At 61.3% G+C, this 461373-nt stretch carries 361 protein-coding genes, 2 tRNA genes, 37 pseudogenes and 1 riboswitch (2 of these 401 running past the window's edge); of the genes and pseudogenes, 161 read left to right on the top strand and 239 right to left on the bottom strand.

Features of this window, described 5'->3' with window-relative positions:
• On the top strand, nt 1-1112 hold the 3' portion of the coding sequence (locus CIT37_RS31710) for a hypothetical protein (protein ID WP_028142316.1). It extends 88 nt beyond the left edge of the window; the window shows 1112 of its 1200 coding nt (coding positions 89-1200); its start codon lies off the left edge, out of view; its stop codon occupies nt 1110-1112.
• A gap of 11 nt (nt 1113-1123) precedes the next feature.
• On the opposite strand, the gene CIT37_RS31715 is transcribed toward CIT37_RS31710, so the two are convergent.
• The 3 genes from CIT37_RS31715 to CIT37_RS31725 all read right to left on the bottom strand — a co-directional run bounded on the left by CIT37_RS31715 (nt 1124) and on the right by CIT37_RS31725 (nt 2299).
• On the bottom strand, nt 1124-1360 hold the full coding sequence (locus CIT37_RS31715; protein ID WP_240536527.1) for a hypothetical protein: 237 nt from the start codon (nt 1358-1360) through the stop codon (nt 1124-1126).
• Between the two features lie 189 nt (nt 1361-1549).
• Complete coding sequence (locus tag CIT37_RS31720; RefSeq protein ID WP_028142314.1) at nt 1550-1966, bottom strand: hypothetical protein; 417 nt, start codon at nt 1964-1966, stop codon at nt 1550-1552.
• A 42-nt stretch (nt 1967-2008) separates the two neighbouring features.
• Entirely contained in the window at nt 2009-2299 is a 291-nt protein-coding gene (locus tag CIT37_RS31725) for a hypothetical protein (protein ID WP_028142313.1), read from the bottom strand.
• Nucleotides 2300-3271: 972 nt separating this feature from the next.
• Between CIT37_RS31725 and CIT37_RS31730 the strand changes: the two genes are divergently transcribed.
• From CIT37_RS31730 to CIT37_RS31740, 3 genes are all read left to right on the top strand, one after another.
• A complete protein-coding gene (locus CIT37_RS31730; protein ID WP_162832246.1) occupies nt 3272-3445 on the top strand; it encodes a hypothetical protein in 174 nt (57 codons plus the stop codon).
• Nucleotides 3446-4146: 701 nt separating this feature from the next.
• Entirely contained in the window at nt 4147-5733 is a 1587-nt protein-coding gene (locus tag CIT37_RS31735; protein WP_095424378.1) for an EAL domain-containing protein, read from the top strand.
• Nucleotides 5734-5871: 138 nt separating this feature from the next.
• Nucleotides 5872-6237, top strand: a complete 366-nt coding sequence (locus tag CIT37_RS31740) for a VanZ family protein (protein ID WP_018317055.1) — start codon at nt 5872-5874, stop codon at nt 6235-6237.
• Nucleotides 6238-6381: 144 nt separating this feature from the next.
• Here CIT37_RS31740 and CIT37_RS31745 read toward each other — a convergent pair whose 3' ends face one another.
• The 13 genes from CIT37_RS31745 to CIT37_RS31805 all read right to left on the bottom strand — a co-directional run bounded on the left by CIT37_RS31745 (nt 6382) and on the right by CIT37_RS31805 (nt 19168).
• Complete coding sequence (locus tag CIT37_RS31745; RefSeq protein ID WP_095424379.1) at nt 6382-6828, bottom strand: CHRD domain-containing protein; 447 nt, start codon at nt 6826-6828, stop codon at nt 6382-6384.
• A gap of 155 nt (nt 6829-6983) precedes the next feature.
• Complete coding sequence (locus tag CIT37_RS31750; RefSeq protein WP_028142309.1) at nt 6984-7265, bottom strand: hypothetical protein; 282 nt, start codon at nt 7263-7265, stop codon at nt 6984-6986.
• A gap of 108 nt (nt 7266-7373) precedes the next feature.
• Nucleotides 7374-7820, bottom strand: a complete 447-nt coding sequence (locus CIT37_RS31755; protein WP_028142308.1) for a hypothetical protein — start codon at nt 7818-7820, stop codon at nt 7374-7376.
• A gap of 141 nt (nt 7821-7961) precedes the next feature.
• On the bottom strand, nt 7962-9689 hold the full coding sequence (locus tag CIT37_RS31760) for a chemotaxis protein (protein WP_095424405.1): 1728 nt from the start codon (nt 9687-9689) through the stop codon (nt 7962-7964).
• A 5-nt stretch (nt 9690-9694) separates the two neighbouring features.
• Nucleotides 9695-10786 carry a protein-glutamate methylesterase/protein-glutamine glutaminase gene (locus CIT37_RS31765; RefSeq protein ID WP_038973733.1) on the bottom strand — a complete coding sequence of 364 codons (1092 nt, stop codon included), beginning with the start codon at nt 10784-10786 and terminating at the stop codon, nt 9695-9697.
• A 16-nt stretch (nt 10787-10802) separates the two neighbouring features.
• The gene (locus tag CIT37_RS31770; RefSeq protein ID WP_095424380.1) at nt 10803-11657 is read right to left on the bottom strand and encodes a CheR family methyltransferase; all 855 of its coding nucleotides are present in this window, start codon (nt 11655-11657) and stop codon (nt 10803-10805) included.
• Nucleotides 11658-11793: 136 nt separating this feature from the next.
• Complete coding sequence (locus CIT37_RS31775; protein WP_095424381.1) at nt 11794-13599, bottom strand: methyl-accepting chemotaxis protein; 1806 nt, start codon at nt 13597-13599, stop codon at nt 11794-11796.
• 61 nt (nt 13600-13660) lie between these two features.
• Entirely contained in the window at nt 13661-14149 is a 489-nt protein-coding gene (locus tag CIT37_RS31780) for a chemotaxis protein CheW (RefSeq protein WP_095424382.1), read from the bottom strand.
• 62 nt (nt 14150-14211) lie between these two features.
• Nucleotides 14212-15909 carry a methyl-accepting chemotaxis protein gene (locus CIT37_RS31785; protein ID WP_038972011.1) on the bottom strand — a complete coding sequence of 566 codons (1698 nt, stop codon included), beginning with the start codon at nt 15907-15909 and terminating at the stop codon, nt 14212-14214.
• Between the two features lie 37 nt (nt 15910-15946).
• Nucleotides 15947-16408, bottom strand: a complete 462-nt coding sequence (locus CIT37_RS31790) for a chemotaxis protein CheW (RefSeq protein WP_038949573.1) — start codon at nt 16406-16408, stop codon at nt 15947-15949.
• On the bottom strand, nt 16408-18483 hold the full coding sequence (locus CIT37_RS31795) for a chemotaxis protein CheA (RefSeq protein WP_028142301.1): 2076 nt from the start codon (nt 18481-18483) through the stop codon (nt 16408-16410). The genes CIT37_RS31790 and CIT37_RS31795 overlap by 1 nt, the downstream gene beginning before the upstream one ends.
• Nucleotides 18480-18845, bottom strand: coding sequence for a response regulator (locus tag CIT37_RS31800; RefSeq protein WP_018317043.1), 366 nt, complete (start codon nt 18843-18845; stop codon nt 18480-18482). The genes CIT37_RS31795 and CIT37_RS31800 overlap by 4 nt, the downstream gene beginning before the upstream one ends.
• Entirely contained in the window at nt 18845-19168 is a 324-nt protein-coding gene (locus CIT37_RS31805) for an STAS domain-containing protein (protein WP_095424383.1), read from the bottom strand. Before CIT37_RS31805 ends, CIT37_RS31800 begins: the two co-directional genes overlap by 1 nt.
• Before the next feature lie 271 nt (nt 19169-19439).
• Between CIT37_RS31805 and CIT37_RS31810 the strand changes: the two genes are divergently transcribed.
• From CIT37_RS31810 to CIT37_RS31820, 3 genes are all read left to right on the top strand, one after another.
• The gene (locus tag CIT37_RS31810) at nt 19440-20561 is read left to right on the top strand and encodes an HD domain-containing phosphohydrolase (RefSeq protein WP_095424384.1); all 1122 of its coding nucleotides are present in this window, start codon (nt 19440-19442) and stop codon (nt 20559-20561) included.
• A gap of 187 nt (nt 20562-20748) precedes the next feature.
• Nucleotides 20749-21417 (top strand): hypothetical protein, encoded by a 669-nt coding sequence (locus CIT37_RS31815; protein ID WP_161966246.1) that lies wholly within the window; start codon nt 20749-20751, stop codon nt 21415-21417.
• 18 nt (nt 21418-21435) lie between these two features.
• Nucleotides 21436-23586 (top strand): adenylate/guanylate cyclase domain-containing protein, encoded by a 2151-nt coding sequence (locus tag CIT37_RS31820; protein WP_095424386.1) that lies wholly within the window; start codon nt 21436-21438, stop codon nt 23584-23586.
• A gap of 8 nt (nt 23587-23594) precedes the next feature.
• On the opposite strand, the gene pobA is transcribed toward CIT37_RS31820, so the two are convergent.
• The gene (gene pobA / locus CIT37_RS31825) at nt 23595-24767 is read right to left on the bottom strand and encodes a 4-hydroxybenzoate 3-monooxygenase (RefSeq protein ID WP_038972016.1); all 1173 of its coding nucleotides are present in this window, start codon (nt 24765-24767) and stop codon (nt 23595-23597) included.
• Nucleotides 24768-24816: 49 nt separating this feature from the next.
• Here pobA and CIT37_RS31830 point away from each other — a divergent pair, with 49 nt between their 5' ends.
• Together CIT37_RS31830 and CIT37_RS31835 are read left to right on the top strand one after the other, a co-directional pair.
• A complete protein-coding gene (locus CIT37_RS31830; protein WP_028142296.1) occupies nt 24817-25722 on the top strand; it encodes a helix-turn-helix domain-containing protein in 906 nt (301 codons plus the stop codon).
• Between the two features lie 341 nt (nt 25723-26063).
• A complete protein-coding gene (locus tag CIT37_RS31835) occupies nt 26064-26675 on the top strand; it encodes a LabA-like NYN domain-containing protein (protein ID WP_038949569.1) in 612 nt (203 codons plus the stop codon).
• Nucleotides 26676-26699: 24 nt separating this feature from the next.
• Here the strand turns inward: CIT37_RS31835 and pcaG are convergent, their stop codons facing one another.
• Nucleotides 26700-27326 (bottom strand): protocatechuate 3,4-dioxygenase subunit alpha, encoded by a 627-nt coding sequence (gene pcaG / locus CIT37_RS31840; protein ID WP_028142294.1) that lies wholly within the window; start codon nt 27324-27326, stop codon nt 26700-26702.
• A gap of 3 nt (nt 27327-27329) precedes the next feature.
• On the bottom strand, nt 27330-28118 hold the full coding sequence (gene pcaH / locus CIT37_RS31845) for a protocatechuate 3,4-dioxygenase subunit beta (RefSeq protein ID WP_038972019.1): 789 nt from the start codon (nt 28116-28118) through the stop codon (nt 27330-27332).
• A 101-nt stretch (nt 28119-28219) separates the two neighbouring features.
• Here pcaH and CIT37_RS31850 point away from each other — a divergent pair, with 101 nt between their 5' ends.
• From CIT37_RS31850 to CIT37_RS31860, 3 genes are all read left to right on the top strand, one after another.
• On the top strand, nt 28220-29140 hold the full coding sequence (locus tag CIT37_RS31850) for a LysR family transcriptional regulator (RefSeq protein WP_038949568.1): 921 nt from the start codon (nt 28220-28222) through the stop codon (nt 29138-29140).
• Between the two features lie 79 nt (nt 29141-29219).
• Nucleotides 29220-30524 (top strand): nicotinate phosphoribosyltransferase, encoded by a 1305-nt coding sequence (pncB, locus tag CIT37_RS31855; RefSeq protein ID WP_095424387.1) that lies wholly within the window; start codon nt 29220-29222, stop codon nt 30522-30524.
• Between the two features lie 249 nt (nt 30525-30773).
• Nucleotides 30774-32081 (top strand): GGDEF domain-containing protein, encoded by a 1308-nt coding sequence (locus CIT37_RS31860; RefSeq protein WP_095424388.1) that lies wholly within the window; start codon nt 30774-30776, stop codon nt 32079-32081.
• 12 nt (nt 32082-32093) lie between these two features.
• On the opposite strand, the gene CIT37_RS31865 is transcribed toward CIT37_RS31860, so the two are convergent.
• On the bottom strand, nt 32094-32714 hold the full coding sequence (locus CIT37_RS31865; protein ID WP_161966511.1) for a TetR/AcrR family transcriptional regulator: 621 nt from the start codon (nt 32712-32714) through the stop codon (nt 32094-32096).
• Between the two features lie 649 nt (nt 32715-33363).
• On the opposite strand from CIT37_RS31865, the gene CIT37_RS31875 reads away from it, so the two are divergent.
• Nucleotides 33364-36768, top strand: coding sequence for an acyl-[ACP]--phospholipid O-acyltransferase (locus CIT37_RS31875; protein WP_095424390.1), 3405 nt, complete (start codon nt 33364-33366; stop codon nt 36766-36768).
• 5 nt (nt 36769-36773) lie between these two features.
• The gene (locus CIT37_RS31880) at nt 36774-37445 is read left to right on the top strand and encodes an alpha/beta fold hydrolase (RefSeq protein WP_038949563.1); all 672 of its coding nucleotides are present in this window, start codon (nt 36774-36776) and stop codon (nt 37443-37445) included.
• Here CIT37_RS31880 and CIT37_RS31885 read toward each other — a convergent pair.
• From CIT37_RS31885 to tcuA, 5 genes are all read right to left on the bottom strand, one after another.
• Entirely contained in the window at nt 37438-38004 is a 567-nt protein-coding gene (locus tag CIT37_RS31885; protein ID WP_038949562.1) for a disulfide bond formation protein B, read from the bottom strand. The two genes, CIT37_RS31880 and CIT37_RS31885, sit on opposite strands and share 8 nt — an antisense overlap.
• Nucleotides 38005-38014: 10 nt before the next feature.
• Nucleotides 38015-38173 (bottom strand): DUF5993 family protein, encoded by a 159-nt coding sequence (locus CIT37_RS31890; RefSeq protein ID WP_167456550.1) that lies wholly within the window; start codon nt 38171-38173, stop codon nt 38015-38017.
• 70 nt (nt 38174-38243) lie between these two features.
• Complete coding sequence (tcuB, locus tag CIT37_RS31895) at nt 38244-39350, bottom strand: tricarballylate utilization 4Fe-4S protein TcuB (protein ID WP_095424392.1); 1107 nt, start codon at nt 39348-39350, stop codon at nt 38244-38246.
• Between the two features lie 4 nt (nt 39351-39354).
• Nucleotides 39355-40383 carry an alpha/beta hydrolase gene (locus CIT37_RS31900; RefSeq protein WP_095424393.1) on the bottom strand — a complete coding sequence of 343 codons (1029 nt, stop codon included), beginning with the start codon at nt 40381-40383 and terminating at the stop codon, nt 39355-39357.
• Between the two features lie 25 nt (nt 40384-40408).
• Nucleotides 40409-41800, bottom strand: coding sequence for an FAD-dependent tricarballylate dehydrogenase TcuA (gene tcuA, locus CIT37_RS31905; protein WP_095424394.1), 1392 nt, complete (start codon nt 41798-41800; stop codon nt 40409-40411).
• A gap of 154 nt (nt 41801-41954) precedes the next feature.
• Here tcuA and CIT37_RS31910 point away from each other — a divergent pair, with 154 nt between their 5' ends.
• Nucleotides 41955-42638, top strand: coding sequence for a GntR family transcriptional regulator (locus CIT37_RS31910; RefSeq protein WP_028142280.1), 684 nt, complete (start codon nt 41955-41957; stop codon nt 42636-42638).
• A gap of 11 nt (nt 42639-42649) precedes the next feature.
• On the opposite strand, the gene ybaK is transcribed toward CIT37_RS31910, so the two are convergent.
• The 10 genes from ybaK to mobB all read right to left on the bottom strand — a co-directional run bounded on the left by ybaK (nt 42650) and on the right by mobB (nt 56213).
• Nucleotides 42650-43123: a Cys-tRNA(Pro) deacylase gene (gene ybaK / locus CIT37_RS31915; RefSeq protein ID WP_028142279.1), complete on the bottom strand. Its 474-nt coding sequence runs from the start codon at nt 43121-43123 to the stop codon at nt 42650-42652.
• A 248-nt stretch (nt 43124-43371) separates the two neighbouring features.
• Nucleotides 43372-46140: a formate dehydrogenase subunit alpha gene (gene fdhF / locus CIT37_RS31920; protein ID WP_028142278.1), complete on the bottom strand. Its 2769-nt coding sequence runs from the start codon at nt 46138-46140 to the stop codon at nt 43372-43374.
• Nucleotides 46137-47843, bottom strand: coding sequence for an NADH-ubiquinone oxidoreductase-F iron-sulfur binding region domain-containing protein (locus CIT37_RS31925; protein ID WP_095424395.1), 1707 nt, complete (start codon nt 47841-47843; stop codon nt 46137-46139). Before CIT37_RS31925 ends, fdhF begins: the two co-directional genes overlap by 4 nt.
• A 286-nt stretch (nt 47844-48129) precedes the next feature.
• The gene (locus tag CIT37_RS31930; protein ID WP_028142276.1) at nt 48130-48411 is read right to left on the bottom strand and encodes a hypothetical protein; all 282 of its coding nucleotides are present in this window, start codon (nt 48409-48411) and stop codon (nt 48130-48132) included.
• An 85-nt stretch (nt 48412-48496) separates the two neighbouring features.
• Nucleotides 48497-50149 (bottom strand): OFA family MFS transporter, encoded by a 1653-nt coding sequence (locus CIT37_RS31935; protein WP_028142275.1) that lies wholly within the window; start codon nt 50147-50149, stop codon nt 48497-48499.
• Nucleotides 50150-50494: 345 nt separating this feature from the next.
• Nucleotides 50495-52519, bottom strand: coding sequence for a sensor histidine kinase (locus tag CIT37_RS31940; protein WP_095424396.1), 2025 nt, complete (start codon nt 52517-52519; stop codon nt 50495-50497).
• On the bottom strand, nt 52512-53945 hold the full coding sequence (locus tag CIT37_RS31945) for a sigma-54-dependent transcriptional regulator (protein ID WP_028142273.1): 1434 nt from the start codon (nt 53943-53945) through the stop codon (nt 52512-52514). The genes CIT37_RS31940 and CIT37_RS31945 overlap by 8 nt, the downstream gene beginning before the upstream one ends.
• 195 nt (nt 53946-54140) lie before the next feature.
• Complete coding sequence (locus tag CIT37_RS31950) at nt 54141-54374, bottom strand: sulfurtransferase TusA family protein (RefSeq protein ID WP_028142272.1); 234 nt, start codon at nt 54372-54374, stop codon at nt 54141-54143.
• 45 nt (nt 54375-54419) lie between these two features.
• Complete coding sequence (locus CIT37_RS31955; RefSeq protein ID WP_095424397.1) at nt 54420-55676, bottom strand: molybdopterin molybdotransferase MoeA; 1257 nt, start codon at nt 55674-55676, stop codon at nt 54420-54422.
• A gap of 9 nt (nt 55677-55685) precedes the next feature.
• Nucleotides 55686-56213, bottom strand: coding sequence for a molybdopterin-guanine dinucleotide biosynthesis protein B (gene mobB / locus CIT37_RS31960; protein WP_028142270.1), 528 nt, complete (start codon nt 56211-56213; stop codon nt 55686-55688).
• 211 nt (nt 56214-56424) lie between these two features.
• Between mobB and fdhD the strand changes: the two genes are divergently transcribed.
• The 3 genes from fdhD to CIT37_RS31975 all read left to right on the top strand — a co-directional run bounded on the left by fdhD (nt 56425) and on the right by CIT37_RS31975 (nt 58259).
• Nucleotides 56425-57315: a formate dehydrogenase accessory sulfurtransferase FdhD gene (gene fdhD / locus CIT37_RS31965; protein WP_095424398.1), complete on the top strand. Its 891-nt coding sequence runs from the start codon at nt 56425-56427 to the stop codon at nt 57313-57315.
• Entirely contained in the window at nt 57296-57937 is a 642-nt protein-coding gene (gene mobA / locus CIT37_RS31970; protein ID WP_028142268.1) for a molybdenum cofactor guanylyltransferase MobA, read from the top strand. The genes fdhD and mobA overlap by 20 nt, the downstream gene beginning before the upstream one ends.
• A gap of 91 nt (nt 57938-58028) precedes the next feature.
• Nucleotides 58029-58259: a hypothetical protein gene (locus CIT37_RS31975; RefSeq protein ID WP_028142267.1), complete on the top strand. Its 231-nt coding sequence runs from the start codon at nt 58029-58031 to the stop codon at nt 58257-58259.
• A gap of 71 nt (nt 58260-58330) precedes the next feature.
• On the opposite strand, the gene CIT37_RS31980 is transcribed toward CIT37_RS31975, so the two are convergent.
• Genes CIT37_RS31980 through CIT37_RS31990 form a run of 3 tightly spaced genes read right to left on the bottom strand, consistent with a single transcriptional unit; the run spans nt 58331 to nt 62282 of the window.
• Complete coding sequence (locus CIT37_RS31980; protein ID WP_095424399.1) at nt 58331-60292, bottom strand: molybdopterin biosynthesis protein; 1962 nt, start codon at nt 60290-60292, stop codon at nt 58331-58333.
• A gap of 1 nt (nt 60293) precedes the next feature.
• A complete protein-coding gene (locus CIT37_RS31985) occupies nt 60294-61400 on the bottom strand; it encodes a molybdopterin-binding protein (RefSeq protein ID WP_095424400.1) in 1107 nt (368 codons plus the stop codon).
• Between the two features lie 54 nt (nt 61401-61454).
• On the bottom strand, nt 61455-62282 hold the full coding sequence (locus CIT37_RS31990) for an ABC transporter substrate-binding protein (RefSeq protein ID WP_095424401.1): 828 nt from the start codon (nt 62280-62282) through the stop codon (nt 61455-61457).
• Nucleotides 62283-62643: 361 nt separating this feature from the next.
• Here CIT37_RS31990 and CIT37_RS31995 point away from each other — a divergent pair, with 361 nt between their 5' ends.
• Both CIT37_RS31995 and CIT37_RS32000 read left to right on the top strand, forming a co-directional pair.
• Nucleotides 62644-63537 (top strand): substrate-binding domain-containing protein, encoded by an 894-nt coding sequence (locus CIT37_RS31995; RefSeq protein ID WP_028142263.1) that lies wholly within the window; start codon nt 62644-62646, stop codon nt 63535-63537.
• 98 nt (nt 63538-63635) lie between these two features.
• On the top strand, nt 63636-64850 hold the full coding sequence (locus tag CIT37_RS32000) for an ABC transporter substrate-binding protein (RefSeq protein ID WP_095424402.1): 1215 nt from the start codon (nt 63636-63638) through the stop codon (nt 64848-64850).
• A 26-nt stretch (nt 64851-64876) separates the two neighbouring features.
• Here the strand turns inward: CIT37_RS32000 and CIT37_RS32005 are convergent, their stop codons facing one another.
• On the bottom strand, nt 64877-65941 hold the full coding sequence (locus tag CIT37_RS32005) for an IS630-like element ISRj1 family transposase (protein ID WP_011084514.1): 1065 nt from the start codon (nt 65939-65941) through the stop codon (nt 64877-64879).
• A gap of 158 nt (nt 65942-66099) precedes the next feature.
• Complete coding sequence (locus CIT37_RS32010) at nt 66100-67062, bottom strand: TAXI family TRAP transporter solute-binding subunit (RefSeq protein ID WP_095425560.1); 963 nt, start codon at nt 67060-67062, stop codon at nt 66100-66102.
• A 107-nt stretch (nt 67063-67169) separates the two neighbouring features.
• On the opposite strand from CIT37_RS32010, the gene CIT37_RS32015 reads away from it, so the two are divergent.
• The gene (locus tag CIT37_RS32015; protein ID WP_161966247.1) at nt 67170-68144 is read left to right on the top strand and encodes a Bug family tripartite tricarboxylate transporter substrate binding protein; all 975 of its coding nucleotides are present in this window, start codon (nt 67170-67172) and stop codon (nt 68142-68144) included.
• 323 nt (nt 68145-68467) lie between these two features.
• Nucleotides 68468-68543: transfer RNA gene (locus tag CIT37_RS32020), tRNA-Ile, on the top strand.
• Between the two features lie 188 nt (nt 68544-68731).
• Here the strand turns inward: CIT37_RS32020 and CIT37_RS32025 are convergent.
• On the bottom strand, nt 68732-71842 hold the full coding sequence (locus CIT37_RS32025) for an efflux RND transporter permease subunit (protein ID WP_095425554.1): 3111 nt from the start codon (nt 71840-71842) through the stop codon (nt 68732-68734).
• Nucleotides 71842-72945, bottom strand: a complete 1104-nt coding sequence (locus CIT37_RS32030; protein WP_038949707.1) for an efflux RND transporter periplasmic adaptor subunit — start codon at nt 72943-72945, stop codon at nt 71842-71844. Before CIT37_RS32030 ends, CIT37_RS32025 begins: the two co-directional genes overlap by 1 nt.
• Before the next feature lie 196 nt (nt 72946-73141).
• Between CIT37_RS32030 and CIT37_RS32035 the strand changes: the two genes are divergently transcribed.
• The 3 genes from CIT37_RS32035 to CIT37_RS32045 all read left to right on the top strand — a co-directional run bounded on the left by CIT37_RS32035 (nt 73142) and on the right by CIT37_RS32045 (nt 75068).
• A complete protein-coding gene (locus tag CIT37_RS32035; protein ID WP_095425555.1) occupies nt 73142-73720 on the top strand; it encodes a TetR/AcrR family transcriptional regulator in 579 nt (192 codons plus the stop codon).
• A gap of 32 nt (nt 73721-73752) precedes the next feature.
• Entirely contained in the window at nt 73753-74604 is an 852-nt protein-coding gene (locus CIT37_RS32040; RefSeq protein WP_095425556.1) for an alpha/beta fold hydrolase, read from the top strand.
• Between the two features lie 95 nt (nt 74605-74699).
• Nucleotides 74700-75068, top strand: a complete 369-nt coding sequence (locus CIT37_RS32045) for a rhodanese-like domain-containing protein (RefSeq protein ID WP_095425557.1) — start codon at nt 74700-74702, stop codon at nt 75066-75068.
• A 74-nt stretch (nt 75069-75142) separates the two neighbouring features.
• On the opposite strand, the gene CIT37_RS32050 is transcribed toward CIT37_RS32045, so the two are convergent.
• Entirely contained in the window at nt 75143-76105 is a 963-nt protein-coding gene (locus tag CIT37_RS32050; protein WP_095425558.1) for a helix-turn-helix domain-containing protein, read from the bottom strand.
• 241 nt (nt 76106-76346) lie between these two features.
• Here CIT37_RS32050 and CIT37_RS32055 point away from each other — a divergent pair, with 241 nt between their 5' ends.
• The 5 genes from CIT37_RS32055 (at nt 76347) to CIT37_RS32075 (ending at nt 83154) form a co-directional block, all read left to right on the top strand.
• On the top strand, nt 76347-77318 hold the full coding sequence (locus tag CIT37_RS32055) for an ABC transporter permease (protein WP_028142253.1): 972 nt from the start codon (nt 76347-76349) through the stop codon (nt 77316-77318).
• A gap of 40 nt (nt 77319-77358) precedes the next feature.
• The gene (locus CIT37_RS32060; protein WP_028142252.1) at nt 77359-78375 is read left to right on the top strand and encodes a sugar ABC transporter substrate-binding protein; all 1017 of its coding nucleotides are present in this window, start codon (nt 77359-77361) and stop codon (nt 78373-78375) included.
• A gap of 77 nt (nt 78376-78452) precedes the next feature.
• Nucleotides 78453-80570, top strand: coding sequence for an ABC transporter permease (locus CIT37_RS32065; protein WP_028142251.1), 2118 nt, complete (start codon nt 78453-78455; stop codon nt 80568-80570).
• Nucleotides 80567-81661 carry a hypothetical protein gene (locus CIT37_RS32070; RefSeq protein WP_095425559.1) on the top strand — a complete coding sequence of 365 codons (1095 nt, stop codon included), beginning with the start codon at nt 80567-80569 and terminating at the stop codon, nt 81659-81661. The genes CIT37_RS32065 and CIT37_RS32070 overlap by 4 nt, the downstream gene beginning before the upstream one ends.
• A complete protein-coding gene (locus CIT37_RS32075) occupies nt 81658-83154 on the top strand; it encodes a sugar ABC transporter ATP-binding protein (protein WP_038972041.1) in 1497 nt (498 codons plus the stop codon). Before CIT37_RS32070 ends, CIT37_RS32075 begins: the two co-directional genes overlap by 4 nt.
• A gap of 44 nt (nt 83155-83198) precedes the next feature.
• Here CIT37_RS32075 and CIT37_RS32080 read toward each other — a convergent pair whose 3' ends face one another.
• Nucleotides 83199-83411 carry a hypothetical protein gene (locus CIT37_RS32080; protein WP_028142248.1) on the bottom strand — a complete coding sequence of 71 codons (213 nt, stop codon included), beginning with the start codon at nt 83409-83411 and terminating at the stop codon, nt 83199-83201.
• A gap of 464 nt (nt 83412-83875) precedes the next feature.
• Between CIT37_RS32080 and CIT37_RS32085 the strand changes: the two genes are divergently transcribed.
• A complete protein-coding gene (locus CIT37_RS32085) occupies nt 83876-84151 on the top strand; it encodes a hypothetical protein (protein WP_028142247.1) in 276 nt (91 codons plus the stop codon).
• 12 nt (nt 84152-84163) lie between these two features.
• On the opposite strand, the gene CIT37_RS32090 is transcribed toward CIT37_RS32085, so the two are convergent.
• Nucleotides 84164-84958, bottom strand: a complete 795-nt coding sequence (locus CIT37_RS32090) for an adenylate/guanylate cyclase domain-containing protein (RefSeq protein WP_028142246.1) — start codon at nt 84956-84958, stop codon at nt 84164-84166.
• Between the two features lie 241 nt (nt 84959-85199).
• Between CIT37_RS32090 and CIT37_RS32095 the strand changes: the two genes are divergently transcribed.
• The gene (locus tag CIT37_RS32095) at nt 85200-85379 is read left to right on the top strand and encodes a hypothetical protein (RefSeq protein WP_028142245.1); all 180 of its coding nucleotides are present in this window, start codon (nt 85200-85202) and stop codon (nt 85377-85379) included.
• Nucleotides 85380-85525: 146 nt separating this feature from the next.
• Here CIT37_RS32095 and CIT37_RS32100 read toward each other — a convergent pair.
• The 9 genes and pseudogenes from CIT37_RS32100 to CIT37_RS32140 all read right to left on the bottom strand — a co-directional run.
• Nucleotides 85526-86140: pseudogene (locus CIT37_RS32100) on the bottom strand (adenylate/guanylate cyclase domain-containing protein); the annotation flags it as partial.
• Between the two features lie 10 nt (nt 86141-86150).
• Nucleotides 86151-87215, bottom strand: coding sequence for an IS630-like element ISRj1 family transposase (locus CIT37_RS32105; protein ID WP_011084514.1), 1065 nt, complete (start codon nt 87213-87215; stop codon nt 86151-86153).
• Nucleotides 87216-87257: 42 nt separating this feature from the next.
• Nucleotides 87258-87839: pseudogene (locus CIT37_RS32110) on the bottom strand (adenylate/guanylate cyclase domain-containing protein); the annotation flags it as partial.
• Between the two features lie 114 nt (nt 87840-87953).
• Complete coding sequence (locus CIT37_RS32115; protein ID WP_028142243.1) at nt 87954-88538, bottom strand: HutD/Ves family protein; 585 nt, start codon at nt 88536-88538, stop codon at nt 87954-87956.
• The gene (locus CIT37_RS32120) at nt 88513-89361 is read right to left on the bottom strand and encodes an alpha/beta fold hydrolase (RefSeq protein ID WP_244611305.1); all 849 of its coding nucleotides are present in this window, start codon (nt 89359-89361) and stop codon (nt 88513-88515) included. Before CIT37_RS32120 ends, CIT37_RS32115 begins: the two co-directional genes overlap by 26 nt.
• Nucleotides 89362-89465: 104 nt before the next feature.
• Entirely contained in the window at nt 89466-90035 is a 570-nt protein-coding gene (locus CIT37_RS32125; RefSeq protein ID WP_028142242.1) for a DUF2087 domain-containing protein, read from the bottom strand.
• 251 nt (nt 90036-90286) lie between these two features.
• A complete protein-coding gene (locus tag CIT37_RS32130) occupies nt 90287-91132 on the bottom strand; it encodes an SDR family NAD(P)-dependent oxidoreductase (protein ID WP_095425562.1) in 846 nt (281 codons plus the stop codon).
• Nucleotides 91133-91141: 9 nt separating this feature from the next.
• Entirely contained in the window at nt 91142-91693 is a 552-nt protein-coding gene (locus tag CIT37_RS32135; RefSeq protein ID WP_028142240.1) for a carboxymuconolactone decarboxylase family protein, read from the bottom strand.
• A complete protein-coding gene (locus CIT37_RS32140) occupies nt 91671-92366 on the bottom strand; it encodes a TetR/AcrR family transcriptional regulator (protein WP_028142239.1) in 696 nt (231 codons plus the stop codon). The genes CIT37_RS32135 and CIT37_RS32140 overlap by 23 nt, the downstream gene beginning before the upstream one ends.
• Before the next feature lie 167 nt (nt 92367-92533).
• Between CIT37_RS32140 and CIT37_RS32145 the strand changes: the two genes are divergently transcribed.
• The 6 genes and pseudogenes from CIT37_RS32145 to CIT37_RS32170 all read left to right on the top strand — a co-directional run bounded on the left by CIT37_RS32145 (nt 92534) and on the right by CIT37_RS32170 (nt 100392).
• Nucleotides 92534-93745 carry an ABC transporter substrate-binding protein gene (locus tag CIT37_RS32145; RefSeq protein ID WP_095425563.1) on the top strand — a complete coding sequence of 404 codons (1212 nt, stop codon included), beginning with the start codon at nt 92534-92536 and terminating at the stop codon, nt 93743-93745.
• A gap of 3 nt (nt 93746-93748) precedes the next feature.
• Nucleotides 93749-94642, top strand: coding sequence for an MBL fold metallo-hydrolase (locus CIT37_RS32150; RefSeq protein WP_095425564.1), 894 nt, complete (start codon nt 93749-93751; stop codon nt 94640-94642).
• A gap of 11 nt (nt 94643-94653) precedes the next feature.
• The gene (locus tag CIT37_RS32155) at nt 94654-95622 is read left to right on the top strand and encodes a Bug family tripartite tricarboxylate transporter substrate binding protein (protein ID WP_161966248.1); all 969 of its coding nucleotides are present in this window, start codon (nt 94654-94656) and stop codon (nt 95620-95622) included.
• Between the two features lie 109 nt (nt 95623-95731).
• Nucleotides 95732-96271, top strand: a complete 540-nt coding sequence (locus CIT37_RS32160; protein WP_095425565.1) for a VOC family protein — start codon at nt 95732-95734, stop codon at nt 96269-96271.
• Between the two features lie 105 nt (nt 96272-96376).
• Nucleotides 96377-99376, top strand: a complete 3000-nt coding sequence (locus tag CIT37_RS32165) for a patatin-like phospholipase family protein (protein WP_095425566.1) — start codon at nt 96377-96379, stop codon at nt 99374-99376.
• 202 nt (nt 99377-99578) lie between these two features.
• A pseudogene (locus CIT37_RS32170) lies at nt 99579-100392 on the top strand (class I SAM-dependent methyltransferase).
• Between the two features lie 31 nt (nt 100393-100423).
• Here CIT37_RS32170 and CIT37_RS32175 read toward each other — a convergent pair.
• Nucleotides 100424-101980 (bottom strand): L,D-transpeptidase, encoded by a 1557-nt coding sequence (locus CIT37_RS32175; protein ID WP_095425584.1) that lies wholly within the window; start codon nt 101978-101980, stop codon nt 100424-100426.
• Between the two features lie 231 nt (nt 101981-102211).
• Entirely contained in the window at nt 102212-103648 is a 1437-nt protein-coding gene (locus tag CIT37_RS32180) for a lipopolysaccharide biosynthesis protein (RefSeq protein WP_095425567.1), read from the bottom strand.
• A gap of 329 nt (nt 103649-103977) precedes the next feature.
• Here CIT37_RS32180 and CIT37_RS32185 point away from each other — a divergent pair, with 329 nt between their 5' ends.
• Complete coding sequence (locus CIT37_RS32185; protein WP_095425568.1) at nt 103978-105045, top strand: endo-1,4-beta-xylanase; 1068 nt, start codon at nt 103978-103980, stop codon at nt 105043-105045.
• Nucleotides 105046-105055: 10 nt separating this feature from the next.
• On the opposite strand, the gene CIT37_RS32190 is transcribed toward CIT37_RS32185, so the two are convergent.
• The 3 genes from CIT37_RS32190 to CIT37_RS32200 form a co-directional block, all read right to left on the bottom strand.
• On the bottom strand, nt 105056-106006 hold the full coding sequence (locus tag CIT37_RS32190; RefSeq protein ID WP_038972056.1) for a DUF6492 family protein: 951 nt from the start codon (nt 106004-106006) through the stop codon (nt 105056-105058).
• 95 nt (nt 106007-106101) lie between these two features.
• Nucleotides 106102-106896 carry a protein-L-isoaspartate O-methyltransferase family protein gene (locus CIT37_RS32195; protein ID WP_028142229.1) on the bottom strand — a complete coding sequence of 265 codons (795 nt, stop codon included), beginning with the start codon at nt 106894-106896 and terminating at the stop codon, nt 106102-106104.
• A gap of 1 nt (nt 106897) precedes the next feature.
• Nucleotides 106898-110359, bottom strand: coding sequence for an AAA family ATPase (locus tag CIT37_RS32200; protein WP_095425569.1), 3462 nt, complete (start codon nt 110357-110359; stop codon nt 106898-106900).
• 142 nt (nt 110360-110501) lie between these two features.
• Here CIT37_RS32200 and CIT37_RS32205 point away from each other — a divergent pair, with 142 nt between their 5' ends.
• The 4 genes from CIT37_RS32205 to CIT37_RS32220 all read left to right on the top strand — a co-directional run bounded on the left by CIT37_RS32205 (nt 110502) and on the right by CIT37_RS32220 (nt 119320).
• Nucleotides 110502-116954, top strand: a complete 6453-nt coding sequence (locus CIT37_RS32205; RefSeq protein WP_095425570.1) for a non-ribosomal peptide synthetase — start codon at nt 110502-110504, stop codon at nt 116952-116954.
• 139 nt (nt 116955-117093) lie between these two features.
• Nucleotides 117094-117264, top strand: a complete 171-nt coding sequence (locus CIT37_RS32210; RefSeq protein ID WP_162832248.1) for a hypothetical protein — start codon at nt 117094-117096, stop codon at nt 117262-117264.
• Between the two features lie 233 nt (nt 117265-117497).
• Nucleotides 117498-118229 carry a 4'-phosphopantetheinyl transferase family protein gene (locus tag CIT37_RS32215; protein WP_038949737.1) on the top strand — a complete coding sequence of 244 codons (732 nt, stop codon included), beginning with the start codon at nt 117498-117500 and terminating at the stop codon, nt 118227-118229.
• Entirely contained in the window at nt 118226-119320 is a 1095-nt protein-coding gene (locus CIT37_RS32220; protein ID WP_244611306.1) for an LLM class flavin-dependent oxidoreductase, read from the top strand. The genes CIT37_RS32215 and CIT37_RS32220 overlap by 4 nt, the downstream gene beginning before the upstream one ends.
• Before the next feature lie 7 nt (nt 119321-119327).
• Here the strand turns inward: CIT37_RS32220 and CIT37_RS32225 are convergent, their stop codons facing one another.
• From CIT37_RS32225 to CIT37_RS32235, 3 genes are all read right to left on the bottom strand, one after another.
• Nucleotides 119328-120353, bottom strand: coding sequence for a histone deacetylase family protein (locus CIT37_RS32225; protein WP_028142225.1), 1026 nt, complete (start codon nt 120351-120353; stop codon nt 119328-119330).
• Between the two features lie 179 nt (nt 120354-120532).
• A complete protein-coding gene (locus tag CIT37_RS32230) occupies nt 120533-121474 on the bottom strand; it encodes an SMP-30/gluconolactonase/LRE family protein (RefSeq protein ID WP_028142224.1) in 942 nt (313 codons plus the stop codon).
• Nucleotides 121431-123449 (bottom strand): PQQ-dependent sugar dehydrogenase, encoded by a 2019-nt coding sequence (locus tag CIT37_RS32235; RefSeq protein WP_414645241.1) that lies wholly within the window; start codon nt 123447-123449, stop codon nt 121431-121433. The genes CIT37_RS32230 and CIT37_RS32235 overlap by 44 nt, the downstream gene beginning before the upstream one ends.
• A 261-nt stretch (nt 123450-123710) precedes the next feature.
• On the opposite strand from CIT37_RS32235, the gene CIT37_RS32240 reads away from it, so the two are divergent.
• Nucleotides 123711-123944, top strand: a complete 234-nt coding sequence (locus tag CIT37_RS32240; protein ID WP_018316955.1) for a DUF6894 family protein — start codon at nt 123711-123713, stop codon at nt 123942-123944.
• Between the two features lie 9 nt (nt 123945-123953).
• On the top strand, nt 123954-124130 hold the full coding sequence (locus CIT37_RS32245) for a hypothetical protein (RefSeq protein WP_162832249.1): 177 nt from the start codon (nt 123954-123956) through the stop codon (nt 124128-124130).
• A gap of 180 nt (nt 124131-124310) precedes the next feature.
• Here CIT37_RS32245 and CIT37_RS32250 read toward each other — a convergent pair whose 3' ends face one another.
• Nucleotides 124311-125084 (bottom strand): enoyl-CoA hydratase-related protein, encoded by a 774-nt coding sequence (locus CIT37_RS32250; RefSeq protein ID WP_028142222.1) that lies wholly within the window; start codon nt 125082-125084, stop codon nt 124311-124313.
• Between the two features lie 121 nt (nt 125085-125205).
• Here CIT37_RS32250 and CIT37_RS32255 point away from each other — a divergent pair, with 121 nt between their 5' ends.
• Complete coding sequence (locus CIT37_RS32255) at nt 125206-126795, top strand: gamma-glutamyltransferase family protein (protein WP_095425585.1); 1590 nt, start codon at nt 125206-125208, stop codon at nt 126793-126795.
• A 263-nt stretch (nt 126796-127058) separates the two neighbouring features.
• Here CIT37_RS32255 and CIT37_RS32260 read toward each other — a convergent pair whose 3' ends face one another.
• The 5 genes from CIT37_RS32260 to CIT37_RS32280 form a co-directional block, all read right to left on the bottom strand.
• Nucleotides 127059-127253 carry a hypothetical protein gene (locus tag CIT37_RS32260; protein WP_167456545.1) on the bottom strand — a complete coding sequence of 65 codons (195 nt, stop codon included), beginning with the start codon at nt 127251-127253 and terminating at the stop codon, nt 127059-127061.
• A gap of 166 nt (nt 127254-127419) precedes the next feature.
• A complete protein-coding gene (locus CIT37_RS32265; RefSeq protein ID WP_095425572.1) occupies nt 127420-128706 on the bottom strand; it encodes an NAD(P)/FAD-dependent oxidoreductase in 1287 nt (428 codons plus the stop codon).
• A gap of 12 nt (nt 128707-128718) precedes the next feature.
• A complete protein-coding gene (locus CIT37_RS32270) occupies nt 128719-129450 on the bottom strand; it encodes an amino acid ABC transporter ATP-binding protein (RefSeq protein ID WP_095425573.1) in 732 nt (243 codons plus the stop codon).
• Nucleotides 129447-130100, bottom strand: a complete 654-nt coding sequence (locus tag CIT37_RS32275; RefSeq protein ID WP_095425574.1) for an amino acid ABC transporter permease — start codon at nt 130098-130100, stop codon at nt 129447-129449. The genes CIT37_RS32270 and CIT37_RS32275 overlap by 4 nt, the downstream gene beginning before the upstream one ends.
• A 22-nt stretch (nt 130101-130122) precedes the next feature.
• Nucleotides 130123-130881, bottom strand: coding sequence for an ABC transporter substrate-binding protein (locus CIT37_RS32280; RefSeq protein WP_028142216.1), 759 nt, complete (start codon nt 130879-130881; stop codon nt 130123-130125).
• Between the two features lie 166 nt (nt 130882-131047).
• Between CIT37_RS32280 and CIT37_RS32285 the strand changes: the two genes are divergently transcribed.
• Nucleotides 131048-131692, top strand: a complete 645-nt coding sequence (locus CIT37_RS32285; RefSeq protein ID WP_161966249.1) for a helix-turn-helix domain-containing protein — start codon at nt 131048-131050, stop codon at nt 131690-131692.
• A 156-nt stretch (nt 131693-131848) separates the two neighbouring features.
• On the opposite strand, the gene CIT37_RS32290 is transcribed toward CIT37_RS32285, so the two are convergent.
• Nucleotides 131849-133114, bottom strand: coding sequence for a D-amino acid dehydrogenase (locus tag CIT37_RS32290; RefSeq protein ID WP_095425576.1), 1266 nt, complete (start codon nt 133112-133114; stop codon nt 131849-131851).
• A gap of 70 nt (nt 133115-133184) precedes the next feature.
• Entirely contained in the window at nt 133185-134513 is a 1329-nt protein-coding gene (gene aptA, locus CIT37_RS32295; RefSeq protein WP_049801758.1) for an omega-aminotransferase AptA, read from the bottom strand.
• Between the two features lie 147 nt (nt 134514-134660).
• Between aptA and relB (CIT37_RS32300) the strand changes: the two genes are divergently transcribed.
• Entirely contained in the window at nt 134661-135209 is a 549-nt protein-coding gene (gene relB / locus CIT37_RS32300) for a type II toxin-antitoxin system RelB family anti-toxin (RefSeq protein ID WP_038972074.1), read from the top strand.
• 187 nt (nt 135210-135396) lie between these two features.
• On the top strand, nt 135397-135549 hold the full coding sequence (locus CIT37_RS32305; protein ID WP_167456551.1) for a hypothetical protein: 153 nt from the start codon (nt 135397-135399) through the stop codon (nt 135547-135549).
• A 41-nt stretch (nt 135550-135590) separates the two neighbouring features.
• On the opposite strand, the gene CIT37_RS32310 is transcribed toward CIT37_RS32305, so the two are convergent.
• From CIT37_RS32310 to CIT37_RS32320, 3 genes are read right to left on the bottom strand one after another with little or no spacing between them, the layout of a single operon-like run.
• On the bottom strand, nt 135591-137852 hold the full coding sequence (locus CIT37_RS32310; protein ID WP_095425577.1) for a xanthine dehydrogenase family protein molybdopterin-binding subunit: 2262 nt from the start codon (nt 137850-137852) through the stop codon (nt 135591-135593).
• The gene (locus CIT37_RS32315; RefSeq protein ID WP_095425578.1) at nt 137845-138900 is read right to left on the bottom strand and encodes an FAD binding domain-containing protein; all 1056 of its coding nucleotides are present in this window, start codon (nt 138898-138900) and stop codon (nt 137845-137847) included. The genes CIT37_RS32310 and CIT37_RS32315 overlap by 8 nt, the downstream gene beginning before the upstream one ends.
• A complete protein-coding gene (locus CIT37_RS32320) occupies nt 138897-139394 on the bottom strand; it encodes a (2Fe-2S)-binding protein (RefSeq protein WP_038949755.1) in 498 nt (165 codons plus the stop codon). Before CIT37_RS32320 ends, CIT37_RS32315 begins: the two co-directional genes overlap by 4 nt.
• A 252-nt stretch (nt 139395-139646) precedes the next feature.
• Between CIT37_RS32320 and CIT37_RS32325 the strand changes: the two genes are divergently transcribed.
• Nucleotides 139647-140285: a TetR/AcrR family transcriptional regulator gene (locus CIT37_RS32325; RefSeq protein ID WP_028142208.1), complete on the top strand. Its 639-nt coding sequence runs from the start codon at nt 139647-139649 to the stop codon at nt 140283-140285.
• 66 nt (nt 140286-140351) lie between these two features.
• Nucleotides 140352-140759 (top strand): DUF4864 domain-containing protein, encoded by a 408-nt coding sequence (locus CIT37_RS32330; RefSeq protein ID WP_095425579.1) that lies wholly within the window; start codon nt 140352-140354, stop codon nt 140757-140759.
• On the opposite strand, the gene CIT37_RS32335 is transcribed toward CIT37_RS32330, so the two are convergent.
• The gene (locus tag CIT37_RS32335; protein WP_038972080.1) at nt 140756-142021 is read right to left on the bottom strand and encodes an MFS transporter; all 1266 of its coding nucleotides are present in this window, start codon (nt 142019-142021) and stop codon (nt 140756-140758) included. The two genes, CIT37_RS32330 and CIT37_RS32335, sit on opposite strands and share 4 nt — an antisense overlap.
• A gap of 173 nt (nt 142022-142194) precedes the next feature.
• Here CIT37_RS32335 and CIT37_RS32340 point away from each other — a divergent pair, with 173 nt between their 5' ends.
• The 8 genes from CIT37_RS32340 (at nt 142195) to CIT37_RS32375 (ending at nt 149490) form a co-directional block, all read left to right on the top strand.
• Nucleotides 142195-142617, top strand: coding sequence for a hypothetical protein (locus tag CIT37_RS32340; protein WP_244429174.1), 423 nt, complete (start codon nt 142195-142197; stop codon nt 142615-142617).
• Nucleotides 142618-142691: 74 nt separating this feature from the next.
• On the top strand, nt 142692-142976 hold the full coding sequence (locus tag CIT37_RS32345) for a hypothetical protein (RefSeq protein ID WP_028142204.1): 285 nt from the start codon (nt 142692-142694) through the stop codon (nt 142974-142976).
• A gap of 9 nt (nt 142977-142985) precedes the next feature.
• The gene (locus CIT37_RS32350; protein WP_095425580.1) at nt 142986-144425 is read left to right on the top strand and encodes a TolC family protein; all 1440 of its coding nucleotides are present in this window, start codon (nt 142986-142988) and stop codon (nt 144423-144425) included.
• 13 nt (nt 144426-144438) lie between these two features.
• Nucleotides 144439-145770, top strand: coding sequence for a copper oxidase (locus CIT37_RS32355; RefSeq protein ID WP_028142202.1), 1332 nt, complete (start codon nt 144439-144441; stop codon nt 145768-145770).
• Nucleotides 145771-145802: 32 nt separating this feature from the next.
• Nucleotides 145803-146255 (top strand): cupredoxin domain-containing protein, encoded by a 453-nt coding sequence (locus CIT37_RS32360; protein WP_161966250.1) that lies wholly within the window; start codon nt 145803-145805, stop codon nt 146253-146255.
• A 16-nt stretch (nt 146256-146271) separates the two neighbouring features.
• Nucleotides 146272-146574: a copper-binding protein gene (locus CIT37_RS32365; protein ID WP_038949761.1), complete on the top strand. Its 303-nt coding sequence runs from the start codon at nt 146272-146274 to the stop codon at nt 146572-146574.
• A gap of 279 nt (nt 146575-146853) precedes the next feature.
• A complete protein-coding gene (gene flhA / locus CIT37_RS32370; protein ID WP_161966251.1) occupies nt 146854-148995 on the top strand; it encodes a flagellar biosynthesis protein FlhA in 2142 nt (713 codons plus the stop codon).
• Nucleotides 148996-149289: 294 nt separating this feature from the next.
• The gene (locus CIT37_RS32375) at nt 149290-149490 is read left to right on the top strand and encodes a hypothetical protein (protein ID WP_028142198.1); all 201 of its coding nucleotides are present in this window, start codon (nt 149290-149292) and stop codon (nt 149488-149490) included.
• Between the two features lie 284 nt (nt 149491-149774).
• Here CIT37_RS32375 and CIT37_RS32380 read toward each other — a convergent pair whose 3' ends face one another.
• From CIT37_RS32380 to fliI, 12 genes are all read right to left on the bottom strand, one after another.
• On the bottom strand, nt 149775-150320 hold the full coding sequence (locus CIT37_RS32380; RefSeq protein WP_028142197.1) for an REP-associated tyrosine transposase: 546 nt from the start codon (nt 150318-150320) through the stop codon (nt 149775-149777).
• 73 nt (nt 150321-150393) lie between these two features.
• Complete coding sequence (locus CIT37_RS32385) at nt 150394-151323, bottom strand: hypothetical protein (protein WP_152036289.1); 930 nt, start codon at nt 151321-151323, stop codon at nt 150394-150396.
• A gap of 335 nt (nt 151324-151658) precedes the next feature.
• Nucleotides 151659-152419, bottom strand: a protein-coding gene (locus tag CIT37_RS32390) for an IS5-like element ISBj2 family transposase (RefSeq protein WP_110115815.1) whose coding sequence is annotated in 2 segments (ribosomal slippage) — nt 151659-152080 and nt 152080-152419 — 762 coding nt in all. Because the reading frame shifts where the segments join, the coding sequence is not laid out codon by codon here.
• Nucleotides 152420-152527: 108 nt separating this feature from the next.
• A complete protein-coding gene (locus CIT37_RS32395) occupies nt 152528-153028 on the bottom strand; it encodes a toxin-activating lysine-acyltransferase (RefSeq protein ID WP_161966252.1) in 501 nt (166 codons plus the stop codon).
• A gap of 2055 nt (nt 153029-155083) precedes the next feature.
• A complete protein-coding gene (locus CIT37_RS32400; RefSeq protein WP_080670183.1) occupies nt 155084-155356 on the bottom strand; it encodes a hypothetical protein in 273 nt (90 codons plus the stop codon).
• Nucleotides 155357-155904: 548 nt separating this feature from the next.
• Nucleotides 155905-156711 carry a transglutaminase-like domain-containing protein gene (locus CIT37_RS32405; RefSeq protein WP_028142196.1) on the bottom strand — a complete coding sequence of 269 codons (807 nt, stop codon included), beginning with the start codon at nt 156709-156711 and terminating at the stop codon, nt 155905-155907.
• A 447-nt stretch (nt 156712-157158) separates the two neighbouring features.
• Nucleotides 157159-158382 (bottom strand): NAD(P)/FAD-dependent oxidoreductase, encoded by a 1224-nt coding sequence (locus tag CIT37_RS32415; protein WP_028142194.1) that lies wholly within the window; start codon nt 158380-158382, stop codon nt 157159-157161.
• A 132-nt stretch (nt 158383-158514) separates the two neighbouring features.
• The gene (locus CIT37_RS32420) at nt 158515-159474 is read right to left on the bottom strand and encodes a helix-turn-helix transcriptional regulator (protein ID WP_028142193.1); all 960 of its coding nucleotides are present in this window, start codon (nt 159472-159474) and stop codon (nt 158515-158517) included.
• 174 nt (nt 159475-159648) lie between these two features.
• Nucleotides 159649-160698 (bottom strand): anti-sigma factor, encoded by a 1050-nt coding sequence (locus CIT37_RS32425; RefSeq protein ID WP_095425222.1) that lies wholly within the window; start codon nt 160696-160698, stop codon nt 159649-159651.
• 37 nt (nt 160699-160735) lie between these two features.
• The gene (locus CIT37_RS32430; RefSeq protein WP_095425223.1) at nt 160736-161281 is read right to left on the bottom strand and encodes a sigma-70 family RNA polymerase sigma factor; all 546 of its coding nucleotides are present in this window, start codon (nt 161279-161281) and stop codon (nt 160736-160738) included.
• Nucleotides 161282-161462: 181 nt separating this feature from the next.
• Nucleotides 161463-161882 (bottom strand): flagellar export protein FliJ, encoded by a 420-nt coding sequence (gene fliJ, locus CIT37_RS32435; protein ID WP_008138882.1) that lies wholly within the window; start codon nt 161880-161882, stop codon nt 161463-161465.
• Between the two features lie 121 nt (nt 161883-162003).
• Nucleotides 162004-163329, bottom strand: a complete 1326-nt coding sequence (fliI, locus tag CIT37_RS32440) for a flagellar protein export ATPase FliI (RefSeq protein WP_028142190.1) — start codon at nt 163327-163329, stop codon at nt 162004-162006.
• A gap of 440 nt (nt 163330-163769) precedes the next feature.
• Here fliI and ctrA point away from each other — a divergent pair, with 440 nt between their 5' ends.
• The 4 genes from ctrA (at nt 163770) to CIT37_RS32460 (ending at nt 166619) form a co-directional block, all read left to right on the top strand.
• Complete coding sequence (gene ctrA, locus CIT37_RS32445) at nt 163770-164471, top strand: response regulator transcription factor CtrA (protein ID WP_008138878.1); 702 nt, start codon at nt 163770-163772, stop codon at nt 164469-164471.
• 173 nt (nt 164472-164644) lie between these two features.
• Nucleotides 164645-165049, top strand: a complete 405-nt coding sequence (locus CIT37_RS32450; RefSeq protein WP_095425229.1) for a DUF350 domain-containing protein — start codon at nt 164645-164647, stop codon at nt 165047-165049.
• 1 nt (nt 165050) lies between these two features.
• Entirely contained in the window at nt 165051-165455 is a 405-nt protein-coding gene (locus tag CIT37_RS32455) for a hypothetical protein (RefSeq protein WP_095425224.1), read from the top strand.
• Between the two features lie 3 nt (nt 165456-165458).
• Nucleotides 165459-166619, top strand: coding sequence for a glutathionylspermidine synthase family protein (locus CIT37_RS32460; protein ID WP_095425225.1), 1161 nt, complete (start codon nt 165459-165461; stop codon nt 166617-166619).
• A 156-nt stretch (nt 166620-166775) separates the two neighbouring features.
• On the opposite strand, the gene CIT37_RS32465 is transcribed toward CIT37_RS32460, so the two are convergent.
• The 6 genes from CIT37_RS32465 to chpT form a co-directional block, all read right to left on the bottom strand.
• On the bottom strand, nt 166776-167648 hold the full coding sequence (locus tag CIT37_RS32465) for a CheR family methyltransferase (RefSeq protein ID WP_028142186.1): 873 nt from the start codon (nt 167646-167648) through the stop codon (nt 166776-166778).
• Complete coding sequence (locus CIT37_RS32470; protein WP_028142185.1) at nt 167645-168835, bottom strand: protein-glutamate methylesterase/protein-glutamine glutaminase; 1191 nt, start codon at nt 168833-168835, stop codon at nt 167645-167647. Before CIT37_RS32470 ends, CIT37_RS32465 begins: the two co-directional genes overlap by 4 nt.
• A gap of 74 nt (nt 168836-168909) precedes the next feature.
• A complete protein-coding gene (locus CIT37_RS32475; protein ID WP_007600538.1) occupies nt 168910-169275 on the bottom strand; it encodes a response regulator in 366 nt (121 codons plus the stop codon).
• A gap of 73 nt (nt 169276-169348) precedes the next feature.
• Entirely contained in the window at nt 169349-169819 is a 471-nt protein-coding gene (locus CIT37_RS32480; RefSeq protein WP_095425226.1) for a chemotaxis protein CheW, read from the bottom strand.
• 27 nt (nt 169820-169846) lie between these two features.
• Entirely contained in the window at nt 169847-172645 is a 2799-nt protein-coding gene (locus CIT37_RS32485) for a hybrid sensor histidine kinase/response regulator (RefSeq protein WP_109866543.1), read from the bottom strand.
• 195 nt (nt 172646-172840) lie between these two features.
• Nucleotides 172841-173494: a histidine phosphotransferase ChpT gene (chpT, locus tag CIT37_RS32490; protein WP_026202749.1), complete on the bottom strand. Its 654-nt coding sequence runs from the start codon at nt 173492-173494 to the stop codon at nt 172841-172843.
• A gap of 227 nt (nt 173495-173721) precedes the next feature.
• On the opposite strand from chpT, the gene CIT37_RS32495 reads away from it, so the two are divergent.
• A complete protein-coding gene (locus CIT37_RS32495; protein WP_095425504.1) occupies nt 173722-174528 on the top strand; it encodes a 3'(2'),5'-bisphosphate nucleotidase CysQ family protein in 807 nt (268 codons plus the stop codon).
• Here CIT37_RS32495 and CIT37_RS32500 read toward each other — a convergent pair.
• On the bottom strand, nt 174522-175007 hold the full coding sequence (locus tag CIT37_RS32500; RefSeq protein ID WP_095425503.1) for a YHS domain-containing (seleno)protein: 486 nt from the start codon (nt 175005-175007) through the stop codon (nt 174522-174524). The two genes, CIT37_RS32495 and CIT37_RS32500, sit on opposite strands and share 7 nt — an antisense overlap.
• A 139-nt stretch (nt 175008-175146) precedes the next feature.
• Between CIT37_RS32500 and CIT37_RS32505 the strand changes: the two genes are divergently transcribed.
• The 8 genes from CIT37_RS32505 to CIT37_RS32540 all read left to right on the top strand — a co-directional run bounded on the left by CIT37_RS32505 (nt 175147) and on the right by CIT37_RS32540 (nt 180964).
• Nucleotides 175147-175752, top strand: a complete 606-nt coding sequence (locus CIT37_RS32505) for a DUF1134 domain-containing protein (protein ID WP_018322430.1) — start codon at nt 175147-175149, stop codon at nt 175750-175752.
• Between the two features lie 121 nt (nt 175753-175873).
• Nucleotides 175874-177166, top strand: a complete 1293-nt coding sequence (locus CIT37_RS32510; RefSeq protein WP_028144013.1) for a coiled-coil domain-containing protein — start codon at nt 175874-175876, stop codon at nt 177164-177166.
• A gap of 161 nt (nt 177167-177327) precedes the next feature.
• Nucleotides 177328-177402: transfer RNA gene (locus tag CIT37_RS32515), tRNA-Val, on the top strand.
• A 333-nt stretch (nt 177403-177735) separates the two neighbouring features.
• Nucleotides 177736-178734 (top strand): HamA C-terminal domain-containing protein, encoded by a 999-nt coding sequence (locus CIT37_RS32520; protein ID WP_231088509.1) that lies wholly within the window; start codon nt 177736-177738, stop codon nt 178732-178734.
• Nucleotides 178731-179111: a hypothetical protein gene (locus tag CIT37_RS32525; RefSeq protein WP_011084976.1), complete on the top strand. Its 381-nt coding sequence runs from the start codon at nt 178731-178733 to the stop codon at nt 179109-179111. The genes CIT37_RS32520 and CIT37_RS32525 overlap by 4 nt, the downstream gene beginning before the upstream one ends.
• Before the next feature lie 51 nt (nt 179112-179162).
• Nucleotides 179163-180161, top strand: coding sequence for a DEAD/DEAH box helicase (locus tag CIT37_RS32530; protein WP_014497703.1), 999 nt, complete (start codon nt 179163-179165; stop codon nt 180159-180161).
• A 44-nt stretch (nt 180162-180205) separates the two neighbouring features.
• Nucleotides 180206-180649, top strand: coding sequence for a hypothetical protein (locus CIT37_RS32535; RefSeq protein ID WP_231088689.1), 444 nt, complete (start codon nt 180206-180208; stop codon nt 180647-180649).
• A gap of 18 nt (nt 180650-180667) precedes the next feature.
• Nucleotides 180668-180964 (top strand): DCL family protein, encoded by a 297-nt coding sequence (locus CIT37_RS32540; RefSeq protein ID WP_011084973.1) that lies wholly within the window; start codon nt 180668-180670, stop codon nt 180962-180964.
• Between the two features lie 741 nt (nt 180965-181705).
• Here CIT37_RS32540 and CIT37_RS32545 read toward each other — a convergent pair.
• Together CIT37_RS32545 and CIT37_RS32550 are read right to left on the bottom strand one after the other, a co-directional pair.
• A pseudogene (locus tag CIT37_RS32545) lies at nt 181706-181908 on the bottom strand (transposase); the annotation flags it as partial.
• Nucleotides 181909-182087: 179 nt separating this feature from the next.
• Nucleotides 182088-183284: a sensor histidine kinase gene (locus CIT37_RS32550; RefSeq protein ID WP_014497705.1), complete on the bottom strand. Its 1197-nt coding sequence runs from the start codon at nt 183282-183284 to the stop codon at nt 182088-182090.
• A 369-nt stretch (nt 183285-183653) separates the two neighbouring features.
• Here CIT37_RS32550 and CIT37_RS32555 point away from each other — a divergent pair, with 369 nt between their 5' ends.
• Nucleotides 183654-183887 carry a response regulator gene (locus CIT37_RS32555; RefSeq protein WP_014497706.1) on the top strand — a complete coding sequence of 78 codons (234 nt, stop codon included), beginning with the start codon at nt 183654-183656 and terminating at the stop codon, nt 183885-183887.
• Between the two features lie 427 nt (nt 183888-184314).
• Here CIT37_RS32555 and CIT37_RS32560 read toward each other — a convergent pair whose 3' ends face one another.
• Nucleotides 184315-185997: an ATP-binding protein gene (locus CIT37_RS32560; protein ID WP_014497707.1), complete on the bottom strand. Its 1683-nt coding sequence runs from the start codon at nt 185995-185997 to the stop codon at nt 184315-184317.
• A complete protein-coding gene (locus CIT37_RS32565) occupies nt 185984-187504 on the bottom strand; it encodes an ATPase domain-containing protein (RefSeq protein WP_018646982.1) in 1521 nt (506 codons plus the stop codon). Before CIT37_RS32565 ends, CIT37_RS32560 begins: the two co-directional genes overlap by 14 nt.
• Before the next feature lie 210 nt (nt 187505-187714).
• Between CIT37_RS32565 and CIT37_RS32570 the strand changes: the two genes are divergently transcribed.
• Nucleotides 187715-189709, top strand: a complete 1995-nt coding sequence (locus tag CIT37_RS32570; protein ID WP_014497709.1) for a hybrid sensor histidine kinase/response regulator — start codon at nt 187715-187717, stop codon at nt 189707-189709.
• 507 nt (nt 189710-190216) lie between these two features.
• On the opposite strand, the pseudogene mmsA reads toward CIT37_RS32570, so the two are convergent.
• Nucleotides 190217-191218 (bottom strand): annotated as a pseudogene (gene mmsA / locus CIT37_RS32575) (CoA-acylating methylmalonate-semialdehyde dehydrogenase); the annotation flags it as partial.
• Here mmsA and CIT37_RS32580 point away from each other — a divergent pair.
• Nucleotides 191202-191678: an ATP-binding cassette domain-containing protein gene (locus CIT37_RS32580; protein ID WP_202557216.1), complete on the top strand. Its 477-nt coding sequence runs from the start codon at nt 191202-191204 to the stop codon at nt 191676-191678. The pseudogene mmsA and the gene CIT37_RS32580 overlap by 17 nt on opposite strands.
• A 34-nt stretch (nt 191679-191712) precedes the next feature.
• Nucleotides 191713-192603, top strand: a complete 891-nt coding sequence (locus CIT37_RS32585) for an SMP-30/gluconolactonase/LRE family protein (RefSeq protein WP_011084962.1) — start codon at nt 191713-191715, stop codon at nt 192601-192603.
• A 45-nt stretch (nt 192604-192648) separates the two neighbouring features.
• Here the strand turns inward: CIT37_RS32585 and CIT37_RS32590 are convergent, their stop codons facing one another.
• The 5 genes from CIT37_RS32590 to CIT37_RS32610 all read right to left on the bottom strand — a co-directional run bounded on the left by CIT37_RS32590 (nt 192649) and on the right by CIT37_RS32610 (nt 198389).
• On the bottom strand, nt 192649-194541 hold the full coding sequence (locus tag CIT37_RS32590) for a TRAP transporter large permease (protein WP_011084961.1): 1893 nt from the start codon (nt 194539-194541) through the stop codon (nt 192649-192651).
• On the bottom strand, nt 194538-195563 hold the full coding sequence (locus CIT37_RS32595) for a TRAP transporter substrate-binding protein (RefSeq protein WP_014497714.1): 1026 nt from the start codon (nt 195561-195563) through the stop codon (nt 194538-194540). Before CIT37_RS32595 ends, CIT37_RS32590 begins: the two co-directional genes overlap by 4 nt.
• Nucleotides 195564-195756: 193 nt before the next feature.
• Nucleotides 195757-196767, bottom strand: a complete 1011-nt coding sequence (locus tag CIT37_RS32600) for a transketolase family protein (RefSeq protein WP_014497715.1) — start codon at nt 196765-196767, stop codon at nt 195757-195759.
• Nucleotides 196764-197615 carry a transketolase gene (locus CIT37_RS32605; protein ID WP_011084958.1) on the bottom strand — a complete coding sequence of 284 codons (852 nt, stop codon included), beginning with the start codon at nt 197613-197615 and terminating at the stop codon, nt 196764-196766. Before CIT37_RS32605 ends, CIT37_RS32600 begins: the two co-directional genes overlap by 4 nt.
• Nucleotides 197616-197639: 24 nt before the next feature.
• Nucleotides 197640-198389, bottom strand: coding sequence for an SDR family NAD(P)-dependent oxidoreductase (locus CIT37_RS32610; RefSeq protein WP_011084957.1), 750 nt, complete (start codon nt 198387-198389; stop codon nt 197640-197642).
• A gap of 108 nt (nt 198390-198497) precedes the next feature.
• Between CIT37_RS32610 and CIT37_RS32615 the strand changes: the two genes are divergently transcribed.
• The gene (locus CIT37_RS32615) at nt 198498-199394 is read left to right on the top strand and encodes a LysR substrate-binding domain-containing protein (RefSeq protein WP_011084956.1); all 897 of its coding nucleotides are present in this window, start codon (nt 198498-198500) and stop codon (nt 199392-199394) included.
• Between the two features lie 672 nt (nt 199395-200066).
• Nucleotides 200067-200270, top strand: a complete 204-nt coding sequence (locus tag CIT37_RS32620) for a hypothetical protein (protein ID WP_014497717.1) — start codon at nt 200067-200069, stop codon at nt 200268-200270.
• Between the two features lie 426 nt (nt 200271-200696).
• On the opposite strand, the gene CIT37_RS32625 is transcribed toward CIT37_RS32620, so the two are convergent.
• Together CIT37_RS32625 and CIT37_RS32630 are read right to left on the bottom strand one after the other, a co-directional pair.
• Nucleotides 200697-200999, bottom strand: a complete 303-nt coding sequence (locus CIT37_RS32625) for a hypothetical protein (RefSeq protein ID WP_145643235.1) — start codon at nt 200997-200999, stop codon at nt 200697-200699.
• Nucleotides 201000-201051: 52 nt separating this feature from the next.
• A pseudogene (locus tag CIT37_RS32630) lies at nt 201052-201834 on the bottom strand (IS5-like element ISBj2 family transposase).
• Between the two features lie 1022 nt (nt 201835-202856).
• Between CIT37_RS32630 and CIT37_RS32635 the strand changes: the two are divergent.
• Entirely contained in the window at nt 202857-204044 is a 1188-nt protein-coding gene (locus CIT37_RS32635; protein ID WP_174719465.1) for an IS256 family transposase, read from the top strand.
• A 31-nt stretch (nt 204045-204075) separates the two neighbouring features.
• A pseudogene (locus CIT37_RS32640) lies at nt 204076-204425 on the top strand (SOS response-associated peptidase family protein); the annotation flags it as partial.
• 81 nt (nt 204426-204506) lie between these two features.
• Here the strand turns inward: CIT37_RS32640 and CIT37_RS32645 are convergent.
• From CIT37_RS32645 to CIT37_RS32655, 3 genes and pseudogenes are all read right to left on the bottom strand, one after another.
• Nucleotides 204507-204731 carry a hypothetical protein gene (locus CIT37_RS32645; protein WP_018647460.1) on the bottom strand — a complete coding sequence of 75 codons (225 nt, stop codon included), beginning with the start codon at nt 204729-204731 and terminating at the stop codon, nt 204507-204509.
• Nucleotides 204732-204876: 145 nt separating this feature from the next.
• Nucleotides 204877-206031, bottom strand: coding sequence for an acyltransferase family protein (locus CIT37_RS32650; RefSeq protein ID WP_231088510.1), 1155 nt, complete (start codon nt 206029-206031; stop codon nt 204877-204879).
• Nucleotides 206032-206308: 277 nt separating this feature from the next.
• Nucleotides 206309-206643 (bottom strand): annotated as a pseudogene (locus CIT37_RS32655) (transposase); the annotation flags it as partial.
• 132 nt (nt 206644-206775) lie between these two features.
• On the opposite strand from CIT37_RS32655, the pseudogene CIT37_RS32660 reads away from it, so the two are divergent.
• Nucleotides 206776-206949 (top strand): annotated as a pseudogene (locus CIT37_RS32660) (IS4/Tn5 family transposase DNA-binding protein); the annotation flags it as partial.
• 221 nt (nt 206950-207170) lie between these two features.
• A complete protein-coding gene (locus CIT37_RS32665; protein WP_224516920.1) occupies nt 207171-208211 on the top strand; it encodes an IS4 family transposase in 1041 nt (346 codons plus the stop codon).
• Nucleotides 208212-208233: 22 nt separating this feature from the next.
• Here the strand turns inward: CIT37_RS32665 and CIT37_RS32670 are convergent, their stop codons facing one another.
• Entirely contained in the window at nt 208234-208776 is a 543-nt protein-coding gene (locus CIT37_RS32670) for a hypothetical protein (RefSeq protein ID WP_018647455.1), read from the bottom strand.
• A gap of 168 nt (nt 208777-208944) precedes the next feature.
• Between CIT37_RS32670 and CIT37_RS32675 the strand changes: the two genes are divergently transcribed.
• Together CIT37_RS32675 and CIT37_RS32680 are read left to right on the top strand one after the other, a co-directional pair.
• Entirely contained in the window at nt 208945-209526 is a 582-nt protein-coding gene (locus CIT37_RS32675) for a hypothetical protein (protein WP_131234259.1), read from the top strand.
• Between the two features lie 566 nt (nt 209527-210092).
• On the top strand, nt 210093-210479 hold the full coding sequence (locus CIT37_RS32680; protein WP_152036290.1) for a hypothetical protein: 387 nt from the start codon (nt 210093-210095) through the stop codon (nt 210477-210479).
• Here the strand turns inward: CIT37_RS32680 and CIT37_RS32685 are convergent.
• Nucleotides 210448-211716 (bottom strand): IS256 family transposase, encoded by a 1269-nt coding sequence (locus CIT37_RS32685; protein WP_035716818.1) that lies wholly within the window; start codon nt 211714-211716, stop codon nt 210448-210450. The two genes, CIT37_RS32680 and CIT37_RS32685, sit on opposite strands and share 32 nt — an antisense overlap.
• 164 nt (nt 211717-211880) lie before the next feature.
• On the opposite strand from CIT37_RS32685, the gene CIT37_RS32690 reads away from it, so the two are divergent.
• A complete protein-coding gene (locus CIT37_RS32690; RefSeq protein WP_095425217.1) occupies nt 211881-212102 on the top strand; it encodes a hypothetical protein in 222 nt (73 codons plus the stop codon).
• Between the two features lie 662 nt (nt 212103-212764).
• Here the strand turns inward: CIT37_RS32690 and CIT37_RS32695 are convergent.
• The 11 genes and pseudogenes from CIT37_RS32695 to CIT37_RS32745 all read right to left on the bottom strand — a co-directional run bounded on the left by CIT37_RS32695 (nt 212765) and on the right by CIT37_RS32745 (nt 223600).
• Nucleotides 212765-213301, bottom strand: a complete 537-nt coding sequence (locus tag CIT37_RS32695; RefSeq protein WP_018647449.1) for a helix-turn-helix domain-containing protein — start codon at nt 213299-213301, stop codon at nt 212765-212767.
• A 751-nt stretch (nt 213302-214052) separates the two neighbouring features.
• A pseudogene (locus CIT37_RS32700) lies at nt 214053-214339 on the bottom strand (DDE-type integrase/transposase/recombinase); the annotation flags it as partial.
• 103 nt (nt 214340-214442) lie between these two features.
• The gene (locus CIT37_RS32705) at nt 214443-215345 is read right to left on the bottom strand and encodes a terpene synthase family protein (RefSeq protein ID WP_011084944.1); all 903 of its coding nucleotides are present in this window, start codon (nt 215343-215345) and stop codon (nt 214443-214445) included.
• Nucleotides 215342-216892, bottom strand: coding sequence for a hypothetical protein (locus CIT37_RS32710; RefSeq protein WP_026312707.1), 1551 nt, complete (start codon nt 216890-216892; stop codon nt 215342-215344). Before CIT37_RS32710 ends, CIT37_RS32705 begins: the two co-directional genes overlap by 4 nt.
• 142 nt (nt 216893-217034) lie before the next feature.
• Nucleotides 217035-218033, bottom strand: a complete 999-nt coding sequence (locus CIT37_RS32715) for a polyprenyl synthetase family protein (RefSeq protein WP_026312706.1) — start codon at nt 218031-218033, stop codon at nt 217035-217037.
• A 154-nt stretch (nt 218034-218187) separates the two neighbouring features.
• Nucleotides 218188-219531: a cytochrome P450 gene (locus tag CIT37_RS32720; protein WP_095425215.1), complete on the bottom strand. Its 1344-nt coding sequence runs from the start codon at nt 219529-219531 to the stop codon at nt 218188-218190.
• Nucleotides 219531-220376 (bottom strand): SDR family oxidoreductase, encoded by an 846-nt coding sequence (locus CIT37_RS32725; protein ID WP_018647446.1) that lies wholly within the window; start codon nt 220374-220376, stop codon nt 219531-219533. Before CIT37_RS32725 ends, CIT37_RS32720 begins: the two co-directional genes overlap by 1 nt.
• 4 nt (nt 220377-220380) lie before the next feature.
• Nucleotides 220381-220671, bottom strand: a complete 291-nt coding sequence (locus CIT37_RS32730) for a ferredoxin (protein WP_018647445.1) — start codon at nt 220669-220671, stop codon at nt 220381-220383.
• A gap of 1 nt (nt 220672) precedes the next feature.
• On the bottom strand, nt 220673-221962 hold the full coding sequence (locus CIT37_RS32735) for a cytochrome P450 (protein ID WP_018647444.1): 1290 nt from the start codon (nt 221960-221962) through the stop codon (nt 220673-220675).
• A gap of 83 nt (nt 221963-222045) precedes the next feature.
• Complete coding sequence (locus CIT37_RS32740; protein ID WP_018647443.1) at nt 222046-223251, bottom strand: cytochrome P450; 1206 nt, start codon at nt 223249-223251, stop codon at nt 222046-222048.
• A gap of 16 nt (nt 223252-223267) precedes the next feature.
• Nucleotides 223268-223600, bottom strand: a complete 333-nt coding sequence (locus CIT37_RS32745) for a cytochrome P450 (protein ID WP_275937769.1) — start codon at nt 223598-223600, stop codon at nt 223268-223270.
• 457 nt (nt 223601-224057) lie between these two features.
• Here CIT37_RS32745 and CIT37_RS32750 point away from each other — a divergent pair.
• Nucleotides 224058-224227 (top strand): annotated as a pseudogene (locus CIT37_RS32750) (IS5/IS1182 family transposase); the annotation flags it as partial.
• 92 nt (nt 224228-224319) lie between these two features.
• Nucleotides 224320-225080, top strand: a protein-coding gene (locus tag CIT37_RS32755; RefSeq protein WP_231088440.1) for an IS5 family transposase whose coding sequence is annotated in 2 segments (ribosomal slippage) — nt 224320-224659 and nt 224659-225080 — 762 coding nt in all. Because the reading frame shifts where the segments join, the coding sequence is not laid out codon by codon here.
• 244 nt (nt 225081-225324) lie between these two features.
• Here CIT37_RS32755 and CIT37_RS32760 read toward each other — a convergent pair.
• A protein-coding gene (locus tag CIT37_RS32760; protein WP_085967575.1) for an IS3-like element ISRj2 family transposase occupies nt 225325-226454 on the bottom strand; the annotation gives its coding sequence in 2 pieces (ribosomal slippage) (nt 225325-226202 and nt 226202-226454; 1131 coding nt in all).
• A gap of 496 nt (nt 226455-226950) precedes the next feature.
• On the opposite strand from CIT37_RS32760, the gene CIT37_RS32765 reads away from it, so the two are divergent.
• Nucleotides 226951-227307 carry a hypothetical protein gene (locus CIT37_RS32765; protein WP_223153695.1) on the top strand — a complete coding sequence of 119 codons (357 nt, stop codon included), beginning with the start codon at nt 226951-226953 and terminating at the stop codon, nt 227305-227307.
• A 36-nt stretch (nt 227308-227343) separates the two neighbouring features.
• On the opposite strand, the gene CIT37_RS32770 is transcribed toward CIT37_RS32765, so the two are convergent.
• The gene (locus tag CIT37_RS32770; RefSeq protein WP_095424484.1) at nt 227344-228693 is read right to left on the bottom strand and encodes an IS701 family transposase; all 1350 of its coding nucleotides are present in this window, start codon (nt 228691-228693) and stop codon (nt 227344-227346) included.
• 74 nt (nt 228694-228767) lie between these two features.
• Nucleotides 228768-229528 (bottom strand): IS5-like element ISBj2 family transposase gene (locus CIT37_RS32775; protein ID WP_110115815.1). Its coding sequence is split into 2 segments (ribosomal slippage): nt 228768-229189 and nt 229189-229528, totalling 762 coding nucleotides; the frame shifts between segments, so codons are not numbered across the junction.
• Nucleotides 229529-229639: 111 nt separating this feature from the next.
• Here CIT37_RS32775 and CIT37_RS32780 point away from each other — a divergent pair.
• Nucleotides 229640-230170 (top strand): gamma-glutamylcyclotransferase, encoded by a 531-nt coding sequence (locus CIT37_RS32780; RefSeq protein WP_095425214.1) that lies wholly within the window; start codon nt 229640-229642, stop codon nt 230168-230170.
• A 294-nt stretch (nt 230171-230464) separates the two neighbouring features.
• On the opposite strand, the gene CIT37_RS32785 is transcribed toward CIT37_RS32780, so the two are convergent.
• Entirely contained in the window at nt 230465-230671 is a 207-nt protein-coding gene (locus CIT37_RS32785) for a cold-shock protein (protein ID WP_011084914.1), read from the bottom strand.
• 1256 nt (nt 230672-231927) lie between these two features.
• Between CIT37_RS32785 and CIT37_RS32790 the strand changes: the two genes are divergently transcribed.
• From CIT37_RS32790 to CIT37_RS32800, 4 genes and pseudogenes are all read left to right on the top strand, one after another.
• A complete protein-coding gene (locus CIT37_RS32790; RefSeq protein ID WP_011084916.1) occupies nt 231928-232446 on the top strand; it encodes a hypothetical protein in 519 nt (172 codons plus the stop codon).
• 203 nt (nt 232447-232649) lie between these two features.
• Nucleotides 232650-232796 (top strand): annotated as a pseudogene (locus CIT37_RS40350) (M12 family metallopeptidase); the annotation flags it as partial.
• 145 nt (nt 232797-232941) lie between these two features.
• On the top strand, nt 232942-233529 hold the full coding sequence (locus CIT37_RS32795; protein ID WP_011084917.1) for a S1 family peptidase: 588 nt from the start codon (nt 232942-232944) through the stop codon (nt 233527-233529).
• Nucleotides 233526-234308, top strand: coding sequence for a hypothetical protein (locus tag CIT37_RS32800; RefSeq protein WP_011084918.1), 783 nt, complete (start codon nt 233526-233528; stop codon nt 234306-234308). Before CIT37_RS32795 ends, CIT37_RS32800 begins: the two co-directional genes overlap by 4 nt.
• Before the next feature lie 909 nt (nt 234309-235217).
• Here CIT37_RS32800 and CIT37_RS32805 read toward each other — a convergent pair.
• On the bottom strand, nt 235218-236135 hold the full coding sequence (locus CIT37_RS32805) for a TauD/TfdA dioxygenase family protein (protein WP_011084919.1): 918 nt from the start codon (nt 236133-236135) through the stop codon (nt 235218-235220).
• Nucleotides 236136-236997: 862 nt separating this feature from the next.
• Here CIT37_RS32805 and CIT37_RS32810 point away from each other — a divergent pair.
• Together CIT37_RS32810 and CIT37_RS32815 are read left to right on the top strand one after the other, a co-directional pair.
• Nucleotides 236998-237282: a hypothetical protein gene (locus CIT37_RS32810; RefSeq protein ID WP_038945511.1), complete on the top strand. Its 285-nt coding sequence runs from the start codon at nt 236998-237000 to the stop codon at nt 237280-237282.
• Nucleotides 237283-237450: 168 nt separating this feature from the next.
• A protein-coding gene (locus tag CIT37_RS32815; protein WP_109866546.1) for an IS3-like element ISRj2 family transposase occupies nt 237451-238580 on the top strand; the annotation gives its coding sequence in 2 pieces (ribosomal slippage) (nt 237451-237703 and nt 237703-238580; 1131 coding nt in all).
• Nucleotides 238581-238844: 264 nt separating this feature from the next.
• Here CIT37_RS32815 and CIT37_RS32820 read toward each other — a convergent pair.
• From CIT37_RS32820 to CIT37_RS32830, 3 genes are read right to left on the bottom strand one after another with little or no spacing between them, the layout of a single operon-like run.
• On the bottom strand, nt 238845-239969 hold the full coding sequence (locus tag CIT37_RS32820; protein WP_095424067.1) for a DUF3800 domain-containing protein: 1125 nt from the start codon (nt 239967-239969) through the stop codon (nt 238845-238847).
• A 12-nt stretch (nt 239970-239981) separates the two neighbouring features.
• Nucleotides 239982-240302: a helix-turn-helix domain-containing protein gene (locus CIT37_RS32825; RefSeq protein ID WP_011084909.1), complete on the bottom strand. Its 321-nt coding sequence runs from the start codon at nt 240300-240302 to the stop codon at nt 239982-239984.
• Nucleotides 240299-240673, bottom strand: a complete 375-nt coding sequence (locus tag CIT37_RS32830; RefSeq protein WP_035668596.1) for a type II toxin-antitoxin system RelE/ParE family toxin — start codon at nt 240671-240673, stop codon at nt 240299-240301. Before CIT37_RS32830 ends, CIT37_RS32825 begins: the two co-directional genes overlap by 4 nt.
• Before the next feature lie 235 nt (nt 240674-240908).
• Between CIT37_RS32830 and CIT37_RS32835 the strand changes: the two genes are divergently transcribed.
• A complete protein-coding gene (locus CIT37_RS32835; protein WP_223153697.1) occupies nt 240909-241328 on the top strand; it encodes a winged helix DNA-binding protein in 420 nt (139 codons plus the stop codon).
• A 447-nt stretch (nt 241329-241775) separates the two neighbouring features.
• Here CIT37_RS32835 and CIT37_RS32840 read toward each other — a convergent pair whose 3' ends face one another.
• Entirely contained in the window at nt 241776-242042 is a 267-nt protein-coding gene (locus CIT37_RS32840; protein WP_018648598.1) for a DUF3551 domain-containing protein, read from the bottom strand.
• 537 nt (nt 242043-242579) lie between these two features.
• Here CIT37_RS32840 and CIT37_RS32845 point away from each other — a divergent pair.
• The 3 genes from CIT37_RS32845 (at nt 242580) to istB (CIT37_RS32855) (ending at nt 246544) form a co-directional block, all read left to right on the top strand.
• Entirely contained in the window at nt 242580-243263 is a 684-nt protein-coding gene (locus CIT37_RS32845) for a helix-turn-helix domain-containing protein (RefSeq protein ID WP_026312933.1), read from the top strand.
• Between the two features lie 960 nt (nt 243264-244223).
• The gene (gene istA, locus CIT37_RS32850; RefSeq protein ID WP_039228609.1) at nt 244224-245738 is read left to right on the top strand and encodes an IS21-like element ISBj11 family transposase; all 1515 of its coding nucleotides are present in this window, start codon (nt 244224-244226) and stop codon (nt 245736-245738) included.
• Entirely contained in the window at nt 245735-246544 is an 810-nt protein-coding gene (istB, locus tag CIT37_RS32855) for an IS21-like element ISBj11 family helper ATPase IstB (RefSeq protein WP_018270204.1), read from the top strand. The genes istA (CIT37_RS32850) and istB (CIT37_RS32855) overlap by 4 nt, the downstream gene beginning before the upstream one ends.
• Before the next feature lie 998 nt (nt 246545-247542).
• Here the strand turns inward: istB (CIT37_RS32855) and CIT37_RS32860 are convergent.
• The 6 genes from CIT37_RS32860 to CIT37_RS32885 form a co-directional block, all read right to left on the bottom strand.
• Nucleotides 247543-247965: a hypothetical protein gene (locus CIT37_RS32860; RefSeq protein ID WP_157789304.1), complete on the bottom strand. Its 423-nt coding sequence runs from the start codon at nt 247963-247965 to the stop codon at nt 247543-247545.
• Nucleotides 247955-249781 carry a non-ribosomal peptide synthetase gene (locus tag CIT37_RS32865; RefSeq protein WP_244611307.1) on the bottom strand — a complete coding sequence of 609 codons (1827 nt, stop codon included), beginning with the start codon at nt 249779-249781 and terminating at the stop codon, nt 247955-247957. Before CIT37_RS32865 ends, CIT37_RS32860 begins: the two co-directional genes overlap by 11 nt.
• Before the next feature lie 120 nt (nt 249782-249901).
• Entirely contained in the window at nt 249902-251986 is a 2085-nt protein-coding gene (locus CIT37_RS32870; protein WP_275937770.1) for a condensation domain-containing protein, read from the bottom strand.
• Complete coding sequence (locus tag CIT37_RS32875) at nt 251983-256935, bottom strand: non-ribosomal peptide synthetase (RefSeq protein ID WP_275937771.1); 4953 nt, start codon at nt 256933-256935, stop codon at nt 251983-251985. The genes CIT37_RS32870 and CIT37_RS32875 overlap by 4 nt, the downstream gene beginning before the upstream one ends.
• Nucleotides 256936-257506: 571 nt before the next feature.
• Nucleotides 257507-257893 carry an ectoine synthase gene (locus CIT37_RS32880; protein ID WP_028154427.1) on the bottom strand — a complete coding sequence of 129 codons (387 nt, stop codon included), beginning with the start codon at nt 257891-257893 and terminating at the stop codon, nt 257507-257509.
• A gap of 732 nt (nt 257894-258625) precedes the next feature.
• The gene (locus CIT37_RS32885) at nt 258626-258904 is read right to left on the bottom strand and encodes a hypothetical protein (RefSeq protein WP_011084900.1); all 279 of its coding nucleotides are present in this window, start codon (nt 258902-258904) and stop codon (nt 258626-258628) included.
• Nucleotides 258905-259300: 396 nt separating this feature from the next.
• Between CIT37_RS32885 and CIT37_RS32890 the strand changes: the two genes are divergently transcribed.
• Entirely contained in the window at nt 259301-259504 is a 204-nt protein-coding gene (locus CIT37_RS32890) for a hypothetical protein (protein ID WP_014497760.1), read from the top strand.
• A gap of 343 nt (nt 259505-259847) precedes the next feature.
• Here the strand turns inward: CIT37_RS32890 and CIT37_RS32895 are convergent, their stop codons facing one another.
• From CIT37_RS32895 to bioB, 9 genes are all read right to left on the bottom strand, one after another.
• Nucleotides 259848-260048 carry a hypothetical protein gene (locus CIT37_RS32895; protein ID WP_014497761.1) on the bottom strand — a complete coding sequence of 67 codons (201 nt, stop codon included), beginning with the start codon at nt 260046-260048 and terminating at the stop codon, nt 259848-259850.
• 668 nt (nt 260049-260716) lie between these two features.
• Complete coding sequence (locus tag CIT37_RS32900) at nt 260717-261076, bottom strand: hypothetical protein (protein ID WP_011084898.1); 360 nt, start codon at nt 261074-261076, stop codon at nt 260717-260719.
• 12 nt (nt 261077-261088) lie between these two features.
• A complete protein-coding gene (gene panC, locus CIT37_RS32905) occupies nt 261089-261940 on the bottom strand; it encodes a pantoate--beta-alanine ligase (protein WP_011084897.1) in 852 nt (283 codons plus the stop codon).
• A 3-nt stretch (nt 261941-261943) separates the two neighbouring features.
• Entirely contained in the window at nt 261944-262822 is an 879-nt protein-coding gene (panB, locus tag CIT37_RS32910; RefSeq protein ID WP_028153345.1) for a 3-methyl-2-oxobutanoate hydroxymethyltransferase, read from the bottom strand.
• Nucleotides 262823-264068: 1246 nt separating this feature from the next.
• A complete protein-coding gene (locus CIT37_RS32915; protein ID WP_011084894.1) occupies nt 264069-265334 on the bottom strand; it encodes an adenosylmethionine--8-amino-7-oxononanoate transaminase in 1266 nt (421 codons plus the stop codon).
• Nucleotides 265331-265966 carry a dethiobiotin synthase gene (bioD, locus tag CIT37_RS32920; protein ID WP_011084893.1) on the bottom strand — a complete coding sequence of 212 codons (636 nt, stop codon included), beginning with the start codon at nt 265964-265966 and terminating at the stop codon, nt 265331-265333. Before bioD ends, CIT37_RS32915 begins: the two co-directional genes overlap by 4 nt.
• Nucleotides 265963-267117, bottom strand: coding sequence for an 8-amino-7-oxononanoate synthase (locus CIT37_RS32925; RefSeq protein ID WP_011084892.1), 1155 nt, complete (start codon nt 267115-267117; stop codon nt 265963-265965). The genes bioD and CIT37_RS32925 overlap by 4 nt, the downstream gene beginning before the upstream one ends.
• A 76-nt stretch (nt 267118-267193) precedes the next feature.
• On the bottom strand, nt 267194-267547 hold the full coding sequence (gene panD / locus CIT37_RS32930; protein ID WP_028144145.1) for an aspartate 1-decarboxylase: 354 nt from the start codon (nt 267545-267547) through the stop codon (nt 267194-267196).
• 49 nt (nt 267548-267596) lie between these two features.
• Nucleotides 267597-268592: a biotin synthase BioB gene (gene bioB, locus CIT37_RS32935; RefSeq protein ID WP_011084890.1), complete on the bottom strand. Its 996-nt coding sequence runs from the start codon at nt 268590-268592 to the stop codon at nt 267597-267599.
• A 114-nt stretch (nt 268593-268706) separates the two neighbouring features.
• Here bioB and CIT37_RS32940 point away from each other — a divergent pair, with 114 nt between their 5' ends.
• From CIT37_RS32940 to CIT37_RS32955, 4 genes are all read left to right on the top strand, one after another.
• A complete protein-coding gene (locus CIT37_RS32940) occupies nt 268707-269342 on the top strand; it encodes a GntR family transcriptional regulator (RefSeq protein ID WP_011084889.1) in 636 nt (211 codons plus the stop codon).
• Between the two features lie 135 nt (nt 269343-269477).
• On the top strand, nt 269478-269795 hold the full coding sequence (locus CIT37_RS32945) for a Dabb family protein (RefSeq protein WP_011084888.1): 318 nt from the start codon (nt 269478-269480) through the stop codon (nt 269793-269795).
• 153 nt (nt 269796-269948) lie between these two features.
• A complete protein-coding gene (gene pabB, locus CIT37_RS32950) occupies nt 269949-271343 on the top strand; it encodes an aminodeoxychorismate synthase component I (protein ID WP_167456552.1) in 1395 nt (464 codons plus the stop codon).
• Nucleotides 271340-271936 carry an anthranilate synthase component II gene (locus CIT37_RS32955; RefSeq protein ID WP_014497769.1) on the top strand — a complete coding sequence of 199 codons (597 nt, stop codon included), beginning with the start codon at nt 271340-271342 and terminating at the stop codon, nt 271934-271936. The genes pabB and CIT37_RS32955 overlap by 4 nt, the downstream gene beginning before the upstream one ends.
• A gap of 670 nt (nt 271937-272606) precedes the next feature.
• On the opposite strand, the gene CIT37_RS32960 is transcribed toward CIT37_RS32955, so the two are convergent.
• Both CIT37_RS32960 and CIT37_RS32965 read right to left on the bottom strand, forming a co-directional pair.
• The gene (locus tag CIT37_RS32960) at nt 272607-273080 is read right to left on the bottom strand and encodes a hypothetical protein (protein ID WP_011084884.1); all 474 of its coding nucleotides are present in this window, start codon (nt 273078-273080) and stop codon (nt 272607-272609) included.
• Nucleotides 273081-273133: 53 nt separating this feature from the next.
• Nucleotides 273134-273364: pseudogene (locus CIT37_RS32965) on the bottom strand (transposase); the annotation flags it as partial.
• A gap of 826 nt (nt 273365-274190) precedes the next feature.
• Between CIT37_RS32965 and CIT37_RS32970 the strand changes: the two are divergent.
• The 4 genes and pseudogenes from CIT37_RS32970 (at nt 274191) to CIT37_RS32980 (ending at nt 279318) form a co-directional block, all read left to right on the top strand.
• Nucleotides 274191-276503, top strand: coding sequence for a DUF5695 domain-containing protein (locus CIT37_RS32970; protein ID WP_244611308.1), 2313 nt, complete (start codon nt 274191-274193; stop codon nt 276501-276503).
• A gap of 37 nt (nt 276504-276540) precedes the next feature.
• Nucleotides 276541-276684: pseudogene (locus CIT37_RS40270) on the top strand (IS91 family transposase); the annotation flags it as partial.
• A 936-nt stretch (nt 276685-277620) separates the two neighbouring features.
• Nucleotides 277621-278874, top strand: coding sequence for an outer membrane protein (locus CIT37_RS32975; protein ID WP_011084880.1), 1254 nt, complete (start codon nt 277621-277623; stop codon nt 278872-278874).
• A gap of 108 nt (nt 278875-278982) precedes the next feature.
• The gene (locus tag CIT37_RS32980; RefSeq protein WP_014497773.1) at nt 278983-279318 is read left to right on the top strand and encodes a hypothetical protein; all 336 of its coding nucleotides are present in this window, start codon (nt 278983-278985) and stop codon (nt 279316-279318) included.
• A gap of 157 nt (nt 279319-279475) precedes the next feature.
• Here the strand turns inward: CIT37_RS32980 and CIT37_RS32985 are convergent, their stop codons facing one another.
• From CIT37_RS32985 to metE, 14 genes are all read right to left on the bottom strand, one after another.
• Nucleotides 279476-280813: a glutamine synthetase gene (locus CIT37_RS32985; protein ID WP_095424342.1), complete on the bottom strand. Its 1338-nt coding sequence runs from the start codon at nt 280811-280813 to the stop codon at nt 279476-279478.
• Nucleotides 280813-282099 carry an ATP-grasp domain-containing protein gene (locus CIT37_RS32990; RefSeq protein WP_011084878.1) on the bottom strand — a complete coding sequence of 429 codons (1287 nt, stop codon included), beginning with the start codon at nt 282097-282099 and terminating at the stop codon, nt 280813-280815. Before CIT37_RS32990 ends, CIT37_RS32985 begins: the two co-directional genes overlap by 1 nt.
• Nucleotides 282096-282965, bottom strand: coding sequence for an EamA family transporter (locus CIT37_RS32995; RefSeq protein WP_231088512.1), 870 nt, complete (start codon nt 282963-282965; stop codon nt 282096-282098). Before CIT37_RS32995 ends, CIT37_RS32990 begins: the two co-directional genes overlap by 4 nt.
• 163 nt (nt 282966-283128) lie before the next feature.
• Nucleotides 283129-283944, bottom strand: a complete 816-nt coding sequence (locus CIT37_RS33000) for a gamma-glutamyl-gamma-aminobutyrate hydrolase family protein (protein ID WP_011084876.1) — start codon at nt 283942-283944, stop codon at nt 283129-283131.
• The gene (gene rtxC / locus CIT37_RS33005; protein WP_095424344.1) at nt 283941-284999 is read right to left on the bottom strand and encodes a dhydrorhizobitoxine desaturase; all 1059 of its coding nucleotides are present in this window, start codon (nt 284997-284999) and stop codon (nt 283941-283943) included. Before rtxC ends, CIT37_RS33000 begins: the two co-directional genes overlap by 4 nt.
• 31 nt (nt 285000-285030) lie before the next feature.
• Entirely contained in the window at nt 285031-285522 is a 492-nt protein-coding gene (locus CIT37_RS33010) for a PLP-dependent transferase (protein WP_231088513.1), read from the bottom strand.
• A gap of 42 nt (nt 285523-285564) precedes the next feature.
• Nucleotides 285565-286325 (bottom strand): IS5 family transposase gene (locus CIT37_RS33015; protein WP_236842183.1). Its coding sequence is split into 2 segments (ribosomal slippage): nt 285565-285986 and nt 285986-286325, totalling 762 coding nucleotides; the frame shifts between segments, so codons are not numbered across the junction.
• Nucleotides 286326-286370: 45 nt separating this feature from the next.
• Nucleotides 286371-288278, bottom strand: coding sequence for a 2-aminoethylphosphonate--pyruvate transaminase (locus CIT37_RS33020; RefSeq protein ID WP_244611309.1), 1908 nt, complete (start codon nt 288276-288278; stop codon nt 286371-286373).
• Nucleotides 288279-290026: 1748 nt separating this feature from the next.
• Entirely contained in the window at nt 290027-290320 is a 294-nt protein-coding gene (locus CIT37_RS33025; RefSeq protein ID WP_272481446.1) for a hypothetical protein, read from the bottom strand.
• A 285-nt stretch (nt 290321-290605) separates the two neighbouring features.
• Complete coding sequence (locus CIT37_RS33030) at nt 290606-290791, bottom strand: hypothetical protein (protein ID WP_076829490.1); 186 nt, start codon at nt 290789-290791, stop codon at nt 290606-290608.
• A 276-nt stretch (nt 290792-291067) separates the two neighbouring features.
• Nucleotides 291068-292336, bottom strand: coding sequence for an IS256 family transposase (locus CIT37_RS33035; RefSeq protein ID WP_035716818.1), 1269 nt, complete (start codon nt 292334-292336; stop codon nt 291068-291070).
• 2332 nt (nt 292337-294668) lie between these two features.
• Entirely contained in the window at nt 294669-294791 is a 123-nt protein-coding gene (locus CIT37_RS33040) for a hypothetical protein (RefSeq protein WP_256379475.1), read from the bottom strand.
• Nucleotides 294792-294948: 157 nt separating this feature from the next.
• Entirely contained in the window at nt 294949-295155 is a 207-nt protein-coding gene (locus CIT37_RS33045) for a hypothetical protein (RefSeq protein WP_026312600.1), read from the bottom strand.
• Nucleotides 295156-297198: 2043 nt separating this feature from the next.
• Nucleotides 297199-299544 (bottom strand): 5-methyltetrahydropteroyltriglutamate--homocysteine S-methyltransferase, encoded by a 2346-nt coding sequence (gene metE, locus CIT37_RS33050; protein ID WP_028144317.1) that lies wholly within the window; start codon nt 299542-299544, stop codon nt 297199-297201.
• A 101-nt stretch (nt 299545-299645) separates the two neighbouring features.
• A riboswitch (cobalamin riboswitch) is annotated at nt 299646-299847 on the bottom strand.
• Between the two features lie 1008 nt (nt 299848-300855).
• Between metE and CIT37_RS33055 the strand changes: the two genes are divergently transcribed.
• The 5 genes from CIT37_RS33055 (at nt 300856) to CIT37_RS33075 (ending at nt 307286) form a co-directional block, all read left to right on the top strand.
• Entirely contained in the window at nt 300856-301581 is a 726-nt protein-coding gene (locus CIT37_RS33055) for a nodulate formation efficiency C protein (protein ID WP_224516888.1), read from the top strand.
• A 554-nt stretch (nt 301582-302135) separates the two neighbouring features.
• Nucleotides 302136-302486, top strand: coding sequence for a hypothetical protein (locus CIT37_RS33060; protein ID WP_145643067.1), 351 nt, complete (start codon nt 302136-302138; stop codon nt 302484-302486).
• A 220-nt stretch (nt 302487-302706) separates the two neighbouring features.
• Nucleotides 302707-303423, top strand: a complete 717-nt coding sequence (locus CIT37_RS33065) for a thermonuclease family protein (RefSeq protein WP_342291666.1) — start codon at nt 302707-302709, stop codon at nt 303421-303423.
• An 8-nt stretch (nt 303424-303431) separates the two neighbouring features.
• Nucleotides 303432-304175 carry a carbonic anhydrase gene (locus CIT37_RS33070; protein ID WP_028144320.1) on the top strand — a complete coding sequence of 248 codons (744 nt, stop codon included), beginning with the start codon at nt 303432-303434 and terminating at the stop codon, nt 304173-304175.
• 1944 nt (nt 304176-306119) lie between these two features.
• Nucleotides 306120-307286: a flavin-dependent monooxygenase gene (locus CIT37_RS33075; protein ID WP_174719440.1), complete on the top strand. Its 1167-nt coding sequence runs from the start codon at nt 306120-306122 to the stop codon at nt 307284-307286.
• Nucleotides 307287-308307: 1021 nt separating this feature from the next.
• On the opposite strand, the gene CIT37_RS33080 is transcribed toward CIT37_RS33075, so the two are convergent.
• The gene (locus CIT37_RS33080; RefSeq protein ID WP_028144322.1) at nt 308308-308955 is read right to left on the bottom strand and encodes an FkbM family methyltransferase; all 648 of its coding nucleotides are present in this window, start codon (nt 308953-308955) and stop codon (nt 308308-308310) included.
• A gap of 949 nt (nt 308956-309904) precedes the next feature.
• Between CIT37_RS33080 and CIT37_RS33085 the strand changes: the two genes are divergently transcribed.
• Both CIT37_RS33085 and groL read left to right on the top strand, forming a co-directional pair.
• Complete coding sequence (locus tag CIT37_RS33085; protein WP_011084856.1) at nt 309905-310219, top strand: co-chaperone GroES; 315 nt, start codon at nt 309905-309907, stop codon at nt 310217-310219.
• An 82-nt stretch (nt 310220-310301) separates the two neighbouring features.
• Nucleotides 310302-311942 (top strand): chaperonin GroEL, encoded by a 1641-nt coding sequence (groL, locus tag CIT37_RS33090; protein WP_011084855.1) that lies wholly within the window; start codon nt 310302-310304, stop codon nt 311940-311942.
• A 1239-nt stretch (nt 311943-313181) separates the two neighbouring features.
• Here the strand turns inward: groL and CIT37_RS33095 are convergent.
• From CIT37_RS33095 to CIT37_RS33100, 3 genes are all read right to left on the bottom strand, one after another.
• Nucleotides 313182-314078, bottom strand: a complete 897-nt coding sequence (locus CIT37_RS33095; RefSeq protein ID WP_095426903.1) for a YopT-type cysteine protease domain-containing protein — start codon at nt 314076-314078, stop codon at nt 313182-313184.
• Nucleotides 314079-314688: 610 nt separating this feature from the next.
• The gene (locus CIT37_RS40275) at nt 314689-314907 is read right to left on the bottom strand and encodes a DUF7694 domain-containing protein (RefSeq protein WP_071916442.1); all 219 of its coding nucleotides are present in this window, start codon (nt 314905-314907) and stop codon (nt 314689-314691) included.
• A gap of 182 nt (nt 314908-315089) precedes the next feature.
• A complete protein-coding gene (locus CIT37_RS33100; RefSeq protein WP_014497793.1) occupies nt 315090-315251 on the bottom strand; it encodes a hypothetical protein in 162 nt (53 codons plus the stop codon).
• 746 nt (nt 315252-315997) lie between these two features.
• Between CIT37_RS33100 and CIT37_RS33105 the strand changes: the two genes are divergently transcribed.
• Nucleotides 315998-317266 (top strand): IS256 family transposase, encoded by a 1269-nt coding sequence (locus CIT37_RS33105; protein WP_035716818.1) that lies wholly within the window; start codon nt 315998-316000, stop codon nt 317264-317266.
• A gap of 327 nt (nt 317267-317593) precedes the next feature.
• Here the strand turns inward: CIT37_RS33105 and CIT37_RS33110 are convergent.
• The 7 genes and pseudogenes from CIT37_RS33110 to CIT37_RS33135 all read right to left on the bottom strand — a co-directional run bounded on the left by CIT37_RS33110 (nt 317594) and on the right by CIT37_RS33135 (nt 325644).
• A pseudogene (locus CIT37_RS33110) lies at nt 317594-318626 on the bottom strand (IS110 family RNA-guided transposase).
• Nucleotides 318627-318762: 136 nt separating this feature from the next.
• Nucleotides 318763-319572, bottom strand: coding sequence for an IS21-like element ISBj11 family helper ATPase IstB (istB, locus tag CIT37_RS33115; RefSeq protein ID WP_018270204.1), 810 nt, complete (start codon nt 319570-319572; stop codon nt 318763-318765).
• Nucleotides 319569-321083 carry an IS21-like element ISBj11 family transposase gene (gene istA / locus CIT37_RS33120; RefSeq protein ID WP_039228609.1) on the bottom strand — a complete coding sequence of 505 codons (1515 nt, stop codon included), beginning with the start codon at nt 321081-321083 and terminating at the stop codon, nt 319569-319571. Before istA (CIT37_RS33120) ends, istB (CIT37_RS33115) begins: the two co-directional genes overlap by 4 nt.
• 298 nt (nt 321084-321381) lie before the next feature.
• Nucleotides 321382-322486: pseudogene (locus CIT37_RS33125) on the bottom strand (IS3 family transposase).
• Between the two features lie 176 nt (nt 322487-322662).
• Complete coding sequence (locus tag CIT37_RS40325) at nt 322663-323037, bottom strand: group II intron maturase-specific domain-containing protein (RefSeq protein ID WP_474816784.1); 375 nt, start codon at nt 323035-323037, stop codon at nt 322663-322665.
• Entirely contained in the window at nt 322986-323903 is a 918-nt protein-coding gene (gene ltrA, locus CIT37_RS33130; protein WP_231088517.1) for a group II intron reverse transcriptase/maturase, read from the bottom strand. Before ltrA (CIT37_RS33130) ends, CIT37_RS40325 begins: the two co-directional genes overlap by 52 nt.
• A gap of 1507 nt (nt 323904-325410) precedes the next feature.
• Nucleotides 325411-325644 carry a hypothetical protein gene (locus tag CIT37_RS33135; protein ID WP_014497799.1) on the bottom strand — a complete coding sequence of 78 codons (234 nt, stop codon included), beginning with the start codon at nt 325642-325644 and terminating at the stop codon, nt 325411-325413.
• Nucleotides 325645-326840: 1196 nt separating this feature from the next.
• Here CIT37_RS33135 and trpD point away from each other — a divergent pair.
• From trpD to CIT37_RS33165, 6 genes are all read left to right on the top strand, one after another.
• Nucleotides 326841-327854 carry an anthranilate phosphoribosyltransferase gene (gene trpD / locus CIT37_RS33140; protein ID WP_014497800.1) on the top strand — a complete coding sequence of 338 codons (1014 nt, stop codon included), beginning with the start codon at nt 326841-326843 and terminating at the stop codon, nt 327852-327854.
• A 239-nt stretch (nt 327855-328093) separates the two neighbouring features.
• Entirely contained in the window at nt 328094-328279 is a 186-nt protein-coding gene (locus tag CIT37_RS33145; protein ID WP_014497801.1) for a hypothetical protein, read from the top strand.
• A gap of 872 nt (nt 328280-329151) precedes the next feature.
• Nucleotides 329152-329412, top strand: coding sequence for a hypothetical protein (locus CIT37_RS33150; protein ID WP_133415003.1), 261 nt, complete (start codon nt 329152-329154; stop codon nt 329410-329412).
• Between the two features lie 140 nt (nt 329413-329552).
• A complete protein-coding gene (locus tag CIT37_RS33155) occupies nt 329553-330188 on the top strand; it encodes a hypothetical protein (protein WP_223153701.1) in 636 nt (211 codons plus the stop codon).
• A gap of 27 nt (nt 330189-330215) precedes the next feature.
• Nucleotides 330216-331526, top strand: a complete 1311-nt coding sequence (locus CIT37_RS33160; protein WP_028143989.1) for a preATP grasp domain-containing protein — start codon at nt 330216-330218, stop codon at nt 331524-331526.
• Between the two features lie 469 nt (nt 331527-331995).
• Nucleotides 331996-332463 (top strand): hypothetical protein, encoded by a 468-nt coding sequence (locus CIT37_RS33165; RefSeq protein WP_018647484.1) that lies wholly within the window; start codon nt 331996-331998, stop codon nt 332461-332463.
• Nucleotides 332464-333006: 543 nt separating this feature from the next.
• Here CIT37_RS33165 and CIT37_RS33170 read toward each other — a convergent pair.
• From CIT37_RS33170 to CIT37_RS33240, 15 genes and pseudogenes are all read right to left on the bottom strand, one after another.
• Nucleotides 333007-333315 carry a 2OG-Fe(II) oxygenase gene (locus tag CIT37_RS33170; protein WP_304489539.1) on the bottom strand — a complete coding sequence of 103 codons (309 nt, stop codon included), beginning with the start codon at nt 333313-333315 and terminating at the stop codon, nt 333007-333009.
• Nucleotides 333316-333382: 67 nt separating this feature from the next.
• Complete coding sequence (locus CIT37_RS33175; RefSeq protein ID WP_244611310.1) at nt 333383-333685, bottom strand: hypothetical protein; 303 nt, start codon at nt 333683-333685, stop codon at nt 333383-333385.
• Nucleotides 333670-334821: a GFA family protein gene (locus tag CIT37_RS33180; protein WP_014497805.1), complete on the bottom strand. Its 1152-nt coding sequence runs from the start codon at nt 334819-334821 to the stop codon at nt 333670-333672. Before CIT37_RS33180 ends, CIT37_RS33175 begins: the two co-directional genes overlap by 16 nt.
• A gap of 1212 nt (nt 334822-336033) precedes the next feature.
• Entirely contained in the window at nt 336034-336900 is an 867-nt protein-coding gene (locus CIT37_RS33185; protein WP_095424420.1) for an electron transfer flavoprotein subunit beta/FixA family protein, read from the bottom strand.
• 517 nt (nt 336901-337417) lie between these two features.
• Nucleotides 337418-339166, bottom strand: a complete 1749-nt coding sequence (nifA, locus tag CIT37_RS33190; protein WP_014497807.1) for a nif-specific transcriptional activator NifA — start codon at nt 339164-339166, stop codon at nt 337418-337420.
• Nucleotides 339167-339418: 252 nt separating this feature from the next.
• A complete protein-coding gene (locus CIT37_RS33195) occupies nt 339419-340255 on the bottom strand; it encodes an SDR family NAD(P)-dependent oxidoreductase (RefSeq protein ID WP_095424421.1) in 837 nt (278 codons plus the stop codon).
• Between the two features lie 728 nt (nt 340256-340983).
• Nucleotides 340984-342096, bottom strand: a complete 1113-nt coding sequence (locus tag CIT37_RS33200) for a nodulation protein NodZ (RefSeq protein ID WP_011084832.1) — start codon at nt 342094-342096, stop codon at nt 340984-340986.
• 165 nt (nt 342097-342261) lie between these two features.
• Nucleotides 342262-344288: pseudogene (locus CIT37_RS33205) on the bottom strand (carbamoyltransferase family protein).
• A gap of 255 nt (nt 344289-344543) precedes the next feature.
• A complete protein-coding gene (gene nodJ / locus CIT37_RS33210) occupies nt 344544-345332 on the bottom strand; it encodes a nodulation factor ABC transporter permease subunit NodJ (RefSeq protein WP_095424422.1) in 789 nt (262 codons plus the stop codon).
• A gap of 3 nt (nt 345333-345335) precedes the next feature.
• Nucleotides 345336-346250 carry a nodulation factor ABC transporter ATP-binding protein NodI gene (gene nodI, locus CIT37_RS33215; protein ID WP_014497811.1) on the bottom strand — a complete coding sequence of 305 codons (915 nt, stop codon included), beginning with the start codon at nt 346248-346250 and terminating at the stop codon, nt 345336-345338.
• A gap of 7 nt (nt 346251-346257) precedes the next feature.
• A complete protein-coding gene (gene nodU / locus CIT37_RS33220) occupies nt 346258-347967 on the bottom strand; it encodes a nodulation protein NodU (RefSeq protein ID WP_014497812.1) in 1710 nt (569 codons plus the stop codon).
• Between the two features lie 13 nt (nt 347968-347980).
• The gene (gene nodS / locus CIT37_RS33225; RefSeq protein ID WP_014497813.1) at nt 347981-348610 is read right to left on the bottom strand and encodes a nodulation methyltransferase NodS; all 630 of its coding nucleotides are present in this window, start codon (nt 348608-348610) and stop codon (nt 347981-347983) included.
• Nucleotides 348537-349994 carry a chitooligosaccharide synthase NodC gene (gene nodC / locus CIT37_RS33230; RefSeq protein WP_011084824.1) on the bottom strand — a complete coding sequence of 486 codons (1458 nt, stop codon included), beginning with the start codon at nt 349992-349994 and terminating at the stop codon, nt 348537-348539. Before nodC ends, nodS begins: the two co-directional genes overlap by 74 nt.
• A 14-nt stretch (nt 349995-350008) precedes the next feature.
• Nucleotides 350009-350668 (bottom strand): chitooligosaccharide deacetylase NodB, encoded by a 660-nt coding sequence (gene nodB, locus CIT37_RS33235; RefSeq protein ID WP_011084823.1) that lies wholly within the window; start codon nt 350666-350668, stop codon nt 350009-350011.
• A complete protein-coding gene (locus CIT37_RS33240) occupies nt 350665-351297 on the bottom strand; it encodes a NodA family N-acyltransferase (RefSeq protein ID WP_011084822.1) in 633 nt (210 codons plus the stop codon). Before CIT37_RS33240 ends, nodB begins: the two co-directional genes overlap by 4 nt.
• Nucleotides 351298-352090: 793 nt before the next feature.
• Here CIT37_RS33240 and nodD1 point away from each other — a divergent pair.
• The 9 genes from nodD1 (at nt 352091) to CIT37_RS33285 (ending at nt 362278) form a co-directional block, all read left to right on the top strand.
• On the top strand, nt 352091-353035 hold the full coding sequence (gene nodD1, locus CIT37_RS33245) for a transcriptional regulator NodD1 (protein ID WP_018646994.1): 945 nt from the start codon (nt 352091-352093) through the stop codon (nt 353033-353035).
• 633 nt (nt 353036-353668) lie between these two features.
• A complete protein-coding gene (gene nodD2, locus CIT37_RS33250; RefSeq protein WP_011084818.1) occupies nt 353669-354661 on the top strand; it encodes a transcriptional regulator NodD2 in 993 nt (330 codons plus the stop codon).
• A gap of 585 nt (nt 354662-355246) precedes the next feature.
• On the top strand, nt 355247-355456 hold the full coding sequence (locus CIT37_RS33255) for a hypothetical protein (protein ID WP_014497819.1): 210 nt from the start codon (nt 355247-355249) through the stop codon (nt 355454-355456).
• Between the two features lie 122 nt (nt 355457-355578).
• Nucleotides 355579-356292, top strand: coding sequence for a MerR family transcriptional regulator (locus CIT37_RS33260; RefSeq protein WP_026312621.1), 714 nt, complete (start codon nt 355579-355581; stop codon nt 356290-356292).
• A gap of 424 nt (nt 356293-356716) precedes the next feature.
• Nucleotides 356717-357007: an ABC transporter substrate-binding protein gene (locus tag CIT37_RS33265; protein ID WP_028154217.1), complete on the top strand. Its 291-nt coding sequence runs from the start codon at nt 356717-356719 to the stop codon at nt 357005-357007.
• A 100-nt stretch (nt 357008-357107) separates the two neighbouring features.
• The gene (locus tag CIT37_RS33270) at nt 357108-357707 is read left to right on the top strand and encodes an ABC transporter substrate-binding protein (RefSeq protein WP_245283467.1); all 600 of its coding nucleotides are present in this window, start codon (nt 357108-357110) and stop codon (nt 357705-357707) included.
• Nucleotides 357708-359184: 1477 nt separating this feature from the next.
• A complete protein-coding gene (locus tag CIT37_RS33275; RefSeq protein WP_014497821.1) occupies nt 359185-359547 on the top strand; it encodes a hypothetical protein in 363 nt (120 codons plus the stop codon).
• A 937-nt stretch (nt 359548-360484) separates the two neighbouring features.
• Nucleotides 360485-360730, top strand: coding sequence for a hypothetical protein (locus CIT37_RS33280; RefSeq protein ID WP_011084811.1), 246 nt, complete (start codon nt 360485-360487; stop codon nt 360728-360730).
• A gap of 822 nt (nt 360731-361552) precedes the next feature.
• Nucleotides 361553-362278, top strand: coding sequence for an outer membrane protein (locus tag CIT37_RS33285; RefSeq protein WP_014497822.1), 726 nt, complete (start codon nt 361553-361555; stop codon nt 362276-362278).
• A gap of 347 nt (nt 362279-362625) precedes the next feature.
• On the opposite strand, the gene CIT37_RS33290 is transcribed toward CIT37_RS33285, so the two are convergent.
• Complete coding sequence (locus CIT37_RS33290; protein WP_018646991.1) at nt 362626-362745, bottom strand: LuxR C-terminal-related transcriptional regulator; 120 nt, start codon at nt 362743-362745, stop codon at nt 362626-362628.
• A gap of 1263 nt (nt 362746-364008) precedes the next feature.
• On the opposite strand from CIT37_RS33290, the gene CIT37_RS33295 reads away from it, so the two are divergent.
• On the top strand, nt 364009-364725 hold the full coding sequence (locus CIT37_RS33295) for a sulfite exporter TauE/SafE family protein (RefSeq protein WP_011084806.1): 717 nt from the start codon (nt 364009-364011) through the stop codon (nt 364723-364725).
• A 1642-nt stretch (nt 364726-366367) separates the two neighbouring features.
• On the top strand, nt 366368-367705 hold the full coding sequence (hemN, locus tag CIT37_RS33300; RefSeq protein ID WP_011084804.1) for an oxygen-independent coproporphyrinogen III oxidase: 1338 nt from the start codon (nt 366368-366370) through the stop codon (nt 367703-367705).
• Nucleotides 367706-368113: 408 nt separating this feature from the next.
• Here hemN and CIT37_RS33305 read toward each other — a convergent pair whose 3' ends face one another.
• A complete protein-coding gene (locus tag CIT37_RS33305; RefSeq protein WP_011084803.1) occupies nt 368114-368632 on the bottom strand; it encodes a hypothetical protein in 519 nt (172 codons plus the stop codon).
• 413 nt (nt 368633-369045) lie between these two features.
• Between CIT37_RS33305 and CIT37_RS33310 the strand changes: the two genes are divergently transcribed.
• Together CIT37_RS33310 and CIT37_RS33315 are read left to right on the top strand one after the other, a co-directional pair.
• Nucleotides 369046-369402: a hypothetical protein gene (locus CIT37_RS33310; protein ID WP_161966254.1), complete on the top strand. Its 357-nt coding sequence runs from the start codon at nt 369046-369048 to the stop codon at nt 369400-369402.
• Between the two features lie 507 nt (nt 369403-369909).
• Entirely contained in the window at nt 369910-370713 is an 804-nt protein-coding gene (locus CIT37_RS33315) for a hypothetical protein (protein ID WP_231088518.1), read from the top strand.
• On the opposite strand, the gene CIT37_RS33320 is transcribed toward CIT37_RS33315, so the two are convergent.
• Nucleotides 370700-371764 (bottom strand): IS630-like element ISRj1 family transposase, encoded by a 1065-nt coding sequence (locus CIT37_RS33320; protein WP_011084514.1) that lies wholly within the window; start codon nt 371762-371764, stop codon nt 370700-370702. The two genes, CIT37_RS33315 and CIT37_RS33320, sit on opposite strands and share 14 nt — an antisense overlap.
• Here CIT37_RS33320 and CIT37_RS33325 point away from each other — a divergent pair.
• Nucleotides 371738-372637: a carbohydrate porin gene (locus CIT37_RS33325; RefSeq protein WP_099421828.1), complete on the top strand. Its 900-nt coding sequence runs from the start codon at nt 371738-371740 to the stop codon at nt 372635-372637. The genes CIT37_RS33320 and CIT37_RS33325 overlap by 27 nt on opposite strands.
• A gap of 131 nt (nt 372638-372768) precedes the next feature.
• Nucleotides 372769-373149 (top strand): transposase, encoded by a 381-nt coding sequence (locus CIT37_RS33330; RefSeq protein ID WP_011084799.1) that lies wholly within the window; start codon nt 372769-372771, stop codon nt 373147-373149.
• Nucleotides 373150-373156: 7 nt separating this feature from the next.
• Here the strand turns inward: CIT37_RS33330 and CIT37_RS33335 are convergent, their stop codons facing one another.
• The 3 genes from CIT37_RS33335 to CIT37_RS33345 form a co-directional block, all read right to left on the bottom strand.
• Nucleotides 373157-373792 carry a hypothetical protein gene (locus CIT37_RS33335; protein ID WP_014497829.1) on the bottom strand — a complete coding sequence of 212 codons (636 nt, stop codon included), beginning with the start codon at nt 373790-373792 and terminating at the stop codon, nt 373157-373159.
• Nucleotides 373793-374048: 256 nt separating this feature from the next.
• On the bottom strand, nt 374049-375395 hold the full coding sequence (locus CIT37_RS33340; RefSeq protein ID WP_011084757.1) for an IS5-like element ISBj5_B family transposase: 1347 nt from the start codon (nt 375393-375395) through the stop codon (nt 374049-374051).
• 2143 nt (nt 375396-377538) lie between these two features.
• Nucleotides 377539-378483: a hypothetical protein gene (locus tag CIT37_RS33345; RefSeq protein WP_018647405.1), complete on the bottom strand. Its 945-nt coding sequence runs from the start codon at nt 378481-378483 to the stop codon at nt 377539-377541.
• 385 nt (nt 378484-378868) lie between these two features.
• Between CIT37_RS33345 and CIT37_RS33350 the strand changes: the two genes are divergently transcribed.
• Complete coding sequence (locus CIT37_RS33350; RefSeq protein WP_035716818.1) at nt 378869-380137, top strand: IS256 family transposase; 1269 nt, start codon at nt 378869-378871, stop codon at nt 380135-380137.
• Between the two features lie 1934 nt (nt 380138-382071).
• Here CIT37_RS33350 and CIT37_RS33360 read toward each other — a convergent pair.
• The 6 genes from CIT37_RS33360 to CIT37_RS33385 form a co-directional block, all read right to left on the bottom strand.
• A complete protein-coding gene (locus tag CIT37_RS33360; protein ID WP_011084794.1) occupies nt 382072-383112 on the bottom strand; it encodes a pectinesterase family protein in 1041 nt (346 codons plus the stop codon).
• Between the two features lie 218 nt (nt 383113-383330).
• Nucleotides 383331-384629 (bottom strand): glycoside hydrolase family 28 protein, encoded by a 1299-nt coding sequence (locus CIT37_RS33365; RefSeq protein ID WP_014497833.1) that lies wholly within the window; start codon nt 384627-384629, stop codon nt 383331-383333.
• 1756 nt (nt 384630-386385) lie between these two features.
• Nucleotides 386386-387555 (bottom strand): Wadjet anti-phage system protein JetD domain-containing protein, encoded by a 1170-nt coding sequence (locus CIT37_RS33370; RefSeq protein WP_095424606.1) that lies wholly within the window; start codon nt 387553-387555, stop codon nt 386386-386388.
• A 2-nt stretch (nt 387556-387557) separates the two neighbouring features.
• Entirely contained in the window at nt 387558-390992 is a 3435-nt protein-coding gene (locus CIT37_RS33375; RefSeq protein WP_018647407.1) for an SbcC/MukB-like Walker B domain-containing protein, read from the bottom strand.
• Nucleotides 390989-391627, bottom strand: coding sequence for a DUF4194 domain-containing protein (locus tag CIT37_RS33380; protein WP_011084789.1), 639 nt, complete (start codon nt 391625-391627; stop codon nt 390989-390991). Before CIT37_RS33380 ends, CIT37_RS33375 begins: the two co-directional genes overlap by 4 nt.
• Entirely contained in the window at nt 391617-393146 is a 1530-nt protein-coding gene (locus tag CIT37_RS33385) for a Wadjet anti-phage system protein JetA family protein (protein WP_014497837.1), read from the bottom strand. The genes CIT37_RS33380 and CIT37_RS33385 overlap by 11 nt, the downstream gene beginning before the upstream one ends.
• A gap of 471 nt (nt 393147-393617) precedes the next feature.
• Between CIT37_RS33385 and relB (CIT37_RS33390) the strand changes: the two genes are divergently transcribed.
• Together relB (CIT37_RS33390) and CIT37_RS33395 are read left to right on the top strand one after the other, a co-directional pair.
• A complete protein-coding gene (gene relB / locus CIT37_RS33390) occupies nt 393618-393869 on the top strand; it encodes a type II toxin-antitoxin system RelB family anti-toxin (protein ID WP_011084786.1) in 252 nt (83 codons plus the stop codon).
• Nucleotides 393869-395188 (top strand): type II toxin-antitoxin system HipA family toxin, encoded by a 1320-nt coding sequence (locus CIT37_RS33395; RefSeq protein ID WP_011084785.1) that lies wholly within the window; start codon nt 393869-393871, stop codon nt 395186-395188. Before relB (CIT37_RS33390) ends, CIT37_RS33395 begins: the two co-directional genes overlap by 1 nt.
• Before the next feature lie 251 nt (nt 395189-395439).
• On the opposite strand, the pseudogene CIT37_RS33400 reads toward CIT37_RS33395, so the two are convergent.
• Nucleotides 395440-396434: pseudogene (locus CIT37_RS33400) on the bottom strand (IS481 family transposase).
• A gap of 213 nt (nt 396435-396647) precedes the next feature.
• Here CIT37_RS33400 and CIT37_RS33405 point away from each other — a divergent pair.
• The 7 genes and pseudogenes from CIT37_RS33405 (at nt 396648) to CIT37_RS33435 (ending at nt 403369) form a co-directional block, all read left to right on the top strand.
• Nucleotides 396648-397013 carry a Nif11-like leader peptide family natural product precursor gene (locus CIT37_RS33405; RefSeq protein ID WP_011084781.1) on the top strand — a complete coding sequence of 122 codons (366 nt, stop codon included), beginning with the start codon at nt 396648-396650 and terminating at the stop codon, nt 397011-397013.
• A 665-nt stretch (nt 397014-397678) separates the two neighbouring features.
• The gene (locus CIT37_RS33410; protein WP_038951316.1) at nt 397679-398197 is read left to right on the top strand and encodes a hypothetical protein; all 519 of its coding nucleotides are present in this window, start codon (nt 397679-397681) and stop codon (nt 398195-398197) included.
• 46 nt (nt 398198-398243) lie between these two features.
• Entirely contained in the window at nt 398244-398636 is a 393-nt protein-coding gene (locus tag CIT37_RS33415; protein ID WP_011084778.1) for a hypothetical protein, read from the top strand.
• Nucleotides 398637-399342: 706 nt separating this feature from the next.
• Nucleotides 399343-400080 (top strand): RiPP maturation radical SAM C-methyltransferase, encoded by a 738-nt coding sequence (locus CIT37_RS33420; RefSeq protein ID WP_231088519.1) that lies wholly within the window; start codon nt 399343-399345, stop codon nt 400078-400080.
• 23 nt (nt 400081-400103) lie between these two features.
• Nucleotides 400104-400886 (top strand): annotated as a pseudogene (locus CIT37_RS33425) (IS5-like element ISBj2 family transposase).
• 74 nt (nt 400887-400960) lie between these two features.
• Nucleotides 400961-402310: an IS701-like element ISBj6 family transposase gene (locus CIT37_RS33430; protein ID WP_038951335.1), complete on the top strand. Its 1350-nt coding sequence runs from the start codon at nt 400961-400963 to the stop codon at nt 402308-402310.
• A gap of 63 nt (nt 402311-402373) precedes the next feature.
• Nucleotides 402374-403369 carry a RiPP maturation radical SAM C-methyltransferase gene (locus CIT37_RS33435; RefSeq protein ID WP_233465596.1) on the top strand — a complete coding sequence of 332 codons (996 nt, stop codon included), beginning with the start codon at nt 402374-402376 and terminating at the stop codon, nt 403367-403369.
• A 309-nt stretch (nt 403370-403678) separates the two neighbouring features.
• On the opposite strand, the pseudogene CIT37_RS33440 reads toward CIT37_RS33435, so the two are convergent.
• Together CIT37_RS33440 and CIT37_RS33445 are read right to left on the bottom strand one after the other, a co-directional pair.
• Nucleotides 403679-403803 (bottom strand): annotated as a pseudogene (locus tag CIT37_RS33440) (aldehyde dehydrogenase family protein); the annotation flags it as partial.
• A gap of 98 nt (nt 403804-403901) precedes the next feature.
• Nucleotides 403902-404120 (bottom strand): hypothetical protein, encoded by a 219-nt coding sequence (locus tag CIT37_RS33445; protein WP_223153707.1) that lies wholly within the window; start codon nt 404118-404120, stop codon nt 403902-403904.
• A 392-nt stretch (nt 404121-404512) separates the two neighbouring features.
• Here CIT37_RS33445 and CIT37_RS33450 point away from each other — a divergent pair.
• Nucleotides 404513-405845, top strand: a pseudogene (locus CIT37_RS33450) (IS5-like element ISBj2_B family transposase).
• 376 nt (nt 405846-406221) lie between these two features.
• Here CIT37_RS33450 and CIT37_RS33455 read toward each other — a convergent pair.
• From CIT37_RS33455 to CIT37_RS33480, 6 genes and pseudogenes are all read right to left on the bottom strand, one after another.
• Nucleotides 406222-406377 (bottom strand): IS3 family transposase, encoded by a 156-nt coding sequence (locus CIT37_RS33455; RefSeq protein ID WP_014497843.1) that lies wholly within the window; start codon nt 406375-406377, stop codon nt 406222-406224.
• 80 nt (nt 406378-406457) lie between these two features.
• Nucleotides 406458-406757, bottom strand: coding sequence for a transposase (locus tag CIT37_RS33460; RefSeq protein WP_011084772.1), 300 nt, complete (start codon nt 406755-406757; stop codon nt 406458-406460).
• Nucleotides 406758-406962: 205 nt separating this feature from the next.
• The gene (locus CIT37_RS33465; RefSeq protein ID WP_095426444.1) at nt 406963-409281 is read right to left on the bottom strand and encodes a S9 family peptidase; all 2319 of its coding nucleotides are present in this window, start codon (nt 409279-409281) and stop codon (nt 406963-406965) included.
• A 776-nt stretch (nt 409282-410057) separates the two neighbouring features.
• Nucleotides 410058-410638 (bottom strand): annotated as a pseudogene (locus tag CIT37_RS33470) (IS6 family transposase); the annotation flags it as partial.
• Between the two features lie 427 nt (nt 410639-411065).
• Entirely contained in the window at nt 411066-411206 is a 141-nt protein-coding gene (locus CIT37_RS33475; RefSeq protein ID WP_154694111.1) for a hypothetical protein, read from the bottom strand.
• Nucleotides 411207-411322: 116 nt separating this feature from the next.
• Nucleotides 411323-411493, bottom strand: coding sequence for a hypothetical protein (locus CIT37_RS33480; RefSeq protein ID WP_162130978.1), 171 nt, complete (start codon nt 411491-411493; stop codon nt 411323-411325).
• Between the two features lie 75 nt (nt 411494-411568).
• Here CIT37_RS33480 and CIT37_RS33485 point away from each other — a divergent pair.
• Nucleotides 411569-411775, top strand: a pseudogene (locus tag CIT37_RS33485) (IS256 family transposase); the annotation flags it as partial.
• A gap of 695 nt (nt 411776-412470) precedes the next feature.
• Here CIT37_RS33485 and CIT37_RS33490 read toward each other — a convergent pair.
• The gene (locus CIT37_RS33490) at nt 412471-413208 is read right to left on the bottom strand and encodes a glycoside hydrolase family 12 protein (protein ID WP_014497847.1); all 738 of its coding nucleotides are present in this window, start codon (nt 413206-413208) and stop codon (nt 412471-412473) included.
• A gap of 293 nt (nt 413209-413501) precedes the next feature.
• Between CIT37_RS33490 and CIT37_RS33495 the strand changes: the two are divergent.
• Nucleotides 413502-413831, top strand: a pseudogene (locus tag CIT37_RS33495) (IS256 family transposase); the annotation flags it as partial.
• Between the two features lie 243 nt (nt 413832-414074).
• On the opposite strand, the gene ltrA (CIT37_RS33500) reads toward CIT37_RS33495, so the two are convergent.
• The 6 genes from ltrA (CIT37_RS33500) to CIT37_RS33525 form a co-directional block, all read right to left on the bottom strand.
• Nucleotides 414075-415388: a group II intron reverse transcriptase/maturase gene (gene ltrA / locus CIT37_RS33500; protein WP_074076608.1), complete on the bottom strand. Its 1314-nt coding sequence runs from the start codon at nt 415386-415388 to the stop codon at nt 414075-414077.
• Between the two features lie 507 nt (nt 415389-415895).
• The gene (locus tag CIT37_RS33505; RefSeq protein ID WP_014497849.1) at nt 415896-416087 is read right to left on the bottom strand and encodes a hypothetical protein; all 192 of its coding nucleotides are present in this window, start codon (nt 416085-416087) and stop codon (nt 415896-415898) included.
• Between the two features lie 17 nt (nt 416088-416104).
• Nucleotides 416105-418471, bottom strand: coding sequence for an LPS-assembly protein LptD (locus CIT37_RS33510; RefSeq protein ID WP_244611311.1), 2367 nt, complete (start codon nt 418469-418471; stop codon nt 416105-416107).
• 1269 nt (nt 418472-419740) lie between these two features.
• A protein-coding gene (locus tag CIT37_RS33515; RefSeq protein WP_224517492.1) for an IS5 family transposase occupies nt 419741-420501 on the bottom strand; the annotation gives its coding sequence in 2 pieces (ribosomal slippage) (nt 419741-420162 and nt 420162-420501; 762 coding nt in all).
• A 420-nt stretch (nt 420502-420921) separates the two neighbouring features.
• Nucleotides 420922-421758, bottom strand: coding sequence for a hypothetical protein (locus tag CIT37_RS33520; protein WP_028144470.1), 837 nt, complete (start codon nt 421756-421758; stop codon nt 420922-420924).
• 17 nt (nt 421759-421775) lie between these two features.
• Nucleotides 421776-422840, bottom strand: coding sequence for an IS630-like element ISRj1 family transposase (locus CIT37_RS33525; protein WP_011084514.1), 1065 nt, complete (start codon nt 422838-422840; stop codon nt 421776-421778).
• Between the two features lie 2157 nt (nt 422841-424997).
• Between CIT37_RS33525 and CIT37_RS33530 the strand changes: the two are divergent.
• The 3 genes and pseudogenes from CIT37_RS33530 to CIT37_RS33540 form a co-directional block, all read left to right on the top strand.
• Nucleotides 424998-425822: pseudogene (locus CIT37_RS33530) on the top strand (IS6 family transposase).
• 249 nt (nt 425823-426071) lie between these two features.
• Nucleotides 426072-426659, top strand: a complete 588-nt coding sequence (locus CIT37_RS33535; RefSeq protein WP_063629895.1) for a GNAT family N-acetyltransferase — start codon at nt 426072-426074, stop codon at nt 426657-426659.
• A gap of 286 nt (nt 426660-426945) precedes the next feature.
• Nucleotides 426946-427193, top strand: a pseudogene (locus CIT37_RS33540) (IS6 family transposase); the annotation flags it as partial.
• 170 nt (nt 427194-427363) lie between these two features.
• On the opposite strand, the gene CIT37_RS33545 reads toward CIT37_RS33540, so the two are convergent.
• The 6 genes and pseudogenes from CIT37_RS33545 to CIT37_RS40230 all read right to left on the bottom strand — a co-directional run bounded on the left by CIT37_RS33545 (nt 427364) and on the right by CIT37_RS40230 (nt 432076).
• Nucleotides 427364-427534, bottom strand: coding sequence for a hypothetical protein (locus CIT37_RS33545; RefSeq protein ID WP_018648285.1), 171 nt, complete (start codon nt 427532-427534; stop codon nt 427364-427366).
• A 56-nt stretch (nt 427535-427590) separates the two neighbouring features.
• Nucleotides 427591-429336: a T3SS effector NEL-type E3 ubiquitin ligase NopM gene (nopM, locus tag CIT37_RS33550; RefSeq protein ID WP_174719442.1), complete on the bottom strand. Its 1746-nt coding sequence runs from the start codon at nt 429334-429336 to the stop codon at nt 427591-427593.
• 417 nt (nt 429337-429753) lie between these two features.
• Nucleotides 429754-430325: pseudogene (locus CIT37_RS33555) on the bottom strand (IS66 family transposase); the annotation flags it as partial.
• A 226-nt stretch (nt 430326-430551) separates the two neighbouring features.
• A pseudogene (locus CIT37_RS40225) lies at nt 430552-431138 on the bottom strand (SbmA/BacA-like family transporter).
• Between the two features lie 129 nt (nt 431139-431267).
• A pseudogene (locus tag CIT37_RS33570) lies at nt 431268-431816 on the bottom strand (IS6 family transposase); the annotation flags it as partial.
• Nucleotides 431817-431842: 26 nt separating this feature from the next.
• Nucleotides 431843-432076, bottom strand: coding sequence for a DUF2188 domain-containing protein (locus CIT37_RS40230; RefSeq protein ID WP_018648284.1), 234 nt, complete (start codon nt 432074-432076; stop codon nt 431843-431845).
• 779 nt (nt 432077-432855) lie between these two features.
• Here CIT37_RS40230 and CIT37_RS33575 point away from each other — a divergent pair.
• Nucleotides 432856-433062 (top strand): hypothetical protein, encoded by a 207-nt coding sequence (locus tag CIT37_RS33575; RefSeq protein WP_223153709.1) that lies wholly within the window; start codon nt 432856-432858, stop codon nt 433060-433062.
• Between the two features lie 20 nt (nt 433063-433082).
• Here the strand turns inward: CIT37_RS33575 and CIT37_RS33580 are convergent.
• From CIT37_RS33580 to CIT37_RS33605, 5 genes and pseudogenes are all read right to left on the bottom strand, one after another.
• A pseudogene (locus tag CIT37_RS33580) lies at nt 433083-433582 on the bottom strand (transposase domain-containing protein); the annotation flags it as partial.
• A gap of 113 nt (nt 433583-433695) precedes the next feature.
• A pseudogene (locus CIT37_RS33585) lies at nt 433696-434383 on the bottom strand (IS3 family transposase); the annotation flags it as partial.
• Nucleotides 434384-435215: pseudogene (locus CIT37_RS40280) on the bottom strand (transposase); the annotation flags it as partial.
• Between the two features lie 83 nt (nt 435216-435298).
• Nucleotides 435299-436258 carry an omptin family outer membrane protease gene (locus CIT37_RS33600; RefSeq protein ID WP_244611314.1) on the bottom strand — a complete coding sequence of 320 codons (960 nt, stop codon included), beginning with the start codon at nt 436256-436258 and terminating at the stop codon, nt 435299-435301.
• A gap of 72 nt (nt 436259-436330) precedes the next feature.
• Nucleotides 436331-436774, bottom strand: coding sequence for an outer membrane protein (locus CIT37_RS33605; protein ID WP_244611315.1), 444 nt, complete (start codon nt 436772-436774; stop codon nt 436331-436333).
• A gap of 695 nt (nt 436775-437469) precedes the next feature.
• On the opposite strand from CIT37_RS33605, the gene CIT37_RS33610 reads away from it, so the two are divergent.
• From CIT37_RS33610 to CIT37_RS33620, 3 genes and pseudogenes are all read left to right on the top strand, one after another.
• Nucleotides 437470-438230 (top strand): IS5 family transposase gene (locus CIT37_RS33610; protein WP_244611316.1). Its coding sequence is split into 2 segments (ribosomal slippage): nt 437470-437809 and nt 437809-438230, totalling 762 coding nucleotides; the frame shifts between segments, so codons are not numbered across the junction.
• 2 nt (nt 438231-438232) lie between these two features.
• Nucleotides 438233-439032, top strand: a pseudogene (locus tag CIT37_RS33615) (transposase); the annotation flags it as partial.
• A gap of 1 nt (nt 439033) precedes the next feature.
• Nucleotides 439034-439493, top strand: a pseudogene (locus CIT37_RS33620) (IS481 family transposase); the annotation flags it as partial.
• Here CIT37_RS33620 and CIT37_RS33625 read toward each other — a convergent pair.
• The 4 genes and pseudogenes from CIT37_RS33625 to CIT37_RS33640 form a co-directional block, all read right to left on the bottom strand.
• A pseudogene (locus tag CIT37_RS33625) lies at nt 439485-439787 on the bottom strand (AtuA-related protein); the annotation flags it as partial. The pseudogenes CIT37_RS33620 and CIT37_RS33625 sit on opposite strands and share 9 nt — an antisense overlap.
• Nucleotide 439788: 1 nt before the next feature.
• Nucleotides 439789-441147: an acyclic terpene utilization AtuA family protein gene (locus CIT37_RS33630; protein WP_109866551.1), complete on the bottom strand. Its 1359-nt coding sequence runs from the start codon at nt 441145-441147 to the stop codon at nt 439789-439791.
• A 1050-nt stretch (nt 441148-442197) separates the two neighbouring features.
• Nucleotides 442198-442944 (bottom strand): class II aldolase/adducin family protein, encoded by a 747-nt coding sequence (locus CIT37_RS33635; RefSeq protein ID WP_095424714.1) that lies wholly within the window; start codon nt 442942-442944, stop codon nt 442198-442200.
• 109 nt (nt 442945-443053) lie between these two features.
• Nucleotides 443054-443503, bottom strand: coding sequence for an NAD(P)-dependent oxidoreductase (locus CIT37_RS33640; RefSeq protein WP_244611317.1), 450 nt, complete (start codon nt 443501-443503; stop codon nt 443054-443056).
• A 1719-nt stretch (nt 443504-445222) separates the two neighbouring features.
• Between CIT37_RS33640 and CIT37_RS40355 the strand changes: the two genes are divergently transcribed.
• On the top strand, nt 445223-445420 hold the full coding sequence (locus CIT37_RS40355; protein ID WP_521119052.1) for a hypothetical protein: 198 nt from the start codon (nt 445223-445225) through the stop codon (nt 445418-445420).
• A 272-nt stretch (nt 445421-445692) separates the two neighbouring features.
• On the opposite strand, the gene CIT37_RS33645 is transcribed toward CIT37_RS40355, so the two are convergent.
• Nucleotides 445693-445986, bottom strand: a complete 294-nt coding sequence (locus tag CIT37_RS33645) for an ABC transporter permease (protein ID WP_095424716.1) — start codon at nt 445984-445986, stop codon at nt 445693-445695.
• Between the two features lie 131 nt (nt 445987-446117).
• Between CIT37_RS33645 and tnpB the strand changes: the two genes are divergently transcribed.
• Nucleotides 446118-446372: an IS66 family insertion sequence element accessory protein TnpB gene (gene tnpB / locus CIT37_RS33650; RefSeq protein ID WP_152036292.1), complete on the top strand. Its 255-nt coding sequence runs from the start codon at nt 446118-446120 to the stop codon at nt 446370-446372.
• 166 nt (nt 446373-446538) lie between these two features.
• A pseudogene (gene tnpC, locus CIT37_RS33660) lies at nt 446539-448089 on the top strand (IS66 family transposase); the annotation flags it as partial.
• Between the two features lie 621 nt (nt 448090-448710).
• On the opposite strand, the gene CIT37_RS33665 reads toward tnpC, so the two are convergent.
• From CIT37_RS33665 to CIT37_RS33695, 7 genes and pseudogenes are all read right to left on the bottom strand, one after another.
• Nucleotides 448711-450234 carry a porin gene (locus CIT37_RS33665; RefSeq protein ID WP_095424717.1) on the bottom strand — a complete coding sequence of 508 codons (1524 nt, stop codon included), beginning with the start codon at nt 450232-450234 and terminating at the stop codon, nt 448711-448713.
• Between the two features lie 667 nt (nt 450235-450901).
• Nucleotides 450902-452236, bottom strand: coding sequence for an IS5 family transposase (locus CIT37_RS33670; protein ID WP_095424718.1), 1335 nt, complete (start codon nt 452234-452236; stop codon nt 450902-450904).
• A 788-nt stretch (nt 452237-453024) separates the two neighbouring features.
• Complete coding sequence (locus CIT37_RS33675; protein WP_244611320.1) at nt 453025-453945, bottom strand: Crp/Fnr family transcriptional regulator; 921 nt, start codon at nt 453943-453945, stop codon at nt 453025-453027.
• Nucleotides 453946-454571: 626 nt separating this feature from the next.
• A pseudogene (locus CIT37_RS33680) lies at nt 454572-455293 on the bottom strand (M20/M25/M40 family metallo-hydrolase).
• 394 nt (nt 455294-455687) lie between these two features.
• Complete coding sequence (locus CIT37_RS33685) at nt 455688-456302, bottom strand: aspartate/glutamate racemase family protein (protein WP_334262530.1); 615 nt, start codon at nt 456300-456302, stop codon at nt 455688-455690.
• 160 nt (nt 456303-456462) lie between these two features.
• Nucleotides 456463-458277, bottom strand: a complete 1815-nt coding sequence (locus tag CIT37_RS33690; RefSeq protein WP_095424719.1) for an ABC transporter permease subunit — start codon at nt 458275-458277, stop codon at nt 456463-456465.
• 13 nt (nt 458278-458290) lie between these two features.
• Complete coding sequence (locus CIT37_RS33695; protein WP_095424723.1) at nt 458291-459340, bottom strand: ABC transporter ATP-binding protein; 1050 nt, start codon at nt 459338-459340, stop codon at nt 458291-458293.
• Nucleotides 459341-459426: 86 nt separating this feature from the next.
• Between CIT37_RS33695 and CIT37_RS33700 the strand changes: the two genes are divergently transcribed.
• Nucleotides 459427-460187, top strand: a protein-coding gene (locus CIT37_RS33700) for an IS5 family transposase (RefSeq protein WP_110115998.1) whose coding sequence is annotated in 2 segments (ribosomal slippage) — nt 459427-459766 and nt 459766-460187 — 762 coding nt in all. Because the reading frame shifts where the segments join, the coding sequence is not laid out codon by codon here.
• Nucleotides 460188-460308: 121 nt separating this feature from the next.
• On the opposite strand, the gene CIT37_RS33705 is transcribed toward CIT37_RS33700, so the two are convergent.
• Nucleotides 460309-461373, bottom strand: partial view of an ABC transporter substrate-binding protein gene (locus CIT37_RS33705; protein ID WP_231088525.1) — the 3' portion only. Its footprint extends 3 nt past the window's final position; 1065 of the gene's 1068 nt are visible here — the last part of the coding sequence; its start codon lies off the right edge, out of view — the gene reads right to left on this strand; the stop codon is at nt 460309-460311.

The raw sequence follows: 461373 nt of genomic DNA on the forward strand, positions 1-461373 counted from the left end.
GCGCCGTATCCGACGATCCCCGGCAGATGCGGGAGATTGTCTATGAGCTGGCGCGCGTCAAGCTTATGGAGCAATTTACGCATGCCGACGCGCGGGAATCGCGCGAGTTTCAGCAAGTCCTCGAACGTGCCATCAAGGAGGTCGAGCGTTCCTTCGAGCGTAGCGCCGCGTCTGAGCCGCAAAAAATTGCGGCAACCGCAGCTCCGGTTCCCCCGTCCGTCCAGACCCCCGCTCCCCCGCCTATTCCGATATCGTCACCCGTTTCCGCTTCGCCGCCTGCTGCGAAGGACGCGGAAGCCGCGCGCCGTCCCGTGGCTTCGCAGCCCAAGCGGAGCGGCGCCTTCACTTTCCTGGTTCGACTGGCCGGCATTCTCCTGCTCATGGCCGGCGCCAGCAGCGCGGTGATCTATTGGCCGCGTTTGAGGACGCAAGTGGCCGCACTGTCACAGTTGGTGCTGCCATCCGAGCGCGCGCCGGGCAGCCCCGAGCCCCGGCCGGCCCCCGTCCCGACCCCGTCGGAGAGCGCGAGTGTCGAACGATCGCCCGACAGCGCAAAGGAGCCGGCGCCACCTGCACACCCCTCCATGCCTTTGCCGACGACCTTCGGCGTCTACGCGCTGAACGAGGGGCAACTCCAGGAACTGAAGCCGGTCCCCGGGAAGATTCCAGACCGCCGCGTTGCGATCTCGGCGGCCATCAACACGCCGAGTGCAACGACCCTGACAAGCGGAGATGTCAACTTCATCGTGTTCAGGCCGGACGGAAGCATTGAGGCAAGCGTGACCGAGGTTCGAGTCGTCGCGAAGGTGTCCCGGTCAATGGGCGTCGATGCCTCCGGCAAGGCCGCCATAGTCAGCGCGGGCGATTCCTGGGTCATTCGCAGCATGTCCTACCCCTACAAAGTGGGGCCGGTCGAGGATCAGCAGAGGATGCTGTTGCTGCAACCGGAGCAGGACGGCTTCACGCTTTCGCCGGGCCGCTACATCGTCGTCGTCAAAGGCATCGGCTACGATTTCACCGTGGCCGGGACGATCACCGATCCCAACCAATGCGTCGAACGCATCAACGCGGCGAACGGCGCGTTCTATTCTCCCTGCCCGCCGCCGCGTTAGATCGACGGCCGCTACTTACTAGGCTTGCCGTCCTTGGCCGCCTCCGCCGGCACGTCGTCGACCTTACCGTTGTTCGCGACGCATTTTTGGAAATATGCGCGCTGATCCTTGGCCGTTCCCTTGGCACTCCCGGCCGCCGGGTTGCCGATTTGCCTGGGCGGAAAGGCCTTGGCCACCGCCGCTTCGCATGCGCGCGCCACTTCGGCAGTGATGGCCGACGCCGTCGCCGGCGCAGCCAACGTCAACACGCATGCCAATCCAACCAACCTTCGCATATTCCTGACCGGCACCTTGCTGCTCCCTCGAAGCGTGAATGCTTGCCGGGACCATAGCAAAAAGGATCGACGCGCCAAACGGCAAAGCGGCGCCGAATTGTCACGCGGTCTGCCCTGGGCGTCTCGAAGGATGGCCGAGCGCGCGCAGCAAGAACTCCAATACTAGCTGTTGAGCTGCGGCGGCTTGAAATTCGGAAAACGCGTGAGCATTGCGGTCTTGACGAACTTCAAATGAGCAATGGTGCTTGCCAGCTCCTTGAGCCGCCGCTGGCCATTGGAGATGTCCGCCGCGAAGAGATCCTGGTGATGATTGTCGAGCGCCTCCCGCTCGAGGTACTCGTCGGTGCCGTTTCCAAAGGTGACGGATGCTCGCGCCAGCGCGTCATCGACACGTCGACTAAGGCCGACCTGCTCCCTCTCCGCATCTCGTAGCGCGGTGTCGATGGCGACCATAACGGCGTCGACCCTCGCGCGGTCTGTCTCCGCATCACGCTCGGCGGAGCGGGCTTTGAAGCCCTTGTCCTCACGGCGGGAGCCGAGGAGGTTGTGCGCGCGTGCTCTCAGGAACAGCTGAAACATGTGGGCCATCCCCATTTTCGAGATCTAAGCCGCTACCATCGGTCAGGCATAGTTAACAAAGCCTAAATCCTGCGTCCGCCCCGCCTGGCTTTGTGCGATCCAGGCCCGCCAGGCTCCTTCGTGCTTGGAATAGAGCTCGAGCCACCGAACGTCGTCAACCGCGGCCGCTCCCGTGCCTGCGCGGGCTTCGGCCACGATTTGCACCGTTTCCTTCGGTGCAAGATCCAGCGCCTCGAATTCCGCCGTCTCCTCCAGCGACAGGCCTATCAGAACACGATGCCCTTGCGCGTCAACAAAATATCTGCGCGGCGCGTTCTGCCGTTGATCAATCATTTGAATGACCCTCGCTCATGATCCAAGGACCTGGAAGATCTCTCAGATGCCGGCCATAGCTACAAACAAACGCAATCAAAATAAGAGCGCAAGTCGTCGCGCCCAGCAACGCAATCAGCCACGTCATCTACGCCTACCCGCGCGCCCTCCGGAAATAGAGGACTCGAATTCGCAATGAACTGATCCGTCTTAGGTTGCCTTTCCTGGGCCCTCAAGGACGGCGACAGATTAACCTAACCGCACATGGTTATTTCGACTTCGCCACGACCATGGGGCAATACGCGCGCAGTCCCGCGGTTACGATGGCCGCTGGGTACGACCGGCTTCCATCGAGGCGGGGGTATAGGGTGCGTAAAGACGATATCGTGCCGATCGCTTCCGCGAACGCCACGCCCGTACGCCATAGCCGCAGCCAAAGCCCGCGGCGAAAATCGAAATCAAAACCAAGGCAGCTAACATTGGAATGTTCCCACGTTTGCCGGAACGTTCCTCCCGCGCTCATTTTCATCTTTTCGTTGTGTCGACTTCAAGATCGTCACCGCTGAAACTTTTGTCAGACGAAGATGAAGTTTGTGCAACGTGATGCTTGAAGATTGGTCGGCACGCGAGGGCACAGAGCGCGGAGAAGAGGCTCAGTTCTTTTTACCAGAACTCGACAGGCCGACACCATGAACCCTCGTTCATTTGGCGCTTCAAACGTTGGACCGGCGCGGCTGAAAGCGACCGTCGGAAGGCGCGCATCGGATTCGCCAGCGAAACACCGTGGTTATACGGAGCGTCGCGCGTCGATTTCATCGCGGTAAGGTTGAGCAGTTAGCTTAATCCGCGTTGTTTGTTGCGAAGTCTCACCGATCGCATATCCATCTTCGCACCGGGCTCCCCCAAGCCCGGCCCCACCCAAGCAAAGCCGTCGAGCGAACATGGGTCGCTTGGCGGCTTTGTCGTTGTGTCGACAAGAGGATGATTTCGGTTATGGCGCGCAAGCCCTGGTCGTTCAAAGAAGACCGCCGGCTCATGGAGCTGGCCAAGTCTTCGGCTTCGCTGGAAGAGGCGGCGAAGGTTCTCGGACGCTCGCCTGATGCGATCAAGCGCATGGCATTGCGGCTTGGTCTTTCGCTGAAGCCTAAGACCGGGAAGAAGGGCTAGTCTTGGAAACAGTTCGTCGAGGACCCGTCCAGCTTTTCACAATGCAGGACGGAACCAAAGCAATCACTGGGTGTTATCCAGACTTCGCAGTGAGGTCTGGCAGTGGTCCATTTTGCCATTTCCGCAATGTTGATTTGGCTGGCGATTAACATCGCTTTTGTGGTGCTTCGGCTGCGGGTCGCCAGTGATCCCGCCGCGCCCCACACCGACAGGTCAGGCAGAGCTTATCCAGAGGCCGTCTCCGCCCGCCCCCGATGAGCGCGACCAAGCGTCCTGCCTTCAGTCCGCCCGGCCTATTCAGACCTAGTTGCGCGTCTTCTTCTGGGAACCCATCCCGGGGCTGGTGCCGTAGTTGGGTGTCCCCGTCCCCTTGAAAGCACCACCCATGCTGTCCGAACCGGAATTCGTCGCCGTGCCGCTGCGGGTAGTGGGCTGATTGCCCGATGGCTGGTCTTTGGTTCCCTGCGCCCAAGCCACGGAGATTCCGACGACCAACGACAGGAGGAGGCTTAACGTCCTGATCATACTGCTCAACTTTCAATGCTCGGGCCGCGCGACCATCAGTCAGGCAACCACTCGGTAGCCCTTCCGGACCGGTCCGCCCGTTAAACCCTATCTTAGCCCCCGCTGGCTAGAATCAATTCCCAAAATCAATTCCCAAGATCAGTCACGAAGCCTCTCCTGATTTCCGCCTGGACCGGATGAGATTACAGCGGCCGAACCTCTCGTTTGCGGCGCTCGTTATTGCGAGCACGATGGCGTTCGGGCTGGCGGGCCATTTTGCGGCAGACGGCGTCATTCGCCACCAGCAGGCGCACCAACTGAACGAGCTGACCGAGGTCGTTCTGCGCCGCTCCGAGTTTGCGGTCGATTTCGCCGCGGCCAGCCTCGACGAACTCGCCAACCGTGATCTTGCCAGCTGCGCGCCGGCAGCGCTGCAAGCCATCCGGCTCCACGTTTACCAGCGCTCGGCGATCAAGGACGTCCGTCTCGTCAACCCGGACGGATCGGTGATCTGCTCGGCCTATTCCGAGACGCTGGAGTTCGACAAGGGATGGGCGGATCGCCGCGACATGCTGCCCTCGCACGACAAGACGCTCTCGCTGTTCCGCGTGGAGCAGTTCGGCGGCGACGCATTGGGCGTGCTCAGGGACGTCAATCGCAGCTCCGCGCTGGTCGCCATCGTCGGCATCAACGCCGGCCTGTTCGATCTCATGCCCGCCGAGCTGCGCGCACACAGCGAGGTGATCCTCGCCTTGAGCAATGGCGAGAAGCTCGGCGAATTCCGGCTCGACGCCGACAGGCCCCTGTCAGAGCCGATCAGCTTCGACAGGCATTCCACGCGCTTCCCGCTTCACGCCACGATCCGGCTCGAGCACGCCGTGCTTTCGAGCTGGAACAGCGAGGCCTATTGGCCGGCGCTCGCGGTGGCCCTTGGGCTTGGCGCACTGTTCGGCATCCTGCTGGCACGCAGCCGCCGGATGGAAGGACCGGTCGCCGATCTCGATCGCGGCCTCGCGGCCGGCGAATTCAAACCATACTACCAACCCATCTTCGACCTCAGGACGGGCCGGATCACGGGCTGCGAGATTCTGGCGCGCTGGGTTCGTCGGGACGGCTCGGTGGTGCCGCCGATGAACTTCATTCCGCTGGCCGAATCCAGCGGGCGCATCCAGGTGATGACCTGGCAGATCCTGAAATCGGCACTCGCCGACCTGCAGGGCGTGCTGAAGGCGGACAAGACCTTCGAGATGTCCGTGAATGTCGTGCCCAAGCACCTGCTGAGTGCCGGCTTCGTCGAGACGCTGCGTCGCACGGTCCTGGCGGCGAGAATCTCCGCACGCCAGATCGTGGTTGAAGTCACCGAACGCGACGAGCTCGACGATCTCGCGCACGCCGCGACCGTCGTGGCCGAATTGCGCGACCACGGCTTCCGCGTCGCAATCGACGACGTCGGCGTGGGTCACAGCGGTCTGTCGCGGCTGAAGGGGCTCGGCGCCAACACGATCAAGATCGACAAGTTCTTCGTCGACACCATCACCGTGGATGCATCGACCACGACGATCGTCGAGATGTTGGTCGCGCTGGCCAAGGACTTCCGCATGACGGTCGTAGCAGAAGGAATCGAGACCGAGGAGCAGCGCCGCGCCCTGATCGCCTCCGGCGTCGAGGAAGGACAGGGCTATCTCGTCGCCGCACCGCTGCCCTATGCGAAATTCAGCGAGTTGGTCGATTCACGCCGCCACTCCGCATCCGCAGCGCCGGCCGGCGGCGTCCTGGTGGCCTGACCATCTTCGCTGCACGGCCTCCCGGCCGGCGATGGCGGCCAGGTTTTGGGCAGTCCTTGCCCCGGAAGAACGACGAGGCGCTTTAACGATATTCTCGTCTTTCGAAGCGGAATGGCCCTCGAGCCGCTATGGTGGGCCATGCGTCGAAATCACCTCATCGCAGCCGCGGGAATCTGCCTTGCCCTCATCGCCTATGCCACCCTGGCAAGGCTGGCGGGGCGGCCGGCGCTGATGGGGCATCACGAGGCCTACTGGATCGTCGTCATCGAGCGCTTCAGCGCCTATGGCCTGTTGGGCTTCCTGCTGGCCTTCCTGTTGCCCGGCCGGCTCGCTTTGGCCTGCTCGCTCGTCATCGCAGTCGCAATGGGACTGGAAGTCCTGCAAACGCTGACCCCCGATCGTGATCCGGGTTTCCTGGACGTGCTGCAGAAGGCGGCAGGAGGCACCGTCGGCGTCATCCTCGCCCAGACGATCCTGGCCTTCTTACCTCGGCCGCCAGCCTGAGGCCCACGGCGCTGACAAATTCGTCAGCGCCAAAGCATGATCCGGAAAAGTGCGCAGCGGTTTTCCGAAAGATCATGCGTAAGCAACAACCTAAAGCGTGATGACGATCCATCCTAATCGCATCGCGCTTTAGGGCGACATCCCCTACTTCATCATCTGCCCGCGCAATTCGCCGCCTGGGTTCGCGGCCGTATGAATGTTCGCGTACCATTTGCCGGCCAACAGGTCCGCCGCCTGGGCATCCGTGAGCGTGGCGCTGCCCTGGATAGGACTCTGGACCGTCTTGAAGGGCAAAGCGATGCCGGCGTTCTTGCCCGCATCACCGGGGCCATGAAAATGGGCGCCCATCGCCGGACCAGTCAGATTGGCAAACGTAATCGTATAGGTCAGAACTTTGGTCTGGGTGTCGAACGCGGCCTCGGCCTTGCCCGAACCGGACGAGCCGTTCGGAGGCACTTCATTGCTGCCCTTGAGGTCGGCCTGCAGCTTGACGACCTCCGCACGTGACGGCGCGGTTGTGACGATCAGCAGCCCACCGAGCATCACCGTTCCCAACAGCGTCACGCCGACCCAATACTTGGCTTTCCTCATGGCATTCTCCTACAGGCTCTACGGCCCGATGCGGTTGAAACCCCGGCCCCGGCTTGAAATTCCGGAGACGAGTCTATGCCTGATTCGCCAAAGGCTATCGGAGATACCACCGGCGTCGCTGTCGCCGCCGGTCCGAGGATATCGCGCGAAGCGGGCTACGCTGCCCCGCGCTCGCGGAACCCGGTCGGGGCCAGGAGTTCGGCCATCTGCCTGTGCGTGCTCTGGAGCGCGGCGATGGCGCCGTCGAGATCGAAATCCGCCTCGCGAACGGACGCGAAGAACCTGGCCGTCAGCGCGAGGTCAAGCTTGACGCGCGTTGCGCCGTCGCGGCTCTTGCGACGGTCGAGCGACAGATGGATGGCCCGCATTCTGGCTTCTGCCGGCGTACAGCCGCTGAGTGTCGCCAGTTCGTCGTATGTCATCCAGATCTGAGGCATGTTCTCGTCCGTCCCTGATTGCCGCCTCATCCTAGATCTCTGCGCCTAAATGCACCGTTGCCGCGCCGCGGTCGCAGCCCGCTTCGCTGCGATAGCGTCAACGCAAGACTAAGATGCGGGAGGCCTGGAAGGCGCGGGAAATTGGCGCGGCCGCGAACGGCTGTCGAGGCCCTTGGGCAATTTGTCATTGAGCTTCACGACGGCGCCTCGAGCCTCCGTCGCCGGCGCATCCTCCTGGCTGTAGATCAGCGTCACCTCGAACATCACGTCGGGCGCTTCCCTGGCCGTTCCGGAGCAGGTCGCCATCGCACCGCTGCACACGCCGGCGAGGCGGACCTCGACCTCGTCCAGACCGAACACGGTCGGCGGCCCCTCGGCATAGCGCCGCGTGGTCAGGACGGCCGTGAAGCGCTGGTCGTCACCGAACTGATAGGAGCCGCCATAGGTAAAGAAGCTGTCGCTGCCGGAAATCCGTCCGTCCGCCAGATGCACGATGCCCGTACCCTGGCCGCGCGGGGTCCTGAACCAGGCCGCATATTTGCCGTCTCTCATCATGGAAATGTCCGCCGTAGAATTCACTGGTATTTGCAACCAACTCTGGGGCGCGACAATGACCGACGCGGCGAGTATTCCGCGACGGTTAACGCCCTGCAAAGCCAACCCGTCAAATTGCCACCGCAGCACGCGGCGACGCCGTCAGAACAATTCTATGCCGTCATCCGCGGTCTCGACCGCCTCGACGCGGCGCGTCGCGGCGATCGACTTAAGTCCTACCGCTTGCAGGAATTCACGATGAACGTCCCGCTCACGCTCCATCGTGTAGCGCGCGAAGAGATCGTCGAGGATCGCCTGATCCCGCAGCTCCGGCTGTAGCAGCTGCGCCCCGGTGCTCGCAGTCTCGAGCCGCGCGGCGACCGCAGGCAAGGCTGCGGAGCTTTCGCCGAGCCTGGTCATCAGACCCTGGGCCGAATTCATCAGCCTCTCGAACTCCGCGCCTTCGTCGACGAGCCGGCTCATCAGCTTGCCGAGCCGTTCATTGCCGGCCTCGACCTCGCGCAGGGCCTGAAGGATTTGCGGCTCGAGCTTGGCAAGCTGGGTGGGATCACCCTGCACGCGGAGCTCCTTCAGCTCATTGGCCGAGCGCTCGATGCCATCGAGCACGGGCCTCAGGCGCCCCGCCCCCGCGGAGACCTGGTCGGCGGTCGCCTTGAGCTCGTTGGCGATGACGACGAAGGCGCTGCCGCGGCTGCCGAGATGGCTCGCCTTGAGGCCGGCATTCATTCCGATCAGCGTGATGTCGACGGTCGCCTCGGCAAGCCCGGCGATCGCCTGGCGAAATTTCGTCAGCGTGTCCTCGACGATCGCGAGCGCATCGTCGACCGAGCGGCCGGCACTCTCGCAGGTGGCGATCAGGGTCGATGCGTGTGCCAGCGTCTGCTTGATGCGCGTCAGGAACGACGACGAGCCGCCCTCCTCGCCGCCGAACAGCGTGCGGCCGTGGCCGACGACGCTGCCAGCATCGTGCAGGATCGCCGTCAGTGCGCCGACGATCTGACCGACGTCACCGCCGAACTCGCGCTGGGCATCCCTGAGCTGGGCCGCCTGCAACCGGCAAATCGCACCCACGCCGTCATCGCTCGGCATCGTTTCAGGAACGAGGCTCGGCGCGGATTCCGACGCAAGGCCGAGGCCATGGGACACGTGCTCGAGACGCTGACGCGTGCTGTCGCCCGCCTGCAGCGAGATGATCGCGCTGCCGACCGCCTCGGCGATCTTCCTGGTGCTGGCACTGGCGCGGTCGGCCAAATGGCTGCTCTTGCTGCGCTGGTCGCGTAACCCCGAATAGGCCGCGCCGAGCTCGGCGCTTTCCGACACCAATTGGGCCCGATACCGGCTCTCGAACTCCTTCTGCCGGCCGGAGGCGGTGGCAACCGCTTCGGACAGGCGCTGCTGGTCCCGCGCGCAGCCTTCGATCGAGCGCTGCACGGCCCTGCCGAGATCGTAGGCTTCCTGGGTGAAGGCGAGAAAGCCCTCGCGGTCGCCGTCGAGCGAGGCCGCCTCGATCCGCGCGCTGCGCGCGATGATGGTGATCATCCCGATGTGCTTAAACAGCGGCTTGAGCAACGAAGACGCCTCTGCCGTGCTCTTGCCGATCGTCTCCAGCAGCGCGCTCTCCGCCGGCAGCGCCTGCGCCAACTCGCTCAACCGCGCCGCGATCTCCTGCAGCGCCGTTGCGGCGCCCTCGATCTCGGCGCCGGAAAGCTCACCTGAGAGCGTAGCTAAGCCCTGGTTCAGCTCCTTGAAGATGAGGTGGCCGCGTCCGAGTTCCTGACCGACGCGCGCAAAGACGTCCTCGATGCGCGAGGAGACGTCCTCGATCGCGGTGGTTGCCTCGGTGAGTGTGTTGGCCGGAACGGGCGACATGGCCATCAACCTGCCACCGCGGCGTGCCCGGCCTGATACCAGAGCATGATCTCCCGCGGGATGTGATGCAGCGAAACGACCTTTTCGACGCCGCCATGGGCGATGGCTTCCTTGGGCATGCCGAACACCACGCAGCTCTCTTCGTCCTGCGCCCGCGTTGAGGCGCCGAGCTTGCGCATCTCCAGCATCCCGCGCGCGCCGTCGTCGCCCATCCCCGTCATGATGACGCCGAGCGCGTTGGCGCCGGCATGCTGGGCCGCCGAGCGGAACAACACGTCGACTGAGGGGCGATGCCGCGACACCGGCGGACCGTCCTTGATCGCGATCTGGTAGCGCAGACCGATGCGCTGGAGCAGCATGTGGCGGGCGCCGGGCGCGATATAGGCGCAGCCCGGCAACACCGGCTCACCGTCCTCGGCTTCCTTGACCTTGATCTGGCAGACGCCGTCGAGACGCTTGGCAAAGGCCGCGGTGAAGCCTGCCGGCATGTGCTGGACGATGAGAAGCGGCGGACAGTGCGCCGGCAGCATCTCGAGGACATCGTTGAGCGCCTCGGTCCCGCCGGTCGACGCACCGATACAGACGATGCGCTCCGTCGTCGGCCGGACCCTGCCCTGCACCGGCGGCGGGATGATGGCGTCGGCGGTCAGCTTCTTCTCGATGGACCGGCGTTCCGCACGCGGGCGCACCCGCGCGCGCGCAGCCGACTTCACCGCCTCGCGCAGCCGTGTCGAGCATTCGAGCAGCGCCTGCCGCGTATCGATCTTCGGCTTCGGCACGATGTCGACCGCGCCCGCCTCGAACGCCTCGAACATCACGTTCGAGCCCTCTTCGGTCAGCGAGGAGCAGATGATCACCGGGATCGGGCGCTGCGCCATGATCTTGCGCAGGAACGTCATGCCGTCCATGCGCGGCATTTCCAGGTCGAGGATCATCACGTCGGGGATCTCGTTCTGGAGGCGCTTCGCCGCCACGAAAGGATCGGAGGCCGCTCCCATCACCTCGATATCGGGATCGTCGTTGAGAATCGTCTGCAGGATTTGGCGCACCGACGCCGAATCGTCCACGATCAGTACGCGAACCTTCTCCCTCGGCATCTTGGTTGCGCTCCGGCTAGACCTGGAAAATGGTTGGCTGAACCTGCTTCAGCCCGGGCACGGCACTGTGAATCATCGATTCCGAATGTCCGACCAGCAAATAGCCGCCCGGACGCAAATGGCTGCACAGTTGCTCGACCACCTTGCGCTGGGTCTCGCGCTCGAAATAGATCAGGACGTTGCGGCAGAAGATGATGTCGACATCGCGATCGACCGGATAGGACTTGTCCATGAGGTTCATCCTCATGAAATGTGTCGCGCGCCGCAGCTCGGGTACGACCCGCACCTCACCGCGCGACTTGTCCCGCGACGTCGAAAAATATCGTTTCACGAATTGCTCCGGCACCGGGCCGAGCACGTCGCGCGTGTAGATCGCCGTCTTGGCGAGGCGCAGCACCGCGGTCGAGATGTCGGTCCCGAGAATGCGGTACTGGAAGCGCGATCCGTTCCGCGTCATGTCGTCCAGCACCATCGCGGTGGTGTAGGCCTCCATGCCGGTGGAGCTCGCCGAGCTCCAGATCTTCAGGTTCGCGTTCTTGCGTCCATGCGACTTGAGCAGGCCGGGGATCGCGACGTCGCGCATGAAGGTGAAGTGCTGCGGCTCGCGGAAGAAGTCGGTCTTGTTGGTCGTCACCACATCGATGAGATGGGTGAGCTCGGTATCGAAATGATCCGCCTCAAACAGGTTCTCGACATATTCGTTGAGACCGGTGAAGTTGAGCGCGCGCACGCGCTTGTGCAGCCGCCCCTCCAGCATCAGCCGCTTGCCCTGCGGCAGCTTGATGCCGACCTGGCCCTCGATCAGTTCGGCGATGGTGCGGAAGTGGCGGTCCGATAGATGCTCGGCCGTATCCTGTGCAGCGGGCATCATGGCCGCCAGCCCCGGTCCGCAACGGCCACCTGCACTGAATGTCGGGCCGTACGGGCCATCTCGAATCCTACGCGTTTAAACAACCGCTGAAAGAAGACCGGTCCACCGTCCCGGGGCAGACCGGCCCGCAAAAGTCCTAGCGCTGGAAATCGGCGTCCCGATCGTCCTCGCCGTCATGCATGTCGAAGGCAAAACCGCCGCCACCGGCAACCTTCACGGCGCGGGCCGGCCTGGCCTGCACGACCTTTTTCGCCGGACGCTCGGCAGCCGCCATGGTGGCCGCCTTGGCGCGCAGCTGGCTCACAGCCCGGTCGATCGGCGCCGGTGCCTGGCTCTTCACGCCGTGCTCGATGCGGAAATAGGCGATGGTGGACTGAAGCTGTTCGGCCTGCGAAGCGAGCTCCTCAGAGGTCGACGACACCTGCTCGGACGCGCTGGCGTTCTGCTGGCCGACCTTGTCGAGCTGCTGGATCGCCTGGTTGATCTGAGCCGATCCGACGTCCTGCTCGCGGCAGGCCGCGGTGATCTCCTCAACGAGCTCGGCGGTCTTCTTGATGTCAGGGACCAGCTTGGAGAGCATGGAGCCCGCCTCCTGCGCCACCTTGACGGTGTCGGCCGAGAGCGTGCCGATCTCGGCCGCGGCGGCCTGGCTGCGCTCGGCGAGCTTGCGCACTTCGGAGGCGACCACCGCAAAGCCCTTGCCGTGCTCGCCGGCGCGCGCGGCCTCGACCGCGGCGTTGAGCGCGAGCAGATCGGTCTGGCGTGCGATCTCCTGCACGATCGTGATCTTCTCGGCGATGGTCTGCATCGCGTTGACGGCGCGGCCAACGGCAGCGCCGCTTGCCTCCGCGTCCTTGGCGGATTGCGCGGCGATCTTCTCGGTCTGGTTGGCGTTGTCGGCGTTCTGCTTCACGTTCGAGGCCATCTCCTCCATCGAGGAGGACGCTTCCTCGGCGGACGAGGCCTGCTCGGTCGCGCCCTGCGACAGCTGCTCGGCGCTCGCCGAGAGCTCCTGGCTGCCGGCCGAGACGTTCTGCGCCGCGGTCAGCGCTTCGGACACGATCTGGCGAAGCTTCTCCACCATGCGCTCGAGCGCAAGGCCCAGCGTGTCCTTGTCCGACAGCGGCTTGGCTTCGATCGTGAGGTTGCCCTGCGCGATCTCGTTGGCGACGGCCGCGGTGGAGTTCAGATTGGCGGTCATCGCGTTCAGAGATTTCACGAGATCGCCGATCTCGTCGTTGCTGGACGTATCGATCTTGTGGCTGAGATCGCCGATCGCGACGGCATCCGCCAGCCCGACCGCCTTGGCGAGGGACCGGCTGATATTGATCGAGATCCAGACTGCGCCGATCGCGGCAACGATGAGCGAGACGATGACGAGGACGATCAGAACCAACTGGGCGCGACGGCTGTCTTCGTTGGACTGCACGGCCTGCTCGGCCATCTGCCTCTTCGTATTGGCGACATAGGCTCCCATCGCCTCCGTCGCATCTGCAACCACCTTGCGCCCGTCACCCATCGAGCGCTCGGTTGCCTTGGTCTTATCGGTCTTTGCCAGCCTGATCGTCTCTTCCTGATAGACGTTCATTCGGGCGTAGGCGCTGGCGAAGTTGTCGAGCAGCTTCTTGCCGCCTTCGCTGGCGAGGGCATGGACCTCGTCCCTGATCTTCATGGCCTCATCGCGGAGCTTGGCCGCGTTCACCGCGAATTCCTCGGCCTCGCCTGGCGTTCCCAGAATTGCGTTCTTTTCCGCCCTGACCTGCTGCCAGATGATCTTCTCGACCTCGGCTGCTTTCTCCATCCGCTTGGCGCGAAGCACCATGGAATCTGCGGTCGCGGCCATGTCGGACAACTTCATGTAGCTCACGGCGCCTGCTACCATGAACAGAAGAATGACGACGCCAAACGCGCTGGCGAGCTTGGCTTTGACGGTGAATCTCATTTTCAGTCTCGTTGGTTCGAATTGGGGTGATTACGCGTGACCACGCTTCACTCTTGCAAACTCAGGCGGCGCGAGGCGCATCTGTAGCCGTGTCGCGGCCTTCCGGAACTTTGTCATTGGCCATCAGCTTGGCGAGATCGAAAATCACGACGAACTTCTCGCCCTTGCGGCCGATGCCGGCGGCATAGTCCGATTGCCATTTCCCGCCGACCTCTGGCACGGGCTCGATCGCCTGCTCGTCGATGTCGGTGACCTCGAACACGCAATCGGCGACGAAGCCGACGCCGACGAGGCGGTCCTTCATCGGCACGTCGAGGATGATGATGCGGGTCGCTTCGGTGGCGGCCACGCTGGGCAGGCCGAGCTTGTTCCTGAGATCGACGATCGGATAGCCGCTGCCGCGCACGTCGATCATGCCGAGCAGAAAGTTCGGCGCGTGCGGGAGCCGCGAGATCGGCCGCATGTCGAGAATCTCCCGGACGTTGCGGATGCTGATGCCGAACGTCTCGCCGGCGAGCCCGAGCGTCAGATATTGCGAGGTTGCGGCCATGATGCAGTCCAGGATTCCAGATTGGGAATGGGCACGGTCCGGCATAAGGCCGGACCGGTTGATCAGCGTTGGAACTCGGCGTCGCGATCGTCTTCGCCGTCATTCATGTCGAAGGCGAAGCCACCGCCACCGGCGACTTTCATCGCACGTGCCGGCTTGCGGGCAGGCACCGGCTTCTTCATGCCGCGATCAGCGGCCGCCATGTGCGCAGCCTTGGCCCGGAGCTGACCGACGGCGCGGTCGATCGGCTCGGCTGCCGCTTTCTCTCGGCGCGCAGCTTGCTCGATCCGGAAGAACGAGATGGTGGACTGCAGCTGCTCGGCTTGCGAGGCGAGCTCCTCCGAGGTCGAGGACACCTGCTCGGAGGCGCTGGCGTTCTGCTGGCCGACCTTGTCGAGCTGCTGGATCGCCTGGTTGATCTGGGCCGAGCCGACGTCCTGCTCGCGGCAGGCCGCGGTGATCTCCTGCACCAGCTCAGCGGTCTTCTTGATGTCGGGCACGAGCTTGGACAGCATCTGGCCGGCTTCCTGGGCGACCTTCACGCTCTCCGTGGACAGCGTCCCGATGTCGGCTGCGGCGGCCTGGCTGCGCTCGGCAAGCTTACGCACTTCGGAGGCGACCACCGCAAAGCCCTTGCCGTGCTCGCCTGCGCGCGCGGCTTCCACGGCCGCGTTGAGCGCGAGCAGGTCGGTCTGGCGTGCGATCTCCTGCACGATCGTGATCTTCTCGGCGATGGTCTGCATCGCCTCGACGGCACGGCCCACGGCGACACCGCTGGCTTCGGCGTCCTTGGCCGACTGCCCCGCAATCTTCTCGGTCTGGTTGGCGTTGTCGGCATTCTGCTTCACGTTCGAGGCCATCTCCTCCATCGAGGAGGAGGCTTCCTCGGCGGACGAAGCCTGCTCGGTCGCGCCTTGCGAGAGCTGCTCGGCGCTCGCGGACAGCTCCTGGCTTCCGGCGGAGACGTTCTGCGCCGCAGTGATTGCCTCGGCGACGATCTGCCGGAGCTTTTCGACCATCCCATTCAGCGACTTGATGAGATCTCCGATCTCGTCGTTGCTCGCCGAAGGAATGGTCTGGCTGAGATCGCCCTCAGCGACCGCACCTGCAAGGCCAACGGCCCTTCCGAGCGAACGGCTGATCGAGATGGAAATCCAGAGCGCAGCCCCGATCGCGACCGCCAGCGAGATGCCGATCAGCGTCATCAGCAGGAATTGGGCCTGGTGCCCCTCTGCCTTGGACTGGACAGCCTGCTCTGCCATCTGCTTCTTCGTATTGGCGACATAGGCGCCCATGGATTCCATCGCGTCTGCGACGACCTTGCGGCCGTCACCCATCGAGCGCTCCATGGCCTTCGTCTTGTCGGTCTTCGCCAGCCGGATCGTTTCTTCCTGGTAGGTATTCATCTTCGCGTATGTGGCTGCGAAGCTGTCGAGCAGCTTCCTGCCGCCCTCGCTCGCCAGCGCGTAGACTTCGTCCCTGGTCTTCATCGCTTCCTCGCGAAGCCTGGCGGCCTCGGCGGCAAACTGGTCGGCCTGAGCCTCCGTGCCGAGCACCGAGTTCTTCTCGGCGCGCAGCTGAAGCAGGATGTCCTTTTCGATCTGCGTCGCCTTTTCCATGCGGTTTGCGCGCAGAACCATGCTGTCGGCGGTCGCCATCATGTCGCCGAGCTTCATGTAAGCCACGCCGCCCGCGATCCCGGACAGGACGATGATCACGCCGAACGCACTGGCAAGCTTTGCCTTGACGGTAAATCTCATTTCCAGCCCCTACCCCGGTCTCGCCCGAGACCTCATCTCAGTTTAGAATGCGTTCCATGTTCGGAACGATGACGAACTCTTCACGCCACTTGGCAATGAAGCGAATGAACTCCGGCTTCCAGTGCATGCCGACGCGCGGTGTCTGCTGCACGTCGGTCTGGGAGATCTCCGTGACCTCGTAGACCTTGTCGGCGGTGACGCCGACCAGAACCGGCTCGCCGTCGAGCTCGAGCTCGATGACCACGATGCGCGTATCGGCGGAATCATCGAGCTGCGGCATGCCGAAGCGGATGCGCAGGTCGGCGAGCGGAATGACGTTGCCGCGCACGTTGATCACGCTGGGAACGAAGGCGCGCGCGCCTGCCACCTTGGTCACGGGGACGGGATCGATGATCTCGCGCACGAGGCCGGCGTCGAGCGCGAACTTCTCCTCGCCAAGGCCGATCATCACAACTTGCATCGCGTCAGCCTGCCGTTCGCCAGCCAAACCATCGTTCATCACGCCGCCTCGCTGATATGCTGCTTCTCGACCTTCGACTGCGCCAACGCGACGAGCTGCGCGACGTCGAGGATCAATGCCGCCGTGCCATCGCCCAGGATGGTCGCGCCCGAGAACATCGTGACATCCGAATGCAGCTTTGAGAGCGACTTGATCACGGTCTGGTGGTTGCCGATGATCTGGTCGGCGACGAGGCCGACGTGAGTCTCACCGGTCGAGATGATGATCGTCTTCTGATGACGGTCGGGCGTGCCCGATGCCGTCATGATCTCGCGCAGCCGGAGGAAGGGCACGAGATTGCCGCGCACGTTGAGGAAATTTCGACCGCGCGAGCGCTCGTCCTCGGCGGTCAGCTCGATGCATTCCTCGACCGCGGACAGCGGAATGATGTAACGGCCTTCGCCGACGCGGATCAGAAGACCTTCGATGATTGCCAGCGTCAGCGGCAGGCGCAGCGTCACCGTGGTGCCCTGGCCTGGCCGGGTCGACAGGTCGATCGAGCCACGCATGTTCTCGATGGTACGCTTGACCACGTCCATGCCGACGCCACGGCCCGACAGCGCCGAGATAGTCTGCGCGGTCGAGAAGCCGGGATGGAACAGGAACTGATGGATCTCATGATCGGTGAGCACGGCGCCAGTCGCAATCAGCCCCTGCTCTTCGGCTTTGGCACGGATGCGCGCGGTGTTGAGGCCGCCGCCATTGTCCTTCACAGTGACGAGCACCTGTGCGCCGGAATGGACGGCCGCGAGCTCGATCCGGCCCTGCTCGGTCTTGCCATTGGCGGCGCGCGTGGCGGTGTCTTCGATACCGTGGTCGACGGCATTGCGGATCAGATGCACCAGCGGATCTGCCAGGCACTCGATCATGGTCTTGTCGAGCTCGGTATCTTCTCCCGAGGTGACGAATTCGACGGGCTTGGACAGATCGCGCGACAGATCATGCACGAGGCGGCGGAAACGGCCGAACAGCGAGCCGATCGGCACCATGCGCGCACCCATCGTGGTATCGCGCAGTGAGGAGGCCAGGCGCTCGATCTCCTCGGCGATCATCTTGATCGAGAGGTCGGAGCCGGAAGCGGCGAGCTGGGTCAGCCGCGCCTGGGCGATGACGAGCTCGCCAACGCGGTCCATCAGCTCGTCGAGGCGCTCGGCTTGGACGCGAACGGTGGCGATGCCGCGATCGTCGCGCTTGGCCTCGAGCTTCGGTTCAGGCTTTGATTCCGATTTCGGCTCCGCCTTTGCGACGAGCTGCTCGGCGACCGGCGCGGCAGCAGCCTCGACCGGCGGCGCAGGCATTTCGACTACCGGAGCCAGCTCCTCGTCGAGCAGCTGGAACAGCGGTGCCGGGGCAGGCGCTTCGACATGCTCCAGGGGCGACAGCGTCAGCTTCATCTCGTCCTGGACGAACATGAAGACGTCGTCGATCGCATCCTTGTCGCAGGCCGCGTGCAGCTTGACGTCCCACTTCAGATAGCAGTCTTCCGGCTCCATCTCGTCGAGGAACGGGACGCCGTCGGTGACAGGCACGACGAAGCAGGGGCCGAGCTTGCAGAGGTCTTCCAGCAGGTCGAGCGGATTCGAGCCGTTGCGCAGGATATGGGTTTCGAATTCCAGATAGAGGTGCCAGCCGGCCTGGTTGCTCCCGGCGGGAGCCAGCGGCGGGGCTTCGGCAATCTCCATCACCGCTGCACCCGGCTGGTCGGCCGAGACGAAGCGCTTGAGGTCGTCGAGGATGGCCTCGCCGATGATGTCGTCGGTCGACTGGGGATCTTCGATCAACGCGCGGATGTAGTCCTTGGCGGCGAGCGCAACCGAGATCAGCTCCTGGGTCGGCTTGATCTCGCCCTTGCGGACGCGGTCGAAGGCGGTCTCGAATTCGTGGGTGAAAGAGGCGACCTTGTCGAAGCCGAACATGGCGCCCGAGCCCTTGATCGTATGCAGGGCGCGGAAGGCGGAATCGACCAGTTCGCGGTCGTCGGGACGCTGGCCGAGATCGAGCAGGGCCCCTTCAAGAACTTCGAAGAGCTCGCTGGCTTCCTGACGAAAGACCTCGGTCGGGTCCATTGCGCTCATGCGCGCACCAGCTTGCCGACCACGGCGAGCAGCTGCTCAGGCTTGAACGGTTTGGTGATCCAGCCGGTGGCGCCGGCGCTCTTGGCCTCCTGCTTCACCGTGTCGTTGGATTCAGTCGTCAGGAACACGATGGGCATGCCGACCGCGCTCGGCAGCTTGCGCAGCGCCCGGATCAGCTCCAGCCCGTTCATGACGGGCATGTTGAGGTCGGTGATCACGAGATCGAGCTTGCCGGCCTGCGCCTTGGCGAGCCCTTGCGCACCATCGCCGGCCTCGATCACGCTGTGACCGGCCGGCTCGAGCACCACCTTGATCATTTGCCGGATGCTGGGGGAATCGTCGACGGTCAGAATCGTGGCCATTAGGTGCCATCTTTCTTTTGCGGGAAATGCTGATCGATCATCGCCTCGCTGGTGAAGCCGGCGCGGCGAAGGGTGTTGCGAAGAGACTGTGAGAATGAGGTCAGCACCACCGGGCGGCCCTGGGCCTGCCCCGTCTTGGCTGTCGACAGCAGAAGCTGGATCGAGGTCACGTCGGCCTTGTCGACGCTCGAACAGTCGATCTCGAGCCGCTCCTGGCGGCCGAACGCCTCGCGAATGAGCTCATAGACATTGCGAATGGCCGCGATGCTGCAATCGGCGGGCAACCGCAACGACCAATTCGGCTCCGTGGGATTGAGCGCCATCGCTGCCCCGCCTTTGCTAAAATTCCACTACTCGTTTGACGCGAATCCGGTGAGCAAACCCCTAACACGGGCATCCGTACAACTACGGGTCACATTCTCGCGGAATTCGCGCAACTGTATGCAGGCGTGCACAGCCTCCTGAAATCTTTCATGCGCGGTGCGCATATCCGCGGCGCGGTTGCTCCCGTACGGCGCATTTGCTTCGCGTTAAATTCGCTCGGGTTATGGCGTGGATTCGTGTCTTTGCCAGCGAAGAGAGCCCCGGCCGCCGATGCTGACCCAAGCACTTCTGGTTGACGACAGCCGCTCCGTCCTCAACTTCCTGAAACGTCACATCGAGGCTGAAGGCCTGGTCGAGGCCACCACCTTCCTCGATCCCGTGGAAGCGCTGACCTGCGCGCGCGAACGCGGCTTCGATCTCGTGCTGGTCGACTACGAGATGCCGCACATGGACGGCATCAACTTCATCCGCACCTTCCGTGCCCTGCCCGGCTGTGCCGACATCCCGATCGCGATGATCACGTCGCGACAGACCGATGACGTCAAGATGGAAGCGCTGCAGGCCGGTGCAACCGATTTCCTGCCCAAGCAGCCGCAGAGCGTCGAGATGACGGTGCGCCTGCGGAATTTGATTCAGCTTGGTGCAGCCGTACGCAAGCTCAACGACCGTGCGGCGCATCTGGCCAGCGAAGTCGCAGCCGCGACACGAAAGCTCGGCGAACGCGAGGAGGAGATCATCCTGCGGCTCGCGCTCGCGGTCGAATACCGTGACAACGACACCGGCGAGCACACGCTGCGGGTTGCCAGGTACAGCCGCATCATCGCCGAGCAGCTCGGACTGCCGCCCCGGCTTTGCCGCGACATTTATCTGGCTGCGCCCCTGCATGACGTCGGCAAGGTCGCCATTCCCGACAACATTCTGCTCAAGCCCGGCAGGCTGACCGACGACGAGATGGCGGTGATCCGCACCCATGCAACCATCGGCGAGCGGATCCTGGCGGACTCCGGTTGCGAGCTGATCCAGCTCGGTGCGCAAATTGCCGCAGGCCATCACGAACGCTGGGACGGTGCGGGCTATCCAAACGGTCTGAAGGCAGACGAGATTCCGGTCGCCGCGCGCGTGGTCGCGGTGGCCGACGTCTTCGACGCGCTGACGACACGACGACCATATAAAGAGCCGATGCCGATCGAGGTGGCCCGCGGCTATTTGGTCGAGAACAAGGGGCGGCAGTTCGATCCGGCCTGCGTCGAGGCCTTCTTGTCGCGCTGGGACGAGGTGGTCGAGATCGCCGGTGAGCGGGCGACGCCGTTTCACAAGGCCGAGGCTCCGCTCACTCCGATCATGGCGTCTCCGGCCGAGGGCCGTTCGCCCGAGGCTGTCACGGCCACCTGATTTCGCCGTCCGGCCAACAGCTTGGCCCCCTCCTTTGTCGGCGATGGCCGGCTTGAACCACTTCCTGCTAGAGTGCACCAATAATCAAAGAGTGATTCTGGTCACACTTGCCTGGGCGCCTCCGATGCTAAAAATCGGACCGGGACGGGGACCAGCAAATTATCGGTCGAATTGAATGAGAATAGTCATGAGAAGCCTGATCGGCGCTGTTGTCGGCGTGTTCTGTACTGCGGCCACTGCCTTGGCAGAGACGCCGGCCGCGATCGTCGAGGATGTGCAAGGCAAGGTCGATGGCGTCGAGTTCATGGACTATGTCGCCGCGGGCAAGATCATCAAGCTCGGGCCCAAGGCCAGCATTACGCTCAGCTATCTCAAATCCTGCCTGCGCGAGACCATCAGCGAGGGCGTCGTGCTGGTCGGCGCCGAGCAGAGCACCGTGCAGCTCGGCGACGTGCAGCGCGCCAAGGTGCCCTGTGACACCAAGGCGGCGCAGCTCTCCGAACGCGAGGCGAACCAGAGTGCGGCGACCACGTTCCGGACCATGCGGTCCGACGCCAAGAGCGCTCCGTCCAAGCTGCCGACGATCTATGGCGTCGCGCCCCTGATCCAGGCCAAGAGCGGCAGCACGCTGGTGATCGAGCGTACCGACGGCAAGGAACCCACGATCAGCGTGCCGCTCAAGAACGACATCATGATCCGCGGCAAATTCTATGACTTTGCCAAGGCCGGGAAGTCGCTGACCCCGGGCGGCAGCTATCTCGCGAGCCTCGGGGCCAAGCGTTACACCTTCCAGGTCGATGCCAGCGCTACCTCGGCGCCGACCCCGATCATCGGCCGCCTGCTGCGGCTCGAATAAGCAGCCTGCGACCGGGCGATGCGGCGGATCGGGGGACGGGACATCGTTGCGGCGACCCTGATTGCGCTCCTCACGGGCGCGATCTTCACGTCGCCGCCGCTTCAGACCCTGCAAGGCCTTTCGCTCGACATCCTCACGGCGATGCGCGGGAGGCTTCTCGGCGACAGCCGCAACACCGCGACATCGCCGGTCGTCGTCGTGGCGATCGACAGTGAAACCTACGACACACCACCGTTCAAGGGATCGCCGACGCAGACCTGGACGCGCGAGATCGGCCGGGTGCTCGGCAGCGTCACCGAGGGCGGCGCCAAGGTGATCGGCTTCGACGTCATCTTTCCGAGCTCAATCGAGCAATCGGAGATTCCTTTTGGCGACACCGCCGTTGGCGGCCGCATGAAGGGATTCGATCGGGATTACCTAATCGCGCTTCGGCAAATCTCCGACAGCGGCAAATTGGTGCTCGGCGAAATCCTGAGCAATGACCATCCGGAAGTGCCCTATCGCGCCCAGCAAGTCGCCGTGCGCAACACCGTGCGGGCGCTCAATGTCCACACCGACCACGACGACGTCATCCGACGGATGCCGCTGAGCTTTGCCATCGAGGGGCGGCCGGTCCCCGCGATGGCGGTCGAGCTCGCTGCGCGCGCGGCGGGCGCAAAGCCCGAGATTGCGTCCTCTGGCGCGACCGAATTGTCCGGCTACGCGATCCCGAGTGCCGTGCCGAACACAATGACGCTCAACTTCCGAGGGCTGGGACGCGACATCCCGACCTTCTCCTTCGTCGATCTGCGCGCCTGCGTCGAAAAGGGTGACCGCGACTTTTTTCGCCGCGCTTTCGACGGCAAGGTCGTTCTGCTTGGTACGGTCCTGAATTTCGAGGACCGCAAGCTCACCTCGATGCGCCTGTCCGGCGGGTATGACGGCACGCCGGCGGCACGATGTGCCCTGCCCGCGCCGGCAAGCACTGTGCAGAAGTCCCGCAGCGACGTCGCCGGTGTGTTCGTGCACGCCACCGCGGTCCGAAATCTGATCGAGCGCGATGCCGTGACCGAGCTCGGCTTCCCGATGCGTACCATTCTCACAATCGCGTTCGCGGCGATCATCGCCTGCGCAGCCTGCCTGCTCGCACCGAGTGGCGCGCTGCTCACGTGGTCCGCCCTCACCCTCGTTTATGCAGCCGTAGCCGTCAGCGCGTTCGTCCATGCCTTGGCGCTGCCGCTGACGGAGCCGGCACTCGCCAGCCTTGCCGCGCTCGCGATCATGATCGGCTACCGATTCATGCTGGCCGATCGCGACGAGCGCTTCCTGCGCAAGAGCTTTGCCTTCTATCTCGCGCCCGAGGTCATCGAGACCATGGTCACCTCCGGCAAGATGCCGGCGCTCGGTGGCGAGATGCGCAACGTCACCATGTTCTTCTCAGACCTCAGCGGCTTCTCGTCCATTGCCGAGACCATGACGCCGGGAGCACTGGTGACGCTGATGAACGAATATCTGTCCGCCATGACGGATATCATCGAAGGTCATGGCGGTTACGTCGACAAATACATCGGCGATTCCATCGTCGCGATGTTCGGTGCACCGGCCGACGATCCCGCACACGCCGCCAACGCCGTTCGCTCCGCGCTGAAGTGCCATGAGAAGCTGTCGGAGCTCAATGCGAGCAATCCCGCCTTCGCCGGTCACGGCCTGTCGCATCGCATCGGGCTGAACAGCGGCGAAGCCGTGGTCGGCAATATCGGCTCGCGCCGCCGCTTCAATTACACCGTGATGAGCGACACCGTGAACGTCGCCTCGCGGCTCGAGGGCGCCAACAAATATTACGGCACCGCGATCATGGCCTCGGAGACGACGATGACGCAGAGCGGCGACGCCTTCGCCTGGCGCGAGCTGGACGCGATCAGGGTGCTGGGCCGCGGCGAGGCCATCAAGGTGTTCGAGCCGTTGGCGAAGAGGGACGTGGAGAGTGCCGAACAGGCGAAGGTGACCGCAGCTTATGCGGAAGGACTGGCGTGCTGGCGTGCAAGGGAGTTTGCGAAGGCGGCCGATGCGTTCGGGCAGACGGCAAAGACCGATCCGGCGTCGGCGCTGTTTGCAAAACGCGCCCAGGCATTCACCGCCAATCCGCCGCCTGCGGATTGGACTCCGGTGAATACGCTGGAAGGGAAGTAGCGGCCGCCTTAAAACGGCAGGCCCACGTAATTCTCAGCGAGCAGGCGCTGCGCCGTCTCGGATGAGAGAAGATAATCCAGCTCGGTCTGCTGAAGCCGATCCTCGTATTCGAGCCGGTCGGGAAAGCGATGCAGCAGCATCGTCATCCACCAGGAGAAGCGCTGCGCCTTCCAGATCCGCGCGAGTGCCTTGGCGGAATAGCCTGCAAGGCCGGAATCATCACCGCTCTGATAATGCGCGAGCAAGGCGTGGTAGAGATAATAGATGTCGGACGCCGCGCTGTTCAGCCCGCGCGCCCCTGTCGGTGGCACGATGTGAGCGGCATCGCCGGCGAGGAACAGCCGGCCATAGCTCATCGGCTCGGCGACGAAGCTGCGCAGAGGCGCGATGCTCTTCTCGATCGACGGCCCCGTGATCAACTTGCCGGCGACCTCACCCGGCAGGCGGCGCTTCAGCTCGGCCCAGAACGCATCGTCGCTCCAATCCTCGACCTTGTCGGTCAGCGGCACCTGGATGTAATAGCGGCTCAGCACCTGCGAGCGCAGCGAACAGAGCGCAAAGCCGCGCTCGTGCTTCACGTAGATCAGCTCGGGCGACACCGGCTTGGTGCGCGACAGTACCCCCAGCCAGCCGAACGGATAGACCTTCTCATATTCGCGCAGCACATCCCTCGGGATCGACTTGCGGCTGACGCCGTGAAAGCCGTCGGCTCCGACGATATAGTCGCAATCGACACGGACAGTCTCGCCGTTCGCTCGATAGGTCACGTAGGGCCGATCCGACGTCAGATCATGCGGCGTCACGTCCTGCGCATTGTGCACGACCTTGCCGCCGAGGCGGTCCCGCGCCTCATAGAGATCGCGCGTCAGCTCGGTCTGGCCGTAGACCAGCACCGAACTGCCGCCGGAATGCTTGTGCAGATCGATCTTGGACAGCACGCCGTCATGGGCGATCTCGAAACCGGTGTGGATCTCGCCCTCGCGGTCCATTCGCTCGCCGCACTGCGCCTCGCGCATCAACTCGGCGAAGCCGTGCTCGAGCACGCCGGCGCGGATGCGGGCGAGCACATGGTCGCGGCTGTATTTCTCCAGCACGACCGCGTCGATGCCCTTCAGGTGCAGCAGCTGGGACAACAACAGCCCGGACGGCCCGCCGCCGATGATACAGACCTGAACCTTCATTCTTGCGTCCTCCGTCGGCACTTTTTTGCAGATTTGGCGGCGCAGACCGATGGAGGGTTTCGCCATTGTCTTGTACTATTCGAACATGAGAGGCGCGCTCCCTGCCCCGGCGATCCGGGTCTACAATTTGTTCGGCGAGTCCGGCGATCTGCCTGACGTCGTGCATTGCGAGACCATCGCGTCCCGCTCGGTGCTGCACGACTGGACCCTGGCCGTGCACCGCCATGCCCGGCTGCACCAGGTGCTGCTGATCGAGCGCGGCGGCGGCGAGGCGACGCTCGATGGGCGGGTGGTGCCCTTGAAGCCGGCGCAGATCGTCAACGTGCCGGTCGGTCATGTCCACGGCTTCCGCTTCGTGCCTGATACGCAAGGGTGGGTGCTGACCATCGCCGCGGAAATTCTGGACGAGGCGCTGCTCGCCGCCGAGGGCCTGCGCGGTGCGCTGGCGCGCTCGGCCGTGGTGCGCGGAACGCCGCAGATCCGCGCCACCATGAAGCAGATCTTCGCCGAACATGCCGCGCGCGATTTCGGCCGCGCGCATGTGCTGCGGGCGTTGTCGTCGGCCATGATCGGGCTGGTGGCCCGCGCACTCACGAGCGAGAGCGGCGGCAACGGCACGGTCGAGTCCAGCCTGTTCCGCCGCTTCGAGGCGTTGCTGGAGCAGCATCACCTGGAACGCTGGAGCGTCGCGGACTATGCCGAGGCGCTGGCGGTGACGCCGACACATCTCAACCGGATCACGCGGGCGGCGACCGGCGATACCGCCTCGCACCTCATCCTCAACCGGCTGATCCGCGAGGCGCGACGCAACCTCGTCTATACCAATTTGCCGATCTCGACGATTGCCTACACGCTGGGCTTCGAGGACCCCGCCTATTTCAGCCGGGTCTATGCCGCGGCCACGGGGGTGTCACCGCGCGCCTTTCGCACCCAGCTGCATGGTGATGAAATTTGACACGCCGGACGAAAGACCGAGCGCGCCCATGTTTGAAGGCGACATTGCCGCAATGGGGCGCAGCCACTTACCTTCGTATATCGGGTCCTATCCTTTGCATAAAAGCCCCTTACCTCAGTACAATTGAGCAGGGCCTGCTCGCGCCTTAGCGTGGCTGCATTCGGCGCCCTGGCGCTGGTGGCATGGAACCTCCCTTACCTTGGCGCAAGACGGCCACCCCTGTCCGGTCGTCTGCGCCGCTTTTTCAGTAAGTCATCGGCGCCTTCAGTATTTTCCGGCCGACATACCGTACTCTGACAGCTGATCGGCCAGCTTTCGTGTGGACTGGAGATTTGAGCACAATGTCTTCGATTGAGAAGATCGCACTCTTTATCGACGGCTCCAATCTACATGCCACCTCCAAGGCGCTCGGCTTCGACATCGATTACAGGCGTCTGCTCGGCGAATTCCAAAGCCGGGGTGTGCTGTTGCGGGCGTTCTACTACACGACCCTCATCGAGAATCAGGAGTATTCGTCGATCCGCCCGTTGATCGATTGGCTCGGCTATAACGGATACACCGTCGTCACCAAGCTTACCAAGGAGTTCGTCGACGCCACCACGGGCCGCCGCAAGGTGAAGGGCAGCATGGATGTCGATCTCGCCGTAAGTGCGATGGAGCTCGCCAAGCACGTCGATCAGATCGTGCTGTTCTCGGGCGACGGGGATTTTCGTTCGCTGGTGGAAGCCCTGCAACGCCGCGGCGTCCGCGTGACGGTCGTCTCCACACTCTCCACTCAGCCACCCATGGTCGCCGACGACCTGCGCCGACAGGCCGACATATTCATCGACCTGGCAGAACTGAGACAAAGGGTCGGGCGCGATCCGGCCGATCGGCCGGGATCGCGCGAAATGCGTCAGTCGCCGCAATTCCTCGCCCGCGGAGCGATCAATCGCGGCGATCCGGTGGAGTGATCCTGCCGGACGGCGGCCGGATCCTCACACGTCGAAGAACACTGTCTCCTCCGGCCCCTGCAGATGGATCGTGAAGGAATACACGACCTTGCCGGCGCGGTCGCTGCGCTTTGCGATCAGCGTCGAACGCCGGGCCGTCTGTTCGATCAGGTTGAGCACGGGGTCGGCGGCGTTGGCAGCCTCTTCATCCGAGAAATAGAGCCGCGTGTTGAGGCCGATGTTGATGCCGCGCGCGACGATCCAGACATTGATGTGCGGCGCGCATTTCCGGCCCGCCTTGTCGACGATCGCGCCCGGCTTGATGGTCTCGAAGGTGACGAGACCGCTCTCGAAGTCGGAGCCGGCGCGGCCCCAGCCGCGAAACTCCTGCTCCAGCGCGCCGGCCGTACGGTCGGCCGGATGGTTGTAGCGGCCGGCCGCATTGGCCTGCCAGATCTCCAGCAGCACGTCGCGCAGCGGCGTACCGGTGCCATCGAGCACCTTGCCTTCCAGCGTGATGCGCTCGCCTTCCGTATTCGGCGTCGTCAGGACATTCGAGAAGTTCTTCTCGAAGATGTCGAAGCCGGCCATCGCCGGGATCAAGCCGATATGGACGTAGGGCCCCGCCGTCTGCGAGGCGGTTTCCTTGAGATAGTTGAGCGGCTGCGGCATGGCTCAGTTCCCCGCGGTGCGGTTTTCAAAATAGGTGGAGCGCTGGCCGCGCAGGACGATGTCGAAGCGGTAGGCCAGCGAGTCGAACGGCGTCGAGGCATTGAGGTCAAGCGGCGCCACGAGACGGTCGAGCGCATCCTTGTCCGGGATCGTCGTCAGGATCGGACAAACCGGGATCAGGGGATCGCCCTCGAAATACATCTGCGTGATCAGCCGCTGCGCAAAGCCCGAACCGAACACGGAGAAATGGATGTGGGCGGGACGCCAGCTGTTGACGTAGTTGCGCCAGGGATAGGGGCCCGGCTTCACGGTGCGGAAATAGTAGTAGCCGGTGTCGTCGGTCAGCGCGCGGCCGCAGCCGCCAAAATTCGGGTCGATCGGCGCCAGATAGGTGTCCTTCTTGTGCCGGTAGCGGCCGCCGGCATTGGCCTGCCAGAACTCGACCAGCGTGTTCGGAACGCCCCGGCCGGTCTCGTCCAGCACGCGGCCGTGGACGATGATGCGCTCGCCGACGGGATCGCCGTCCTTGGCGTAGTTGCGGATCAGATCATTGTCGAGCGGGCCGAGATCGTTGTGGCCGAACACCGGCCCCGTGATCTCCGAGACCGAACCCTCCAGCGACAACAGCGACTGGCGCGGCGAGCGCAGCACCGAGGATTTGTAACCCGGCGCATGCGCCGGCGGATGAATCGAACGATCCCGCTGGAAGAAGCCCCCGTCGCCGAGCGGCGGCGTCAAGGGCTCGGGGCGGTTGAGGCGGGGATCCCGCAAGACTGGCGCCTGGGCATTCATCGTGTCTCTCCCTGGGGCGCCCGGGTCCGGACGCGCGGCTTGTCGGGAGATCATGGGGCCGGTCTATTCCACAGATAAATAGATCGATTATAATATATTGCATGAAAGAAATCGATCATTTGGCCCTCGACGGCCACGCCCTCGAACTGTTCCTCGCCGTGCTGGAGGAAGGCTCGGTCACGGCGGCCGCCACCCGGCTCGGCCTGACGCAGTCCGCCGTCAGCCACGCCCTGAACAAGCTGCGGCGAATCGCGGGCGATCCGCTGTTCGCCAAATCCGGCCGTGGCATCGTCGCAACTGCGCATGCGCAAGCGTTGGCCGCGAAGGCGCGCGCACTGATCGACGAGATGCGGAGCTTTGCCGGCGGCGTCAGCTTCGAGCCGCCACGCGCGCAGCTCTCGCTGACGGTCGCCGCCAATGACTTCCAGCGCGATCTGCTGCTGCCCCGGTTCTTCGACCATGTCGCCGGCCAGGTGAAGAGCCTGAACCTGCGCGTGATCCCCTCGCAATCGCCTTCGCCCGCGATGCTGCGCGAGAACCGCTGCGATCTCCTGATCACGCCGCTGCCGCCGTCCGGCATCGACATCGTGCAGAAGCGCCTGCTCCAGGACCATTACGTCTGTTACTTCGATGGGAAGGCACGCACCGCGCCGGCCAGCCGCAGCGCCTATCTCGCCGCGCGCCACATCACCGTCGTCTATACCGACAATGAGCGGCTCGACTTCGACCGCCGGCTGGCGGCCAACGGTCTTCACCGCGACATCGCGATCTCGGTGCCGAGCTTTTCCGGCGTGCCGTCCTTCTTGCGCGGCTCGCAGATGCTGGCGAGCATGCCGAGCCTGCTCGCATCCGGCGTGATGCGCGGCTTCGCGCAAACGCGCATACCGCTGGCGTCCCGCACGCGGACGCTGGCCGAGCTGCCGATGTTCATGGTCTGGCACCAGCGCTATCAGAAAGATCCGGCTCATCGTTGGGTCAGGAGCCAGCTCGAGACGGTCGCAGCGACGGCTGCCAAGGCCTGATCGCCGTTACCGCCTTTCGGAAGACCACCCCTCGCCAAACCCACTGGTTGCGCGCGGGCCGCCGCGCTAAAATCCCCCCATGACAGTGACCGATATTGCGAGCCGGACCTACAATCACAGCTGGCGGCTGGACCCCATCATCCGCAGCCTGCTTGATACCGACTTCTACAAGCTATTGATGTTGCAAATGATTCGGGAGTCCTACCCGAACCAGCAGGTGACTTTCTCGGTCATCAACCGCTCGCGCCACGTGCGGCTCGCCGAGATCATCGACGAGGGCGAGCTGCGGGCCCAGCTCGACCATGCCCGCACCATCCGCTTCACGAAGAAGGAGCTGATCTGGCTGGCCGGTAACACCTTCTACGGCAAGACCCACATGTTTTCGGCGGACTTCATCCGCTGGCTGGCTGAATTCCGCCTCCCCGAGTATGAGCTGCGCAAGGTCGAGGGCCAGTACGAATTGCATTTCCACGGACCGTGGACCCACACCACGATGTGGGAGATCCCGGCGCTCGCGATTCTCAACGAGCTGCGCTCGCGCGCTGCGATGAAGGGCCGCGGCCGCTTCGAGCTCGACGTGCTCTATGCCCGCGCCAAGGCCAAGCTGTGGACGAAGGTGGAGCGGCTGCGCAAGCTGGAGAATCTGCGTCTGTCCGACTTCGGCACACGTCGCCGTCACGGCTTCCTCTGGCAGCGCTGGTGCGTGGAGGCGGTGAAGGAAGGCCTCGGTCCGTCCTTCATCGGAACCTCCAATGTGCTGCTCGCGATGGATAATGATCTCGAAGCCATCGGCACCAACGCGCATGAGCTGCCGATGGTCGCCGCGGCACTTGCCAGGGACGACGAGGAGTTGCGCTGGGCGCCCTATCGCATTCTCGACCAGTGGCGCCAGACTTATGGCGGCAATTTGCTGATCGCGCTGCCCGACGCCTTCGGCACCAAGGCCTTCCTGCGCGACGCGCCGGAATGGGTCGCGGACTGGACCGGCTTCCGCCCCGACAGCGCGCCGCCGATCCAGGCCGGCGAGGAGATCGTCGCCTGGTGGGAAAAGAAGGGGCGCAATCCCAAGGACAAGCTGCTCGTCTTTTCGGATGCCATGGATGTCGGCTCGATCGAGGAGACCTATCACCACTTCGCCGGCCGGGTGCGGCTCTCCTTCGGCTGGGGCACCAACCTCACCAACGACTTCGTCGGCTGCCCGCCGGACGGCTCGTTCAATCTCGATCCGATCTCGATGGTCTGCAAGGTGTCGTCGGTCGATGGCCAACCGGCCGTCAAGCTCTCCGACAATCCGGAAAAGGCGACCGGCATGCCCTCGGAGATCGAGCGTTATCTGCGCGTGTTCGGCGACGCCGGCCGCGTCCGCAAGCCGGTGCTGGTCTAACGGCGCCGTCGAGACTCTCTCGATCGGGTAAACCGCGCACGACGAATGCGAGGCATTGCTTCGTCGATGCCCCGCTTTGTCCGATTTACCGGCATTTGAAGCGATCTGCGCATATCGGCTTCACAGCGCTTTCACCCTGCGATGCAGTCTCCCCCGCCTTTCAGGCCGAGTTAAGCAACCATATCCTCTACTTCGCGTTGCAGGCGCAGCGCTCCGCTGGGGGTCATTGCGCGATTTGGGGAACGCAGGGTGTTTCGCAGAACAGCGACGTCGACGAAGGGACACAGCTTCCTTCATGTCATCAAGCTCGTCTCGCCTTTCGTGATGGTCGTCGTGCTCCAGGCGGCGATCGCGGGATTCAGTCTCGAGGTGATGTCGTCGGTCCGCGCCTATGTCGCGGGCGAAGCGATGTGGTCGCGCTCGCAGAAGAACGCCGTCTATTTCCTCAATCTCTATTTGCATTCGGGCGATGCCAGCCAGTTCACGCAATACCAAGCCTCGCTTGCCGTTCCCATCGGTGACGAGTTCGCGCGTTGGGCGCTCGAGCGCGATCCGATCGACGTCGAGGCCGCCCGCATCGGCTTCCTGCAAGGCGGCAACCATCCCGATGACGTCGCGGGATTGATCTGGCTGTTTCGCTACTTTAATCGCGTCAGCTTCCTTCAGGAAGCGATCCGCGAGTGGGCCGCCACCGACCCCATGCTGCTCGAACTAAGCGTCTTCGGCGAAGTCATCCGGTCCGAGTTGGAGAACGGTCCTGTTCGAGACGCAAGCCGGCTGCAATTCCTGTCGTCGCGGCTCTCCGAGCTCAACACCCAGTTCACGGTGCATGCCAACCGGTTCTCCACCGTGCTTGGCGAAGGCTCCCGCGCCATCAAGCTGACGCTGACCGGCCTCAACATCGTCACCGCCGTGACGCTGATCCTGCTCCTGATCTGGCACACCAGGCGATTGGTACTGCAGCGGCAGGCCTTCGAAGACGCCCTGCATGCCGAGAAGGAACGCCTGGCGTGGCAGGCATCGCACGACTGGCTGACCGGCCTGTCCAACCGCCGCGCCTTCGAGGCGCGCCTGCAAAGCGAGCTGGACGTTGCCGCGGCGGGATCGCTGGGCCTGATCCTGCTCGACCTCGACCAATTCAAGAACGTCAACGACAGCTGCGGGCACCTTGCCGGCGACAGCCTGCTTTGCCAGGTCTCCCGCCTCCTGCAACAGGATCGGCATCCGCGTGACCTGGTGGCCCGGCTGGGCGGCGACGAATTCGGCCTGATCCTGCCGCAGTGCTCGCCTGCGAACGCGGTCGACATCGCCGAACGGCTGCGGCGATCGCTTGAGCTGTTCAGCTTCGCCTGGGACGATCGCTACTTTGCGGTGACCGCCAGCATCGGCGTCACCTGCATCGCCGACGCCAGCACCACGCTCGAAGGCGCGATGCGGCGCGCGGACGCCGCCTGCTATCGCGCCAAGGAAAAGGGACGCAACCGCGTTCAGGTCGACGGCGGAAGACCTGATGTCATCGTCGTTGCAGCCCGACCGCGCGAGGTCGCGCGCGCCTGACGCTCTCCGTCGTCACCGCGGCGACACGATCCCGAGACCCACCAGATGCGCATCGATGAATTGTTCGACCTGCTGACGCAGCATCTGCGGCGGCACGGCCACCATGCGCTCCTCGAGACCGAGCGAGATGATGCCATGCACGGCAGAAAACAAGGTGCGCGACAACAGCGCGATCTTCACGTCATCCGCATCCGGTAGCAGCCGCACCAGGGGCGGATGCATCAGCGCAAAAGCGTCCATCACCATCTGCAGGATGTCGTCGGGATAAGGACGGTCGTCCTCCATCCGATGCTCGAACAGCGAGCGCAGCAGATTGGCGTGCTCCGCGAAGAATTCCAGATAGGTCTCGGCGAGCCCGTAGAGCTGGCGCACGGGGTCATCGGCCGGAACCCCGCGAAGCCGGGCCGTGAGGGCCTGAACGGTCTCCCGATTGACGGTCAGGATGACCCCGTCGAAGTCGCCGAACTCGTTGTAGACGCTGCCGACAGAGCAGCCGGCGGCCTCTGCAACGTCCCGAACCTTCAACGATCTCAATCCTTTAGTTGCGATAATCCCCCGGGCAATCTCCAGGATCTGGAGCCGTCGCCGATTTTTTTTCTGATCCCGCAGCGATTCTTCTTGAACATTGTTCATTTTCGAGCTACTCATGTGAACATTGTTCAAACTAACCTGGAGACGACCAAAATGCAAACCCTCGCTGTTGATATCGCCGCCACCTTCGTCGACGACGCCACCGCCCTGGTGACTGGCCTTGGCCGCGCCCTGCTGCGGTTCGCCATGACGCCGATCGATCGCATCGCAAATGCCTGCGACATTGCCGGCGTGCTTGCCGAACGCCGCGCGACCTTCCGGATGTGGCGGGCCAGCCGCACGCGCGCCCGTCAAGAGGGCCGCCGATTCAGCCTGCTCCGCCGCCTCTCGCCCTTTCGTCACCTCGCCCATCTCACCTGAGGCGCACGCGACCTGCACACGCGGGTCGGCTCGAATGCAAGAACTGGTTGCAAGGAAGGACTTACCATGTCCCGATGTTCGCGGCCGATCTCGCCAGACTTCAGTGACGCGGTTCAGCTTTTCCTCATCGCTCGGCGCATACCCCGTGAGGGCGCCCAGATATTTTGCGAACCTAACGACACCGCCTGGAGACCAACAGGATCAGAGGGATCGAGGGGATAAGGCAGGCGGCGATCAGTGCCCGCAATCGTTCGTCCCCTCCCCTTCCGGTCGTGACGCTTCAAAGACAACGTAACGAACCTCATTCTGCCTTTCCAAAACAGGACTAGTCATGATCAGGGAATTGATGTCGTCACGCCGCTTTGCCCCACTGTTCTGGGCGCAATTCTTCTCGGCGCTCAATGACAACGTGCTCAAGAACGCGCTCGTCATCATCCTGCTTTACAGTGCCGCAACCGGCCACGGCGATGCGCTGGTGACGGTGGCAGGCGCCGTCTTCATCTTCCCCTATTTCATCCTGTCCGGGCTCGGCGGCCAGCTCGCCGACAAATACGTCAAATCCGTCGTCGCAAGGCGGCTCAAATTCGCCGAGATCTTCGCCGCGGCCTTTGCCGCCGCCGGCTTCTTTCTGCACTCGGTGCCGCTGCTGTTCGCGGCGCTCGCCCTGTTCGGCATCATCGCCGCGCTGTTCGGACCCGTGAAATATTCCATGCTGCCGGATCAGCTCGAGCTCGGCGAGCTCGCGACCGGCAACGCGCTCGTCGAAGGCGCGACCTTCATGGCGATCCTGCTCGGCACCGTCGCCGGCGGCCAGTTCGTGGCGGGATCCGCGCATATGGGCTGGGTCGCATCCGCCGTGGTCGTGCTGGCCTTGTTGTCATGGGCCTTCGCCTCACGCATTCCGCAGACGACGCCCTCTGCGCCTGACCTGCCCGTCGATGCCAATCCCTGGACCTCGACGGTGGGCCTTCTCAAGACCCTGCATGCCGACCATCGGCTGTGGGACGGCACGGTGATCGTCTCCTGGTTCTGGCTGGTCGGCGCGATCGTGCTGTCGCTGCTGCCGGCGCTGGTCAAGGATGTCGTTGGCGGCACCGAGGGCGTGGTGACGCTGTGCCTTGCGATCTTCGCGATCGGCATCGCCATCGGCTCGCTGTTTGCCGCGAGCCTCAGCCACGTTCGCCCGAATCTCGCGCTGGTGCCGATCGGCGCCATCATCATGGGGTTTGCCGGCCTCGATCTCGCCTGGGCCATCGGCGTGACCGCCAAGGGCCAGGACATCACCGCGGCCGGTTTCGCGACCTCGTTCGCAGGCCTGCGTATGCTCGTCGACTTCGTCGCCTTCGCATTCGGCGGCGGCCTGTTCGTCGTTCCCTCCTTCGCCGCGGTCCAGGCCTGGTCGGCACCATCCGAGCGCGCCCGCATCATCGCCGCCGGCAACGTACTGCAGGCCGCCTTCATGGTGGTCGGCTCGCTGTTCGTCGCGCTGCTGCAGGCGGCCGGCCTCCACATCGGCTGGATCTTCTTCGGGCTCGGCGTCGCGAGCTTCGGCGCGGTGTGGTTCGTGCTGACGAAATGGGGCAAGGAAGGCGTGCGCGATTTCGGCGGGCTGCTGTTCCGCGCACTGTTCCGCACTGAGGTTCGCGGCCTCGAGAACCTGCCGCCTGCCGGCACGCGCATGCTGATCGCGCCCAACCATGTCAGCCTGATCGATGGCCCGCTGCTCCACGCCGTGCTGCCGATCGACGCGAGCTTCGCGGTGGATACCGGCATCGCCAAGGCCTGGTGGGCCAAGCCGTTCCTGCGCGTCGTCAAGCACTACACCATGGATCCGAGCAAGCCGCTGGCTGCGCGCGACCTGATCAAGCTGGTCGCCGCCGGCGAGCCGGTGGTGATCTTTCCGGAAGGACGTATCACTGTCTCGGGCTCGCTGATGAAGGTCTATGACGGCACCGCGATGATCGCGGACAAGGCCGATGCGGTGGTCGTGCCCGTTCGCATCGAAGGTGCGCAGCGCTCGCATCTCAGCTACCTCAACTCCAGCCAGATCAAGCGCTCGTGGTTTCCGCGGGTGACGGTCACTATCCTGCCGCCCGTCAAGCTTCCGGTCGACCCGGCGCTGAAGGGCAAGGCACGCCGCAATGCCGCCGGCGCCGCGCTTCAGGACGTGATGATCGATGCTCTCGTCAAGAACGCCATGCTCGATCACTCGCTGTTCGAGGCGCTCGGACACGCCTATCGCGATCGCGACACCGGCAAGGTCATCATCGAGGACGCGCTCGGCACCAAGCTGACCTATCGCAAGCTGATCCTTGGCGCTCAGGTCTTGAGCCGGAAGCTGGAGACCGGTACCGCCGTGGGCGAGAATGTCGGCGTGTTGCTGCCGAATTCGGCGGGCGTCGCCGTCGTCTTCATGGCGCTGCAGAACATCGGCCGGGTCCCGGCGATGCTCAACTTCTCGGCCGGCCCGGTCAACGTCCTCGCCGCCATGAAGGCCGCAGAGGTCAAGACCGTGCTGACATCGAAGGCCTTCATCGAGAAGGGCAAGCTCGACAAGCTGATGGCTGCGATCTCCGCAGAGGCGCGCGTGGTCTATCTCGAGGACGTCCGCGCCTCGATCGGTGTGGCCGACAAGATCAAGGGCTTGCTCGCAGGCACCGCGCCGCGCGTCGCCCGCCAGGCCAGCGACCCCGCCGTCGTACTGTTCACGTCGGGTTCGGAAGGCACGCCCAAGGGTGTGGTGCTGTCCCACCGCAACATCCTCGCCAACGCGGCGCAGGCGCTGGCGCGGGTCGATGCCAACGCCAATGACAAGGTGTTCAACGTGCTGCCGGTGTTCCACTCGTTCGGGCTGACCGGCGGGATGATGATGCCGATGCTCGCGGGCATTCCGATCTACATGTACCCCTCGCCGCTGCACTACCGGATCGTGCCCGAGCTGATCTACCAGACCGGCGCCACCATCCTGTTCGGCACCGATACGTTCCTCACCGGCTATGCCCGCTCGGCGCATGCCTACGACTTCCGCACCCTGCGCCTCGTGATCGCCGGCGCCGAGGCGGTCAAGGACCGGACGCGGCAGGTGTTCATGGAGCGCTATGGCATCCGCATCCTCGAAGGCTACGGCGTCACCGAGACGGCGCCGGTGCTGGCGATGAACACGCCGATGGCCAACCGCCCCGGTACCGTCGGCCGCCTCTCGCCGCTGATGGAAAGCCGCCTCGATCCGGTCCCCGGCATCGAGGAAGGTGGACGCCTCTCGGTGCGCGGGCCGAACGTGATGCTCGGTTACTTGCGGGCCGAGAATCCCGGCGTGCTCGAAGTACTTCCCGAAGGCTGGCACGACACCGGCGACATCGTCGCGATCGACGCGGCCGGCTTCATCACCATCAAGGGACGCGCCAAGCGCTTTGCCAAGATTGCCGGCGAAATGGTGTCGCTGTCGGCAGTCGAGAGCATCGCCGCGACGTTGTGGCCGCAAGCCGCATCGGTCGCCGTCTCAATCCCCGACCCCCGCAAGGGCGAGCGCATCGTGCTGCTGACGACGGAGAAGAACGCCGAGCGCAGCGCAATGCAGGGCCAGGCCAAGACGATCGGCGCGTCCGAGCTGACCGTTCCCGCGGCGATCATGGTGGTCGACAAGGTGCCGCTGCTCGGCACCGGCAAGACCGACTACGTCACCGCAACGACGATGGCCCGCGAGCAGGCGTCCGCGCCGGAGCGCGAGGTGGCGTAAGACAGATGCGCGAGGCGCCTCAATCAGGCGACGCGCGATGCCCGGGAGTGGTTCTGCTTCACGGCATCGCGCGAACCTCGGCATCCCTGAGGAAGCTGGAACGGGCACTCCAGGCGAGCGGCTTTGCGACGCTCAACATCGACTATCCCAGCCGCAAGAAGGCGATCGCGGCCCTTGCAGACGACATTCACCCCGCGATCTCCGGCTTCGCCGAACGCGACGCGCCGCTGCATTTCGTCGCGCATTCGATGGGCGGCCTCGTCGCGCGCGCCTATATCGCAAAACACCGGCCGGCCCGGCTTGGCCGCGTCGTGATGCTGGGCACGCCGAACAGCGGCAGCGAGGTCGCCGATCTCCTCAGCGGATCCCGCCTCTACCGCACGTTCTACGGCCCGGCTGGACTTGAACTTACGACTGCGATCCGCGCCCTGCCCACCGTGGACTACCCCGTTGGCGTGATCGCCGGAAACCGCTTCATCGATCCCGTCGCCGGCCTCCTTGTTCTGCCGAAACCGAATGACGGGCGGGTGTCGGTGCAGAGCGCGATGCTGGCTGGCATGACCGACCATGTCGTCGCGAAGGCGTCTCATACCGGGCTTCCGCGTCACGCCGCCGCAATCGAGCAGACCATCGCCTTCCTGCGCGATGGGCGTTTCCGCACCGCGCCGCTCACCTGAGCAAGAGATACCGAACCGGGTTGTCATCGCACTGTCCCGCTCCACATTCGAGCACGGTGGACAGGAGATTTGCGGCAACCAGCAACGCAAAGATCGCGAAGACCGCGTTCGACGCCGGTCCGCTCGGGGGCGCATTCCCGTCTCGCTTGCCGGTCACATCCTTCAAGACGAAGACGAGCGCGACATAGCATATGACGCCGACGGCCGCGATCAGCGCCCAGGTGTAGAAATGCAAGCCCAACAGCGCCGAGCCGTATCCAGGATCGCCAGGCGCCAGATGCAGCGACACCTGCCGCATCGAGATGAAGCCGGTGACGAGGCTGGCCAGGAGGATCATCGCGTAGTGGGATGGACGTTCACCCAGGCGCATGTTGAACAGGAATCCCATGCCAATCGCGATGAACCCGGCCCGCTGCAGCAAGCACAGCGGACAGGGTAGCTCACCGAGCGCAAGCTGATAGAAGAATGCGACGGTCAAGATCAGCGAGATCCCGAGCAACCCAAGCATGTTCAGGATCGCGCCGACCGGCTGTTGCTCGCTCGTCTCTACAGGATTCATCTCGACACCATCAGAACGAGAATTTCAGCGGGTCGGTCGCGTGGTGGAAGAACCATGCGACGGTGACGAGGATCATTGCACTCCAGAGCGCATAGCTCAGCCCCGCGCGCGAGCGCCAGACGCTGGCGCAGCCTGCGAGCGCCAGCAGAAAAGGCAGGAACATGTACATGAGCACGGGCTCCCCAAGCGATTCGCGCAGCGCGCGAACGGCCAAGAGATACGTCAGCCCTGCACGCCCCTCAAGAGCCGGCTTCGCCGCGACGCTCCTGCGCGTAACGCACCAGCGCCGCGAAGCGGTAGATGCCGTGCACGAACTTGCCATAGGGCATGGTGACGAACAGTGCGAACACGGCGCCGAGGTGCAACGCGAGCAGCGGCCCCATGGCGGCCGTTTCGCGCAAGATGAGCAGCAGCATGCCGGTGAGGCCGGTCAGGAACAGCATGGCGATGAAGCCGACATCCATGCCGTAGCGGTTCTCGTCGAGCAGCGCCGGATCGCGTCGCATCCTGGCCGTGAACAGACCGACCGGGCCGATGATCAGACCGATGCCGCCGAGCGCGCCCAGCACCACGGGCAGGTCCCACCATGGATACGGCGCCTCGCGGCCGAGCAGATAGTGATACAGCGTGGCCACCGACGTCGCCGCAAAGCACAGCAGGAAGCCGTAGAAGGTCAGGTGGTGATACAGCTTGCGCCGGTCGGTCGGCTTGTCGTCCTCGTTGTAGCAGCCGACACCGCCGCCATGGAGATAGCGCAGCTCGCCCGCATCGCGGATCGCCTGGAAGATCGAGCCCCCATCGGCGCGGCCGCGGATCGGTCCACCGATGTCGCGCCAGAAAGCGCGCACGCTCATCACGAGCGCGAGGATCGCATAGAGGAACGCGACGCTGAACAGCGCTGCCATCGTGTTGTGCGGCATCAGTCTGTAGAACGCGCCGGGACCGCTGTGCACGCCGAAAAGCACGCTGCCGTCGTTCAGGGCGGCGAAGCCGAGGATGAAGGCCGCCATGCTGAGCGCAGCGACGATGCTGATGACCAGACCGTTGCGGGCGAAAGCGCCGGACAGCGCGCCCGGCCAGGCATAGGCGGCATAGGACCCGGCCCGCGCGATCGCGAGCGTTCTGGGAACGTTGACGTTGAACTCATGCGGCGGCGAGAACTGGCAATCGACGTAGCAGGCGCCGCAGGAATGGCAGAGATTGGCGAGATAGTTGAGGTCGCCGTCGGAGAAGGCGCGGCGCATTTCCATGGCGGGAAATACCGCGCACAGCCCCTCGCAATAGCGGCAGGAATTGCAGACCGTCATCAGACGGTCGGCCTCGTCCAGGATTCTGGTTCCGTGCATGGCTTTACTTCGTTAGGCCCTTTGTCTCGAGCCATTTCTGAATCAGGCCCGCGACCTCGAGGTTGTTCTTGTCCATCATCACCATATGCGAATTGCCCTTGATGCCCGCCTGCGGGAGATCGACGATGTCGACGCTACCGCCGGCAGCCTTGATGGCGTCGGCAAAGGCGATGCCGTTGGCGCGGATCTTGGGCCAGCGTGAATCGCGCTCGATATAATCGCCATAGATGATGAGCGTCGGGATGTTCTCCAGCACATCCGCCTTGGCGGGATCGCCAATGCCGGCCGGCTCGATCGCGATCAGCGCCTTGACCTTGTCAGGCCGAGCTTGTGCGACCTTGAAGCCGAAGCTGCCGGCCTGGCTGTGGAACAAGATCACGGACGGGCCGACGCGATCGATCTCGGCGATATAGGCAGCGACGATCGCATCATCCGTCGTGGTCCAGCGCGGCACGTTCTGCTTGACGAAATTCTCGTAGCCCTCGACGGGAAACTGGTTGCCCGGTAACAGCTTTCGCTTGGCGGGATCGGCATCGTAGGAGTTTGGCCCTTCGCCGATGCGGAAACGTTCGAACGGATTGGCGGTGGTGAGGAAGACCGGCTCGCTCTTGAATATGTCGGGGTATTGCGCCCAGCCAGCGCGCCCGCGCTCCACCGCGTCGGAATTATAGACCGCCCACCCCTTGCGCAGGAAATAGTTCAGCCAGCCTTCGCGTCCGTCGGGCGTGGTCTCGTAGGTGACGCCGGTCAGTCCGCCGCCATGCCACATCAACGGCGGATAGGCACCCTTCTCGTTCGCGGGCAGGAAATACTGCACGTACATCTGCTCGACCTGATACGTGCCGTTGGGATCGACCTTGGCCGGCACGCCGCCGGGCGTGAACACGACCTCTTTCACCGGCTTGCCGGAGATTTCGACGAGACGCCCGCCGACGTGGAACGAACCCATGTCGCGCAGGGTGATCGGCTCGGCGGCGTAGGCGTGCCCGACGGTCAGCAGCGCCGTGATCGAAGCAATGGCAATGCGCGACATGGTTCCTCCCGTTTCTTTTCTTCGTCTAGTTCTTGGCATGCCGTGCCGCTTCCCGTCCCGCGATCCGCCCGAACACGCTGCCGATGGTCATGCCCATGCCGGCGGCATAGCCCTTGCCGAGCACGTTACCGGCCATGATCTCGCCGGCCGCGAACATGTTAGCGGACGGCTTGCCGTCAGCCATCAACATCCGCGCCTCCTTGGTCACGCGGGTGCCGAGATAGGTGAAGGTGATGCCGGGCCGCACCGGATAAGCGAGATAAGGCGGCGTCTCGATCTTGCGCGCCCAGTGCGTCTTGGGCGGCGTGATGCCCTCGGTCACACAGTCATCCAAGATCGTGTGGTCGAAAGTCCCGGACCGCACCGCCGCGTTGAATTCGGCGATGGTCTTTTCCAGCGCCGCCGGGTCGAGCTCCAGCTTGCCGGCGAGTTCGGCCACCGTCTGTCCGGTGATCGGCGGAAACAGCGTCGGCATGAAGCTGGTGACCACGGTGGAGTCGAAGATGATGTAGGCGATCTGGTCGGGCTGCGCCGCGACCAGCCGGCCCCAGATGGCGTAGCGCTTCGGCCAGATATCCTCGCCCTCGTCGTAGAAGCGCTGCGCGTGCTTGTTCACGACGATGCCGAACACGACGGAGTCGTGGCGGGTGATGATGCCGCCGTCGAATTTCGGCGCGCGGGCGTCGATCGCGACCGCATGACACTGGGTGGGGTCGCCGACCTCCTGCACGCCCTTGTCGAGCAGCATCTTCAGGATCGAGCCGCGATTATAGGGCGTGCCGCGGATCAGAAAATTGTCGGCAGCCTCGCCCCAATATTGCTTCAGCCATTCGATGTTGGCCTCGAACCCGCCGGCCGCGGCGACCAGCGAGGTCGCCCGGATCTCGGTCTCGCCCCTGATCGGCCGCTTGAGGCGTGCAGCCAGGAACATGCCATCCTCGATCACGAGGTCGGTGACCTCGGCATCGTATTCGACGTCGACACCGAGCCGCTCGGCAGTGAGATAGAGCGCATTCAGCATCGCGCGGCCGCCGCCGAGGAAGAACGAATTGGTACGGCCGAGGCTCAGCGTGCCGCCGAGCGAGGGTTGCCAGCGCACGCCCTGCTCCACGATCCAGTTCAGGATATCCTTGGACTCTCGGATCATGTGGCGCGCGAGCACTTCATCCGTTTGCCCGCCAGTGACACGCAGCAGGTCTTCCCAGAATTCCTCTTCGGTATAGGGGCCGGTCAGGATTTCGGTGGCCGCATCATGAGCGCAGCGCATGTTGCGGGTGTGGCGGGTATTGCCGCCGCGATAGAATTTCGGCGCGCCTTCGAGCACCAGCACCGAGGCACCGCCGCGCCGCGCCGCGATCGCCGCGCACAGCGCCGCGTTGCCGCCGCCGATCACCAGCACGTCGTATTTGCTGCTCATGCCGTCCGTCCGATGCGACGAAGTTGGAGACATTCTATCCGCCGGCGGCCCGGTCAACCGGCACCACCATTGCGTACTTTTGTATACAAAGATATACAGAGATCCTGCAAGCGTCATCTCTGCATGGGCAGGATGCGCCTTGCTTCGAGGGAACATGGCGAGGCGTCCGGCAAAGACAGGCGGATCGATCGCGCGCGGCGGCGGCGTTGCCCTTGGCGAAGCTGTATTCCGCTCGCTGTGCGAGGCGCTCCAGGCCGGCAGCTACCGCGCCGGCGACCGCCTGCGCGAGGAAGAGGTCGCGCAGCGGCTCAAGGTCAGCCGCACCCCGGTGCGCGAAGCGCTCGGCCGGCTCGCCGCGCGCGGTTTCGTCGAGCCCGCCGGCGGCCGCGGGCTGATCGTGCGCAATCTCGACATCTCGGAAGTGCTCGAGCTCTACGCCATGCGCGAGATCATGGAAGGTGCCGCGGCGCGCCTCGCCGCCGAACACGCTTCGGCGCCCGAGGTCGATGCGCTCCGCGACATCGAGCAGGCTTTTGTCGAAACTCCCGCAGCAGACGCGGCCGAGATGGCAAGGCTCAATCGCAGCTTCCACGAGGCCATCTGCCGGGCGGCGCGCAACCGCTATCTCGACAACGCTTCGCGGGAATTGCAGGACTGGATCGCCCTGCTCGGCCCGACCACCTTCACCGTAACCGGCCGCCCCTCGTCCAGCCACGGCGAGCACCAGGCAATGATCGACGCCATCGCGGCCCGCGACGGCGACAAAGCGGAGCAGCTTGCGCGCGCGCACATCCGCGAGGCGCTGCGCTGCCGGCTGAAGCTGTTGCAGAAGCAGTAAGCGCGTGACGCTCAGGCCACGACGTCGACAACGACCGCCTTCAACGCGTCCCGCACATCGGCCGGCCTCAGCCGCACCTGCAAACCGCGCTGGCCGCCGTTGAGATAGACCTGATCATGCCCGAGCGCGCTCTGTTCGATCACGGTGCGCACGGGCTTGCGCTGACCGAACGGGCTGATGCCGCCAACCTTGTAGCCGGTGACGCGCTCGGCCTCGGGCGGCTTCATCATCTGCGCCGACTTGCCGCCGGCAGCGGCAGCAAGCTTCTTCATGGAGATCTCCTGGTCGGACGGCACGATCACGCAGACCGGCTTGCCGTCCACCAGCGCCATCAGCGTCTTCAAGACGCGCGCGGGGTTCTCACCGAGCGCGGCGGCCGCCTGAAGGCCGATGCTCTCGGCGTCAGGATCGTAGTCGTAGGCGTGGACGGAGAAGGCAATACCGGCCGCCGTGAGCGCGCGTGTGGCTGGGGTGGCTTTGGACATGGGTCACATCTACCACCGTCATTGCGAGGAGCGAAGCGGTGGGGGTGTAATTGCCGCCACACATCCGCTGTCGTCCCCGCGCACGCGGGGACCCATAACCCCAGGGAGGAGTTTGGCGAAGGCTCGACGTTTGGTACTAAGACCGTCCGCAATCGAGAAATCACGCGGTATGGGTCCTCGCATTCGCGAGGACGACAGCGGAATTTGGAGGCGCTATGCCTCCAAACCCCGCTGGGAGGAGGTCTTCCCTACTCCGCCGCGTCCCGCATCTCCGCGCGTTCGGCTCTGGCCGCGCAGAACTTGAATTCCGGGATCTTGCCGAACGGATCGAGCGCCGGGTTGGTCAACAGGTTCGCCGCCGCCTCTGCGTAGCAGAACGGCATGAACACCATGTTCTCCGGCACGTCGCGGTCGGAGCGGACCTTGACCTCGACGGCGCCGCGGCGAGTCTCCAGGCGAATGAAATCGCCCGGCACCAGCTTCTTCTTGTGCATGTCCTTCGGCGACATGAACGCGACCGCCTCGGGCTCGATCTGGTCCAGCACCTGCGCGCGGCGGGTCATCGAGCCGGTGTGCCAGTGCTCCAGCACGCGGCCGGTCGACAGCACCATCGGATATTCGGCGTCGGGGATCTCGTCGGGCGGGATGACCTTGGCCGGCACGATCTTGCCGCGGCCGCTCGCGGTCGGGAAGCCCGTGGTGAAGATGATCTCGTTGCCGGGCTGGTCCGGACCGTCGACCGGATAGGTCACCGCGCCTTCGCGCACCAGCCGCTCCCAGGTGATGTTCTTCAGCGACGGCATCAGCTCTGCCATCTCGGTGAAGACGTCGCCGGGACCGGCATAATTCCACGGCAGGCCCATGCGCTTGCCGATCTCCTGAATGATCCAGAGATCCTGTCGCGCATCGCCCGGCGGCTTGATCACCTGGCGCGCGAGTTGCACGCGGCGATCGGTGTTGGTGAAAGAGCCCTCCTTCTCGGCGAAGGCCGAGGCCGGCAGGATCACGTCGGCGTGGAACGCGGTCTCGGTCACGAAGAGGTCCTGCACCACGAGATGGTCGAGCATGGCGAGCGCGTGGCGCGCGTGCTGGAGATCGGGGTCCGACATCGCGGGGTTTTCGCCCTCGATATACATGCCCTTGATCTCGCCGGCATGGATCGCGTTCATGATCTCGACCACCGTGAGGCCGCGCACGGGATCGAGATCCTGCTGCCACAGCTTCTCGAAGGCCCCGCGCAAGTCGTCGCGGCCGACCGGCTGGTAATCCGGCAGGAACATCGGGATCAGGCCGGCATCGGAGGCGCCCTGCACGTTGTTCTGGCCGCGCAGCGGATGCAGGCCGGTGCCGGGGCGGCCAACCTGGCCGGTGATCAGCGCGAGCGCGATCAGGCAGCGCGCATTGTCGGTGCCGTGGACGTGCTGGCTGATGCCCATGCCCCAGAAGATGATCGACGATTTTGCCCGCGCATAGGCGCGCGCAACCTCGCGCAGCGTTTGCGCCGGGACGCCGCAGATCGCCTCCATCTTCTCCGGCGTGAATTCCTTGATCTTCTCCTTGAGGTCCTCAAAACCCTCGGTGTAGCCGGCGATGTACTGGTCGTCGGTCAGGCCTTCAGTGATGATCGTGTTGATCATCGCGTTCAGCATGGCGACGTCGGAGCCGGGCTTGAACTGCAGATGCTTGGTCGCATGGCGCGACAGCGTCTGCCGGCGCGGGTCCATCACGAACAGCTTGGCGCCGTTCTGCTTGACCGCGTTCTTGATGAAGGTCGCGGCGACCGGATGGTTTACGGTCGGGTTGGCGCCGATCACGATGATGACCTCGGCGTCCATCGCCGCGGAAAACGGCGCCGACACGGCGCCCGAGCTGAGACCTTCGAACAGCGCCGCCACCGACGAGGCGTGGCACAGCCGGGTGCAGTGGTCGACATTGTTGGAGCCGAAACCGGTGCGCACCAGCTTCTGGAACAGATAGGCCTCTTCGTTCGAGCCCTTGGCCGAGCCGAAGCCGGCGAGCGCCTTCACGCCGTTCGTGTCGCGGATCTTGACGAGACCCTTGGCCGCGATGTCGAGCGCCTCTTCCCAGCTCGCTTCGCGGAAATGCGTGAACGGATTGGCGGGATCGACCTGGTCGTTGGCATCCTTCTTCGCATTGGGCAGCCGCACCAGCGGCTTGGTCAGGCGGTGCGGATGGTGGATGTAGTCGAAGCCGAAGCGGCCCTTCACACAGAGGCGGTTGTGATTGGCAGGGCCATCGCGGCCCTCGGCATAGATCACCTTCTCGTCCTTGACCTCGTAGGTCACCTGGCAGCCGACGCCGCAGAACGGGCAGAGCGAATCCACCTTCTTGTCCGCGTAAGTCACGCGGGTCTGCTTCTCGTCGAGCATCACGGCCGGCATCAATGCGCCGGTCGGGCAGGCCTGAACGCATTCGCCGCAGGCGACGCAGGTGGACTCGCCCATGGGATCGTCGAAGTCGAACACGATCTTCGAGCCATGGTTGCGATAAGCCATGCCGATGACGTCGTTGACCTGGACCTCGCGGCAGGCGCGCACGCACAGGCCGCACTGGATGCAGGCGTCGAGGTTGACGCGCATCGCCGGATGGCTGGCGTCGGTTGCCCAGCGCTCGGCGGCCGGGAAGCGGCTCTCGGTGACGCCTGTCGTCTCGGCCCAGTGCCAGAACTTCGAATCCGGATCGTGCGAAGTCTCGCGCGCCGGCTGGTCGGCGACCAGCAGCTCCATCACCATCTTCTGCGCCGACACCGCGCGCGCGGATTCGGACTTCACCTTCATGCCGACCGACGGCGTACGCTTGCAGGACGCGGCCAGCACGCGCTCGCCCTCGATCTCGACCATGCAGGCACGGCAATTGCCGTCAGGCCGATAATCGGGCGCGGGTGAATAGCACAGATGCGGGATCTCGCGGCCCTGGCGTTTTGCGACTTGCCAGATCGTCTCGCCGGGATTGGCTTCGACCTGCTTGCCGTCGAGCTCAAACGTAATCTTGGTCATTCGGCCGCTTCCTTGAACTCGTCAGGGAAATATTTGATCACGGTGGTCAGCGGATTCGATGCCGCCTGTCCAAGCCCGCAAATCGAGGCATCGCGCATCGCCTGGCTCAATTCTTCCAGAAGTGCGCGGTTCCACACCGGCTTCTGCATCAGCAGCGCCGCCTTCTGGGTTCCGACGCGGCACGGCGTGCACTGGCCGCAGCTCTCGTCCTCGAAGAACTTCATCAGGTTCAGCGCCGCCGCACGCACGCTGTCCTTCTGCGACAGGATCACGATCGCGGCCGAGCCGATGAAGCAGCCGTATTTTTCCAGCGTGCCGAAATCGAGCGGGATGTCGTCCATCGACGCCGGCAGGATGCCGCCGGACGCGCCGCCCGGCAGGTACGCATAGAATTGATGGCCATCGGCCATGCCGCCGCAATATTCGTCGATCAGCTCGCGCACGGTGATGCCCGCGGGTGCGAGCTTCATGCCGGGATTTTTCACGCGGCCCGAGACCGAGAAGCTGCGCAGGCCGTGACGCTCGTGGCGACCATGGCCCTTCCACCAGTCGGCGCCCTTCTCGACGATGTCGCGCACCCACCACAGCGTCTCGATGTTGTTGATCAGCGTCGGCAGGCCGAACAGGCCGACCTGGAACGGATAAGGCGGCTTGTGCCTGGGCAGGCCGCGCTTGCCCTCGATGCTCTCCAGCAGCGAGGATTCCTCGCCGCAGATGTAGGCGCCGGCGCCGCGGCGCATGTGCAGCGTCGGGCCGCCCGGAGGAAGCTTTGCGATCTCGCGCTCCAGGATCTCGCGTGAGGCCGGATATTCGTCGCGCAGGTAGATATAGACATCGGAGGCCTGCACCACATGCGCGCCGATCAGCATGCCCTCGATGAAGCGATGCGGGTCGCTTTCGAGATAGACGCGGTCCTTGAACGTGCCGGGCTCGCCCTCGTCGCCGTTGATCGCCATCAGCCGCGGGCCGGGTTCACCGAGCACCGCGCGCCATTTGCGTCCCGTCGGGAAGCCAGCGCCGCCAAGGCCGCGCAGCGAGGCGTCGTCGAGCGCCTTCAGCAGATCGTCCTTGGACAACTCGCCCGAGCGCAAACGGTTGAGCAGCTTGTAGCCGCCATCAGCGACATAGGCGTCGTAGTCGACATATTTGGGCAGATGCGCGTGGGCGTCGCCGGCCTTCGCGGCCGCCATCACATTGGCGACGGTCGCATGATCGACGAAGTTGTGGCCGACTTCCGCGGCTGGCGCGGTGTCGCAGCGGCCGACGCAGGGCGCGCGGACGACGCGGATACCAGGACCCGATGAGCTCTGCAAATCCTCGAGCAGCTTCTCGGCCCCGAGCATCGCGCAGGTGATAGAATCGCAGACGCGGATCGTCAGCGGGGCGATATCCGGCTCGCCTTCCTTCACCACGTCGAAATGCGCGTAGAACGTCGCGGTCTCGAACACCTCGGCGAAGGCGAGCTTCATCTCGTCGGCGAGCGCGGCCAGATGCGCGGCCGAGATCTGATGATATCTGTCCTGGATCAGGTGCAGATATTCGATCAGGAGATCACGCCGCCGCGGCCTGTCGCCGAGCAGCTGCTCGATCTCGTGCGCGGCGGTGGGATCGACCTGCCGCCCCTTGGGCGTGGCCTTGGCTCGCTTGCGTCCCTCACCGGGATGCTCGAACGGGCGGACCTTGTGCACGTCGTCGTGGCTCATCGATTCGTCTCGATCTCGTCTTTTAGAACGGCTCCAGTCTTAGCCCCTGGCATGCCAGATGCCAAGCAAATTATCATGCTCGCGGAAGCGGTTAAGCGCAGCCCAAGAGCAGCCCTGGGATCGCTGCCCGGACACGACCTTGCGTTGGTCCAACGCGCCAATCGATAGAACGAAGCCTGAATTGGTCTGGAGATCAATAAAGGCTTCCCATGCTGCGATAGCGAAATCGTATCGAGCTCCCGCTCCGGGACCACGGGTAACCCCTCAACGCCCCGATGCTGACGGGTCAGCTTTTGCCCATGCACTCCTCGATATAGAACCAGCGCTCGTCGCCCGCGAGGCCCTTGGCCTTCACGTCCTTGCGGCACTCCCTGAGCTTCGACTTGTTGGCGCTCCACTTGGCCTTCATGTCCTTGAGCTTCTGCGCGGTCAGCTTGATCTTGCCGGGCTTGGCCTCGGTCGCGGCGGGCGGCGTTGCAGCCGGTGGCGCGGCAGTCCGTGCGGATGCGGATTGCAGGGCGCCGGCGACGAGCAGCACGGCGGCTGCACAAACGAGCTTACGAACCATCGAATTCCCCCAGGGGTAGTTTTGAAACAATCGAAATGAGCGGCGGGAGCGCGCATGGTGCGCTCCCGCCGCGATGAACGTGCGATCAGAAGATCTTGACCGCGCTCTCCAGCGTCTTCCAGACGCCCCAAGCGAGCGGCACGCCAACAAAGGCCCAGAACAGCGCCGCATTGGCATCCAGACCGCCCTTGCCGATGCCGAACGAGCCGTGCTGGACCGACGCCTCGCTCTTCGCACTGGCCGCCTGCAGGCGGGCCACCTCCTCGTGGCTCATGTTCCATTTCGGATCGACCGGCTTGATCAGGTAGTTGCAGATCAAACCGGCGATCAGCATGGCACACAGGATGTACATCGTCGTGTTGTAGAGCTGATCACGCGGCACACCGGCCGCGAGCTGGAACTCGCGGATGTAGTTGACCACGACCGGACCGATGATGCCGGCAGTCGACCATGCCGTCAGCAACCGGCCATGGATGGCGCCGACGAACTGGGTTCCGAACATGTCGGCAAGATAGGCCGGCACCGTCGCGAAGCCGCCGCCGTACATCGACAGGATGATGCCGAACCCGAGCACGAACAGCAGTTTCGAGCCCATCGCCGCGAAGGTGGGCGCCAGCGCGTAGAGCACGATGCCGAGGATGAAAAACGTGTAGTAGGTGTTCTTGCGCCCCATGAGGTCCGACATCGACGCCCAGAAGAACCGGCCGCCGATATTGAACAGCGACAGCAGGCCGGCGAAGCCGGCGGCGATCGCCGCGATCGATGCCTTCTGTTCGACCGAAAGCTGGCTGAACGTCAGCTCCGGATGCCCGATCAACTTGCCGGCGAAAATTTCCTGCAGCATGGGCGAGGCCATGCCGATCACACCGATACCCGCCGAGACATTCAAGCAGAGCACCCACCAGATCAGCCAGAATTGCGGCGTCTTGTGCGCGTTGTTGAGGTGCACATGGTGCTCGGTGATCATCGACTTCTTCTCGCTCGGCGGCGTCCAGCCATCGGGCTGCCAGCCGGGCGGCGTCACCCGATACGAAAAGGCACCGATCGTCATGAAGATGAAATAGATCACGCCCATCACGACGAAGGTCTGCCAGACGCCGACATCCGTTGCAGTCTTGAAGTAGTTGATCAGCAGATTGGCGAGCGGCGCACCGATCATCGCACCACCGCCAAAACCCATGATGGCCATGCCCGTCGCCATGCCGCGGCGATCGGGGAACCATTTGATCAGCGTCGACACCGGCGAGATATAGCCGAGGCCGAGCCCGACGCCGCCGATGACGCCGGCTCCGAGCCACATGATCCAGAGTTGATGGACGTAGACGCCGAAGGCGCCGATCAAGAGGCCGCCGCCCCAGCAAAGCGCGGCAACGAAACCTGCCTTGCGCGGGCCGGCACGCTCGAGCCAGCCGCCCCAAATCGCGGCAGAGACGCCGAGCAGGACGAAGAACAGCGTGTACATCCAGCCGAGGCTTGCGACCTTCCAGTCGCACGTCGTGGTGAACAGCTCCTGCCACAACGAGATGTCGGGGCAAGCCTTGCTCTGCGTGATGCCGATCGAGCGCGACAGCGGCAGCCAGAACACCGAGAAGCCGTAGGCCATGCCGATGCAGAGATGGATGCACAGCGCGGCCGGCGGCACCAGCCAGCGATTGAACCCGGCCTTCGCGATCGTGCGTTCACGATCGAGGAAGCCGGAAGCACCAACCGGTGCAAGAACGGTATCGGCAGTCGTCATAAGCATTCCCTCCCAAGCGCGGCCTTGCCGGCATATCGGTTTGCGACCGGTCGTGTGCGTGCTTGGCAGCCGCGCATGACAGGTCGGACTTCATTCATGCCGAAGTGGAATCGTCTGGTGCGCATCCGTCTTGCGCGCCGAGCAAGCAACTGATCGCGGGCGATGTCCCTTCGCCTCGCAAGCAGCGTTGCCGTGACGGCTATCGCGCCCTCATCCCCCTCAACACCCTGTCTTGAGAGGAGCAACGCGCGTGCCAGAAGTCGCATCGTGACGATTCAACGACTTCCCGCAGCGCAACGTGCCGTGCCGGACAGAATGTCCCGAATCCAAGGACAAAATGTCCAATCAGGTCGCTTCGGGCAGCCACATCGTGAAGGTGCTCCCGGAACCGAGGTGGCTTTCGGCCGTGATCTGTCCGCCCTGACGCTTGATCAGCGTCTGGCTGATGGAGAGGCCCAGTCCGGTGCCTTGCCGCCGTTTCGTGGTGTAGAAGGGGTCGAAAATCTTTGCGATCACGTCTGCGCTCATGCCGATGCCGGTATCAGTGACCTCGATGGCGACGCCTTGATGGCCGTCGCGCTCGGCATCGAAGGAGCGGAGCGTCAGGGTTCCGCCGTCCGGCATGGCGTGGATCGCGTTGACGATGAGATTGACCAGGACCTGCTGCAGCTCGTTCCGGTTCATCAGCACGAGCCGGCTGGCGCGGTCGTCCCTGACCACTGCGATCTCGGTCTTGTTCAGAAGATGCTGCACCAGCGGCAGACAGTCGGAGATGACGCTTGTCGGCGCATGGCGCTCGACATAGCCGGCATATTCCTCCGGCCTTGCAAACTGCAGCAGCTTGGTCACGATCTGGCTGATGCGGTGAATCTGCTCGTCGAGCAGGCGAAACTCGACCTTCGCCTTGTCGGCATCGGCCCCGAATACGCTGCGGATGACGTCGAGATTGCCCTGCATCACCGCGATCGGATTGTTGATTTCGTGCGCAACGCCGGCGGTGATCTCGCCGATCGCAGCCAGCTTCTCGGACATGATGAGCTGCTTGGTGGTTGCCTCGAGCTTGAGATTGGCGTGCTCGAGATCCCGAGTGCGCTCCAGCACGCGGACGTTCAGTTCCTCATTCCATTCCCGGAGCTGCCGGTCGCGTTCCTGGATCTGGTCGAGCAGGCTGTCGAGATGAACCGCGACGCGGCCGATCTCGTCACCCAACACCGGCATCTTGGTGCGGGCGGAGAGGTTCCCGCGCTCCACCTCGCCGATCGTCGCCGTGACGCGCTCCAGCGGCATGAAGATGGAGGTCGCCCAGCGCAGGAAGATCGGTACGGTCGCGGCGGTGATCGCGATGAACGCTGCGATGATGATCACCAACGTCTGGTATTTGGCTTCGCTGAACGGCTTCTCCAGAAAGCCGACATAGAGCATGCCGACCCGCTTGCCATAACTGTCGACCAGCGGCTCGTAAGCGGAGATGTACCAGTCATTGACCACGAAAGCACTGTCGAGCCAGGTGTGCCCGTCGCCCAGCACGGCCGAGCGCACCGCCGCCGACACGCGCGTGCCGAGCGCGCGCCGTCCCTCGAACAGACGGACATTGGTCGATATCCGCACGTCGTCCAGGAACAGCGTCGCGGTGCCCTGGCTGCCCTCCGGAAGGCTCGCAGCGCGGTAGACGAGATCGTTGATCGTGTCGATGAATTCGAGATTCTGGTTGAGCAGCGTGCCGCCGACCAGCGCAGCGGCGCCTCCGTCAGGCAGCATCGCCCGGCTCGCCGCGTGCACGACCATGCCGCGCGTCTCCGTGCTGCGGTCGGTCGGCACCGCATTCGGGGTCGGCACGAGATCCAATCGCGCGCGCTCGGCCAGGGCCGGCGAAATTGCGGCCAGCTCGTCATTGCCGAAAATATCGACGCCGGTCGCAGGGACCTGACCCGACAGCGCCGACATGATGATCGGCCAGTCGCCTCTCGGTTGATGCTGCAGCGGGGGCGATGAGGCCAGAACGTCGCCGCGATCGTTGGTCAGATACAGGAAATCGAGACCGATCTCCTTGCGGGTCTCGTCGAGCAGGTCCCGCAGCGAGCCGCGCGCATCCGGCGCCAGCACCTCCTGGAAGCGGGCCGACAGGCCGAGCGCCCGGATCTGGACGCCGGTCTTTTCCAGGATGCGGGCGAGATATTGATGGGCGATGGTGAGATCGCCGTTCACCTTGGAGATCAGGGCCGCGTCGAATTTCGCGTTCCAGCGATAGATCGCAACGCCGAGCAGGAGCGGCAGGATGACCAGCATCGGCAGCAGAGCGATCGCGAGCAACCGGAATCGGACGGAGCGTCCCCGCACGAGCTCACCGCTGCGGCGGGCACCATCAGACATCCCATAACGCGCATTTGCGGTCGATGGTCTTGCGCGAGATACCGAGACGCCGCGCCGCCTCCTCGCGATTGCCGTTGGCCTCCTTCAGCACACCGAGGATGTGACGGCGCTCGAGCTCGGCGAGACTGTCGGCAGGTGCCGACTGACCGTCGTTGCGGGGACCGGCGAAATCGTCGGGGAAGGCGCCGAGGATCAGCGTGCGTTCGATCAAATTGCGCAGCTCGCGCACATTGCCCGGCCAGTCATAGCTTGCGAGCGCCGCCCGCACCGAGGCGTCGATCGGCACCGGCGGCATGCCGAGCTGAGCCGACAGCTTGCTCATGAAGATGGCGGCAAGCTCCTGCACGTCATCGCCGCGATCCTTCAGGAGCGGCAGGTGAATCTGCATCACGTTGAGCCGGTAGAACAGATCGGCTCGGAAACGGCCCTTCTCGACCTCTTTCTGAAGCTCGGCATTGGTTGCGAAGATGAAACGCAGGTCGACCGGAACTTCACGCTCGGAGCCCACCGGACGGACGCGGCGGTCTTCGAGCACGCGAAGCAGCTTGCTCTGCATCGGCAGCGGCAGCTCCCCGATCTCGTCGAGGAACAGCGTGCCGCCATGCGCGTACAGGAACAAGCCCTCACGCCCCGAATCGGCGCCGGTGAAGGCGCCCTTGATGTGTCCGAACAGCTCCGCCTCGATCATCTCGGGCGGGATCGCCGCGCAATTGACGGGCACGAAGGGCTTATCGGCGCGGTCGGACAACGAGTGGATCGAGCGTGCTGCCACTTCCTTGCCGGTGCCGGATGCGCCGGTGAGGAGAACCGAGGTCGGCAGGCGTGCGACGCGCGCGATGGTCTCACGCACGCGCAGCGTCGCTGCCGATTGTCCGATCAGATTGTCGCGCAGAAAGGTGCGGTCGGACGAGGCACGCAGGGCATAGCGCAGGACATAGTTCTCGCGCTGGAGGCGGACACGGTCGAGGCATCGTGCCACCGCGTTGAGGATCTGGTTGGAGCGGAACGGCTTGAGCACGAAATCGGCCGCACCAGCGCGCAGGGCCTGGATCGCGGTGTCGAGGTCGGCATAAGCGGTGATCAGGATGGCGTCGGCGAAAAAGCCGACGGCGCGCTGCTCGGCGAGCCAATCGACGCCGTTCTTGCCTGGCATGATGTTGTCGAGAATGACGACGTCGTAGCGGTTGGAATCGAGCTTGCGCGAGGCCTGGTCGGTATCGGCCGCCTCGTCCACCAGCTTGCAGCGCGGTCCAAGCGTGCGCACCAGGAAATTGCGCATGCCCGGCTCGTCGTCGACGATCAGGATCGAGGCCTGCGCCAGCGCGCCGAACTCCGGCCCTGCAGCCGTCTTGCCGGGCTTGACGGCAGGCTCGCGGCCCGCCGCGGGACCTGCGGCAGCGCTTGCCCTCGATGTTGAGAAAGTCATGCCCGACGTCTTTGAGAGTCTTGGGTTTGAGGGTCTTGGGATTGAGGGTCTTGGGATTGAGGGTCTTGGGTTTGAGAGACTTGGGTTTGAGCTCATGCACGGCACCAATCGGCGCCTTTCGCATTGCAGCGAAGTTCCGGCCGTGTCCCGCGCAGGCAACATAGTCAAACGTCGCCGCCGTGAATATTCGCCTTTCTACGGGGCGTCGCTCTTTTCGACCAGGAACACGATGCGCGCCTCGTTGCGCTCGGTGATCTCGACCTTGTCGCCGGTCTCGCGGATCAGGTTCGGAATGTCAATCACCGACAAGGGATCGGTGCAGTGGACCTCGAGCTGATCGCCCGGCTGCAACGGCTTGAGCGCCTTGCGCGTCTTCAGGGCGGGCAGCGGGCATTTCAGTCCGGTGAGATCGAGCGTCGTTCTGGTCATGGGCGCAACATGGCGGGACCGATCGATGGCGTCAACGCAAGGCCGCTAGAGCAGATCGGCGTAGGACAAAAAGCCTACGTCCTGCCCTGGCTCGACGCCCGTGACGCTCTCACCGAGCTCGACGAGGCCGTCGGTCTCGACCAGCGAGGACAACAGCCCGGCTCCTTCGCGCGGGAACTTCACCGCCTCCAGCGTGCCGTCCTGCGCCCGCCGCAAGGAGACGCGAACATATTCGCGCCGGCCCGCCTTCTTCTTGTAGGTGAAAGCCGCCCGCATCGGGATCGGCAGAAGCGGCTCCGGCAGGCCGCCGGCGAGCGCCAGCACCGTCGGGCGCACGACATGGACGAAGGTCACGAAGCTCGCGACGGGATTGCCGGGCAATCCGATCAGCGGCGTGCCGTCGATAATGCCCATCGCCACGGGACGGCCAGGCTTGATCGCCATCCGCCACAGCACCAGCGAGCCGATGCTCTCGACCGCCGCCTTGACGTGGTCCTCCTCGCCGGTCGAGACGCCGCCGGTCGTGAGGATCAGGTCATGATCACCGGCCACCTGCTTCAAGCCATTCGCGAGCGAAGTCCGCTCGTCGCGCAAGATTCCGAGATCGCTGACCTCGCAGCCGAGCCGGCGCAGCATCGCCATCAGCATGAAGCGGTTGGAATCGAACAGTTGCGAGGCCGCGCGCGGCTCGCCGGGCGAGGCCAACTCGTCGCCGGTCGAGAACACCGCAACGCGAATGCGCCTGATGACGTCGAGACTGACAAGTCCGAACGCGGCGGCGAGCGCGACATGCTGCGGCCGCAAGCGCTGGCCGGCGCGCAGCGCAATGTGCCCCTTCGGGATGTCCTCGCCCGCGGGGCGGACATTGGCGCCGGGCTTCAGCCCCGGCGGCAGCACGATCTTGCCGTCATCGTCGATGCGAACGTCCTCCTGCATGAAGACGGTTTCTGCATCCGGCGGCATCGGCGCGCCCGTGAAAATGCGTGCGGTATGGCCGGGCTTGATCGGCGCCTGCGCGAGGCCGCCGGCCTGGATGCGGCCATCGAGCGGGAACGCCCGCTCCGCGGCTTCAGGAATGTCGGCGTTGCGCATGGCGTAGCCGTCGACCGCCGAGTTGGTGAAGGGCGGCAGCGGCAGAGGCGCTGCGACATCGCGCGCCAGCACGCGCCCGTCCGCGTCGACCAGCGCCACCGTCTCCAGATCGGCGATCGCGTTGACGCGCGTCGTGATGAGACCGACGGCCTCGTCGACCGACATCATCGGGCCGCCGAAGGCAAAGCAATCGTCCGACAGTTGCGCCATGGTGCCTCGTCAGCGTATCGCGGCGCTTTTCGCCACCGCTTCTTCGACCGGCATCGCGGCGCGCAGCAGCAACGCCGCAGCTGCCGCGACATCGTCGAGATGGACAGTGGGCAGCCCCGTGTCAATGGCGGTATCGGCCGCGATCCCGGCGATCCCGGGATCGTCGGGAAACAGCAACGGCTTGCCATTCGCCGCGCGATGCACCTCGATCTTGCGATGCGGCTCGCGCTTGAAGCCCTCGACCACGACGAGATCGACCGCGGAAAGCTTGCTCAGGAGCTCGGGCAGCCGCGGCTCCGCCGCCCCGCGCAGTTCGTGCATCAGGGCCCAGCGGTTTGACGAAGCAACCAGCACCTCGGCCGCGCCGGCCTCGCGATGGCGCCAGGAATCCTTGCCGGGGACATCGACGTCGAACTGGTGATGCGCATGCTTAATGACCGAGACGCGCAGCCCTTGCGCGTTGAAATGCGGGATCAGCCGCGTCAACAGCGTGGTCTTGCCCGCACCGCTCCAGCCTGCAAGGCCGATGACTTTCATTCCAGCTCCGTGTCCGCGAGCGACTTGGTTTTGGTGGAACCGCTATCCCTCCCCGTCATTGCGAGCGAAGCGAGGCAATCCAGACTGCTTCCACGGTGGCACTCTGGATTGCTCCGTCGCTTCGCTCCTCGCAATGACGAACGGAGGCATTTCGTTTTCCGTCAGCATGCTTATATCGGCTTGACCCGAATGTCATGCTAACCTCGCCGCCATGATGAAGATCGACAAAGCCCCCGTGCCCCTGATCGTCCCTGACACGGCCGACCCGCGCCTGACCCAGAGCGTGGCCGGGACCGACCAGACCGGCGCCAGGGTCGAGATCAAGGTGCCGATGGAGCGGCCGCTGACGCTCTACCTGAATTCCCAGGAGATCGTCACCATGATGACGATCGGCGATTACCCCGAATATCTGGCGCTCGGCTACCTGCTGAACCAGAACATGTTGAAATATAATGACGTGGTCACGGAGGTCGAATACGACGACGACCTCCAGGTGGTCGTGGTGCGCACCACGCACCACACCGATTTCGAGGCCAAGCTGAAGAAGCGCACGCAGACCTCGGGCTGTGCGCAGGGCACCGCCTTCGGCGATCTGCTCGAGGCGGTCGAAAGCGTCGCACTGCCGAAGGCCGAGCTACGCACCTCCTGGCTTTACCAGATGACGCAGACCATCAACACGATGCCCTCGCTCTATCTGGAGGCCGGGGCGATCCACGGCTGTGTGCTGTGCAAGGAAGGCACCCCGCTTTGCTACACCGAAGACGTCGGCCGCCACAACGCCGTCGACAAGATCGCGGGCTGGATGTACCGCCACGGTGTCGATGCTAGCGACAAGATCCTCTACACCACGGGGCGGCTCACCTCGGAGATGGTGATCAAGACGGTCCGCATGGGAATTCCGATCCTGGTGTCGCGCTCCGGCTTCACCGCCTGGGGCGTCGATCTCGCAAGACAGGTCGGGCTGACGCTGGTCGGACGCACCCGCGGCAAACGCTTCATCGTCCTCGCGGGCGAGGAACGCATCGTCTACGACCAGGACCTCGCTTACGTCGAGGAAGAGTCGGCGAAGCACAAGCGCAAGGGTGAAGCTGGTGACGACTGAGAGTTTGCCGACGCAAGGCGTGCTGCTCGCCGGCGGCCTGGCGCGGCGCATGGGCGGTGGCGACAAGCCGATGCGCACGATCGGCGGCCGCACCATCCTTGAGCGCGTGATCGCGCGCCTTTCGCCCCAGTGCAGCGGACTGATCCTCAACGCGAATGGCGATCCCGCGCGCTTTGCCGCGTTCGGCCTGCAGGTCGTCGCCGACGACGTGCCCGGCTTTCCCGGTCCGCTCGCCGGCATCCTCGCCGCGCTCGACTGGACCGCGGCGAACCGGCCGGGCGTCGAATGGGTGCTCAGCGCCGCCGGCGACTGCCCGTTCCTGCCGCGCGATCTGGTCGCGCGCCTGCATGAAGCGCGAAAACGGGAGAACGCTCAGCTCGCGGTGGCGGCATCAGGCGAGCAGTCCCATCCCGTGATCGGCCTGTGGCGCGTCGGCTTGCGCGACGAACTCAGGCACGCACTGGTCGTCGAGGACCTCCGCAAGATCGACCGTTGGACCGCGCGCTATCCGCTCGCGACGGTGACGTGGCCAACCGAGCCGCTAGATCCGTTCTTCAACGCCAATACGGTCGAGGATATCGCCGAGGCCGAACGGCTGGCGGCGCTGGATGATGCATCCTAATGCGTTGCCTGTTCATGGCCTTGAGCTCCTGGCTATGAACCGGACCTAAGAAGCGAACGACCAATGATTGGGACGTTGCCCCGGATGAGCCATGGCCGACTCGCTCTTGGAAGTCATTTTCGATGTTGTCGATATCGCGTTCGATGTTTCGGACGCAATCGATCGCACGAAGCAGCTGGGCAAGCCTGACACCGTGGAAGTCCCGCCGGACCCGAAACCGTTGTCGGCCGCCGCCCAGCGTGCGCTCGCCGAAGCCGAGGAACGGGAGCGCAAACGCGGTCAGTCCGATCAAGCCGCCAGCCGCACCGACCAGGCATCGTAGCTGCAGACCCAGCCGGTATCAGTCCGCTCCTTCAGCCGAATATTTGATGCGCGAGGTCTTCTGCACCGTCGCTACGCAGGCCGGAATCCCGCCCGCTCCAGCGCGGCGCGCGCCTCATTCGAGCCAAGCGCATCGAGAAACGCCTGCACCGCCGGCCGGTCCTTGCGCGCCGTGACCAGCGCGAAGTCATAATGCTCTTCCGCGAACGGAATGAAACCGAGGCCGGCCGCTTGGGCGACCGGCGCAATGGTCATGCCCCAGTCGGCACGGTGCTGCGCAACAGCTGCCGCAACTGCATTGTGCGACCGCGGCTGGTTCCAGTAGCCTTCCGGGCGCGCACCGCCGAGCAGCCGGTCGATCAGGATGCGCGTGCCGGCGCCCTGGTTGCGGTTGACCATGATGCAGGCGGGATCAGCGAGCGCCGCCGCGACGGCCTCCTTCGCACCGAGGCCCTTGAAACGCCTGTCGTCCGTGCGGAAGACGATGCCCTGCATCCGACGCCAGCCCGGTACGAGCTCGAGCCCCTCGACGAGATAGGGCGAGTTGTAGGTCTCGCTCTTGTCATCGAACAGATGGATCGGCGCCAAATCGCATTCACCGCGCTTTGCGGCCGCGAGTCCACCGAGGCTGCCGACGGCAATCGAGCGCACGGCCAGGCCGGCATGCGCGAGCTGGGCGGTGACGAGATCGAGGCCGGTGCAATGGCTGCCGACGATGACGAGATCGGGCACGCGCACATGCGGCGTGAACAGCGTCACCTCGGTTTCAGTTCCGGCCGGCATCTGGTCGGCGAGCGCATCAATGCGCAAAAAGCCATCAGCCTGCGCGAAGGACGTGACCGCACCAGACCCTTTGCCGGAGGGGTAGGCGATCAGACCGTCCCTGCCCTCGACCAGCGACACCATGACGAACTCGGTGCGGCCGAGCTCGGACGCAATGCGCACCGGCACGGTCGCGTTCACCTTGGCATCCGAGCGCGGCGGCAAGCCAGCCAGCTTGCGCAGCACCGGCACGACCATGTCGTGGAAGGTAAACATCGCCGAGGTCGGAAAGCCCGGCAGGATCACCACCGGCTTGCCGTCGCACACCGCAAGGCACAAAGGCTTGCCGGGCTTGAGCGCAACGCCATGCGCGATGATGCCGGGCTGGCCGAGCCGGCCGATGATGCGATGCGACAAGTCGCCCGCGCCTTTCGAGGTGCCGCCCGACAGGACCAGCATGTCGGATTCGGCGAGCGCGCGGCGCATGGCGGATTCGAGTTTCGCCTCATCGTCCGGAATGGCGCCGAGGAAGATCGCCTCGCCGCCATTCTCGTCGATCGCAGCGGTGACGATGGCGCCGTTGGTGTCGTAGATCGCGGCGGGCGGAAGAGCCCCGCCGGGTTGGACCAGCTCGTCACCGGTGGAGATCACGGCGACACGCGGCCTCCGCGCGACGGTCACCCCGGCGACGCCGCACGCGGCCAGCATGCCGATCTCGCGCGAGCCGATGATGGTGCCGGCACGCAGCAGCGCCTCGCCGCGCGCAATGTCGGATCCGGCGTACGACACGAATTGCCCGGGCGAGACCGCCCGACGCACGTCGATCGCATCAAGGCCAACCGGCTGGGTGTGCTCGACCATGACGACCGCGTCGGCGCCACGCGGCAACGGACCGCCGGTGGCGATCGGCGTTGCGGTTCCCGCTGCCACCTGGAGCGTCGGCGCGGTGCCGCAGTGGATGGTCTCGCCGTTCAGCGTGAGGCGCCGAGGAGCGCCTTCGCCAGCCGCCGCAAGGTCTGCCGAGCGCACGGCAAAACCGTCGACATTGGAGCGATCGAAAGGGGGAACGTCGATCGGCGCAGTGATGTCTTCAGCGAGCGCCACGCCGAGCGCATCGCCGAGCTTGCGCTTTTCGCTCGGAACGGCGCGCGGGAACAACGCGGCCTCGAAGCGCGCCAGGGCCTCCTCGCGCGAGAGGATCTTGAGGAACTGCTCCTGTTCGAGCGCGCTGCGGATTTGCGATTGCGGGTTCATCGACATGCCAAAACCCATATCATTCCCACATTAGATAGGCATCGACCGGCACGCCTGCCGCAAATCCCTCGTGGCTGTCAGGAATGAGCAGCCATGCATCCGCACCGGCAATGGCCTGGAGCGGCCATTCGCCCACGGCGAGCGGCGTCCAGCCGTGATGTTCCCTGGCCAGCAAAGCGATCTCGACGATGCCGACGCTGGACGCGATTTTTCGCGCAAGCGGCAGGCTCACCTGCCGGCGCGGCCGGCGCAGCGATAATCGGTCGATGAGCGGAAGCACGAGCGCGAGCCACACCGCCAGCGCATGATCCGGCGAGCCCGGCAAGGCGACGACGGGAACCTTTCCGAGCTTCGCGACCGCGGCGGTACGCCCGGGCTGAAGCGCAAGACCGTGGGCGATCACATGACCACGCTGAGCCAGCGCGGCGACGGCCGCATCGCCGCGGCCAACTCCGCTGCCGCCGACCGTCAGGATCAGATCGCAAGAGGATATATCCAGCGCATCGGCAATCGACACCGCATCACGCGCGCCGGCCTCATGCGTCTTCACATCCACTCCCGCGGCGCCCGCGATCGCGGCGATCATATGCATCGTTGCCGTTGCACCCGGCACGTTGACGATGCTCAGCCGGGGCCGACGCACGCCGAGCTTGTCCAAGCCGGCAACGCGCGCGAGCAGCAGATCGGCCGCGGCGACCGGTTGGCCCTCGGCGCCGGCCGGCGTGCGCGCCGCGATGTCGCTGCCGCCACGCCTGACGCCCTGCCCCGGCACGCCCTCCGCCAGCACCTGCACGAGCGGCCCCGATGGATCGACCGCGTCGGCATCGAGTACACAGTCGCAGCCGTCGGGCATCGCGTCACCGGCTTCGACCCACACGGGCGCTTGTGTCAACGGCAGCGGCGAATAAGAGGACGCGCCGACGAGATCGTTGGCGCAGAGCGCCCAGCCGTCCGCGGCGGCGATGTCGTGATGCGGATGGGCCGCAAGCAGCGGCGTGCCCGCCGCGATGCAGCCGGCCGCTTCGCTCAGCGGCAACTCCACCGGTGCGAGCGGTTCAAGCCCGCTCAGCAACGCGGCGAGCGCGGTGTCGAGCGGGGTCAGCGATGGCGGCAGGCGCTGGGTCATGCGCCATGGTGGACCATGCATCGCCCGGTTTGGCAACCACCGGCGATACCGCCGTCAACCGCCCGACCTATCCGCATTGGGGAAGAATAGCTGCTGCCCGTCGACCTTGTAGCCTGCGATCGCCGTCTGCCCCTCCGGCGAGGTCAGCCAATCGATGAAGGTCTGCGCGAGATCCTTCTTCACGTTCGGAAACTTCTCGGGGTTCACCAGCATCACGCCGTACTGATTGAGCAACCGCCGGTCGCCTTCGACGACGATATCGAGATCGCCGCGATCCCTGAAGGCGATCCAACTGCCGCGATCCGACAGCACATAAGCACTGGCGGCGCGCGCGGCGTCGAGCGCCGAGGCCATGCCCTGCCCGGCCTCGCGATACCAGGCGCCCTTGGCCCCGGCGATGTCGATGCCGGCGACGATCCAGAGCGCCAGCTCCGCAGCATGCGTGCCCGACCGATCGCCGCGCGTCACGAACGGCGCGCCCTTGGCCTCGATCGCCTTCAGCGCCGTCGCGATATCCTTGCCCTTGACGCCGGCGGGATCGTTCTTCGGCCCGATCAGCACATAGTCATTGTACATCACGTCGAAACGCTTCACGCCAAACCCGTCGGCGACGAATTTCTCCTCCTGCGGTCGCGCATGCATCAGCACGACGTCCGCCTCGCCTCTTCGCGGCCCGTCGAGCACCTCGTCGGCGCGCCGCGCGATCACCGTCACGTCGACGCCGGTCTTGTCGCGGAAGATCGGAAGCAGATAGTCGAGCAGACCGGACTCCTGCGTCGATGCGGTCGAGGCCAGCACGATTGCGCGGTCTTCCGCGGACGAGGCCGCAACGCCCGCGGTGAGGCCGCAGAAGAGCGCGAATGCAGCGGACAGGCGGCCCATGATCAGGTTCCCATTGGCTATGACGCGATCATGATGATGATCGATTGCGCCGCACTCGTGACGTGTTTGCGCGCTGCGACGCCCCATGCGAACAACAACAGATAGAATTTAAATCAAGCCACTACCGGCGGCAGGGCTTGGACCTAAGGCGGCAATCGCGCGGCTCGGGAAATTTCGGCAACGCAGATCGGCATGCCGATTGCCATCGCAGGATCGTTCACCAAAGCAAAAGACGCGCGTGAGGATGTGTTGCAAAGCAGCGAGATGATCAGGCATGGTCCCGGCGGACGAGAACTTGAAATGCAGAATTCCACCTGCGTCGAACGTCAAAAAGAAGCAAGAATTTGCATAGGAATGCAGGATGGAATTCCTGACGACCAGCGAAGCCGCCGACTATCTTCGGCTCGGCGAACGCAAGCTCTACGAACTCGTCACCACCGGCGCGATCCCCTGCACCAAGGTGACCGGGAAGTGGCTCTTCCCGCGCCACGAACTCGATCTCTGGGTGCTCTCTGGCCTCGCGCGTCCGGCCGGCATGCTGATCGCGGAGCCGCCGCCGGTCGTGGGCGGCAGCCAGGACGAACTGCTGGATTGGAGCCTGCGCGAATCCGGCTCGGGCCTGGGATCGATGAGCGAGGGTAGCGTGCGCGGGCTCGAGCGCTTGCAGCGCAACGAGGTGATGGCGGCGGCGATACATTTCCACGGCCTGGATGCTTCCGACGATCTCACTGGGGATGCCAGTGTCGAAGCGCTGCGGGCCGCTCCGGATTTGCATGATGCGGTGCTGGTCGCGTTCGTGCGCCGCGAACAGGGTCTCGTGCTGCCGCAAGGCAATCCCAAGCATCTGCACGGCCTGACCGACGTGCTCGCGCTCGGCGCCCGGATGGCGATGCGGCAACAGGGCACGGGCGCGCAGATGCTGCTCGACGTGCTGCTGAAGCGCGCGGGCGCCACGACGCGGGATTTGCGCCGGGTCGAGACGCCGGCCCTCACCGGACCGGATCTCGCGGAACTGGTCCGCGCCGGCCAGGCCGATTGCGGCATCGCGACGCGCGCCGCCGCGCGTTCGGCCGGCCTCGATTTCGTGCCGCTGGTCTGGGAGAATTTTGACCTCGCGATGCGGCAGCGCAGCTATTTTCGCCCCGCCATGCAGGCCTTGATCGGATTTCTGAACGAGCGGCGGCTGCGCCAGCGCGCCGAGGAGCTGACCGGCTACGATCCCTCACCCGCAGGACAGATCCGCTTCGCAGCCTGACATTGACGCCCGCCCCAAAATAGTTGCAAAAGAAACCAATTCAGCCGGGCATACCCGGGGCAACACCGGCCAACGTGCCGGAATAGGGGAGGACAAGCATGAATCCAATCAGATTTGGACTGCCGGTCGCGGCCGCCTTGACGGCGGCGCTGCTGTCCGGTGCGGCATCGGCGCAGGTTTCCGACAACGTCGTCAAGATCGGCGTGCTCACCGACATGAACGGCCCGGCCTCTGCACCGACCGGCCAGGGCTCGGTGACGGCGGCGCAGATGGCGATCGACGATTTCGGCGGCACCGTGCTCGGCAAGCCGATCAGCGTCGTGGTCGGCGACCATCAGCTCAAGGCCGACATCGGCGCCTCGCTCGCGCGGCGCTGGTTCGACGTCGAGCAGGTCGACCTGATCGTCGACGTGCCGGTCTCGGCGGTCGGCCTCGCGGTGCAGAACATCGCCAACGAGAAGAAGCGGCTGTTCATCACCCACTCCACCGGCACCGCCGATTTCCACGGCAAGTTCTGCTCGCCTTACGCGATCCAGTGGGTGTTCGACACCCGCGCGCTCGCGGTCGGCACCGCGGACGCCGTGGTCAAGCGCGGCGGCGACAGCTGGTTCTTCATCACCGACGATTACGCCTTCGGCCATTCGCTGGAGCGCGACGCTTCCGCGGTGGTCACCGCCAATGGCGGCAAGGTGCTGGGCTCGGTGCGGCCGCCGCTGGCGACGCCTGACCTCTCCTCCTTCGTGCTGCAGGCGCAGGCTTCCAAGGCCAAGATCATCGGCATTGCCGCAGGGCCCCCCAACAACATGAACGAGATCAAGACCGGCTCGGAGTTCGGCGTGTTCAAGGGCGGCCAGCAGATGGCGGCGCTGCTGGCGCTGATCACCGACATCCACGGCCTCGGCCTGCAGGCGGCGCAAGGCCTGCTGCTGACCACGTCGTTCTACTGGGACATGGATGACAAGACCCGCGAATGGTCAAAGCGCTATTTCGCCAAGATGAACAAGATGCCGTCGATGTGGCAGGCCGGCGTCTATTCATCCGTGATGCACTATCTCAACGCCATCAAGGAAGCGGGCACCGACGATCCGCTCAAGGTCGCAGCCAAGATGCGCGAGAAGCCGATCGAGGATTTCTTCTCCCGCAACGGCAAGCTGCGGGAGGACAATCTGATGGTCCACGACCTCTGGCTGGTGCAGGTGAAGACGCCGGAGGAGAGCAAATATCCGTGGGACTATTACAAGATCCTCACGACCATCTCGGGCGACAAGGCGTTCGGTCCGCCGGACCCGGCATGTGCGATGGTGAAGAAGTGACCGGCAACGCAAGCTAGTCCCCGGAATCAGAGCTGAGTGATACGGCGGCCTTTGAAACGGCGTTGACGGACCTTTTTCTTGGTCCAGACGAAGGGCTCGGCTCTGTCGTTGTATGCGTTGACGTAGGCATCGATGTGTTCCTGAAGCTGCTTGAGGCTCGTGAAGGAGGTGCCGCTGAGCGACTGCCCCTGCAAGATGGAAAACCATACTTCGACCTGATTGAGCCATGACGCACTTGTCGGCGTGAAATGAAATTGCACGTTGGGGTGGGCCTTGAGCCAGTCCTCGTTCTTTTTATGGGTGTTGAGGTTGTCGAGGATGACGTGAAGCTTGCGGTTCGGAAAAGTCGCGGTGACGCTGTTCATGAAATCGAGAAACTCGACGCGGCGCCGGCGTTTTGAATGGGTCGCGATGATCTTTCCGGTGGCGACTTCGAGCGCCGCAAACAATGTTGTGGTGCCATGCCGCTTGTAATCGTGGCTTTGGCCGGTTAAGGCGCGGCCATTGGGCAACTTCAGATAACCCTGCGCTCGCTCCAAAGCCTGGATCGAGGGCTTCTCGTCCACGCACAGCACAATGGCCTTCGCCGGCGGCGCGACATAGAGGCCGACAACATCGGCGGCTTTGGCCGTAAAGTTCGGGTCGTTGCTCTCGCACCAGGACTTGCGAGCCACCAGGTCAATCTTGTGGCTGCGCAGGAACCGCCAGACATATTGGACATCGACATCGCCCAGCGCCTCGGCCAGCAGGGGGCCGGTCCAGCGCGCAAACCCTTGCGGTGGCGGCTTATCCAGCAGCTTCAGAATCCGCTTGTCGGTCGTCTTCGTATAGATCGGCTGCTTGCCAGGCCGCGGCTTGTCTTGCAGCCCTTCAAGGCCATGGTCGGCATAGCGATGCCGCCAAAGGCTGACAATCCGCGGCTGGACCCCAACTTCCTTGGCGATCGACCGGGTGCTGCGCCCATCCGCCGCCAACAGAACTATCCGCGCCCGCTTCAAATCGCGCTGCAACGTCACCGGTGAGCGACAGCACGCCTCAAGCACCTTGCGATCTTTCCTCGAAAGGTGGACTTCTCTTGCTTCGGGTATCATCCCGACCTTGAATCACGACTCACGTTCCAAGAAAAGTGGGTACTAGCTGCAACGTCATGGCCGGGCTTGTCCCGGCCATCTACGTTTAGCCGCACAGACAGAAGAACGTGGATGCCCGGGACAAGCCCGGGCATGACGAGCGCGGGTGTGGTCACGAGCTACTTCATAACTCCAATCTCGCGGAAGTACTTTGCGACTCCCGGATGAATTAGCTCCGGCCTCGGCGCTGCGGCAACCGTGTTCGAGGCCGTGGTCTCGCAGGCCTGCGCGAGCTTCTTGCAGAAATTCGTCTCGACGCCGTGCAGCGTCTTCGCCAGGCGATAGGCAATTTCCTCGGGCAGATCCTCGCGCGTCAGCACAAAGCTCCAGGACCCGAGCGAGGCGATCGGCGCGGACTGGTTCGGATAGCTATTGGCCGGCACCAGCAACGGCTTCAGGAAGGAATGCTTGGCGCGGATGCGCGTCATCTCTTCAACATCAGGCGCGATGAAGCGCGCGCCTGACGCGCTCGATGCGACCGCGGCAAAGCCGGGCCAGCCGATGCCGGCGCCCCAGAGCGCGGCGACGCGGCCGTCCTCGACCATCGCGGGACCGTCGCCGGCGCGATCGAGATAGATGGCCTTGAAGTCCTCATCCTGCCTCAGCCCGAGGCCATCCAGCACATAGCGCGCCAGGATCGGCAGGCCCGAGCCCCTGGCGCCGAACGCCACGGGCTGACCGACGAGATCGCGGATCGTCTTGTAGGGACTATCTGCGCGCACCACGAACATGCCGGGGTTGGAATAGATCGCCGTGAGTATCTTCAGCCGAACCGGCGCACGCCCGATGCCGGCAAAGGCCTCATAGGCCGGCTCGCCTGCGACCAGCGCGAGATCGAGCTCGCCCTTCTCCAGCAGCGGAATGTTCTCGTTGCTGCCCTTGGTGTTGCGCGGGGCGATGGAGATTTGCGGATCGGCCGCGTTCATCACTTCGGCAACGGCGTTGCCATAGAGCGGGAAGCCGCCGCCGGGCGTCGCGGTGCCCAAGCTGATCGTCGTGGTCGGAATGGCCGTGCCTCCGGTTTGAGCAGCAGCGGGGCTGGCGAGCAGCACTGCAGCAAGAGCGATCATCGCGAATCTCATGGTCATTCCCTGCGGGCCTGCGTCAACACCGACTTGCGGCGATGTAGGCAGGGAGCGGATTTTGTGAAAGCATATCGCCCAACGACAATAGAACAATGGGAGACGTCATGTTGCGAATTTTGCGGTGCGTTTTTTTTGGGCTCGCGGTCCTCTCAGGTCTTTTCAGCGTCACGCCTCCCGCCTCCGCCGCCTATCCCGACCGCCCCGTGCACTGGCTGATTGGATTTGCGGCCGGCGGCCCGGTCGACATCGTGGCGCGGATCATGGCGCAGTGGCTGTCGGACCGCCTCGGCCAGCAATTCATCGTCGAGAACCGCACGGGGTCCGGCGGCAACATCGCTGCCGCCGCCGCGATCAACTCGCCGGCCGACGGCTACACGTTGCTGTTCGTCGCGCCCAACAACGCGATCTCGACCTCGCTCTACAAGAAGCTGCCGTTCGACTTCTTGCGCGACACCGTGCCGGTGGCCAGCATCATGCAGCTCACCAACATGCTGGTCGTCTCCAACGCGTTTCCGGCGAAGACGGTTCAGGAGTTCGTCGATTACTGCAAGGCCAATCCCGGCAAGATCTCCTTTGCCTCGTCCGGCAACGGCACCTCGGTGCACATGTCGGCCGAGCTGTTCAAGGTGCTGACCAAGTGCGACATGGTGCACGTGCCCTATCGCGGCTCCGCCATCGCCTTCCCCGACATCATCTCCAACAAGGTGCAGCTGATCTTCGACAATCTGCCTTCGGCCATGGAGCAGGTGAAGGGCGGCAATGTCCGCGCGCTGGGCGTGACCTCGCCGCAGCGCTGGCCGAGCGTGCCCCACGTACCCGCGATCGCCGAGACCGTGCCGGGCTTCGAATCGGTCGGCTTCTACGGCATCTCCGCGCCGAAGGGCACGCCGAGCGAAGTGATCGAGACCCTCAACAAGGCCGTCGGCGAAGCGCTGAAGGACCCGAAGCTGATCGCGCGCCTCACTGAAGTCGGCGGCATCCCCAAGCCGATGACGCCGGCCGAGTTCGGCAAGCTGGTCAATGATGAGACGGAGAAGTGGCGCAAGGTGGTGGAGTTCGCCGGGGTCTCGGTGGACTAGCGGCAGCTCAGCGGCGAGCCGGCAGGACATCGGAGGGGGACCCCGGAGGCCCCCTCCATCAAATATCGCAAAACAACCCCATGCACAGTAAACGAGCCTAATAATTTCAATGGGTTACGGGGGACAAAAAGCGGGCCGCCGCGGGGCGTTTGCTCCGTCGGGCAAAACAGGGGATATACAGACATCGTCATCAAATTCGGTTATCCGAAACTGCGCGCCCGGCGTTCTCGCGAGCCAGAGCCAGCATTGCACCCCCGCCCCCATCCCTGTAAACGAACCGCGCACCGTTGCCGGCCGCGCATCCCGCGAACCGTCTCGCGGCGGGGCCTGTAGCTCAATGGTTAGAGCCGGCCGCTCATAACGGTCTGGTTGCAGGTTCGAGTCCTGCCGGGCCCACCACGCTTCGCCCTGCGGGCTACGCGCGGCACAGCCACGCAACGACCGAAGGGCGAACGGTCCGGCGTAGCTGGAGCAAAGCGGACGCGAAGACGGACTTCGGCCGCGAGCTTCGGCCCGGCAAGCCAGCGCCACACATCAAGAGCGAAGCGAGTGAAGGCTGCCGCGCCGCCGGCTGATCAGAGATAGCCCTACTCGGCAGCCATTGCTGTTCGCAACTCCGGTTTGTCCGTCGCGCTCACAGGGATCTCATCCGCAGTTGGCTTGATGCGGAACCACGCGGCATACAGCGCAGGAAGGAAGAGCAGGATCAACACCGTGCCGACTGCCGTGCCGCCGATCAAGGTATAGGCCATCGATCCCCAGAAGACGGAGTGTGTGAGGGGGATGAACGCGAGTACGGCCGCAAGTGCGGTCAGGATCACGGGCCTCGTGCGTTGCACCGTGGCTTCGATGACGGCGTGGTAGTCGTCGAGGCCCGCCGCGCGGTTCTCCTTGATCTGTTCGGTCAGGATCAGGGTATTGCGCATCAGTATCCCGGCCAGTCCGATCAGTCCCAGAATCGCGTTGAATCCGAAGGGCTGGTTGAAGATCAGCAACGCAGGCACGACGCCGACGAGACCAAGCGGTGCTGTCAGCATGACGAGGGCCATCATCGAGAATGATCTGACCTGAAGCATGATGACGATCAGCGTTGCGGCGATCATGGCGGGAAAGACGGTCGCGAGCGCGTCATTGGCCTTCGTGGCCTCCTCGATCGAGCCGCCGGTCTCGATGCGATAGCCGGCCGGAAGCGATGCGATCAGCGGCTGGAGGGCTTTCACGATGTCCTTGGAGACCTCGGGAGGCTGCGTCGCCTCATTGATGTCCGAACGAATCGTGACGACCGGCGTGCGATCGCGGCGCTTCAGGATCGGCTCTTCGAGCTGGACTTCCGAATGGCCGATCTGGTCGAGCGGAATCAGACGGCCGTCTCGGCTCGTCAGTGAGAAGTCGGCCAACCGTGTCGGATCCAGCCGCTCACCGCCGGCGCTGCGCGCCACGATCGGGACATTGCGAATGTCCTCGCGGACCTGCGTGACGGCGATGCCAGTGAGGAGGAACTGGAGCTGCCGCCCGACTTCCGCCGGCGAGAGGCCGATGAGGTTCAGCCGATCCTGATCTGGAATGAAGCGGAGCACGGGTGTGCGATTGCCCCAATCCCGATTGGCTTGTCGCACGTCGGGAACGCCCCGCATGACCTCGACGGCTTTTTCAGAGAGCGCGTACAATTTCGCGGGATCGGGGCCCATCACCCGAAACTCCACCGGGAACGGCGTGTAGGGTCCGAAGACGAGCTGGGTGACGCGCACACGCGCTTCCCGGGCAAGGCCGTGTGATACCGCCTCCCGGAGCCGCTGCTTCAAAGCCTCGCGCGCCTCGGCGTCTGGCGTCAGCACGACGATCTTGGCAAAGGCCGGATCGGGGAGCTCCGGCGCCATCGCGAAGAAGAAGCGGGGCGCGCCCTGACCGACATAGCTGGTCACGATCTTCGCCTCGGGTTGATCATGCAGCCAGCGTTCGAGCTTCTCGACGGCGGCGGTCGTCGTCTCGATGCTGGTGCCTTCCGGCAGGCGAACCTCCACGAGAACCTCGGGGCGATCCGACGTCGGGAAAAACTGCTGCTTGACCGCGCCCATGCCGAGGCCGGACAGCGCGAAAGCGATCACGACGAGGCTGCAGGTCAGGAACTTGTGGCGCACGGCCAGGGTGATGACCCGCCGCAAGCGCCGGTAGTTCGGCGTGTCGTAGATCGCGTGGTGGCCGCCCTCGATAGGCTTGATCGCAGGCAGCATCTTGACACCAAGGTAAGGCGTGAAGATCACCGCGACGATCCAGGAGACGATGAGAGCGAACCCGACGACCCAGAAGATGTTGCCGGCATATTCGCCGGCGGTCGAGCGCGCGAACCCCACCGGCAGGAACCCCGCGATCGTCACGAGTGTGCCCGAGAGCATCGGCGCCGCAGTGTGGCTCCATGCGTAGGCCGCCGCACTGAGGCGGTCCATCCCCTCTTCCATTTTCACCACCATCACCTCGATGGCGATGATGGCATCGTCCACGAGCAGGCCAAGCGCGAGGATGAGAGCACCGAGCGTGATGCGATCGAAGAATCGGCCCGTTTCCAGCATGATGAGAAACACGACGGCCAGCGTCAGAGGGACTGCGGCGGCCACGACGATTCCCACGCGCCAGCCGAGGCTGAGCAGGCTGACCAGCAGCACCACAGCGAGCGCCATTGCGAATTTGATCATGAACTCGTCGACCGCGGAGGTGATGTTCACGGCCTGATCGGTCACCTTGTCGAGCGTCATCCCGAGCGGCAGTGTCCGCGCCAGGGCTGCGGACCTCTCTTCCAACGCCTTGCCGAGCGCCAGACCGTTCCAGCCCTCCTGCATCACTGCCGCGAGCATGATCGTGGGCTCGCCCTGGTGCCGGATGATGTAGGTGGGAGGATCCTCGTAGCCGCGACGAACCTCGGCGATGTCGGACAGCTTCAAGGTTCGTCCCGCAGCGACGATCGGCGTGTCGGCGATCGCCTGCACGCTGTCGTAACCGCCGTCGACCCGGATGAAGACCTGTGGCCCGCTCGTGTCGATCGAACCTGCCGGGGTCACCGTATTCTGCCGCTGCAAGGCGGCAACGATATCCTGTGCCGACACGCCGAGCGTTGCCAGCTTGGGATAGGAAAACTCCACGAAGATCTGCTCGGGACGTTCGCCGAAGATATTGATCTTCTTGACGCCGGGCACATGCAGCAGGTCCTGGCGGATCACCTCCGCCTTCCTGGCGAGCTCACGCATCGGCATGCCCTTCGCCTTGAGGGCGTAGAGCGCGAAGCTCACGTCCGAATATTCATCGTTGACGAAGGGGCCGAGCACGCCGGCCGGCAGCTTGCGGGCTTCATCTCCGAGCTTCTTGCGAGCCTGATAAAACTCTTCCTGGACGCTCGATGGCGGCGTGCTGTCCTTCAGCGTCACCGTCATGTACGCATAACCCGGCCGCGTCGTCGTCTCCACCCGGTCGTACCAGGTCAGCTCCTGAATCCGCTTCTCCAGGGGTTCGGCGACCTGGTCCTGCATCTCGCGTGCCGTCGCACCCGGCCACACCGTCGTGACCGTCAGGGTCTTGATGGTGAAGGACGGGTCCTCGGCCCGCCCGAGCATGAAGAAGGCGTAGGCGCCTGCTGCCGCCAGCAGAATGATAAAGAACAGGGTGACGGCCCGCTCGCGAACGGCGACCGCGGAGAGATTGAAGCTCATCATTTGCTCCCGCCGTCGGAGGCGGTCCTGACGCGAGCGCCCTCGTGCAGGAGGTGAGCGCCGAGCGAAACAATGGGATCAGCTGAGCTTGATCCAGAGATAATGGCCGCTTCGCTGGTCACGCGCAGAAGCTTGATGGGGCGAAAGTGTACGGTCGAGCTGCCGCTGTCGAACACCCAGACGCCCGTTGTCCTGCCGTCATCGAGCACGGCGCCCAGCGGCACCTGGACTTCCGGCTGACTGTCCTGGCTTGCGAGCCGAATGGTGACTGTCGCGCCGAGCGGTGCTGCCGCCGCCTCGCCGCCGAGCACGTAGCGGGCCTCGTAAGTCCGGGTCTGCGCGTCGGCAGAGTTCGACAATTGGCGCAGATGCGCCGCGTAGCGGCGTCCATCGCTTCCATACAGGCTGGCCTCGGCGAACGAGCCGATCGCCGGCCGGATCGTTTCGGGAAGCGCCACCACGGCTTCGCGAGGCCCGGACTGCGCAAGCCGAACGACCGCCTGGCCGGCCGAGACCACTTGGCCGGGCTCGCCAAGCGTTTGGGTGACCGTGCCGTCCGCGTCTGCCACCAGGATGGAATAGGTCGCCTGGTTCTCGGCGACCCCTGCCTCGGCTTCGGCCGCGGCGAGCTGCGCCTTGGCTGTATCCGAGGCGGCCTTCGCCTGCTCGTAGCGCTGCTTGGACGTCCATCCGTCGTTGACCAGGTTGGCATATCGCCGCTCATCGGCATCCGTCTGCACGACTACCGCGCGAGCCGCGGCCACGGCGTTACGCTTCGCCGCAAGCGCAAGGCGGAGGTCGGTCTCGTCGATCCGCATGAGAGGCTGCCCGGCTTTGACCTGCTCGCCGACATTCACCAGCCGCTCGACGATCTTGCCGGCGACGCGAAAGCCGAGATTGCTCTCCACCCGCGCGCCGATGGTGCCTGTGAACCCGCGCTCGGAGCCGTTCACCCGCGCGGCCTTCACCAAGCTGACCATCGGCGGCTCCTGCCTCGGGTCGCTCACGGCAGAGGCCTTTGGGGTGAAAATGCCGAGACTGACGAATGTGGCCACCCCCGCCGGGATCATAATACCGGCCAAAACGGCAGTTCCCCTTTTCATGACAGTCTCCTGTGCGATTTAGATTTCGTTCAAACTCTATATCGAATTAGAGGTCGACCACAATCTAAATTTGGCGACCTGACGGGAATGTGATCTCAGGAAATCACCGGTCCAGCTGCAACTGCCCACTTGATAGATGTCATTCGACATCTATATTGGACGTAGATTTCGACTGAAATCCAAATGGAGGAGCACGATGCGCGTCAGTCGCGTTCAAGCCGCGGAGAACCGCCAAACCGTGATCAATGTGGCAAGTCGCCTCTTCAGGGATCGCGGCTTTGACGGCATTGGCCTCAAGGATCTGATGGAGGGGGCCGGGCTCACCCAGGGCGCCTTCTACAAGCAGTTCGCGTCCAAGGAGGACTTGACGGTCGAGGCATCCAAGCGCGCGTTGGAGAGCGCTTCCGGCCGATGGTCGGACGCGGCCGCGCGCAATCCTGACGATCCGCTCAGCGCAGTGATCGGATTCTATCTCAGTGCAGATCATCGCGAAGAGAGAATGGACGGCTGTCCGATCGTGGCCCTCGGCGCGGACGCCGCCCGGCAGGGTCCCGACGTCAAGGCCGAGTTCGAAGCGGGCATCAAGGCCCATCTCGACGTGCTCGGCCGCTTCATCGCCAAGGACGGCGACCAGGGGTCCAGAGACAAGGCCATGGCCATTCTCGCGACGATGGTCGGCGCCGTGACGCTGGCGCGCGCGGTCAACGACACCGACCTCGCACGAGCCCTTCTGGATGCCGCAGCCGCGCTGGTCCGTGAAGCCGCCGCCGCTTGAACGACCGCCCCCTCGAAACTTGGAGAGATCGGATGCTTGACGTGAGCGAAGCCGGGCCGAGTTTGCTCAAATTATCGGAGAGGCTCAGTGTGCGTTTTCACAAGACCGGCAGCGGGCCTCCGCTACTCCTCGTCCATACGATCCGGACGCAGCTCGAGTATTTCCGCAGCCTCGCGCCTCTCCTCGCCCGGTCGCACACGGTGTACGCCATCGATCTGCCCGGCCACGGACACTCACCGATCGATCCGGGCGCGAGCTTCAACGAGCCCTATTTCAGGCAGGCGGTCATCCGCTTCATTGAGGCGCTAGACCTCTCGGATATAACGCTCGTCGGCGAGTCGATCGGGGGCGCATTGGTCCTCACGGTGGCGGCCTCCCTCCCACACCGCGTAAAGCGGGTCTATGCAATCAACCCCTACGACTACGAAACTCGCTATGGGGACGGAATTCGACGGGGCAATTGGCTCGCGAACTTCATTATCGGAAGTCTGCAGATCCCGGTGCTCGGGGCGATCAACGCGTCGCTCGAAAACAAGATCGTTCTCGGCAAGATCATGGGTGGTGGATACCACGACCCGCGCAAGCTGCCGGCCGATCTGCTCGCCGAGTTCGACAAGGTGGCCCACCGCCCGGGATACAAGCGGGCCGCACGCAAGGTGTTGGCGGGCTGGCGATCCTGGAGCACGGCCCGCGACTACTATCGGCAGATCTCGGCGCCGGTGACGCTCATCTATGGCGACAGCGATTGGTCTCGGCCCGACGAGCGCGAGCGCACACGGTCTCTCATTCCCAACTCGCAGGTGGTGACGCTCAGGAATACCGGCCACTTCTCGGCTGTCGAGAATCCATCGGAGCTGGCTCGCACGATATTGGGGGCAGAATGAGCGCATGATCAAACAGAGCATGCTCCTCCGACAGAAGGAGGCGAAGTGCGGCCAATATGCTATCCTCCCCGCGAGGCCACCAACGGAGACAACCCATGCCAACCAGCGTCAAGCAAATGCTTGAAGCCGCCAATGCGGCGGTGCCCAAGATCACGCCGGAACAGGCCACTGACATGATCAAGAGCGGCAACACGCTGGTCGTCGACGTTCGCGACGCGCCGGAGGTGGCCGCCAGCGGCAAGATCGCAGGGGCCGTGAATGTCTCGCGGGGGATGCTGGAGTTTCGCGCGGATCCGGAGTTGCCTTCCCACGACAAGGCGTTCGACAAGAGCAAGAGCGTCATTCTCTACTGCGCGTCCGGCGGCCGGTCGGCGCTGGCCGGCAAGTTGCTGAAGGATTTGGGCTACGAGAAGGTCTACAACCTCGGCGGCTTCAAGGACTGGACGGGCGCCGTCGAGAAATAGGACGCGCGGGCCGGTCTGCAGGGGCTCGTTGCCGCCGAACGTCATCGCCGGCGGCTCGGCGCGCGATCCCCGCTCTAGTCGATCGACGTCATCTGCCGCCGGCGCAGCTCGGACGGGCTGTGGCCGAACTTCCGGCGAAACACCGTGCTGAAGTGCGACGAGCTGCTGAAGCCGAGGCGATAGGCGATCTCGGTCACCGACAGCGCGCGCAGCTCCGGGCGCATCAGCGCGTCGTAGCAACGCTGCAGGCGGCGGTTCAGGATCCATTCGGACACCGACATCTCGGTCGAACGAAACAGGTAATGCAGATGCCGGAGCGAGACGCCGTTGTTCCTGGCAATCTTCTCCAGCGACAGATCCGGATCGGTCAGATGCTCCTCGATCCAGCCCTTGACCGAGCGCAGGCGCGCGTTCCGCGCCGTCGCGTCTTCCGAGAACTCGTCCTTGTCGCCCATGTCCAGCGCGAGCGCCAGCACGTCCATCAGCTCATGACCAAGCCGGGTTCGCGCCGTCTCCTCCAGGCTCGAGGCCTCCGATGCCAGCAGCGCGCAGAATTCGGCGGCGATCCGCCCCAAGCCCCGTCCCGTCGCAATTGTCGCCGCCGACGGCATCTTTCCTTCGGCGAAGCGCGACGAAAATTCCTTGCGCGGGATCTCCAGATACAACGACCGGAATTGGTTCGAGCATTCGAGATCGTAGGCGTCGGAGGCCGAGAAGATCGCACCAACGCCCGGGCTGGTCACCAGGGTCTGGCCGGCCTGGAGCACGTCCATGCTGCCCTGTTGCAGAAACTGGACGTAGTAACAATCCTTGTCGAGCTTTGCGATGTGCCGGTCGCGCCGCGATATCCGCTGCTCCGACAGGAAGACGTCGCTCATCGTGACCGAGCCAAATTGCGCCTCGCGGATAAAGCCCTGGTAGTCGGCCGGCTTCACCGCGTTCACGTCGACATGAACATAGTGGTCGCAGATCGCATCTTGCCAGGCTGCGAAGCGCTTGGCGGGGTCTAGCTCCTCGGTCGTAAACACGAGATCCATGGTGGCCCGTTGCAGCGAGGTCTGGCTGTGCAGCGCACAAAAGCTGCCGGCCGATCTTAGGTTCCTGTCAGCTTCGCGCAAGACTCTTTGCGCGCCAACGCAAAAGGTTTGCGCGTTCAAGCAAGCCGCCTTGAGGCTCCTCGCTTATCAAGCGCAAAACAAATCTTGGGACGGGGGGAGGCAAGCGCGCGCCGAGACGGCGATCCCGCACGCGCGATGCCGATCCCAGGGATGGCAAGCGATGAAGCGCGTTCGGATCAGCCAACAGGAGATCGTGTTTGCGGTCTTCGCCGCACTTTTCCTGACCTTCTCGGTCTTCCTCAGCGGCTTTCTCTCCGCAGACAACATGCTGACATTGCTGCAGAACGTGGCGGTGCTCGGCATCCTTGGCCTCGCCATGGCAATCGTCGTGATCGGCCGCGGCATCGACCTGTCGCTGATCGCCGCACTCGCGGTCCCCGGCGGCCTCGTGCTGCAGATGGTGCAGAATGGGCATTCGCTGCCGGCCTCGCTGCTCGCCGCCGGCCTGCTGTCGATCGCGATCGGGCTCGTCAACGGCTGGCTCATCGCCTATGCGGAAGTGCCGCCCTTGTTCGCGACGCTGGCGACCGGCCTGTTCGTCGCTGGTCTCGGCCAGGCCGCCCTCTTCCAGCTCGACGTCGTGCAATGGAGCGACGGCATGGCCGGGTTCGAGCGGCTCGGCCAGGGCAGCATCCTCGGCATCCCCACCTCGATCGTCATGTTCGCGATCGCCTGCGTCGTGGTTTTCATCCTGCTGCGCAAGACGCGCTGGGGCGCCTACATCTACGCGATCGGCGACAACCCGTTCGCCGCGCGCGTGACCGGCATCCCGTCGCGGCCCATCATCGTGCTGCAATACGTCCTTGCGGCGCTGATCGGCTGCTTTGCCGGCCTCGTGCTGGCGGCGTCCGTCAACTCCATGCCGACCAGGATCTTCAATTCGACGCTGATCTACGACGTCATCCTCGTCGTCGTGCTCGGGGGCATCGGCCTGTCGGGCGGACGCGGCGGGGTCGTCAACGTCATCATCGGCACGCTCCTAATCGGAACGATGCTGAACGGAATGACGATCCTCAACGTCCCCTATGCCGGCCAGAACCTCATCAAGGGCCTCGTGCTCCTGGTCGCGGTCATCACGGACACGCTGCTCAACCCACGAAACGAAGAAACGGCCCAACAGGGCGACATCTGATCTGCCTGAAAAAAACGCGTATCCAACAAGGAGGAAGACAATGGCCTGCGTTCATAAATTCGCGCTTGGAAGCATCGCCGCATTGGCGCTTTCAGCCGGCGCCGCTCCGGCCCTTGCCCAGCAGGGCCTCGACGAGCCGTTCCAGAAGCCTTTCCGCGAAGCGCTCGCCGGCAAGACCGTCGCCTACGTGCCGGTGGCGATGAACTTCGACCTGACCGAAGGCTGGTACGCCGGCCTCAAGAAGGAGCTCGAGCCGTTCGGCGTCAAGTTCGTGATTCGCGATCCCAACTGGAATACGAACGCCGGCGCGCAAGCCGTCACCTCGCTGATCTCGGAGAAGCCGGCGGTGATGGTGATCCACAATCCCGACGTCCAGACCTACGCCAAGCTGCTGCAGCGCGCCGAGAACGAAGGCATCTACGTCATCCAGATCAACATGGGCTCGGCCTATCGCAGCTCGGCCTTCGTCGGTGCCAACTGGATCGAGATCGGCGAGCGCCAGACCGAAGGCGTGGTGAAGGCCTGCCAGGGCAAATCGAACAAGATCGCCATCATCCAGGGCGCGCTCTCGGCGGCGGCCAGCGCCTACACGCTCAAGGGCGTCGAGAACATTCTCGCCAAGCATCCCGAGATCAAGGTCGTCTCCAGCCAGGCCGCCGATTGGGATGCCGCCAAGGCCAAGGCAATCACCCAGACGGTGCTGAAGCAGAACCCTGACCTCTGCGGCATCGTCGGCTTCTGGGACGGCATGGACATCGGCACCGCCGCCGCGATCAAGGAAGCCGGCCTGACCGGCAAGGTGTTCCTGGCGACCTCGGGCGGCGGCGAGCGCAAGGGTGCGTGCGAGCTCGTGAAGAACGGCTCGTTCGATCTCAACATGAGCTACGACGTCCCGACGCAGGCCGCGCAGATGGCCGGCACGATCAAATGGCTGTTGTCGTCGGGCGCCAAGCCGGGTTCGGTCAAGGGCTCCGAATACACGACGCTGATCCCGATCACGAAAGAAAACGCCGACACCCAGACGGCGTGCTGGAATCTCTCCGATCTCAAGAAGTGATCGCACACTAAAGCTGCGCGTTCCGTCGCTCCGGGTGCGGAACGCGCAACCTTGCTCATGGAATCAGCGGAAGGCAGATGCGCGAGACACTGACGAGGCTCCGATATCGCTACTGGCCGGACCATCTCCTCGGCGAGATCCTGTCCAAACGCTGGACCGAAACCGCCATCCCGGTGATCCTGCTGCTGATCGTCGGCTTCGCGCTCAGCCGCTCGCTCGAGCATTTCCTGTCCCCATCGAGCCTCGCCGACACGGCGCGGCAGGCCGGCGAGATCGGCTTCATCGGTCTCGGCATGGCGCTGGTCGTCATCGTCGGCGGCATTGATCTCTCGGTCGGCTCGATCTTCGCCCTGACGGATTTCTGCGCGCTCTATCTGCTCGACGTGCTCAACTGGCCGGTCCCCGCCGTGGTGGTCGTCACCATGATCGTCGGAGGGCTGCTCGGCGCGGTGAACGGCGTGCTGATCGGCTATCTCAGGCTCCGCGCCTTCATCACCACGCTGATCACGCTGATCATCTATCGCTCGGCCTACGATCTGCTGATCCAGCGCTATTCCAACGCCATCGCGTCGGCTTTCCCGGACATTCCGTCCTGGGATTTCATCGGCGGCGGCAGCGTTTTCGGCATTCCCAGCGTCGCGCTGGTCTACATCGTCATCGCGATCTTCGGCCACGTCTTCCTGACGCGGCTGCGGCCGGGCTGGCACATCACCGCGATCGGCGGCTCGCGGCGCTCGGCCTACAATTCCGGCATTCCGGTCCGCCGCACAATCGCGCTCTGCTACGTCGCGAGCGGCGTGCTGACCAGCATCGGCGCGCTGTTCTTCGCGGCCCGGCTCGGCACGGTCGGCGGCGATATCGGCGTCGGCCTCGAGGTGATCGTGCTGACGGCAACCGTGCTCGGCGGCATCACGCTCGGCGGCGGCAAGGGGTCGGTCGTCAAATCGATGGTCGGCGTGCTCGTCGTCCTGCTCGTCACCAACGGCCTGACCGCCATGAATGCGCGCGGCGGCGTCAACCGCATGGCGCTGGCGACGATCCTGCTGGCGGCGGCGATGGTCGACATCCGTTGGCAGAAGAATCGCACCCGCATCATCAGCAAGGTCTATGTCGCCCCGACCTATCACGCGCTGCCGCCACCGCCGCCGACCGAGATCGGCAGCGGTGGGCCGTTCGAGCAGAACGACAAGCTGCGTGACGTCTCGCTGATCGGGCTCGGCCGGATCGAGGCGCCCGAGGACGTCATTCTCGACCGCAACGACGTGCTCTACGCGGGATCGCGGCACGGCGACATCATCCGCTTCTTTCCGCCCGATTACGAGCGGATGGAAGTGTTCGCACATATCGGCGGCCAGCCGCTCGGCATGGCGTTCGACAAAGAGGACAACCTCTATGTCTGCATCGGCGGCATGGGCCTCTATCGCATCAAGCCGGACGGCACCGTAGAGAAAGCCACCGACGAGACCAACCGCAGCATCTACTCCGTGAACGACGACAGCCGTCTCCGGCTTGCCGACGATCTCGACATCACAGACGACGGGTTGATCTTCTTCTCCGAAGCCACCGTCCGCTACGAGATGGACGAATGGCCAGTCGACGGGCTGGAAGCGCGCGGCAACGGCCGCATCATCTGCTACGACACCAAGACCGGCACCACCCACACCGCGCTGCGCGGGCTCAAATTCCCGAACGGCGTCGCAGTCGCCAGCGACGGGCAATCCATCCTGTTCGCGGAGACGTTCGGCTGCTCGATCAAGCGCTACTGGTTCGCAGGTCCCAAGAAGGGCAACGTCGAGACCGTCATGGACAATCTGCCGGGCTATCCCGACAACATCAACCTTGCCTCGGACGGCAATTACTGGCTGGCGCTGGTCGGCATGCGCAGTCCGTCACTGGATCTCGCCTGGAAGATGCCGAGCTTCCGCCGGCGCATGGCCAAGCGCGTGCCGGTCGACGAATGGCTGTTTCCGAACATCAACACCGGCTGCGTCGTCAAGTTCAACGAGCAGGGCAAGATCCTGGAATCGTTCTGGGACCTCAAGGGCCTCAACCACCCCATGATCACCTCGATGCGGGAGCATCGCGGCTATCTCTATCTCGGCGGCATCGCCAACAACCGGATCGGCCGCTTCAAGCTCGACAATGCCGATCCCGACTTCGTTCAGTACGACAAGCGCTGGGGGAAGCCGTCGTGATCGTCGCTATCAGAGAATTCGCCAACCGCTTCCTCGGCCGTGGCGAGGCGGCTATCACCGTGCCGTCGTTCGACGGGGCGTTGAAGCCCAACCAGGCGCTCGAGCAGGCGGAGATCCTGCTCGAATGCGACGCGCCGGAGGATCTCGCCCCGGACGGCACCTCGCTGCTCATCGCCGATGGCGCGCGGCTGACGCGTTTGACCGGAAACTCTACAACGACGGTTCGCAGCTTCGAGCGGCCGATCTCCGCGCTGGCGTCCTTGCCCGGTGGTGGCCTTGCCGTCGCGCTCGGCGGCATGGAGGTCCGGCTCTACGACAACGCCACGGCCGAGACACCCAGGGCCGCCTTTACGCAGGGGCTGCACGCCGTCAATGCGCTGGCGCCCGCGGCCGACGGGACGTTGATCGCAACCGATGGATCGTCGTTGCACGATGTCGGCGACTGGGCGCGCGATCTGATGGAGCTCGGCAGGACCGGCCGGCTGCTGCGGCTCGATCCGAACACGGGCGCGATCAGCGAGCTTGCCGGCGGATTGGGCTACGCTTTCGGCGCCATCACAAGCAACGGCACCGTGCTCGTCAGCGAAAGCTGGCGGCATCGCCTGGTCTCGATCGCACCGGACGGAAGCCGCAAGGATCTGCTGCGGCACCTCCCCGTCTACCCATCCCGGCTTTCTCCAGCGAGCGGCGGCGGCTTCTGGCTCACCGCGTTCACCGCGCGCACCCAACTGGTCGAGTTCGTGCTGCGCGAGCCCGCCTATCGCCGCCGCATGATCGCGGAGATCGACCCGGAGTTCTGGGTGGCGCCGCGTCTGCGCTCGGGCCACTCCTTCAAGGAGCCGCTGCAGGGCGCCCACATCAAGACCATGGGCGTGATGAAGCCCTGGGCGCCGCCGCGGTCGTATGGTCTCGTCATCCGGCTCGGAGCCGACGGCTTTCCACGCTACTCGCTCCACAGCCGGGCCGACGGCGTCAACCACGGCATCGTGTCCGCCGTCGAAGTCGGCAACGACCTCGTGATGATTGCCAAGGGCCCCGGGCGCGTCATCAAGCTGCCGCTGGCATCCCTCGGCGAGGAGGCCCGCGCATGAACGACCTCGTCCTGTCGCTGTCGAAGGCGACCAAGCTCTACGCCGGCGTGCCCGCCATCGACGGCGTCGATTTCGAGCTTCGGCGCGGCGAAATCCACGCCCTCGTCGGCGAAAACGGCGCGGGAAAATCGACGCTGACCAAGGTCATGGCCGGCGTCGTGACGCTGACGTCCGGCGGCATGATTGTCGACGGCGTCGACGTCACTCCGAGGACTCCGCTGGAGGCGCGCAACCTCGGCATCGCCATGGTGTTCCAGGAGAACAGCCTGGTGCCGACGATGACGGTGGCGCAGAACCTGTTTCTCGGTCAGGAGAAGTTCTACAATCGCCTGCGCGGCATCTACATCGCGGCCCAGCAATTCCTGCAATCGCTCAACTTCGACGTGACGCCCACCGCGACGGTCGGCGGATTAGGAGCGGCCAAGAAGCAGATGGTCGAGATCGCACGTGCGGTCCTGCACAAGGCCAAGGTGATCATCTTCGACGAGCCGACAGCGACGCTGACGCCGGAGGAGAAGAAGTACTTCTTCGACCTGGTCAAGGACCTGAAGAAGCGCGGGGTCTCCATCATCTTCATCTCGCACGCCCTCGAAGAGGCGCTGCTGCTCGCCGACCGCATCACGGTGCTGCGCGACGGCAGGCATGTCGTGACCGACGACGCCTCCCGCTTCGACCGGGCGCGCATCGTCCAGGCGATGGTGGGGCGGGATCTCTCCAACACGCTCTATGGCGCGCGCAAGGCGACGGTCCGCGCCTCGGGCAAGCGGGTGCTGACGGTGCAGAACCTGAAGATGGCGCCGATGGTGAAGAATAATTCGCTGTCGGTGTTTGCAGGCCAGATCACCGGCGTCTTCGGTCTTGTGGGCGCGGGACGCACCGAGACGTTCAAGATCGTCGCAGGCATCATGAAGCGCGACTTCTTCCACGGCGGCGAGGTGATCCTCGAGGACAAGCCGGTACGCTACCGCGTCCCCGCCCCGGCGGTGCAGGCCGGCATCGCCTACGTGACGGAAGACCGCAAGGTCGAAGGATTTTTCGAGACCGCATCCATTGCGCGCAACATCTATCTCGGCCTGCTCGCCAAGTTTCCCAAGGGACGCGCCTGGCTGTCACGACGCGAAAGCACGGCGACCGGAAAGTCCTGGATCGAACGGCTCAAGGTGCGCGCCATCGGCGACGAGGCCAAGGTCGTCGAATTGTCCGGCGGCAACCAGCAGAAGGTCGTGATCGCCAAATCGCTGATTCAGGATCCGGACCTGATCATATTCGACGAACCGACGCGGGGCGTCGATGTCGGAGCCATCGTCGAGATTCACGAGCTGATCAATTCGCTGGCCGACAAGGGCAAGGCGGTGGTCGTGATCTCCTCCTACCTGCCCGAGATCATGGCGCTGTCGGACCGCATCCTGGTTTGCAGGCAAGGCAAGGTCGTCGAGGAGTTTTCCGCGCTGGAGGCGACCGAGGAATCCATCATGTACGCGGCGATCCATTGACGGTTGCCCTTCCGCCACGTCGCTGCACAATCAACGCGGACGGATCAGGCGGAACGCGACATCGAGGCGGGCTGCGCGCTTCGCTCGCCCAGCAGCTTGCCGGTGGTGCTGTTGACGAAGTGCAGCGACATGCAGGCCGGGCACCTCACGGACACATAGCTGTCCGCCGGCTCGGAACTCTCGGGCCGCTCGTCATCGATCCGATGCTGGACGTTTATGCCGGTGCGCGGGCACCTGAAGAGAATCTGGCGCTGCATGTCGTTATTCATGCGCCCGAACCGCGGCCGGCGAAATTGCGGATGATTCCTTAGGGGCCCTCCCTGTGTTTGAGATGGGTCAATGCAAAGGCCCTGCTCACGCCTATGCTCTGCATGACATCGGCCGCGCTCCTGCTCCGGTGCCGAACGAAGCGGAGCCCGGACTCCTAGGCACGCCGGGCACCGCTTCGCAAGACGGGGACTGACCGACCGCGACCAGGAGCCGGCTCCGGACGAGCGGCTGCGCCGACGGGTTCGATGGAACCAGGGCAAAAGCCGCGGGTTGCAAAAGCCGCGGGTTGAATGCAGCCCTGGACAGAACACGCGATCGGCCTCGGTGCTTCCAAGGAAGCCGGGGCGGATTGACGTCGCCCTTGTCGCCTGACCGGACCGACACGGCCGTACGGTACCCCCGCCGCCGGAAACAGGCCACCATCGGGACCGCCACGATCAGGAGAGCAGCCATGATATCCGCCAACGTCGACGACCTGACCGCAGTGGTACGCTACGCGCTCGAAACCACCCGTGCGACCACGGTCTGCCCTTTCCACGATGAGGTGATCGTTCGCGTCGGCGACGACGCCGCCGAGAGCCACGCCTACGAACGCGCCAAGCGAATCCTCAGGAGCGACGGCACGGCCTTCGAGGCAGACGCTCTCAGGGAAGAGATCGGCCACCAACTCGCCGCCGCCGCGGACGGACGATGCCCCAAATGCGACCGGACCGATCCGAACAGATAGGCCTCAATCCCTTCAATCCTCCACCCGAAACAGCCGCCACCGCTCCGGCACGCCCTTGAGCTGATGCACGCCGTGATCCCTGAAGCGGATCTCCGACTGCGCCATCAGGTCCTTGACCGCGCTCGAGACCAGGACTTCGCCGGCGCGCGCTTTGGCGGCGACGCGCGTGCCGATGTGAAACGCGAGACCGACCATCTCGCCCCCGCTCACACTGTACTCGCCCGCATGCAGCCCGACCCTGATGTCGAGCCCCAGCGTGCGCACGGCCTTTTGAATCGCGGTCGCGCAGCGGACGCCGGAAGCCGGCGCCTTGAATGTCGCCAGCACGCCGTCGCCGGTCGTCACCACTTCCTTGCCACGCGTACTCTTCAGCTCCTTGCGCACGGCCGCGTAATAGTGGCCCATGACCTTGGTCCAACGCGCATCGCCGAGCTTTGCCGCCTTTTCGGTGGAGCGGACGATATCGACGATCAGGATGGTGGCGAGTGCCTGCTTGAGTTCCGCGCTCCGCTCGGCGGATCGGCGCCGGAGCGCGATCGGCCCGGCCAGCGGCTCGTAGCGGTGGCTGCGGCGCCGGGCGATGGCGGCTTTGGCGTAGTCCTGGGCGCGCTGCGTCGTGCCGCAGCGAACTGTCTTCTCCTGCGGCAATCGCGTCCAGTAGACCCTTCGTCCATCACCGGCGCCCTGCACCTCAACGGCACCCCACTTCAGGAACACCGCCGAGCCGACGCGCCGAACGCACCACGCCTTCGACGTGTAGCCGGATACGTTGGACTGGAGGACTCCGATGCGAAGGAATTTGGGCATGAACGTGCGGCCGATTTGAAAGACCGTTTGGGCGTCTTCGAGGCGGAAGCCTATTCGTACAATCCTGCATCGGCAATAGGGGCTTGCCAGGGCTGCCAGCGGCGCCTGACACCGGGATCGTGCTGACAACGCCCAAACGCGAGCCGCGCCCCGTCCATTCGTCGGTCGGAAGTTTCTCTTGTCCAAGCAACGATCAGCCTCCAGACGTGTTCTTCCGACATGAGATGCAGTGAGGCGCGCCATGGGCAAGGATGATGGACTGAAGCCTGACGACTTCCCGATCGAGGCCGACAAGGACAAGCTCAGGACACGCAAGGGCGAGCCCGTCGCCTCGGCGGAGTCGGAGCAGATTGCGGACCAGATCGCCGAACGCCTGAACGAGCACGCGCACCAGCAAGAGCAGGATCGTTGGTCCGCGTAGGCGTTACGGGGGTGCCACCCCAGGGCCTGGGCCTGCACCGGGTCTCACAGGTCCGGCGAATGGCGGCCCCGGCTCGACCTCCGCCCCCTGGACGAACCGCAAATAGATGCCGCCGCTGGGAATTCGTCCCGGGTGAGGCAGTCGCCCTACCCGTGATACGCGAACAGCTCGATCGGATCGCTGAAGCCGCGCACCTCGTGCTTGCCGACGTGCTCCAGCTCGAACTTCTCTTCCACCAGCTCCGCAAAGTCGCGTGACAGCAGCACCGTTCGACCGAGCTGCTTGGTAAGGGCTTCGAGGCGGGAGGCCATGTTGACGGCGGGACCGATCACCGTGAAGTCGAGCCGGCTGGTCGAGCCGATATTGCCGTACATGACATCGCCGACATGGACGCCAATACCGTAATTCAACGGCGCGCGGCTGGTCGCATTGTTCCGCTCGTTCAGCGCGGTCATGGCCTGACGAGCCTCGGTCACGGCGTGGAGCAGGTTCGCGCAGGCATCGGGCTCTTGAAGCGGGAAGATGGCGAGCAGGCCGTCGCCGATGAACTTCAGGATCTCGCCGCCGTGCCGCGCGATCGGCTCGGACATCGCGTCGAAATAATCGTTGAGCAGATCGATGACGTCGTCGCGCGGCCAGTTGTCGGAAATCTTGGTGAAATCCCTGAGGTCGCAGATCATGATCGCGGCGCGCACCGTCGTGCCGCTGCCGCGCCTGGTGGCGCCGGCGAGGATCAGCTGGCCGGCATGGGAGCCGACATAGTACCCGGAATCAGAGCTGAGTGATACGGCGGCCTTTGAAACGGCGTTGACGGACCTTTTTCTTGGTCCAGACGAAGGGCTCGGCTCTGTCGTTGTATGCGTTGACGTAGGCATCGATGTGTTCCTGAAGCTGCTTGAGGCTCGTGAAGGAGGTGCCGCTGAGCGACTGCCCCTGCAAGATGGAAAACCATACTTCGACCTGATTGAGCCATGACGCACTTGTCGGCGTGAAATGAAATTGCACGTTGGGGTGGGCCTTGAGCCAGTCCTCGTTCTTTTTATGGGTGTTGAGGTTGTCGAGGATGACGTGAAGCTTGCGGTTCGGAAAAGTCGCGGTGACGCTGTTCATGAAATCGAGAAACTCGACGCGGCGCCGGCGTTTTGAATGGGTCGCGATGATCTTTCCGGTGGCGACTTCGAGCGCCGCAAACAATGTTGTGGTGCCATGCCGCTTGTAATCGTGGCTTTGGCCGGTTAAGGCGCGGCCATTGGGCAACTTCAGATAACCCTGCGCTCGCTCCAAAGCCTGGATCGAGGGCTTCTCGTCCACGCACAGCACAATGGCCTTCGCCGGCGGCGCGACATAGAGGCCGACAACATCGGCGGCTTTGGCCGTAAAGTTCGGGTCGTTGCTCTCGCACCAGGACTTGCGAGCCACCAGGTCAATCTTGTGGCTGCGCAGGAACCGCCAGACATATTGGACATCGACATCGCCCAGCGCCTCGGCCAGCAGGGGGCCGGTCCAGCGCGCAAACCCTTGCGGTGGCGGCTTATCCAGCAGCTTCAGAATCCGCTTGTCGGTCGTCTTCGTATAGATCGGCTGCTTGCCAGGCCGCGGCTTGTCTTGCAGCCCTTCAAGGCCATGGTCGGCATAGCGATGCCGCCAAAGGCTGACAATCCGCGGCTGGACCCCAACTTCCTTGGCGATCGACCGGGTGCTGCGCCCATCCGCCGCCAACAGAACTATCCGCGCCCGCTTCAAATCGCGCTGCAACGTCACCGGTGAGCGACAGCACGCCTCAAGCACCTTGCGATCTTTCCTCGAAAGGTGGACTTCTCTTGCTTCGGGTATCATCCCGACCTTGAATCACGACTCACGTTCCAAGAAAAGTGGGTAATAGGTCTCCAGCAGCGTGCGCGCCAGCCGGTTCTTGATGCGGATCTCACTGACCAGCGCCAGCACCGGCAGGAGCTTCTTGAGCGCGGCGATATGCGAATCCTCGAAGCCGCCCGGACGGTCGGTCGCGAAGGTGATGAGATGCCGCTTGCCGAGCGTGTGGTAGAGCGGCCAGGCCACATAGTCGGTCAGGCCCTTTTCGCGCATCTCGTCGTACAGGGCGTGCTTGCGGCCGAGCGAGGGATCGCGTTCGAGATTCTCGCGCACCTCGCTCGCGCCGTCCTGCATTTCATTGGCGGGGCTGCCGATGAATTCCGACCGCTCGCGGACGTCATAATCCACCCGCGCGATCTCCGCCTCGCGCATGCCGTCGGACCACATGAACCGGGCGCCAAGCCATTGCGGATGGTGGATCAGGACATGGAGCGTCGACCGCTTCAGCGGAATGCCCGCCTGCTGCAGACGGATGCACATGTCGGCGAAGATATTGTCGATGAAGCGCTCGTCGCGCGTGCCGTTGGTCAGCCAGTCGACGACACCGTCGGCCTGCGTGGCGGGGGCGTGGTTGTCTTGCGCGGTCATATCCTGCCCTTCACGGCGGTCTGCATCAGGGCAGATATCGTGCCCCGGCTCCGCCGCGTCAACCTAGCCAGTTGCATGGATTGTGCGCATCGGGCTGTCGGGGCTGTCGCCCCCTTAATCGACGATCCGGATCGACCCCAGCACCACCGGACCCGAAACGAGCGCGAGCCTCGATGTCTCGGTCAATTCGATCCTGAGCGTGCCGTTGCCGGGGATGGCAAGATCCTCTCCATCGAGGCGAATGCGGCAATCGCCGTGCGGCGCGTAAACCAGATGCGTGCCGGCATGCAACGGTCGATCGCCGGCTTCCCTGAGCGCTTCGAGCTCGATCTCCACCGCACCGCGCCGCGCCATCAGGTTAACGACCTCGACCGGCCCGGCCTGAAGCTCCGTCACGATCTCGAGCTCGCCGGTGAACCGCACGGTCGTAAAAGGTTCACGCTCGTCGAATTCCTGGCCGGGGGCGTTGAGCACCAGCCCGCGCCCACTAACCACCATCTGCAAGCGGTCGATGCCCGGCATATGGGAGAAGGGACCGGGCGCCACGATCGGCGTGCTCGCAAAGCGCCAGAGCAGGCTGCTCCAGTCCTTCACCCCAGCGTCAGCGCGATGTGCGTCCGCGATATCGGTGAAGATGCCGCCGCCGTTCTTCCAGGGCGAGCGGGTGTAGTCTTCAGGTCTGAGCAATGTCGTCTTCATGGGGATCCTCGATGCGATGAGGGTGCAGGGAAGCGCGTTCGTGTGCGTCCAGGAACGGCTCGGCCTCCTTGCGCACCACGTTCAGGTGCGTGAACAGCGCCACGTGGCCGCCGTCGGGGAGCGCCAGCAGCTTTGCCTGCGGGATCGCCCGGCAGACGTTCTCGGCATGCGAGAACGGCACGACATTGTCGGCGCGGCCGTGCACGATGAGCGCGGGTGCCGAGATCGATCCCTCGGGCAACTCCCCCAGCGCGGCAAACTGCGCGATGTCGTTGACGGTCCCCGGAAGCCGGGCGTGCAGATGCTCGAACACCGTCGACTGCAAGGCGCGGAACAGCGGCCCTGCCTCCGGATGTCCCAAGGTCCGTTCGCGCATGGCGTCATCGGGAATCGCGCGGCGCGCGGCAGCCTGCGGATTCCGTTCACTTCGCCACTTCAGGATGCGGGGCAATCCGGGAAGACGCGCAAGGTGGCGCATCATGCGCAGGCGCGCGGTGATCTCCGGCGGCGTTTGCAGTTTCCCCGTGCAGGCCGATACCAGCACGAGCGAGCGGCAACGCGAGGGATGCCGTGCGGCGAATTGCAGTGCGGAGGGACCGCCGGCGGAGACCGCGACGACCGCCACGGTCGAAATCCCGAGCGCATCGAGCAGCGCGCCATAGACGTCAGCCTGGTCGTCGGGCGACGCGCCAAGCTCGAGGCGCGAGCCGAGATAGCCCGGGCGGGACACGGCCACCACCCGCTTGTCCCTGAGCGTCGCGGCGAGGGCGCGCGCCAGCAGCCACGACTGGTCGTGGCCGCCCATGCCGCCATGGATGGCCATGATAGCGGGCCCCTCGCCTGCGATTGCGCATTGGACTGTCCCGCGGGAGGTCCGCACCGAGACCGGAGCGGGCCCGGCGAGCGGCAATGCGTCCGGATTTGCGATCATGTCGCGGCTTCCGGTCGTCCGGATGCGCTGGCCTTGAGGTGGCGCAGAAGCGCTGCCGCCTCCGTCGGCGGCCGACGCTCGATCCTGCGATACGCGCGGCCGTCGGCCGTGCGGGAGACCAGGCCGTGATCGCACAGCGCGCGGCGGAGCAAGGCATCATCGGCGAAAGCGTGCTGACGGCTCAACAACGTCTTCACTTGCGCCTCGGCCAGACTGCACCGCGGCGGGAAGCCGGCCCACAACACCCAGAGGCTCAACTGCTGCAGGCTGTGGCGGGCCGGCCAGCGAAGCAGCCTGCCGTGGTCGTCGAAATGGCGCGCGGCGCGCTGCACGCGCTTCAGATCGACCGCATCGACTTGTGGTGCCGGCGTGCCGCGATCGTCCACGGCAGTGCCGACCGCACGCGCGCGGAAATGCTGATAGTTCCTGTGCCCCGTCGCACGTGCAAGAATGTTGAGGAGCTCGACGTGACCGGGCGGCGACGTACGCTCCAGAAGCTGGGCGCGCAGGGATTTCGCGAGCGCGGAAATGTCGCCCGCAACGAATTCAATGGGGGTTCTGGTCATGACCAATCCTCGATGTGCCGTTCCACAGATGGATTGTCGGAGGTCACCGGCTTACGACGCGGCACGAGGTTTGGTGTCGATTCGATTGAGCCTTGCAGGTTTAGCTTCCCTCGCGGGACGGTGACGCCTGGGTGAACTGCAGACCCGGCCGAACTCTTACTATAGACGCCCGGCAAGCTCAAGAGCCCCGCCCACCGGATGGGGCGCGGGTGCACGTGGTGCGCAGCGCAATCCGGACTACGTATCCGCTTTCACATTCCGCTCAGGCCGCTATCGACCGCGAGCGTCTGCGCGGTGACATAGACGCTTTCGTCCGACAGGAAGAACAGCACCGCATAGGCGATCTCCCACGCCGTGGCCTGGCGGCCGAACGGGACGTGGCCCTTGCCGCGATTGGGACGGCCGGCGCCGGCTTCGCGGCCGTTCGGGGTGTCGACGAGGCCGGGATAGACGAGGTTGGCGCGGACGCCACGGCGCGAGCCGAGATGAGCGATGTTGCGCATGAGGCCGCCGAGTGCGGCTTTCGATGAATCATACACCGCCATCTGCGATCCCGCCTTCAACGCCGCAATCGAGGAGATGAAGACGACCGAGCCGCCATCGTCGAATTTCGGCAGCGCGGCGCGGCAGCACAGCATGGGACCGCGGACGTTGACGTCGTAGATCCTGTTCCACTCCTCGGGGCTGACGTTATCGAGGCCGGTCTTGCCGAAGGTGCCGATGTTCAGCACCATGCCGTCAAGGCCGCCCATGGCGCGATGGGCTTCCTCGACCATGCGCTGGACGTCAGCCTCGGACGTCACGTCGGCCGCGATGGCAAAGGCCTCGCCGCCTTCATCGGTGATGTGCTTGACGGTCTGCTGAGCCGAGGCATGGTTGAGGTCAGCCACTGCAACCTTCGCGCCCTCCCGCGCGCATAAAATGCTCATGGCGCGGCCGTTGCCGATCGGATCGGTGCCGGCATCGAACACGCGCTGGCCGCCGCCGACGATCAGGATGCGGCGGCCCTTTAGCCGTCCCCTGCCCGGCGCCTCACCGAGCGATTCCGCGCTCGGCGGACGAACATAGCGCTCCGGCTTGCTGTCGGTTTCAGTCATCGCGACCGCCTACTTCTTGCCGCCGTCATAGACCGTCATGCCGGCTGCGGGATCGAGATCGGTTTCGGTCGCCTCGGTCAGGCGCGCCATCATCATGTAGAAGCCGAGCGCGACGATGGATTCCACGATCTCCTGGTCGCTGAAATGCTTGCGGGCAGCAGCAAAGGTCGCCTCGGGCACACGGACGTTCTCGACCACCTCGCGCCCGAAGTTCAGCAGCGCGCGTTCGACCTCGCTCAAGGCAGCCGCGCCGTAGTCGGAACGTTCGACCGCGTCGACCTGCGCTTGCGTGCAGCCGACGCCGAGCGCGATCGGAACATGCTGACGCCATTCATAGGCGCCGCCCTCTAACTGAGCAGCTTGAAGGATCAGGAGCTCGCGGTTGACCGCGCTGAGCTTCTGCTTGTGCAGGATCGAATTGCCGAGCCGCATCGCCGGGATCATGTTGGCCTCGGCATGGGCCATCATGCGAAAGATATTGAGTTTGACCGGCATGCGGTCGAACGAGGCGCGGATATCGCCGCTCGTGGTCTCCGGATCAATCAGGGGCAGCCTTGCCACGCGTTTCTCCCTTAGGCTTTCGTTTCTTGTCGGTGTCCTCGCCTGCCCCGATCAGCGACAGGAAGAAGGCGAGATAGCGGTCGATCGCCTCGATCACCTTCTGCCGCGGCGAGGGCGCGGCGCCCATCACGTAGTGCTCGAGGCGGATGTAGATCAGGCCGGCCGCGAACAGCCGCGCGGTCTCGCGCGGGTCCGGCGTATTGACTAGGCCGGCGAGCGCAAAGCCGCGGAAATAATCCGTCATCATGCTCTGCTCGCGAGCATAGAAATGATCGGCGAACTTGGCGCGGATGCCGGGCACACGGTTACGCTCGGCGGTGATGACCTTCTGAAACTGGTGCTCGCGCGGATCGGACCATTGCTCGACGAGGTCGAGCGCAAACTGGCGGCAGAACGCGGCGGGCTGGCGCGCGAGCTGCTTGTAGCGCGGCTCCTCCAGCCGGCTCGCCGAGCTTGCCGGACCGTGCTCGCTGACGATCGCCTCCAGGATCGCGGCCTTGCCGGTGAAATGATTGTAGAGGCTGCTCTCGCGGATGCCGACGCGGCGCGCGAGCTCCCGCATCGAGGCGCCGCCATAGCCGCTCTGCGCGAACAGGTCGAGCGCTTCGGTGAGGATGCGCTCACGGGTCGTGGGCGCAGCCGCTTCCGCCGCGCTTGTGGTGTGGAGAGCCATGCGACTTGACTAACGAACGATCGTTCGCTAGTCAACCGTACGAACGATCGTTCGTCTCGCCCACTCTGGCGGCAACGGTCGCGGCCCGCAAGCCTGCTTCGGGCGCTGTTCTCGCGTTTCAACTCCGCTCGATCGAGAGGCGGAGAGCAATTTTTGGGAGACGACCCATGGCGCGCTTCGCCCGCCCTCGCCTCACTGCGGCCTGCATCCTGTTGCCGCTGCTCGCGGCCAGTATCGCCTCAGCCCAAACCGCAAAATACGATCCCGGCGCCGACGACAAGACCATCAAGATCGGCACCACCGCGCCGCTGAGCGGCCCGGTCTCGGCCTTCGCGCAGATTGCGAAGTCGGCCGAAGCCTATTTCCGGAAAGTGAACGACGACGGCGGCGTCAACGGACGTCGCATCCAGATGATCATCGCCGACGATGCCTATAGCCCGCCCAAGACGGTGGAGCAGACCCGGCGCCTGGTCGAGAGCGAGGAGGTGCTGCTGATCTTCGGCGGCGTCGGCACGCCGACCAACAGCGCCGTGCACAAATATCTCAACGACCGCAAGGTGCCGCAGCTCTTTTTGGGCTCGGGCGCGGCGAAGTGGGACGATCCCAAGAATTTCCCGTGGACCGTCGGCTGGCAGCCGACCTATCGGGACGAAGCGATTGCCTATGCAAAATACATCAAGGCGAGCCGCGCCAATGCGAAGATCGGCGTGCTCTACCAGAACGACGATCTCGGCAAGGATTACCTGAAGGCGCTGGAGGAAGGCCTCGGCAGCGGCGAAGCGATCGTCGCGCGCGCGGCCTATGAGACCTCGGCCCCGACCGTCGACACCCAGATTTTGCAGTTGAAGACCGCGGGTGCCGATGTCGTGCTGGTCGCGGCGACGCCGAAGTTCGCGGCTCAGGCGATCCGCAAGATCGGCGAGATCGGCTGGAAGCCGACGACCATCATCTCCAACGTTTCGGCCTCGATCAGCGGCGTGCTGGAGCCGGCCGGCAAGGACAGTTCCACCGGTGTCATCTCCAGCCAATATCTGAAGGACGCAACCGATCCCGCCAACAAGGATGACCCCGGCTACAAGGAATGGCTGGCGTTCATGGACAAGTACATGCCTGATACCAACAAGAGCGACTGGCTCAACGTCTACGGCTACACCATCGCGCAGACGCTGGTGACGGTGCTGAAGGCCTCCGGCAACGACCTCACCCGTGCCAATGTGATGAAGCAGGCGACCACGATGAAGGACGTGAAGCTGCCGATGCTGATCAACGGCACCGCGGTGAGCAACTCGCCCGAGCGCTTTACGCCGATGACGAGCCTCCAGCTGATCCGTTGCGACGGCACGCGCTGGGTGCCGTTCGGCGATCTCCTGAAGAACTGACCGATGCGGCAGGTGACGATCGGCAGCATGCGGGTCGATCTCGTCAGCGAGATCCCCGCGCTTGCCTTCGACAAGAGCTGGCTGTTCGCCAACGTCACCGACGAGGTGATCGCGGAAAACCGGAGCTGGCTCGATCACCGCTACATCGAGCCGGAGACCGGCCGCTTCATCCTCAGCCACCACTCCTATCTCGTGCGCACGCCGCGCTGGACCGCCATCGTCGACACCTGCTGCGGCAACCACAAGAGGCGGCCGCGCGTGCCGGCGTGGAACAACCTCGACCAGCCTTATCTCGAGAACTTGCAGGCGCTGGGCGTTACGCCCGAACAGGTCGACTTCGTGATGTGCACGCATCTGCATGTCGATCATGTCGGCTGGAACACGCGGCTGATCGACGGTCGTTGGGTGCCGACCTTCCCCAATGCGCGCTATCTGATGGGCCGCGCCGAATATCGCCACTTCGAGGCCGCGCACAATGCGGCGCCGAGGAGCCCGGTGAACCACGGCTCGTTCGAGGATTCCGTGCTGCCGGTGGTGGCGGCCGGCCTTGCCGAATTCGTCGAGACTGATCATCGCCTGTTTAGCGACCGCGACGCTGCCTTGCGCTTTGCGCCGGCACCTGGGCACACCGCCGGCAATATGCAGATCCACCTCACCGGCCGCCACGATCACGCGGTGATGTCGGGCGACGTCATTCATCATCCGATCCAGTGCGCTGCGCCGTGGCTATCGAACGCTGCCGACGTCGATCCGGCCGCGGCGCTCGCAACGCGCATGGCGCTGCTGGAAGAGCTCGCGGATACCCCGAGCTATCTCCTCGCCGGCCATTTTCCGGCACCGACCGCGGGACACGTGGTCCGGCACGGCGGCGCCTACAGATTTCGTTTCGAAGATTAGGGAATGCCATCATGATGCTGCGCACCGTCACGCTTTCGTTTCTCGCATTGCTGTCGGCGGCACTGCCGTCACACGCCGAAGAACCCGCCGCCTATCCCACGCACAAGATCAAGATGCTGCTGCCCTACGCGGCCGGCGGCGGCGGTGACGTGGTCGGCCGGCTGCTCGCCGACAGGATGGGCAAGACGCTGGGGCAGAGCATCTATATCGAGAACCACACCGGTGCGGCCGGCACGCTCGGCACGCAGATGGTCGCGACATCGCCAAACGACGGCTACACCATCACCGTCGGCGGCATGACCACGCATGTGCTGGCCCCCGCGATCTATCCAAAACTGCCCTACGATCCGATCAAGGATTTCACGACCATCGGCCGCGTCGGCACCTCCTCGATCATGCTGGTTGCGACCAAGAATTTTGCCGCCCACGACATCAAGGGCCTGGTCGCTCTGGCCAGGAAGGGCGAGCCGATCCAGTACGGCAGCTGGGGTGTCGGCTCGACCGGCCAATTCTGCGCGGAGATCCTGATGCAGCAGGCCGGTATCAAGATGGACCACGTGCCGTTCAACGGCATCGCAAAACTCGCCGGCGACCTGCTCGGGGGACACATTTCGCTGGCCACACTCGACGTGGCCACCGCAACGCCGTTGGTGAAAGATGGTTCGATCAAGGCGCTGGCCGCCTGCGGCGAGCGCTCGCCGAGCCTGCCCGATGTCGCCAGCTACGGGGAGCAGGGCGTGCCGTTCGATCGTAGCCTGTCCTGGGCGATGTATGCGCCGGCGGGCCTCGCTCCGCCGATCGCACAGAAGCTCTCGGGGGCCCTGAAGGACGCGCTCGATGACGAGGTGGTGAAGCAGAAGCTGCTGGCACTCGGCATCACCCCGCAATTCGTCCCCGGCGACGAGCAGCGCGATCTCAACGCGCGCGACATCGCGGCCTGGAAGCAGGTTGCCAAGGACGCCGGCATTGAGGTCAAGTGAGCAGGAACGTGGCGGGCAGCTCGCGTGCACCATCCTTCGAGACGCCCGCCGGCGGCGGGCCCTCAGGATGAGGTCCCGTCGTGAATAGGCAGAGAACAGGAGCGCGGGCATGAGCCGCATCTTCGGCGCGGTGCGCCAGAACGGATATGTGGTGCGGGACATCCAGGCCGCGATGAAGCACTGGATCGAGGTGATGGGTGTCGGCCCCTGGTACTACATGGACCGCGTCAAGACCGACTGGTTTCGTCACCGCGGCGAGGACTCCGCCGTGGAGATGAGCATCGCGCTGGCAAATTCCGGCGACCTCCAGATCGAGCTGATCCAGCAGCGCAACGACGCGCCCTCGCTGTACAAGGAGTTTCTCGATGCCGGGCACGAAGGCCTCCAGCACATGTCCTACTGGAGCCACGACTATCAGGCCCTCTACGACAAGGCGCTCGGGCTCGGCTACAGGATCGGCCATGAGGGCCAGATCGGCGGCGACAAGGGGCGCTTTGCCTATTTCGACACGCAGGACCATCCGGGCACGGTGATCGAGATCTCGGACATCAGCGGCACCAAGGGGCCGTTCTTCGAGAAGGTCCGGCAAGCCGCGATGAGCTGGGACGGCACGCGGCCGATCCGCGAGGTCGGTGGGGCAAAATCATAGCCGGCAAGGCCGGTGCATCACTTGCACGCCTGTGTGGTAGGGTCCGCTGATTGAAACCGCGTTGGCCGGAGGTCCGCTCGACGGGGATATCATCAGGGGCGCAAGATGAGCCGAGACCAGGTCTTTGGGTTGCTCCGCAATCTCAAATGGTTCGTCGTCCTCAGCCTGGTCTTTTCTGCGATCCTGTCGCTGCCGGCGCAGATCGTCGAGCTTTATCGCATCAGCTACGCCGACCTGAAGTTCCTGAACCTCGTCCTGCTGTGGCTGACGCTCCTTCTCGTCGGCAGCCTGATATGGTTCGGCTCCGCCATGGTGGTTCTGGAGAGCCGGGCCCGGCTCTCCGGCAAACCGACGAGAATGTTCAACTGGACTGCCAGATTCGCACCGATCGTGCTGGGAGCGCTCCCGCTGATCGCAGGTGCGGCCGGGCACTTCGGCGCAATTCCGCTGCGGCTCGGCGAAGCCGACGCCAAGCTGAACGAGATCTACAACGCCCCCGGAAGCGCCTTCGACAAGTTCGACGCCTCGCTCGCCATCTCGGTCGGGCAGTCGCTGCACCGAAGCGGCTACGCAGTCCTGTTTCTCACACTTCTTGCGGCCTGCCTCTGGTACGCTGTGGGAAAGGGGCACGCGGCCGAGCCATCCTACGTTCAGCGCTTTCGCAGCCGATCGTTCCTGCTCGGCACGATTGGGCTTATCCTTGCCACCACCGCGATCTTCGCCGTCGGGCCGACGGGGTTTGCCGGCGCGCTCGGGCCCTTCGTCGTCCTCGCGCTCTTCGCCGTTTGCATCACCGCGTTCTGTACCTATGCGAGCCTCATTACCGTCCGTTCGCGCATGCCGTGGTTGCCGCTGTTTCTCGGCCTGGCGGTCGTCCTGTCCTGGATCGACTGCAACGACAACCACGGCATCCGGACACTGGACGGTCCGGCACCGGCGTCGGGCCTTGATTCGGCGACATCCGAATTCACACGATGGCTCTCACTCCGCCCCGACCGCGATCAGTTCAGCAAGGACTATCCCGTCTATGTCGTCGCCGCCCGCGGCGGCGGCATTTACGCCGCCTATCAGAGCGCGATCTTCCTGGCCCGGCTGCAGGACCTTTGTCCGGCCTTTCGCCATCACCTGTTCGCAATCAGCGGCGTATCCGGCGGGAGCATCGGCGCTTCGGTGTTCTCGTCGGCGCTTGCGACCGTTGCGCAGAAGGAGGCCGGCGAGACGGCATGCCCCAAGATCGCCAGCTATCTCGAACGGCAGTCTCCGCTGGGCGCGGCGATCGAAACGCCGGGACCGAACGAGCGGTACGTTCGACAGGCGCTTTCTGCCGACCTGCTCTCGCCGCTCATCGCCTCGACGCTGTTCGGCGACTTTCTCCAGCGCTTCATCTTCCGTCCGGTCGGACCGCTCGACCGGGCCCGCGCGCTCGAATATTCGCTCGAAAGCGCGACGAGATCCGGCGCGACGGCCGGGCCGCTGGAGCAGCCGTTCATGGCGCACTGGCTGGCGGATGGCAGCAGGCCGGCGCTGCTGCTCAACGCAACCGATGCGGCGAGCGGACGGCGCGTGGTATTTTCACCGTTCACGTTCGGGAGGGAGGCGAACGGAGACAATGTCGATTCGCTGTCGTTCTTCCAATCCCTCAAGCCGCCGGACGGCGGGCCACCCAACTCCGGTCCCATCAACGTTCCCCTGAGCACCGCCGCGTTCGTCAGCGCGCGATTTCCATGGGTCTCGCCCGCAGCCAGCGTGACGGCGAAGGACCCTTCGTCGCCCGGCATCGACAAGATGCGGCTGGTCGACGGCGGCTATTTCGAGAATTCCGGTGTCGATACGGCCATGGATCTGATCGACTCGCTGCGGGGAACCATCGCGGAGATCAACAAGTCCGCCGATGATGCGCCTGATGGTGCAGCGAAGCCGAGCCCCCGTGTCTCGATCAAACTGATCGTGCTCGGAGGCGGCAGCTATCCCGAGCGCACCTCGTTCAGTTTCGGGGAGATGCTCGAACCGATCAAGGCGCTGCTGAACACACGCGACTCCCGGGCCTACATCGCGATCAACCGCGCCGCCCGGGCGCTGTCCGCGCAGTCCTTCGCCATCGACGTCCATGGGACGCAGGAGACCAGCATCGTCAGGAATCTGCGTCTCGCGTCGCTGAGCAACCCGTACTACCCGCTCCCGCTCGGATGGACCATGTCGGACAAGACCCGCGAGATCATCGAAAAGCAGAGCGGCCGTTTTTGGGATTGTGAAGCCGGGCGAGACTTCACCCAGAGCGATCGCAGCGGCGCGACAGCGGATTGCATTCAGGTCCTGCTCGCGCACGAGCTGGATGAGACGGTCGACTTGGCCGCCCACGAGATCGCCATCGAGAACCACTATCGAGAGCTCGGCGATGCTCGTCAGGATGTTCCGTCGCGGCTCGACATCAGGGCGATCAGCCGATGCTACGCCGACGGATCGGGACTTCCGGTGAAGTCGTTCCAGGTCCATGCGCTGCAGGCGCTGCTCAGGGAATGGGACCACCATCCAGAGCTGACTGACCTGCGGCAGCTCGCCTATGTTCTCGCCACCGCGGCCTACGAAAGCTGGGATTTCAGGATGTTGTCCGAAAATCTCGTCTACAGGAACGCGACAAGGCTGACGTCCGTATTTCGTATCCCCCAGGACGAAGCGCCACGGTTCGTCAACAATCCCGAGGGTCTGGCAAACAGGATCTACAGCGGCAAGATGGGAAACACGGAGCCGGCCGACGGCTGGCGCTATCGCGGCCGAGGCATGATCCAGTTGACCGGCCGCGGCAACTATCAAAAATATGCGGCACTGATTGGCGAACCGCTCGAAGAGGAGCCGGACCTGCTGTTCAATGCCAGCGTCGCCTCCCGCGTGACCTTTGCGCTCTTTTTCGGTGGTGGCGTCAACAAGCTGACATCTTATTTCAACGACGCGCAGGACGACTGGGAAGGCGCGCGCGCCGTGGTCGCGGGACGAGCGCCGGCCCAAATACTTCGCCAACAGGCAAAACCCATCCTCACGACCGGCAAGCGATTGCTTGCCTGCCTCAGAGCTGCGCAGCCGCAGGAGACGCCGGCCAAGCTCAAATAGAGTTTGTCTTGCGGCCCCGGCCGGCTATTCTCGCAAATATTGCAGATCCCGGCTTGGGGGCCGTGATGAAATTCTTTTTTTCTTTCTTTTTCAGCGGGCTGACTATGGCATGCGTGCCCGCTGGCGCGTTTGCCGACCAGCGCATGGCGCTGGTGATGGGAAATTCGCATGTGCCCGTGTCCGAACCTTCAGCGAGGCAATCATGTCCGACACTGACAAGGTTTTCGCCGGCCTCGATTCCGAAAATCTACGACGAGTATCTCGTTCCGATGATCTTCTCTGTCTATGCGGAGGACATCGCAAGACGCATCGCCGCCCGCTCGCCCTCCGTGCTGCTCGAGATCGCCGCGGGCACAGGCGCAGTGACGCGCGCCGTGGCGGCGGCGCTGCCGCGCGGCATCCGTTACGTAGCAACCGATCTCAACGAGCCCATGCTCGCGGTCGCCGCGCAGCGCCAGAAGGACGATGACCGCATCAGCTGGCGCCAGGCGGATGCATCGGCCCTGCCCTTCGGTGATACCGAGTTCGACGCGGTCTGCTGCCAGTTCGGCGCCATGTTCTTTCCGGACCGCACCAGAGCTTACGCGGAAGTGAAGCGCGTCCTGAAGCCGGACGGCACGTTCGTGTTCAACGTCTGGGATCGGATCGAGGACAATGTGCTGACGCATGAAGCGACGGTCGCGCTCGGCAAACTGTTTCCCGACGACCCGCCGCGCTTCATGGTCCGCACGCCCCACGGCTATCACGACAGAGACGTCATCAGAGCCGACCTCGAACGTGCCGGCTTCCGCGAAATCTCGATCGAGACGCGAGCTGAAACAAGCCGCGCGGCATCGCCCGAATATGTCGCGCTCGCCCTTTGCCAGGGCACGCCGCTGCGCGGCGAGATCGAGGCGAGGGATGCCAGCACGCTTCAGGCCGCGACCGACATCGTCGCCGAGGCGATCCGGACGCGTCATGGCGCCGGACCGGTGGAGGGCAAGATTCAGGCTGTGGTGATCGAAGCGCGTCCGTAACTGCAGGTCGTCCGGGCGGCTATCCCGCGTCCTACCACCAGCTTCCCTGCATCGGCTGCGTCGACTGATAATATTGGTACTGGCCGCGCTGCCGGCGCGGATTGGCCGGCTGTACGTAGGGGTCACGCTGGTAGAAGAAGCCGAAGCCGTTACCGCCGTTGTCCCAGCCGTCATCGCTGGCGATCATGGCAGGTGCGGTCGGCTTGCGCGTGATGAAGCCGCCTTGCGGCTGGTCGCTTAACACCGCGACGAATTCGGTCCGGTAATTGGTTTCGCTGCTCAGCGGCTCGTCCGAGACGATGATGGAAGAGCGCGGCAATGCGGTCGGCCCGATGCGATCCCACACCTCTTGCGGGATGGTGATGCGGTCGAGCGCATTCCTCGCCTCGTCGCCGTTTTCGATCGTGACCACGCTCCAGCGCAGGCCCGTAGCGGACTTCGCCATCGCCGTGAAGATATGCGTGCCGATCGGCTGCTCGGGATTGCGGATCGTGACGGGGACTTCGATGCTGGTGTCGAACACCTCACCGCCGCCATCGGGTGCTGGCTTATGCGTGTTTCGCCGCACGTAGAGCTTTTGCGTCGAGCGGCTGATGTAGACCGAGACCGGCTCACCGGCGAGCTTTGCGTCGGTCGCTGCCTTCACCGCGTCGGCCTTCCTGGCCGCGGTGGCCTTCGCGGCTTCCTTCGTCGCGGCCACGGCATCGCGCTTCGGCTGCGCGGCGGCCTTGGCGGCGTCGAGCTGCGTCGCCGCGTCGGCGGCCTTGGTCGCCGCCTTCTGCTTCAATTCCTCGGCCTTGGCGCGGGCCTGATCGTTCTTGGCATTCGCGAGCGTCTTGTCGGCGAAGGCGAGCTCGGCGTCAGCGCGGGCCTTCTGCTGTTCCAGCTTGCGCAGAACGGCAGGAAGCGAAGCAGCTTCCTTCGCGGCAGCGGAAGCAGCCTTCTTGGCCTCGTCGGCAGCCCTTGTGGCCTCGTCGGCTTCGGCGGAGAGCTTGTCGGCCTGCCTGGGCGCTGCCGCGATCGCTTCCGGCTTCGGTACGAACAGCGAGGGGTGAGAGATATCGGTCGGGACCGTATCGTGCGGCGAGATGATCACCCGCATCCCGATATACGTCTTGTCGAACAGGTTCTCGGCAAAGCCGAAGGGCATGCGCACGCAGCCGTGCGAGGCGGCATAGCCGGGCAGCGGTCCGCCATGCAGCGCGATGCCGTTCCAGGTGATGCGCTGCATGTTCGGCATCCAGGCATCGTCATACATGGTCGAGCGGTGGTCCTTGTCCTTCTCGATGATGGCGAAGACGCCGGCCGGCGTCTCGCGTCCCGTTGTGCCGGTCGACACTGGCGCGCGCAGGATCCAACCATCGGCATCGTAGAACGTGACCTGCTGACTCTTGATCGACACGATCGCCATGATGGGGTCGCCGGCCTGGCGCTGGGCCACCGCCTCGGCCGGCTGGTGCGCCTGCTTGGCCGCGCTCGCCGGCGCCACCGCCGCCAGGACCGCCATTGCCGCCAATGTCACGATTCCGGGAGGCACCCGACGCCGCATCGCCTTGGTGGGTTGCGCCGTCGTCAGTCGGTTTTTCATGCCATCCTCGGTCGAAATGCCGGCCCGCTCGTGCCGATCATGTATCAGATTGCGGTCATTCAATTAAGAAATCGCAGCCGCCATACGTTCCGTCTGTGGCGATATTCGGCCCGGTCCGGCGACAAATCCCTCATATACGACGGCCTGAGCCGGCGGAAGGTCGGTTGCAGCCGCGAACCAGGTGCAGTCACTGCGGCAGAATGTCCGGCTGTGCCGGCGAGGACACGCCCGTCAGACGCCCAGAGCCTTACGGTTGAAGCCTCGCAGGAAGCGCAGCGACAGCGTCCGGACATTGGCGACGTTGAGCAGCCAGGCCGCTCCGACATAGGCAAGGCCGCCGGCGAGGCTGACGATGACGAGCGCCACGAAGCCGGTGCCGCCCGCTTGCGACCGCGCAGCCAGGATCGCAGCCACCATCGCCGCAGCGGAGGCCGCAATACCGGCGAGGCGGCCGAGGTCGAACGGGACCGGGTGGGCGCGATGCATCAGGACGACGGCAACGAGGAAGCCGAGCGCCTCGGTCGCAAGCGTCGCCAGCGCCGCGCCGTAAAGGCCGTAGCCGGCGACCAGCGCGAACATCAGGACCACGCTGACCACCAGCGTGAGGAAAGATTGCGCCGCCAGCATGAACGGCCGCTCGGCCAGCTGGAAGCTGATCTGCACGTAGAACTGATTGGCGATACCGAAGAAGCGGGCAAGCACCAGGGTCGGCAGCAGCGCCGACACGCCGGCGCGGAAGTCGACGCCGACGAGCGTGCCGGCGACCTGATCCGCTGCCAGCGCGAGCCAGATCGCAACGGGCGTGACGACGACGAGCAGCAGCTCGAGACTTTCAGTCAGCCGCTCCCGCGTCGTCTCCTTGCTGTTCTCGGACAATGACCGGAACACCAGCGGCACGGTGGCCGCGGCGACGCTGGAGGCGATCATGACCATGAACTGGCGCGGCAGGTCGGCGGCAACGCCGAAGATGCCGGCGGCGTCCTTGCCGAGCAGATAGGCGACAATCAGCCGGTCGCAGGCCGAATAAACTGCGACGGAAAGCCCGGCGAGCGTCAGCGGCAAGCCGTAGCGCGCGAGCTGCATGAACTGGCTGCGCTGGAAGCGGGCAATCTTCGTGCGGTCGCCGACGAGGTTCAGGATGATGCCGGTGAGCGACCCCAGGCCGAACGCGGCCAGCAGGCCCAATCCACCCCAGCCGAGCCAGATGCCGAGGAGGCCGAAGCCGACGCTCGACACGCTGCGCACGATCGAAATCGCGGCAAACCGGTAGGGTCGCAACTTGGCGCGTTCGAACTCCTGGCCGACATCGACCGCATTGGCCATGATCGCGACGAACATGCTGGCGAGCAGCAGCTCGACACTGAGGTCGCTGCGGAACAGGAAGACCAGCGGGGTCGTGGCGCAGAGCACCGCGACCGTGAGCCCGAAAGCCACCATCGCCGTGCCGCGAAAATCCACCTCCGCCGACATCGCCTGATAACGCGACACCGACAGCTTGATCCAGGCGAAGAAGATCGCACCCAGAATGCCGGCGAGGCTGATGCCGACGACATAGACGCCGTACTCCGCCGGCGTCAGCAGCCGCGTATAGGCCGTGACCGCGAAGAAGCCCACCGCCGCAGGCAGGATGTAGGCGACGAGATAAATCGAGAAATGGCGGTTCAGCATGCGAGCATGGGACCGGCAACGGTCTTGCGAGTGTGGCGGCCGTTCATCAATGGGGCCTTGAATGTGGCCTTAAATGGGACCTTGGCGGGGCGAGCGAATGCGCCGCAGCATCGCTCAAGAGTGTCACATAAGTCTGCAGATCGGGCGGCGAATGAAGCCTTGAAGCCGCTTTCGCGCGTTAGCGTTAAATTTGCCCTTCCTCGGATGGCAAGGCGCGATCACGAAAAGGAACCGACTTCCAAGCGGCAGAGGTTAACCCAACAAGCCGAAACCCCGGCGTCGCGAGGCGCCGCTTGGTACGATGGTGCGTTGGTTCGAAAAGGACTGAAGTGACCAGGCTCGACAGACGCGAATTTCTCCTCGGCAGCGCCGCAGCACTCGCGGCGGGCGCATCCGCGTCGGCGGCGCCGGCGTCGAAACTGGCGCAGCGCCGTCCGGGGTTCGGCGCAGCGGCCACGCTCTGGGACCTGCAAGCCGATCCCAGGCTCGGCGAAGCCATCGGCACCTATTGCACCCAGGTCGTCCCGGTGCTCGAGTTGAAATGGCCGATGCTGCGGCCGAATGCGCACACGTTCAATTTCGAGCGCGCCGACGCGATTCTGGATTTTGCGCGGGACAACGATCTGACGATGCGCGGCCACGCGCTGGCCTGGTATCACGACATTCCGGACTGGGCCAAGCAGATCAGGGACACCCGCGGCGTCGAGCGCGCCTATGTCGACCACATCGGCACCGTCGTCTCCTACTACAAGGACAAGCTGACCTCGTGGGACGTCGTCAACGAGCCGATCCCGGACAATCCCCGCAGTCCAAAGGACCGGCGCGACACGTTCTGGACGCAGCATCTCGGTCAAGGCTGGATTCCGCTGGCGTTCCGCACGGCGGCTGCGGCAGATCCGTTCGTCAAGCTCGCGATCAACGAATATGACATCGAGTCGGCCAAGGACTCCTTCATTGCCAAGCGCGCGGCTTACCGCAATCTGATCATGGACCTGCTCGACCAGGGCGTCCCCCTGCACGCCGTCGGGCTGCAATCGCATCTGCATGCCGAGCTCGAGATCGACACCCATGGGCTCGCCGAGTTCGTCACCGAGCTGCGCTCGTGGGGACTTGAGGTGTATGTCACCGAGCTCGACGTCGACGACCAGAAGCTGACCGGAAACCCGGCGGAGCGCGACGCCATCGTCGCCAAGCGCGTCAACGACCTGCTGACGGCGATCTCGACCAGCGGCCCGGTGCGTTCGATCCTGACCTGGGGCCTCTCGGATCGCTACAGCTGGATCAACGGCACCTTCGCCCGCGCGGACAAGCAGCCGAACCGGCCACTGCCGCTCGACGGCGAGTTCAAGCCGAAGCCGTTCATGGACGTGATCAGCAAGTTCACGAAGGATGCCTGAACGCGCGAGCTTAGCCGCGCGTCTTCACCTCGAACTCGGCCGCCTCTCCCATATCTTCGGGCGACAGGCTCGGAGCCCGGCGATCGCGCGAGCTGAGGCGGAACACGTCGCGGATGTCCTCGACCGAGGTCGACGAATAGGACTGGATGCAGAGCGCGACCTGCTCGGGCGAAGCGGCACGCATCAGCGCTTCGATAGCCGGGCGGTCGAGCGGCGTATCGTCCCAATGCGAGACCGCGATGCTGTCTTCGGTGACCCGATGGGCGGCAAGATGCGCGGGCGAGTTCGCGACAAAGTGGCCGTACATCAGATATTCCGAGAACTTCTTCTTCCGGCACAGCGCCAGAACCCAGTTCAAGCCGGTCGCCGACTTGATTTGCGCAGTCATCGCGCGCGCGGTGTCCTTGTCCCAGACCAACGCATTGCCGACATAATCGTCGGCGGGGAAGGAGCGGTTCTTGATGCCGAGCAGCTGATCGACGGTGCGCAGCCACAGCCCATGCAACGGGTGGTCAGCACCGATGTCCTTCGGCGTGACGAACAGCGGCGTCTTCTCAGCCCCGGCATATTGCCCGACGTCGAATTCGCGGAAGAACAGATTGTCCGAATCCAGGATGCAGATGCGCTGCTCGGGCGCGTTGAGGACGCCGGCAATCTTCAGGATCTGCTGGATGTGCCAGCCGTGCACCGGCGAGGACAGCAGCGACAGCCAGACGCGGCGCTTGCTGATGAACTGAAGCGCCGGCGGCAGCGCAAACAGCCATTTCGGCAAGTAGCGCGAAGCCGGAACGATGACCCGCTTGTCGGAGGCGAAGCGCTCGAACAACGGCACGTCTTCATCGTTAACGAGAACATAATGCCGCGTGTATCCCGTGAGCCAGGTATCGATGCTCTCGCTGAGCAGCGAAAAGCGTTCGATATCCTTGGCATAGCTGGCGGTCAGCAGGGCAACGGAATGCATGGAGCGCGCTCAAATGGCCATCAGGCCGTACTCATAGCGGCGTCGGGGTGCGTTGGATACTTCCATTCGCAATCAAGGTAAAATGAAACGAAGCGTTAGCCATCCGACGGCAGTCCCTGCTCGATGCCGCGAAAGCGCAGCGGCGCCAGCGCTGAGGCCCGCTGCCACCAGTCGGCGACGCGGTCGTCGAGCGCGGTCGTGCCCCGGCCGTGGCCGGGGAAGATCCGGATCTGCTGCACCGCCTCGGCTTCGTACCCCCTGCCCTTGCGCGTGATCTTGAGGGAGGCGCCTTCACGGTCCCGCTGGGTCAGCGGCACCAACAGGCGGCCGCGCGGCCGAAGCGCCTCGAGCCAGAGCGGATGCGGATGTGAGAAGCCGGCGTGGATGATGATCACGTCAGCGGGCTCGCGGATCTCCTCACATCCATCGCCATGAAACACGATGACGTTGCGATAGGGGCGAAGATAGTTCGCAGCACGGAACGCCAGGCGCTGGTCGCAATCGACCGCCATCACGCGCCCTTTCGGACCGACCATCTTCGACAGGATCGCAGTGAAATAGCCGAGCCCGCAGCCGATCTGGACCACGCGGTCCTTCTCCTTGATGTCGAGCACGTCGATAAGATGGGCCCACAGGCTCGGCAGCCCGGTGTCGAGCTTGCGGCGCGCGTCGATCGCGACCAGCACGTTGTCATAGAGATGAACCGGATCCGCATCGGGCGTCAGCCGGTAGCTGCGCGCCGCCTCGCTCTTGATGCGCCAGCGGCCCCTCGGCAGAAAGTCTTCGCGCGGGACGGCGGCGAGCGCTTCGAGCAGGCGCTTTGAGGCAATCCGCTCGCGCTTTGCAATCAGCTCGACGTAACGCGCTCGCGCGGCGGCAAGATCACTCATGTCAGGGATCGGCGCGTTCGCGGACCGGTGCGTCCGCACCGAGCTCCTTGACGAGCTGCACCGCCTGCTTCAGGTCCGGGGTGTAAAAGCCCTCGCTGAACTTGCCGACAACGGGCACGAGCAGCAGACTCGCGTGCTCGCGCCTGCCGGCCTGATGCGACAGGCGCGCGAGGCTGACGGCCGTGCGAAGCTCCCAGGACAACGCGCCCTGCTTGCGCGCGATCTCCAGCGACAGCGCGAACAGATCGCCGGCCTCCTGCGCCGAGGCCGGGTCGCCGTCCGACAGCGTGATCTCGCCTTGCAGGCGATAGACTTCGGCGAGATAGGAGTGATCGCCGGTCCGCCGCGCGGTCGCGAGCGCACCGTCAAGCGCGCGCAAGGCGGCCTCGCGCATCCCGACCTTGGCGTAGGCTTCCGCAAGCAGGCAGCGGAACCAGCAGCCGGCGAGCCAGGAATCCATCGCCTCGTACTCGTCGAGGCCGAAGCGCATCTGGCTGAGGCCTTCATCGGCCTCGCCGAGTTGCGTCAGCGCCCAGCCGCGCAGGATCGCCGCCTGCTGTTTCCAATGCAGGAAATTATGTTCGGTGGCGATGATCATGGCGCGGTTGGCATGATCGCGCGTGCCCTCGACGTCGCGCAAATGCTGGCAGAGATACGCACCGAACACGAGCGCGAAGGCGAGCGTGAAGGGATGGCGGATCTTCTCGGCATTCGCGATCGCCTGCTCGCTGTGCTGGCGCGCCGCGTCGGGCCGGCCGAGGAACCACAGCAGGTAGCCGAGATAGGACAACGAGACGACGCCGGGATCGGTGCCGTGCCGCTCCATCAGATCGGAGTGCAGATCGGGGCTGTAGAGATTGATGCAGCGGTGCAGATGATGCTGGGAAGCTGCAAAACGGCCGCGATAGAGCATGGTCATCGCGATCGAGCGGTGCGCCTCGATCAGATAGCCGGTCTGCTGCGCCGGCTGCGTCCGCTCGTTGAGCCGCTCGCGCTTGGCGAATTTCAACAGCTCGACGCTGAGATCGTGCGCGCGGGTGAGATCGGCGCGGATGAAGTGGCAGACCCACAGGCCGCGGGTGGCGGCAAAGATCTTTTCGTCGTCGTCGAGCTGCTGGCCGAGCTCGAGCGCGCGGATGTAGTTCTCCTCGACCTCCTGGACCGCGTAGCCCTTGGCGGCGATCAGCGCGTTGCCGAGCGCGATGCGCAGCTCGAGCTCCATCTCGTCCGCGCCCTGCATCCGCGCATTGGCCTGCACGACGCTGAGACCGCGGCGCAGATGGCCGATCGCCTCCAGATTGGCACCGCTCTTGGCCGCCTGCTTGCCGGCCTTGAGCCAGAAGCTCGCGGCGCCCTCGCTCTGGCCGGATTCGGTCATGTGATGGGCGAGCAGCTCCGGTTCGCGCTCGGTCTTCTCCGGATACATCTCGGCAAGCACCTGGGCGATCCGCGAATGCAGCTTGCGCCGCTCGCTGTGCAGCAGGCTCGCATGCGCGGCGTTCTGGATCATGACGTGCTTGAAGGAGTAGAGCGCATCGGGCGGAAGACCGCGGCGCATGATCAGCCCGGCCTGCTCCAGATGATTGAGCGCCGCCTCGATCTGTTCGGCCGGCGTGTTGGCGACGGCATGCAGCGTCTCGTAGGAGAACTCGCGGCCGATGGTGGCGCCGATCTGCGCGATGCGCTTGAACGGCCCCATCCGGTCCAGCCGCGCCATCAGCGAGTCGGTCAGGGTTGCCGGGATCGCGAGCTGCCGCCACGGGCCCGACAGCACGTAGCGCCCATGCCGCTCGGTCAGCAGGTTGGATTCGAGGACCGTCTTGGTCAGCTCCTCCAGGAACAGCGGCACGCCGTCGGTCTTGACGATGATCTCCTCGACGACCTCCTTGGGCAGCTCTCTGCCGGCGACGCGCTCCACCAGCGTGGTGCGCAGCTGCCGGCTCAGGCGGTTCAGCACCAGCGTCGTGATGTGCGAATGCGCGTTCCAGCTCGGCTGGAATTCGGACCGCGCTGTGATGATGGCCAGGATCGGCCGGTTCTGCACCCGGTCGACCAGGAGATCGATCACCTCGCGGGAGGTCGGGTCGATCCAGTGCAGATCCTCGAACGCGATCACCAGCGGCATCTCGCGCGCAAGGCCGAGGAAATGATTGACCAGCGCCCCGACGGTCGCATCCTTCTGCTGCTGCGGCGACAGCTCGAGCCGCGGATAGCGGTCGCCGGTCGGTATCGACAACAGCGCGGCAAACAGCGGCGTGACCTGCTCGATGTCGCCATGAGCGGCGGCAATCGCGCTCTCCAGGCTCGCCAGCGACAGCGCGGAGGCATCCTCGCGGTCGAGGCCAAGGGAGAATTTGAGCTGCTCGGCGAACGGATAGAATGCAGTGGACGTGTAATAGGGCGAGCACTGGAACGAGACCTGTCCATGCCGGTCGCCCGATATCCGCTCGAATATCTCCTGGATGATGCGCGACTTGCCGATGCCGGGCTCGCCGAACTTGACCACGACCTGACCGTCACCATCCTTGGCCTGCTCCCAGCGGCCCATCAACAGCGCGATCTCCTCCTCACGGTTGACCAGCGGCGTCAGTCGCGTGCCCATGGCGGCGGCGAATCGGGTCTCCACCCGCGAGGCGCGCACAACGTGCCAGGCCTGCGTCTTCTCGGATATCCCCTTCAAGGCGTGGACCCCGAGATTGCGGTAGTCGAACTTCCCCTTCAGCAGCGACTGGGTCGATGAGGAAATCACCACGCCATTGGGCGGCGCGAGGCCCTGCAGGCGCGCGGCGAGATTGACGGTTTCTCCGACCGCGGAGTCGCGCTCTTCGGTACCCTGTCCGACGAGGTCGCCGACCACGACGAGGCCGGTCGCGATCCCGATGCGGACGGCGGGTGCGTGGCTGAGCCCACCGCGCAGCTCGGTCGCGCGTGCGGTCGATAGCAATCGCACGATCTCGAGCCCGGCGCGCACCGCGCGCTCGGCATCGTCCTCATGCGCGGTCGGATAGCCGAAATAGACGAGGATACCATCGCCGACGAAACGGGCGGCAAAGCCCTCGTAATGCTTGACCACGCGGACGCAGGTTTCGCGGAAGCTCGCGATCATGTCGCGGACGTCTTCCGGATCGAACTGCACGGACAGCGAGGTGGAATCCACCATGTCACAGAACATGGTGGTGAGCTGACGCCGTTCAGCGCCGACCTCGGTGCGGGTTTGCGGCACCATTGTCGCGGGCGCCTCGGCCGTTTCCGCCTGGAACAGCGCCGCCATCGCCCGCTGCAGCCGCTTGCGATCGCCGAGCGGCAATCCGAGCTCGACCAGATCGGATTCGGTCAGGTCGCCCATGACGTCGAGATCGAGACGGTGCTGTGCGAAGAGATCGGTGTAATGGCCGAGGCCGACGCCCTCGAGCCAGCGCTTCAGCCCGCCATCCGTTCCCGTGTCCGGCTCATTCTCCAGCATGGTGATTTCCGCCCGACCATAATTCCGTCGAAGGGCTTAGGGCCCCTCAACCACAGATTTTGCGGCCAAAACTTCACCTCAGACTGGACGCGTTCCCTGACTTCTTGGAAGAATAGCTCAATCGGATCAAAAGGGAACGGAATTGTCGGACGTCACACTCCCAGCCCCGGAGGAATCAAGCGGCACGGCAGCCGAAACCAACACATTCGCCCATATCGGCGGCGTTCTCGATTTCTACGCCCGCAAGACGCCAGCGGCACCCGCCCTCCTCGCCCCGGGTCGGCCCGTCCTCAACTACGGCGCGCTTGGCGAGGTGACGCAAAATCTTGTCGGCACGCTGCGCCGGCTCGGCATCACCACTGCCGACCGGATTGCGGTTGCATTGCCGCGCGGCGCCGACAGCGCGCTGGCGCTGATCGCGGTTGCCTCGAGCGGCGCCTGCGTCCCCGTCAATCCCGATCTGACCGCGGACGAGCTGCAGCGCTATTTCAGCGAACTGAAGCTGACCGCGCTCTTGACCCGGGCCGACATGAACTCGGCGAGCCGCGACGTCGCCAAGGCGCTGGATATCGCGGTGATCGATTTCGTGCCGGGACCGCAAGACGATCTGGGCGGCTGCAAATTCATCGGTCCGACGGTCGGGCCGGTGGCGGCCGGGGGCGCCTCGCGCGGCGACGACGATGCGTTCATCCTGTTGACGTCGGGCACGGCAGCGCGGCCGAAGATGGTGCCGCTGACGCATCGCAATGTATGCCTGTCCGCCGCCAATGCCGGCCGCGTGCTGTCGCTCACCTCTCACGATCGCCTGCTCAACGTCCTGCCGCTGTTTCACGCCCATGGCTTGATCTCCGGCCTTCTGACGGCGTTGGCCGCAGGCTCCAGCGTGATCTGCACCGACGGTTTCGATGCACCGTCCTTCTTCGGCTGGATGCGGGAGCTGCAACCGACCTGGTACACCGCCGTGCCGACCATTCACCGCGCGCTGCTGACGGCGGCGGAATCCGACCCGGACCGCGCCCGATCGTCGTCGCTGCGCGTGATCCGCTCGGCCTCGGCCTCGCTCGCGCCCACGATCCTCGAAGGGCTGGAGGCGACGTTCGGCGTTCCCGTGCTCGAGACCTACGGCATGACCGAAGCGGCCTCGCAGATCGCAGCCAACCCGTTCGAGCTGCGCAAGGTCGGATCGGTCGGGCGCGCTGCCGGCCCCGAGATCGCCATCATGGACGAGACGGGCCGCGCACTTGCGAGCGGCGAGCGTGGCGAGATCATGTTGCGCGGACCGAACGTGAGCCGCGGCTATTACAACGACGAGGCGGCGACGCAGGCCGCCTTCCGCAACGGCTGGTTCCGGACCGGCGATCTCGGCTATCTCGACGCTGACGGCTATCTCTTCATCGTCGGCCGCATCAAGGACGTCATCAACCGCGGCGGGCAGAAGATCTCGCCGCTCGAGGTGGAAGAGGTCCTGCTCAGCCATCCGGCCGTGCTGGAGGCTGGCGTGTTCGCGGTGCCGCACGAAAAGCTCGGCGAAAACGTCGCCGCCGTCGTGGTGCTGCGACCGGATGCCGAGGCGACCTCGGATCACCTGCGCCAGTTCGCGCGCAAGCGGCTCGCTGCCTACAAGGTGCCGAGCTTGATCCGCAGCGTGGCAGCCCTGCCGAAAGGCGGCAGCGGCAAGGTCAAGCGCAACGCGCTGGCCGAGCTGATCGCCGAGCCGGAGGACGGCGACGAGGCGCGGCTGCCCCGCACCGCGCTGGAGACACAACTCGCCGCGATCTGGGCCGGCCTGTTGGAGCTGCCGCAGGTCGGCGTCGATCAGGACGTCTTCGCGCTCGGCGCGGATTCGCTCGCAGTGACGCAGATGCGCTCTCGTCTGCGCGAACGCTTCAACATCGACTTCTCGTTCGAGGACATCTTCGATTGCGCCACGGTCGCCGCGCTTGCAGCCCGGATCGATACCGCCGCAAGCCGGCATGGGGCGGCACTGCCGGCCTGGCGGCAGGTGACGGAAGCAGACGCGCCGCTCTCGTTCCAGCAGCAGCGGATGTACGTGCTCTCGCGGCTCGATCCGACCCGCTACAATTACAACGTCGTCGAAGTCGCCGTGCTCAAGGGCCAGATCGACGTCGCCGCACTTCAGGCAAGCCTTGCGGCGATCTGCGCACGCCACGAGGCGCTGCGCTCGGTCTTCATCGAGCGGCAGGGCGAACCGGCGCAGCTCGTGCTGCAATCGCCGCCGCGGTTCGAGCGGATCAAGCTCAAGCCGTGTCCTGCCGACAAGCGGGCCGCAGTGATCAGGCGCGAGGCGCTCAAGCTCGCGCAATATCCGTTCGACCTGGCGCGCGAGCCGCCGCTGAAAGTCACCCTGCTGTCGTTCGATAGGACGAGCCATGCGCTGGTGGTCAATGTCCATCACCTCGTCACCGACGGCTGGTCGCAACGCCTGTTCTGGGAGGAGCTTGCCGCCCACTATGCCGCCGCACACGAGAAGAGCGTGGCGGCCCTGCCCGCGCCAGCTTTTCAATATCGCGACTTCGCGCTCTGGCAGCAGAGCTGGGCACAGACGCCGGCAGCCAAGGACCAGCTCGACTATTGGCGAGGCCAGCTCGACGGCGTCACCACGCTGCCGCTTCGGACCGACCGGCCAAGGCCGGAGGCCTGGAGCGGTCACGGCGCTCGCCACTATTTCGCGTTCTCCAAGGCTCTCTCGGGCGATGTCCGCGCATTGAGCCAGGATCAGGGCGTCACGCCCTTCATGACGCTGCTCGCGGTCTTCCAGTGCCTGCTGTTCCGCCACACCGGGCATGAGGACGTCGCGACGGGATCGCTGATCGCCAATCGCAACCAGATCGAGAGCGAGCGCCTGATCGGGTTGTTTGCCAACACGCTGATCCTGCGCAACGATTTTGGCGGCGACCCGAGCTTCGGCGAGATGTTGCGGCGGGTCCGGCAGGTCACGCTCGATGCCTACCGCAACCAGGACCTTGCGATCGAGGAGGTGTTGCGCGCATTGCAGATCGCACGCCGCAGTGACGGCAATCCGCTGTTCCGGATCATGTTCATCCTCCAGAACGCCTCGATCGAGGCGGCACGCTTTCCCGGCCTCTCGACGCGGCGGCTGGAGATCGACCCGAAAGTGGCGCGCTTCGACATCACGCTCGAGCTGGTCGAGGCCGACGGCCACTTCACCGGCTTCTTCGAATACGCCACCGACCTGTTCGACGCCGCGACGATCGACGGCATGGCCGCGCAGTTCAAGACAATGCTCAAGGCTGCCATCGCTAATCCGGAGCAGCGCATCTCGCGCCTGCCGCTCCTCAACCAGGCCGAACGCCGGCAATTGCTGGCGACAGGCCGGGGCGTGCCGGCCAATTTCACCACCCGCGGCAATGTGAGTGAACGCTTCGACCGCCAGGCCAGGACGACGCCGACCGCCATCGCGGTAACGGACGGACACACCTGCCTGAGCTATCGCGAGCTGGCGCGCCGCAGCCGGTCGGTTGCGCGCTGGCTTGTGCGCGAAGGGATCGGTGCCGAGAGCGTGGTGGCCTTGCTTGCGGATCGCGGCCCCGACTTGCTCGCCGCGATGATCGGGGTGCAGCGCGCGGGCGCGGCCTTTCTCAATCTCGATCCCGATCTTCCACCGGCGCGGCTCACGACCATTCTCGGATCGAGCTGCGCCCGCATGCTGCTGACCGGCCGCGCGCGGTCACCCATGGTCGGCCCGCTGCTCGAACCGCTGGTCGAGCGCATCCCGGTGGCCGAACTCGAAGATACGATCGCCCCGGGATCGACCAAGCCGGCCCGTGCGGTACGGCGCGCAGCCTCCGGCCTCGCCTATCTCATCTATACGTCCGGCTCCTCCGGCGCGCCGAAGGGCGTCATGATCGAGCAGCGCGGCCTGTCGAACCATCTGGCCTCGCTCATCTCCGAGCTCGGCCTCTCCGCCAGGGACGTCATCGCGCAGTCCGCGCCACAGAGCTTTGTCATCTCGGTCTGGCAGTTCCTGGCGGGGCCGATGGTCGGCGCGCGCGTACATGTCTGCGACAATGCGGTCGTGCAGGACCCGATCCTGCTGGCGCGGGAGATCGAGCGCGAAGGCATCACGGTGCTCGAGATCGTCCCATCGCTTTTGCGCGTCATCGTCGAACGGATGAACGAGGCGCAGGTCCAGCGCGCCTTTGCGAGATTGCGCCTCCTGATCTCGACCGGCGAGCCGCTGCCCGTCGAGCTCTGCCGGGCCTGGTTCGCCCGCTGCCCGAAAGTGCCGCTGATCAACGCCTATGGCGCGTCGGAATGTTCCGACGACGTCTCCCTGCACCGCTTGACCAAAGCGCCGGCGACCGCGACGGGCAACGTTCCGGTCGGCGCGCCGCTGCCGAACACCCAGCTCTACGTGCTCGACGCCAACCTGCAGCCGCAGCCGGTTGGCGTGACCGGCGAGCTTTGCATCGGCGGCGCAGGCATCGGCCGCTTCTATGTCAACGATCCCGCGCAGAGCCGGCAGCGCTTCCTGCCCGATCCGTTCTCGCGCCAGCCAGGCGGTCGGCTTTACCGCACCGGCGATCTTGCCCGTCGCCGCGCCGACGGGACGATCGAATGCCTCGGCCGCGCCGACCATCAGGTCAAGGTCCGCGGCTACCGTATCGAACTCAAGGAGATCGAGAACGCGCTGGCCGACCATCCGGGCGTGCGGGCCGGCATCGTCGAGCCGCGCCGCGAGGCGAGCGGCGACGTCAGGCTGATCGCCCATATCGTCGCAAAGCCCGACAGCCGGATCAGCGCCAGCGAGCTGCGCGAATTCCTGAAGAGCCGGTTGCCGGGCCACGCCATCCCGTCCGCATTCCTGTTCCTGGATCACGTACCGCTCAATGCCCATGGCAAGATCGACCGGTCCGCACTGCTGGCGCCGACGCAGCACGAGGCGCCCGGACCGGACGCGCCCGTGCCGGCGCGGCGCTTTACTGAAAAGGTGCTGTCCGACATCTGGATCGACCTGCTCAAGGTGGAAAGCCTCGGCGTCACCGACAATTTCTTCGACCTCGGTGGCCATTCGCTGCTGGCGGGCCAGGCGATGGCGCGCATCGCCCGCGCGCTCGGCGTATCGCTACCGATCAAGACCATCTTCGAGGCACCGACGATCGAGGAGCTTGCCCGGCGGGTCGACCAGGCCATGGCGGCGACGCCGCGCAAGCCTGTCGCAAGCGTGACGAGCCTGGCTGAAGCGAGCCGGGCCGACAGCGGCGGGCCAACGCTCTCGATCGCACAGGACCAGATGTTGCGGATCGAGCAGAACCTCCCGGGGTTGCCGCTGTTCAACCTACCCTTCGCCTTCCGTCTTCAGGGTCCGCTCGATGCGGCCGCCCTGGCACAGGCGATCGAGGACCTCGTGCGCCGGCACGAATCGCTGCGGACCGCGTTCGGCTGGAACGGCGTGGAGCCGGTCAGCCATATCGCCGCACCCGGATCCCTCGGCCGTGTCCTGACCATCGAGACGATCGGCGACGGTCACGCTCACAATAACAAGCGGCGCAAGGCCCTGGAGCTCCGGAAGATCGATCTTCTGATCCAACAGGAGACCTCTACGCCGGTCGACACGTCGCGCGCGCCGCTGCTCCGCGCCCGGGTGTTGCGGCTCCACGACGACGATCACGTGCTGCTGCTGACGCTGCATCACGCCATTGTCGACGGCTGGTCGATCGGCGTGCTGTTCGAGGAATTGTCGAGCCGCTATGCGGCGTTGGCCGGATATCCGTCGGCGCCGCTGCCGAGCCCGCCCCCGGCCTTTTCGGACGTCGCACGCTGGCAGCGCTGGTGGTGCGGCACGGACGCCGCCCGCCGGCAGGCGGCGGATTGGACGGAAAATTTGCGCGGCGCGGTCCCTGTCTTCGACGGCGAATCGAGCCCGGGCGCGTCCACCGGGCATCATCCGGTCAATCTGGATCGTGAGCTGCTCAGCCGGCTCACGGCGTTCGCCGGGCGGCACAATTGCACGCTGTTCATGTGCCTGCTCACCGGTCTGAAGGCCTTGCTGCTGGCCCGGACGGGTCGCACCGACATCTCTATCGCCACCGCCATGGCCAATCGCGCCCAGCCGGACACCGACCGAATCGTCGGCCCGTTCGAGAACACGGTGATCGTCCGCACCAAGATCACGCCGGAGCTGTCGTTCACGCAGGCGCTGGTGCGGGTACGCCAGAGCGTGCTCGACGCGCATGCGCGCCAAGAGCTGCCCTTCAACATCCTGGCTGACCATCTGGAGCGCGAGGGGATCGATCCGGCCTCGCTGCTCCAGGTCTATTTCACGCTGCAAAACCCGCTGCGCCAGCCGCTCGATCTGCCGGATCTCACGACAGGATCGATCGGCAACATCGCACGCGAAGGTCAGCCGGTGCTCCCGATCGACCAGACCTGGCTGTCGCTGATGCTCAAGGAGCGCCCGACCGGCATCACCGGCTCATGCAATTACAAGCACGAGCTGCTCGACGGCCGCACGGTCGGCGCGTGGATGGAGGATCTCGTTGCGCTGCTGGGGGCCGCCGTCGCCCAGCCCAACACGCCGCTCGACGGATTACTCGCGCGCAACGCGGCGTGAGCGGATGACATCACGGACGAATACGGGTTCACTCGTCAAAGCTGTGCATGACCAAGTTGCATCTTGATTATTTGGCGTCGTCGCGCAAGATTATTCCGGCGTTTTGATTTGGACGATTATTTTCAACCGGGGGAGTGTTATGGGTTTCATCAAATTTACCAAGGGTACCTCGTTGAGCGACAAGGACCGCAAGGCCCTCCAGAAGCTGCTCGGTGCCGAGAAGAAGAAACTCCAATCCGCGCTGAAGGACGTCGACGCCAGCCTTTCGGTGCTTGGCGGCTCGAAGAAAGCCAAGAAGAAGAAGAGGTAAGATTCGTCGGCCGGGACGCCGTACGAATCTTCAAGCTTCGCTTTTCGGGGATGGGCCGCTCGCGTGTCGAGTTAAGGTCTCGCACAAGCTTGCGCCTGTAAACCGGCCTGCAAATCGACAAGAATTCGCCCGGGTGGACCGCTAGAAGCGGTCCGCTTGATTGATTCTTGCTCAGTTGTTTCTTCCGTCGGGACCGGGGATCTGCCCTCGGCCTGACGCAAAAGGCCCAATTGATGGCGGACGACAGAATTGAACTCTTTGTCGGACTGATCGAGTCCATCGACGCACCGGGCGCGGTCGAGGCGTGCCGACGGCTGCTCTCGGTCGACGAACGCGTCCGGGCCGATCGCTTCATGTTCGAGCGGCACCGACGGCAATATATTTTCGCGCATGCGATGCTGCGCCTGGCGCTGTCGCAGATCGCCTCCAACGTCGCGCCGTCCGACTGGTCCTTTGCAGCCGGCCGCTATGGGCGGCCGTTTGTCGCAGCACCCGCGACCTCGAGCGCGCTGCATTTCAGCCTGTCTCACGCCGACGGTTGCGTCGCCTGCGTCGTGTCGAAGCATGAGTCCGTCGGCGTCGACGTCGAAACCGTGTCGCGGCGGGTGGCGCCGCTGTCCACCGCACTTCGCTTCTTTGCGCCGGAGGAGGTCGAAACGCTGCGCGGACTGCCGGAGCCCGCGGCGACCGAGCGCTTCTTCGACTATTGGACGCTCAAGGAAGCCTATCTGAAGGCCAGGGGCTTTGGGCTCAATCTGCCGCTCGACGCCTTCGCGATGCAGGTCTCGCGCGAGGCCATCGAGATCAGCTTCAAGCCCGATATCGCCGACGATCCCGACGGCTGGCGCTTCTCGCTGTGCTCGCCCTCGCCCTCGCATCGCCTCGCGATCGCCGACGGCTCCCGTGCGAACGGTGGCCTTCCCATCAGCCGCAATGCCTGGCCGCTCCAGGAAGCGGCTGAATGACGCCGCCGCGGCTGCGCGTCTTTCCCGCGATTTCGCGCAACCGCGACGCCGGAAAATATATCGGCGAGCTGATGCGGGTGGCGCAGTTCGCCGACCGCAACGGCTTCGAAGGCATTTTGCTGTTCGAAGGCAACGACGTGTTCGTCGAGCCCTGGGCCATGGCCCAGCACATCATGGGCGCGACGACGCGATCTTCGCCGCTGATCGCCGTCAATCCGGTCTACATGCACCCGTTCACGGCGGCGAAGTTCGTCTCGTCCTTGGCGCAGCTTCACGGCCGCAAGGTCTATCTCAACATGATCACGGGGACGGCGGCCAGCGACTTGCAGGGGCTCGGCGACGACCAGTCGCATGCCGACCGCTATATCAGGCTCGGAGAATTCGTGGGGCTGATGCGGCAGTTGCTGGCGAGCCCGCGGCCGGTGAATTTCGAGGGCCGCTTCTACCGTGCGCACCATCTGCAGCTTCGACCGCGCCTGCCGGCGGAGCTGATGCCCGAATTCCTGATCGCAGGGCAATCCGAGGCGGCCCAGCGCGTGGCGAAGGAGACCGGCTGCATCAAGATGCAGATGCTGCCGCCGGATCTCGATCGCGGCCTTGACGCGCCCGGCATGAATTTCGGCATCTTCGCCCGCGAGGGACGCGAGGAGGCGCGGCAGGCCGCAAAACTGCGTTTCCGCGACAACCCTGACGATCGCGAGCTTCTCGTGCTCACCATGGAGAACACCGATTCCGTGTGGAAGCGGCATCTCTATGCCGGCCAGAGCGGCGAGCTCGGGGACAATGGCTATTGGCTACTGCCGTTCCTGACCTTCCAGGCCGACTGTCCCTATCTCGTCGGCAGCTACCAGGAGATCGGCGCGAAGCTGAAGGACTTTGCGGCCAAGGGTCTGACCACTATTATGCTCGACATGGTCGCCGACGAGACCGAGATGCAGCACGTCTGCAAGGCGCTCGCGGCGAGCGGGATGTTTAGATCACTCTCGCCGTCATGGCCGGGCTTGTCCCGCCATCCACGCCTTGCTCCACGCTCGAAGAACGTGGATGCCCGGGACAAGCCCGGGCATGACGACCAACGCGGGAAGAGGTGAAGATCCCTCACCGCGCCTCTTCAAATCCGGCCAGCACCGAGGTCAGGTTCGCGCCCAGAATATCCGAGAGATAACCGCCCTCCTGCACGAACACGGTCGGCAGGCCCATCCTGGCGATGGCCTGGCCGATGCGGCGGAAGCCGGGCGTGGTGACGGCCAATCCCTTGAGCGGATCATGCTCGGAGGCATCGAGGCCGAGCGCGATGACGAGCGCGCCGGGCGCAAAGGACTCGATTGCCTTGCGCGCGACGTCCATCGCCTGGATGTAGCCGTCATCGCCGGTGCCGATGGCGAGCGGGATGTTGAGATTGGTGCCGAGGCCGGGCCCCTCGCCGCGCTCATGGGCATAGCCCCACACATAGGGATAGTAGGCAATGGGATCGGCGTGGATCGACACCGTGTAGACGTCGGGCCGGGCGTAGAAGATGCCTTGCGTGCCGTTGCCGTGATGGACGTCGACGTCGAGGATCACGACGCGCTCGTGCTTCTGCCGCAGATGCGCCGCGGCGATCGCGCTGTTGTTGAGGAAGCAGAAGCCGCCGGCCATGTCGCGATAGGCGTGATGACCGGGCGGACGGCAGAGCGCATAGGTCGCATCCTCACCATCCATCACCATCTGCGCGGCGGTGACCGCAACATCCGTCGCGGCGCAGGCCGCAGCCCAGGTGCCCGGACCGATCGGCGCCGCGGTGTCGGCGGTGTGCCAGCCGAGCTTGCCGACGATGTGGGTCGGATAGGTCGCAGCGTGGCGCACCGGATGGATGTTGCCGATCATCTCCGGACCGGAATCGCCGAGCGCGGTCCAGGCGTCCCAGGCTTCGCTCAGGAACGACAGATATTCCGGACTGTGAATGCGCGCGCGAGGGCCCTGTCCGAATGTGGTCGGCTCGACCAGCTGGTGCTTGCCGTCCTTCAACCCCTTCAGCAGGCGGTCGGCGCGCTCCGGCTGCTCGGTGGTGCGCTTGACGACACCGCGAACCAGGAAGAATTGCGGATCGTGGCTGCGGTGCAGTTCGGTATGGACGGCTTTCACTCAAACACTCCGTGCTTGCATGCTCTGGTCTTGAGGCGTTTTCTTCACGCGAACCGGTATCCACTTCGCTCGAAAACGCTTTGAGGCGTTGCCACAGACGTCTTGATCGCTGCGGCGGCCAGATGCAAGCAAGAAGAATGCCGTCTCGCCCTGCGGCGGAAGCAGATCGCAATCGGCGCTCAGCAGCGCCCGCGCTGCAGGCAGTGCTCGCGGCCCGGCTGATCGGTGCGGAAGGACTCGATGAAGCCGCCCTGACGCTGGGTGACGAAGACGGTCTTGCCGTCGCTGCCGCCGAAGGCGAGGTTGGTCGGCTCCTTGGCCTTCAGCGCGATCTCCCGCTCGACCGCGCCGTTCGGCTTCATCAGCGCGATCGTGCCCTTGAGAATGCGCGCGACGTAGAGCCGGCCGGCAACGTCGGTGCGCAGCCCGTCGACGGTGTCGGGCTGAAACGCCTTGACGAGTTTTGCAGCCGTCAGCTCGTTGCCGTTGATCGCATAGGACCAGATCTGGCCGCTGTTGGATTCGCCGACATAGAGCGTCTTGCCGTCAGGGCTGAGATCGATGCCGTTGGTGGTGCCCATCGCGCGCGGCGCCGACATGATCTGTCCCTGCACCGTGCCGTCGGCGGCTTTCGTAATCCGCCAGATATGGCCTTCCCGGCCCTTCCAGTTCGGATCGCTCGCATAGATCGTGCCCTCGCGGGCGATCGTGATGTCGTTGGGCTGGTTCATCTCGTCGGAGTGAAACCAGATGCCCGGCTCGGTCGTCCCCTTCGCAATCGCGAAGATGTTGTGCTTCTTGTAGTCGGCGATGAACATGGTGCCGCTCCGGTCGAAGCGGATGGCGTTGCCGACACTGCCATCGGGCAGCGCCGTGAACGGCTCCGACGCGGTGCCGCCGGCGGGCAGCCGGCCGATGGTGCCGGGCCTGCCGAGATTGACCACGAACAAATTGCCCTCGAGGTCAGCCGCCGGGCCCTCGATGCCGAAGGTGTATTCGCCGGGAGGCGTCACCTGCGCACTCTCGAACAGCTTCGTTTCCGCATGGGCGGACGCAGCCGCGACGGCGAGTAGGACGCTACTGCACAGGCACCAGAAATTCCTGCCGGATGTAATAGCCATCGCCGTCGGTGCACTCGCCATTCAAATAGGGATCGGCCGGCCGGAAGAATCGGCTGAAGCCGGGTTTGTCTACAGCGCTCCTTTGTGTCACGACAACGACCTTTCCGGCCGGTATTTCGCCGCATTCCTTGCTGGTTTTGCCAAAGAACTTGCGCTGCGGCGGGCCCGGCTTGATCCGCATCCGCGTACCCGGAACCATTGTCGCGACGAGCAGATCCGCGGTGTCCAGCAGACGTCTGTAGCCGGGCTCGGTCTTCGGCAGGCTCTCGCCGCCCGGCGGCATCAGCTTCTCCGCGCCGAGACCGCGCAGCCGCGTGCGCAGCTTGCCGGCGTCGGGATCGCCGGGATAGATCCAGCCGTCCTGCGAAAGCATGAAGCGGAGCACCGCCACATCCTTCTCCGCCTCCGATTGGCCGCCCTTCAAGCCGAAATCGGAATGGCAGCCGACGCAATGCTTCTCGACGAGGCCTTTGCGCAGCGTGGTCAGCCGGGCGCTGTTCTGCGCATCCCTGGCGACGAAGGCCGCGAGCTGATCGATCATCGCCTGGCTGCGCATGTCGCACGGCAGCGGCGGCGGCGGATCACCCGCGGCACGATCGATCCGGATCACCGTCTGGTTCTTGTCCTCGACCAGCCAGATCGCGCCGTCTTCCGCGACCGTCATGCCGACCGGCGCCCCTTGCGGCCGCGCGCCGTTGACGCGGTGCCAGCCTGCGATCAGCTCGTCGAACGGCGCGGCGGCGACCTCGCCGGCGTCGGACTGAAAACTGCGCACCGGATCCGCGGCGCAACTGACGTGGTAGCGCACCGGCGCGGGGGAAGGCTTGGGGAAGCCGCGATCGTCGACGTCGTAGACGAGGACGCGGCTTCCGGTCGGACGATATCCGTGGAGGCCGACCAGCAGCTTGCCCTCCAGCTCCGGAAATTTGCTGCCATGATAATAGAGCATCGCGAGCGGCGCGCCGTGCGGCGGCATCAGCGAGAGCGGCGGCTTGTAGAGCGCGTTGGCCGTGCAGAGCGATTTGTAGAGCCCGCCTTGCAGCACGTTCCTGAATTCCGGGCTCGGCGTCGACAGATCGTAGCAATAGGGCCAGCCATAGTGCCTGCCCTGCTCGATCGCGTTGATCTCCTCGTTCGGCTTGAAGATGTCGGGCAAGTCGCGGCTGTTCTCGCCCTGCAGGAAGGCGTAGCCGGCCTCGGGAAACTTCGGATGCAGCGCCAGCGCCATCGAATTGCGCAAGCCTCGCGCATAGACGGTGTGCGGCGGATCGGCATCGCCGGGCTTCAGCGCCGGGAAGACACCACCCGGGGGCGGCGTGAACAGCCAGATTGCTGCCATCGCGAAAGCGCCCTCGGCCGCCGCGCAAGGCTTTGTGATTGGCGCCGGCGTGATGCAGTCGTCGCTGTGCGAGCCGACATTGACGAATAGCCGTCCGTTCCAGTCGAAGACAAACTGCTTGAGCGGATGCGCGCTCTCCTGGAGCCTTGTGCCGTCGGGCAGCGTGATCCGGCGGCCCGGCATATGACGGATGATGGTCTCGACCGTGCCGCGCGGATTGTCGGCGATGGGATCGAACCGGAAGATGGTCTCGGCGGTCGAGGCGTAGAGCTTCCTGTCCGGACCGATGGCGAGGCCGAACGGATATTCGATTCCCGCCAGGAGCTCCCTGAACCGCTGGCCCTGGGCCGCGCGCGGATCGAGCAGCAACAGCCGTCCGTCGGTGTGGCCCCAGCCGCCCATGTCGGCCACCACGAACAGCTCCCGGCCCGGCAGCTGGACGATCGCGCGCGGGAATTTCAGGCCATCCTCTTCGCTGGCGACGAGCCCGGCGCAAAATCCGGCCTTCATGTCGATCTGGATCCTGGGAAAAGCGAGATCGCCATTGCCGCAGGTTTCCGCGCCGATCGCATAGCCGCTGCGGCGGAGCGGCTCCGATGACGCCGCCGAGGCGAGCCCAAGCAGGGCCGCCAACACCCCCGCACACGCGCGCAGGCTTCGGCGTTCACGCCTGGATGTGAAGTAGCTCACGGCGGCCCCCCAGATTTCCCCCGAAAAAGCTGTTTCATGCCGTCCGAACGCCGTCCAGCCGAACATCACTCGCCTGTGATTAAACCTGTAACGACCTCTGAGCCGACCAATATCCGTAGATTCCCTTACCGGGCTCGACCCGAATGTTTCGCGAAGGCTTCGGGTGGTATCGATTTGCCATCCAAGTTGCTCCGCCAGGAGGCGCATATGGTCCAGGTCTATTTTCACTGCTCCAACACCGAGGGCACGCTGATCGACCGCTACGGCGCCGCCGTCTCCAATCTCACGGAGGCGCGCGACCGTGCCTCCCAGATCATGAATTCGATGATCCAGACGCCCGGCGCTGAAGACTGGCGCGATTGGGTGATCCATGTCAGCGGCTCCGACGGCGAGGATCTGTTCGATCTTCCCTTCACCGCCATGCTCGGCAAGCCGCATTGAGGTGATGTCATGTTGCTCGCTTCACTGAGCCTGTTCCGCCAGCCCGTGAACTTCGTCGCCGCCAAATGGCAGACGCTGATCAGGGTCGCGGGCGACCCCTACCGCCCCGAGTTGCACTACATGCGCGGGCCGGGCCCCAAATGGCGCGCCAAGTATCAGGGCAGCCGGCTGAACCGCTCGCTCTGAGCGCTACGGCCTCGCCGCTTCCAACTCCGTCTCTCCTTCGTCATGGCCGGGCTTGTCCCGGCCATCTACGTTTTTGGACGTGGGTCAAAGACGTGGATGCCGGACATAGGCGAGCGTAAGCGACGCCGTCCTTCGGACGGCTATGCCTGGGCATGACGAGTAGGGCAAGCGGTCCCTACCTCACCTCCCGGTAAACGTAGCCTTGCGCTTCTCAACGAAGGCATTGCGCCCCTCGATCGCGTCCGCGCTCTTGCGAACCACCGCCTGGAGCTCGATCTCGCGGCGGAATTGCGCCTCGTAGGTCGCATGCTCGCTCTCCTCGACGAGCAGGCGCGTTGCCACCAAAGCGCGTGTCGGGCCCTCCGCCAGACGGCGCGCCAGAATCAGCGCCTCGTCCATCAGCTTCGCGTCGTCCACGACCTGCCGCACCAGGCCGATCTCCTGGGCCCGTTCGGCCGTCAGCGGCTCGTTCAGCAGCATCAGCTCGAGGGCGCGCTGGCGACCGATCAGCCGCGGCAACAGCCAGGTCGAGCCGAGATCCGGCACCAGCGCGATGCGGCTGAACACCTGGATGAAGCTCGCCGACCGCGCCGCCACGATCATGTCGCCGGCCATCGCCAGGCTGAAGCCGCCGCCGGCCGCGACGCCATTGACGGCGACGACGACGGGCACGCGGCATTCGCGCAGCGCCTTGAAGGCGGGCCAGTAGAGGCGCATGACGCCGGCAGCAAGATCCTCACCCAGCGCTTCCGACGCCTTCAAATTCTGTCCTGAGCAAAAACCGCGCCCCGCGCCAGTGAGGATCAGGGCTCGAATACCCTCGTCCTGCGCCATCTCGCCGATGGCGGCGGCGAGCGCGCCGAGCAGGTCCGGCGTCATCGCGTTCAGGCTCGCCGGCTCGTCCAGCGTCAGGATCCCGACCGCGCCATCCCGCGCCTGTTTCACACCAGCCATGTCGCGTCTCCCTTTGGATTTTCTCGTTGGCGGCAATGTGCCATCCTTCGCACGTCCCGCCAATGCCGAGCTGCCGCGCCAGCACAGCTGGCGCCAGAACAACAGAGATCAAGACGACATCATGCCTCATCAGTTCAGCCTCAACCAAACCGTCCGCAAACCCGCCGTCACCTCCAAGGGCGGCATCGTCGCCTCGCAATCGCGGCGAGCGGCCGAAGTCGGGGCGCAGGTGCTGGCGGCGGGCGGTGACTGCGTGGACGCGATTGTGGCGACCACCATGGCGCTGAATGTGCTGGAGCCCTGGAATAGCGGCATCGGCGGCGGCGGTGCGATGGTGCTCTACCGCGCCAGGGAAAATCGCTTTGAGGTGATCGACTACGGCATGTGCGCGCCGCAGAGCCTGCGCGTTGCCGACTATCCGCTCAGCGGCGAAGGCGCGGCGTCCGATCTCTTTCCCTGGCCGCGGGTGAAGGACGATCGCAACATCCACGGCCCCGGGTCGATCGCCGTGCCCGGCGTCGTCGCCGGGATGGAAGAGGCGCATCGCCGTTACGCCAAGATGCCGTGGAAGGATCTGGTCGCGCCGGCAGCCAGGCTCGCCGGCGAAGGCCTGCTGGTCGATTGGTGGACCACGGTGACGATCTCGGGCTCGGCCGCCGATCTCAGGCGCTATTCCGCCAGCGCGGCGGCGTTCCTGAAGGATGGGCTGCCGCCGAGCGCGCCATGGGGCATCAAGGCCGAGACGCGGCTGCCGCAGGACACGCTGAAAGCGACGCTGTCGCATCTCGCCGAGGCCGGACCGCGCGATTTCTACCAGGGCGATCTCGCCAGGAGCATCGCCTCCGACATCAAGGCCGATGGCGGTTCGCTGTCGGTCGAGGACCTCGCCGCCTTCCGCGCGCATCTGCGCGAGCCGCTGGCGATCCCGTATCGCGGCGGCAAGGTGTATGCGACGCCAGAGCTCACGGCCGGGCCCACCATGGCACACGCGCTGCGCCTGTTGCAGCAGAGCCTGAAGCCGGCAAGCGCGCCGGACGCAGCCGCCTATGTCGAATATGCGCTCGCTCTGCAAGCGGCCTTCCGCGAGCGGCTCAAGGACATGGGCGATGCCGACGGCAAACGCTCGCTCGGTGCGGAATATCTGGCGCCCGCCTGCACCACGCATTTCTCCGTGGTCGACCGACACGGCAACATCGCCGCGGTGACGCAGACGCTGCTCTCGTCCTTTGGCTCGAGATATGTGACGCCGCACACCGGCATCGCCATGAACAACGGCATCATGTGGTTCGATCCGACACCGGGCACCACCAATTCGCTCGCACCCGGCAAGCGCTGCCTCTGCAACTACACGCCCGTCATCGCCGAGACCAGGGACGGCAAGCGGCTCGCGGTCGGCGCCTCAGGCGGCCGCCGCATCCTGCCGTCGGTGATGCAGCTCCTGTCGTTCGCGATGGACTTCGGCATGGACCTCGATGCCGCCATCCACCAGCCGCGCATCGACGCCAGCGAGGGCGCGGTGGTGATCGGCGATGCTCGCTTGCCTGGGGACGTGCGCAAGACGCTGGGCTCGCGCTTCGACTATGAAGAGACCCGCGTGCAGGCCTTGCCGCAAAAATTCGCCTGCCCGAGCGTGGTGATGCGCGAGGGCGACACGAATTCCGGCGCGGTCGAGATCTTTCAGCCCTGGGCCGAGGCGGTGGCAGAAGCCTGAGCGTTCGTCGAATAAGAAGCGGGCGCTAGCAGAGACGCGCAACTGCTTCAACGGGTCATCGCGCCCACGCGGCCACGACGCGAGCCTCTCTCGTGTCCCGGACGCGCTGCAGCGTTCTTACGCTGCTGCGCAGCGTCCGGGGCACGCTCGACGCGCAGATCAGTGCCAGACTGCGCCAGCTTGCGTTGATTCGATGCGCCATCGCGCATCTCCGCGAGCGTCACGACTCCTCCACATTCGCAAGGAACTTACCTACCCGTCGTTCATTGATTGAACGGACAAATGCGCTCGCCCCAGTGGAGGACATGATGAAGAAACTTGCGCTCGCCGCGTCGCTGATCCTTGCAGCCGGCCTCACATTCACCAGTCCTGCCCTGGCCAAGGGCGGCCATGGTGGCGGACATGGAGGCGGACATGGAGGCGGACATGGGCACGGCCATGGTCATGATCATGGTCATTCGATGGGCCATCATCACCACGGCTCACCGCCCGGATGGTCGCGCGGACGCAAGGTCGGCTGGCGCGGTCACGGGTGCCCGCCCGGCCTGTGGAAACAAGGCCGCTGCTGAAGTCGGATATCTGCCAATGATGCAAGGCGCCGCTCCTGACCGGGCGACGCCTTCTTCACATGCCGAGCCGGTCCCGTATGCGGCCCGTAATCACCGCGGTCGTCACACCCACCGGCCAGAACGCGTGCATCGGGATCGGCTTGATGCCCGTGATGGGCATGTCGATCTCGGCCTCGGCGCCGCCGATCAGCCGGCGCGCGAGTTGCGCCCCCATCGCGGTCGCGAGCGCGACGCCGCGGCCGTTGCAGCCGAGCGAGATCAGGATGCCTTCGGCCGGCTCATGCACATGGGGATAGTGATCCCCGGTGATGGCGAGACGGCTATTCCAGCCGTGAGTCCAGGCAACGCCTTTCAATTGCGGCCACAGCCGCTCGGCATAGCGCATGAGATAGGCGACGTCGTGCGGCGACTTGATCCAGCGCATCGGGCCGCGGCCGCCCATTAGCAGGCGATTGTGCTGGTCGATGCGGTAGTAGACGGTGATGTGGCCGCTCTCGTACAACACGGACCGCGTCGGCATGATCGAGCTGGCCACCGCATCGGAGAGCGGCGCCGTGGCCGCGATCGACGAGAACACCGGCACGATGGTGCGGCGGAGCGCGGGCCAGAGATCTCCGGTAAAACCGTTGGTGGCGAGCAGGACCTTGTCGGCATGAACCACCGCCCGCGGCGTCTCGATGCGCCAGCTTCTGCCATCGCGGCGCAGTGACAGCGCCGGCGTCTCGCCATGCACCTTCGCGCCGGCCGAGATCGCGGCGCGTGCGAGACCACGGGCGTAGCTGAGGGGATGCAGATCGCCGCCGCGCGCATCCAGCATGGCGCCGATGTAGCGGTCGGTGCCGGTCATCTCGCGCAGCTGCCCGCGGTTCAGATATGTCACCGGCATGCCGCGGCGGATGCATTGCTGCGCCGTCGTCTCGATCGCCGCGGCGCTGGTCGCGTTATATGCCGCACGCAGCGTGCCGTTCTGCCGCGCCTCGCAGGGGATCTGGTAACGGCGGATCAGGTCATGGGTGAAGTTGGTGGTGCCGTAGGAGAACGCGATCATGCGGCGGCCGAGGTCAGCGCCGAAATCAGCCTCGATCTGATCAGGATCGTGCTTCAGACCGGGATTGGTGTGGCCGCCATTGTTTCCGGACGCGCCCCAGCCCGGCTCCTGCGCCTCCAGCACCAGCGCCTCGACACCCTGCTCCGCCAGATGCAACGCGGTGGACAGGCCGGTGTAACCACCGCCAATGATCGCGACCGAAACATTCTTGCCCGTATCGAGCGGCGGCGTGGCAACCGGCGCGACGGCGGTGTCGGCATAGAGCGAGGGCGGCAGAGGCAGGCGCGCAGGCATGGCGAAGTCCGGTCAGAGCGGATGCAGCACACGCCGCAAGAAATCCTGCGTGCGCGGATGCTGGGGTTGGTTGAGCAGCGCCTTGGCCGGCCCCTGCTCGACGATGACACCGCCGTCAATGAACAGCACGCGGTCGGCAACGTCGCGGGCAAAGCCCATCTCGTGGGTGACGACCACCATGGTCATGCCGTCGTCGGCGAGCTTGCGCATCACGCCGAGGACATCGCCGACCAGTTCAGGATCGAGTGCCGAGGTCGGCTCGTCGAACAGGATCGCCTTGGGCTGCATGGCGAGGGCCCGCGCGATCGCGACGCGCTGCTGCTGGCCGCCGGAGAGTTGCGGCGGATGCGCATCGGCCTTCTCGGCAAGCCCGACCTGGGCGAGCAGCGCGCGGCCGCGATCGAGCGCCTGCGCGCGCGATTCCTTCTTCACATAGAGCGGTCCTTCGATGACGTTCTCAAGCGCGGTGCGATGCGGAAACAAATTGAAGCGCTGGAACACCATCGAGACCTGGGTGCGGATGTTCACGATCGACGGCGCGTCGCGGTCGACCTTGAGCCCCTCGACGCTGATCTCCCCGCGGTCGTAGCTTTCGAGCCCGTTGATACAGCGCAGGATGGTGGACTTGCCGGACCCGGAGGGACCGACGATGCAGACCACCTCGCCCTTCTGCACCGAGGCCGTGATGCCCTTGAGCACCTCGTTCTCGCCAAAGCTCTTGTGGACGTCGCTCAGTTCGATCATCGCTTGCCGGCCCGCTTCTCGAAGTGACGGACCAGCAGGATCAGCGGGATGCTCATGGTGAGATACATCAACGCAACAAGCGTGAACACGCTGGTGTTCTTGAAGGTCGAGGACGCGATCAGCTTGCCCTGCAGTGCGAGCTCGGCGACCGTGATGGTCGAAGCCTGCGAGGAATCCTTCAGCATCATGATCATGACGTTGCCGTAAGGCGGCAGCACGATGCGCACGGCTTGCGGCAGAATCACGCGGCGCATCGTCAGCCACCAGCCCATGCCGATCGACTGTGCCGCCTCGATCTGCCCCTTGTCGATCGCCTCGATACCGGCGCGGAAGTTTTCCGCCTGATAGGCCGAATAGGCGATGCCGAGCCCGAGGATCGCAGCCTGCAAGGCGGACAGCGTGACGCCGAGATCGGGCATCACGAAGTAGAGGTAGAACAACAGCACGATGATCGGGATGCCGCGGATCACGTTGATCAGGCTGGCGCTGATCATCGACAGCGCCTTGATGCCGGAGACCCGCATCATCGCCCAGATCAGGCCGAGCACCGTCGAGAGCAGCAGCGAGCCGATGGTGACGACGATCGTCAACACGACGCCGTTCATCAGGATCGGGAAGAACTCGACGACGTCGTGCCAGAAGCCTTTCATCGGGCAGCCTAGTCTCTATCGATCAGCCCTGAGCCTTGAGGCCCCATTTGTCGAGGATCTTGTCGATGGTGCCATTGGCCTTCAGCTTCGCGAGCGAAGCGTTGATCTTGCCGAGCAGCGCCGTCTCGCCCTTGCGTACGCCGATGCCGACCGAGCCGACGGTGACGGGCTTGTAGCCGTCAACGAGGCGCACTTCGGGGAAGCCGCCCTGCTTCAGGTTGTAAGCGAGGATCGGATAATCGGCGTAGCCGGCCTTGAGGCGGCCGGTGTTCACGTCGCGCAGGATGTCCGGAATGGTGTCGTAGGCCTTCACGTCGGCGAACAGGCCGGACTTCTTCAGCGCGTCGACGAAGGCGGTGCCGACCTGGGCGCCGACCGTCTCGCCCTTCAGATCCTCCTGCGTGGCATAGGCCTTGGTGTCGCTCTTCGGCACGACGAGGCCTTCGCCATAGGTGTAGATCGGATCGGAGAAGTCGACGACCTCCTTGCGCGGCGCGGTGATGAACATCGCGGCGGCGATGATGTCGATCTTGCTCGAGGTCAGCGACGGGATCAGTGCCGAAAACTGCATCGGCTCGATCTGCACGTTGAAGCCGGCATCCTTGCCCACTTCGGTGACGAGATCGACCATGATGCCCTGGATGGTGTTGGTCTTGGTGTCGAGGAAGGTGAAGGGAATGCCTGTCGGGGTCGAGCCGACCTTCAGCACCTGCTGCGCCGAAGCGGGCGTTACGGCTGCCAGTGCGAGCGCCGCGACCGCGGCCAGACCAAAACGCTTCATCGCATCCTCCTTTGGGTCTGGCCGATGGCGGCGCTCGCGGGTGTTGCGAGTCGAGCCGTTTCGGCCTATTTTCACCAATATGAAAATTTGGTCACACTTTCGCTGATGATGCAAGTGGTTTTCATGCACATGAAGGAAGCGGTTTGACGTGAGCGGTGGCAAACGAATGCGCAAACCGGCGGCAACCAAGCCGGCGAAGCGGGTGAAGCCCAAAGCCGTCACCAAGCCGGCGGAGCCTGCGATGGACGTCGCGGTCGGCCGCCGCATCCGGGATCTCAGGCGCGTCAGGCAATTCTCGCTGGAAACGGTCGCGGCGCGCACCTCACTGTCGATCGGCTTTCTCAGCCAGATCGAGCGCGGCCTGTCGTCACCATCGCTGCGCGTGCTGGCGACGCTCGCCGACGTGCTCGGCGTCGGCATCGCCGCACTGTTCGGCGCAAGCCCGAGCGCCGACGGCACCTCCGATCAGGTGGTGACGCGTGGGCTGCAGCGGCCCGAGCTGAAGCTCTGGCGCACCGGCGTCTCCAAGCAATTGCTGAGCCCGGCCAGCGCTGACAACAAGCTCAATCTGTTCCTGGTGCATCTGGAGCCCGGCGGCTCCACCGGCGACGAGCTCTACACCCATGACGGCGAAGAGGCCGGCCTCGTGCTCGAGGGCGAGATGATGCTGACAGTGGACAGCGAGACATGGTCGCTGAAGACCGGCGACAGCTTTCGCTTTGCCAGCCGAAGGCCGCACCGGTTTTCAAATCCGGCCGAGGATGCGAAGGCTGTGGTGCTGTGGGTGAACTGCGTGACGGGTGCGGGCTGACTGCTCTCCCTCTCCCCGTTCTTACGGGAGAGGGTCGGGGTGAGGGGCCGCTTCCGCAAAGACGGTAGCAGCGGGACTCGCGGAGACTCCCCCTCACCCGAAATTTGCTCTCGCAAATTCCGGCCTCTCCCCGCACGCGGGGGAGAGGCGAAGAAATCACCCGAACCGGTGATTGTACCGGTCCACCGTCAGCGCACTGACGTCGATGTCCGGCTTCTTGCCTGACAGCATGTCCGCAAGCACGCGCCCGGAGCCGCAGGACATGGTCCAGCCGAGCGTGCCGTGGCCGGTGTTGAGGTGGAGATTGGCGTATTGCGTCGGGCCGATCACCGGCGGGCCGTCCGGCGTCATCGGACGCAGGCCGCTCCAGAACGTCGCCTTGGCGAGATCGCCGCCGCGCGGGAACAGATCGGTCAGCGAATGATCGAGCGTAGCGCGGCGCGCATCGTAGAGCTTGTCCGAATAGCCCGAGATTTCGGCGGTGCCGCCGACGCGGATTCGATTGCCGAGCCGCGTGATCGCGACCTTGTAGCTCTCGTCCATCACGGTCGATTCCGGCGCGCCTGCGGCCTCCTTGATCGGCACCGTGATCGAATAGCCCTTCACCGGATAGACCGGCAGCGAAATGCCGAGCGGCGCGGCGAGCCGCGACGACCAGCTTCCGAGCGCGAGGACGTAAGCGTCGGCCTGCAATGTGCCGGCACTGGTCACAACACCGCTGACGCGCGCGCCGTCGGTGATGATGCGGTCGATGCCGGTGTTGAACATGAAACGCACGCCGAGCGCCTCGGCATGCTTGGCCAGCGCCTGCGTGAACATGTGGCAGTCGCCGGTCTCGTCCTGCGGCAGGCGAAGCCCGCCGACGAACTTTTCCTTCACGCCTGCGAGCGCCGGCTCGACCGCGATGCAGCCCTCGCGGCTCAGTACCTCGAACGGCACGCCGTATTGCTTGAGCACGGCGATGTCCTCAGCGGTGCCGTCGAGCTGGGCCTGGTAACGGAACAGCTGCAGCGTGCCTTGCGAGCGCTCATCATACTGGATGCCGATGTCGCGGCGCAGATCGCGCAGGGAATCGCGGCTGTACTCCGCGATCGGGATCATCCGGCTCTTGTTGACCGCGTAACGTGCGCTGGTGCAATTGCGCAGCATCTTGAGCAGCCAGACCCACATCACCGGATCGAGCTTCGGCCGGATCACGAGCGGGCCGTGCTTCATCAGCAGCCACTTGACCGCCTTTACCGGCACGCCGGGGCCCGCCCAGGGCGAGGAATAGCCGGGCGACACTTCGCCGGCGTTGGCGAAAGAGGTCTCCAGCGCCGGCTCAGGCTGACGGTCGACGACCGTGACCTCGTGGCCGGCACGCGCAAGGTAGTAGGCAGAGGTGACACCGATGACACCGCTGCCGAGGATCAGAACTTTCACGCTTGGTCAAACTCCCGCGGCATCACGCTCGCCGCTGCAAGGAAACAACTCGCAACGGCGAGAGCAATTATCAGGCCACCCGCTTGATGGCGTCACCAAGGATCGACACGATATCGTCGATATGGCTCTTCTCGACGATGAGCGGGGGCGACAGCGCAAAGGAGTCGCCGCTCATGCGGAAGTACAGCCCGCGATTGAAGCAGTCGACCATGACGTCGTAGCCACGCGCACCGACCGCGCCGTCGCGCGGCGACAGCTCTACCGCGCCCATCAAGCCGCAGTTGCGGATGTCGATGACGTTGGGCAGGCCTTTCAGCGAATGCAGCGCGTCGCGCCAGTATTCGGCGATCGACGCACCGCGCGTGAGCAGGCCCTCGTCCTTGTAGATGTCGAGCGTCGCGATTCCGGCGGCACAGGCGGTCGGATGCGCCGAATAGGTGTAGCCGTGGAACAGCTCCATGACGTTTTCCGGGCCGATCATCATGGCGTCATGCACCTTGCGATGCGCGAACACCGCGCCGCAGGGAATGGTGCCGTTGGTGATGCCCTTGGCGGTCGTCATCATATCAGGCGTGACGCCGAAGAAGTTGGCGGCGAACGGCGTGCCGAGACGGCCGAAGCCGGTGATGACCTCGTCGAAGATCAGGAGGATGCCGTGCTTGTCGCAGATCTCGCGCAGGCGCTGCAGGTAGCCCTTCGGCGGCGGCAGCACCGCGGTCGAGCCCGGCACCGGCTCGACGATGACGGCGGCGATCGTCTCGGCGCCGTGCAGAGCCACCAGCCGCTCGAGATCGTCGGCGAGCTCGGCGCCATGCTCCGGCTGGTCCTTGGCGAAGGCGTTGCGGGTGAGATCGTGGGTATGGCGGATGTGGTCGACGCCCGGCAGCAGCGTCGCGAAGGCGCGGCGGTTGGCGACCATGCCGCCGACCGAGGTGCCGCCGAAGCCGACACCGTGATAGCCGCGCTCACGGCCGATCAGGCGGGTGCGGCTCGCCTGGCCGTTGGCGCGGTGATAGGCGAGCGCGATCTTCAGCGCGGTGTCGACCGATTCGGAGCCGGAATTGGTGAAGAAGATGCGGTCGAGGCCCTTCGGCGCGATCTCGGCGAGCCGCTCGGCGAAGTCGAACGCCAGCGGATGGCCCATCTGGAACGACGGCGCGAAGTCCAGCGTCATCAGCTGGCGCTCGACTGCGGCGGCGATCTGCTTGCGGCCGTGGCCGGCATTGACGCACCAGAGACCGGCGGAGCCGTCGATCACCTTGCGGCCGTCCACGGTGGTGTAATGCATGCCCTCGGCCGAGGAGAACAGGCGCGGCGCCTTCTTGAACTGCCGATTGGCCGTGAACGGCATCCAGAACGAGTCGGTCTTGATAGTGTTCGGAATCTGATGAAGGGTCACGGCCGCGCTCCTTTGCTGACCCTCTAGCAGAGCCACGGCTTGGAATGCGCAACAAGTCCTTTTCTGGTGACCTGCAAGCCATTGATTTAACTGGGGCCGCCGGTCCATATTTGCGCGATCCGCAACACCTGCAACAGGACCTGGGCCATGAGCGTCGACATCGGTGGACGGCTGCGATTCATCCGGGCGCGCCACAAGCTGTCGCAGCGCGAGCTGGCCAAGCGTGCCGGGGTCACCAATTCGACGATTTCGCTGATCGAATCCAACCAGATGAACCCCTCGGTCGGCGCGCTCAAGCGCATCCTCGACGGCATCCCGATGGGGCTCGCCGAGTTTTTCGCGCTGGAGCCGGAGTCCAGGCGCAAGATCTTCTACCGCGCCGAGGAGCTGACCGAAGTCGGCAAGAAGCCGATTTCGTATCAGCAAGTAGGCGACAATCTGTTCGGTCGCAGCCTGCAGATCCTGAAAGAACGCTACGAGCCCGGCAGCGACACCGGACGCGTCCATCTCGTCCACGACGGCGAGGAAGGCGGCATCGTGATCTCGGGCAAGCTCGAGGTCACCGTCGAGGACGAGCGGCGCATCCTCAACCCGGGCGATGCCTATTATTTCGAGAGCCGCCGCCCGCATCGGTTCCGCTGCGTCGGCGGCAAGCCGTGCGAGGTGATCTCGGCCTGCACGCCGCCGACGTTCTGAGGCGCGGCCAGCCGATCCGCAAATAGCAGGGAACACCGGTATCTTACGGTGCTTGAGCTATCTCAATTTCCACGCGCCAGACCGCTATATATTACGAACCGTAGCCGAGCAGCCTGGCTTAGAGGTGCTGAGGTTATGGCCCCGGACTCCTAGGTCTCCGGGGCCGCTTCGTAACAGAGGCCCGCGCATGAAGATCACTCTTGTCAATGCGGAAGCTGCGCTCGACGAAGTCCTGCGCGACACGGATAAGCTCCACTCGCGCGAGCTGCGCAAGGCCATCGCAAAACACATCGAAGCACAGAGAGAGCAGATCAAGGCTCTCCGCAGGATGATGAACTGATCGCCGCGGCGGAGCGAGCAGGCCTCGCCCCGCCTGCCGCCTCAACGCTGCGTCAGCAACTCCTCAATCCGGATCGGGAATTTGCGCACGCGCACGCCGGTCGCATGCCAGACGGCGTTCGCGACCGCGCCGGCACTGCCGGTGATGCCGATCTCCCCGACGCCCTTGATGCCGAGCGCATTGACGTGCGGGTCGTGCTCCTCGACCGTGATCACATCGAGCGGCGGCACGTCGGCATTCACGGGGACATGGTACTCGCCGAGATCAGCGTTCATGATCCGGCCGCTGCGCCGGTCGGTGACGGCCTCCTCATGCAACGCAAACGACATCCCCCAGATCATGCCGCCGAACAGCTGGCTTTGCACCATGCGCGGGTTGACGATGCGCCCGGCGGCGAAGGCCCCGATCATGCGGCTGACGCGGACCTGGCCGAGCTCGGGATCGACCTTCACCTCCGCGAACACCGCGCCATGGGCATGCATCGCATATTCCTCCATCGCCGCAGGGTTCGGCGCACCAGTGCCGCGCGCCTCGACCTCGGCGACGCCGGCGCGCGCGAGGATCTCCGTGTAGCTCTCACCGCGGCTCTCGTCGTCGCGCCGGATCAATCTGCCGTCGCGCGCGATCACGCCGGCATTGCCGGCGCCGAACAGCGGCGAGCGCTCGTCATTGGTGGCGAGATCGGCGAGCTTTGCGATCACGGCCGCGCCGGCGCTATGGATCGCCGCACCCGTGGTCGCGGTGTGGGCGGAGCCGCCGGCAATACCGGCATCGGGCAGGTCCGATGTCCCCGCCTTGAACGCGACGCGGTCGATATCGAGGCCGACGGCGTCGGCCGCGATCTGGGCCAGTGCCGTCCAGGCGCCCTGCCCCATGTCGTGCGCGCCAATCTCCATGGCGCCTGAGCCATCGCGTCGGATCGCCGCGCGCGCTTCGGCCTGGAACATCAGCGCCGGGAAGGTCGCGGTGCCCATGCCCCAGCCGACCAGCAGGCCGGCATCATCGCGCATCTGCCGCGGCTGCAGCGGACGCTTCGACCAGCCGAAGCGCGCAGCGCCCTGGTCGTAACAGGCCCGCAGCGCCTTTGACGAGAACGGCTTGCCGGTGATCGGCTCGACCTCGGCATAGTTCTTCAGGCGAAAGGCGAGCGGATCGATGCCGCAGGCCCAGGCCATCTCGTCGATCGCACTTTCGAGCGCGATCGATCCCGTTGCCTCACCCGGCGCCCGCATGAACAGCGGCGTGCCGGTGTTGACGCGTACGGCGTCATGCGAGGTCCGGATCGCAGGTGCCGCATAGAGCGTATGCGAGGCATCGGCCGCGGGCTCGTAGAAATCGTCGAACGTGCTCGACACGGTCCGCGCATGGTGATCGAGCGCGGTGAGGCGCCCCTCACCGTCGGCGCCGATGCGCAAGCGCTGACGGGTCGGCGCGCGATGGCCGACCGGGCCATACATCTGCTCACGGCGCAGCACCAGCTTGACCGGCCTGCCGACCAGCTTCGCGGCCATGATGCCGAGGACCGGCGGACCGCCCATGAGCCCCTTCGATCCGAAGCCGCCACCGAGGAACGGGCTGCGGATGTGGATCTTGTCGTGCGCGATGCCGAACAGCTCGGCGATGCGCGCGAGCGACAGCTTCAGGCCCTGGGTCGGCATGTCGACGGACAGCCTGTCGCCATCCCAGTGAGCCACGACCGCATGCGGCTCCATCGCGTTGTGATATTGCGGCGGCGTCTCATAGGTCGCGTCGATTTGCGCCTCGGCCGAGGCAAGGCCCGCCTCGACATCGCCGCGGTGATTTTCGGTGGGGTTGCCGACGCCGACGACGGGCGGCACAAAACTCTCGCCGGCATCGAGGCCGATGAGCGGAGGCTGCGCCTCGTAGCGCGGCGCCAGCAGCGCGGCACCTTCCGTCGCGGCTTCAAGCGTCTCGGCGATCACGACGGCGATCGGCTGATTGGCGTAGCGGACCTCGTTGCTCTGCAAAGCCTCCATCCGAAACACGAAGGGATTGGTCTTGATCTCGGGGTCGATGGCAAGCGGTGGCTTGTGGTCCTGCGTCATGACGTCGACGACGCCGGGATGACGTTTGGCGGCAGCGACATCGAGCGACGCCACACGTCCGCGCGCGATGCTGGAGGTCGCGATCACCGCAAACAGCATGCCGGGCGGATGATTGTCGGCGGCATAGGTCGCCTGCCCCGTGACCTTGAGGACGCCGTCACGGCGGGTCAGCGGCTGGCCGATGTTCGAGCCGTGCCTCAGATGGGCAGGTGCGCTGGTGAGGTTGAGCTCAGGCATGGATGGCTCCTGATGTCGAGGCAAAGGGAGAGGCCGGCAGGGCGGGCAGGCGCGCGGGCGTCCCGGCGGCGGCGAGGGTCAGCGCGCGCACGACGATGCGGCGCGCGAGCTCGATCTTGAAGGCGTTGTCGCCGGACGGCTTTGCGTCGGTAAGCGCACGCCAGGCGGCTTCCTGGAAGGCGTCGGCCGTGGGCGCGACGCTCTTGAGAACGTCCTCCGCAGCGCGGGCGCGCCAAGGCTTTGCGGCGACACCGCCAAGTGCGAGCCGCGCTTCGGCGATCCTGCCGTTCTCGATCCGCAACGCAGCCGCGGCCGAGACCACCGCGAAGGCGTAGGAGGTGCGCTCGCGAACCTTGAGGTAGCGCGCATGCGAGGCAAATTCGCGCGCCATCGGCGGCAGGCGCACCGCAACGATGAGATCGCCGGGCTCGAGCGCGGACTCGCGCTCGGGCGTATCGCCGGGCAGGCGATGTAGTTCGTCGAGCGCGATCTCGCGCCGGCCGCCCCGGCCCTCGATCTCGACGACCGCACCGAGCGCGACCAGCGGCACGCAGAAATCGGAGGGATGCGTGGCGATGCAGCTCTCGCTCCAGCCGAGCACCGCGTGGGTGCGGTTCTCGCCGCCGCGGGCGTCGCAGCCGCTGCCGGCCTCGCGCTTGTTGCAGCGGCTGGCAGTGTCGTAAAAATACGCGCAGCGCGTCCGTTGCAAGAGATTGCCGCCGACGGTCGCGGCATTGCGCAGCTGCGCGGATGCGCCGGAGAGCAGCGCTTCGACGACGGCCGGATAGGACCTCGCGAAGTCCGCATTATGCGCGAGATCGGCGTTGCTCACCAGGGCGCCAACGCGCAGGCCGCCATCGGCGAGGCGCTCGATGCCGTCGAGCCCTTCGAGATGCGTGACGTCGACGAGACGATCCGGACGGCTGACGCCGCCTTTCATCAAATCGAGCAGATTGGTGCCGGCGGCGAGATAGACGGCGCCGGGCTGGGCCGCCGCGGCAACGGCCTCGGTGACGGTGGTCGGCCTGACATAATCGAACGGTTTCATGCGGAGCGCCTCTGTTTGGTTTCGTCAGCGCGTCCTTGCGCGTCGAGCACGGCATCGACGATGCCGGCATAGGCGCCGCAGCGGCACAGATTGCCGCTCATGCATTCGCGGATGCGTTCGGGATCGTTGCCGGCCTGCGCTTCCTGCATCATGCCGATCGCGCTCATGATCTGGCCGGGCGTGCAGAAGCCGCACTGAAAGCCGTCATGGGCGATGAAGGCGGCCTGCACCGGATGCAGCTGGTCGCCGCGCGCAACGCCCTCGATGGTGAGGATATCGGCTCCGTCATGACTGACCGCGAGCGCGAGGCACGAGTTGATACGCTTGCCGTCGACCAGAATTGTGCAGGCGCCGCACTGGCCGCGGTCGCATCCCTTCTTGGTTCCGGTGAGATGGAGGCGCTCACGCAAGAGATCGAGCAGCGTGACGCGCGGATCGTCGAGGACGAAGTCGCGCCGCGCACCGTTCACGGTGAGGCTGATGGAGTGGTTCATACAAGGCTCCGATCAGATTTGGACATGAGTGATCGCGCAGCGCGCCACCGCCGTGGCCGCCGTCGATCTACGTTGACGCGGGCAGAAGCCGGCCAACATCCAGGCGAAGATACGGAGGCTCCCTCCGCTTAACAAGGGCCGGTGGAAAAATATTGGAATTGGTCAAAAGCCCATGCGCCACCAACGCGATGCAGCCCGGCAAGGGTTCAACAAGGGTTCAATCTAACCAATTCGTGATCTACATTGCCCGATATGGACGACCACAGCGACCAGACCCGGAAGCCCCGCGCCGATGCCGTGCGCAATCGCGAGCGCGTGCTCGAAGCCGCCAAGGCCGTTTTCAACGCGGGCGGCCCGGAAGCGAGCCTGGAGGCCGTGGCCAAGCGCGCCGGCGTCGGCATCGGCACGCTCTATCGGCATTTTCCGACGCGCGAGGATCTGTTCGAGGCCGTGTACCGACGCGAGGTCGAGCAGCTCAGCGAGCTTGCCGAGCATCTGCGAAGCGCCAAGGATCCGGTCGAGGCGCTGCGGCGCTGGCTGCAGTCCGCCGTCGAATTCGTCGCCACGAAAAAAGGCATGCTGGCCGCGCTGGCGCTGGCGTATCAGAGCTCGTCGGAACTTGCCGTTTTCTCGATGGACCGGCTGACCAAGGCGATCGGCTCGCTGCTCGAGCGCGCGGTCGCAGCCGGCCAGATGCGCGCCGACATCGTTCCGGAGGACCTGCTGCGGGCGTTTTTCGGGATGTGCTACATGCACGATAAGCCGGGATGGCAATCCTCGGTGCTGCGCCTGCTCGACGTGTTCGTCGACGGGCTGCGGGTGCAATCCGCTGCCAAGACCAGGGCGCGCGTGGCCAAGCCAGCGAAGCCGGCGGTGAAACGGAAGCGATAGCGCGCCCGTATTTCCCAGAGGTCATGCTAGGATCAGCATTGCCGGGATTTCAACGCGGAGCCTGTCATGCGCATTGCCGCCTTGCTGGTCGCTATCAGTATTATCTTCAGCTCCACCGCAGCCTTTGCCGACGATATTGCCTCGGCGCAGGGCGTCATCCGCGCCCAGGAGCAGGCTTTTGCGCGCGACGATGCGGCCGCGGCCTATTCCCACGCCGCGCCGGCGATCAAGGAGATCTTCCCCGCACCTGGCGCCTTCATGTCGATGGTGCAAAGCGGTTATGCGCCGGTCTACCGGCACAAGAGTTTCGAGTTCGGAGACAGCAAGAGCGAAGGCAGCTGGATCGCGCAGCGCGTTCATATCATCGACGCCAATGGCGAGGCGTGGGAAGCCCTCTACACGCTCGAGCAGCAGGCGGACGGCAGCTACAAGATCACCGGCTGCTCGCTGTTGAAGGCGGAACAGGCGGCTTAGGTTGCAAAGCCCGGTCCGGTCCTGATCGACTTCATCCGCGAGCGGATCAACAGCGTCAGGACGATGCCGATATTGAGCGCGTTCCACGCCACACCGTTCGCGAACGCCGCGGCGTAGGAACCGGTCGCATCGAAGATGATGCCCGACACCCAGCCGCCGAAGGACATGCCGAACACCGAGGCGAAGATCACGATGCCGACGCGCGTTGCGGCTTCGCTCGCCGGCATCGCCTCGCGCACGATGATGGCGTAGCTCGGCACGATGCCGCCCTGGAACAGGCCGAACATCGCGGAGATGAGATAGAGCGAGGCGAGGCTGTCGAAGAACAGATAGAACACCAGCGCGAATCCCTGCGCCAGCGATCCCACCAGCAGCGTGCGGATGCCGCCGATCTTGTCGGCGAGGAAGCCCGAGCCGATCCGGCTGACGATGCCGCAGGCCATCATCAGCGACAGCATCTCGGCGCCGCGCGCCACGCCGTAGCCGAGATCGCCGCAATAGGCGACGATATGCACCTGCGGCATCGCCATGGCGACACAGCAGGAAATGCTGGCGATCGAGAGCAGCACCGTCAGCGTGTTGGTCGACAGCTTGAGATCGACGCGCGGCGGCGGCGCATTGGCGTGGTCGTGGACCTTGTCGTGACCAATCTGTGCGCGCAGGACCAGCACGAGGATCGTCATCAGGCTGACGCAGACGAGCCCGATGCCGATATGAGTGTAGCGCCAGCCAACCTCCTGCATGCCCCAGTTCACGATCGGGGGCCACATCGTTCCGGCGAAATAATTGCCGCTCGCGACGATGGTCACGGCGAGGCCGCGATAGCGCTCGAACCAGTGCGAAGCCTCCGCCATCAGTGGCGCGAAGGTCGCCGACGTTCCGAGCCCAATCAGAAAATAGGCTGCCACGAACTGCCAGAGTTGCCCGGACAGCCCCGCGAGCACATTGGCAACGCCGAGGAAGGCGATGCTGATCGCCATTGCCGGCACGATGCCGAATCGGTCGGTGATCTTGCCGGCGATCACGCCGCCGAGCCCGAAGCCGAACATCATGAGGGTGAAGGCCAGCGACACCGCGCCGCGGGTGGCGGAGAATTCCGTCTGCACCGCGGGAAGCATCACCACGATCGCCCACATGCCGACGCCACCGATCGAGCCGATCACCAGCGCAAGCACAAGCCGTATCCAGGCCTGACGGGAATCAGGGCTGAATGTTCCAGGCGTTTGTCCGGAGTGATTTGGCGCGTGCACGGGGCGGAACATGGCCCGCGGATCGTCACAGGGTCAAGCATCGTGGCGCGATATTGGGCATGCGCGGTGCACTGCGGTAAGAAGCAGCTTGGCGAACGCGCGATTTGCCATTAGTTTGCAATCCGCGTGAGCAAATCGCCGCGCGAAAGCATGTCGGCGGAATGTTGCTGCGATTGACACGATCGATGCGGATCAAGGTGGGGCGCTTCATTGCCCTCGCCTATCTGTTCTGCGTGCTCGCGCCGGCGGCAAGCCTCGCCTGGGGCAGCGGCCCGGCGCCGTGTCTCGATGAGACCTTGCTGGCCGATCTCGCACCGGTGCATCAGCAGATGCCGGGCGGTCACATGCACGACGGCAGCTCGCACGATCACGCGGCGGCACACGCGCATCACCAGGCCGCTGCGCAGGACGCGCCCGCTTCTTCGCATCATCATGGCGGCAAGGGCACGGCCGGACCGTGCTGCGCGATGATGTGCATCAGCGCGCTGCCGGCCGATCTGCCTGGCTTCGCCAAGCCGGTTCAGCCCGTCTCCGCCTGTGCCCCCGAGATCGTGGCCAGCCTGCACAGCACGGCGCCGCCCCTGCACTACCGCCCTCCCATCGCCTGATCTGACACGACGATTTCGGGCCGAGCGCGCGTTTGCGCGCGCGGACCTGTGGTCTTTCAGATCAGGGATGAAGCATGCTGACGCTTTCCGTGGCGACGTCCGCCGCCGCATCTACGGCGCGAGGACGACACTTTCGATTCCATTGGCCGTTGCTGGCCGCACTTGCGCTGGCGCTGTCCGGCTGCATGCCGGCAACGACGCAAGTCGCCGGCGCCGATCCCGCTGATCCCTCGGCGAAGGTCGCGCCTGTCGGCTATGGGTCGACCATTGCGCCCTACACCAGCCTGCGGCCTGCAGCGCCGGCGCCATGGCGCGACCGCAACGAGGCCGTGACGCCGCAGCCGAAGCAAGACCGGTAGGAGCGCGCCATGACACATCAATTCGCGCGAGGCCTGCTCGTTCTCGCCACGCTCAGCCTTTGCGCACCCGGTCTTGCCGGCTGCGCCGCGTTCTCGCCCGACAGCGGCATGAGCGCGGTCTCCGAGCTGACGAGCCAGACCATCAACAAGGATGTCGCCTTCGTTCGCACGCCCGAGGGAGCGGGCGTGGTCGACGCGCGCGTTCGCCAATTATTGTCGCGGACGCTCGGCGTGGACGCCGCCGTTCAGGTCGCACTGCTCAACAACAAGGGATTGCAAGCCGTCTATAACGAGCTGGCGCTGGCCGAGACCGATCTGGTCGAGCAGAGCCTGCCGTCCAATCCCGTGTTCTCGATCTCGCGGATCTCAGGCAACGGCGCCAGCGAGATCGAGCGCCAGGTGGTCGGCGACATCCTAGCGCTCGCCACCCTGCCGTTCCGCTCCGACATTGCCCGCGACCGGTTCCGCCAGGCGCAGTTGCGCGCGGCGCTGGCGACGTTGCGGCTCGCCGCCGACGTCCGCGGCACCTACGTGCGTGCTGTCGCCGGCAACGAGATGGTGGCGCTGCTGACGGATGCGAAGGCGACGGCGGAATCGACCGCACAGCTCGCGGTCAAGCTCGGCGAGACCGGCTCGCTCAACAAGCTCGACCAGGCCCGCGAGCAGGTGTTTTACGCCGAGACCACCGCCGACCTCGCCACCGCGCGCCAGGCTGCGGCGAGTGCGCGCGAAAGGCTCGCGCGGCTGATGGGATTGTGGGACGGCGGCCTCGACTTCCGTCTGCCCAATCAATTGCCGCCGCTGCCGCGCCGGCCGCAGGCACTGCCCTTGATCGAGGCCGATGCGGTGGCCCATCGCATCGATCTACAGATCGCCCGACTGGATCTGACGGCGCTGGCGAAATCGCTGAACCTCACGGAGGCGACGCGCTTCGTAACCCTGCTCGATCTCGCCGGCATCTCCCGCCGCACCAGGGATCCCGAAGGCGCGCCCTTCCGCGAACGCGGATTCGACGTGCAGTTCCAGATCCCGATCTTCGACGGCGGCGAAGTCCGCGTGCGACAGGCGGCCGAGACTTACAATCTCGCCTTCAACCGCCTGACCGAGCGCGCCGTCAACGTGCGCTCGGAGGCACGCGATGCTTATCGTATCTATCGCTCGGCTTACGACGTCGCCAGCCACTACCAGCGCGAGATCATCCCGTTGCGTAAGATCATCACCGAGGAGATGCAGCTCCGCTTCTCCAGCATGCAGGTCGATATCTTTGCGCTGCTCACCGAGGCACGACAGCGTCTGGCCTCGCTGCGCGGCGCGATCGATGCCCGGCAACGTTTCTTCCTCGCCCAGTCCGACCTGCAGACCGCCGTCAATGGCGGCGGCGCGCCTGCTGCGGGCGGCGACACTTCAACCACCATCGCCGCGGCAGCGCCTGCCGATGGCGGCCACTGAGATGGAGGCCGGAATGTTTTCCCGCAGAGGATTTTTGGGCACCGCCGCGCTCGTCGGCGCATCCGCGGTCCAGGGCCGCGTGCAGGCGGCATCGATCCCGGAAGCTGCGCACATGGACAAGGTGGTGATGCAGCCGCCGCTGCATCCCGTCAGCGGGCCCGACTATCGCCCCGTCGTCACGCTGAACGGCTGGTCGCTGCCGTTTCGCATGAACGGCGACTGGAAGGAATTCCATCTCGTCGCCGAGCCCGTGGTGCGCGAATTCGCCGAGGGCATGAAGGTGAATCTGTGGGGCTACAACGGCCAGTCGCCGGGCCCGACGATCGAGGCGGTCGAGGGCGACAAGGTCCGCATCTTCGTCACCAACCGCCTGCCCGAATACACCACCGTGCACTGGCACGGCATGATCATTCCGAGCGGCATGGACGGCGTCGGCGGGCTGACCCAGCCGCACATCCAGCCGGGCAAGACCTTCGTCTACGAGTTCGAGATGAGGAAGAGCGGGACCTTCATGTACCACCCGCATTCCGACGAGATGGTGCAGATGGCGATGGGCATGATGGGCATGGTCGTCGTGCATCCGCGCGATCCGAACTTCCGGCCGGTCGACCGCGACTTCGTCTTTGTGATGAGCACCTATCGCGTCGATCCCGGCACCTATCTGCCGCAGGTCAACGAGATGACCGACTTCAACATGTGGACCTGGAATGCGCGGGTGTTTCCCGGCATCGATCCGCTGCCGGTCAGGCTCGGCGACAAGGTGCGCGTGCGGATCGGCAATCTCAGCATGACCAACCATCCGATCCATCTGCACGGCCACAGCTTCGCGGTGACCTGCACCGATGGCGGCTGGATTCCGGAGAGCGCGCAATATCCGGAGACGACGACCGACGTGCCGGTCGGCGCCGTGCGCGTGTTCGACGTGCTCGCCGACAATCCCGGCGACTGGGCGTTCCATTGCCACAAGTCGCATCACACCATGAACGCCATGGGACACGCGGTGCGCAATTTGATCGGCGTGTCGCGCAAGGACCTCGCCAAGGCGGTCGGCAAGCTCGCGCCTGACAGCATGGCGATGGGCTCGACCGGCATGGCGATGGGCAACATGGAGATGCCCGCGCCCGACAACACGCTGCCGATGATGACCGGCACCGGCCAGTTCGGCCCGATCGAGATGGGCGGCATGTTCACGGTAATGAAGATCCGCGAGGACCTCGCACGCGACGATTATCGCGATCCGGGCCCGTACAAGTTTCCGCAAGGCACCGTCGCCTACGAGGTCGAGGCGCCCGATGCGGCACCAGTGCGGCAGCCGGGCAAGCCGACGCACAAGATGAAGATGTGAGCGTTTCGATGAACCACCAACTGGAGACAACGATGAAGACGATCAAGCTCGGCCTCGCGCTGGCGGCGCTGTCGACCGCGCCGGTCCTTGCGCACGACAAGCACGGGCACGCGAGTTTTTCGGCCGGCGAACCCGGCGATCCCAACAAGCCCGCGCGCACCATCGAGATCCTGCTCAACGAGATGGACTACGCGCCGGCCAAAATCGACGTCAAGCGCGGCGAACAGGTCCGTTTCGTGCTGCGCAATGTCGGCAAGGAGGACCATGAATTCCTGCTCGCCACGCCCAAGGAGAATCTCGCGCATGCGGTGGAGATGAAGAAGCATCCGCACATGGAGCACGACGATCCCAACGGTGTCAGGCTCGCACCGAACAAGACGGCCGAGATCCTCTGGAAGTTCAGCAAGGCCGGCACGTTCGAATTTTCGTGCCTCATTCCCGACCATCGCGACTACGGCATGGTCGGCCACGTCACCGTGAAGTAGCGACAAGGAGCCTCCCATGAACCGCATCATCCGCATTGCCGCAGCGCTGACGCTGGCTGTCGGCCTTACCACTGCCGCCCTCGCCGCCGAAGGCGCCGCGATCAGCGGCGAGGTCAAGAAGGTCGACGAAGGCGCCGGCAAGATCACGCTCAAGCACGGGCCGGCCAAGAGCCTCGGCATGGAGGACCCCATGACCATGGTCTACCGCGTCAAGGATGCGGCGATGCTCAAGCAGGTGAAGGTCGGCGACAAGGTCACCTTCGAGGCCGAGGAGGCGGCGTCGGGGTATACGGTGACCAAGATCGACAAGGCGAAGTAGGGGTTGCCCGGTCATTCCGGGGCGCGCGCAGCGCGAACCCGGAATGACGACCTTGGCTCCCGAAACACCCCGGTCCGCCCCTCTCCCACCCCCGCGTTAACCCTTTGCTAACCATACACCCGGCAAGAATTGCCGGGTGAAGTCGAGTGTCGTCAGCCGCGTAAAACGGGAGCTCCCGTGGACGCCAGTGCGGTGCCTCACTTTCGGAACGGCGGCCCTTCGGCCGCCGCGCAGACATTTGGGGCGCGCGGACGGCAGTCGCGCGGGGAGGCAGCTACCATGGTCGACGTCACCGCGGGACAGGGCGTAGGCAGCGCAAGGCCCTCGATTCCCTCCCTCAACGAGATCGTCAACGTCCTCAAGCGCGGCGACATCGCGCTGGCGCTCGGCATCCTCACCATCCTGGTGGTGCTGATCCTGCCGCTGCCCGCGATCGTGCTGGACCTGTTCCTGGCGATCTCGATCACGCTCTCGATCCTGATCCTGATGACCTCGCTGTTCATCCAGACACCGCTGGAATTCTCGGCCTTCCCGACCATCCTGCTGATCTCGACCATGCTGCGCCTGTCGCTCAACATGGCCTCGACCCGGCTGATCCTGTCGCACGGGCACGAGGGCACGGCGGCCGCCGGTCACGTCATCGAGGCCTTCGGCAGCTTCGTGATGGGCGGCAATTTCGTCATCGGCATCATCGTCTTCGCCATCCTGATCATCGTCAATTTCGTCGTCATCACCAAGGGTTCGGGCCGTATCGCCGAGGTTGCCGCCCGCTTCCACCTCGACGCCATGCCCGGCAAGCAGATGGCGATCGACGCCGACCTCGGCGCCGGCCTGATCGACGAAAAGGTCGCCAAGCACCGCCGCAAGGAGCTGGAGGACGAGAGCGGCTTCTTCGGCGCCATGGACGGTGCCTCCAAATTCGTCCGCGGCGATGCCATCGCCGGCCTGTTGATCGTCTTCATCAACGTCGTCGGCGGCATGATCATCGGCGTGGCGCAGCAGGGCATGTCCTTTGCCGATGCGGGGCGCAGCTACACGCTGCTGACCGTCGGTGACGGCCTCGTCACCCAGGTGCCGGCGCTGATCGTCTCGACCGCGGCCGGCCTGCTCGTCTCCAAGGCCGGCGTCTCCGGCGCCGCCGACAAGGCGCTGATGAAGCAGTTCTCCGGCTATCCGCAGGCGCTCGCGATGTCCTCGGCGGTCATGCTGGTGCTGGCGGCCCTGCCGGGCATCCCGACCCTCCCCTTCCTGGCGCTCGGCACCGGCGCCGGTGCGCTCGCCTGGCACGCCCGCAACCGCAACCGGGTGACGGCCAAGGCCGAGGAAGCCGCCATGGCCGCACCCGCTGCGGGAACGCCGGGTGCGGCGGGCACGGCTGCGGCCGAAGAGCCGATCTCGGCGGCGCTCAAGATCGACGACCTCAAGATCGAGCTCGGCTATGCGCTGCTGCCGCTCGTCAACGGCCCCGACGGCACCGACCGCCTCACCGAGCAGATCAAGGCGCTGCGCCGTTCGCTCGCGATCGAGATGGGTTTTGTGATGCCGGCGGTGCGCATCCTCGACAACGTCCAGCTCGAGGCCAACACCTACATCATCAAGATCAAGGAGGTCGACGCCGGCACCGGCAAGATCTGGCCGAACCAGTTCATGGTGATGGACCCCGGCGGCAGCCAGGTGCAGGTGCCCGGCATCCACACCACCGAGCCGACCTTCGGCCTGCCCGCGACCTGGGTCGATGCCAGTCTCAAGGAGGAGGCCTCGCTCAAGGGCTACACCGTCGTCGACGCCGCGACCGTGCTCTCGACCCATCTCACCGAGCTGCTCAAGGCCAACATGTCGGACCTGCTCTCCTACGGCGAGGTGCAGAAACTGCTCAAGGAGCTGCCGAAGGAGCAGGGCGAGCTGGTCAAGGACATCGTGCCGGGACAGGTCACGGTCTCCGGCATCCAGCGCGTGCTGCAGCTGCTGCTCGCCGAGCGCATCTCGATCCGCGATCTCTCCACCATCCTCGAAGGCATCGCCGACTCGCTCGCCTTCTCGCGCAATCCCGCCACCATGGTCGAGCACGTCCGGGCCCGCCTGGCGCGGCAGATCTGCGCGCAGAACACCTCCTATCCCGGCTATCTGCCGCTGATCGCGCTGTCGGCGCGGTGGGAGCAGGCCTTTGCCGAATCCATCATCGGCCAGGGCGAAGAGCGCAGCCTTGCGATGCAGCCCTCGAAATTGTCGGAGTTCATGACCGGCGTGCGCGAGGCGTTCGAGCGCGCCGCCCGCGAAGGCGAGGCGCCGGTGCTGGTCACCTCTGCGGCAATTCGTCCCTTCGTCCGCTCCCTGGTGGAGCGGTTCCGGGCCCAGACGACGGTGCTGTCGCAGGCCGAGATCCACCCCAGGGCGAGATTGAAAACTGTCGGAAGCATCTGATTTGCCTTAAGAAGCCGTGTGTTTTTCGGCCACAGGCAAATGGTTTCTGAGTTCCTGGCGCCTTGTGGACCAAACCTCGACAAGGCGCCTGACAGGCACATTACAGCTTTGAAATAATTGCAAAAATGCACGATCAAGGGTCGCTTTTGATCGCGATCTTTCACGTCCTGTCACGCTCTTGTGATGGCCTCTTGGGAACGAATCCCCCCAATACTAGGTTGTTGGGCACCGGAAGCATGAACCTGCCTGAAACGGCCGGCGACTACTTCGGGTAGATGGCGGCAGGAGGCTTCCATGAACCACTCGATCTACAGCGCAGATCGCGCGACCCATTTGAAAGTCGTGGTCGTTGCCCTCGTCGCAGGGATCGCGGTGGCGGGCCTCGGCATCACGGCACGCACGGGTTCGGACGAAGGTCTGACCCAGACCGCCCGCGTCATCAAGGCCGACAAGCCGGTTGTTATCACCAGCGCGAATGCATCCCTCGTTCGCTAAGGAGATCTGACGAGTTTTTTGAATTCACGCGGCTCTTTACCAGCCCCCCAAAGTCGCCACGTGGATATGTAGACGACCCCAACCCCAAGTCGACTACAGAAAGCGCCCGCCCCCCACGGGCGCTTTCTCATGTCTGGGGGTGTGATTGCAGGCGCGCTCGCCAAATTCATCAAACACACGACTGTCTCCTCTCGTGTTCCGGACGCGCTGCAACGCGATTTCAGCACCCGCCTCACTCCGTCATTCCCGGCCCGCGTAGGATGGGTTGAGCGCAGCGATACCCATCATCTGCCCTCTCCTCTTTCACCGTATTCGTGTGCATCCTCCGAACGATCGCCGGCCCAGTCGACCGGATAATTGCCAAGCCTCACATGGCGATGAAACGAGGACCATGCCCAGTCGCATACGCGCGGGACCAGCCCATGCTTGACCGGATTGATGTGGACGTAGTCGACATGGCGCACGAAATCGCCTTCATCGCGTATGGCATGCTCCCAATAGCGGCGCTGCCAGATTCCGCGTTCGCCCCTTGCGGCGCGGCTCGATGATATTCGTTCACCGCGCTCGACGCCGCGAGAAAATGCTGACTTGACCAGTCGCCAGCGTGTTGCGAAATCGGAATCGCCTTCGGGTAACGACCATACCGCATGGAGATGATCGGGCAGCACAACGACGGCGTCGATCGTGAAGGGATGACGTCGGCGTGTTTCGCGGAAGGCCGCGCGCAAGATCTCGACATGGTCCGTCAGCAGGGAAAGCCTGCGCTCCGCCAGATTGACGGTAAAGAAGAAGCTGCCTCCCGGGACGAAGTTGCGACGATAATTTGTCATCATGAATTGGCGGAGAAGAAAGTGATGGGTTTCGCAAGGGCTCAACCCATCCTACGGGCTCAGCAAGACTTGTTCACTTTTTCCTGAGCTGGACCTTTTGAAGCCAACTGCAACTCCCGCCGGTCCCGAATATCAAAATGCTCGAATCGGAATGCGGGAGCATGAACGAGGCACGCCCATTCGATCCGTCGCACACTCGCTCTACCGTATTGGGGAGAAGATCACGGGTGATTTGGGTCGTTGCCCGCTCTAGATAAAAAAGGTTTGTACCTTCCGCAGCGACACAGAAGGTGATCAGACCACCGTCTAGAGGAGCAACAACGGTACGAGGGCACGGCATGGGTCCTAGGCGACCTGGCACAACAGTATCGGGAACGTCTTTCTGCCAAATAATCTGGCCCTTCGGAGTGATGCGCGCAACGCTCAATGGCTTTGCCGAAGGAGGCTTCGACCATGGCTCAGTCCACGCAGTCGCTGCGTAAAGGTCGCCCCGTCCGGAAACAACTTTCATTAGCCAAGCGGAGCTTGGATTTTGAGCCGGCTCTTCACGGACAAGTTGACGATCAAGAAGTCGACCTTCAGTCTCAAACCGCCATAAAGCGACTCGCACAGCAGCGCCGACAGGATGGCCATCGACAGCTTCGAAAGCCACTACCGCAATCAAATCATTCAATACAGTAACCGAGGCGATTTTGCCCGCGCCGAACGTCTTCTCCCAAACGATCTCTCCATCTCCAGATATTCGCGCGAGCCAGCTTGCGTCGTCTTCTCTCCCGACGATCACCGCGTCACCGCTGGGCAAAACCGCTATATCAGCAATTGTGTTATCACGATTGCGCGCAACCTCAATTTCCCGAATCACGTGCCCGGCCGGGTCGAGCTTTGCGATGTAGCCATCAGACAAAGGAGCACCACCGATCGAACGTCGGATGTTCTGCGTTCCCCCGACCCAGAGCGAGCCGTCCGCTGCCACTGCCAAATGGATGGCGGAGGCAGCAAGCATCTTCGCACTCAGAATTGGAACGCGGGTACCAGTGCTAAGCTCGCTCGCGCCGATCGACAATGCCAGGCGCTTCTCACGATCTTGAAGAAGGAGGACCGCGGTGCCGTTCGTCGCTGGAGCAACCTCCAGTACCGTGACCTCCGGGATAGACCAAAGGTATTTTGACGATGATATAAGTCCGTTACCGCTACTCGGCTCGGCAGATAGAGGAAAGTTCAGACAGCTAAGCGAGCTGAGGAAAAACAATGCAGCCGGAAGCGCCCTAATGGTAGGCTCTAGGCAGCTCGCGGCAACAGACAGCAGCCGACCACACCAAGCTGCATTAGGGTCCAGACTCAATTGAGCCAATATGCGACGAGAGCGGCGAGATGAACAGCGGCCAAAAAATTACGGGCGAGCTTGTCATATCGCGTGGCGATGCGCCGGAAGTCCTTGAGCCTGCAAAAGCAGCGTTCGATGACATTTCGTCCTTTGTAGGCGCGTTTGTTGAAGCGATGGATGACGACACGGTTAGATTTATTGGGGATTACGGGCTTGGCGCCACGACGAATGATTGCGCCGCGAAGCTTGTCGCCATCATACCCTTTGTCGGCGAGGAGCACGCTCATGGGTGGCGCGAGCGCCAGGACATCGGGAGCCGCAGCGATATCGGCATCTTGGCCTGGAGTCAGATGCAGGACGACCGGCCGGCAGAGCGGATCGCTCAGCGCATGGATTTTTGTCGTGCGGCCTCCGCGCGAGCGGCCGATTGCTTGATTGTGCTCCCCCCTTTTCCGCCGGAGGCACACCGGTGAGCTTTAATCGAGGTCGAGTCGAGCGACAGTACGACGCCGTCTTCGCCAGGCTTGGCCAGCGCTTCGAAGATTGCGCACCATCGTCCTCGCTTGGCCCAGCGATTGAAGCGATTGTAGATCGTCGTGTAAGGGCCGTATTCACGTGGACAATCACGCCATCGTGCACCCGATTGCAGCATGTGAATGATGCCGCTGACGATGCGTCGGTCGTCGTCCCGATCCGGCCCCGTCAGTCCCCTCGGCAGATGCGGTTCGATACGCGCCCATTGCCTGTCGTTCAGCCAAAACAAACCAGCGCGCATTCTCTCGCCCCCGAATCAACACGTAGGCAAGAGAATCACGTGGCGCTATTTAGGTACAGACCCTAGCCAATCGATACGCATAAACGCGGAACACAGGCGGCATCGAATTTACCACTTACCGGGCTCTATTTGATCGCGCATCTCGCTTTCGCCCCCAAACGGAGCAACCACATCGATGATCTTCCTGTTCGCCCCGCTCTTCCATTCCGTCGGCGTCAACCGCACATCCCCCGCATCGATCCGCTTCGCAACGGTCTCATCCGCCAGCGCCCAGAATGCGACGCCAACCGGCTGCTCGCCCTTGTAGAAGATGCGGAACTGCTGCAGCAGGATCGCCGGCATCACCAGCCATTCGAGATCGCCGAGCGGGATCGCCTTGTGGCGCGGCGACTGCGTCATCAGCCAGGTGATCTCGCCGAGCACCTGCGACACGGTCTTGGGCGGCGGGACCGCTTGCGCGGCGGCGGTGGAAGCCCCGGATTCGTTTGCGGCCTGGGCGCCGTTCGCGTGCGGAGCGCTGCCGGACGCTTCGCCGAGGCCGGCGCTCGCCTGCCCTGCTGCCGCTGGCGTTGGCTCTTCGATCCGCTTCGCGGCTCCGGTCTTCGTCATCCGCTTCTCTCCACGCGTCTTCTTCCCGGTGCCCGGCATCGGCCTGTTCTCCTTGCGAGAAAGGCCGAAGTTGAGAGCGGCCGTAGGATGGGTGGAGCGAAGCGATACCCATCGTTTCAGCGGCAGAGGATGATGGGTTTCGCAAGGGCTCAACCCATCCTACGGGCTGCTATGGACAGAATGCCATTCCCAACCCCTGCGGGTGACGCTAGACGAAACAACCTGGGCACATCAAGCAATAATTTGATGACGGAGTTGTCGGCGCGCGAGGCGTGTGGATTTCGCCACGCCGGCGTCATGAAGGATGTTGCAGCTTGCCGCGTCACGATACCGCCTGCTCTGTTGTGCGAACGCCGTGACGGAGTGTGAAGTACCAGCGCCCACCACTCTCGTGTCCCGGACGCGCTGCAGCGATCTTACGCTGCTGCGCAGAGCCGGGACCCAGGAAGCCACAGCATTTGCTGCCACGTGGGCCCCGGCTCTGCAGCGCATCGCTGAAGAAGCGCTGCGCTGCGTCCGGGGCATGAGAGCGGAATTTGGACGCAGCTCGTAGGATGGGTAGAGCGCAGCGAAACCCATCAACACTTCCCCTGTGTTGAAACATGATGGGTTTCGCAAGTGCTCTACCCATCCTACGCCTCCGAGACACGCCTTCGCATCCTCGCGGCTGATCTCGCCCGAGCTTTGCTTGATCTCTTCACCCTCTTGAATGGAGAGGGCGCAGGGAAGACCGGGCGCCGGCTGGCACCCGCGGTCCACTGTGCGAATCCTGCGTAACAAGAAGCTGCACAGCGGCATACAGGTGTAGCCAGGACATCCCGGCCTTCCCTGCGCAGTGGCTTTACGGCTTATGTCGTGATCTCCCCGGGGAGCGTTGCACTATTGCCCCCGTCGCCTTGCGGATGGCTGATGCGTGGGCCCGGTTGGACCGCACACATCACCACAAGACTTGGCGCACAGACCCCGGGCGCCAGGACCACACGATTTTGCCGTACGCCGATCACACCGGTCGTGTGCGCGATGCTTTCGCTCACGGCTCTCCGCCCTGCGAAAGCTCTTCGCGCCGATGCAATCAGCGTCCACCGCCGCCCGGCCCGCGTTCGTGACGATCGCGATACGCCCCTCTTCCTTGGGCCGGGTTGCGACGACACATACGCCCTTTCCGAAATTCGGTAAAGTGGAATATTTTTAAGGCGCCGATTGACCGATGGATTGGGTGTTTTGCCCGTCGGGCAACACAAGGGCTTGTAAGCTGGGCCCATCCACCGAATTGGTCTCGGTCAGTAGCCTCCGTGTCAAATTTCCAGGATTGCAATCAAGGCTGATGTCGGCGAACCGCACCGCAAGTCAGGTATAAAGCTTAAAGCCGCTCTTCCAGCGGCGTTCCTGGAAAGCTACATGGAAATCACGATCAGCCGCTAGACGTCGCGCCCAATGGCTTTCCATCTCGAGAAAAACGCCGACCGCTTAAATGAAGCGCAGGCGGCGGCTTACCAGCCCCCGGGAGGGTGAGAGCAAAATCCCGATGAAGGAGAACGAGACCTGAATTCAAGATGGCGGCAGTAGGCCCGGCGAGGTCAGCCACTTGTTGAGCTCCCCAGCAACATCGATCTGGCGGGCTTTTCGCAGAAGCTCCGCGCGGCGGACGCCAGCGGGCATCCCGTTGGCCTGTAGGCGGAGATTGATCGCCTCTTGCGCAAGGCGGTATTCGAATGTCAAGGATTGTCGTGGGGACCGTTGAGCCGGCATGTATGACGCTCCGCTGCGGGGTTGAGCGGGAGCGCAACTTGCGTTCACACCACCGATAGATGCTATGGGCCGCTCGATGGTCGTGGGACAGTGCGCCTTTATCTGCCGGATAGCGAGCGCTTTGTTCGGTTCCTGGCAGCAACTATCCGCATCCACTGGCGCCTTGTGCGGTCTGCCCTCCCATCCAATACCGTGCCAGCCAGATGAAGAGCACGCTTTCGTTGGCGCACCACTCGACAACCTTTGGCATCATCGTTCGTCATCTCACAGGCTCTCTCAATTGGCGCGCATGTTCGGAAGCGAGACTCAGCAACCGCGGCAAATATTCTTGAGCTTCGCGGCGGTTCGGGCTTCTTCCGCACGAAATGGATCTTTGTAACCTGACGATGGGTCGATGCCGGCTTCATCGGGCTTCCTGGTTCTTGGAGGAAATGCCGCATCGTAACAGGAAAGGCGCGCGCTGGTACTTTCGATCGCACGGCAGTTCGGCTCGGCGGCAAAAGCTGTTGGCGTGAATGTGCCCAGTGCGAATGCCAGCAAGAGCGCCGCGGTCCATGTGCCTGTTCGAACCATCCTCATGCTGAACACTCCATAGCTATTTGGTTTTACTCGCCCAGGTGGGACGCTCGCCGGTCCAGGCCGGAAGAGCATCCCATTCGGACCAACGCATCCGGCGCTCCTCACCTCCGACCCTCACGAAAACAAAGGGCGCATCGTCCCGGCCAGTCTTCGAACCAACGAAGATTGCCGGAACCCCGTAGGCATCCCTGATGATCGCCGTGTTTGCCATTTTGGGCTCCCGTTAGCTTGAACTGGCTCAACGCCGCGGTTTGCAGTTCTGACGCATGGTGATTGAACCGACTTGCCGCTACAAAATGGCCGTCACCGCAATCAGCAGCACGAGAAAGACCGGCACCAACAAAGGTGGTACGAGCCACTCACGAATGTCGAATTTGTCGAAATCTGACATCTGACCGCCTTCTCTTGGGTTGAGGCGGGAGCGCGAAGCTCTCAGTCACCGATAACGGCCACGTAGCGCACGGTGATGCGAACTGTGTAGCAGTCTTCTAATCAGTTAGCGAGATCAATCTCAGCCGCCTGGCACCCAATCGCCCAAGGCGATCACTCTACACAAGTTCATCAGTCCACACCTTGAAGCTGACGAGCGTGTTGGGTCCGAAAGTCTGGGCAATCGGAACATCCGCCGCATCGCGGCCTTGTGCAATCAGGACGCGCCCAATTCGCGGAGTGTTGTTGCGTGCATCGAATGTGTACCAGCGACCGCCAAGATAGGCTTCGAACCAGCCTGCAAAGTCTCCGGGGGCGTGGGGCGGCGGGATGCCGATGTCGCCGAGATAGCCGGTGCAATAGCGCGCTGGAATGTTCAAGCAACGGCAGAATGCAATGGCAAGATGCGCATAGTCGCGACAGACGCCCTTGCCCTCGTTGAATACGTCCCAAGCCGTCATGGTGGCCCGCGCATGCTGGTAGCCGAATGCGATGTGATTGTGCACGAAATCGCAGATCGCCTGGACCCGTGACCAACCCGGCGCCACGTTCTCGAACAGCTTCCATGCGATGTCAGAAAGCCGATCGGTTTCGCAGTAGCGGCTGCCAAGCAGATAGACGATGGTATCAGGTGGCAGATCCTGCACCGCGCATTGCGTGGCGGAAGGCACAATGACATCAGGCAGCCCGCTATCGCGCACTGTGCCGTTGGCGGAAAGACGCATGCGGCCGGCGGGCGCGACAAATCGATTGCACCAGTTTCCAAAGCCGTCGCGGTAGGGCGAGATCGGCACGGGAGGCTCGGTGATGAGATAATCCGGCACGATGATGTCGGATGCCCGGGTGAAATGCATACCGACGACAGCAATCAATGGTGTGACTTGCTGGAATTCGTAGGTCATCTCGAAGCCAACCTGTATTTTCATGTTCAGGGCCTGCCTCGACTGCATTGACTCGAAATGGCTGCGGGGACGATCGCGTTGGCAACGGCGGCCGGCGGTCCGCTACTTCAAACTAGAGGCCTCCTTGGTGATGGCCGAGATTGAACTGCCAGACTTGCGAACGACGTTGGTAAATTGCTCATCCGATAGCTTGAGCCGCCTGCGCAGGATCCTGACCTGCACTTTATCTCTTAAATCCAGCGAATTGCGGAAATGGGTCGGCTTTGGTCTGTTCATATGTTTCTTTCGCGATGAGGGGATGGACTAGATCGCGCGACCAGGCGGGCGTTACGCCGCTCCTGCTGCGACGGCGACTGTCCGCTGCTCACGAAGATTTTGTCTCCGTCAAGCCAACATTCGCCAGGGAGCGACGTTCCTCCGTTTTTAGGATTATCTGGTCGTGAGCGGAGGGGCAGATACGCACGAGCCAGCTCAACGACGCGGAGCCCCGTAAGTCGGCGGCGGTGCCTGCACCGTCGGCGCAGCGGCGGCGAACAGCTCATCCTTGCTGCCGGTCAGCGGCGGATAGATGCGCTTGCGGTTGATGATGTTCTTGGTCGCCTTCGCAGCCTGACCGGTCGCCTTGACCTCGCGATCCCAGCCCTCGGTATAGAGCGCGCCCCAGCCGCCGAGATCGAGCACGGTCACGTACCAGTCGATCCGCAGCGGCAACATCGGCAGGCCGGCGAGATCGGCGACCACGTTGTGGCCGGCGAAACGACCCATGGGACGCGCGAACTGGCAGGACATCACGGTCGGATGCAGCCCGTCGACCACGCTGGAGGCGACGTCGCCGGCCGCGAACACGCCACCGACATCGGCAACCCGCATGAAGGGATCGACCAGCAGGCGCCCGAGCCGGTCGCGGGCGTCCGGAAAGCGCGCCGCCAGAGGGCTCGCACGCATCCCGGCACACCAGATCACCGTCTGCGCCGGAATGAACTCGCCGGAGCTCAAGCGAATGCCGGCGGCCTCGACCGAGACGACGCGCACGCCGAGACGCGTCTCGACGTCGAGCGCGGCCAACGCCGTCTCGATGATGGGACGCGCCAGCGCGCCGATGGTGGCGCCGACCGCGGGATTGGGATCGACCAGGATGATGCGGCGGCTGCCGGCGATGCCTGCCCGCGCCAGCCTGTCGGGCATCTCGGCTGCGACCTCGATGCCGGTAAAGCCGGCACCGACCACCACGACGGTCGACCGCCCCGGCGCGGGCGCGCTGCGGCCGAGCGAGGCGAGATGGTCCTCGAGGCGGAGCGCCGCAACATAGGTATCGACATCGAAGGCGTGCTCGGCGAGGCCTGGTATGTCGGGACGCATCACCTCGCTGCCGAGCGCCAGCACCAGGCGGTCATAGGCCAGCGTCCGCTCGCCGCTGCTCGTGACCAGCGAAATCTCGCGCCAGACCGGATCGATGGCTTCGACCTCGCCGATCTCGTGACGGACACCGACGGGATCGAGCAGCTTCGGCAACGGTATCGCGACCTCGCGGAGATCGACCTCGTAATTGCGCACCCGGATGTTGTGATAGGGATTGCGATCGATCACGCAGATCTCGATGTCGCTGACAGCACCGATCTCGTCGCGCTTGCGCGCGGCACCGATGGCCGCCCACAGGCCTGCAAATCCGGCGCCGAGCACGACGATACGCGCCATGTCCGTTGACTGCACTTTCCCAATGGAACGACGAGCGAACAACAAGCGATCGAGCGGTCTACCCGCACAGGTAGATATAGCTCATCGCCGCCAACGGGCCAACCGTGATCCGCAGAACGAAACCGGTGCGCCTCACGCCTCGCGCAATTCCGACGGTGTCGCGCCAAAGCGCTTGCGGAATGCACGGTTGAAATAGGACAAATCGGAAAAGCCCGAGGAATGTGCGATGTCGCTGATCTTGCGCGTCCTGGCGCGGGGATCGCCGAGCAGCTTGCGTGCCTGCAGCAGGCGCTGCTCCAGCACGAATTCGGTGAAGGTCGTGCCGGCCTGCTCGAACAGGCGTTGCGCCTGGCGCGGGCTGAGGCCCGAGCGCGTCGCGACCTCGGACAGGCAGAGATCGTTGCGGCCGAGCGCGGCCATCACATCGGCGCGCATGAGGTCGAGGCGCGCCGCCGCATGGCCGCGGCCGCGCGCAAGGCTGGCATGCTCGGCATCGGTGCCGAGCAGGAGGCCGACGAGATCGACCATATGCTGCGCGGTCAGGCGCTGGCCCACCGCGTCGAGATGCGGCGCGTGATTGGCAGCGAGCGCGTGGTAGCGGAAGATGGTCTCTGCGACGGCACCGTCGCTGAGCACTTGCGACAGCTTGTCCTCGGCACGCGGACTGATGTCGAGCAACGCGCGGCGCGGCATGCGGATGGTGGTGAAGCGGTTTTCATCGGTGTGACCGACGGTGCCGGTGATGCTCATGTCGACGAGCACCATTTGCGCGGGCGCAAGCTCCACGGTGTGGCCGTTCTGCCCGACACGCACGAGGCCGGCATGTGCGGCGATCAGCACGAGGTCGTCGCTGCCGTCGGCAAGGTGGCTCTGGGTGCGGGAATATTGCGCGGAGGCGCCTTCCGGAATGGCGAGCGCGATGTTGTCGACCACGCTGATCTGGAGCCGGCAATCGATGCTGTCGCCATGACTCGGCCCGATATCGAGGCCGCAGGCCCCGAAAGCCCGCTCGCGCCAATGTTCGAACGCAGGGCCGTGCGGCAGTCCCGTGTATTGGTGAACGAAGATGCCGGACGTTTTCGCTGCATCCATCTGATTTCTAGCCCCTCTCCGGCGTCACGATCGGCGGCGCCGACTGCAAATTCCGGGGATTTGACGCCGCAAATTGCGGCGAGGTTCAAATCGGGGGCGGATTCAGGCAGACTTGTCGGGATGCGACGGCGAAGCGGACCCTGACGACAGGGTCGTAGCCCGCATGAACGGCACCTATTTCTTCGCGGGCGCCTGCGGCTGGGACGGCGGCACGGTCTCGATCAGCTTGCCGGAAAACACCGGGGCCGAGGTCGGCCGGCCGTCGGGCGAGCCGCCGGCCTGCTCGACGGTGACCGCGTAGGTCGCGCCGTTGACGACGTCGGCATCATAGGAGGCGAGCAGCGGACGCGCGGTGAATTCGCCCGCGCCGATCACGCCGAGCGAGCGCGGGCGCGGCAGCTTGTCGGAGATCAGCCAGAGCTCGAAGCTCTTGCCGGGCTCCGGCGTCGCGCCGACCTTGCGCACCGTGAAATTCCGCGTCGCGCCGTCGATGGTGAGGATGAAGGCGGGGCCACCGCCCTGGCCCTGCAGCAGCGCGACATATTGCGCCGCGGCGGCGAGCGGTGCGGCCGGTGTCTTCACTTCCACCGTCTGGATGCGCGGCGCCGGACGTAAAGCCCCCGGCAGCGCGTCGGGCAGGAAGATCTGAAGCGATAGCGTCACCAGCAGCGCAGCCGCGAGCGCACCGACCGCGGATGCGATCGAGCGCCAGCGCTTCACGCGGCCCTCGAGACGGATCACGTTGGTGTCGTCGGCGATGGGCACCTGCGGCGTCCGGACGACCTCAGGATCGGGCGCATGGACCTGCGGCATGAACACCGGCGCGATGTCGGGTATCACATCGGATCCGGAGCGCATCGGCTCGGGCTGCTCTGCTTCGGGAGGCTGCGGCTCCGGTTGCGGTCCCTGCTCCAGCGGCGCTTCCGGCGGCGCGGCCTCGACGGGCGGGATTGGCGGCGGTACGATTTCGGCCAGAACAGGCGGCTGCTGCGCAAGCGCCGTGCGCGCGATCTCGGACCTGATGTTCTCCCACACGATCGGACGCGGCTCGACCGAGCCGACCATCTGGTTGAGGGCGCCGAGCCGATAGGCCCAGGCCTGCACGATGTCGGCGAACGCCGGGTCCACCGCCATCATGGTCTCGACCTGCGCGCGCTCATCGGCCTCGAGGGTGCCGAGCGCATATTCCGCGGCGAGCGCGATATGGTCCTCCGAGTAGGCCATCACATGCAGTCCAGAACCACCCTCACAGTATAAACCCTCATAGTCCGAGGCACTCCCGGATATCCAACATGCTGCGCCGGAGCCACGTCTTCACCGTGTTGACGGGAGCGGCGAATTTCTCCGCCAATTGCTCGCGGCTCCAGCCGTTGTAATAGGCGAGAAGCACGAGCCGCTGACGGTCCGGCTCGAGCCGGCCGACGCATTCCAGCAGCCGCTTCAACTCTTCGGTCATCTCCCGGCGCGCCAGCGGATCGGGGCTGTCGGCCGCGACCTCCATCGCCTGAGGCTCTTCCTCGATCGAGACCTCAGACTTCTTGCGCACGATGTCGATCGCACGGTTGCGCGCAATCGAGGCCATCCACGTGATCGGCGACGACAGCGCCGGATTGAACCCGCCGGCACCGTTCCAGATCTTGACGTAGGTCTCCTGAATGACCTCCTCTGCGAGATCCTGTCGGCGCAAGATACGGAGCACGACGCCATAGAGTTTCGCGCGCGTGGCGGCGTAGAGGCGCTCGAACGCAGCCTGATCGCCCTTCGCCACCGCCTCGATCAACCCGACCAGCTCTGCTGGCGTCAGCATTCAGCCCCCCGACACGCGGGCCATCGCGTTCCGCGCAGGCCCCGGCACTTCGCTACCATAGCGCGCGGCCAAGCCGTCCACCAAGGGGTGCGGCGCCGCACTGTGGATAGCACATGCGAAAACCCGGACCTTGCGGGTCCGGGTTTGGCAATAATTCCAGGATGGTCTGGCGGCTAGCGGCTCAGGCGACGGCGCCGATGCGGGCGCGCATCAGGCCGATGCTGTCGAGATCGGCCTGCTCGCGGGCATTTTCCTCGGCGCGCTCGCGGGCCTGGTCGCGCTCGTCCAGGAGCTCGACCTTCTTGAGCTCCTCGAAGGCCTCGGCCAGCGCGGCCTTGGCTTCGTCGAGCTGGCCCTTGAGCTCGTCCGCCGAGCGGGTCAGGTTCTCGCGGCGCTGAATGGCGGCCTTGGCATAGGTCGGATAGGCGAAGTGCGAGGGATCGTTGATCCCGGCTCGCTCCTGCTCGGTCGTGATCTCGCGCTCGAGATCGGTCGACATCCGCTGGAAGTCGGCGATCATGGTCTCGATCTGGGTGACCCGGCGGCGCTTCTCATCGACCTGAAACTTCTTCAGGCGGATGAGGGTATCTCGTGACTTCATCGACTCGTACTCCCCAGAAGTCCCCTCGCTGCACGTGGGACGTCACCGGTCTCCCCACAGGCCCAACAGGGGCCAAGACCGGCTCTGCTACTCTGTGGGATGGGATGATGACCTGACAAAGTTAGCGTTCCGTTTCCAAATTACCGAGGATTTGCGCCAATTGGCGATACCCGTCCGCCAGAGACGCATTTTCGTCCTTGCGCTGGCGCAGGAACGCCTCGAGCGGTTCGTGCAGGCGGATCGCCTCGTCGACCTCGGGGCTGGAGCCGGCCCGGTAGGCGCCGAGCCGGATCAATTCCTCCATGTCGGCATAGGTCGCCATCACCGCCCGCGCCTTCTGGATGGTCGGCCAGAACTGCGGGTCGGCCGATTTCGGCATGGTGCGGGAGACGGATTTGAGGATGTTGATGGCGGGGTAGCGGCCGCGCTCGGCGATCGAGCGCTGCATCACGATGTGGCCGTCGAGGATGCCGCGGACGGCATCCGCAATCGGCTCATTATGGTCGTCGCCGTCGACCAGCACCGTGAAGATCGCGGTGATGGCGCCCTCCCCCAGGCCCGGTCCGGCGCGCTCCAGCAGCTTCGGCAGCTCGGTGAAGACGGTCGGCGTGTAGCCCTTGGCCGTCGGCGGCTCGCCGGCGGACAGGCCGATCTCGCGCTGGGCCATGGCAAAGCGCGTCACCGAGTCCATCAGGCAGAGCACGTCCTGATCCTCGTCGCGGAAATATTCGGCGACCGCGAGCGTGAGATACGCCGCCTGGCGGCGCATCAGCGCCGGCTCGTCGGAGGTTGCGACCACCACGACCGAACGCGCGAGGCCCTCCTCGCCGAGGTCGTCCTGGAGGAATTCCTGAACCTCGCGGCCGCGTTCGCCGATCAGCCCGATGACGCTGACCGCGGCATCGACGTTGCGCGCGAGCATCGACAGCAGCACCGATTTGCCGACGCCGGACCCTGCGAAGATGCCCATGCGCTGGCCGCGGCAGCAGGTGAGGAAGGTGTTCATCGCGCGCACGCCGAGATCGAGCGGGGCGCCGACACGCTTGCGCGAATGCGCCGGGGGCGGCGCATTGCGGAACGGCATCGGCGAGGCGCCCTGCGGCAGCGGTCCCTTGCCGTCGATCGGCTCGCCCAGCGCGTTGACGACGCGGCCGAGCCAGGCCGACGACGGCCGCACCAGATTGGCGGCATTGGCGATGACGGCCTTGCAGCCGCGACGCACGCCGTCGAGGCCGGCGAACGGCATCACGACAGCATTGTTGCCGGAGAAGCCGATCACCTCGCAGGGAATCGAACGGTTGGCGCCGGTCTCGATCACCAGCCGCGCGCCGACCGACATCGCATGAATCGGGCCGGCCACCTCGACCATCAGGCCGCGGACACCGACGACGCGGCCATAGATATTGATGCCGTCGATGTCGCCGATCTGTTCGGCAAGCGCCTTCATAAGAGAGCCTTCATTAAGGACCGCGCCTTGGTCATCCCCAGGGTCGCCCTTTGCGATCCCCGGGACTTCACGGTGAAAACCTTAAGTTTCGCCATATTTCTGAACGGCGCTTAACTTCGTGTTTACCCGCATCATTAATCATTGCGTCACTGTCTTTGTGACTGAGCGTGACTCCCCTTCAGAAGAAGGCTGAGTCGCGGGAGTCGGTTAGGCCCGTCTCTTAAAGTGGAACTTGAACTGAGCTGGGTGACGAAAGCTGCTTCGCGCACAGGACCTTAGGGCGATTCGACAAAAATTGCACCCGGGGGACTTGCGTTCCAGAATCAGGATTTGTTAACCATCTGTTGTCAGGATCCGAATCAGTTGTTCAAAGGCGTTTTGTTGAGTGCCGCGAATGCGGCCGACCTGACGCCCAGGAGCGGCGACTATGGGGAACTGGCATGCGCGTTTTGCTGATTGAAGATGACAGCGCCGTCGCGCAGTCGATCGAGCTGATGCTGAAGTCTGAGAGCTTCAACGTCTACACGACCGATTTGGGGGAAGAAGGCGTCGATCTCGGTAAATTATACGATTACGACATTATCCTTCTCGACCTCAACCTGCCCGACATGTCCGGCTACGACGTGCTCAAGCAGCTTCGGGTCTCCAAGATCAAGACACCCATCCTGATCCTCTCCGGCCTCGCCGGCATCGAGGACAAGGTCAAGGGTCTCGGCGTCGGCGCCGACGACTACATGACCAAGCCCTTCCACAAGGACGAGCTGGTGGCCCGCATCCACGCGATCGTGCGCCGCTCCAAGGGTCACGCCCAGTCGGTCATCCAGACCGGCGACCTCGTCGTCAACCTCGACACCAAGACGGTGGAAGTCGGCGGCCAGCGCGTGCATCTGACCGGCAAGGAATACCAGATGCTGGAGCTGCTCTCGCTCCGCAAGGGCACGACCCTGACCAAGGAAATGTTCCTCAACCATCTCTATGGCGGCATGGACGAGCCCGAGCTGAAGATCATCGACGTCTTCATCTGCAAGCTCCGCAAGAAGCTGGCCAACGCTTCCGAGGGACGCAACTTCATCGAGACCGTGTGGGGCCGCGGCTACGTGCTGCGCGAGCCGCACGAGCACGAAGAGCGCATTCCCGCCTGATCTTCTGGGTTTACGTCGCGGGCCCCTTTCGGGCTCGCTCCTCCCAGCCTGGACCCCGCCGCAAATGGCGGGGTTTTGTTTTTTGGGGACGTGAAGGCGGCTTCGTCGCCGTCCCGCCATTGAACCGCTATGCTTCCCCCGCCGACGAATGGTCGCTGCACGATGGGGGAACGATGATCCTGCAATCACTGGCCGGCCTGCCCGCCTTCCTGGTCTATTTCTGCACCGGGCTGATCGCGATCGTGGCGTATCTGTTCGTCTATACCCGCATCACCGCGCATAACGAGTTCCAGCTGATCCGCGACAACGAGCCCGCCGCGGCGATCGCGCTCGGCCTCAGCCTGCTCGGCTTCGTGGCGCCGCTGGTCAGCGCCATCGCGCATTCGGCCAATGTGCTGGACTGCCTGATCTGGGCGACGATCGCGCTGGTCGTGCAGATCATCGTGTTCTTTCTCGTGAGAGTGCCGGTGCCGAAGCTGTCGGAGCGGATCGCCGCCGGCGAGCTTGCGCCCGCGATCTGGCTCGGGCTGTCCTCGCTCGCCGCGGGCCTGCTCAACGCCGCCAGCATGATCTATTGAGATGGCCGACAAACCGTCCAAACAGCAGTTCGGCAAGCGTCGGCCACGCCTGCCGCAGCCATTGCCGCTGCCGACCAAAGAGCCGACGAAGCGCTCAGGCCATGTCGCCCTGCTGGTGATGGGCACGCTCGCGGTCGGCACCACCGCCTACACGATGATGCCGCGGCAGAATTGCGAGCCCACACCCGGCGCCGTGCCGGGGCAGACGACCACGACCTGCACAAGCAGCAGCGGCAGCAGCTCGTCAGGCGGCAGCAGCTCGCGCTGGTCGTCGCGGTCGAGCTTCTTCAGCAGCGATTCTTCGAGCCATTCTTCGGCGGGAACGTCGTCGTCCGATTCCGGCCACAGCGGCGTCAGCCGCGGCGGCTTCGGCTCGTTCGGCCATGGCTTCTCTGGCGGCGGTTGATCCATGCAGCGCATCAATTGCCTGGAGCGCGACGACTGGCGGGAGACCGCGGCGCAATGCGGCTTCGTCTTCCACACCATCGACGGCGAACGCTATTGGGACGAGCGCGCTTATTACGGCTTCACGCTCGACGAGATCGAGCGCGGCATCGAGACGCCGACCGCCGAGATCGAGGCGATGTGCCTGGAGCTTGCCGGCCGCGTCATCGGCGAGGAGCGGTACCTGCGGCGCTTGCAGATTCCGGAAGCGTTCTGGAGCCTGATCGCCGAGAGCTGGCAGCGCGACGACCGCAGCCTCTATGGCCGGCTCGATTTGAAATTCGACGGCAAGTCGCCGGCAAAACTGCTCGAATACAACGCGGATACGCCGACCTCGATCTTCGAGGCCGCGGTGTTTCAATGGACCTGGCTCGAGCAGGCGATCGAGCGCCGCATCGTCCCTGTTCGCGCCGATCAGTTCAACTCCATCCATGAGCGGTTGATCGCGGCGTGGAAGGAGATCGCCGCGGGCCGTCATGTCCATCTCACCGGCACCACCGACAACTCGGAAGACGCCGGCACGCTCGCTTATCTCGAGGACACCGCGCGCCAGGCCGGCCTCTCGACCAGGTTGCTCGACATCGAAGAGGTCGGCTGGCGCGATGAGCCTGGCGGCTTCGTCGATCTCGACGAGGCCGACATCGCACTCGCCTTCAAGCTCTATCCCTGGGAATGGATGTTCCAGGATTCCTTCGGCGCGAAGCTGAAGGAGGCGCCGACGCGCTGGATCGAGCCGCCGTGGAAAGCGGTGCTCTCCAACAAGGGCATTTTGCCGCTGCTGTGGGAGATGTTTCCGAACCATCCCCATCTGCTGCCGGCGTTCTTCGAGGACGACGCGCGGGCAGCGGAGCTCGGAACGTCGTATGTCCGCAAGCCGCTGCTGTCGCGCGAAGGCGCCAACGTCACGATCGTGTCAGGCGGCGTATCGCTGGACGAGCAGGAAGGTCCCTACGGCGCCGAAGGTTTCGTGCGCCAAGCGCTCTCGCCGCTGCCGAATTTTTCAGGCTTCTATCCGGTGGTGGGAAGCTGGCTGGTGAACCACGAGCCGTGCGGATTGTCGATCCGCGAGGACGAGAGCCCGATCACCGGCAACCGCTTGCGGTTTCTGCCGCATGCGATTTTGTGATTTGTCATTCCGGGGCGCGACAAAGTCGCGAGCCCGGAATCCATGGTCCCAGGCGGATCGAATGGCCCCGCGTCTAACCACCTGCCTTTTACGATGGCCTGTGGTTATGGATTCCGGGCTCGGCGCTGACGCGCCGCCCCGGAATGACGAAGCAGCTCACCTCGCCGCAGCAATCTTCAGCGGCTGCGGCATCAATCCGCCCATGGGGCGGCCGGAGCGTGCGGGGTTGAGCTGGTAGAGACCGCGGCGGTCGGTGATGGGACGGAACGCATCGGTGATGCCGACGACGGATTCGGCGGCGCCAAGCAGCAACGTGCCGTCGGCCTCCAGGCCCTTCGCCATCCGCTCGAAGATCACCGCCTTGGTGTCCTGGTCGAAATAGATCAGCACGTTGCGGCAGAAGATCACGTCGAACGTGCCGAGATGGGAGAAGTCCTGCAGCAGATTGAGCTGGCGGAACTGCACCATGGCGCGAATGTCGGCATTGAGCTGCCAGGTCTCGCCGGCTTGCGTGAAGTACTTCATCAGGTGCTGGATCGGCAGGCCACGCTGCACTTCGAACTGGCTGTAGATTCCGGCCTTGGATTTCTCCAGCACCTCCTGCGACAGATCGGTGGCGACGATCTCGATGCGCCAGCCGGCCAACGCTGCGCCCATCTCCTTCACGCACATCGCGATCGAATAGGGCTCCTGACCCGTCGACGACGCCGCCGACCAGATGCGCAAGCTCTTGCGCGCCGCGCGCGCCTTGATCAGGCCCGGCAGGATGGTGTCGCGCAAGTGATCGAAGGGAATCTTGTCGCGGTAGAAGAAGGTCTCGTTGGTGGTCATCGCTTCGACGACGTCGGTGGCAAGCCGGCCGTCGCCGTTCCTGATCTTCAGCACGAGATCGGGAATGCCTGACAGACTCGCCTTGCGCGCCAACGGCAAGAGCCGGCTCTCGACCAGATATTGCTTGTCAGGGGACAGATCGAGTCCGGAGCGCTCTTTCAGGAACTTACGCAGATAGTCGTAGTCAACCGGCGTCACGCGCGATCTCCCGCGAACAGGCGGTTGACCTTGGCGCCGATCTGGTTGAGCGGCAGGATCGCCGCGCAGATGCCGGCATTGGCCGCCGCGCCCGGCATGCCCCATACCACGCTGGAGGCTTCGTCCTGCGCGATGACGCTGCCGCCGGCGGCAACGATGTCCTTGCCGCCGCGCATACCGTCCGAGCCCATGCCGGTCAGGATCACGGAGAGGATGCTGCCGTGCCAGATGTCGATGGCGGAGGTGAAGAGCGGATCGACCGCGGGCTTGCAGAAATTGACGGCGGGGCCGTCGTCGAGCGCGATCACGGTGTCCGCGCCGCTGCGCACCACGCGCATGTGCTTGCCGCCGGGCGCAAGATAAATCCGTCCCGGCTTCACCGGCTCGCCGTCGACCGCCTCGGCTGCCGGCTTACGGCTCGAACGCGCCAGATGCTCGGCAAGAATAGTGGTGAAAGTCGGCGGCATGTGCTGGGTGATCAGCACCGGGAAGCGGTCGATCACCGGGCCGAGCTCGGTGACGAGCGCCATCAGCGCCTGCGGACCGCCGGTCGAGGAGCCGATCAGCAGCACCTTGGGCGCCTGAGGGGAGAACGGGCGCATGGTGAGCGCCCCTGACGACGCAGCAGGCACCGCCGGAACGGGCGCTGTGGGCCGCGCAACAGGACTACGCGGGGCCGGAGCCGGGCTTGCGGGCGCCAGCGGCGGGCTTGCGACCGCGGCCTTGCGACGCAGCCGCGCACCGAGATGGCGGATCTTCTGAATCAGGTCGTGATGAAAGATGTCGGCGGCCGACGCCTCGCGCGTCGATTCCGGCTTCGGAATGTAATCGGCGGCGCCGAGCGACAGTGCCTTGAAGCTGATCTCCGCGTTACGGCGGGTCAGCGTCGAAGCCATGATGATGACGAGATCGCGCTTCTTCGCCAGCAACTGCGGCAGCGCCGAGATGCCGTCGAGCTCGGGCATTTCGATGTCGAGCACGGCAACGTCGGGATTGATGCGTTCGATCTGGTTGACCGCTTCGAGGCCGGTGCGCAGCGAGGCAGCGACCTCCATGTCGTGCTCGGCACCGATCCAGCGCGAGATCAGACCGCGGATGACGACGGAGTCGTCGACGATCATCACCCGCAGCGGCCCCGCTTCGCGCGAGCCGGTCGTGGTCGAATTACCTGCGAACGCAACACTCATTACTCACCAACTCAGACTGAAAGGGTACAGTTGAAAACGAGCGCCGAAGCATCCTTCGGCCTCCGGCCGATCGCTCAGATAAGGCCGACTTCCTGGAATTTCGCCGTCACAATGTCCTTGTCGAACGGCTTCATGATGTATTCGTTGGCGCCGGCATGCAGTGCGCGCGCGATATGCGCGACGTCGTTCTCAGTGGTGCAGAACACGACCTTGGGCTGATCGCCGCCGGGCATGCGCCTGAGATGGCCGAGGAACTCGTAGCCGTCCATCACGGGCATGTTCCAGTCGAGCAGCACCGCATCGGGCAAGCCGCGCTTGCAAGCCTCCAGCGCCTTCTCACCGTCCTCGGCTTCGAGGATCTGGAAGTCGAGGCCCTCCAGGATCCGGCGCGCAACCTTGCGGATGACGCTGGAATCATCAACGACGAGACAAGTTCGCATGTGAACCTCTGCTTCCTCCCCCTTTGCGGGGGGCACTTCCAATTGCAAGTCCGTCGGCGACGATGCCGCCGTATCAGGCCGCCATCATCTCGGGCGCGAGCTCGAGGACGCGATCGACGTCGAGGACGACCATGAGCTGGCCGTCGAGGCGATGGACGCCGCCGGCGAGCTTGGCCATGCGGGGGTCGAGGTTGACGGGATTTTCTTCCATGCCGGCTTCCGGCAGGCGCAGCACCTCGCCGATCTGGTCGATCAGGAGGCCATAGGATTCGCCGCGGAGGTCAACGCCGACCGCCATCGGCACCTTGCCGTCCTCGGGCTGCGGCAGGCCGAGGCGGGCGCGCATGTCGACCACGGTGACGATGCGGCCGCGCAGATTGAGCACGCCCGCGATCTCGCGCGAGGACAAGGGCACGCGGGTGACGCGCTCGGGCATGAACACGTCCTGGACGCGGGAGATCGGCAGGCCGAACAGCTGGCCGCCGATCATCGCGGTGACGTATTCGACCATGGCGCCTTCGCCCACTTGCGTCTTCTTGTTCATCTGCTTCTCCTGATCCCTGTCCTGCCCTTACGCCGCTGCCCGGTTCAGCTCGGAGGCGCCGGCGGCACCCGCGGTCTGCTCCTTCAGCGCCGCGATCAGACCGGGACGGTCGAACTTGGCGACATAGTCGTGGAAGCCGGCCTGACGGCCGCGCTCGATCGCCGCCGGCGACACCAGCGCGGACAGGCCGATGATCGGCATCGAGCCCAGATTGTTGTCGGAGCGGATAACTTCCGCGAACTCGAACCCGTTCATGTCGGGCATCTCGATGTCGGTCAGGACCACGTCGAAGCTCTGCGCCCGCAGTGCCGCGAGGCCCTCCTGCGCGGTCGGCGCGGTGCGGACGCGGTAGCCGGCCGCCTTGAGCACGGGCGCCAGCATGTTGCGGAAGAAGGCGCTGTCGTCGACCAGCAGCACCGACTGCGAGTGCATCGACGGCTTCATCTCCTTGCGGGTGAACCAGTCGGCGAACGCCATCGGGAGGAAGTGGCCGACGTCGATCACCTCGGTGGCCTGGCCCTTGATCACGGCCGAGCCGAGGATGCCGGAGGCGGAGCCGCCGACCTCGATGTTGAGCCGTTCCTCGACGATGTCGATGATCTCGTCGACGACGAGGCCCATGGAGCGGCCGTCATCGGCGAACACCAGGATCGGCTGGGCGCCCTGGCTGGCAATGGTGACGCTCTCCATGGCGACGAGCGGCATCAGCTGCTCGCGGTATTGCACCATGTAGCGGCCGTTCGAGAACTCGATCTTGTCGGCGGGCAGCTCTTCCAGGCGCGTGACGAGGCCAAGCGGGACCGCCTTGGGCTGCGACGAGCCGGCGCGGAACACCAGCAGCGAAGTGGTCTGCTCGCCGCTTCCGATGTGATGCGCGCCGTTCTCGTCGCCCATGTCATGGGCCGAGGAGCCGGCGGCGCCGAGCGCCTTGGCAATACCGTTGGGGTCGATGATCATGATCACCGCGCCATCGCCCAGGATGGTGTTGCCGGAGAACATGTCGATGTGACGCAGCTTGGTCGACATCGGCTTCACCACGATCTCTTCGGTGTGGAACACGCCGTCGACGACGATGCCGAAGGTCTGGCTGCCGACTTGCGTGACCACGATGAAGCCGTTCTCGGGATCCGAGGCGGCGCCGTCGTCGATCTTGAGCAGCTTCTTCAGATGGATCAGCGGCAGCAGCTTGTTGCGCAGACGGAGGACCGCGGTGTCCTTGATGCGCTCGATGCGGTGCTCTGAGTTGGCGCGGGCCCGCACCAGCTCGACCACCGAGAGCTGCGGGATCGCAAAGCGGTCGCCGGCGGCTTCGACGATCAGGGCGGAGACGATGGCCAGCGTCAGCGGGATCTTGATGGTGACGGAGCTTCCCTCGCCGGCCACCGACTTGATGTCGATGGTGCCGCCGATCTGGTCGATATTGGTGCGCACCACGTCCATGCCGACGCCGCGGCCCGACACCGAGGTGATGGCGGCTGCGGTGGAGAAGCCGGGCGCGAAGATGAACTTGTGGATCTGGGCTTCGCTCATCTTTTCGAGCTCGGCCTCGGTGACCAACCCTGAGGAGATCGCCTTGGCCTTGATCTTCTCGGTGTTGAGGCCACGGCCGTTGTCGGCGATGCAGATGATGATGTGGCCGCCCTCGTGATAGGCGGACAGGCGGATGGTGCCCTGCTCGCCCTTGCCGGATGCGAGACGCTCGGCGGGGGTCTCCAGGCCATGATCGGCGGAGTTGCGCACCATGTGGGTGAGCGGGTCCTTGATCAAATCGAGCACCTGGCGGTCGAGCTCAGTGTCGGCGCCGTGCATCTCCAATTCGATCTGCTTGCCGAGTTCGCTCGACAGGTCGCGGACGATGCGGGGCAGCTTCTGCCAGGCATTGCCGATCGGCTGCATGCGCGTCTTCATGACGCCTTCCTGCAGCTCGGCGGTGACGTTGGACAGGCGCTGCAACGGCACCTTGAACTCGGTGTCCTCGTTGCGGCGGGAGATCTCCAGCAGCTGGTTGCGGGTCAGCACCAGCTCGGAGACCATGGTCATCAGATGCTCCAGCGTATCCACGTTGACGCGGATCGACTGGTTGGCGATGCGGTCGCCTTCGCTGGCGCCCTCGTCGGCCATCGACTTCTTCGGCGCGGCCTTCTCCTTGGCGGGCTTTGCGACTTCCTTGGCAACGGGCGCGGGCGCTTCAGCGGCCGGCGCGGGCTCGGCCTTGGCTTCAGGCTTGGCGACGGGCGCGGGCGTCGGCGCTTCGATCGCGGTCTCGCGGAAGGCGCGCTCGAGCTCGTCGAGCGAGACTTCGCCCGGACGCAGCGGGCGCTCCAGGGTCTGGTCGATCAGCGTGCCCGAGGTCAGGTTTGCCGGCGCAGCAGCGGCAACCGGTGCTTCCGGCACCAGCGGCGGAGCTTCGGCAACGGGAGCGGCGGCAGCGCCCGCGGCCATTGCCGCCATGCCCTGCTCGACCATCGCTTCCAGCTTGTCGATGAGATCGCGGTCGGTCCCCTCGGGCTCGGCTTCGGTCGCCTCGAGGCCCGCGAGGATTTCCTTGATGCGGTCGATCGAGGACAGGATCACCGTCACCGCCTGCCCGGTCACCGGCATGCCGTCACGGAATTTGCCCATCAACGTCTCGCCGGCATGGGCCAGCGCTTCGAGCCGCGGCAATCCGAGGAAGCCGCAGGTGCCCTTGATGGTGTGGACCAGGCGGAAGATGTTATCCAGGATCTTGGCGTTGTTCGGCTCCTGTTCGAACTTCACCAACTGGTTGTCGACGGTGTCCAGGCTCTCGCTGGTCTCCGTCAAAAACTCCCGCAACAGATCATCCATGAAAACAGGCCTTCATACAGGGCGGGCACGCACGAATTGTGATGCGCCTATTCGGAATGGGGCCAGCTTCACCGCAAAGCGTTTAATATTGGTTGAGTATGTGCAAAAGAACGGAACCAACAAAGAGATAAGGCGCTCCGGACAAGCCGAAGCGCCTCGTAAAGTTTTGATTAAGATGCCGAGCGCTGCGCGCGTTTACGAAGCGGTAATGATGATGGCTTCGCCTTCCGGCTTGAGCGTCACGGTGAGCCCGCAGGCCTGCGCCAGCAGCCGCGTATAATAAGGCTGGATCGCATGCGCATCCGCGGCAGGGCCGCGCTCGCCGCTCAAGAGCTCGGAGATGTTCTGCGGCAGGCGCGCATTATGTCCGGTCGCGGTGATGCGAAAGCTCATCGTTTCGCCCTCGCCGATCGGGTCGATCGTCAGCATGCCGCCGCGCGGGATCGTGTGCTGGGACACGACCAGCATGTTGAGCAGCAGCTTGACGCGATTCTTCGGCAGCAGGAGCCGCGGCAGATTCCAGGTGATCGAGCACTTGCCATCCTCGATGTGGCCGCGCGCCATGGTCTGGGCATCGCCGAGATCGATTTGCGCCCCGGAGGAGCCGGCGGCGCCGAAGGCGAGACGGCAGAACTGCAGCCGGGCGGAGGCGGTCTTGGCGCTCTTGCGAATCAGGTCGAGCGCGAATTCGCGGTCTTCCGGCTTGGGATCGTCGTCGAGCACTTCGAGCCCGTTGACGATGGCGCCGACAGGGCTGATGAGATCGTGACAGACCCGCGAGCACAGCAGCGCTGCGAGTTCGAGCATATCGGGAGCAGTAGCGGTCGCGGGCGACGAGGCGTCAGACATATAAAGGGGTCCTGGAGGGTTCCTGAAATTGCACGGCGGACGCCGCGAATCACGCATGCTTGACGGATGCTTCGGGTTCTAACATTCGCCAGCCCGTGGCAGCTAGCTTGCGATAGGTTCGAAGCGGCCATAAAGGGGCTGCGGGCGAATCAACTGAGGGGGCGAGAGTTGCTGACGAATGAGGCACACAGGTGAGGATCATCGACGCCGAGGCCGCATCCCGGTTGATGGAGCCGCTCACCGCGCTGGTGGTGAAGGCGGGCGAGGCGATCCTCAGCGTCAACCGGGCGGCGATGCGGATCGACGGCAAGCAGGACGGCTCGCCGGTAACCGAGGCGGATCTCGCCGCCGACCACATCATCGCGGACGGCCTGGCCCAGCTTGCGGGCGACGTTCCGACCCTTTCGGAAGAGCGGACCCAGCTCGCCTCGCCCTCGTTTGATGGAAGCTTCTTCCTGATCGACCCGCTCGACGGCACCAAGGAGTTCGTCGCCGGTCGAGACGAGTTCACCGTCAATCTCGCTTTGGTGACATCAGGCGTGCCGCTGCTGGGCATCGTCAGCGCGCCTGCGCTCGGCCTGCTCTGGCGCGGCATCGTCGGCCGCGGCGCCGAGCGCGTGAGCTTTGACGGCGCGACCATCGGCGTGGCCGAGCCGATCCACACCCGCAAGCTGCCTGCGCAAGGCGAGCCCTGGATCGCGGCGGTGAGCCGCTCGCACGGCGATCCCAGGAGCGAAGCCTTCATCGACAGCAGGCCCAACGCCGTCAGACGGACCGTCGGCTCGGCCGTGAAATTCGGCCGGATCGCGGAAGGCAGCGCCGACATCTACCCCCGGTTCGGGCCCACCTGCGAATGGGACGTCGGGGCCGGCTCTGCGGTCGTAAACGCGGCCGGCGGCAAGGTGACCGACGGCAAGGGCGGCCAGCTCCGCTTCGGCGAACGGCACGCCAGCGGCTTCATCATCCCGGAGTTCATCGCCTGGGGCGACCCGCAGGCGGCAAGACTCTGGCAAGACTCTGAAGGCTGCTACTGACCGAGCTTGTCCTGAAGGGCCGGCCAGCGCTTGCCCACCTCATAGAGGAACCGCTCGGGATTGGCGGCGAAGGCGTCGCGGTTGGCTTCCCGGCTGAACAGATAGAGCCGCTGCGCCACGATCGCGAAGAAACGGGGATTGCCGGCGACGGTCACCCCTCGGGCGATGTCGGCGGGGTCGTAGCCGCCGAATTGCGGTCCATAGATTTCGGGATGGGCCAGGAAGGAGGCGCGGTTGCCCTCGTTGCGGAAGCGCCAGACCGCGCCCCAGAGGTTCGCCTCGAACTCCGCCGTGCCCTGCATGGCCGCCCCCGCGACGAAATAGGCGACGGGATCGAACCCTTCGATGGCGACGCCGGTGAAGCGGTTGACGACGACCCGCTCGGTGGTGGCAGCCCCGGCCGGCGTGACCGGGCCGGTGAGCCATACGCCCGACAGCAGGCAGACGAGGAGGCCGATCAAGGCAATTCCGGGGCGCAAAGGGCTATCTTCCTGCCGTTGTGCCGTCATAGTTGCTGCGGATAACATCCGAGTCGAGGGGACATCCGGCGCAACCTAGAGCCTCGCCTGTTGGCGTCAGGTTAAGGAAGCGACCGGTTTCGGTACCAGGGGTTCTTTTATGACTTTCGCATCACGCCTTGCTGCGCTCGCGCTTGCCGCGATGGTCGGCTGGATCGTGCCGGCCTCCGCCCAGCAGGCGCCGCCGCCCAATCTGCCGCCGCCGCAGCGGACCCCGACGCCCAGCACCTATGGGCCGGACGAGCTCGTCGGCGCCGGACACCGTTTCTTCGGCAACGTCTCGCGCGGGCTCGCCTCGATCATCGAGAAGGCGATCAGCCAATGGGGTCTGCCCAACGGCTATATCCTGGGTGAGGAAGGTTCCGGCGCGTTCGTCGCCGGCCTGCGCTACGGCGAAGGCACGCTCTACACCAAGAATGCCGGGGATCTGCGCGTCTACTGGCAGGGCCCCTCGCTCGGCTTCGACTGGGGCGGCGACGGCGCGCGCACCATGACGCTGGTCTATAACCTGCCCGCCACCAACGCGATCTACCAGCGCTTTGCCGGCCTCGACGGCTCGGCCTACATCATCGGCGGCTTCGGCATGACGGCGCTCACCGCCAACAACATCGTGCTGGTGCCGATCCGCTCCGGGCTCGGCCTCAGGCTCGGCGCCAATATCGGCTACCTCAAATACACGCCGCGTGCGACCTGGAACCCATTCTAGGGTTTTCCTCTCCCATCGGGCTTACGGATCAAGGTTAACGACAGGCCGGGGCTGGCTTTTTGCCGGGTCGCCATGGCATGGTCGTTGGTGAATTTTTCCTTAAGCTTGGGAGTTCTGCCCCATGGTCGAACCGATCATGTACCTGGCGATCGGTTTCCTGCTTTCGATGCTGTGCGGGCTCGCGATCGTGCCGCTGGTGCATAACCGCGCCGTGCGCCTGACCACGCGCCGGCTGGAGGCCGCAACGCCGCTGTCGATGGCCGAGATCCAGGCCGACAAGGACCAGCTCCGCGCTGAATTCGCCATGTCGGCGCGGCGGCTCGAGATGAGCGTCGATCAGCTCAAGAACAAGACCACCAGCCAGCTCGCCGAGCTCGGCAAGAAGAGCGACGCCATCAACCGCATGAAGATCGAGCTTGGCGAGAAGAACGCCACGATCTTCGCGCTGGAGGCGCGCGAAAAGGCGGTGAAGGAGCAGCTCCGCGCCACCGAAGAGGAATTCAACGCCAAGACCGAAGCCCTGCGCGCCGCCGAGAACGCGCTGACCGACAAGCAGAACGAGCTCGCCAAGATCAACTCCGAACTGTCCGACCGCTCGATGATGGCGGAGAGCCGCCAGGTCGAGCTGGTCGCGGTGCGCGCCCAGATCGAGGAATTGAAGAACCGCGTCGGCGATGCCGAGAAGGAATTTGCCGCCACCCAAGCCCGCCTCGCCCAGGAGCGCACCGAATCCGAGACCGCCTCGCGCGAGCTCGGCGATGCCCGCGGCCGGGTCGAGAATCTGAGCCAGCGCGTCACCGAGCTCGATCGCCAGCTGATCGGACAGGTGAAGGAAGCCGAGATGCTGTCGAGCCGCGTCGCCGACCTCGAGGGACGGCTCGCCACGCAGGGCAAGCTGCTCGCCGAGCGCGACTATGAGAACAACCAGCTCCGCCAGGCCAATGAAGGCGCCGAACGCACCGTCAAGGAGCTGCGCGTCGAGATCGCGGCCTTGAGCGGCGGCAAGTCGTCGGCCGCCATGGAAGCGCTGCGCGCGGAAAAGACTGCGCTGGAGGAACAGCTGCGCACCGCCCGCGACGAGCGCGCCAAACTCCAGCGCGACATCAACGCGATCCAGCAGCAGGCGGAAAGCTCCTGGGCGACCGAGCGCATGGAGAACGCGCTGCTCCGCGAGCGCATCAACGACATCGCCGCCGAGGTGGCAAAACTCGCGATGCAGCTCGAAGGCCCGAACTCCCCGATCGAGGCGTTGCTGGCGGCCGAGGCCGGCCAGCCGCCGAAGCCGGCGCCGCGCCCGGCCAACGACGCCGCGACCAATGGCGCGCCGAGCCTGCCCGAAGGCGGCGGAACGCTGGCCGAGCGCATCCGGGCGCTGCAGGCCCACGCCTCCCGGGCCCGCCAGCAGGGCGCGTAAGCAGCCCGAAATCCGGTCTCCCTTGCGAATTGCGCGACCGGGCCAAGGTTTTCCGCCCCCCGCGGCGCCTGGAAACTTGACACCTTAAGCCCGCACTTCTAAATCGCGGGCTCCGATGCGCCGGCCGGCCGAACAGGTCCGGCCGTCTGCATGATGGTCCCGGGCGCATAGCTCAGCGGGAGAGCGTTCCCTTCACACGGGAGAGGTCCAAGGTTCGATCCCTTGTGCGCCCACCATTTCAAACCTGAATTCAATGATTTAGTCGCTGGCTTCCCCTGTAATGTGCCCCAAAAAAGCGGGGGCACAATAGGGGCACATCGGCTCCTACCTTGGTCAGTCGTTTCCGAGAAGCCAACCATCCAAGAGCAGACGGCAGGCGCGTTATTGCCGAGCATGTTTTCGTAAAGAGCATGCGATGCTGCTCTAGACTTGCGAGCAACAGCGACGACGCGCGTGAAGGCTTTGGTCTAGTCCGCAGCGCATGAAAGCGCCGCTCGCGATCATCGCGGATTCGATGGCAATTCCCGCCGAACATGGACTGCGGAGGTCTAGGTGGTTACAATTATGGGTTGACTCGTCTGGGGGCAGACGGGCGTACGAACAAGGGGGTAGGCCGTCTGTCGACCATCACCGCGACTGATCTCACGTCCGCGCTGACAGGGAATCCGGAAGCACTCGACGTTCACCTCATGTTGGTGGAGCGCGACGTCCTCATCGAGGGTCATTCGGTCAAGATCCACTGTCATTGCCTCACAGTGGATGGAAACGGCCGCGTCCAGCCGCACCGGCTGGCGGAGTTCATGCGGAACGCCGTAGTCGACTATGCGATACCGCGCTCGAAGCTCGCTGCAGCGAAAGCGCGCGACGCCAAGTACAATAGCACCGAGGCGGTCGCCGAACTCGTCGAGCGCGCCAAGCGGTCGTTCACCGATTTGGCGAAGACCGGAGAGGGCGGCGAGATGCTGCTGTTCTTATTGGCCGAGCGCTTCCTCAAGCTGCCTCAGATTCTGTGCAAGATGGATCTCAAGACAGACACGCGCCTACACTACCATGGAGCCGATGGGGTGTACGCTGGCGTGATGCCGGAAGGCATCCCGAAGCTCTACTGGGGTGAATCCAAAATCTACAAGGACGCGGGAGCCGCGATCCGCGACTGCCTCGCCTCACTCGCTCCCTTCCTCATTGAACCAGAACACGAGGAAACCGACAGGGAACGCGATCTGGTGCTCCTGAGCGACAAGGCCGACCTCAGTGATGCGACGCTCACCGACGCGCTGAAGAAGTATTTTGACAAGTCGTCGGTGATGTCCAAGCGGGTCCAATACTGCGGCGTGGCCCTGGTGGGCTTCGACGCGCCGTTCTATCCGAAAGATGACGTAAAGGCGATCGCGGAGGAGATCGTTGAGGCCTCACGCGCGGAACTGGCCGTTTGGAGCAAAAGGATCGGCGAGCGGCTCAAGTCGGAGAAGCTCGACCAGATGGAAATCGAGCTGTTTTGCATCCCGCTGCCGTCGGCCGACGGCTTCCGCGCCGCATTTCTCAGAGCGATGGGGATTAAGACGGAATGAGCCTAGTCGGTCTCCAGTCGTGGCTTCTTCAGGAAGGAATTCGCGACGATCTCGATGCGATCATTCGACTCACCGTGCGCACCGAACTTGACAACCTAGTGCCCGAACCCGCCGCCCCCTCTGCCGTGGCGATCGATTGGCCAAGGCTGCTGCTCGCCGGCAGCATATTGGCGCGGTCCGATCAACGGATCGACCAGGAGGCCGCGCTCCGGATCGCAACTGCGGCGATCTCTCTGACGGACGATCAAGCACTCAAGGACGCGGGCGCTGTCCTGTTGGGCAAGCTCTCCAATTACCGGGCCATCACGCTAGCCAACGATCGCCACCTACTGACGGCCGGTCTCGACCGGACGGCTAGGTGTGGCGCTGCGCCTTGAATCCCAGCGGCGCGAGATGGACCGTTCCATCCTGGTGGAATCGAGCGGCGCTTGGCTGCAGGTGAACGATTTTCAGCAACGCTTCTGGCCAATGCGGGCGGAGGAAGTTGGCTCTCGGCGTCCGCCCCCACTGCCTCCGGGAAGACGTTTCTCGTCCTTCAGTGGTTGATCGACCAACTAAGCGCGGGTGACACCCGGGTCGCAGTCTACCTCGCCCCTACCCGCGTGTTAGTTTCGGAGATCGAGACCACTCTCCAAGGTCTTCTCGGCAAGACCAAGCGCATCGAGGTGTCGTCCCTTCCCCTCCGTGACAAGTACGAAGCGGCGCGCGCTGGAGGCGCGCAAGTAATTCTAGTCTCCACGCAGGAGCGGCTGCACCTTCTCGCCAACGTGCTCGGCGACGCGTTCTCAATTGACCTGCTTATCGTGGACGAGGCGCACAAAATCGAGGACAGCCAACGCGGCGTGATCTTGCAGGACGCCGTAGAGCGGGCTAGCCGTGCGAACTCGAAGCTGAAGGTCGTATTCATCAGCCCCGCGACACAGAACCCGGAGGCATTGCTAACGGACGCGCCCGACGGTGTGCAGACTGTCGCCGTCGACAGCGACGCTCCCACCGTTCTCCAGAACCTGATCGTCGCGAACCAAACCCCACGCAAGCCGAAGCTCTGGAACCTGACCGTCCGACAGCAGGGTTCGACACTTCCAGTCGGAACGCTCCAGCTCGCAAGCACGCCAGCGGGACTTAGGAAGCGCCTCGCCTTCATCGCCGCAGCGGCGGGCCAGAGAGGCGGAACGCTCGTCTACACGAACGGCGCCGGAGAGTCGGAGGATGTCGCCGATCTGGTTAGCCAGCTCCTGCCTCAGCCTGGCTCAATCGATCCGGAGCTTGCACAGCTCGCCGACCTCGCCCGGAAGGGCGTACGCCCCAACTTCCGCCTTGCACCGCTCGTTGAACGCGGGGTCGCGTTCCACTTCGGCAATATGCCATCGACGCGGCATCGTGGCGCTTCGAGAGACTGGCCGCCGAAATGGACCCGAGCCGCATGAATGTGGTGAGCAGATAGGCGCCCGAGTCCTTGAGGTTGGCCGAGATGATCCGCGGGAACATCGAGTGGCACCGTACCACCGGTAGGACCTACAGCCTTCCGGTGCAGATCCGCAACACGATGGAGCTGGTCGAGCAAGTCGCGCGATTCAAGGCGCCGAAGTATCTGTCCGCCTACATGGATGTCCTGCACATGCATCTCCGCCAGATCAACCGTGAGGACCTGATTGATCACGGCTTGGACATCGGCACACAACTTGAGTTTGGTATTTCGTCGAGGACCCTCCTCTCACTCATGGAACTCGGTCTCTCCCGCATGAGCGCGGTTGCCTTGTACGAGAAGACCGATCTCAGTAAGGAGGAATGCGTGGCGTGGGTCACCGAACGCGAAGGTCAGCTCGAAGCCATGGATTTCCCGGTCATCATCGTCCGCGAGCTACGCGATCGGCTTCTGCCGCTCGACGACGTGGACAGCAATTCTACCGCTTGATTGGAATGGAGGTTTCACATGCCCGCGAAGCCGATCGACCTCGGCCCACTGCACTTCGCCAAAAGAGGTGACGCCGTTGCTTATTTGAATGACATGCTTCACCGGTACGACGTGGGCGATCGGGTTGGCGCCAATGACACAGTGATTCTACGAGCGGCACTGGAGCACCATCCCGATGCCGAGGCCAAGAAGGGATGCGGAATTACCCACTTTAACGTCCGAACTGCTGACTTCGGTACGAAATGCTTCTGGTTGAACCGTACTGACGGAACGACCGAAAAGTTTTCTCATAGGGCCTGTATCTACGGTACCTAGCTAAGCAATTCGCCGAGCTCGGTTGCATAGCGGTGCGCAGTTCTCGGCCTGGTCGGGCAAGATTTTCGCAGGTTCAAATTGCGGAGGCGCAACCACCGATACCGACATTCGGTTCAAGTTGCGATCTGATGGCTTAAGACCACGGCGTCCCGAACGCAGTGAGCATCTTCTAAGTTATTGATCTTTCTTGGTGTGGTGATCGTCCTCGTCCCGTTTTGTTCACGGTCGTTTCACCCAATTCGTTGCGATTTCATTGCTGCCTTTCGCAACGAGAACGGCGCTCGCTGAAACATCGAGCGTGCGTGTGGCAACGCAACGAGTAGGTTGCCGGCCGCTATTTCGCAGAGGGTCGACTTCCCGCGAGATCTCCAGGAGCGCCAGCAAGTACACTGATAGGGCGTTGCCGCTGCTCGACGGCATGAAGGCGCCCGAGAAAATTGTCGAAACGCGCCGCGGGAGATACTCAAGCCAATTTCGCCTAAACCGGAGACACCGGCGCCAGATCCAGACGAAGACGATATTGAGGATGATCTCGACGAAATCGATGAGGCGTCGCGGCAGGATCCGAAGTTGCCGCACTTTATTCACAATTCACACGGGGATGCAGATCCGCGGCCGCTCAAGGCATGGCTAATCAAACGGCTGATGCCAGCGGTGGGGCATGGCTTGCTGTCGGGTCAGTGGGGCGCCGGCAAAACATGGTGCACCATCTTGGTGCACGGTGAGCGAAGCAGATCGGGTTGGCGGGACGTTGGCCCATGCGCCGTTCTTCGTGGCGAGCTCCTTAATCCAGTCGGCGTCGTAGCCACGTCAGAAAGCTGCATCGATCCGCGCTTCAGACAAGATAGTCGCTTTCTGGCAAGCCGATTCTCGTGAGCCTCGTCGGGCGTCAGCGCCAGCCGGACCGGCAGGCCGTTGGCATCCACGAGTGCATGAATCTCACTGCGAGGAGGTGGAGGCGGCCGGCTTCGTACTGGACGCGGAAAGCACAATGCTCGCGAACAAGGACGATCCGCACTCGATGAAGGTGTTCGATCCCTCGATCAAGGGCGAGACCGATCGCTTCGCCTATCAGTTCGTGAAGCCATGACAGGTCCGGGATGTAGGATGGACGGAACTTCCTCTAATCGAGCGGCACATCAAGTTGGATTGTTGTGCCCTTTGGCTCGTTTGATGAGACCGCGATGCGTCCATTGAGTTGGGCAAGCAGGCTCTTGATCACCTTGAAGCCCAGGCTCGCTCGCGGCTGGTCCATATCGAAATCCGCCGGCAGTCCCACGCCCTGATCCGCTACCACGACATGCAAATCGGCTCCGCGCCCCGCGCCCGCCACCTGGATTTCGCCGGACTTGTCGGAGTAGGCGTGCTTCGCCGCGTTCGTGACAAGCTCATTGATCAGGAGGCCAAGCGGAATTGCCTTGTCCGCCGGAATCATCAGGTGGTCGAACTTACAGTCAATCTTGTAGGCGAGCGTTTCTTGCAGCTTCCTGCAAAGCTCGCCCGCGAAGTCCGCAATATCGACAAACCCGATCCTGGTGCTGCGCCACAGGTGGTCGTGAACCTGGGCGATCGTCGTGATGCGGGAAGCGGCGTCCTTGAGCGCGTTTTGAACTTCCTCGGACTGTGCGCTGCGGGACTGGACGCGGAGCAGGCCTACCACCGACGCCAGGCTGTTCTTGACACGGTGGCTCATCTCTCGAGTCAACATGGCTTGGTGCTCGAGGGCTTTTTGGAGCTCGGCGTCGGCATGCTGCCGCTCAATGGCGATGCCGAGCAGGCCCGCAAAGCCGGCAAGGAAATCAGCATCCGCGAGATCGAACTGACCCGAGTCAGCGCTGTCGACTTCCAGAACACCAAACGGTAGATGACCTTCGCCGCCCCGCGCGATGAGAACGTTGATGGCGCGCTTGATGCCGTGCTCCGACAGTAGTTTCGGCGTTCGAAAGCGGGTTTCTTCCTGCAGGTGGTTGGAAATGACGATTTGGCCGGTATGGAACGCGTAGCCGGCGGGAGACTCCAGATCGACGCCCAGGGATATCTGGCCGATCGTCTCCGGCGCCCATCCGACGCCTGCGCTCACCAGCAACCGTTTTTCCTCCGGCATGTACTCCAGGACCTTGGCAAAAGGTGTTTCGAGACCCTGGGCACAGAGCTGCGTCGCTCGTTGGAGTATCTGGCCGATGTCGCGGGTCTGCAGCGCGGTTCGGCCGAACTCGCCCAGCAAGGACTGTTGCCTCAACCGGTACGGAAGTTCCTGTCTGGTTGCCCCGGTCGATGCGACGGGAGACGTCACGGATTCTGTCCCCGTGAGGGTTGGCATGAACTCGTCCCTTCGAACCCTGGCTGGCCCGCCTTCGGCTTGTAGCATGATAAGTTACGCGCCTAACCTCTTTCCTAGCGTCTAGTGCTTGGCGCGGCCTTGCTGGAAAATACCCTAGTAGGATCTCAATTATGGAACTTACTGTTCCACCACGTCTTACCCTGCCGCGCGACTGCGACGAGGCAGCCAGGGGGAGATTGGCTTTGACCGATGCGGTTAAGATTCTGGTCGTCGAGGACGACCAGCTTATTCGGGCTATGGTCGAAGAAGCTCTTTCAGACGGCGGCTTTGCGTCCACCCTGACGGCGTCTGGCGAGGAAGCCATTACTCTTTTGCAGGCAGGACGACGAATCCAAATTCCGGGCGGTCGTGACCGACATCAACCTGCTGGGAAAGCTCGATGGATGGAAGGTCGGTCGCTCTGCCCGGGAGATCGATCCGACGATGCCCATCATCTACATGACCGGCACTCACGGGGAGGAATGGGCGTCCGAGGGCGTCCCAAACAGCCTACTGCTTGCAAAGCCCTTTGCCCCTGCTCAGATCGTAACCGCGATATCGCAGCTTCTTAACGCGGCCCCGCCGATCCCGCCCGCAGACTAGCGAGCCGGTCTCATGGGCGAGAAAGCTGAAGAACCAATCAAGCCTCGCTGGGCTAGTTCGACTAGGCTATCGAGGCCGAGCGGGCCGCATTGGAGGGCGCTCGTAAGCAACGCCCGTTGGGAGAAGCAGAAGCACAAGCTGAACTTCGCCGCGCGCCGGGCCCCAAAAAACATAGTTCACGCCGCCGCCGTTGCGCATCGCCATCAATGGCGCGGCGCAGGCCAACGTGCACCAGATCGAGTCCAAGGCGGCCTGAGCGAACGCGTATAACGGCCCGGCGTTTCAGGCACTACCCCCACTCGTCATCGAATGGGGGACGCCCGGCGGAAGGCCGCAGCGCCGCTTTTCTACGGCGCGCGCACAAACCACCTGAAGGGACGGCTCGAAATCCGTCTACCCGGCAGGTGCACGCTGCCGCTGAGCGGCATTAGAAGCCATCCCTTCCATTCGGCAGGAGGTGCGCGATCTCCGTCGCAAGTTGAGCTTGCGTGTAAGGTTTCGCGAGACGTGCGACGTCTACCACTTCGCTTCCTTCCAGTTCAGCGAACCCCGTCGCAAGCAAGATCGGAAGTCGAGGATATTGGCGGCGCACTTCTCGGGCCAATTCGATTCCTGTCATTCCTGGCATCGCGTGGTCGGTTATTAAAAGATCAGCAGCTAAGCCACTTTCAAGAAGCCGCAACGCCTCAATGGCGGAATGCGCTTCAATCACCTGATGTCCCAGGTCTTCCAGCAGATCGACAGTACTGCCGGCGATCAGAAGATCGTCGTCTACAAAAAGAATCTTCGCTGGCGCCGAGGCTTGGGTAACGATGTTCGGCGCGCGTCCGGAAGGCGGCGACGTTTCACTGGCAACGGGAAGCCAAAGTCTGGCGGTTGTCCCGCTTGAGGGGGTGCTTTCGAGCCGCAGGGCACCTCCGGATTGTTGCGCCAGGCCGAACACCATGGACAAACCCAAACCCGTGCCCTTGCCGACTCCCTTCGTTGAGAAGAAAGGTTCTACGGCCCGGGCCAGCGTTTGTGCGTCCATTCCTTCTCCAGTATCTCGCACCGAGAGCACCACGTATCGGCCTGGTTGGACACCAAGCTGATCGTCGATGTCGACAATTTGCTCGGACAGCCCGATCGTGAGGACGCCGCCAGTAATCATAGCGTCCCGGGCATTCACGGCGAGATTGAGCAGAGCCATTTCGAGCTGGTTCGGGTCGACGTCGACGACCGGCATATTGTCTTCGGCGTGAAGCTCGATCCGAACCATCGGACCCACCGAACGATCTATGAGGCCTATCATGTCTTCCACAAGACTTCGGACGTCTGTAGCTTGCGCCTTCAGTTCCTGCTTGCGCGCAAAAGCGAGTAGCCTTTGTGTTAGAGTGGCGCCACGGCGGGCGCCCTCCATGGCGCCATCCAGGAGCCTGTGAAGTCGAGCATCTTCACCTAGTTTTTTCGAAAGCAGGTCGAGGTTGCCGATGACAGCCATAAGCAGGTTATTGAAATCGTGCGCGACCCCGCCGACAAGTTGGCCCAACGCCTCGATTTTCTGTGCCTGCAGCAACGCTGCCTGGGCCCGCTCGCGACCCGCAATTTCTTCCCGGAGTTGACTGTTCGCCCGCTCAAGGTCAGCCGTTCTCTCCGCAACCAAACGCTCCAGTTCGGCAGAGGCGCCGCGCTGCGCCTCAAGGTACGCACGAGTTTGATACTGTCGTCTTCGAGCGCGCTCTGCGGAAAGTACCGTGGCCTGAAGCGTGATGGCCTGCAAGGGGCGCTCGAGAAAGCCCACGTTACGCAGGCGAATGACCAACTCCCGCCTGAACGCGGCAAACTTGCCACCTTCATTGCGGTTGGTCAGTACGACAAAGGGTTGATCGGACCACGGTGGCTGACGGCCCACCCAGTCCTCCAGAACGCGGGCATTATTGCCGTAGAGCGCCTCCTCCGCCACAACCACGACTTCGATGACCCACTCGAGATTCTCTATCACTTCCTGAAGCGTGTTGCAGACCACGGGACGTAAGCCTGCCCTTTCGATCAACTTGGCAACAGTTGCCGCGTCCCGTCCAATGGGCATCAGGACCAAAACCACGCCTTTTGGCGTTTCAGGCCGGACCATCGGTGTCCCGAGGCATCAAAGGTGCCTCCTCCCCCTTGTACACCGGCGTACCGCCGAAAATGCCACTGAAACCCTTTAGCGGGGGTCCGACGGTGATGCCTTGGTGGCTCAGTTTGAATTCTCGGATCGTATGTTCGTGATTGCCGCTTCGCTTTTTCACGACGGACAGTGCGCGCCGCACGCTGCCATCAAACTCGAAATAACGCAGCATCAGCACGCCATCGGCGAGATAACTAATGTCCAGCGGCGTATCCATCGGTCCGACGAGGCCATGCTGAGCCAGCACGAGGATGGTCAGGGCGCCGCGATGACTGAGATAGCTCAGCAGCTCGTGCATCTGAAGAATCAAAAAGCGCTCATCCGGCATCGCATTGAGATAGCCATTGAGGCTGTCGATTATCACTACCCGCGCGTCAGCACGTTCTACGCTGCTCCGCACCGCGTCGGCAAACTCGCCTGGCGCCATTTCAGCAGGGTCGATTTGCTGAAAATCGATCAAGCCTTTATCGAGCCCGTCTTGAAGTGGAAGTCCCAACGTCTTCGCTCGCGCACTCACAGTGCCGCGTCCTTCGTCGAAGGCAAAAATCACGGAGCGTTCGTTTCGGGCTGCGGCTGCGATCGCATAGGTAAGCGCCAGCGATGATTTTCCAACGCCCGCTGCACCGATGAGGAGCACATTCGTTCCGCGCTCAAGGCCACCGCCCAGAAGAGTGTCCAGTTCCGGATTGCCGCTCAAGACGACGTCGCTGTCGAATTCCTTATGATGTTCTGCTGCGACAAGTCGGGGGTAAACCATGAGACCACCATGCCGGATGGTGAAGTCGTGAAATCCCCCCTTGAATTCGATACCACGCATCTTCACGACACGAAGGCGTCGCCGCTGCGCGCCGTAATCGATTGCCAACTGTTCAAGAAGCACAACGCCATGGGCGATCGAATGCAATTGCAGATCGTTCTGCTGTGATGAAAGGTCATCAAGCAAAACCACAGTGGACTTGCGACCTGAAAAGAAGTGTTTCAACGCGAGGATCTGACGGCGGTATCTAAGGGGGCTTTGTGCCAGCAGGCGAAGCTCCGACAGGCTATCGAGTACAATTCGCGCCGGCGCCAGTGCCTCGACCCGGTCAAAGATCATCTGCGTGGTTTCGCTAAGCTCCATCTCGGCCGGATGCAGCACCGTGAGTTCCTGGCTCGGATCCAGCGTGGTCTCAGGCGGGATCAATTCAAAGATTGTAATGCCGTTGAGCGACCACCCATGACGCTTTGCGACCAGACGCAATTCTTGCTCAGTCTCCGATAGCGTGATGTAGAGGGTCGGTTCGCCGACGCGAACTCCTTCCAGCAAAAATTCCAGAGCGAGGGTTGTCTTGCCTGAACCGGGTTGGCCTTCAAACAGATACATTCTCTCGGGATCAAAGCCGCCTCCGAGAATGTCATCTAGACCAAAATTTCCGGTGGAAATCCTCGGGAGCTCACAGCCGTCGAGCAACCGCTTTTCCTCATCCATATCAACCCCCGTTTCGCCGCAGGCGGAGCCGCCTTTGATTTATGGAAACTTCTGCTCCCGGGCAGGGCTCCCCGGCCAAGCCGGAGCCTCGACGGCGATACTCACCACTTGCGATCCTGTGGTCTTAAGCATTGCTCGGCCGGCCACGGCGACAGGGGCACAATGCCACGGTGTACGGAACAATCCCGCATCCAAATACGTTGAACCTGTTTGGGAGCGCTCCACCCGTTGAAAACACTGCAAACAAAGCTCGACGGGGTCGCCGACGCGCGGCCGCTTCAACTGCTCATCGACTCCATCGTGGACTACGCCATCTACATGATCGATGTAGATGGCACCGTGCGCAGTTGGAACTCCGGTGCCGAGCGATTGAAGGGCTACTCAGCGGACGAGATCATCGGCAAGTCCTTCTCATTGTTTTATCCGCCCGAGGATCGCGCGAAAGAGCTTCCCCAAACAGCGTTGAAAATTGCGGCAGAGACCGGCCGGTTCAGTTCCGAAGGGTGGCGCGTCCGCAAAGACGGGACCCGCTTTTGGGCGTTAGTCGTCGTGGATGCGATCCGCGACGAGCAAGGTCAGGTGATCGGCTTTGCAAAGGTCACGCGCGACATCACAGAACGTCAGCAGGCCCACAACGATCTGCTGGAGAGCGAGCGACGATACCGTCGATTGATCGAGGCTGTTGTCGATTATGCGATTTTTCAGCTGGATCCTGCCGGCAATATAACCACCTGGAATCCGGGTGCACAGCGCATCAAAGGCTACGATCCGGATGAAATTATCGGTCAGCACTTCAGTCGCTTCTACACGCCTGAAGATATTCAAACTGGCGTACCGAAACGGGCGCTCGCCGAAGCGGCCAAATTGGGACGCTTCGAGGCTGAAGGTTGGCGAGTGCGAAAGGACAGCAGTCGCTTTTGGGCGTCAGTTGTCATCGATCGCATCACCGACGAGGCCGGCGAATTGGTTGGGTTTGCAAAAGTAACGCGTGACGTAACCGAGCGAAAGCAGGCCCAGGACGAACTCCAGCGCACTCAGCAGCAGTTAGCCGCCTCTCAGAAGCTCGAAGCGGTAGGCCAGCTCAGCGGCGGGATCGCGCACGACTTCAATAATCTCCTGATGATCGTGCTTGGCAACCTTGAGACCGCGGAGCGGAACAGCCGCGGCCTGACTAACAGCACGAATCTTCAGCGGGCACTCGCCAATGCCAAGCGGGGCGCGCAGCGTGCCGCAGCACTGACTAGCCGCCTGCTCGCATTCTCCCGTCGGCAAGCGCTGGATCCGCAGCCTATCAATCTGAATATTTTTCTGAATGGATTGCAGGAGTTTCTGCAACGTACCCTCGGTGAACGCATCGAAGTTCAAACCGTCGGAAGTGCGGGTCTCTGGTCGATCGAGGCTGATACCAACCACCTCGAGTCTGCCATTATCAATCTCGGTATCAACGCACGCGACGCGATGCCGGATGGCGGCAAACTCACGGTCGAGGCTATGAACGTATTAGCTGACGAGGACTATTGCCGAGTGAATCCTGAGCTCTCCCCGGGCCATTATGTCATCGTTTGCGTAACAGACACTGGGACCGGGATGACCGCGGACGTCCTCAATCATGCTTTCGAGCCTTTTTTTACCACGAAAGAGCTCGGGCAAGGGACAGGCCTCGGACTTAGCCAAGTCTATGGTTTCGTAAAGCAGTCGGGTGGGCACGTGAAGATCTACAGCGAAGTCGGCCAAGGTACCAGCATCAGAATGTATTTCCCCCGCTACCATGGAGATGCTCGACCCGCCGAGGGTAATGCAGACGAGTTTCGCCCGGAAGGTGAGAAACTGGAGACGATACTCGTCGTCGAAGATGATACGGACCTGCGTGCATATGTTTCTGAGCTTCTGCGAGATTTAAATTATCGCGTGGTTGTGGCATCCAGCGCCCAGGCTGCCTTGACCATCCTTCTGCAGGAAGAGCCGAAGGTTGATCTTGTGCTGACGGATGTCGTCATGCCGGGAATCAATGGACGGGAGATGGGCCGGCGCGCACAGCAGATCCGCCCAGGCATCAAGATCCTGTACATGACAGGTTACTCGCGAAATGCCGTGGTCCACCAAGGGCGCCTTGATGAGGGCGTCGAGCTATTAGAGAAGCCGATCTCTCAGGCAAAACTCGCTTTTCGTGTGCGCGAAATGTTAGACCGGCTTGACCAATACTGAATTGAATTCGCGCCAGCGCAGGCCGTGATCCGGTACACAGGTCAATTCTATTCGCTCTTCTTGTTGGCCAAAGTGCTCCGCGTCGAGAATCTGACGGCGAACTACATGCTTATCGGCGCCACTATCATCACCGTGCCTCTGTATGTCGTGTTCGTCAGTCTTTCGGACAAGATCGGCCGCCGCAAGGCGTATGTCGCTGTGGCCCGAGTATGCGTGGCCGCACCCCAACTTTTTCGGCGCCCGCGGTCGACCTCAGTCGAAATGCGGAGGCGTACAAAATCGCGCCAATGACGGAGAGAGTGTCAGTCAATCCCAAATGAAAGATAAAGCATTTTTAAGTTTCTTGGGCGCCAAAACCCGCCATTCGAGCTACGGCCGAACACAACTGTCTGCGGCATGCTCGAGCATTTCTCTAAGACAGAGGCCGTTAGAATGACCTATGAAAAGAACGAGGGCCGATGGCCCTCGCAGTCTGGGAGAACAGACAAAAGCAGTATCCGGCAGCCGTCATGACATGGTCGGCATGACGAATTCGGCACCGGCCCGTATTCCGGTTGGCCAGCGGCTTGTCACTGTCTTCATTCGCGTGTTGAAGCGGACGCCTTCCGGTCCATGCATGTGATGATCGCCGAAGATCGACGCTTTCCATCCACCGAAGGAGTGGAAGGCCATCGGCACCGGAATCGGAACGTTGATGCCGACCATGCCGACCTTGATCTGGTGAGCAAATTCACGAGCAGCATCGCCGTCACGTGTGAAGATCGATGTCCCGTTGCCGAACTCGTGCTCATTGATCAGCCGCGCGGCCGTCGCATAATCCGGTGCTCGCACGACCGAGAGCACTGGCCCGAAGATCTCCTCCTTGTAGATCTTCATGCTCGGCTTGACGTGATCGAACAAAGTCCCGCCCAGGAAGAAGCCGTCTTCGTAGCCCTGCATTTTGAATTTGCGTCCGTCGACGAGCAACTTCGCGCCGTCCGCAACGCCCGCATCGATGTAGCTTCGGACCTTGTCCAGATGCTGCTTCGTGACGATAGGACCCATCTCGGCCTCGGGATCGGTACCCGGCCCGACCTTCAGGCCTCGAACCTTCGGCTCCAAGGCTGAGATCAGCTTGTCCGCGGTCCCCTCGCCGACCGGTACGGCAACAGAAATCGCCATGCAGCGTTCGCCGGCGGAGCCGTAAGCGGCACCCATCAGTGCATCAACCGCCTGATCCATGTCGGCATCGGGCATCACGATCATGTGGTTCTTGGCGCCGCCGAGAGCCTGACAGCGTTTTCCGGTATTCGCGGCGGTCGAATAGATGTACTGCGCAATGGGCGTGGACCCTACGAAGCTGACCGCCGAGACGTTCGGATGATGCAGTAGCGCGTCGACGGCTTCCTTATCACCCTGCACCACGTTGAAGACGCCATCCGGCAGGCCGGCTTCCTTCAGCCATTCCGCCATGATTAGCGAAGCGGATGGATCACGTTCCGACGGCTTCAGGATGAAGGTGTTTCCGCAGGGGGCTCCGCTTGAACTGTTCGAGCAGCCTCGTACGGGCTTTGTGGCCGGCTTCCTCGGGTCTCCGTCGATCAACCTCGTCCCGGCGACCCTCAAGACAAGCGGCGGCTGCGCCGCAGTTGTGTTTCAGTCCGGCGGTGCGCTGACGCTTCCGAATGCAAGAGCCAAATTGCGGACAGGTGCGGATGGCCAAGAAGTTCTGGTGGGCATTCGACCCCAGCACTTCAGCCGGGCTGGCGGCGGACCTCCGCGCGACGGGGTGGTCTCCTATTCGGCCGTCGTCGACCTCATTCAGCCGACGGGGACCCGTACATTCACCACCATCAAGATCGGCGGCGTCGATGCGGTCGCGGAGTTGCAGGCTCATGACGTCAGCAGCCATGGCGAGCGGATCAACCTCGCCATCGACCTCAATCGCGTGGTGCTGATCGATCCGGCCAGCGGCCTGGTCATCTCGTAACGAGCGCCGGCAATCTGGAGAACGGGAGGAAAAAATGGCGTCGAGACTGTTTGCCACCGGAATTGGAGCTCCGGAGGGGCCGGTGTGCCTGCCCGATGGATCGATGTATGTGACCGAAATGTCCGCGTCGACCCTTTGCATCACACGGCTTGACTCTCGCGGCAATCGCAGGGTGATCCGGACGACTGGCGGGCGTCCGAACGGGTTGACGACTGATGGCCACGGCCGGATCTGGATCGCGGAAGCAGGCCTCCGGGCGCTGATCTGCATCGACGACGGCGGAAACGAGATCCGGCGCATGCAGGGCGAAGGTACGGACCGCTTTCTATTTCCGAACGATCTTTGCTTCGGCCCGAACGGACTGCTCTACCTGACCGACTCCGGCATGGCGGCCGAAGATTTCATCAACGGCCAGGCCTTCGTCGACGGCTATATGGACCTTGATTGGGACGGCCGTGTGTATGAGATCGATCCGGCGGCCATGAAGGTGCTACGCGTGCTCGATCGGAAGATCCGCTTCACCAACGGCATTGCTTTCGGCTCCGACAATCACCTCTATGCCAACGCGTCCTTCACCGGCGAGATCTACCGATATGACGTGCTCGGCGAAGCCTCGCCTAGACGCGAGGTCTTCGGCAACGTCCTGCAACCGAATGCCAATCCCGATTTCAAAGGTCCGGACGGGATGGCCTTCGGCACGGATGGCCGCCTCTATTGCACGGTCTACAACCAGAAGAACGTCAGGGTGCTGGACCGACGGGGTGAAGTCGTCGACCGGCTGATCCTGGATGGGCCGCAGCCGACGAATTGTGCCTTCACGCTCGAGGGCAAGAAGCTACGCGTGACTGAAGTCGGCAAGGGGCAAGTCGAAGAGATCGATATGCCCTGCGAGGGCCTGCCGCTGCATCTGCCGAAGTTCGCCTGACGAGGTGCCTCGCGGTTTTGTCCCGCAAGGCGTCCCGCAGATGCGTCAAAGGAAGCCGATCGATAGCCAGGGCACGGCCGCGACGATCAGCGTGCCGATCAAAAGCGCGATCATGTAGCCCACGATCGGCTTCATGCCCTCGTCCGGGTTGATGCGGCTGATGGCGCAAGCCGCGTAGTAGCCGACGCCGAACGGTGGCGCGAACAGGCCGATGCCCATCGCGAGAACGACCACCATCGCGTAGTGGACATCGTGCACCCCGACCTGCCGCGCGATCGGGAACAGGAGCGGGCCGAACAAGACGATGGCCGGGATCCCTTCCAGAACGCTGCCCAGGATCACGAAGGTCACGATCGTCACGGCAAGGAAGACAGGTACTCCGCCGGGAAGGCTGGTCATGAACTTTGCAAGAGAGGCAGAAAATCCCGACTGGGTCAGCGCCCAGGCCATGCCCGTCGCCGCGCCGATGATGAGCAGGATCGCCCCCGACAGCGAAGCCGTCTCGACCAGCATCGGATAGATGCGGCGCCAGTCGAACTGCCGATAGATGAAGAGTCCCGCACAGGCCGAGTACAGGATCCCGATGGTCGAGACCTCCGTTGCCGTCGCAACGCCTTCGACGACGGCGGTCCGGATCACGAATGGCAGCGCGATGGCCGGTATCGCGATCACAAAGGCGCGGCCAATCTGCCGCCCCGTCGCCCGTTTGACGTGAGACAGGTCCTCGCGGCGGTATCGCCACCACACCACGGCCGCGAGCATGATCGCGAGCACCACGCCCGGAAGCAACCCGCCGGTGAACAGCGCCGAGATCGACACACCGGTCACCGAGCCGATCGTGATCAGAACGAGTGACGGGGGAATCGTCTCGGTCTGCGCCCCCGTCGCGGCCAGGAGCGCAACGAGATCGCCGGGCTTGGCCCCACGCTGCCGCATCTCGGGAAACAGCACTGGAGCCACCGCAGCCATGTCCGCCGCCTTGGAGCCGGAGATGCCTGAGACCAGATACATCGCCCCGACCAGCACGTAGTGCAGTCCGCCACGCACGTGGCCCAAAAGGCTTGCCAGGAAGCTGACCATGGCGCGCGCCATGCCCGTCATCTCGATCAGAAGGCCGAGAAAGACGAAGAGAGGCACGGCAAGCAGGATCAAGTGGCTCATGCCCTCGTCCATTCGTCCGATCATCACGACGTCGGGCGTGCTGGTTGTCAGGGCGAGATAGCCGACCGTGGCGAGGCCAAATGCAAACGCGATCGGCACGGCCGCAAAGACCATCGCGCCGACCACGAAAACGAAGAAGATCAGAAGATTCAGATTGCCAAGTGCCTTCAAGACCGGCGCCAGCAGAATGAACGTTCCGATGATGCCTGCGACGATCGCCAGGGAGGCCAGCAAGCTGCGCAGGCTCGCGATGCGGATGAGCCGGAGGACGGCTGCGATCAGCATCAGCCCGATGCCGATCGGCAGCGCTGCCGCACGCCAGGTGTTGACGATCTCGAGCGCCGGAGTGGTGACGAAGGCCTCGTCGGCGGCGAATTCATAGGCCGGCCAAACGACGAGCACGAGAAATGCCAGCGACGCCGCGGCCGCTATGACATCCAGGAACGCGCGGAGCTCCGCACTGAGCACGCCGACGATGGCGGTCATCCGCATGTGCTCGCCGCGCTGGAACGCAATCACAGACCCGAGCATGGCGAGCCAGAGGAAGAGAATGCCGGCAAGCTCGTCGGACCAGACGATCGGCGAGCGGAATACGTATCTGCCCACGATGCCCGCGGACAGCACCACGATCTCCGCCAGCACGAGCAAGGCCGCCGGGACTGCGACAGCGTGGCCAAGCACCATGTTCGCTGTCACCACCCATCGGCGCGAATTCGCTTGAGATCTGCCGGCCGCGAGCCCGGTATCCACATGCGGCGTATGGCTCACGCTGGTCATGATAGCTGGCCCGCGGCTTTTTCAAGGTGAGACCATGCCTCCTCGCCAAACTTGCCCTTCCAGTCGGCGTAAAAGCTGGTCTTAGACAGCGCCTGGCGGAAAGCGGCACGATCGACGTCGATGAACTTGAGACCTTTGGTCGACAGATCGGCGCGCAGGGACTGGCTGAGCTTTGCGATGTCTGCCCGCTGATCGACCGCGGAGCGATCGAGCTCGCGCGTCACGATCTCCTGCACATCCTTGGGCAGGCGCTCGAAGGCGCGCTTGTTGCCCAGAATCCAGTAGCCATCCCAGACGTGCCCGGTGAGGCTACACGTGCTCTGCACTTCGTAAAGACGCGCGGTCGCGATGATCGGCAACGGATTCTCCTGGCCGTCGACGACCTTGGTCTGCAACGCGGAATAGACCTCGTTGAAGTTGATCGGCGTCGGCCCGGCGCCGAGCGCCTTGAAGAGCGAGGTGAGCAGCGGCGCGGGCGGAACGCGGATCTGGAAATTCTTCAGATCATCCGGCGTCCGGACCTCGCGGCCCGACGAGGTCACCTGACGAAAGCCGTTGTCCCAGGCCTTCGAAACCGCCATGATTGGCGTCTTGGCGATTTGCGCCCGGATGTAAGTGCCGAGGTCGCCGTCCATCGCCTTCCATACGCTGTCGTAGTCGGCGAATGCGAAGCCGGTGTTCACAATGCCTGCGCTAGGTACGAGGGTGGCAAGAATCGAGGACGATTGGTTGAAGAACTCGACGCCGCCGCTGCGAACTTGGGTCAAAAGCTCGGTGTCGGAGCCGAGCTGGTTGGCCGGAAATAGCCTGATCTCCAGCCGACCGCTCGTCGCTTCGCGGATACGGTCGATCGCCTCTTGCGCCCGGATATTCACCGGATGCGTTGGGTCCTGTCCGGTCGCGAACTTGTAGACGAACTCGGCGGCAGACGCCGGGCGGGTGAGAATCCCGCAGAGAGGAACGGTGGTGGCGGCCATCAACAGCGAACGGCGACTGATGCTTCCGGGCTTCGATGCAGTCATGTTTTCCTCCTGGTCCTTCATTGACGTTGCTGCCCGTTGCATCAGCGCAGGCTGACGTGCAGCTTTCCGGGTTCTTCGCTTGCCGGCTCTCGACCACCGGCATTTGGGCAGGAGCAATCACTCGCCGCCGCAACATGCGACGGGCGTAGCTCCTCACCTGGGCTTGGCTAAGTTGGCGCTTAGCGCCGGTACACTAAAGCCACCGCTTGATCTGCCGTGCGACCTCTGCGGTGGAAATCCCGTAGCGGTCGTGCAGGGTCGGAAGTGCGCCGGCGTCAAGAAACTCGTCCGGCAATGCGATCTGGCGGAAGGGCGGATGGACGCCGGAACGCATCAGAAGCGCGGCAGCCGCCTCGCCGAGACCGCCAATCGTTGTGTGGTTTTCGGCAACGACGACCAGGCGGCCCGACTTGCCGGCTTCACGCAAGATCGTCTCGGTATCGAGCGGCTTGATGGTTGGAACATGCAGCACCGCAATATCGATGCTGTCGTCTTTCAAGGTCTGTACGGCTTCGAGCGCGCGCATGGTCATGATGCCGGATGAGATGACCAGGGCGTCCTTCCCGTCGCGGATCAGCTTGGCCTTGCCGAGCTCGAATTTGTAGTCGTACTCGTCCAGAACGACCGGCACCTGGCCGCGCAGCAGGCGGGTGTAGACTGGCCCCTGATGCGCCGCGATGGCAGGCACCAACTGCTCGATCTCGTGGGCATCGCAGGGATCGATGACCGTCATATTTGGCATGGCACGAAATAGCGCGAGATCCTCTGCGGCCTGGTGACTCGGGCCGTAGCCCGAGGTCAGGCCGGGCAAAGCACAAACGATCTTCACGTTGCGGTCTTCCTCCGCAATCGTCTGGTGAATGAAATCGTAAGCCCGCCGAGACGCGAACACCGCGTAAGTGGTCGCGAAAGGCATGAAGCCTTCGGCAGCGAGGCCGGAGGCGGCGCCGAACAGAAGCTGCTCGGCCATGCCCATCTGGTAATAGCGGTCCGGGAACTCCTTTGCGAAGATGTACATGTCGGTGTATTTGCCGAGATCGGCCGTCATGCCGACCACCTCAGGGCGGTGGCGCGCGAGTTCGACGAGCGCGTGTCCGAACGGCCCCGGTCTGGTCTTCTGCCCCTCGGCTGCGATCGATGCGATCATCGCTGAGGTGGTCAGGCGCGGCTTGCCCGGCTGCGGTGCTGATCTGACGGTCTTCATGCCTGCCTCCCGGCTTCCAGCGCGGCAAGCGCGAGCTGCCATTCGTGCGGCTCGACGCGGATGAAATGGCTCTTCTCGCGCTGCTCGAGGAAGGGAACACCCTTCCCCATCAGCGTGTCGGCGACGATGATCCGCGGCTTGAGTTCGGGATGGGACTTGGCCGCGTCGAAGGCGGCGACCACGGCATTGAGATCGTTGCCGTTGACGCGCTGCACGAACCAGCCGAAGGCCTGAAGCTTCTCGACCAGCGGCTCGAACGCCATGACCTGCGTGGAAGGACCGTCCGCCTGCTGATTGTTGACGTCGACGATGCCGATCAGATTGTCGAGCTTGTAGTGGCCTGCCGACTGGATCGCCTCCCAGACCGAGCCTTCGTCAAGCTCGCCATCGGAAAATAAGGTGTATACCCGCGCTCCGGATTTCTTGCGTTTGAGTCCCAGGCCCATGCCGACGGCGATGCTGAGTCCGAGCCCGAGCGAGCCGCCCGACATTTCCATTCCCGGTGTGTAGGAGGCCATGCCCGACATCGGCAGGCGGCTCTCGTCGCTGCCATAGGTTTCGAGTTCTTCCTCGGGGACGATCCCCGCCTCGATCAAGGCCGCGTAGAGCGCGATGGCATAATGCCCGTTGGAGAGCAGAAAGCGGTCTCGCTCCTCCCAGGACGGATCTTCGGGTCTGTAGCGCATCGCATGGAAATAGGCGACGGCGAGAACGTCAGAGATGTCGAGCGCCTGTGCGATATAGCCTTGGCCCTGAACTTCGCCCATGCGCAGGGCATTGCGGCGAATATTGTGGGCGCGGTCCGTCAGCTTGGGCGTGTTCGTAAGCGCGTTGGTCGAGGTTTCCATCGATCTGACCCTTGTCTCGCTGGCTCAGTGGATGAGCATGCCGCCGTTCACGTCGATCACGGCGCCGGTTACGTAGGCGGAGAGATCCGAGGCCAGGAAGGTGTAGATACCGGCGACGTCTTCGGCCGTACCGAGACGATTGAGCGGAATGCCTTCCAGGATCTTCGCCCTCATCTCGTCGGTCAGCTTGCCCGCGGTGATATCGGTGCCGATCAGGCCGGGCGTGACGCAATTGACGCGAATGCCGTCCGGGCCGAACTCTCGGGCCATCGCCTTGGCGAGACCAAGTACGCCGGCCTTCGCGGCCGAATAGTGCGGGCCGCCAAAAATTCCACCACCGCGCTGGGCCGAGACCGACGACATGCATGCAATCGATCCGGCTTTCCGTCCGCGCATATGCGGGATCACCGCCTGGGAGAGAAACAGGATGCCCTTGAGATTGACGTCCTGAATGCGATCCCAATCGGCTGCCGAGATCTCCAGGAACTTCACCGGCTGGGTGATGCCGGCATTGTTGATCAAAACATCGGTGCCGCCAAAGGATTCGATCACGCGGGCGACCGCCTGTTCGCAGGACGATTTGTCGGCGACGTCGCACCCTAGTCCGATATGGGAATTTCCGAGCGATGCCGCAGCATCCGTCGCAGCGCCGGCGTCAATATCCAGAATGGCGACCCGAGCGCCCTCGGCGGCGAACCGCCGGGCGGTGGCAAGCCCGATCCCGCGCGGCGAGGCCGCGCCCGAAATGATGGCCGTCTTACCGCTGAGCAGCATCAGTTCCTCCCGCAAATTGTTCTTCCTTGGCGCTTAGGAATGACCCGCCGACCGCCAACGGACAAACGCGCAGTTGTCACGGATCGATGAATCTGGTTCACTTATGGGATGCTGTCGAATATCCCCATATCGGCAATTCGTGCCTTTGAAGCGGCTGCCCGCACCGGATCGTTTCGCGATGCGGCGAATGAGCTTCACCTGACACCGAGTGCCGTTAGTCATGCCATCCGCAAGCTGGAGGGCACCCTTCGGACCGCTTTGTTCGAGCGCAGCGCACGATCCGTGCGACTTACGCCGGCCGGCGAGAACCTGATGCGTCACACGGGAGCGGCATTCGATCAGCTCCGCCGTGGCCTAGAGGAAGTTGCCGCGCGCGGACCACAATTGGTGCGCGTCCATTCCGCGCCCAGCTTTGCTGCGCAATGGCTGGCACCACGGCTTGCACAGTTTCTCGCTGCTTACCCGAAGCTCGAGGTTCGGCTGGCTGCAAGCACGGACTATGCGCGCTTCAGCAACGATGATTTCGATATCGACATCGTCTACGGTCCGCCACGCGCGGAGGGCGTCGAAATTGTCCCTCTGCCGGAGGAGACGGTCACGCCGCTCTGCTCGCCCTCGCTCGCAAAATCGATCAGGAAGCCTGCCGATCTCCTCGATCAGACGCTCATCCGCTCCGACGTGAAGCGGGTGCAGTGGCATCAATGGTTCACCGCGAATGGGTTAGAAGCACCTGCGCTTCACGGCATGAGATTCGACCGAAGCTTTCTTGCGATCGCGACGGCTGCAGAGGGATTGGGCGTGGCCTTGGAATCAACGCTTCTGGCCGAACGCGAACTGGCGTGCGGGCGCTTGGTCGCTCCATTGGCCGGACGCGCCAACGATATCCGCTACGTCGGTCACCGCTTGATCTACCCGCGCGCAAGCCGACAAAGATCGTCGGTACGAGCTTTTGCGGATTGGGTGGTGGCCCAACTCGGCGGCGGAGATGTTCGCTCCTCGCAGTGAGACCTCATCGAGATATTCCTGAAGCTGATGCGGAAATCCACCGCGTTTTGAGGATCTGCCCTTCATAGGAACCCCTCCGACCGCGTGCACGTTGCCGTATCGCTTCAGGACCCCCTGCCTTGGAGCGCCCCAACAGCGGCCTCCGCGTTGCCCCCGCGGGGGTCGTTTTATCGCGAGGCACAATGGACGAGGGTTGGAGAGTAGTGTTCGCGATTAGCGCCACTGCCGTGGTCGCCGGGGGCGCCTTCTTTGCCATCCGGTTTATCATCGGTCTGCACCTTTAAGGTCGCCCCTTACCCGTATTTTTCCCTAGGTCCAAAGTCTCACATCCACACACCAGTGGAGAAAGTGTCATCGGTGCACTACGGCTTGCGCTCCCGCATCGGTTGCAGTTGGATAGAGGAGCGAATTTACAAGAGACGTTTTTGAGGGGGAACAATATGAGGGCAGCAACGCTCGTTGCCGGGCTTTTTTTGGCAATCGGAATAATTGGACCGGCCGATGCTCGCGGAGGAGGTCACGGGGGCCGTGTCAGCTATGGCGGCGGACACCACACCTCAAGCCACGGCGGCAGCTTTTCAGGCGGCTCGGGATCGTTGCACCGCGGCGGGACCTATGTGAATTCAAACACCGGGAACCGTTACGGCACCCACCAATAAGAGGAAGCGCGCAATGGCGAAGTCGACCCGGAATAGCGGCAAGCAGTCGACGTCAGGCGAAGTGAGCCAACTCAAACAACTTGTGAAGGGCAACACACCGACGCGAGTGATCGGCCTGAAGTTGGGCCGAACCGAAAACGCGATCTACAACAAAGCATCTGAGGAAGGAATCTCACTGGCTCCGACGAACCAAAGCCCCTACGGCACGAAGAAGTAGGTACGGAGATCATGCTGAGACATTGGCCTGCGGCGCTTTGCATGGCCCTCGTGGGTTCGGCTTATGGTCAGGCGCCTGCTCCGGCCGCGCCCAAAGCCGCTCCTGAGCCGTCGGCCTATTGTCGATCTTCTGCGCAAATACTCTTTCAGGGTGGAGCTTCGGACGGCGACATCGCCGCCGTCGCGAAGATCTGCCGCCGTGGCGATGTCATCGCCATCAGCACCAGCGCACAAGGTTCAGTATTCTAGGTCGGTCGCCTATGTGACTTTACGAAGTCAGTAGTCGTGATGGGTCCACAGACGCTTTGCGTCCTAGGAGCCGAACGAAGCGTGAGGTGACCAATCCGTGATCGTGATCATGCCCTGCGCGGCGAAATCCAGCTACTGGTTGCTCGCTCGACTGTCACGTCACCGCGACATGTGACATCTACCGCAAAAGCTTCTTTAGCGCAGCGTCGCTCGCTAATCTTGAACTTAAGCGTCGAGCCGCTCCCTGTTGGTTCTCGCCAAGCGTATCTTTGATGATTTCCGTCGCTCGGGTCATCACCTCTTTTCGGACGGATGGGACGGCGCGGATCATCGCCGCAATTTCAGCCTCTGACATACTCTTATTGGGATCCAACTGACGGAGTTCGGCGAACCTTAATTCAACCGCTTTGATTTTTGAGTCATCGAACCACAGAGCAACGCTCTTCTGAGAGTCCGCAATTTTTTGTCGCTTTGTCAGCATCCATATCCTGCGTTCCGACGGGCGAATACATTTGGCCAACTAGGGTCCAGACTCAATTGAGCCAATATGCGACGAGAGCGGCGAGATGAACAGCGGCCAAAAAATTACGGGCGAGCTTGTCATATCGCGTGGCGATGCGCCGGAAGTCCTTGAGCCTGCAAAAGCAGCGTTCGATGACATTTCGTCCTTTGTAGGCGCGTTTGTTGAAGCGATGGATGACGACACGGTTAGATTTATTGGGGATTACGGGCTTGGCGCCACGACGAATGATTGCGCCGCGAAGCTTGTCGCCATCATACCCTTTGTCGGCGAGGAGCACGCTCATGGGTGGCGCGAGCGCCAGGACATCGGGAGCCGCAGCGATATCGGCATCCTGGCCTGGAGTCAGATGCAGGACGACCGGCCGGCAGAGCGGATCGCTCAGCGCATGGATTTTTGTCGTGCGGCCTCCGCGCGAGCGGCCGATTGCTTGATTGTGCTCCCCCCTTTTCCGCCGGAGCCACACCGGTGAGCTTTAATCGAGGTCGAGTCGAGCGACAGTACGACGCCGTCTTCGCCAGGCTTGGCCAGCGCTTCGAAGATTGCGCACCATCGTCCTCGCTTGGCCCAGCGATTGAAGCGATTGTAGATCGTCGTGTAAGGGCCGTATTCACGTGGACAATCACGCCATCGTGCACCCGATTGCAGCATGTGAATGATGCCGCTGACGATGCGTCGGTCGTCGTCCCGATCCGGCCCCGTCAGTCCCCTCGGCAGATGCGGTTCGATACGCGCCCATTGCCTGTCGTTCAGCCAAAACAAACCAGCGCGCATTCTCTCGCCCCCGAATCAACACGTAGGCAAGAGAATCACGTGGCGCTATTTAGGTACAGGCCCTAGCCAACCAAGTTTTGCCTGAAACGTGTCTGTCAATTGCAAGATCTTCGCCGCAACGCAGGTTGCTAGGTGGAGATCGGCCTTCACAGCGATGGAAAGTTTGAGAAACGCTATGCAGTCTACCTGAGATCTGTGCCCTCGGAATCCAGAAAGAAATAGCCAGGCTCGTTGTAATTCAAAAGCCGGCCCATAAACTCCGAGATCTTATTTCTCGCCCGAAGTCCAACGATAGGGAGATCGGATTTCACAGCAGGAGCCTGGAATTGACCGACCTGTCGTTCTACGACCAATTCGAGACTGCGCACCGGTGCAATGGCAATGTACGGTGCCTTGCATCCGCCCGCTGGCCCGCGAGGTACTAGGTCGCAACTTTGCGTTAGCACGATGAAGAACAAGTTCTTCGGATGGTGGAAAAAATGAGGATGAACTGCCTCCAGTAGAGCATCCAGCTCTAGCGTCCTTCGCAGAACGTCCCCTTGCATCAACTCCGTGCTCGAGAACGCCGTTGTCTCATATGCAAAGTGCATGGGCCAAGCATGAGCGCGGATCAGGATGCAGTTTTGGATGCGAACGTATCCGAAGGTGAGACTCGCCCCTCCAGTTCATCATTCAGCCGGCGGATCGCTTGTCGCGTCGACACATTGGCCGGCTCGATTGAGACGGTAATTTTTGTGAAGGCCCCAGACTTGCTAATCTGCGTTCGGTAACTACTGCGGCACTCGGTTCGGCATGAAACGATGTTGCATCTCTGCCCTTGGTGTTAACGACTGCGTCGACAGCACGCCATTCCTGTCTGGTCACCGATGTCGATGAAATTCTGATGTTTTTCGAACTCATTGCATTGCCCCGTAAATGTTTGTCAAAAGATTGCACGCCATCTCAAAACTGCTTTGCATTCGGTAACGTACAGAGTCTTTCGCACTTTCAGGATTGACGGCTTCCTCTAGAATGAAGGAGCTTTGAATGAACGATGGGAATGCCATGGGTCAGGTGATCCAAATTGATGAGGCCCGGATTCGAGATCACCTGGGCGAGATGGTCCGCGGGACGGTGGAAGAGACACTGAACGCCATGCTGGAGGCCGAAGCGGACCAGCTGTGCGGTGCTGGGCGTTATGAGCGCAGCCCGGCCCGGCAGGACACGCGGGCAGGCAGCTACGAGCGAACGCTGCAGACCAAGGCGGGCGACGTCAATCTGAAGGTTCCGAAGCTACGTCGGCAAACCTTCGAGACGGCGATTATCGAGCGCTACTGGAGGCGGGAGAGCTCGGTCGAGGAGGCGCTGATCGAGATGTATCTGGCCGGGATTTCGGTTCGGCGGGTCGAAGACATCACGGAGGCGCTGTGGGGCACCCGGGTCAGCCCGAGCACAGTGTCGAACCTGAACAAGAAGATCTATACCAAGATCGAGGCGCGGCGGAATCGCAGGATCGAAGGCGAGCATCCGTATCTCTACCTCGACGGCATCGTGATGAAGCGCAGCTGGGCTGGTGAGGTTCGCAACGTGTCGCTGCTAGTGGCCTCGGCGGTCAATGCTGAGGGGTTCCGGGAGATCCTCGGCATCTGTGAGGGCGCCAAGGAGGACAAATCCGGCTGGTCCTCGTTTCTGCGGCATCTCGTCGATCGCGGTCTCAGGGGCGTGCAGTTGGTGGTTTCCGATGCGTGCCGAGGTCTTGTCGAAAGCGTTGCGGATTATCTGCCGGAGGCCCGCTATCAACGCTGCATGGTGCATTTTTATCGCAATGTCTTCAGCCACGTGCCGTCGACCCGGGTCCACGAGGTGAGCCACATGCTCAAGGCCATTCATGCCCAGGAGAGCCGCGCCGCGGCCGACGAGAAAGCCAGGACCGTCATCGCGGATCTGCGGGCAAGCCGTATGGCCAAAGCTGCTGATCTCGTCGAGCAGGCGGTTCACGAGACGCTCGCCTACTATGCCTTTCCTGACATCCATTGGCGGAAGATTCGAACGAACAATCCGCTCGAGCGCATCATGAAGGAGATCCGGCGACGAACCCGTGTCGTCGGCGCCTTCCCCGACGGTCAATCCTGTCTCAATTTGGCGGCGGCCCGGCTGCGGCACATTGCCGGAACGGCGTGGTCGACCAAATGCTACATGAACATGCGACCGCTCTATCAGCCACAACTCTCTGAAACCGGAGCCGTCGCCTGATCAAAAGTGCGAAAGATTCTGGACAGTACCGCCAAATCCCGAGACGAAGAAGAAAGATGTGGTTTGGTTCGCGCTCGAGGAGAGCCGGCCGCTGTTCTGCTTCGGCGGCATCTGGACCGAGTTCAGAGGCGACCGCGGCACCAAGTCGAAGCCGATCCCCGGCCCCACCTTGTCTACGGCTTCCTGACGACGTCACCCAATGCGGTCGTCGAGCCGATCCATCCGAAAGCAATGCCCGTGATCCTGACCACCGAGGAGGAGCGCGACATCTGGATGCACACTCCCCGGGATGAGGCAAAGGCGCTGCAGCGCCCGCTGCCCAACGACGCCCTGAGGATCGTCATGCGCGGCGCAGACAAGGAAGACAAGATCGCTGCGTAGGCTGCATTTGCACGGGCACCAGTTGAATGTACTTTTTGCCGGAGCGCTCGCGGGAATGCGACTGAGACGCTGACGTCCCGTCTAGGTCGCATGTGTGTCTGCTCGGGTACGCGGCCCAGAGCGTCCGCGATCTGAATGCGGCTCTTCTCTCCCCGAATCCTGAAACGCCTTCAAGATGGAGTTCATGTCGTATTGGCGGACGACCTGGATGCAATTCATCAGGTCGAGTTCAAGCTCGCCGTAATTCAGCAGGGTGCGGCCGATTATCGCCATCTCTTTCGGGAAGATATTGTGAATGGGAAACATGTGGTCTGCCTGAGTTAGCTCTTTCAATTACCCACATCTCATACCTAGCTAATTACCCTGAAGCTGGAAGGCCAGAGGGGGCGAAAGCGCTTCTGAGAGCAGAACAGGATAAGCACATCCGTGCATACCTGCGGCAGTGCCTGCATTAGCCTTTGAGGTGCTCAAATGATCTGCGACGCAAAGTGGCACGGATCGGTTCGTCGATATATCGCTTAACAAGAAAGCTAAAAGCGATTGCAACTAGAGTCATGCTTGGTACCGCTAGCGCTGCATGGATCTGCGCAACCCAACCTGCCGAAGTTCCGCCGAACAATAGCATGAGTGGAACGTAGTGGGTCATATAAAGCGGATATGAAAGATCTCCGATAAACTCGCTAAAACGGTTGATCGACGGACTCCCGATTGCATTAGCGCCCAGCCAAACAAGGAGCGGATATACGATTGTGACGATCAGGAAATCGTAGGGCTTCCAAAGGAAGGGCCAAAAAAAGGTCGCAAGCATGATAAGCGGAAGGTAATATGCTGCCCCTGGCAACAGCGGTTGCCTGCCAATACGGCAAGCAACAACGCCCGCGATAAATGAAAAACCTACCCGTACAAAGCCAATCCAGAAGGTTCTGCGGTCGAAACCGCCGTTTAGGCTTCCGAAATCGTAGCACGTGTATGCCGTTGCAACCGCGGCGAAGGCGAGCATCGCTAGCAACCATCGAAGCGATAGTTGGCGCAGACAAAGAGCAAACGTTAGGCTCGCCACATACTCGCAAAGCAATGACCAGGCGGGAGCGACAAAAGGAAAAATAGGAAAGCTGGGATCGTGGACAAATAAGTGCGGCAACAGAAGTACGCTGCAGGTGAGGAGAATAAAAAACTCCGTGACACTAAAATTGAATAACGCGGCAGCCATAGGCGCATAGAATCGTCCGATTACAACCACAACGAAGCCCAACAAGGAGCCAATTACGACGAGCGGATGCAGTCGTATCAGACGCCTTTTAATAAGTTCTGTGGGTGACAATTCTACGCGAGAAGGGTCGTAGGCAAATGCCATTACATACCCTGACAAGCAAAAGAAAAAATCTACAGCGAGATAACCGTGAGGAATCCGGTTCTGAGGACCGAACTGAAAGGGTTCATAAAAATGTAAAACGGCGACACAGATGGCAGCAATTCCCCGCATGCCGTCAAGAATGCTCAGTCGCGCGACCTCTTTGGCAGCCAGCGACCCGGGGTCTTCGGGAAAGGCGTTGGGGGGCGGTAAATTCGGGGAGGCGCAGCTGGATTTGAGCATCGCGTTCGACATGTAGGATTCTGCAATTCTATTAACGCATCTGTCGCATTTCTTTACATATACATGCATATACATGCATATACCGTGTGCCGCTACACGGTCTGAGCACCGTCAACTGCTAGCCCGGCCTATTCGTCAGAGGGCGGCTTTTGGGCCCGATTGATGCGGCCGCACATCTTGTCTGGCGAGGCGCACAGGATTGCCTTCGGCTTTTCACCGCCTGACGACCCGTACTTTGCAACGCGCTTGAGGGATGGGGTGGGTGAACGGGGGGCGGACGCCCCGCCGGTCAAGGACCGAGCGGCAGCAGCGCGCCTGGCAAACGGCGGATCAGGTCGGCTCGGGACATGCCGCGGCAAACGCAAGGCGAATGCGGCTCGTGGTCTCGACCACACGGGCAGCGATTTTCAAGAGACGAAGACGCAGCGTCGCGAACTCGGCAGCGGCCAATTCCCGGACTTTGGGAATCGCCTCGCGCACGGTCAGCATCAGCCAATAAGCGGCCGTATGGAGCGCGAGACGGACCTGGTTGGCGAGCGCCGAACGGCAGCTGGTGCGGTCGGAGGCGAGCTGCGTCATATGCAGCTTGATCAGATTCTCGGCTCGGCCGCGCGCGCATTGTAAGCGGCAAAGAGATCTTTCAATTACCCACACTTGACGTCGGATTTGAGCGGGGCGCCGCGGCCGAAATCTTGAATCAGTAGAATCTGTTGTGATTCGTTGTTGAGCACCTGATTCGGAAGTGCGGGGTGCTCGATGGGCTTGGTGAAGGAACGCGCGGTGGCGCGTGCTCAGCGATTGACGACCGGTATCGAGACGTGGGTTGATCGGGAAGTTGCGGGATGCGAGTTTAAGGATGAGCGGCTTGGTCGCCGGTTCTGCAAATTGCTCGCACAAATCGGGAGCGACATGGGTCAAAGCATCCCGTTGGTTTGTCAGGATTGGGCCAACACGAAGGCCGCCTATCGATTCTTCTCCAACGAGCGGGTCGACGAGGCGGATATTCTTGGCGGTCATTTCGAGGCGACGCGCGAGCGCGTAGCGGCGAGGGAGGGACCGATCCTCGTCCTCCATGACACGACGGAATTCAGCCTCAAGCGCGAGAAGCCGGATCTGATCGGCTTTACGGGCAAGACGGCAGGACGCACGCAGTGCGGCATCCTGATGCATTCGAGTCTCGCCGTGACGACCGAGGGGCTTCCGCTAGGACTGTCGGCAATCAAGTTCTGGACCCGCAAGAAGTTCAAGGGGACGACGGCGCTGAAGCGAAGGATCAATCCGACACACGGGTGCCGATCGAGCAGAAGGAGAGCATCCGCTGGCTCGAGAATTTACGGCAATCGACCGACCTTCTTGCTGCCCCTGGACGATGCGTTCATATTGGTGATCGCGAGAGCGACATCTATGAGCTGTTTTGCCTGGCCGAGGAGGTTGGAACGCATTTCCTGGTGCGAACCTGTGTTGATCGGCTTGCCGGGGACGGCAATCATACAATTGCCGACGAAATGGACGAGGTTACGATCAAGGGTCTGCATCGGATCAAGGTCAAGGACGACAAAGGCGATCCCGACGACGCCGTTCTTGAGATCAGGTATCGCAAGATACGCGTCCTGCCGCCGATCGGCAAACAGACGAAATATCCCGCACTCACTCTGACCGTGATCCATGCTCAAGAGCGGGGAAGGCCGAAGCGGCGAAAGAAAATCGAGTGGAAGCTCCTCACCGATCTCCCGGTCCAATCGCGCACGGACGCCATCGAGAAGATCGAATGGTACGCGTTGAGGTGGAAGATCGAAGTCTTCCATAAGATCCTCAAATCGGGCTGCAAAGCAGAGGACTCAAAATTGCGAACTGCTGAGCGTCTGGTCAATCTGATCGCGGTCTTCTGCATTGTGAGTTGGCGCGTGTTCTGGATGACGATGCTCAATCGCTCCTCGCCGAATGCCATACCGCAAACGGCGCTGACGGATCCCGAAATCAAGCTTCTTGATCATTTGGTGAAAGACCGGGGTGGTAATTGCTCTCGACGAAGCACGCTCTCGTACTATGTCGTCAAGATCGCGCGGCTCGGAGGATACTTGGCCCGAGCCAACGATCCGCCTCCAGGAAGTACCGTGATCTGGCGCGGACTCTCGCGGCTGAACGACATCGAACTTGGAGCCGCAATCGAGGCAACAACTATGGGTAATTGAAAGGAGTTAGCTTGCTAATGGTCTACGGCTTGAAATGGATAATCGAGCGAAGGAACTCGGGCATCTCAGGGCGCGTGGGACACGCATACTCAGTCGGTGGGGCGCCATCCTTGAAACCCAAGCCATAGCGGAAGGCGATGACGAGGTGTGCGGCATAATTCGTTAGTTCTTCAGTGCTGAATACCTGGGCTTTGGTCAGAGATCGCTTTTTCGAGCGAAGGTGAAAGACGAAGTCGTCGCCTTCATACTCCCCAGCGATAGAGTGAACGACGTTATTTCTGACGTAGTGGATGCCTTTTAGTATTGGCCTTAGTTCATCGAAAGCCTTCTGCGCTGGGGCCGGTAATTCGGAAAGCTTCGACAGCTGGTGAATCTTTTCCGCCCGCTGGTCTGCACTCAGGGTGAAAACGACTATTACTGCTTCATCATCGGTGAGGCGAAGAATGACTTTCAGGCAATTTCCCAGGATGTGCTCGATGTGGGACCAGCGCAAAGCCAGGACGCCGAGCTTGGCGTACTCAGCATCCGTGAGGGCTGGCTCAAAATTATAGGGTGTGGGGATCATGACGTCGCCCTGTTAAGACGCGGCCTTAGCCGCAAATTCGCTTTCTGGTCCATGCATGATCAGCGTTGCGCCTCTGCAAACCATCGCCCAGTTCTCGGTGCTGGAAAAGCCTGGTGCAGAAATCTTTATGGTCGCGTCGAATCTGGCGGGCGCTGGCGCGTTCTGAACGTGAACGATTCCGGCCGCAGGTTGACGGTCACCAAAGCCTCATCTGCTGGCGCGCCCCGTTATGGCGGTACAGCCCAAGCGCCAAGCGGCTTGGTTGCTGCGCGTATGAAATCGATCTACGACGGTCATTCCTCGAAAGGCCTCGATGTGAATGAGGCAACAGCAGCTATGATCAAGGAAGGGCGCAAAGCCTACCGCGACTACCATCTCGATAGGCACCGCTTTCTGCAATACGGTCAGGACGTCATTGTATTTCCTTGGTCAGGTGCACGCCTCGCTCAGACAATGGTGCTGGCTTTACGTCGAGAGGGCGCAAAGGCTTCGATCGAAAACTTTGCCGTCTTTGTCGAAAAAACATCTGCGGCCGACCTTAAGGACCTCCTGGTCGCAATCAAGGAACAAGGCCTACCTGAAACGGACGAGCTGGCGCGCGAGGCACGCCAACTTCAATCTGACCGCTTCGATCGATATCTAATTCCCTACCATCAGCGCCTGGCATTTAGCCGGCGCTTTCTTGTACGAGAGGGCTTTGCCGAGCTGATCGATGACCTGCTTGCTGCGGATGCCGTAACGGTGGGCTAGCCTCAGAGTTTGTGAACGAGTGCTGCACCGGAGCTTGACCCAACTATCCGATCCACCCCCGCGAAAACTGAGGCGCACGTCTGCTGGGCGGATGATCTTCGCCCGAGTCGGGGCGACGCAACGGCGATCAGTTGTTAATCCACGGCATCACGAGGCAGATTTGATTAGAATCATATTGGTAGCGGCTCCGCTTGTGATCACCGCGCCTGCGAATGCCGTTTACTTCACTTACTTCCGATGGGAGTCGTTACCTGCGCAGATCCGCGCTGCCTACATGGCCGGTTTCTACGACGCGCTGATTAGCGTTGCCTCTGACGAGCAAGATGCCAAGGCAGGCACGCATTATCAATTGCATTTCGAAGAGCAAAATGACAAACGTCCAGCTCGCAGACAATGTTCGCGCATTTGCTTCGACCCGTCCTAACCTTCAGACCGCAGGAGTTGGGGGAGCTCTAATCAATTATCTGATTGAGTTCTGTGGAAAGCCCCAATAGATATGAAGGTGGACCGATTGATCGCGGCGTCGATTAGAAAGATTGACCTGGATCGCCTTATCGAGGGCTATCTTGAGCACGACGATGAAGCATAAGGGCGTCTCTGAAGTCGCGCTCGGGGCACTAGTGGCTACTGCCTTCTGGTTGATAGTAGGCCTACTGGTGGGCGATCCTGCACGCTTCAAAGACTTCGCCGGCCCGGCCGCAACGGTCTTCGCTGCAATTACTGCTGGCTGGATTGCCTACCGGCTTGGTCAGAGCCAAATCGCGGTCGCCAAGGTTCAAGCGGATATCGCAGAACGAAATTGGAAAACATCGAACGAAAAGATAGTGCTTGATCTCTTTGATAAGCGGCTCGCCATTTTCGAGGAGATTAGAGGGATAGTCGGTGAGGAAGAGCTATGCGGGATTTTGGGTGACGAGGCGATCAGGCGGCGTGGTTTTCCGGCACTTGGATGACCTCGATGCCGTTTTCGAATCTGACACCTGCGATGACCTTCGGCAACTGATTTGTGCCTTTCAGCCGCCGCCAGGTCTTTGATGCGGCGCAGAGCAGCTTGAACACCATCAACTTGGCAGTCGTTGACGATAACGAACCTTTCGTGCGCACCGTTCTGTGCCGGACCGTCGCGAACACGCTTTCGATGGGATTCGTCGTCCGCAAGTGGTCCCAATGCTCGGCGGGGAATTCGTAGAACGCAAGCATTGCGTCGCGATCTTTCGTCAGGCACTCGACCGCCTTGTCGTACTTCGCTCCGTATTTCTCGGCAAAGACATCGATCGCCACTTCGGCCGAAGCTCGGTTGGACGCCAAATAGACCTCGCGCAGATCCTTCTTCATGCTGGCCTGTACCGACACTGCGACTTTGTTCAAGATATTCGCGGTTTTGTGCACCCAGCACCGCTGATGTCGCGTGGCGGGAAAGACCTCGTCGAGCGCCTTCCAGAAGCCGAGCGCGCCGTCACCGACGGCGATTTCCGGGGCGATCTTCAGCCCACGGGTTTTCGCCTCGACGAGCAGTTCGTGCCAGCTCTGCGTGCTCTCGCGCACGCCGACCTGGAAGCCGATGAGTTCCTTCTTGCCTTCCGGCGTCGCGCCGATCAGCACCAGCATGCATTCGCTGTGGTCTTCCATGCGAGCCTGCAGGAAGACGCCGTCCGCCCACACGTATACGTACCGGCGCGCCGACAGATCGCGCTTCTGCCAACGCTCGTACTCGAGCTGCCACTCCGTCGTCAGTCTGGAAACCACCGCCGGAGAAAGATTCGGCGCATCCTTGCCCAGGAGCGCCGCCAGCGCCTCCTGGAAGTCGCCCGTCGAGATGCCTCGCAGGTACAGAACCGGCAAAAGTGCATCCAAGCTCTTCGTGCGCCGTGCCCACAACGGCAGGATCGCCGAGGTGAAGCGGATCCGCTCGCCATCGCTGGTCACCGCGCGATCGCGAATCTTTACCCGGGCGACTTCGACGGCGCCGATCCCCGTCTGGATCGTCCGCACTGGACCATGGCCGTGCCGCACGAGGCGGTCGCGGCCATCGGGAAGCTTCAAGCCCTTCATCGCGGCGAGAAACGCCTCGGCTTCCATCTCGACAGCCTGCGCAAGCAGCTGCCGAGCACCAGATCGCAAAATATTCGTCAGTGGATCGTCGATCTCATCGGGCTGACGCAGTGGGACAATGTTGCTATGCTCGTTCATGGCGTATCGCTCTCCTTGAGGTTCTGGCAGGCTCGACACCCGCCTCGATACGCCGCCTATCTCATTCCGTCATCACCCAGTTTCCCGCATAGCTCGGTGAGGCATGCCGTAGCGGCACCGCTCCTGACGAGCTATTCTTTCGGTACGGACGAGCGATCGATCGCGTGCCCTATTTCTTCGGCGAGGACGTTCAGAAATACCTGGAAAAGATCCGTCTGCATCTAATCAACCTAAACCTCGCCAACTCGATGATGCAAAATCTCATCGATCCGGAGCGTCCGACATGGGTCAAAAAGCGCGGAGACGAGTTCATGGCGATAACCAAGTTCTACGAAGAAGCTCCACGCCTTTTCGGACCGTACATGAAAGCCCATCAGACAGCTTAATCGCGCAGAACGCGGGCAGCCGACGGCCTCGGTGCGCTACCTGGGACGATCCTCCAGAAGATCGAGGTACATGCAGGGTCACATAGCCCTTGGCACCGTCTAGGAGCACCTTGACTTGGGTGGCAGTCGCTCCCGGTCCAAGGATGACCCCTTTCCGGCCACTGAGGCGAGGCCCTGCTGACAGGGCAACGACTATCCGGCGACCAGCAAATAGCTCGTCTTTGGCAACCAACAGAGATCTGCCGAATTCGGCAGGGTACGGTTTGTGTTCCGCGGCATCGCCCGTCATATCGCAAGTCCGTTGCTGCGGAAAGCGAGATCTAGTGCGCTACGGCTTGCGCTCGCGCTTTGGTTGCGATTGAATGATCGCCGCCAAGGGGGGCACCGGTGGCTACATTTTTGAAGGTTGTTTCGGGGGTCTATTTGTTTGTCGTGTGGCTCGTCTTTGTTGGCGCGCTTCGCACTCCAGCACCACCGACCATAGGTTCAGACCTACTATTCCACTTGGGAGTATTCCTGGCTGCGGTGTGCTTCTCGATCCCAGCTGTCATCCTGTTCGCATTCGGTCAGATGGTCGGTGAGCTTCGTTCGATCCGGCACTACTCCCGCCAGCAGGCAGAGCATCTGAAGGCGATGCGGGCGTACTACGAGCCGCATAGGGGTTAGTTAGTGCAATGCATCGCCCCCGCCGCATAGAATTCGTAGTCATCGCGCGCGGCTGCAGCTACTTCAGGGACAGATAAGGGATCATGTACGAATGACGGTTCGCCTTTTTCGTCACGCTCGTTCGCCTTTTTGGGGACTGCACCGGCAGAAAGCGCACCGACGTTCGCCTTCTGGTCATCCAAAGGCTCACCATTGTTCGCCTTCTGGTCAGAAGAAGGCGAACCCACATTCGCCTCTTCGAGAAGAAGGCGATAGGCATTGACGTAGGTCCCGCCTTCCTTGACCTCGAACTTGAGGTAGCCGAACTCGGCTAACCGTCCGAGGCTCAACTGCACGCCGCGGACGCCCTTCTTCCCAAGATCTTTAGCGATGGTGGCCTGCTTGCGGCGGGCTAGATCGGTCTCGTGATCGATCGCATCGGCGATATACCAAAGCACCCGGAAGTCTTGATCGGTAATGCGTAGATCGCCATTTGCGCGCGTTAACAGATGGAGCTTTCGCCGGGTCCGGTCCTTGTCGAGAATTGCACTCACGGCCGCACCATCTTCCGCGCCAGGGCAGCGGCGAAGGCAGCTTGCATGGCGGTTCCGGATTGCGGCTCGGGAGACTGGGTGCTAAATTCGAGGCTACTGGACTTTTGATTGCGATCTGGGGCTGCCTTAGCCGAGGCGGCCCTTCGCATTTTTGGCCCACCATCCGGCGGCTTTTGATTGCCAGTGCGCGAAAAAGCGCTTGCGGATCAATCTTGCCCGAACGGGCGGTTTGCCAATCTAAGCCATTGATACCGGCTGATGTGCTTGTTCTGCTGGGATCACCAATTATTTCAATAACTTAGTCCGCATTTGTTCGTCGACATCGTGTTGCGCCTGTTGCGCAAAATTACCCGATAATTCCAGCGATTGCCAACAACTCCCGGCTGCTCGGCGCGACATGGCCCGCGACAGAAAGGGCTGTGAACAGGTCGTAGCACGCTCCCCCATTTCTCGCCGATTGTGTGCACAATTGGCGCGCGCCGAATCGGGCCGACGGGGAGGTCGAGCGCTACCGTCTTGCCGAATGGCTTCAAAAAAAGAGAGTTGACAATAATCCGCAATTAAAGGGCCGATTTACAGAAGAGTTTTAAGCGCAACAAGCGCGACCCGTTGATGAGGCCTCGATCCGCGATCTCCATCAGGGCGAGCGGCCATGCTATCGGTCGCAATGATAGGCCGTATACATGAACGCACCCGACCGATATCCAAATTGCTGCTGAAATCCCTTGCATCCGCGCGGCCGTCTATACATGAATCTCTCGATGAAGCCGTTCTGCATCGGCTTTCCCGGCGCGATGAAGTGCCAGTCGATGACCGTGTCCTTGCTCCAGGCCAGCATGGCGTTGCAGGTGAACTCGGTGCCATGGTCGGACGCGATCATTCCTGGCTTGCCGCGTCGCTCAACGATTTCCTTCAGTTCGCGGGCCACCCGCCGCCCCGGATTGACGTCTCCGGAATGGCGCCCAGGTATTCCTTAGTGACGTCGTCGACGATGTTGAGAATGCGGAAGCGCCGGCCGTTGGCGAACTGGTCGTGGACGTGCAGTCTCAGGGCGGTGTCGCTCATGCTCGCTCCATCGGGCGGCGGCGTTGCGTCGGATCGGGCCGACGGCAGCGCGCGCACGCCGCCGCCTCCTGCGCGTTCAGGCCGGCGCGCGCTGGCCTCCCCTCACAGCGTCGCTGCGGTAGCGGCTGGTCGAGGTCCGGTAGTACTGCACGCGGATGGCCGCCATGGCCTCGATCAATGGTCCCCACGGCGCGGGAAAGCGTTCTTCCGCCATCACCCGGTGCAGCATGCGCGTATGGCCGGCCAGCTCGTCGTTGAGGAACTCCACCACAGGCATAGCTGGATAGCGCTGCAGCAGCAAGATCACCGCGTTGTCGGCCTCGCCGGCCGACCTGTCCTTGTCGCATCCATGCAGATCGTTCTGCAGACGCCCTATCGCGGAGATGAGCCGCAGGACCTGGCGAAACGCCGGACGCGCGCGCAAGGTCGCCATATCCAGCCCCCACAGCAAGGACAGGCAACAGAACACGTTCGCGTAGGCGATCGAATCGATGCCGTTGTGCAGGTACTCAGCGTAGGACCAGCGTTCCGCCGCTACCGCCTGCGCGTGTCCGGCGCGCAGCGCCGCGGAGTAGCACCGGGTATCGTCGAGAAGCTGAGCATAATCGCGACGATCGTAGGCGAGCGTGGCCAGCGAAGCGCGCAGCACAGCGCAACCCTCGAATCCGGGGAGCGCGCACGGCACGCCCTGCCCCAGCGCTTGCTCCACCGCGGCGAGCTGTTCCGGCGAGATCAGGCCAAGGTCGTTGCAATCGTCGAGCCAGAACAGCAGCGCCAGTTCGCGATAGAACGTCACTATCAGCGTTTCGTCCTGCGGATCGCGACCGGTGCGGGCGCTGGTGCCGCGCAGGCTCGGGTGGATGCGCTGCAGGATGTACTGGCCGCCCCTGACCGCTTCCACGGCATGCTCGTCGGCGAATCCGGTCAGGGAACGTCCCCACTCCAGCACCTGCTGCACCGCGCGTTCAGTCTGGATCATGGCGCCGCTCCTGCCCCCTCGGCCAGGACGCGCCGCCCCCAACGAAGCGCCAGCCACAACCCGGCGAGTTCGGCCACGCGCACGACCCGAGTGGGGCAATACAGTTCCTTGCCGATCCACAGCGGCGTCTGCGGCAATCCATGCGCCGCATGGCGGGCGAGCATCCACTCCAGCGCACGCGCCACCACCTGCGCGATGCGCCGGCGCCCTGTCGCCTCTTCGCTCCCATCCATCACGTGCAACGCAAACAGCGCATAGGCGGTTTCCTCGAACGTGGACCCGCGACCCGCGCCCCAGCCACCGTCGTCGCGCTGCGCCTGCAGCAGCGCCGCCAGCGCGCGCTCATCTCGCCACTGGGGCTTGCCTTGCGCCAGCGCAGCGACCGCATGCGCGGTGGGATACAGCCACGAAACGTGCCATTTTTCGTTGTCCCATAGACCGTGCGGGTTGCGATTGGCCTCGACGTACGCGCTGGCGCCCGCGGCGGGCTTTCCCAACAGTCGCAACGCATGCAGGGCATGAATGTTGGTCGACACCGAGGCATTGCGTTCGCCGGGGAAGGTGACGAACAGCTCGCCGATTTCGAAATGGCGCAACGCATCGACCGCCGGGTCACGGCCTGCAAGGTGCAGGACGCACAACGCAACGGCGGTGTCGTCCGCATCAGCCGCGAAGTGCAAGGCCGGGCCCAGACCGTGCACGCCCAGACGGGCGTCGAGCTGCGCGACGATCACGCGAACCGCCTCCGCGAGCGCGGGATGCGCGAAAAGCCCGGCCAGATGCAGGGTGTACAGCGACCAGCATGGCTCGAACACATTGATCGGCCAGACGTTGGGAAAGACACCTTCGATGCCGCTGCGCGTCGCCCGCGATGCCATCTGCAGATACGCATCGGCGCGCCCGACCTGCGGCGTGCTCCCCCGTGTCACGGCCTGGGCACGCCACGCGGCGGTGGCCGCCGGACTGATGCCGATGCTGCCGTCGTCATCCGGGCATGCGGTGGTCGGCGACGTCCCCCAGGCTTCCCAGGAGTGTAGCAACGGATGGCCGCTCGGCAACATCGCCACCGCCCCCAGCTTGACCAGGCACGCTTGCCGCAATGGCAACAGCGCAGGATGGCGCGGAAACGCTACGCCACCCAGCAAGGATGCGGCCTCACCGCAAAACTGCGGCAGGATCAGCTCCGCGCCGATCGGCGCGTCTTCTGGCACCGCATGTGCGTAGGGATCGGGCTGGCGCTGGAGGAACCTCGTTGCAGTCTGGACTGCGTCCGCAGCTCCGGGAAGAGGATCGGCACGCTGCAATGCCAGTAACGCCGCCCACGTGGGCGCATGGCGGAACAGCGGGAAGTCCGCGCTTCCCCATCCGCCGTCGGCCTGTTGCTGCGCGATGAGCCACGCGTATGCGTCCTGCCGACCGGTGACGTTGCCGTGGAAGCGCAGCGCCTGCGCCGTGTCGTAGACGGACGGACCGACGCTGCCGCCATCGCTCATTTCGCTCAGCAGGCGGCGCAATTCGGAAAGGATATGTTCGGACAGCGCGTTCACGCGGGATGTTCCGTTTGCAGAAACGTGCGCCGCGGCGGGCAACCGCTGCGATCGGCGCCGCGGACTCGGACACAGTGCAGGATGCACTCTGCCGCCGGCCGATCGCAGCGGCACAGGGGCGACTCGATGCGGACGGGCGCGCTCATGCGCGTGGCGCGTGTTTGAACAGATACGCGTTGGCCCACTGTATGAGTTGCGCCAACCGTTCCGCACGCGGCCCCAGCGGCGCGATGGCCTCGCCGGCATCGCGCAACAGATCCAGCGCGAACTGGCGTGCTTCCTGCAGTCCCATGATCGACGCGCAGGTCGGCTTCTGCGCCGCCGCGTCCTTGCCGGGGGTCTTGCCCAGCGCCGCGGTATCCGCTGTCACGTCGAGAATGTCGTCGATCACCTGTAACGCCAGGCCGAAACAGGCGCTGTAGTGATCCAGCGCACAGTAAAGTGCAGCGTGCGCGGCATTCACGCCGACAGCGCATAGCGCGCCCATGCGAACGGACGCGCGCACTAGCGCTCCGCTCTTCATCCGGTGCATCGCCACGATCCTGTCCAGCTCGACGTGCTTTCCAACCAGCGACAGATCTATGGCCTGCCCGCCTGCGGCCCCCTCGGCGGACACCGCCTGCGCCAGTTCGCGCACGAGCGCGATAGGGGTGTCGCCCGGCGCATTCAGGCTCGCCAGGGTCAGGAAGGCGTGCGCCTGCAGCGCATCGCCGACCAGGATCGCGGTGGCTTCGCCGAACTTGACGTGCACGGTCGGAAGGCCGCGGCGAAGCACGTCGTCGTCCATCGCGGGCAGATCGTCGTGGACCAACGTACAGGCGTGCATCATCTCGATGGCGGCACCGACGTCATCGAGCATGTGCGCCGGCGTGTCGGCCAGTGCGCCGGCAGCCAAACAGAGCAAGGCGCGGGTGCGCTTGCCGCCATGCAAGGTGGCGTAGCGCATCGCCGCCATCAGCTCGGTCTCACCGTCGTCTTCGGCGCAGAGAAGACGCGCCAGCGCCTCTTCGACCCGCTTTGCGCCGTCCTGCATCCAGATCTCGGGCAGCAGCCTGCCGGATGCGCCGCGCGCCTGCGCGCCCAATATGCCGTTCGCGGAAACGCCAGCTCGGTCGTCGTGTGGCGTGGAACCAGTCTGCATGTTGTTCATGTCCTTGTACCTGCCAGGAGACGGCCACGGCGAGCGGCGAGCCGCCGCGGTGTTGCCGGCCTCGCACCGAGCGCGCGCGCCGAGTGCAGCAATGCCGCGCGTCGCCGGCGCCGCTGCCTCACCACACGGGGCATGCGATGCCAGCTCATGAGAATCCGATGCGGATAGTCATGGACGGATGTGCGGTCGGGTAATAGCGCCGGCCTTTTTCGACGCCGCTCAGCAACCGCGGCCGCACCCCGGCCTCGTGCATGGTCAGCGCCAAGGCGATACAGAACTGCACCAGTTCCAGCCATACCAGGTGGTAGCCCATGCAGAAGTGTGGGCCGGTACCGAACTGCAGCATGTCCACCGGCCGGATCGGCTCGGTGCGTTGAAGCCACCGCGCCAGCCGAAACTGATCAGGCGCCTCGTGCAGCAGCGCCGAGGTCGAGAAATGCAGCAGCGGGATGCACAGATCGGTGCCCGTAGGAATGCGCTGTTGGCCGAGTCGCAATTCACGCAGTGCGCGACGCACTAGGAGCGGCGTCGCCGGATGCACGCGCAGCGTCTCGCGGAACAGCGCCTCGGCGACCGGACACTGCGCCAGGTCCGCGTGCCGAGTCGGCACCGCGCCTACGCGTTGCGCCTCCTCGACCAGGGCGTCCCACAGCCCAGGCTGCCGCGCTAGCTCGATCACCATCCAGGCCATCGTCGAGGCGGTGGTGTCGTGACCACCAAGCAGCAGCAAGCGAATATTGGCGACCAGGACGTCATCGGAAAGCGCATCGTCGCTGCGATCGAAGGCGCTCACCATGTCGTTGATCAACCCGGTGCGCGAGGCATGTTCGCGCGCGGCGCGGACGAACTCGCGCAACCGCGCATCGATCCAGTCGCGGGCGGCGCGGCCCCGCCGCAAGGGCAGTCCGGGCAGGTCGACCGGGGGCGCGACGATCAACTGCAGCAGTTGCCGGTACTTGCGATGCCATCCCGGCAGGTCCTGCGCGGGGATTCCCATGAGACTGAAGATGAGCTTGAGCATTAGATCGCCGGTTTCGCGCAGGATGGTGACGTCGCCCCGTTCCCGCCACCTCTGCACGCGCGCCCGGATGACGGGCGCGAACAGCTCGCCGATGCCGGCCAGGGTCAGCCCCTTGGGCAGAAGCGCCGCCTGGATCGCATCGCGCGCCTGCCGGTGCGCGATGCCGTCCTGGGCGACCAACGTTCCGCCAAACAATTCGGGCGCGATGTCTTCGATCAGCGCCGAGGACACGTCCTTGTGCCGGAGCAGTGAGAGAGCATCCGGATCCAGACTGGTCATCAGGTGTCCGGCAGGGCCGAAATCTAGCCAGAAGTGGCTGCCCAGCGTCCGTTCCGCACGCCGCAGCAGGCGCGGCAGGTCGCAGACGACGGCGGGAAGATGCCCGACCAAGGGAAAAGCGCCGGGCACGACCGGGATGTCGTGCCGCAGCCGATGCCGACGGTTCAGCGGGTTGAGCAGCATGTCCATCAGCAGCGCGGCGCCGCGTCCGCTTCTGCGGTCTCGCCGGCAGGCCGCGCGGCGCGGCTGTTGCCACCGTCGGCGTATGTCGGCACATGCGCCAGCATGCCGCCGTCGATGCACACGACCTGGCCAGTGATGAACGCAGCATCGTCGGAGAGCAGGAACGCCACCAGCGCGGCCACGTCCTCGGGGCGGCCGATGCGCGGCAGGAGCTGGTGACGGCGCAGATGGGTTTGCATGCACGCGTCCAGCTTGGCGAGGAGTCGCTCGGTCATGATGAGACCCGGCGCAACCGCATTGCAGCGGATCTGCGCATGACCGTACTGGGTGGCAAGTGAGGACGACAGCATGTTCATCGCCGCCTTCGACGCGGCGTAGGATGTCAGTGCGGTATCACCACTGAGCCCCTGGCACGACGACATGTTGACGATCGCGCCACCGCCGCGGGCGATCATCCGGGGGATGGCCTGCCGGCAGCAGAGCAACGTGCCACGCAGATTGGTCGCCATGGTCTGATCCCAGACCGCTAGCTCCAGCTCGAGGATCGCGCGGTCGCGCGGGGTCAGATGCATCGCGCTCGCGTTGTTCACCAGCAGGTCGACCCCGCCGAAGTGCCGCTCCGCCGTCTCGAACAGCGCTGCCACCGCCTGCGCATCGGCGATGTCGATCGCCAGGGCGAGCGCGTGGCCCGCTTCGGCCGCGATCTGCGCGGTGCAGGCGATAGCCGCCGAGCCATCAATGTCGGCCACCACCACTCTGCCGCCCTCGCGCGCGATGGCGAGGGCGCATGCCTTGCCGATGCCGGCGCCGGCGCCGGTCACCACGGCCACTTTGCCTTCAAACCGTCCCATCGTGTCATCCTAGATTGTGCTGGTCTTTCGCGGCATGCCGCTCGGCCTCCGCTGGAGAAGGCGCAGGGTCGGCGCTGGCGGGCTCGCCATCGCCAGCGTCGCTTTCGATGACCCGAATGGCGGCGACCGGGCACTGGCTGGCCGCGAGCCGCACGGCGGCGTGCAGCGCATGCGGGACCGTCGCCACGCACACTTCGGCCACGCCGTCCGGTTCGCGCTGGCGAAAGGTGCCCGGCAGCGTCAGCACGCACTGCCCGCTGGTTCCGCACAGATCCTGGTCGACCATGACGCGCATCTCAGCTCCCCTGCGCATGCAGCCGCACCGGCAGCGCGCGGAACGTCCGAAGGAACGCCGAGGGCTCCCGGGTCGGCTGCCCGGCAAATGCCAGCGTGGGGAAGCGGGCCTGGATCCGCGGCAGGCTCTCGGCCAACTGCACCCGGGCCAGTTGCGCACCGAGGCAGAAGTGAATGCCGTGGCCGAAGCTCAGCATGATCTTCCCGTCGGTCGACATGCCTGGACTGGTGCCGTAGAACCGCGCGGGATCGAAGCGATCGGGATCGGCGAAGGCGTCCGGGTCGCGATTGCCGGACGCGATCAGCACGCGCACGTCCGCGTTCTTCGGAATCACCACGCCGCCCAGTTCGATGTCGCGCTGGGCGATACGCGGGATGGAGCTGAACATAACGGGCGCGTCGCAGCGCAGGACTTCTTCGACGAATGCCTTCACCCCCACGGCGTCTCCCTGCAGCCAGTGCCGCTGTTCGGGATACGCCAGCATCGCCAGGACCGCATGGTCGATGCTCGCAGCAGTGGTGACGAAACCGCCCAGCAGCATGCCCCACAGCATGCTGATCAACTCCGCATCCGACAGTGTGTCGGCATCGTCGTCATGTGCGCCGACCAGCATCGACACGATGTCGCGGCGGGGATCGGTGCGCTTGCGCTGTATGAGGTCGCCGAAGTAGGCCCGCACCCTGGCGCTGGCCACGTCCGCCGCGGCGAGCTGGGGATCGCTGGCGTGTGGGCCCAGGCCTTCCAGAATGGCGCCGATGCCGGCAGCGAGCTCGAACATGTCGTCTTGGGGCATGCCGAACAGTTCGGCGAAAACCAGCATGGGCAAGGCCAGCGCGAATTCCCGATGCAGGTCCACCGGCTCCCCGCGCTCCAGCGCGGGCGTTATGCCGTCCAGGCGCGCTGCGACGATGCGCGCGATGCTCGGCCGCAGGTTGTCGATCTGGCCCATGGTGAAATCGCGCGAGATCAGCCGGCGCAGACGCGTATGCGTCGGTGGGTCCTTCATCGCTAGCGTGGACGCCAACAGATTGAGCGACGGGCTGGTCGCCGCACGCGAGAAATAGCGCGCCAGTTCGCCGGGCGCCGGACCCCGAAACGCATCGCCCGTGGCCTTGAGCGCCCAGTAGATGTCGGCGTGGCGGCTCAACAAAAAGAGGCCCGACGCCGCGCGATGCACCGGATCGTGCTCGCGCAACCATCGCATGAACGGATACGGGTCGTGGATGCACGCTGGCGACGCCAGTTCGGCGAAGGCGTCCCGGCATGCTGCCGTGGTTTCTTGCACGTCCATCCTGGTTACCTGTTGGCGGGCTGATCTGACCGGCGCGCGGCAGATTCCGGAGAAGATCGAGATCGCCCGTGGCGTCCGCGACATCACCAGAGCACCGGGAACTGCTCGAACCCGCCCGTGATGATCTCCTTGCGCAACTTCAGTTGTTCCGGCGCCACGGCCAGGCGCAGCGCGGGAAGGCGCTGGAAGATCGAACCGAACACCACCTTGAGCTCCAGCCTGGCCAGCGCCACGCCGATGCACGCGTGCGGCCCGTAGGAAAAAGCCAGGTGCGGCTTTTCCTGGCGTTCGATATCGAAGATTTCCGGGTCGTCGAAATGGTGCGGATCGAACGACGTTGCCGGCAGGCCGACCAGCACCTTGCTCTCCGCGGGAATATGCTCGCCCGCGATGGTCACGTCGGTCCTCGGATAGCGCATGATGCCATCCCAGCCCGCGCCCGGCGGGTACATGCGCAGGATTTCCTCTACCGCCTTGTCGACCAGGGACGGATCGCCGACCAGGCGTTCGCGCTGTTGCGGATGGCGGAACATGGCTAGCAGGCCGAATTCGATCTGTGCGACGGTGCTCTCGTGCCCCGCCACCAGCATGCCCGCCGCCAGGCCAACCGCCTCTTCCTCGCTCGCCTTGCCCTGGTCGACCGCAGCGAGCAGATCCGTCAGCAGGTTGTCGTCCGGATCCTGGCGCTTGTCGCGCATCTTGCCGCGAATGTAGGCGCGCAGTTCTTCCCAGGCCAGGCGGGACGCGCTGCGCGGGCCGCTTTCATGCTGGTGCGTCATCACCTCATCGGACAGCCCGGCGAAAAAGGCGTGATCCTCGTAGAGCACGCCCATCAGCGCGCTGATGACCATGGCCGGAAGCGGAAAGGAGAGGTGGCGCCGCAGGTCGGCGGGCTGGGGCTGGGCCGCCAGCGTCTCGAACAAGTGCGCGGCGATCGCTTCGACCTGCGGCACGAGCAGCTTCACCCTGCGGTTACTGAAGGCCGGCGCCACGATCGCGCGTAGCCGGGCATGCTCGCGCCCCTCGTGCGAGACCAGCCACCCCGGCGAACCGAGAATCACCGAATCCGGGGTGAATGCCGCCGGCGGCATTCCCGCGGGCCGGAACGCCGCGTCGGACAGCACCGCCTTGGCCTCGTCATAGCCTGTCACCCACCAGCCTTCGTGCCCGGAGGGGAAGCGCACGCGGTGGATCGGACCGCTGGCGCGTAGCGCCAACATCTCGGGCGAGGGCTCGATGTGATCGACGCGCCACATCGGCAGCGTCGGCAAGGGTTGTTGTTCGGACATGGTGGCACTTCACTCTCTAAGCGATGGAAGGGCGGAAGGTGACCGGCAGGCGCTGCGGGCAGCGAATGATGTAAGACGGCATGTAGACGACGTCCTCCGCGGCGATGGTCAGCGCCAGATGCTCCAGCCGCACGAACAGCGCGGGGAAGGCGCAGCCCAATTCTAGACGCGCCAGCGCTGCGCCCAGGCAGAAATGCGGCCCCTGGCCGAACGACAGGTGCGGGTTGCGCCGCCGGGTGACATCGAACCTGTCGGCATCGCCATAGATCGACTGACCGTACGGATTGGTGAAGGAGGTTCGACCGTGCCCCCGATGTGTCCGCCAATATAGCCTCCGGACCAGTCCCACACCGTGAACAGAGCAAATCGCGTGCCGAAGTGAATTCGCAGGCTCAGCAGGCACTACATAGCTGCGCGTAGTGTCAGGTTTCTGGCATTCAGTCTCAATGCCGACAACGGGCGCAGCAAGTGCCCGACAAAGGCCTGCTCTCGCGCTGAATGTGCGGGGCAGCCCTTGCGCGAAATTTCAAGCATCTGGATTGGCTGCAGCAGGTGTGGTTCGCCGGAAACCACTCCGATGCCGCCGGGGTCATCGAACGCGATCGCGTCAGCCTGTCCGGAGGGCAAGACCTCGCCGCCTTCGTGGCTCTGGTTACCTAGATGCGGAAGCTCGGGGACGGGGCGCGGTCGCAGCGTCACGATGCCGGGAGTGGACTGAGCGCGAGCTAGATAAGGCGATTCAAGCTATCCTTGAGGGGGTGCCGGCAGCGAAGTTGAAGGACAAGATCGGCACTCTGGAAGCACGCAAGCATGAGCGTCTGCTCAAGGCCGTGCAGCAGCGCCTTGATGCAAACACAGAGGCGATGCGCCAGCATCGCGAGACAGTCGAGCATCCGTTCGGCACGATAAGGCTCGCATGGGAGCGACGCAATTCTTGAACCAAACGCTTCCAAAAGTAGCTACGGAGATGCCTCTCGGTTCTGGCCTTTAGCGTAGGGCGCATTAGGGTCTGTACCTAAATAGCGCCACGTGATTCTCTTGCCTACGTGTTGATTCGGGGGCGAGAGAATGCGCGCTGGTTTGTTTTGGCTGAACGACAGGCAATGGGCGCGTATCGAACCGCATCTGCCGAGGGGACTGACGGGGCCGGATCGGGACGACGACCGACGCATCGTCAGCGGCATCATTCACATGCTGCAATCGGGTGCACGATGGCGTGATTGTCCACGTGAATACGGCCCTTACACGACGATCTACAATCGCTTCAATCGCTGGGCCAAGCGAGGACGATGGTGCGCAATCTTCGAAGCGCTGGCCAAGCCTGGCGAAGACGGCGTCGTACTGTCGCTCGACTCGACCTCGATTAAAGCTCACCGGTGTGCCTCCGGCGGAAAAGGGGGGAGCACAATCAAGCAATCGGCCGCTCGCGCGGAGGCCGCACGACAAAAATCCATGCGCTGAGCGATCCGCTCTGCCGGCCGGTCGTCCTGCATCTGACTCCAGGCCAGGATGCCGATGTCGCTGCGGCTCCCGATGTCCTGGCGCTCGCGCCACCCATGAGCGTGCTCCTCGCCGACAAAGGGTATGATGGCGACAAGCTTCGCGGCGAAATCATTCGTCGTGGCGCCAAGCCCGTAATCCCCAATAAATCTAACCGTGTCGTCATCCATCGCTTCAACAAACGCGCCTACAAAGGACGAAATGTCATCGAACGCTGCTTTTGCAGGCTCAAGGACTTCCGGCGCATCGCCACGCGATATGACAAGCTCGCCCGTAATTTTTTGGCCGCTGTTCATCTCGCCGCTCTCGTCGCATATTGGCTCAATTGAGTCTGGACCCTAGATTAGCGACCAGCGCCGGGGTGCATTCTGTGGCGCCGCCCGCAGCGGCGCAATCGCTGGAGTCGCGCCCCTCAGGTCCTGCAGGGAGAGCTGGCCCCGGTTGTTTGGACAGCGCCGCGCTGGATTTAAGTGGATTCCTGCCGGGTTATGCTGAACGCGGGGCTTTACGATTTTGTCGTTGCGTCGGGAGGGCGTAGCCCGACCAGAGCGACGACAAAATCGTCGGCGACGGTCATGCGGCCATCACCATAGCTTGCGTGCCGAAGTAAGCCTCGTCGGGCGTGCGCCCGTCAAGGCTCGAGTGAGGGCGTCCCTGATTGTAGAAGGCCAGATACTTGGCAATTGACGCTCGCGCCTCGGACACGCTGTCGTAGGCGCGGAGATAAACTTCTTCGTATTTGACCGTGCGCCAGAGCCGCTCGACAAACACGTTGTCGCGCCAGGCGCCCTTGCCGTCCATGCTGATGGCGATCTTCGCGTCCAGCAGCACATCGGTGAACTCGAGGCTGGTGAACTGGCTGCCCTGATCCGTGTTGAAAATCTCGGGCCTGCCGTGCTTCGCCAACGCCTCCTGGACCGCTTGGACGCAGAAGGCCGCCTCCATTGTGATCGAGACGCGATGGGCCAGGACCCGTCGGCTGAACACATCGACGACCGCCGCGAGATAGACGAAGCCACGCCGCATCGGAATGTAGGTGATGTCCATTGCCCACGCATGGTCGGGCCGCTCGATCTTCAATCCGCGCAACAGGTACGGGTAGATCTTGTGACCCGGAGCCGGCTTGCTCGTGTTCGGGCGACGATAGACCGCCTCGATCCCCATGCGCTTCATCAGCGTCGCGATGTGGCGGCGACCGGCGTATACCCCCTCCCGCCGCAGCAACGATCGCAGCATCCGCGCTCCCGCGAAGGGATAATCGAGATGCAGCTCATCGAGCCGACGCATCAAGGCAAGGTCCTCGGCCGAAACTGGCCGAGGTTCATAGTAGACCGTGCTGCGAGCCAGCTTCAGGACCTTCGCCTGGCGCACGATAGAAAGATCATGACCGCGGTCGATCATCGCTTTGCGCTCAGCAGGCCCGCCTTGGTGAGCGCGCCGGACAAAAAATCGTTTTCCAACGCCAGCTCGCCGATCTTGGCATGTAACGCCTTCAAATCGACCGGCGTCTCGGCCGATGTCTTGTCATGCCCAAACACGCCGGCGGCGCCTTCCAGGAGCTGGTTTTTCCAGATCGTGATCTGGTTCGGATGAACATCAAACAGTTGCGCCAGCTCCGCCAGTGTCTTGTCTCCTTTGACCGCAGCCAAAGCAACCTTCGCCTTGAATGCCGGAGAATGCGTCCGGCGGCTCTTCTTCGTCATCTTCGCTCCTGATTCGCAGCAAGAATCCTCGCCGCTGTCAGGCAGAAAACCCACTCAAGCTACTGTCCGAATTTGCGGGGCCAGCTCTAACCATCGTGTCGCCTGTTCCCATCCTAAGGGCGAAAGCGAAGAGGAAGGCATCGGGAGTTACGAGTGGGGCTTCGGTTTGAGCGAGTGGGTAAAGTCCGGCCTTTCGTCCCAAGTGCGTGCGCAGATTGAGGGGTATCTCTGTTGGCCGCTGCGGAGCTTTAGCGTAGGGTTCCCTAAAAGGGAGGCTGAATAGATGCTTACGTCGCCGACGGTTGGATTCGTTAGGACTTGGCAGGAGGAGTCTAAGCGCTGGACATACACCCTCACAACTTTACTGGGGGATTGGTTGAATCAGGCAGAGAGGCAATTCGGCACGCGTGATCGGAGCTGGACGATCCTTGGAATTGAGGTGGGAGGCCCTCGCCCTGGTGTTTGGTTTCCGCAGTACTCGCAGGAAAGCAGATGCGTGGTGATTCATCTGAGCGACACTTGTCAGTCGAATGAAGAGCAAGCGCGTTTCGAACTGTCTCAGGAAATAGTGCACCTCCTTACCCCGAACGGGGGTGGCGCCGCCCTTAACATTGAGGAGGGAATTGCCACCCTGTTTGCAAACCTGGTTGGGCCAAGGCACGTGAACGCCCCTTCTTATGTGAAGGTGTTGGGCTATGTGGAGGAACTTCTGAAGATTGACCCGGAGGCGATCATTAAGCTGCGAGCGAATAGCGATAGGTTTCAGGATTTCACTCCGGAGTTTATCCAGAAGCGGGTTACAGGCGTGTCTGATCAGCTAGCCTCCGACCTTTGCACGCCCTATCGGGACTAGCACTACTTTGGCAGAATGTGTTTTGGCCGCTGTTTTTCAAGAATTTGCTTTCGGCAATATGGGCATTGCTGAGACGGCGGCCGAAGGATGAGATCGACGATGGCGTGACGTACGGCGGGCATGGTTGGCTGGGGCGGAGGCCCGTTGATTCTTTTTTTTCCGCCCCGCGTGTGCGAGGCGACGATGTTGCAGGAAGGCGTAGGCGATCATTGTCATCAGGGCGTGGCGATGAAGACCCCGCCATGATCGCCCTTCGAAGTGATCAAGTCCGAGCTCCTCCTTCAACTGCTGATGCGCTTGCTCACAAATCCACCGTGCCTTGATGGTGGTTGCCAGCGTGCGCAGATCCGTCATCGCCGGAAGATTGGCGAGATAGTATTTCTTCTCTCCCGAGGCGCGTTGCTCGCCAATGAGCCAGGCTTCGTCGCCTGGGAGATGCTGCTGACCTTTATCCCATATCCGCTGCGGAGGGCCGTCGGCGGTCCGGACACGGAGAGCAGCAAATCGGGCTTTGAGCCGACCTTTCGTCCCGCTACGCCAACTCACGGTTTTCCATTTGGCGCTGGCCAACATTTGTTCTGCCGCAATCGATAAGATATCGGGCACGTGGTGCTTTCGTGGTTTCCCGCGGACTTTGGTAATCGGCCAAATGAGCTTCACATCGACCGGATATACTTTCAGGTGCCGAGGGATGCCGACAGCCCAGGCCAGCCCGCGCTCTGTTAGCCCTTGTCGAAACGGTGCGCTGAGGCCGTATCCTGCATCCGCCAGCACACATCCAAAGCGCACGTTGGCTGCCATCGCGCGGTCAATCTCGGCCAAAGCAATCTCCGGCTTGGACCGTGGCGTTCGGTGTTCGACTGGCACGCGAGCGCGCTTCAAACGAGACATGTCGCTTGTCCAACTGTCAGGCAGAAAGAGACGTAACGCGACCATTACTGGCACTTCGCCGCGCGCAAGCGTTAAAGACACCAGCGTTTGGCAATTTGCCGTTTTACCGAGAGCCGACGCGTATTGAGCCGCAACACCGACCGAGCGCTCACCCTTCTTCGGCAGTGAGGTGTCATCAATAACCAGCACCGCATCGTTGCCGCCGACAAGTCGGTCCGCCTGGTTGAGCAGCTCTGTCTCCAGCGGCGTCGCGTCCCAGACACCGTCCGCAATGAAATGGTGCAACTGGTCGTAGTTGCTCATGGCAAGGCGTTCCGCCATCGGCTGAACGCTCTTGCGATCGCCAGGACCTATCAGTCCCGCAACATACAGAGGGCACATCCGCTGCCGGGTCTTATGACCCAGCCGGTCCAAGAACGGCATCAGCCAGCGTTCAAGTTCGTCTTCCCATCCCGGCATGGTCAGCCCTCCAAGAGCCGACCATCCATGAATCATTGAAAAATTGATTCGGGAATCCTATAAAACGCGACAAAATCAAAAATCTGCCAAAGTAGTGCTAGGGTCCAGACTCAATTGAGCCAATATGCGACGAGAGCGGCGAGATGAACAGCGGCCAAAAAATTACGGGCGAGCTTGTCATATCGCGTGGCGATGCGCCGGAAGTCCTTGAGCCTGCAAAAGCAGCGTTCGATGACATTTCGTCCTTTGTAGGCGCGTTTGTTGAAGCGATGGATGACGACACGGTTAGATTTATTGGGGATTACGGGCTTGGCGCCACGACGAATGATTGCGCCGCGAAGCTTGTCGCCATCATACCCTTTGTCGGCGAGGAGCACGCTCATGGGTGGCGCGAGCGCCAGGACATCGGGAGCCGCAGCGATATCGGCATCCTGGCCTGGAGTCAGATGCAGGACGACCGGCCGGCAGAGCGGATCGCTCAGCGCATGGATTTTTGTCGTGCGGCCTCCGCGCGAGCGGCCGATTGCTTGATTGTGCTCCCCCCTTTTCCGCCGGAGGCACACCGGTGAGCTTTAATCGAGGTCGAGTCGAGCGACAGTACGACGCCGTCTTCGCCAGGCTTGGCCAGCGCTTCGAAGATTGCGCACCATCGTCCTCGCTTGGCCCAGCGATTGAAGCGATTGTAGATCGTCGTGTAAGGGCCGTATTCACGTGGACAATCACGCCATCGTGCACCCGATTGCAGCATGTGAATGATGCCGCTGACGATGCGTCGGTCGTCGTCCCGATCCGGCCCCGTCAGTCCCCTCGGCAGATGCGGTTCGATACGCGCCCATTGCCTGTCGTTCAGCCAAAACAAACCAGCGCGCATTCTCTCGCCCCCGAATCAACACGTAGGCAAGAGAATCACGTGGCGCTATTTAGGTACAGGCCCTAGACTGGTGAGTATGCTGTTCGAGCAAACCTTGGCCCAGATGGAGGCGTGATCGTGGTCTGGGTCTTTGGCTTCGGGTCTCTCACCTTTGATGGATGGCAGTCCGAGTTCGGCTGCGCGGGGTCTCAGCGCGCAACGCTTCGTGGCTATCGTCGAACCTTCAATAAGAAGTCAGTGGTTAACTGGGGGACCAAAGAGAACCCTGGCATCACGCTGAATCTGGAGCCGTTTGATGGGGCCAGCTGTGAGGGAGCCGCTTTTGAGTTTCCGGACAATGACAAAATACCGGTCCTCTTACGTGCTCTGCGAAAAAGAGAAGCGTGTGATCCGACAGATCTGCAGGTGCTGTTGGCCGACGGGCGCTCGGTAGACGCCAAGGTATACATCTATGAGGGAGTAAACCCGCTCGGTTCGACGATAAGCACTGCCAAGAAGGCAGAGATGATCCTCAAGGCCCGAGGCACTAGTGGCAGTGCACTGGATTATGTGAGGAGGAATTTTGAAGGCCTGCACGATGTGGGTTTAGAAGATCCGGCCGTTACCGAGCTATGGCAAGCAGTGCAGGCTCTCCGGGGCTAGGATTTGCCTTTGAGGGTATGGGAGAGGGTATAGCTCCGGCAGATGAGCTCGGTAGCGAGGCGATAGCAGACCATCCGTCCCGGCTGGGGCCTCGTCAAGAATGCTGCCTCAAAGTGTGACATCTATCACATTCAGGCAGGTCTAAGTCGCTGATTTAGCACAAATGCTAGCACAGAAATATTTCTACGTTGATTTAGTGACGATATCTCAATTGCTTGCGTCGATTACCATCCGTCTCGAATCGTGGTGGCTTGGTCCTTAGAGAACCATGTCTCCCCTCGTCGCGAAAGAAGGCTATCCTATACGCAGATTGTCTGCGGACACTTTGCCGGAGCTGCCGGTCTTGCGCTCGAAGCTGATCCGGGCCCCCTCAGCAAGGGAGGTGTATCCGGCCTTCTCGACTGACCTGATGTGCACGAATACGTCGGCTTCGCCATCATCGGGCTTGATAAATCCATAACCCTTTGTCGCGCTGAACCACTTCACAATACCGGTTGCCACTACAATGTCTCCATCTCAAACAACAGCGATCTAAGTATGGTTTGCGAAGGGCATCAAGCCGGTGCGCGGGGTATGCAATGTTGCTCCGGCACGATATGGAGCAACATCGTCGCCGGGCGTGAGCTTAGGGAGGGGCTAGCTGGAACGCCCATCGCGCGCCCTCAGCGGCTTCCGGCGGAGGTGCCGGCGACTGGCACTGTGGTCTTGTCGGCCCGGCGCAAGCGCGGGAAGCCTACTTGCAAGGGGTTTCTCAACCATGCCTTCGAGCGTTCGCTCCTGAGAGTCAGGTACGCTCTTCTGTTCCAGAAGAGCAAGAAAGGCCCGCCCTTTGTCCGTTATGATCCATTGTCCGGGTTCCCGCGTAACCAGCCCTTGTCCGAAAATATTGAGATCCGGCGTCTGCGCCGCCAATCGCTTCGTACGATCCGTCCACTCCGGACCGCTGGTGTAGAACACCGCCAGGTAATCCTTGAGGACGGCAAGGCTCGCCCGGCCCTCCGGTTGGCCGGCGAGAATCCTAAGTATCGAGACCTGAAAACTCACTTTCTCCAACCAAACGCGGTAGCACCAAAGCCGCAAATCTTAGCGGCACCTGCCGGACCCCGCGCTCCACTTTAAAACAAGAACCTCAAAACAAATGCTGATGCGGATCCGGCAGATTGGGACGCAAATGTAGACCGTCCTTGTCGAGCTGGGGAGGCCCTTTGATTCTATTCCTCGCTCGTTCCTGCAAGGCTGTCGGGCTGTCAAGCGTCGAACCGGCCTGATCATGGACAGCCCAAAGCTTGGCAAAACGGAGTTTGCGCCTCTCAAAGAGACAGGTTTCGAGGACGAGTGTTCGATCTAGTGTCGCCGCGTCCATACGAACGCGAATGGATGCCCCAAAGGTGTTCGCCAAAATCGTAATTCGGATGTCGAGCCTGGTACAATCTGAGGTGACGTTGCCTGCTCTTATCCCCCGTTTAGCAAAGGATTGCGGCGCATATGGGCGAGTTCATGCTGGATCTCGACGCCGCTTCAGCTTCACGGCCCTGCATCCGCTAGCCTGTCGGCCTAAGCAGCCGGACCCGAGCCATGATCGGTCGGTAAGCTGCTCGGTCGAAAGTCCGATCTAAAAACGCGAAAGGCGATTGCCGACAGCGATAGCGGGACTTCCGGCGAGCTTGCGCTCAGTATCGTACCTCGCCCGCAGCTCTTGACTGATGCCCATTATTGCGTGAACGAGAGGCGTCAAAATTTGGGAATGGCAGCTGAGAATGATGGATGTGGTTGCTGAGGCGAACGCCTCGGAGTTACCGCGCATTTTGCACAAATCCTCCCGGCGCTCGTCTTGGATTCTCGTCCTCTTGGTCTTCTTTGGTTTGTGTGCCGCGGCAGCCTGTGTTTGGACTAACATGGAGACAATTTTGGCGAGGTCGCAAGTGCTTGGGCCCGCGCCGATGCATGGCTTGTCACCTGAGGTTAGGGAAGCTCTGCTGGAGGTTCGATCCGAGCAACAACGGGCGAGCGATGTAATCGCAGAACTCAATCGCAATATCGGTGCGCAGCAAGCCGATTTGAAGCGGATGACGGACCAAATCGAAGCGTTGACCGCGAAGATCGAATCCTTGCAGAGTTCACTCGCTGCTGCGTCTGCGCCGCCAGTCTCTTCTCCGCCTGCAGCCCAATCAGCTTCGAAGCTGGCGAAAAGAGCGGTCCAGCCCTCTAAGCCAGAAGGGCCAATTTCCGTTGGCGGCGCGCCGCTGATCCCTGAGCCAGGATCTGGCCAGCATTGACGGAAGCGCTTGGGGGATCTCCGCCTCAACCAATTCCGCCTGAAGCTTGTCGGCTGTGCGTCTGATCCCGGTCTGCCCGCGTCCACGCACTGCCAGCAACCCATACTGGGGGTCCAAAGGTTGGTTTTGGTGCCAGTATACAGGAGGGTGGAGTATCTCGACCGCAAGCCGTCAGGCATGACTCTCAATTTCAGCTTCAATCATTGGAGCAAAGGCTCCGAGATCGGCGCGAGTTCTGCATTCGCGTTGTCGCTGTCCACGAATTCGGACATGCCCTCGGTTTTACGCATGAACAGAACCGCGACGATGCGCCGGAGGCGTGCCGTAACGAAAAAGCTTCCGGCTCGGTCGGCGATTATAAGGTCACCCAATACGATCTCGATTCAATAATGAACTATTGTAATCCAGCATGGAACGGAAAGGACAACTCAGCCCACTCGATATCGCCGCCGTCAGGAAATTCTATCCCTCCCGACACTCGGTCTCTTACTATCCATGGGCGCGCCCGCGCTGGCCGATCGCGCGGCGGTGCAGATTGCTGCGCGCTACAATGTCAGGACGGTTCACGTCCAGTACGTTGGCGTGATGTACAACGACAAGCAGGAAGTCGGCGGCGGCTCCGGGCTGCTCATCGGCGACAGCCTCGTGCTGACCAACAGCCATGTGATCGGACGCGAGGAGAACTACAAGAGCTTCGACGTCAATGCCCGCCTCGGGTCGCGCAATGCGAATCCCATCAAGGTCACTGCGGTTCATCGCGACGATGCCAGGGACCTGGCTCTTCTGGAGCTGTCGCAGTCCGCCGGCAATAGCCGTGGCGCCTCTCGTTGCCCGATGCCTGTGATCAACGACAACCAGCAGGCCCCGATCTATTTGCTAGGTTATCCTCTCGATCTGGATCTGAGCATTTCGAGCGGTCTGATCAGCAGCCAGACGAGCCCGAACGGCCGACGGCAGACCGACACAATCATGAATGTCGGCAACAGCGGCGGACCTGCATTCAACGAGTTCGGCGTGGCGGCATCGTCAAGTGGAACGAGGCGCAGGTTTCCGGTGTCAACTTCATCATTCCAGCGACCGTGATCACCGCAAGCCCGCTCTACAGCATGATCGCAGCCCTACCACAACCCTCTGTCTGCTGGACGAAATGGGTTGACACGACGATCTTCTTTGAGAACTGGAGCAAGCTGAACTCCACGCATGTGCAGACCCAAGCCAACGCTGGGGTGAAGATCCCCGAAATTCTTGCCGGAGCGATCCACACGATACTGCCCGAAGACCGCCGCCTTATCGTGAACGTGCCGGTATCACAGCTTGACGAACCGAAGCAGATCGAGCGCTCCTATACGGTGGATAAAACCAAGGACGACCACCCCGTCGTCTTTGCAGAGCATACTGCAGACTATGCCGAGACGTTCCCTGCAGAGCCCGGCTATCGCATTGCAGGGTGCACGTGGCACGTCGAGACCGGAAACGGCGCCAGCAATATCGCTTGTGCGGTCAACGATACCGGCGCGCAGGCTCGCTTCACCTACAAGCTCACGAGCGGACCTGCCGTCGACAGATACCGCGGATGGCTCGGCGCCACTGTCAACGTTTCCCAGATCCTTGCGACGCAGGTGCCGATCGATGGTCATGCTTTCCTTACCGGCCTGCGCTTCCAACGGGCTGCATCGGCTCGGCCCCGCTTTCCGGCAGGTTCAGGCGATACTCGTTGTCCTCTTCTGCGCGCTTGCGGCCGGTTGCGCCCACCAGGGTCCTGCTTCGCAGCCGGCGAAGCCGCATATCCACAAAGCACCACAGAAACATGTGAGCGCGTTCAGGGGATATGGCTATCGCTACGACCCCGGCTATTACCATGATTTTCGGCGCTATCATGGTTATCGGACGTGGCGGCCCACCGCCGGCGAGGCGAGCGAGGAGGCACCTCCCGACAAGAGCACTACCGGGTCCGACGTTGTGGTCAACAAGTCAGTCTTATTGATCGAGGAACCGCAATTCACGCTTAACACTGCACGCCATTTGCGGACCGCCATAAGACGCGAGGCGGCCACTGTGGTGCTTGTAGAGGTGGATGACCTCATCTTCGATAAATTGAGCCGCCTCTCTCAGATACGGTCGTAACGGGCAATAACCAGCTAGACGTTCCTCCGACCGAGCCGAGGGAAGCAGGCGCGTCTGCGCCAGAACTCTTCCGAGACGATGGGTGGTCACTGGGCGCTGAGACCTTGGGCTGCGGCTTTGAGGATGCGCGGGAAAGTGCGCCAGCCGCGTTCATGAGGAGGAACCGATCGGTGTAAGAGTAAACTGTTGCGGATGGCGAGACGGTAGATCCCTCACGCATGCTGGTGCAGGCAGATCCATATTGCATCCCAACTTCCTTAGCGTTGTAAGGCACGATAAAGCGCGGTGCTAACCAGCTATAATGTCGCGGCCATTACCCCAAGAAAGGACAGATCGTATGGGATTGCTCAAAAACGTACGAGCGGAGCATTCCTGGAAAGGCCCCCGGCCATGTGGCCGATCGAGACTCAGCATCTGCCGACGAGAACACTCCCCGGCCGCTCTAATGATTATTGTACCGCTACGAGCAGCTGCTGAACCTCTTGCGGCCTGTGAAGAACAGTTGTTGCTTTTCAAGTTGAGAGGCGCCGCATCGGGTTCATATTTTGACTGCGACGGGAACCTAGCTGCCGAATATTGCAGAGAGCGATTGAGCGCACAACCGCAGAGTTTCCATTGTGCGTGTCGTAGCCAATGTTGTCGCTTATCTAGACAGCTTGGTGGTCGCCCGTTATGCGCGTTACGCTACTCCGACCATCGATGCTGACTGGCACCTCACCGGCGACGGTTGCGCGATGAACGAGGCGATGTTGGTCGCCGTAGTCATTCACTGCATAATGTTGTGTAGCGCGATTGTCCCAGATCGCTACATCACCATCCCTCCAACTCCAACGCACAGTGTTTTCGAGCGCAGTGATATGAGACTGAAACAAATCGAACAGCTTCTGGCCATCGTATTTCGGCAGGCCAACGAAGTTTTGCACCAGAGCGCCGAGCACGAGCGTGCGTTCGCCAGTCTCCGGGTGCACGCGCACAACGGGATGCTCAGTCCGATAGATTGTTTTAGTGAAGACTTCGTCCAAGTGCTTCTTGTCGAGCTCGCTGACGCGGGCAAGTATTGCGTAGTCAAAGGCATTACTGTGAACGGCCCATAGCCTGTCTGCAAGCCCTTGGAGCGGCGGCGCTAGGTCGAGGTAGGCCGAGGCGGTGTTTGACCAGACCGTATCGCCACCGAAAGGTGGCATCACAATGCCTCGTAGCACGGCGATCTTAGGGTAGGCATCGACGAAGGTTCCATCAGTGTGCCAGAGATCCGCCCGGCTACCTGCACGGGTGGAATCAAGCTCGATGATCGACGCTGTTCCCTTGATCGCACCGAGCGTTGGATGAGGTGTCAACTCTCCGAAACGAATGGCAAAGCTCTCCTGCTCCGCATCATCGAGGTGGAGCTGGCCGCGAAAGAAGATGACCTTGTGCTCCAAAAGCAGCCCATTGATCGAGGCAATCGTCTGCTCCGGTAAATCGCCTGACAGTTTGACATTTCGGATTTCTGCGCCGATGCGCACTGCGCGTTTAATGACATCGGCGCGAGGAATGACATTGTCCGACAAGATCATTGCAGTCATGGTCCCATCTTGCGTAGCCCCTAGGCCACACTATCCGCTCGACCAGGCAGACCAGCGCGAGCGGCGACCGCTAGCTGGATCCGTCATCATCTATGGGTAGCGAGTGGCTCCCGTTTGAACTCACGCGACTTCGAAAAGGTTACCGCAGCATCCGCTTCATCGAATATTGAACAAATCCCTAGTTCGATCAATTGCTAGCAGTGGTAGTTGACCGCGGCGAAAGCGTTGTATTTCGCTGAGCGTTTGCTCTTGCGTCCGCTGCCCGATGAATAGGAATCTGTTCGAATGCACGGTCACTGACACCGAAGCGATAAGAGGTCCCCTAAGAGCTGCCCGTTCCTCGCCGCAAAACGTCGATAGAACGGCAGCGTCCGGAGAACGCCGGCCGAGGTTCGGGCCATTGACGGGGGCGGTCTTCGCAGCCGCGGCGTTCGATGCCTTCGCCGGTATGAGGGAACATCTGCGCGCCACAGCACGCCTCCTTCGCTTCGACCGGGTTGTTTGTACGCTTGAAGACGAGGACTGTGTAGCAGACGCCATCCCGGATGTCGGCAAGAGACCACGGCTTCTCGCCCGCTTTGTAATAGACACCAGTCGTGAGATTCCACGCGACGGTGCGTCATCCTGCATCTTGCGGGAAAGCTCGCCCTTGCTGTTGAGGTATTCGCGCGGGGCAATGGCGGTCTGCGCACGAGCTGGGTGATCGCCTCGCAGCCAAGTAGCCTGGCCCTGAGCTGGTTGTGGAAATGGTTTTCGAGCAAGTGCTTCTCCGCGGCCACATTGGCGTCGTCGAAGAAGACGCCTTGGCGCTGTACCGCTATTTGGAGAAGAAGCCTATATCGCCCTGCGGTGCCAGGATCTGATGTTCGGTAATCCATCCGAGTATCTGGCGAAGACGGCGGAAGTGCTTTCGATCCAGCTCAAGCCCGATCTTGTCGCGACCGACGTTGAAATGAAGGCTTCGCGTGATTTTCTGATCCACAACGGCGGCCTGATCAATCAGCTCTACCTCGACGAGGCCGGCCGCAAGCTCGGGGCAAAATCAATGAAGAACTCGATATCTACGAAGAGTTTTCGCGGACGTAGTCAGGAACGCCAAAATGTTATCCGGCGCTATCCAAGAGAGACCGAGCAGAAATATCGATGAAGACCCAACTCACAGAGTGTCGCCGGATCGGTAGTGTTCTTTCCGTACGCGGACAATGTGACCTAGCTTACTCGCGATATAGAGCTGGCCCCGCAAATTCGGACAGTAGCTTGAGTGGATTTTCTGCCTGACAGCGGCGAGGATTCTTGCTGCGAATCAGGAGCGAAGATGACGAAGAAGAGCCGCCGGACGCATTCTCCGGCATTCAAGGCGAAGGTTGCTTTGGCTGCGGTCAAAGGAGACAAGACACTGGCGGAGCTGGCGCAACTGTTTGATGTTCATCCGAACCAGATCACGATCTGGAAAAACCAGCTCCTGGAAGGCGCCGCCGGCGTGTTTGGGCATGACAAGACATCGGCCGAGACGCCGGTCGATTTGAAGGCGTTACATGCCAAGATCGGCGAGCTGGCGTTGGAAAACGATTTTTTGTCCGGCGCGCTCACCAAGGCGGGCCTGCTGAGCGCAAAGCGATGATCGACCGCGGTCATGATCTTTCTATCGTGCGCCAGGCGAAGGTCCTGAAGCTGGCTCGCAGCACGGTCTACTATGAACCTCGGCCAGTTTCGGCCGAGGACCTTGCCTTGATGCGTCGGCTCGATGAGCTGCATCTCGATTATCCCTTCGCGGGAGCGCGTATGCTGCGATCGTTGCTGCGGCGGGAGGGGGTATACGCCGGTCGCCGCCACATCGCGACGCTGATGAAGCGCATGGGGATCGAGGCGGTCTATCGTCGCCCGAACACGAGCAAGCCGGCTCCGGGTCACAAGATCTACCCGTACCTGTTGCGCGGATTGAAGATCGAGCGGCCCGACCATGCGTGGGCAATGGACATCACCTACATTCCGATGCGGCGTGGCTTCGTCTATCTCGCGGCGGTCGTCGATGTGTTCAGCCGACGGGTCCTGGCCCATCGCGTCTCGATCACAATGGAGGCGGCCTTCTGCGTCCAAGCGGTCCAGGAGGCGTTGGCGAAGCACGGCAGGCCCGAGATTTTCAACACCGATCAGGGCAGCCAGTTCACCAGCCTCGAGTTCACCGATGTGCTGCTGGACGCGAAGATCGCCATCAGCATGGACGGCAAGGGCGCCTGGCGCGACAACGTGTTTGTCGAGCGGCTCTGGCGCACGGTCAAATACGAAGAAGTTTATCTCCGCGTCTACGACAGCGTGTCCGAGGCGCGAGCGTCAATTGCCAAGTATCTGGCCTTCTACAATCAGGGACGCCCTCACTCGAGCCTTGACGGGCGCACGCCCGACGAGGCTTACTTCGGCACGCAAGCTATGGTGATGGCCGCATGACCGTCGCCGACGATTTTGTCGTCGCTCTGGTCGGGCTACGCCCTCCCGACGCAACGACAAAATCGTAAAGCCCCGCGTTCAGCATAACCCGGCAGGAATCCACTTAAATCCAGCGGGGCGCTGTCCAAACAACCGGGGCCAGCTCTGACGCTATAGATCTTGCAATTGCTTCAAAGGCAAGATCACCATCTAAATACTCCCGACGTTCAGCTGAGAAGTTCGAAGTATCCCACCCTCGAGAATGCCGATTATTGATCGCCTCGTTCATGCAACGTGAGCCCCATCTGGAAAGCGAAGAAACAGATCAAGCTTATCTATGTCGTGCACACTGACGACATGATGAAGGAACGTGACATTGGCTGCATGCGAAGCTGAGATGAGGTCCGACAAGAGTTTTGCGTTCTCCAGGCTCGTCCCGGCCAGAGCCTCTCGATCCGCAGCGACGTCCTCATGACCCGTGTTCGTAAAGTAGGTGTGCATCTTTCCTAAGACGCCCACAATAACGTCTGAGATCTGAAGCCCTAGCTCGGCTTTGGAATCCGCAAATCGGAAGTTCGCAACCGGTTTCCCCTGGCTGGTCAGAGGTGTTTCCAGCAGGCGGTCGTGGATGACCTTCTCCATGTCGAAGATGTGGGTCGAATTCTTGAAGATCGCGATACGTCCCTGGTAAAAGGTACTGAACTCATCGATGAGCAGGTTCGGGTAATAACCTTCAATGAACTCCAGACTCTCCAGCGCCCGTCCGGCCTGCAGTACACCTTTCAACATCATTGCATTGAAATGCCGGAGGACATCACTGTTACGTTCGAGAATCTCAATGAGCCTGTCGAGGAAGGGTCTCCGCCCCTCGGGTGATAACCCCGGATAGCCGAAATCGTGAAATAGCTGGATGGTTGCGGCCAGTTCGCAGCGCAGCACTGCGACGAGGTCGCTTTTCAGCAAGACGTGGTATTGCAAGAGCATCGGATTGCCAAGTTCAGGCACGATCGAATCGATGATATCTGCAACTGACCAGTAGAATGGATCCAGCTCGTGATAGTGGATCATCAACCCGTTATCGATAAGCCATCGAAGGAACGTGGTCAGCTTTCGGGAGCGAAGAACGTCAAGAAAGTTACCCTTGGCGACATGCTCCAGTTTGATTTCCGGAGCCGTCTTCTGGATACGCATCGCTTCTCGAAGCGATTGAATCTCAATCGGTCGCGGTGCTCCTTCATGCACAATGCCGCCGAGGACGAATACCTTCAGCTCAGCAACGTTCAAACGTCCATCGTCAATATACAACTTGCGGATATTGTTGGTCTCATCGTGATAAAACGTATAGACGCCGTCGGCCTTGGTCAAACCATGTAGCTGGATTTCAGCATCCCGAAGTTCGTCAATATCCATCCATTCCCACTCTTAGGCCGCAGCTCGCGAGGATGCGCGACGAACGGGCTTATGACGGATAACGACGTCCACACGATAATTAAGCCGATCTAGGCATCGAACAATCCTGTCGATCGAGAACTTCCCTACGCGGCCGGTCACTAGGGCAGATACATCAGGCTGTTTAAGGCCTAGCAGTTCGGCAGCCTTTGTCTGAGTCAACTTGCGACGTTTGATGATCGCACGAAGCTCACGAATAAGTTTGGCTTTGAGGAGTTCTTCCTCAGGATTGGCAAAGCCAAGGTCAGCGAAAATATTATCGCTGCCTGCGGTTGCTTTAATTGCCTTACTCATTTCTTGCCTCCTTTTCCGTAGTTCTCTTGGTAATGAGCCTCGGCTGCCTTCAACCGGGCCTGAATTACCAAGATGTCGTGCTCCGGAGTCTCAATCCCCTTCTTCGACTTCTTTTGGAAGGCATGAAGGACATAGATAACGCCAGCGAAGCGTACGGTGTAGACGGCACGGAACGTATCGCCATCTTCATCGTCGATGACCTCCAGTACACTCCGGCCACCAAAGCCCTTTAAGGCCTTGGCACGAGGATGCTCGTCGCCGTTTTGTGCATCATTGATCGCAAACCCCATGACGCGGCGAACCTCGTCCGGGAAAGCTCGTAGATCGTCCTTTGACGATCCGATCCAAACTACGGGCTTCTGTGTGGTCATTCGCCCTTCTCTTATAGCACTACTGCTATAATTTTGCAAGGGTTTCCTGACGGGCCTATAAATGGCGAATTTCCGCCACTGCCCGTCGACGACCTCTCCGATCCTGTCCATCAACGTCGCTAGGCGTACTTTTGATGGCCTCGATCTTGGGTTGAAGCTATGGTGATCGCCACTGGGGAGGGGGCAATATCCTCATAAATCGAACCGGAACGAATGGTCTAGCTGTGGCGACTGATTGATCGGGGCGCTTTGGGCGCGTCAAAGTGATCAGCGAGGACCGGTCCTCTTTGCTGAAGCCAGCCAGCCAGCAAGCAATATTTTGAGGCTGGAGCTCCTGAGATCAGATGCCACCCAAGCTGCCTGCATTGGCAACACGCTCCCGGAAGGCGCCGCGCGTCAGTCAGGATCTACTCAGGCGCTTTACATGGTAGATCAGATCAATCGACGTATGTCTTGCGATCTTCGGTCCTACCACGCGAATGCGCTTGGCATTACTGGTCCGCAAATGATGATCTTGATGGCTCTGACGGAGCTGGAAGAAGATGGTGTTCCCGTCAATGCTGTCGCGAAGCTGATGAGAGTCGAGTCGGGTTTCATCACCAAGCAATCGAGGGAGCTTGAGGTAAGCAGTTCGTGCGCCGGAAATCCGACATGAATGATGCCAGGTACGTCCTTTTGTCGCTCACGGGCATCGCTCGCAAGATCCTTACGAGCAGCAGAAAGAGGTTGAGCAGTTCGTCTTTGATTATGTCAGCATTCAGGAGTTCGCCAAACTGGCCGCCTGTTTGAATGGACTCAGGTCTCGGTTGGAGAAGGCTCGGCTGCACGCCGCGCTGAACTCTGAGACAGATTGAGACAGTACTGGGAAGAGCGCGGGCCTTCTGCTATCTTCCGAGAGATCTGAGCCAGAAGATCCGTTTCGAATAGTGTCGCCCCGCCCCAGGAGCGGATATCGCCGTCCAGATGCAAGGATGGCACCGGGCGCAGTCGAACGAACGGACCAATCAGCCGATTCAGCGGCTGGGGTCGAGCGAACCGCGACACGAGTCTGAACGGTCCGTCCGTCATCCAACGCTGCTTGGCTGACCTGACGACGTTCGCCTCAGCGCAATTGCCTTCCCTGTCGCTCGAAGGCGTACATCGGATTGATACCGCAATAAGCGTAGGTGCCGGATGCGGTAGCCATGCACTGACTGTAGGTCGAGAACTGGCAGTTGCCCGGATATCCCCAGGCTCGGCCCTGCAGGCAATAAACGTCTTGGCGAGCCGGTGGGGTGTACGAATGAACCCGTGAAGCAGCGGTCAAATCTGATCCAAAGCTGACGAGGATAGGAAGTGCTAGGATTCCGGTAGCGAGAAGGTAAGGCATGAGATCTCTTGCCTCCTTAATTCGCTGAAGGATAGAGCATCCGTATTAGAGGTTTGATCTTAGTCAATTGCCGGTGTCGGGTCCAGTTGGACCATCGTCAGCGAGACAATCACCCGTGGCAGAGCCTCGACGGGGGCTCTTGAGCAGACGTTGGATATCAGGGTGGGCTTAAGAGGGCCGGAGCCGATTATCCGCACCCGTCCTTGGTCTTGGACACACTCGCTCGCGATCCGAAGCCGCCTTTCAAAGATACTCCGCAGTGAAACGCATCTTTTAAGCGCGACTTGTCGCCTTCGCGCAGCAGAACACTCGTATGGCACTCAATCCATGATCGCTTCGTTCGCTCCGACGCGCGTTGCGGGGCCCCCCTCGACCGGATGACAACACATTGCGTCACCTCAACTGCTGCGCGCGCACTGCGTCACAATGACACGACTTCTCCTCTTCATGGCCGCTTGTTACAATGACATCCATAGATTGCGCCGGATCAATTCGCGAGGCTCCCCTTCGTATATTCTGGTTCAGGAGTGTCGGACCATGTTCGTGAGCATCACCACAGACCATAGATCCCTAATCAATTCGCTCAGTGAGCTCGGCATATCGAGCGGCTCGAATCCGATCGTCAGCTTGAGTGAATTCACTTACAAGAAAGGTAAAACCATCTACATCGAGAGTGAGCCAGCCGAGTACGTCTACCAGGTCAGGAAAGGCGCGGTACGGACCTGCAAATTACTCTCCGATGGGCGGCGCCAGATTGGCGCATTTCATTTGCCGGGTGATATTTTTGGACTCGAGAACGGCGGAGTCCACCGATTTAGGGCGGAAGCGATCATCCAAACCGCTGTTCGCCTGATCAGGCGGCAACACCTTGAGACGGTCGCCGAGAATGACGCGGTTGTCTGGCGCACCTTGCTCAGCTTGACGACGAATAACTTGCAACACGCCGAAGACCATATGCTGCTGCTCGGACGTAAAACTGCTCTGGAGCGCGTTGCCGCGTTCTTGCACGAGATGGATGAACGACTCACGGCTGCTGACGTGATCTCGCTCCCAATGTCTCGGCGCGACATCGCCGATTACCTTGGTTTGACCGTCGAAACCGTTTCGCGTGCAGTGTCGCAATTGCACACTGATGGTGTCCTCGATTTCATCGGCAATACCCAACGCGAGATCGTGATTCTGGACCGGCAGCGGCTCGCGAGCCTTGACCTGCAAAGCTAACATGCGGACGGCGTGAAAAGCTTCGGTCGCGGTTAGGATCGCCCGCAGCAACTACCGCACTTTCAGGAAAATTGATCTCACCTCCGAGGCGCAACCAATCAGCTATCGAGTGCTATTTCCCGAACGCTGCGATGTACCTTCGGGCGGTGCCGGTAAACACCGCCGGATCATACAGGCCCTTGAGCCAACGCCGGTGACGACGGCAAACCATTGCAATAGACTCGACCGCCGTTTCGATCTCGAATGGAATGCATTCGGGTTTCACGCGCGCCGCAACGTCTCAAAGGCGAAATCACCCAGAAGGTCGGCACGCCTGTTCATTTGTACAGCATAAACGCCGGTACGTTTTCGTGTCCGAAGCTCATTCGAAACAACACGACGAACGTCTAAGCATGCGCTTTTGGCCGGACGGGCCGTGCCCAATTAATCCTCCATCAAGGCCACTTCCGGGAAAATACGGGGGCTTGCCTTCGATTTACAATTTGCAACTTGCCCGATCGCTCCGGCTTCGCTTGAATGTCCTCATGCGGGGCTGGACTGTGATCGTGCTTCTGGGCCTTACAGCCATAGGAGCTTATTCCGTCGGCCGTCAGGACGGGCGACCCTCTACTTCTGCGCCTGCAATGGTAGCGCAGCTAACCAGCCCCCCAGCAAGTCCGCTCGCGCTAACGGCGGTGCCGGGCAGCCCTTCGCAGCCGCAAGCTTCCAAGACTGCTCCGCCCGGCCCGCGTGGCGCCACCGCAATACCCAAGACACCGCAAGATTGCCGCGCGGCGAACAGGATGGAAGTGGAGCGTCGACCATGATGAGAGGGCTACGCCGGGCTCGTGACGCAGGGAGGGCGTAGCCCGACCGGAGTTACGAGCCCGGCGTCGGCGCGATCCACAGCGGACCGCGCCGACTGGTGATCGCGGCCGGCTGGTTATGCAAGTGGTTCTTCCGCCAAGAGGAATCACTCGCGTGCCAGGCCGACACATTACCGATCACCAAATGAGGCTCTACATGAAGTACCGTCAGACCGATAGCCCACCCGTGGCCGCCGCCAAGGCTTCGTTCAGCACCTCGACCGCTTACCGGATCGAGAAGGATCGACGCCTTCCGTCGCAGAAGAAGGCTCCCCGCGGCCGTCGCCGGCCAGATCCCTTGGCCCGCGTATTTGAGACAGATATCGCGCCGATGCTGAAGGCCGCCCCCGGTGTGCGGCCGGTCACGATCTTCGAGGAGTTGCTCCGACGCCATCCCGAGCTCGGCGCCGGCATCCGTCGCACGCTGGAGCGCCGGATCCGGGCCTGGCGGGCGATCCACGGCGAGGAGCAGGAGGTCATCTTCCGCCAGACCCACGAACCCGGTCAGCGCGGCCTGTCCGACTTCACCGACATGGGCGAATTGGGTGTCACGATCGCGGGCGTACCGCTCGACCATCGTCTCTATCACTTCCGGCTGGCCTATTCCGGGTTTGAGCACGCCCATGTCGTGCTCGGCGGTGAGAGCTTCGTCGCTCTGGCCGAAGGCCTGCAGAATGCCTTGTGGTCACTCGGTGGGGCGCCACGGGAGCATCGCACCGACAGCCTGTCGGCCGCCTTTTGCAATCTCGACCGCGACGCCAAAGACGATCTGACGCGGCGATACGAAGACCTCTGTGCCCATTACGGCATGCGGCCTTCCCGCAACAATCGTGGCATCGCCCACGAGAACGGGGCGATCGAGAGTTCGCATGGTCATCTCAAGCGAGCGATCGGCGACGCGCTGTTGCTGCGTGGCACCGCCGACTTCGACGATCTAGCTGCCTATCGTGGCTTCATCGATGAGATCGCCAGCCGCCGCAATGCCCGCAACGCCAAGCGGATCGACAGTGAACGTAGCGCACTTCAGGATCTGCCGGACCGCCGCACGTCGGACTATGAAGAGGTGATCGTCCACGTGACGTCGTCCGGCGGCTTCACCTTGCGCAAGGTGTTCTACACGGTGCCGTCGCGCTTGATCGGCCATCGGCTGCGGGTGCGCCTGTATGACGATCACCTCGACGTGTTTGTCGGCGGCACGCATCTCCTCACCTTGCCGCGCGGGCGGCCGCATCCCAATGGCAAGCACGATCAGGTCGTCGATTATCGGCACGTGATCCATTCCTTGCGGCGCAAGCCGATGGCGCTCCTCAACCTGGTCTACCGCGACCAGCTGTTCCCCCGGGAAGCTTACCGCCGAGCCTTCGACGTCTTGCGCAAACGCTTACCGGACAAGAAGGCCTGCCGGATCATGGTCGATCTCCTCGCACTCGCCCATGAGCGCGGTTGCGAGGCCGAACTCGCCAATCAGCTCACGGCTGACCTGAACGACGGCCGGCTGCCCGACCTCAACCGGCTACGTACTCACTTCGCCCCGGATCCCGCCCAGGTGCCGAACGTCGTGGTACGCCTCGCACCGCTCGCCACCTATGAATGCCTCATCGGTACCGCCGAGATCGGAGGCGCCGCATGAGCACAACCAACGTAGTCGACACCGCGCGCCTCAATCTGTTGCTCAACGAGCTGCGGCTGCCCGCCATCAAGGCGCTGTGGCCGCAATTTGCCGAGCAATCCGATAAAGAAGGCTGGCCGGCGGCGCGCTTCCTCGCCACCATTGCCGAGCACGAGATCGCTGAGCGCGGCCGCCGCCGCATCGAGCGCCATCTCGTCGAGGCGCGGCTGCCTACCGGAAAGACCTTTGACAGCTTCGACTTCGAGGCCGTGCCGATGATCTCCAAGGCGCAAATGACCGCACTCGCCGCCGGCGACGGCTGGCTCGGCAAGGGCGCCAATCTGCTGCTGTTTGGTCCGCCCGGTGGAGGCAAGAGCCACTTGGCGGCAGCAATCGGCTTGGCCCTCATCGAGAACGGATGGCGCGTCCTGTTCACCCGCACCACCGATCTCGTGCAGAAGCTCCAGGTGGCTCGCCGCGAGCTCAACCTCGAGGGCGCCATCAACCGCCTCGATCGCTTCGATCTCGTCATCTTGGACGATCTTGCCTATGTCACCAAGGACCAGGCCGAGACCAGTGTGCTGTTCGAGCTCATCAGCGCACGCTACGAGCGACGCTCTTTGCTGATCACCGCCAATCAGCCCTTTGGAGAATGGAACAAGGTCTTTCCGGACCCAGCTATGACCCTCGCGGCGATCGATCGCCTTGTTCACCACGCCACCATCGTCGAGATGAACGTCGAGAGCTATCGCAGGCGGACTGCCCTCGAGCGAAAGCGTGGTCCAGGGCGGCCACCGGAGCACGCGACACAAAAAACGCTCGCTTGATTGACGCTCCGCGACAATCAAAGCAAACAAAACTCTTGCGCGCGACAATCATCGCGGCGATCATCATCGCGCCGCGACACTGACTCGCCATCCTGATCGCCGCGCTCTTCCGACCCAGATCGTCGCGCTATAGCAAGATCCCGCCCCACAGCAAACCGACACAAAACGCAAGATCGAAGTTGCGCTGACCGCCGCGGCCATCGCCGCGATCCTGATTAAGGCCAGCCGGGATCAATATCACGCAACCGGCAGACCCTGCGCCTGCCCGGATGACACGATGCGCAATGGCCGGGCATGCGGCAGCAGAAGCGCCTATTCGCGGCCGGGCGGCGCGGCACCGCTGTGCTACCTGGGTGATGTTACGACAGCAATGATAGACGAGTATCGAAAAAAGATAACTCGATAGTTGTTGTGGGGCGGGGCTGGTTCAGTTCAGCGATTTCTTCACTGGGGGGTTGCGCTCCTCGCCTTAGCCGTTGCGGCGACGACACTAGCAGGATGCATCACAACATCCATACAAAAGGTATGCAGGCCGGGACCTTCCCTCCGAACCGGTCAATCGGATAGCCGCTTACGTCGCGGGCCCCCGCTCTAGTTTCTAGCATTCAGGCGACTATCTCAGAGGAAGGAAGAAAGCCGGCGTCGTTGCTGAAGATGGGTTGGTGTTGTTTCCACCAATGCGGACGTACACCATGCAGAAATTCGTCAGGGGCTTGCGACCAACAACATTGATGGCGTGCTAGTCCTGAACGTCGGTGACACTGCGGTCCAGCAGCAGTATGCTGGACCGATCTTGAGTGGCCCGTATTCAGGTCCCTCCACCACGAACGGGACTATCAACACATTCGGGCACGTGTCGTCGTCAGCGTCGCTGAATGGAACATCGTCGGGTACGATTACCCGCAACATCTACTCCCGGTCTGTCTTGTGGGATGGATATTTGGGGCTAGTCTAGAAACGAAACTTCGAACCTGAGCCTTCGGAGAAATTCTTTGAGCCTATTCAAGAGTGCCGATTAGGGCCGTTGAAATAGCATGAGCGAGAACTTGGCGGTTTTCTGGGTTGCTCACCATTGTCGCGTGGTTGCCTGGAACAGGTACCGCATGAATGGCCCCCGCATCGACGACCAGGTCCCAGCCAAGCTTTGGCAGGTTTGCATCGCGACCAGATTGCTTGTCAGGCGGTACCCAACGACTAAGAGGCTCACTGGCATAAAACTGGTATATTTCAATTGGGAGCGACGGAATGCGATACGATTGTAGCGCCCGTTGAAATGCCGCGGCCCTTTGATACATCGAGACGTCACTGTGAAGATCGTGATCTGGAGCTAACGCTCCTGTTTGCTGCGCCTTTTCGAGCAACTCAGAGATGGAACATTGTTCCGTGTCGCGTTCTAAAACCTCGCGATATTCATCGCGCAAGGTTCCACAACGATCCAAAACAAACTCTCGCGCCAAATTCTTCAGTGATGCGTTCGAAGAAGCCCCAGGTAGACACACCAAGGAGCTCGGCCCAGATCTGCGCCAGCGCCGTCTCGACCTCACCTTGCGGTAACTGGTAGGCCGCCAGCGCATAGGCCTGATCGGACGGCGCCGGCAGTGCGTTCCGATCGAGCTTGCCGTTCACCGTCAGCGGAAGCGCGGCCAGCCGCACGAACGCACTCGGCACCATGTAGTCCGGCAGTCGCGCACTTAAGTGCGCGCGCAAGGCGCCCGCAAGCGCGCCTCCACCGCCCTCATCCGAGCCGGCCTCGGGCGCGCAGACCACATAGGCGATCAGATGCTTGTGGCCGCCGCCGTTCTGGCGCGCCAGCACCACCGCCTCGCGCACCCAGGCGTGCTCGCAAAGCCGCGCGACGATCTCACCCGGCTCGATGCGGTAGCCGCGAATCTTCACCTGATCGTCGTTGCGGCCCAGGAACTCAAGATTGCCGTCCGGCAGATAACGGGCAAGGTCGCCGGTCCGGTACAGCCGATCGCCCTCGACAAAGGGACTGGCGATGAACCGCTCGGCGGTCAGCTCAGGGCGGTTCAGGTAGCCCCGTGCCACCCCCGCCCCGCCAATGTAAAGCTCGCCCACCGCACCGAACGGCACGGGCGCGCCATGGCCATCCAGCAGGTACACCCGCGTGTTGGCAATTGGGCGCCCGATCGGGACCACCGACCCATTGAAATCAGCCGGGCAAGTCCAGATCGTCGCGCAGACTGTTGCCTCGGTCGGGCCATAAGCATTGACCATTGATGCTGGGGCCAGACTTCGGATGAGTTCAGGCTTAGGCAGCTCTCCGGCAAGAATGAGAACTTGCGCAGCCAAACGTTCCGGATCCTTGCTCGTCTGAAGCAACGCTGGGGGTAGTGTCGCGTGGGTGATGGCTTCGCTTCGGAGATAATCCGATAGCTTGTTCCTCGCTTGACGGATCTCTTCCGCAGGCAAGTGCAAAGCCGCTCCGGAGCCAAACGCCATAAGAAGCTCCCAAGCGCTTGCATCAAAAGCGATGGAGGCGAACTGCACGACTCGGCTGTTGGAAGAAGCGCCAAAGAGGCCGACCTGAGCCGACAGCAGATTGACCAACCCCCGATGCTGGACCATGACCCCCTTTGGGGTTCCGGTTGAGCCTGAGGTGTAGATCACATAAGCGAGATGGCCGGATGTGAGGCCAAGCGTGTGCCGGTCTGGGTTCGAAGCCGGCCGTTCGGCCCAGGCGGGCGTGGCCGTCTCCAGATCAATGACCGTCACCTCGGTCAGCACTTCGGGGCCGAGTGCTGCGCGACCGACGACGTCGCATAGCAGCAGCCGCGGCGCGGCATCGTTGACAACCTGACGCAGCCGCTCGCTGGGATAGGCTGGGTCCAGCGGCAGATAGGCACCGCCCGCCTTCAGGATCGCCAAGATGCCAACCATCATCATCAGGCTGCGTTCGAGGCAGATTGCCACCGGCTGGTCCGGCTTGACCCCAAGCTCGATCAGAAGATGCGCCAGCCGGTTGGCCCGCGCGTTGAGCTCGCCATAGCTCAGCCGCTCGTTTTCGCAGACCAGCGCCACCGCCTCCGGCGCCTTTTGCACCTGCGCCTCGAACAGCTCATGGACGCACTGCTCTGTTGGATAGGCCTCTTCCGTCCGGTTCAGATCCTCCAGCAGATAGGTGCGCTCCTCAGCCGGCAAGATGTCGAGCTCGCGTACCGGCGTATCCGGGGCATGCTCCAGCGCCTCTGCCAGCTGCTCGAGCGACCGCTGCATGTAGCCGCAGATCCGATCCGCCGAGATTGGCTCCGCCACCTGCACAGTGAGGCCCAGCGCCTCGCCAAAATCCTCAACCGACAGGGTCAGCGGATAGTTAGTGCGTTCCTCCCCGCCCAGTCATTCCATACCCGACAAGACATCATCCGTCCCGGAGCCGGGCACAGCCGGCGCCTTGTTGTGACGATAGTTCAACAGCGTGCTGAACAGCGGCGCCGACGCCGCAATAGCGCTGCAGCGCTGCGCCAGCGCCAGCGAGGCATGCTCATGTGTCAGCAGCTCGGCCAGCCGGGCGTGCGTGGTCCGCACGCTCGCCTCGACGGCGGTCCCATCAAGATCAAGCCGCAGCGGCAGGGTGTTGATGAACAGTCCCATGGCGCGGTCGGCGCCGGCGCTGCCCTGCAGGCGGCCCAGCAGCACCGTGCCGAACACCACCTGCTCGCGGCCGCTGCTGCGCGCCACCACCTGCCCCCACGCCAGATGGCACAGGCTCGCCAGACTCACGCCCAGCCGCCGCGCCTGTTCCGCCAGCCGCGCATGGAGCGCTGGCGGCAGCATCCGATACGCCTCACGAACCCCGCCGCCGTCGCCGCGCACCTCGCTCAAGTTGAAGGGCGTGGTCGGCTCGTCGATGCCGGCCAGCAGCTCCCGGAAGAACGCTTCATCCGCCTTGGCATCACCGCGTAGATGCGCCTGCGCCACCAGATTGCGGAATGGCTGCGGCGCCGTCAGCTCATGCTCGCGCCCCTCCAGCTTGGCCCGGACTTCAGCATGCATCACGTCCCGGGTTGCGTGATCCCCGATCAGATGATGCTGCAGCTCCAGCAACAGCCAGCGCGCGCTGCCGGGCTCGCGCGCAATCACAAACCGCAGCAGTGGCGCCCGGCCGAGCTCGATGCGGTGCCGGCGCGGATCAAACCGGTTCCTGAGCTGCTCAGCGCCAGCGCCATCAGCGCCATCCAGCTGGACCTCGATCACCTCCAGTCGCGCCTTCCGCCACACCACCTGGACCGGCCGCGACAACCCCTCCCAGACAAACGAGGTACGCAGGATGTCATGCCGATCTACCACCCGCTGGATCGCGGCAAGATAGCGCGCGAGCAGCCCACGCTCGGCAAACGCCATCTGCGACACCAGGAGGTATGGATCGCCCTTTGCCGCTAGCAAATGATGGAACAGGATGCCGTCCTGCAGCGGCGACAGACCGTAAATGTCCTGGATGTTGCAAACCCCGCCGGGTACCGTGGCGATGATCCGGTCGATCTCGTCCTGCGCGAGCTCGATCAGCGGCAACATCTCCGGCGTTATCGCCACGCTCCGCTCGGTGATCAGGTTGGCCGGGACTGCCACCTCGTGATGGCGGCCCAGGCGTGCGGCCAGATCCGCGAGCACTGGCTTGACGAACAAGGTGCGCACCTCGATGCGCAGTGACCGCCGCCGCAGATGCTCCATCATCTGCACCGCCAAGAGCGAGTGCCCTCCCAGTTCGAAGAAGTTGTCGTGCCGTCCGACCCGCTCCAGCCCCAGCAGCTCGGCCCAGATCTGCGCCAGCACCGTCTCCATCTCGCCCTGAGGCGGCGCGTAGGTCCGCCGCGCATATGCCTCGTCGCCCGGGGCCGGTAGCGCTTTTCGATCGAGCTTGCCGTTCAGCGTCAGCGGAAGCGCCGCCAGCCGCACGAACGCACTCGGGACCATGTAGTCCGGCAGCCCCGCACTCACATGCGCCCGCAAACCGCCGGCAAGATCAGATTCCTCAGCTCCGGCGGCAACGACATACGCAACGAGCCGCTGCTCGCCGCCACCATCCTCGCGCGCCACCACCACCGCCTCGCGCACGGAGGCATGCTCGCAAAGCCGCGCCGCAATCTCGCCCGGTTCGATGCGGAAGCCGCGAATCTTTACCTGGTCGTCGTTGCGCCCTAAAAACTCCAGATTGCCGTCCGGCAGGTAGCGCGCCAGGTCGCCGGTCCGGTACAGCCGGTCGCCCTCGACAAAGGGACTGGGGATGAACCGCTCCGCGGTCAGCTCAGGGCGGTTCAGGTAGCCCCGCGCCACCCCCGCCCCGCCAATGCAGAGCTCGGCCACCGCACCGAACGGCACAGGCGCGCCATGACCATCCAGCAAGTAGACCCGCGTGTTGGCAATAGGGCGGCCAATCGGGACGATGGCCTCATCAAACTCAGCCGGGCAGCTCCAGGATGTCACGTCGATCGCGGCTTCAGTCGGACCGTAAAGATTGTGCAGGGCGTCCAGGGCAATACGCGCCGAACCCTATACACACTGGCGGCAGGGAGCGCCTCGCCGCTGCATAAAACCTGCCGCAGCGATGTGCAGCGGTCAACACTCTTCGCATCCAAAAAGCTGACCAGCATGGATGGCACGAAGTGAACCGTCGTGATGCGCTGGCTGACGATCAAGTCGACCAACGTATCGGGATCTCTGTGCGCACCGGGCGGCGCCAGTACCAGCGTTGCCCCTTCAAGCAAAGTCCAAAAGAACTCCCAGGCCGAGACATCGAAGCTAAATGGCGTCTTCTGCAACACGACGTCTGTTGGTTTCAGACCATAGGCGTCCTGCATCCAGATCAGGCGATTAACGATAGCCCGATGCTCATTCTGTGCCCCTTTTGGCCTGCCGGTGGATCCCGAGGTGTAGATCACATAGGCGAGATTGCGGGAGGTCAGGCTGAGCGCGCGCCGATCAGGATCCGCTTCCGGCAGGCTGGCCCAGGCCGGCGCCGCAGCATCGAGCTCCACCACGCTCACCTTGGCCGGCACATCCGCGCCGAAGGCGGCACGGCCGGCCACATCGGCCAGCAGCAGCGGCGGCGCCGCATCGTCGAGCACCTGATGCAGCCGCGCCGACGGATAGGCCGGATCCAGCGGCATATACGACCCGCCGGCCTCGAGGATCGCCAAAAGCCCCACCACCATCATCGGACTGCGCTCGACGCAGATCGCAACCGGCTGGTCCGGCCTGACCCCGAGGGCGATCAAGTGATGCGCCAGGCGGTTGGCCCGCACATTGAGCTCGGGATAGCTCAGTTGCTCATCTTCGCAGACCACCGCCACCGCATCCGGCGCCTTGTGCACCTGCACTTCAAACAGCTCGTGGATGCACCGCTCCGCAGGATACGGCGCCGCCGTCCGGTTCAGCTCCTCCAGCAGATACGTGCGCTCGGCAGTCGAGAGCAGCTCAATCCGGTGGACCTCTTGCTGCGCATCGGCTGCCATCGCCCGCAGCAGCGCCAGCAGATAACCACGCTGCCGCTCGATCGTCGCCTGATCAAACAGCGCCGTGGCATAACCCAGCGTTCCGGCGATCTCCTCGCCATGCTCGCCAAGGCTCAGCTCCAGATCGTACTTGGCCTGATCAATCTCCTCCCCGGCAGCTTCGACACTCAGCCCCGGCAGGTCCAATGGCCCAACCGCATTGTTCTCCCAGGCCAGCATCACCTGGAACAACGGTGTGTGATCAAGAGCCCGGGGCGGCTGCACGATCTCCACCACCTGCTCGAACGGCAGGTCCTGATGCTCCTGCGCAGCCAGCACCGTGCGCCGCGTCCGCTCCAGAAGCTCCGACACGCGCGGCTTGCCCGACAGGTCCAGCCGAAGCGCCAGAGTGTTGACGAAGAAGCCGATCAGCTCTTCGATCTCGCGGTGCCCCCGATTGGCGCTCGGCACGCCAATCACAAGATCGTCCTGCCCGGACAGACGCGACAGCACCGCCGCCCAGGCCGCCAGCACCGTCATGAACAACGTCGAGCCATGCTGCAGGCTCAGCCGCTTCAGCTCCCGCGTCAAATCCGCATCGACGGTGATCGGGACCGCGGCCGCGGCAAACGACTGCTGGGCAGGCCGCGCATGGTCCGTCGGCAAGACAAGACGGGCTGTGCCCGCCAGCGCGCTGCGCCAATACTGCGCCTGCTGCTGCAACCGTTCCCCCGACAGCCATTGGCGTTGCCAGGCGGCGTAATCCGGATATTGGATCGCAAGCGGCGGCAGAGGATCGTCCTGCCCGGCCTGGAATGCCCGGTAGAGCTGGCTAAGTTCACGCAGCAGCACGCCCATCGACCAACCGTCCGAGACGATGTGATGCTGGGTCAGCAGGAAGACGTGTTCCTCGTCGGCGGTGCGGATCAGCCGACCGCGGATCAGCGGACCGCGCGCAAGATCGAACGGCGTGCGCCCCTCTTCATGGCACAGATCCAAAAATGCCGCTTCCGCATCCGATCTCTCCCGCAGATCATGCTCAACTATTGGCAGACCCGCGTCCGGCGGCAAAACCTCAACCCGGGGCTTGCCCTGGGTCGCGACAAACACACTGCGCAGCGCCTCATGACGTGCAAACAGACGGTTAAGGCTGCGCTGCCAGGCGCTGCGGTCGAGCATCCCGCGCAATCGCAAGGCCAGCGGAATGTGATAGTTGGTGCTGCCTTCGTTCAGCTGAGCCAAAAACCATAGCCGCTGCTGCGCAAACGACAGCACAAGCGGCTCATGCCGCGACACGGCTGCAATCGACGGCAGCTCTTGCGGACCCGAGCAGCTCAACAGCTCGACGATGCTTGCCGCCAGGTCACTCAACACTGGCCTTGCGAACAGCGTCGACAGTGGCAGTTCGACCCCGACAGCCTGTGACAGCCGGCTCGACATCTGCACGGCCAAGAGCGAGTGGCCGCCCAGTTCGAAGAAGTGGTCGTTGCGCCCGATGCGCTCGACACCAAGGAGCTCGGCCCAGATCTGCGCCAGCGCCGTCTCGACCGCACCTTGCGGCGACTGGTAGGCCGCCAGCGCATAGGCCTGATCGGCCGGCGCCGGCAGCGCGTTCCGATCGAGCTTGCCGTTCACCGTCAGCGGAAGCGCGGCCAGCCGCACGAACGCACTCGGGACCATGTAGTCCGGCAGTCGCGCACTTAAGTGCGCGCGCAAGGCGCCCGCAAGCCCGCCTCCACCGCCCTCATCCGAGCCGGCTTCGGGCGCGCAGACCACATAGGCGATCAGATGCTTGTCACCGGCGTCGTTCTCGCGCGCCAGCACCACCGCCTCGCGCACCCAGGCGTGCTCGCAGAGCCGCGCGACGATCTCACCCGGCTCGATGCGGTAGCCGCGAATCTTCACCTGATCGTCGTTGCGGCCCAGGAACTCAAGATTGCCGTCCGGCAGATAACGGGCAAGGTCGCCGGTCCGGTACAGCCGATCGCCCTCGACAAAGGGACTGGCGATGAACCGCTCGGCGGTCAGCTCAGGGCGGTTCAGGTAGCCCCGTGCCACCCCCGCCCCGCCAATGTAAAGCTCGCCGACCGCACCGAACGGCACGGGCGCGCCATGGCCATCCAGCAGGTACACCCGCGTGTTGACGATTGGACGCCCGACGTGAGGCATCTGGGGCCAACATGACGGATCAGCTGCAAGGTGGTGCTCGGAAATGACGCTGATTTCCGTGGACCCATATTGATTGATCAATCTCGCGTTCGGATGTGCTTCGAAGAACGTCCTAAGCAGTGGAGTGGCCTGCAATCGCTCGCCGGCTGTATAAAGCTCTCTTAAAGAGGGCAGCTGCACGCGCTGCGCGCTCCAGACTTCCGCAAAATGATTCAATGCCACGAACGGGAGGAAAAGCCGCTCTATCGCCTCCCGCTCTATAAATTCCAGCAGGTCGGAGAAGTGCCTCCGGGTCTCTTCCCGCACGAGCACAAGCACTCCGCCGTCCTTCCAACAGATGAACAATTCCTGACAGGACACATCGAAGTTCAGGGTCGCGAATTGAAGTGTGCGCAGTTTTGACGTGCCAATCCCCGCAAGCGAATTCACAAGCGCGCCATGGGACATTTCCACGCCCTTGGGGATTCCGGTTGAGCCGGAGGTATAGATGACATAGGCGAGATGGCGCGATGAAAGGCCAAGCGCGCCCGGGTCCGGGTTCGAAGGCGGCCGCTCGCCCCAAGTCGGGGTCGCCGTCTCCAGATCGACCACCGTCACATCGGCCACGGCTTCGGCGCCCAATGCGGTTCGACCGGCGACATCGCAAAGCAGCAGTTTCGGTTCTGCATCGCCAACAATCTGCCGCAGCCGCGCCGACGGATAAGCCGGATCTAGCGGCAGATACGCGCCGCCCGCTTTCAGGATCGCCAAGAGACCAACTACCATCGCCAGGCTGCGTTCGAGGCAGATCGCCACCGGCTGGTCCGGCTTGACCCCGAGCTCGATCAAATGATGCGCCAGCCGGTTGGCCCGCGCATTGAGCTCGCCATAGCTCAGTCTCTCCTTCTCATAGACCACCGCCACCGCTTCCGGTGCCTTTTGCACCCGCGCCTCGAACAGCTCATGGATACATAGCTCAAACGGATAAGGCGCCGCCGTCCGATTCAAATCCTCAAGTAGATACGTGCGTTCGTCGGCGGCCAGAATGTCTATTCGGCCGACAGGCTGCCCAGCATCGGCCATCACGCCGCGTAACAAAGTTTGCAAATGCTGCGTCATGCGGTCGATCTGCTTCGGTGCTAATCGAGCGGCATCAAAATGCCAGCGGAAGCTCCCATCCAGAGCGCAAACCTCAAAGGTCAGCAAATCGCCGCACAAGGCATGCCCAGCTTTGTGGTTCGTCGTCAGAGCATCAGCGGCGTGACAGCTCTCTGTCGTGATTGCAATGCCAATCGGCCAAGGCTGGCGCGCCCGTAGCGCCACCACTCCTCGCAATGTCGGGCAGCGCGCTATAAGATCTCGGGCAAAGCTAGCGTGCGCCCTCAGCTGAGCGACTTCGGCCGCTACGGTTTTGCGTACTTCTTCAAAATCATGAGCAAGCTCAATGCGAACATCCATCGGCACGACGGAGGCCATCACGAGTTTGGAGCCGGTTTGCAATCGGTCCCATGCAGGCTTCCATCCCAGTTGAAACTCTTGTTGCCCCGTGATCCGAGCGAGATAGATCAGCCAAGCTGCTACCAAATATTCCGAGCGATCTTGTGGGGAAATAGCCAAACCGCTTGGGCTAAACCATGAACTCGACTGCCATCGGGACGGCGCCGCAGCCACGGACGATGACACGAAAGGCGGATGCAATCTGCTAAACTGCTCGAGCCGCCGTCGCCAAAACTCCTCCCCACGCGCCCGCAGTTCATCCGCGGCAGATATGCTCTGCACCTGATCATCGCTCAAGATCGGACGGCGTCTTCCTTGATTCACGCAAATCGCTCACATCGGTTCGGATCTGTTTTCGGGCTTTGGCTGGCCTGCATTGATGTGACGAAACCCTTCGCCAAAGCGGATCACTCAATCTTCCGCCAACGTTCCGCACCACCAAATATGGTGGCGGCGGTATCGCAGCTGCTACTCAAGCGCGTCAGCGTTTCTGGTAAGCGTTCTCATCGAACGACTTCTCCTCTATGGCGCCCTTTAGACGATTACGCATGTATCGTGCCAAAGGTGAAATCGAGTGCAATCAATGCGATAGCCACAGCGGTGCTGTGTCAGCTGTCCAACAGCGTCGCCAGACATCGTACAACTAAGCGCGCTATCAATCGCACAAGACCCCGCCCGCCGGGTATTCCGGACAAGAAAAAAAGGGACCTGGAATGCCAAAGTAAATTTGTCAGCTCAACCTAACCGCATCGCGTGGGCATTTCGTAAAAAGTCCGCGCGTGCGGTACGAGCCAGTGCTGGATCGCTCGAGTAAATGTTTCTCGCAATTAGCGGCAGTTCATATTGGATTGGCGTTTCTTCGCATCGCTCAATATGTGGAGCCTGCCGGGTCGTCCAGCTTGTGGCGCTCGGTTCCGGTGAGGGGCGGGTTGAAGATGCTAACGAGGATCATGTCCTTGTCCGGTCCCCCGCGCAGGAGATGCTTGTCATGCTTGTCAAGCACATACATGTCGCCTCGGCGAATAGGAAAGACATTGCCGTCCATGTCCTCGACCTCGCCCTCTCCACCGATGCAGAAGCAGGCTTCGAGATGATTCCGGTATTGCAGAAGAGAAACGGTGTTAGCGCGCACGATGGTGTGGCAGATGCTAAAACCCATGCCGTCCTTATCCGTCAGAAGGCGGTGGCTCGTACCATTGCCCCAATCGACGAAGTGATCGGTTGCTTCAATGTCGTGCAGACTACGCACAATCATGGTGTTGCCCGATTCTGATTGATCCAAAAGCTGGAGGCCGTTGTTCTGCTCCGGAACGGCGCCTTCCCTGTCGCGCGGCCGACTGCGGTCTCCGTCGAAACAACCGACCGTCGGCCGCGGAGAACCTGGGCAGTAGTCCTACGGGATCGGCTACACGCAAAAGGCCTGCCATTTGCCCGACGGCGACTAGTAAAAATATCGGTACGAGGGTATTTCGCAGCCGATCGGCGCGTACCAACTTGATGTACCACGTCTCGGGCGGTACCGCCGCTTGCCTGTGTATTCACCAGAATGCTGCTGGAGATACTGCCGCCGACATAAACTGTCTCCACTCGCAGATTTGGCAAGTCGTTTCCTTCCTTGCTGTGCCTCTCGCCGCGAATACGGTTCCGCAGCGTTTCAGCCAGCAGAGCAAATCTCATGCCGTGGTCGCAGACCGATGAACGATGAAGTTGTGGCTGTCTCAGCTGGCTAGTGAGAACGATTTGGCTAGGCGTGTAGCCAATCTAACAAACTGCCGAGATATGGCCGAGTACAAACAAGTCCTGAGCGAGAACCGGTCGAACAGTGGTGCTTTTTAATCCGCTGGTGAAGAGGTCCCGGATTGAAGTCAGTGATGCTGCTCGAAAGTGTTTGGCGATCGGACTCGACAAAGCCCGCCGCGATCAGAACCCGCAAATTAGGTACAGCCCGCGGTACAGAGCGGTTTTTGAGGATGCGCAGCTGGGAGGGTCAGCCGTGGGGTCCCACCGCGCCTCGGATCAGGCCGCCCGGAACGCGCGCGTCGTTCGCGGCTCCGCGACTAGTTTGCCGGCATGTCCGCCCCTTCCGGAGGCTAAACGCGAGCGGGAAGGTCTCGGCTGAAAGGAACTCCAGCGCGGTCTGCTCTTCGGTGAGGCGTTTTTCGATGAACTGACGTTCGACATCCGACAGGTTCGACTTCAGCAGGCGACGATAGCGGTGGATGTTTGTGCGGTGAGCACGAATGCGGGCCAAATATTCATCGAGCATCCTGGACGCTCCTGAGGTCGTCGCAATCTCTACGAAGAGATATTCAGGCGAGCATGTCGTCGATCAACGCGCCACCCGCCATCGCATCTCGGAAGCCGTTCGGCGGGCAGATAAGGACAATGGCAGTTCGTGACAACACTCCTTCCGCTAGCGTAGCATTTCCATCGCCACGACCCGCAGCGTTCTTGGCTCACCATACGCCGTCTTTCTGCTCGGCTAGTCGCTCAAACAGAGCTGGGCGCTTGGAAGGCGCAAGGAATAGTCGGTCACGCTCCCGGCGCCGGACGCTTGTCGCTAACAAGCTCGCCCGTCAGTATTCTCTTCCGAGGAGCTGAACATCGTTTGCCGATGTGCTATACGCATCTTCGTTGAGAACAGCTTTGTTTGAGAGTTTCGATGTCTCTTTCGATTGGACTGATTGTCGACGGCTATGTGAAACTAAACAACCGCAGCGCGCTGGAGAACCTTCTGGCGCATCGGCGGGAGTTGCTGCAGCAGTTGAACTGCGTTACCGGCATTGATCCGAAGCCAGCGATCGCTCAGGTCAGTCAAGACATCACAGTGATCGAAAGGGCACTTGCGGCGCTCACACAGGAGTAAATAGCAACGGCGCACCGGCTCGCGTGAGTTGACGGCGCTCCGGCGCCGAACACTGACTTCGCCCCCGTTTCCGGACGAAGGTTATTGGAGCGTCGCCTCACCGGCATCGTGGCGCGCAAGGGTGCGCGCCAAGGCTTGGATGCGGCGTCTGCTGTGCGAGCTGCTCTCTCGTTTCAAGGATCGGCCGGGCACCGAGCAGCGCGCCAACCGATTCACATCAGATAACGCCGCGTCTTGGGTGACGTTAGGCCACCATCGATTTGCGACCACGATACACTCTGCGAGCTGGATCTTCAGCACTGTGACTTGGAAATTCACCTCAATGACAAGCCATGTCCTAGATCTATCGCCACATCGTTGGTGCTCTGGAAAGAGCTTCCTGACCGATCTGTTTAAGCAGATCGGGGCGCGTCTCACCTCTGGTGGCGGCCTCCAGGATTCTGGAGGCAACGTAGGCGCGGACGCCGGCGTCATACGGTGGGACGCTCACGCAAACCTCATCCAGGATCGTGCGCAGAAGCGTGATCGTGCCAACGTCCAGCATTGAGAGATCTCCCTCATACCATCGGGGAAGATAATGGGCATTTGCTGGACCGCAACTCAAGTACATCGGAGCGCATGAGCCTCCGCGACTGCCGGTCGGCCGATTTCCAGCGCGGTGCAATGTCCAGCACCTCTGCGATCGCTGATCCATTGCGGCAGCTCGCTTGATCGGCCTGCGTTTGTCTTCTCGTCGGCCGTCTGGGCCTAGCAGACAAGCTTGCTAGAGCTCAGAGGCCAATGTGAGCTCCCTGCGATCATGCTCTGCGATGATGTACAGCATGCTCGGCCATCTATTGCGCGCCGGACTGACTGGGCGGCTGCCGCAGGCCAATGCTCGCACGGTGCTAGCTCGTTGCCGAGCCTCATCAGGTTCAATTGCGGCCAGAGGATTTGCCGTTTATCGCGCCTGCTGCGCTTCGGCATACCTGCCCCGATGGAGTTGGTAGAAATAGCTTGCCACTGCTCCGATGTCGTTTCACAAGACGGCACCTATCGGCTCCAAACCCGAGCGCCTGGCATCCTACACTGTAGAGGGACATCGCGACCAATTCTTGCGGTGAAGCATATCTTTGCGTCAAAAACCAGCGCCCGCCCGACGTCTGGCGACGAAATCGGGCCAGGATCCGGCGCCCGCGCTTCACTGCCCCCTTGACTCGCCCCTGGCCGCTCTTAGGGAGCTTCGGCTTTTTGCAGCTTGACGAGGTCGTCTGCGCCATCGTGAAGTAATTTCATGGTCATGGGCGCGTGGTTGTTGATCCATAATCGCACGTATTGGCAGCACACGATTTTGAGCGAATCTCCTTTGGCGATGCCCGCTTGCAGGCGGATGATCTCGGCAGCGTGGAGCGGCCCCGCCTCGCTCCACCCCGTCAGCGGCAGAGCCAATCTCCAACCGACATCATGAGCTCGAGCGTGGGGGAGTTGTTCAGCACGCAAAGGGCAGTTCCGGATCGTCTTCGAGAGTTCTTCCAGGATGTTGAGGATTTCAGGGCCAGCCCATCCGGTTCGACTGCTCCTGAGCGCAATCACTTGCGGATCTCGCTACGATGGCGACCAGGACAGGACTACATTGTCGATCAACCGCGTGGAGCCGACGTACGCTGCGACACAGAGCACCGCCGGATAGCGCAGAGGGCTGTCAGCAATCCTTAGAGTCCCAGGGTCGACAAGCTCAAGGTACTGTAGTCGATCGACCCTTTCCAAATGCCTTCTTGCAAGCGCAATCAGCGTTGCGGCGTCGCGTTCCCCTGAGGCAAACTCATGCGCTGCGGCGAACAAGCCACGGCTGATCGCCAAGCTCCGATCACGTTCTTCCGGGCAGAGATAACGGTTGCGACTGCTCATTGCCAGCCCATCTGGCTCCCGCACGGTTGGCACAGTGACAATCTCGATCGGAAGATTCAGATCAACCGTCATGCGGCGTATTACCGCGCATTGCTGAAAATCCTTCTGTCCAAAGTACGCGACGTCCGGCTGCACCATGTTGAATAGCTTGCAGACGACGGTCGCTACACCACGAAAATGTCCAGGCCTGAAAGCTCCGCAGAGCGGCTTTGCGAGTTCGCCCGGCTCGACAAAGCTCTCAAATTGAGCCGGATAGATCTCCTCTGCACTTGGCGCGAAGATGATGGAGACCCCGGCACTGCCGCATAACGCTTCATCGCGCGCGAAGTCGCGGGGGTACCTGCTGAGATCCTCATTTGGGCCGAACTGAGTGGGGTTGACGAAGATGCTAACGACAGTGACGTCGCAGTGTTCCCGGCTGGCCGAGATCAAGGCCAGGTGGCCGTCGTGCAAGTATCCCATCGTCGGAACGAATCCGATGCGCTTTTCGGCATTGCGAACGTCTGCAAGGGCGCGACGCAGCTCAGCCACCTTCGTAATTACTTTCATTTCTTACCTTGAGGTTGAACTGGAGGGCACCCAGTTGGCGACGGCATGCCGAAGCTGATCAGGAAGCCGATAGCACTCCTCTGAGCCCGGGAACGCCCCTTTGCGGATATCGGCAGCCCAGCGCGACAGCGCCTCCTGGAACAACTGGAATCCATTTGTATAGGCACGAACGAATTTGGGGCGATGGCCTTCGGTTAGCCCCAAGACATCATGAAACACGAGCACTTGGCCCGAGCAATCGGCTCCTGCTCCGATCCCGATGGTGGGTATCGTGAGAGATTCGGTCGCTCGCGCCGCGAGCTCGGCAGGAATGCCCTCCAGGACAAGCGCGAAGCAACCGGCTTCCTGCAGACGGTGCGCGTCATCGAGCAACCGCAAGGCGGTATCTGTTGTCCTTCCCTGCACTTTGAATCCACCCATGACGTTGACGCTCTGCGGGGTCAGACCGAGATGTCCCATCACAGGAATGTCGCAATCGACCAAGGCGCGTACCATCTCGATGCGTTTGGCACCACCCTCGAGTTTCACAGCATCGGCGCCACGCTGTAAAAAACCTCCTGCATTGCGAATCGTATCCTCAGAACCGACATGAAAGCTGAGAAAGGGCATGTCGGCCACAAGCAAGGCATGAGGCCTCGTGCGCGCAACAGCCTCCAGGTGATGATTCATCATGGCCACGCTGACGGGCAGCGTGTTGTCGAATCCCAGGCAGACGTTTCCAACGCTATCGCCGACCAGGATGATATCGACAATGGGATCCGCGATGCGCGCCGCAACCGCATCGTAGGCGGTGGTCATCACGACACGCCGTCCTTTATCCTTCCACTGCTGCAGTGCCGGAATCGTGACACGCTCTAGAGGCTGCTCTGAACTGTGGCTCATATTGAATCCGCTCCGCACACACCGTCGGCGCTTCCTAGAGAACGCGGGAGAAACCTGTCAATGGCATGGAGGATGGAGATCCCAGTTGTCTAGAACTGGGGAACAGCGCAAAAACAGTCCAATGGTCGCGCAACCATGAGACAAGACCTTCCTCATCCATTTCACCACCCGATGGCTCGTCTTCACGTGCAGTTTCAGCGGCTATGCCAGCCGCGCCCTCAATCGAGGAGCGGCGCTCGCGACGAGCCACCATCTGCACGCGTTTCTGGGCTGATTGCAGTCTCTCCAAACGGTGACGGCGACCGGACCGAGCGCAGATGCGCGCAGTGGGGACTTCGTCTTTAGGGCACATCTCCGTGTCTGCCCGCTAGGGGGACTCGTGAGACTCCTGCTTCGGCGCCTGCGCACCGAGCAAAGCAAACGGATGGCAGGCCAGGAACGTCCAAAGGTGACAGGCCGCCGTAAGCGCAGCGAGAGTCGCGGTCGAGTAGATGTCGTCGCGAACGCGCTCAGACCGCGCCAGCCTGCTGGCCCTGTAGGCCGTGAAGTCGATTATTTTTGCCGATGTTTCTGTCACTTGATTTCCACGTGCTCTAGAGGGCCACTCGAATTCTCTGACCAGGGCCGTACCGGCACAACTCAGTCCATTCCTAAGCCGCTCGAAGCCAACGAAGCCATTTCTGATCGGCCTCCCGCCGCGCCTTGAAGCGGTTGACGCATCTCTTCGAGCAAAGAGCCGTTCGCCAGCAGTAATGGCGGATCAGCCCAAACTTTCCGCCGCATATCGCGCAGCAAGTGGCTGAATGGTCGAGGGAATTACGGAAGCCAATGTGCATTCTCGCCTCCTGTCAGACATTTACCTAGGAAGCCCCGCTGCCCTCTGACCACAGCACCACGCGCGCACCGAAGGTGCGGCCCGCCCGGCGGTCCGTCTTCCTGGTTGTTGCAGCCATCAAGAGCCTTGACTCTGATGTGCGGCTGCCTCGCGAAGCAGTACTTTCCGCAGATAGCCTCGCCGAGAATTTGGTCAAGATAATTGATTTCTCTATCGTGATTTACGCAATTCGCTCGACATTTCGGTCAAATGCTGCGCCTTGCATGACTAGCCCGCAGAATTACTGCGGCAGTTGGATCGGGAGCGCTTAAGTTGGGGGCTGCATCCTCGTTGCACTATCAAAAGCAGCAATACGGGCACTTTCCCTTCCAAGATCCTGTCACTGCAGACGATCGCACAGTCTCGTGCATCTCACATCAGCAAGTCAGCAGCGTCGCGGATGGCAGTATAGATTTCATCAAGATCGGCCGCCGTAACGCAGTAAGGCGGCATCACGTAGATCGTGTTACCGAGTGGGCGTAACAGCAGATCCCGCGCTTGGAAGAAAGCCAAAAGCCTCGGACCGATGTCCGCCAGATAGCCAGCATCGCGCGTGTTGAGTTCAACCGCTGTGACTGTTCCTGTGCGCCGCACGTTTGCGAACCGTGAATCGAGGCGGAACGGCGCGAGTGCCTGTTCTTGCATCCTCGCCAAGGATGCCAGCCGCCAGCGATACTCCTGATCCTGCCATAGGTCCAGATTAGCCTTGGCGGCGGCACAGGCCACTGGATTGGCCGTATATGAGCTCGAATGAAAAAACGTACGCGTGCGATCTTCAGAATAATGCGCATCGAAAATATCGGCACGACACAGTGTGACGGCGAGCGGCAGCGCCCCAGCCGTGAGGCCTTTCGAATAGCAAGCAATATCGGGCGTGACATCGGCCTGCTCACACGCAAACAAGGTACCCGTCCGGCCCCAGCCTGTCATGACCTCGTCCGCAATGAACAGGACGTCAAAGGCTTCGCAAATCCGCTTCATCTCTCTTAGCACCGAGGGCGAATACATCAGCATTCCACCGGCACCCAATATCAGGGGCTCCACGATAAAGGCTGCGGGATGTTCGTTTCGACACGCGTTTTCAAGCGCATCGAGAGCTCTTTGCTCACAATCTCTTGCCGGGAACGGAATCGAGGTCACCTCGAACATCAGCGCCCCGTAGGCCGCATTGAAGATGCCTCGGCTACCTACCGACATCGCCCCGATCGTGTCGCCATGGTACGAGTGCTGCATCACCACAATTTTGGTTCGCTCTCTTCCGGTATTGCGCCAGTAGCCGAGCGCCATTTTCAGCGCGACTTCGACGCTGGTGGACCCGCTATCGGAGAAGAACACATGTTCGAGCGCTGGGGAGGTGACCTTCAATAGTTCCGTCGCAACCTGCTCAGCCGGGTCGTGAGTGTATCCGGCGAAGATGACCTGGTTGAGCTTGCCTGCCTGTTCTCGGATCGCGTTCACGATGCATGGATGGCAATGGCCGTGGGTCACGACCCACCAGGAGGAGATTGCATCGATAAGGCGTCGGCCATCTTCGGTGTAGAGATAGGCCCCTTCTCCCCGGACCACCTTCGTCATATCCCGCTGTAGAGCATGCTGCGTGAACGGATGCCAGATCGGCGACCTCTTAGCTGTCTTCATAGGTTCAGGAAATCGCTGCTAACAAAGGAGTCTTTGAAAGCGGCCTGCAGCCTATCGTTTGTGAGGGGAACAAGCCACGGGAGCCGTCCCAACCAACGCACTCTCCCGATCTCGCAAACCGCGCTTTCAGTTTCGGCGTTTCTTTCGCCAATGAACGCAATCCCAAGGATTCGAATCTGACGCTTCCGCAGAGCCTCTATGGAGAGCAGGGAGTGATTGATTGTGCCCAGTCCCGTCCTTGCGCAAAGCACGACGGGAAGCTGCCAGCGCTCGAAGATGTCGATGTAAAGCGTGCGCGCTGTCAGCGGCACCATGAGTCCGCCGGCGCCTTCGATCACGAGTCGCCGCTCGCCGCTGTCCGGCAGTCCAAGCGTCTCTGTATCTATGCGAACGCCGTCGATCTCCGCTGAGTGATGGGGCGACGCGGGCGTCCGAAGTCGATAGAGCTCCGGGACAATCCGATCGGACGAGAGGCCACCGAGGCGGCGGATGCACTCGGAGTCGATCTCTTGTTCGAGTCCAGCCTGGACCGGCTTCCAGTAATTCGCGCCGAGAAGCCCGGCGAGCCCTGCGGAGAATACCGTTTTGCCGACCCCGGTGTCCGTACCAGTCACGACGATCCGTTTATTCATCGAAACGAGCCCCTCGTCACCTCAACCAGCGCATCGAGCATCGCGCGCACGTCCGCTTCGCCAACATTGAGTGTCAACGAAATTCGCAAGCGGGCGGTGCCTGCAGGGACGGTTGGCGGCCGAATTCCGCGGATATCGAAGCCGCGCGCCTGCAGAGCAGAGGCAAGTCGCATTGCATGAGCATTGTCACCTACGATGTAGGGCACGATCTGAGAGGTCGATGGTGTGCGCAAACCAAGCGAGGTGATCTGCCGATGCGCGAACGCAACGAGTTTGGCCAGCCGTTGCTGCCGCTCCGGCTCTTTCTGCAGGGTGAGGAGTGCCTCTCGAACGGCAACGGCCATCAATGGTGATGGGGCGGTGGCAAAAATAAACGGACGGCAGCGGTTGACCATGAAATCGCGCAAGATGCCGGAGGCCGTAACAAGTGCACCCGCCGCACCGAGCGCTTTGCCGCAGGTATGAACGACGATGAGATTTTCGCGCTTGTCATAAGGGGCCGTGAGCCCTCGTCCTTGATGCCCGTAAGCGCCTGTGGCATGTGCCTCGTCCACGATCAGAAACGCGTCTTGGCGATCGGCGATTGCCACTAGCTCTTCGAGTGGAGCGAAGTCGCCATCCATACTGTAGAGACTTTCGGCCACAATCCACACGCGGCCCGCTCCACCTTTGTTTCGCCAGGCGCGAATTGCGTCTTCGACTGACTGGGGATCATTGTGCGCGTGAATTCGACACTCTGCGCGACCGGCCCGCGCCCCCTCGTGAATACTGGCGTGCACGAGCGAATCGAGAACGAGCAGATCGCCGCGCTGCGGGAGCGTTGTCAGGAGGGCAAAATTTGCGATGTAGCCGCCTCCAAAGAAAAGCGCTGCCTCCGCGCCAAAGAACTGAGCCGCTTCTGTTTCGAGCCGTTCATGCTCCTCGCAATTGCCGCGCAGAAGCCGCGACCCGCCGGCTCCAACCGGAGTGCCCGCCTCGAGCGCGGCGACCATCGCCTTTTTGATGCGCGAGGCGTTCCCGAGCGCCAGATAGTCGTTCGATGCGAAATCGATCCCCACGCGCGGCTTGAGGCAGCGCAGCCGTTTATCTTCGTTCAAGGCATTCAACGCTGCGACGTAGGGACTAAGTCTTGCTGTCTGGATCGACCGCATTCATCACTCCGAGGATCGCATCAAATCACGCAAAAGATGCGTTGGCCGTTTAAGAAGGAAGGATGGCCCGTTAGGTTCAACTTGCCAGGATGCGATTATCTCGGTCCACACGCACAACGCGTGGCTTGAACTTCTTTGCTTCGGCCTCATCGAATGAGGCATATGCAACGATAATGATCTTGTCTCCGGGCATCACCAGTCGGGCAGCCGCACCGTTCAGGCTCATCGTACCAGACATCGGCGGCGCCTCGATCACGTAGGTGGCAAAGCGCGTCCCTGTTTCTACATTGTAGATTTCGACGCGCTCGTTGATCACCATTCCTGCTGCCTCCAGGAGCGTACGATCTATCGAGATCGAGCCTTCATAGTGCAGATCAGCTTCGGTCACTGAGGCGCGATGGATTTTGCCCTTCATCAAAGTTATCTGCATTTCTCACCTAGGCTGGTGTAGGGGCAACATATTGGGCGCGCTGCTTCCGTCAGGCGAGCCCGGACGTGATGCCGAGCCGGGCCAGCAGATCCGCGTCGCGATCAACTTTCGGGTTATTGGTGGTCAAGAGCACGTCGCCGACGAAGATTGAATTTGCGCCGGCCAAGAAGCAAAGCGCCTGCAATTCATCGGTCATGTATTGCCGCCCGGCGGACAAGCGAACCACACTCCTCGGCATCATGACCCGCGCGGTCGCCAGCAGCCGGACCAGCGCGATCGGATCGGGAGGCTCCGCGGTGTCTTCCACCGGTACGCCCTCAATCTTGTTCCACAGGTTGATCGGCACGCTTTCGGGATAGTTGGGAAGATTGGCGAGCAACACGAGCATACCTAGGCGGTCCTCGACGCGCTCGCCCATGCCGATAATCCCGCCGCAGCAGATCTTGATGCCGGCATCGCGCACATGCGCCAGCGTATCGATGCGGTCCTGGAGGCTGCGGGTGGTGATGATCTTGCTGTAAAACTCGGGCGATGTGTCGACGTTGTGATTGTAGAAGTCAAGGCCGGCCTCGGCGAGGCGCGCGGCATGCTTCGGTGTCAGCGTGCCGAGCGTGACACACGTTTCCATGCCGAGACCTTTGACCGCGTTGACCATGTCGCAGACGGAATCAAGATCGCGATCTTTTGGCGTGCGCCAGGCCGCGGCCATGCAGAAGCGCGTAGCGCCGGCATCCTTCGCGCGCTGTGCGGTCGCAACCACATCGGCGCAACGCATCAGACGGGTCGCTTTCAGGCCGGTCGCGTAATGCGCGCTTTGCGAGCAGTAGCCGCAGTCCTCCGGACAGCCGCCGGTCTTGATGCTGAGCAGGCTCGCAGTTTCGACGTGGTTTGGATCGAAGTTCTTGCGATGAGCGCGCTGCGCCTGAAGCATCAGGTCGGCAAAAGGAAGGTCGTAGAGCGCCTTAGCCTCTTCGACGTTCCAATGATTACGAACCTGCGCCCCGTTGCTAGCTTTCTTTCGTTGGACTTGCACAGCAGCATCCATAACCCAATCTCGCTCAGTTGTAGATAATCGCGTGAATTATCTATAGTCATCGCCCTCGAAGAGATGCTAATCGAGCTGCCTCGCAAATGCACCGATTATTGCGGTAGATAATCTATGATCACTGCTGACAACATGACGATGGTCGCGCGCATCGCGGACTCAATCGCTGAGCGCATTATCAGCGGCGCCTTAGCGCCAGGCGCACCACTCCGTCAGGATCACGTTGCACGAGAATTCAATTCCAGCCACGTCCCCGTGCGCGAGGCCTTTCGGCACCTGCAGGCACAACATCTTGTTGTCGCTGTGCCGCGTCGCGGTGTTCGGGTTGCCCCGCTCGATACCCGTTCAGTGAAGGAGATCGCCGAAATGCGCGCCGCGCTCGAGGTGGTGGCATTGCGCCATTCGGGGCCAAGACTGACAACAGCTCATTTGGCTCAAATCGAGCTCGCCCTAATCGAAGGAGACAATGCAAAGACGATCGAGGAGTTTGAGATGGCCAACCGCGCCTTTCACCAAGCCTTGGTCGCGCCGTGCGGAATGCCGCGTCTGCTCGCGAGCCTCGATGGATTGCAGCTTGCCAATTCTCGATTGGTGTTCGCGATGGCGCGATCGGTGGGCTGGCGACCGCGCTCCAATCAAGATCACCGCCTGATTCTGCAAGCCCTGCGAACGCGCAACGTCGATCACGCCTGTAACCTGCTCACGCGGCACATTCAAACCATTGAGCGACTTGCCCTTCCGGCGTCCTGAGCAAATCTGGCAAGCTCCATTGCAGATCGCCGACGGTTGCAAGCGACGATCATGCGGCAAGCGACTAGCCTCATTGCAACCGAATCTATTCCCAGATAGTTATGGCACCCGCTAGCGACATCTCCACGGACGGCCATGATTCGTCACATCGTTTTCTTCAGCGCCAAGGACGAGGCGCATATCCACCAGATCATCGAAGGTCTTTCGCTTCTCAGCACGATACCGCATGCGCGCCGGCTTGAGGTTGCCCGTAACCGCAAGACCGATCAGCTCGGCAACGATATCGACATCGTGGTCTATGGTGAGTTCGACAGCGAGACAGAGCTCGCAGCGTACAAAGCGCACGATCTCTACCAGGAATCGATTAAACGGGTCCGACCGCTCCGCGAGCTGCGGTTCGCGGCCGACTACGATGTATCAACAGATACCCCTTTCGCCTCCACGGCAGGATGATCCTGGTGCTGTCGCAGCAAAAAGTCCGCCGCCGGCGTAACTTGGCAATGGGCCTCATGTTTCGGCCCAGCACAGATAAGAGTCATTCTCATCGGTGGGGCAACAGATGGAACGGCACTTTCACGACGTCAGCCGCCTGTGACCGATAACCCGATGTACGTTCGCGAGTTGCAGTGGGTTGAACCTGTCACAGCGATGCGACGTCTTGGGCATCGATCGCATCTCACGTTTCTCGATAGCGCAGCAAGGCACGAGCTGCTTGGGCGCTACTCATATCTAACGTGCGACCCCTTCAGCACCTACAGGGTCGCGAACGGCCAAGCCAGTTGGAACGGACTGACTCTCGAGGCCGATCCATGGAAGGTCCTTCGCACGCTACTCGCGAAGTACCCGCAAGAGCATCGTCCCGATCTCCCGCCATTCCAGGGAGGAGCGGCAGGCTACCTTGCCTACGACATGAACAGGACATTGGAGCGATTGTCTGCCCCGCCAATTGCCGGTCTGGGTTTGCCCCGATCCATCCTGCATTTCTATGACGTGGTCATCAGCTTCGACCACCGGGATAACAAATGCTGGATCGTCTCGACCGGATGGCCGGAGCAGGATCGCGTGCGACGGAGCGAACGAGCGCTTCGTCGAGCCGACGAGTTTGCAGCATTGCTTGCCGGTCCAAACGCGCCACAGAAGGGTTGTCCCAGCAAAGCGGGCGCGTGGCGCTCGAACTTCAGCCGCGACGGCTACATTGCGGCGGTACAACGCGTGATCGACTTGATTCTCGCGGGTGACGTGTTCCAGACAAATATTGCGCAGCGTTTCAGCACCCGCCTGTCGACCTCGTTTGATCCGCTCGCCTTCTATTGCCAGCTACGATCATTGAATCCGGCGCCTTTTGCGGCCCTGCTGCGATGGGGAAAGCTGACCATCGCATCAAGTTCGCCGGAACGATTCCTGAAACTTGAGGGGCGACAAGTCGAGACACGCCCCATCAAGGGCACGATAGCGCGTTCGCCTGATCCCAAGGAAGACCACCGCCGTGCGGCTGCTCTCCTCGCTTCCGAAAAGGATCAGGCCGAGAACACGATGATTGTCGACCTTTTGCGTAACGATCTGTCACGCGTTTGCACTGCGCATTCGGTCGGGGTTCCGGCCCTATGCAATCTCGAGTCCTATGCCTCGGTGCACCATCTCGTGTCGATCGTTACGGGGAAACTTGCCGGAGACGAAGACGCCGTTAGCCTGCTCCGCGCTTGCTTTCCCGGCGGCTCCATTACGGGAGCGCCAAAGCCGCGGTCGATGGAAATTATTACAGAAATCGAGCGCATAGCGCGAGAGGTCTATTGTGGGGCGATCGGCTTCATCGGCTTCAACGGGCACATGGACACCAGTATTGCGATCCGCACTGTCACGATCGACGGCGACCTGGCTGTGTTTCATGCGGGCAGCGGTATAACGGCCCTGTCGAAGCCCGAGGCCGAATACGAGGAAACGCTCACCAAGGCAGAGCGAATCTTTGATGCATTTGGTACTGAACCAGCTGGTGCATTTTGATTGTCATCGTCGATAATTACGATTCCTTCGTGTTCAATATTGCCCGCTATTTCCACAAGCTCAGTGAAGCAACGGAAGTGATCCGAAACGACGCTATCAGCATCAGCGAGCTCGTTGGTCTCAACCCGCGCGCGGTGGTCATATCGCCCGGCCCCTGCACCCCAACTGAGGCAGGAATATCGACAGCAGTGGTTCGCGAACTTTCAGGACGCGTACCAATTCTCGGCATCTGCCTTGGACATCAGTGTATTGCAAGCGTTTTCGGAGGACGGGTGGCGCGTGCGCGTCGGCCCATGCACGGTCGGCGCTCATACGTTGCGCATGACGGCCGAGGGTTATTCAAGGGACTGCCAACCCCGCTTGACGTCGGACGCTACCATTCTCTTATCGTCGCGCTTGATCAGTCATGTGCGCAGAACCTCGTAGTGACAGCGCGTTCGGAGGAAGGCGAGATCATGGCCCTCACGCACGGCTATTATCCCACCTATGGGGTCCAGTTCCATCCCGAGTCGATACTTACCTCACAGGGGCACGTCCTGCTTAAGAACTTCTTGCGACTCGCACAGGATTTCCGAAACCGCGCGGAGCAATGAGAGGCTCGGCCTGCCAATCAAGATGGTGGACCGTCGGTTTTCGACGTGGTTGGAAGGCGAAGCCTCATATGGCAGGCATTTTGTGGTAATCCGCGCTGTTCCGTGCTTGGCTCTGCAGTCAGCGGCCCGCCTCCGACGGAAACCAGCCCCTGCGGTTTCGAGGGCCGGACGTCTCTCTTGGCCGGCTTGGATGTGGTGCGCGCGGGGGGCAAAGAAGCAGCAGGAGCAGGAGAAGCAACAGGCGCCGGATTCTGCAGCCCCTCGATTCTTTGGGTCAGGGTTGCGATCTGATCCGAGATCCGCCTTAGCTCGGCTTGCTGCGCATCGACGTTGCGATTGAGCTCGGCAATTTCATCGGCTGTCTTCTGCTGCCCTGATTGGATCCATAAAAGGACGTCCCTATGCTCAGGTGACAAGCAAAGCGCGCGAGGCACGACTTCGTGCGCCGGCGGCGCCTCGCAAACGTTTCGATATTCGTCAAAAAATAGGCTCCTCCGGCGCCCGGTTCGCCGCGCTTGTTAGAATCTCTTGTATTTTCTCGGCAACATTTGTTCTTTCTGGAAAGGGAATCAAGTCCTTCACTCATTCACTAAACACATTACTTTGGTCCGCTATTTGACTACGCGTTCTTGTCATTTCGCGATAAACCTTCCTTCTCTTTTTGTATCTTTCAACAATATTGCTCTGCTCCGCCGTCTTTAGCCCTCACTGAAGTACGCGCGGTAGTCTCGATGCGCGGCGAATTCGCATGGTCCTGAGCGCAGAAGGGACAGATCTCAGTCTCTTCGCCCTCGATGCGATGCATACCATCGCCCACCCAGCGTTCGTCTGCCTCGCCGATCGCAGCGAAATGTCGTTGCACTTGTGCAACGGCGAGAGCTTCCAGGTCCGGAAGATTTCGGCCCAAGAGAGTGTTGATTTCGACGACATCGAAATGTCGGCAGGCCCATCTCGTGAAAGTCGTGGTGACGTCGCAAAGCATCAGACGATTGCGCGGCAGAGAGCGCGCGCTGCCTCCGCAACCGCATCGGCAATATTTGGTGATTTCCTTGAGGGCACAGAAGTCGTCGACGCTCAGCCTGCCTCGCGCTGGTGCCGGAATGGCGCCCTCGCGAGCGCGGAGCTCACGATTAATGTTCCTCATGTCCCAAGCTGGCCTACATCCAGTCCTTCCGACGCACTACAAATCACAAAATTTACTTGCTGACCCAACCAGTCGCCTTGACCGGCAAAATGTAACAACGACTGGTGTTGCGCTGCTCTCCGTTCAGGAGCCGTGATGGCGGCCATCGGCTCGACACTCTTGCGATCGCAAGGCATCATCAGACCGGCGGAGTAATCGCGAAGCGGTTTGGCTCGGCCTCCGTCCCCGATCACGCTCGTAAAACCCTCAACATACGCCGAAAACCTCGACGCGACGTCCCCCATTTTACCCGACCCATCTCAGCCTCTCCGCACGCCGAATAGATGAGTCTTCTCAAAAATAGGAATCTTCTCGGTAAAAGCCGCGACACTCTGATTAAGTAAGACTACGCAGTAGTGAGCAGGCAGTGGAAGCCGCGCAATGTCGAGGGGCGGCGCTCGGCCGAATGCCTCAGGCGCGCCGTGAACTTTGTCATCGACCGGGTCTTTGCCATTGGCAACTAGGCCCAAGAGCAGCTTGGCCTCCTTGCGAGCAAGCTCTGGTGTCCAAGGGCACCGTGAGGACCGATGGTGACGAAGCGGTGGCAACCGAACGCTGGGTACTTGAGAACGTATGTCGCTTTGTCGCGTTGACGTTTACGGCGGGAAACGGCACGCCTTGATCATCCGTATGGAGCGATACCGGATACGGTTGATGACGAAGTCTAAAGCCATGTCTAAAGCCTGGACGTATACGCGTCGTACGATGCTGTTGGGCAGTAGCTTCTTGGGTAGCGCGTTTTTCGGGGGCGTTACGCTGCCTACACCCAATCGGCCGCAGCGCAAGGTTGCCATGGTGTTGAAGGCGGTCGACTCTCCCTTCGTCGTTGGGTGCACACAAGACGGCATTACCTCCTTGCGTTATCGTAACGATGCGTATGACACGGATTATGTTCTGCCTGGAGCCGTGCTGGGGACGGCTCACGCTAGAGTTCGGCGTGCCGGATCCGAGTGGCATACGCTTCGAACCGGCGTTGATGCAACGAAGCCGATGCATAGCGCGGCCCTTGAACTAGCAGCCCGCGATGCCGGCGTCCCTCTCACGACCCGCCTCGCAGTCGACGAGGCTGGATTGACGTGGGAGATCATGCTGCGGAACGACGGCATGGCGAGCGTGGAGGTTGGCGACCTCTATTTTCCCATGCCGATGAACACCGAATTTCCGGCAGGGCAACCGGCATCGGTGGCTGTTTTGAAGCACAGCTTCGTCTCGGGGCATGGATCGCACATCTTCTGGATTCGCGGCAACAGCACCGGCCCCTTCCTCATGCTCTTACCGGAAGCGGACACGTCACTGGAATATTGGGATGTCCACAAGGATTCGGCCGAAGCCAGTGGGACGTGGTGCGCCTACATCTTGGGCGGAGCGGCCGCCGGCGAGGCAGTGGCGGCGGGGACTCGCTGGCGACAGCCGACGCATTCCCTGTCCCTGTCGCCGGCCGAGCAACGGCGTTACCGTCTCCGCTTCCAATGGGTTGCCAATTACGAGGCGGCGCGCAGGGCTATCGCGGACGCCGGTCTGGTGGACGTGGAAGTGATGCCGGGCATGACGGTTCCCAATGACCTGCATGTCGACATCGCGCTCGCGTCCTCCATTCCGGTGGAGCGAATCGAAGCGGAATTTACCGGCGACACGGTGGTGCAACGGTTGCCGGATCGGGCTGGCAGGCGCCTGTGGCGGGTTCGCTTTTCGCGATTGGGCGAGAACCGGCTGACCCTGCACCAGCCGGGTGCGCGCCAGACATTTCTTGAATTCTCCGCTACCGAGCCCGTCGAGACGATGATGAAGAAGCGCGCAACCTTCATCGTGAAGCGGCAGCATCGTGACCCGTCCAAATGGTACGACGGTTTGTTTGGCGAGTGGAATATGGAGACGCAGGTCCTGCTTGGCCCGGACAATTACGACCGGATCAAGGGTTGGCGCATCTACGAGGTGACGTGTGACGATCCCGGGCTGAGCAAGCCCGCTTACCTCGCGACCAAGAATGCCGAGCATCCTGATGTGGCGGAAGTGGCGGCGCTGGATCGGTATATAGACACGTTCGTCTGGGGCGGGCTGCAACGTACCACACAGGAGGCATACGCCTACGGCCTCTACGGCATACCCGATTGGAAGCAGAACAGGGAAAGCAGCGATCCCGGCCCGAAGGGTCGCCTGCATATCTGGCGGCCTTATGACTATCCGCACATCTTCGCGATGTATTTGGCCATGCACCGCATCGCGCGTGACCATCCCGCGATACCCACCCGCCAGAGCGCACGAGATTATTTGGTACGCGCCTACGGTACGGCGCTGGCCATGTTCACGGTGCCGATGCGCGTGGTGATGTGGTCTGCCTACCGCACCGGCTTCTACAACGAATGTGTGATCCCCGAACTGGTTTCGGCGCTCACGACGGCGGGCTTGACGCGCGAGGCGGCGACGTTGGAGGCGCACTGGGCGCGTAAGGTGCGCGCCTTCGTCGATCCGAAGGCGGACCTGTTCAAGTCTGAATATCCGTTCGATTCCACAGCCTTCGAATCAACGCAGGCACTGGCGCGCTCGGCCCTTGACGACCCTGTCGCCATGGGGGTTTCGAAGGCGGCGGCGCGTGCCTTCTCGGAGCGTCAGATCGCTGCAAATCTGTTCTGCCGTGGCTGGCTGGAACCTGCTTATTACTATCTGGGCAGCGATTATCGCCACACTGCGGGCGACGCCTATACGCTGACTTACATGGCGCAGATGGGTGGCTGGGCGCTGCTTGATCATGCGCTGAACGATGCAGACGACCCGCATCCGCTCCTTCGTCTCGGCTATGCCTCACAACTCAGCGCGTGGGCTTTGCTGAACAGCGGCCCTGCGTCGGCGGGTCATGGCTATTGGTATCCGGGCGAGGAGAATGACGGCGCGGCCGGTGGCGGCTTCGAGCCGGCGCCGAGCGGCACCACATGGCTCGGTCAGCCGCATCACCGTGGAACGTGGTATTACTCGTGCGAGATCGACCTGGGATTTTGTGGGGCGGTCCGCGCTGCTGCGACGATCGTTGCCGACGATCCCATCTTTGGGCAGGTTTGTCACGGTGGCATCATGGAGACGTTCGCTCACACCCTGCGTATCTGGCCACGTGATGGCGTGCGGCGACGGCTCAACGTGCGGCTCCAGTCTCTTCGATTGGACTTGGTGCTGCTCGACGCGCGATTCCGGGCGGATCGACCGATCATTCTGAATTTGGGGGCGGGGTGGATCAGCCTTACGCCTGAGCCCTTTGCCCCATCTGGATCGGGAGTGTCGTTCGAATTGCGGTACGATGACGGGAGAAAGCGCAAGGAAGTCATCGACATCACGGACAGCCAGCTCGTCGTCCGCTTGCCTGCGGCGCGCTTACCGCGGGTTCAGGTTCGCTAGACTCTAGTGTTGCCGATTATGGGGTGCGATCGGCACTTATGGCCTGCTGTTCCACGCGGCTTCCGAGCCGATGACGATCATCCCGGCAAATCCCGAGCATCTCGGCGCACGTATCCGCATCACCGCCGTGCTGCATACCTCGGGTTCAGCGCCCGTGGACGCTTTTCTCGCCGGAGGAGGCGCCGGATCTCCACGACCTGACCGGCGCTGCGTTAGCCCAACTATACGCGCTCTACGAGACGACGGCCGCGCAAGGCGATCTCCGCGTCAGCAAACAGGTCCGCGCGGTTCACCTGGAATCACAGAACTTAAACTGAAAGTCGCTGACGAAGGATACCTCGCCAATATCGGTCCCGGTCGGCTTACGCGTTCGCGTGCCGCTTCTGGCGTTCTTAAACGATCGAAATTTACTGCTGCGCCCGCTTGGGGAATACGATCTACGTCGTGCCCCCGTCTTGCGTCACAGCGGCAGACCTCGACGAAATCTACACCGCAATAAATGATACAGCCGATGAGCTGGTATAGAGGGGCCGCAATCTATCCCCGAAAACACGCCAGTGCCGATACTCTGTGGAGTGACGCAGAACGTGTAATCGCCGGAGAGACCTGTGAGAGCCTCGATCCCAACCCGCAGGAGCAAGGATATCGTCTGAAGACTAGAGCGGCGTCAAATGAAGAGTGCTCTCGATGAGAGCGCTCGGGAGCACAGATCGATCTCAAATATCTTCGAAGCGACGAGCCCGTTCCGCACTGTCTTTCCACCTGTTGAGGCAGCAAGGCTTCCGGTGCCAAAGTGAGACCGGCGCATCGTGCGCTTCGGCCCATGACACCGCGCTAGCCAAGTATTGGTGGGGCAGTGGCCGCGCGGCTGTCGGTATTGAGACAAATGTCAGCAGCTTGACGATACACGCCGCGACGAAGTGCCCGCAAAGCCTGCGAATTCACTTCGGCACGCGACTTGCTCTCTTTGCGGCATCATCACCAATCGCAGCGCGATGGTCTTCGGGACGGACTCGGCGCGTGTCGCTGTTAGCGTCTGCTCCGCCCCGACGGTTTGCTGCGGCGATAGCTTATGGACGCTCGGTTATGGACCGAGAAACTGCAGGGGACGTGTTGAATGCGACCTGGAGTTCTTCTTTTGGGAGCCACGACAATTGCGCTCGTCGCAAATGGTGCGGCGAATGCGGCAGACCTTGAGCCGGAAGTGAAACTGCCCGCGGCGGTGTGGAACTGGTCCGGAGGCTATATTGGTGGACACGTCGGCGGCGGGTACGGCCGAACCTCCTTCAGCAATCCCTACGGTCCGTCAATCTATGGCGGCATAGTCGATACGCCGACGTTCCTCGCAGGTGGCCAGATCGGCTACAATTGGCAGAAGAACGGCTGGGTGTTTGGCGTCGAACTCGATGTCAGCGGTGCTGTCTCAGACGGCACAAATACCTGCCTCGCGTCGTCCGGCTTTGTCGTGAGTGCAAACTGCAAGGCAGGTCCGAACATCTTTGCCACCGCGACCGGTCGTGTCGGTTACACGTTTGGCGCGTCGGGTGGCACGCTGGCCTATCTCAAGGGAGGTGCAGCTTGGCAAAACAATCAGGGCGACGTCATCAATAACCATGAAGGCGGACTCGTGCCACAGGAGAAAACCCATTTCGACTACGGTCGCATCGGTGGCATCATCGGGCTGGGCGTCGAGCAGGCGCTTACGCCCGCATGGTCGGTCGCAGCTGAGTATGACTATCTGAATTTCGGTGGCCCGAGTGTCGCGACACCTCCGACGGTGCAGGGTCCGCCGTTCGCAATTGTTCCGGCGAACACAACGAGCCCGTCCAGCAACTATCACATCGGAAAGATTGGATTGAATTACCATTTTGGCGCCGACCCGTGGACGGCGCAATGGTCCTATGTGCCGCAGTACGCGAAGGCTCCAGTCGGCGCGCCGCCGATTGCTTATTCAGATGGTTGGTCGTTCGAAGGCGGATCGCGGCTCTGGCTCAGCCGCGGACGATTCCAATGGGACCACAGTGTAGCGCCCTACTTGCCTCTAGACCCCAGCGTCCTTGTATCGAGGCTCACCTATCATGGCCTTGACGGACTTTCGGGAGAGCTATTTGGCCGTGTCGACAGCCCATCGGGAGTGTTCCTGAAGGGCAACATTGGCCTCGGGCGCTTCGATAAAGGAAACATAAACAATGAAGATTGGCTCGCCGATCGGGAACTCTCCTATATCAACAACGCATCACGGCAACGAAACGGACGGTTCACCTATTTTACCGCAGACTTAGGTTACGATTTCCTGCGCGGCGCCAACTACAAGGTCGGCGGATTTATCGGCTGGACCTACTACGAACAGAGTTCCGACTCCATCGGTTGAACGCAGATTGCCCACCCCCGCTACACTTGTCCGGCGAACCCAGACACTATCATCGGCAGCCAGAATACTCAGTGGAATGCACCTCGTGTCGGCCTAAGCGCCGAAACCATGCTCTCTGAGCGCTGGCGCTTAAACACCGATGTCGCCTACCTGTCCTGGACCGATTTCAAAGGGCGTGACCACCATCTCTTGCGCGACGAGACCACCTTCGATGAACAGCGGGGCAACGGTGGCGGCGGCGTCCAGGTTGAAGGCGTGCTGTCCTACTTCTTCACCAAGAACTTCAGCGTCGGCGTCGGCGGGCGCTACTGGTCCATGTGGACCAAAAAGCGGGGCGACTCTTTGTGCAGCAGCAGCGGCTGCGTCGGTGATCCGGCCATATTCGCGAAGTACAGCATGGAGCGCTGGGGTACGTTCTTTCAGGCCTCCTATAAGTTTGATTGAAAAGATCACACCTCAAACCAAGCGCCGGGCGTCTTCAACGCTACGAGTAACGCACATTTTCTCTGCATGAACTCCAACATTAGCGGCACAGACCCCCGCAGTAGCCCTGCCGGCACCGGCCAGAAGAATGATCTCCAGAACTGTCGAAGAGCCCAAGCTAAATGATCTCAAAGTATCTCCGACGTTCAAAGTCGGTGACCCGATGTTGAACGGCTTGCCACTCCCAATGGCGCGAGCAAGAAAACGCTCCAACAAACCTTTCTCCAAAGACATCACTGGCCGCTGCAGACTCTGCAAACCGAGATGTTGCCTCTGATAGGCTTTGAGGCAGTCTCGCGGACGGACGACACATTTCCACGCTTGCATCACCGACGATCGAAGCCGGTAGTGCCGGACCTGTCTCGACGCCCAATATTCCCGAACCAATCGCACATGCTAGCGCGAGATATGGGTTCGCGTCTGCGCCAGGCAGCCTATACTCCAGGCGATGGGCAGATGGCTCTCCCGGAATGGCGCGAACCGCGCAGGAGCGGTTGTCGACTCCCCAGCTTGGACAGATTGGTGCCCAGGAGCCAGGTACCAATCTCTTGTAGCTGTTGAAGTTTGGCGCAGCGAGCACACAGAACTCATTCATGTATTCTAGTTGTCCGGCGATAAATTGCCTCATAAGATCGGAGACGTTGCCGAACGCATCACCGTCGTAAAACGCATTTTGACTATCCGAGGACATGGAGATGTGAATATGGCCGGACTGGCCAGGCCATTTCTCGGAAACCTTGGCCATGAATGTAGCCATCATGCCTCGCGTTTGCGCCCAGGCTCTTATCATCGACTTGAATATGGTTGCTCGATCGGCGGCTTCCAGCGCATCACAATGACGAAGTGACGCTTCGACCACGCCAGGTCCCGTTTCAAAGTGTAGTCCGCTGAGAGGTATTCTAGCCTTCTCACAAAGCGCCAAGATCTCACCGAACAGCTCATGTTGCGCGATAGAGCGCGCAATCGAGTAGCCGAACGGGCCGCGAGTTAAAGGAGCCCATTCACCGAACGGCTTTTCTTCAATCGTGTCTGCGTTCTCCTTAAATAGTATAAACTCAAACTCAAACCCGGCAGTGCAGTCGTATCCGTGGTCAGCAGCCCTTCGTAGGACCTTACGCAGAACGCCGCGCGGGCAGATGTTCTCATGCGCGCCCGTGAACTCCGCGAGGTAGAGATATTGAGAGCCGAGATGAGACACCGAACGGCCGGTGCCTGATAGAATACGCAGGTCAGCATCTCCGAACGCTGATAGCGGCTTTTGCGTGAAACTCGCCGGAATGACCCGGTCCGTACAATCCCACGCCAGCACCGCTTCAGAGAACTTGATAACTTTATCTCCATCCGAGAGATCTTCACCTAAGACGTGTTTGCCTCGCAGAACGCCATCGAAGTCGCTGACGCCGACCATCGCCGCGCGGGCTGGATTCGCTCCGGTGAACCTGGGATCAGTTGGCATTAGTCGCGATCCTGCATCACTAAATCGAACACCTGGTCCATCCGCATTGCTCGCAACTTGCGATAGTCATTCTCAAGCGTAGTCAAGTCGCTATTCACGAGATAAACGATGCCCGGTGTCGACGCCAAGTCGATCGTGGGAACAAGCTCTTGACCAATCGGAACGAATGCAATGGCGTCTGCGAAGCTCGGCAGCTTGCGGATTGCTTCGAGTCCCGGGTAACCGGCGACGACACCGCCCATATCTGAGATCAACGAGACGCAAAGTGCGTGAGCCTGCCGCTTGTAGGGCCCGCGCAGCCTCATATATTCACCAAAGCCCTTGGGATCTGCGTAGCACCAGGCCGTCAGGGTCATATGGTTGTGCCCCAACGCCATCGTTCGTGCTTTTGCCGACATGGTCCCTTGAAGCCTCGCTCCGAAGTCAACCAGAACTGGTCCCCGATGATCGACGATGATCTCAGCATGAGCCGGTCCCTCGGCGATCTGAAGCGCCTGCAACGCTCGTTCCAGGTAGTCGGACAGCTCCTGAACGATTGGTTCGCTGCCGTCCAACAATCTCTCGAGTGAACAGACCGATGATGCTCGCTCGATAGGAACGGTGTCATACGTCCAGGCCTCCGTAACGAAGGCATTCCCGTGGATCGAGATGGCGTTTACGGTGTATTGTTGACCGTTTATTTTTTCCTGCCCGAGGGCAAAACGATTCAACGCTCCGACACGGTTGGTCTTCCCGACAATCGCGCTTAGTGCCCGCTGAATGTCAGCATCTGTCGTGCAAAAGAATACATCCTCGGTTCCCGTACTGTTCAGAGGTTTGATCACGATCTCGTCGAAGTTCGCTTCGCGCTTCCAGCTTGCGATTTCTACAGCATTGTCAGACACGACTTGTCTGATCGATCGCACACCGGCATAGGTCAGCGCGCAAGACAATCGCGCTTTGTCACGCCGAGCAGCCGATAGAGCGGTGCCGTTTGAAGGTAAGCCCAGCCGCTCCGACAACGAATCGGCGAGTTCGACTCCAGACTCGCAGCCGGCGATAACGAACTCAAATTCTCTGCCATGGAGGGCCTGAAGATGATATTCAACGATGTCGTCATACCCCATGCGCTCGCTGGGGCGAATGACTTCATCATACAGGTTAGCATCAAAGTGCGCTTGGAATATGGGTGGAATCTGTGCGGCCGACATCACATGCACGGTTCCAATGCCATAGCGCTTGAACTGTTCCGGTAGATATCGGCCGGTAGAGTATGCGTCTACGATTACACAATTCCGTTCTTTCATGCGGATCTCCGATACTGCAAGTAGATGTTGCTGACGGCGACAGCCGTAATGAGAATGTTTCCAAGGAACGTATGTGACGAAGGCACGATGCGAGAATCGAAGTACTGGAACAGGAAGGTGATGATAGGGGCGGTGGACAGGACCATGTTGACGGTGAAGGGCTCGACGTAACGAATGCCCTGCTGGATCAAGAGCAAAGGAACGATCATCGTCGAAACGCCAACTGCTGCGATCGCAAACCAATGCTGCGAGATCTCAAGCACGATGGATGAATAGTCCACCAGTCCCAGCAGCAAGATAATCGTTCCATAGAACCGATGCGCCAGCACTTGCCGGCCGGAAAACCCACGGTCGAAAAGCAGTTTGACAAGTACATTTGTGAGGGCGAGCGATAGGCCGGCCACGATGGCCAAGACTATTCCAAAGGACGATCGAGCCCCCCACTCCACGCCTGCGTTGCCGCTGGCCGAGATCCAAATCATGTAACTCGCGATCATCGCGATCGAAGCGCTGACGACGATGTCGGATGCTGGCGGAACTCCCTGGCGCCTGATCACGGCGTTTAGCCACACAGTTGCGGTGGGCCCCAACGCCACCATGAACGCGACGACGATCGCAGGTTCAACGTATTTCAAGCCGATAAATAGGCCGATCCAGCTGATTGCTGTCACGACGTTGAGTACGGCGAAGACCAAAAGGGACCGATTCCCCACTCCTGCCTTGCTTGTGTCGTGGCGCGCCAAGAGATTGAACGTCAGACAAACCACGGTAAATGACAGCAGGAGCGCGACGAACGCATCTGCTCGCTGAAAATACGCTGCGGCATAAACCTCGCCTGCCGCACTCACGAGGACATAGAGGGCCACAAAGAGCACTCCCAGCGCGAACCTATTCGTCAATCGTCTACCCTTCCCGTGCCCGCGCGACGGGGCGCGGCCCGCGCAGGGACCGGGCCGCGCGCATCGATTTTGAGGCATTCAACTTTCGGCCTGTACTGACCACGTTTGGTTTGAAATCTCACGATCTGCCCTAGTGATTCTTCGTTCCGCGGTACACAACACAGGCCTCTCCGAATGCTTTGAAGAGTTGCTTGCCGAGGAGATCGGTTGAGACGTGCCATTCGGGGTGCCATTGCACCCCGATTTGCAGCGTCGGCGCGCCAATCACCGAAGCCGCCTCAACAAGACCGTCAGGCGCCCACGCCTCCCGCCTCAGCGCCGGGGCAAGCGCCTCGATGCCTTGATTGTGCAGCGAGTTGACTTGGGCTTCGATCGTCCGGGCGATTGGGAAGAGCGCGCCGTCGGAAGATATCCTGACGCTGTGCGCGGCATCGTACTGACGGTCCCTGGGACGGTCTGGCTTCTCGGCATGCATAGCACCGCTTTCGAGGCTCCACTCCGCAAGCGATGGGCGGAGTGTGCCGCCGAAATAGACGTTGAGCTCCTGAAGCCCACGGCAGATGCCCAAAATAGGCATTCCGAGCGCGATGGCGCTCTGTATGGCTACGGCAGAAAGCCGGTCCCTAGGACGGTCAAGGATCCCAGCCTCAACGTCCCGATCAGGATCAACTAAGGATGCAGGCGCTGACAGGACGGCGGGGTCGACGTTCGATTCATCACCTGTCAAGACCACACCGTCCAGCCGGCGCATGATGGCCGTGGCGAACGCCTCCCCAGCATCTTCCGCGTCGACGGTCGGCAATACGACGCAAGCAACTCCCCCATGACGATGGAGTGCCTGCACGTACTTACGGCGTAACCAGTCGCGATGCACACCGTCGACCAGAAGACGGTTCGAAGTGACGCCGACAACGGCTCGCGCGCGCTCGGGCTGTTGCAGACTCACGCCACCTGGCCCCGCGTCCGGACGGCGGCAACGGACTGCTCATACAGCCGTCGATTTCGCTCTTTCAGCTGAGTTATGACGCTAGGCTGACCTTGAGGCCCCTTGACAAAGAGCCCGCCCCAAGTCGCGGCGACCTTCGCGTAGTTCGGATCCTGCATTCGGATTTTCTGAGCCTTGCGCAACAGCCAAAACGGGATACCGGGCGAAAGGTGGTGCTCAAGGTGGTACTCATCTAGATTCTGCCCAAGAATGGCTCGCTCGAGGAAGCTTCCCTTCCGATTTCTGGTGAGATAGACGTTCTGCGTCTCGTTTTCGCACATTGGCGAGTGCTCGGCGAGTTCGATGAACCAGCCGAGGACCTGAAACGTGGTGAGATAGGGCACGATCCAGAACAGGACCACAATATGGAGCAGCCCAAGAACATATGATCCGGCCAGGATGCCGATCCAGAAGAGATAGAAGCCATACCTGTCAATCAGTATGCCTGAGCGGCTCTGATCCTCGACATCTTCGACCGAAAACCGGTTGGTCCAGAGATACTTCAGATAGGCCACTGTCGCGCCGCCGAAGATCGGCTTCCAGATGATGTTGAAGGCGTATCTCTCTGGAGGCTGCACGTCATAAACGCCCCTGGCCAGGAAAAACTTCAGGTCGGGATCCTTGTCGGGGTCGCCGAGATAGGGATGATGCAAGTAGACATGTGAGATCCGATAGGCCCAGTGTCGCTGGAACAAGGGATAGGAGGCGAACAGAATGCCAAGAACATAATTCCAGGTGGTGTTCTTCGCGAGCGTGCGGTGAGCTGCATCGTGAGCGATGGTTGTCAATCCGCGCTGATATGCACCAATCAGGAGGACGGCCAGCGGGTAGAGCCACCACGAGACAGACACGGTCGCAAGCGTGCACGCTGCGATAACAGCGTAATCTTTCGCAATGTAGGCGGCCCCTGTGATGTTGTCGGGCCTTAGCTCCGAAAGTTGCTTATTGATCTCCCGGCTGAATTGGACGGCCTCATAGCGTGATGACCTCAGTTTCCAAGCGTCTGCCTGATTCATGAGAACCTCTTCCTGATTGCCTTGCAGGTTGTCAGATTGCGGAAAGCGCCTTGTCCAGATCGCGCAAGATGTCGTTGACATCTTCGATGCCGACACAAAGCCGGATTGAGCCGCCAAATATGCCGGCGGCTTCGCGCTTTTCCCGGGGGACGGTGGTGTGGGTCGTCGAGACAGGATGAGTCACGAGCGTGCGGGCATCTCCCACATTGGAAACGTGATACATCAAGTCAATGTTCTGGATGAACTTTCGCCCGGCCAGTTCGTCTTCCACCTCGAACATGACCATCGCCCCGTGTCCATATGCGGTGTTGAGTGTCTGTTCGACGATTTCCCGATCGGCGCCTTCGAAGAGCCCCGGGTAAAAAACCCGACGCACTTTAGGATGCTCCTTTAGAACGCCAGCCACGATCCTGGCATTGGCGCAGTGCTGCTTCATGCGAAGCGGCAGCGTTTCAAGCCCTTGGATCAGTTGAAAGCTCGCAAACGGGGAGATGGCTGCACCGGTATCGCGTAACCAGGTCATGCGAGCCTTGAGGAGAAACTCGCTCTTTCCTAGGGTCCAGACTCAATTGAGCCAATATGCGACGAGAGCGGCGAGATGAACAGCGGCCAAAAAATTACGGGCGAGCTTGTCATATCGCGTGGCGATGCGCCGGAAGTCCTTGAGCCTGCCAAAGCAGCGTTCGATGACATTTCGTCCTTTGTAGGCGCGTTTGTTGAAGCGATGGATGACGACACGGTTAGATTTATTGGGGATTACGGGCTTGGCGCCACGACGAATGATTGCGCCGCGAAGCTTGTCGCCATCATACCCTTTGTCGGCGAGGAGCACGCTCATGGGTGGCGCGAGCGCCAGGACATCGGGAGCCGCAGCGATATCGGCATCCTGGCCTGGAGTCAGATGCAGGACGACCGGCCGGCAGAGCGGATCGCTCAGCGCATGGATTTTTGTCGTGCGGCCTCCGCGCGAGCGGCCGATTGCTTGATTGTGCTCCCCCCTTTTCCGCCGGAGGCACACCGGTGAGCTTTAATCGAGGTCGAGTCGAGCGACAGTACGACGCCGTCTTCGCCAGGCTTGGCCAGCGCTTCGAAGATTGCGCACCATCGTCCTCGCTTGGCCCAGCGATTGAAGCGATTGTAGATCGTCGTGTAAGGGCCGTATTCACGTGGACAATCACGCCATCGTGCACCCGATTGCAGCATGTGAATGATGCCGCTGACGATGCGTCGGTCGTCGTCCCGATCCGGCCCCGTCAGTCCCCTCGGCAGATGCGGTTCGATACGCGCCCATTGCCTGTCGTTCAGCCAAAACAAACCAGCGCGCATTCTCTCGCCCCCGAATCAACACGTAGGCAAGAGAATCACGTGGCGCTATTTAGGTACAGACCCTAGGACATCGACATCGCGCACGGCGTTGTGCCAGACAATTCCGCCATGCGCTTCGTCGGGACCATTGAACAAGGGAAAGCGAGAAGCTCCCCGATAGCTAACTTTACCGCTGTCAACGATTAGTCCGCCGAGGGTCGTGCCGTGGCCCGAGATATATTTTGTTGCAGCGTACGTTGTAACTGCAGCGCCCAGGTCTGACGGCCGGCATATCAGCGGCGTAGTCGTGTTGTCTACGACCAGAGGCACGCCGTACCTCCGGCCGATCTCCGCGAGCTGTTTAACGGGAAGCGGAATCAGACAGGGATTCGATATTACCTCTCCGAACAGGCAGATGGTGCGATCATCGATCGCTCGTTCGAACGTCTCGGGCCTTCGAGGATCTGCTGTCCTCACGCTGATTCCCAAACGCTTTAAGGTGTTGTGGAGCAGGTTCCAGGTATTGCCATATAGATATGGAGAGGCAACGACATTGTCCCCTACTTCGCCACTTGAAAGGTTGACGATAGCAAGGAACGTCGCCGCTTGACCTGACGCAACGGCGAGCGAGTCGCTGCCCATATCGACAGCGGCGTAGCGCTTCTCCAGCGCGCGGGTCGTCGGATTGATAATCCTCGTGTAGGTGAACCCATCCGCCTTGACGTTGTAGACGTCAGCGATGTGGTTGAGATCGCCATCGAGTTCATAAGCTGTATTCTGGTAAATCGGCACTGCGACGGCTTTCGTCACCGGGTCGCGCCGATAACCCGCATGCAGAACAGCAGTCTCGGCGGAAAACGGCAGCTGCCGATCTCCAACTGCTTGAGCCGGCATCTTTACGCGCGCCCCATATGCCTCCTGGTCCGGCGCCGGCCTTGCTGACCGGGCCTGGCCGGGCCGAAAATAGGTACGAAAGGCGCATCCCAACCGCTCAATCCAGCTGGATTGGATTTCCCCAATGCAACCGACGCGAAAGCTTCGCGTCGCAAGGTGCAGCTTCGAGTAGACGTAAAGATTGTGGGCCGCCAAGTGGCGATACAGCCCATCGAATCCTTGCTGGTCTACTATGCCGGGCGGCGCACTGAACGCAACGCAGACCGGCGACTGCAACTCGGGGGACAGCAGCGGAGACACTGTCCCTTCGAGTTCCTTGATGAGGTCGTCTCTGACCTTCTCGTACCGGAAGCGCCTGGCATCAATGCTCTCCTCATGCAGAATCTTCAAAGCCATTGTCGTTGCCTGAACGATGTGGGTGGGAGGGGTCGACCGCCACTCACCCGTGCGCTCGAGCGAGAGCCATTGATCTCTCACATCGAGCACAAACGATCTCGGTTCTTGAGCCGCATTCTCCAGCAGCTCGCGGGACGCAATTACAAACGCTACTCCCGGCGGCCCTTCTATGCATTTGTTGCTGGATGTGACCAGTACGTCAGGTCCACGCTGGCTCAGATCGATATTGAGGGCGCCGAAGGAACTCATTCCATCAATGATGGTTTTTACGCCACGTCGCCTCGCCTCCTCCACGATCTCTTGCAGAGGATTGACGATTCCGGTTGTCGTCTCACAATGCACGAAACACAGGTGCGTAACGCCAGGATTTCGGCTCAGATACTCGCCGATTTCTTGCGGATCCAAAGGATCGGTCGCGCGCTTGACGAGCTTCAGCGCCTCGACACCCCACAGCCGAAAAATTTGCAGAATACGCTCACCATAGATGCCGTTTACGCAGACGAGCGGCCTGTCGGCTCGGGACACAAATGAAGAGAGGGCAGCCTCCATTGCAAAGGAGCCCCCTCCTTGAATAGGCACCACCGAATAGTCCTCAGCGTTTCCCAGCAAGTCGAGCATCAGCCGCCTCATGCAGGCGGTCACCTCCTTGAACTCGTCATCGCGAGATGCGAGATCAAGCTGCATCTGGCTCCTCACCGCCAACGATAGCGACAATGGACCAGGCGTCAGCAAAGAGCGCTGTCTTGTCAAACCATTCCTCCTACATTGTTTCGTCGATGAGCTGCCGTACGTCCGCCATCGACCCGGAGGCGCGCGTATGCCGTCCTCATCGATAGCTTCGAATGAAGCGCCTTGAATCGCGGTCGCGTTTCGCGTCGACCGCTCCAAAAGGCCGCCGGATAACAACCTCCAATTTCTCATTGCGGACGGAGAGCGATCCTTCACAAACCTCCCCGTTGATGCGTTTCAGACCTCCCAAATAGCCTTTTGGCACTGAACGCTCGGGCGCAAGTGGGCGCCGACGCTCGCTCTCATCCAACTGTCACGCATGTGCAGGCTTGGGCGTGGTCGCCTCTGGCGCTATGAGGCGCCAGTCGGCCGACGGTCCTGTAAGACTGCCCAGTCAGGTAAGCTTTGCCGCCAGAAAGGCGATGCAGCCTAAATCGTCGCGCCCGGACGATAGGCAGCACTCGATAGTCTTCGTTCGCAGCGGGTGTGCAATGCGATTGCTTGGGACTTGATGCATTTTCACTCCGTTGCTCGTGGATGGATTGGGACGCACATGGCTGTCTTGGCGAGCTCGAAGATCGTACAACTTGACGTTACGGGCGTTTCAACCCTCTCGGGTATTTTTCTCGCGGGAATTTTTCCTCACGTACTCCCGTTTGGCAGCGACGAGTCGACGCAAGGAGCGGAGTACGAAGGATTCACAGCGAGGTTCAATAGTTTGAAAGTTCAATTTGGATCGAGCGTGAGTATTCCGCGTGCGAGCGCGATTCTGCGGCGAAATGACGGGATCGTTCCGTTTACGTGCGATCCGGGCCAAAGAGCCATATGGAGGTACGGAGCTTCTACGCAGTCCCCGCGAGATCCTACTGGACGCTGTGCATGACGGTTTACACCTTCTGCCATAGCTGTTGTGTCACGTCCTTGCGCTCGCATGGAGCGGCCTTGGCAGCCTGCGCCGAGCCACACTTGATGGCGATCCAGCGATCTTGGATGCTGGGCGAGCAAGAATCAGTTCGACACCTTTCGGCGAGCGGCCGTGTGACTCCGCATGTCGCCTCGATTTGCTGGGAGTACGTCGAGCCAGGTCCAATTAAGTTGCGCGCATTTATCTTGGAAGCGATTCCTGGGCTTTCAGCATCTCAGTTACTTAACGCCGCTTCGCCGCGGGACGTCTCACCGAGCGATCGTGGCGGCGGTGAGCGTGCGGCTTTACGGCGGTTCCAACGCGTGGGCGGCGAGCAGGATTTGCCGGCATCCCAGCGCTCGGTGCGCACAACTACCTCGCCGATGAGGCACTCTGGTTGGACGACAGTCGCACTTCGTACTTGTTCTGCTCTCTCCTCTGCAGGCCGGCTCGTTGATGCGAGCTCGCGTCCGACATGGTCTACGGGCGCGGTCGAGCACGCCAGCGGTTGACCAGAGCGGATCATCAAGTGATCACTCTTTGTCGCTTGCTAAGTATGAGCTCCGCTTCCTTTTCGGCTACGCCCATGGCTGCCTTCATGGCGATCAACCAGGAAAGGCGGAACGAAGCATGACCCGAACACGCGGCGGGGCTTCGTAGCTCAGGATGGCGCATGCTCGTGACAGAGTTGCCTCGCGATGCGAAGGTGCGGGCGTACGCCGAAGGTGTTCGCCGACGAGCGGGGGCCAAAAGGAAGCAAGTTTGCCAGACGGCACCATCGCCACAAGCATTCAGCATCTTAGGAGATGCTGAGGATCTGCTCAAGCCGCGCGACCTCCCCTCGCAACATCTCGATAGACACGTCTCGGTTCTCCGAAATGTTCAAAGCAGTGTGGACCGGCTCTCCAGCGTGAGATGAGCCGGGCAATCCTCCCGCATTGGTACTTCGCATATCCCACCAGGTGCGGAATATACGGCGATAGAGTTCAGTTACCTCCCGTCCCCTGTCTAGAACACCGGCTTTCTGGGCATGCAGCAGTTCCTGCTCATATCCGAGTTCCAGCAAAAGCTCGGCACCGACCAGATCGGTCACGGTTTGCATCTCCTCGAACGTTCATGTGGAAGATCCTTGGTAGGGCTACGAGCAAAACAATGTGTTCAATGCCGATTATGAATCACGACCGGACATAACCTTTGAGACCAACACTTTCTAACAAAGCCCATCAATGAGGATGCTGGAGGCCCACCGCCACATTGAAACGCCATCCAAAAAACCCCCTCAGCGCGGATCGGCAAAGCCAATTTGCTACAGAACCTTCTATGGCACTGAGGGCGGCCTGCGAGCCGCCCTACCGTGCAAGTACCAGCGCGGCCCAAGCTATCGCTGATGTCCGAGTCCGATTCCAAGATTCAAGGCCTTCTGGCGAAGCGCACCGACACTGCGTTTGGTCATCTTTGCTATTTTTATCACGGGGGTCCTGGCCTTCGAGTGGACTTTGAGCTCCTTGATATCTGCCTTCGTCCATTCGCGCCGCTTAACGCGTTTCTTGGTTGCTTTCTTCACGATGAATGCTCCTTCTTAGGGGAGCGGCTTGTAACATAGTTTTTTCGGCGCGACGACCGTAAAAAATTAGACAAATATTATACGGAATCGCGCCAGGTATAATCTTGGGCATGTCTTCCGAAGCGAGGTGTCTGCACTGTTGCAGCTGCGCAATTGTAAACTTCATACGCACGTCGCGTTCTGATAGCGTTCCAATCGACGCCTTTATATGCGGAGCTAAACAACCAACACGCTCTCGAATAAGCGAGCTATGCGGGATTTTGGGTGACGAGGCGATCAGGCGGCGTGGTTTTCCGGCACTTGGATGACCTCGATGCCGTTTTCGAATCTGACACCTGCGATGACCTTCGGCAACTGATTTGTGCCTTTCAGCCGCCGCCAGGTCTTTGATGCGGCGCAGAGCAGCTTGAACACCATCAACTTGGCAGTCGTTGACGATAACGAACCTTTCGTGCGCACCGTTCTGTGCCGGACCGTCGCGAACACGCTTTCGATGGGATTCGTCGTCCGCAAGTGGTCCCAATGCTCGGCGGGGAATTCGTAGAACGCAAGCATTGCGTCGCGATCTTTCGTCAGGCACTCGACCGCCTTGTCGTACTTCGCTCCGTATTTCTCGGCAAAGACATCGATCGCCACTTCGGCCGAAGCTCGGTTGGACGCCAAATAGACCTCGCGCAGATCCTTCTTCATGCTGGCCTGTACCGACACTGCGACTTTGTTCAAGATATTCGCGGTTTTGTGCACCCAGCACCGCTGATGTCGCGTGGCGGGAAAGACCTCGTCGAGCGCCTTCCAGAAGCCGAGCGCGCCGTCACCGACGGCGATTTCCGGGGCGATCTTCAGCCCACGGGTTTTCGCCTCGACGAGCAGTTCGTGCCAGCTCTGCGTGCTCTCGCGCACGCCGACCTGGAAGCCGATGAGTTCCTTCTTGCCTTCCGGCGTCGCGCCGATCAGCACCAGCATGCATTCGCTGTGGTCTTCCATGCGAGCCTGCAGGAAGACGCCGTCCGCCCACACGTATACGTACCGGCGCGCCGACAGATCGCGCTTCTGCCAACGCTCGTACTCGAGCTGCCACTCCGTCGTCAGTCTGGAAACCACCGCCGGAGAAAGATTCGGCGCATCCTTGCCCAGGAGCGCCGCCAGCGCCTCCTGGAAGTCGCCCGTCGAGATGCCTCGCAGGTACAGAACCGGCAAAAGTGCATCCAAGCTCTTCGTGCGCCGTGCCCACAACGGCAGGATCGCCGAGGTGAAGCGGATCCGCTCGCCATCGCTGGTCACCGCGCGATCGCGAATCTTTACCCGGGCGACTTCGACGGCGCCGATCCCCGTCTGGATCGTCCGCACTGGACCATGGCCGTGCCGCACGAGGCGGTCGCGGCCATCGGGAAGCTTCAAGCCCTTCATCGCGGCGAGAAACGCCTCGGCTTCCATCTCGACAGCCTGCGCAAGCAGCTGCCGAGCACCAGATCGCAAAATATTCGTCAGTGGATCGTCGATCTCATCGGGCTGACGCAGTGGGACAATGTTGCTATGCTCGTTCATGGCGTATCGCTCTCCTTGAGGTTCTGGCAGGCTCGACACCCGCCTCGATACGCCGCCTATCTCATTCCGTCATCACCCAGTTTCCCGCATAGCTCCGAATAAGCGAGCCAAATCGCAATAGAGATGAACGGATCCCACTAAGGAGGTGCGGACAGAGAACGGAAGGATGTTGTGTTTCAGCCTCCGCGATATTGCTAAGAGAGAGGTGGCTGACGAGAATGATCACAAGGCCCGCTCAGCTTTGATCACGCGCTCTTTGTCAAGTTCGCTTCTTGACGTATTCAACTCGCGCAAAGAGCGCCGCCGCTTGATGGCCTCGACTGAAGTGGTAGGTTATTGGTGAAGTTCACGCGCGCCGACCTCACATCCAAAATGCTGATATGTCGAGCTCGTTCTCCGCGTGCAGCCCACTGCCAGTGATGCCCTCAATTCCAGTGCAAGATCATCATGCCAACTTTTCGGGATAAGAAATTTGCTGAAAATCCAGCACGACTGGCGTCCACCGCCGATCAGGACACCACAGGCGGTAGAACGCTTAAAGACGGGCAGAGACCCTCGTCGGCTACCTTCGCCAACCAACACATGGGTTCTTGGCCCTGTTCCCGCATCTGACCCGGATGCCTTCCGGGAAATCAGTTTAGCCGACCGTCTCGACGACACTGATGTGCACGAAGAGGCCAAATCCTTCGTCCCTCAGGTCAATATCTTCGGTCGCGTTTAACGACTCCACAACACTGATTACAACATTACAACGACACTGTTTCTAGATTGAACTTCGCGATCCAGTCGAACTACATCACCACCAGCAAGGGTTTAAGCGGCTGTCCTCCACGTCGAAATCGGTTTACGTGGGCTCAACCGCATGCCGTGGGACGCTTTCTGCCCGCGTTCGCTTCCAGCCGAGAAAACAAAGGGAGCGGCACCTCAGCTTTCGGCTCTTGCGCGAACTCTCGCTCAACCTGCGCCTGCATAGTACCCCGATCTAAGTTTTCGAGCGCCTCAAGCTATTCTCTTCCCTCCTCGGTGATAATCCAGCACCCGGCCTTCCGCTCGATCAGCTTTTGGCCGAAAACATCGAGTTGGGGCGCGCGGCTCGCAGTCCGCTTCATACGACCCGTCCACTCCGGGCCGCTGCTACAATAGATAGCCAAATGCTGCTTAACGACTTCGATACTCGCCAGACCGTGCGGCTGGCCGGCAAGTCTCTTCAGTATCGACAACTGAAAACTCGCGCACGCCATCGACTTAAGGAACCCATATTACATATTTTGAGGTAAGCTCCAGAGCTGCGAGCCGCTTTTCAAAAGAGAGCTTCCTCCTAAATCCGATTGCACGACACCCGCCTGCCGTCGCCGCGGTAAGCAACGCTTTCGACTGCATCCCGCCAAGAATCTTCCGAAGAACGGTTCAGCATTAGATAGCTGCGTTGACTAGGAGCGTGAGGTGGTCTTGACTGCCGACTTCGACCGACTTGAGATCAAACGACGTCGGTAGTAGCCACGCCGTTGTACATCCTGATGAATGACATCGCTCACCGAACGAACCGCCCGCTTCTTTCGTTTCCAATTCCCGCCCAATTCCGCGGGGATCGCAAAGCCTCTCGGCACGACCAAAAGATCGTTTCTTTGGTTCAAATAGATATCGAACATGTGGTGGCTCTTTTTTGCACAAGCGTAGATCGGCTGTCATCGAAGCAACAGTTGCCTTTAAGTCACTGGACGATCAAATGACATTCAAAAGCTCCCGTCCTGATACGGGAAGACGGTCACGTGCACAATGGTGCCGCCAGATGTGAGCGTGTGCACGTCCCGACTTACGGCGCACGGAGAGGGCACCCGACAATGTCCACTTCAAACGAGGCGGAGAGTCTATCTAGGTGGCCACTCCGAGCGGATCTTAAGATTGCCATAAAAGAATAGATCGAAAGAGAGTTCGCGATCGTGAGCCGCATAATTGGTGGCCGTACCCGCTACGACTTCCTTCAATCTCGACCACTCATCGTACGAATTCAAGGTCACGCTTACCTCCTAGCAGCGAGATCGTCTGTTCTCTACCCACTGGGATGATCCCGCTTTGGCCGGCTGGTCAGATGCGCTCTACACCATTGCCGGATAGGTGCTCTACACCACGAATTCAACCTATCTGCCCTGAGGTTCGCCACGGCGGATAACGTATTTGCCGTCCCTTCGGGATTCCATATACGGCTGCCGGCGGCGTAGCGCAAATTGTACAATTGGAACGCTTGCCACAGTAAGGCTACCGCACGGAGTGGCAGCGGGCGGAAGTAAGGCTGATCCGGAGCACCGCTGCCAAGGTTCGAAGTGGACGCCGGTCACTGTAAAAGGGCAAAGTCTCGTCCGATCGAAACGCGGACGCCGGACACAATGTCGTAGGCATGCTCGACGAACACGTCGTCGCGCCCGACGCCATAGCCGCCCATGCAGATGAATGCCATGACTGGCGAGGACGCCGGTGAATGTCACGGGCGTGAACTGAGAGCATTGGCCGGTGTTGAAGACCTTAAACTTCCGTGGGGGAAAGTGCGACGCCCTTGCTAACTCAGGAGAGCTCGTCCTCACGGAATGCTCGAAAGGCGATGTGGACGGATTGGCTCATGCAGGCGGTGTTCGAAGCTCCAAAACATCGGCGAAGATTGTCCAATCGCGGACTCGCCTTTGCCGGCAGAAATCGGTCTCCGCCTGCTGAGCTGCAGCACTCAGCGAGGCGGCATCGACCTTAAATGCTGCCTGGCACGCACGATGCTCGCCGCCGGCATCGTCGCAAACGATCTTCATAAACCGGACGCTAAATGAAGGCATGCCCCTCTCTTCGTGTGGTTTGCTTATCCACTATTCTGCCATTCGCGCGGGGAGTATTTGATTTGCCTCAAGGAGCATCCCAAGAGGTCTGTCCGATCCTCCGAAGATAGGCCGAAAGTCCGCCGTGAACTTTACGAGCTGTCCGCGATAGTCTTGTGAACGACTGCCGCAAGTGCAGGCTTATCGCGGGCTGATTTCTGCCATGCGCCGGCGGGCTACGCGCGCAAGCGATCGCTGGGCAATGACGCCGAGAACCCCGAACTTGCATCGGCGGTCCACCTGAAGACGCGATTGCAGAAGCCGATCATTACACTTGTCCTAGCCCACGTTTCGATAAGCCCGGTCCAGGACTTCAGCGCCAGAGCTTAAGGTCAGGATCAGCGCCGGCAAGGCTACCGAATGAAAGGCGAAGCATCAATGACCATCGGCGTGCACGGAGCAATGGCGAAAATGTTGTCTTAGCCATGGGCGTGAGTTGCGCCTCAAATCAAGGCGCTGGTCTGTTGCAGAGAACGCGAGGCGCTCGCTGAAGCGCGAGTTCGGAGCATGTCGACAGGCGTCTGCGGCTGGTAGCGGTCACGAGCCACCGATCCCGGACGCGCACAACTTTTTGACAAGCATCAATGCTGCAGCGGCTGCCTCTGATAGAAGTGGTCTTCTAGTAAGGTCAGACGCACGGCAGACAGAAATGCTTGACGCCCATGATGCTTTCATGCCCGGGTACCCGCGGCCGTTCCTAGGACTGCTGCCAGACGCAGCCGCAGCCGCGCGGCGAGCCAATGACCGGCCACATGATAAATTGCGCCGACTTGCGATGGCATCTACTTTATCGGCCTGCGGGACGGCCCTGCTATGCGCTCAGAGCGAAGCTACGCCCATCTAAATGCGCGCGTGAGGAAGGCCACCCACACACAACCAACACGATGACGCCGGAGGACAAGGAGATGTGTCTCACCAACAAAGGACGTGACATGACAGACGGCCGGACCATTTACCCTGCCCGGGCCGGATTACTGGAGCTGCAGTCCAGTAAAACTGGTGCAGCACATCTACAAATATCAATGGCCGAGGCCTTGAGCTGATCCAAATCAATTCGACAAAAGCTCAGATGTCGTTTCCTGGCGCAGATCCAAATATTTCAGTTCGCGAGCGGATCATGTTCCGTCACAACAGCGCAAAGCCGATATCCCTCCGCCGCGGCTGACGCGATCGAGACGCGGGTCGTCCGAACGATATCGGCGTCGGCCTGTCCGCGCAGAACCCAAGCGATGTGCGCAGTGTTAACAAGGTATCTGAATTTGTCACCCCGCAGCTATGAACACCGGCCAGGATCTAATGATCTGACATGGGAGCAGCTTGGAAAGGCGCCGCCCTTCGATCAGGATCTGGAGATTGCCGTGATCGAGGGTAATTCAATTCACCGGGTGGTCTTTCCTTGCCGCCGGATCTTCGGCGGATGGATCAACGCGAATACCGGAGAGCAAATCGCGGTGCGGCCGACGCATTGGCGTATGTGGCCCGGATAGCGCCGTTATCCCAAATGGATTGGTGTGAGTTGGGGTACGGACTGCCTTCGCCGTCCTCTCTTCTGAAACTATCTCGTGGATCGAATGAGGGAGCCTGACGGCATCTCCGAGCGGACCGAATCCGCGCCGAGTGCCTTGCGGTGTCCGTCAAGCATTAGTTTTCTCATTGCTGTCGCGGCCGTTGCCAACGTGCCCATGAGCGACAAATCTCGGCGTAAATTTCCAAATCTCAACCTATACGGCCGCGTACCACGGCATGATTAGCTGCAATACACTTCTGCTTACATGGGTTGCAGATTTTCGGCGAATGTTGTCGCCGTGATCGAGCAGCCGGCAATTCTACCCCGGCCAACGAAACTAGCGCAACGCGTCACCGTCTTTTCTCCGAGACCGTACCTTCCCCGGTCCACGAAGTGGACCGGGCATCATGTCGGCGGCAATGGTAGCCTCGATATTGTGGAAAGCGCAAATCACCACAACCGAATTAGCTTTGTTGAGAACAGACCGGAGCTCGGGATCAACCGATTTGCGGATCGGATGCAGCGCGCAGTTCGCGCGCGGCAGCGACCATGTTGGTGAGCGCCGGCCGAACCTCCTCCCATTTGCGCGTTTTTAGGCCGCAGTCCGGATTGACCCAAAGCTGCGAATCCTGCAAACGCGTCCGAGCTAGCACCATCAGCTCCTTCATTTCGCCCGTCTCGGGGACGCGTGGAGAGTGAATGTCGTACACGCCCGGTCCGATTTGATTTGGATATTCGTACTTCCTGAACGCATCCAGTAGCTCCATTTTCGATCGCGACGTCTCGATTGAAATGACATCCGCATCCATTGCAGCGATCGCACCGATGATGTCGTTAAACTCTGAGTAGCACATATGTGTATGGATTTGCGTTTGATCGGTAACGCCCGATGAGCAGAGGCGGAAGCAATCTCCGGCCCAATCGAGATATGCCTTCCAGTCCGACCGGCGCAATGGCAATCCTTCGCGGAGTGCAGCTTCGTCGATCTGTATTATGGCTGCACCGGCATTCTCGAGATCGCGGACTTCATCGCGCATCGCGAGCGCAAGCTGACGGCAGACCTCGCTTCTAGGAATATCATCGCGAACAAACGACCAGTTCAGGATCGTCACCGGTCCGGTCAACATCGCCTTCATCGGCTTACCAGTTAGTGATTGCGCGTAGCGCCACCATTCCACGGTGATCGGCTTCGGCCGCACTACATCGCCAAACAGGATCGGGGGCCTAACGCAGCGCGAACCATAGGACTGAACCCATCCGTTCCTTGTAAATGCGAAGCCGGCGAGTTGCTCGCTGAAGTACTGCACCATGTCATTACGCTCGAATTCGCCATGCACGAGGACGTCAAGACCGATGTCCTCCTGCCAACGTACGGCGCGGGCTATCTCCTCTTTGAGGAACCTGTCGTATTGCTCCTCGCTCATCGCACCTCGCGCATGCGCCGCGCGAGCATTTCGCACCGCTGCGGTCTGCGGAAACGATCCTATCGTCGTGGTAGGAAAAGCCGGCAGTCCAAAGCGTTCCCTTTGGATCTCGGAACGACGGGCAAACGGGGTGGCGCGCTGGCGCATCGTCTGATCGATCGCCCTCATTCGGACAGCGACGTTGGCATTATGGATCTTCGGCGAGGTCCGGCGGGCAGTCGCGGCGCATTCCGACTCGGCAAGAGCTAGCCCAACATTCTGGTCGCCTGCGAGTACCCGCGCCAGGATCGCAAGCTCACGCATCTTCTGAACCGAGAAAGCAAGCCAGCTCTTGACGTCGGACGCGAGCCCGGTCTCGAGTTCAACATCGACCGGCACGTGAAGCAGCGAGCAGGACGGAGCGAGCTGTACACGGTGCCTGCCAAGCTTCGCAATCGAGGGCTTCAGCCGCTGACGGAGCGACGGCAAGTTCGACCGCCACACATTGCGGCCGTCGATGACACCGAGCGACATGACGAGATCACTTCGGCCGTCAGCAATGATCTGATCCAATAGTTCTGGCGCTCGAACCAAATCGACGTGCAGACCGGAAATTGGCAGGCTCAAGGCAGTATCCAGATTGTCGCCTAGGGCGCCGAAATAGCTCGCAAGCATGATCTTGATAGCGGGTCCCTCCTTTGCGAACCGGTTATAGGCGTGCAGCAACGATTGTCGCGCCGCCTCATCCAGATCAAGGACCAGGCAGGGCTCATCAAACTGAACCCAACTTGCCCCTCGTTTGGCTAATTCATGCAGAAGGTCGATATAGACAGGTATCAGATCATCGAGGAGAGAGAGGGGCTGGAACGCGCTATCGGTACTCTTGCCGAGCTTTAAAAATGTGACCGGCCCGATCAGGACAGGGCGGGTCTGAAAGCCAAGAGCCCTGGCTTCCTCATACTCTTCGACGGGTTTGCGAGAGCACAGTCTGAACGCCTGTCCCCGGTAAAACTCGGGAACCATGTAGTGGTAGTTGGTATCGAACCACTTGGTCATTTCCTGCGCGGGCACGCCAGATCCCCGCGTACTCTGGTCGCAACTCGCATCCTGATCGCCGCATTGCGATCCGCGGGCCATGGCGAAGTACGTCTGGAGCGAAACGGATTCTCCGCTCGAGGCGTAGATCTCCGGGATGGCGCCAACCATGACACTTGTATCAAGCACCTGATCATACAGCGAGAAGTCGTTTGACGGAATGATCGTGACGCCGAGCGATTTTTGACGAGCCCAGTTCGCTGCGCGTAGGCCGGATGCGTCTTCGTACAACTGCTGTTCACTAATCTTTCCAGACCAGTAGCTTTCTAGAGCGAGCTTGAGCTCACGCCTTGGGCCGATGCGTGGCGTTCCGAGCGTAGCAACTGGAAGAGAGAGAGGAGACATCGCGTTAACCCCTGTTGGGGACAAAGGCCATGGCGGACGCAGGCAGGAGAAGTCGCGCGTGCGACGGCTGCTTGGCGTACCACCGAGACACCCCGCCCGTGGACCAATATATTGTCGGGGCCGGTCTCCTGGCTTGCTGGTCATCGCTGCTGTCCGGCCTTCCCGAAGCCGTGCAGGCTTCAGTGACATCGTTGGACAGCGGCTCGCCACTTACAGTTGCGGGGGCAGCGCCGGCATTTGCACCGGCTTCCCTCTTAGCTCCGGATCAATGGGAACCGGAGAACCTCGACGACTTGGATTATCGGCACGAGAACTCTTCCGTCAACCTCTCAGATTATGTGCAAGCTAATCTGCGACATCTGCTAGCCGAATGACCGTGCATCTCTGTGACTTACCACCATCCAGAAACATTCTCTAATCAGAGATGTCATAATCAGACATATCCTTCTCAGATACCGGAATAGCATCCGGAGCTGCCTTGAGGCGGAGCCGCACGCTAGATCGATGAAAGGGACAGAAGCAGCCTTCCGGCGGGAGTACCGACGTTTCTATCAGAATGCTTTCGATGCGGCCTTGCGATTTCCAGAGTTTCGCCCAGCACCTCGGCTAGCCAGCTATTCTCTCAACTAAAGGATCTGCAGCGAATAGGCCAAGGCACGTGGCGGAATTTAGCAACATACGAGGCGAGGGGTTGATTTGCGTGCCACCCAGACTTCAAAGCCGGGATCAAGCCGGCTTGGTGCCGCTGGCAATCATGCAGCTCGAACGCCGGCGGCACGATAGCGAACCACACAGCTCAATAGCGGCAAACGCACTTCCGTCCATCAGGCATCCGGCATCGAGGCGTTCAACTCTTCTGCTAAATATCCGGTGCGGGACAAGGATGCACAAGCTGCGGCGGATACACTGAATAGGAACACCGAAAACGTGCAAAGGTCAGAAAGTCGACAAGAGCGACACAAACTCTGTGAAAATTTCCGCCTATTGCCTGGCACGAAGAATGCAGACCCTCGGCATGCCCAGTCTCCTCCTGCTGGGCAGGTCCAGCTCAGCCAACTGACGCAGTCGCTGTCGGGGAAGTTAGCTGCGCATGACATACAGGGAGCGCCTGATCGCGCGGGACAGCCAGCGGGTGCCACGTCGCATCCCGTAAACTTCTTGCGATGGCTCATAGCAGGTTCGAGGTTGCCTGCTTTACAAGATGTTTGGATGAAACGCGATAGGCCGAGGGTTATGAAGAGAATGTCTGGAAGACCCGCGCTATGGCTTTGCTTGGTCGGATTTTTAATCTGCCTCGCCTGGCCGGCTGCCATGAGCAATAATATTCGGGCCAGCGACAGCCCCCTTGTCGAACGATTGAAGTCAACTTGGCGAGCGCAAGATGGTGAGACGATAGAACAAATTATCTCCAATGTCTCGAAGGTGGCACAGTTCGTGCCTCAAATGTGGGGCGTTATTGAACTTGGCCAAAACGACTTTATTTTCGTTTCGTGGACCAGACACCGGGACAACAAATCGGACGAACAGTACGTTATCACCTGGAAGATCGCCCTCGACGGCACGTTTGAACTTGCGTCGACTTATGCGAAGCCGATGGAATTGGGCTGGCGCGCCCTGGCGCTCTCCCTGATCGCCAGTGAAGTCGCAGATGGCGAAAGGGACGCAAATCTTCGCTTTCTGCATGATCCGGCCAACTTCAACTTCGTGGCCACCCCGCAAGGCCGGCTCGGCGATCTTCTGCGGCAGGGCCGCTGTACTATCATTGAACCAGTTGGAGTGGACTACTTACCGAAGCGGAATGGCAAACCGGCCGAGACGGGTGACGTGTGGCGCGTTCTGCTCTTGGTGAATTGTAGTATCCAAGGACCACGTTATTTTGCACACAACGGGGTCATCACTTTCGAAAAGAGAGAAGGACAGGATTGGGAGCCACAATCCTCCTTTGCCAAGCGCATCGCGAAATTTGCCCCTGGCTCCTGGTTCCAACGCACCGAGCCAAATGAAGAGGAAGACTTAGGAGAGCGAAGGCCCGAGTAAACTGCCGCAGAGCAACATCGCGCCGCAGTTCCTCCATGGCCCAGTGCCTCGGACCGACTGCAAGACATACGCGCTCGGCACTTGCTTTGTTTTAGCTTCCGCAACGGTCCGGGTGCCTTTCTCGCAGCAGTCCGGCCCGTCGCAAGAAGGTCGGCCGCGCGATTGCGTTTGTTCCGCCTAGTGTCAGCGGCGCGCACGAGCTTGCGAGATGTGGTTTTCCCGCCTTCACTCCAGCCGGTGTGAGGACACCACTGTGCGTGAGTATAGCAACGTCGAAGGCACCAGGAACTGGGTGTGAGACGAAACCGGCGAGGAAGTTACCGGGAGACGTTCACCGGTAGCGACCCGGCATACCGCTGAGCGCTTGCGCATTTCCGAGCGCGCAGGCCGGGAAGCTCAGGGGCCGTACGCAAGAAAACGTCGAGGACCAGACTGGCTCGACCCTAGCTTAGCTGGCACCCATTCGTCTGCATGTCATCGATCCAGATTTCGAAGCATGGAAAACGCCTGTTTAACTCTGCTCCACCTGCCCAGGTCGACATCAACGATCAATCTTGCCGGGCGTAAGAAGGTTAAGTTATGCGCGGGCGTCTACCCTGAACTCCATTGCGTCTTCTTCTAAATCGGCCAGAGAAAGCCAGACCGATCTTTTTCACATCTTTTCGTGTGAAGTGCGAAATTTCATTGCAGAACCGTTGGCAGCGGCCATTTTGCCGATGGAAACCGTCGCCAACCAGACCAAGGTTGATGCTCCACGCCTGACTCCAGCGCGAGCCAGCGCTTCATCGTCGGCCACTTTTTTTTGCAAAGACAACGTTCCGGGGTTCGGGTTTGTTCAGCATCGCCAGTTCGGCGCCGCCCGCGAGGATCTCCCCTCAGGTGGAGAGAGTAAAGCGCGGTCCTAGTGAGAGAGCCGCTGATGCTCGAAGAATAGCGCCGCACGCCCCAAAGAAATCACTTGATCCTTACGCAGCGTCAGGCCGTAGGTTCGCGTTCCGGCGAAGCCCTCATAAAGCGCGTCGGAAATGCCGGCGGAATAACGGACGTAACGCTGTCAAGCAGTCGAATGTATCGGCACCGTGTCGTGCGTGAAACGTGGATCAGGAGCGAAAGGTTGTTGTCGGGATGAAGAACCGCGGAATTATGTTCGCATTGCTCGCTCTCGTCACATCTCCGGTCTGCGCCGCGACGTTCAGCGGTGCTCCGCGCATCCTCGACGGCAATACGATCGAGATCGACAAAACCAACGTTCGGCTCTCAGGCATCGAAGCTCCTGAGACGGACCAGATTTGTCTCGACGTCGAGGGCCGGAAATGGGCCTGCGGCGTAGCTGCTCGCGACGAGCTTATCAAGCATTCAAATGGGCGAACCTGGGATTGTCATACCCAGAGAGTCGATGAGTACAGACGAGCCCTCGGTAACTGCTTCATCGAAGGCGAGAATGTGAACGTCTGGATGGTACGCTCGGGCTGGGCACTATCGACTGCTCCATCTCACGCTGTCTATGAGTTGGCGGCAAGCACAGCCCATACGGGACTGTGGTCGGGAGCGTTCATCGCTCCCTGGGACTGGCCTCGCCGCAATAAGGGCACGATTATCGTCGGCGCGTGGTCGGTTCCGATCGACGCGCAGGAAGTACTGCTCGGATCCGTCCTGCTGTCGGAACCGCCGTCCCCCGAGTGCCTGATAAAAGGCACTGTCGAGCGCAGCGGCGAGCGGATCTATCACCTGCCAGGGCAAGCCAGCTACGAACTAATCGACATGACGAAGAAGCGTAGCGAACGCTGGTTTTGTAGCGAAGCGGAAGCCGAAGCCACCGGGTGGCGTAAGGCCGTGCGTTGAGGCGACACATGCATGCAGCCAATTCTCCAAATATGTACCATTTAACCAGGACCGCGCGTTCGCGCCGTTCGCTGTTGTTGTTTGCTGCGTCGACAGTTTTCCTGCGATTCGGCAATAAGATCGCCGATGCGAAGGAAGCAAAAAGCACGCCCAAGCCAGATAACCTGCTGTCGCCAGATGCTGCCCTGAAGCGGCTGCTGATGGGAAACGAACGTTATGTCCAGGGTGCATCACGAGCCGACGATCTTAGGCGCGAGCGTTCGGCTTTGGTCGAAGGCCAAAATCCATATGCGGCGGTTCTGAGCTGCGCCGACTCTCGCGTGGCGCCCGAATTTGTGTTCGACAGCGGGCTAGGTGATTTGTTTGTCTGCCGCGTCGCCGGCAACTTCGCTAATGATGATACACTCGCCAGTATGGAATATGCGGTCGCAGTACTGAACACGCCGCTAATCCTCGTACTAGGCCACGATCATTGCGGCGCGATAGACGCTACGATCAAGTCGCTCCATCAAGATAAGCCGCCGCCAGGGCACATTTCAGCCCTGGTGACCGCACTTGCTCCCGCCGTGAACGCATCTCTAGGGCAGGCCGGCGATACATCCGCCCGCGCAACCCGAAACAATGTGATCGACAATGTCAACAAACTCAGATCGACGGGCCCTATTCTGAAGGCTGCAGTCGAGCAGAACCGGCTGAAAGTCGTCGGGGCCCTGTATCGGATCGACAACGGTAAGGTCGATATTGTCAGCTGACACTAGCACATTCACACCCGAGGCAAATCATCTGCCGTGCGATACGGCCCTTCCGCTCCGCTGTTTGGTCCATCGTCTGCGACAAATGCCCCGGATACCATCCGCTCCACAATAAATGATCAACTCGGGAAGTGCTTCGGTATGCGTGGCGTCTTGATTCTGCTCATGTTCTACGTACTCATGCTAGCAACACGCGGCGAGCATCAAAAAACGCACCTAACGCGTCCGACAGCGTTCATGCCTCCATATTGAGTTGCAAACCCAATAGCGTGGTTCCGGCAGCAGATCGCGATAAAGCGCATTGCCTGGCTGTGAACTCCAGAGCCGGCGACGATCCTGAGATCTTCTGGCTCCGATCGAGCACGCCATGAATGGTGTTGCTTTATCACCAAGCTCAGCCAGGGCTGCAGATCACATAGAACAACCAGCAGGACTGGCCGCCCGGTCTGTAAACGAACATGCCACCCGCGCCAGTAGGCCAGCCGCATCCATCATTCGTTAGATAGTCTCGTTCGCCGCCAAGGGACCCGGCCCGCAATGATGATGCCGTTGAAAGCATGGTTGTTTTCACCACGATCTCGCATGCACTGCCTGATATTGCGCACAATCGCACGACCCGCCCACTTGCACAATTTACTATCCGTCCTCCATAACGAGGTCGATACGAGACGAAACTGGCAGCTTGCAGATTGCATAGTGTGTACGCGAAGCCCATCAGGTTGTTAGTTGCTGCGGACACAGTAAATTGTGCCAGATTTGTCAGCCCAGGCGAATACCAGAACAATGATTCAAGTGTTGCGCACCGTCTGCCAGCCAGAAATCATCTGGCAACCGATCGACTTGGCAAGCAAGCTCTTCAACCACGGCGTCGCTCAGTAGGAAACAGAAGACTAGCTTCAGAACGTGGATCCCTCATCAGTTGCAACGCTCGTAGTGCGGGCATGCTGCGCGAATTTGGCAAGCTCGGCCAAAATCGGAAGCATTGGAAAACCGCCGAAGATGGAGGCGCCGGCGGCTGCAAAAGGGGTCGACAGGTCAGAATTCTGCCCGAATTTCTTGAGTCCTGTAGGACAGAAGGTAGACAGCTCGTGTGCTGCAACGAGCCTCCTAAGCTCCCCGGGGCCTCTTCGAAGCGCCTTGTCTTTGCTTGCATGAGCCGGGTACTCTTGCAGTCACCTCGAACAGATTTGATCGCGTAATTCAGCGTCTTGAGCTCCGTGCGTTTGCTGAACACCAGCTGTCTGGAGGTCCGCTTCTAACCAGGCGCTCACCCGCAGTCGCACGAACGGCTATTGGGCTGTTGGTGGCATCGGGAGATCGGAGCGGGTGCTAATTTTGGCATTAACGTTGAATCTGGCCGGTCGGCGAACGAGGTCCGCTTCTGTCGTTTTGCTTGCGGTTTGTTGAGTCAATGACATTGGCGGAAAGTATACACGAAATTCACGAGCATGTGCTGGCACCGCGCGGCGGAATGATCTCGCGAGATTCGGACAAGGCCGGCAGACATGCTTAATGGCACGCCGATTGCTGGAACGATGAAAACTAAGTCGCAGGCTTGAGCGCTCTCCCGAGCATAACTCAGGAACTCCACACTTGGTTCGACCCGGCTTGTCCGACGTGTGAGCACACGTCCATGGAGAGGACATGACATCGCATGCCCCGATCAACCGCCGGAGACCCAGTCCGGCAACGACGGCCGATATCGCGCCGCCGCCTACCGGCTGTTTTGCCGGCCAGCCTCCATGCAACGGCAACAGCTCCATCTCAGTCTAGCTTCCCGGCCCGTAAATTGGGAAGCTACCGTGCGCAATCACATGCAAGCGATATCAACTGCGACAACTCTGAGAATGTCCTCCCGCCGGTATGGTATCACCCAGTTTCGCCCCGTGCGCAGTCCATGAATGACGCGCGACCATGATCGGCACAAGACGCGGAGGACGATTTATGAACGCTTCACCCGAAAAGCAATGTCCCGAATCCCACACCGCGGCTGCGACCTGGGATAATCTGTCGCCGCTACTTGTCGAGATCCGTGCGCGTCGCAACGAGTTTGGCCCCGCGCAGGAAATTCCAAAAGAGATCATCGACGGCTTCAGGCGCATCGGCATCTATCGGGCTATGGTCGCGAAGCGATTCGGCGGCGAGGAGCGAACACCAGCCGAATTTTGCCGCCAGATCGAGCGCATCTCCCAGGCCGACGGATCCGCCGGTTGGGTCGCCAGCTTCGGGGATGGAGCTCGCTACCTCGCTGCTCTTCCGGACGACACGCTTCGAAAAGTGTACGCCAATGGACCTGACGTCGTATTGGCGGGTGCGCTCTTCCCGCTCCAGCCCGCCAGGCGATGCGCCGACGGATTTGTCGTGAACGGCGTGTGGCCATTCGCTAGCGGCTCGCCCGGGGCGGATTTGATAGGAGTTGGTATAACACTGGAAGACGATCCGGCCGGAGACCTCCCGCGTGTAGCGGTGATTCCGGCAGAGAAGGTTACAATCCGGCCCAATTGGGACGTCATCGGACTGCGAGGCACCGGAAGCCACGACGTTGTCGTCAGCGACGTCATTGTGCCAGAGCAATGGACCTTGATCCGCGGCGGTCCGGTGACACTTGATGGGCCGATCTATCGTTATCCGTCCGTCGCTTTCGCTGCGCAAGCGCATGCGATCGTCGGCATCGGGATTGCGCGAGCCGCAATAGACGAGGTGATCGCCATGGCCGGAAGCCGCGCCTCGATCACTGGAGCGCCCGTGATGGCTCAGCGCGGCTATGTCCAACTTGAAATCGCCAAAGCCGAATCCATGCTACGTTCCGCTCGTTCCTTCTTTTACGAGGCCACGGAAGAGCTGTGGAAGCAAGCGCTCACGGGCGAGGTAAATCTGAGCACCACGATGCAAGTGCGGCTCGCCGCGACGAACGCCGCGCGGCAGGGCGCTGAGGTCTGCAGGATCTCGAGCGGTCTTGCTGGAACTGAGGCGCTCTATACCAGCAGCAATCTAGCACGCGCCATGTGCGACAGCTTCGTGGTTGCCCAGCACGCAGCTTTAAACGAGGGAACGCTTCAGAGTGCTGGCCTCGCCCTGCTCGGAACTGCAATACAGCCCGGCTTTCCATGAAGTAAGGGGATCAGGCGCGGGCAACAGGCCACGCGAATGGATTACCGGACCGGCGTCATGATGTGGTCTGCTGCTGAGGACGTGGCGACCTTGTTTCAATGTGAACAAAGACACTACTGGGCTCTCCCTCCTTCAAAACGAAACCTCGTATCCTGGACCATTCGTTCGTCATCCAAACACGGCGATGTTTTTTGAGCCTCTACGCCCCTGCCCGATCATTGACGTGCCGAGCGGGATCTACCTGAATTTCTGCGCAACGGCTCGCGGTTCAACCGACGAACTTTCCAAATCACCGAGCGACGGGGCTCGACTCTCGCGGGCTGTGCCGCCTGGGCGCACGGTGCAGCACTGCACGGCGCAATATCCTGGCACTCGACCTTGCCGCTTATCGATGCGGCACGCCGACACTGGCAAGGGCAGTACGACATTGATGTGAAGCGTACCGTGCACCTCCATCGGAATGATGGATCAATCTGGCTCTTGGCCGCTGCTGGCGGATCGGCATCGACGGCGCGGAAGAGACGCTGCGGCCGCATGAGATCGCGCATCGCCTAACCGGCCATCTTCCGGCTGAAGAGACCCATGTCAGCCCTCCAATACAGCCAGCCCTCTGCCGTTGGGATGGAGTGACATTAGCAAGCTAGACCCGGTTTGGGGCGCGCCGACGAGGCCGCGCGATGGATTGGCGTGATCGGCAGTAGATCCTGGCGACTGCCGGTAGAGCGGAACCGACGAAGCGGCGTCATGAATGTGCGAACGCCTTGCTGCTACATCGGCTGTCCGATCGCCACGGCAGCGCCACGGCGCCACGGCCTTAGCTCCTCAGGATCGGATGGACCCGCTGACTGCCATGGCGCTGGCCGCACCCTACGGACCGGCTGGCGCTCACGCCGGCCCGAAACCGCACACCAATCGGGCAACGATAGCCGCCCGCCTTGACGATCACCGTTGTGCGGGTGCGGCCATCACAGAGTCCGTTGATCAGGCGCGGCATGAATGAGACGCTAGATATGAGTAGCTGCTAGACACGCGTATTCCTGAGCAATACATCACCTTCCACTGCGCGCGGATAGTGAGCCGCCACTTCAAATGATGGCAATAAGCTAAGAATGGCTTGCAGGCTCAACTGCCCTTCGTAGAGCTCGCGATCACTATATTCGGTGTAGATAAAGCGCGTGTTGCTCAAGGTCCGCATACCGCCGGCGATAACGTCGGCTTCGGCTCCCTGAACGTCCATCCAGATGAAATCGACTCCGTCCAATTTGGCTTCGCTGCACCAGTCGTCAAGCCGCCGTGTTTCAACCGAGACAGGCCGATCAAACCGGACCCAATCATACTCGGTAAGATGATTCTTTGGGCGGCGTATTGAACCGGACAGGTCCCAATCTTTCGCATCCCCATCTGCATTACTCGGATGGAAGTCGATCGTCCCGTTTCGGTCACTGATGGCAATTTCTAGCAGCTTCACCTTATTGAGGGATGGACCGAGCTTCTTCTTGAAGCGCGCGATCGCTCGGGGGTCCGGCTCAAAGCAGTAAAGCTCGGGTTGCGGGCACAGCTCGAGGAACTTTTGCGTATCAGTCCCATCATTGCAGCCAATATCCAGGATGACCGGATTCGGCTTCTGCAGAAGTGAGACGATGTGCTGATGTACTTCTACGGACGACACAGATGCTCTTCCATGGTGCGCGGAGATCGGATGAATTTTGACTTGGAAGTCGATCACACGCCGGAAGCAGCTGCACAACGTATATCAAGGTATATTGCTCTTAAATCCGCCAATCCCTTCGATCCTCGACAGCTGTTTGGATGCCATCGACATCAAAAGGAGGGAGTCTATCGAGCACCTCGCGATGCAATTCTCGACCCTATCGCCGGAAAATGCGGCCTCAGTGAGTCAGATCGCCGTCTTGGCTTTTTGCCAGCCGAAAGAACGCCTTGGTTCAAGCGCCACCTGCCGGATATGATTTATGGCACGTGCCGAGCAGAGTGGCCCCTCGTGCATAGCAACAGCCCCTCATCTCGATGACAATTGCGCAAAAATGCGCGCTCTCGGCTCATGGCCGCCATCTCAGATAGTAGCTCCCGGCACTCTCTTCCTCGGAAACGCAGGCGAGGAACGCAACCGTGAAAGCACAGCGGTACGCGATGTCCGGCGCAATCAAGCTTTCGCGGCGCGTGCAAATTTCTTCAAGTGCTGCCGGCACGATGACCAGGGTGAATTCAATAGGGTTTGAGCGCCGCCGCTGGACACCGCTTGTGGACCGCACGCTTTGTCCGCCACAGCTGCTAGATGGTGCCGTCAGGCGATCACGTGCAATGCCGGCACCGCCGCCAACACGCGCAGTCTTTCGAACTGTCCAACGGCCCCCGGAGCAGCGTTGAAGTGTTCCCGGGATCAAAGCAGTATTCGAAGAAACGCAATGTCATTTTCACGACAGCGGGCGGGCTGGTGCACCTCTACGCGTTTGCTTCTGGACAACACACGCGCAGCCGCTGAATGCTTCAGCGGAACTGGAAGGGCAGATCGCTTAGCGCATTTCTGGCCTGACTCTTGCTACGGGCTGCTTGTCACATTGTGCTTAACTCCAACTTGTTCAGACGCTCAGGAGACCTCTATGAAATTCCGTCCGCTTCACGACCGCGTCGTGGTCAAGCGTATCGACGCAGAAGAGAAGACCGCCGGCGGCATCATCATCCCCGACACAGCCAAAGAAAAGCCATCGCAGGGCGAAGTCATTGCAGTTGGCCCGGGCGGCCACGATGATAGCGGCAAGCTAATTCCGATCGACATCGAAGTCGGTGATCGCGTGCTGTTTGGCAAGTGGTCCGGCACCGAGGTCAAGATCGATGGGCAAGACCTGTTGATTATGAAGGAGAGCGACGTGATGGGTGTTCTCACCGATGTCTTCTCCAAGAAGAAAGCCGCCTAATTCACAGCAAAGCTCACCCCTCCTGAGGAGAGCCCATCGGGCGCGCCAAAGGATGACTTAATAGGGACTGAAGGAATTTTCTATGTCAGCCAAAGAAGTGAAGTTCGGAGTAAACGCGCGGGACCGTATGCTGCGCGGTGTCGACATTCTCGCCAACGCCGTGCAGGTCACGCTCGGTCCGAAAGGCCGCAACGTCGTGCTCGACAAGTCGTTCGGCGCACCTCGAATTACCAAGGACGGCGTTGCCGTCGCCAAGGAGATCGAGCTCGACGACAAGTTCGAGAACATGGGTGCCCAGATGGTGCGTGAGGTCGCTTCGAAGGCTGCGGATGCTGCTGGCGACGGTACCACCACCGCGACCGTCCTGGCCGCTGCGATTGTGCGAGAAGGCGCCAAGTCGGTTGCCGCCGGCATGAACCCGATGGACCTCAAGCGCGGTATCGACCTTGCGGTCGAGGCTGTGGTTGCGGACCTTCAGAAGAACTCCAAGAAGGTCACCTCGAACGACGAGATCGCCCAGGTCGGCGCAATTTCGGCAAACGGCGACCAGGAGATCGGCAAGTTCCTCGCCGACGCGGTGAAGAAGGTCGGCAACGAGGGTGTCATCACCGTCGAGGAAGCCAAGTCGCTCGAGACCGAGCTTGACGTCGTCGAGGGCATGCAGTTCGACCGCGGCTACATCTCGCCCTACTTCGTCACCAACGCCGACAAGATGCGCGTTGAGATGGACGACGCCTACATCCTCATCAACGAGAAGAAGCTCTCCTCGCTGAACGAGCTGCTGCCGCTGCTCGAGGCCGTGGTGCAGACCGGCAAGCCGCTGGTCATCGTCGCCGAGGACGTCGAAGGCGAAGCGCTTGCGACCCTGGTCGTGAACCGTCTGCGCGGTGGTCTGAAGGTCGCGGCCGTCAAGGCTCCGGGCTTCGGCGATCGCCGCAAGGCCATGCTGCAGGACATCGCGATCCTGACCGGCGGCCAGGCGATCTCGGAAGATCTCGGCATCAAGCTCGAGAACGTCACGCTCAACATGCTCGGCCGCGCCAAGAAGGTGATGATCGACAAGGAGAACACCACGATCGTCAACGGCGCCGGCAAGAAGGCCGACATCGAGGCGCGCGTGGCCCAGATCAAGGCGCAGATCGAGGAGACCACCTCGGACTACGACCGTGAGAAGCTCCAGGAGCGTCTCGCCAAGCTCGCAGGCGGCGTCGCGGTGATCCGCGTCGGCGGCGCGACCGAGGTCGAGGTGAAGGAGCGCAAGGATCGCGTTGATGACGCGATGCATGCGACCCGCGCGGCGGTCGAGGAAGGCATCGTCCCGGGCGGCGGCGTCGCCCTGCTCCGTGCTTCCGAGCAGCTCAAGGGTCTGCGCACCGAGAACGACGACCAGAAGACCGGCGTCGAGATTGTGCGTAAGGCGCTGTCCTGGCCGGCCCGCCAGATCGCGATCAACGCCGGCGAGGACGGTTCGATCGTGGTCGGCAAGGTCCTCGACAACGAGCAGTACTCTTTTGGTTTCGACGCCCAGACAGGCGAGTACAGCAACCTCGTTTCCAAGGGTATCATTGACCCGGCCAAGGTCGTGCGCATCGCGGTCCAGAACGCCTCTTCGGTGGCCGGGCTGCTGATCACGACGGAAGCGATGGTTGCCGAGCTGCCGAAGAAGGCTACGGCTGGTCCAGCAATGCCTGCGGCCCCCGGCATGGGCGGTATGGACTTCTGATCGGCCTCCTTAAATTCTCGATGGCATGCAAAACCCTGGCGATAATGTCAGGGTTTTTTGCAGCGAGCGGTCTGTAGCCTGCCAGTCGACGAAGAATACAGCCCATGGGCCTATCGGCCTATCCATGTGCGCGGCGGCAGGCCCCGGCTCAACTTGCTTGTGACCGTTCCTTGGCGGCGACAGGACCGCGTCCGGCACGACGCGCTGAGGGGATGGAATGTGTCTATGCTAACGATATTTTACGTTGGTCGTCCACTAGGCAGATGGCTGGGTGCTAGGCAGCAGGGCATGAACCCGCGCAGGCGCTCTCGCCGGATGCATGCCGTCGGGTTCGTCAGCTTTTGGACAGCTATTCGGTGTACAATGACTCTTGAAGTTAGCGGCGCGTGGTAGGGACAGCGCTCGCCCCGAGTATGCGTGGGGATTTCGGCGCCGAGTCACGCTCCTGCTAACTTCAACCAGTCGCGCATGCGCGGCAGAGACAGCGTCTGATCCATCCACCCGACCAGCGCCCCCGCTGCTTCCCGCGTAATCGGATCCACGCTACCGGGCGCCGGTCATCCGAATTAGCTAAATACCCCCCATGCGAGCGCTCCGCGCAGGAACTCCTCGTCCAAACTTCGCGATGTCACTCGCACTATTCGGCACTTTAATCCGTGAAAGAGTGCTCCAGCTCGGCGCACAATTCCATTGAGAAGCTTGGAACAACACAGCGCTGCAATATCACTGAGTCAGATCGCGGATGAGGTCCTCACCGAAGCCGTCAATCAAGTCCAGCGACGAGAGAAGGCGGATTGTCGCGGAGCTCGTGGCGAGCGATGACTGGCTTTGAGGCGCCGGTGCGACGGCAAGCCGATGCCCCCGGCAGCAGCTATTTGGTTGGTGAGCTCACTATAAAAGCGGCTGGCGGTGATTCCGAAGCAGATCGGCTCCAGCTAGTGCCGACTCTGTGGATGCTTGGTTGCCGACCGGCCCCCTGAGCGCGATTGGGCGTCGGGTAACGCAACCCTACGAGGAGGTTAGCCTAACGGGCCGCCGGTCCGGCCTGAGAGGAAGCGCAGGCGATTGCTCTGACACGCGATGGCGCGGGGCTCACAAACCTCAGTGACCGGCGAACCTATGTCGCTAAACATTCCCCTCTCTGCACTACTTCCAGAGAACTTCCATCGAGAGCATCGATTGAACATCCACAGAAACCGCGGCGGGTGAAACAAGGCGGGCGATGCGGCTGCCTCGTGTCTACCGATGAGGTTCCGCGCGCGGGAATAGGGCAAGGTCCGTTGCATTGGGATGCCCATACCTGATCCTTTGTGTGACGACCGCCGAAATATCACGTTTGTTCAGGGTGCTATAGCGCTCGGCAAGACTCTTAAACAACCCTCCGACCCGATCTGACGGAACAGTAAATTCGCCATAGTTAGGATCAGAGAGGATCGTCGTTCCATTCGACGTTGCCGTTGCAATCGTGTGGGTGCTGGCGCCAGGTTGGACGAATTTCAAGCTGACCAAATGGACGGATGGATCCTGCGCAAGCTCGTTTACGATCTTGTCGATGCACGAAGATGTACCAAACCTATATCGCGTCTCTTCAGCAGATGGTTCTAGGCCGGCGTCACGCAAGATTGTGCTTTTTGCCTGGAAATTGTGAGACCCTTCCGCCTTATCCTCTTTCAATTGAGTCTTAAGCTTTTCAGACTGTTCCTGCCGTCTTGCCGCCGAGCGGTGATTTTCCGTGCCCGGGAGCAGAACCCCCATTCGGGAGGAAGCGCTGCTTGGGAGATCAAGGAGCCACTCCGCGGCCAATCCAACACAGATTCCACTGACATTGGCTTGGGGCAATTCCGCCGTCCTGTAATCGAACAGAGGACGGACAGGGCTAGTGGCAACGGATAACTCGGAGCTGGAGGACAGAGAGGATGTGCTGAGGCCCGAGGTGTTTGAACTATCATCGATTGCATCTGAGGTATGCGGCTTGCTGAAGCAGAGCCCCATTCTATCGAACAATTCGCCGGGCGCCAGGCTCTCCAGCCGCGCGATTTCGGTGAGTGTTTGGGCACATTCGCTACCGTCTGCGGGCCAACTCGATTCCTCAGCTTGCTCAGTATGTGCGTATTCGCCATCGACTCGATTATACATGCTGGTTCACCGGCTTCTTCCGCGTGCGTCTCCTCAGAGGGCGCGCTGCTCACATCTTGCCTGCGACCGATATCGCGGCAAACTGACGAGGAGCTGGCCACCACACAAGCTTAGGGAAGCTATCGCCGTCATGGCAAATTGGCTGTGCGACAGTCCCAGCTTCCGGGCGCTGCTGCAGGTGTGAGGCGGTGGCCGACCAGCTAGTGACTCTTGCACAGTGAAAGAGGTCGCGCTCGTGTAATTTCAGCTTCAGTCAGGATGATGGCTGCGTTAGACGATGCCTTCACCAAACCAGGCTCGGTCGTGGGCTTGAGATCGATCTCACCCTCATCGTGCCGCGCCGCCCGGCGCCCAAAACTTCGCCTCCAAAGAGCGCGCAATTCGCGCCCCCAGTTCGCCCCGTGATCGGCTATCAGCGAGCGAGATGCTGTTGTTCGCTCTGAGGCTGCTCCTGTTTGACAGCGGCATTTCATCTCAGCCCGCCTTGCACGCCGCAACGGCCGAGCGAGCCTGACATACACCCGCTTGTGACATCTCATCGGGACGCCGAACCGGTGCTTGTGCACCCGCTCGGCCTCACCTTGTGCTCGGATATTGTAAACTCAGTCCGTCATGCTGTCGCGCTCATCCGCGCGAACAACGTTGCCGCATCTGAGGGACTCAATCCAACGACGCCTACGAAGCTCGGAGACGGCATCGGAATGTCTCGATAAATGGGTCTCCACAAATGAAGGCAATATCGGCTGTTATTCACATAACGCGAATGTGGCGGATGCAGTTGCATGACGCACTCTTCTTCATCCCAGAACATGTCTTTGACAAAGCACATCTCCTCCCAGTTTGGACAACGCCGCGGTGTCGAAACAGCGACATGCTCCCACCCAGGACGGACAAATGCACTTATCTTTAGTTCACACCCGCAAGGCCCCTGCACAAAGAAGAGACCGCAAGGGCCTGATCCCGGAGCAGTCGCGAACCGGCCATGCTGCACCCGGCCCGCCTCCAGCTTGTCTACCACCTGCGCTCGCACGCCCGCTCCTTTGCCTCTCGGATAGCCCTGAACTCTACGTAGAGGACGTTGTCGCGCAACAAGTCAACCTCCGCGATTCTCGGCCCAGCTTTCCTGAACCACTCTACAACGCACCATCCGCAAAAGCGGTAGATGTCTATCATCACTCACGCTCCTCTAGTTATGCCTCTGGTGCTCGAATTGCGCTCGGTGCCGCCGGTTGCCTGAGGACGGGCGGCGGCACGATCTGTACGTTGAGTTAGGCGACCCGCCGATCGAATCTTCCCGCTACTTATGTAAGTCCGCCATTGAGCCTCTCCGCGGCGAAGCAGTCTTGATCGGTGCCAGGCATTCACTGCTCATCGCCGGCAGAGCGCACATCACGCTTGAGCATGCGAAGTCGGCGGCTCTTGAGGCCTCATCTCGTCTTCAATGAATTGTCCCTCATCATGCCATGCTCTCCTATTGGCGGCGGAATCCAGACTTCATGATGCTCGCAGTTGCCGCACCAGATAGCTCCGGGCGACATTGCTGCTTCTGCGGGAGTGTACTTGATCCCTTGCGGCCTTCTCGCAAAGGCTGAACAGTCCTAATGCGTCAATTATGTGAAAACCATTCAGTTTTATGGCGTCCAAATCGGCTCGTACATAGCCGCAGACGTCTGGAATGCACTTCTTAGCTGGCACATCCAGCGGACCGCTGCGACCTCGATCGTCAGCTAACGGTCAGGAACAATGATTAACCGATCTCATTGGCTGCCACTGCAAATATCGCTCGATTTATAGGCCTCACTAAGATGCGGCCCTTAACGCGTTGAGCTATGCGGGAAACTGGGTGATGACGGAATGAGATAGGCGGCGTATCGAGGCGGGTGTCGAGCCTGCCAGAACCTCAAGGAGAGCGATACGCCATGAACGAGCATAGCAACATTGTCCCACTGCGTCAGCCCGATGAGATCGACGATCCACTGACGAATATTTTGCGATCTGGTGCTCGGCAGCTGCTTGCGCAGGCTGTCGAGATGGAAGCCGAGGCGTTTCTCGCCGCGATGAAGGGCTTGAAGCTTCCCGATGGCCGCGACCGCCTCGTGCGGCACGGCCATGGTCCAGTGCGGACGATCCAGACGGGGATCGGCGCCGTCGAAGTCGCCCGGGTAAAGATTCGCGATCGCGCGGTGACCAGCGATGGCGAGCGGATCCGCTTCACCTCGGCGATCCTGCCGTTGTGGGCACGGCGCACGAAGAGCTTGGATGCACTTTTGCCGGTTCTGTACCTGCGAGGCATCTCGACGGGCGACTTCCAGGAGGCGCTGGCGGCGCTCCTGGGCAAGGATGCGCCGAATCTTTCTCCGGCGGTGGTTTCCAGACTGACGACGGAGTGGCAGCTCGAGTACGAGCGTTGGCAGAAGCGCGATCTGTCGGCGCGCCGGTACGTATACGTGTGGGCGGACGGCGTCTTCCTGCAGGCTCGCATGGAAGACCACAGCGAATGCATGCTGGTGCTGATCGGCGCGACGCCGGAAGGCAAGAAGGAACTCATCGGCTTCCAGGTCGGCGTGCGCGAGAGCACGCAGAGCTGGCACGAACTGCTCGTCGAGGCGAAAACCCGTGGGCTGAAGATCGCCCCGGAAATCGCCGTCGGTGACGGCGCGCTCGGCTTCTGGAAGGCGCTCGACGAGGTCTTTCCCGCCACGCGACATCAGCGGTGCTGGGTGCACAAAACCGCGAATATCTTGAACAAAGTCGCAGTGTCGGTACAGGCCAGCATGAAGAAGGATCTGCGCGAGGTCTATTTGGCGTCCAACCGAGCTTCGGCCGAAGTGGCGATCGATGTCTTTGCCGAGAAATACGGAGCGAAGTACGACAAGGCGGTCGAGTGCCTGACGAAAGATCGCGACGCAATGCTTGCGTTCTACGAATTCCCCGCCGAGCATTGGGACCACTTGCGGACGACGAATCCCATCGAAAGCGTGTTCGCGACGGTCCGGCACAGAACGGTGCGCACGAAAGGTTCGTTATCGTCAACGACTGCCAAGTTGATGGTGTTCAAGCTGCTCTGCGCCGCATCAAAGACCTGGCGGCGGCTGAAAGGCACAAATCAGTTGCCGAAGGTCATCGCAGGTGTCAGATTCGAAAACGGCATCGAGGTCATCCAAGTGCCGGAAAACCACGCCGCCTGATCGCCTCGTCACCCAAAATCCCGCATAGCTCTAACGCGTTGGCTACGTGACCTTGCCCCCATATGTGGAACGGCCCGCGAGGCAAGAGCTTTTTCAGTCGATTTCACACATTGGAACGGTGCGGTCATATGTCCGGCCTTTGCGCGCGGCACAATATGGCCGCTGGCCTCGATGAGATCCGCGGAACGAGGAGCTAAATCAAGTTTACGCGCTTGAGCGCATTGGGGGCAGTAGCTTCACTCGTTTCGGGATTTCGTCCCATGGGTTCATCGCCTGTTGTTGCACCTCGCCCTCTGCCGGCCTGCGCCGGTCAGATCGTTTTGGCGGTCACTGCGTCACCGCGGCAATCGCCAATGGGTCGGGACGCCGATAAATTTCACCCTTGTCCAGGAGCGCCCAGATGATCCGCGCCGTCTTATTGGCCTGCGCGACGGCGGCAACCTTGAAGGGGCGTCTGGCGAGAAGCGCCTTCAGCCACGGCCGCGCCCGAACGTCGTTTCGGACAAGCCGCAAGACGGCCGTTGCCCCGACAACGAGGAGAGAGCGGAGTTCTGGATTTCCCATCTTCGATATTCGTCCCAACCGCTCTTTGCCTCCGCTTGAATGAGGCCGCGGCGTCAATCCCAGCCAGGCGGCAAAGTGGCGAGCCGACTTGAACCCGCCGGGATCCGGCACAAGCGCTTTGATGGTCGCCGCCGTAATGGCGCCGACGCCAGGGATCGTGGTCAACCGACGCATGTCCTCGTCGTGCTTGGCCTCCGCGACGATTGCGCGCTCGAGCCTCTCGATCTGGTCGGCTGAAGCTTCAATCTCGTCGGCAATAGCCATCAGCGCGAAGCGCGCTGCTGCGGGCAGGCGTGCATCTGTCTCATCCCGTATGATTGCGACCAGCGCCTCAACCTTTGCCAGGCCGGCGGTGGCGATGATCCCCAATTCTGCCAGATGCGCGCGCAACGCGTTGACCGATTGCGTTCGCTGCCGCACTAGAAGAGCGCGGGGTCTTCAGCACCATCGCGGCAGCCTGTTGCTCAGCCGTCTTAATCGGCACGAAGCGCATGGTCTTTCGGGTCACCGCTTCGCTGATGGCCTCAGCGTCCGCCGCATCCGTCTTGCCACGCTTGACGAAGGGTTTGACATAAGCCGGCGGAATGAGCCGGACCTCATGACCGAGAGCTGCGATCTCGCGCGCCCAATAGTGGGCGCTACCGCATGCTTCCATCCCCACCAGGCATGCTGGCAGCTTCTCAAAGAAACGCAGAACTTCGCTGCGCCGTAGCTTCCGGTTGAACACGGGTGAGCCCTCGGCATCCGCCCCGTGAACCTGGAAAACGTGCTTGGCCAGATCCAGCCCGATGGTGATAACCTATAGCGCGACGATCTGGGTCGGAAGAGCGCGGCGATCAGGATGGCGAGTCAGTGTCGCGGCGCGATGATGATCGCCGCGATGATTGTCGCGCGCAAGAGTTTTGTTTGCTTTGATTGTCGCGGAGCGTCAATCAAGCGAGCGTTTTTTGTGTCGCGTGCTCCGGTGGCCGCCCTGGACCACGCTTTCGCTCGAGGGCAGTCCGCCTGCGATAGCTCTCGACGTTCATCTCGACGATGGTGGCGTGGTGAACAAGGCGATCGATCGCCGCGAGGGTCATAGCTGGGTCCGGAAAGACCTTGTTCCATTCTCCAAAGGGCTGATTGGCGGTGATCAGCAAAGAGCGTCGCTCGTAGCGTGCGCTGATGAGCTCGAACAGCACACTGGTCTCGGCCTGGTCCTTGGTGACATAGGCAAGATCGTCCAAGATGACGAGATCGAAGCGATCGAGGCGGTTGATGGCGCCCTCGAGGTTGAGCTCGCGGCGAGCCACCTGGAGCTTCTGCACGAGATCGGTGGTGCGGGTGAACAGGACGCGCCATCCGTTCTCGATGAGGGCCAAGCCGATTGCTGCCGCCAAGTGGCTCTTGCCTCCACCGGGCGGACCAAACAGCAGCAGATTGGCGCCCTTGCCGAGCCAGCCGTCGCCGGCGGCGAGTGCGGTCATTTGCGCCTTGGAGATCATCGGCACGGCCTCGAAGTCGAAGCTGTCAAAGGTCTTTCCGGTAGGCAGCCGCGCCTCGACGAGATGGCGCTCGATGCGGCGGCGGCCGCGCTCAGCGATCTCGTGCTCGGCAATGGTGGCGAGGAAGCGCGCCGCCGGCCAGCCTTCTTTATCGGATTGCTCGGCAAATTGCGGCCACAGCGCCTTGATGGCGGGCAGCCGCAGCTCGTTGAGCAACAGATTGAGGCGCGCGGTGTCGACTACGTTGGTTGTGCTCATGCGGCGCCTCCGATCTCGGCGGTACCGATGAGGCATTCATAGGTGGCGAGCGGTGCGAGGCGTACCACGACGTTCGGCACCTGGGCGGGATCCGGGGCGAAGTGAGTACGTAGCCGGTTGAGGTCGGGCAGCCGGCCGTCGTTCAGGTCAGCCGTGAGCTGATTGGCGAGTTCGGCCTCGCAACCGCGCTCATGGGCGAGTGCGAGGAGATCGACCATGATCCGGCAGGCCTTCTTGTCCGGTAAGCGTTTGCGCAAGACGTCGAAGGCTCGGCGGTAAGCTTCCCGGGGGAACAGCTGGTCGCGGTAGACCAGGTTGAGGAGCGCCATCGGCTTGCGCCGCAAGGAATGGATCACGTGCCGATAATCGACGACCTGATCGTGCTTGCCATTGGGATGCGGCCGCCCGCGCGGCAAGGTGAGGAGATGCGTGCCGCCGACAAACACGTCGAGGTGATCGTCATACAGGCGCACCCGCAGCCGATGGCCGATCAAGCGCGACGGCACCGTGTAGAACACCTTGCGCAAGGTGAAGCCGCCGGACGACGTCACGTGGACGATCACCTCTTCATAGTCCGACGTGCGGCGGTCCGGCAGATCCTGAAGTGCGCTACGTTCACTGTCGATCCGCTTGGCGTTGCGGGCATTGCGGCGGCTGGCGATCTCATCGATGAAGCCACGATAGGCAGCTAGATCGTCGAAGTCGGCGGTGCCACGCAGCAACAGCGCGTCGCCGATCGCTCGCTTGAGATGACCATGCGAACTCTCGATCGCCCCGTTCTCGTGGGCGATGCCACGATTGTTGCGGGAAGGCCGCATGCCGTAATGGGCACAGAGGTCTTCGTATCGCCGCGTCAGATCGTCTTTGGCGTCGCGGTCGAGATTGCAAAAGGCGGCCGACAGGCTGTCGGTGCGATGCTCCCGTGGCGCCCCACCGAGTGACCACAAGGCATTCTGCAGGCCTTCGGCCAGAGCGACGAAGCTCTCACCGCCGAGCACGACATGGGCGTGCTCAAACCCGGAATAGGCCAGCCGGAAGTGATAGAGACGATGGTCGAGCGGTACGCCCGCGATCGTGACACCCAATTCGCCCATGTCGGTGAAGTCGGACAGGCCGCGCTGACCGGGTTCGTGGGTCTGGCGGAAGATGACCTCCTGCTCCTCGCCGTGGATCGCCCGCCAGGCCCGGATCCGGCGCTCCAGCGTGCGACGGATGCCGGCGCCGAGCTCGGGATGGCGTCGGAGCAACTCCTCGAAGATCGTGACCGGCCGCACACCGGGGGCGGCCTTCAGCATCGGCGCGATATCTGTCTCAAATACGCGGGCCAAGGGATCTGGCCGGCGACGGCCGCGGGGAGCCTTCTTCTGCGACGGAAGGCGTCGATCCTTCTCGATCCGGTAAGCGGTCGAGGTGCTGAACGAAGCCTTGGCGGCGGCCACGGGTGGGCTATCGGTCTGACGGTACTTCATGTAGAGCCTCATTTGGTGATCGGTAATGTGTCGGCCTGGCACGCGAGTGATTCCTCTTGGCGGAAGAACCACTTGCATAACCAGCCGGCCGCGATCACCAGTCGGCGCGGTCCGCTGTGGATCGCGCCGACGCCGGGCTCGTAACTCCGGTCGGGCTACGCCCTCCCTGCGTCACGAGCCCGGCGTAGCCCTCTCATCATGGTCGACGCTCCACTTCCATCCTGTTCGCCGCGCGGCATAACCTGTTTCACGGAACGGTCCCTCCTTTGTGGCGTTCGAACAACGACCACGTTCTAGCACTTTGATGCTGTTGGAGCGGGCCGTTCCACCACATCAAGTTTTATCCGGTCCTGAGTTCGCCCCGGCTGTTGGATTTGCTCGGTTGGGCGGTGGCAGCGGCGGGAGCTGGCGCGGAGCCATCGGCATAGCGCAGCGCCAGATCCCGTCGCGGGTTGCAGGTGAAGGCAAACTCCGATGGTGTTTTCCATCCGAGTTGCGAGTGAGGTCGCGTATCGTTGTAGTCGGCCCGCCAATGTCCGAGTTCGACGCGGGCCTGGGCCAGCGACGTGAACAGCGTCTCGTTCAACAATTCGTCTCGGAGACAGCCATTGAAGCTTTCGATGAAGGCATTCTGCGTCGGCTTGCGGGGCGCGATGTAATGCCAGTCGACACGGCTCTGGTCGGCCCATGTCAGGATGGCGTTGCTGGTCAATTCGATGCCGTTGTCGCTGACCACCATTTTGGGCTTGCCGCGCTCAATCATCAGCCGGTCCAGCTCCCGCGCCACCCGGGAGCCCGACAGTGAGGTGTCGGCCACCAACGCCAGGCATTCGCGCGTGCACTCGTCGACCACGGTCAGGATGCGGAAGCGGCGGCCATCGGTGAGCTGGTCCGAGACGAAGTCGAGCGACCAGCGGTCATTCGGCGCTATCGGCACCACCATCGGCGCCCTGGTCCCGAGCGCCCGCTTGCGGCCACCACGGCGACGGACCGCGAGCCTCTCTTCCCGGTAGAGCCGGAACAGTTTCTTGTGGTTGACCAGATAGCCCTCCCGCCTGAGCAGAACATGCAGGCGCCGATAGCCGAAGCGACGGCGCACCTCGGCAATCGCTCTCATGCGTTGGCGTAGGGCCGCGTCGTCCGCCCGGGTCGTCCGATATCTGATGGTCATGCGGCAACAGCCGATGGCTTTACACGCCCGCCGTTCGCTCATCCCGTGGGCGTCCACGATCGGCCAAAAGCCGCTTCAGCCGCGTGTTCTCATCCTCCAGCGTCCTCAGCCGCTTGGCCTCCGAGACCTCCATCCCGCCAAACTTGGCTTTCCATTTGTAGATGCTGGCATCGCTGACGCCGTGCTTCCGGCACAGATCGGCAACCGACACGCCAGCTTCGTGCTCCTTCAAAATCCCGATGATCTGCTCTTCCGTAAAGCGGCTGCGCTTCATGCTCTGGTCCTCATATCGGCCAGAGCGAACTTCAATCTGGATTAAGTCCACGGGGCAAGGTCATACGGCATGACGCTCGCGAGGCGCTCACCTTTTGCTGTCGAGTAGGCCGAGGGAGTTTCACCCTCGGCCGCTCACAGATCCGGACGTGATACTCTCGCATCATCCGGCTCCTGTTATCCAACCGTAGCCCGTCCAAGCTTTTGCCAATGGACAAAGAGCTTTGGATTTTGCTTCGCCATCTCGTTGAGTTTCCGCAACGACCGTCCCCGATGGCCCTTCAGTTGCTTGTACTTGCACCGAAGCCACGCGCCGAGGCGCTCATCGAAGTACTCATAGAGCCTACGCAGTTCCGTCGGGTAGAATCGCCCGTAGTATTGATCCCAGCCCCGAAGGACGGGGCTGAGACTACGCGCGATGTCTTCAAGCGGAAGCGGCGAGTGCTGAGGCAAGCGCCATCCTCGAATGCGAGCCCTCATCTCCTTGAGAGAGTTCGGACTCACGCCCGGAAGGAAGCAGGTGAAGATCCTGCCCCACCGGTTCTTCGCCATACGGGGGCGGAAGCTAAAGCCCAGGAAGTCAAAATGGATCTGCGGGTAGGACCGCCGTCGATTGCTGTCAGCGCAGTAGACCACTTTAGTCTTCTCCGGATGCAGCAATAAATGGCAGTCAGCAAACCGTCGTTCCAGCGCCGATTTGAGTTCCTCCGCTTCCGCGTGCGGCAATGGCAGATGATGTCGTCGGCGTAGCGTTCGAACGGAATGTGGGGATAAGACCCCTTCATCCAAACATCGAACACGTAGTGCAGGAACAAGTTTGCCAGGATTGGACTGACCACACCCCCTTGAGACCTGCCTGTCGTCCTCGCCCGAACCGATCCATCGGGCATCTCGACCGGAGCCTTAAGCCACCGCTCAATGTAGAGCCGGATCCAGTCAGCTTTCGTGTGTCGATAGACCGCGCGCATCAAGAGTTCATGATCGATCGTGTCGAAAAAGCTCTTGATGTCGAGATCTACGACCCAGTCGTGCTGCCAGCACCGCTTACGCGCCTGCTCTATGGCCTGATGGGCCGATTTTCCGGGCCTGTAGCCGTAGGAGTCCGGATCAAATTCTCCATCCAACACCGGCTCCAGACACCGTTTGACCACCATCTGGGCGATACGGTCCGCGACCGTCGGTATGCCAAGAGGACGAATCCCACCGCCGGCCTTAGGAATCTCGACCCGCCGCACTGGTGGCGGGAAGTAACTTCCTGACACCAACCGATTCCACAGCCGGTAGCGGTGGTTCTCAAGATCGCCGGCAAAGTCTTCGAGACTCTGGCCATCGACGCCCGCCGCCTTTCCCTTCTTCACAAGCTTATAGGCTTCCCACACCATCCGCTTGGTGATGGGCAACGGTTTGCCGGAGTTCACCGTGCTCCTCCCGGTCTTCCCGGTTGGCGCAGTGACGCCGGCAGGATAACGCAACCCCTTTGCTCCACGGCCATTACAGCCGCTTCCTCACTATTACGGGTTGCTCCGCCCCTGACGCATTGCGTCAGGTTCCGACGTTCCGTGTTGAAGCCTGTGACGAGATCATGCCGCCTATGCACCGGCTGCCGCGTGGGCCGTAAACAGGCTCCGCCCACACTCCTCCGAGCGCTACTACCCCACGCCCGTCTTGACAGCATCTTGAACCCATTTCGATACGTCATCGGCGGTTCGCTTGCACTCATCTTCTTGTCACTTACCTGACGGTTTCATTCACCGCCTTTTTCCTCATCGCTCACCACCGCGCCTTTTGAACGCGGCAGCATGAGGTGGTTTAAGCCTGCCCCTGAAGGCCGGCTCCGGGAGGCCAAACTCCCATCTTCAACACAGCATCACCGGCGTCGCCGCCGGTGTTCGTTGCACACGGTAATGCGGGTTTTGTTTCCGACAGGAATGTCGCGACTCCGACGTCGCGCAGCGGCTCCGTTTGACCAACCCATCAAATGAAAGGCGCTGCCGACAGTTCTACCTTCTGGCATGTAGCTTGCTGCGTGGGCCGAACGCGACCTTGCCGTTCCGAAGATACACGAGCAATCAATCGGCCGAGTGGTCGCGACGCAACGAACATCGTTTCTCCTACCGCCCTATGAAGAGAGGACTGCTAGCTTATGAGTGATAGGAGGCATGCAAAGCTTGGCATATTTCTGTTGGCCGGCGCTCAGCGCAATGAGACGTACATTCGCGCGCAACAAAGCCCCCAATGATCAAGCATTTCGGCGCCGATCGTCCCTCCTTGCAACCGCAGAGAAGGTGGAACTGGGAGCTCCTCGTCGCACTTCTCATAAATGCGGTGCTTTGGGCTGGAATCTACTTGGTCATCACAGCCTTCTTCTGACAGCCTCCCGTGCATGGCGACCGCGCGAGGCTTCTAGGGCCTATCGCATGCTGCAGCCGCCACGGCTGCGAATAACCTGATGCCGGCGCGCAATTCGCGCTGCGACCTGGATTTAGAGTGCGCTGTTCCGGCGACCGCAATAGGAATTCCGACGCATAACCCAGATGTCTGAAATGAAAGACACTGATATGCCGTTGCGGCCGCGGCTAAGTGCCCAAAATGACCAGTAGCAGCTCGACGTACCGCGCAGGTGGCATCCGGGCTTCCTCGTTAGGCGCAACGGATTGACTGCAAGTGAGAACTGGTACTCCGCATTACCGTTATGTGAAAGCTAGCTTTCGAGAAGCTGACGAAGCAAAGAGACCTGAAGGAACGTTGGGCAAGCGGCCGGCTCCGCCCTCACGTCCTATGGCATAGGACGGCCCGGCCGCCTCGCTCCTCGCTCCCGCAACGCTCGGAGCAGGCGGGATTGACTTGCTTGTTGAGCGATATCAGCCTCGCCCTTGGGTTGGGTATAGTTCAAAAGGCTGAAGCCTTGATTGGCCGTAGCAGCGCTTACAGCTCTTGCTCAGGCCACGTATCGTCCTCATTTTTGCGCATCCGCCACACGAGGGCGCGCTGCGCTAACTTGTCGTATTCGAAGGCAATCTTAAGCAACCTGTCTTTTGCTTTCCCGTCAACGAGCGCTGCCGCCTTCTTTCGCGTTGCTTGCGCGCGGCCTCGCCAGTGATCGGGTTGGTAGAGTTTGCTTTTCGGATTCATGCCGAGAGCATGCAATTCGTAGATCAAACAATTGCGACACCTACGCTCCGTATCATCACGTAGGAGCGACGCTCGTGGCTCGGCTGCCGAAGCGGTCGATCCCTAGTCCACAGCCCCCGACAGCTTTAGACCATCGGTCTTATGAAGAGACTTTGAATCGCATGCATCGTTAGATTGTACGAGTTGGGACAAGTGGGGATCACCACTGAGAGCCAGGGGATTCCTGACATCACGACATTTGCGAATGCTTCAAATATGTACGCTAGCCCAGGACGACGAAATAGAGAGCCTAACACCATCCGGTGCAGGCCTACCCCCGATTCATCGAATGTCATTCCCGGCGGATGACGGGCTCCGTACAATGAGAACCGCAAAGTAGAATAACGAGCTTGCCGACAGCCAGCTAAGCAGATCCGCAGCTTTCCGGTTGGCAGATGATGCGCTCCGCACACAGCAAGAACAAAACGTCACCCCACCCGAATTGAAGGAATGTTATGATTCAGAAACAACGAACTAAGTTGGCTTCGGACCTCGGACTTCGCTACGGCGCCATCGCTCTTGGCCTGGCAATGACAACGGTCATGCTCGCGCCAGCCAACGCGCTTGATCAAGCGCCGACCGCAGAGGAGAAAGAGGCCTGTATGGAAGACGTGTTACGCCTTTGTAGTAGTCACATACCAGATCGCTTTGCTATCACTGTCTGCCTCAGATCCAAGCAAGATCGCCTCAGTCAGCAATGCCGATACGTGATCTCCGGGCGGGACATCGGCAATCAGAGCAGCAGATCGAAGTGAAGGTGCTACGACTTGTCCGCCCGGCTCCTTACCAGAAGTCGTCCCAGCTCACGTGCAGCACATCGCACGAAGGTTAACCGGCGGCCCCCGCCACGGCGGCGCCGGAAGCCAAAAGCCTTGTGACCCTCCTAATATCGCCGGCAAGCAGGCTCGAGACGACGCTATTGTTCTGGTATCAAGCGACTGCAGTCCTCTGACCAGCCGCCGGCGTCCTATCTAGGGCACCATCGAATGGAGAGGGCTTGACCCTCACGTAGCGTCAGGTTGTAGCGTCGCCACAGATGCTCACGTTTCATCTGTCGGCCGCCTGTTGGACAAGTGCGGCATAGCGAGTGCGAATAGACAGGCAGCTGCAACAAGGCACTCGGCTGCAAAGACGTCTGGCTGAACGGTCGCAGCTCAGATTGGACAAGGGACGTGCACAGTTCGATGGAACCGCTCAAGTCGATCATCGCGAAAGTTGCCACGGGCGCCATACTGACGCGCGAGGAGGCTGCGTCAGCGTTCGACAGCATGATGTCGGGTGACGCAACTCCCTCGCAGATCGGTGGCTTGTTGATTGGGATGAGAGTCCGCGGCGAAACAGTCGAAGAAGTCACCGGCGCCGCGTCCGCAATGCGGAATTTAATGCCCAAGGTGGAAATGCAATGCGACCCCATCGATATCACTGGTGCGAGCGACGGGGCGATGCGTCCGCTCAACGTATCGACGTGCGCTTCCTTCATCGTCGCCGGGGCCGGCGTTCCTGTCGCCAAGTATGTTAACCGCGCTGCGACTTTGCGTTCAAGCACCGCAGACGTGTTGGCGAGTCTAGGCGTAAAGGTCGATCTCAAGCCTGATGCGATCGCACGTTGTGTGCACGAAGCCGGCATTGGCTTCATGTTTGCGTCAGCCGGCTATCCTGCGATGCAGCGCATCAGCCAGATCCGAAGCGTGCTTGGAACCCACACAATGTTCAATCTAATCGAGGCTTTGTCTAATCCGGCCGGCGTCAAGCGGCAGATCCTTGGAGTTTTCGCTCGCAAATGGGTGCAGCCATTGGCGTACGTCTTGAAGAACCTGGGTGCCGATTCGGTATGGGTTGTTCATGGCTCGGACGGGCTCGATGAAATATCCCTCGCCGGGACAAGCTTTGTTGCTGCGGTCGAGGCCGGTACAGTCCGCACGTTCGAAGTGACGCCGGAAGAAGCCGGGCTCCCCCGCTACCGCGCCGATGCGCTGGAGAGCTGTGATTGCGAGTCTCATGCCATTGCGTTAGAGAAAGTGCTCGACGGCCTCCCAGGCCCTTTTCGTGATGCCGCACTTTTGAACGCGGCGGCGGCACTGGTGGTGGCCGGTCGTGCCTCGAACCTACAGCAAGGCGTGGCACTTGGCCAAGAATCACTTGATCACGGCGCTGCAGCCGCCCGGCTGACTCGCTTGATTGCGGTTTCAAACGCCTAAAGCTGAGCTGGCTGAGGCTCGACTAATGCGATCAAGAGTGCAGCTTACGTGCGCAAGAATATTGCAGCTGCAAATGCGCGCCACTTCTGCGGAATTTGAGTGAGCGCCGCTGACGAAACAACTCGCGCTGAGCAGGTGTCCGACAGCCACCCCTTTGCCGACTAGAGGCTGTTCTCGGCCCGGTTGCTGAGGTGAGGACCCGCGGCGCAACGTGCGTTACGCGCCAAAGGAGACAATGGATGATGCCCTGGCAGAGGATGGAAACACTGGGAACGATCGCAACAATAGAACACATCATCCGGAAGTTTCGGGAATTGATCGATACAGATAGCTCCATCCCGCCAGAGCTGCGGCGTGCGCTGCACGATACCCTGGATGAGCATCTTTTCGAGGCAAAACGACGTGTTCTGCTGAGAGCGCATTAGGTGCGCCGTTGCCGCCTACATGCCGAGAGACTGGCAGGCCAGCGTGGCGCTTTACGCAAACGCCAAAAACACTTGCCAAGCTTGGCTTCGATATCTCGCCTTCTCAGACTGACCGCCGATGGTGATTCCCGCATACGCCCCCTGAGCAACTCCAAATTTCGCCGGAAGCGAGCGGCGACGTGCGTTGGGTACGCCGCCGACGCGTTCGCTGGATCTCTCCTCAATGGCCCTCATTAACTGGGGCTCGCCCCCCTCACGGCGGCGCTACATGTTCGCGATAGCCCCTTGGGGGACTGCTTGGGCCAGCATTACCTTGGTCACGTTTTCATAGGCCGCAAAAAAGGGGCTTGAATCTGACGTAACGTTAAATCGTACGCTCTCGGGCGTGGCACCTATCGTGTGAGGGACTGCGAATGCCTCAGCTGGTCATATCCGCTGACCGATGGCCGGTCATGCTCCTCATTGTCTATAGTCCCTCGCTCGGGAGGGCTGTGCAGCGAGTTCCGATCGCGGCGCCAGAGCTCGCACGTAGCTCTAAATGGTTCGGCATTTCTGATCCTGACAATATGGCCGCCGGCGGCCACTTCGCCACGGGAGCCGATAAGGTCAGAATTGATCGACGTGGAAGTCTATCGGAAGCGCTTAGGTGGCGCCCGCTTCCTGAAGCTGCTCGTCTCGCGCAGCAACGCACAAAACTCAGTTCGCCGAACCCGCCACCTTCAAGCTCCTTTCCGCACCTGGCAAGGCGTTTCGACCGTGCAAGGTTTGGCAGATGGTGAGCCCGCGCGGGTTTCGACGAGTGGCCCGCGCGGGCGACTCCGCGTGACCAGCGCGGCATCGGAAGAAATTGTTTGGCAGGCTGGAGCAGCAAGTTGAAAGACCGCGATGGCCTTAAGAAGGTCCTGTTAGTTCATCATGTTGAAGGCCAGTGCCGTTGCATCATCGGTTTCAAAGATGGAGATATGAGAGCGGCCTATATGTGCGGCGAGCCTGTATATCAAAAACGCGGCAAGAAGACCTCTTCGTGGTGTGCCGATCATTACCGGAAGATGCACACCGCAGCTGAGCAGAGCGGAGTGATCGATCGATCGGCAGATTTCCCTCGAGCGATATCCATCGTTCGCACCCCATGACAGCCATTAAAAGAAGGCTTCCGCCAAGACCGTGTGAGCACAGCCTGTACAAGCGCCAGCCGAAGCATATGACCGGGGCCTCGTCAGGATTTGGGGGGCCGTTGCGGGTGGCGCAAACAGAATGCGCGGACCTGACACGCATGAATAGCAAGCTGAATTTTTCCACCCCGGCCGAGGGAAGCGCTACCTATACCTTTGACAAGACCGCGATTCATTTCGAACGGAAGCCGTCCAGCTATGTCATCCTCAATCGATACATTGAGCGGATCGCTCGCGCCTTGGAGAGCCAGTTTGGTGCCCTGAGAGGAGCCCGACTCGAGATCCCCAGCCTCGCCGGCGACAATGGACACTGCGAGGCCGATGGATCTATTCCGCTTCACCGCGGCAAAACAACTCTCGATTATTTCAAGCGAGAATATCTTTCCAGCAAGAATAGAGCGAGTGCTTACGGAACATCCAAATGTAGCCGAATGCTGGTCGGTCGAGCCGTTGCTCGATGGGAAGACGCACCCGCCGCTTATGTGACCAAGCGGCGGCGACTGCCGGATCGAGGCGCAAGCGCTGATCGCCCATGTTTGGTCAGAGCCCGTTTATCGGGCTCTGCGAGATCATTTCATACGCGGCCGAGCCATAAATTGAGATCGGCAGATTCGAGGCGGGCCGTTCTCTCCCGCTGCATCGCAGGTGACATCGAGATGGCGCAAATTCTCCCCTCTCCCAGAGCCTTGCCACGGCATGGCAACGACTTCGTGGTTGCCATGACGATCCCATCCTGATCACGACCAGATGTCCGGAGGTCGAGAATGCCGCGAATCCTGATTATGAATGCCGGTACGCCTCAGATGTCGGGCGCCCACCTAACAAAAGCTCAACTTTCGCTGGCCGCCAACTCGGCATTTCGTTCAGCGTGGTTTGCTCAGGAGGGCGACCTGATAGTCTCTCCGGTAGTGATCCCGGCCGATCTGTTATCCTTCATTGGCGGAACGCTCAATTTCCATTCATCGGCTCTTCGCCTGCTTGTACCTGCGAGCCGCCAATCGACAATCCTCGATGATTGTACGTTACTGTCCAAAACTGTTGTCGAGCGGCTCAAAAGACATATTCGCCAGAAATCAGACTGGCAATTGTATCCCTGCTACTCTACTGAAGGCGTCGCACGCTTGGCGGCCATTCTAGGCATACCGAAGACCGGTGACGACTTCGCTTTGCAGCGCGGGCCTGATCTGTTGAATCGCAAGAGCCACTTCCGTCAATTGGCAACAAGCGTTGCACTTCCGCTCCCCCATGGATCAGTCGCGACAGACCCAAATGGACTGTTCAAAGCCGTCACCTCCCTCAAATCCGAGACCGGCACGGTCATTGTAAAGTTGGATAATGGAGCTGGTGGAGTTGGAAACGTCATCCTGACCAGCAATAAGAGCGATCCGCTACCTGGAGCCAGAGATACTCGGTGGGTTTCGTGGCCGTCGTTTGATCCCGAAGCATTGTGGTCTGAGATGACAACAGCCTCGTGTAAGACGCTGGTCGTGGAATCGTACCACTTGGCCCGATCTTTATTCTATCTCGAGTATACAATCCAGGATGATGCATCAATCGCTTTTGTCAATAGTGGAAGCATACGTCTGCGTAAAAGCGCAGACCGATCCGAAAGAGCTCTGATCCGGACGGGACTTGAGCTTCCAAGCGACTTGGAGGAAGAGCAATTGTTAGCTGCCCAGGCCCATGCCTACCGTTTTGTGGCACTCGCGCGAGACCTGGGGTATCGCGGAATGATCAACATCGACGCCATTTTCGCACAAGACGGGCGGTTGCTGTTCAATGAAGCGAACGGCCGCTGGGGTGGCGGCTCGGTGTTACACAACATTGCCGTCCGGCTGCTAGGCGTCGACTATTTCGGCTGTAACGTTATTTTATCTGTGAGAAATGTGCGATCAGCATCCTTCCGGGCGGCGCATGATCGTCTCGTCAAGGATGGACTTATATTCGACCACACACGTAAGGAGGGCGTGATCCCGCTTGCTGCCGATGAAAAGGCTGGCACTGTGGAGTGCGTTGTGATTGCGCCGAACAGGCCCGCGGCCCACGATCAGCAACACCGACTATTGAAGTCGTAGCAAACATCGTCAGCCGCTCAATTCATCGCTTCGAAGCCTGGGATACACCATCGCGCACCGGGAACGCGCGCCTCCCTTCCTTCACGTGGCGACGAAGGTGCCCCAATCACCGAGCAAGCTTTGGTCGGACGATGAATGGTGGCCCTATGAGAGTGCTCTTGTTCGTCCCGGACGAGACCAGCGGTGCGCCGAAGCTTGTACAGCGACGAGCGTCATGGCGTAAGGCTGCCAGCGCAGTTGCCGACCCCAAAAGCTAATCGCATTGCACGTCCTGCTTGGCCGATTTGCGACGCCTACGTTGAAACTCGACAATACGATGGGCGATTGCACTCGCTGGCTTGGGTTTATGCGAGTTTCACTATGAAATAAGCGGCCCCAAAAGACCGCACTTTGCCGGCACGTAAATTGCTGCATAGGAGCAGGAGTTGCCGCAAAGAACGCGGCCGCAGCAGCTATCTTCGGAGCCCCAATGAGGCTGATCCGATTGATCTTGTTCGACTTGGCTTTGATTCTGCTTGCATCTGGAGTTGCAAAAGCCATGAATGTGGCCGCTGGCGCAAGTTCCGCATTTGTCAGGCAGACTGCTCTGCGCGAGGTGGCACCGAGCTCCAAGCATGGTGGTCCCTACTACAGCCAAACGCCGCTCGTTCCCGGGCAGCCGCCGGACAACCCCGGTCGGGACCAGCTGGCTGACAATTCCGCGGGGATGCAACCCAGCTTTGGATGTGTGGTCCGTGAGTCCCGACGCCCGACTAGCTATATCTTCGATAGCACTGAGAGGCTCAATCTCCCGCCCCGTGTGATGCCGTCGATCTGCAATCCTATCGCCTCGCCTCTCAGCCTCCTACCTGCGGGCAGCGGAATGGTCATCATGGCCTTTGCGACCACTCTCCTCGTGATTGTGGTGATTGTGGTGGAAATATTCGGCCCATTGTAACGGCGTGAGGCCCCAACCGCTCCCCTTTCGGCGCCCGCGATACAGCTCGGCATGAGCGGATCCGTGGAGGAGGAACGATGGCAAATACCATGCTCGAGCCAGTAGCAAGGTGATCGTCGCGTCGAGGTGATCACTGGGATCGTCGCCGACGATGGACGGGCGAGGAAAAGGCCCGGATCGGGGCGCAGAGCTTGGAGTAACAATGACACGACCAAAGCGATCACTTCATCGCCACAGCCAAGCCCTAGATCCACAGGCTTGTGCTGGCCTGCCTGCTGGATCATCTCGCCAAGCGCGTCCACGAACTCACGCCCGGAATTGGTAACCTCAGAACGTCGCTCATGCCCCATGAGCGAGGTCGGCCATCCGCTCAAGACGCCCAACTAGGGGCCGTCACCGGACGCGTACGATCAATGTAAGCCATCGCTTGCGACCAGACTCGTGTCGGACCTCACGAAGGACCCGCAAGATGGGAAAGCCATCAATTCCCCGGAGAGCTCGCTCAGCCCACGATTTGCAGAGACCCATACCAGGCGCGGCACGCTAGGGCCGAGCGTTAGAACCCTCGATGATCCGGCGGTTCACGCCGCTGCGTTTTGAACAGAAGTATACGAGGGATCGGCGCTCCCCGCTTGATACCGGCTTTACCTCATGCCGGACCTTACAGGTTGTGACAAGCACAGCGCCAAATGGCGGCCGGAATACGTGTTGTTCGTACCCGGTTGGATATACCACGAATTCACCGCCGTCGAAGTCTCTCGCTAGCTGCACAATCACCGAGTACTCGAAATCCGGATCACTCGCCGCATCCAAATGAATGCCGATAAAGGACCCCGGCGGCATACGATGCATCTGGCATCGGCGAACCACGTAATCTGCGGATGCTCCGAAGATCTTTCTTAGCGCGAAGCTGCGATCTCTACTTTCGTAGCAGCTCCATGATCTGACCCGAAGCAGTACCACTCACGTTGCTAGGCGCGTGGCCGGGCGGGTCTACCCTCACGCGCTGGACAAAGACGCTGTGCAAGTCGCCCGCATCTCCCTCCCGCACTTCTTCTTCCGGAATCTCAGCCTGCAGCTGATCGATCCTGGCTATGTCGTCTTGAGTGAATAACATTTGCGGGGCGATTACGACGGACCCCTTTACTAGCAGCTCAATCCGGTACTTTGTCAGGACTTCTTCTGAAAGAAGACAGGATTTATCTTTCATTGCGCGCGCCATTCGAGCTCACTCCTTTGATCTTCGAAGCATGACTCCGGGTCCTGCTGCATTGACAGGAATGCTTGCTCCCAATGCGCGCCATCGAACTCAGATATTCTTAAGTGCTCGATGGTCTTTCTATCCAGACATCGGATATTTACGCTGTACCCGGAGGGATTCGACCTCGGCCTATAGAATGGCTTTACGCCACAAAGCCGGCAAAACGTGTGCCGCGCAATATTCTTGTTGAACTGGTATGTCGTGAGGAACTCTTCGCCGCACTCGATGCGCAGCTTATCGCCAGGTACGAGCAAGTGGACAAATCCAGACATTTGACAAATTGAGCAATTGCATCGAACTGCAGAGAGCTCTCGAGGTGCATTGACGTAGAATTTGATAGCGCCGCAATGACAACGGCCATGATGTTGCATCTCGGAGTGATCATCTCCCGTACGCGCCGCCGTTCCGAGCAGATCGCGACACCACTGGACGCTGAGCCGATAGGCTCGGCCGAATTCATTCAAAAAGCGATCATTAAGGCCAGGCTGCACAAGTTCACCAATCAGCCGGCCTGTCATTTCTCCGTGGTACTTCTCCGCGGGATCTTCTCCGCCGACATGGCCGCGAAAATACTCAAGATCGTCCGGCCGCGCCTTGAAGGTTTTGACCAGAGTGGTCCACAGCGACTGGATCATGTCTGCAGCATGGAGCTCAAAGGCGACCATGTAGGCGCAACGAACCAGGGGGTCTTTCGATGACAATCCGGCATAGAGAGAATGCAGGTACTGCTTCGTCCTGTCGCTATAGTTGGGCCTTATCGCTCTGCCGAGTAGTCGTGCAGCATCCTTTCTCAAGAGGTTGGAGTGAAAGTTTTCTGTCAAAAGAATATCGGGCAACGCCGCCTTGCCGCCCCGGAGAATCCCGCCATGGCCACCGGTCTCATCCCAGCAGATAAAATTCGCGACCACGCTGGTCAGTTCAATGTCCCTCCCAATGTCCCGATTTTGATGCATTGCATCGAATATGAGGTCCCTTTGCGACCCTGCCTGCAGGTACGGGAACGCCTGTGACATCGCTAGGTATTCAGGCAGCAGGCTGGCGACCTGGTCTCCGGACATCTGGGAGGCGAACGGATGCGGGCCGAACAAGGCTCGCACTCGCTCAGTCAAGTACTCGCAGGATAACTTCGGAGGCTGATCCGGTGCAAATCGAGACGCTTGAGATATCATTTGACTCCCTGCAGATGAGAAGCGAAACGGTCCTTGACGAAGCTACCTTCATGTCCGGGCCGACTATTGACCGCGCTGAGTTCATTGGCTTCAAAGGGCCTAATGTTGCGTTCACCTTTCACGCAAACTTTTGTCGTTCTCCTGGCCACGGCAGATTGCGGTCTTCTCTGTCCTGGTCATGCGCATCGAAGGGACTTCGTTCATTGAGGGAGCGGCGAGGATCCGGTTGGCTTCCAGTCCAGCAGCAATCCGATGCCGCAATGGCAGCCACGGCGAGCATGCGCGCGGAGAATCGTCTTGGATACTTCGCCGCGCATGCCATTCTGATGCTAATGCCGCATGCGCGAATGACACGCCTAGTCGCGCGGTGCAGCTTTGGCTGCCTGAGCAAATGAATGAAGCCCTCGCGGTTGCTGCTGCCGCCATTTCATCGAACCGCTGTCAACTTGGTACAGCATTGTAAAATCCAATTCGTGCCTACCGACCTCACAGGGCCTCAGGTCGTTCGTGGCATGCCGCTCGCCTGTTCTTCGCATTCGCGGTTACCCCCTCTTAATTTTTACTGGCTAACAGCAACCATCATGCCAACTCTTGAATTTGCTCCGTCAGATTCCGAAGAAGCTGGTATAACACTTGTGACCTATCCTCATAGCAAGTGCATAGCACTTGAGAGGCTGCGCACCGCCGTCAGGAACGAAACAGCGGCTGTTCACATACACACGGCTGCTGAATTGGCGGATTGCTTCAAAGGCGCCGCATAGGTTGGCTTTGCTCCTTAAAGCCAGCGACAGGGCTTTGGACGTGCAGACGGCAGCGCTAGCATGGTGACCCGGGTTGCTGACGTATTCCGTCTTTGCTCGCGACCGGTACGGAGGAAGCAATGGTCTTCCACGGTCGAACACGACAAAACGGAAGATCTGAAATATGCGCAGGCCTGTTTGGCCGTGCCCCGGCAATCCTGGGCGGCTCCGGACTCGATCGTAGCGATAACGTGCTCTACGGAACATGCGGCCTCAGCCGATGGCGAGATCGACGGATGGCATAGCAAAACTCTTATGGTAGCTTACCGCGTTGCACAACGACATGTTGCGCTCTCATCGACTCGGGTGCGAGCGTTGATACATTTCTTGGAGCGCGTTGCTAACATTGCCCGGACAGTCCAGATCGGGCGTCACGAGCAAGTGTCGCCAGATCGGTTTCGAGCTTCGGTTGATTCAAGAAGATTGCGTCTATTAGCGCCTGCGCCGGCTGCTCGGCGGACTCAACCAGCGCCGCCCTCTCGGCCCGCGCAGGGGGAGCGAACACACGTTTGACGACAGTCGGCGAGCCCTTGAGCCCACATTTGGAGATGTCTTCGACACCTGCATCTTGCGCGCTCCATTTCACGATTTTGGCTCGCGCGGCACGCAAGGCATCCGCCATCGCGCCTCGCCGAATCTGATTCGTCGCCTCAAGCATGGTGATGAGGCAGGGCAACCTAGTGTGCAGAACCTGCACACCGCCTTCCGAGCGCCGCTCCGCTTCAATTGTTTCATTGGCGACGTCCACGGATCTGACCTTCGCAACGTAAGTTAGCTGCCCTACGCCCAGTCGCTTCGCGATGCCAGGACCAACCTGCGCTGTATCGCCGTCGATGGTCTGCTTTCCCGTGAAGATGAGGTTTGCCGGACCATATTCCTTGCCAATTTTCCGGATCGCTGTTGCAAGCGCATACGTAGTGGCCAGCGTATCCGAGCCCGCAAAGCAGCGATCAGTAAGTTGGACGGCGCGATCAGCACCATAAGTCAGCGCCTTTCGCAACGACTCCTCTGCCGATGGCGGCCCCATGGTAAGCACGGTAATTTCGCCACCGAACCGATCGCGCAGCCCCAGCGCGGCCTCGAGCGCGAATAGGTCATACGGGTTGATGATGGTCGGCACTCCCTGACGCATGATTGTATTGGTCACGGGGTGCACGCGGATCTGCGCCGAGTCCGGAACTTGCTTGATGCAGACAATATTATGCAAGGTGTTGCTCCTAAAGTTACGTCAGTTGGGAAGAGAACAGCAAGTCTTGTACCATCCCCGCCGCTTGGGACCGCTCGCTGTCACAAGGCTTAACACCGGGTAGTGCGCCCTCTCTACCCCGCGCTTCCTGAAAGGGATGCCGGCACAAAGCAGGCTCGGACAGCGCTGTTTCGCAGCACCACGCTGGCAAGTGGCGGCGGGACTGCTTGCGGATTGACTGCCGCTAATCCCCTGCAGGCCCGGACCGGTCGAGGGTCATTAAGCATTGCGTTCGCCAATCCGGCTTGATTGAGATAAGGATGATAGCTCTTTGCATTTCGAGCAACCGGCGGTTCGCGATTGTGCGACTCGCAAGTGAGGCTCTCCGCCCCATCTGTCGCTGAATAGTTGAGCCCTTCTCGGGGTCGTGGCAAGCCGACGCCCCCGGCGGTCCATTCCCCTCAGATTGCTAGATTAACTACGCGGACCGTCTTCACTTATCGATTTGGCGGAATCAGTCCAGGCCGATGCGGGGCGCTCAGAACCGCTTTATCTCGATTCCGTATTTCCTCAGCGCGTAGCCGACTTGGCGCGGGGTTAGCCCGAGTAGGCGCGCTGCCTTGGCCTGCACCCAGCCAGACTTTTCCATAGCCGCAACGACCCGCTCGCGATCAGCCATTCTCGCACCACTAACGAGAACTGTGCCGGAAGGTGCCAATGAGCCCGGTTCGCAGACAGCCTGCGGCGGAGGGGCCGTTTCAGCCAGCGGGATGATGGACTTTGCAGGCACCGGTTGCATCGGTGCCGCCGGGTCTGTCTTGCCATACGATGTGCTTTTCCAAAGCGTCGTGGAAAGGCATTGGCCTTGGCTGCATGCAAAGTCACTTCTTACAATCGATGTTCCGGCACTGAGTGTCGCGGTCCGCTCGATGCAGTTCTCGAGTTCGCGGACATTTCCCGGAAATTTACAGCTCATCAGTACATCGATCGCACTCGCCTCCAGAGTAAGAGAGCGGCCGTTCTCGCTGTTAAACTTTCTGAGGAACTCTCTTGCGAGCAGCGGAATATCACTGCGTCTTTCGCGAAGCGGCGGCAACAACAAGGGAACTACGCTAATACGATAGTAGAGGTCCGCGCGGAATTCGCTCCTTGCCACAGCCTCTTCAAGGTTCCTGTTGGTCGCAGCTATCACCCGAACATCGACTTTAATCGTGTGATTGCTGCCGACGCGCTCGAACTCCTGCTCTTGCAGAACTCGCAGCAACTTCGCCTGGAACGGAGGTGAGATCTCTCCGATCTCGTCAAGAAATAGCGTCCCTTTGTCAGCAAGCTCGAAGCGCCCCTTGCGGGCGCTGACAGCACCGGTAAAGGCACCTTTCTCATGGCCAAACAATTCCGATTCCAGGACCGTCTCGGGGAGCGCCGCGCAATTCAGCTTAACGAACGGCCGCTTAGCACGAACGGACGACTCGTGAATGGCCTTGGCTACCAGCTCCTTCCCGGTACCGGATTCGCCACGCAGCAGAACCGTGCTGTTTGATCTGGCTACAACGACAATCTTCTCAAGCAGTGCGCTCAGCGCCGGGCTGTCGCCAATGATCCCGTGTGCCTGAAGCTGCTTGCGCTCGCGAGCGGGCGGCCCACGATCAACTGTCTGTTTCTCTAGCCGGTCCTTGTCCACCAACGATTGTTCGCGATCGCCGGCGAACAAGCGATGTAACTTGATCGTTTGTCCTATCACGTTCGCGACCATGGCGAGCAGCCGCGCATCGTACTCGAGAAGACTTGAACTGCCTTCCGGGATACGGTCGATCGTCAGCGTACCAACGACCGTCGAATCAACGCGAATCGGGACCCCGATGAACGCTACCGGTATACTATCAGAGGCGCCGAGAACCTCCCGGTCGGCAGCGCTGAAGGCCGTCTCGGCGGCTACATTCTCGACCATAAGAGACCTGCCTGTCGCTACGATCTCGTGGATTGCTTTCTGCGGCACGCACGTCCGGTAACGTTCGTCAGTGCCTTCGCTCCAGCCGGCGCCAACTGTAAGTTCTGGAACGCCGTCATCGTTGAACAGCGAGACGAGGCCGTGTCGCATCTGCACAAACGATTGCAGAAGACCGAGAACGTTGGCCAAGGTGACTTCGAGCCGGCCGGGAGCATTTAGTATTTTCGATATTTCGTAGATGCCGGCCAGCGCGCTCTCATGCGACGGCTCCCCCGGGGGGGCACGCTCCGGTTCCGGCTGCGAGGCAGGTCTTTCGCTCGAGGAGGGGATATGCAGCATAAGCCTGTCTCCGTTTCCTTGATCATCCTCCCTGGACCCATGTCCGGATTGGCGAGGTTCGTTTTGCATGTCACTCTCGATCTAGCGCCAAGTGTTGACGAGATGACATCGAACCGTGACACTTTTTCATGGCACGACAGTAAACTTGCCGTGTGCCTTCGATTCATTTTCTGTTGATTGTATGCGCGTGGTCAGCGGAGAACGTGAGTCCGTTGGGAAGCTCAAGTCAGCTTCGCCGCCGGGCCGGCCGCTTCACAGATGCTGGCCACCGTTGATCGGCACCTCGGCACCCGTAACATAGCTCGCCGCATCCGAGCATAGGAATAAGATGACCTTGGCCACTTCGTCCGGAGTACCCACTCTGCGCAGCGGGATACTTGCCACGACGCGCGCTTCCGCGTCGGGCGACAGCATGTCGGTCCTGATTTCGCCGGGCGCGATCGCATTGACGCGAATGCCATGCGGCGCATAGTCGTGGGCCAATTCGCGTGTGAGGCTCGCAAGCGCAGCTTTCGAGGTCGCATAGGCGCTACCGGCGAATGGGTGCACCCGCGAGCCCGCGATTGAAGTCACATTCACGATCGATCCTGACGCGGCTCTTAGCTCATCAAACAAACCCTGCGCCAGCAGGATCGGAGCCACCAGATTAAGATGAAAGACCCTCATCCAGGTATCGGTTGAGGTGGTCAACGATGTCATCCGATCGCCTGTGGGCGTTTTCGGCGACACACCCGCATTATTCACCAGCGCGTGCAAGGGCGCACCGGCCAAGCGTTTCTTAACCTCGGTGATTGCGCGCGGCAGCATTCGATGATCGCCGAGGTCGACCTGGAAATGATCGTCATTCCCAGCCTCCCAGGGGCATCGCTCGCCGTCGAACGGTTGGCGTGCGCAAGAAATGATGCGCCAGCCTGCCTCCGAGAATAGCTTGGCAGTGGCATGGCCAATTCCGCGCGATGCGCCGGTGAGTAACATCACCTTCGGTTCTCCACGATCAACGCGCGCATTAACGGCGTCAACGAGGCGATCCAAATGTGCTTCGGGCAGCGGACCTCGGATCAGATTGTCATTTGGCAGATCGAGACCCACGGCCGCCTCCTCTACTTTTGCGCCCGCGCACGCGTAGCAGGATTTGCGCCACTGCGATGTACGTAAATGCGCTTCCGTTTTGCGTCCTAATGTCGCGCACGCGGAATGCTTGGCGCATTCAAGACAGCGGAGGTGAGCTTTCTGACAGCGATGGTGACTCTGCTACGTAAGTTCGCGAGCACTCGCCCGCTTCATGAAAGGGCTACCCAGCCCGCGTTCGCTTTCACGATCGCACAACCGTACGAGCCTGCGGCTGGCCGGCGCCTCTCGTCGAAGTCGAAAAATGCCCGGGGATAACGGCCACGGCCATTAGCCGCCCCAACATAAAACTGATGTACCAAGCTTGCACGTTAGATTCGTCGGCGGCCACTTTTGATCTATCGCGCCATGCTCTGAGCGGCACTGGATTTCGCGGCGCTAGTTCCAAGCATGAGCTGGCGAGCTGAAATGTTCATCCGTGATTGAGCGTTGTTTAGCTTCCGTCTGCGGCCCGCCCGAAGCGAAGACGAAGGCGTGCTCCTTCTGTAAAACGCAGCGGCACTTTAGGGCCGTTGTTGTCGAAGCCGCGCCTTAGCCGAACGCATTCGGCCGCGGCTTCGTTCTCTTCGCCCCTGGAACGTTGCGGCAATGACAGCCCGCGGGCCAGAAAATCGTCGCCCGGAGAAGAACTTCCACGGCTATCGGACGTAAAGAGCGGCGGTGAGATCGATCACGCGGGTTTGCGACTTTCACGAAGCCATAAGCGCTTGCGAGTTGTCTTCAATCAGGATCAACCGGCCCGGATCGTTCAAATCGAATTCTATAACGCGTGGGGCGAAAAGACGCGCATAGCGCGTAAAAGCGCTCGTTGGCGGAAAACGGATCACCGTGTCGCAGCGGGCAAGGAGATACATCTCGGTGAGGGCAGAAAAGCCGCCTTCAGCTCCGAGGGCGGGATGGTGCAATGGGCCCGCTTGAGGCGCCTGGAACTGCTTTGGAATCGCGAAGACATCGGGAAATTTAACCGAAACCTGCTCGAGGACGAGCGCACTGTCCGTGCACAGGAACGCCCTCACAGGTTTTGCGTGGGATAAACTCCTGGCCTCATCAATGGCATTGTAGATCTGCCGCAAGGCGCGCTCCGTGTCCGCCCAGTAAGGGGCATGCCCCATAATATCTTCGCCATTGCCATGCCGGACATGAATGCCGATTACGCTGTACGGCTCAAAGTGCTCGCGGTAGATAGCATCAATCCGGGCCTGAATTTCAGGCCGCGGCTTAATACTCCGGAAGATTTCGCGTTCCGCTTCCTGATCGCAGCGCCACATCAGGCAGGCATCACACACAACCGTGTTAGCGTCACTATCTCTCTGACTTTGGAACAGTTGATCGAGTTGATCGCGTTCCCTGAAAATCTGCTCGTCCGGTCGATAGATGCAATCGAAAGATGGCTTGTTCCACCATGTTGGAAAGAATGGTCCTGGAAACGAACGCGTATTGATGTCGTCATCGCAAATTACTCGCACTCCGCCAATGTCTTCAACCGGTTCGAAGAAGACTGGAAAGGCATTGGTGAATGGTTCATCAAGATAACAAGATCCCCGCCAATCAATGGCTAGCGTCCGTCCTGTCTGCTTTGCAAATCGCCAGGCTGCCGCGAGTGACCACAGACAGTCGCCAAACCCCGTACGTCGCCGGGACACTACGAACCGATCATTGCTCGAACCGCTAACCATCTGCCTTGCCTTTTCGCGCGCTCCTGGTTGGACAAGAGACGTCAGTACAGACGTCTCGCGTATCTTCTCGCCCGGCGTCACGGCCTGAAATCGCGGTGCCGGCGAGCTGCATCGGTAGAACTTCATAGCAGGGCTATCCGTGACGGGCCGCGTTCTCTCAATACGATCGTCCTTTCTTCAACGGTGTTGCATCGACCTGCCCGAAGCCCGATGCCCGATGCCCCGCTCTGCATCGGATGGCCTGGTCCCCTCACATGCACGCATGGGCGTGGCCATGCGCATGAGTCATGGCTATGTTCCGCTTTGTACATTATCGTGACGGCAAGCCGCGTGCAGCGGATGCAGGCGAACGCCCCGAAGCTCCCATACGAGCCGCAATTCCTTCACAAGATCTTCACGCTTGGCCTGGTCCAGCAGGGCTGTGTCGAAAAGCGACCCGAGCGACGCCTCGCCCTCGATTCGCATCAAGATCTCGAAAAGCTCAGGTGAGATACGCATACTAGAGTGGGCGGAATGTCCCATGCGGATCTCGCAGACCGTTTCCTGCCGATCTGGCGCTATGTGGGAGCGAACACGATGAAGGGATGCGTACGGCGGCAATGACGCAGCCAGCGCACTCCAATCCTGCAGTGATGCTGGCCGCTTCCTGACGAGGAACGGCCCAACAACAAGTCCGTCCAGATCAGTCGTCAAAAACGTGGTGATCGCATCTGACACGGACTGCACGATCGGCTCGGCATTGTTGTTAAATGAGGTATTTAGAAGAATCGGAAGGCTCGTTCGCTTCTTGAACGCATTAATGACGTCCCAGTAGGCGGGGTTTGTCTTGCGCGATACGGTCTGCAGCCGAGCCGTCCCATCAACGTGCGTGATCGCACCGAGCACGTTACCCTTGGCTTCACGCACGCGAACTACGAAGTTCATGAAGGGGAGCTGCCGCGTGCCGTCGGGGAGCTCAAAGAACTCGCTCGCATCCTCCTCTAATGCAGATGGCGCAAAGGGGCGATAGCTCTCGCGCTTCTTGACCACCGCGTTGATGCGATCCTTGTTTTCCGCAGGCCGCGGGTCCGCTAGAATGCTGCGGTTACCAAGCGCACGTGGGCCGAACTCAGAGCGCCCCTGAACCCAGCCGATTACAGCGCCATTTGCCATCCAGTCCGCCGCACTGGATGCTATGTCATCACTTCGTTGAATGTCGAGGTGGCCTGACCATGCGTTGAGCTCAAGCTCTGTGGCTTGCTCGTTCCCAAGATCGGGCCCCCAATAAACGTCCGGCAGTCGCTCGCGCGGCGCTGGCCTGCCTAGCTCGCTTGATACCATTAATGCAGCGCCGAGTGCGCAACCGGCGTCGTGCGCCGCGGGTTGAACAAAGATGTCGTCAAATAGCCCGGAATAAAGCAGCTTACCGTTCAGCGTGCAATTATGGGCCACCCCGCCAGCTAGGCACAGGCGTGTCATGCCCGTCGCTTTACGATGGTGCCGCAGGGTGTGAAACACGATCCGCTCCAGCGCTTCCTGCAGCGACGCGCTGACATCTCGATGCTGTTGGGTGAATGGCATTCCCTTTCGCCGAACCTGGATGTTGCGCAAAAGGGCTGGTCCGATTCGATCCAGGTGAACGCGATAGCCACCGCTGTCCAACAACTCGTAGAACTGCGCGAAGAGCTCGCGATAGCGATCGGGATCACCATACGGTGCAAGCCCCATCACTTTGTATTCGTCGAACATCCCGCAGCCGAGATATCGGATCGTCTCGAGATAGAACAGCCCAAGAGAGTTGTGTTCCGGGAAACTTACAAGCTGCGCAATTACGGTCCCGGACCCTACCGCCATTAAGCCTGAGAGAAAATCGCCCCCGCCGTCGATCGCAAACACCAGACTTTGCTCGAACCCGGACATGGCAAACGCGCTCACGGCATGTACTTCGTGGTGATTCACGAAGGAAACCCGGACGGATCGATCTCGGCCCCGAATTCCCGTGCCAACAGCTGCCGCAGCAACAGTTTGGGGTCCAACGGAACGGGCTGAGAAACAGAAAGGCGCTCGAGCATGGCTTTGCAGTAAGCTTCAGTCGCGTAGAACGCGATACGGTCGATGTCGCCGAGCTCGACTCCTGCGGTAGAAAGGCAGTATCGGATCGAATTGCTGGGGAACTTGTTGGAGTGCTTGACGCGGTTGAGGCGCTCCTCTTCGACAGCAGCAATTACGCGGCCGTCCTGCACAAGTACCGCAGCGCCATCGTGAAGAAATGTATTCGGCAGCTCCGGAGAGCTTTCATAGATTCTGTCAAGGCCGCCACTCAGTCCTATGCTCAACATCCCGTTCTCCATGGAAGGCCATGCCGTCCCACCGATCTAATCTGTACAGTCACGCGCAGCCGGTGCGCGTGCCAGGCAGCACAACACGACTTTGCAAGGTCCGATCGGCCGAACAGGCGGCCGTAGAGCTGGCTCGATCGCGGCTTCTCAAGGCCGTTTCACAAGCTGCTCTGACAGACCAGGTCACTCGCGAGCTACCGCGGAACGCATCATGACACTGCATCGCTTTGACTTCTCCGTTTCGCTGAACTCACGTCAACGCAGCAGGCGGCGCCGAAATAACGCGATCGACGCGAAAAAGGGCAAGACCGCGTAAACGCAGAGCGCGCCTACGTGTAGGGCGGCATTGTCGGCGCCGCGCTCAAGCATCACTGAGCGAATAAGTTCGACCGAATGTGCCAGCGGCAACAAGCCGGCAAAGTGCTGAAATGAGTCGGGCATTTGGCTCGTCGGAAAGACCGCGCCACACAAGAACACCATGGGCGTAAGGACGAGCGACTGGTAAAACACGAAGTAATCGTAAGTTGGCGCAAGAGATATGACGACCATTGCCAGGCTGGCGAAGACAAGGCCCGTAAGGGCGATTGTCGGTATCGCACAAAGAACCGACGTCCAGGATGCATAACCCAGGGTGGCAGCGACAATCCCGATTGCTGTCCCGGCTAGAACGGACTTACTGGCCGCCCACACCAACTCACCTAGAACGATATCGCCAAGCGTGAGCTGTGTGAACAAAATTCCCTCCCAGGTGCGCTTGACATCCATCCGAGCAAAGGCTGCGTACAGAGTTTCAAAGGTCGCGGATGTCATAGCGCTAATCGCGACCATACCCGCCGCCAAAAACGCAATGTACGAAGTCCCCTCAACCCGTCCCACAATGAGTCCGAGCCCAAAGCCAAGGCCAAACAGATTGGTTATGGGATCTGCGAGGTTGCCGAGAAGCGATGCAAGCGCGACTTTCCTCCATGCCAAGTAATTTCGACGCCATACCGCGGTCCAATTGTACGCATTAGCCGGCATGACCGACGCATAACCATCATCCATCGCTCATTTCTCCATCTCGCGCCCGGTCAACCGCAAAAACACGTCTTCGAGATTCGGGGGGCGCTGCAGAACGCGAAGGTCCGTTCGCCCGCGCAGGTGCACGCTGATTTCGTCCGGACATCGCGCGTAACAAAAAAGCGTCTCTCCACTCACTTCGATATGCCGCGCATACGGCCTGATCAGCTCCCGGAGTTGATCTAGATCACCGCCATAGATCTCGATCACGTTGCAGCCGATATGCTCGTCGATCAAGGCGTCTGGCTTGCCTTCGGCGATTTTGCATCCACTCTCAAGCACGCATAGCCGATCGCAAAGGCGTTCGGCCTCTTCCATGAAGTGAGTGGTCAAGAGGATCGTCTTGCCGCGCGCAAGAAGAGCCCGCAGGCGTTCCCAGATCAGGTGGCGAGCATGCGGATCGAGCCCCGTCGTCGGCTCGTCCATCACGAGTAGATGTGGATCATTGATCAGAGCGCGCGCCAGCGTCAGCCGCCGCTTCATACCACCGGACAAAAGGGAGACGCGCACGTCCGCCTTGCTTTCAAGCCGCGCAAACTCAAGCAACGAGGGCACAACCGCTTCGATCGTGCGAGCGCTCATGCCGAAATAGCGGCCAAACACAAGCAGGTTCTCCCGCACGGTGAACTCGGGCTCAAGGTTATCGAACTGCGGCACCACGCCTACGCGCACGCGCGCCGCACGAGCGCGGGAAGGCACAGGCTCATCGAGGACCGTAATCTTGCCTCGATCGGGGGAAATCATGCCGAGGAGCATGCGTGCAATCGTACTTTTGCCAGCTCCATTTGGCCCAAGCAGCCCGAAGCACTCTCCGCGCGCAACCGAGAACGACAGGTCATTGACGATAACCTTGTCCCCGAATGACTTTCTCACGCCGACAAGGTCGATCGCCATATTGGACATGTTCATCTTAGGCTGACAGAAGTCGTTCCGTAGGCGATGACTTCTTGATGACCGTTTTGCTCCAGAGCATGCCCTCGCACCACACATGCTCGACGCGCCCCCATTGGCATGCCGCCGCAGCATCGGGAAAGAATCCCCGTCCATGGAGGTTGGCGCTCGTGGTGCAGAGCAGCGGAATGCCGGTGAGTTGCTCAAATTCGATGAGAAGCGCAGCAATTTTGTGAGGAGAGTTGCGGGAAATTGTCTGCAGCCGCGCCGAGCCGTCGAGATGTACCACTGCCGGGATCTTGTCGCGCCAATTCGCCCGGGTTTGGTGATCGAATAGCATGTAAGGATCTGGCGTACCCGGGCTGAAGATCTCCGGCGCACGATCTTCCAGACAGATCGGCACCACCGGCCGGAAGTGTTCGCGCCGTTTGATGTCGTTGAGATGATCCTTCATCTCCGGGGACGTTGGGGCCGCAAGAATGCTTCTACCGCCCAACGCCCGCGGCCCGAGCCCGGCACACCCGGAAAGAAAGATGACGGGCTTGTTGTCAGCAAGAATCGAGGCAAGTTCAGGCAGACTGCACGGCGCCGCCTCCCAGTCCGGCGGAACCTCGCTCTCCTGCAGGGCGGGGCCACTGTAAACTGACCATTCCAACGGCTCGAAGCCATCTTGCGCTGCCATAGCGCCGCACGCCGCGCCGATTGCCGAGCCACTGTCATTTGGAAACGGCGGCACCCAGACATCATCGAATAATCCGGTCGCGCGAAGCGCGCTGTTCCATTTGATGTTGAGACCGCAACCTCCGGCGATGCATAGATTTCGCGCTCCCGGAAGCGACGAGTGCCGTAGCAGAACCATCGCGATCTCCTTAACGAGAAGACGTTCCAGAAACACATGAAACGACGCGAGGACGTCCTCCGCGCGCTTGGCCTTCAGGCGCAATGCGCTTGACTCGAAGAAGTCGTGAATAACTGCGAGAGACGCTTCCGCATTGTTGATGTTTTCGCGGTAGCGACGAGCCTGCTCCGTGTCAGCCGCTGAGCGCGTTTCATAAAGCTCCTGGAACACTTCCACGATGCTTTCGTCCACGGAACCAAGCTCGATGTAGGCCATCAGCTTGCCAGCAATGCCCAAATCCCAACTGGAGCGGTTCGGCTGCCGGTATGGGCCGAAGTGAAGGCCCGCGGCGGCATAGGCATGGCCAATCATCGGAAACAGCGATCCGATGAGCCGCGCGCCCTGGGGCTCGACATAGTAAAGGCGTGGAAAGATACAGCCGTCCCATACCAGACACAACGCGGGTTTCCCCGCGCTGGCGAAAGGACTGGTGCTATATGCTGAGGCGACATGGCCCGTGACATGCGGGTAGCTCTTATATGGAAACTCCTCGCCTCCGAGGAGGAGGCCATAGCCGTCGACGGAATCAAGGAGGCCCTCAGCATGACGCTCGACATATGGCGCGCCTTTTAGCGCGACCGGCACCGCTCCGCTTAGGAGCTGGAACTGCGATTCATTCTCCCCGTCCCAGCCATCAATCACGAACTGATCGATGTCGCGCGGATTCAGGCCATGCTCCGCCAAGGCGAAGACGACTGCATCGAGATTGTCGACGGACTGATAGCGAGGACCATTGCCGCGCTTCTCTTGCTCGACGCAAAAAAGACGCCGACCGTCCTCGACGACAGCAATTGCTCCGTCATGTGTCAACTTTATTCCGCAGATGCGCATACGTCCTCCTGGCCTAATGACCGGCGTTTGATTGTGCCGACGCGCCGCCCGGCTTCAGAAACCGGACGATCAAGCAGTCTTCGCTCGCCGACCCGGTGCAGCAGTGCCGGCGCTCGATCTCTGATAGGCTCTCATTGAAGAGAGCGATCACCGTCTCAGCACCGGCAGCATGCCCCCAGCGTTGACATATTTCATCACGCGCAGACCCGAAAATGAGAGTCTCATCTGGCGCAAGCATACTCACCAGGTTGCGGATAGCCGCATGCATCTCGACGACGTCCCTGAGGTAGTAAAGAACCTCAGCCACGACAATCAAATCGAATTGCTCAGTGGTCGAGAACCGCTGAATGTCGCAGGTCACCCAACTAATATGTGACCATTTCCCGGTCCGCAGTCGCGTTCGCTCGATTGCCTGCGGCATGACATCCACGACCGTAAGTCGCTCGCATAGCGGCGCCAGCATCTCCGTGAATGCACCGGCTGCACATCCTACTTCGAGCGCAGACGCCGCATCTCCGTCGCGGCGCGACATCCGGAGCATTTGCGCGTATCGCTGCTGCTCGAACGCACTAGTGTCGAGGCGCCACGGGTCGTCGACAGCCAACTCTCGCTCTAATAACTGATGGTTTTCGTCCTGAGTCATCAGCCGACCACTTATTTGTAGACAGTCGAACGATCGCGACCGGAAACACTCTCCGTCGCCGCCAGGCTCGATGGAGGCTGCGATAACGCCGCCTTACGAATAGGAGCAGGCGCCCCCCTACACCAGCAGGACTTCGTCCGGCATTCGGGTGCAGGATGACAGGCTGTTTCCCCTCTTCCGTCGGCATATCGGTGACTTTCCGAGATAGCCAATCGCTATTGCTCAATGTACAAAGCGCATAGGCCTTCAAAGGCAGTAAGAGACAGATATTGATCGGCGTGTGGAGCGAGAAGCCGATAAACCGCAGCTCGCGGGCACGAAGCGCTGCCACACAGCACCGGACCGTAGTCATTGCAGCAATCGTCAATCCCGTCCACCAGGGTATAGAGCCATCGATCAGGAGCTGTGCGAGCGCAGCAAGTGATGAAATGGCGAGGAGCAATGGGCCGAGATTTTGCCCGATAACGTCTAGCGTCAAATAACCATCGAGCTCTGGCAGCAGGCGCCAAGCAAGAAACGTATCTCGAAAGGTACTTCGCGCCCAGCGGAGTTGCTGTCGTAGATATGGCCGAAGACTGTGCGGGACGACTGTGGCTGCTATGGCGTCCGGAACGTATTCGGTTCGAAACCCCGCCTTGAGCATGAGTATCGTTAGGTGGCGGTCCTCGCCGAAATCGCTCGGCTTCCCACGAAAGAATTGGGCTTCATATTGATCAAGAAGCAAGGCGAGCGCGGAACGCCGATACATGGCACATGGGCCGCAGCAACACATGACGGCACCGAAGCGCGCCTGTGCCGCGCGCTCTTCGTTGCACGCGAGCCAATATTCCATGTCGATCAGCCTGGTCAGCCAGGTCTGGTTGCGATTGCTCGCGATCAGCTGACCCATGGCCGCACCGATTCCCGGGTCATGCATCTTCAATACAAGCTTCGTGACGACGTCGGCAGCAAGTATCGTATCGGAATCGACGTTGAGAACCAGATCACCGGATGAGCTGCGTATCGCTGCGATCTGCGCCTTGCGCTTTCCCACATTGTTCGCCAACAAGATAAAACTGAATCTCGGATCGCTCGCATATATCCGGTGTACAGGCGCGACAACGTCGCGGTTTGCCGATCCGTCATCGACCACATATACCTGCATCTTTCCGGCGTAGTCTTGACTGGCAATCGACTCCAGACATTCGGCGAGTGTGTTCGGATTCTCGTTGAAGCACGGCACGATCACGTCCACAGCAGGAACGACCACCTCGGCTTGTCCAAGGTTGTCCAGCGATGAGTTGATCGCCGGCTGAGCATAAAGCGCTTGCACGCTCTTATAGATCGTCGATAGGAGCGCATAAGATGAAACGGCGGCAGCACTGGTCGTCGCGAGCAGGTCCATGGGGTGTCGTTTTTTCAGTGGAGTTGAGGGAGTGGACGGATTACAAACCCGCGCCGTTGTAGTGCTGGAATGAGATATGCCAGCGCCGTCCTGGTCTGATCGCGCAGCGTAGAGCCACTGGGCAATCCCTCCTCATCGGGAGGATATCCGTCGTGCAGGAGCACAATTGCACCCGGGCGTACGTTCGCCAGTACGGAATTCACAATTGCATCAACCCCGGGGCGGGACCAATCTCTAGGGTCGACCGACCAGTGCAGAGCCGTGAGACCAGCGCTCGCCGCCACTGCGAGCACATCTCGCGTCCATATGCCGTAAGGCGCTCGCATATGCCTGGGCGAGGCCAGCGGGCACGCCAGACGGATGGCTTCGCTCGCCGTCAGCACCTCGTCGTGTAGCTCCGTAGGTCCGCATCTGGATAGATCAGGATGGGTCATCGTATGGTTCGCAACCTCATGCCCTTCCGCAATCATTCGTCGGATGAGTTCAGGATGCTCCGTCGCGTACGTCCCGATGACGAAGAATGTCGCGGGGACCCGATGTTGCGCCAGGACATCGAGCACCTCTGGCGTACAAAATGGATTTGGCCCATCGTCAAAGGTCAAATGGACAGCTCGACTTCCGCCCGCGTCAGCGTAGTCGCAGCGGACAGTAGATAGGGTGGAACGCTCTGTCACAACTCAGGCCCGTTACGATCGATGACAGTCCCGGCCGGCCATTCGCTTATCGAGCGTCCGACCGGAAACACCACGACGATCACGTCTTCGATGCGCGTCGGCGATAAATTTGGATAGACATCCGGCAAGGTGGAGCGGACGCGAATGCCACGCATCAGGGTGGCGAGCCCCTGCCTTTCGACCAGTCGGGTCAAATGTTTTTCGAGGGCCGAGCGAACCGCGCCAAATCCGAATGGAACGCCGAGCTCCTGGAGTGCGGGATACATCACGCGCATTGCGTGGCCTATCCCGTGCCCCTCGAGATCGGGGCGCACCGCATACAACCCCAGTTCGGCCACAGGGAGATCGACTTCACCAACTTTGATGAAGCGGCGCAGTAGCCCGATGTGAGCCGCTACCCCGCGCGCGTCGTAACCAATTACGCGGAGCTCGGGTCTTGCTCCAGCCCAACTTCGGCTCCGCTCAAACGGCTGCGCATTGAACGCACCCGTCGGTCCGTAACTCTTGCGGAAGAACTCCGCGAGCTCGGCATGATCGGCGAGCTGCAGTTCACTTTCCCAACGAAGGCTCCACTGCACTTGAGCGCGCCCAGAAGATCCTTCCGCAGTCGGGGAGACGGCAATGTTCATGGCGAGCTTCCTTGCGCCGGTGGAATGAAGAGCGGGGATGGTCACGTCAATTCGCTATTCGCCGAACCGCCGATGAATGCTGAGATGCGCCGCCATGCTCTGTCGGAGCTCGGCACTGCTCGCCTACTCCGCGCCGCTGGCCTTTGCGCGACGGAGCGATCGCTTGATTGCACCCTCGTGCGGTTGATGCCGCGCTCACGATAACTCGGAAGCTGCCGACGAGGCGGTTGGGCTAGCCAGAACCTGTCTGCACCAGCGAGCTTTTGTGCCTGCAGTCGCATCGCCCTCCGGCGCTTTGACGTCTGAGGGCCGGCCATCGGCGCGCAAGCCTCATCGATGGCGCATCGGAGCGGCATCAGATCACACTGGCTTTTATACATCTTCGACACGCCCCACATGCACTGGACAGGCGAGCCATTTGGAACGGCGCCTGGAATTCTTGGCATCCGCAACCTGCGTCTGCCTCTATTCTTCGACACTAGAATGAGGCTGAACGCGCCCTCAATTGTACGCGGGTAAACCTGAAATATGGAAACGGATGATATCCGCATACCAACGTTTATCGGGACGCGCTTGGCGTTCGAACGGCCACGCTTAAGGAGAAACAACAACGCGCGCCCATGGTGCGCTCCCACGTCTGGGAGCTCTTCTCTTAGCTCACGTGAACGACCGGAAACCATCGTGGCGCGTCTAATTGCTTTTTCCAAACTTCAGTTTGCTATCCAACCTCCCCCAGTTTGGTAAAATCGATTGTTTCGATAGAACACATCCACACGATGGATAGACTCATCACATGCGGTTCAAGGGACTTGATCTAAATCTTCTCGTTGCGCTCGACGCCGTGATGACGGCGCGCAACCTCACAGCGGCGGCTCGCAAAATCAATCTGAGCCAGCCTGCTATGAGCGCTGCGATCGCACGGCTGCGCACCTATTTCCGCGATGAACTCTTTACTATGAGAGGTCGCGAACTCGTCCCGACACCTGGCGCGGAAGCGCTTGCAGGTCCGGTTCGCGAGGCCCTGCTGCACATCCAACTCTCAATCATATCGCGGGACGCGCTCGACCCTGCTCAATCGAGCCGACGCTTCAGGGTCATTCTCTCAGATTTCATGACGATCGTTTTTTTCCGCAGAATTGTGGACCGCATGGCGCAAGAAGCCCCCGCGGTGCGCTTCGAACTGCTGCCATTTTCTGATGAACCGGATGAGCTGCTGCGGCGGGGCGAGGTCGACTTTCTCATTCTGCCGGAACTTTTCATGTCGAGCGCGCACCCTAAGGCGACGCTGTTCGACGAGAGCCTCGTATGCGTCGGATGCCGCGCGAACAAGCAGCTATCCCGGCAGCTTACGTTCGAACAATACATCTCGATGGGGCACGTTACTGCCAAGTTCGGACGCGCACTGAGACCGAACCTCGAAGAATGGTTTTTGCTTGAGCACGGCCTGAGGAGACGAATTGAGGTCGTCGTGCAGGGCTTTAGCCTGATTCCGCCCCTGTTGCTAGACACGAGCCGTATCGGCACGATGCCCTTACGACTGGCCAGGCACTTCGAAAAGCGGATGCCGTTGCGGATCATCCAACCGCCCCTCCCCCTGCCCACATTCACAGAGGCCCTGCAGTGGCCCTCATTCCACAATACCGACCCCGCGAGCATCTGGATGCGTCGGATATTGCTCGAGGAAGCATCCAACATGGCATCTGGGGACCAGGAGCCTCCAACTCGCAGGCGCTGTTAGGCTTACCTTAAGCTGCGCTCTGAACATCCCCGGCACACTGTAGAACCTTCGACGTGCCCCGTTTTCTTTCGTCTCTCCAGGGTATGGAGGTGAGAAGGAGCCACAGACGCGCAATGCGACGATCGGTCGCGAAGCCTTTTCCAGTTGTGCGCGTGGTGACCTCGAAGGTGCGGTTTGATGCGCTCACGACGCATTCAGGCTACGTCCGGCAACCATCGCAGAAGAATATGCCTGCCGTGCAAATGTTTGGCTCTATCACTAAAATGTCTTGAACCGCACATTGCGTCAGGTTGTAGGTTGCTCTCGTGACAAGCGCTGCACGACCCAGCTGTCGACACCGCGCTTTGGCACGCTGACGAACACTGGGCTGATCTGCCATCAGCGGACTGAACGACCCTGCTGCGTGGCCGGCCGGAACCGGCAAGACCAATTAGCTTGGAGCTCCCGACGCTTTCCCGCCGCTGCCGATCGGCTTTCCGCCTGCTCTCCATTGTTGCGGTCATCTCGCAAGCTTCCTTTCCCGGGCGCAGGAATGAGCCGATGTCCATTGGGGCGGGCCAAGACGATTGCTCCAGGCGCTGGCGCCACCGCACGCTATTGCGCAGCAACGACGTTTGTGCCGGATAGGAAGAGATGCGTTTCAAAGGTCTGGATCTAAATCTTCTGGTCGCGCTGGATGCTCTAATAACTGAGCGCAACCTCTCGTCAGCCGCACGCAAGATCAATCTTAGTCAGCCGGCAATGAGCGCAGCCGTTGCCCGGCTGCGCAAGCATTTCCGTGATGAACTGTTTGGAATGAGGGGGCGCGAACTTGTCTTGAGCTCACGCGCGGAAGGGCTCGCGGCTCCTGTGCGCGAGGCTCTGATGCACATTGAACTCTCGATTATGGCCCGACATCCGTTCGACCCAGCTCGATTGAACCGCCGATTCAGGATCGTCCTTTCTGACTTCGTAACAGTTGTGCTCTTCCGAAATGTCGTAGCACGCGTCACGCGAGAAGCCCCCGCCGTCAGCTTCGAATTGGCTGCGCCGACCGATGAACACGAGCTGCTCCTCCGCCGCGGTGAAGTCGATTTTGTTATCCGGCCAGATTTTTTCATGTCCAGCACGCACCCCAGAGCGGCCCTATTCGAGGAGCGACTCGTCTGCGTAGGCTGCTGCACCAATAGGGAATTACAACCCCGGCTTACATTCGATCGATATATGTCGATGGGTCACGTTGCAGTTAAGCACGGAGGTGCGCCCCGGACGCCAGTTGAGCATTCCTTTTTGACTGATCTCGGACCCACGCGGCGCATCGACATCCTCGTGCAGAGCTTCAGCATGATCCCGCCTCTCATAGTTGGGACGAACCGCATAGGCACGATGCCATTAGGGCTCGTGAGGCATTTCCAAAGAACGATGCCCCTTCGGATCGTTGAGCTTCCGCATCCATTCCCCGCCTTCACCGAGGCGGTCCAATGGCCCTCACTTCACAACAGCGACCCGGGAAGTCTGTGGATGAGGGACATTTTGTTTCAGGAGGCCACCCGCATGGCAACTACACAAGAGCTCCGTGTGACCAGCAGCCCGGAAGACGCGGAGCCCCCGGGACATTTCGTGCGATCCGTCTCACCGTTGCCGTAAGCACATTCGCGAAGTCTACGAACCTCACATTCCAACACTTGTCTCAACACACAATTCCTGCTCGCCTGGCTTGCTCTTATTGCCGGGGGAAAGGATCCTTGCGGCAGGCAAGAGGCGCTTTCGCTCTTCGCACCTCCGCCTCGGGGGCGAGAAACGGCAGACTGCCGACTTGATGCTTTTAGGGACGGGAACGGAACGGGGCCGGCGAGCGACGGAGCAATGCCTTCGCACTGAAGCTAGGCGTTTACGTTGCAACGGCCGCGGCAGGGCGCAGCTCTCTCAAGAAGGTAGGCCAGGCACGGAGCTCTTGCCGTCAACTCCCTGGGTCGGTAGTTGCTCCCGATGAACGGAGATGATCAGCTTATTCGGATTCCTACCACCGTTCATTGTGAGCATAGAGATCGTCGGACTTGCCGTGCCGTCGAAGCTGCATCGCGAACGCGTGTGGCCTGAACGCATCACACAGCAGCACATCACATCCTCATCGCTTTGCGCCGCAGGTATGACTTCTTTTGGCCCTACCGCAGCCAAACGTCTTGACGACGTGCGCTGCGCTTGACTCAATTTCAAACAAGGAGCTGAACGTTGAAGCTTTGCAGCGGGGTGTTCGATCCAGAAGAGCTATCTGCCCTCGGACGGCTTTATGACGGCGCCGTCGACGCGCTACCTCCGTCGATGCGGAGTCCAGAAAACTGCGCAGCAATCGCCAAACTTATCCTGGAGCGTACGGCGGCTGGCGAGGCTGAACTGGCACGCCTGGCGAACTTGTTGATCACCCTTTCTCCTGAGGGTTGATCAGCCGCCATTCTAAGGATAGTCACCACTCGCGCGCATGAATTAAAGGCGATTCAACTGGAGCTTAGAAATCCGCTTGAATCATACGTGACGTCAGGTTGTAGGCTTTGAAATTGAACAACATGAACAGAGCTACACCAAGACGGCGTCGATGGCGCATTGGCGAACTTGCAGAGGCGACCGGAGTAACGGTGCGCACGCTGCACCATTATGAGCACACTGGACTGCTAGCAGCGACAGAGCGCACTGAGGGCGGTCACCGGATGTATGACCGCGAAAGCGGGCAACGGGTTCATCAGATTCGCGCGCTGCGTGAGCTTGGCTTCTCGCTCGTGGAGATCCGTAAAGCTATGGAGGGGACGACCTCACTCACGGACTTGCTGCGCAAGCATCTAGAGCGCATAGAAGTCCAAGTCGCGCGCACAACTCTGTTGCGCGACCGTTTGCGCAACATGACCATCGACAGCGAGGCGCAGGTAAGTGTGGATGAGCTGCCTGCCACCCTGAACGCCATGTCGCGCGCCGAGACGCGGAGTCAGACGTCCCGGTGCACCTGCAATTTAGCTGCGGAGCGAGAGGACCGCTGGCGGCGAATCCGTGATGATCTTCGCGACTGCATGGATGGGGGCGAGCACCCTTGCGGAGAGCGCGCAAAGGCTGTCGCGGTTGCAGCACGCTTGCTGATCAGCGAAATCGCCGGCGACGATTCACGTGTTTCGATGATCCTGAAGGTACTTGCACGATTAAGCGCGCCCCGCAGTCTGGCTGGTTGGGATCCCTGTCTAATGCAATATCTCGATCTTGCCCTTGGCGGATTGGAGGATCAGCCTTACTGACGCATTCATGGCGGGTTCCACACGCCGGTTAGGGCAAGCTAAGAAACGCTAGGTGAACCGGCCGCTCTCCGACGCGGCTTGGAGTTTTACGGAATCAAACGGAAGGATTGTCACCGCCGGTCGATCCGCGTCCCTGACGCCTCCATCGCTCTTCCCAAAAGGGCTTGATCCGCACGTAACGTCAAGTTGTAGATCTTACCGTAGTTGGCGGCTCGCCCGGCCAACGCAGGTTTGCCCAGCAAGCAACGCCTGTCTACAGGCGTGGTTGACTACAACCAGTTGCGGTTCACTTCAGGTGAGCATTGGAAGCTCTACAATGGTAAATAAGCGGCATGCCTCTCTTGCGCCTGCGGCGCTTCTCTTCTGCGCTCTCGTCGCTCCGTCTGCGCGCGGCTCTGAAATAAAGATCGCCGTGGCTGGCCCAATGACCGGAAGCAGCGCTGCATTCGGCGCGCAAATGCGCGATGGTGCGGCTGCGGCGGTCGAGGTCCTGAACGCCTCAGGCCAGCTTCCCGATAATGCCAAAACTATATTGAGCGTCGCTGACGACGCCTGCGACCCTAGGCAAGCTGTCGCAGTCGCGAATAAGCTCACGACAGAGCGGATCCTGTTGGTGGTTGGCCATTTTTGTTCCTCTTCGTCGATCCCGGCCTCCGACATCTACGCGAAGCTGGCATCGTCCAGGTGTTACCAGGCTCGTCAACTCCTCAACTAACAGAGCACGGCCTTGAGACTGTCTTTCGGATCTGCGGCCCGACGACCAACAGGGAGCCGTTGCCGCCGAGTACATTCACACGAATTATCGCCTCGAGAAAATCGCGGTGCTGGACGACAAGAGGACTGCTGGCAGGGGGATTGTCGACGTGGTTGAAGCCCGGCTTCATCGATTGGGACGGCAGGTGAGCCGGCAAAGCTATGTTGCCGGTGAAAGGGGCTTCAGAGCCTTGCTCTCAAGAATGGAGAAGGACCGGCTGCGCGTCGCCTATATCGGCGGCTACCACACCGAAGTCGGATTGTTGGTACGCCAGGCAGCAGAAGCAAAAGCAGACCTCACGGTCATGGCGAACGATCCGCTGATGACCTCCGAATTCTGGGCCATTACCGGCAGCGCTGGGAATGGCACATTGTTTACCTTCATGCCCAACCCCGCTGGGAACGCCAATGCTGCCAGTGCGGTCGCCGGACTCAAAGCTTCCGGGCTGCCCGGTGAAGGCTACACGCTATACGCTTGTGCCGCTGTGCAAGCCTGGGCAGAGGCGGTGAACCGGAGCGGCTCCTTCAATGCTGACCGGGTCGCCAGCGCGCTTCGTTCCCGACCGATCGACCGGTTCGACAAAAGGAGGGACAACTCGGCTTCTGGATTTTTGGTTTATCGCTGGCGCGACGGTCATGTCGAGCGTGTCAAGAAGTACTGATTTTCATGCAACGCAGCATTCCCCACGCGAAGTATCTCGAATGATGAGACGCCCTCAGAACGTTGTCGCAGCAATGCTCGCTAGCGCTTTTATATTCGCTGCTTTTGCAGCGTTTTTCGCGCTCGCTGCGGCGCTCGCAGAGCTACCGAGCGCCGCCCTGCCGAAGGTGCTACGCCCGATGATAGACAAATAGCAGCCCCCTTGTCTGATCCCGTCTGCAGCACTGGCCTCGGAGGCGGCCATTTACCGTTCTGCTAGGTTTGAAGGCATGCCCCTTATGCAGCCAGTGATCGAAGGTTGAGGACTAGGAAAGCGAAGCTAACGATTCTTTATGGACAAGCACGGATTTTGTTGGAGGCGTTCGCCTTCTGTCAGATTCGTGCCCGACCAGCATCTACGCATTCTCTAGCCTGGATTATATCGCGCAATCTCAGATCCACGAATGGAAGAGACAGCGGGACGGCACGAAGCAATCAGGCCCACTACCTAGACTATAGCCGAGTATACGGGTAGCGAGAGCTGGTGGATAGCCGGCGCCGGGATGCATGTCTCTCTTGGCCGCGGGGGCACCAAGGTTTTGGCGTCCAAGTCAACGCTACTCGTTCCGCTACTTCGTGCGCTCTCAAGCATGGCGGGTCATCAGCGGCTCAGCCGCCTGCCCGGGCATTCCCTATGCTTCCTAGCCCGGATAGCAGGAGAACCAATCAACCGGCTCCGATGAAGGCGGTGAGATTGCTCGCCTGCGCTATCAACGAACTGGATGCATCCCATCAACACTTTCTATTTTACTAATTGAAGCCAAACACCGCATAAGTCGATCGCCGGCTTACGGAAGGCAGTGTTCACGAATGTCGCGTGATAATGGATCACTTGGTCGCAGAGCAAATCACGTGCTTCTTGGCTGCTTCGAGCAATGTTTGACGGCAAGACACGTGGGGGCACGAATGCAGTGCGGTGACCAGTCGCAGTTGGCGCGCAATCTACACGACGTTGCCTGCCCCTTTGGGCATGATACTTGATTGCTCTAAGAAGACAGCTATCACGCACACTCGGCGATGGTAAATGCCTCCGCAGCGTAGAACTCGGGCAGGTGAGTTGGCCTTCGCAGGGGTGCGGGCTGGACCTTTCGCTCTGACCAGGCGGGTCGCCTCAACAGTCCGGCGCTGTTGCCGCGGCTCCAAGCAGAGCAGTACAATCAGCTGTGTGGCCCCGAACAGAGTCACCGCTGTTGCCGAACGCACTGGGCGGCTCGAGAATCCATTCAAATCCCGCGCCATCGGCAACGCTTTTCGTTTTTCCCTAGACGCTCATTGCACTTTTGCAATCCTTTCGCGGCACATATGTGCCCCCTCTTCCAGGGGACCGGAAGCGCCTCCTGTGCAGCAGTCATTTGTCCAGCGAAGCGTCCGCCGTTGGCGAACGGGAAACGATACCTCTACTCCGCCTGTCTTGCATTTCACCACTTTGGAGAAATACCGTGGAACTTGACCCTTCCAATTCACGCATACAAAACCTCGAGGATCGCGTCGACCTGCAACTCGACATCGTGGCTGGGCTCATGCGCGAAGAAGGCAACGAGCTGGAAGCGATCCGATTACTTAATGCCCTCATAGGCCAAATGATCACCGCGGAACTGGAGCTCGGCCAGCTTGGCGATACAAGAACCGGCCACGGACGAATGCGATTGTCGCAAGACCGTGGCGTTTACCACCCCGAGGACCTTCAGATTCTGGGACGCCTTTTTGATCAGACTGTGGCGGCATTACCGGCCGCGCTGCGGACTTCCGCCAATCGATTGACGATCGCCAAGCTCATTCTTTCACGTGCGGCAGCGGACTGAGATTTCATTTGCGCTTTTTGGAGATTGATGGCGTTGAGCGGACGTTTATGGCTGGGCTGACAGTTACACTTAGGCCGCACACACCAGGGATCGACATTTGCTGTTTATGGGCTCACCGTCCGTAAGCGCGCCGCTTTCGCCACCACTTTCGAAATCAGGCTTGCTCTATCTCACGCCGCCGGCGACGCATTCGATCTAGCTGGGCCTTGCTGTCCCTCGACGCCTTTCACGAGCTGCAAGTATCCAAAGCTCGGAAGCGCGCCGCCGATCCCACGCTGCGCCGGCTTTCCTACGCAACTCCGTATTGAACCCACACCGACGGCGCCCGGCCCTTCTTTGCCAAACGACTAAGAATCCGCCGTGGGGAAAGTGCAATTGCCCTTGCATCTCGTTCCCTCTCTTAGGCGCCTGACCGGTAACAAACACCACGGCCGGAGCAGAAAGCCACGCGCAGGTGAATATCACACGGCAATAGGCGTCGAGACTTGTCGCAAAGCAGACAAGTCTCATCCGGAACAGGCTACATCACCCCAAATCCGACGTCACAAGCGCCATTGCGGTTTGAACGCTTCTTGAGAGTGGGAAAAGAGTAGGCGGCCTTTTTCATCATGCTGGGCTTTAACCGCAACCCGTGGGGGCCGATCTTCCGAATGAAGGAAAAGCCACAATTTGGTGACCGACCAAGAGGCCCACGACGGCAATGAAGGGCACGACAACTCGTACTCGCTTCACTCTTTTCAGAATTTCTTCGAATTGCGCGGGCATTACGGCGTTCGGTCATCGCAGCTTCAACAAGCATCTATATCCTCTCCTGAAGTCCCGGGAGTAGCGTGGAAGAGGTTGAAGAGCAGATGTCTTTCGTGCTGAGACACGCAACACAATCCGGTTGCTTTTGAGAAGGTACTTCCTTGTATCAGGATGTCGAGGAGCGTTAGAGATGGATCAGATCTTTTCCGAGCAGGTGCAGGTGCCAGATGCCGTTGTGAGCGTCGCATTTGACAAGGCTTGGAGCTTTGTCGAGAAGGATCCGCTGCTGGCACATAATCTGAAGGCCGTCCTTCATAGCCGATTGCGCACTTACCTCGAGTGCTCGATAAGAAACGGCGAACGGAATGCTTTGAATCTGGCCAACGAGGCGATACGCAACTTGCGGGCTGAACTGGCACCGTCGACCGGGCAATGACTCGCTTGTGCCTATTGCGGCGAGAGCATCCGGCGCCGTTAAGGCATTTAGGGCGCCTCATACGGTGGAAAATTCGGGCCAGTGCGTGGTCGAGCAGACTTTTCTCTAATCATGTGCGGCCCCGCTGAAACGAGAGCGCTCGAGAAAGCTGTTGCCTCTGCAGCTCCTCTGGCGGCCGAGACCAGGAAGCTGAACACCAGGCCCAGACGGCGGCGAGACGGGGCGGCCGCGCTGGTATTCGCTCGCGCCAGGAAACCGACCACGGTGACCTTGAGCTCGGCACGATCTTGCGCAACTTCAAGCAAGAGCACTGTCTAGCACGCAGTGGGCTTCCCGACCCATCAATCAAGGTCGAAGTTGACGGACCATCGAGCTAGACTTGTGGTCGTTCCAGAGCCAAAGCGATCGAGCCTGCAATCGATCGGCATCGCGTTGCTCGCGATTGCAAGCGATAGCACGTCCGTGTTGCCGGAAGAATGACCTTAAGCGCCTGAGGCGTGCCATCGATCCAGTACTGTAAGTGCGGCTGGGCGTTGCCGCAGCTTAGCGACGGAAGGAGCCGAACACCTTTTGGCTTTGCTCCGCGTCGCAGGTGATCATGAACGATCATTTTCAAAGAGGATGATCCGCGCGAGGCGACCACTGCCGAGCCACAGCGTCTCGGTAGAAGCAAAGCAGCGGAAACCGCGAGCTCCGCAATCTGACGCCGCGGGCGATTGGGCACGTTTCTTTCCAAGACATGTTGTGCGCCAGTTACAGCAATTCGCGTTCATGTTGTTAAACGGCACGGTGCCTGGGGCACCTAAAGGAAACAACACGCGAATGAAAAAGATTCTTATTCTGACTGCATGCATCGGCGCACTCTGTGCGGCCGCCCCCTCATTCGGCACGGATCTGGCCGGGCAGCCCGTCAAGGTCAAGGCGGCACCGCTGCCGGTCGCGGCCCCGATTATCGATTGGTCCGGCTACTATATGGGCGCAAACGGTGGCTGGGGAACGAGCCACAATTGCTGGGATTTCAATGGCATCACTTCCGAGGGCTGCCATAATTCGACTGGCGGTACCGTTGGCGGCCAGATCGGCTATCGTTGGCAAATCTTCAACATGGTGTACGGCCTCGAAGGCCAGGGCAACTGGGCCGACTTCCGCGGCTCCAATGTCAGCACCGCCTTCCCGACAGACACCGTTGGCACCACGACAGATGCATTCGGCCTACTCACGGGCCATATCGGATACGCGTTCAATGCTGTGCTCCTTTATGGCAAGGGCGGTGCTGCGGTGACCAGCAACACCTATTACGTCAACTCGGTGGCAACCGGCACCGAGCTTGGCAAAAACAATGATGTGCGTTGGGGTGGCGTGCTGGGCGCCGGTGCCGAAGTCAGCCTCACGCCGAACTGGTCAGCGGGCGTCGAGTATAACCACTTGTTCATGCAGCGCAGCAACATAAGCTTCCCAGCGGCCCTTGGCGCGGATCGCGCGCACCAGGACGTCGATCTCATCACGGCACGGCTCAACTACAAGTTTGGCTGGCCGTTCGCCAGATAAAGATCTCCACGCGTTTGGATGAATCGGGACCCCGGCCCGCGGTCGGGGTTCTTTCCTCAGCTGTTCCTCTCCCTAGACCCCTGTCCGACGTCCCGAGCAAGCGGTGCGGGCTCATCTGAGCAAAGAATCACCCGCTGGTGGAGAGAGCCATGCTCCGACCAGTGAGCATTAGATCGGCCGATTCCACATCTTACCGACCTTACGAAGCCCCAGAACCTCACCCAGCGCGAGATGCAGACTTGCCCAAAGGAGGGTTATATCTGCGAGTTCACCGAAAGCACCGTGCTCAACTTGCCAGAAGCTGGAAGCCAAAGATGTGACAGTTGGCGGTCGTTCCTCAATTGAATTCAAAGAACATCGAGGCGAATAGCTATCGCGACTGCTTGAATCCGGCTGGTCGCACCCAGCTTTCCCATCGTATTCTTGACATGAAAATTGACTGCATTCTCGCTGATTTCCAGGATCATCCCAATTTCCCATAACGATTTTCCTTCTCTGACGCCATTGGCCGCATTCGTTGCTCTGCCGGCGACTGCGCCAGGATGATCGCATCGTCAAACAACCGAATAGCGTCATCATCCTTGCTCCGAGGCGATCGACAAAGTGCTCGCTGATGGCGAGCTGGCGAACTCGGAGATCATCGCCTGTCGTCCGTGCGGATCGACTCCATGCGAACACAAGGATGCTCCATCTTACTCATGCCGGCAGTGATAGAAGGGCCGAGGGCCCCGGGACTGTGCTGGCGACAAGAACCGAGCGCACGCACGGCTAGATGCTTGGGTCGGTTTAGCTTGCATGGCGAGAAAACGCAGTCGCGTCCGAACGGTGCTTCGCTTTGTCTCTCGGGCGAGCACGAGGAGATCTTGGGCTCTGAACTACACGTAAGGTAGAGCACGCACCTTTCAGTGCGAGACTCGATCTGCGTCTTGTCAGTACCAATTCCCTGCTTTGAGATGAAGACAACAGAAGTGTCATCTTTTTTCCCAATCTTGCGAATCATCCATCGCTAACCTGTCGCTGATTCTCGGCGTGTGACAGCGTCGGTGACGCGATCGATGAGCTGAACGGAAGATCCGATGCAGACGCCATACTCCCCGCATCGTTGTCCGGCATTTCATCGGGCCCGTCCGGCAGGCCCGGTACAAACGAACCGAACGGACAGAAATGGGCCACGTCAAAAACGCAACAAGCGATAGGCGCAGTCGCGAAACCTGTTTGATGCGGAAGACACTTTGCATGCGCATTCCAGAAGGAGAGGCCCCCGGATCGGATTAGCAAGTGCCATACCAACTGTTGATTTCGCCAAAATCAATCGTCGCAAAAGGACTTCGAATGCGGACGGTTGGTTGCGAGGTAGGTGCCTCGAAGCATTCATGACATGGGGAGGGAAGGCGACAGTACCATTGCGAGCTGCGGCACGGGGTAAGCTACAGCAACAAATGCAGCTCACCTCGGCAGCTCACCTCGGCCGCCCCCTCGAGTGCCGTCCTCTCAGGGCCTCAAACGCCCCCTATTGGGGCCCAGTCAACTACCAACCTCGGCAATTGATGGGAGGGTCCACACATGGCACTCGCTAAGGAACTTGAACTGACTACACCTCCGGCCGCACGATTCCGGCGAACCGCTTAGATCCGCCCCGAGCGGAAATACAATTAGGCCGCACCAGATGCACGAATCATGATGGGCTTGCTAATAAAACGGGCGAAGATCGTCGCCAAGATATGTGAAGCATGACTTCCCTGCTCTTCGCGATCATCTCCCTGCTATATGCGAGCGTTGGCCAGGCTGGCGGGACTGCATTCCTCTCGCTAATGGCTTTTTTTGGTATGTCATCGACAGAGACGCGCCCCACGGCGCTTGGTCTCAACATTGTCGTCGCGGCTTATTCTACTTGGCTGTTCAACCGCAACAAGGTCGTTGACTGGACAATCCTGCGCCCTCTTCTCTTTTCGTCAATGCCAGCGTCGCTTGCCGGTGGCTTGATTGTGCTCGAGGAGCACATGTACAAAACACTAACCGGACTCGTTCTTCTTCTGGCGAGCGCAGTGATGATCATGCAGCGGGGACGAGCTGTCGATCGCGTCGGCGAAATTCCGCTCCGGGAAAGCGTGAGCATTGGCGCGGTCCTTGGCCTCGTTTCTGGCCTGACTGGGGTGGGCGGCGGTGTGTTCCTCGCCCCGACGCTCATCGCACTGAATTGGGCATCACCGAGGCAGACCGTCGCGCTATCACCCCCTTTTATCCTGGCCAATTCCACAGTCGGCTTCGTCGGAGCTCTTTTCACCGGGCAATTTCCCTCTCCGGATTTGGCTCTATACGCTATCTTCACGCTGGCGGGGGCGGTCGCTGGAGCAGTAATCGGCCTGAAATGGTTGAGCCAGACAGCCATCAGATTCATACTGGCGGCCGTTCTGCTCGTTGCCGGCATTCAATTGGTTCGCGCTTAAAGTGGAAACGCGCATCTTTCATGCGGGCGATCCCAGCGCGGTCAGATCGAAGTACAAGGTTTCTGCGAGCCGCGGCTCAAGCCTGGTCCGAGCGCCTTGCCCAACACTGAAAGCCGCCAACACGATCGCGAAAAGCCGTAGGGTCGAGCGAGGGTGAGGCGGATCCGAGCGCGCTCCGCATCGTCCTGAGGCGGACGGTCAGTACTAGATCGCATCCGATTCGCGCTTCCAATCGACCTGCAGGATCAACGTCGGGCAGGCCGGGCGAGCAAACGAGGCGTACGCCGATCTCGGCTATGGCCTGGCGCGACGCTTCAATCAAGCGTGCCGGACGAAGAGCACCTGATCGATGGCGATCCGGCAAGCTCTCACTACCCTGAGGACCGCGCCAGGGTGCGCATTCGACTTGGTTAGGAGCGATAGGGCGATGAACTCTCAATATAGTATTTCTGCAAGGCCGCGCAATCTCCTTTCTCGCGCGCGTGTGGGCTGCGTCCTCATGGAGAATATTACGAAGATGATGTCCACGCTCGATTGGTTTTCGAAACAGACACTTTATCGATCCAGTGTGAATGGACTGGAACGCCAGGATGCGAATCCCATTTTCTGTAATCATGAGGCACAACCTTACACCCCGGCTCCTGCATACATGGCCTCCAGCTCGCAGCGTAGGAATGTTTTGTGACGGGATGATCGACGCCTCACCAGGCGACTTATGTGGAACCGAATCTGGAGGTCCATCGCATTGATGCGACGCCAATGAAGACTCGCTGCATAGATATGCGATCTGGCCGATCAACAGCTGCAACGGCGTTATCAGAAACAAAACGCCTCAACCGATGAAGCAGAATAGAAAGTACAGAAAATCGTTCCGAGCTCGCGTTTGCCATCAGCACGACGTCCAACTCGTTGTGAGTTAGTGACATGTATTTGGATCTGAACGAGACGCCGGCGAACCAAGGCGTCCCGACGCACTTTGCCGGGGGCGTGAAGTGCGCCGGGGCCACCCCAACATCATCAGTACATCCGTGATGATGCTTGCGGCAATGAGACAAGCAGCGTGGCGGAATTGAGGCTCATTGATTTTATGCTGGAAACCAAAAAAGTTTTTCGTGAGCTGCTACAAAAGACTTGAATCGCACGCAGCGTCACGTGCTGCAATCGCACATCGCACATCGCGCTCTGCTCTAGCAAGTCACTTATCTCCGTGACGCTCCGGCCTTGAACGGGAGGCATCCGTCGATTGCGGAGCAACCACGTCGGCCTTTCCTCGGAAGTCCAGCAACAAGCTCAGCTGCCCTGCTGAGGTTTTAAGATCCCTGTTTCCGTCGCAAAAAGGCAGCACGCCAGGGGGAATGCGGAAACGACGCTGCCCGATGAGCGATTGATACTGCGCACGGCTAGTCGCGGTACACCGCGCTAATTCGAGCGTCCTCGTAGAAATTCATATGCCACCATAAACGTCCGAATAATTGCGGACGAGCGGCGCTCACTTCCAGGCATGAACCCCAACGCTGCGTTTGGCCGTGACGTCGAGAGCAGGCCAGATCTCAGGAACCGTTAGACGCGTTTGACATAACGCAAAGACATAACAGTGGGCATCGGTCAGCTTTATGCCGCTCGACCATGAGAAAGTTAGGCTTTGCAGACGTCTCTCCTGAACAAGTATTGCGACGCTCGCCTGCCTTGGTACACCATATACCCGACCGTGCCGGATTTCTCCGCGACCGTCGGTGCCAAGACTTGTGAGACATGGTTGAGGCGGCTGCCGCCCGACGATCCCGTGTCGCTATACATCCACGTTCCGTTCTGTCGTGCTATCTGTTGGTATTGCGGCTTCCCTACAAGCCTCACTCGCAGCGAGCGACCGATCCGCAAGTACTTGGCGACGCTGCATGCCGAGATACGTTTGGTCGCAGAGCAAGCGCCTCGCGCGCTGCCGGTAAGCGACGTGCATTTCGGCGGCGGGACGCCGACTACTATTGCACCGGCCGATTTTCTCGCCTTGATGGCACTCCTGCGACGCTGCTTCGCGTTCAGCAAATCAGCTACCATCGCCATAGAAATCGACCCACGTGCGTTCACGGCCGAGATGGTTGAAACATTACAAGTGGCCGGCGTCAATCGCGCGAGCATCGGCGTGCAAAGCTTCGACGGGGTGGTTCAGAGGTCGGTCAACCGCGTCCAGAGCGAGGTGCAGACGGCGTCTGTCGTCGAAAGCCTTCGCCAGCATGGGATAAGCCGCATCAATTTCGACCTCCTCTTCGGACTGCCGCATCAGACGGTGCGATCTTGCGTGGACTCTACACGGACGGCTCTGGCCATGCGGCCAGACCGGCTTGCAGTTTTCGGCTATGCTCACGTCCCCTCCTATATGAAACGTCAGCGCCAGATCGATGAGACGGCGCTGCCGGATAATCTCGCCCGCGCCGAGCAAGCCGCGGCTATCGCAGATACGCTGGTCTCGGCTGGCTACCGCCAGATCGGGCTCGACCATTTCGCCCTGCCCAACGACGAGCTCGCGCTGGCGCAGAAAGCCGGTCAGCTTCGCCGCAACTCCCTGGGCTATTCGGCTGATACCTGCAAAACCGTGATCGGCTTAGGTCCGTCAGCCATCGGCCGTCTGCGTGAGGGTTACGTTCAGAACGAGAGCGCAACCGCTTCCTATCACCAACACATTCAGGCTGGTCGTCCGGCAACCTCAAAAGGCTACTGCCTCTCCCCCGAAGATCGCCTCCGCGCCGCAATTATCGAGCGTCTGATGTGCGATTTGCAGGCCGACGTACCAGCGATCTGTGCTGCTCACGGATTTGATCCAATTCCTCTTCTCAATTCGGCCGACCGGCTGGGAATGCTCGCCGAAGACGGGATAGTGGACATTGAAGAGGGATTCATTCGGGTCAAGCAGGAACACCGGTTTCTCGTTCGTGCTGTTGCTGCCGCATTCGACACCTATCTCGACCGTATCCCTATTAACTAAGCCGCGCATGTGAGCAGATCTCAAACATTTAAGCTCTTCGCGACGGAATGATCTGAAGAGGCACCTCCGGCAGACAGGCCAGATTTCGAGGATGCAGCGGCGGTGTCATGACAACGATCTTTCAGATATGGCCTCAAACCGGGAGGGCTGACTAAAGGGAAGCTGATTTGAAGGAGAAGCGCAGCGGATTCCGCCGTTCAGGGCCACGGCTCGATCATGCCGAAAGGGCTCTGCCCCACCTCCCCTTGACTGCTCTTGATGATGGTGACGGCCTCAGCGACGTGCCGCTGGAGACGCCGGCGCCCGCACCAGCTTCGGGAAATTTACGGCTGGAGGCAGCTTTGCGAAGCTACGGTCCACCTCCTCGAGCACAGTTGGACACTCGACGACGCCTGCAGCGTCCCAGACTCAAGGCTCGGCTGTCTTCGGTCCGGCGATCACTGGCGCGCCTCCGACGGAAACAGGTCCCTGTGGTTTGGACCGCCCGAAGCGTTTCCTGGCGGCGCTCGAAACAGCCCGGGCTGGCGACAAAGGAGGCTCGGAAGCAGCAGAAGGGACAGGTGTTGAACTCTGCAGCGCATCGATCCGCGAAGTCAGTATGGTGATCTGATCCAGGACCCCTTTGAGGACATCCCGCTGGGCATCGATCCGGCGGTTGAGTTCTGCGATCTCATCACCATTTTTCTGCTGTGCCCACTTTATCTCGGACAAGGATGCCCTGTCCTCCGGTGGCAGGCTCATCGTTGAAGCGACTTCGCTGCTTTCCGGCGTCTCGACAGGCTCTTCAAGGTTAGCCCAAAGCCAGGCGCTAGCAGCACACGAGCCGACGAGGATAAGCGGGAGCACCAAAACCGGGAGAATCCGTCTTGACGGCCCGTGCAAGAGCGGCCGCAAGTCTGAAGCGGCCGCTTGATCAATCAAGTCCATTGTCCCTCGCTCAAGATCTCGTTCCAGCAGGCTTATTTTGTCGACGCGATAGCTCGCGATGCTCCCGCGTTCCAGGAGCTGCCAGCGTCGACAATAATCAATCTTGGTGAGCTTCCCGATCGGCTGCGCCTACTCCTATGAAACGCTCCTTCTTGAGCAACGCGACAATTTGCGCGCGTTCTCAATGATAGCGCCACCAGCGAGCAATGGTTCTCGTCGTAGTCGGCGATGGCGCAGCATTCTCTCATCATTCAGAAGAACCTTGCAGATTTTTTACCGTGCCCCGGCACGAATGCAAACCGTCCACTGATTCCTGCAAGTGTTCGATGGAGCCCCGCCTCACGCATTGCCCAGACCAGCAACCTCGTCTGGGACGCGCCACGTAAGCGCCACGGCTGATCGGCCGAGCCGCAATGGCGCGATTGGACCGGCAAACATTGCACCTGATCAACTACCAGTTCCGGCAGGTTGTTCGAGATGACGGGCACGTGGCAAGCGTAACCAACGAACGCCGCGCACATCAAGGTTTTGGATGCAAGACAGGTTTTGCCGCGCCGACGGCAGAAAGCAACTGCTCGCCGATATCCGCCAAAGCTGCTCGATGGCTGATTCCTCCGGTCCCCTGGGCTATCACGTTGGATGTTGTGGTGTGGTTGCCGCGCGCGCAAATCCAAAAGCTCTTCGGCCTTCAAGCCCGCCGATCGTCTCGTGTTTCGGTGACAACGATACCAATGAAACGCTTCGTGAAGCCAAGCCTCTTGCACGGCTAGCCTTGCTTTCGGGTGGCTGCCGTTTGGTCCAGAAAGCCGCCTTCGATGCAGATGCGCACCACCGCCAGACTCGCCTGACGCACAGTGAGCAAGGTGGACATTCGCAACGCTTTGGCGGCCAGGACAGAACGCTCCGCGCGCTCGTGAGCATTTGCCGAGCCAGCGCTCTCCGCTGGCTCTGGGCGCACCGGCGTCACGCACAACCAAAGTTTCGGACCAGATCATCCTCGCGCCGCGAGCTGAGAGGTTCAGGAAGCCTGAGTGGCTCTGTTCGGATAGATCGAGTTCTGGCTCGTCCCCCTCCCCCACGGACGCGAAACGACAGCCGCGATGCCGCTTGCTCGTCATTGCGAGGAGCGCTGGCGACGAAGCGATCCAGACTGCCACTGCGGGGGGGTCTGGATTGCTTGGCTGCGCTTGCAATGACGATGTGGAAGCAGGCGCGTGCCACACGCCGCCGCGAGCTCACTTCGGGCCAATCAGGCCGCATATTCATGGCCGGCAGACATGGACCCGAACTACGCCATGCGTGATTGCCTTCTTGCGACGACCTCGCCCCGGACATACTCGGCTACGGCAGCACTTTCTTTCAATTTAAGACCAAGGGGCAAGCAATCTGGGCTTGCTATCGCACTTTCGCTAGCGGCTTGTCTGGTCGGCAATCCCGTACTGGCACAAACCGCGAGCGGACTTGATCCTAGTAACCACCCTGTGGATCAGGCCAGCAAAAGAGGAAAGACTTCCGACCGGGCCGCAAAGCTCCCGATCGACCTGATCTGTCAGGCAATCCGCCCTCCTGCCCCGGCGCGAGCAGCAGGTCCCGGAGTGCCTTTGGAGAAGCGCGGCAATGCGGACAGGGCTGCTCAGACGAGACCGCAAAAAACGATCGATCCCTTCCAAAGGTACGACAATCTGCGTGAAAAAGGGTTGTGGTTCCCCATCCCTGGTCCTGCAGATACGATTGATCAGGACAAGGGGGGCGTTAGATCTGCGCTGGCGGACGTCGGCATCGGCTATATCGGGTGGACACATAACTCCTTTGCAAGCAACCAGCTACCGCATGCAGCCAGAAGCACTATCGCAAACCAGCTCTATATGGGCCAGAATCCGACTTTCGCGTCGGCGAACTTCATGATCGTCACCTACGATCTGAGCCGGTTTGGCATTGCCGACGGACAGATTGTCGTAGGGGCCGAGCAGCAATACTGGACGTGGGATCGCCCAGGGCCAGATCGGGTGGGACTCAATACGCTCGCCTACTACCAGACTTTCTTCAACAGGACACTAGTACCCGGAATCAGAGCTGAGTGATACGGCGGCCTTTGAAACGGCGTTGACGGACCTTTTTCTTGGTCCAGACGAAGGGCTCGGCTCTGTCGTTGTATGCGTTGACGTAGGCATCGATGTGTTCCTGAAGCTGCTTGAGGCTCGTGAAGGAGGTGCCGCTGAGCGACTGCCCCTGCAAGATGGAAAACCATACTTCGACCTGATTGAGCCATGACGCACTTGTCGGCGTGAAATGAAATTGCACGTTGGGGTGGGCCTTGAGCCAGTCCTCGTTCTTTTTATGGGTGTTGAGGTTGTCGAGGATGACGTGAAGCTTGCGGTTCGGAAAAGTCGCGGTGACGCTGTTCATGAAATCGAGAAACTCGACGCGGCGCCGGCGTTTTGAATGGGTCGCGATGATCTTTCCGGTGGCGACTTCGAGCGCCGCAAACAATGTTGTGGTGCCATGCCGCTTGTAATCGTGGCTTTGGCCGGTTAAGGCGCGGCCATTGGGCAACTTCAGATAACCCTGCGCTCGCTCCAAAGCCTGGATCGAGGGCTTCTCGTCCACGCACAGCACAATGGCCTTCGCCGGCGGCGCGACATAGAGGCCGACAACATCGGCGGCTTTGGCCGTAAAGTTCGGGTCGTTGCTCTCGCACCAGGACTTGCGAGCCACCAGGTCAATCTTGTGGCTGCGCAGGAACCGCCAGACATATTGGACATCGACATCGCCCAGCGCCTCGGCCAGCAGGGGGCCGGTCCAGCGCGCAAACCCTTGCGGTGGCGGCTTATCCAGCAGCTTCAGAATCCGCTTGTCGGTCGTCTTCGTATAGATCGGCTGCTTGCCAGGCCGCGGCTTGTCTTGCAGCCCTTCAAGGCCATGGTCGGCATAGCGATGCCGCCAAAGGCTGACAATCCGCGGCTGGACCCCAACTTCCTTGGCGATCGACCGGGTGCTGCGCCCATCCGCCGCCAACAGAACTATCCGCGCCCGCTTCAAATCGCGCTGCAACGTCACCGGTGAGCGACAGCACGCCTCAAGCACCTTGCGATCTTTCCTCGAAAGGTGGACTTCTCTTGCTTCGGGTATCATCCCGACCTTGAATCACGACTCACGTTCCAAGAAAAGTGGGTACTAGAACTCAAACTTGGCTACCTCAGAAACCAGAATGAATTCACCGGCACATTGTTCGGAGGAATCACAGGATCGAACATGTCTGCCTTGTTCCAGGCTGGGATGAGCACCAATGCCGCGCCCACGCCAGCGGCCAACTTGAAGTACAATTTTGACGCTCGCTTGTACAACAAGGTCTCCGTCCAGCGCTCAATCAGTCCAGATGGTGCCTATGCCCATATAACCGAGAATCCCACCGGCTTGAAATGGAGCACGGCCAATGCAGGCATCCTTCTTGTCGAAGAAGCCGGCTACAAGAGCAAGGCTGCTCCCGGCGTACCCGACACGTGGCTGCGGGCGGGCGTTGGTTTGAACAGGAGCCGCTACACGAATTTGGCGGATCCCAAGCAACAAAGGGAGAGCGGAAATAATTTTCACTACATCGCTGCGGACAGGCAGCTCTGGCAGAGTGACGCCCTTGGGTCGCCGTCTCGCGGCATCTACGGCGGCTTCTCCGTCATGGGAGCTCCACCTGAGCGCAACAGGATCAGCCGGTATTACGAGCTTCGTCTTTATGCAAAGGGACCTTTTGATAGCCGGCCCAGTGATCTGATTGCTCTCGTGGCGACCAACACGGCCTGGAGTAAGCTTGCAGTGGATGCTGCTCTGGCAAAAGGCCAGCTTGCGCACCGCGATAGCACAGCAGTCACGGGAACATACATCGCGCATCTCGCTCCGGGGATATATGCAAGCGTCGGACTGTCATACATTCATTACCCGACAATCATCACACACACGCCCCAAACGGAACACGCGCTCAATCTGTTGATATCTACGTTGATATTCTTCTGATCATCGCAAGCGCCGTTCTGCTCCGACGTTATCGTGACGCATGGGACCGAACCCTACCACGGCAAGTCGGCTAAGCGTGACAGAAACGAGAGCGCGACCTTCGACCGAGCAACGAGCACCACTTTATCGGCATGGGGAAGGACCTGGACGATCGTAAGCTCGGGGGAAACCAGCGAGCGGAAGGCATGGAGCAAGGGCGAATCGCGGGCATCGATTGCGATTCTGATCTTATGACCTTATTCGCGCCCGTGAATTCCGCAACCTTCACCAAAGAACCCAATTGCATGAGACGAGGCGGTCTCGCGGGCGCCGGCATCACCGCGTTGATGAGCCGCGAGGCCGTTTGCTACGACAATGCCCCGATGGAGAGCTTCCTCCATACACTGGTTCGTCATCGCAACCATAACCGCGCCGACGCCCAGCGCATTATCTTTGCTTTCATCGAGGGCTTCTACGAGCCGAACCCGGCTCCATTCCGCAATCGATATATCGCCCGATCGAGATGGAGCTAAAAGCCGCTTAAACCCCTCCACTCTTTCGGGGAAGATCAGACTGCCCTAAATTTAGAGCCGAGTCATCTGGATCGACGGATACTGGCGACGGTATGGATTGATCATCGAGCAATCGCCAAAGCTCCCCTGGAGAGAATTGCTCTAGATCGAAACTAAGCCCTTCTGGACCGGCGGAGAACGACGGGGCAGGGTGTTGGCGCAAGTCATCCTGCAAGTCCTTTTCTAGTCGCTGAAGCTCCTCTGAGGGGACGGAGACGGGGGACGGCATGGATTGATTATCAAGCAATCGCCGAAGCTCCCCTGGAGAGAATTGCTTTAGATCGAAACTAAACTCTTCTGGATCGGCGGAGAACGACGCGGCAGGGTGTCGGTGCAACTCGCCCTGTAAGTCCTTTTCCAGTCGCTGAAGCTTGTCCGAAGGGACGGAGGCTGGTGACGGAATGGGTTGATGATCAAGATGATCCAGCACTTGCAAAAGCTCCCACTGATGAAGCTGCTCGGGATTGATCGCGACGTGCCCTTGGACGAAAGCCGACGGGGCGGGTTGATCCTCCTGCCCGTCCCGAAGCTCCTCTCGCCGACTGCTAGCTTCGTACGAGGCCCTGTGCTGTGCAGCGGCGTCGCCGATGAGCGTCGGTTCCATCAGTGCCGCGCTTTCGGGATGGATGGGGGCCACGTTCGGGGGGCGGGCGCGACCGCTCCGTTGGCGTACGATGACTTCGCCCGTCGACCGAAAGGTGCGGAGATGGTCTAATGCTACAAGGAGGATTTTGGGATTTCCCTTTCCGACGAACTCGTATACGTCACCGCCATTGCTCAGCGACTTATTGTCCTGCCGAGCAACAATGCTCGGTCTGCGTTTTGCGAAGAGCCAACGGCTAAAGCTAAGAAGTCGTCCGTTAAGAAGCCGGATTGATCGAGGCTGGCCGGGCGAGCGTGCGCCATAGCTGGGCCAGGAACAGGCACAAGAGATATCTCAGCCAGGCGAGGATGCGGCGGAAGTTGTGTCCGACGGCTGAGAGGACGACGTTGGCGGCATCGCCGGCGCGGCCTTTGAGGTAGCAGCGCCCGAGGTGGCCTTCCGCCTTCAGGTGTCCGATGATGGGCTCGATGGCGGAGCGGCGGCGCAGCTCGCGCTTGATGACACCGAAAACGCCGCGCTTCTGGCCGGAGATGAAGACGCGACGGGGATTTTGTGCGTCGTGGCCGCGGTATCCCTTGTCGACATAGGCCCGCTCGATCGGACAGCCGGTGAGTGTCTCGGTGCGGTCAATGACGTCCCGCAAGGTGTGACCGTCGTAGGGGTTGTCGGGCAGTGCGCTGGCGTGCAGCACGAACAGGCCACCGGGAGCCCGGCGGTTGTTGGTGACGATGGAGGCCTTCACGCCGAACTCGTAAGGCGCGCTGGCCTTGCCCTTGCCGATGCACTCCACTTCCGGGGCATGGAAGGAATAGAGCTTCCAGCCGCGCTGGCGCTGCTGCTGCGAGCGGATCTGCGTGGCCCGGCCGAGCGGGAGGGCGAACGCCTGCTCCAGTGCTGGCTGGCCTTCGATCTTGCGGCGGATGTCGCGGATGATCCGGCCCAGCCGGCTACGCAGGATACGCAACTGCCGCTGATGCCGCCTGAACTGTTTGGCATGGGCGTAGCGGCCGGCCATCATCGCGGCGGCCTTGGCGATGCGAGCATAGGATTGCCGCAGCCTGACGCCGTGCCTGATCGCCAGGCGGTTGAGCCCCTTGATGGCCGCATGCAGCAGCTTGGCATCGGTCGGAAAGGTGATGGCCTTCGGCTGCACCGTGGTGTCGACCGTAACCCGCTTGAGGTCCTGGCTGCGTAATGCACCGGCCTCGTGCGCTACCCGCAAGCTCTCGGCCAGCAGCAACTCCAGCTTGTCGCCAAGCCGCTTGCGCCAATGGCTCAGGTCCGAGCGCTCGTGCGGGAACGTGTGCTGAAAGAACTCTTCCCCGGTGAAGAACTGGAAGTATGGGTCATGGACCCAGCGCTCGCACACCTCCTCATCGGACAGCCCGTAAATGTGCTTGAGCAACAGCAGACCGATCATGAAGCGCGTCTCGATCCCGGGCCTGCCGTTCTCGCTGTAGAGCGGCGCGATCTCGCCGTCGATCCAGTCCCAATCGACCTTGCCGGCGAGCAGAACCAGCTCGTGCTTCATATTGATGATCTGGTCGAGCCGAGCCCGGAACAGATCGTTCGATCCCGTCGTCTTGTGCTTCTTCGGCCGCATCGTTCCCTCCGATGCAGACAAGGAATCATGCTTCCCGCTTCGAGGGAATCCACGAAAACCAAATCGCAAGGTTCTGACGCCCAAAGCATCAAAACCTTGCAATCTGGAAATGCCCCTTAGCCCAAATCGAGATTCCCGATCAGTGGCTTAGTCCTTCTTCACGGACGACTAAGAAGAGCGCCTGCATGTTGCTTCGCCCCACCGGCGACCATCCCGCCTTTGATGAGAGCCTCCTCAAGCCTCAAGATTTCGGGAGCATCCTGGGATAAACAGGCCGCTTGTCCAACTGATGCCCCCGTACCACAATCCCAGTTGATTGAGCCGGCTGCATCGCGGAGGCTGCTGACATTGCTCCACCACCGCCTGAATTGGCGAACTCGCTCAGCTGCTGCTCAATGGCAACGCCTTGCGGACTTTTTAGGGCCCTTGGCCTCTTCGCTGCTCTCAACTCAGCTGTGTTACGCTCATCGTTGATGAGGACCTCGCTTGGCAAGAGGTTGCTCCTGGCAAGTGCACTCATCGGCTCGGCCGGGGACTGCTGGTGTAGCTAGACACATTGGTAGAGGGCCTACCGCGTGGCCCACCGTCAGGGATCGCGTTATCGGCTTCGCGCACCTCGTTTAATTGCTGCTCAAAGTCGTCTTGCCCGGATCGGTCGGGTTGATGCTCTTGCGAGACCTGTACCGCGGCCCGGCAGTTACGTCAAAATTGTGCGGTTCCACATTAGCCTCTCGTCATGCAATCAATTGAGCTAGTCCTACTATGAACAAACTTTCGAGAATCTGACGAGCCGTCGCCCGCGGCTCTCAATCGTCGCGCAACTTCATGCCGAAATCCTCGACTTGCGCGCCACCGGTCTGTCGCCGCGCGGGATCGCGCCGCAGATCGCCATGAGCGTGAGGACTATCGAACGCTGGCTTGCTGCGGGCGGTGAGCCTGAGCGCCGGCGGCCGCCCGCACACTCTGTCCTCATTGATCCTTTTCGAGATTATTTGGGAAAAGCGCTGGGAGGAAGCTGACCTTAGCGATTTTTATCGCACCAAGCTCGCTGTCATCGGCTTCCCAGGTCCAGTGGGCACTTGCACTCTGCTCCCGAGCGGACCAGGTGTTTGCAACGCAGCGCGAGGGGCCTTTGCATAGCGCAATAACTGAACTGGGCATGAGGCCTTAAGCTATGCAGGTTGCGAAATACCGCGCCCGCCGAGGAATTTGGGCGGCCATCAGGAAAAGCCTTTGTCAGCAAACTTTCGTTTGGTGGCCAAGTTCTTGGCGCTTGGCCATCGCCTGCGCTCGGCGCCGGTGCTCCCTCGATCAGGAATGCGTTCGATCTGTGGTAGCTGCGGTTTTCAAGACAAGAATTGGCGGACTATGTGAAAGGATCAGGGATGCAGAAAGCATGTCCGGGCACGCACCAAATTGGTAGAATCGCTTGGCAGATTCTACAAAGAGGAGGCTGGACGGTTCAGGCCGTGCCCCTGCAACGGATCCATCGCCTGCCAACAGCCTCGCTATAGAACGCCTTACGCGAGCTGCCCCGCCGAAAGCTCGATTGCAGGCCCTGCTGCCTCTTCAGCCACGTTCAGGATAAATGCGTACGCGCTGGCGGCCTTCGCTCTCCACCAATTCACCCCTGTAAGGCACTCCGCGGATCTCGAAATAGGTTGGTTGGCCCGCCCGCGGCAAGATGCCTTGGCCTTCCAGGGCGCGGACGAGGTAGGGCGGAAGGAATCGATCTCGGTGCTCCCATCCCCGCGGATCAGATACCCAAGATCAACGGGCCCCTCACCGGATTGCACGGCTGGCACGATCGGCCGGGGACGATAGAGCGACTGAGACGGGCCTGGTTCATCCGGCTGGCTCACGCGGGGATGATGGATCAGGCGAACATCCCTGCGGCCTCCTGGTCCACCGTAGCCGAAAATAGCGCTCCCCATTGATCACAAACTGACTTGGCCCGAACTGGTTTGGCAGCAGATGCATATTTCCCAATACATCGATCAACACGACTGAAGCCGCCTGGGAGCCGTGGCGCCAGCCGGCGCCAACGATCGCTCCTATATCCCGCAGCTCCGGAGCCGCCCCCGGCGGTCCTGCGAACGACGAGGCGGCTGCAAATTCAGATGCTGGCGCAGAGCGCGCATCGTCACGCAAGTCGTGGGGTGTGGGGTGGATCCAGATCAACGAAGGAGTCGAGACCGCCGTAGATGTTTGACGATCGAGGCCTCACGCACGACGGCGATGCGGAGTCTTGCATCTGTTGCCCGAGCCAGGCCCAGGCTCCCTGGCTGGGGGTGGCCGGTGTAGCAGGAAGCTCGAGCGGCGGATGAGCTTGCGCGCCCCAGTGCGGCGCTGGCTCTGGTGAGGCGGGTCCTTGGATCTGCTCGCCAAGCCAGTTCCAGGCTCCGGCGCTCGGCGTCGCCGGGGTTGCGGGAAGCTGCTGCGACGAACCGGCCTGCCAATGGCTGGGCGGCGCTGGCATCGATATGTTGGGCCCGTGGATCTGCTCGCCAAGCCAATCCCAGGCGCCCGCGCTCGGGCTAGCTGGCGTTGCGGGAGGACCCTGCAGTGCATGCGGCTGTCGAGCAGCTTCCCAAGAAGGCTGGCCCGGATCCTCAGGAGGCCTCAATCCAAGCGCCCTGTTCGCCTCCAGGATTTGCTCGTATCCGCCAAGTTTGACCAGATCAGCATTGATCTTCTTGTCGTTGGTTTCGCGCCTGTACTCCTCGAGATCCCGGACAAACGCGGGGGTGGAAAGTCGGCCGGCCATCGGTGGCCTATCATGGGTCCGCAGCCACTCACTCAGCTTAGACATGCGGCGAGCTTGCCTGTCGATCGTCTTCGGCTCGATCCTGTGTGTTGCCTTTTCCGCCGCCGCCCACATGTGGATGAGGGTTGCGTCCGCGCCGTGAGGAGCCAGTCGGCGGAGATCAGGCGCCAGGGCGTTTCCGGCACCGACCTCACGGAGCTTCTTCAAGGCCGCCTTGATGCGCGTGCCGCGGCGGCCTGCGTACCTGTCGACCTCCTCATCGAGCTCAGCTTCCAGCTGGTGGTTTTCCACCTCCGGATTGTCCTGCTGCGCGTTTTCCAATTCCCGGCTATTCGATCCGCAATTGAGGGCCTGCCGTGCTCGCTCAGGAGCACGCTCAAATGGCGCAAATCGGTTGCCGCATTCTTGATCGTGCCGTCGGTGAGGTTACCCGCCGCCTTGTTTCGGAAATCTTTAATGAGCTCCTCATCGGCCGCAGGGACCCCGCGCGTCCGGCCCGGCTGCCTCGCATAATCAATTCGTAAATTCGTCGAAAAGACGTCAGATTGCCCAGCGTCGCGCGACGAATTTTCACTGCTGCTCCGGCCAAGCGCCTTGCCGATTCCCGACTTGAGCTATGCGGGAAACTGGGTGATGACGGAATGAGATAGGCGGCGTATCGAGGCGGGTGTCGAGCCTGCCAGAACCTCAAGGAGAGCGATACGCCATGAACGAGCATAGCAACATTGTCCCACTGCGTCAGCCCGATGAGATCGACGATCCACTGACGAATATTTTGCGATCTGGTGCTCGGCAGCTGCTTGCGCAGGCTGTCGAGATGGAAGCCGAGGCGTTTCTCGCCGCGATGAAGGGCTTGAAGCTTCCCGATGGCCGCGACCGCCTCGTGCGGCACGGCCATGGTCCAGTGCGGACGATCCAGACGGGGATCGGCGCCGTCGAAGTCGCCCGGGTAAAGATTCGCGATCGCGCGGTGACCAGCGATGGCGAGCGGATCCGCTTCACCTCGGCGATCCTGCCGTTGTGGGCACGGCGCACGAAGAGCTTGGATGCACTTTTGCCGGTTCTGTACCTGCGAGGCATCTCGACGGGCGACTTCCAGGAGGCGCTGGCGGCGCTCCTGGGCAAGGATGCGCCGAATCTTTCTCCGGCGGTGGTTTCCAGACTGACGACGGAGTGGCAGCTCGAGTACGAGCGTTGGCAGAAGCGCGATCTGTCGGCGCGCCGGTACGTATACGTGTGGGCGGACGGCGTCTTCCTGCAGGCTCGCATGGAAGACCACAGCGAATGCATGCTGGTGCTGATCGGCGCGACGCCGGAAGGCAAGAAGGAACTCATCGGCTTCCAGGTCGGCGTGCGCGAGAGCACGCAGAGCTGGCACGAACTGCTCGTCGAGGCGAAAACCCGTGGGCTGAAGATCGCCCCGGAAATCGCCGTCGGTGACGGCGCGCTCGGCTTCTGGAAGGCGCTCGACGAGGTCTTTCCCGCCACGCGACATCAGCGGTGCTGGGTGCACAAAACCGCGAATATCTTGAACAAAGTCGCAGTGTCGGTACAGGCCAGCATGAAGAAGGATCTGCGCGAGGTCTATTTGGCGTCCAACCGAGCTTCGGCCGAAGTGGCGATCGATGTCTTTGCCGAGAAATACGGAGCGAAGTACGACAAGGCGGTCGAGTGCCTGACGAAAGATCGCGACGCAATGCTTGCGTTCTACGAATTCCCCGCCGAGCATTGGGACCACTTGCGGACGACGAATCCCATCGAAAGCGTGTTCGCGACGGTCCGGCACAGAACGGTGCGCACGAAAGGTTCGTTATCGTCAACGACTGCCAAGTTGATGGTGTTCAAGCTGCTCTGCGCCGCATCAAAGACCTGGCGGCGGCTGAAAGGCACAAATCAGTTGCCGAAGGTCATCGCAGGTGTCAGATTCGAAAACGGCATCGAGGTCATCCAAGTGCCGGAAAACCACGCCGCCTGATCGCCTCGTCACCCAAAATCCCGCATAGCTCTCCCGACTTGAAGCGTGACCATAATCTGCGGCTTTTTCCGCTTTTGGCCGACGCGGCAGACTCTGCGTCCGGAAAGCTTTAGCGCGCGCTGCTGAACAGATCATCTCGCAAACTAGACTGCGGCACTTGCGTCGCAGCGGTAAGCTGAAAGCTGGGAATGTCTACGCTCCGGCGCGTGTCGCCTAGCGCACTCTCCCTAAAAGTGGAGTGCGGCGGCGCCCGCATCGAACCGCCGAAATCGTCCCGCCGGACTGCTCGACCACCTCCTGCGGGAGGCCGATCAGGTGAAGTTGACTTGCTTTGATCAGACGGATCGAGATGCAAATCCTCCATACGCTTCTCAAAGTCGCCTTGCTCGCTTGAGTCGCCCCGTCGCTGACCCGCCCGCCCCGGCAGCGCGGCGTACTCCCGCATCCAGGCTCCTGAATCGAAGAATGGGTCAACCGGATCCATCCTGCTCTCCTCATGTTTGTAGAGACCCTGCAGCAATCCGTACGGCCTGGATTACGGCGAGATTGCAGCTCTTCAGATTCTCGATTGTTGTAGCCGCAACCTTTCAAGAAGCTGACGAGATCAGGATATTGCTGCGCGCGAGACCGGCGTCGCATCGGCACCCGCCTGACGACGGACGGAGTTGCTCCAATTTTATCGCACCTCTTCGCCGGTTTCGTGTTCGAGCTGACGAAATTGGTCGACCGATCTAACAATGGATCGCCGGTCGATCGTGCGCCGAATTCAAGCATCACGGCGGGACTTACATAGCCGCTACCGTCTCCAATGGATCATACGTGACGTGCATCTTGTCGTCCTTGGCATCAATTTTGGTAGTGAGCTTGTCCTATTGCAGGCGTTCATTGATGACGCACAACGTCTTTTCCTTGACGCAGACCGGAGGCGTTCTCGCGCGTTGGCACTTTTGCTTTGACTGCGGTTCTGAGGGACCAAATTGTCCACCGGGTCCGGAGCTGTTGCTCGAATGCCGTATGTGAGATCCACGTCGTACGAGAAACGGCGAATTGCGCCGTAAGCCTTCGAAAGGGACGTTCCGCTCGGAGACGAGATTCTCGCCCAGTGGCGACGAGCGCGTTCAGGCATCAAAACGACCCCAAACATTCTTTTTCGAGAAGATGTGCAGGGCGTCCTGAGTTCGCAGCAGTAACGGTGCCTGGCAAGCCAAGTTGGCAATGAAGATCCGGCAGACTTCGATTCGCTCACTTCAATCGGGCTCAGTCTTTGACTGAGGGACCGCAAGGCTTCTCTTGCAGTCTCGGGACCGCCCCGCTCGAGCGCGCACGACCTCACCTGCACGACGGCTTGGCCATCGTAAGCTGCCAACGCGGTGCATGCTTGAACTCCACAACTTGCTTGCCAAGATGGAGCTCGCGGAACGCCCCCGAAGTCAAATAAACCTGCCGAACAGTCTGCGGCCTCGTCAACCGAGTTGGTTGGCTGAGGCAGCGCCTCCGTAACCGATGATTTCGCCGCGGCGCGCCTTGGTCTCCTCAACAACTTTTCGACCGACTGAGCTCTCGTTCCGAAGCAACTTTCGACGGGGCGCAGATAGGCGCCCTCGCCTCGCGCACGGGAATTTTCGTCGCTCACCGACCGAACGAATATAGCCGCGAAGCATCAGCCCACTTCGCTCTCCGGAGATCTGCGCAAGGCGCTGAACAGGCAAATCAGCCGTTCCCGAGCGATGACGACGTGCTGACGTGACGGTCCGTAGAGCTTGCCGACACTGATCCGCCAAAACGGACAAGATGATCTGCGAGCTGAAGCGGGCGCATGTGGGTGGACGGCGAACAGATGAGATCGTCGCGCCGGCCCCCCTTTCCGTCGGTTTGGCTCCGGCGGCGGTTGGGTTGCTGTACAAGACTCTCCATCACAATCAGGCTCGCTCCCCTCATTCATCCGAGGATCGCCGTGGAACCCCTTCACCGTGAACATTGCTCTTTGTTCGAACCTGATGGTTCGTGGGCAGCCAATCTGTGACACCCGCGAAGAACACTCTCAGCGACCATCTCGCAGCTTCGCCATCTTTCAGTTGATGGGAATGAGGCTCGCGGCCTGATGGGTTAGCACCGATGCCGAAGGATCTATATTCGGCATAATAGCTCGTGCTCAACTTGTTGGTCTCGCCGGGAGCCCATTCGCGCCAGCCTTCCGCAATCACTCGTGCATCTATCTTTGTCGACAGGAAGACCACTGTGGCGTAGGAGCGCCAGGGGCGGCCAAGCGCGATATAGCGCGCAGCAGGGTCGGCACTTAGCCTGCAATGATCAAAAACATAGCCACTGTCCTCATCCGGCGTTGCCTTGCTCTGAGCGGTATAGATGACCGCTTGATTGGCGATGCCGTGCAATTCACATTGCCGGAACCAGACCTTGGCGTTGCCAAATATGAAATCGACATGCCCTTCGATGTAGCAGTTCGAGAAGTATTGTCGTGACATTCTACCGTTTGGTCCCTTGCCGGCAAACAGCGTGTCCTGGGCGCCGAGCAGGCGGACGCGCGTAATGACGTCCCTATCTCCGGTAACGGACAGCGCTACCGCCTGCGAAGGTGGATTGGCCGGATTGAGGGCATAGTCGTTCTGAATGGTCAGATTCTCGAGCCGGAAGTCATCGCTAGGGGCATCCAGCGTCGCCGAACGGGCCGTTCCTCCTACATTGACCGCGCCGTCGCCATACACAATGACCGTATCCTCCGGCTTGTTGCCAGTCCCTGCGAGATGAACACCGGATTTCGTGATTTTAACCTTCTCGCGATAGATGCCTGGCGCGATCCGGACGTTTCCGCCTTCCGCCGGCAATGCGTCGATGGCTTGCTGCACGGAGTGATAGTCTGCATTTCCGGCATGCGACACCAACAGTGGATGAGCGTACGCCGCGGCGATGCAGAAACATCCCGCCAGAAGTGCAGCGGAGGAAACGAAAATTCGCATGTGATCTTACACTTCGTTTCTCAGCGGGATAGCCGTCGCGCATCGACACAAGATTTTCATCGCCAAATCAGAACCTGCGTCACCTTGACATTTCCGGCCCTGCAAAACTGTCGGCCAATAGCAACCAACTCGGGACATGAGCCCGACCTTCGTCAACACCAGTAATCTTGGCCCCAGATGCGGAACTCACCACCTGAGTTCGGCGCCGCGTGTAGTGCTTACCGATTGCCGTCGCGGAATGCCTTGGAACATACCTCCGATCCGCGCAGCGGCGGTTGTGTAGCTCGTCCGGGCAGCGGGGGCCATACGTCAGAGTGATTTGCGCTGACGTTCGCATGTTCAAGTTGCCAAGTCGCGGAATTGGCAAATCGAACATCTTCGAGTGTCACGTCCAGGGCATGCCGCTCGTCTATGCCGCGCATCAGCAGCACACCAGTGTCGCCATGCACATGACGGAGAACGATTTGCCGATAGACCGGAATCCTCGTGCCTTGAGCGCGCGGATCATATTTTGCATCGAAAGCCAGCGGCCACCGGTTGCCCCTCAGGCACACGTACTCATAAGTCACGTTCTCGACCAGACCGCCTCGACCAACATCGCTCTTGATGCGCAGGCCCGACGTCGTACCATCCAGTGTCAGATTACGCACCAATATGTCTCTGGCCCCGGAATTCACCTCGCTGCCGATCGACATGCCATGCCCCCAGCCGAAATAATTATCAATGATCGAGATATGGCTGCTTGAACCATTGTCGCCGGCCTTGATTGCGACGTTGTCGTCACCCGTACGGATCCAGCTGTGGGTGATGGTCACATCCTGACTGGCGCCAAGATCGATGCCATCGGTGTTGCGGGCATCCGCCGGCGAATCGATCGTGAGGGCCCAAAACGTGGCACCTTCAACCCGGTTCATCGCGACATGAAAATTGGCAGCGTTGCGCAAGGTGACACCAGAGAACGTGATATCCTGCGCATGATCGACCTGGATCAAGCGTGGGGCGTTCTGATTGCCGCCCTGGGCTTGGGCGCGGCGGGCTAGCTGCCACCAGGTTTCCGCGCCGCCGCCGATCAGCGCGCCGCCCTGACCATCGATGATGCCCTCTCCGTAGATACCGCCGCCGCGCGTTTTAGAAAAGCTGATGAATGGCCGGCAACCGTCGCCCTTTTCCGCAATGCGACCACATTGTCCGAGGCCCTTGTCGTAAGCGGCAGGTTCGGGGATGGCGATCAGTGTCGCACCGCGTCCGACCCATAAGGTCACGCCCGATTTCATCTCGAGTGGACCTGAGTGAAACTCGCCGCGCCCGAGATAAACTGCAGCGCCATCGGGGCAATGTTCAATGGCCTCCTGTAGGCTAACTGTATCGTTCTTGCCGGAAGGCACAGGGCGATCACAGACCGTATCAGGTGCAACAGGTTCGGCGATAGTCCGGCGGTCTTGCGCTTTTGCGGCGGGGCCGACAACCATGGAGGCGAGTATGGACAATAGGGCCCAGTTGCGAAAACGCTTTGTCATTGACCTGCTCGTGCTTTTGTCACGCGCATCATTGTCGCGTGCCTTTTCTGGTATTGAGCGCTGGCTTGATCGAGTCGGCGCGTGCGTCACTGGCGCGCACAAGATGACATTTATCCGACGCAGTAGACGCCTGGACTTGAGATCGCGCAGCAGCACCTTGCCTATGCGCGAAAAAGATGAAGCGTTTTGCGATAGTACGAAAATCCAACAACTTCGTAACGTCAGCCTGCTCACACTGATTGAGCTCCCAACCGGTCCCCGATTTCATTTGTGCAACTCCAATTGCGCGTGAGTCCACGCAGCCTCTCGTCCAGGATCGGTGGGCAGTGAGTATTCGGGAAAGCTTTCGAGAAGCTGACGAGGCTACGGCCGGCACCGGATCGCATTCGCACCGGATCCCCTCTTCCTGGTGTCTCACGAATTTTTAGATGACTGCCGTTACCCGCCCTGTTCCGGAGTGATCGCTTGCGGGACATAGTCAGTGAGTTCCGTCATCATCCATGCGATGCCGGAGGCATGGTCGGCTTCCGCGGTCAGCACCGCTCGGCACGTCGCCTGCCCAACGGCCATAGCGGACCATCGTGGTCATTGAACGCGCCCGCTCGCGCCCCCTCCATGGACGCCTAATCGGAAATTTCAACGACTTAAAGACGGACAAGACGACCGAACTGGCTGGAAGTGGAGAGCTCTTGACACTCGATTCAGGACATCTACGTGAGCAGCCCCGAAACAGGAGGCTCTAGCCAAAGACGCGGCGATACGTCCCCTATCTGGTGCTGCTCTGCGCGCATCCCTGGCGGACGCACCGCGATCAGCCAAAAAGCCGAGCCTATCGGCAAGGCCGCACCTAATTGTCCAGTTCGCCCGCCGGGTTCGCAACACCATGCGTCTCGAGATCTTCGCCAGGCCCGTCCCAAAACCTGTCGCCGTTAACGTGCGCGGCGGCAGCTTTCAGCGGTCCCATCGAGGCGAAAACGCCACGGCAGCATCCGGGTTAACAGGATTATCGAGGCTTCGCGATTTAGGCGGCCGTGCGTTGCGTATTGAATTGTTTGCCGCAGAGTTGCGCTGGCGTTCATCGATCGAGACCGCTCGACACTCAAGCCTCCGCTCCAGATCCGCCAATCCTGCCTTACATTCGGCGACAACCGATTGGGCGCGAAGCAGCTTGACCTTGAGCTCGTCCTGTTGCCTGAGTATGTTCTCAAGATCCCAATCGTTCTGCATTAGCTCATTGACCATCTGCAAGCCCCGATGCAAGGCCGACACCTAGCTTCAAGAGCGCAGGCTCTGCATGTCGCAGATGCCCCACCCCGAACCATGGGCTAATCCGATGCCAAACGATCGTCCTGAGGACGCCTTTACGCTGGCGTTCTTGCTGAGAACCACCATTCGTTGCGAGCCCCCAAGACAATCGGCTTCTGCCCGGCAAACCGGAGCGCGATCCCAAGATGGCAGAGTTCGCGAGGCAGGCGCCCGGTTTGGAAAGCGCATCGGGGGACCTCTGCCATCGATCAAGCGGGCATATTTCATCTCAATACTTCAACCGGATGCTGAACGAGCATCATAGTCACAGGTGGTTTCGTCCCATCTTCAAGCAACTGGCATGCCAATGCTGGTTGAGCGTTTTTATGAAGAAACGATGTCGGTTTGCCCGCAGCACGTAGTTGCGGGCGGTGCTGTTGTCGCGCTTGAAACAAATGACGTCCTGAGCGAGACAGCCAAAGCAGCAACCACGAGCGTCCGCGCGCATTTTCTAATGAAACTCTGGCAGGACTGGATCGAGTTCTTCCTGCTCGAGCGTCTTGGCTCCATCTTTCGCCAGGTACGCTGCCAGAGCTGCGATACCGGAGTCCGGTGGACATCGAGCGGGTGCGGATTTTTTGAACGGCACTTGTCCCAAACGCTCGGCAACTTCGACACTCATGAGGTGGGCACGGATCGGCCGGTCGACGGCGCGCTCGATGGTGTGGAAGATCCAGGTGCCGTCCGGATCGATGTCCGACCAATGAAAGATCGGCGTCTGTTCGGATACCAATCCTGCGATCGTCCGCAGCGCCTGCTGGGTGGCAAGCGAGGGGTACCCTCCGACATACATGGTCGTTCCTAATCGGCCGGGGTCCGCCTCGGCGATGTGCCGGTTGAAGCTTGCGAAATTTTCGATCGTTAGCACGTAGGCCGGCGGCTCCCGGAAGCGGACGCGATCTGCTTCCTTGGGAGTGATTCCGAGATACAGCGGAGAGATTCCGGAGAGGTCGGCTCCATCGAGGTCGATCTTGCCCGCGATCAGCAGCGGTGGCGCGAAGCGCTCAAGGCCGATTGCCCGGAGCGCCTCGCGTGGCCGCGCGCCGGGGGGAAACTCCAGGATGCCGCTCAGGAGCCGCACGACCGCGCCTTCGATCCGTTCGAGCGTTTTGCTGTGCCCCACCGTTCGTCTCGAGAAGGTCTTGTAGTCGACGCCAAGATGTTTGTTAGCCAGGATGGCCTGGGCGAGAACGAACGCGTCGCGCAGTGTCTCGACATCGGACGAAGCAACCCCGTGCCACGTTTTCCCCCGCCCCCATACCTCGGCGACTTGGGAAGCGCTGTTCTTCAGAGAGTCGTGCATCGCCGCCCCGGCGACAAGCCGCACAGCGGCATCCTCCGCGATGCGCGACGCGGGGGTACGGCGGAGATATCGGTATAGGATCTCCGCCGAGGCCAGCCGCACATGTGCCACTTGGTCGCTCATGGGGCCCCGCCCCCAACCAAGGGAGACCGCGCCGGCGCTTTCGGCTTCCCTGATCTGTTTCAGGAAGGCGTCCGCCGCGACTACTGATGGGAAAGCGGGGTAGTCCGGGTGGGCGATCGGGCTTGCGGCCCCCGCCTCGAAGCGGTTGAGCAGGTCGTTCAGCAGGCCGATCGCATCCGTGAAACGCCGAGCCATGGCTACTCGGCGGCCAGACGGGTGGCGAGCTCATCTTCGGACATCAGGTCCGGATCGATGGCCATCAGCTCGCGCTTGGCCTTCTCTTTCAGTTCCACCACAGTGGCCCTGGACTGCTCGCCGATGCGGTCCACCTCCACGATGGTGTCCATGTGCTCGAGCACGGCGACGCGCTTCTCGAACGGCGCCGCGATCACGAACTGCAGGCCGAGGTTTTTGTAAAAGCTCATCATCTGCCGCTGGTTCTTGCCGTCCATCTTGGAGAAGGCCTCATCGAACATGGCGAGCGCGAAACCGGCGGGCTTGCCGGCACGACGCTCCGCGCTGCCGTAGACGGCGGCCAGCGAAGCGCCGATGGCAACGTAGATAGGCACCTGTTGTTCGGCGCCAGACCCGGTGCCGCGCCGCTGCTCCCAGCGGGTCGAGCGGCCGGTGGCAACATCCTCCATGTGGATCTCGAAGGTGTAGAAGTTGCGGTAGTCCTCGAACTGGGTGAAATCCTTGTCGGGGTCCTCGAGCAGCGCCTCGAGTGCGACGATCGTATCCTTGTGCGGGAAGTCATCGGGCACGTCGCCCCGGAACAGCATATCGAGCGCCTCCGGAGAGGTTTTGGCGATCTCGATGATCTTCAGGATGGGCTGGAATTCCACCATCTGGGTGCGATGGAATGAATATCGCTCGTTATGGAACGGATGTGCGTAGAGGCTACGGTTCAACGATTGCAGCTCCCGCTCCATCTTTCCGATCCGGGCCGTGAGCGCGTTGATGAACTCGCCGCGCAGCAGGGTAGAGGCCTTTTCCGCCGCATCCCGCGCCTGCCTTTCGTACTGGCGCAGCTCATTGGATTCGATATCCGAGATCAGCTGCTCCATCCATGGCTTCACCTCCCGCAGCGGCTCGCTTTCCGCACCGACCTGCGAACTCATCCCGAACTGGTCGAAGTAATCGTAAAGAAGCTCGCGGACCCGTCGCTCGATCCGGGCGCGCTCGTTGTCGGACACATTCGCATCCTTCAAGGCCTTCTCGGCGATGGCCCGGTGTTTCTCAGCGAAGCCCTTTTGGGCTGCGGCATCGAGGCGGTCGCGGTAGACGGCCCTGCCTTTCGCGGTGGAGTAGAGTGGGAAGAACTTGCGGTATATCGACCGGGCGACCCTGAGGTTGAGTTCGGAGCCGGGCACGTTCTCGCCCTCTCCGAGCCTCCTCTCCGCCGACCTGACCTCGCCGTCATGCTCGCCGAACGCCTTCTGCTGTGTCTTTCTCTCCTCCAGCCTCTTCTCCTTCAGCTTTTGCTGCGCCCTCTTTTTGTCGCGAAGCCCGCCGTCCCCCGCGCCGTCGAGGGCATCGAGCCTGGCCTGAGCTTCAGCGACCTCAGTCTGCGCGGCCGCGAAGGCGGCCGCGCAAGCCCCCAGATCATTACGTCCCTCGCAGATGTTCTTCAGAGCGGCAAAAGCCTGCTCCGCGGCATGGGCCTCCTTCCCCTTGTCGATCAGGATCCGACCCAGCTCCTCGGCCTGATCCTGCAGGGATCGCAGGGCGTTCGCCTGGGCTGCCTTTCCGATCTTATACTGCGAGGATTCGATCCAGCGATGGCTCCGGACGAGTCCGTCGTCGTAGAGGCCGTCCTTCATTATCGCCCGGCCGGGCCTGTTGAACTGGTCGAGCGTGTCGGCGAGACGGACGTTGCCGTAGCGGCGCATGATGAAGGCCATCGCGTCCGGATCCTGGCTCCGGAAGATCGAGGGGAAAGTGCCGCGCTCCGGCTTGGCCCTGAACTGCTCGAGCTTGTTTAGGCTCACGAGCGATGCATGGCGAAACTCGCGGCGACCTTCCTTGAAGATTGACGTGGCGGCGCTGATATCCGCTCTGTCCACGAACACGGCTTCCCGGTCGCGACCGAGGAGCGCCTCGGCGGCTCCTACCCACTCGGGTTCGGCGACTTCGATGATGTCGCAGAGTACGCGCGGGACCATTCCACCCTGCCGCAGCCTGCGGCAGAGGAGTTCAGTGTCGTCGCCGAGATAGGCGCGCGCCCCTCCGGCGGCGTGCTGTCGGATCCGTTCGAGCACCTCGTCGCGCCTGCCGCGGAGGCCGGAAAGCTCCGCGATGATCCTTTGACGCGCTTCGTCGATCTTCGGCAGCCATTTGGCGCCGCTTGCCGCGAAGGACTTCTCGGCCGCGGTGACCTCGTCGGAGACGCCCCCGATGTCGGCCCCGGCGGTGGCGGTCAGAAGACGCTCAAGCGCAGGAACGAAGTCCTCGAAACCGTCCGCGCACATCGCGCGTAGCGGCTCCAGGCGACGGATGTTCTCCATGCGAGCCTTGAAGTCCGCCGAGGCGCGGTGCGCCGCCTGCCCGGCCACATCGGCGGTCTGCTGCAGGGACTTTCTGCCGGTCTTGGCATCGTGCTCGGCGATCGCGGCCGTGAGGCGTTCGATCTCCTTATCGATGGCCTTGACGTCGTCGTCGATGAATTCGAGTTCTTTTGCTGCGGCGTCCCGGCGCGCCATCTCGGTACGCCGCTTGGTCTTGAAGTCCAGGTTTGTCGCGCGCGCCGCGAGCCAAGTCGCGCGTTTTGCGACCCATTCCTCCCTGAACTTGGTCTCGAGCGCCTCTTCAAGCGCGGCGAGGACGCCCCGAAGCGCCCTTAGGGCTTCGAGCCTGAGGCGCATTTTCCGGATGGTCTCGCTGATGTTGCGGTATGTCTGGATCGACTCGCGCAGCTCCTTGATGCCGATCGGACTGTCCTCGAGGATGTAGTTCCGCACGAACTGCGTCGCCGTCTGGTTGTGATCGAGCGTCATCGCGTTGACGATTGATTTCTGCAGGGCGCTGGCGTTCTGTTCGCCAAAGGACGAATGCGGCAGAAGATGGCGCATGTACTCGCGGACATAGTCGCTCGCCCGGTCGCGATGATTGACGAAGTTGCCTTCGCCGACCGCTGCGACGATCCGGGCGCGCACGTCCTCCCACTGCGCCGGGAATTGCGACTTTCCTCGCTGCTCGATGAAGTCCTTGGAGCTCAGAACGGTCCCGACGGCTACGAAGAGTGCCAGCACGGTCTCCCTGCTGTCGGACTTGCGCGCCTCGAGCGCCATGCCGATCGTGACCGGTGACCGGGCGCCTTCCGTGTCTTCGAAACCGAGCGCGATGTAGGTGCGCGCCTCGTCGCGCCGGCGCTGATCTTCGCCGAGCGTCCCAAGGCAGTAATCGACGACGCTGCGCTTCGAGCCGCTGCGCGATTTTCCGCTATCGCCGGCGACCGCGTTCAGGCGCAAGAACCGCCGGCTCCCGCCGGTGAGAACGACCTGTGCCATGTCGAGGATTGTGGATTTGCCGGACCGGTTCTCGCCCAGGACCCCGACGTGTCCCCTCACGTCGATGTCGGCGACGTCGAATAGGTGCCAGTTCACCATCGTCAGGTGGCGTAGCTCCATCATGCCTCGTCTCCTGCGGGCTGCGGAAACCGCGCCTCCTCGCTACGGACGTAGCGCTCGAGCCGTTGGAGGGCATCGCCGCCACTGATCAGCTTAATCATCGGACGGATCCTGATCTCGCAGTCCTGCTGCTCGTCGTCAAAATCACCGATCTCGACCAAACTGCGTTGGGCGACCTCGCGCAGGATGTCCCGGAACCGGGCGGCCGAGATCGCGCCACCGCCGCCGTGTTGCGCCATCTCGCGGTAGCGATCGAACAGGTCGTTCAAAGTGGCCACTACGACGGCCCGGTCCTCGACTGCTCCGACGTTCACCTCCTGCTGCCAGTATGCCGCCAGCACCAGCATGACGATGGTTTCGTCGAGCTTCATCCGGGGCAGCGGCACGTCCTCGTCCATGGCGACGATGCCGGCCCACTGCGCCTCCGGATCGCGGTGGACGCGGTATCCGCAACTATCGAAGAAGCCGTCGACCACGTCGCGGAAGCGGCCGTCCATGATCGTGTTGTAGACTGTCCCGGTCCGGGGGTCTCCCGCGAACACGAACTGCCGCCGTAGCAGGAAGTGCTGCGCTTTGCGGAGGTCGGCTGCCTTTTCCGCGCCGAAGGAGCGCTCGACGTTTTCGAACTCACTGAGCATGAGCCGCCCTCGCCTTCCGGAGTGCGCCCGATCGCTTGACCAGGAAGTTGGCGCAACGGAGCCATTCGCTGTCGTGTGGGGGCGTGTCGGGGCACGGTTCGAGTTCGAACCCGGCCGCGACCTGCGCCGGAACCTCGCCTGTCAGCGCATATCGGCGGGCGCAATCGAAGGCGAGAAAGTCGTCCACGGTATCGATTTCCATGAAGCGGGCTTCCCTGGTCGCGAATGGCGGCACCTGGCCCTCGAGGAATCGTCTGACATCCTCGGGGCGGGGCGCGATGCGAGCGATGTACTCGAGGCGGAGCTTCTTGCGCAGTTCATACAACGGATCCGACGGCGGCTCGGCGAGCTCCCTTGCTTCGACGGGACGGCGCGGCTGCCTGGCCGGCGCCTGATGGTGCTCCGACCAGGGCGACCGCAGCGGCTCGATGCTCCATTCGATTGTCGCCTTGTGGTGCCTGCCGTCGCGCAGTAAGGCATCCAGGCGCCGCACCAGGTCGCCGGCCCGGCCGACGAGTCCCTGCCCGCCCCGCTCGGCGTACTTAATGGTGTTGCGGACCCGGGCTTCGAGCTGCCTGCGGAAGGCCTCGATCCTGTCGAACATCTCCCCGATCTGATCGAAGATGCTTTCGATAGCCAGCAGGTCGTCGGCCGCGGCCATTCGACCGTCCTCGATGTCGGCTGCCATGCTGGAAGCTATGTACTCCTCGGCGAGGACCTGCATGGTTTCCGGGCTGTAGGAGATCCTCCGCGCGAGATCGACGATGGCGTCGCGGAAGCGGTATGGATGGTTGACGGTGAGGATGGACTCGAAGTCCTTCAGCAGGAGCTGTTCGATGAACTCCTCGAAAAAGGCTTCGAGCCGGGTAGCGACTGTTTTCGACTCCATGACGGTCCGTCGGACGCGCTTCAGGTCGGCCAGAATGGCCCGCAGACTCTTAGTGAACTGGTCGGCCTGATTGCGCGCCTCGCGGACGGCGAGCGCGGCTTCGCGCTGCTTGCGGTCGGTGATCTCAGGCCTCAGTTTTTCGACGGCCTCCAGGTTGAGGCGGATTTGCACGATCAAGCCGCCGAATCGCTGCGAGAGATCCTTGTTGAGGCTCGCGAGCCGTTGCAGCACGAGCAGCGGTCCCATAGCCATGTCCACAGTGACGCGAAGCCCGTATTCCTCCTCTTCAAGCCATCCCCAGACGAGCAGCCGGGCGTATAGTTGTCGGGCAAGACCGAGCGCCTTGTCGCCCTTCTCGGAAGCGAGCGCGACGTCGGCCTTCCGGATCCGGCGGCGTCTCGCGGAGATCATTTCCGGCAGGCTGCCGAAATCATCGCCCTCGTTCCAGAGGACGGGGTTGGCGCGCATGACGTCGTAGATGGCGTGGACCACCTGCTGCGGCGTCGGGAACGACGGCGCGCCTGAAAAGAAGCGTTCGTGCAGATCCAGCAGACACGCTGCGTACAGGTGCTTGTGATCGCGCGAAAAAGCTAAAAAGGCGTCGTCATGCAAATGGCGGAACAAGGTCAATGACGCGGCTCCTGGGCCCGACCTCATCCTGAGTTGGCGGCACTAAATGCACGGCCTGCCGGGCAAAATGTTAGTGAGAGTGGGTCTTGAAAACACAACCGGAAGATCAGTTCTTAGTATGTTCTAATATAGCTTTCCAGCTCAATCGCTGTCGAGACTCCAAAGGTCCGATCGGAGCTAGTGTCCGGTCTCAGATCGGGAACAATCCGGCCTCAAGTCATTGAATTTGTTGTTGTTACTATTGCGGCAAAATGGATACAAGGAGTTGCTTGGCACGATAGTGATACGAACGTTCGACATGTCGAGGAGGCTCTCTCGCCCACCGGCAGATTCGAGCCCAGCTCTACATCGATCATCAGCTTTAGCTTTTTAGTAATTTCAATATGCCTAGTATACGCGAAAGCGTATGATCTGTAGATATTCGCGGTCGCGTATATTGACAAATTATACGCGTTTGCGTATCATGCCTTTATGGATACGATTGCCCGCACCCCCCAGCAAATCGGCGCCGGGATCAGGCGCTACCGGCGGCAGAAGAAGCTCACCCAGGGGGACCTCGGTGAGAAGATGCATGCGCGTCAAGCGACGGTCTCGAAGCTGGAGGCCGGTGAACCTGCAACGCAGCTGCGCATCTTGATGGATGCGCTGGCCGCGCTCGACCTCGAGCTGGTCATCCGGCCGCGCACCAAATTGACGGCTGAAGCGATTGAGGATCTGTTCTGATGGCGCGTCGCCCTGCCCGTGCGCCGCTCAACGTCTACCTCAACGCACGGCTGGTCGGGCGGCTGCGGCGCGAGAGCAGTGGCGCAATCGATTTCCAGTATGACAAGCAGTGGCTCGCGTGGGAAAATGCCATCCCCGTTTCCGTGTCGCTGCCATTGCGGGAGGATCGTTATATCGGCGATCCCGTCGTCGCTGTTTTTGACAATCTTCTGCCCGATAATGACGACATCCGCCGACGCGTCGCCGAACGCGCGCATGCTGATGGCGCCGATGCTTACAGCCTGCTCTCCGCCATCGGCCGCGATTGCATCGGGGCGCTGCAATTCCTTCCCGACAGTGCCGCACCCGGGGGCGCCGGCGCCATTGATGGCCGCGCCGCTAGCGATCAGGAGATCGCCGCCATTCTCGGCAACCTTGCCAGCAATCCGCTCGGCATCGGCCCCGACCAGGACTTCCGCATTTCTCTCGCGGGCGCGCAGGAAAAGACAGCGCTGCTTTACTGGAAAGACAAGTGGCACGTGCCTCATGGCACGACCGCAACTACGCACATTATCAAGCCGCAGATCGGGAAGTTGCCGAACGGAATCGACCTGACCGGCAGCGTTGAAAACGAGCATCTGTGCCTTGAGCTGGTTGCGGCACTCGGCTTGCCTGTCGCCAAATCAAGCATCATCGATTTCGCCGGGCGCCGCGTGCTCGCAGTTGAGCGGTTCGATCGCATCTGGACGCGCGACGGCCGCCTGTTGCGGCTGCCGCAGGAAGACTGCTGCCAGGCGCTGTCCGTTCCACCCGCGCGAAAGTATGAATCCGATGGCGGACCCGGCATCCGCAAAATCTCGGATTTCCTCAAGGGCAGCGATACGCCTGAGGACGACCAGGCCATTTTCTTCAAGGCGCAGATCGTGTTCTGGCTGCTTGCCGCCACCGATGGCCACGCGAAGAATTTTAGCATTCATTTGGCGCCGGGCGGTCGTTTTCATCTTGCACCGCTTTACGACATCATTTCGACCCAACCGAGCTTGGACGCTGGACAGATCAGCCAAAACCAAATGAAGCTGGCCATGGCGATCGGCAGCAACCGGCATTACATCGTCCACACGGTTCTCGGCCGACATTTCGTGCAGACTGCGAAAAGCTGCGGTCTACCCGACAAAACAGTCAAGGTTGTCATCCAGCAGCTCGGCGATACAGCCGCAAAGGCCATAGATCAGGTGCTGAATGCGCTTCCAAAAGGATTTCCGGAGAAGATGGCCATATCGATTGCTGATGGCGCAAAGCGCCGTGTGAATTCGCTGGCTGTGCTCAAGAGTAGTGAATGATCGCCGGTTTGCGCAAGCGTACGATGACCTCCGTGAACGGTGGCAGGAAGACCGGATCTACCAAACCAAACCTGGAAGCTGCCTACCAGAGGAGCAGCAGCGCGATCAGCAACAGGGAGCGTTGCCCGAAAGCAGCCAACCAGCGGCTCAAGAAACGGGCCCGGTTCAAGAACGGCGATTGCCGCTCTCCTTCGACGGCGAGCGGCCCGCGCCGTCCGTATGCAAGCTCCAACAGCGACTGCGTTTCCAAACTAGGTGTTTAGTCCCGGCATTTGCTGGAGCGGATTAAGTTTGAATCGTTCTGGCTGGGAAGTCCAGCATTTGCAGATGTATTCGTAGGGCGTGAGGCCCTTCAGGGTCTTCAGCCGGCGAGCGAAGTTGTAGGCGCGGACGAAGTCGGCGAGGTGGCTGCGCAACTCGTCATGCGTGTCGTAGTGGAAGCGCTTGACTGTGGCCTCCTTGATGGTGCGGTTCATCCGCTCGACCTGGCCGTTGGTCCAGGGATGCTTAGGCTTGGTCAGGCAACGATCGATATCATTGCGGGCGCAGGCCACCTCGAAGGCATGAGCCCAAAATGGTTGCTTTCGTTCGATCATGGCTTTGATATCGGCCACAGTCCAACTCCCACCGCTTGGGTCGGTGAGTGGGTGCCGTTGTCCGTCAGAACGGTGTGGATCTTGTAAGGGACTGCCTTGATCAAGTTCCGCAAGAAGTCGGCTGTGACACTCGTGGCTTTTCGTGCAACTCGGTGAAGGCGCACTTCGAGGTTCGATCGATTGCGACGAAGAGATAAAGCCCTCCCATCGCGGTGCGAACCTCGGCGATGTCGATGTGGAAGTATCCGAGATAGCTTTTGAACTTGCGCCTTACGCCCTTGCCATCCTCCACGTCGGAAGCCGTGAGATGCCATGGCGCTGAAGACAGCGATAAAGCGATGAGCGTGTCAGATGCGGGATTGTCGCCTGGAGAGCATAAAGGCAGTCATAGTCATCCAGCGGCAGCAGCGCATGCTTGCAAAAGGCGACGATGATGGCCTCCTTCTCAAGCGACAAACTGGTGGATTTTGGCTCTCTCGGGCCGGTCGGAAGATCGGCCACCGAACCGCGCTTCTTCCATTTTGCGACGGTCTTCGGATTGATCCATAACGCTTGGACAGCGCCCCCAGGCTCTCTTGACTATTTTGTATTGTTCGACGGATTGCCTCCGTCGTTGTGGCGCAGCCGTGAAGAACCTGCTCCGTTTGGATACTGTCAACGAAAACCTCGTCCCGCGTAGCGGGCCGATTGTCAGTTCGGCAACAAAGTGTCACCAAGTGGACGATACGCAGGGTCAGAAAAACGAAAAATCAGCAATCTTCAATTCGGCACGCCTCTTGCCCTGTTAACGGCGTCGGCACCAATCGCTTGTGAGCCCGAGATGGATGATTTGGCGACTTTGAGCAAAGGCACGGAGACTGGCTGTGTCGCGAACTGACGTAGAGCGATTCGTCAACGATCTGGGGAACGACGGTGGTCTGCTTGAACGCGTAAAACCAATTGCTACCGGCCTTGCATCGATTGTCGCGATCGGAAAGAGCCTCGGCTACAGCTTCACACCTGATGAAGCTAAAAGTTGCATTCGAGCTCGACAGAAGTTGACGACTAAACCGCTCGCCGGTGGCACTTTTAATTCGAGTGATACGATCTCGACCGGCGCTGTTCAGGCCCTTGCAGAGGTGGCCACGAGCGGCGCGCAAGCCGCGGAAGCGGCCTCTGACCACGCCACAGCAGTTGAGCCCGTTGCAGTTGTTGTGGTTGTTATTGTAGCGGTCGTGGCCGAGGTCTGACATGCCTTCGCTCTGACCGCATCGGGTGGTTGCTCGAGGAGGCGATGAAGTGCGATGAAGTGCGATGAAAACATGAAGTAAGCTTCGTCAATGACACACGCTGCCGCCGAGCACTACCGACAGATTTTTGACCGGCGTACCCCGGAGCAACTGCGCACGCTATCGCATCTCAAACGCTTCATGGAGCGGTTAGTCGGTGACGAGGAGTTCCGCAGGGCGCTTGCGGAGGCAATCGCCACCCCTCGAGCGGTAACAGAGCGGTACGGCATCAATGTGGATCCAATGGAGGTGCTGCCGCTCTGGCGCGGTGGCTACCAACAATACCGCTTCAAGCCGGAGTCTGCGCCGTGGCCGCTGGCTGTGATGTGGGATGAGTATCTCCGCGAGATGATGCGTCATCGCGACCTCTTGCGCGACGAAGGCGAGATGTCGACGATCAATCCTCGCTTTCATGCTTGGCGCGAGCGGCAAATCCGGCGCTGCAATGACCAATTGGGCGTGTCGGCGGCGTCGCTCACGCACCCCATAATCGCTTTCGAGCTAAGCGAAGGCTGCAGCGTCGGTTGTTGGTTCTGTGGCCTCTCGGCCGATCGCTTTACAGGCTATTACGACATAGCAAAGAGCATGCAGCGCTTTGGCGGGGCGTGGTTGGTGTCGCGAGCGAAATGTTTGGTTCTGCAGTCCGCACGGGCTTCTGCTACTGGGCCACAGATCCTATGGACAACCCACACTACGATCGCTTTCTGTTCGACTACTATCAGATTACGGGCGCGTTACCGCAAACAACAACCGCAGCCCCACTCAAGGATCCGGCACTCACCAGGCACGTGCTCGGGCTCTTCAATCTATATCGCACGACGACGAATCGTTTCTCCGTGCTGAGCAGGGCCCATCTTAATCAGATTCACACGGCCTTTTCGCCTGAGGAGTTGCTAGGAGTCGAACTCATCCTGCAGGGCAAGGAGGCGCAGACAGCAAAGGCCATGGTCGGGCGCGCGCGCGAGCGGAAGGAGAAGCGCAGGGGCGCTAACAAGGACGGTGCAATCGCCTTTCTGGAACGCAATCACACGACGATCGCCTGCGTTTCCGGCTTCCTCGTAAATATGCGGCAGGGGCGTTTACGACTGGTGACGCCGGTGCCGGGTAGCGATCGCTGGCCTCTCGGGTACCCGCATTCTGGGTGAACGCTTCTTCAGCACGCCTGACGGTTTCCGGGGCGGGCTGCAGAGCATGATCGAACAGTATATGCTCGAGAGCCCAGCCCATGACCTGCCGATCCGCTTCCGCAGGGACCTGCAATATAAGGCAGGGAACCGGTGCTTTCATCTTCGCTCACGCAACATGGAACACCGCGTGCTCGACGACATCGCCCCGATTTCCGTTGGCCCTTTGATCGCGGACGGCAACTGCACAATGTCGGAGCTGGTTATTCGGGTCGCAGCTGACGGAACAACCCTCCTTGGGGTCGCCGACTTGCTCGATCAGTTGTACATGACCGGGCTGATCGAAGAAGACCTCGACGACTGCTTCATCTGGCAGACCGGTGACTGGACGACGAGGCGCATCGAAGGAGTCAAACACGCGTCCTCCCATACGGGTGCAGATTGTGCCGATTCGCATTGAGGCACTACTTAGCCTCAAGCGACAGCAGCATCCCACCATCCAGCAGTGCTGAGCGCGATGACATGCCGCTCCGCATCCACGGTCCCTGGCTTCGTGGCGTGCACAACCGGCGTGACAAAAGAAGACCAGCGGGGTTCCGCGCTTGCGGCTTCGAGCCAAGCCCTCATTTCGGGCATCAGCGGTGCACGACTGGGACGCACGCGGTTAAGTCGAGAATGGCTTGCCCCGCCCAGTGGTCAATCAAATGGTTCTGCCAGACGACGGTGCCGCTGGTTCCGGAGAGGTCGTGGCTTTTCGTGGCGCGCCACTGCAACTTGCACTGGCGGTGATCCCTGCTAGCGGACGACGACGCGCCTGAAACTTTGATAGGTCCATGTGAATGACGACGTCAGTCCGTTCATCAATGATGAAAAACAGCGAGTCTCACTCGAGGGTGGCGCCGCTAAATACCAGAGCGGAGCCGCGTGCAGGCAATTATTCCCCGTTCGGCTCCAGCACTCTCTGCTTGCTCATGCCGTCCAGTCGCCGGGCAACGAACGTGACGCGGAAATCGTGGCTCGAAGCGGGCTGCCCACTAGCCGAATTAGCGACTTCACGTTCACGGCTCCGGTCAGGAGTCGCGCAGAATTCACTTTGCCGTCCGGCGCATGAGACTATGGCATGGCGAACGCACCTGTGCGCACATCATGAATAACGTGGAATGATTATGAGTATCGCTGTGCCAATCGTCCTAGTCAACATGCCTGTGTCGGCAGTCGAAAGGCCGTCACTGGCGCTTGGTCTGCTGAAATCAGCGCTGACCCAGGCTGGACTGCAATCCACCATAGCATATGCCAACATCTGGTTTCTAGAATACATAGGCATCGCCGACTATGGACCTCTTGAGAATTGCCCGCCAGAGGAGGCACTGGTTGATTGGCTGTTCGCGGGCATTGCTTTTCCCGGCTTCGAACCCGAACAAAACGCCTTCCTCGACCTCTATTTCGAGCGCAACCCGATACACGCAGGCAAAGGTATGGCCGAGCGTCGCGCGAATTTCCTTAGGCTGCGCTCGCTCATCGGCGGGTTTATCGACTGGACGGCTGACAAGATATTGGCGAAGCGGCCGGCTATGGTCGGGTGCAGCTCGACCTTCACCCAGCATGTCCCCTCGCTCGCGTTGCTGCGCCGGCTGAGCGAGCGCTCACTTGATCTTGTCACCCTCATGGGTGGAGCGAACTGCGAGTCGGTAATGGGGCGCAGCACTCACGCGCGTTTCCCATGGGTCGACTATGTCGTGTCGGGCGAGGCCGACGCACTGATCGGCCCGCTGTGTTGGGACATCCTAAATCGCGGCAGAGACATCCCGCCTGCTGACCTGCCATTTGGCGTTTTCGGCCCGACGCATCGCGAGGCCGGCTATCCCGCGGCGTCGACGCGCGACTTAGGGTCTGTACCTAAATAGCGCCACGTGATTCTCTTGCCTACGTGTTGATTCGGGGGCGAGAGAATGCGCGCTGGTTTGTTTTGGCTGAACGACAGGCAATGGGCGCGTATCGAACCGCATCTGCCGAGGGGACTGACGGGGCCGGATCGGGACGACGACCGACGCATCGTCAGCGGCATCATTCACATGCTGCAATCGGGTGCACGATGGCGTGATTGTCCACGTGAATACGGCCCTTACACGACGATCTACAATCGCTTCAATCGCTGGGCCAAGCGAGGACGATGGTGCGCAATCTTCGAAGCGCTGGCCAAGCCTGGCGAAGACGGCGTCGTACTGTCGCTCGACTCGACCTCGATTAAAGCTCACCGGTGTGCCTCCGGCGGAAAAGGGGGGAGCACAATCAAGCAATCGGCCGCTCGCTCGGAGGCCGCACGACAAAAATCCATGCGCTGAGCGATCCGCTCTGCCGGCCGGTCGTCCTGCATCTGACTCCAGGCCAGGATGCCGATATCGCTGCGGCTCCCGATGTCCTGGCGCTCGCGCCACCCATGAGCGTGCTCCTCGCCGACAAAGGGTATGATGGCGACAAGCTTCGCGGCGCAATCATTCGTCGTGGCGCCAAGCCCGTAATCCCCAATAAATCTAACCGTGTCGTCATCCATCGCTTCAACAAACGCGCCTACAAAGGACGAAATGTCATCGAACGCTGCTTTTGCAGGCTCAAGGACTTCCGGCGCATCGCCACGCGATATGACAAGCTCGCCCGTAATTTTTTGGCCGCTGTTCATCTCGCCGCTCTCGTCGCATATTGGCTCAATTGAGTCTGGACCCTAGCACTACTTTGGCAGATTGTTGATTTTGCCGCGTTTTATAGGATTCCCGAATCAATTTTTCAATGATTCATGGGTGGTCGGCTCTTGGAGGGCTGACCATGCCGGGATGGGAAGACGAACTCGAACGCTGGCTGATGCCGTTCTTGGACCGGCTGGGTCATAAGACCCGGCAGCGGATGTGTCCTCTGTATGTTGCGGGATTGATCGGTCCTGGCGATCGCAAGAGCGTTCAGCCGATGGCGGAACGCCTTGTCACGAGCAACTACGACCAGTTGCACCATTTCATTGCCGACGGTGTCTGGGACGCGACGCCGCTGGAGACAGAGCTGCTCAACCAGGCGGACCGACTCGTCGGCGGCAGGGATGCGGTGCTGGTTATTGATGACACCTCACTGCCGAAGAAGGGTGAGCGATCGGTCGGTGTTGCGGCGCAATACGCATCGGCTCTCGGTAAAACTGCAAATTGCCAAACGCTGGTGTCTTTAACGCTTGCGCGCGGCGAAGTGCCAGTGATGGTCGCGTTACGTCTCTTTCTGCCTGACAGCTGGACAAGCGACATGCCCCGTTTGAAGCGCGCTCGCGTGCCAATCGAACACCGAACGCCACGGTCCAAGCCGGAGATCGCTTTGGCCGAGATTGACCGCGCGATGGCAGCCAACATGCGCTTTGGATGTGTGCTGGCGGATGCAGGATACGGCCTCAGCGCACCGTTTCGACAAGGGCTAACAGAGCGCGGGCTGGCCTGGGCGGTCGGTATCCCTCGGCACCAGAAAGTGTATCCCGTCGATGTGAAGCTCATTTGGCCGATCACCAAAGTCCGTGGCAAACCACGAAAGCACCACGTGCCCGATATCTTATCGATTGCGGCAGAACAAATGCTGGCCAGCGCCAAATGGAAAACCGTGAGTTGGCGTAGCGGGACGAAAGGTCGGCTCAAAGCCCGATTTGCTGCCCTCCGTGTCCGCACCGCCGACGGCCCTCCGCAGCGGATATGGGATAAAGGTCAGCAGCATCTCCCAGGCGACGAAGTCTGGCTCATTGGCGAGCAACGTGCCTCCGGGGAGAGCAAATACTATCTCGCCAATCTTCCGGCGACGACGGATCTGCGCACGCTGGCCGCCACCATCAAGGCACGGTGGATTTGTGAGCAGGCGCATCAACAGTTGAAGGAGGAGCTTGGACTTGATCACTTCGAAGGGCGATCATGGCAAGGTCTTCATCGCCACGCCCTTATGACAATGATTGCCTACGCCTTCCTGCAACATCGTCGCCTCGCATACGCGGGGCGGAAAAAAAAGAATCAACGGGCCTCCGCCTCAACCAACCATGCCCGCCGTACGCCATGCCATCGTCGATCTCATCCTTCGGCCGCCGCCTCAGCAATGCCCATATTGCCGAAAGCAAATCCTTGAAAAACAGCGGCCAAAACACATTCTGCCAAAGTAGTGCTAGTGCCCCGCGCCGTGATCGAGAACATGCGTGACCTGCCGCTGCCGGATTTCTCGGACTATTTTGCGGAGGTTGAGGCGTCGCTCTACGCCGACCGCATCCATGCTGGGCTGCCGATGGAGTTCTCTCGCGGCTGCTGGTGGGGCGAGCGCAGTCATTGCCTGTTTTGCGGGCTGAACGGCGGATCGATGACCTACCGCCAGAAGCCCGCGGGGCAGGCCGCAGCGGAGATGATTGAGATGTCGGCGCGCTACGGCTCGTCGCGCATCGAAGCTGTAGACAATATTATGGCCATTGACTACCTTGAAAAGGCGCTCCCTCACCTCACCGCGCTACCCGAGAAGCTCGCGATCTTCTTTGAGGTCAAAGCCAACCTGAAGCGCCACGAAGTGGAAAAGCTGGCTGCCGCCGGCGTCCGCTGGATTCAACCGGGTATTGAGAGCCTGGATACTCGTGTTTTGAAGCTGATGCGCAAAGGAACGACCTCAGCGCACAATGTTCAGCTGTTGAAGTGGTGCCGTCAGTACGGCGTGCGGGTCAGTTGGAGTTTATTGTGGGGCTTTCCCGGCGAGTGTGATGCATGGTATGCGGAAATGGCCTCTTGGTTGCCGTTGCTGCATCATCTGCAGCCGGGACCTGCGGTACGCTTGCGATACCAGCGCTACAGCCCCTATCATTACACAGCTGAGAAACATGGACTGAAGCTGCTCCCGGCCGCCCCCTATCGCTACGTGTATCCGCTGTCGGAGCGCGATCTCTCGGAACAGGTATACTACTTCGAAGACAGCGAAGACCACGATGTCGGCGGCCATTTCAAACCGCCCGGGGCTAAATGCCGTCGCCAAGGGCATCGATGCCTGGCTGAAAGCCTGGAGGGGGCCGACTTTCTCTATGCTGTCGATGCAGGACAACGGCGACGAAATCATAGTCGAGGACACGCGAGCCATAGCAATCGAGCGCGAACACCGCGTCAGAGGCCTCGAGCGAGAAATTCTTCTGGCCGCGGACGAAGGCTCGCCTGAAACTCGCCTGTGCGATCGGCCGGGCGCGGCGAATGTAATGCAGGGCGAGATTGATGAGGCGATAGCTAACATGATCGCCCGCAAACTGATCGTACGGCTTGACGCGCGGCTGGTTGGGCTCGCGTTATGGCATCCATATACGCCAATCCTTCCCCTGACTGCGTTCCCTGGTGGCTATCTCGACCGACGCTCCACGCCAGTGGCCCTCCCGCGCGAATAAGGAAAACTGCGGTGTGCACTTCGCAGGGCCACACCCCTCGCCTGTCTCCTTTGCTTGGCGCTCGCGCCAGCCTTGTCATTTTTTTCGCCCGCGTCGTTGAGCACAATCAACGGCGTCGAGCCCAAAGCTCCAACATATATGGTTTGAGATATTTGGCCGAAGCGGCGGCGATAATCGCGCCAACCCTAGTGGAGCCGATGAAGTTTATGCGGCGTTCGTTCCGCATTAGATAGCTTAAATATGCGCTACGACTGCATCGCTCGATTTTCGTAGACTACTTCATCGGGCGAAAAGGAGAAACCGCATCGAACTTCAACTGTTTGACACAGGTTGCAGCTGCCAAAGCGTCGTGTAGTTTATCGGTTCGATCATCGGCTGTAATCGATCCAACTGCTTCGCCGCGTCCAGATCGACACATAGACTTACATTCGTGAGCGACGATGTCGTCACGACTGCACCATCATAAAATGCAGGCAACCCGCGCATCGTTTCGATGCCGGGGCGAATCCCCTTATCGTCCTCGATCATCATTTGCCGCATTTCCAAATTTATCCGGCGGACATCGAAGAATAGAGCCCCTCACGATTCACTGCATCTCCCTTAAGCTGTAAAACGATATGATGAACCGGTCCACGATTGCTATGCCGACGCGTAGGGTCAGGGCCTCGCTCGGCCGCGAAGCTTCTCGTCGGGCTGGTCAACGCTGGATTTGGAGTGCCTGTCAGGTTCCATGGCTCGATTGTTCTGATCCTCACCAGTTGTCCGTGAACAAGCCTCCAAGCACTTGATTGAGAGTCTGTTTTCCGGTTGCGGCGGCATTTGAGATTGCAGGGGATTGGGGCTTCACAGCAAAAACCTGCAATTTCGATTTTGGATTTCCCTGCCGCTGCGAACCGTGATTCTGTGCTGCATCGGAGGGACCGATGCGACCAAAGAAGCACAGGACGACAGGCTCGAACGATCTGTTCCGGTCCCGGCTGGACCAGATCATCAACATGCGACACGAGCTGGTTCTGCTCGCCGGCAGGGTCGATCGGGACTGGATCGACGGCGAGATCGCGCCGCTCTACAGCGACAACGGCAGGCCGGGTATCGCGACCCGCTTCATGATCGGATTGCTGCTGCTCAAGCACATCTACGAGGGGGTGTGCGAGCGCTGGGTCCACGATCCGTACTTCCAGTTCTTCACCGGCGAAGAGTTTTTCCAGCACGTTTTCCCGCATGAGCGCTCAGACCTGAGCCACTGGCGCAAGCGGCTCGGCGACAAGCTGGAGCGGTTGTTGGCCGAGAGCCTTCGCGTGGCGCACGCGAGCGGTGCGTTGCGCAGCCAGGACCTCAAGCGGGTCACGGTCGACACGACCGTCCAACCGAAGGCCATCAGCTTCCCGACCGACGCCAAGCTGCTGCATGCAGCGATCCGCGGGTTGAACCGCCTGGCGAGGAAGCACGGGGTCAGGCTCCGGCAATCCTATGTTCGCGTGGCCAAAAGCGCGGCGATGATGGCGGGCCGCTACGCTCATGCCAAACAATTCAACCGGCATCAGCGACAGCTGCGCATCCTGCGCAGCCGGCTGGGCCGGATCATCCGCGACATTCGCCGCAAGACCGAGGGCCAGGCCGCATTGGAGGGGGCATTCGCCCTGCCGCTGAGCCGAGCCACCCAGATCGGCTCGCAGCAGCAGCGCCAGCGCGGCTGGAAGTTGTATTCCTTCCATGCTCCGGAGGTCGAGTGCATCGGCAAGGGCAAGGCCGCCGCCCTATGAGTTCGGCGTGAAGGCCTCCATCGTCACCAACAACCAAAGAGCTCCGGGCGGCTTGTTCGTGCTCCACGCCTGCTCGCTGCCGGACAACCCCTACGACGGTCACACCCTTCGCAACGTCATCGAGCGCACCGAGAGCCTCACCGGCTGCCCGATCGAACGGGCCTATGTCGACAAGGGATATCGCGGCCACGACACACAAAATCCCCGCCGCGTCTTCATCTCGGGCCAGAAGCGCGGCGTCTTCGGCGTCATCAAGCGCGAGCTACGCCGCCGTTCCGCCATCGAGCCCATCATCGGACACATGAAGAACGAAGGTCACCTTGGCCGCTGCTATCTCAAAGGCCGCGCCGGAGATGCCGCTAACGTTCTCCTCTCGGCCGTTGGCCACAACCTTCGCCGTGTCCTGGCTTGGCTCAGAGACCTTTTGTCCCTCTTCCTGCTCTCACTCTGGCCAACGCTCAACTGTCCAGTTCAGCCCAATTCGGCTTATTAACGATCGACTCACCACGCTCATTGGAGAACGTAGAGGTTTCTCAACCTCCGAGCTAAGCTCGGATCCTCCGCGCGAGCTACGGAGGGTTCAGTTCGAGAAGCTGATTGACGCGCTCGAAAACAACAGCCCGGCGAAATCGACACTCACCTTTGCAATTTACCGGCCGAGCCAAGAGCCGCTTCGAAGGCATTGCGTTGGTCAAGTGTCCAGAGATCTCAGAATGGGGCGCTAGCTTCCGAGAAGCTGACGAGCCTCGGCCCAATGCTTGGTTCGATGTTGAGAACGCCGTCGAGTTTTAACCGGCAGGGGTGCTAGCGGCAGCAACAGCTGAACGGTGAATGTCCCGTATGATCTTCCCCCAAAAAATTAGACGGGTTTAGGCGACGTTTAGCTCCATCTCGATCGGGGCGATATATCCCACGGCGGAATGGAGCCTTGTTCGGTTATAGAAGCCCTCGATGAAGGCGAAGATATCACGCTGGGCGTCGGCGCGGGTCTTGTAGTTGCGATGATGAACGAGTTCGGTCTTCAAGGTATGGAAGAAGCTATTGCGCCTCCAATAAGCTGACGGCCGCTGCCCTCCCGGCCGCAGAGAATAGCACAAGGCTGTTTCTAACCCGCGCAGCGTGCAACGGCTCTGGACAGTTTTTTAAAATGTCGCGCTCGTTCGGTCTCCTGGCGCAGCCGGGCGATCTCCGAAGCCTGGTCCGCCGACATCGGCGTCACCTGCGTGGTGGGGCGCCACCTCGCCGATGCCGGCTCCTGCCGGAGCTTGTCGACCCAGCGCCGCAGCACCGAGTCGCGCAGACCGAGCTCCTTGGCCACCGACGTGACCGTGCGACGGCTGGACACCACCAACTCGACGGCCTGGCGCTTGTACTCCTCGGTAAATGACCGACGTTGACGTTCCATTCGACACCTCCGGGCTCAATGAGCCTACTACAGGTGTCCACTCATTCGGAGGAGGTTCAGCGCCTGTCCCAAAACTCCCAAAGAGTCATAGATGACTGTGCTTTTGCTTACTAATGCTGAGAGACAAGCGAAATCGGAGGGCGCTCGTTCGAGTCGCCACGGCGTTGGACCTAAATGATGATAGCTCTTCGCGCAATCATGGCCCTTAATTGGGTTTCAGCAGCTCAATCGGTAGGGCGTTCCAGTTAGGTGGTATCTGCCCAAGAATATTGCGAACGAAGAAGTCCAGAAGCTTGAGCTCGCTATAATTGCCGGGCGCTCCGTGATCTGCACTGGGTACCACAAGCATGTCGAAGTATTTTCCTGCCTTGATGAGCCGATCAGCCATCTGGAAGGTAGAGGACGGATCGACATTGCGGTCCATTTCGCCGACAACGAGCATCAACTTACCCTGTAGTCTGTGGGCGTTGTCGATGGCGGAGGACAGCGAATATTCGATACCAACCGGCCAACCCATCCACTGTTCATTCCACCATATCTTGTCCATCCGGTTGTCGTAACAGCCGCTGTTAGCCACCGCCACCTTGTAAAAATCAGAATGGAAGAGCAGCGCGCTCACCGCGTTCTGCCCGCCGGCGGACCCGCCAAAAATGCCGACGTTCGAAATATCGTACCATGAATACTTCGCGCTCGCCGCCTTAAGCCATAGAATCCGATCGGGAAAGCCGGCGTCCTTTAAATTCTTCCAGGCAATGTCGTGGAACGCGCGCGAGCGATTGTTCGTACCCATTCCATCGATCTGAACGACGATAAACCCCATTTGGGTGAGCGGCTCAACCAAGGCCGAGAACGACTTCGGAACGAAAGAACCCGTAGGGCCGGCATAGATGTTTTCCACCACCGGGTATCTCTTGTTTCGATCGAAGTTGAGGGGCTTGTGAATAACCCCCCATATATCGGTCTCGCCGTCCCGGCCCTTGGCATGGAAGCTGAGGGGCGGCTGCCAGCCGGAGGCGATGAGTTCCGAGATATCGGCGCTCTCAACCTGCATCAGCTCGGCATTATCACTGGCGCGATACAGCGCCAAGCGCGGCGGGACATCGATGCGTGACCACAGGTCGACATAGTAGCGGCCGTTAGGCGAAAACTCAATGTGATGGTTGGCCGGTTCAGGAGTGAGCGCGGTCAGTCCGTTCCCATCGAAGTCGACACGGTAAGCATGGACAAAATAGGGATCTTCCCCTTTGTCCCTCCCGCTCGCACCAAACCAAATCTGGCGCTTGACCGGATCGACGTAGTAGACCGCGCGAACCACCCAATCTCCTCTAGTGATCTGGTTTTTGAGCTCGCCGGTTCGGCCATCGAAGAGGTACAGATGCTCGTATCCATCGCGCTCGGACGCCCAGATGATCTCCTTTCCGTCCTCAACGTCGTAGCGGAAGAACTTTCCAGTTTTCTGCTGGTCCATCACCAGAGGCTGGTAATCGATGAAGGTAATGCTGCGCTCATCAATCAGAGAGCGCACCTTACCCGCAGCAGCTTCCACCTCGACAAGTCGATAGAGTTGGTGCCCGCGCTGATTATACTCGAAGGTGAACCCGCGACCATCCTTCCACCACTTGATCGGCGAAAGGTGGTAGGGATTTGGAAAGGAAGCATTGTCGATTTCAATCTTGCTCTGCATGATGATGTCAAACAGCACCGGCTGGAGCAGCGACAAGGCATCACCCGGCTTCGGATACGTCATCGTCGAATATCTAGGTTGAAGCTCGTCCGTCGGGGACGATTCGATGTAGTGGATCTGACGTTTGTGGCCTGGACGGATGCGGTAAGCCGCGAGGTGACGCGAATCTGGAGACCATCTTAGCGTCGAGAAAGCATAGTAGTTGCCTTCCGATCCGTCCCAGGTCAAAGGGATGTCCTGCAAGCCGTCCTCGCTGCGCAGGAAGATATTGTATTTTGTAGTATAGGCCAACCATTTGCCGTCAGGGGATATGCTTGTGTTCTCCGGATCGTTCTCCGCGGGCGGAGTGGGGTCATAGCCCATCTGTTGATGGACGTCCGGGTGCATGGCATTGGCTGTGCAGCCATAGCTTACGAGGTCGCATGTCCACCGGGTGTTGTCGATGTTGAAGGTGATCATGCGAGCATCGTCGGCCAGCTCGAAACGGTCGAACGGCAGATTGTCGGCCTTATAGTTCTCGAGGCTTGCCCTGGCCAGCGCCGCCGCGAGGCGGGTATGATCAAAAGCCGGCTGCTTTCCGCCAGTGGCAGCATCGACCTGCATGAACTGGTGCTTGCCTTGAGTCGTCCGTCGGTAGACGAACGCTTCGCCCTCTGCGAGCCAGAACGGAACGTCGGGCATATTGACAGTGAGCTGGTTATATTGAGCGCCGATCGTTAGCGCTCGCTCGTAATCGGACGGCACCAGCAGCGGCTTTGCAATGTTGTCGGCCGGAGCCTGCGCGGCTGCCAATCCCTGCTGACCCAGCAGCGCAAGCATGAAAGCGCCGAGCTTGTACATGATCGTTCACTCGTCCTCGTTGTGTGGGGATAACGGAGGCTGGGGTTGACCTCACGAAATTGGCGCAGCTGCGTTCAGTGTCTCCTCCAAAGCCCAGCACTGACCCTTGCGCACAAAGCGTCCTAAACGTTGCACGCAAGTCTTGGGCCAGAATCAGGCTCCGATCTCCCAGACACCTGAGTGGGCGACTGGGCGGCACGGTCTAAAGCTGTGATCACCGCTCTGGCCCCCGGCCAGGGATGCAGGGGTATGGACGACGTCGCCATAGATAGATGGGCCTAGGGGTCACTGAAGATGTCCGGCATAGCCGCCACCGCCGTGCACGCCAATATAATTCCCGGTCCAGCTCCACAGTGTCGGATGAAACCTTCACCGCTGGATCGAGATCCGCCGAATTCGCGCCACCGCAAGCGGCAAGCGTAACTGCTGCCGCGCCCCGTATAAGAACTCCAGGTCGCATATCACCTCACGAACAACACATGTGCGCGCCATCCGCAACGACGTTCGATGTCGTGGCGTCGCTTCTACGCCCCTGGTGGTGAGCAGACTCCATGCCAGCGAAGCGATGCGCATTCCCGACGGCTTCCGATAGCTATGTCGCTTACGCGACAAGGCTAGCGATTGTTGAGGCAAGCCGTATGTCTGACCTCGAACACACCAGAACGTCCTGCCGTAGCGGCCGATCAGCTTTGCGGGCTGCATCTCGGTCTTCGTCGGCCATGATGCAAGAAGGCCAAGGAAGAACGTGTGGGCGACGCATGGATGGCATCGTCAACTTAATCGACCGCCGAGACGAAGGAGGCGATTTTCAAAGGTCCGAGATTCGGCGATAGCGCTTGTCGCGGAGATTTCGCGCCAAGTCGCAAAGGCTCGTTCGCGCGAAGCACGACGGAGGTCGGCGGCGACAGCTCCGAGATAGGGGATGCGGAAACGTTCGCGACCTGATCGTGAACTGACTAAAACCGTTGAGCCTGATGGGGCGCTTTGAAACGCTTCATGATCCGCTCGCGTCGCCGCGTCTGCCGATGAGAATTCTCGGCGCGATTGTTGAGAGTTTTGTGCGGGCGATGTCCGACGTGAAAGCCCATGCTCGCCCTCGCAGCGCCGTACGAACGGAGCTTGTCCGTGATCATCACGCGCAGCGGCGTGCCGGCGGATTCAAGCGCTTCTTCATGAGCCGCTGCGCAGCGCGCGAGTCTCTTCGGGGCTGGATCAAGACGTCGAGAACGAAGCCATTCTGGTCGACAGCGCGCCAGAGCCAATGTTGTTCGCCCGCGATCGAAATAACGACCTCGTCCAGATGCCATTTGTAACCGCGAGCGGAAGCGCGCTGGCGGATGCGATCGGAGAACGCCTTTGCCATGGTCGGTGTTGTAAATCTCCGGCGTGCCGTACGTCGCCGCGCCTCGTCCAGAGCCGCCACGCAGAACGAGACGTCCATCGTATTCGACAGCCGCCACGCCAGAACCGCACGGCTCGCTCAGTCGATGATGGCGACGAGATAGAGAAAGCCGCGGCCGATGGGCAGATACGTGATGTCGGCCGCCCACACCTGGTTCGGCCGGTCGATCGTTCATGTTGCGCAGCAGATCGGGACAGAGATCTTGTGGCCCGGCGCCGGCTTTGTCGTGTTCGGCTTCGGTCCCAGCGCGGCGATGCCCATCTTGCGCATCAACTGTTGCACGCGCTTGCGATTGACCGCAAGCCCCTCAGCCTCAGCATCGCGGTCATTCGCCGCGAGCCCAGGAATGGCCAGGCGGTGATCAGCTCGTCGATCCGCTGCATCAGGGCAAGGTCGTTGAATTGGCCGGCTGTAGCGGCCGGTAGACGCTAGAACGGGCGATGCCGAGCAACATGCATTGCCGACGGATCGACAGCGCCTGGTCGACGCGCTCGAGCATTCCTCGACGGTCCGGCGTGCTCATCTTCCGGACCTCCGCGCTAAAAACTCGCGCTCGACCGTCAGTTTGTCCGATCTTGGCGTGCAGCTTCTCGATCTCGCGTTCGCGCGTTTCCTTCGCTCTCGCGCCCGACACCCACGTCAAAAGCCGGGCCGCCTGGTCCAGCAGCTGCTTCTTCCAAGCATAGATCTGGTTCGGTGAACCTCATAGCGCTGGGCCAGATCGGCAGCCGTCGCCTGCTCCCGCACCGCTTCCAGTGCGATCTTTGCCTTCAACACCGCGTCGATCTTCCGTCGCGTCTTCTTCGTCATCATGCCCTCCGTCGATCAAACGGAGCGGCCCTTTTCCAACCTGGCCTCTCGTCCCAAAACCGGGGTCCATTTCAGGGCACCATTCGCCGGGTCACGCGCAACGTCAAACGCCGGCGGGATGCCGGTATGACCTTGCGATGGGTCGCGGCCGGCATGATCGAGGCCAACAAGGGTTTCCGATGATTGAAGGCGCATAAGAAATCGTCGGTTCTGCGTGCGGCCCTTCAAGCTCACCACGATCGCATGACGATCAAGCCCGTTGCCCACGTCACGAGCGCGGCGCTCAACAGCGATCGGGACATCTCCCGCTACCTTCGCTCACGAAAGGTCGCGCAGCGGGCATTGATCGTTCTCACCCAACTCGGCGAGGTGCGGAATGGCCCGTTTCAAGAACAGTGCCGAAAGTTCGGTGGTGATGCGAAAATCCAAAATTGCGTATTTCGCTCGCTATTTCTTTGAGCTTGTGAAAAACGGGCGCACTGCAAGGTAGGAGCAGCGGCACAGCTTTCGTCCGTTAGAATTGCTGGTCGTCCCACGACATGTTTCTCTCCTCGGGGGATTGCGAACGAAGATCGAGGGCGACTAGGCGAAGAGTCCACTTCTCGACGTCGCCCCCGCAACAAACCACCCAGCCCCCGACGGGCTGCCCACGCAGCGTGAGCATTGTGCGAATCGATTTTCGTCCGGTGCGATCAGCTCCACATGTTTGCTAGGGAGCTGTCGCATTGCCTGGCCGAAAATGTTCCTGAACTGAGTTGTTGCCTCACGTAATTTTCTCTCCACCGCTGGTAGCGCCAGATCCGTCACCTTTGATTGTTCTCGCAGCGGCTCCAAGGCGATCTTTGCCTTCAGCGCTGCTTCGATTTTCCGTCTCGTTCTTCTTCATGGTCTCCGTTTATCAAAACAAAACGGCATCCGCACCATCTGAGCCGCCGGTCCAGAATCCGAGGCCACTTCACCTCACCGACCGTGGGTACTCACCTCGATGTCAGGGTCCAATTATTGAAGTTGAAGTTCATCCCACCTGGAGAGGAGGTGATCTCAACGCCGTATTGGACGTTGCCGACGTTTATCTCCCCAAAGTACCCTTTAGACTTGATCCACTGCAGGACACTCTTGATATCCACCGTCCCACTGTTGGTCTTCGAAGTGCGCAGGAATGAGATGACCTTATGGTGATTTTCTCCTTGAAACACGTTCCAAGTCGCTCCGCCTACATCGACATTTGTGTAGATCGGTATCGCCGCCCCGGAAGAAGCGTACTTGTAAGAAATGGGCTTGACGTTGCCGCCACCATCGGGATTGCCGGTGTAATTCGTCCAGAGCATTATCTCATACTGATTTGAGCTATCCCAGATATCGTAGGCGACGTCCCAGGCGCCGCTAGTCGGAACTTCCTGATTGAAGTTCGAGATCAGAGTGTTGATCGAACTGAGCGGTTTGCCGACATTGAAACCCTCGTGGGGATAGCTCTTGATGCCACCAGTATCAGGCTGGTTCGACCACACCCCCCACTGGTTGACAGCACTCACCGAGATAGTCTGGGGTCCTGCGCCCCTGCCCCATACGTCGTTGTTCCAACTGTAGCCATCGATTGAAAAGCTCCCGTATTGAGCGCTCGAACTCCATATCGGAGCTTTTGCCGATATTGGCACAAGCGCAACACTGGCCGCACTCAGGGCCGCAAACACCTTTAGCTTTGACACGCTCGCCATTCTCAATCTCCAACCTGACCTTTGCCCGCTCGCCCCTCGCAAGAGTTGGGCCATTATGCGCAGAGCCAGACGTGCTATTTTTCTCGCGCTCCGGGTTGCGTTCCCGACAGGCTGGCGGATTTCAGACAGGGTCCCGCCGCAGGATTGGTTGGAATTGAAAGCGGCGTAGTCTCTGAGGTGATCAACCTCGAATCATCCGCCGTTTGGAGCGCCGGATCGGAGACCATGCCATGACCAGCAATGTCACAAAGATGCATTTCCCCGCCGTGTGAAAGAGAGACGGCTCCGCAGCTTTTCGAAATTGGTTCGATCCGGTTGAAACGGCGGTGCGGAAACCAACGCGGGAACTCATTAGAGGAATTGCTCCGCAGCGAGCTCGATGCGGCCCTTGCGCGGCCGCGCTACGGACGCGGCATGAAGGCCGGCCATGAGGGAACGCCCCGTTACGGGCATCGACACGGCAGCCAGCCGCGGTCGCTGACCGGTAGCTTCGGGTCGATTAAAATCGCGGTCCCGCGTGCGCGGCTTGACACCCGCGATGGGGGACGACCGAATGGAAGAGCCAATTGCTGCGGGCTTGCAAGGATCGCCTCAGCCCTGCCGAAGTAGACATCGACAGGAGTGAGGTTGTCGATGCTCTCATGATAGCGGACGTGATTGCAGTGTTCGACGAACCGGGACGAAGCGCATGGTATTGCGCGCGACAGCTTCGCTGATCGCCTCTGCGTCGGCAGCATCAGTCTTCCCGCGCTTGAGTAGAGTCGAGGAGAGGCGCGGTGATGCGCTTGTTGCGCGTTCCGTTTCCTCTCCCCGCTCATCAAACCGGACGTGCGGTTTTCCCGCATCCGGCTTTCCGACAGGTTTCGTCACAAGGCGCACGTCGGCGACACTTTGCGCACGCGGTTCAGCACAAGTACGCCAGGGTTCCCATAGATCTGATCAGAGAACCGTCTGACGCCACGTCCTGGCGTCTTATGTCGTCTGCGCAGAAAGGCGAGCACGCGGTCAAAGACGTGTCGATCAACGGCCTGATGAGCCGTAGCAAGCGAGCCATAGCTGAAGTAAGCGGACCAGCCGCGCAGAAGGCGGTTCAGTCGTGCTTGTACTTCGGGCCAAGCGCCCTTGTTGCCCGGCGTCAGCAGTTCGCTGACCTTCCTCTTGATCCGCAGCACGCTTTTCTTCGACGGAGCCGCGCCAAGATACCACCGCCCCCCATTGCGGAAGTGGCGGGGTCCGAGCGTGTACCCAAGGAAGTCAAAGCTTTCCAATCGGGCATTCTTCACCGAGGTTTTAGTCTCGTTGAGTGTCAGCCCAAGCTTGGTCATCACCGCTTTCGTCCACGTCAATGCGTCTTCCGCGTGGCCGCGGCTGAGAATGACGAAGTCGTCGGCATAGGAGATAATCTGGCCATGGAATGCTTCACACCGACCGCTGAGACGCCAATGCTTCAGGAACCGGTTCATGTAGATGACGGAGAGCAGCGGACTGATGACACCCCCCTGTGGCGTGCCACACTTGTTGCTCTTACCGCCGCTCATGCGCCGTTTCCCGTTGCTATCCCGCTCCTCGACCGGTACTCGCAGCCATAACTTAATCAGCCGCAGCACATTCCGGTCGACGATGCGTCGGGCCACCGATTTGAGGAGGTCCGAGTGCGGTATCGTGTCGAAGTATTTCGACAAATCGGCGTCAACAACATCTGTGTAGCCCCGGCACATAAGCCGGTGCACTTCCTTGACGGCATCGACCGCGTTGCGGCGCGGGCGATATCCATAAGCTCCGTCCTCAAAATCCGCCTCGAAGATCGGTTCCAGCACGATCTTTGCAGCAGCTTGGACGACCCGGTCCCGGATTGTTGGGATACCGAGCGGACGTTCGCCGCCGCCGGGCTTCGGGATCATCACCCGCCGCACCGGATCGGGCCGATAGGTCTTGGTGACGAGTTCATCGCGCAGGCCAGCCAACCATGCTTCGAGTCCCGACGCGTCGATCTGTTCGAAAGTTATTCCGTCCACTCCCGGCGCACCCGCGTTGGCGCGGGCCAGCTTGTAGGCATGGCTCAGAATGTCCTCGCGGCAGATCTTGTCGTACAGCACGTAGAAGCGGAAGGCAGGCTCCGCCTTCGCCTTACAATAAAGCTTTCTTTCTCTGAAGGCTCCTGATCTTATCGGGCGTTTCAAGGCTCATCGCCAATCTACCCTTTCCCTCGCCATCTTCAAAAGCGCACCTGAAGTCAGGGTCCTTTCCTCCGCCGGAATTACCCGGTTTCATCGGTACCTTTGACCCTGTCCGACTCCCGTCCGGTCCATCGACTACTCAATGCTGAAGGCGCGACCTTCGACCAAGACGGGTCTCCCCCGATTACCCGTACTACCTTTCCAACGTGCCGTGCCCATTACCCCGGTGAACCAGACAGGTGCGTGCGTCGATTGCTTCCCTGTCCGCACGGCCTTCCCCGCCATACGATCGGGTCGGCATTCACATCGTAACTTTCGAGGCGTGCTCAGGCTTCACTCACGTTACGGCCCGCTGGATTGCTCGGCCGCCTAAAGCGACCTTTGTCACGAGGCTTCGATCCGTCCGATTGCTCGTCCAAACCGCTCGTCAGCTACCAGATCAATCGACAACTCTCTGGGTGGATCCTTCCTCCACTGGTAATACGCGCCGTCGGGGCGCACCGAATGGCTTCACATATTGAGGTAGCAGCAGTTTGACGTCATGACCCAAAGCCGCGATCTCGCGCGCCCAAAACCGACATGGCTGAAGTGGAACAGTTCTGCGCGTTCGTCGAACTCGAGCTTTCCCAGCACAGCCGTGACCGCCTGCCCGCTATTGCGCGCCTCGGTCGTGGTGGTGACGTCCCCCGACGTGACCCGCATGCGCCGCTATCCGTGCCTCAGAAGCCGATTGCGATCGTCCCGAATGTTCGTAGACCTATACTTAGCATGTAGGTCTCATTCAAGACGGGGGGCACGCCGCCTACCGTATAATTGTAGGATTTCAGATAGTTCAATCCCAGCACCAAGCAATCGTCGACATAGCCGGCACCGACCACATACTGGTTGATCTCGTTGGCCTCGAGGTCCCAGCGCGCCGAGCCCGTGACCACCCAGTTGGTCGCGACCTTCAGCGAGCCGGTGGTGAGGATGCCTTCGCGGCGGGTCAGATAGCCGAGCTCCGGCTGTGCCGCGTAGTTGCCGTACATCACGCTGATCGACCAGCGATCGAAGTTGGCGCGGCCTTCGGCCTCGAAACGCTGGACGTTCCAGGTCTGCTCGTCCATGCGGGAGCGGACGCTGAAGGTGTAGGTGCGGTTGGGCGAGTAGTCGATACTCGCCACGTAGTCGGAGCGGGGCTTGTCGAGACCGGAATCGAGGCCCGTGTTGATGGAGTCCCGGACCGCGTAGGAGTTCATGCCGAACAGCTGGTAGGACTGGCCGAACAGCACCTTGGCCGCGCCGCCCTTGTCGAACTGCGTGGTGGCCTGCACGCCGACATTGGCGCGGCCGCCGCCCTCGACGCGGTCGTAACCGGAGAACTTGTCGACGCTGAACAGGTTCGACGTTTCGAATACAAAACTCTGCGCATCCTCGTTGGGAAACTTGCCGGCATAAGTCTCGTTCGGGCGGATGATGATCTGCGCGATCGGCTCGACGGTGGTCGAGCCCCAGGGCTGAACGTTGATGAAGGGATAGCGGTATTCGAGGCCGACCGTCGGCATCAGGCGGAATGCCTGGGTGTCGCCGACCGGTAGGTAGTTCGACACGCCCGGCTGGTTCGAGACCGAGGAGTTGATTGCATCGGCGCGCAGGCCGGCGAACGGCGTCCAGATCTGGCCGAGCGGGTCGGTGAAGGATTTGCGCCACTGCGCTTCCGCCGACAGGCGGGTATAGGTGCCGGGGAAGCCGCGCAGCAGGCACTGCGATGGCGTGCGCGCGAGCGGATCGGCCGACGCCGTCGTGCACAGGCTGTTGGTGTTGGCGAGCGTGGTGATCGGATCGAACACGGCGCTGTCACGCGACAGGTTGACGGAGTTGGTCTTGTAGCTGAACTCGCCGCCGAACACCGGATAGTTGAGCACGTTCGAGTAGTCGATCACGGGGTAGACGATCGGGACCTTGTCCTGGTTGCCCGAGAAGCTCCGCCAGTACATCGTGCGCGCATCGAAGAAGCTGCGATTGCCGGCGCCGGTCAGATAGAGCTGCGAGACCGCGTCGGTCGGCAGGTTCAGGAACGAACCGAGCGGGTCACGGTACTGCGACAGGCGGTAGTCCGAGAAGAAATAGTAGTCGGACATCACGACGCCGTCCCAACCCCAGACCCATTTGTCGTTCAGCGCGAACTGACCCTTGGTCTCGACGGCGCCGCGCCACTGGCGGTCGCCGGGCTGCCCGGCGAAGGCGCCGCGATCGAGCTGGTCGATGCCGTAAGCACGGATCTGGTAGGCGCCGCCCATCAGGCGCTGGCGGAACTCCGCCTGGAACAGCACGCCCTGCCTGGAGGTGATGCGCGGGTTGAAGGTCACGTCCATATCGGGCGCGATCGCCCAGTAGAACGGGACCTCCACGCCGTAGCCGTAGCCCGTGTTCGAGGTGAAGCCCGGCATCAGGAAGCCGGACTTGCGCTTCACGGTCGGGTCGGGCGTCGAGAAGTAGGGCATGTAAGCGAGCGGCACGCCGAAGAACTCGAGCTGCGCCGTCTCGAAGTACAGCATCTTCTCCTTCTGGTCGTGGATGATGCGGGCACCCTTGACCTGCCAGAGCGGTGGCTTCTTCGGATCGTCCTTGCACGGAGCGCAGGCCGTGTAGACGCCGTTCTCGAACACGGTGTAGTTGCCGCTGGAACGGTCGGCGCGCGTTGCGGCCATCCGTGTCCGGTCGGCGGTATCGACCCGGAGCGAACCGACGAATCCGTCGCGATAGTCGTCGGACAGATCGATCGTCTCGGCATAGGTGATCTTGCCCTCGGCATCCGTCATGCGGATGTTGCCTTCGGCATGGAGCCGCTTGGTCTTCTGGTCGTAGGCGACCTTGTTAGCCTCGACGCTGGTGCCGTTGTAGAACAGCTGGACGTTACCGACCGCCGAGATCCGCGAATTATTGTAGTCGTAGACGACCTCGGTCGCCTGAACCAGCATCTGGTTGTCGTTGGCGGCCTTCGGCGGCTTCGGACGCGGCGGCTGCGTATTGTAGGAGACGTTCTGCGCCGATGCCTTTACGACGGGGCCGAAACCAGTCGCGATGACAACGGCTATGGCAAGCAAGCAGTCGCAGACTAGCGACGTGAAGAGCCACGGATCGTGCCCTGGCGCAACCGCAGTCAGTTTGTGACGATGCGCAGCCACAGCCACTAACCTTTCCGTCGGGTCAGCAAGGCCAACAATCTGATGAAGCGGCCAACGCAGACTGGCGGCCAGACCGAAGTCTCCAGTTGCATGAACTCACACTTACTTGACGTCCTGATACAACTAGCCACAACAGCGAGCAGGAAAATGGTGAACACGTTACCTTAAATTCTCGGCATCGAGCCGTAGCACTGGCTCCAGCCCTCTTGCGGTTGCGCAGAAACCCTCGGCAATCGACGCGAACCGCTACGCTGAAATCTCTTCAAGTCGGCCTCGCTTCGGCCCAGGGAATTCGTGCTGAAGGCGTCGCGCTGGAAGGTTTGCGGAAGCATGTGATGGCTGATCTGACGGGTTATCAGGTTCATCCGAACCGAACTATGCCTGGAAGCACAGCTACTGGAGCAAGCTGCGAGAGCCCAGGAGCAGCAGCAGCGCTATGGGCGGAGCGCGAAATGCCGATCGCGGAGAAACTCCGCGTCTCCGATAGGCGATCTTGGGCGGCAGCTTTTTCAGCAAAGGGATCAGGAACACGAGCAGTCCGCGCTCATTGGCCAAAGCTTTGACGAACTGTCGGTCCGCCGACCATGCCACTTGGTTCGCGTGGGTCGTTCCGATATCTGTCAGCTGCGACCTACTCCGAAGGATGCTGATCTGTTGTTGTTGCGGCGAATATGCCAGCTGCTTGCTAATCGGCCGTTTCACGCCCCCCGGCGCATGACGGCCATTATGCGGGCCGGGAGCCATGCGGTGAAGCGCGAGCGGGTGAAACCGTTGATGTGCAGAATGGGAAGGCTCAGGCCGAAGCCGCGAATAACGCAACCGTCGGGGCCAGAGGCCAATGTTGTGTTCTGCTCCGCCGTTTGCGGATTGGTGCCAGAGGATCAGACACAGCTTCACTGCTGGCCCAAAGTCGGCCGGGCCGGCCTGCCGCGGGCTAGAAGCGCAATGGTTGTGGCTTCCCAAAGACGAACTCCAGATCGCATCATGCACTCCGCTGCCCCTTCCTGTCCAATAACGAGCGCCTGCGCAAACGAAGCAAGCTGCGTGCCGCTCGAAGATGGAGATCCTCAAGCGGGTTTGTTCATGGTACATGCGTCCGGTTGTGGACATTGGTCCGAACCAGACAATCGAGTCCTTGGCAGTGATATCGGTAGTTGGTGGAACGCACGATTGCACTAGGGTCCAGACTCAATTGAGCCAATATGCGACGAGAGCGGCGAGATGAACAGCGGCCAAAAAATTACGGGCGAGCTTGTCATATCGCGTGGCGATGCGCCGGAAGTCCTTGAGCCTGCCAAAGCAGCGTTCGATGACATTTCGTCCTTTGTAGGCGCGTTTGTTGAAGCGATGGATGACGACACGGTTAGATTTATTGGGGATTACGGGCTTGGCGCCACGACGAATGATTTCGCCGCGAAGCTTGTCGCCATCATACCCTTTGTCGGCGAGGAGCACGCTCATGGGTGGCGCGAGCGCCAGGACATCGGGAGCCGCAGCGATATCGGCATCCTGGCCTGGAGTCAGATGCAGGACGACCGGCCGGCAGAGCGGATCGCTCAGCGCATGGATTTTTGTCGTGCGGCCTCCGCGCGAGCGGCCGATTGCTTGATTGTGCTCCCCCCTTTTCCGCCGGAGGCACACCGGTGAGCTTTAATCGAGGTCGAGTCGAGCGACAGTACGACGCCGTCTTCGCCAGGCTTGGCCAGCGCTTCGAAGATTGCGCACCATCGTCCTCGCTTGGCCCAGCGATTGAAGCGATTGTAGATCGTCGTGTAAGGGCCGTATTCACGTGGACAATCACGCCATCGTGCACCCGATTGCAGCATGTGAATGATGCCGCTGACGATGCGTCGGTCGTCGTCCCGATCCGGCCCCGTCAGTCCCCTCGGCAGATGCGGTTCGATACGCGCCCATTGCCTGTCGTTCAGCCAAAACAAACCAGCGCGCATTCTCTCGCCCCCGAATCAACACGTAGGCAAGAGAATCACGTGGCGCTATTTAGGTACAGACCCTAGTGCGCGCAAGCGCTCGTCAGCCCAGATGGCAATTGATGAGGGCGCGCCGCCTGTGTTCGATGGGACGGACCAGATGGTCGATCGCCGACGCCTAAGCTATGAAGAGCTGCCTGCCAGTTGTCCGCTAATGGCCCGCAACCCGACGCGTCCACACGATTATCAAGCGACGGCAGGCACTGCACTTTTCAATTCGGCTCGCTCCACGGCCAGCGGGCGGTGCTCGACGACATGGAATGGCTGGGCGACGAGCATATCGGGCGAATTACGCCCTCCTGTTACAGGAGTTGAAGAGGGACATTCCGGATCTGGCGGCCCGGACTCGTTCGTGGAGTTCGTGACAACCCATGTGCTGCGCTACACTATCCTTCCGCTTTCATTATTATTCCCGAGCAGGCAACCGCCCATAATGCCATTTGTTGCATTAGCAGCCCAGTTGTTCGCAAACAAATCATCGACATCCTTGCTCGGGAGCCCCCCACCGGGATTCGCCGCTTGTTGAACAAAGGCTTGCGCCAGCGAGTGCCGAAACGCAGAGATGCTTTCCGCATCCATGGGCGAGATCTCGCAGACCAAAGCTTTACTGTCGGCATCCATTAAGACCTGTGGACCAAAAGCAGTACCGCTCGGGTTTGACGCCATAATCAACGTGAAGCTAATTTTGACCCCGGCCGAGGTCGTAAAACTATGAGATGCCAAAGAAACTAGCCTCTGCATCAGCATCGAACCGACAGGCGCCTCCGCACGGAGAGCCGGACCATTCTGCCGGAACGATCTTGCAGGAGCGAACGACGCCACTCGAGGCCCTTTGTCTGCTCTCCTCTTTAGAACGTCTTCGTCGGGATAATTTGACGGCTCGTCACTGCTCAGCGTCATCGATCGATAGCGCAGACGCGAGGGCGCTGGAAGAATCACAGGAGCCAATACAGCGTTGCACGGTGCACCCGCATTAGCCCCATTGAAGCTGAACAGATCCGCACCCCGCTCAAAGAGCTCCCCTCGTATGGGCTGGTTGTCACTGAAAAGATGGAGGGCTTGGCATTCCGACTGAAAATTATCAACAAGTAGGATGGAAGAAACAATCAGCATCCCGGCACAATCACTCCGATAGCCGGAGCGTTTTGCCATGGCTCCGCGGTTGCTCACCACCAGCAAAAGCAAGGCCGCAAGCACGCTCACGAAGTACAAAAACACCAGCCTAGTACCCGGAATCAGAGCTGAGTGATACGGCGGCCTTTGAAACGGCGTTGACGGACCTTTTTCTTGGTCCAGACGAAGGGCTCGGCTCTGTCGTTGTATGCGTTGACGTAGGCATCGATGTGTTCCTGAAGCTGCTTGAGGCTCGTGAAGGAGGTGCCGCTGAGCGACTGCCCCTGCAAGATGGAAAACCATACTTCGACCTGATTGAGCCATGACGCACTTGTCGGCGTGAAATGAAATTGCACGTTGGGGTGGGCCTTGAGCCAGTCCTCGTTCTTTTTATGGGTGTTGAGGTTGTCGAGGATGACGTGAAGCTTGCGGTTCGGAAAAGTCGCGGTGACGCTGTTCATGAAATCGAGAAACTCGACGCGGCGCCGGCGTTTTGAATGGGTCGCGATGATCTTTCCGGTGGCGACTTCGAGCGCCGCAAACAATGTTGTGGTGCCATGCCGCTTGTAATCGTGGCTTTGGCCGGTTAAGGCGCGGCCATTGGGCAACTTCAGATAACCCTGCGCTCGCTCCAAAGCCTGGATCGAGGGCTTCTCGTCCACGCACAGCACAATGGCCTTCGCCGGCGGCGCGACATAGAGGCCGACAACATCGGCGGCTTTGGCCGTAAAGTTCGGGTCGTTGCTCTCGCACCAGGACTTGCGAGCCACCAGGTCAATCTTGTGGCTGCGCAGGAACCGCCAGACATATTGGACATCGACATCGCCCAGCGCCTCGGCCAGCAGGGGGCCGGTCCAGCGCGCAAACCCTTGCGGTGGCGGCTTATCCAGCAGCTTCAGAATCCGCTTGTCGGTCGTCTTCGTATAGATCGGCTGCTTGCCAGGCCGCGGCTTGTCTTGCAGCCCTTCAAGGCCATGGTCGGCATAGCGATGCCGCCAAAGGCTGACAATCCGCGGCTGGACCCCAACTTCCTTGGCGATCGACCGGGTGCTGCGCCCATCCGCCGCCAACAGAACTATCCGCGCCCGCTTCAAATCGCGCTGCAACGTCACCGGTGAGCGACAGCACGCCTCAAGCACCTTGCGATCTTTCCTCGAAAGGTGGACTTCTCTTGCTTCGGGTATCATCCCGACCTTGAATCACGACTCACGTTCCAAGAAAAGTGGGTACTAGCGAACTCAATCGATACGGCCCTCATCAGAAGTTCCTTCACCCCGATGTTTTGGGGCATCACGTGCTAACCGATGTCCGCCCTGCACTGAGCCCTGATGCCACATTCATGCCAAAGGCCCCTGTTGTTTGCGGACGCTTGTCACTTGCGTTCGCCAAACGACGTCCGGGTATAAACCCCTTGCTGAGCAGATCGACAATCTCGATGTCCTAAGAACAAATGGCCGTCGGCATCACGTCTGATAAGTCCGACCGCTGAGGGCGGAGACGCCAAGCCAACGCGACCTTATTGCTTGAAGCCTAGTTTCATGTTGCCTCAGAGTAAGCTGACGACCACGGCGCTCGTGGCGACACGCGAGAAGGCAACCTTCAGCACCCCCCCCTGGAAAAGCGATCCGAGATGTTCGTCCGCGAACCAAGCAAGGGACGTGTCGATGAAAATCGCAGCTGCTCTGCGTCTTCTACGAATGTTTGTAGCGTCGGAAGTCAGACATTGTTTCAGAGCTGACAATCGACTCTGTTAAAGTTCTGACAACACGCTGCGCAAGAAGGGGTGGCATCCCGGTCCATAGTCCAAATATTGTCATCAGAACTTTAGCGATGATCAGAGCTACAGCTGTGATGCAACGGGCAGCGTGACCGTTTCCGTATATGGTAAGAACGACCGGAGCGCAGGGGACTGCGCTCCCATTTTCATGGGGCATCTTTTTCCAAGGCACCACGTCAGGAGTGTATTGTCGCTCTGTCAGTGGTGAGAACACTTCCGCTGGTTCTGGCGACAGCGACGTTCGGCGCCGGTGCGCTCGTATCCATAACCGACGCTACATTGAACGCGCGCCGAACCAGACGGCTGCAGACCGCAGCATTTCTCACCTGAGCGTAGGCACGGATCGCACAGCTGTCCCTGTGCTGCGGTCTATGGTGGCAAAGAAAGAAGGAGCAGACTGCAATCAATCCTACGACGAATACGGGACGCGACATTTCCCCTCCTCATTTAAGGACAGCGGCAGTCCATCTACCATCTGTGAAATCAATCGTCCGCTCGACCGCGAGCCCCCCGGCTCCCTTGTGCGGAGAGCTCGCTCTATTTTTCGACATCGGGTATTCGACAATACCTGACACTACCGGAGCGCCGTCGCTTCCGTCGCGCGGCACAAGGGCTCGATCCTGCACGCCGACTTTCCTATACGGTGCTATTGCAAAGTGGCGGCCGTGTCTCAGAGGTTCTGGCGCTCACAGCTGCTGCTGTTGAACTGAAAAGCGGAAGCGTAGCGCTTCTGACCCTCAAGCGTCGAAAGAGTAACGTGGTACGACAAATTTCCCTACCGCTGAAACCCGGCCGAGGCGCGAATGGAGTTTCCGGAGTTGGCTGAGGTGTGGGCCACGAACTTTCCTGCCGTAGAGAAGGCGGCGGAGGAAGCGGAGCGAAAGTTGCGCGATTTCGTCGCTCAAGTCGGGTAGTAGAAATTTGCGGCGCTCACGCGCCGCCGAATTTTCAGACCGGGATGCCGAGCTTCTTCGCCTTGTCGCCCAGATTGTCCTGAATTCCCGCGCCCGGGACATGCTTCACGCCAATCGGCAGCTCGTTGAGCATCGATTTCCGTTGTCAGGGTTGCAACGGCGTCAGTCGATGCCTCCGCGTCAGCCCTTCCAGCGATCTCTCCAGGTCGTCCCGACGCATCAGGACGGCGGCGTCCGTATCATTTACGGTTCGGTCGAGCTCTTGAGTTCGTGTTCGTAGCGCTCTGGACACAGCCGGGTCGGTGGCAATCAGCGGGAACACCTGACCCTGCGACCGGGCGATATCCTGACAGGCCATATTGAAGGCCCCTTCGGCTGAAGCGCGGCGATTCTTCGCGGCCTCCATTCCCGCGGCAGCTTCCTCGCAGCGAGCGCTCGCCGACTGGAACGCGCCAGCAGCAGCGGATTTCGCCTCCCACGCCTTGGCGAGGGTTTCGTGGGCCGTTCGACGACCTTCGTTAATCCGGGTCCGGTGACTCGCGGTCGCCCCACCTTCAAGAAGTTCAGCTCAGGCGAACGCTTCTCTACCAGTCGACGTTGTTTGGGTTGGGCCGCGCTCTGCGTCGATTTGCGACCGTGAATGCTCAAACGAGATGGCCGCGACCGCGCCGTCCGGCTCCGTTGCAGCGTCATTTCGAGCTCACCAGCCCGCTCACGCAGTGCACCGTACTTTTGCGCAACCGCTGAAAGTCTGTCGGCGCAGCCCACCGGGGCGGCGTCAATATGCCGTTTGGTTGTAGTTCCCGTTTCCCTTAAGCTTGCGCATAGTCGAGGAAATGCTGGAGGCGCGTGGCACTGTTGACCTATGAAGCCGTGCGCCAGTGGGGACCGAAATTCGGCAAGGCGTTCTCCGATCGGTCCGCGAGCGCGCTCCCGCTCGCGGTGACAAATGGCATCTGGACGAGATCGTTATCTCGATCGCGGGCGAACAACATTAGCTCTGGCGCGCTGTCGACCAGAATGGCTTCGTTCTCGACGTCTTGATCCAGCGCGGAAGAGACTCGCGCGCTGCGCAGCGGCTCAGGAAGAAGCTCTTGAAATCCGCCGGCACGCCGCCGCGCGTGATGATCACGGACAAGCTTCGTTCGTACGGCGCTGCGAGGGCAAAGACGGGCCTTTGGGTCGAACATCGCCAGCACAAAGTTCTCAACAATCGGGCCGAGAATTCTCATCAGCCGACGCGACGACGCGAGCGGATCATGATGCGTTTCAACTCCTCCAGGCCCACCGATTTCTGTCAGTTCACGATCAGGTCTCGAACCTTTTCCACATCCCCTATCCCGGAGCCCTGACTGCCGACTTCCGTCGTGCTTGGCACGAGCGAGCCTTTGCGACTTGGCGCGAGATCTCCATGACAAGCGCTATCGCCGAATCTCGAACCTTTGAGAAGCGCCTCCTTCAGCTCAGCGGTCGGTTAAGTTGACGATGCCGTCGCTCGACATTCAGTATGGCACAGGGATTGCAGTGATGAAAAAGCGCTCCGGAAGCTGAGCACGGCGAGCCGGTGCCGGGCGATGGATCTATTCTGAGTCGTTACGGAACATGACCATCAGCGGGCAGAACCCAGGTGCAGCCGGTCGATATCAGGAATCTGGTGATCGGCCACGTCTTCTTTATGTCGTGCCACGTAACTCTGACAGGTAGACAGAAAATTTGGAACCCACATTATGCCGGCGGAGTCGGATATCAAATGTGCGAATGCAAACATTCGAACAAGCACCGTCTGGACAATTGTGCTCGGCTTTGCCGCCGATCCATTGATGCGGTGGAGTTGGCCTGACGCAAGCCAATATCTTCGGAGCATGCCTCGGTTCGTTAACGCCTCTGGTGGACCAGCATTCGAGCACGGCACAGCATACGTCACGGAAGGGATCCGCGCCGCAGCCCTGTGGCTGCCGCCTGGCGTGCAGCAAGACGAGTCCGCGTTAGACGAAATAATGGCGCTGTCCCTGAACCCGGCGATCACCGAAGATATGGCGCTCCTGCGGCAGGAAATGGCCGAACATCATCCGTCCGAGCCGCATTGGTACCTGCCTCTCATCGCGGCCGATCCGAACTGGGTCGGACAAGGACTTGGCACATTGTTGATGAAATACGCTCTTCAACGATGCGATGAGCAGGGCATTACCGCCTATCTGGAAAGCTCGAATCCCGATCACATCCCCTTTTATCAAAGCCACGGCTTCGAGGTCATTGGCAAAATACAACATGGTTCTTCGCCGCCGCTCACGCCAATGTTGCGAGCAGCCAAATAAAGCGAAATTCAAAGCCTGTGTTCGCATTGGCTCACGAGGGCCACCTTTCAGCACTGCTTACGTATTGTCTGCGGCGGCGCTGATTATTTCGCCAGCAAGTATTGGGGCGACTCGGGCTCGCGGCGATGCTCCATGATGTCGGGAAGCTACCATTCCGCTGACGCTGTTCGACAAGTCGGGCCGTCTAAATGAGGAAGACAGCAGACTGATCGAGACACATCTGGTCGACGGCTTCGGAAGACTCTGGATGGCGTTAAGTTAACGAATTGGAGCCGCCGAGGGGGTGGTGACGACCAGCACGCCGACCGCCCGGACCCCTCTTTATCGCCGCCATCGCTTCCCACCGGAAGTAATCAGCTATGCCGCTTGGTTGTATTTCCGGCTTCCTCTCGAGCTTGCGCATGGTCGAGGACGTGCTGAAGTGCTGGCGGCGCGTGGCATTGGCGTGACCTATGAAATCGTGCGCCAGTAAGACGAAAACTTCGGCAATGCGTTCTCCGATGGATCCGCTCGCGCGCTCCCGCTCGTTCAAACGACTGAGAGCATGCACTTGACCGACCGCGACAATCGCGATGATCAAAGCCGGTTGTTGACGCGTCGATTTCGCTCGCCCGAGGACGAGTACGAAGCAAAGGCGGCGCGCGGTCACGACAGAATTCCGGCGGAGCATTCCGCAGCCCGGTAGAAGGCCCGGGCATCCCGTCTTACAAGGAATCGGCAATGAGGCTGCGCGCCGACCATTTCATGCTGCCGCACACCGTGCGATCTTCACGGCGGTAGATGCGTGCTGCCTCAACGGGCCGCGCCTCAGCCTCCTCGCTCGAGCGCCAATCGGCAATCGTCAGCTCAAAGATGATGTCGATTGCAGGATCCATCTTGAGGCAGCGCCACAGAGCAACGAAGAATATCCCCGCGGGACTGTTGGGAAGTCTTATTGTTCTAGGCCGCGCTCTGCGAGCAGCCGGTGCATGACCTCGCCTTTGATCTCGCCTGCGATTTGGTTTCGGACTTGGGCTCCGAGCACCCGCTCGGCATCGACGTCGCCCACCAGACCATGTTCGGCCAGTCGCTGATCCAGACGGCTTTGGAACTCTTCGCCCATGGCTTCGACGAGCCGGTCTTGCATCGCTGCATGTTCGTCTGGAGCGATGCGCCTCAGCACCGTCTCCCAGGGTTGCCAGCGGCTTGCCATGAAGTCGGTGAACTGGCTTGCTTCCCGCTCCCGGACCAGGTCGAGCGCCTCCGTCGCATCATCCTCGCTTACGTGAGAGACCGCCAGGAAGCGCATGTCAGGGGCGACGTGACTGAGCTCCAGCGGCTCGCGCAGCCGATGTTGATAGGCCAGGTAGACTTCGATGTCGTCTACGTTCGGGTTGCCGCTGGCGAGCGAGTTGATCCTGTCGCGCGCGATCTCGTCCAACGCCTCCAAGCGGAAGGCGACACGGCCGCGCTGGATCAGATCGCCAAGCCGATCGTCATATACCCCGTCCTCGACGTCAGCGTTGAGGCGCGCGGTCTGCATACCATTCCAGTGCAAGGTGACACGATCCTCGCAGCTCGCGTTGGCCTCGGACGCCTGCGCAAAGAACTGCTCGCGCAATGTCGGATTGGCGGCCGCCTGCTGCAGATCATCAGCCACTGCCTGCCGAAACTCGTCATTGCCGTAGTTCACGGTCTCTCGTAGCCTCTCCAGGAACTGTGCGTAGTCCTGGGCGCCTGGCTCATCCGCAAAGTGCTGCCATTTGGCCAGCGTCGCCGGGTCGTCTGCGAGCCATTGCGCGGCAGCCTCATATAGAGATTGCTGCGCAAGCTGCGGTGGCGCTTCAGCCGTCGCCAGATTAGCGAGGACGTCGTCCGGCAGCGGGTTATCCCCGAACTCGAGATTCTCCAAATGCGGGTAGCTGAGACTAAGATTCGGTACACGCCCCTCAAGAAGATCCTCAGGCAGGCTGGTCAGCCGGTTACCGCTGAGATTGAGCGATTGGAGGGTGCTCGGAAGGGGGGCGGGGAGGTTGGCCAATTGATTGCTGCTGACATCGAGTTCAATGAGCCCCGATGGGAGGTAGTCGGGGAGGTCGGTCAGCTGATTGCCACTAACCGCGAGCGAGGTGAGCCTGCTCGGGAGAGCGTCCGGCAGGCTAGTTAGTCGGTTGTCGCTTGCGTTCAGGATCTCGAGCCCAGCCGGAAGGTTGGCCGGCAGACTGGTCAAGCTGTTATCGGCCACCTCCAGCCGAGAGAGGGTCGCCGGAAGAGCGTCCGGCAAACTGATCAACCGGTTATGGCTAATGAGAAGATGCTGAAGACCGGGTGGGAAGCTAGCGGGCAGGCTGCTTAGCTCGTTGTGCCTGGCGCGCAGTTCCAGCAATCTTGGCGGCAGGGCGGCGGGCAAAGCGGTCAGGGAGAGGGAGGACAAATCCAGCGAGTGCGAGCCAGTGTTGTCCGCCCCCCTAATTCGTGCGCGTCCCTGTCGCCGATTCTCGGCTTCGCCCTGCCCCTCTTCGGCCGCCCAGTTGTCCAGCAACTGCGCGCGCGCGGAGGCCGGGGTCCGATATCCTGTCATGGCTTCGAGCAAATCCGCCACGGCTCGGCTGAAGCCGCTGAGGTAACTTTCCTGCTCCCCCTCTTCAGAAGCGGCCGAGGAAGAACCTGCACTCCACTGAGCCTGTCCTGTGTTCATCAATATCTCCATCGCCAAAACAAGAATACCCCCGCTCCTCAAGGTCGCGAAGCAGGCCGGGTGTCATGATCATTGTTCACACGAGCCCAAACGCGCAAATGGATCGATACTGCTGCGAGGCTTCCTGCCATTTCGTTGACCAGATAAGTCCCGGAGGGCCGTCAACGTGGCAGCGTTCTGCCCTTAGCAGGCCTACCTGTCGATAAGCTGACGAATGTCGCTGCAGAACCCCGGGTCGCCGGTTGCCAGCGGTGACCGAAGCAAGCCCGGTTTGAGGTTGAACCGGTCAAGCTTCGCAAAGACCAGCTTGGCCCCCATTGCCTTGGCATGGGCACCGCCAGCGCTTACGCGTTCGGAGCGTCTGCCACTCTTCGTTGCCACGTACTCGGTCGAAGGGTAAGCGGCAAGCTGCGGCCGTCAGGCGGCGTGGTTCCATGGCATAAGCGCGTCGATTTCGCCGCTCGGCCAGCCGTTGGCGATACGCTGAGGCGTTAGGCTGAGCCAGGCGCACGGATCGACGTTATTCATCTTTGCTGTCTGCAGCAGTGTTGCGATGGTTCGCCCAGGTTCGTCCGCCGCCGTCGCTACCGGCAAAGAGGCTATTCTTTCTCGTAATTGTTTGTGGTCAGATGGCGCGTTCAACGATGTTGGAGTCGAGCTCGATGCGAACCATCAGTCTGGAAGCGTTCGAAGATGGCACGGCGCGAGACGGCATAGCGGATTGCCTCAGCCAGTTTTGATTTTCCGGAAATCCGCCGCAATGTCTGCTGCCAGAGATCGAAGAGATCTGCGACGACCGCTGTGGAGGCTTGCTGGCGCGCGGCAACGCCTACGTCGGGGCTTTGACCGCGTATGGTCTTCTCGACCTGCCAGAGCTTCGCCATCCGCTCGACCGTCGCCGTTGCCACTTTCAAGCTTCCTGCAACATGCAGCTCATAGAACTTGCGCCGGCTGTGTGACCAGCAGCCAGCCAAGGTGACGCCATCTCTCTTGCGTGAACAACGGACGTATCCATTTCTTGATCTCTGGAAGCGACGCCGCCCACAACGCAAGCGTCTCCTCGATCGACGCTGCTGGCGTCCACGACCTCCGAATCATGGTGTCCATAGATTCAGACATCTCCTAAAAAGGCAACTGTAATGCTAGGATTACCCCTAGGACCTGCAGCGCTCGCGTCCGTCAAACAAGGCGGCCTCAATGGAGGGATACCTTCCATCAGCTGGATGGCTGGATCATCCGAAGGCTCTGGTCGCGCCGCGGAAGCGGTGGCGGAACGCAGCCTGGAAGGAATATCCGACCGCTCGCAAAGCGCATGGGGTCCTGCTGAACGCGCTGCGAGGCGCCTTCGATGGCGCGCAGCCGCGGCCAGCTTGCAACATAGATATCGTTCATCGCCGTCCGCCAGCGGAAGATGTAGTGACTGACGAAGAAACGCGTCATCACACCGACACGACCGCAACAAGAGCAATGCCGGCAAAAGTCGACAACTCGCTGTAGAACTGCTGGACCATCACTTGCGCCGATTTCGAAAGCGCGGCCTGGACAAGGTCATAGAATGGCCCATACCAGCTGTTGATGGCGACGCTGACCTGGACCTGAAAGTAGGAGGTGAACAGTATTAGCGCGGAGCCAAGAATCGACCACGTCGCCCAGGGGTGCGGCGCAACCAACATCCAGCCAGCCGCAAATATCGCGGCGCACGCGGCGAAATAGAGGTCGAACCAGAGAGCCGGCGCCGACGAGAACGTCGCCAACCCGACCTGCCTTTTGCGGCGCTTCGAACAGATTGCTCGCGAAGCCATACCAGACCAGCATCGTCAGTGCGGTCCAAACGATCGCCGAGAGAAAGAACAGCTTGGGTCGGGGGAAAAACGAGAGGTCCGAGCATCTGTGGCCTCTTGGATTACAGGAGACCGTCGGGCATCGTCAACTTAATCGACCGCCGAGCCGAAGGAGGCGCTTCTCAGTTCGAGATTCGGCTTGTCGCGGAGATTTCGCGCCAAGTCGCAAAGGCTCGCTCGCGCGAAGCACGACGGAAGTCGGCGGTGACGGCTCCGGGATAGGGGATGTGGAAAAGGTTCGCGACCTGATTGATCGTGAACTGACAGAAACCGTTGAGCCTGATCGGACGATTTGAAACCCTTCATGATCGGCTTGCGTCGCCGCGTCGGCTGATGAGAAATCTCGGCCCGATTGTCAAGAGCTTTGTGCTGGCGATGTTCGACGTGAAAGCCCATCTTCGCCCTCACAGGGCCGTACGAACGGAGCTTGTCCGTGATCATCACGCGCGGCGGCGTGCCGGCGTATTTCAACAGCTTCTTCATGAGCCGCTGCGCAGCGCGTTCGGCGCTGGATCAAGACGTCGAGAACGAAGCCATTTTCTGGTCGACAGCGCGCCAAAGCCAAGTTGTTTGCCCGCGATCGAGAAGGCGCTGCTGCAAAACTACGGGGTGACCACCTGAGGGCCGTGTCCGAGATCGGCCCAGAAGGCCAGCGCCAGCCCGATTTAGCCGGACGGTGGGTATGGGTCCTGGCCATATGTCCACTCGTGTCTGAACCTGTGGTCATGGCCCTGAACTAGAACCTGAGCGTCGCGTCCTACCTTTCCCTCCTTGTGGGCAGCGTCGACCGCGACGCGGATCGCCTCTTCCTCAGTGGCGTAGGGGCCGGAGTACTCGCAATTGAGCGCAACCATCCACTGGCCTTTATGGCGCGTGACGAAGTACTGAACGCTTGCCATAAGCTTGCTCCGGCATCGCCCCTGGGATCGATAAACGGGGTCGTACTCTGCAAATCTGCCGCGGTCGCCTCAACTACCGGATTTGGTGGGCTCCAAGGAGCAGCGCCTTGTAGGCTGGCCTGTTTGCTGTACCCGCGGAGACCAACTGCCGCGCCTTAGTTTCCCTTATTCACGAGAACCGGAACGTAGCAGCTTCAATCGTCGTAGATGTGGCCCAGCTGCTAGCAAGTCTCTCTTTCTCGTTGGAGTCGAAGGCTGGATTGATGGTTGAGTGCTGCGACCGTTTGCGTTTGATCGACAAATGAACCCTCCAAATAGAATGTCGTCAGGGTCCAAACTCCCGGGAGACCAGCCGCACTCGATCGCATTTGTAAGAAAGCGCTCGTGCGGGTCCGACCTTGCCTCTTTTAGATCGTACGAGGCAATAAATTTGGCATCATGGTTGCTCCACTCCGCGGCGCACACGCGGACTTGGAGGCACGCGGACATGACTCGGCGCCGTCGGGAGTGAGAACCCGACGCTGTCCCTACCGCGCCCGCGCGGCCAGTGAAGTTGGCGGCGGTGACTCGGCGCTCACGCCTCCGGAAGCGCTTATCCCTACCACGCGCTGCAAACTTCGGTGGCCAGCCTTCGCCCTTGGATAAGCGAGACCGACCACCGCGGCCCCCCGAGAGGCTCAATTCCCAAGGGTGCTACCAAGCAGTATCGCTGAGAAGGACTGGAAGCACCTACCAGGATTGGTTGGTGCCGATCTAATGTGGCCTGGGGCAAATGCGCCATGGCGACTGAATTTGATACGATTTTTGATGTGATTGAGCGTCACCGCGAGCTTTCGGTGCAGCACGCCGCCGCGGTATCGGTATCCGCGAAACTTGTCGCAGGTCTCGAGTTTCATGCCGCCGACGCGATCAGCGAGGAAAGAAGGTTGGCTCTCGAGGACTATGCAGACGTGCTCACTCCAAGCCGACCACGCTTGCGGACGTGATCAGACTACCGGCTTGGCCGACGGTCGATGGCGATGCCGTGCGTCGCCAACATCTGCGCCTGGCGATAAAGCGGCAAATGCCAATGATACTTGGCATCGATCACATGCGCTGACCAGCCGCTCCGTGGGCAGTGTTCGGGCCCGGCATGCTGGAGGACGACGCCATGACAAGCGCGGCAGGCCAGTTTGGGCCGGCGAGTGACGATTACGCGATACTGCGCCGGTACGACGTCGAGCCTCTGGCTCTCATCGCTCCCAATTTCAAAAAGGACGCCTGCGCAGCACGGGCGGCAGGTTGCAGTGGGCATCAGGGTCTCGACGATGCGCGGCAAATACTCCGGCAGCTGACCGCGGTTGGCTCTGCGCTCGGCAGTTCGCTTCTCGCAGGTTCTTGGATTGGCGTGATCCTCGGCTGCTTCGAGAGCCGCGACGGCCTCTTCGATGCCCTCCAAAACAGGCTGTAGTTGATCAGCGTCCAGCTTTCCGACGATCGACCGAACTGCGCATCTTTCGCAAGCTTGCGCCACGCTTACGGCCTACTGGGTTAGCGCGATGTCGGATCGCGGCCAATCAAAAAGGCAACTGCAGCTAGTTCTTTTCACTTGAGCTGCTGCCGGTTTGATGGACACCCGGTTAAGCTAATCCCACCTTGCGCTCGAACGCAACCGGGCTGAGATAGCCGATGGTCGAGTGCCTGCGGGTCGTGTTGTAAAATCGTTCGATGTAGTCGAACACATCGGCGCGTGCCTCGTCTCTGGTTCGATAAATCTTGTTGGCCGTACGCTCGGTCTTGAGCGAGGAGAAGAGGCTCTCCATCGCCGCGTTGTCCCAGACGTTGCCGGAGCGGCTCATGCTGCAACGATGCCGTGGTCGGCCATCAGGCGCTGGAACTGCTCGCTGGTGTACTGGGACGCTCGGCGGCGAACTGCCGGTCAAGGAGGTTCGCCGGTACGGTCTCGAGCTGTCGATCGCCGTCATCCTTCGGCAAGCGCCGACGTCGCGGCCGCGCCCGCAAGCCTTGCAGGCGCATCAGCCGCTCAATCCGGTGCAGGCCGCAATCCGCCCCGTCGGCGAGCAGGTCACGCCACACCCGGCGTGCGCCATAGGTGCGGTCGCTGGCGACGAAGCTGGCCTTGACCTTGCCGCCGAGCTCCTGGTCGCTGCGGGATCTGGCGCTGGGAGAGCGGTTGAGCCAGGCATGGAAGCCCGACCGCGACACTCCCAGCGCATCGCATAGCCATGCCGCCGGCCAGATCGTCCGGTGCTTCGCGACGAAGGCGAACTTCATGTCGCTTCCTTCGCGAAGTAGGCTGCGGCCTTCCTAAGAAACAGCCGGATTGGCGTCCCCCGGAAGAGCCTGTAACACGAAGCCCAGTGATTTGACTCGGCGCTGAAGGTTGGCGAGCACACGGCTGCGATATTGTCGCTCATATTGGTCTGCACCCGGATCTCTGTAGGGCATGCCGTGCCGCAGGGTGTTGTAGCATAGAACTGCGATCTTGCGGGCGGTCGCCGTCACCGCCTTTGATTTGCCTGCACGTGAGGATAGCCGGCGATAGAATGCGCCGAGCGCCGTATCGCTCCGTCCGACAGTAGTGGCCGCCAATCGCAACAGTGCGGCTGCCCGACTGGACGATCTTCGTGTGCGTGAAGACAGCACCTTGCCGCCAGAGATTTTGTTGCCCGGTGCAAGGCAGCGCCACGAGGTGAAGTGCTTGGCGCTCGGCCATGCCCTCAGATCCGTGCCGCACTCGCCGATGAGCTTCAGCGAGAGGGACGGACCTAACCCATGGATCTCAGTCAAATCGACGCCGAGCATTCCGTACAGCGCGGCCCTGACATCGAAGGTAGGTGTGTTGACCTGCTTGGTCTTAACGCGTGGCTTTGATAACTTTGCGCCCGCTTTTGCCCCTTTGTTGTAATACGGCGATCAAGGCTTCGAGCTTGCGGTCGCAGTCCAGCATCTTCGCCTGGTAAACGTCGTATAGTTCCAGCGATTGACGGAGGGCGAAGACATGTTCTTCCCGGTCGTTGCCCACCAGTGCCGCGCGGATTGTCTCGGTCGAAGAATGACAACGCACGTCCCGATAGGTTGCCAACACGTCGGGATTGCGCTCGCCTGCAACAACGGCTCGGATAATCCGCATGCCGGTCCAGGTGGCGCGGAGGTGGATGGTCACTACCAAAGCTTGAGGGGGCGTCGAAAGCCTGGCTCTTGGCTTTTGGTGCGATCTTTTCAATCGAGCTTATAGGAGGCCTGACAGAACGTACCCCAGCGTTCCATGCTGTACTTCGCAAGCATGGTCGGCTCAACGCAGCCGCTGCTGCTGCACAATGAGTCGCTTCGGCTGTTGGTCCACATCGCCCAGTAGCGGCCACCGACGCCGACGCTGAAGTTCCTGGTGACGAAGTAGGACAAGACGCCTTCAACCTGGACGCCTCGGCCCCCATTGCTCCGTTGTTCATCAAACATGGTCGTCGGGCGCAAGAGATGATGGTCACGCCCCTTGAAATCGGTCCAGGGCAGGTAAGCGACGTCAGCGTTCAAACGCCAGCGCTCGGTGAGCATGGTTTCGGCGCTTAGGCCGACACGAGCTGCATTCCACTGAGTATTCTGGCTGCCAACGACCTGGTCGTCGTCCGGCGCCAAGCATGGAGGTGGGGCAGCTATCTGTACACACCCCCTCGAATCGGAGCTCTGTTCGTAATACGTCCAGCCGATAAAGCCGCCGACATTGTAGTTGGCGGCGCGGAGGAAATCATAACCTACGTCGGCCGTGTAGTAGGTGTACCTCCCGTTGGCCTGGCCTGATATCGTGTTGACATAGGAGAGGTTCGGGGGGAGGCCCCAATCTTCGTCGTTCATGTGTCCTTTGTCGAAGCGCCCAAGGCCAATGTTGCCCTTCAGGAACACCCCCCACGGGCTGTCGAGACGGCCAAATAGCTCCCCGGAAAGTCCGTCAAGTCCGTGATAGGTGAGCCTCGATATTAGCATGCTGGGGTCTTCAAGGCCGCCGGAGGCCACTGCGCTGCGGTCCCATTGGAATCGACCCCGGCTGAGCCAGAGTCGCGATCCGCCTTCGAACGACCAACCGGCCGTGTAAGCAATCGGCGCCGCGCCGGCGGGCGCTTTTGCGTAGAGCGGCGCATCGGGCCAACGCACCACCCACGGGTCGGCGCCAAAATGGTAGTTCAACCCGATCTTTCCGATGTGATAGCTGCTGGAGAGGCTGGTTATGTTCGCCGGAAGAATGGCGAACGGCGGATTCTACACCGTCGGAGGCGTTGCGACACTCGGCCCGCCGAAATGGAGATAGTCATACTCGACGTTGACCGACCATGCAGACGTAAGTGCTTGCTCGACGCCTAGCCCGATGACGCCACCGAGGCGACCATAGTCGAAATGGGTTTTCTCCTGTGGCGCGCCGCCTTCAAAGTTGTTGACGACGTCGCCTCGATTGTTTTGCCAAGCCACTCCTCCCTTAAGATAGGCCAACGTGCGGCCCAGCGCGCCAAACGCGTAACCGACGCGCCCAGTCCCGGTGGCAAAGACGTTGGGACCTGCCTTGCAGTTTGCACTCACGACAAAGCCGGAGGCGGCGAGGCAAGTATTCGTGCCGTCGGAGACAGCACCGCTGGCATCGAGTTCGACGCCGAACACCCAGCCATTCTTCTGCCAATTGTAGCCGATCTGGCCACCCGCGAGAAGCACTGGGGTATCGACGACATCGCCATAGATTGACGGACCGTAGGATTGCTGAAGGAGGTTCGGCCGTAGCCGCCGCCGAGGTGCCCGCCAATATAGCCTCCCGACCAGTTCCACACCGCGGGCGGCAGTTTCACTTCTGGCTCAAGGTCTGCCGCGTTCGCTGCACCGTTTGCGACGAGCGCAATTGTCGTGGCTCCTAAAAGAAGAACTCCGGATCGCATCCAACACTTCCCTGTATTGTCTCGGCCCACGACCGAGCGCCCTTAAGTTATCGCCGCAGCAAACCGTCGGGGCGGACCAGACGCTAACAGCGACGCGCGCCGAGTCCGCCCCCGAGGATCATCGCAAGCGATTGGTGGTGATGCCGCAAAGAGAGCAAGTCGCGTGCCGAAGTGAATTCGCAGGCTATGCAGGCACTTCGTCGCGGCGTGTGGCGCCAAGTTGCTCACATTGGTCTCGATACCGACAAGGGCCACGTTACCCGAGAGTGGCCCGCTCGCGCGCTGAATGTGTACGCGCGGTGGCGCGTGCAGACCCGGCCCGTGTGATGTCAACAGGAAGCCCTCTGCGCTTCCCCGACTACGGCGCTGTGTCGCCGTTGATTTTAATTTCACCGAGTCCTACTGATGGGACTAGGGTCTGTACCTAAATAGCGCCACGTGATTCTCTTGCCTACGTGTTGATTCGGGGGCGAGAGAATGCGCGCTGGTTTGTTTTGGCTGAACGACAGGCAATGGGCGCGTATCGAACCGCATCTGCCGAGGGGACTGACGGGGCCGGATCGGGACGACGACCGACGCACCGTCAGCGGCATCATTCACATGCTGCAATCGGGTGCACGATGGCGTGATTGTCCACGTGAATACGGCCCTTACACGACGATCTACAATCGCTTCAATCGCTGGGCCAAGCGAGGACGATGGTGCGCAATCTTCGAAGCGCTGGCCAAGCCTGGCGAAGACGGCGTCGTACTGTCGCTCGACTCGACCTCGATTAAAGCTCACCGGTGTGCCTCCGGCGGAAAAGGGGGGAGCACAATCAAGCAATCGGCCGCTCGCGCGGAGGCCGCACGACAAAAATCCATGCGCTGAGCGATCCGCTCTGCCGGCCGGTCGTCCTGCATCTGACTCCAGGCCAGGATGCCGATATCGCTGCGGCTCCCGATGTCCTGGCGCTCGCGCCACCCATGAGCGTGCTCCTCGCCGACAAAGGGTATGATGGCGACAAGCTTCGCGGCGCAATCATTCGTCGTGGCGCCAAGCCCGTAATCCCCAATAAATCTAACCGTGTCGTCATCCATCGCTTCAACAAACGCGCCTACAAAGGACGAAATGTCATCGAACGCTGCTTTGGCAGGCTCAAGGACTTCCGGCGCATCGCCACGCGATATGACAAGCTCGCCCGTAATTTTTTGGCCGCTGTTCATCTCGCCGCTCTCGTCGCATATTGGCTCAATTGAGTCTGGACCCTAGGTTCACGGAAGAGCAGATTATCGCGGTACTGAAGGAACATGAGGCTGGGGCGAAGACAGCCGACTCGCTCGCAAGCACGGTGTTCCGAGGCGACGATCTACAGTTGGAAGGCCAAATTCGGCGGCATGGACATTTCCGAAGCGAAGCGGCTGATGGCCTTGGAAGAGGAGAACGCGAAGCTGAAGAAGTTTCTGGCCGAGCAGATGCTTGATGCGGCCGCACTTCGCGAGCTGGTTTCAAAAAATATAGTAGGGCCCGCCGCCAAGCGCGCTGCCGTCGCGCATCTTCAGGCCGTCATGAGCCTGTCGGAACGGCGGGCCTGCTCGATCGTGGGGGCGGATCGGAAGATAATCCGCTATCGCTCCAGCCGCCGCCGGACGCAGTTCTGCGGGGCCGATTGCGCGATCTCGCCAACGACCGGCGGCGTTTCGGCTATCGCCGGTTGTTCGTCCTGCTGCGGCAGGAGGGCGAGCCGTCGGGGATCAACCGGATCTACCGGCTTTATCGCGAGGAAGGGCTCACCGGTCCGCAAACGGCGGGCTCGCCGCAAGGCCGTGGGGACCCGTGACCCGATCCTGGTAGAGGCGAGGCCGAACGCGCGCTCGCTGGACTTCGTCCACGACCAGTTCGCCAATGACCGCCCCGTCCGCATCCTCAACATCGTCGACGAGAATACCTGCGCGCGATTCCAGAGACGTCGATCTCGGGCGGCAAACTGACGCCAATCGTCCAGCGAACGCTGGCAAGCCAGGAATGATCGTGTCCGACCATGGCACCGAGTTCACCTCCGCGCGGCTCGGTCAGTGATCTGAAGATAGGACCCAAGGAGCCAATGTCTACCTCTCTATCGGTGGAGGACGAAGCCATCATCGTGGCCTTTCGCAAGCATACCCTGTTGCCGCTCGACGACTGTCTCTACGCTCTTCAGGCCACGATCCCGCATCTGACCCGCTCATCGCTTCATCGATGTCTTCAGCTCCACAGCATCTCGCGGCTGCCGGACGTGGAAAATAGCAAAGGCATCAAACGCAAGTTCAAGAGCTATCCGATCGGCTACTTCCACATCGACATCGCTGAGGTCCGCACCGCCCGAAGGCCGGCTCTATCTCCTGGTCGCCATGGATCGCACCTCCCTCGAAGTTCGCCTACACAGAGTTGCACGAGAAAGCCACCAGACGCGTCGCCGCCATTGGATCCGCCAGCGTGCACCCAACGTTCCCTTCGCCCTTCGGACAATCCGGCTCGGAAATCTCGATATCGAGCAGCGCCGAACTGACTGACTTGCCATGCGCGTCCAGCGCCAGGGAGCGCGTCACTCCGCCGTCCAACGCCTGGCCGAGCACGAAATTTAGCGCGGCTAGGTTGGGCAGCTCGTAGCGCACAACGCGTCCATGCACAAAGCTGCCCAGCCACGCCTTCACGCGTTGCGCCGTCAGCTCGGCGCGAAGATGAGCGTAGTGAGTCGGGTCCCGACAGATGACCGAGACGTTCAGCGTGTTACCTTTGTCGCCGGTCCGAGAGTGAGCGATCTCGCGCAGTTTCATCTCAGATCTCCACGAACGTGAATGCAGGTTGCACGACTTCGCGCGGCAGCAGGACCGACTTCACGGCGAGCAGCTCGCGCACGGATTTCCCTACGCCGCCCCCGCCCGCCGGACCATTCGTATAAAGCGTCTCGACCTCATTGCCTATGCGCTGGGCCTCGTTAAGAGAGTCTGTCCGTCCTACCACTCTCGCGCGTACTTCGGTAGGCTCGCTTGCCGTGGAGTCCAACGTGTTACCGTACAGCGAATCGACGCCGATCATATCAAAGCGGAGTTCGCCCGTTTTCACTCCCGCTATTGCGAGCCGTTCACGGACAATCTGCAGCGCGAGCCGTGCGCGCGTCATTGCACCGGAGCCGCCATACGAGATCTGGCCTTCGCCAATAAAGCCGTCGAGATATCCGACGGAGACCTTCAGCGTGGGTGTCGGCGCACCGCCGCGTCCGCCCGTTACGCGCACACGGTTTGACGTATCTTCCTCAATTTCGACTCCAGTAAAATCGGCGATTACGTCTGGCTGGAAATATTGAGCGGGGTCTTGGATCTCATAAAGCAGCTGTTCCTTGCAGGTCGCCGCGCTGACGCGACCGCCCGCGTGCGGCAGCTTTGTGACCGTCACCGTCCCGTCTGCTGTAACTTCTCCGATCGGAAAGCCGAGACGTGCGAGATCCGGCACATCCTTGAACCCAGGATCGGCAAAATAGCCGCCCGTCACCTGCCCCGCACATTCCAATAGATGACCTATCACCGTAGCTTGACCAAGCATGGTCCAGTCGTCCATCCGCCAGCCGAACGCGTGGATCAGCGGCGCGGTAAACAGCGAAGGATCCGCCACGCGTCCCGTCAAGACAATCTCCGCGCCCGCATCGAGCGCGCCGACGATTGGCCCGGCGCCGAGATACGCGTTCGCGGATATGATACGATCGCGATACGCGATGATTTCCTCGCCACTTTCGTCGAATCGCCAGGCGCCGCTCAGTACAGCATCGAGCACGTCGTCACCTGTGACGGCAGCGATCCTCAACGGCGGCAGTCCGAGTTCACGTACGACTTGTGCCGTTTTCAGCGCCGCGGCAACCGGATTCGCCGCGCCCATGTTTGACACGATACGCACGCGGTTCTTCACCGCTACCGGCAATACAGCGCGCATCCGCGCCTCGAGCAGCGGATCGTATCCCTGGTGAGGATCCTTGCGACGCGCCTGCTGAGCAATTGCGATTGTGCGCTCCGCAAGGCATTCAAAAATCAAGAAGTCGAGCTGACCATGCTCTGCCAGTTCCACTGCCGGCTCGATGCGGTCCCCCGAATAGCCGGCCCCCGCGCCAAGCCGGATCACGGGTGGGTTGACTGATGGAGTCATACTCTCAACACCTCATCTTGCCATTGCCTACGAGAAGATCCCTACGCGAAGCAGGCGTTCGTCCTAGCGACCCAACTTTGGAACGGAACATAAGCTCGGTGGAATCTTTTCGCCATCGCGACGCGCCGAAGAACCCGCGGAAGCGTAGCTCCGCAAAGATCAGGTCCGAGCTATTCAGCCTCCTTTCATTTCACGGCCCACCCCACGGTCCCAATTTTCCGCGGCCACATGAAAGCTCAGGCCGACACGCATAGGTAGAAGGCACGAGCAACGTCGAACGTCCTTAGGAGCGGCATCACATCGCCACACACCACGTTCAGCGATTTCAGGTCGCACGCGACGCCCTCGTTTCGAGATAGATTGATCGCATGTAGACGTCTGGGCGCAGGTTCATCGCGCTATTGCGCTCAGCATCCATCAGAACGTTTTGGTTGAGTGCGTTCATTAGCTTTCAAAACATTCACTCGCACCGTTTGACCAAGCGACCAATCATGCGCAACGCTTACTCAGTTGCGGAAAAGAAATCCGCCGACTTTTGGCTGTGGCGCACACAGTTTCGGCTGATTCCCGATATTTCCGAAGGATTCCATCGCAGGCCGGTGTTCAGGCTGACATTAGACCACACTCCAGTATGCATACATTGCTTAACGGCCTGCAGCTGCGCCCATGCGCCAATCTAGCCTCAGCAGATTAAGGGCTCCCGCCAACATAGCAAAAGCTTGCGAGACCATCCGGCCGTTCGTCCTCGCTTGAGGGCAACAGTCGTATGCGCGGGTAAGCGATACTATAGCTGGCGCGGATTACGACTCCACCCCGCCGCATCGAGGTCCGCGGATCCCACCGACGACGCTCAACTCGGCTGCGCTGGCAGACAAATGATGGGTGCCCGCGACCGGCAGATGCCAGATGATCGGCGCAGTCATGTCGTTCTCCAATTCAACAGCAGATCGTAGCCATCACCGTATGTGCTGATGTTGAGCGCGATATCTTCAAATTTCTGCGAACCTCGCATCGCGCTCGATCGATTACTCTCAGCGCCTATTAGGACCATCAGGTCGCGTAGTCCGGGCTGATGCGATCGAGGCGGCGCCGGAGCGCGGCCCAGGCGCGCAAGCCATAGCTCTTGCTCTCGCGGTAACCTTTGCTTTGCGCCGCAGTGTGAGCGACGATCTCTTCGGGAGGGAGCGTGATCTTTTGGCCCCCTTGTGTAGCCGCAATTTGGATGCGGCAGGATTGCTCCAGGTAGTACATATTGAGGAACGCCTCAGCGACTGTACGCCCAACGGTGAGCAAGCCGTGGTGCTTGAGGATCATCACGTCCTTATCGCCAAGATCACGCGCAAGACGGGCACGCTCGTCTAGATCATCCGCGATGCCTTCATAGTCGTGGTAGGCTATGCGGCTGTAGAGCTCCATCGACATTTGGTTCAACGGTAGCAGGCCTTGCTCCTGCGCGGCTACCGCCATCCCGGCCAAGGTATGCGTGTGCATGACACACTGTGCATCATCGCGATTCATGTGCACCGCGGAATGGATCGTGAAGCCTGCGCTATTGATTTCAGACACTTCCTCTTTCTCGAGGGCATGCCCCTCGGGGTCGACTAGGATAAGACTCGAGGCCGTAATCTCGTCGAACATCTTGCCATACGGGTTGAGTAGGAAACGATGTTCCTTGCCGGCCACGCGTGCCGACAGATGAGTGTAGATCAGATCGTCCATGCCGAAATGGGCAATCAGACGATAGGCTGCAGCTAGATCGCAGCGAATCTCCCATTCTTCAGTATCAATGTTACGCATATTCCGTTTCCTCTCTTCATCGCAGCGCGCTGCAGCTAGGGGACGCCTCCGACGACGGTCACGACCGCCCCAAAGCACTGAGCACGCTGGTCAGTAACCTCGCTTCAGATCAACCAAATTCCGTAGCGGCTTCCCGTCGAGGTATCGCTGCAGATTGCCGATGAAGATTTCTAACGCGATTGTTGTAGTCGCTCAACCAGCCGGCAACGTGTGGAGTGATGATAACGTTGGGCATCATCCAGAGCAGGCTATCAGCTGGAAGTGGCTCCCGTTCGAATACGTCAAGGAGGGCCCCGGCGATGGCGCCTGCCTGGAGTGCCACGATAAGCTCGTGTTCCGCAATCACCGAGCCGCGAGCGACGTTCGCCAGAAACGCGGTGGGACGCATGCACTGGAGCTGCTCGCGACCGATCAGCTTGGAGGTTTCCAGAACATGCGGAACAGCAAGGACATCGAAGTCGGAGAGCCGCAGGAGTTCAGTCAAGCCCTCAGGCGGGAAGAGCCTGTCAACTCCCGGAACGGGATCAGTCGCATCGCGTTTCGAGCCGATCACGGTCATGCCCCCCCCCCCCCCCGCGGCGGGCGATGGCGGTTCCTATCGATCCGAGCCCGACCACGCCGAGCGTCCGCTCTGCCAACGGCGCGACCGGCACTCTGTCCTAGGAAATGCCTGCGGTCCTCTGCTAATCGGCATCGTTCTGGCTCCATCAAGTGTCAATGGGTTGAAGTCCCGAGGCCAATCAGGACATCGCCCGGAGCGAGCGCTCTCACATGCAAGCTACACTTTCCAAAACGAAGTATATCACCCATTTTACGCGGGCAACGCATATTTTATGCGGCTATCCGCGATCTCGCGCCGAATTCGCTGGACTCAAGCCTCGTTGCGAAAACTCCAGGAGGGAAAAATCGGCATGGCGCGGAGAGGCAGATGATCTGGGCTTCGATAATGATCGTCTTGAGGGGCCAAGGCTTCAGGGCGAGGACACAAGTGGGACTATCTTCGAGCGGTGGAACATCACCGCTCGCACCCCTAAATGGGAACGTTGATTCGGAAGTGAAACGAACTCTCCTCGCAAACGGACTAGGCGAATAAAGGTGTGATAACGGACGGAGCCTGCCTCGTCAGCGGACGAGAAACATTCGTTGACCGATCTCCCGCGCTGGTGCGCCGCAGCTTTGGCGCATGCTCAACAACGCCTAAGTCGAGTCGTTCTTGTTGCAGTGAAGCCCTCAAATTTGCCGGAGGATGCGCCGCGTCGTACAGCGTTGGTAGGGCTCGGCGCGAACGATCCAAGCCAGCATCGGCCCGGTCGACGTCCTACGGCGAAGATTCGCAACCGCGGGACGCCCAACGATGGCGAGGTCCGGTTTCAGCCGGAGGACGGCGGGCCGGCTTTTCCAGTGTCGTACGGCGGCAGGTCCCGGTGCGCACATTCAATGACTGGGGATCACCTCCACCGGGGTACTGCGATGCGGATCTGGTTGCGCACGGCGGGATGTCCGTATCCGTCGCGTTCATTCAGACACTCAATGGTGGATATCGCAACGGGGTGGACCGAATGCTTTCCGCTCGTCGTACGTTGAAGCAGCTCTTGTGGTCGTGGCTCTCGAGCGCGCGCAGAACCTATTTCCCCGGCCCGTTCGCGGGCTCGATTTTGACAACGAAGCGCCTTTCATGAACTGACGTGTCGTGGTGCCGCTCTCACGATGTTGAAGTCACTCTTTCGAGTGCCTAAAAGAAGAACGATGAGGCCTTCTTTGAACAAACGACCGGAGCTATCGTTCGCCGCCTAGTCGCTGGCGGCGGTTTGAAGGCCTTGATGCTGCTCGCTCACTAGCTCGCCTGTTTGCGGCGGCACGGCTGCACATCAATATCTTCAAGCCATCGTTTAAGCTGAAGGAGAAGCACCGCGAAGGTGCCAAGGTGGTCAAACGCTATCTTCCTCCCCGCTACACCGTACGAAAGAACATTGGTCCACCCGAGTCTCAATGAGGCATTTAAACGTAGGCTGCGGATACCGCACGCTTGATCTGGTGGCATTGCTGGCACAGATGCGGGACGCTCAAAATGACCTGGGCAAGCGCGTTGATCGGTGGGTTGGAAAGCCAGCGACTGCCATCGCGCCGGTGCATAAGCGACTTGGCGGCCTATGCCCGAGAGCTCAGCGATGGTCGGAAAGAGGGTGAGCAGCGGGCATTCATCGGCGCCGCTATGGGCGCGCAAGCGTGTGCCACGTCGGCCATCGATGCTCGACCCCTACATCCCCACCGTCGAGGAATGGCTCGCCGTGGCTCCGCACTTGTCTGCTGTCGATCTTCTCCCCGGCTCGAAGCGCATGCGCCTGGTCGGTTCAGCGGCCCTCAGCGGCGTACGGTGCAGCGATTGGTGAAGAATTGGCGATCAAAGGCCGGTCGACAGCTCATCAGCAGCGTAGAAGTCGAACGATCGGTTCAAGCTTCGTGTCTTAGTATCTAATCCCGCCAGGTTCTTTCGCCGAATCACCGCAAGCCGCTCGCTCGCTAGGGCACTCTTGAGGGCGCGCTTCGCGAGCGGCTTGCTCGGACTCGCGGCGGCTGTTTCAGGCGACACTAGGGTGCGCTTCGGTAACATATCATCCGAGGCAATATGAGGGGGCAGTTCCATGACGCGCGACAGATGTCGTCGCTACGGCCTACACCGCATATTTAGCCTCGATCATTCCATAAGGTCATGATCGTACGAGCCGTGCGCCGACTGTTCGGACGGCGTTAAAAGAACATGCCAATGGCGATCACCACACTGGGAACGACAAGTGGTGACAAAAGGACGGCCGCTACCAACCGTTTTCCGGGAAAGCGTCCTCTTACGAGGGCAAGGGCAGCAAGCAGGCCGAGCGTGGTTGCGAGCACCGCCGAACCAATGGCGATCTCGAGCGATGCCACCACACGCCTTTGCCACTCGGAGCTGGTCAGCACGGTCTCGTACCAACGTGTGCTAAAGCCGACGGGCGGCCACTGCATATCTCGGACCTCCGTAAAACTCAAAGGCGCGATAATCAGCATCGAACGGCCGCAGGCGCGCAAGTTTTGTGACTGGCCTGGATATCGTCAAGGCGCAGAGTCGTGCTGCGGACTGACACAGCCATAGATGCTGACCAGCTATCCCGGGTGATCCGTGCGGTGCGAGCGTCACGATGATCGCGGCCGGTGCTGATCTGAAGATTTACGTTGCCACGCGGCCGATCGACTTCCGCTGTGGCCACGACGGGCTTGCGGCGAAGGTACAGGAGATGCTTCGTCTCGATCCGTTCAGCGGCTCAGCCTTCGTGTTCCGATCGAAACGAGCGGACCGGATCAAGATTTTGATCTGGGATCGAACGGGTCTGGTGTTGGTGCACAAACGCCGCGAAGGTTGCAAGTTCTTTGGCCAACGATCGCGGACGGAGTGATGCGCATGTCGCCGGCGATGTTCGCTGCCTTGTTCGAAGGGCTGGATTGGAGATTGGTCCGCCCGGAAGAAGCACGGCGCCCGGAGGTGGCGGGATAACTGCGGCAGAATGACTCGGAGCTATTTTGATCGTGGCGCGGGCGGCGGCGATGTGCTCGAACTAGCGCATGAGCATCGCGACACTGCGCGACGAAAACGAACGCCTAAAGGCGCTTCTGGCGCAAACGCAGGCGGCCTTGAGCGAGCATCAGGGGGCACTGGCGGCATCGGAGGAAGCGCGGCGTCGGCCGGAGGTCATTCTCGGCGAATTGCGACGCGACAAGTTCGGCTCGAAATCCGAGAAGCTGCGACCAGATCAGTACCATTTGCCGCTCGAAGACGTGGAGATCGCGCAAGGCATTCTGGACGCGGCGTAGGAAAGAGCCGAGAAGGTCATCCAGGGTCGATCGCGCAGCGATCCTGATCGAGGCTCCCATCGCAATCGCGGCTGTCTGCCTGCCCATTTGCAGCGAGTGGAACGGATCATCGAGCCTGCGAGCACGCTCCGTCCGTGCGGTTGCGGCGCCATGACGAAGATCGGCGAGGACGTCAGCAAGCGACTCGACGTGATCCCGGCGCAATGGCGCGTGCTGGTCACACGCCGCCCGAAATACATCTGTCGCCGCTGCTCGGGCCCTGTCGCGCAGGCGCACGCACCGGAACACGTCGTGCCCGGCGGGCTGCCGACCGAAGCGGCTATCGCTCATGTGATCGTCTCCAAGTTTGGCGACCACACGCCGTTTTATCGTCAGGCCGAGATCTATGCGCGTCAAGGCATTCGGCTTGATCGGGCGACTCTGGGCAACTGGTCCGGCCGCGCCTGCTTCCATCTTCAGCCCATCGCGAGCCACATGCGCCGCCACCTGGCCATGGCGGATCGCCTGTTCATGGACGAGACCATGGCACCGGTGCTTGATCCCGGGCGAGGTCAAACGAAGAAAGGCTACTTCTGGGCGATCGCGTCAGACGACCGTGGCCACAGCGGTCCAAGTCCACCGATCGTGTTGTTCCGATATGCCCCCGGTCGCAGCGGCGCCTTCGCGGAGCAGTTCCTGGACGGCTTTGGCGGAAGCTTCCTGCAATGCGATGCCTATGACGGATATGACCGGCTGACCGAAGTCGTTCGACCGCAAGGGCCTTGGACGCTCGTGCATTGCTGGAGCCATTTGCGCCGGCGCTTTGTGAAATTGGCCCGCAACAGCAAGTCGCCGATCGCCGAGGCCGCCATTCGGCACATCGCCCAGCTTTACGCCATCGAAGCCATGGTGCGCGGCGCATCGCCGGACATCCGGCTGGCCGCGCGCAAGGAGCACTCGCTGCCCATGGTCGCCGCGTTGAAGTCCTGGTTCGAGAAACAGCTGTCGATGATCTCCAGCGGTTCGACGCTCGCCGAGGATATCCGCTATGCGCTCAATCATTGGCAGGGGCTGACCCGCTTCCTCGAAGACGGGCGTCTCGAGCTCGACCCCAACCCGGTCGAGAACGCCATCCGGCCGATCTGCTTGACCAGGAAAAACGCGCTCTCCGCCGGACATGAAATCGGGGCGGAAAACTGGGCTTTGCTCGCCTCGATCGTCGCCACCTGCAAACTCAACGACGTAAACCAATGCGCACAACTATCGGAAATGTGCCGAATTACGTCGAGAACGGGGCCTGCCATGGCGGGTTCCGAGAAATGGAAAGATGTTGACGTGGACCGTAGAATGACTAGTCAGCATCCTAGTCGACCAGAGTTTCGCAATCTTCGAATCGCGTTGATCGCACGATGTAACAAGTCGTGAGAGACGCCAGAAGAAGTGCTCAGCCATTGTGATTTTTCCTCAAACGATTTGTTCAACAAGCAATTGCCAGCGCCGCCAGCGGGTTGCCCAAGAGCAGCCGAACTGATTGCCAAATTGCATCCAGTGGTGGGGACGGACATTGACTGGGCTATTCGGGTCGGTCTCAAAACCGGAGTTTCTTTTTGACAAAGCAGGGACGAAAGCGGCCCGGTATGATCTCCTACGCTAATGCAACTCCACGCAGCCAGCGACTCGGCAGAAGCGGAAATGATGGGCCGGTAGAGAGGCCCCAGTTCGACGAAGCCCACATTTCTGATCTGCAAACCCAGAAACAGAACGGATCATTCGATTCGGGATGCCGGGAAGGACGCTACTCCTCTCGGGCCAGCTCTGTCACTATTCGGGTCAACTGATCTCAGACTTAAAAGGCCTCCGGCGGGCATGCCGAAGGCCTTCTTGGAGGTTCACACTTAAAGTAATGGAGCCGCTTCTTTTCTCCTTTTGATAGTTTACGGAAACTCAGAAGACGCGCACTGCACGCAACAGGAGCACGAGACTGCCCTGGTCTTTAAGGTCATAAGCAGCGGCCGGCTTGGCGACACCCGACTGCAGCGGCAGGGTGACCGTGCTTCCGCTCGCATGTTTCTGGTCAAGCATGGCGTAGGCAAGATCGGCCGAGAATGTCAGATTCTTGACCGGGCTCCACCGTGTGACCATGCCGACAACCGAGTAGTTGAAATCAGGATTACATCCAGCAAGACCGCTCGAAAGAGCGAGGGTTGCGACGAACGCCCCACAAATGTAGCCCTTGGCTGTACTGTTATAACGCACAGCACCCCACCCACCGTAGACGGCGGTGTTCCACTGCGGATTCCAGTTGTGGGTGTAGGCCCCTTGGAAGCCGTAGGTCGTAGTCAGCTGTTGGCCGGAGCCAGTCACGAATACTGAGTCAGAGACGCCACCTAGGCCGACGCTCTGGTAAGCGCCCACCCGACCGGTACCACCGTACATCGCAAAGGCGGTCGTGATATAGTCCTGGAAGTTATAGCGGCTTGCGCCATCAGTATACACGCCGGTCATATTGATCGTGTCACCAGCACCCGTCGGGATGTTTTTGATCGACAACGCCAGCTGGCCAGCCCAACCCCACTTATCGTTCGGATGGCCTGTCGTTTCATCCGCACCATAGTATCCGGCGTGATTGTCATGCGCGGCGACCGACGCCTGGAAGAGACCCCATGCTTGGTCGACGCGAACCATGGCGACCAAGTCAGGTGACCTCGTTCCCCCGATATTGTTTGTGCCGTACGCACCGGTCGCGAGTCCTGCGGCCGTCGCACCGCTCACGTTCCAGATACTGGACTGGTATAGGGCAACCTGATCCTGGGCCGAGAAGGAGGCGGTAATACCCTGGCCGAAGTCAGCAGTATAGGTGAATTGGTTCACGGGGTCCCAGCCGCCGCCGCCCGGCAGAGTGTCGAGGCTGTTTCCCGGATAGTTGGCCCAAGGCGCAGAAAACTGCGACTGCGCCTTACCCAATGTGAAGCCCGCGAACTGGATGAAAGCATAGTAGACGCCGAGCGAACCACCAGCGACCTGTGAACTTGTTGATGTGGTGTAGGCGGTGGCGCCATTGACTGCAGTCGTGCCAGCACCGCTATAGCCGCCGGAGGTCCAGGTGAAAACAGCATCGAAGAATGTGCGGACGACGCCATACTCAGTCGCGGTGCGCGTGTCGATGTTCAGATCCATACGAGACTGAGCGGTGTAGTTGTTGCTGAGGCGATTGTGCGCCCCCGCCACACCGCTATCGGCGGCGTAATAGAGTGTATTCGTGGCCAAGCCCGTTTGGGCACGGAGATAACCACCGAACTTGATGCAAGTATCAGTGCCGGGGATGTAGTAGAAGCCTGCGCCATACAGCGAGCAGATCTTGACGTATTCCACCGCCTTCGCCTTCAACGGCAGGTCGGCAGCCTGCGCTCCGGCTCCAGCGATCAGACACGTCGCCGAACCGAGCAAAAGGCTCTTCAACATGTTCATAAATGTCCTCCAAAGTGTTTCGGCTTAAAAGCGGCGGCTCGGCCATTCCGGAAGAGCCAATCGACTTTCGCCACGCCCCCAATCATTCTCGACCTGCAGGGCCTTCTTCAACGCTACCGACCGATCGAACCGGTGACGTCGCGGTGCGGATCATCCCGCCGCTCGCGTAGTTACGTTGACAGATTGCACTTGTTATCGGCGCCCAAACTTCGTACGGAACGGACCAATGCACACGCGCTCTCTGCAGCCGTGCTGTAATCGCGTCATAAGGGTACGGTCCGAACCATCGTTGAATAGGAACGTACGATCCGTACGAAGAACTTCGATTTCGGGCCGTAGCAATGATGACGAGCAATTCACTTGGAGGGAACGTACACAGTAGTTCGGCCGAGAAGTATGGCACGCACAAAGACCGATGTTGGAGTTCGACCGGCCGATGAACCGCGGGCGACACGGACCCGCGATTAGCGCCTTCGCCGACACGCCTCTTGCTTTGAGCGCAGCATCTTGAGGTTGAGCAGGCTTGTACCCGCGGCTTCGATGATCTTGCGGACGCTTGTCCCTTGTGGCGGGAAGCTGCCTATGACGACGATGGCGCACGGCGAAGTCGAGAATCGAGAATGAGACTCTCTCTAGTCCTCCGTGAAGAACGCGGACGACCGCTGATTTAAGCGATCTTTTGAGCCGGGACAGTTTCGGCGAAGGCCCGGATGATGGCACGCAAGAGTTCTGCGAGCCACCGCAGGAGCAGGCCGAAGTTGTAGCCGGCCGCGGCGAGGACGGCGTTGATGCTGTCGCCGATGCGGCCTTTGAGATAGTTGCGGTCCATGCGGTGCTCGGCCTTGACGTGGCCGATGACGGGCTCGACGGCCGCACGACGCTTCATCTCGCGCCTGATGGAAGCCGTGACGCGGCGGACCTGCCCCGAGATCCAGACCCTGAGCCGGTGCGGGTGGTTGTGGCCGCGGTACCCTTTGTCGACATGGATGCGGCGAGCCTCCACGCCGGTGAGCTTCTCCATGTCGGCGACCACGGGGCCGAGCGTGTGCCCGTCGAACGGATTGCCGTGCAGCGCCTTGGCATGGAGCACGGACTGTCCGCCCTTCGGGGACGTCACGGGGGTGGCGATACTGACCTTGCAGCCGAACTCGTAAGGCGCACGGGCTTTCCCCTTGCCGATGCACTCGACCTCCGGGGCATGTAACGCATAGACCTTGGGGCCGCGCTGATGCTGATCCTGGGTGCGCACCCGCTGCGCCAGAGCGAGCAGCGGGCCGAAGCGAGCTTCCAGCGCCGCATCGCCATCAATCTTGCGGCGGATGTCGCGGATGATCCGGCCAAGCCGCGTCCGCAGGAACTTGAGTTGGCGCCGGGCGCGCTTGAACTGATGAGCGTGGGTATAGCGGCCGACCATGATGGCGGCGCGCTTCGCCAGGCGCAGATAGCTCTGGCGCAGCGGCACACGGTTGCGCTTGGCGAGCCCGACGAGCTTGGTGATGGCCCGATGCATCAGCCGCGCGTCGGTCGGATGCGCAACGGCCTTTGGCTGCACCGTGGTATCGACTGCCACTCGCTCCAGGTCCTTGGGACCAATGGCGCCAGTCTTGTGCGCCACCGACAGACTTTCCTGGATCAACGCGACGAGCTGCTCCTCGCCGAGCCGCTGGCGCCAGCGCGTCATCGACGATCGATCGAACGGCAGCCGGTGGCAGAAGCTCAACTCGCCGCAGAAGTATTGGTAATAGGGGTTCTCGATCCAGCGGGCGCACAGCACCTCATCCGAGAGATTGTGCATGTGCTTCAGGATGAACAGGCCGGCGACAAGCCGCGTCGGCAGGCCAGGCTGCCCCGGACCGGTTTGGCACACCGAACCAAAGCGGTCATCCAGAAACTTCCAGTCGATCAGCGCCGCCAACCGCACCAGCGGGTGGCCCATGTCGATGATTTGATCGAGGGCCGGAAGCAACAGGTCTTTCTGGCGATCATCCCGCGGTTTGCTCATCGCCTTCCCTAATGCCGATGACCCGTCGTCAGGGAATCACGAATCGCTCGAAACCAAAATCCCAAAACGCAAGAAAGCGCGGCCCAACACCCAGCTTTCCTGCAAAATCGAATACTTTATCGAGACAACTTCTGCCTATCTCTCAGGTCGATCTGCATTCTTCACGGACGACTCTCTACATAGATTTCTAGGCCGTCGCGATGGGTCGGTCCACCAAGACCTCGGGGCAATGGAGCTGATTCCGGCTACGAAGATCCCGGACTGCCAATCCGACCTCAGCAGTTCTCCACGAGGCAATCGCGTAGCCTGGCCGTCGCGCCGGTCCTAGCTGGCGCTGCTTTACGACGACTAGGCGGCCCTAATCGCTGGCCTCCGCTGTTTTTTGCCCTTGATGTTATACCAGACCATTAATTGACGGAGTGCATCTTCGCCGAGCATCAGGCCTTTGGGTCGGCTCCGGCGTTAGCTACTCGATCGAAACACGTGGTGTCGCCTTCAGCATCGCTGGGATCGTCTTACTTCTGCGCCTCGATGCGGCCCCACCTGCGGTCTCTATAGAGCGCCATCGCACGTGCCTACGCTGCTGGCGCTCACGCATTCCGCAGCGCCCCACTACCACGCTCAGCAAACCGTTCGCCTGCCCGCGGCGCGAAGCTCGCCTTCAGCTCGCCAGAAGCCTAACGGAAGATCGAACGAGAGATCCTGCCGCCCTCCTGCCCCCGGCAGGAAGTTTGAATCTAACAGCTGATTTGACGCTTCTGTTCGATCCGTTCAGGCCGGAGGATGCTCTAGCCGGCCGACTCACTTGCAGCAATCAGAGATTCAGCCGAGGCATAAGCGCCTGAAACAAGCTTGTAACATCCGCACGCCTTTTGTTCGAGGCACCTGCGTTCATCGATCTGCAAAACGCCGCGCATCTTACGAATCAATTTTTGCTCTTCAAACCGAATTAGCGTCTCCGTTACGCCAGCCCGGCGCAATCCCAAGACCGACGACAGGTAGTCATGGGTAATTGGAAGCACATGAGCATCAAGAGCATCGCTGGCTAAGCAAAGCCAGCTCGCCAGCCGCTTTTCGCGGTCGTGCCGAACGCCGCAGAATCCCGCTTGGGCGCTGTGCAACGTCAGCGCCTGAACGTATCGAGAGAGCTGTTCTCTGATTTCGGGGTGCTCATTTGCGATCCGGCGCAGGTCCGTGATCCGAATCCTGTGTGCGCGTCCGGGAAAGAGCACGACACATTGATGTGTCGGAAGATGCCCTCCTACTACGACCGAAGCGCCGACGGCCCCCCGCCGGCCTATCAGCGCTGTTTCGAGAATACTTCCCGCCGCGACAATCCTGAGTGAGATGAGGCCGGATTCGATAAAGTAAACGTGCTCCAGAGGCTTTTTGGGCTCTTGCAGAACCATGCGTTCTCTGAGAGCGATCGGCTCGAGGAACTCGCCGAGCGCCCCAAGAGCTTGAAGTGATATTCGAGCCAGAATTGCATTTTTGACGAAGGGCCGCACAGGACAACGCACCGGCCTGTGAACGATCGGCTGTGCGACGGATAAGCGCTTGAGAGCTGGTTCATCGCAGCCGTCAGGCCCTTCGAGGAAGGCAGGCGCGTGGTCACGCATAGTGCGGTCCGTTTCCTGGGATGCGAATTCCTGCTGGTCAACTCCGCTGACCGTCACGAAACCTTGATCTTCCGAGGATACGTGATCCAACTTTCGATAAACGCAATGATGCAGGCCTCTACCGATTAAATCCAGCGCGACCTGCCCCCTCTTCGACGAATTTCGGCGAAGTACTGAGGATTGCGCATACCAGTACTCAAAAAATCAGCGACACTTTGTCCGGTCGCGCACTTAGTCGGTTTTTTGGTCGGGAGCACTTCCTCCGCGGTGCTCGATGTCCAGGCAGACGTTGCGCTCACCTGTCTCACGCGAACTCACCGCTCACGACGTCTTTGCGAGGGGAGCACGGGAGATGAGCGACTCTAGCGGATCCAATTTCTTGGCGCGGCCAAGCTTCAGGGGCCTTTAGGTTGCGCAAACCGGGAGCAGGCGCACGCTCGATCAACACGGCCGTCCGGGCGGGGTTGTCGCTGCCCGGAGAGACGCTGGTAAGAGATCCGGCGGGCCCAACAAGATCGCCCCGATATCGCCCGTAAGCGGGCACGCTGGAAGGCACAGATGGCAATACGCTGTGGTCGTTTGAAGCCCAGCTAGGGTTAACAGCGGCGCCTGCCAAAAGATTGCGCCTGATGCATTGCCACCGAGGAGAAGCGCGAAGCCCGGGATGATGGACTACATCGCATTCATATGCAGCGCCATCGATCTGGCAAACTACCTCATGCGGCGAGCACCGTTTCGACGAGGCTTACCCAATAGCCAATGCCATAGGGCAATGCTTCGTCGTTAAAATCATATGCGGGGTGATGCACGCCAGCTGAGGGTCCATTGCCAATGAAAATGAAAGCGCCAGGCCGCGCCTCGAGCATGTAGGCAAAGTCCTCCGCCCCCATAATCACGTCAAGCTTGTCGTTCACGGAAGCCGTGCCCACGAGTTTGCGTGCTGCCGCAAGCGCCAGATCGGTCTCCTGCGCATGATTGACGGTGACGGGCACGTATCGGCGGTACTTGAATTCAATTTCCGCGCCATACGCTCCAGCAATACCTTGCGCAGTTGCCGACATCTGCCGTTCCGCGAAGTCGCACAGACAGGTTACGAGAGTCCTCAGGCAAGATATTTGGCGGCCCCCAGCAACATAGCCGTATGGCCATCATGGCCGCACGCATGCATTTGACCCGGCGCTGTTGATGACCACGGCTTGTCGGACGCTTCGACAATCGGCAAAGCGTCCATGTCAGCCCTCAACCCGATGGTAGGGCCTTCGCCGCCCTCGCCCTGGATAATGGCGACAATGCCAGTTTCCGCTATCCCGGTCTCGACGCGATTGATACCGAACGAGGCCAATTTCTCGGCCACAAACCGCGCCGTATTATGCAGGCGATAGTCGAGCTCAGGATATTGATGCAGATAGCGGCGCCATGCCGTTACCTCATCTTGCAACTCACCGAATCTTTCAACGCTGCGCGTGACTCGTCACCTTATTTGAAATCGGTCAGAGAAGCTACACCTGATCGCAAGAACGAATGATGCTGCGCGCATTCATTCTCGGCCCACATCAGTCGGTGGCGCAATTCTCTTCATTGCAAGGCAATGAGATTCTCCTGTGGCTGCCCGAATTCGCGGTCCACTAAGGCAAGTTTTTCCGGTTCTTACCAATACCAGCTGCCACTTCGACAACTGTCAATGAGTGGTGGTCTTGTCTGCGGCTAGTACCCAAATCGTAGCGCCGCGAGCCGACTGAAGCAGTCGCATTTGCTTTCAGTAGCGCCTGGCACTGAGAACGGATTGAGACCTTCAATACTCGAATCTAGCGTAGGTGACGCGCAGCTGCCCCCTAGGCGATGGACGCCATGGTCATCCGACAGAGCGTTGTGATATCATAGACGGGCACTTTCGCGATGTGACGGATGACGGGCGAAACGATCGGGAATCCGGCGCATTCGAAAAGGATCGCAGCAATTTCCGGATGCGCTGTGCGGAGCGACGCGACACAGGCTACGACATCGGTCTCAATATCGGCGGGGTCGGTCGGGAGGGGCGGACGCTTCATCTCGTTTTGCCACAATTTGCCGCCTTCGATGCCGCCGATAACGACCCTCGCCCGCTCGCGCCGATCATCAACCCCCAGCAACTCTTCTCTCAGGTGAGTTGAGTCGGCCGTCACGACAGCGACTTTGGCGAACTTCGGAAGTTGTCGGAGCAATGCGGGCAGCAGAAGCAGACTGGACGTTACTACTGGCACTTTCACCGAAGCGGCGACCGCAGCCTGATATCGAACGGAGAAGCCGCAGTTTGCGCTTATCGCGACCGCGCCTCGTGCGATGAGCTTTGTGGCCGCTGCGACATAGGCCGACTCCAGCGCTGGATTACCGCGGATGACGTCATCCGCCCAAGCTCCGTTCGCGGTTTCATAGATGACCGGGAACTCAAAGGTATTGGGATCAGACATCGAGCTAGGCGGAGGTTTTGGCGCTGGCACTCCGCGTTCGAGACACATGACTCCGAGAGATCGTGACGGTTGTGACATCATTCAGGACTCTGAAAGAGCTTGGGATGGGTGCGCCTTTTTGCGCAGAGCACATTCGAATGCGGCCGCTCGGCGATTGAGACTACGAGGTCGATGCCTCTGAAAGCGCCGGCTTAGGTTGCAGCGCCAGTGAGCCCGGATTGCCGCCCGGCCTCTTCCGCCACCACATGATGTAGAGTGCAATCAGCCAAAGCACGGGAAGAAGCGTTAGCAGCGCGCCCACCGCAGCTATAGTAGGCTCGATCTGTTGGCTTATGTTTTCCAACATTTTTACCGGTAGGGTGCGGATCGAGAACCCACTGACAAGCGATGTTATGACGACCTCGTCGAACGAGTGGATAAACGCGAAGACGGCGCCTCCGATAATACCTGGTTGGATCAGCGGCAGCGTAACCCTCATGAAAGTCTGCAGAGGGCCGGCTCGAAGGCTTTGTGCCGCCTGCTCCAACCGCCGGTCGAATTGAGCCAGCGTCGCCGAAACGATGACGACGACCGTGCCGATGGCGCCAACGCTCTGGGCAAGGATGATACCGGTCATTGTTCCAATTAGGCCGAGTTTGACCAGACCGAAATAGGTCGCGACACCGACGACAACCACCGGAAAGGTGATCGGTGTCAGAATAAGCATGGTGAGAAAGGCGCGTAACCGAGGGAGTGTGCGGCTCAGACCGTACGCTGCAAGTGTTCCGACGATGGTCGACAGCGCAGCAACCGGCAAAGCAAGCCGAGCACTATTCCATACGGAGGTAGTCCACGACGGATCGTCGAAGAAGGCGCGGTACCACTGCAGCGAAAAGCCAGACGGAGGAAATTCCAGAAAGGCACCGGCGCTAAACGACATCATGATAACAATCAAGCCCGGCGACAGCAGGTACACCATCACAAGCACGACAAAGATCCCGCCGAAGATGTCGGACCAGCGGCTGTCGCCACCAGGTTTATAGAGCTGACTCGTCCAGCGCTTAGCCCGATAGGGAGTGGCAACGTCATTGAAGAATCGTGTCAATGCGACTAATGGGCATCGCCTGCTCGATGAGAGCATGCGCGCTGACTGCACTGCCCGAGGCTGCGTACCGGAAAGATCAAGCCCAACCATGGAGAGCACGATCACTGTGATTGCCAGGAGTATGAAGGCCGACGCAGCGACAGGTGCCATATTGAATGAAGTCTGAATCTGAGTGACAATGAAATTCGATAACATGGCGTCGCTCAATCCGCCGAGGACTTGGGGCGTGATGTAGAACCCAAGGCAGAACACAAATACCAGCAGCGAGCCGCCGCGGACACCGGGCAGGCTCAGCGGAAAGAATACGCGCCAGAAGGCTGCAAAGGGCCGAGCTCCCATACTGCGGGCCGCAGGCATCAACGATCTGTCAATGCCATGCATAACGCTGAGCAGCGGCAGGATCATCATGGGCAGCATGATATGCACCATGCCAATGTAGACGCCCACGCGATTGTAAATGAGCTGTATCGGCTTAGAGATCCACCCAAGATAGACAAGCAAATTATTGATCAGACCGTGGTCGCCAAGAATCACCGCCCATGCATAGGTGCGCACCAGCCCACTTGTCAGCCACGGGACGAAAACGAGCACGATGAGCGCGACGCGCACCCGCTTGGAGGCGATCACGATGAGATAGGCTGTTGGATAGCCGATGACGAGACACACAGCCGTAGCGACCGCGCTTATTTCGATTGTCTGAAGGAGGACACGAATATAGGCCGGTTGCTGGAAGAACGCGACGTAGTGCGTGAGCGAAAAGGCCGGCGCGTTAAGGCTCGCCAAGAAGAGCTGGACGACGGGTATGCCGAAGACGACCAGCAGGATTGCGAATGCCGGCACAGAAAGGGCAATGGGCATTCGGCTCAGGTTTTTAAACGTTTCCACCCGCATTTGCTCTCGTGCCTCACACTGCGACGAAGCGGACGTCCGACCGCAACCAGTCGAGCCGCACTGCATCGCCAGGCTGGAAGATCTGTTGTCCCGATGCGACATGCTCTCGTACTGCGATCAGGCAGTCGCCGACGCGTACCTGGTATTTGCGCAAAGGACCGGCGTAGATCATGTCACTCACTGCTCCGGTGATGGACTGGCACAGGTCCGCATCGTCACGTTTTGGAGCCCCAGGTGCGGCGATACAAATACGTTCGGGCCGGATCATCATCACGGCGCCGGAAGGCTGCGGTGCAGCAGTTTCGATCCTGAACGCAGGGCTTTCGAAGATGTTGGCCTCGCCCAGAAAATTGGCCACGAAACGTGTCGCCGGCCGATCATAGAGGGCTTCTGGCGTGTCGGTCTGCTCGATCCGCCCCGCCCGCATGACGACGATGCGATCCGAAAGGGTGAGCGCCTCTTCCTGATCGTGCGTGACGCATATGGTGGTCTTGCCGAATTCCTTGTGCAGGCTCTTGATCTCGACCTGCATTTGCTCGCGAAGATTGCGATCGAGCGCTCCGAGCGGTTCGTCGAGCAGGAGGATCGGCGGGTCGGCGATCAGCGCGCGAGCAAGCGCCACGCGCTGCTGCTGCCCGCCGCTTAGTTGCGATGGCATGCGGTCACCGTAGTCATTGAGATGCACGCGCTGAAGCATGCGGTTGACACGCATCGCCTTCTCGGCCGCCTTTATGCCGCGCATTTCGAGCGGGAACTCGAGATTACGCCGCACAGTGAGGTGCGGAAACAGCGCATAACTCTGGAATACAATGCCTTGGTCGCGCCGATAGGAGGGCACCGCCGCGACCGACTTCCCGGAAATGAGGATGTCTCCCTTGGTGGGAGCCACGAATCCGGCAAGCAGCATGAGCGCTGTGGTCTTGCCCGAGCCGCTCGGACCGAGAATGGTCAGAAACTCCCCGCCACGAACCGCGAGCGAGACATCCTCGATCGCCGCAATCGCTCCATATGTCTTCGTGACGCGCCGGAATTCGATTTCCGCGGAATCAGGACCGTTCTCCAGCACTTCATCCTCAACATGTACTAGGGTCTGTACCTAAATAGCGCCACGTGATTCTCTTGCCTACGTGTTGATTCGGGGGCGAGAGAATGCGCGCTGGTTTGTTTTGGCTGAACGACAGGCAATGGGCGCGTATCGAACCGCATCTGCCGAGGGGACTGACGGGGCCGGATCGGGACGACGACCGACGCATCGTCAGCGGCATCATTCACATGCTGCAATCGGGTGCACGATGGCGTGATTGTCCACGTGAATACGGCCCTTACACGACGATCTACAATCGCTTCAATCGCTGGGCCAAGCGAGGACGATGGTGCGCAATCTTCGAAGCGCTGGCCAAGCCTGGCGAAGACGGCGTCGTACTGTCGCTCGACTCGACCTCGATTAAAGCTCACCGGTGTGCCTCCGGCGGAAAAGGGGGGAGCACAATCAAGCAATCGGCCGCTCGCGCGGAGGCCGCACGACAAAAATCCATGCGCTGAGCGATCCGCTCTGCCGGCCGGTCGTCCTGCATCTGACTCCAGGCCAGGATGCCGATATCGCTGCGGCTCCCGATGTCCTGGCGCTCGCGCCACCCATGAGCGTGCTCCTCGCCGACAAAGGGTATGATGGCGACAAGCTTCGCGGCGAAATCATTCGTCGTGGCGCCAAGCCCGTAATCCCCAATAAATCTAACCGTGTCGTCATCCATCGCTTCAACAAACGCGCCTACAAAGGACGAAATGTCATCGAACGCTGCTTTTGCAGGCTCAAGGACTTCCGGCGCATCGCCACGCGATATGACAAGCTCGCCCGTAATTTTTTGGCCGCTGTTCATCTCGCCGCTCTCGTCGCATATTGGCTCAATTGAGTCTGGACCCTAGGGCAGTCATAGGATACGGATTCAGCATTTATACTCCAGACAGGCAATTGCGCTAAGAAGTGCGGAGCGGCGCGATGGACCGGCCGTTCACGCGAAGGACAGCCACGATCTAACGCAGACTCCATTCATTCCAGCGCTGGATTAGCCGCTCCATGTTCGACAAGCCGTCCGGTCCGGACTCCAAGTACCACTTCGGATTTATGGCGAAGCTGCTCGCCATGTACTCGGGGTAGGTCGCAAGTTTGCGGGCTACATTTTCGGGTAGCTGCTTGTAGGCACTGTGATTGCTCGGAGCGAGGGTGAACAATTGCGCGAACGCTGCCTGGCGGTCGGCGCGAGACGTGAGCTCAATGAACTTCTGCGCGCTCTGGACGTTCGGACTGCCTTTCGGAATGATCCAGTTATCCCAAGCCAGCTTGGCCTGACTCCTACTGATTTCGATCGGCGCGCCTTCATCGATCAATGCTTGCGCCCGCCCGTCATAGCCTTGCGCGACGTCAGCCACGTTATCACGCATCATTTGCAGGATCTCGGATCCGGTCGACCACCACTTGCGGATGTGCGGCTTGATTTTATCGAGGCTCGCGAAAACACGGTCGATATCCATTGGGTAGAGCGCATCCACAGGAACGCCGTCCGCCAGCAGAGCTTCCTCGAAGGGACCCAGTGCGCCGTACTGCCCGGTCCTGAGGGTACGTGCTCCAGGAAACTTCTTAACATCCCAGAATTCGGCCCACGTGGAGGGCCGCGGCTTGTCACCCGGGAACTTCCCCGTATTGTAAATCATGTTCATGGAATATACGAAACTACCGAAACCAAAGGGCTGTTTGCAGTAATGTTGCGTCGCCTCTAATTCCACCTGCCTGTAGATCGAGTAGTCGATTTTTTCAAGATTTCCTTTCGCGGCCAAGGTAAACGCCGAGACTTGATTCATAAGAAGTACGTCGACCGTGATGTTGCTCGCATGCACCATCGTCGCGATCTGGGCCGCGTCTATATCCTGCGTAATCTGAATTACCTTAACTCCGGTCTCGGTCTGGAAAGGCTTCACATAAGCTTCGGCGATGGCCTTGCCAAAATTGCCCCCGCTAAATGCCACGCGCAACTCGCGTGAGGATTGCGCCGATACCGGGCCATCGACAGAAGACAGCGTGCCGACCGCGATAACGGACGA

The organism is Bradyrhizobium ottawaense (assembly GCF_002278135.3).
Lineage (GTDB): Bacteria > Pseudomonadota > Alphaproteobacteria > Rhizobiales > Xanthobacteraceae > Bradyrhizobium > Bradyrhizobium ottawaense.

Bases quoted from the DNA above. Each gene is read 5' to 3' on its own strand.
- CIT37_RS31720 (WP_028142314.1), bottom strand. From the start codon at position 1,966: ATGTTTCAGCTGTTCCTGAGAGCACGCGCGCACAACCTCCTCGGCTCC.
- CIT37_RS31725 (WP_028142313.1), bottom strand. From the start codon at position 2,299: ATGATTGATCAACGGCAGAACGCGCCGCGCAGATATTTTGTTGACGCG.
- CIT37_RS31730 (WP_162832246.1), top strand. From the start codon at position 3,272: ATGGCGCGCAAGCCCTGGTCGTTCAAAGAAGACCGCCGGCTCATGGAG.
- CIT37_RS31735 (WP_095424378.1), top strand. From the start codon at position 4,147: ATGAGATTACAGCGGCCGAACCTCTCGTTTGCGGCGCTCGTTATTGCG.
- CIT37_RS31740 (WP_018317055.1), top strand. From the start codon at position 5,872: ATGCGTCGAAATCACCTCATCGCAGCCGCGGGAATCTGCCTTGCCCTC.
- CIT37_RS31745 (WP_095424379.1), bottom strand. From the start codon at position 6,828: ATGAGGAAAGCCAAGTATTGGGTCGGCGTGACGCTGTTGGGAACGGTG.
- CIT37_RS31750 (WP_028142309.1), bottom strand. From the start codon at position 7,265: ATGCCTCAGATCTGGATGACATACGACGAACTGGCGACACTCAGCGGC.
- CIT37_RS31755 (WP_028142308.1), bottom strand. From the start codon at position 7,820: ATGATGAGAGACGGCAAATATGCGGCCTGGTTCAGGACCCCGCGCGGC.
- CIT37_RS31760 (WP_095424405.1), bottom strand. From the start codon at position 9,689: ATGTCGCCCGTTCCGGCCAACACACTCACCGAGGCAACCACCGCGATC.
- CIT37_RS31765 (WP_038973733.1), bottom strand. From the start codon at position 10,786: ATGCCGAGGGAGAAGGTTCGCGTACTGATCGTGGACGATTCGGCGTCG.
- CIT37_RS31770 (WP_095424380.1), bottom strand. From the start codon at position 11,657: ATGATGCCCGCTGCACAGGATACGGCCGAGCATCTATCGGACCGCCAC.
- CIT37_RS31775 (WP_095424381.1), bottom strand. From the start codon at position 13,599: ATGAGATTCACCGTCAAAGCCAAGCTCGCCAGCGCGTTTGGCGTCGTC.
- CIT37_RS31780 (WP_095424382.1), bottom strand. From the start codon at position 14,149: ATGGCCGCAACCTCGCAATATCTGACGCTCGGGCTCGCCGGCGAGACG.
- CIT37_RS31785 (WP_038972011.1), bottom strand. From the start codon at position 15,909: ATGAGATTTACCGTCAAGGCAAAGCTTGCCAGTGCGTTCGGCGTGATC.
- CIT37_RS31790 (WP_038949573.1), bottom strand. From the start codon at position 16,408: ATGAACGATGGTTTGGCTGGCGAACGGCAGGCTGACGCGATGCAAGTT.
- CIT37_RS31795 (WP_028142301.1), bottom strand. From the start codon at position 18,483: ATGAGCGCAATGGACCCGACCGAGGTCTTTCGTCAGGAAGCCAGCGAG.
- CIT37_RS31800 (WP_018317043.1), bottom strand. From the start codon at position 18,845: ATGGCCACGATTCTGACCGTCGACGATTCCCCCAGCATCCGGCAAATG.
- CIT37_RS31805 (WP_095424383.1), bottom strand. From the start codon at position 19,168: ATGGCGCTCAATCCCACGGAGCCGAATTGGTCGTTGCGGTTGCCCGCC.
- CIT37_RS31810 (WP_095424384.1), top strand. From the start codon at position 19,440: ATGCTGACCCAAGCACTTCTGGTTGACGACAGCCGCTCCGTCCTCAAC.
- CIT37_RS31815 (WP_161966246.1), top strand. From the start codon at position 20,749: ATGAGAAGCCTGATCGGCGCTGTTGTCGGCGTGTTCTGTACTGCGGCC.
- CIT37_RS31820 (WP_095424386.1), top strand. From the start codon at position 21,436: ATGCGGCGGATCGGGGGACGGGACATCGTTGCGGCGACCCTGATTGCG.
- pobA (WP_038972016.1), bottom strand. From the start codon at position 24,767: ATGAAGGTTCAGGTCTGTATCATCGGCGGCGGGCCGTCCGGGCTGTTG.
- CIT37_RS31830 (WP_028142296.1), top strand. From the start codon at position 24,817: ATGGAGGGTTTCGCCATTGTCTTGTACTATTCGAACATGAGAGGCGCG.
- CIT37_RS31835 (WP_038949569.1), top strand. From the start codon at position 26,064: ATGTCTTCGATTGAGAAGATCGCACTCTTTATCGACGGCTCCAATCTA.
- pcaG (WP_028142294.1), bottom strand. From the start codon at position 27,326: ATGCCGCAGCCGCTCAACTATCTCAAGGAAACCGCCTCGCAGACGGCG.
- pcaH (WP_038972019.1), bottom strand. From the start codon at position 28,118: ATGAATGCCCAGGCGCCAGTCTTGCGGGATCCCCGCCTCAACCGCCCC.
- CIT37_RS31850 (WP_038949568.1), top strand. From the start codon at position 28,220: ATGAAAGAAATCGATCATTTGGCCCTCGACGGCCACGCCCTCGAACTG.
- pncB (WP_095424387.1), top strand. From the start codon at position 29,220: ATGACAGTGACCGATATTGCGAGCCGGACCTACAATCACAGCTGGCGG.
- CIT37_RS31865 (WP_161966511.1), bottom strand. From the start codon at position 32,714: ATGAACAATGTTCAAGAAGAATCGCTGCGGGATCAGAAAAAAAATCGG.
- CIT37_RS31875 (WP_095424390.1), top strand. From the start codon at position 33,364: ATGATCAGGGAATTGATGTCGTCACGCCGCTTTGCCCCACTGTTCTGG.
- CIT37_RS31880 (WP_038949563.1), top strand. From the start codon at position 36,774: ATGCGCGAGGCGCCTCAATCAGGCGACGCGCGATGCCCGGGAGTGGTT.
- CIT37_RS31885 (WP_038949562.1), bottom strand. From the start codon at position 38,004: ATGAATCCTGTAGAGACGAGCGAGCAACAGCCGGTCGGCGCGATCCTG.
- CIT37_RS31890 (WP_167456550.1), bottom strand. From the start codon at position 38,173: ATGTACATGTTCCTGCCTTTTCTGCTGGCGCTCGCAGGCTGCGCCAGC.
- tcuB (WP_095424392.1), bottom strand. From the start codon at position 39,350: ATGCACGGAACCAGAATCCTGGACGAGGCCGACCGTCTGATGACGGTC.
- CIT37_RS31900 (WP_095424393.1), bottom strand. From the start codon at position 40,383: ATGTCGCGCATTGCCATTGCTTCGATCACGGCGCTGCTGACCGTCGGG.
- tcuA (WP_095424394.1), bottom strand. From the start codon at position 41,800: ATGAGCAGCAAATACGACGTGCTGGTGATCGGCGGCGGCAACGCGGCG.
- CIT37_RS31910 (WP_028142280.1), top strand. From the start codon at position 41,955: ATGGCGAGGCGTCCGGCAAAGACAGGCGGATCGATCGCGCGCGGCGGC.
- ybaK (WP_028142279.1), bottom strand. From the start codon at position 43,123: ATGTCCAAAGCCACCCCAGCCACACGCGCGCTCACGGCGGCCGGTATT.
- fdhF (WP_028142278.1), bottom strand. From the start codon at position 46,140: ATGACCAAGATTACGTTTGAGCTCGACGGCAAGCAGGTCGAAGCCAAT.
- CIT37_RS31925 (WP_095424395.1), bottom strand. From the start codon at position 47,843: ATGAGCCACGACGACGTGCACAAGGTCCGCCCGTTCGAGCATCCCGGT.
- CIT37_RS31930 (WP_028142276.1), bottom strand. From the start codon at position 48,411: ATGGTTCGTAAGCTCGTTTGTGCAGCCGCCGTGCTGCTCGTCGCCGGC.
- CIT37_RS31935 (WP_028142275.1), bottom strand. From the start codon at position 50,149: ATGACGACTGCCGATACCGTTCTTGCACCGGTTGGTGCTTCCGGCTTC.
- CIT37_RS31940 (WP_095424396.1), bottom strand. From the start codon at position 52,519: ATGTCTGATGGTGCCCGCCGCAGCGGTGAGCTCGTGCGGGGACGCTCC.
- CIT37_RS31945 (WP_028142273.1), bottom strand. From the start codon at position 53,945: ATGACTTTCTCAACATCGAGGGCAAGCGCTGCCGCAGGTCCCGCGGCG.
- CIT37_RS31950 (WP_028142272.1), bottom strand. From the start codon at position 54,374: ATGACCAGAACGACGCTCGATCTCACCGGACTGAAATGCCCGCTGCCC.
- CIT37_RS31955 (WP_095424397.1), bottom strand. From the start codon at position 55,676: ATGGCGCAACTGTCGGACGATTGCTTTGCCTTCGGCGGCCCGATGATG.
- mobB (WP_028142270.1), bottom strand. From the start codon at position 56,213: ATGAAAGTCATCGGCCTTGCAGGCTGGAGCGGTGCGGGCAAGACCACG.
- fdhD (WP_095424398.1), top strand. From the start codon at position 56,425: ATGATGAAGATCGACAAAGCCCCCGTGCCCCTGATCGTCCCTGACACG.
- CIT37_RS31975 (WP_028142267.1), top strand. From the start codon at position 58,029: ATGGCCGACTCGCTCTTGGAAGTCATTTTCGATGTTGTCGATATCGCG.
- CIT37_RS31980 (WP_095424399.1), bottom strand. From the start codon at position 60,292: ATGGGTTTTGGCATGTCGATGAACCCGCAATCGCAAATCCGCAGCGCG.
- CIT37_RS31985 (WP_095424400.1), bottom strand. From the start codon at position 61,400: ATGACCCAGCGCCTGCCGCCATCGCTGACCCCGCTCGACACCGCGCTC.
- CIT37_RS31990 (WP_095424401.1), bottom strand. From the start codon at position 62,282: ATGGGCCGCCTGTCCGCTGCATTCGCGCTCTTCTGCGGCCTCACCGCG.
- CIT37_RS31995 (WP_028142263.1), top strand. From the start codon at position 62,644: ATGGAATTCCTGACGACCAGCGAAGCCGCCGACTATCTTCGGCTCGGC.
- CIT37_RS32000 (WP_095424402.1), top strand. From the start codon at position 63,636: ATGAATCCAATCAGATTTGGACTGCCGGTCGCGGCCGCCTTGACGGCG.
- CIT37_RS32005 (WP_011084514.1), bottom strand. From the start codon at position 65,941: ATGATACCCGAAGCAAGAGAAGTCCACCTTTCGAGGAAAGATCGCAAG.
- CIT37_RS32010 (WP_095425560.1), bottom strand. From the start codon at position 67,062: ATGAGATTCGCGATGATCGCTCTTGCTGCAGTGCTGCTCGCCAGCCCC.
- CIT37_RS32015 (WP_161966247.1), top strand. From the start codon at position 67,170: ATGTTGCGAATTTTGCGGTGCGTTTTTTTTGGGCTCGCGGTCCTCTCA.
- CIT37_RS32025 (WP_095425554.1), bottom strand. From the start codon at position 71,842: ATGAGCTTCAATCTCTCCGCGGTCGCCGTTCGCGAGCGGGCCGTCACC.
- CIT37_RS32030 (WP_038949707.1), bottom strand. From the start codon at position 72,945: ATGAAAAGGGGAACTGCCGTTTTGGCCGGTATTATGATCCCGGCGGGG.
- CIT37_RS32035 (WP_095425555.1), top strand. From the start codon at position 73,142: ATGCGCGTCAGTCGCGTTCAAGCCGCGGAGAACCGCCAAACCGTGATC.
- CIT37_RS32040 (WP_095425556.1), top strand. From the start codon at position 73,753: ATGCTTGACGTGAGCGAAGCCGGGCCGAGTTTGCTCAAATTATCGGAG.
- CIT37_RS32045 (WP_095425557.1), top strand. From the start codon at position 74,700: ATGCCAACCAGCGTCAAGCAAATGCTTGAAGCCGCCAATGCGGCGGTG.
- CIT37_RS32050 (WP_095425558.1), bottom strand. From the start codon at position 76,105: ATGGATCTCGTGTTTACGACCGAGGAGCTAGACCCCGCCAAGCGCTTC.
- CIT37_RS32055 (WP_028142253.1), top strand. From the start codon at position 76,347: ATGAAGCGCGTTCGGATCAGCCAACAGGAGATCGTGTTTGCGGTCTTC.
- CIT37_RS32060 (WP_028142252.1), top strand. From the start codon at position 77,359: ATGGCCTGCGTTCATAAATTCGCGCTTGGAAGCATCGCCGCATTGGCG.
- CIT37_RS32065 (WP_028142251.1), top strand. From the start codon at position 78,453: ATGCGCGAGACACTGACGAGGCTCCGATATCGCTACTGGCCGGACCAT.
- CIT37_RS32075 (WP_038972041.1), top strand. From the start codon at position 81,658: ATGAACGACCTCGTCCTGTCGCTGTCGAAGGCGACCAAGCTCTACGCC.
- CIT37_RS32080 (WP_028142248.1), bottom strand. From the start codon at position 83,411: ATGCAGCGCCAGATTCTCTTCAGGTGCCCGCGCACCGGCATAAACGTC.
- CIT37_RS32085 (WP_028142247.1), top strand. From the start codon at position 83,876: ATGATATCCGCCAACGTCGACGACCTGACCGCAGTGGTACGCTACGCG.
- CIT37_RS32090 (WP_028142246.1), bottom strand. From the start codon at position 84,958: ATGCCCAAATTCCTTCGCATCGGAGTCCTCCAGTCCAACGTATCCGGC.
- CIT37_RS32095 (WP_028142245.1), top strand. From the start codon at position 85,200: ATGGGCAAGGATGATGGACTGAAGCCTGACGACTTCCCGATCGAGGCC.
- CIT37_RS32105 (WP_011084514.1), bottom strand. From the start codon at position 87,215: ATGATACCCGAAGCAAGAGAAGTCCACCTTTCGAGGAAAGATCGCAAG.
- CIT37_RS32115 (WP_028142243.1), bottom strand. From the start codon at position 88,538: ATGAAGACGACATTGCTCAGACCTGAAGACTACACCCGCTCGCCCTGG.
- CIT37_RS32120 (WP_244611305.1), bottom strand. From the start codon at position 89,361: ATGGCCATCCATGGCGGCATGGGCGGCCACGACCAGTCGTGGCTGCTG.
- CIT37_RS32125 (WP_028142242.1), bottom strand. From the start codon at position 90,035: ATGACCAGAACCCCCATTGAATTCGTTGCGGGCGACATTTCCGCGCTC.
- CIT37_RS32130 (WP_095425562.1), bottom strand. From the start codon at position 91,132: ATGACTGAAACCGACAGCAAGCCGGAGCGCTATGTTCGTCCGCCGAGC.
- CIT37_RS32140 (WP_028142239.1), bottom strand. From the start codon at position 92,366: ATGGCTCTCCACACCACAAGCGCGGCGGAAGCGGCTGCGCCCACGACC.
- CIT37_RS32145 (WP_095425563.1), top strand. From the start codon at position 92,534: ATGGCGCGCTTCGCCCGCCCTCGCCTCACTGCGGCCTGCATCCTGTTG.
- CIT37_RS32150 (WP_095425564.1), top strand. From the start codon at position 93,749: ATGCGGCAGGTGACGATCGGCAGCATGCGGGTCGATCTCGTCAGCGAG.
- CIT37_RS32155 (WP_161966248.1), top strand. From the start codon at position 94,654: ATGATGCTGCGCACCGTCACGCTTTCGTTTCTCGCATTGCTGTCGGCG.
- CIT37_RS32160 (WP_095425565.1), top strand. From the start codon at position 95,732: ATGAGCCGCATCTTCGGCGCGGTGCGCCAGAACGGATATGTGGTGCGG.
- CIT37_RS32165 (WP_095425566.1), top strand. From the start codon at position 96,377: ATGAGCCGAGACCAGGTCTTTGGGTTGCTCCGCAATCTCAAATGGTTC.
- CIT37_RS32175 (WP_095425584.1), bottom strand. From the start codon at position 101,980: ATGAAAAACCGACTGACGACGGCGCAACCCACCAAGGCGATGCGGCGT.
- CIT37_RS32180 (WP_095425567.1), bottom strand. From the start codon at position 103,648: ATGCTGAACCGCCATTTCTCGATTTATCTCGTCGCCTACATCCTGCCT.
- CIT37_RS32190 (WP_038972056.1), bottom strand. From the start codon at position 106,006: ATGCATTCCGTTGCCCTGCTGACCGCCAGCTATGCCAAGGATATCGAA.
- CIT37_RS32195 (WP_028142229.1), bottom strand. From the start codon at position 106,896: ATGAGTGATCTTGCCGCCGCGCGAGCGCGTTACGTCGAGCTGATTGCA.
- CIT37_RS32200 (WP_095425569.1), bottom strand. From the start codon at position 110,359: ATGCTGGAGAATGAGCCGGACACGGGAACGGATGGCGGGCTGAAGCGC.
- CIT37_RS32210 (WP_162832248.1), top strand. From the start codon at position 117,094: ATGGGTTTCATCAAATTTACCAAGGGTACCTCGTTGAGCGACAAGGAC.
- CIT37_RS32215 (WP_038949737.1), top strand. From the start codon at position 117,498: ATGGCGGACGACAGAATTGAACTCTTTGTCGGACTGATCGAGTCCATC.
- CIT37_RS32220 (WP_244611306.1), top strand. From the start codon at position 118,226: ATGACGCCGCCGCGGCTGCGCGTCTTTCCCGCGATTTCGCGCAACCGC.
- CIT37_RS32230 (WP_028142224.1), bottom strand. From the start codon at position 121,474: ATGGCTATTACATCCGGCAGGAATTTCTGGTGCCTGTGCAGTAGCGTC.
- CIT37_RS32240 (WP_018316955.1), top strand. From the start codon at position 123,711: ATGGTCCAGGTCTATTTTCACTGCTCCAACACCGAGGGCACGCTGATC.
- CIT37_RS32245 (WP_162832249.1), top strand. From the start codon at position 123,954: ATGTTGCTCGCTTCACTGAGCCTGTTCCGCCAGCCCGTGAACTTCGTC.
- CIT37_RS32250 (WP_028142222.1), bottom strand. From the start codon at position 125,084: ATGGCTGGTGTGAAACAGGCGCGGGATGGCGCGGTCGGGATCCTGACG.
- CIT37_RS32255 (WP_095425585.1), top strand. From the start codon at position 125,206: ATGCCTCATCAGTTCAGCCTCAACCAAACCGTCCGCAAACCCGCCGTC.
- CIT37_RS32260 (WP_167456545.1), bottom strand. From the start codon at position 127,253: ATGACCATGATCATGACCATGGCCGTGCCCATGTCCGCCTCCATGTCC.
- CIT37_RS32265 (WP_095425572.1), bottom strand. From the start codon at position 128,706: ATGCCTGCGCGCCTGCCTCTGCCGCCCTCGCTCTATGCCGACACCGCC.
- CIT37_RS32270 (WP_095425573.1), bottom strand. From the start codon at position 129,450: ATGATCGAACTGAGCGACGTCCACAAGAGCTTTGGCGAGAACGAGGTG.
- CIT37_RS32275 (WP_095425574.1), bottom strand. From the start codon at position 130,100: ATGAAAGGCTTCTGGCACGACGTCGTCGAGTTCTTCCCGATCCTGATG.
- CIT37_RS32280 (WP_028142216.1), bottom strand. From the start codon at position 130,881: ATGAAGCGTTTTGGTCTGGCCGCGGTCGCGGCGCTCGCACTGGCAGCC.
- CIT37_RS32285 (WP_161966249.1), top strand. From the start codon at position 131,048: ATGCGCAAACCGGCGGCAACCAAGCCGGCGAAGCGGGTGAAGCCCAAA.
- relB (WP_038972074.1), top strand. From the start codon at position 134,661: ATGAGCGTCGACATCGGTGGACGGCTGCGATTCATCCGGGCGCGCCAC.
- CIT37_RS32305 (WP_167456551.1), top strand. From the start codon at position 135,397: ATGAAGATCACTCTTGTCAATGCGGAAGCTGCGCTCGACGAAGTCCTG.
- CIT37_RS32310 (WP_095425577.1), bottom strand. From the start codon at position 137,852: ATGCCTGAGCTCAACCTCACCAGCGCACCTGCCCATCTGAGGCACGGC.
- CIT37_RS32315 (WP_095425578.1), bottom strand. From the start codon at position 138,900: ATGAAACCGTTCGATTATGTCAGGCCGACCACCGTCACCGAGGCCGTT.
- CIT37_RS32320 (WP_038949755.1), bottom strand. From the start codon at position 139,394: ATGAACCACTCCATCAGCCTCACCGTGAACGGTGCGCGGCGCGACTTC.
- CIT37_RS32325 (WP_028142208.1), top strand. From the start codon at position 139,647: ATGGACGACCACAGCGACCAGACCCGGAAGCCCCGCGCCGATGCCGTG.
- CIT37_RS32330 (WP_095425579.1), top strand. From the start codon at position 140,352: ATGCGCATTGCCGCCTTGCTGGTCGCTATCAGTATTATCTTCAGCTCC.
- CIT37_RS32335 (WP_038972080.1), bottom strand. From the start codon at position 142,021: ATGTTCCGCCCCGTGCACGCGCCAAATCACTCCGGACAAACGCCTGGA.
- CIT37_RS32340 (WP_244429174.1), top strand. From the start codon at position 142,195: ATGCGGATCAAGGTGGGGCGCTTCATTGCCCTCGCCTATCTGTTCTGC.
- CIT37_RS32345 (WP_028142204.1), top strand. From the start codon at position 142,692: ATGCTGACGCTTTCCGTGGCGACGTCCGCCGCCGCATCTACGGCGCGA.
- CIT37_RS32350 (WP_095425580.1), top strand. From the start codon at position 142,986: ATGACACATCAATTCGCGCGAGGCCTGCTCGTTCTCGCCACGCTCAGC.
- CIT37_RS32355 (WP_028142202.1), top strand. From the start codon at position 144,439: ATGTTTTCCCGCAGAGGATTTTTGGGCACCGCCGCGCTCGTCGGCGCA.
- CIT37_RS32360 (WP_161966250.1), top strand. From the start codon at position 145,803: ATGAAGACGATCAAGCTCGGCCTCGCGCTGGCGGCGCTGTCGACCGCG.
- CIT37_RS32365 (WP_038949761.1), top strand. From the start codon at position 146,272: ATGAACCGCATCATCCGCATTGCCGCAGCGCTGACGCTGGCTGTCGGC.
- flhA (WP_161966251.1), top strand. From the start codon at position 146,854: ATGGTCGACGTCACCGCGGGACAGGGCGTAGGCAGCGCAAGGCCCTCG.
- CIT37_RS32375 (WP_028142198.1), top strand. From the start codon at position 149,290: ATGAACCACTCGATCTACAGCGCAGATCGCGCGACCCATTTGAAAGTC.
- CIT37_RS32380 (WP_028142197.1), bottom strand. From the start codon at position 150,320: ATGACAAATTATCGTCGCAACTTCGTCCCGGGAGGCAGCTTCTTCTTT.
- CIT37_RS32385 (WP_152036289.1), bottom strand. From the start codon at position 151,323: ATGCTTGCTGCCTCCGCCATCCATTTGGCAGTGGCAGCGGACGGCTCG.
- CIT37_RS32395 (WP_161966252.1), bottom strand. From the start codon at position 153,028: ATGACGAAGACCGGAGCCGCGAAGCGGATCGAAGAGCCAACGCCAGCG.
- CIT37_RS32400 (WP_080670183.1), bottom strand. From the start codon at position 155,356: ATGAGGATGGTTCGAACAGGCACATGGACCGCGGCGCTCTTGCTGGCA.
- CIT37_RS32405 (WP_028142196.1), bottom strand. From the start codon at position 156,711: ATGAAAATACAGGTTGGCTTCGAGATGACCTACGAATTCCAGCAAGTC.
- CIT37_RS32415 (WP_028142194.1), bottom strand. From the start codon at position 158,382: ATGGCGCGTATCGTCGTGCTCGGCGCCGGATTTGCAGGCCTGTGGGCG.
- CIT37_RS32420 (WP_028142193.1), bottom strand. From the start codon at position 159,474: ATGGATGCAGCGAAAACGTCCGGCATCTTCGTTCACCAATACACGGGA.
- CIT37_RS32425 (WP_095425222.1), bottom strand. From the start codon at position 160,698: ATGGCCTACTCGGAGGACCATATCGCGCTCGCCGCGGAATATGCGCTC.
- CIT37_RS32430 (WP_095425223.1), bottom strand. From the start codon at position 161,281: ATGCTGACGCCAGCAGAGCTGGTCGGGTTGATCGAGGCGGTGGCGAAG.
- fliJ (WP_008138882.1), bottom strand. From the start codon at position 161,882: ATGAAGTCACGAGATACCCTCATCCGCCTGAAGAAGTTTCAGGTCGAT.
- fliI (WP_028142190.1), bottom strand. From the start codon at position 163,329: ATGAAGGCGCTTGCCGAACAGATCGGCGACATCGACGGCATCAATATC.
- ctrA (WP_008138878.1), top strand. From the start codon at position 163,770: ATGCGCGTTTTGCTGATTGAAGATGACAGCGCCGTCGCGCAGTCGATC.
- CIT37_RS32450 (WP_095425229.1), top strand. From the start codon at position 164,645: ATGATCCTGCAATCACTGGCCGGCCTGCCCGCCTTCCTGGTCTATTTC.
- CIT37_RS32455 (WP_095425224.1), top strand. From the start codon at position 165,051: ATGGCCGACAAACCGTCCAAACAGCAGTTCGGCAAGCGTCGGCCACGC.
- CIT37_RS32460 (WP_095425225.1), top strand. From the start codon at position 165,459: ATGCAGCGCATCAATTGCCTGGAGCGCGACGACTGGCGGGAGACCGCG.
- CIT37_RS32470 (WP_028142185.1), bottom strand. From the start codon at position 168,835: ATGAGTGTTGCGTTCGCAGGTAATTCGACCACGACCGGCTCGCGCGAA.
- CIT37_RS32475 (WP_007600538.1), bottom strand. From the start codon at position 169,275: ATGCGAACTTGTCTCGTCGTTGATGATTCCAGCGTCATCCGCAAGGTT.
- CIT37_RS32480 (WP_095425226.1), bottom strand. From the start codon at position 169,819: ATGAACAAGAAGACGCAAGTGGGCGAAGGCGCCATGGTCGAATACGTC.
- CIT37_RS32485 (WP_109866543.1), bottom strand. From the start codon at position 172,645: ATGGATGATCTGTTGCGGGAGTTTTTGACGGAGACCAGCGAGAGCCTG.
- chpT (WP_026202749.1), bottom strand. From the start codon at position 173,494: ATGTCTGACGCCTCGTCGCCCGCGACCGCTACTGCTCCCGATATGCTC.
- CIT37_RS32495 (WP_095425504.1), top strand. From the start codon at position 173,722: ATGGAGCCGCTCACCGCGCTGGTGGTGAAGGCGGGCGAGGCGATCCTC.
- CIT37_RS32505 (WP_018322430.1), top strand. From the start codon at position 175,147: ATGACTTTCGCATCACGCCTTGCTGCGCTCGCGCTTGCCGCGATGGTC.
- CIT37_RS32510 (WP_028144013.1), top strand. From the start codon at position 175,874: ATGGTCGAACCGATCATGTACCTGGCGATCGGTTTCCTGCTTTCGATG.
- CIT37_RS32525 (WP_011084976.1), top strand. From the start codon at position 178,731: ATGAGCCTAGTCGGTCTCCAGTCGTGGCTTCTTCAGGAAGGAATTCGC.
- CIT37_RS32535 (WP_231088689.1), top strand. From the start codon at position 180,206: ATGATCCGCGGGAACATCGAGTGGCACCGTACCACCGGTAGGACCTAC.
- CIT37_RS32540 (WP_011084973.1), top strand. From the start codon at position 180,668: ATGCCCGCGAAGCCGATCGACCTCGGCCCACTGCACTTCGCCAAAAGA.
- CIT37_RS32550 (WP_014497705.1), bottom strand. From the start codon at position 183,284: ATGCCAACCCTCACGGGGACAGAATCCGTGACGTCTCCCGTCGCATCG.
- CIT37_RS32560 (WP_014497707.1), bottom strand. From the start codon at position 185,997: ATGGTCCGGCCTGAAACGCCAAAAGGCGTGGTTTTGGTCCTGATGCCC.
- CIT37_RS32565 (WP_018646982.1), bottom strand. From the start codon at position 187,504: ATGGATGAGGAAAAGCGGTTGCTCGACGGCTGTGAGCTCCCGAGGATT.
- CIT37_RS32580 (WP_202557216.1), top strand. From the start codon at position 191,202: ATGAAGGTGTTTCCGCAGGGGGCTCCGCTTGAACTGTTCGAGCAGCCT.
- CIT37_RS32585 (WP_011084962.1), top strand. From the start codon at position 191,713: ATGGCGTCGAGACTGTTTGCCACCGGAATTGGAGCTCCGGAGGGGCCG.
- CIT37_RS32590 (WP_011084961.1), bottom strand. From the start codon at position 194,541: ATGACCAGCGTGAGCCATACGCCGCATGTGGATACCGGGCTCGCGGCC.
- CIT37_RS32595 (WP_014497714.1), bottom strand. From the start codon at position 195,563: ATGACTGCATCGAAGCCCGGAAGCATCAGTCGCCGTTCGCTGTTGATG.
- CIT37_RS32600 (WP_014497715.1), bottom strand. From the start codon at position 196,767: ATGAAGACCGTCAGATCAGCACCGCAGCCGGGCAAGCCGCGCCTGACC.
- CIT37_RS32605 (WP_011084958.1), bottom strand. From the start codon at position 197,615: ATGGAAACCTCGACCAACGCGCTTACGAACACGCCCAAGCTGACGGAC.
- CIT37_RS32610 (WP_011084957.1), bottom strand. From the start codon at position 198,389: ATGCTGCTCAGCGGTAAGACGGCCATCATTTCGGGCGCGGCCTCGCCG.
- CIT37_RS32615 (WP_011084956.1), top strand. From the start codon at position 198,498: ATGCTGTCGAATATCCCCATATCGGCAATTCGTGCCTTTGAAGCGGCT.
- CIT37_RS32620 (WP_014497717.1), top strand. From the start codon at position 200,067: ATGGCGAAGTCGACCCGGAATAGCGGCAAGCAGTCGACGTCAGGCGAA.
- CIT37_RS32625 (WP_145643235.1), bottom strand. From the start codon at position 200,999: ATGCTGACAAAGCGACAAAAAATTGCGGACTCTCAGAAGAGCGTTGCT.
- CIT37_RS32635 (WP_174719465.1), top strand. From the start codon at position 202,857: ATGGGTCAGGTGATCCAAATTGATGAGGCCCGGATTCGAGATCACCTG.
- CIT37_RS32645 (WP_018647460.1), bottom strand. From the start codon at position 204,731: ATGTTTCCCATTCACAATATCTTCCCGAAAGAGATGGCGATAATCGGC.
- CIT37_RS32650 (WP_231088510.1), bottom strand. From the start codon at position 206,031: ATGTCGAACGCGATGCTCAAATCCAGCTGCGCCTCCCCGAATTTACCG.
- CIT37_RS32670 (WP_018647455.1), bottom strand. From the start codon at position 208,776: ATGATCCCCACACCCTATAATTTTGAGCCAGCCCTCACGGATGCTGAG.
- CIT37_RS32685 (WP_035716818.1), bottom strand. From the start codon at position 211,716: ATGAACGAGCATAGCAACATTGTCCCACTGCGTCAGCCCGATGAGATC.
- CIT37_RS32705 (WP_011084944.1), bottom strand. From the start codon at position 215,345: ATGATCCAGACTGAACGCGCGGTGCAGCAGGTGCTGGAGTGGGGACGT.
- CIT37_RS32715 (WP_026312706.1), bottom strand. From the start codon at position 218,033: ATGCAGACTGGTTCCACGCCACACGACGACCGAGCTGGCGTTTCCGCG.
- CIT37_RS32720 (WP_095425215.1), bottom strand. From the start codon at position 219,531: ATGGACATGCTGCTCAACCCGCTGAACCGTCGGCATCGGCTGCGGCAC.
- CIT37_RS32725 (WP_018647446.1), bottom strand. From the start codon at position 220,376: ATGGGACGGTTTGAAGGCAAAGTGGCCGTGGTGACCGGCGCCGGCGCC.
- CIT37_RS32730 (WP_018647445.1), bottom strand. From the start codon at position 220,671: ATGCGCGTCATGGTCGACCAGGATCTGTGCGGAACCAGCGGGCAGTGC.
- CIT37_RS32735 (WP_018647444.1), bottom strand. From the start codon at position 221,962: ATGGACGTGCAAGAAACCACGGCAGCATGCCGGGACGCCTTCGCCGAA.
- CIT37_RS32740 (WP_018647443.1), bottom strand. From the start codon at position 223,251: ATGTCCGAACAACAACCCTTGCCGACGCTGCCGATGTGGCGCGTCGAT.
- CIT37_RS32770 (WP_095424484.1), bottom strand. From the start codon at position 228,693: ATGATTCATGGATGGTCGGCTCTTGGAGGGCTGACCATGCCGGGATGG.
- CIT37_RS32790 (WP_011084916.1), top strand. From the start codon at position 231,928: ATGATGGATGTGGTTGCTGAGGCGAACGCCTCGGAGTTACCGCGCATT.
- CIT37_RS32795 (WP_011084917.1), top strand. From the start codon at position 232,942: ATGGGCGCGCCCGCGCTGGCCGATCGCGCGGCGGTGCAGATTGCTGCG.
- CIT37_RS32805 (WP_011084919.1), bottom strand. From the start codon at position 236,135: ATGACTGCAATGATCTTGTCGGACAATGTCATTCCTCGCGCCGATGTC.
- CIT37_RS32810 (WP_038945511.1), top strand. From the start codon at position 236,998: ATGTTCGGTAATCCATCCGAGTATCTGGCGAAGACGGCGGAAGTGCTT.
- CIT37_RS32820 (WP_095424067.1), bottom strand. From the start codon at position 239,969: ATGGATATTGACGAACTTCGGGATGCTGAAATCCAGCTACATGGTTTG.
- CIT37_RS32825 (WP_011084909.1), bottom strand. From the start codon at position 240,302: ATGAGTAAGGCAATTAAAGCAACCGCAGGCAGCGATAATATTTTCGCT.
- CIT37_RS32830 (WP_035668596.1), bottom strand. From the start codon at position 240,673: ATGACCACACAGAAGCCCGTAGTTTGGATCGGATCGTCAAAGGACGAT.
- CIT37_RS32840 (WP_018648598.1), bottom strand. From the start codon at position 242,042: ATGCCTTACCTTCTCGCTACCGGAATCCTAGCACTTCCTATCCTCGTC.
- CIT37_RS32845 (WP_026312933.1), top strand. From the start codon at position 242,580: ATGTTCGTGAGCATCACCACAGACCATAGATCCCTAATCAATTCGCTC.
- istB (WP_018270204.1), top strand. From the start codon at position 245,735: ATGAGCACAACCAACGTAGTCGACACCGCGCGCCTCAATCTGTTGCTC.
- CIT37_RS32865 (WP_244611307.1), bottom strand. From the start codon at position 249,781: ATGCAGCGGTCGCTCGAGCAGCTGGCAGAGGCGCTGGAGCATGCCCCG.
- CIT37_RS32880 (WP_028154427.1), bottom strand. From the start codon at position 257,893: ATGATTGTGCGTAGTCTGCACGACATTGAAGCAACCGATCACTTCGTC.
- CIT37_RS32885 (WP_011084900.1), bottom strand. From the start codon at position 258,904: ATGCTCGATGAATATTTGGCCCGCATTCGTGCTCACCGCACAAACATC.
- CIT37_RS32890 (WP_014497760.1), top strand. From the start codon at position 259,301: ATGTCTCTTTCGATTGGACTGATTGTCGACGGCTATGTGAAACTAAAC.
- CIT37_RS32895 (WP_014497761.1), bottom strand. From the start codon at position 260,048: ATGCTGGACGTTGGCACGATCACGCTTCTGCGCACGATCCTGGATGAG.
- panC (WP_011084897.1), bottom strand. From the start codon at position 261,940: ATGAAAGTAATTACGAAGGTGGCTGAGCTGCGTCGCGCCCTTGCAGAC.
- panB (WP_028153345.1), bottom strand. From the start codon at position 262,822: ATGAGCCACAGTTCAGAGCAGCCTCTAGAGCGTGTCACGATTCCGGCA.
- CIT37_RS32915 (WP_011084894.1), bottom strand. From the start codon at position 265,334: ATGAAGACAGCTAAGAGGTCGCCGATCTGGCATCCGTTCACGCAGCAT.
- bioD (WP_011084893.1), bottom strand. From the start codon at position 265,966: ATGAATAAACGGATCGTCGTGACTGGTACGGACACCGGGGTCGGCAAA.
- CIT37_RS32925 (WP_011084892.1), bottom strand. From the start codon at position 267,117: ATGCGGTCGATCCAGACAGCAAGACTTAGTCCCTACGTCGCAGCGTTG.
- panD (WP_028144145.1), bottom strand. From the start codon at position 267,547: ATGCAGATAACTTTGATGAAGGGCAAAATCCATCGCGCCTCAGTGACC.
- bioB (WP_011084890.1), bottom strand. From the start codon at position 268,592: ATGGATGCTGCTGTGCAAGTCCAACGAAAGAAAGCTAGCAACGGGGCG.
- CIT37_RS32940 (WP_011084889.1), top strand. From the start codon at position 268,707: ATGATCACTGCTGACAACATGACGATGGTCGCGCGCATCGCGGACTCA.
- CIT37_RS32945 (WP_011084888.1), top strand. From the start codon at position 269,478: ATGATTCGTCACATCGTTTTCTTCAGCGCCAAGGACGAGGCGCATATC.
- pabB (WP_167456552.1), top strand. From the start codon at position 269,949: ATGTACGTTCGCGAGTTGCAGTGGGTTGAACCTGTCACAGCGATGCGA.
- CIT37_RS32960 (WP_011084884.1), bottom strand. From the start codon at position 273,080: ATGAGGAACATTAATCGTGAGCTCCGCGCTCGCGAGGGCGCCATTCCG.
- CIT37_RS32975 (WP_011084880.1), top strand. From the start codon at position 277,621: ATGCGACCTGGAGTTCTTCTTTTGGGAGCCACGACAATTGCGCTCGTC.
- CIT37_RS32980 (WP_014497773.1), top strand. From the start codon at position 278,983: ATGCTCTCTGAGCGCTGGCGCTTAAACACCGATGTCGCCTACCTGTCC.
- CIT37_RS32985 (WP_095424342.1), bottom strand. From the start codon at position 280,813: ATGCCAACTGATCCCAGGTTCACCGGAGCGAATCCAGCCCGCGCGGCG.
- CIT37_RS32990 (WP_011084878.1), bottom strand. From the start codon at position 282,099: ATGAAAGAACGGAATTGTGTAATCGTAGACGCATACTCTACCGGCCGA.
- rtxC (WP_095424344.1), bottom strand. From the start codon at position 284,999: ATGAATCAGGCAGACGCTTGGAAACTGAGGTCATCACGCTATGAGGCC.
- CIT37_RS33010 (WP_231088513.1), bottom strand. From the start codon at position 285,522: ATGACCTGGTTACGCGATACCGGTGCAGCCATCTCCCCGTTTGCGAGC.
- CIT37_RS33020 (WP_244611309.1), bottom strand. From the start codon at position 288,278: ATGCAGCTTGATCTCGCATCTCGCGATGACGAGTTCAAGGAGGTGACC.
- CIT37_RS33035 (WP_035716818.1), bottom strand. From the start codon at position 292,336: ATGAACGAGCATAGCAACATTGTCCCACTGCGTCAGCCCGATGAGATC.
- CIT37_RS33040 (WP_256379475.1), bottom strand. From the start codon at position 294,791: ATGGCATTCATCTGCATGGGCGGCTATGGCGTCGGGCGCGACGACGTG.
- CIT37_RS33045 (WP_026312600.1), bottom strand. From the start codon at position 295,155: ATGCCTTCATTTAGCGTCCGGTTTATGAAGATCGTTTGCGACGATGCC.
- metE (WP_028144317.1), bottom strand. From the start codon at position 299,544: ATGTCTCCTCTCTCTCTTCCAGTTGCTACGCTCGGAACGCCACGCATC.
- CIT37_RS33055 (WP_224516888.1), top strand. From the start codon at position 300,856: ATGAGCAATAATATTCGGGCCAGCGACAGCCCCCTTGTCGAACGATTG.
- CIT37_RS33065 (WP_342291666.1), top strand. From the start codon at position 302,707: ATGAAGAACCGCGGAATTATGTTCGCATTGCTCGCTCTCGTCACATCT.
- CIT37_RS33070 (WP_028144320.1), top strand. From the start codon at position 303,432: ATGCATGCAGCCAATTCTCCAAATATGTACCATTTAACCAGGACCGCG.
- CIT37_RS33075 (WP_174719440.1), top strand. From the start codon at position 306,120: ATGAACGCTTCACCCGAAAAGCAATGTCCCGAATCCCACACCGCGGCT.
- CIT37_RS33085 (WP_011084856.1), top strand. From the start codon at position 309,905: ATGAAATTCCGTCCGCTTCACGACCGCGTCGTGGTCAAGCGTATCGAC.
- groL (WP_011084855.1), top strand. From the start codon at position 310,302: ATGTCAGCCAAAGAAGTGAAGTTCGGAGTAAACGCGCGGGACCGTATG.
- CIT37_RS33095 (WP_095426903.1), bottom strand. From the start codon at position 314,078: ATGTATAATCGAGTCGATGGCGAATACGCACATACTGAGCAAGCTGAG.
- CIT37_RS40275 (WP_071916442.1), bottom strand. From the start codon at position 314,907: ATGTGCTTTGTCAAAGACATGTTCTGGGATGAAGAAGAGTGCGTCATG.
- CIT37_RS33100 (WP_014497793.1), bottom strand. From the start codon at position 315,251: ATGATAGACATCTACCGCTTTTGCGGATGGTGCGTTGTAGAGTGGTTC.
- CIT37_RS33105 (WP_035716818.1), top strand. From the start codon at position 315,998: ATGAACGAGCATAGCAACATTGTCCCACTGCGTCAGCCCGATGAGATC.
- istB (WP_018270204.1), bottom strand. From the start codon at position 319,572: ATGAGCACAACCAACGTAGTCGACACCGCGCGCCTCAATCTGTTGCTC.
- CIT37_RS40325 (WP_474816784.1), bottom strand. From the start codon at position 323,037: ATGGCGAAGAACCGGTGGGGCAGGATCTTCACCTGCTTCCTTCCGGGC.
- trpD (WP_014497800.1), top strand. From the start codon at position 326,841: ATGGAACCGCTCAAGTCGATCATCGCGAAAGTTGCCACGGGCGCCATA.
- CIT37_RS33145 (WP_014497801.1), top strand. From the start codon at position 328,094: ATGATGCCCTGGCAGAGGATGGAAACACTGGGAACGATCGCAACAATA.
- CIT37_RS33155 (WP_223153701.1), top strand. From the start codon at position 329,553: ATGAATAGCAAGCTGAATTTTTCCACCCCGGCCGAGGGAAGCGCTACC.
- CIT37_RS33160 (WP_028143989.1), top strand. From the start codon at position 330,216: ATGCCGCGAATCCTGATTATGAATGCCGGTACGCCTCAGATGTCGGGC.
- CIT37_RS33165 (WP_018647484.1), top strand. From the start codon at position 331,996: ATGAGGCTGATCCGATTGATCTTGTTCGACTTGGCTTTGATTCTGCTT.
- CIT37_RS33170 (WP_304489539.1), bottom strand. From the start codon at position 333,315: ATGCATCGTATGCCGCCGGGGTCCTTTATCGGCATTCATTTGGATGCG.
- CIT37_RS33175 (WP_244611310.1), bottom strand. From the start codon at position 333,685: ATGGCGCGCGCAATGAAAGATAAATCCTGTCTTCTTTCAGAAGAAGTC.
- nifA (WP_014497807.1), bottom strand. From the start codon at position 339,166: ATGCTGCATATCCCCTCCTCGAGCGAAAGACCTGCCTCGCAGCCGGAA.
- CIT37_RS33200 (WP_011084832.1), bottom strand. From the start codon at position 342,096: ATGAAGTTCTACCGATGCAGCTCGCCGGCACCGCGATTTCAGGCCGTG.
- nodJ (WP_095424422.1), bottom strand. From the start codon at position 345,332: ATGGATGATGGTTATGCGTCGGTCATGCCGGCTAATGCGTACAATTGG.
- nodI (WP_014497811.1), bottom strand. From the start codon at position 346,250: ATGTCCAATATGGCGATCGACCTTGTCGGCGTGAGAAAGTCATTCGGG.
- nodU (WP_014497812.1), bottom strand. From the start codon at position 347,967: ATGCGCATCTGCGGAATAAAGTTGACACATGACGGAGCAATTGCTGTC.
- nodS (WP_014497813.1), bottom strand. From the start codon at position 348,610: ATGACTCAGGACGAAAACCATCAGTTATTAGAGCGAGAGTTGGCTGTC.
- nodC (WP_011084824.1), bottom strand. From the start codon at position 349,994: ATGGACCTGCTCGCGACGACCAGTGCTGCCGCCGTTTCATCTTATGCG.
- CIT37_RS33240 (WP_011084822.1), bottom strand. From the start codon at position 351,297: ATGAACATTGCCGTCTCCCCGACTGCGGAAGGATCTTCTGGGCGCGCT.
- nodD1 (WP_018646994.1), top strand. From the start codon at position 352,091: ATGCGGTTCAAGGGACTTGATCTAAATCTTCTCGTTGCGCTCGACGCC.
- nodD2 (WP_011084818.1), top strand. From the start codon at position 353,669: ATGCGTTTCAAAGGTCTGGATCTAAATCTTCTGGTCGCGCTGGATGCT.
- CIT37_RS33260 (WP_026312621.1), top strand. From the start codon at position 355,579: ATGAACAGAGCTACACCAAGACGGCGTCGATGGCGCATTGGCGAACTT.
- CIT37_RS33265 (WP_028154217.1), top strand. From the start codon at position 356,717: ATGACCGGAAGCAGCGCTGCATTCGGCGCGCAAATGCGCGATGGTGCG.
- CIT37_RS33280 (WP_011084811.1), top strand. From the start codon at position 360,485: ATGGATCAGATCTTTTCCGAGCAGGTGCAGGTGCCAGATGCCGTTGTG.
- CIT37_RS33285 (WP_014497822.1), top strand. From the start codon at position 361,553: ATGAAAAAGATTCTTATTCTGACTGCATGCATCGGCGCACTCTGTGCG.
- CIT37_RS33290 (WP_018646991.1), bottom strand. From the start codon at position 362,745: ATGATCCTGGAAATCAGCGAGAATGCAGTCAATTTTCATGTCAAGAAT.
- CIT37_RS33295 (WP_011084806.1), top strand. From the start codon at position 364,009: ATGACTTCCCTGCTCTTCGCGATCATCTCCCTGCTATATGCGAGCGTT.
- CIT37_RS33305 (WP_011084803.1), bottom strand. From the start codon at position 368,632: ATGGACTTGATTGATCAAGCGGCCGCTTCAGACTTGCGGCCGCTCTTG.
- CIT37_RS33310 (WP_161966254.1), top strand. From the start codon at position 369,046: ATGGCGCGATTGGACCGGCAAACATTGCACCTGATCAACTACCAGTTC.
- CIT37_RS33315 (WP_231088518.1), top strand. From the start codon at position 369,910: ATGGACCCGAACTACGCCATGCGTGATTGCCTTCTTGCGACGACCTCG.
- CIT37_RS33320 (WP_011084514.1), bottom strand. From the start codon at position 371,764: ATGATACCCGAAGCAAGAGAAGTCCACCTTTCGAGGAAAGATCGCAAG.
- CIT37_RS33330 (WP_011084799.1), top strand. From the start codon at position 372,769: ATGGGGAAGGACCTGGACGATCGTAAGCTCGGGGGAAACCAGCGAGCG.
- CIT37_RS33335 (WP_014497829.1), bottom strand. From the start codon at position 373,792: ATGGAACCGACGCTCATCGGCGACGCCGCTGCACAGCACAGGGCCTCG.
- CIT37_RS33340 (WP_011084757.1), bottom strand. From the start codon at position 375,395: ATGCGGCCGAAGAAGCACAAGACGACGGGATCGAACGATCTGTTCCGG.
- CIT37_RS33350 (WP_035716818.1), top strand. From the start codon at position 378,869: ATGAACGAGCATAGCAACATTGTCCCACTGCGTCAGCCCGATGAGATC.
- CIT37_RS33360 (WP_011084794.1), bottom strand. From the start codon at position 383,112: ATGCGAATTTTCGTTTCCTCCGCTGCACTTCTGGCGGGATGTTTCTGC.
- CIT37_RS33365 (WP_014497833.1), bottom strand. From the start codon at position 384,629: ATGACAAAGCGTTTTCGCAACTGGGCCCTATTGTCCATACTCGCCTCC.
- CIT37_RS33370 (WP_095424606.1), bottom strand. From the start codon at position 387,555: ATGGCTCGGCGTTTCACGGATGCGATCGGCCTGCTGAACGACCTGCTC.
- CIT37_RS33375 (WP_018647407.1), bottom strand. From the start codon at position 390,992: ATGATGGAGCTACGCCACCTGACGATGGTGAACTGGCACCTATTCGAC.
- CIT37_RS33380 (WP_011084789.1), bottom strand. From the start codon at position 391,627: ATGCTCAGTGAGTTCGAAAACGTCGAGCGCTCCTTCGGCGCGGAAAAG.
- relB (WP_011084786.1), top strand. From the start codon at position 393,618: ATGGATACGATTGCCCGCACCCCCCAGCAAATCGGCGCCGGGATCAGG.
- CIT37_RS33395 (WP_011084785.1), top strand. From the start codon at position 393,869: ATGGCGCGTCGCCCTGCCCGTGCGCCGCTCAACGTCTACCTCAACGCA.
- CIT37_RS33410 (WP_038951316.1), top strand. From the start codon at position 397,679: ATGTTTGGTTCTGCAGTCCGCACGGGCTTCTGCTACTGGGCCACAGAT.
- CIT37_RS33415 (WP_011084778.1), top strand. From the start codon at position 398,244: ATGATCGAACAGTATATGCTCGAGAGCCCAGCCCATGACCTGCCGATC.
- CIT37_RS33420 (WP_231088519.1), top strand. From the start codon at position 399,343: ATGAGTATCGCTGTGCCAATCGTCCTAGTCAACATGCCTGTGTCGGCA.
- CIT37_RS33430 (WP_038951335.1), top strand. From the start codon at position 400,961: ATGATTCATGGGTGGTCGGCTCTTGGAGGGCTGACCATGCCGGGATGG.
- CIT37_RS33435 (WP_233465596.1), top strand. From the start codon at position 402,374: ATGCGTGACCTGCCGCTGCCGGATTTCTCGGACTATTTTGCGGAGGTT.
- CIT37_RS33445 (WP_223153707.1), bottom strand. From the start codon at position 404,120: ATGATGATCGAGGACGATAAGGGGATTCGCCCCGGCATCGAAACGATG.
- CIT37_RS33460 (WP_011084772.1), bottom strand. From the start codon at position 406,757: ATGGAACGTCAACGTCGGTCATTTACCGAGGAGTACAAGCGCCAGGCC.
- CIT37_RS33465 (WP_095426444.1), bottom strand. From the start codon at position 409,281: ATGTACAAGCTCGGCGCTTTCATGCTTGCGCTGCTGGGTCAGCAGGGA.
- CIT37_RS33475 (WP_154694111.1), bottom strand. From the start codon at position 411,206: ATGAGCACGCCGGACCGTCGAGGAATGCTCGAGCGCGTCGACCAGGCG.
- CIT37_RS33480 (WP_162130978.1), bottom strand. From the start codon at position 411,493: ATGACGAAGAAGACGCGACGGAAGATCGACGCGGTGTTGAAGGCAAAG.
- CIT37_RS33490 (WP_014497847.1), bottom strand. From the start codon at position 413,208: ATGGCGAGCGTGTCAAAGCTAAAGGTGTTTGCGGCCCTGAGTGCGGCC.
- CIT37_RS33505 (WP_014497849.1), bottom strand. From the start codon at position 416,087: ATGCGGGTCACGTCGGGGGACGTCACCACCACGACCGAGGCGCGCAAT.
- CIT37_RS33525 (WP_011084514.1), bottom strand. From the start codon at position 422,840: ATGATACCCGAAGCAAGAGAAGTCCACCTTTCGAGGAAAGATCGCAAG.
- CIT37_RS33535 (WP_063629895.1), top strand. From the start codon at position 426,072: ATGCCGGCGGAGTCGGATATCAAATGTGCGAATGCAAACATTCGAACA.
- CIT37_RS33545 (WP_018648285.1), bottom strand. From the start codon at position 427,534: ATGGATCCTGCAATCGACATCATCTTTGAGCTGACGATTGCCGATTGG.
- nopM (WP_174719442.1), bottom strand. From the start codon at position 429,336: ATGAACACAGGACAGGCTCAGTGGAGTGCAGGTTCTTCCTCGGCCGCT.
- CIT37_RS40230 (WP_018648284.1), bottom strand. From the start codon at position 432,076: ATGGCAAGCGTTCAGTACTTCGTCACGCGCCATAAAGGCCAGTGGATG.
- CIT37_RS33575 (WP_223153709.1), top strand. From the start codon at position 432,856: ATGGCGACTGAATTTGATACGATTTTTGATGTGATTGAGCGTCACCGC.
- CIT37_RS33630 (WP_109866551.1), bottom strand. From the start codon at position 441,147: ATGACTCCATCAGTCAACCCACCCGTGATCCGGCTTGGCGCGGGGGCC.
- CIT37_RS33635 (WP_095424714.1), bottom strand. From the start codon at position 442,944: ATGCGTAACATTGATACTGAAGAATGGGAGATTCGCTGCGATCTAGCT.
- CIT37_RS33640 (WP_244611317.1), bottom strand. From the start codon at position 443,503: ATGACCGTGATCGGCTCGAAACGCGATGCGACTGATCCCGTTCCGGGA.
- CIT37_RS40355 (WP_521119052.1), top strand. From the start codon at position 445,223: ATGGCTCGCCGTGGCTCCGCACTTGTCTGCTGTCGATCTTCTCCCCGG.
- CIT37_RS33645 (WP_095424716.1), bottom strand. From the start codon at position 445,986: ATGCTGATTATCGCGCCTTTGAGTTTTACGGAGGTCCGAGATATGCAG.
- tnpB (WP_152036292.1), top strand. From the start codon at position 446,118: ATGATCGCGGCCGGTGCTGATCTGAAGATTTACGTTGCCACGCGGCCG.
- CIT37_RS33665 (WP_095424717.1), bottom strand. From the start codon at position 450,234: ATGAACATGTTGAAGAGCCTTTTGCTCGGTTCGGCGACGTGTCTGATC.
- CIT37_RS33670 (WP_095424718.1), bottom strand. From the start codon at position 452,236: ATGAGCAAACCGCGGGATGATCGCCAGAAAGACCTGTTGCTTCCGGCC.
- CIT37_RS33685 (WP_334262530.1), bottom strand. From the start codon at position 456,302: ATGTCTGATCCCAATACCTTTGAGTTCCCGGTCATCTATGAAACCGCG.
- CIT37_RS33690 (WP_095424719.1), bottom strand. From the start codon at position 458,277: ATGCGGGTGGAAACGTTTAAAAACCTGAGCCGAATGCCCATTGCCCTT.